General features: G+C 67.5%; 401 protein-coding genes, 18 tRNA genes, 1 other RNA gene and 2 pseudogenes (2 of these 422 only partly in view). 257 read left to right on the forward strand and 165 right to left on the reverse strand.

Annotated elements, in window-relative coordinates:
* The 4 genes from AB4083_RS01615 to AB4083_RS01630 form a co-directional block, all read left to right on the forward strand.
* On the forward strand, positions 1-25132 hold the 3' portion of the coding sequence (locus AB4083_RS01615; RefSeq protein WP_441606007.1) for an amino acid adenylation domain-containing protein. The gene continues 6716 nt to the left of window position 1, outside the view; 25132 of the gene's 31848 nt are visible here — the last part of the coding sequence; the start codon falls outside the window, past its left edge; the stop codon is at positions 25130-25132.
* Between the two features lie 20 nt (positions 25133-25152).
* The gene (locus AB4083_RS01620) at positions 25153-26640 is read left to right on the forward strand and encodes a cytochrome P450 (protein ID WP_441606008.1); all 1488 of its coding nucleotides are present in this window, start codon (positions 25153-25155) and stop codon (positions 26638-26640) included.
* Positions 26637-28046, forward strand: coding sequence for an MATE family efflux transporter (locus tag AB4083_RS01625; RefSeq protein ID WP_441606009.1), 1410 nt, complete (start codon positions 26637-26639; stop codon positions 28044-28046). Before AB4083_RS01620 ends, AB4083_RS01625 begins: the two co-directional genes overlap by 4 nt.
* A 111-nt stretch (positions 28047-28157) precedes the next feature.
* A complete protein-coding gene (locus tag AB4083_RS01630) occupies positions 28158-28856 on the forward strand; it encodes a 4'-phosphopantetheinyl transferase family protein (protein ID WP_441606010.1) in 699 nt (232 codons plus the stop codon).
* A 6-nt stretch (positions 28857-28862) separates the two neighbouring features.
* On the opposite strand, the gene AB4083_RS01635 is transcribed toward AB4083_RS01630, so the two are convergent.
* Positions 28863-29435 (reverse strand): phosphatase PAP2 family protein, encoded by a 573-nt coding sequence (locus AB4083_RS01635; protein ID WP_441606011.1) that lies wholly within the window; start codon positions 29433-29435, stop codon positions 28863-28865.
* The gene (locus AB4083_RS01640; protein ID WP_441606012.1) at positions 29404-30564 is read right to left on the reverse strand and encodes a glycosyltransferase family 4 protein; all 1161 of its coding nucleotides are present in this window, start codon (positions 30562-30564) and stop codon (positions 29404-29406) included. The genes AB4083_RS01635 and AB4083_RS01640 overlap by 32 nt, the downstream gene beginning before the upstream one ends.
* 168 nt (positions 30565-30732) lie before the next feature.
* Here AB4083_RS01640 and AB4083_RS01645 point away from each other — a divergent pair, with 168 nt between their 5' ends.
* Positions 30733-31167: a DUF4399 domain-containing protein gene (locus tag AB4083_RS01645; RefSeq protein ID WP_441606013.1), complete on the forward strand. Its 435-nt coding sequence runs from the start codon at positions 30733-30735 to the stop codon at positions 31165-31167.
* A gap of 128 nt (positions 31168-31295) precedes the next feature.
* Here AB4083_RS01645 and AB4083_RS01650 read toward each other — a convergent pair whose 3' ends face one another.
* Positions 31296-32066 carry a transporter gene (locus AB4083_RS01650; RefSeq protein ID WP_441606014.1) on the reverse strand — a complete coding sequence of 257 codons (771 nt, stop codon included), beginning with the start codon at positions 32064-32066 and terminating at the stop codon, positions 31296-31298.
* A 31-nt stretch (positions 32067-32097) separates the two neighbouring features.
* Here AB4083_RS01650 and gltX point away from each other — a divergent pair, with 31 nt between their 5' ends.
* Genes gltX through AB4083_RS01665 form a run of 3 tightly spaced genes read left to right on the forward strand, consistent with a single transcriptional unit; the run spans position 32098 to position 34329 of the window.
* Entirely contained in the window at positions 32098-33498 is a 1401-nt protein-coding gene (gltX, locus tag AB4083_RS01655) for a glutamate--tRNA ligase (protein WP_441606016.1), read from the forward strand.
* A 15-nt stretch (positions 33499-33513) separates the two neighbouring features.
* Positions 33514-33798 carry a hypothetical protein gene (locus tag AB4083_RS01660; RefSeq protein ID WP_441606017.1) on the forward strand — a complete coding sequence of 95 codons (285 nt, stop codon included), beginning with the start codon at positions 33514-33516 and terminating at the stop codon, positions 33796-33798.
* Positions 33799-33846: 48 nt separating this feature from the next.
* Positions 33847-34329 (forward strand): transcriptional repressor, encoded by a 483-nt coding sequence (locus AB4083_RS01665; RefSeq protein WP_441606018.1) that lies wholly within the window; start codon positions 33847-33849, stop codon positions 34327-34329.
* 116 nt (positions 34330-34445) lie between these two features.
* Here AB4083_RS01665 and AB4083_RS01670 read toward each other — a convergent pair whose 3' ends face one another.
* Complete coding sequence (locus AB4083_RS01670; protein ID WP_441606019.1) at positions 34446-36446, reverse strand: TonB-dependent receptor domain-containing protein; 2001 nt, start codon at positions 36444-36446, stop codon at positions 34446-34448.
* 110 nt (positions 36447-36556) lie between these two features.
* Here AB4083_RS01670 and AB4083_RS01675 point away from each other — a divergent pair, with 110 nt between their 5' ends.
* From AB4083_RS01675 to AB4083_RS01685, 3 genes are all read left to right on the forward strand, one after another.
* The gene (locus AB4083_RS01675; protein WP_441606020.1) at positions 36557-36979 is read left to right on the forward strand and encodes a MerC domain-containing protein; all 423 of its coding nucleotides are present in this window, start codon (positions 36557-36559) and stop codon (positions 36977-36979) included.
* A 49-nt stretch (positions 36980-37028) separates the two neighbouring features.
* Positions 37029-38003: a cation diffusion facilitator family transporter gene (locus AB4083_RS01680; protein ID WP_441606021.1), complete on the forward strand. Its 975-nt coding sequence runs from the start codon at positions 37029-37031 to the stop codon at positions 38001-38003.
* 103 nt (positions 38004-38106) lie between these two features.
* Entirely contained in the window at positions 38107-38271 is a 165-nt protein-coding gene (locus tag AB4083_RS01685) for a 30S ribosomal protein THX (RefSeq protein ID WP_441606022.1), read from the forward strand.
* A 108-nt stretch (positions 38272-38379) separates the two neighbouring features.
* On the opposite strand, the gene AB4083_RS01690 is transcribed toward AB4083_RS01685, so the two are convergent.
* The 4 genes from AB4083_RS01690 to AB4083_RS01705 form a co-directional block, all read right to left on the reverse strand.
* Complete coding sequence (locus tag AB4083_RS01690; protein ID WP_441606023.1) at positions 38380-39531, reverse strand: hypothetical protein; 1152 nt, start codon at positions 39529-39531, stop codon at positions 38380-38382.
* Positions 39532-39934: 403 nt separating this feature from the next.
* Positions 39935-41167: an imidazolonepropionase gene (gene hutI, locus AB4083_RS01695; RefSeq protein WP_441606024.1), complete on the reverse strand. Its 1233-nt coding sequence runs from the start codon at positions 41165-41167 to the stop codon at positions 39935-39937.
* Positions 41164-42627, reverse strand: a complete 1464-nt coding sequence (locus tag AB4083_RS01700; RefSeq protein WP_441606025.1) for a chloride channel protein — start codon at positions 42625-42627, stop codon at positions 41164-41166. Before AB4083_RS01700 ends, hutI begins: the two co-directional genes overlap by 4 nt.
* Positions 42624-44195 carry a GNAT family N-acetyltransferase gene (locus AB4083_RS01705; RefSeq protein WP_441606026.1) on the reverse strand — a complete coding sequence of 524 codons (1572 nt, stop codon included), beginning with the start codon at positions 44193-44195 and terminating at the stop codon, positions 42624-42626. Before AB4083_RS01705 ends, AB4083_RS01700 begins: the two co-directional genes overlap by 4 nt.
* Positions 44196-44266: 71 nt before the next feature.
* Here AB4083_RS01705 and AB4083_RS01710 point away from each other — a divergent pair, with 71 nt between their 5' ends.
* The 3 genes from AB4083_RS01710 (at position 44267) to AB4083_RS01720 (ending at position 46474) form a co-directional block, all read left to right on the forward strand.
* Positions 44267-45643 carry a formimidoylglutamate deiminase gene (locus AB4083_RS01710; protein WP_441606027.1) on the forward strand — a complete coding sequence of 459 codons (1377 nt, stop codon included), beginning with the start codon at positions 44267-44269 and terminating at the stop codon, positions 45641-45643.
* A gap of 67 nt (positions 45644-45710) precedes the next feature.
* Positions 45711-46118 (forward strand): DoxX family protein, encoded by a 408-nt coding sequence (locus AB4083_RS01715; RefSeq protein ID WP_441606028.1) that lies wholly within the window; start codon positions 45711-45713, stop codon positions 46116-46118.
* A 200-nt stretch (positions 46119-46318) separates the two neighbouring features.
* Positions 46319-46474, forward strand: a complete 156-nt coding sequence (locus AB4083_RS01720) for a hypothetical protein (protein WP_441606029.1) — start codon at positions 46319-46321, stop codon at positions 46472-46474.
* Here the strand turns inward: AB4083_RS01720 and AB4083_RS01725 are convergent.
* Positions 46465-47370: a LysR family transcriptional regulator gene (locus tag AB4083_RS01725; protein ID WP_441606030.1), complete on the reverse strand. Its 906-nt coding sequence runs from the start codon at positions 47368-47370 to the stop codon at positions 46465-46467. The genes AB4083_RS01720 and AB4083_RS01725 overlap by 10 nt on opposite strands.
* A gap of 95 nt (positions 47371-47465) precedes the next feature.
* Here AB4083_RS01725 and AB4083_RS01730 point away from each other — a divergent pair, with 95 nt between their 5' ends.
* The 4 genes from AB4083_RS01730 to AB4083_RS01745 are packed head-to-tail and all read left to right on the forward strand — an operon-like array spanning position 47466 to position 50969.
* Positions 47466-48533 carry an aldo/keto reductase gene (locus AB4083_RS01730; RefSeq protein WP_441606031.1) on the forward strand — a complete coding sequence of 356 codons (1068 nt, stop codon included), beginning with the start codon at positions 47466-47468 and terminating at the stop codon, positions 48531-48533.
* Positions 48534-48570: 37 nt separating this feature from the next.
* A complete protein-coding gene (locus AB4083_RS01735) occupies positions 48571-49689 on the forward strand; it encodes an aldo/keto reductase (protein WP_441606032.1) in 1119 nt (372 codons plus the stop codon).
* Positions 49690-49701: 12 nt separating this feature from the next.
* Complete coding sequence (locus tag AB4083_RS01740) at positions 49702-50550, forward strand: alpha/beta fold hydrolase (protein ID WP_441606033.1); 849 nt, start codon at positions 49702-49704, stop codon at positions 50548-50550.
* On the forward strand, positions 50547-50969 hold the full coding sequence (locus tag AB4083_RS01745; RefSeq protein WP_441606034.1) for a GlcG/HbpS family heme-binding protein: 423 nt from the start codon (positions 50547-50549) through the stop codon (positions 50967-50969). The genes AB4083_RS01740 and AB4083_RS01745 overlap by 4 nt, the downstream gene beginning before the upstream one ends.
* A gap of 68 nt (positions 50970-51037) precedes the next feature.
* Here AB4083_RS01745 and AB4083_RS01750 read toward each other — a convergent pair whose 3' ends face one another.
* On the reverse strand, positions 51038-51538 hold the full coding sequence (locus AB4083_RS01750) for a Spy/CpxP family protein refolding chaperone (RefSeq protein ID WP_441606035.1): 501 nt from the start codon (positions 51536-51538) through the stop codon (positions 51038-51040).
* Between the two features lie 169 nt (positions 51539-51707).
* On the opposite strand from AB4083_RS01750, the gene AB4083_RS01755 reads away from it, so the two are divergent.
* The 7 genes from AB4083_RS01755 to AB4083_RS01785 all read left to right on the forward strand — a co-directional run bounded on the left by AB4083_RS01755 (position 51708) and on the right by AB4083_RS01785 (position 60120).
* Positions 51708-52394 carry a response regulator gene (locus AB4083_RS01755; RefSeq protein WP_441606036.1) on the forward strand — a complete coding sequence of 229 codons (687 nt, stop codon included), beginning with the start codon at positions 51708-51710 and terminating at the stop codon, positions 52392-52394.
* Positions 52391-53740 (forward strand): sensor histidine kinase, encoded by a 1350-nt coding sequence (locus AB4083_RS01760; protein ID WP_441606037.1) that lies wholly within the window; start codon positions 52391-52393, stop codon positions 53738-53740. Before AB4083_RS01755 ends, AB4083_RS01760 begins: the two co-directional genes overlap by 4 nt.
* Positions 53741-53815: 75 nt before the next feature.
* Positions 53816-54136 (forward strand): type II toxin-antitoxin system TacA family antitoxin, encoded by a 321-nt coding sequence (locus AB4083_RS01765; protein ID WP_441606038.1) that lies wholly within the window; start codon positions 53816-53818, stop codon positions 54134-54136.
* Complete coding sequence (locus AB4083_RS01770; RefSeq protein ID WP_441606039.1) at positions 54121-54624, forward strand: GNAT family N-acetyltransferase; 504 nt, start codon at positions 54121-54123, stop codon at positions 54622-54624. Before AB4083_RS01765 ends, AB4083_RS01770 begins: the two co-directional genes overlap by 16 nt.
* Positions 54625-54702: 78 nt before the next feature.
* A complete protein-coding gene (locus tag AB4083_RS01775) occupies positions 54703-55689 on the forward strand; it encodes a multidrug resistance efflux transporter family protein (RefSeq protein ID WP_441606040.1) in 987 nt (328 codons plus the stop codon).
* A 122-nt stretch (positions 55690-55811) separates the two neighbouring features.
* Entirely contained in the window at positions 55812-58778 is a 2967-nt protein-coding gene (locus tag AB4083_RS01780; RefSeq protein ID WP_441606041.1) for a glycoside hydrolase domain-containing protein, read from the forward strand.
* A 79-nt stretch (positions 58779-58857) separates the two neighbouring features.
* Complete coding sequence (locus AB4083_RS01785; protein ID WP_441606042.1) at positions 58858-60120, forward strand: MFS transporter; 1263 nt, start codon at positions 58858-58860, stop codon at positions 60118-60120.
* Positions 60121-60235: 115 nt separating this feature from the next.
* On the opposite strand, the gene AB4083_RS01790 is transcribed toward AB4083_RS01785, so the two are convergent.
* Positions 60236-61498, reverse strand: coding sequence for an alkaline phosphatase family protein (locus tag AB4083_RS01790; RefSeq protein WP_441606043.1), 1263 nt, complete (start codon positions 61496-61498; stop codon positions 60236-60238).
* A gap of 51 nt (positions 61499-61549) precedes the next feature.
* Here AB4083_RS01790 and AB4083_RS01795 point away from each other — a divergent pair, with 51 nt between their 5' ends.
* Complete coding sequence (locus tag AB4083_RS01795) at positions 61550-62017, forward strand: hypothetical protein (protein WP_441606044.1); 468 nt, start codon at positions 61550-61552, stop codon at positions 62015-62017.
* Between the two features lie 4 nt (positions 62018-62021).
* Here the strand turns inward: AB4083_RS01795 and AB4083_RS01800 are convergent, their stop codons facing one another.
* The 3 genes from AB4083_RS01800 to AB4083_RS01810 all read right to left on the reverse strand — a co-directional run bounded on the left by AB4083_RS01800 (position 62022) and on the right by AB4083_RS01810 (position 64788).
* Positions 62022-62531 carry a methylated-DNA--[protein]-cysteine S-methyltransferase gene (locus AB4083_RS01800; RefSeq protein ID WP_441606045.1) on the reverse strand — a complete coding sequence of 170 codons (510 nt, stop codon included), beginning with the start codon at positions 62529-62531 and terminating at the stop codon, positions 62022-62024.
* Positions 62528-64036: an AlkA N-terminal domain-containing protein gene (locus tag AB4083_RS01805; protein WP_441606046.1), complete on the reverse strand. Its 1509-nt coding sequence runs from the start codon at positions 64034-64036 to the stop codon at positions 62528-62530. The genes AB4083_RS01800 and AB4083_RS01805 overlap by 4 nt, the downstream gene beginning before the upstream one ends.
* 176 nt (positions 64037-64212) lie before the next feature.
* On the reverse strand, positions 64213-64788 hold the full coding sequence (locus AB4083_RS01810) for a hypothetical protein (protein WP_441606047.1): 576 nt from the start codon (positions 64786-64788) through the stop codon (positions 64213-64215).
* A 188-nt stretch (positions 64789-64976) separates the two neighbouring features.
* On the opposite strand from AB4083_RS01810, the gene hutU reads away from it, so the two are divergent.
* From hutU to AB4083_RS01825, 3 genes are all read left to right on the forward strand, one after another.
* Positions 64977-66647, forward strand: a complete 1671-nt coding sequence (gene hutU, locus AB4083_RS01815; RefSeq protein ID WP_441606048.1) for a urocanate hydratase — start codon at positions 64977-64979, stop codon at positions 66645-66647.
* A 258-nt stretch (positions 66648-66905) separates the two neighbouring features.
* Positions 66906-67679 (forward strand): TenA family transcriptional regulator, encoded by a 774-nt coding sequence (locus AB4083_RS01820; RefSeq protein ID WP_441606049.1) that lies wholly within the window; start codon positions 66906-66908, stop codon positions 67677-67679.
* 91 nt (positions 67680-67770) lie between these two features.
* Complete coding sequence (locus AB4083_RS01825) at positions 67771-70491, forward strand: putative bifunctional diguanylate cyclase/phosphodiesterase (protein WP_441606050.1); 2721 nt, start codon at positions 67771-67773, stop codon at positions 70489-70491.
* A 103-nt stretch (positions 70492-70594) separates the two neighbouring features.
* Here the strand turns inward: AB4083_RS01825 and msrA are convergent, their stop codons facing one another.
* Positions 70595-71299 (reverse strand): peptide-methionine (S)-S-oxide reductase MsrA, encoded by a 705-nt coding sequence (gene msrA / locus AB4083_RS01830; protein WP_441606051.1) that lies wholly within the window; start codon positions 71297-71299, stop codon positions 70595-70597.
* A gap of 143 nt (positions 71300-71442) precedes the next feature.
* Between msrA and AB4083_RS01835 the strand changes: the two genes are divergently transcribed.
* Positions 71443-72276, forward strand: a complete 834-nt coding sequence (locus AB4083_RS01835; RefSeq protein ID WP_441606052.1) for an arylamine N-acetyltransferase family protein — start codon at positions 71443-71445, stop codon at positions 72274-72276.
* Between the two features lie 107 nt (positions 72277-72383).
* Here the strand turns inward: AB4083_RS01835 and AB4083_RS01840 are convergent, their stop codons facing one another.
* From AB4083_RS01840 to AB4083_RS01850, 3 genes are read right to left on the reverse strand one after another with little or no spacing between them, the layout of a single operon-like run.
* Complete coding sequence (locus AB4083_RS01840) at positions 72384-72614, reverse strand: RNA-binding S4 domain-containing protein (protein WP_441606053.1); 231 nt, start codon at positions 72612-72614, stop codon at positions 72384-72386.
* Positions 72614-73051, reverse strand: a complete 438-nt coding sequence (locus AB4083_RS01845; RefSeq protein WP_441606054.1) for a barstar family protein — start codon at positions 73049-73051, stop codon at positions 72614-72616. Before AB4083_RS01845 ends, AB4083_RS01840 begins: the two co-directional genes overlap by 1 nt.
* Positions 73048-73494 carry a ribonuclease domain-containing protein gene (locus tag AB4083_RS01850; RefSeq protein ID WP_441606055.1) on the reverse strand — a complete coding sequence of 149 codons (447 nt, stop codon included), beginning with the start codon at positions 73492-73494 and terminating at the stop codon, positions 73048-73050. The genes AB4083_RS01845 and AB4083_RS01850 overlap by 4 nt, the downstream gene beginning before the upstream one ends.
* A 119-nt stretch (positions 73495-73613) precedes the next feature.
* Between AB4083_RS01850 and AB4083_RS01855 the strand changes: the two genes are divergently transcribed.
* Complete coding sequence (locus tag AB4083_RS01855; protein WP_441606056.1) at positions 73614-75179, forward strand: POT-type proton-dependent oligopeptide transporter; 1566 nt, start codon at positions 73614-73616, stop codon at positions 75177-75179.
* A 141-nt stretch (positions 75180-75320) separates the two neighbouring features.
* Complete coding sequence (locus AB4083_RS01860; protein ID WP_441606057.1) at positions 75321-75863, forward strand: hypothetical protein; 543 nt, start codon at positions 75321-75323, stop codon at positions 75861-75863.
* Between the two features lie 96 nt (positions 75864-75959).
* Here AB4083_RS01860 and AB4083_RS01865 read toward each other — a convergent pair whose 3' ends face one another.
* Positions 75960-77204, reverse strand: a complete 1245-nt coding sequence (locus AB4083_RS01865; protein WP_441606058.1) for a TIGR03862 family flavoprotein — start codon at positions 77202-77204, stop codon at positions 75960-75962.
* A gap of 197 nt (positions 77205-77401) precedes the next feature.
* Here AB4083_RS01865 and AB4083_RS01870 point away from each other — a divergent pair, with 197 nt between their 5' ends.
* Positions 77402-79249 (forward strand): ABC transporter ATP-binding protein, encoded by a 1848-nt coding sequence (locus tag AB4083_RS01870; RefSeq protein ID WP_441606462.1) that lies wholly within the window; start codon positions 77402-77404, stop codon positions 79247-79249.
* Between the two features lie 155 nt (positions 79250-79404).
* Here AB4083_RS01870 and AB4083_RS01875 read toward each other — a convergent pair whose 3' ends face one another.
* Positions 79405-79632: a hypothetical protein gene (locus AB4083_RS01875; RefSeq protein WP_441606059.1), complete on the reverse strand. Its 228-nt coding sequence runs from the start codon at positions 79630-79632 to the stop codon at positions 79405-79407.
* 24 nt (positions 79633-79656) lie between these two features.
* Between AB4083_RS01875 and pilV the strand changes: the two genes are divergently transcribed.
* Genes pilV through AB4083_RS01895 form a run of 4 tightly spaced genes read left to right on the forward strand, consistent with a single transcriptional unit; the run spans position 79657 to position 82498 of the window.
* Entirely contained in the window at positions 79657-80175 is a 519-nt protein-coding gene (pilV, locus tag AB4083_RS01880) for a type IV pilus modification protein PilV (protein WP_441606060.1), read from the forward strand.
* Positions 80172-81476 (forward strand): PilW family protein, encoded by a 1305-nt coding sequence (locus AB4083_RS01885; RefSeq protein WP_441606061.1) that lies wholly within the window; start codon positions 80172-80174, stop codon positions 81474-81476. The genes pilV and AB4083_RS01885 overlap by 4 nt, the downstream gene beginning before the upstream one ends.
* A complete protein-coding gene (locus tag AB4083_RS01890) occupies positions 81460-82074 on the forward strand; it encodes a pilus assembly PilX family protein (RefSeq protein ID WP_441606062.1) in 615 nt (204 codons plus the stop codon). Before AB4083_RS01885 ends, AB4083_RS01890 begins: the two co-directional genes overlap by 17 nt.
* A 1-nt stretch (position 82075) precedes the next feature.
* Positions 82076-82498, forward strand: a complete 423-nt coding sequence (locus AB4083_RS01895; RefSeq protein ID WP_441606063.1) for a type IV pilin protein — start codon at positions 82076-82078, stop codon at positions 82496-82498.
* A 42-nt stretch (positions 82499-82540) separates the two neighbouring features.
* Here the strand turns inward: AB4083_RS01895 and AB4083_RS01900 are convergent, their stop codons facing one another.
* The 5 genes from AB4083_RS01900 to AB4083_RS01920 form a co-directional block, all read right to left on the reverse strand.
* A complete protein-coding gene (locus tag AB4083_RS01900) occupies positions 82541-83671 on the reverse strand; it encodes a DUF3103 family protein (protein WP_441606064.1) in 1131 nt (376 codons plus the stop codon).
* A gap of 184 nt (positions 83672-83855) precedes the next feature.
* A complete protein-coding gene (gene recD, locus AB4083_RS01905; RefSeq protein ID WP_441606065.1) occupies positions 83856-85802 on the reverse strand; it encodes an exodeoxyribonuclease V subunit alpha in 1947 nt (648 codons plus the stop codon).
* The gene (gene recB / locus AB4083_RS01910; protein ID WP_441606066.1) at positions 85792-89496 is read right to left on the reverse strand and encodes an exodeoxyribonuclease V subunit beta; all 3705 of its coding nucleotides are present in this window, start codon (positions 89494-89496) and stop codon (positions 85792-85794) included. Before recB ends, recD begins: the two co-directional genes overlap by 11 nt.
* Positions 89493-92975, reverse strand: a complete 3483-nt coding sequence (gene recC / locus AB4083_RS01915) for an exodeoxyribonuclease V subunit gamma (RefSeq protein ID WP_441606067.1) — start codon at positions 92973-92975, stop codon at positions 89493-89495. Before recC ends, recB begins: the two co-directional genes overlap by 4 nt.
* Positions 92976-93278: 303 nt before the next feature.
* Positions 93279-95732 carry a TonB-dependent receptor plug domain-containing protein gene (locus AB4083_RS01920; RefSeq protein WP_441606068.1) on the reverse strand — a complete coding sequence of 818 codons (2454 nt, stop codon included), beginning with the start codon at positions 95730-95732 and terminating at the stop codon, positions 93279-93281.
* Between the two features lie 340 nt (positions 95733-96072).
* Between AB4083_RS01920 and AB4083_RS01925 the strand changes: the two genes are divergently transcribed.
* The 3 genes from AB4083_RS01925 to AB4083_RS01935 all read left to right on the forward strand — a co-directional run bounded on the left by AB4083_RS01925 (position 96073) and on the right by AB4083_RS01935 (position 99110).
* Complete coding sequence (locus AB4083_RS01925; protein ID WP_441606069.1) at positions 96073-96525, forward strand: DUF3574 domain-containing protein; 453 nt, start codon at positions 96073-96075, stop codon at positions 96523-96525.
* 197 nt (positions 96526-96722) lie between these two features.
* Positions 96723-98309 (forward strand): hypothetical protein, encoded by a 1587-nt coding sequence (locus AB4083_RS01930; RefSeq protein WP_441606070.1) that lies wholly within the window; start codon positions 96723-96725, stop codon positions 98307-98309.
* Positions 98310-98561: 252 nt separating this feature from the next.
* Positions 98562-99110 carry a GNAT family N-acetyltransferase gene (locus AB4083_RS01935; protein ID WP_441606071.1) on the forward strand — a complete coding sequence of 183 codons (549 nt, stop codon included), beginning with the start codon at positions 98562-98564 and terminating at the stop codon, positions 99108-99110.
* A 51-nt stretch (positions 99111-99161) separates the two neighbouring features.
* Here AB4083_RS01935 and AB4083_RS01940 read toward each other — a convergent pair whose 3' ends face one another.
* Complete coding sequence (locus AB4083_RS01940; protein WP_441606072.1) at positions 99162-100487, reverse strand: MFS transporter; 1326 nt, start codon at positions 100485-100487, stop codon at positions 99162-99164.
* 180 nt (positions 100488-100667) lie between these two features.
* Here AB4083_RS01940 and cyoA point away from each other — a divergent pair, with 180 nt between their 5' ends.
* The 7 genes from cyoA to AB4083_RS01975 all read left to right on the forward strand — a co-directional run bounded on the left by cyoA (position 100668) and on the right by AB4083_RS01975 (position 106050).
* Positions 100668-101588 (forward strand): ubiquinol oxidase subunit II, encoded by a 921-nt coding sequence (cyoA, locus tag AB4083_RS01945; RefSeq protein WP_441606073.1) that lies wholly within the window; start codon positions 100668-100670, stop codon positions 101586-101588.
* 51 nt (positions 101589-101639) lie between these two features.
* Positions 101640-103643, forward strand: a complete 2004-nt coding sequence (gene cyoB / locus AB4083_RS01950; protein WP_441606074.1) for a cytochrome o ubiquinol oxidase subunit I — start codon at positions 101640-101642, stop codon at positions 103641-103643.
* A gap of 10 nt (positions 103644-103653) precedes the next feature.
* Entirely contained in the window at positions 103654-104265 is a 612-nt protein-coding gene (cyoC, locus tag AB4083_RS01955; RefSeq protein ID WP_441606075.1) for a cytochrome o ubiquinol oxidase subunit III, read from the forward strand.
* Positions 104262-104660 (forward strand): cytochrome o ubiquinol oxidase subunit IV, encoded by a 399-nt coding sequence (gene cyoD, locus AB4083_RS01960; protein WP_441606076.1) that lies wholly within the window; start codon positions 104262-104264, stop codon positions 104658-104660. Before cyoC ends, cyoD begins: the two co-directional genes overlap by 4 nt.
* A gap of 19 nt (positions 104661-104679) precedes the next feature.
* Positions 104680-105450, forward strand: a complete 771-nt coding sequence (locus AB4083_RS01965) for an SURF1 family protein (protein WP_441606077.1) — start codon at positions 104680-104682, stop codon at positions 105448-105450.
* Positions 105451-105520: 70 nt separating this feature from the next.
* Positions 105521-105595: transfer RNA gene (locus tag AB4083_RS01970), tRNA-Val, on the forward strand.
* Positions 105596-105720: 125 nt separating this feature from the next.
* Positions 105721-106050, forward strand: coding sequence for a lipid-A-disaccharide synthase N-terminal domain-containing protein (locus AB4083_RS01975; protein WP_441606078.1), 330 nt, complete (start codon positions 105721-105723; stop codon positions 106048-106050).
* A 107-nt stretch (positions 106051-106157) separates the two neighbouring features.
* Here the strand turns inward: AB4083_RS01975 and metH are convergent, their stop codons facing one another.
* From metH to AB4083_RS01990, 3 genes are read right to left on the reverse strand one after another with little or no spacing between them, the layout of a single operon-like run.
* Entirely contained in the window at positions 106158-108845 is a 2688-nt protein-coding gene (metH, locus tag AB4083_RS01980; protein ID WP_441606079.1) for a methionine synthase, read from the reverse strand.
* A gap of 4 nt (positions 108846-108849) precedes the next feature.
* Complete coding sequence (locus AB4083_RS01985; RefSeq protein ID WP_441606080.1) at positions 108850-109950, reverse strand: homocysteine S-methyltransferase family protein; 1101 nt, start codon at positions 109948-109950, stop codon at positions 108850-108852.
* A gap of 13 nt (positions 109951-109963) precedes the next feature.
* Positions 109964-110890 (reverse strand): ArsR/SmtB family transcription factor, encoded by a 927-nt coding sequence (locus AB4083_RS01990; RefSeq protein ID WP_441606081.1) that lies wholly within the window; start codon positions 110888-110890, stop codon positions 109964-109966.
* Positions 110891-111093: 203 nt separating this feature from the next.
* Here AB4083_RS01990 and AB4083_RS01995 point away from each other — a divergent pair, with 203 nt between their 5' ends.
* Positions 111094-112254 carry an acyl-CoA dehydrogenase family protein gene (locus AB4083_RS01995; protein ID WP_441606082.1) on the forward strand — a complete coding sequence of 387 codons (1161 nt, stop codon included), beginning with the start codon at positions 111094-111096 and terminating at the stop codon, positions 112252-112254.
* A gap of 213 nt (positions 112255-112467) precedes the next feature.
* A complete protein-coding gene (locus AB4083_RS02000) occupies positions 112468-113652 on the forward strand; it encodes a hypothetical protein (RefSeq protein ID WP_441606083.1) in 1185 nt (394 codons plus the stop codon).
* 62 nt (positions 113653-113714) lie between these two features.
* Here AB4083_RS02000 and AB4083_RS02005 read toward each other — a convergent pair whose 3' ends face one another.
* Together AB4083_RS02005 and AB4083_RS02010 are read right to left on the reverse strand one after the other, a co-directional pair.
* Positions 113715-116906 carry an efflux RND transporter permease subunit gene (locus AB4083_RS02005; protein WP_441606084.1) on the reverse strand — a complete coding sequence of 1064 codons (3192 nt, stop codon included), beginning with the start codon at positions 116904-116906 and terminating at the stop codon, positions 113715-113717.
* Positions 116907-116921: 15 nt separating this feature from the next.
* A complete protein-coding gene (locus tag AB4083_RS02010) occupies positions 116922-118133 on the reverse strand; it encodes an efflux RND transporter periplasmic adaptor subunit (RefSeq protein WP_441606085.1) in 1212 nt (403 codons plus the stop codon).
* 721 nt (positions 118134-118854) lie between these two features.
* Here AB4083_RS02010 and AB4083_RS02015 point away from each other — a divergent pair.
* Positions 118855-123816, forward strand: a complete 4962-nt coding sequence (locus AB4083_RS02015; protein ID WP_441606086.1) for an NAD-glutamate dehydrogenase — start codon at positions 118855-118857, stop codon at positions 123814-123816.
* 109 nt (positions 123817-123925) lie between these two features.
* Here the strand turns inward: AB4083_RS02015 and AB4083_RS02020 are convergent, their stop codons facing one another.
* The 4 genes and pseudogenes from AB4083_RS02020 to AB4083_RS02035 all read right to left on the reverse strand — a co-directional run.
* On the reverse strand, positions 123926-125992 hold the full coding sequence (locus AB4083_RS02020) for a YadA-like family protein (RefSeq protein WP_441606087.1): 2067 nt from the start codon (positions 125990-125992) through the stop codon (positions 123926-123928).
* 21 nt (positions 125993-126013) lie between these two features.
* Complete coding sequence (locus tag AB4083_RS02025) at positions 126014-126358, reverse strand: hypothetical protein (protein WP_441606088.1); 345 nt, start codon at positions 126356-126358, stop codon at positions 126014-126016.
* 40 nt (positions 126359-126398) lie between these two features.
* The gene (locus AB4083_RS02030) at positions 126399-128360 is read right to left on the reverse strand and encodes a YadA family autotransporter adhesin (protein WP_441606463.1); all 1962 of its coding nucleotides are present in this window, start codon (positions 128358-128360) and stop codon (positions 126399-126401) included.
* Between the two features lie 261 nt (positions 128361-128621).
* A pseudogene (locus tag AB4083_RS02035) lies at positions 128622-128747 on the reverse strand (ESPR domain-containing protein); the annotation flags it as partial.
* Between the two features lie 329 nt (positions 128748-129076).
* Here AB4083_RS02035 and AB4083_RS02040 point away from each other — a divergent pair.
* Complete coding sequence (locus AB4083_RS02040; RefSeq protein ID WP_441606089.1) at positions 129077-129838, forward strand: NAD kinase; 762 nt, start codon at positions 129077-129079, stop codon at positions 129836-129838.
* Positions 129839-129886: 48 nt separating this feature from the next.
* Entirely contained in the window at positions 129887-130816 is a 930-nt protein-coding gene (locus tag AB4083_RS02045; RefSeq protein ID WP_441606090.1) for a 5'-nucleotidase, read from the forward strand.
* Between the two features lie 6 nt (positions 130817-130822).
* Here the strand turns inward: AB4083_RS02045 and AB4083_RS02050 are convergent, their stop codons facing one another.
* Positions 130823-131698: a DMT family transporter gene (locus AB4083_RS02050; RefSeq protein WP_441606091.1), complete on the reverse strand. Its 876-nt coding sequence runs from the start codon at positions 131696-131698 to the stop codon at positions 130823-130825.
* Positions 131699-131945: 247 nt separating this feature from the next.
* Between AB4083_RS02050 and AB4083_RS02055 the strand changes: the two genes are divergently transcribed.
* From AB4083_RS02055 to AB4083_RS02075, 5 genes are all read left to right on the forward strand, one after another.
* Positions 131946-133115 (forward strand): acyl-CoA dehydrogenase family protein, encoded by a 1170-nt coding sequence (locus tag AB4083_RS02055; protein ID WP_441606092.1) that lies wholly within the window; start codon positions 131946-131948, stop codon positions 133113-133115.
* Between the two features lie 5 nt (positions 133116-133120).
* The gene (locus AB4083_RS02060; RefSeq protein WP_441606093.1) at positions 133121-133681 is read left to right on the forward strand and encodes a GNAT family N-acetyltransferase; all 561 of its coding nucleotides are present in this window, start codon (positions 133121-133123) and stop codon (positions 133679-133681) included.
* 8 nt (positions 133682-133689) lie between these two features.
* A complete protein-coding gene (locus AB4083_RS02065; protein WP_441606094.1) occupies positions 133690-134163 on the forward strand; it encodes a hypothetical protein in 474 nt (157 codons plus the stop codon).
* Between the two features lie 53 nt (positions 134164-134216).
* On the forward strand, positions 134217-136484 hold the full coding sequence (locus AB4083_RS02070; RefSeq protein WP_441606095.1) for a thiamine pyrophosphate-dependent enzyme: 2268 nt from the start codon (positions 134217-134219) through the stop codon (positions 136482-136484).
* A 204-nt stretch (positions 136485-136688) separates the two neighbouring features.
* The gene (locus tag AB4083_RS02075; RefSeq protein ID WP_441606096.1) at positions 136689-137255 is read left to right on the forward strand and encodes an Ivy family c-type lysozyme inhibitor; all 567 of its coding nucleotides are present in this window, start codon (positions 136689-136691) and stop codon (positions 137253-137255) included.
* Positions 137256-137268: 13 nt separating this feature from the next.
* Here the strand turns inward: AB4083_RS02075 and AB4083_RS02080 are convergent, their stop codons facing one another.
* The gene (locus tag AB4083_RS02080) at positions 137269-138924 is read right to left on the reverse strand and encodes a sensor domain-containing diguanylate cyclase (RefSeq protein ID WP_441606097.1); all 1656 of its coding nucleotides are present in this window, start codon (positions 138922-138924) and stop codon (positions 137269-137271) included.
* A 306-nt stretch (positions 138925-139230) separates the two neighbouring features.
* On the opposite strand from AB4083_RS02080, the gene AB4083_RS02085 reads away from it, so the two are divergent.
* The gene (locus AB4083_RS02085; protein WP_441606098.1) at positions 139231-139779 is read left to right on the forward strand and encodes an NADPH-dependent FMN reductase; all 549 of its coding nucleotides are present in this window, start codon (positions 139231-139233) and stop codon (positions 139777-139779) included.
* 111 nt (positions 139780-139890) lie between these two features.
* Here the strand turns inward: AB4083_RS02085 and AB4083_RS02090 are convergent, their stop codons facing one another.
* The 4 genes from AB4083_RS02090 to AB4083_RS02105 all read right to left on the reverse strand — a co-directional run bounded on the left by AB4083_RS02090 (position 139891) and on the right by AB4083_RS02105 (position 145065).
* Positions 139891-141459 (reverse strand): asparagine synthase-related protein, encoded by a 1569-nt coding sequence (locus AB4083_RS02090; RefSeq protein WP_441606099.1) that lies wholly within the window; start codon positions 141457-141459, stop codon positions 139891-139893.
* A 110-nt stretch (positions 141460-141569) separates the two neighbouring features.
* Positions 141570-141743, reverse strand: coding sequence for a hypothetical protein (locus tag AB4083_RS02095; protein ID WP_441606100.1), 174 nt, complete (start codon positions 141741-141743; stop codon positions 141570-141572).
* Between the two features lie 115 nt (positions 141744-141858).
* Positions 141859-144021, reverse strand: a complete 2163-nt coding sequence (gene ppk1, locus AB4083_RS02100; protein ID WP_441606101.1) for a polyphosphate kinase 1 — start codon at positions 144019-144021, stop codon at positions 141859-141861.
* Between the two features lie 150 nt (positions 144022-144171).
* Entirely contained in the window at positions 144172-145065 is an 894-nt protein-coding gene (locus AB4083_RS02105) for a LysR family transcriptional regulator (RefSeq protein WP_441606102.1), read from the reverse strand.
* A 91-nt stretch (positions 145066-145156) separates the two neighbouring features.
* Here AB4083_RS02105 and AB4083_RS02110 point away from each other — a divergent pair, with 91 nt between their 5' ends.
* A complete protein-coding gene (locus AB4083_RS02110; protein ID WP_441606103.1) occupies positions 145157-146104 on the forward strand; it encodes an NAD-dependent epimerase/dehydratase family protein in 948 nt (315 codons plus the stop codon).
* Between the two features lie 108 nt (positions 146105-146212).
* On the opposite strand, the gene AB4083_RS02115 is transcribed toward AB4083_RS02110, so the two are convergent.
* Positions 146213-147013: an AraC family transcriptional regulator gene (locus AB4083_RS02115; protein WP_441606104.1), complete on the reverse strand. Its 801-nt coding sequence runs from the start codon at positions 147011-147013 to the stop codon at positions 146213-146215.
* Positions 147014-147149: 136 nt separating this feature from the next.
* Here AB4083_RS02115 and AB4083_RS02120 point away from each other — a divergent pair, with 136 nt between their 5' ends.
* Together AB4083_RS02120 and AB4083_RS02125 are read left to right on the forward strand one after the other, a co-directional pair.
* Complete coding sequence (locus AB4083_RS02120; protein WP_441606105.1) at positions 147150-148412, forward strand: MFS transporter; 1263 nt, start codon at positions 147150-147152, stop codon at positions 148410-148412.
* Positions 148413-148499: 87 nt separating this feature from the next.
* Complete coding sequence (locus AB4083_RS02125) at positions 148500-149255, forward strand: Bax inhibitor-1/YccA family protein (protein ID WP_441606106.1); 756 nt, start codon at positions 148500-148502, stop codon at positions 149253-149255.
* 57 nt (positions 149256-149312) lie between these two features.
* On the opposite strand, the gene AB4083_RS02130 is transcribed toward AB4083_RS02125, so the two are convergent.
* From AB4083_RS02130 to amaB, 5 genes are all read right to left on the reverse strand, one after another.
* On the reverse strand, positions 149313-149774 hold the full coding sequence (locus AB4083_RS02130) for a hypothetical protein (RefSeq protein WP_441606107.1): 462 nt from the start codon (positions 149772-149774) through the stop codon (positions 149313-149315).
* Positions 149775-149777: 3 nt separating this feature from the next.
* Entirely contained in the window at positions 149778-150806 is a 1029-nt protein-coding gene (gene murB / locus AB4083_RS02135) for a UDP-N-acetylmuramate dehydrogenase (protein ID WP_441606464.1), read from the reverse strand.
* A 31-nt stretch (positions 150807-150837) separates the two neighbouring features.
* Positions 150838-151875 carry a quinone-dependent dihydroorotate dehydrogenase gene (locus tag AB4083_RS02140; RefSeq protein ID WP_441606108.1) on the reverse strand — a complete coding sequence of 346 codons (1038 nt, stop codon included), beginning with the start codon at positions 151873-151875 and terminating at the stop codon, positions 150838-150840.
* 17 nt (positions 151876-151892) lie between these two features.
* Positions 151893-152660, reverse strand: coding sequence for a class I SAM-dependent methyltransferase (locus AB4083_RS02145; protein ID WP_441606109.1), 768 nt, complete (start codon positions 152658-152660; stop codon positions 151893-151895).
* Positions 152661-152740: 80 nt separating this feature from the next.
* Positions 152741-154276, reverse strand: a complete 1536-nt coding sequence (amaB, locus tag AB4083_RS02150) for an L-piperidine-6-carboxylate dehydrogenase (RefSeq protein WP_441606110.1) — start codon at positions 154274-154276, stop codon at positions 152741-152743.
* A 258-nt stretch (positions 154277-154534) separates the two neighbouring features.
* Here amaB and AB4083_RS02155 point away from each other — a divergent pair, with 258 nt between their 5' ends.
* The gene (locus AB4083_RS02155) at positions 154535-155620 is read left to right on the forward strand and encodes an acyltransferase family protein (protein WP_441606111.1); all 1086 of its coding nucleotides are present in this window, start codon (positions 154535-154537) and stop codon (positions 155618-155620) included.
* Between the two features lie 34 nt (positions 155621-155654).
* Here the strand turns inward: AB4083_RS02155 and AB4083_RS02160 are convergent.
* Positions 155655-155731, reverse strand: a tRNA-Arg gene (locus tag AB4083_RS02160).
* A gap of 220 nt (positions 155732-155951) precedes the next feature.
* Between AB4083_RS02160 and AB4083_RS02165 the strand changes: the two genes are divergently transcribed.
* Positions 155952-158402 carry a membrane-bound PQQ-dependent dehydrogenase, glucose/quinate/shikimate family gene (locus tag AB4083_RS02165; protein WP_441606112.1) on the forward strand — a complete coding sequence of 817 codons (2451 nt, stop codon included), beginning with the start codon at positions 155952-155954 and terminating at the stop codon, positions 158400-158402.
* 168 nt (positions 158403-158570) lie between these two features.
* Here AB4083_RS02165 and AB4083_RS02170 read toward each other — a convergent pair whose 3' ends face one another.
* From AB4083_RS02170 to phnG, 13 genes are all read right to left on the reverse strand, one after another.
* Positions 158571-159986, reverse strand: coding sequence for a hypothetical protein (locus AB4083_RS02170; protein ID WP_441606113.1), 1416 nt, complete (start codon positions 159984-159986; stop codon positions 158571-158573).
* A 227-nt stretch (positions 159987-160213) separates the two neighbouring features.
* The gene (locus AB4083_RS02175; RefSeq protein ID WP_441606114.1) at positions 160214-162466 is read right to left on the reverse strand and encodes a TonB-dependent receptor; all 2253 of its coding nucleotides are present in this window, start codon (positions 162464-162466) and stop codon (positions 160214-160216) included.
* Positions 162467-162627: 161 nt separating this feature from the next.
* Positions 162628-164190 (reverse strand): PepSY-associated TM helix domain-containing protein, encoded by a 1563-nt coding sequence (locus tag AB4083_RS02180; RefSeq protein WP_441606115.1) that lies wholly within the window; start codon positions 164188-164190, stop codon positions 162628-162630.
* Between the two features lie 7 nt (positions 164191-164197).
* Positions 164198-164458: a hypothetical protein gene (locus AB4083_RS02185; RefSeq protein ID WP_441606116.1), complete on the reverse strand. Its 261-nt coding sequence runs from the start codon at positions 164456-164458 to the stop codon at positions 164198-164200.
* On the reverse strand, positions 164455-164715 hold the full coding sequence (locus AB4083_RS02190; protein ID WP_441606117.1) for a hypothetical protein: 261 nt from the start codon (positions 164713-164715) through the stop codon (positions 164455-164457). The genes AB4083_RS02185 and AB4083_RS02190 overlap by 4 nt, the downstream gene beginning before the upstream one ends.
* A gap of 2 nt (positions 164716-164717) precedes the next feature.
* The gene (locus tag AB4083_RS02195; RefSeq protein WP_441606118.1) at positions 164718-166907 is read right to left on the reverse strand and encodes a TonB-dependent siderophore receptor; all 2190 of its coding nucleotides are present in this window, start codon (positions 166905-166907) and stop codon (positions 164718-164720) included.
* A 333-nt stretch (positions 166908-167240) separates the two neighbouring features.
* The gene (locus AB4083_RS02200; protein WP_441606119.1) at positions 167241-168383 is read right to left on the reverse strand and encodes an alpha-D-ribose 1-methylphosphonate 5-triphosphate diphosphatase; all 1143 of its coding nucleotides are present in this window, start codon (positions 168381-168383) and stop codon (positions 167241-167243) included.
* A gap of 14 nt (positions 168384-168397) precedes the next feature.
* Positions 168398-169105: a phosphonate C-P lyase system protein PhnL gene (gene phnL, locus AB4083_RS02205; protein WP_441606120.1), complete on the reverse strand. Its 708-nt coding sequence runs from the start codon at positions 169103-169105 to the stop codon at positions 168398-168400.
* Positions 169102-169872, reverse strand: coding sequence for a phosphonate C-P lyase system protein PhnK (gene phnK / locus AB4083_RS02210; protein WP_441606121.1), 771 nt, complete (start codon positions 169870-169872; stop codon positions 169102-169104). The genes phnL and phnK overlap by 4 nt, the downstream gene beginning before the upstream one ends.
* Positions 169869-170735: an alpha-D-ribose 1-methylphosphonate 5-phosphate C-P-lyase PhnJ gene (locus tag AB4083_RS02215; RefSeq protein ID WP_441606122.1), complete on the reverse strand. Its 867-nt coding sequence runs from the start codon at positions 170733-170735 to the stop codon at positions 169869-169871. The genes phnK and AB4083_RS02215 overlap by 4 nt, the downstream gene beginning before the upstream one ends.
* Positions 170732-171841 (reverse strand): carbon-phosphorus lyase complex subunit PhnI, encoded by a 1110-nt coding sequence (locus AB4083_RS02220; protein WP_441606123.1) that lies wholly within the window; start codon positions 171839-171841, stop codon positions 170732-170734. The genes AB4083_RS02215 and AB4083_RS02220 overlap by 4 nt, the downstream gene beginning before the upstream one ends.
* Complete coding sequence (gene phnH, locus AB4083_RS02225) at positions 171842-172417, reverse strand: phosphonate C-P lyase system protein PhnH (RefSeq protein WP_441606124.1); 576 nt, start codon at positions 172415-172417, stop codon at positions 171842-171844.
* The gene (gene phnG, locus AB4083_RS02230; RefSeq protein ID WP_441606125.1) at positions 172417-172863 is read right to left on the reverse strand and encodes a phosphonate C-P lyase system protein PhnG; all 447 of its coding nucleotides are present in this window, start codon (positions 172861-172863) and stop codon (positions 172417-172419) included. Before phnG ends, phnH begins: the two co-directional genes overlap by 1 nt.
* A 422-nt stretch (positions 172864-173285) precedes the next feature.
* On the opposite strand from phnG, the gene phnF reads away from it, so the two are divergent.
* Genes phnF through phnN form a run of 3 tightly spaced genes read left to right on the forward strand, consistent with a single transcriptional unit; the run spans position 173286 to position 175212 of the window.
* Complete coding sequence (phnF, locus tag AB4083_RS02235; RefSeq protein ID WP_441606126.1) at positions 173286-174017, forward strand: phosphonate metabolism transcriptional regulator PhnF; 732 nt, start codon at positions 173286-173288, stop codon at positions 174015-174017.
* Positions 174017-174667, forward strand: a complete 651-nt coding sequence (locus tag AB4083_RS02240) for a DUF1045 domain-containing protein (RefSeq protein ID WP_441606127.1) — start codon at positions 174017-174019, stop codon at positions 174665-174667. Before phnF ends, AB4083_RS02240 begins: the two co-directional genes overlap by 1 nt.
* A complete protein-coding gene (phnN, locus tag AB4083_RS02245) occupies positions 174664-175212 on the forward strand; it encodes a phosphonate metabolism protein/1,5-bisphosphokinase (PRPP-forming) PhnN (RefSeq protein ID WP_441606128.1) in 549 nt (182 codons plus the stop codon). Before AB4083_RS02240 ends, phnN begins: the two co-directional genes overlap by 4 nt.
* Before the next feature lie 107 nt (positions 175213-175319).
* Here phnN and AB4083_RS02250 read toward each other — a convergent pair whose 3' ends face one another.
* Together AB4083_RS02250 and AB4083_RS02255 are read right to left on the reverse strand one after the other, a co-directional pair.
* Complete coding sequence (locus AB4083_RS02250) at positions 175320-175775, reverse strand: RidA family protein (protein ID WP_441606129.1); 456 nt, start codon at positions 175773-175775, stop codon at positions 175320-175322.
* A gap of 52 nt (positions 175776-175827) precedes the next feature.
* A complete protein-coding gene (locus AB4083_RS02255) occupies positions 175828-177126 on the reverse strand; it encodes a DUF5690 family protein (protein ID WP_441606130.1) in 1299 nt (432 codons plus the stop codon).
* A gap of 492 nt (positions 177127-177618) precedes the next feature.
* Between AB4083_RS02255 and AB4083_RS02260 the strand changes: the two genes are divergently transcribed.
* The 5 genes from AB4083_RS02260 to AB4083_RS02280 all read left to right on the forward strand — a co-directional run bounded on the left by AB4083_RS02260 (position 177619) and on the right by AB4083_RS02280 (position 186130).
* The gene (locus AB4083_RS02260) at positions 177619-183978 is read left to right on the forward strand and encodes an autotransporter-associated beta strand repeat-containing protein (RefSeq protein ID WP_441606131.1); all 6360 of its coding nucleotides are present in this window, start codon (positions 177619-177621) and stop codon (positions 183976-183978) included.
* Positions 183979-183994: 16 nt separating this feature from the next.
* Entirely contained in the window at positions 183995-184219 is a 225-nt protein-coding gene (locus AB4083_RS02265; protein WP_441606132.1) for a hypothetical protein, read from the forward strand.
* Positions 184220-184287: 68 nt separating this feature from the next.
* Positions 184288-184734: an ArsR/SmtB family transcription factor gene (locus tag AB4083_RS02270; protein ID WP_441606133.1), complete on the forward strand. Its 447-nt coding sequence runs from the start codon at positions 184288-184290 to the stop codon at positions 184732-184734.
* A gap of 78 nt (positions 184735-184812) precedes the next feature.
* On the forward strand, positions 184813-185517 hold the full coding sequence (locus AB4083_RS02275) for a DUF899 domain-containing protein (protein ID WP_441606134.1): 705 nt from the start codon (positions 184813-184815) through the stop codon (positions 185515-185517).
* A 19-nt stretch (positions 185518-185536) separates the two neighbouring features.
* Complete coding sequence (locus AB4083_RS02280) at positions 185537-186130, forward strand: DUF899 family protein (protein WP_441606135.1); 594 nt, start codon at positions 185537-185539, stop codon at positions 186128-186130.
* A gap of 205 nt (positions 186131-186335) precedes the next feature.
* Here the strand turns inward: AB4083_RS02280 and AB4083_RS02285 are convergent, their stop codons facing one another.
* Positions 186336-187772: an MFS transporter gene (locus AB4083_RS02285; protein WP_441606136.1), complete on the reverse strand. Its 1437-nt coding sequence runs from the start codon at positions 187770-187772 to the stop codon at positions 186336-186338.
* Between the two features lie 128 nt (positions 187773-187900).
* Here AB4083_RS02285 and AB4083_RS02290 point away from each other — a divergent pair, with 128 nt between their 5' ends.
* Both AB4083_RS02290 and AB4083_RS02295 read left to right on the forward strand, forming a co-directional pair.
* Positions 187901-188833: a LysR family transcriptional regulator gene (locus AB4083_RS02290; RefSeq protein WP_441606137.1), complete on the forward strand. Its 933-nt coding sequence runs from the start codon at positions 187901-187903 to the stop codon at positions 188831-188833.
* Between the two features lie 90 nt (positions 188834-188923).
* The gene (locus AB4083_RS02295) at positions 188924-189298 is read left to right on the forward strand and encodes a hypothetical protein (protein ID WP_441606138.1); all 375 of its coding nucleotides are present in this window, start codon (positions 188924-188926) and stop codon (positions 189296-189298) included.
* A gap of 91 nt (positions 189299-189389) precedes the next feature.
* Here the strand turns inward: AB4083_RS02295 and AB4083_RS02300 are convergent.
* Both AB4083_RS02300 and rnd read right to left on the reverse strand, forming a co-directional pair.
* Positions 189390-189465, reverse strand: a tRNA-Ala gene (locus AB4083_RS02300).
* Positions 189466-189523: 58 nt separating this feature from the next.
* Positions 189524-190639, reverse strand: coding sequence for a ribonuclease D (gene rnd, locus AB4083_RS02305; RefSeq protein WP_441606139.1), 1116 nt, complete (start codon positions 190637-190639; stop codon positions 189524-189526).
* A 162-nt stretch (positions 190640-190801) separates the two neighbouring features.
* Between rnd and AB4083_RS02310 the strand changes: the two genes are divergently transcribed.
* The 10 genes from AB4083_RS02310 to AB4083_RS02355 all read left to right on the forward strand — a co-directional run bounded on the left by AB4083_RS02310 (position 190802) and on the right by AB4083_RS02355 (position 202156).
* On the forward strand, positions 190802-192697 hold the full coding sequence (locus tag AB4083_RS02310) for an SUMF1/EgtB/PvdO family nonheme iron enzyme (RefSeq protein WP_441606140.1): 1896 nt from the start codon (positions 190802-190804) through the stop codon (positions 192695-192697).
* 251 nt (positions 192698-192948) lie between these two features.
* Positions 192949-193033 (forward strand) — tRNA-Leu (locus tag AB4083_RS02315).
* 85 nt (positions 193034-193118) lie between these two features.
* Positions 193119-194411 carry a trigger factor gene (tig, locus tag AB4083_RS02320; protein WP_441606141.1) on the forward strand — a complete coding sequence of 431 codons (1293 nt, stop codon included), beginning with the start codon at positions 193119-193121 and terminating at the stop codon, positions 194409-194411.
* 198 nt (positions 194412-194609) lie between these two features.
* On the forward strand, positions 194610-195239 hold the full coding sequence (gene clpP / locus AB4083_RS02325) for an ATP-dependent Clp endopeptidase proteolytic subunit ClpP (protein ID WP_441606142.1): 630 nt from the start codon (positions 194610-194612) through the stop codon (positions 195237-195239).
* 105 nt (positions 195240-195344) lie between these two features.
* Entirely contained in the window at positions 195345-196640 is a 1296-nt protein-coding gene (gene clpX, locus AB4083_RS02330) for an ATP-dependent Clp protease ATP-binding subunit ClpX (protein WP_441606143.1), read from the forward strand.
* A 216-nt stretch (positions 196641-196856) separates the two neighbouring features.
* Positions 196857-199364 carry an endopeptidase La gene (gene lon, locus AB4083_RS02335; RefSeq protein ID WP_441606144.1) on the forward strand — a complete coding sequence of 836 codons (2508 nt, stop codon included), beginning with the start codon at positions 196857-196859 and terminating at the stop codon, positions 199362-199364.
* 342 nt (positions 199365-199706) lie between these two features.
* Positions 199707-199979: an HU family DNA-binding protein gene (locus AB4083_RS02340; RefSeq protein ID WP_019465590.1), complete on the forward strand. Its 273-nt coding sequence runs from the start codon at positions 199707-199709 to the stop codon at positions 199977-199979.
* Between the two features lie 20 nt (positions 199980-199999).
* A tRNA-Val gene (locus AB4083_RS02345) sits at positions 200000-200074 on the forward strand.
* Between the two features lie 9 nt (positions 200075-200083).
* Positions 200084-200160, forward strand: a tRNA-Asp gene (locus AB4083_RS02350).
* Positions 200161-200251: 91 nt separating this feature from the next.
* Positions 200252-202156, forward strand: coding sequence for a SurA N-terminal domain-containing protein (locus tag AB4083_RS02355; protein WP_441606145.1), 1905 nt, complete (start codon positions 200252-200254; stop codon positions 202154-202156).
* A gap of 245 nt (positions 202157-202401) precedes the next feature.
* Here the strand turns inward: AB4083_RS02355 and AB4083_RS02360 are convergent, their stop codons facing one another.
* The 3 genes from AB4083_RS02360 to gloB form a co-directional block, all read right to left on the reverse strand.
* Positions 202402-203184: an enoyl-ACP reductase FabI gene (locus AB4083_RS02360; RefSeq protein WP_441606146.1), complete on the reverse strand. Its 783-nt coding sequence runs from the start codon at positions 203182-203184 to the stop codon at positions 202402-202404.
* A gap of 83 nt (positions 203185-203267) precedes the next feature.
* The gene (locus AB4083_RS02365; RefSeq protein WP_441606147.1) at positions 203268-204503 is read right to left on the reverse strand and encodes a LysM peptidoglycan-binding domain-containing protein; all 1236 of its coding nucleotides are present in this window, start codon (positions 204501-204503) and stop codon (positions 203268-203270) included.
* Positions 204500-205264 (reverse strand): hydroxyacylglutathione hydrolase, encoded by a 765-nt coding sequence (gloB, locus tag AB4083_RS02370; RefSeq protein WP_441606148.1) that lies wholly within the window; start codon positions 205262-205264, stop codon positions 204500-204502. Before gloB ends, AB4083_RS02365 begins: the two co-directional genes overlap by 4 nt.
* Before the next feature lie 214 nt (positions 205265-205478).
* Between gloB and AB4083_RS02375 the strand changes: the two genes are divergently transcribed.
* The 3 genes from AB4083_RS02375 to dnaQ are packed head-to-tail and all read left to right on the forward strand — an operon-like array spanning position 205479 to position 207357.
* Entirely contained in the window at positions 205479-206171 is a 693-nt protein-coding gene (locus AB4083_RS02375; RefSeq protein ID WP_441606149.1) for a class I SAM-dependent methyltransferase, read from the forward strand.
* 23 nt (positions 206172-206194) lie between these two features.
* Positions 206195-206638 carry a ribonuclease HI gene (rnhA, locus tag AB4083_RS02380; protein WP_441606465.1) on the forward strand — a complete coding sequence of 148 codons (444 nt, stop codon included), beginning with the start codon at positions 206195-206197 and terminating at the stop codon, positions 206636-206638.
* Positions 206635-207357, forward strand: coding sequence for a DNA polymerase III subunit epsilon (gene dnaQ, locus AB4083_RS02385; RefSeq protein WP_441606150.1), 723 nt, complete (start codon positions 206635-206637; stop codon positions 207355-207357). Before rnhA ends, dnaQ begins: the two co-directional genes overlap by 4 nt.
* 267 nt (positions 207358-207624) lie before the next feature.
* On the opposite strand, the gene AB4083_RS02390 is transcribed toward dnaQ, so the two are convergent.
* A tRNA-Ser gene (locus AB4083_RS02390) sits at positions 207625-207714 on the reverse strand.
* A 112-nt stretch (positions 207715-207826) separates the two neighbouring features.
* Here AB4083_RS02390 and AB4083_RS02395 point away from each other — a divergent pair.
* Positions 207827-208528 (forward strand): PP2C family protein-serine/threonine phosphatase, encoded by a 702-nt coding sequence (locus AB4083_RS02395; RefSeq protein ID WP_441606151.1) that lies wholly within the window; start codon positions 207827-207829, stop codon positions 208526-208528.
* Positions 208529-208538: 10 nt separating this feature from the next.
* On the opposite strand, the gene lepB (AB4083_RS02400) is transcribed toward AB4083_RS02395, so the two are convergent.
* A complete protein-coding gene (gene lepB / locus AB4083_RS02400) occupies positions 208539-209213 on the reverse strand; it encodes a signal peptidase I (protein ID WP_441606152.1) in 675 nt (224 codons plus the stop codon).
* 136 nt (positions 209214-209349) lie between these two features.
* Entirely contained in the window at positions 209350-211737 is a 2388-nt protein-coding gene (gene ppsA, locus AB4083_RS02405; protein WP_441606153.1) for a phosphoenolpyruvate synthase, read from the reverse strand.
* Between the two features lie 219 nt (positions 211738-211956).
* On the opposite strand from ppsA, the gene ppsR reads away from it, so the two are divergent.
* Both ppsR and AB4083_RS02415 read left to right on the forward strand, forming a co-directional pair.
* Positions 211957-212772, forward strand: coding sequence for a posphoenolpyruvate synthetase regulatory kinase/phosphorylase PpsR (gene ppsR / locus AB4083_RS02410; RefSeq protein WP_441606154.1), 816 nt, complete (start codon positions 211957-211959; stop codon positions 212770-212772).
* A 25-nt stretch (positions 212773-212797) separates the two neighbouring features.
* On the forward strand, positions 212798-213298 hold the full coding sequence (locus AB4083_RS02415; protein ID WP_441606155.1) for a DUF1249 domain-containing protein: 501 nt from the start codon (positions 212798-212800) through the stop codon (positions 213296-213298).
* A gap of 80 nt (positions 213299-213378) precedes the next feature.
* Here the strand turns inward: AB4083_RS02415 and AB4083_RS02420 are convergent.
* The 3 genes from AB4083_RS02420 to AB4083_RS02430 form a co-directional block, all read right to left on the reverse strand.
* Positions 213379-213455: transfer RNA gene (locus AB4083_RS02420), tRNA-Asp, on the reverse strand.
* Between the two features lie 89 nt (positions 213456-213544).
* Positions 213545-213620 (reverse strand) — tRNA-Glu (locus AB4083_RS02425).
* 16 nt (positions 213621-213636) lie between these two features.
* Positions 213637-213712, reverse strand: a tRNA-Ala gene (locus AB4083_RS02430).
* 210 nt (positions 213713-213922) lie between these two features.
* Here AB4083_RS02430 and AB4083_RS02435 point away from each other — a divergent pair.
* From AB4083_RS02435 to AB4083_RS02455, 5 genes are all read left to right on the forward strand, one after another.
* Positions 213923-215689, forward strand: a complete 1767-nt coding sequence (locus AB4083_RS02435) for a cation:proton antiporter (protein WP_441606156.1) — start codon at positions 213923-213925, stop codon at positions 215687-215689.
* A gap of 173 nt (positions 215690-215862) precedes the next feature.
* Positions 215863-216636 carry an FKBP-type peptidyl-prolyl cis-trans isomerase N-terminal domain-containing protein gene (locus AB4083_RS02440; RefSeq protein ID WP_441606157.1) on the forward strand — a complete coding sequence of 258 codons (774 nt, stop codon included), beginning with the start codon at positions 215863-215865 and terminating at the stop codon, positions 216634-216636.
* Positions 216637-216817: 181 nt separating this feature from the next.
* Positions 216818-218155: a UDP-glucose dehydrogenase family protein gene (locus tag AB4083_RS02445; RefSeq protein ID WP_441606158.1), complete on the forward strand. Its 1338-nt coding sequence runs from the start codon at positions 216818-216820 to the stop codon at positions 218153-218155.
* Between the two features lie 7 nt (positions 218156-218162).
* Positions 218163-218372, forward strand: coding sequence for a SlyX family protein (locus AB4083_RS02450; RefSeq protein WP_441606159.1), 210 nt, complete (start codon positions 218163-218165; stop codon positions 218370-218372).
* Positions 218373-218423: 51 nt separating this feature from the next.
* Entirely contained in the window at positions 218424-219026 is a 603-nt protein-coding gene (locus AB4083_RS02455) for a DUF2058 family protein (protein ID WP_441606160.1), read from the forward strand.
* Between the two features lie 119 nt (positions 219027-219145).
* On the opposite strand, the gene AB4083_RS02460 is transcribed toward AB4083_RS02455, so the two are convergent.
* On the reverse strand, positions 219146-221206 hold the full coding sequence (locus AB4083_RS02460; protein WP_441606161.1) for a 3-hydroxyacyl-CoA dehydrogenase NAD-binding domain-containing protein: 2061 nt from the start codon (positions 221204-221206) through the stop codon (positions 219146-219148).
* Between the two features lie 200 nt (positions 221207-221406).
* Between AB4083_RS02460 and AB4083_RS02465 the strand changes: the two genes are divergently transcribed.
* The 11 genes from AB4083_RS02465 (at position 221407) to recO (ending at position 233597) form a co-directional block, all read left to right on the forward strand.
* A complete protein-coding gene (locus AB4083_RS02465; RefSeq protein ID WP_441606162.1) occupies positions 221407-221901 on the forward strand; it encodes a hypothetical protein in 495 nt (164 codons plus the stop codon).
* Between the two features lie 8 nt (positions 221902-221909).
* Positions 221910-224471, forward strand: a complete 2562-nt coding sequence (locus tag AB4083_RS02470; RefSeq protein WP_441606163.1) for a GGDEF/EAL domain-containing response regulator — start codon at positions 221910-221912, stop codon at positions 224469-224471.
* Positions 224472-224743: 272 nt separating this feature from the next.
* The gene (gene rpoE, locus AB4083_RS02475) at positions 224744-225337 is read left to right on the forward strand and encodes an RNA polymerase sigma factor RpoE (protein WP_441606466.1); all 594 of its coding nucleotides are present in this window, start codon (positions 224744-224746) and stop codon (positions 225335-225337) included.
* Positions 225334-226038: a sigma-E factor negative regulatory protein gene (locus tag AB4083_RS02480; protein WP_441606164.1), complete on the forward strand. Its 705-nt coding sequence runs from the start codon at positions 225334-225336 to the stop codon at positions 226036-226038. The genes rpoE and AB4083_RS02480 overlap by 4 nt, the downstream gene beginning before the upstream one ends.
* 160 nt (positions 226039-226198) lie before the next feature.
* Positions 226199-227719, forward strand: coding sequence for a DegQ family serine endoprotease (locus tag AB4083_RS02485; protein WP_441606165.1), 1521 nt, complete (start codon positions 226199-226201; stop codon positions 227717-227719).
* A gap of 170 nt (positions 227720-227889) precedes the next feature.
* Entirely contained in the window at positions 227890-229680 is a 1791-nt protein-coding gene (gene lepA / locus AB4083_RS02490; protein WP_441606166.1) for a translation elongation factor 4, read from the forward strand.
* A gap of 120 nt (positions 229681-229800) precedes the next feature.
* Entirely contained in the window at positions 229801-230712 is a 912-nt protein-coding gene (gene lepB / locus AB4083_RS02495) for a signal peptidase I (protein WP_441606167.1), read from the forward strand.
* Positions 230713-230856: 144 nt separating this feature from the next.
* Positions 230857-231237: a DUF4845 domain-containing protein gene (locus AB4083_RS02500; protein ID WP_441606168.1), complete on the forward strand. Its 381-nt coding sequence runs from the start codon at positions 230857-230859 to the stop codon at positions 231235-231237.
* A gap of 7 nt (positions 231238-231244) precedes the next feature.
* Positions 231245-231901 carry a ribonuclease III gene (gene rnc, locus AB4083_RS02505; protein WP_441606169.1) on the forward strand — a complete coding sequence of 219 codons (657 nt, stop codon included), beginning with the start codon at positions 231245-231247 and terminating at the stop codon, positions 231899-231901.
* Positions 231898-232842 carry a GTPase Era gene (gene era, locus AB4083_RS02510; protein ID WP_441606170.1) on the forward strand — a complete coding sequence of 315 codons (945 nt, stop codon included), beginning with the start codon at positions 231898-231900 and terminating at the stop codon, positions 232840-232842. The genes rnc and era overlap by 4 nt, the downstream gene beginning before the upstream one ends.
* Before the next feature lie 44 nt (positions 232843-232886).
* Positions 232887-233597 (forward strand): DNA repair protein RecO, encoded by a 711-nt coding sequence (gene recO, locus AB4083_RS02515; RefSeq protein WP_441606171.1) that lies wholly within the window; start codon positions 232887-232889, stop codon positions 233595-233597.
* Positions 233598-233694: 97 nt separating this feature from the next.
* Here recO and AB4083_RS02520 read toward each other — a convergent pair whose 3' ends face one another.
* A complete protein-coding gene (locus AB4083_RS02520; RefSeq protein ID WP_441606172.1) occupies positions 233695-234489 on the reverse strand; it encodes a response regulator in 795 nt (264 codons plus the stop codon).
* Positions 234490-234533: 44 nt separating this feature from the next.
* Here AB4083_RS02520 and AB4083_RS02525 point away from each other — a divergent pair, with 44 nt between their 5' ends.
* From AB4083_RS02525 to AB4083_RS02565, 9 genes are all read left to right on the forward strand, one after another.
* Positions 234534-236555 (forward strand): hypothetical protein, encoded by a 2022-nt coding sequence (locus tag AB4083_RS02525; RefSeq protein ID WP_441606173.1) that lies wholly within the window; start codon positions 234534-234536, stop codon positions 236553-236555.
* Between the two features lie 51 nt (positions 236556-236606).
* Entirely contained in the window at positions 236607-237218 is a 612-nt protein-coding gene (locus AB4083_RS02530; RefSeq protein ID WP_441606174.1) for a YdbL family protein, read from the forward strand.
* A gap of 74 nt (positions 237219-237292) precedes the next feature.
* Positions 237293-238606: a 23S rRNA (uracil(1939)-C(5))-methyltransferase RlmD gene (rlmD, locus tag AB4083_RS02535; protein ID WP_441606175.1), complete on the forward strand. Its 1314-nt coding sequence runs from the start codon at positions 237293-237295 to the stop codon at positions 238604-238606.
* A 4-nt stretch (positions 238607-238610) separates the two neighbouring features.
* Positions 238611-239138 (forward strand): CYTH domain-containing protein, encoded by a 528-nt coding sequence (locus AB4083_RS02540; RefSeq protein ID WP_441606176.1) that lies wholly within the window; start codon positions 238611-238613, stop codon positions 239136-239138.
* Positions 239138-240154, forward strand: coding sequence for a beta-N-acetylhexosaminidase (nagZ, locus tag AB4083_RS02545; RefSeq protein WP_441606177.1), 1017 nt, complete (start codon positions 239138-239140; stop codon positions 240152-240154). The genes AB4083_RS02540 and nagZ overlap by 1 nt, the downstream gene beginning before the upstream one ends.
* Positions 240151-240714: a hypoxanthine-guanine phosphoribosyltransferase gene (locus AB4083_RS02550; protein WP_441606178.1), complete on the forward strand. Its 564-nt coding sequence runs from the start codon at positions 240151-240153 to the stop codon at positions 240712-240714. The genes nagZ and AB4083_RS02550 overlap by 4 nt, the downstream gene beginning before the upstream one ends.
* A 20-nt stretch (positions 240715-240734) precedes the next feature.
* Positions 240735-241298, forward strand: a complete 564-nt coding sequence (locus AB4083_RS02555) for an NADPH-dependent FMN reductase (protein ID WP_441606179.1) — start codon at positions 240735-240737, stop codon at positions 241296-241298.
* A gap of 103 nt (positions 241299-241401) precedes the next feature.
* Positions 241402-242145 (forward strand): S-methyl-5'-thioinosine phosphorylase, encoded by a 744-nt coding sequence (locus tag AB4083_RS02560; protein WP_441606180.1) that lies wholly within the window; start codon positions 241402-241404, stop codon positions 242143-242145.
* A gap of 161 nt (positions 242146-242306) precedes the next feature.
* Positions 242307-242513, forward strand: a complete 207-nt coding sequence (locus AB4083_RS02565) for a cold-shock protein (protein ID WP_441606467.1) — start codon at positions 242307-242309, stop codon at positions 242511-242513.
* A gap of 71 nt (positions 242514-242584) precedes the next feature.
* On the opposite strand, the gene AB4083_RS02570 is transcribed toward AB4083_RS02565, so the two are convergent.
* Positions 242585-243643, reverse strand: coding sequence for a LacI family DNA-binding transcriptional regulator (locus AB4083_RS02570; RefSeq protein ID WP_441606181.1), 1059 nt, complete (start codon positions 243641-243643; stop codon positions 242585-242587).
* Positions 243644-244019: 376 nt separating this feature from the next.
* Here AB4083_RS02570 and glk point away from each other — a divergent pair, with 376 nt between their 5' ends.
* The 4 genes from glk (at position 244020) to AB4083_RS02590 (ending at position 250002) form a co-directional block, all read left to right on the forward strand.
* The gene (gene glk, locus AB4083_RS02575; protein ID WP_441606182.1) at positions 244020-245021 is read left to right on the forward strand and encodes a glucokinase; all 1002 of its coding nucleotides are present in this window, start codon (positions 244020-244022) and stop codon (positions 245019-245021) included.
* Between the two features lie 92 nt (positions 245022-245113).
* Positions 245114-248128, forward strand: a complete 3015-nt coding sequence (locus tag AB4083_RS02580; protein ID WP_441606183.1) for a TonB-dependent receptor domain-containing protein — start codon at positions 245114-245116, stop codon at positions 248126-248128.
* A gap of 93 nt (positions 248129-248221) precedes the next feature.
* Positions 248222-249271 carry a N(4)-(beta-N-acetylglucosaminyl)-L-asparaginase gene (locus AB4083_RS02585; RefSeq protein ID WP_441606184.1) on the forward strand — a complete coding sequence of 350 codons (1050 nt, stop codon included), beginning with the start codon at positions 248222-248224 and terminating at the stop codon, positions 249269-249271.
* Positions 249271-250002 carry a copper homeostasis protein CutC gene (locus tag AB4083_RS02590; RefSeq protein WP_441606185.1) on the forward strand — a complete coding sequence of 244 codons (732 nt, stop codon included), beginning with the start codon at positions 249271-249273 and terminating at the stop codon, positions 250000-250002. Before AB4083_RS02585 ends, AB4083_RS02590 begins: the two co-directional genes overlap by 1 nt.
* Positions 250003-250103: 101 nt before the next feature.
* Here the strand turns inward: AB4083_RS02590 and AB4083_RS02595 are convergent, their stop codons facing one another.
* The 7 genes from AB4083_RS02595 to AB4083_RS02625 all read right to left on the reverse strand — a co-directional run bounded on the left by AB4083_RS02595 (position 250104) and on the right by AB4083_RS02625 (position 257841).
* On the reverse strand, positions 250104-251876 hold the full coding sequence (locus AB4083_RS02595; protein WP_441606186.1) for an ABC transporter transmembrane domain-containing protein: 1773 nt from the start codon (positions 251874-251876) through the stop codon (positions 250104-250106).
* Positions 251877-251959: 83 nt separating this feature from the next.
* Entirely contained in the window at positions 251960-253069 is a 1110-nt protein-coding gene (locus tag AB4083_RS02600) for an acyltransferase family protein (protein WP_441606187.1), read from the reverse strand.
* 293 nt (positions 253070-253362) lie between these two features.
* Entirely contained in the window at positions 253363-253956 is a 594-nt protein-coding gene (locus AB4083_RS02605; RefSeq protein ID WP_441606188.1) for an IMPACT family protein, read from the reverse strand.
* Positions 253953-254897, reverse strand: a complete 945-nt coding sequence (locus AB4083_RS02610) for a hypothetical protein (protein WP_441606189.1) — start codon at positions 254895-254897, stop codon at positions 253953-253955. The genes AB4083_RS02605 and AB4083_RS02610 overlap by 4 nt, the downstream gene beginning before the upstream one ends.
* Positions 254894-255448 carry an RNA polymerase sigma factor gene (locus tag AB4083_RS02615; RefSeq protein WP_441606190.1) on the reverse strand — a complete coding sequence of 185 codons (555 nt, stop codon included), beginning with the start codon at positions 255446-255448 and terminating at the stop codon, positions 254894-254896. The genes AB4083_RS02610 and AB4083_RS02615 overlap by 4 nt, the downstream gene beginning before the upstream one ends.
* A gap of 108 nt (positions 255449-255556) precedes the next feature.
* Positions 255557-256987, reverse strand: coding sequence for a phospholipase (locus AB4083_RS02620; RefSeq protein WP_441606191.1), 1431 nt, complete (start codon positions 256985-256987; stop codon positions 255557-255559).
* A gap of 116 nt (positions 256988-257103) precedes the next feature.
* Complete coding sequence (locus tag AB4083_RS02625) at positions 257104-257841, reverse strand: YdcF family protein (RefSeq protein ID WP_441606468.1); 738 nt, start codon at positions 257839-257841, stop codon at positions 257104-257106.
* Positions 257842-258048: 207 nt separating this feature from the next.
* On the opposite strand from AB4083_RS02625, the gene AB4083_RS02630 reads away from it, so the two are divergent.
* Positions 258049-259467 (forward strand): sugar porter family MFS transporter, encoded by a 1419-nt coding sequence (locus tag AB4083_RS02630; RefSeq protein WP_441606192.1) that lies wholly within the window; start codon positions 258049-258051, stop codon positions 259465-259467.
* A 112-nt stretch (positions 259468-259579) separates the two neighbouring features.
* Here the strand turns inward: AB4083_RS02630 and AB4083_RS02635 are convergent, their stop codons facing one another.
* Positions 259580-260641, reverse strand: a complete 1062-nt coding sequence (locus AB4083_RS02635) for an NAD(P)-dependent alcohol dehydrogenase (RefSeq protein ID WP_441606193.1) — start codon at positions 260639-260641, stop codon at positions 259580-259582.
* Between the two features lie 180 nt (positions 260642-260821).
* On the opposite strand from AB4083_RS02635, the gene AB4083_RS02640 reads away from it, so the two are divergent.
* On the forward strand, positions 260822-261754 hold the full coding sequence (locus AB4083_RS02640) for an AraC family transcriptional regulator N-terminal domain-containing protein (protein WP_441606194.1): 933 nt from the start codon (positions 260822-260824) through the stop codon (positions 261752-261754).
* A gap of 92 nt (positions 261755-261846) precedes the next feature.
* On the opposite strand, the gene AB4083_RS02645 is transcribed toward AB4083_RS02640, so the two are convergent.
* From AB4083_RS02645 to AB4083_RS02660, 4 genes are all read right to left on the reverse strand, one after another.
* Positions 261847-263277 carry an aldehyde dehydrogenase family protein gene (locus AB4083_RS02645; protein ID WP_441606195.1) on the reverse strand — a complete coding sequence of 477 codons (1431 nt, stop codon included), beginning with the start codon at positions 263275-263277 and terminating at the stop codon, positions 261847-261849.
* A gap of 13 nt (positions 263278-263290) precedes the next feature.
* Positions 263291-264934, reverse strand: a complete 1644-nt coding sequence (locus AB4083_RS02650) for an acetolactate synthase large subunit (RefSeq protein WP_441606196.1) — start codon at positions 264932-264934, stop codon at positions 263291-263293.
* A 126-nt stretch (positions 264935-265060) separates the two neighbouring features.
* Positions 265061-266410 (reverse strand): exodeoxyribonuclease VII large subunit, encoded by a 1350-nt coding sequence (gene xseA, locus AB4083_RS02655; protein ID WP_441606197.1) that lies wholly within the window; start codon positions 266408-266410, stop codon positions 265061-265063.
* A gap of 147 nt (positions 266411-266557) precedes the next feature.
* A complete protein-coding gene (locus AB4083_RS02660; RefSeq protein ID WP_441606198.1) occupies positions 266558-268030 on the reverse strand; it encodes a phospholipase D-like domain-containing protein in 1473 nt (490 codons plus the stop codon).
* Positions 268031-268128: 98 nt separating this feature from the next.
* On the opposite strand from AB4083_RS02660, the gene AB4083_RS02665 reads away from it, so the two are divergent.
* The 6 genes from AB4083_RS02665 (at position 268129) to AB4083_RS02690 (ending at position 275940) form a co-directional block, all read left to right on the forward strand.
* A complete protein-coding gene (locus tag AB4083_RS02665) occupies positions 268129-270084 on the forward strand; it encodes an acetyl-CoA hydrolase/transferase C-terminal domain-containing protein (RefSeq protein WP_441606199.1) in 1956 nt (651 codons plus the stop codon).
* 162 nt (positions 270085-270246) lie between these two features.
* Positions 270247-271518 (forward strand): bifunctional tetrahydrofolate synthase/dihydrofolate synthase, encoded by a 1272-nt coding sequence (gene folC / locus AB4083_RS02670; RefSeq protein WP_441606200.1) that lies wholly within the window; start codon positions 270247-270249, stop codon positions 271516-271518.
* Between the two features lie 113 nt (positions 271519-271631).
* The gene (locus AB4083_RS02675) at positions 271632-272699 is read left to right on the forward strand and encodes an SPOR domain-containing protein (protein WP_441606201.1); all 1068 of its coding nucleotides are present in this window, start codon (positions 271632-271634) and stop codon (positions 272697-272699) included.
* 20 nt (positions 272700-272719) lie between these two features.
* Positions 272720-273481 carry a CvpA family protein gene (locus tag AB4083_RS02680; protein ID WP_441606202.1) on the forward strand — a complete coding sequence of 254 codons (762 nt, stop codon included), beginning with the start codon at positions 272720-272722 and terminating at the stop codon, positions 273479-273481.
* A gap of 22 nt (positions 273482-273503) precedes the next feature.
* Positions 273504-274979 carry an amidophosphoribosyltransferase gene (gene purF / locus AB4083_RS02685; protein WP_441606203.1) on the forward strand — a complete coding sequence of 492 codons (1476 nt, stop codon included), beginning with the start codon at positions 273504-273506 and terminating at the stop codon, positions 274977-274979.
* 151 nt (positions 274980-275130) lie between these two features.
* Complete coding sequence (locus tag AB4083_RS02690) at positions 275131-275940, forward strand: ferritin-like domain-containing protein (protein ID WP_441606204.1); 810 nt, start codon at positions 275131-275133, stop codon at positions 275938-275940.
* Between the two features lie 18 nt (positions 275941-275958).
* On the opposite strand, the gene AB4083_RS02695 is transcribed toward AB4083_RS02690, so the two are convergent.
* Together AB4083_RS02695 and AB4083_RS02700 are read right to left on the reverse strand one after the other, a co-directional pair.
* On the reverse strand, positions 275959-276744 hold the full coding sequence (locus tag AB4083_RS02695) for a DUF4349 domain-containing protein (RefSeq protein ID WP_441606205.1): 786 nt from the start codon (positions 276742-276744) through the stop codon (positions 275959-275961).
* A 113-nt stretch (positions 276745-276857) separates the two neighbouring features.
* Positions 276858-276934, reverse strand: a tRNA-Pro gene (locus AB4083_RS02700).
* A 180-nt stretch (positions 276935-277114) separates the two neighbouring features.
* Between AB4083_RS02700 and hisS the strand changes: the two genes are divergently transcribed.
* Together hisS and AB4083_RS02710 are read left to right on the forward strand one after the other, a co-directional pair.
* The gene (hisS, locus tag AB4083_RS02705) at positions 277115-278488 is read left to right on the forward strand and encodes a histidine--tRNA ligase (RefSeq protein ID WP_441606206.1); all 1374 of its coding nucleotides are present in this window, start codon (positions 277115-277117) and stop codon (positions 278486-278488) included.
* Between the two features lie 99 nt (positions 278489-278587).
* Positions 278588-280492, forward strand: a complete 1905-nt coding sequence (locus tag AB4083_RS02710) for an HAL/PAL/TAL family ammonia-lyase (RefSeq protein ID WP_441606207.1) — start codon at positions 278588-278590, stop codon at positions 280490-280492.
* A gap of 536 nt (positions 280493-281028) precedes the next feature.
* Here the strand turns inward: AB4083_RS02710 and AB4083_RS02715 are convergent.
* The gene (locus AB4083_RS02715; protein WP_441606208.1) at positions 281029-281640 is read right to left on the reverse strand and encodes a DUF998 domain-containing protein; all 612 of its coding nucleotides are present in this window, start codon (positions 281638-281640) and stop codon (positions 281029-281031) included.
* Between the two features lie 167 nt (positions 281641-281807).
* Here AB4083_RS02715 and AB4083_RS02720 point away from each other — a divergent pair, with 167 nt between their 5' ends.
* From AB4083_RS02720 to AB4083_RS02765, 10 genes are all read left to right on the forward strand, one after another.
* The gene (locus tag AB4083_RS02720; protein WP_441606209.1) at positions 281808-282140 is read left to right on the forward strand and encodes a YerC/YecD family TrpR-related protein; all 333 of its coding nucleotides are present in this window, start codon (positions 281808-281810) and stop codon (positions 282138-282140) included.
* Positions 282137-283030, forward strand: coding sequence for an ATP phosphoribosyltransferase (hisG, locus tag AB4083_RS02725; protein WP_441606210.1), 894 nt, complete (start codon positions 282137-282139; stop codon positions 283028-283030). Before AB4083_RS02720 ends, hisG begins: the two co-directional genes overlap by 4 nt.
* The gene (hisD, locus tag AB4083_RS02730) at positions 283027-284334 is read left to right on the forward strand and encodes a histidinol dehydrogenase (RefSeq protein WP_441606211.1); all 1308 of its coding nucleotides are present in this window, start codon (positions 283027-283029) and stop codon (positions 284332-284334) included. Before hisG ends, hisD begins: the two co-directional genes overlap by 4 nt.
* A complete protein-coding gene (hisC, locus tag AB4083_RS02735) occupies positions 284331-285392 on the forward strand; it encodes a histidinol-phosphate transaminase (RefSeq protein ID WP_441606212.1) in 1062 nt (353 codons plus the stop codon). The genes hisD and hisC overlap by 4 nt, the downstream gene beginning before the upstream one ends.
* Positions 285389-286453 (forward strand): bifunctional histidinol-phosphatase/imidazoleglycerol-phosphate dehydratase HisB, encoded by a 1065-nt coding sequence (gene hisB, locus AB4083_RS02740; RefSeq protein ID WP_441606213.1) that lies wholly within the window; start codon positions 285389-285391, stop codon positions 286451-286453. The genes hisC and hisB overlap by 4 nt, the downstream gene beginning before the upstream one ends.
* Complete coding sequence (gene hisH, locus AB4083_RS02745) at positions 286453-287067, forward strand: imidazole glycerol phosphate synthase subunit HisH (RefSeq protein ID WP_441606214.1); 615 nt, start codon at positions 286453-286455, stop codon at positions 287065-287067. The genes hisB and hisH overlap by 1 nt, the downstream gene beginning before the upstream one ends.
* Positions 287064-287792, forward strand: coding sequence for a HisA/HisF-related TIM barrel protein (locus AB4083_RS02750; RefSeq protein ID WP_441606215.1), 729 nt, complete (start codon positions 287064-287066; stop codon positions 287790-287792). Before hisH ends, AB4083_RS02750 begins: the two co-directional genes overlap by 4 nt.
* Positions 287786-288556: an imidazole glycerol phosphate synthase subunit HisF gene (gene hisF / locus AB4083_RS02755; protein WP_441606216.1), complete on the forward strand. Its 771-nt coding sequence runs from the start codon at positions 287786-287788 to the stop codon at positions 288554-288556. Before AB4083_RS02750 ends, hisF begins: the two co-directional genes overlap by 7 nt.
* Before the next feature lie 12 nt (positions 288557-288568).
* Positions 288569-289201 (forward strand): bifunctional phosphoribosyl-AMP cyclohydrolase/phosphoribosyl-ATP diphosphatase HisIE, encoded by a 633-nt coding sequence (gene hisIE / locus AB4083_RS02760; protein ID WP_441606217.1) that lies wholly within the window; start codon positions 288569-288571, stop codon positions 289199-289201.
* Between the two features lie 232 nt (positions 289202-289433).
* Positions 289434-295655, forward strand: coding sequence for an autotransporter outer membrane beta-barrel domain-containing protein (locus tag AB4083_RS02765; RefSeq protein WP_441606218.1), 6222 nt, complete (start codon positions 289434-289436; stop codon positions 295653-295655).
* Positions 295656-295692: 37 nt separating this feature from the next.
* On the opposite strand, the gene AB4083_RS02770 is transcribed toward AB4083_RS02765, so the two are convergent.
* The 4 genes from AB4083_RS02770 to AB4083_RS02785 form a co-directional block, all read right to left on the reverse strand.
* Complete coding sequence (locus tag AB4083_RS02770) at positions 295693-296733, reverse strand: C13 family peptidase (RefSeq protein ID WP_441606219.1); 1041 nt, start codon at positions 296731-296733, stop codon at positions 295693-295695.
* 17 nt (positions 296734-296750) lie between these two features.
* On the reverse strand, positions 296751-297437 hold the full coding sequence (gene mtnC / locus AB4083_RS02775) for an acireductone synthase (protein ID WP_441606220.1): 687 nt from the start codon (positions 297435-297437) through the stop codon (positions 296751-296753).
* Positions 297438-297528: 91 nt separating this feature from the next.
* Complete coding sequence (locus AB4083_RS02780; protein WP_441606221.1) at positions 297529-298098, reverse strand: 1,2-dihydroxy-3-keto-5-methylthiopentene dioxygenase; 570 nt, start codon at positions 298096-298098, stop codon at positions 297529-297531.
* A complete protein-coding gene (locus tag AB4083_RS02785) occupies positions 298095-298742 on the reverse strand; it encodes a methylthioribulose 1-phosphate dehydratase (RefSeq protein ID WP_441606222.1) in 648 nt (215 codons plus the stop codon). The genes AB4083_RS02780 and AB4083_RS02785 overlap by 4 nt, the downstream gene beginning before the upstream one ends.
* Before the next feature lie 174 nt (positions 298743-298916).
* Between AB4083_RS02785 and AB4083_RS02790 the strand changes: the two genes are divergently transcribed.
* Positions 298917-299246, forward strand: a complete 330-nt coding sequence (locus AB4083_RS02790) for a high-potential iron-sulfur protein (protein ID WP_441606223.1) — start codon at positions 298917-298919, stop codon at positions 299244-299246.
* Between the two features lie 485 nt (positions 299247-299731).
* Here AB4083_RS02790 and AB4083_RS02795 read toward each other — a convergent pair whose 3' ends face one another.
* Positions 299732-301174, reverse strand: coding sequence for an amino acid permease (locus AB4083_RS02795; RefSeq protein ID WP_441606224.1), 1443 nt, complete (start codon positions 301172-301174; stop codon positions 299732-299734).
* An 86-nt stretch (positions 301175-301260) separates the two neighbouring features.
* A complete protein-coding gene (locus tag AB4083_RS02800) occupies positions 301261-302739 on the reverse strand; it encodes an amino acid permease (protein WP_441606225.1) in 1479 nt (492 codons plus the stop codon).
* A gap of 208 nt (positions 302740-302947) precedes the next feature.
* On the opposite strand from AB4083_RS02800, the gene AB4083_RS02805 reads away from it, so the two are divergent.
* Complete coding sequence (locus tag AB4083_RS02805; protein ID WP_441606226.1) at positions 302948-303499, forward strand: NUDIX hydrolase; 552 nt, start codon at positions 302948-302950, stop codon at positions 303497-303499.
* Positions 303500-303554: 55 nt separating this feature from the next.
* Here the strand turns inward: AB4083_RS02805 and AB4083_RS02810 are convergent, their stop codons facing one another.
* From AB4083_RS02810 to AB4083_RS02820, 3 genes are all read right to left on the reverse strand, one after another.
* Positions 303555-304076 carry a 3-hydroxyanthranilate 3,4-dioxygenase gene (locus AB4083_RS02810; protein WP_441606227.1) on the reverse strand — a complete coding sequence of 174 codons (522 nt, stop codon included), beginning with the start codon at positions 304074-304076 and terminating at the stop codon, positions 303555-303557.
* Positions 304077-304276: 200 nt separating this feature from the next.
* Positions 304277-306166 carry a DNA topoisomerase IV subunit B gene (parE, locus tag AB4083_RS02815; protein ID WP_441606228.1) on the reverse strand — a complete coding sequence of 630 codons (1890 nt, stop codon included), beginning with the start codon at positions 306164-306166 and terminating at the stop codon, positions 304277-304279.
* A gap of 119 nt (positions 306167-306285) precedes the next feature.
* A complete protein-coding gene (locus tag AB4083_RS02820) occupies positions 306286-308082 on the reverse strand; it encodes an aminopeptidase P family protein (RefSeq protein ID WP_441606229.1) in 1797 nt (598 codons plus the stop codon).
* Between the two features lie 132 nt (positions 308083-308214).
* Between AB4083_RS02820 and AB4083_RS02825 the strand changes: the two genes are divergently transcribed.
* From AB4083_RS02825 to truD, 8 genes are all read left to right on the forward strand, one after another.
* Positions 308215-309915: a CTP synthase gene (locus AB4083_RS02825; RefSeq protein WP_441606230.1), complete on the forward strand. Its 1701-nt coding sequence runs from the start codon at positions 308215-308217 to the stop codon at positions 309913-309915.
* Positions 309912-310745: a 3-deoxy-8-phosphooctulonate synthase gene (gene kdsA, locus AB4083_RS02830; RefSeq protein WP_441606231.1), complete on the forward strand. Its 834-nt coding sequence runs from the start codon at positions 309912-309914 to the stop codon at positions 310743-310745. Before AB4083_RS02825 ends, kdsA begins: the two co-directional genes overlap by 4 nt.
* 153 nt (positions 310746-310898) lie before the next feature.
* Positions 310899-312212, forward strand: coding sequence for a phosphopyruvate hydratase (gene eno, locus AB4083_RS02835; RefSeq protein WP_441606232.1), 1314 nt, complete (start codon positions 310899-310901; stop codon positions 312210-312212).
* Positions 312213-312230: 18 nt separating this feature from the next.
* Positions 312231-312560 carry a cell division protein FtsB gene (gene ftsB, locus AB4083_RS02840; RefSeq protein WP_441606233.1) on the forward strand — a complete coding sequence of 110 codons (330 nt, stop codon included), beginning with the start codon at positions 312231-312233 and terminating at the stop codon, positions 312558-312560.
* Between the two features lies 1 nt (position 312561).
* Entirely contained in the window at positions 312562-313251 is a 690-nt protein-coding gene (gene ispD / locus AB4083_RS02845) for a 2-C-methyl-D-erythritol 4-phosphate cytidylyltransferase (protein ID WP_441606234.1), read from the forward strand.
* Positions 313252-313264: 13 nt separating this feature from the next.
* Positions 313265-313738, forward strand: a complete 474-nt coding sequence (gene ispF / locus AB4083_RS02850; protein ID WP_441606469.1) for a 2-C-methyl-D-erythritol 2,4-cyclodiphosphate synthase — start codon at positions 313265-313267, stop codon at positions 313736-313738.
* A 24-nt stretch (positions 313739-313762) separates the two neighbouring features.
* The gene (gene mgtE / locus AB4083_RS02855; RefSeq protein WP_441606235.1) at positions 313763-315205 is read left to right on the forward strand and encodes a magnesium transporter; all 1443 of its coding nucleotides are present in this window, start codon (positions 313763-313765) and stop codon (positions 315203-315205) included.
* Positions 315206-315237: 32 nt separating this feature from the next.
* On the forward strand, positions 315238-316248 hold the full coding sequence (gene truD, locus AB4083_RS02860; protein ID WP_441606236.1) for a tRNA pseudouridine(13) synthase TruD: 1011 nt from the start codon (positions 315238-315240) through the stop codon (positions 316246-316248).
* A gap of 57 nt (positions 316249-316305) precedes the next feature.
* Here truD and AB4083_RS02865 read toward each other — a convergent pair whose 3' ends face one another.
* Positions 316306-316851, reverse strand: a complete 546-nt coding sequence (locus AB4083_RS02865; protein WP_441606237.1) for a Smr/MutS family protein — start codon at positions 316849-316851, stop codon at positions 316306-316308.
* A gap of 390 nt (positions 316852-317241) precedes the next feature.
* Between AB4083_RS02865 and surE the strand changes: the two genes are divergently transcribed.
* The 4 genes from surE to AB4083_RS02885 all read left to right on the forward strand — a co-directional run bounded on the left by surE (position 317242) and on the right by AB4083_RS02885 (position 320435).
* Entirely contained in the window at positions 317242-318033 is a 792-nt protein-coding gene (gene surE, locus AB4083_RS02870) for a 5'/3'-nucleotidase SurE (protein ID WP_441606238.1), read from the forward strand.
* Positions 318034-318035: 2 nt separating this feature from the next.
* Positions 318036-318716 carry a protein-L-isoaspartate(D-aspartate) O-methyltransferase gene (locus AB4083_RS02875; RefSeq protein ID WP_441606239.1) on the forward strand — a complete coding sequence of 227 codons (681 nt, stop codon included), beginning with the start codon at positions 318036-318038 and terminating at the stop codon, positions 318714-318716.
* A gap of 26 nt (positions 318717-318742) precedes the next feature.
* Entirely contained in the window at positions 318743-319351 is a 609-nt protein-coding gene (locus tag AB4083_RS02880) for a YqaA family protein (RefSeq protein ID WP_441606240.1), read from the forward strand.
* Positions 319352-319418: 67 nt separating this feature from the next.
* The gene (locus AB4083_RS02885) at positions 319419-320435 is read left to right on the forward strand and encodes a peptidoglycan DD-metalloendopeptidase family protein (RefSeq protein ID WP_441606241.1); all 1017 of its coding nucleotides are present in this window, start codon (positions 319419-319421) and stop codon (positions 320433-320435) included.
* 10 nt (positions 320436-320445) lie between these two features.
* On the opposite strand, the gene AB4083_RS02890 is transcribed toward AB4083_RS02885, so the two are convergent.
* Both AB4083_RS02890 and yhbY read right to left on the reverse strand, forming a co-directional pair.
* Positions 320446-320823, reverse strand: a complete 378-nt coding sequence (locus tag AB4083_RS02890) for an Mth938-like domain-containing protein (protein ID WP_441606242.1) — start codon at positions 320821-320823, stop codon at positions 320446-320448.
* 10 nt (positions 320824-320833) lie between these two features.
* Complete coding sequence (gene yhbY, locus AB4083_RS02895) at positions 320834-321130, reverse strand: ribosome assembly RNA-binding protein YhbY (RefSeq protein ID WP_441606243.1); 297 nt, start codon at positions 321128-321130, stop codon at positions 320834-320836.
* A gap of 85 nt (positions 321131-321215) precedes the next feature.
* Here yhbY and rlmE point away from each other — a divergent pair, with 85 nt between their 5' ends.
* The 7 genes from rlmE (at position 321216) to AB4083_RS02930 (ending at position 324763) form a co-directional block, all read left to right on the forward strand.
* Positions 321216-321866 (forward strand): 23S rRNA (uridine(2552)-2'-O)-methyltransferase RlmE, encoded by a 651-nt coding sequence (gene rlmE / locus AB4083_RS02900; RefSeq protein WP_441606244.1) that lies wholly within the window; start codon positions 321216-321218, stop codon positions 321864-321866.
* Positions 321863-323812: an ATP-dependent zinc metalloprotease FtsH gene (gene ftsH / locus AB4083_RS02905; protein WP_441606245.1), complete on the forward strand. Its 1950-nt coding sequence runs from the start codon at positions 321863-321865 to the stop codon at positions 323810-323812. The genes rlmE and ftsH overlap by 4 nt, the downstream gene beginning before the upstream one ends.
* Before the next feature lie 333 nt (positions 323813-324145).
* Positions 324146-324222 (forward strand) — tRNA-Arg (locus AB4083_RS02910).
* 175 nt (positions 324223-324397) lie between these two features.
* Positions 324398-324474, forward strand: a tRNA-Pro gene (locus AB4083_RS02915).
* A 27-nt stretch (positions 324475-324501) separates the two neighbouring features.
* A tRNA-Arg gene (locus AB4083_RS02920) sits at positions 324502-324578 on the forward strand.
* A gap of 19 nt (positions 324579-324597) precedes the next feature.
* Positions 324598-324674, forward strand: a tRNA-His gene (locus tag AB4083_RS02925).
* 13 nt (positions 324675-324687) lie between these two features.
* Positions 324688-324763: transfer RNA gene (locus AB4083_RS02930), tRNA-Lys, on the forward strand.
* A gap of 81 nt (positions 324764-324844) precedes the next feature.
* Here the strand turns inward: AB4083_RS02930 and AB4083_RS02935 are convergent.
* The 21 genes from AB4083_RS02935 to AB4083_RS03035 all read right to left on the reverse strand — a co-directional run bounded on the left by AB4083_RS02935 (position 324845) and on the right by AB4083_RS03035 (position 336405).
* The gene (locus AB4083_RS02935; RefSeq protein ID WP_441606246.1) at positions 324845-325168 is read right to left on the reverse strand and encodes a hypothetical protein; all 324 of its coding nucleotides are present in this window, start codon (positions 325166-325168) and stop codon (positions 324845-324847) included.
* A gap of 197 nt (positions 325169-325365) precedes the next feature.
* Positions 325366-326511: an integrase gene (locus AB4083_RS02940; protein WP_441606247.1), complete on the reverse strand. Its 1146-nt coding sequence runs from the start codon at positions 326509-326511 to the stop codon at positions 325366-325368.
* A 32-nt stretch (positions 326512-326543) separates the two neighbouring features.
* Positions 326544-326750, reverse strand: a complete 207-nt coding sequence (locus AB4083_RS02945) for a DUF4224 domain-containing protein (protein WP_441606248.1) — start codon at positions 326748-326750, stop codon at positions 326544-326546.
* Between the two features lie 13 nt (positions 326751-326763).
* Positions 326764-327912 carry a phage Gp37/Gp68 family protein gene (locus tag AB4083_RS02950; RefSeq protein WP_441606249.1) on the reverse strand — a complete coding sequence of 383 codons (1149 nt, stop codon included), beginning with the start codon at positions 327910-327912 and terminating at the stop codon, positions 326764-326766.
* Positions 327905-328255 carry a hypothetical protein gene (locus AB4083_RS02955; RefSeq protein WP_441606250.1) on the reverse strand — a complete coding sequence of 117 codons (351 nt, stop codon included), beginning with the start codon at positions 328253-328255 and terminating at the stop codon, positions 327905-327907. Before AB4083_RS02955 ends, AB4083_RS02950 begins: the two co-directional genes overlap by 8 nt.
* Entirely contained in the window at positions 328248-328520 is a 273-nt protein-coding gene (locus AB4083_RS02960; protein WP_441606251.1) for a hypothetical protein, read from the reverse strand. The genes AB4083_RS02955 and AB4083_RS02960 overlap by 8 nt, the downstream gene beginning before the upstream one ends.
* Positions 328507-328815, reverse strand: a complete 309-nt coding sequence (locus AB4083_RS02965; RefSeq protein WP_441606252.1) for a hypothetical protein — start codon at positions 328813-328815, stop codon at positions 328507-328509. Before AB4083_RS02965 ends, AB4083_RS02960 begins: the two co-directional genes overlap by 14 nt.
* A complete protein-coding gene (locus AB4083_RS02970) occupies positions 328815-329309 on the reverse strand; it encodes a hypothetical protein (RefSeq protein WP_441606253.1) in 495 nt (164 codons plus the stop codon). The genes AB4083_RS02965 and AB4083_RS02970 overlap by 1 nt, the downstream gene beginning before the upstream one ends.
* Entirely contained in the window at positions 329306-330823 is a 1518-nt protein-coding gene (locus AB4083_RS02975) for a dATP/dGTP pyrophosphohydrolase domain-containing protein (protein WP_441606254.1), read from the reverse strand. Before AB4083_RS02975 ends, AB4083_RS02970 begins: the two co-directional genes overlap by 4 nt.
* On the reverse strand, positions 330816-331226 hold the full coding sequence (locus AB4083_RS02980) for a hypothetical protein (protein WP_441606255.1): 411 nt from the start codon (positions 331224-331226) through the stop codon (positions 330816-330818). Before AB4083_RS02980 ends, AB4083_RS02975 begins: the two co-directional genes overlap by 8 nt.
* A complete protein-coding gene (locus tag AB4083_RS02985) occupies positions 331227-331838 on the reverse strand; it encodes a hypothetical protein (RefSeq protein WP_441606256.1) in 612 nt (203 codons plus the stop codon).
* A complete protein-coding gene (locus AB4083_RS02990) occupies positions 331835-332074 on the reverse strand; it encodes a hypothetical protein (RefSeq protein ID WP_441606257.1) in 240 nt (79 codons plus the stop codon). Before AB4083_RS02990 ends, AB4083_RS02985 begins: the two co-directional genes overlap by 4 nt.
* A 2-nt stretch (positions 332075-332076) precedes the next feature.
* Positions 332077-332610, reverse strand: coding sequence for a hypothetical protein (locus AB4083_RS02995; RefSeq protein ID WP_441606258.1), 534 nt, complete (start codon positions 332608-332610; stop codon positions 332077-332079).
* Between the two features lie 63 nt (positions 332611-332673).
* Positions 332674-333207, reverse strand: a complete 534-nt coding sequence (locus AB4083_RS03000) for a DUF1566 domain-containing protein (RefSeq protein ID WP_441606259.1) — start codon at positions 333205-333207, stop codon at positions 332674-332676.
* 413 nt (positions 333208-333620) lie between these two features.
* The gene (locus AB4083_RS03005; RefSeq protein WP_441606260.1) at positions 333621-334442 is read right to left on the reverse strand and encodes a DUF2303 family protein; all 822 of its coding nucleotides are present in this window, start codon (positions 334440-334442) and stop codon (positions 333621-333623) included.
* A 3-nt stretch (positions 334443-334445) separates the two neighbouring features.
* Entirely contained in the window at positions 334446-334784 is a 339-nt protein-coding gene (locus tag AB4083_RS03010) for a hypothetical protein (RefSeq protein ID WP_441606261.1), read from the reverse strand.
* 3 nt (positions 334785-334787) lie between these two features.
* Positions 334788-335096: a hypothetical protein gene (locus AB4083_RS03015; protein ID WP_441606262.1), complete on the reverse strand. Its 309-nt coding sequence runs from the start codon at positions 335094-335096 to the stop codon at positions 334788-334790.
* On the reverse strand, positions 335096-335326 hold the full coding sequence (locus tag AB4083_RS03020) for a hypothetical protein (protein ID WP_441606263.1): 231 nt from the start codon (positions 335324-335326) through the stop codon (positions 335096-335098). Before AB4083_RS03020 ends, AB4083_RS03015 begins: the two co-directional genes overlap by 1 nt.
* 274 nt (positions 335327-335600) lie before the next feature.
* Positions 335601-335822, reverse strand: coding sequence for a hypothetical protein (locus AB4083_RS03025; protein ID WP_441606264.1), 222 nt, complete (start codon positions 335820-335822; stop codon positions 335601-335603).
* Positions 335819-336139: a hypothetical protein gene (locus AB4083_RS03030; RefSeq protein WP_441606265.1), complete on the reverse strand. Its 321-nt coding sequence runs from the start codon at positions 336137-336139 to the stop codon at positions 335819-335821. Before AB4083_RS03030 ends, AB4083_RS03025 begins: the two co-directional genes overlap by 4 nt.
* Positions 336136-336405 carry a hypothetical protein gene (locus AB4083_RS03035; protein WP_441606266.1) on the reverse strand — a complete coding sequence of 90 codons (270 nt, stop codon included), beginning with the start codon at positions 336403-336405 and terminating at the stop codon, positions 336136-336138. The genes AB4083_RS03030 and AB4083_RS03035 overlap by 4 nt, the downstream gene beginning before the upstream one ends.
* A 128-nt stretch (positions 336406-336533) precedes the next feature.
* Here AB4083_RS03035 and AB4083_RS03040 point away from each other — a divergent pair, with 128 nt between their 5' ends.
* Complete coding sequence (locus AB4083_RS03040; protein ID WP_441606267.1) at positions 336534-337046, forward strand: hypothetical protein; 513 nt, start codon at positions 336534-336536, stop codon at positions 337044-337046.
* A gap of 34 nt (positions 337047-337080) precedes the next feature.
* Here AB4083_RS03040 and AB4083_RS03045 read toward each other — a convergent pair whose 3' ends face one another.
* Positions 337081-338751: a hypothetical protein gene (locus AB4083_RS03045; RefSeq protein WP_441606268.1), complete on the reverse strand. Its 1671-nt coding sequence runs from the start codon at positions 338749-338751 to the stop codon at positions 337081-337083.
* A gap of 30 nt (positions 338752-338781) precedes the next feature.
* A complete protein-coding gene (locus AB4083_RS03050) occupies positions 338782-339510 on the reverse strand; it encodes a hypothetical protein (RefSeq protein WP_441606269.1) in 729 nt (242 codons plus the stop codon).
* Between the two features lie 45 nt (positions 339511-339555).
* Here AB4083_RS03050 and AB4083_RS03055 point away from each other — a divergent pair, with 45 nt between their 5' ends.
* The gene (locus tag AB4083_RS03055) at positions 339556-339819 is read left to right on the forward strand and encodes a hypothetical protein (RefSeq protein ID WP_441606270.1); all 264 of its coding nucleotides are present in this window, start codon (positions 339556-339558) and stop codon (positions 339817-339819) included.
* A gap of 71 nt (positions 339820-339890) precedes the next feature.
* Here AB4083_RS03055 and AB4083_RS03060 read toward each other — a convergent pair whose 3' ends face one another.
* The 3 genes from AB4083_RS03060 to AB4083_RS03070 all read right to left on the reverse strand — a co-directional run bounded on the left by AB4083_RS03060 (position 339891) and on the right by AB4083_RS03070 (position 341686).
* Entirely contained in the window at positions 339891-340235 is a 345-nt protein-coding gene (locus AB4083_RS03060) for a hypothetical protein (protein WP_441606271.1), read from the reverse strand.
* 54 nt (positions 340236-340289) lie between these two features.
* Positions 340290-341114 (reverse strand): hypothetical protein, encoded by an 825-nt coding sequence (locus tag AB4083_RS03065; protein WP_441606272.1) that lies wholly within the window; start codon positions 341112-341114, stop codon positions 340290-340292.
* A gap of 317 nt (positions 341115-341431) precedes the next feature.
* Positions 341432-341686 carry a hypothetical protein gene (locus AB4083_RS03070; protein WP_441606273.1) on the reverse strand — a complete coding sequence of 85 codons (255 nt, stop codon included), beginning with the start codon at positions 341684-341686 and terminating at the stop codon, positions 341432-341434.
* A gap of 84 nt (positions 341687-341770) precedes the next feature.
* On the opposite strand from AB4083_RS03070, the gene AB4083_RS03075 reads away from it, so the two are divergent.
* The 43 genes from AB4083_RS03075 (at position 341771) to AB4083_RS03285 (ending at position 386396) form a co-directional block, all read left to right on the forward strand.
* Positions 341771-342733 (forward strand): YdaU family protein, encoded by a 963-nt coding sequence (locus tag AB4083_RS03075; protein WP_441606275.1) that lies wholly within the window; start codon positions 341771-341773, stop codon positions 342731-342733.
* 10 nt (positions 342734-342743) lie between these two features.
* On the forward strand, positions 342744-343385 hold the full coding sequence (locus AB4083_RS03080) for a hypothetical protein (protein ID WP_441606276.1): 642 nt from the start codon (positions 342744-342746) through the stop codon (positions 343383-343385).
* Entirely contained in the window at positions 343382-343882 is a 501-nt protein-coding gene (locus AB4083_RS03085; RefSeq protein ID WP_441606277.1) for a hypothetical protein, read from the forward strand. The genes AB4083_RS03080 and AB4083_RS03085 overlap by 4 nt, the downstream gene beginning before the upstream one ends.
* 192 nt (positions 343883-344074) lie before the next feature.
* Positions 344075-344533 carry a DUF1064 domain-containing protein gene (locus AB4083_RS03090; RefSeq protein ID WP_441606278.1) on the forward strand — a complete coding sequence of 153 codons (459 nt, stop codon included), beginning with the start codon at positions 344075-344077 and terminating at the stop codon, positions 344531-344533.
* 7 nt (positions 344534-344540) lie between these two features.
* The gene (locus tag AB4083_RS03095; RefSeq protein WP_441606279.1) at positions 344541-346334 is read left to right on the forward strand and encodes a ParB/RepB/Spo0J family partition protein; all 1794 of its coding nucleotides are present in this window, start codon (positions 344541-344543) and stop codon (positions 346332-346334) included.
* Positions 346331-346633, forward strand: a complete 303-nt coding sequence (locus tag AB4083_RS03100; protein ID WP_441606280.1) for a hypothetical protein — start codon at positions 346331-346333, stop codon at positions 346631-346633. The genes AB4083_RS03095 and AB4083_RS03100 overlap by 4 nt, the downstream gene beginning before the upstream one ends.
* Positions 346630-347475: an HNH endonuclease gene (locus tag AB4083_RS03105; protein ID WP_441606281.1), complete on the forward strand. Its 846-nt coding sequence runs from the start codon at positions 346630-346632 to the stop codon at positions 347473-347475. The genes AB4083_RS03100 and AB4083_RS03105 overlap by 4 nt, the downstream gene beginning before the upstream one ends.
* Positions 347462-347752, forward strand: coding sequence for a hypothetical protein (locus tag AB4083_RS03110; protein WP_441606282.1), 291 nt, complete (start codon positions 347462-347464; stop codon positions 347750-347752). Before AB4083_RS03105 ends, AB4083_RS03110 begins: the two co-directional genes overlap by 14 nt.
* 2 nt (positions 347753-347754) lie before the next feature.
* A complete protein-coding gene (locus AB4083_RS03115) occupies positions 347755-348453 on the forward strand; it encodes a hypothetical protein (RefSeq protein WP_441606283.1) in 699 nt (232 codons plus the stop codon).
* Positions 348450-348938, forward strand: a complete 489-nt coding sequence (locus AB4083_RS03120; protein WP_441606284.1) for a Ref family recombination enhancement nuclease — start codon at positions 348450-348452, stop codon at positions 348936-348938. The genes AB4083_RS03115 and AB4083_RS03120 overlap by 4 nt, the downstream gene beginning before the upstream one ends.
* A gap of 154 nt (positions 348939-349092) precedes the next feature.
* Positions 349093-349551, forward strand: coding sequence for a hypothetical protein (locus AB4083_RS03125; protein WP_441606285.1), 459 nt, complete (start codon positions 349093-349095; stop codon positions 349549-349551).
* A gap of 351 nt (positions 349552-349902) precedes the next feature.
* Positions 349903-350115, forward strand: coding sequence for a hypothetical protein (locus AB4083_RS03130; RefSeq protein WP_441606286.1), 213 nt, complete (start codon positions 349903-349905; stop codon positions 350113-350115).
* The gene (locus tag AB4083_RS03135; RefSeq protein ID WP_441606287.1) at positions 350112-350618 is read left to right on the forward strand and encodes a lysozyme; all 507 of its coding nucleotides are present in this window, start codon (positions 350112-350114) and stop codon (positions 350616-350618) included. The genes AB4083_RS03130 and AB4083_RS03135 overlap by 4 nt, the downstream gene beginning before the upstream one ends.
* Complete coding sequence (locus AB4083_RS03140) at positions 350615-351031, forward strand: hypothetical protein (RefSeq protein ID WP_441606288.1); 417 nt, start codon at positions 350615-350617, stop codon at positions 351029-351031. Before AB4083_RS03135 ends, AB4083_RS03140 begins: the two co-directional genes overlap by 4 nt.
* 178 nt (positions 351032-351209) lie before the next feature.
* Positions 351210-351434, forward strand: coding sequence for a hypothetical protein (locus AB4083_RS03145; protein WP_441606289.1), 225 nt, complete (start codon positions 351210-351212; stop codon positions 351432-351434).
* 11 nt (positions 351435-351445) lie between these two features.
* Complete coding sequence (locus tag AB4083_RS03150) at positions 351446-352282, forward strand: terminase small subunit (protein WP_441606290.1); 837 nt, start codon at positions 351446-351448, stop codon at positions 352280-352282.
* Entirely contained in the window at positions 352242-353834 is a 1593-nt protein-coding gene (locus tag AB4083_RS03155) for a DNA packaging protein (protein ID WP_441606470.1), read from the forward strand. Before AB4083_RS03150 ends, AB4083_RS03155 begins: the two co-directional genes overlap by 41 nt.
* Positions 353831-354052 carry a hypothetical protein gene (locus AB4083_RS03160; RefSeq protein ID WP_441606291.1) on the forward strand — a complete coding sequence of 74 codons (222 nt, stop codon included), beginning with the start codon at positions 353831-353833 and terminating at the stop codon, positions 354050-354052. The genes AB4083_RS03155 and AB4083_RS03160 overlap by 4 nt, the downstream gene beginning before the upstream one ends.
* Positions 354049-354522, forward strand: a complete 474-nt coding sequence (locus AB4083_RS03165) for a hypothetical protein (protein ID WP_441606292.1) — start codon at positions 354049-354051, stop codon at positions 354520-354522. The genes AB4083_RS03160 and AB4083_RS03165 overlap by 4 nt, the downstream gene beginning before the upstream one ends.
* 1 nt (position 354523) lies before the next feature.
* Complete coding sequence (locus AB4083_RS03170; protein ID WP_441606293.1) at positions 354524-356755, forward strand: portal protein; 2232 nt, start codon at positions 354524-354526, stop codon at positions 356753-356755.
* A gap of 11 nt (positions 356756-356766) precedes the next feature.
* On the forward strand, positions 356767-357786 hold the full coding sequence (locus AB4083_RS03175; RefSeq protein WP_441606294.1) for a hypothetical protein: 1020 nt from the start codon (positions 356767-356769) through the stop codon (positions 357784-357786).
* Between the two features lie 8 nt (positions 357787-357794).
* On the forward strand, positions 357795-358046 hold the full coding sequence (locus tag AB4083_RS03180) for a hypothetical protein (protein WP_441606295.1): 252 nt from the start codon (positions 357795-357797) through the stop codon (positions 358044-358046).
* 76 nt (positions 358047-358122) lie between these two features.
* Entirely contained in the window at positions 358123-359232 is a 1110-nt protein-coding gene (locus AB4083_RS03185; protein WP_441606296.1) for a N4-gp56 family major capsid protein, read from the forward strand.
* Between the two features lie 73 nt (positions 359233-359305).
* Complete coding sequence (locus AB4083_RS03190; RefSeq protein ID WP_441606297.1) at positions 359306-359776, forward strand: hypothetical protein; 471 nt, start codon at positions 359306-359308, stop codon at positions 359774-359776.
* Between the two features lie 53 nt (positions 359777-359829).
* Entirely contained in the window at positions 359830-360339 is a 510-nt protein-coding gene (locus tag AB4083_RS03195; RefSeq protein ID WP_441606298.1) for a hypothetical protein, read from the forward strand.
* A complete protein-coding gene (locus AB4083_RS03200; RefSeq protein WP_441606299.1) occupies positions 360336-361028 on the forward strand; it encodes a phage adaptor protein in 693 nt (230 codons plus the stop codon). Before AB4083_RS03195 ends, AB4083_RS03200 begins: the two co-directional genes overlap by 4 nt.
* 72 nt (positions 361029-361100) lie before the next feature.
* Complete coding sequence (locus tag AB4083_RS03205) at positions 361101-361514, forward strand: hypothetical protein (RefSeq protein ID WP_441606300.1); 414 nt, start codon at positions 361101-361103, stop codon at positions 361512-361514.
* Between the two features lie 7 nt (positions 361515-361521).
* The gene (locus AB4083_RS03210) at positions 361522-361812 is read left to right on the forward strand and encodes a hypothetical protein (RefSeq protein WP_441606301.1); all 291 of its coding nucleotides are present in this window, start codon (positions 361522-361524) and stop codon (positions 361810-361812) included.
* Positions 361812-362705: a hypothetical protein gene (locus tag AB4083_RS03215; RefSeq protein ID WP_441606302.1), complete on the forward strand. Its 894-nt coding sequence runs from the start codon at positions 361812-361814 to the stop codon at positions 362703-362705. The genes AB4083_RS03210 and AB4083_RS03215 overlap by 1 nt, the downstream gene beginning before the upstream one ends.
* Before the next feature lie 3 nt (positions 362706-362708).
* Complete coding sequence (locus tag AB4083_RS03220) at positions 362709-363080, forward strand: hypothetical protein (RefSeq protein ID WP_441606303.1); 372 nt, start codon at positions 362709-362711, stop codon at positions 363078-363080.
* Between the two features lie 2 nt (positions 363081-363082).
* Positions 363083-366121, forward strand: coding sequence for a hypothetical protein (locus AB4083_RS03225; RefSeq protein ID WP_441606304.1), 3039 nt, complete (start codon positions 363083-363085; stop codon positions 366119-366121).
* The gene (locus AB4083_RS03230) at positions 366118-367305 is read left to right on the forward strand and encodes a hypothetical protein (protein ID WP_441606305.1); all 1188 of its coding nucleotides are present in this window, start codon (positions 366118-366120) and stop codon (positions 367303-367305) included. Before AB4083_RS03225 ends, AB4083_RS03230 begins: the two co-directional genes overlap by 4 nt.
* 71 nt (positions 367306-367376) lie before the next feature.
* Positions 367377-368006 carry a hypothetical protein gene (locus AB4083_RS03235; RefSeq protein ID WP_441606306.1) on the forward strand — a complete coding sequence of 210 codons (630 nt, stop codon included), beginning with the start codon at positions 367377-367379 and terminating at the stop codon, positions 368004-368006.
* Positions 368007-368009: 3 nt separating this feature from the next.
* Positions 368010-370598: a hypothetical protein gene (locus tag AB4083_RS03240; protein WP_441606307.1), complete on the forward strand. Its 2589-nt coding sequence runs from the start codon at positions 368010-368012 to the stop codon at positions 370596-370598.
* A 7-nt stretch (positions 370599-370605) separates the two neighbouring features.
* Positions 370606-371754 (forward strand): hypothetical protein, encoded by a 1149-nt coding sequence (locus AB4083_RS03245; protein ID WP_441606308.1) that lies wholly within the window; start codon positions 370606-370608, stop codon positions 371752-371754.
* A gap of 1 nt (position 371755) precedes the next feature.
* Positions 371756-373684 carry a hypothetical protein gene (locus AB4083_RS03250; protein WP_441606309.1) on the forward strand — a complete coding sequence of 643 codons (1929 nt, stop codon included), beginning with the start codon at positions 371756-371758 and terminating at the stop codon, positions 373682-373684.
* Between the two features lie 10 nt (positions 373685-373694).
* Positions 373695-375365, forward strand: a complete 1671-nt coding sequence (locus AB4083_RS03255) for a hypothetical protein (protein ID WP_441606310.1) — start codon at positions 373695-373697, stop codon at positions 375363-375365.
* Positions 375365-384061 (forward strand): PLxRFG domain-containing protein, encoded by an 8697-nt coding sequence (locus AB4083_RS03260; protein WP_441606311.1) that lies wholly within the window; start codon positions 375365-375367, stop codon positions 384059-384061. Before AB4083_RS03255 ends, AB4083_RS03260 begins: the two co-directional genes overlap by 1 nt.
* A gap of 16 nt (positions 384062-384077) precedes the next feature.
* Positions 384078-384338 (forward strand): hypothetical protein, encoded by a 261-nt coding sequence (locus AB4083_RS03265; protein WP_441606312.1) that lies wholly within the window; start codon positions 384078-384080, stop codon positions 384336-384338.
* 22 nt (positions 384339-384360) lie between these two features.
* Entirely contained in the window at positions 384361-384753 is a 393-nt protein-coding gene (locus tag AB4083_RS03270) for an SOS response-associated peptidase family protein (RefSeq protein ID WP_441606471.1), read from the forward strand.
* Positions 384754-384966: 213 nt separating this feature from the next.
* Positions 384967-385329 (forward strand): type II toxin-antitoxin system MqsR family toxin, encoded by a 363-nt coding sequence (locus tag AB4083_RS03275; RefSeq protein WP_441606313.1) that lies wholly within the window; start codon positions 384967-384969, stop codon positions 385327-385329.
* Positions 385319-385888 carry a type II toxin-antitoxin system MqsA family antitoxin gene (locus AB4083_RS03280; protein ID WP_441606314.1) on the forward strand — a complete coding sequence of 190 codons (570 nt, stop codon included), beginning with the start codon at positions 385319-385321 and terminating at the stop codon, positions 385886-385888. The genes AB4083_RS03275 and AB4083_RS03280 overlap by 11 nt, the downstream gene beginning before the upstream one ends.
* The gene (locus AB4083_RS03285) at positions 385881-386396 is read left to right on the forward strand and encodes a hypothetical protein (protein ID WP_441606315.1); all 516 of its coding nucleotides are present in this window, start codon (positions 385881-385883) and stop codon (positions 386394-386396) included. Before AB4083_RS03280 ends, AB4083_RS03285 begins: the two co-directional genes overlap by 8 nt.
* Before the next feature lie 261 nt (positions 386397-386657).
* Here AB4083_RS03285 and AB4083_RS03290 read toward each other — a convergent pair whose 3' ends face one another.
* On the reverse strand, positions 386658-387779 hold the full coding sequence (locus AB4083_RS03290; RefSeq protein ID WP_441606316.1) for a helix-turn-helix transcriptional regulator: 1122 nt from the start codon (positions 387777-387779) through the stop codon (positions 386658-386660).
* A 720-nt stretch (positions 387780-388499) separates the two neighbouring features.
* Here AB4083_RS03290 and AB4083_RS03295 point away from each other — a divergent pair.
* Positions 388500-388676 carry a DUF3606 domain-containing protein gene (locus AB4083_RS03295; RefSeq protein WP_441606317.1) on the forward strand — a complete coding sequence of 59 codons (177 nt, stop codon included), beginning with the start codon at positions 388500-388502 and terminating at the stop codon, positions 388674-388676.
* Between the two features lie 162 nt (positions 388677-388838).
* Complete coding sequence (locus AB4083_RS03300; protein ID WP_441606318.1) at positions 388839-389291, forward strand: nuclear transport factor 2 family protein; 453 nt, start codon at positions 388839-388841, stop codon at positions 389289-389291.
* 23 nt (positions 389292-389314) lie between these two features.
* On the opposite strand, the gene AB4083_RS03305 is transcribed toward AB4083_RS03300, so the two are convergent.
* Positions 389315-389530 (reverse strand): hypothetical protein, encoded by a 216-nt coding sequence (locus AB4083_RS03305; protein ID WP_441606319.1) that lies wholly within the window; start codon positions 389528-389530, stop codon positions 389315-389317.
* A 97-nt stretch (positions 389531-389627) separates the two neighbouring features.
* Between AB4083_RS03305 and AB4083_RS03310 the strand changes: the two genes are divergently transcribed.
* The 3 genes from AB4083_RS03310 (at position 389628) to AB4083_RS03320 (ending at position 391660) form a co-directional block, all read left to right on the forward strand.
* Positions 389628-390020 (forward strand): RidA family protein, encoded by a 393-nt coding sequence (locus tag AB4083_RS03310; RefSeq protein WP_441606320.1) that lies wholly within the window; start codon positions 389628-389630, stop codon positions 390018-390020.
* A gap of 47 nt (positions 390021-390067) precedes the next feature.
* On the forward strand, positions 390068-391075 hold the full coding sequence (locus AB4083_RS03315) for an alpha/beta hydrolase (protein WP_441606472.1): 1008 nt from the start codon (positions 390068-390070) through the stop codon (positions 391073-391075).
* Positions 391076-391231: 156 nt separating this feature from the next.
* Positions 391232-391660: a hypothetical protein gene (locus AB4083_RS03320; protein WP_441606321.1), complete on the forward strand. Its 429-nt coding sequence runs from the start codon at positions 391232-391234 to the stop codon at positions 391658-391660.
* Positions 391661-391717: 57 nt separating this feature from the next.
* Here AB4083_RS03320 and AB4083_RS03325 read toward each other — a convergent pair whose 3' ends face one another.
* Positions 391718-392899, reverse strand: a complete 1182-nt coding sequence (locus AB4083_RS03325; RefSeq protein ID WP_441606322.1) for a DUF1624 domain-containing protein — start codon at positions 392897-392899, stop codon at positions 391718-391720.
* Positions 392900-393554: 655 nt separating this feature from the next.
* Here AB4083_RS03325 and AB4083_RS03330 point away from each other — a divergent pair.
* Positions 393555-394181 carry a class I SAM-dependent methyltransferase gene (locus tag AB4083_RS03330; protein WP_441606323.1) on the forward strand — a complete coding sequence of 209 codons (627 nt, stop codon included), beginning with the start codon at positions 393555-393557 and terminating at the stop codon, positions 394179-394181.
* A 197-nt stretch (positions 394182-394378) separates the two neighbouring features.
* Here AB4083_RS03330 and AB4083_RS03335 read toward each other — a convergent pair.
* The 21 genes from AB4083_RS03335 to AB4083_RS03435 all read right to left on the reverse strand — a co-directional run bounded on the left by AB4083_RS03335 (position 394379) and on the right by AB4083_RS03435 (position 412081).
* Positions 394379-394464: transfer RNA gene (locus AB4083_RS03335), tRNA-Leu, on the reverse strand.
* Positions 394465-394490: 26 nt separating this feature from the next.
* Positions 394491-395075 carry a cysteine dioxygenase gene (locus AB4083_RS03340; RefSeq protein ID WP_441606324.1) on the reverse strand — a complete coding sequence of 195 codons (585 nt, stop codon included), beginning with the start codon at positions 395073-395075 and terminating at the stop codon, positions 394491-394493.
* Between the two features lie 72 nt (positions 395076-395147).
* Complete coding sequence (gene metX / locus AB4083_RS03345; protein ID WP_441606325.1) at positions 395148-396254, reverse strand: homoserine O-acetyltransferase MetX; 1107 nt, start codon at positions 396252-396254, stop codon at positions 395148-395150.
* A complete protein-coding gene (locus tag AB4083_RS03350; RefSeq protein ID WP_441606326.1) occupies positions 396254-397291 on the reverse strand; it encodes a tetratricopeptide repeat protein in 1038 nt (345 codons plus the stop codon). The genes metX and AB4083_RS03350 overlap by 1 nt, the downstream gene beginning before the upstream one ends.
* Positions 397288-397746 (reverse strand): cytochrome c-type biogenesis protein, encoded by a 459-nt coding sequence (locus tag AB4083_RS03355; protein WP_441606327.1) that lies wholly within the window; start codon positions 397744-397746, stop codon positions 397288-397290. The genes AB4083_RS03350 and AB4083_RS03355 overlap by 4 nt, the downstream gene beginning before the upstream one ends.
* Entirely contained in the window at positions 397743-398285 is a 543-nt protein-coding gene (locus AB4083_RS03360) for a DsbE family thiol:disulfide interchange protein (protein WP_441606328.1), read from the reverse strand. Before AB4083_RS03360 ends, AB4083_RS03355 begins: the two co-directional genes overlap by 4 nt.
* Positions 398282-400252 carry a heme lyase CcmF/NrfE family subunit gene (locus tag AB4083_RS03365; RefSeq protein ID WP_441606329.1) on the reverse strand — a complete coding sequence of 657 codons (1971 nt, stop codon included), beginning with the start codon at positions 400250-400252 and terminating at the stop codon, positions 398282-398284. The genes AB4083_RS03360 and AB4083_RS03365 overlap by 4 nt, the downstream gene beginning before the upstream one ends.
* The gene (gene ccmE, locus AB4083_RS03370) at positions 400249-400728 is read right to left on the reverse strand and encodes a cytochrome c maturation protein CcmE (RefSeq protein ID WP_441606473.1); all 480 of its coding nucleotides are present in this window, start codon (positions 400726-400728) and stop codon (positions 400249-400251) included. The genes AB4083_RS03365 and ccmE overlap by 4 nt, the downstream gene beginning before the upstream one ends.
* Before the next feature lie 49 nt (positions 400729-400777).
* Positions 400778-400966 (reverse strand): heme exporter protein CcmD, encoded by a 189-nt coding sequence (ccmD, locus tag AB4083_RS03375; RefSeq protein ID WP_441606330.1) that lies wholly within the window; start codon positions 400964-400966, stop codon positions 400778-400780.
* The gene (locus AB4083_RS03380) at positions 400963-401721 is read right to left on the reverse strand and encodes a heme ABC transporter permease (protein ID WP_441606331.1); all 759 of its coding nucleotides are present in this window, start codon (positions 401719-401721) and stop codon (positions 400963-400965) included. The genes ccmD and AB4083_RS03380 overlap by 4 nt, the downstream gene beginning before the upstream one ends.
* Positions 401722-401724: 3 nt before the next feature.
* Positions 401725-402411 (reverse strand): heme exporter protein CcmB, encoded by a 687-nt coding sequence (gene ccmB, locus AB4083_RS03385; RefSeq protein WP_441606332.1) that lies wholly within the window; start codon positions 402409-402411, stop codon positions 401725-401727.
* Complete coding sequence (gene ccmA / locus AB4083_RS03390) at positions 402408-403046, reverse strand: cytochrome c biogenesis heme-transporting ATPase CcmA (RefSeq protein ID WP_441606474.1); 639 nt, start codon at positions 403044-403046, stop codon at positions 402408-402410. Before ccmA ends, ccmB begins: the two co-directional genes overlap by 4 nt.
* An 11-nt stretch (positions 403047-403057) precedes the next feature.
* Positions 403058-403498: a DUF3293 domain-containing protein gene (locus AB4083_RS03395; RefSeq protein WP_441606333.1), complete on the reverse strand. Its 441-nt coding sequence runs from the start codon at positions 403496-403498 to the stop codon at positions 403058-403060.
* Positions 403491-404903, reverse strand: coding sequence for an FAD-dependent oxidoreductase (locus AB4083_RS03400; RefSeq protein WP_441606334.1), 1413 nt, complete (start codon positions 404901-404903; stop codon positions 403491-403493). The genes AB4083_RS03395 and AB4083_RS03400 overlap by 8 nt, the downstream gene beginning before the upstream one ends.
* A gap of 73 nt (positions 404904-404976) precedes the next feature.
* Entirely contained in the window at positions 404977-405720 is a 744-nt protein-coding gene (gene phbB, locus AB4083_RS03405) for an acetoacetyl-CoA reductase (protein ID WP_441606335.1), read from the reverse strand.
* 110 nt (positions 405721-405830) lie between these two features.
* On the reverse strand, positions 405831-406328 hold the full coding sequence (phaR, locus tag AB4083_RS03410; RefSeq protein WP_441606336.1) for a polyhydroxyalkanoate synthesis repressor PhaR: 498 nt from the start codon (positions 406326-406328) through the stop codon (positions 405831-405833).
* A 133-nt stretch (positions 406329-406461) separates the two neighbouring features.
* Entirely contained in the window at positions 406462-408015 is a 1554-nt protein-coding gene (locus AB4083_RS03415) for a DHA2 family efflux MFS transporter permease subunit (RefSeq protein WP_441606337.1), read from the reverse strand.
* 13 nt (positions 408016-408028) lie between these two features.
* Positions 408029-409234: an HlyD family secretion protein gene (locus tag AB4083_RS03420; protein ID WP_441606338.1), complete on the reverse strand. Its 1206-nt coding sequence runs from the start codon at positions 409232-409234 to the stop codon at positions 408029-408031.
* Entirely contained in the window at positions 409221-410723 is a 1503-nt protein-coding gene (locus tag AB4083_RS03425; protein WP_441606339.1) for an efflux transporter outer membrane subunit, read from the reverse strand. Before AB4083_RS03425 ends, AB4083_RS03420 begins: the two co-directional genes overlap by 14 nt.
* Positions 410720-411217 carry a MarR family winged helix-turn-helix transcriptional regulator gene (locus AB4083_RS03430; RefSeq protein ID WP_441606340.1) on the reverse strand — a complete coding sequence of 166 codons (498 nt, stop codon included), beginning with the start codon at positions 411215-411217 and terminating at the stop codon, positions 410720-410722. Before AB4083_RS03430 ends, AB4083_RS03425 begins: the two co-directional genes overlap by 4 nt.
* Positions 411218-411316: 99 nt before the next feature.
* The gene (locus AB4083_RS03435; protein ID WP_441606475.1) at positions 411317-412081 is read right to left on the reverse strand and encodes a TatD family hydrolase; all 765 of its coding nucleotides are present in this window, start codon (positions 412079-412081) and stop codon (positions 411317-411319) included.
* Between the two features lie 139 nt (positions 412082-412220).
* On the opposite strand from AB4083_RS03435, the gene AB4083_RS03440 reads away from it, so the two are divergent.
* Positions 412221-412811: a glycine zipper 2TM domain-containing protein gene (locus tag AB4083_RS03440; protein ID WP_441606341.1), complete on the forward strand. Its 591-nt coding sequence runs from the start codon at positions 412221-412223 to the stop codon at positions 412809-412811.
* Between the two features lie 26 nt (positions 412812-412837).
* The gene (locus AB4083_RS03445) at positions 412838-413332 is read left to right on the forward strand and encodes a glycine zipper 2TM domain-containing protein (RefSeq protein WP_441606342.1); all 495 of its coding nucleotides are present in this window, start codon (positions 412838-412840) and stop codon (positions 413330-413332) included.
* A 75-nt stretch (positions 413333-413407) separates the two neighbouring features.
* On the opposite strand, the gene AB4083_RS03450 is transcribed toward AB4083_RS03445, so the two are convergent.
* Positions 413408-413830: a cell wall hydrolase gene (locus AB4083_RS03450; RefSeq protein ID WP_441606343.1), complete on the reverse strand. Its 423-nt coding sequence runs from the start codon at positions 413828-413830 to the stop codon at positions 413408-413410.
* A gap of 465 nt (positions 413831-414295) precedes the next feature.
* A complete protein-coding gene (gene ygfZ, locus AB4083_RS03455; RefSeq protein WP_441606344.1) occupies positions 414296-415093 on the reverse strand; it encodes a CAF17-like 4Fe-4S cluster assembly/insertion protein YgfZ in 798 nt (265 codons plus the stop codon).
* Between the two features lie 194 nt (positions 415094-415287).
* Between ygfZ and AB4083_RS03460 the strand changes: the two genes are divergently transcribed.
* The 14 genes and pseudogenes from AB4083_RS03460 (at position 415288) to lpxK (ending at position 428099) form a co-directional block, all read left to right on the forward strand.
* Positions 415288-415392, forward strand: coding sequence for a DUF1674 domain-containing protein (locus tag AB4083_RS03460; RefSeq protein ID WP_441606345.1), 105 nt, complete (start codon positions 415288-415290; stop codon positions 415390-415392).
* Positions 415393-415475: 83 nt separating this feature from the next.
* Positions 415476-415868, forward strand: a complete 393-nt coding sequence (gene sdhC, locus AB4083_RS03465; protein WP_441606346.1) for a succinate dehydrogenase, cytochrome b556 subunit — start codon at positions 415476-415478, stop codon at positions 415866-415868.
* The gene (sdhD, locus tag AB4083_RS03470) at positions 415865-416260 is read left to right on the forward strand and encodes a succinate dehydrogenase, hydrophobic membrane anchor protein (RefSeq protein WP_441606347.1); all 396 of its coding nucleotides are present in this window, start codon (positions 415865-415867) and stop codon (positions 416258-416260) included. Before sdhC ends, sdhD begins: the two co-directional genes overlap by 4 nt.
* A gap of 5 nt (positions 416261-416265) precedes the next feature.
* Positions 416266-418053: a succinate dehydrogenase flavoprotein subunit gene (gene sdhA / locus AB4083_RS03475; RefSeq protein ID WP_441606348.1), complete on the forward strand. Its 1788-nt coding sequence runs from the start codon at positions 416266-416268 to the stop codon at positions 418051-418053.
* 21 nt (positions 418054-418074) lie between these two features.
* Entirely contained in the window at positions 418075-418860 is a 786-nt protein-coding gene (locus AB4083_RS03480) for a succinate dehydrogenase iron-sulfur subunit (RefSeq protein WP_441606349.1), read from the forward strand.
* An 86-nt stretch (positions 418861-418946) separates the two neighbouring features.
* Positions 418947-419195 carry an FAD assembly factor SdhE gene (locus AB4083_RS03485; protein ID WP_441606350.1) on the forward strand — a complete coding sequence of 83 codons (249 nt, stop codon included), beginning with the start codon at positions 418947-418949 and terminating at the stop codon, positions 419193-419195.
* The gene (locus tag AB4083_RS03490; protein ID WP_441606352.1) at positions 419167-419589 is read left to right on the forward strand and encodes a protein YgfX; all 423 of its coding nucleotides are present in this window, start codon (positions 419167-419169) and stop codon (positions 419587-419589) included. Before AB4083_RS03485 ends, AB4083_RS03490 begins: the two co-directional genes overlap by 29 nt.
* Positions 419590-419728: 139 nt before the next feature.
* The gene (locus tag AB4083_RS03495) at positions 419729-420973 is read left to right on the forward strand and encodes a lipoprotein-releasing ABC transporter permease subunit (RefSeq protein ID WP_441606353.1); all 1245 of its coding nucleotides are present in this window, start codon (positions 419729-419731) and stop codon (positions 420971-420973) included.
* 4 nt (positions 420974-420977) lie between these two features.
* Entirely contained in the window at positions 420978-421673 is a 696-nt protein-coding gene (lolD, locus tag AB4083_RS03500) for a lipoprotein-releasing ABC transporter ATP-binding protein LolD (RefSeq protein ID WP_441606354.1), read from the forward strand.
* A gap of 201 nt (positions 421674-421874) precedes the next feature.
* Positions 421875-423947, forward strand: a pseudogene (locus AB4083_RS03505) (DNA internalization-related competence protein ComEC/Rec2); the annotation flags it as partial.
* A 289-nt stretch (positions 423948-424236) separates the two neighbouring features.
* A complete protein-coding gene (locus AB4083_RS03510; RefSeq protein WP_441606476.1) occupies positions 424237-424875 on the forward strand; it encodes a MotA/TolQ/ExbB proton channel family protein in 639 nt (212 codons plus the stop codon).
* A 6-nt stretch (positions 424876-424881) separates the two neighbouring features.
* The gene (locus AB4083_RS03515) at positions 424882-425313 is read left to right on the forward strand and encodes an ExbD/TolR family protein (RefSeq protein WP_441606355.1); all 432 of its coding nucleotides are present in this window, start codon (positions 424882-424884) and stop codon (positions 425311-425313) included.
* Positions 425314-425323: 10 nt separating this feature from the next.
* Positions 425324-427096, forward strand: coding sequence for a lipid A export permease/ATP-binding protein MsbA (gene msbA, locus AB4083_RS03520; protein WP_441606356.1), 1773 nt, complete (start codon positions 425324-425326; stop codon positions 427094-427096).
* A 7-nt stretch (positions 427097-427103) separates the two neighbouring features.
* Positions 427104-428099: a tetraacyldisaccharide 4'-kinase gene (gene lpxK / locus AB4083_RS03525; protein WP_441606357.1), complete on the forward strand. Its 996-nt coding sequence runs from the start codon at positions 427104-427106 to the stop codon at positions 428097-428099.
* Positions 428100-428380: 281 nt separating this feature from the next.
* On the opposite strand, the gene AB4083_RS03530 is transcribed toward lpxK, so the two are convergent.
* Positions 428381-428887, reverse strand: a complete 507-nt coding sequence (locus AB4083_RS03530) for a glycine zipper 2TM domain-containing protein (protein ID WP_441606358.1) — start codon at positions 428885-428887, stop codon at positions 428381-428383.
* Positions 428888-429018: 131 nt separating this feature from the next.
* Here AB4083_RS03530 and AB4083_RS03535 point away from each other — a divergent pair, with 131 nt between their 5' ends.
* Positions 429019-429417 (forward strand): DUF6165 family protein, encoded by a 399-nt coding sequence (locus tag AB4083_RS03535; protein WP_441606359.1) that lies wholly within the window; start codon positions 429019-429021, stop codon positions 429415-429417.
* A 109-nt stretch (positions 429418-429526) separates the two neighbouring features.
* On the opposite strand, the gene AB4083_RS03540 is transcribed toward AB4083_RS03535, so the two are convergent.
* Entirely contained in the window at positions 429527-430567 is a 1041-nt protein-coding gene (locus AB4083_RS03540) for a glycosyltransferase family 9 protein (protein ID WP_441606360.1), read from the reverse strand.
* Positions 430568-430673: 106 nt separating this feature from the next.
* Between AB4083_RS03540 and AB4083_RS03545 the strand changes: the two genes are divergently transcribed.
* From AB4083_RS03545 to AB4083_RS03580, 8 genes are all read left to right on the forward strand, one after another.
* Positions 430674-431420: a 3-deoxy-D-manno-octulosonic acid kinase gene (locus tag AB4083_RS03545; protein WP_441606361.1), complete on the forward strand. Its 747-nt coding sequence runs from the start codon at positions 430674-430676 to the stop codon at positions 431418-431420.
* 31 nt (positions 431421-431451) lie between these two features.
* Positions 431452-432210 carry an MBL fold metallo-hydrolase gene (locus tag AB4083_RS03550; RefSeq protein WP_441606362.1) on the forward strand — a complete coding sequence of 253 codons (759 nt, stop codon included), beginning with the start codon at positions 431452-431454 and terminating at the stop codon, positions 432208-432210.
* 112 nt (positions 432211-432322) lie between these two features.
* Positions 432323-432415: transfer RNA gene (locus AB4083_RS03555), tRNA-Ser, on the forward strand.
* A gap of 72 nt (positions 432416-432487) precedes the next feature.
* Positions 432488-432584, forward strand: an RNA gene (gene ffs, locus AB4083_RS03560) — signal recognition particle sRNA small type.
* A 177-nt stretch (positions 432585-432761) separates the two neighbouring features.
* Entirely contained in the window at positions 432762-434468 is a 1707-nt protein-coding gene (dnaX, locus tag AB4083_RS03565; RefSeq protein WP_441606363.1) for a DNA polymerase III subunit gamma/tau, read from the forward strand.
* Between the two features lie 26 nt (positions 434469-434494).
* Entirely contained in the window at positions 434495-434818 is a 324-nt protein-coding gene (locus tag AB4083_RS03570; protein WP_441606364.1) for a YbaB/EbfC family nucleoid-associated protein, read from the forward strand.
* 5 nt (positions 434819-434823) lie between these two features.
* Positions 434824-435417: a recombination mediator RecR gene (recR, locus tag AB4083_RS03575; RefSeq protein WP_441606365.1), complete on the forward strand. Its 594-nt coding sequence runs from the start codon at positions 434824-434826 to the stop codon at positions 435415-435417.
* A 25-nt stretch (positions 435418-435442) separates the two neighbouring features.
* Positions 435443-435787, forward strand: a complete 345-nt coding sequence (locus AB4083_RS03580; protein WP_441606366.1) for a histidine triad nucleotide-binding protein — start codon at positions 435443-435445, stop codon at positions 435785-435787.
* A gap of 111 nt (positions 435788-435898) precedes the next feature.
* On the opposite strand, the gene AB4083_RS03585 is transcribed toward AB4083_RS03580, so the two are convergent.
* The 4 genes from AB4083_RS03585 to AB4083_RS03600 are packed head-to-tail and all read right to left on the reverse strand — an operon-like array spanning position 435899 to position 440452.
* Positions 435899-436486: a Slp family lipoprotein gene (locus AB4083_RS03585; protein ID WP_441606367.1), complete on the reverse strand. Its 588-nt coding sequence runs from the start codon at positions 436484-436486 to the stop codon at positions 435899-435901.
* Between the two features lie 59 nt (positions 436487-436545).
* A complete protein-coding gene (locus AB4083_RS03590) occupies positions 436546-438546 on the reverse strand; it encodes a transglutaminase TgpA family protein (RefSeq protein WP_441606368.1) in 2001 nt (666 codons plus the stop codon).
* Positions 438543-439499 (reverse strand): DUF58 domain-containing protein, encoded by a 957-nt coding sequence (locus tag AB4083_RS03595; RefSeq protein ID WP_441606477.1) that lies wholly within the window; start codon positions 439497-439499, stop codon positions 438543-438545. Before AB4083_RS03595 ends, AB4083_RS03590 begins: the two co-directional genes overlap by 4 nt.
* Before the next feature lie 11 nt (positions 439500-439510).
* Entirely contained in the window at positions 439511-440452 is a 942-nt protein-coding gene (locus AB4083_RS03600; RefSeq protein WP_441606369.1) for an AAA family ATPase, read from the reverse strand.
* Positions 440453-440493: 41 nt separating this feature from the next.
* On the opposite strand from AB4083_RS03600, the gene AB4083_RS03605 reads away from it, so the two are divergent.
* Positions 440494-442086 (forward strand): ArnT family glycosyltransferase, encoded by a 1593-nt coding sequence (locus AB4083_RS03605; protein ID WP_441606370.1) that lies wholly within the window; start codon positions 440494-440496, stop codon positions 442084-442086.
* On the opposite strand, the gene AB4083_RS03610 is transcribed toward AB4083_RS03605, so the two are convergent.
* Together AB4083_RS03610 and AB4083_RS03615 are read right to left on the reverse strand one after the other, a co-directional pair.
* Positions 442083-442667: a Maf family protein gene (locus tag AB4083_RS03610; protein WP_441606371.1), complete on the reverse strand. Its 585-nt coding sequence runs from the start codon at positions 442665-442667 to the stop codon at positions 442083-442085. The genes AB4083_RS03605 and AB4083_RS03610 overlap by 4 nt on opposite strands.
* Positions 442664-443119: a hypothetical protein gene (locus AB4083_RS03615; RefSeq protein ID WP_441606372.1), complete on the reverse strand. Its 456-nt coding sequence runs from the start codon at positions 443117-443119 to the stop codon at positions 442664-442666. Before AB4083_RS03615 ends, AB4083_RS03610 begins: the two co-directional genes overlap by 4 nt.
* Before the next feature lie 183 nt (positions 443120-443302).
* On the opposite strand from AB4083_RS03615, the gene AB4083_RS03620 reads away from it, so the two are divergent.
* From AB4083_RS03620 to nuoF, 21 genes are all read left to right on the forward strand, one after another.
* Positions 443303-443818, forward strand: coding sequence for a YceD family protein (locus AB4083_RS03620; protein WP_441606373.1), 516 nt, complete (start codon positions 443303-443305; stop codon positions 443816-443818).
* Between the two features lie 21 nt (positions 443819-443839).
* On the forward strand, positions 443840-444034 hold the full coding sequence (rpmF, locus tag AB4083_RS03625) for a 50S ribosomal protein L32 (protein ID WP_441606374.1): 195 nt from the start codon (positions 443840-443842) through the stop codon (positions 444032-444034).
* Positions 444035-444197: 163 nt separating this feature from the next.
* Complete coding sequence (locus AB4083_RS03630; RefSeq protein WP_441606375.1) at positions 444198-445175, forward strand: beta-ketoacyl-ACP synthase III; 978 nt, start codon at positions 444198-444200, stop codon at positions 445173-445175.
* Positions 445176-445314: 139 nt separating this feature from the next.
* The gene (fabD, locus tag AB4083_RS03635; protein ID WP_441606376.1) at positions 445315-446262 is read left to right on the forward strand and encodes an ACP S-malonyltransferase; all 948 of its coding nucleotides are present in this window, start codon (positions 445315-445317) and stop codon (positions 446260-446262) included.
* Positions 446263-446308: 46 nt separating this feature from the next.
* Positions 446309-447052: a 3-oxoacyl-ACP reductase FabG gene (gene fabG, locus AB4083_RS03640; RefSeq protein ID WP_441606377.1), complete on the forward strand. Its 744-nt coding sequence runs from the start codon at positions 446309-446311 to the stop codon at positions 447050-447052.
* 343 nt (positions 447053-447395) lie between these two features.
* A complete protein-coding gene (gene acpP / locus AB4083_RS03645) occupies positions 447396-447635 on the forward strand; it encodes an acyl carrier protein (protein ID WP_026634450.1) in 240 nt (79 codons plus the stop codon).
* 205 nt (positions 447636-447840) lie between these two features.
* On the forward strand, positions 447841-449079 hold the full coding sequence (gene fabF / locus AB4083_RS03650; protein ID WP_441606378.1) for a beta-ketoacyl-ACP synthase II: 1239 nt from the start codon (positions 447841-447843) through the stop codon (positions 449077-449079).
* Between the two features lie 7 nt (positions 449080-449086).
* Positions 449087-450436, forward strand: coding sequence for an aminodeoxychorismate synthase component I (locus AB4083_RS03655; RefSeq protein ID WP_441606379.1), 1350 nt, complete (start codon positions 449087-449089; stop codon positions 450434-450436).
* Positions 450436-451263 (forward strand): aminodeoxychorismate lyase, encoded by an 828-nt coding sequence (pabC, locus tag AB4083_RS03660; protein WP_441606380.1) that lies wholly within the window; start codon positions 450436-450438, stop codon positions 451261-451263. The genes AB4083_RS03655 and pabC overlap by 1 nt, the downstream gene beginning before the upstream one ends.
* The gene (gene mltG, locus AB4083_RS03665; RefSeq protein ID WP_441606381.1) at positions 451260-452297 is read left to right on the forward strand and encodes an endolytic transglycosylase MltG; all 1038 of its coding nucleotides are present in this window, start codon (positions 451260-451262) and stop codon (positions 452295-452297) included. Before pabC ends, mltG begins: the two co-directional genes overlap by 4 nt.
* Complete coding sequence (gene tmk, locus AB4083_RS03670) at positions 452294-452932, forward strand: dTMP kinase (protein WP_441606382.1); 639 nt, start codon at positions 452294-452296, stop codon at positions 452930-452932. Before mltG ends, tmk begins: the two co-directional genes overlap by 4 nt.
* Complete coding sequence (gene holB / locus AB4083_RS03675) at positions 452929-453864, forward strand: DNA polymerase III subunit delta' (RefSeq protein WP_441606383.1); 936 nt, start codon at positions 452929-452931, stop codon at positions 453862-453864. Before tmk ends, holB begins: the two co-directional genes overlap by 4 nt.
* 148 nt (positions 453865-454012) lie before the next feature.
* Positions 454013-455668 (forward strand): ArnT family glycosyltransferase, encoded by a 1656-nt coding sequence (locus tag AB4083_RS03680; RefSeq protein ID WP_441606384.1) that lies wholly within the window; start codon positions 454013-454015, stop codon positions 455666-455668.
* Positions 455659-456585: a PIG-L deacetylase family protein gene (locus tag AB4083_RS03685; protein ID WP_441606385.1), complete on the forward strand. Its 927-nt coding sequence runs from the start codon at positions 455659-455661 to the stop codon at positions 456583-456585. Before AB4083_RS03680 ends, AB4083_RS03685 begins: the two co-directional genes overlap by 10 nt.
* 116 nt (positions 456586-456701) lie before the next feature.
* Positions 456702-457058: a PilZ domain-containing protein gene (locus AB4083_RS03690; protein ID WP_441606386.1), complete on the forward strand. Its 357-nt coding sequence runs from the start codon at positions 456702-456704 to the stop codon at positions 457056-457058.
* A 312-nt stretch (positions 457059-457370) separates the two neighbouring features.
* Positions 457371-457727, forward strand: coding sequence for an NADH-quinone oxidoreductase subunit A (locus tag AB4083_RS03695; RefSeq protein WP_441606478.1), 357 nt, complete (start codon positions 457371-457373; stop codon positions 457725-457727).
* Positions 457718-458275, forward strand: a complete 558-nt coding sequence (locus AB4083_RS03700; RefSeq protein WP_026634440.1) for a NuoB/complex I 20 kDa subunit family protein — start codon at positions 457718-457720, stop codon at positions 458273-458275. Before AB4083_RS03695 ends, AB4083_RS03700 begins: the two co-directional genes overlap by 10 nt.
* A gap of 10 nt (positions 458276-458285) precedes the next feature.
* Positions 458286-459014, forward strand: coding sequence for an NADH-quinone oxidoreductase subunit C (locus tag AB4083_RS03705; RefSeq protein ID WP_441606387.1), 729 nt, complete (start codon positions 458286-458288; stop codon positions 459012-459014).
* 2 nt (positions 459015-459016) lie between these two features.
* Positions 459017-460270, forward strand: a complete 1254-nt coding sequence (locus AB4083_RS03710) for an NADH-quinone oxidoreductase subunit D (RefSeq protein ID WP_441606388.1) — start codon at positions 459017-459019, stop codon at positions 460268-460270.
* A gap of 18 nt (positions 460271-460288) precedes the next feature.
* Positions 460289-460816: an NADH-quinone oxidoreductase subunit NuoE gene (gene nuoE / locus AB4083_RS03715; protein WP_441606389.1), complete on the forward strand. Its 528-nt coding sequence runs from the start codon at positions 460289-460291 to the stop codon at positions 460814-460816.
* 13 nt (positions 460817-460829) lie between these two features.
* Positions 460830-461373, forward strand: partial view of an NADH-quinone oxidoreductase subunit NuoF gene (nuoF, locus tag AB4083_RS03720; RefSeq protein ID WP_441606390.1) — the beginning only. 779 nt of this gene lie beyond the right edge of the window; 544 of the gene's 1323 nt are visible here — the first part of the coding sequence; the start codon lies at positions 460830-460832; its stop codon lies beyond the right edge, outside the window.

Raw genomic sequence — 461373 nt, forward strand, 5'->3', positions numbered from 1 at the left:
GGTACTGGCACGCGTTGCCGTCCCCGCCGCCGCCCCGGCAGGCGGTTACGAACTGCATCCCAGCCTGCTCGACGCCGCGTTCCAGGCCACGCTGGGCCTGCAATTCCCGGTGCCGGCGACGGCCGTGCCGCTGGTGCCGTTCGCGCTCGGTGGATTGCGCATGCTGCGCCCGTGCACGGACGTCGCATGGGCCGTGGTCCGCTACAGCGCCGGCAGCAGTGCGGAGCAGGCGGTGCCACGGCTCGATGTCGACCTCTGCGACGAGCATGGCGCTGTCTGCGTTCGCCTGACCGAAGTGGGTTTGCGCGCGATGGCGGCGGTGACGAACACCCGCGCGGCTGTCCGTACCGTGATGCTGGAGCCGGCATGGACCGCGAAAGCAGCCGAGGCCGCCGGTAACGAGTCGTTTGCCAGCCACCTGGTGATGGCGTGCGGCCTCGAAGCCAGCGACGCCTTGCGCGAACTGCCCGGCGCGACGCTCGCCATGCCTTCGATGGATGGCGACCTCGCAACGCGCTTCGAAACTGCAGCATCCATGTTGCTCGAACGGCTGCAGGCGCTGTCCACGCAGGGCGGAACGCATCGCGTGCAGGTCGTGGTGCCGGCACATGGCGACCACCGTGCACTGGCGGGCCTGCTTGGCATGCTGCGTACGGCGCAGCTGGAAAACCCGCGTCTGCGCGGGCAGTTGATCGCACTCGAACCCGGGCAAGACATCGCGGGGGCGCTGCTCGACAATCGCCACGACGACGCGCGCCATGTGCGCTACGTCGGCCGCGAACGCCAGGTGGCGGGCTGGGCGGAACACCAACCCGTCGCGGCAAGCTCGCCCTGGAAGGACCATGGCGTCTACCTCGTCACTGGCGGCGCCGGCGGGCTCGGCTCGATCTTCGCCGAGGCGATCGCGCGCGAGGTGCGCAACCCGGTGCTGGTGCTGACCGGCCGCTCGGCGCCGGACGAACGCGTCCACGCGGTGATCCGCCGCCTGGAGACGCTGGGCGCGGTGGTGCGCTATCGCGCTGTCGATGTCGCCGATGCCGCCGCGCTTACCGCGCTGGTGCGCGACATCCCCGAGGAGTTCGAAAGCCTGGATGGCGTGATCCACGCCGCCGGCGTGCTGCGCGACGGCTATCTCGCCGGCAAGACCCGCCAGCATCTGTGCGAGGTACTCGCGGCCAAGGTGGCTGGCACAGTGAATCTCGACGAAGCCACCCGCGAGATGCCGCTGGATTGCTTCGTGTGCTTTTCCTCGATCGCGGGCGCGGCGGGCAATGTGGGGCAGGCCGATTACGCGGCAGCTAACGCCTTTATGGATGCGTTTGCGCACGAGCGCGCCGCTCGCGTGGCGCGCGGCGAACGCCATGGCCGTTCGCTGTCGGTGAACTGGCCGCTGTGGGAAGAGGGTGGCATGCACGCCGACGAGGCGACGCGCGCCATGCTGCTGCGGCAGTGGGGCATGCACGCGATGGGCAGCGCTAACGGAATCGATGCGCTGCGCCGCGCCCTGGCCACGAAGCTGAGCCAGGTGTTGGTGATCGAGGGCGATCCCGCGCGCATTCGCGAAGTGTTCGTCGCTGGGGCGCGTGCTGTGGTGGCGCCGCCAGCGCGTGCCGTGCCGGTCGCATCCAGCGAGCCGGCATCGCCCGCGCAGGGCTTGCGCGAGGCGATCAAGCAAGCGCTGATGGCGCAGGTCTCCGCGCTGATCAAGGTGAAGCCGGAAGATCTCGATGGCGATACCTCGCTCAGCGAATACGGTTTCGATTCGATCTCGCTGACCGGCTTCGCCAACACGCTGAACCGGCAGTACGGCCTGGACCTGATGCCGACGCTGTTCTTCGAGTACTCCACGCTGGATGGCCTGGCCGGGTATCTGGAGCGCGAGCATCGCGACGTGCTGGCGCCGCGCTTCGCGGCGCCGGCGGCGGCAACTGCCGCCCCGGTTGTCGTGGTGGAAGCACCGGTTCGCGAGATCAGCCATGCCCGGGCGCGCCGCGGCTATGTCACCGCTGCGGCGGCGTCATCGCCCGCAGTGAAGCAGCCGGTGGCGATCATCGGCATCAGCGGCCAGTTCCCCATGGCGGCGGATATCGACGCGTTCTGGCGCAACCTCGCCGAGGGACGCGACTGCATCGGCGAGATGCCCGCGGCCCGCGCGGACTGGCTGGCCTGGCACGGCGAACGTGCGCCGGAAGGCAGCGCGAAGCAGGCCGTGCGCGGCGGCTTTATCGATGGCGTGGACCGCTTCGATCCGGCTTTCTTCGGCATTTCGCCGAGGGAAGCCGAGCTGATGGATCCGCAGCAGCGGCTGATGATGATCCATGTGTGGAAGGCGCTGGAGGATGCCGGCTATGCCGCGTCGTCGCTGGCGGGCAGCGACCTGGGCCTGTACGTGGGCACCATGCCCAGCGGTTATGCCACGCTGGCGAGCCGCGCCGGGGCCGCGATCGAAGGCTATTCCTCGACCGGCACGGTGGCCTCGGTCGGCCCCAATCGCATGAGCTATTTCCTCGGTGTGCACGGGCCGAGCGAGCCGGTGGAGACCGCCTGTTCCAGTTCGCTGGTCGCGCTGCGCCGCGCGGTGCTGGCACTTGAGCGCGGCGATTGCGCCATGGCCATCGCCGGTGGCGTCAACACCATCGTCAACCCGGAGTTGCATATCAGCTTCGAGCGCGCCGGCATGCTCAGTGCCGATGCGCGCTGCAAGACCTTCTCGGCCGACGCCAATGGCTATGTGCGCGGCGAAGGCGTGGCGATGCTGGTGCTGAAGAAGCTCGCAGATGCCGAGCGCGATGGCGACCATATCTACGGCCTGGTGCGCGGCACCGCGGAGAACCACGGCGGTCGAGCCAATTCGCTGACGGCGCCGAATCCGGCGGCGCAGGCGGCGGTGATCCGCCGCGCCCACCAGGATGCCGGCATCGATCCGCGCACGGTCACCTATATCGAAGCGCATGGCACCGGTACGCCGCTGGGCGATCCGGTGGAAGTGAACGGCTTGAAGGCGGCGTTCCGCGAGCTGTACGCCGCCAGCGGCGGTGGCGATGTGGCTGGTGCACACTGCGCGCTGGGTTCGGTCAAGACCAATATCGGCCATCTCGAACTCGCCGCGGGCGTGGCCGGCGTGGTCAAGGTGCTGTTGCAGATGAAGCACCGCCGGCTGGCGAAGAGCCTGCATGCGGAGGCGCTCAATCCGTATATCGATCTGGCGGGCAGTCCGTTCCGCGTGGCCAGCGAAGCGCAGGAATGGATGGCGCTGCGCGATGCGCAGGGGCGGTCGGTGCCGCGGCGTGCCGGTGTGAGTTCGTTTGGTTTTGGCGGCGTCAATGCGCACGTGGTGCTGGAAGAGTACGTCCCACTGCCAGCGGATTCGATGGCTGCCGATGGCCCGGTGGCGATCCTGCTGTCCGCCCGCGACGCCGATCGGCTGCACGAGCAGGTGCGGCAGCTCACCGCGTTTGTCGCCTTGCCGGAGACGCATGCGAACGTGGCCTTGGCGGATATCGGCTACACCTTGCAGATCGGTCGCGAGGCGTTGGCGGAACGTTTCGGCCTGGTGGCCACTTCGATCGACGATCTGCACGGCAAGCTGACGCGCTTTCTGGATGGCACGGGCGCCGCACATCGCGGCCGGGCCGACAGCGTGCGCGACGGCATGGAGGACACGATCGAGCTATCGATCGCCAAGGCGCGGCTGGATGCGCTGATCGAGCTGTGGGTACAAGGCCATGCGATCGACTGGCGCCGCCTGCACGCCAATCGCAAGCCGCGCCGCCTCAGTCTGCCGACCTATCCGTTTGCCGCGGAGCGTTACTGGATCACGCCGGGTGCAGCGTCGCGTTCGGATGTGGCGGCACTGCATCCGCTCGTGCAGCGCAATACCTCGACGCTGGCCGGGCCGCGTTTCAGCAGCCGGTTCAGTGGGCGCGAGATGGTGTTTGCCGATCATCGCGTCGGTGGGCGAGCAGTACTGCCGGGAGTCGCCCAACTGGAGATGGCGCGTGCTGCCGCAGGCATGGCGCTGGAAACCACGGCCAACTTGCATCTGAAGGACATTGCGTGGATGCGGCCGGTGCTTGCTGGCGACGAAGGCGTGGCGTTGCATCTCTCGCTGTCTCCGCAGAACGCAGGCGAGGTCGCCTACGAACTGCATGCGGATGGCGACCTCGTCTATGGCCAGGGCACGGTCACCGTGGCGGCCAGCACGATGGCGTCGGCTGCGCACGACATCGAAGCCCTGCGTGCAAGCTGCGCGTCGCGACATCTGGATGCCGCTGCCTGCTACGCCGTGTTCGACGCCATGGGGCTGGGTTATGGCGAAGGTTTTCGTGGGCTGGTCGAGTTGTTCTGCGGTAATGGCGTGGCGCTGGCTCGGGTTGCATTACCCGCATCCTGGCAGACCGCAGGGCAGGGCTATGCGCTGCCACCGGGCCTGCTCGACGCGGCACTGCAGGCCTCGATCGGTTTGTTCATGGGCGCGGATGGCGCAGCGCCTCCGTTGATGCTGCCGGTATCGCTGGCCGCGCTCGACGTGCTTGGTCCTTGCACGGATGCGACCTGGGTCGTGGTGCGGCAGGGCGATGCGTCGGGCGTGGTGGATATCGACCTTTGCGGCGACGACGGCGCGCCCTGCCTGCGTTTCCGCAAGCTGGCGTTCCGCGCGGCGGAGCCGGTTGTTGCCAACGATACGGACGTCGCCGTGCCGGCAAAGGACGAGTCCGTACTGGCAAACGCCACCGAAGACGACGACGCTTTCCTGGAACGCGCCACCCGCCATTTCGAACGCTTCCTGTCGACGGCACTGAAGCTGCCGCTGCACCGGATCGATCGCAAGGCGCGCATGGAAACCTACGGAATCGATTCGCTGATGGTGCTCGACCTGACCCGCGCGCTGGAACAGAGCTTTGGCCCGCTGCCGAAAACGCTGTTCTTCGAGTATCAGACGCTGGCGGCGCTGTCCGGTTATTTCGCGCGGCAGCATCGCGCGGCGCTGTCTGGCTTGCTGGGCGAGCGGCGCAGCGTGGCTGCGGCGGTGTCCGCGCCGGTGGCAACGAAGACGGTCGCAGCACCCGTGCTGCGCCAGGCTCGCTATGACATGCGCAATCGCGCCGGGCGTGCGAGAGAAGAAGAGATCGGCAGCATCGCCATCGTCGGCGTGGCCGGGCGCTATCCGCAGGCGATCGATCTGGAAGCGTTCTGGGCCAACCTGAGCCAGGGTGTCGACAGCATCACCGAGATTCCGGCCGAGCGCTGGGATCACTCGCAGTACTTCGACGAGGACCGCAACGCAGCGGGCAAGACCTACGGCAAGTGGGGCGGCTTTATCGACGGCGTCGACCGCTTCGATCCGCTGTTCTTCAATATCTCCCCGCGCGAAGCGGAGCTGATGGACCCGCAGGAGCGCCTGTTCCTCGAATGCGTGCACGCCACGCTCGACGACGCGGGTTATACGCGCGACAACGTCGCGGAGAACGGCAACGTCGGCGTGTTCGCCGGCGTGATGTACGAGGAATACCAGCTCTACGGCGCGCAGGAGCAGGCGCGCGGCAAGCCATTGGCGGTGCCGGGCCATCCGGCCTCCATCGCCAACCGTGTCTCGTACTTCTGCAACTTCAACGGCCCCAGCATGGCGCTGGACACCATGTGCTCGTCGTCGCTGACGGCGATCCACCTGGCCTGCCAGGCCATCCAGCGCGGCGATTGCGCGGTGGCGCTGGCCGGTGGCGTCAATGTGTCGGTACATCCGAACAAGTACCTCACTCTGGCGCAGGGGCGTTTCATCTCGGGCAAGGGGCGTTGCGAAAGTTTTGGCGAAGGCGGCGAAGGCTACGTGCCGGGCGAGGGCGTGGGCGCAGTGCTGCTCAAGCCGCTGGCGCAGGCCAAGGCCGATGGCGACCATATCTACGGTGTGATCCGCGCCACCGCGGTCAATCACGGCGGCAGGACCAACGGCTACACGGTGCCGAACCCGAATGCGCAGGCCGAGGTGATCGAGCGCGCCTTGCGCAAGGGCGGCATCGATGCGCGCGAGATCAGCTATATCGAAGCGCATGGCACCGGCACCAGCCTGGGCGATCCGATCGAGATTGCCGGCTTGTCGAAAGCCTTCGCGTATTGGACTGGCGACACGGGCTACTGCGCGATCGGCTCGGCGAAGTCGAATATCGGCCACTGCGAAAGCGCGGCTGGCATCGCGGGCGTCACCAAGGTGCTGTTGCAGCTCAAGCACGGTCAGCTGGCGCCGAGCCTGCATTCGGCGGTGCTGAATCCGAATATCGATTTCGACGCCACGCCGTTCGTGGTGCAGCAGGAACTGGCCACGTGGCAGCGGCCCGTGATCGATGGGCGCGAGGTTGCGCGTATCGCGGGCATTTCCTCGTTCGGCGCTGGCGGCGCCAATGCCCACGTGCTGATCGAGGAATACACCGAAACCGCGCCACGCGTCATGCAGGACTACGGCCCCGCGATGGTGCCGCTCTCAGCACGCGACGAAGCGCGGTTGCGCGAACAGGCGCAGCGCCTGCTCGCTGCGATCGGCGCCGATCCGGCGCTGGCGCTGCACGATCTCGCCTACACGCTGCAGGTCGGCCGCGAGGCGATGGACGAACGCCTGGCGCTGCTGGTGCATTCGCTGGACGAGCTGCGTACCAAGCTGGCGGCCTGGCTCGCCGGCGAGAGCGCGATCGAAGAGCTGTACCAGGGCCAGCTCAAGCGCAACCGCGAGGCGCTGGCCGAGCTGACCGATGACGACGATATGGACGGCACGGTGCGTGCGTGGCTGGCCAAGGGCAAGCACGGCAAGCTGCTGGCGCTGTGGGCCAAGGGCTTGGCATTCGATTGGCGCAGTCTGCATGCCGGCCGGACGCTGCGGCGGGTGAGCCTGCCCAGCTATCCGTTTGCCCGCGAGCGTTACTGGCTGCCGCTGGATGCGACCCCGTCCGCGTTGCTGCCATCGTCGGCGCTGCACCCGCTGCTGCACCGGAATACCTCGACGTTTGCCTTGCAGCGCTTCAGTTCGAGCTTCAGTGGCCGCGAGTCCTTCCTGGCCGACCATGTGGTGCGCGGCAGCCGGGTGCTGCCTGGCGTCGCGCAACTGGAGATGGTCCATCGCGCCGTCCGCGAAGCGCTGGAGGGCGAAGAGCGGTTGCGGCTGATGGACGTGGCCTGGCAGCGGCCGGTAGTGGTGGATGCGGTAGGCGTGGACGTGCACGTCGTGCTGCTGCCGCAGGACGATGGCGCGATCCGCTTCGAGATCCTGCAAGGCGATGCGGTATGCGCCGAGGGTGCGGTGGCGATCGTCGCGGAAGGCGTGCTTCCCGCCGCGCACGACATCGACGGCTTGCGCCAGGCATGTGCTGCATCGCGGCTCGATGCGGCGCAATGCCAGGTGGCATTCGAGCGCATGGGGTTGGCCTACGGTCCTTCCCTGCGTGGCTTGACGGAGATCTTCGTGGGTACCGGACAGGCCCTGGCCCGCATCGAATTGCCGGCGAGCGCGAAGCTGGACGAATTCAACCTGCATCCGAGCCTGCTCGACGCGGCCTTGCAAGCTACCCTCGGACTGGCCTCGCCCGAGGGCGACACGCTCTGGTTGCCTGCCTCGCTGGCCTCGCTGGATATCCATGCCGCCTGCACGCCGCGCATGTGGGCGGTGGTGACGCAGCGTGCTGACGGCGATGCGGCCCGGCGCACCTTCGATATCGACCTGTGCGACGAGGCGGGCAGGGTCTGTTTCCGCTTCGGCGAGGTAGTCCTGCGGCAGGCACCTGCCATGCGCGATGCGGCTCGGGTGATGCTGGCGATGCCGACCTGGCTAGCGAGCGAAGCCGCTTCCAGCGATACGGCTTTCGCCGTCGCGAAGCATGCAGTGCTGCTCGCCGGCCTGGTGCCGGCCGAAGTCGAGAGCGTGCGCGCCAGTTTTGCCAAGGCGATGGCGATCGACTTCGGTGGCGATCCCGCGCAGGCCTACGAAGCGGCCGCCGCGGCGCTGCTGGAGACGCTGCGCGCATGGGCGACCGAACCCGGCCCCTGCCTGGTGCAGGTGGTCGTGCCGGCGCAAGGTGCGGGGCAGGTGATGGCGGGGCTGGAAGGGATGTTGCGCACGGCGCAGCTGGAGAACCCGGGCATACGTGGCCAGGTGATCCGCATCGAGGCCGGGCAGGATGCGGCGTGGGCGTTGGCCGAGAACCTTGGCGACCAAGCTGTGTCGATCCGCTACGCGGATGGCGTGCGCCACACGGCCGCCTGGCTGGAAGCGCAGCCGGCCGAAGCGAAGTCGCCGTGGAAGGCGGGTGGTACTTACCTCGTCACCGGCGGCGCCGGTGGCCTCGGCCTGGTATTTGCCCGCGATATCGCGCGGCAGGCGCCGGGCGCGACGCTGGTGTTGACCGGCCGCTCGCCATTGAGCGGTGCAACGCAAGTCGCCCTCGACGAACTCGCTGCGCTGGGTGCGGTGGCGCGCTATCGCCAGCTCGATGTCGGCGACCGCGAAGCGGTGCAGGCGTGTGTTCGCGAGATCGCGCAAGCCGGTGGCCTGGACGGCATCCTGCACAGCGCAGGTGTGCTGCGCGATGGCTTTATCCTGCGCAAGACGCGCGAGGACCTGCACGACGTGCTGCGCGCAAAAGTGGCCGGCACCTTGTATCTGGACGAGGCCAGCCGCGATCTCGCGCTCGACGCCTTTATCGTGTTCTCGTCCCTCGCCGGTGCCATCGGCAACGTCGGCCAGGCCGACTACGCGGCGGCGAATGCCTTCATGGACGCGTTCGCGCACCACCGCGATACGCTGGTCGCGCGAGGCCGCCGCCATGGCCGCACGCTGTCGCTGAACTGGCCGCTGTGGGATCACGGCGGCATGCGTGTCGACGCGGCCACGCGGCAGCGGCTGCTGCGCGAGCGTGGCATGGCGCCGCTGGGGACGGACGAGGGTTGCGCTGCGTTGACGCAGGCGTGGTCGCTGGGTTCGCCGCAGGTGCTGGTCGCGGCGGGTGATCTGGAGCGGTTGCGCGCGGATATGCTGGGCATGGCAAGCGATCGCGTGGAGCGTGTCGAACCACCTGTCGTGGCGCCTCGACCCGAACTACTGGCGACAGCACTCGAAGTCGCGGCGGACGACTTGCGCGACGGCACCGTGCGGCACCTGGTACGCATGCTCTCCTCCACGCTGAAGCTGCCGCCGCAGCGGATCGACGCCGAGGCCCGCCTGGAAGCCTACGGTATCGATTCGGTGATGACGCTGGATCTGACCGCGCGGCTGGAACAGGCCTTCGGCGCGCTGCCGAAGACGCTGTTCTTCGAGTACCAGTCGATCGCCGCGCTGGCGGATTACTTCCTGCAACACCATCGTGCGGCGCTGGCTGCCGTGGTGGGCGAACGCATCGTTGCCGCCGCGCCTCTGACCGTCGTCACGCCGGCTGCACCCGTTGCGCCGAGCCGCTTGCGCTCACGCTTCACCAGTCGGACCCAGGCGCGCGAAGAAGGCATTGCCATCATCGGCGTCGCCGGCCGCTACCCGCAGGCGCGCAACCTGGAAGAGTTCTGGGCCAACCTCAGCCAGGGGCGCGACAGCATCACGGAGATTCCCGCCGGGCGCTGGGATCACAGCCTGTACTTCGATGCGGACCGCAACGCGCCGGGCAAGACCTACGGCAAGTGGGGCGGTTTTATCGACGATGTCGACCGCTTCGACGCGCGCTTCTTCCATATCTCGCCGCGCGAAGCGGAGCTGATGGACCCGCAGGAGCGCCTGTTCCTCGAATGCGTGCATGCCACGCTGGAGGATGCGGGCTATACGCGCGAGAACGTGGCCGAGGATGGCGATGTCGGCGTGTTCGCCGGCGTGATGTATGAGGAGTACCAGCTCTACGGCGCGCAGGAACAGGCGCACGGCCGGATGGTCGCGGCGCCGGGCAGCCCGGCCTCGATCGCCAACCGGATCTCCTACTTCTGCGACTTCCATGGCCCCAGCCTGGCGCTGGACACCATGTGCTCGTCGTCGCTGACGGCGATCCACCTGGCCTGCGAGAGCCTGGCGCGCGGTAGTTGCGCGGTGGCGATCGCCGGCGGCGTCAACGTGTCGATCCATCCGAACAAATACCTCGTGCTCGCCCAGGGCAAATTCATTTCCGCCAAGGGGCGCTGCGAGAGTTTCGGCGAAGGCGGCGAAGGCTATGTGCCGGGCGAGGGCGTCGGCGCGGTGCTGCTGAAGCCGCTGGCGCAGGCCAAGGCGGATGGCGACCATATCTATGGCGTGATCCGCGCGACGGCGGTCAACCATGGCGGCAAGACCAACGGCTACACGGTGCCGAACCCGAACGCGCAAGCCAAGGTGATCGAACGCGCGCTGCGTGCCGGTGGCGTGGATGCGCGCCAGATCAGCTATATCGAAGCGCATGGCACCGGCACCAGCCTGGGCGATCCGATCGAGGTCGCTGGCTTGTCCAAGGCTTTTGGCCAGTGGACCAGGGACACCGGCTACTGCGCGATCGGCTCGGCGAAGTCGAATATCGGCCACTGCGAAAGCGCGGCGGGTATCGCCGGGCTGACCAAGGTGCTGCTGCAGCTCAAGCATCGCCAGCTTGCACCTAGTCTGCATTCGGCGGTGCTCAACCCGAACATCGATTTCGCGGCCACGCCGTTCGTGGTGCAGCAGGAACTGACGGCGTGGCAGCGGCCCGTGATCGATGGGCGCGAGGTTGCGCGTATCGCGGGCATCTCGTCGTTCGGCGCGGGCGGGGCGAATGCCCATGTGCTGGTGGAGGAGTACGTGGCATCGGTCGCGGCGCGCGTGTCTTCAAGTCCGGTGATGGTGCTGCTGTCTGCGCGCGACGAGGAGCGTCTGCACAGCCGGGCACAAGAGCTGTTAAACCACCTTGCAACGCCGGAGCTCGATCTGGCGGACCTGGCTTACACGCTGCAGGTCGGCCGCGAGGCGATGGATGAACGCCTTGCGCTGGTCGTGCAGTCGCTGGACGAGTTGCGCGAAAAGCTGGCGGCCTGGCTGGCCGGCGATACCGCGATCGAAGGCCTGTACCTCGGCCAGGCCCGGCGCAGCGCCGGCGCACTTGCCGCGCTGGCGGGCGACGACGATATGGCCGGGACGGTGGCGAGCTGGTTTGCGCGCGGCAAGTACGACCGCCTGCTCGACCTGTGGACGAAGGGCTTCAACCTCGATTGGCAGCGGCTGTATGGCGCTGGCCTCCACCCGCGCCGGATCAGCCTGCCGACCTATCCGTTTGCGCGCGAACGCCATTGGTTCCCGATGAGCGCGGCGCAAACGCCGTCGCGCGTGGAGCCGGCAGCGGTGGTGGCTGTTGCTGGTCCTGGTCCGATAGAGACGCTGATGTTCCGGCCGGTGTGGACGGCCCATGCAGCGACCGAAGACCAGGCCGACTTCGCTACGCGCACGGTGCTGTTGTGCGACCTGGAAGAAGGGTATGCCGCACGTATCCGCGAACGCTTCCCGCAAGCGACCTGCGTGGTCGTGCCAACCGGCACCGACCTTGCCGCTTCGTTCGAAGCCGCGGCGACGATACTGCTGGAAACATTGCAGGGCCTGACGGCCCAGCCTGGCCGCCACCTGATCCAGGTCGTGGTGCCGCGCGAAGGCGAGCGGCAGGCGATGGCCGGACTGGACGGCATGCTGCGCACGGCGCGGCTGGAGAGCCCGCGGCTGGTCGGCCAGCTGATCGCGGTCGAGGCGGGACAGGACGTGGTCGCGGCGCTGCGTGATGACGGCCACGCGCAACGTGTGCGCCATATGGGCGGCGAGCGGCAGCTGGCCGGCTGGAGCGAAGCACATCCGGCCGCAACGGGCGCGTCGCCGTGGAAGGACCACGGCGTCTACCTGATCACCGGCGGCGCCGGCGGGCTGGGACTGATCTTCGCCCGCGCCATCGCCAGCGAAGTGCGCAACCCGGTGCTGGTGCTGACTGGACGTTCGGTGCTGGACGAAACGATCAAGGGCCGCGTGCGCGAGCTGGAAGCGCTCGGCGCGGTGGTGCGCTACCACGCGGTGGACGTCGCGGATGCCGAGGCGATCGATGCGCTGGTGCGTGGCGTCCCGGAGGAGTTCGAGAGCCTCGATGGGATCGTGCACAGCGCGGGCGTGGTGCGCGACAGCTTCCTGCTGGCGAAGACGCGCGACGAACTGCGCCAGGTGCTGCGCGCCAAGGTGGCGGGCACGCTGAATCTCGACCGGGCCAGCCAGGACATCGCGCTGGACGCCTTTATCTGCTTCGCCTCCATCGCGGGCGCGTTGGGCAGCGTGGGGCAGGCCGACTATGCGACGGCGAATGCGTTCATGGATGCCTTCGTGCATGAGCGCACGGAGCGGGTGGGGCGCGGCGAACGTCACGGGCGCACGCTGTCGATCGACTGGCCGCTGTGGGCCGAGGGCGGCATGCAGGTGGATGCCGCCACGCAGACCATGATGCGTCAGCAACTGGGCATGCATCCCTTGTCGACCGCGGAAGGCGTGCGGATCCTGCGCGAGGCGTGGGCCAGCGATGCCCACCAGTGGCTGGTGGTGGCCGGGGAACCCGCGCGCATCCGCGAGGGTGTGCTGGGGACGGCTGCGCCGCAGGTGCTCGAATCGACGGCCACGATGGCCGAACAAACGGAGATCGCCGTGACCGCCGAGTCCTCGCGCGAAGCCGTGTGGGCTGCGCTGGTGGACCTCGTATCGAGCCTGATCAAGGTAGCCCCGGACGATCTGGACGGCGACACCACCTTCAGCGAATACGGCTTCGATTCCGTCTCGCTGACCGAGTTCGGCAACGCCTTGAACCAGCGCTACCAGCTGCGGCTGACGCCGACGGTGTTCTTCGAGCATCCCACGCTGGATCGCCTGGTCGACCATCTGGTCCGCGAGCAAGGCGTGGTCATCGCAGCGCCGGTGCGCAGCCGCGCGGTGGCGAGCGCCTCCGTCGCCTCAGTGAGCGCACCGGTGCCGGTAGCGTCGCCGGTCTCTGCGCCGGTGATCGACGAACCGATCGCCATCATCGGCATGAGCGGCCGCTTCCCCCATGCGGCAGATATCGACGCGTTCTGGCAGAACCTGCGCGAGGGCCGTGACTGCATCGACGAGATTCCGCCCGCGCGCTGGGACTGGCGCAGCCTGCACGGCGATCAGGGTCGCGAGGCACACCGAACGCGGATTATCTGGGGTGGCTTTATCGACGGTGTCGACGAGTTCGATCCGATGTTCTTCGGCATCTCGCCGAAGGAAGCCGAGCTGATGGATCCGCAGCAGCGGCTCGCGATGATCCATGTATGGAAAGCGCTGGAAGACGCCGGTTATGCCGGCGGCGCGCTGGCCGGCAGCGATACGGCCGTCTATGTCGGCACGGGAGCCACCGGCTATGGCCGGCTGGTCGACCGTGCGGGGCTGGGTGGCGAGGCGTATGCCGCGACCGGCGGCGTGCCGTCGGTCGGTCCGAACCGGATCAGCTTCATGTACGACTGGCATGGGCCGAGCGAGCCGGTGGAAACGGCGTGTTCGAGTTCACTGGTGGCGCTGGCGCGCGGTGTTGCCGCGATCCGCAGCGGGCAGGCGGCCATTGCGGTGGTCGGTGGCGTCAACACCATCGTGACGCCGGAAGCGCATATCAGCTTCAGCAAGGCGGGCATGCTCAGCGCGGATGGCCGCTGCAAGACCTTCGCCGCCGAAGCCGATGGCTACGTGCGCGGCGAAGGCGTAGCGATGCTGGTGCTGAAGAAGTTGTCCGATGCCGAGCGCGATGGCGACCGGATTCATGGCCTGGTGCGCGGCGTGGCGGAGAACCATGGCGGCCACGCCAACTCGCTGACCGCGCCCAATCCCGTGGCGCAGGCCGAGGTGATCCGCAAGGCGCAGCGGCAGGCGGGCATCGATCCGCGCACGGTGAGCTATATCGAGGCGCACGGTACAGGCACGCGGCTCGGCGACCCGGTCGAAGTGCAAGGCCTGAAAGCGGCATTCGGCGGCGACATCGTGGCTGCACCGTACTGCGGCCTGGGTTCGGTCAAGACCAATATCGGCCATCTCGAACTGGCAGCCGGCGTGGCCGGCGTGGTGAAGGTGCTGCTGCAGATGAAGCACCGCACGCTGGTGCGCAGCCTGCACAGCGAGAGTCTCAATCCGTATCTCGAACTGGACGGCAGTCCGTTCTACGTGGTGCGCGAAGCGCGGGAATGGGCGGCGTTGCGCGATGCGCAGGGCCAGGCGCTGCCGCGCCGCGCGGGAGTGAGTTCGTTCGGCTTCGGCGGCGTGAACGCGCATGTCGTGCTGGAGGAATATCTCGCCCCGGTGACGCAGCGGTTGGCGGTGAAGCTGCCGGCGCCGGTGCTGCTGTCGGCGCGTAACGAAGCACAGCTGCGCGAGCAGGTTCGCCTGCTGCTGGATTTCGTCACGCAGTCCGAGGTCGACCTGGGCGATCTCGCCTACACGCTGCAGGTGGGGCGCGAGGCGATGGAGACGCGCCTGGCGCTGGCGGTGATGTCGATGGATGAACTGCGCGAGCGCTTGCGGTCGATCGTCGATAGTGGCGAGCGGACCGGGCAGGTCCACCGCGGCGTGGCATCGCGTGGACGCCGGGATGCTACGCCGGAAGCATCGGCGCTTACCGCTGGGATCGAGGCGCGTGATATCCACAAGCTGCTCGATGCCTGGGTGAAGGGTGCCACGGTTGACTGGCGTCAACTCTACGGATCGCACACGCCGCGTCGCATCGGCCTGCCCACGTATCCATTCGCACGTGGCCGTTACTGGGTGTCGGAAGCGCCGGCACCGGTCCGCAGCGAGCCGGTGGAACCCGTCGCCAGCGGTCACGAATGGTTGCTGATGCCAACCTGGGAAGTGGTCGAGCCGAAGCTCGCCCCACCCGTGTCGGACGGGCGCAGCCTGATCGTCGGCGGCTCGCGCGCGCAGCACGCGATGCTGCTCGACGCACTGCCGGATGCGGCGGTGTTCGAATGGCCGGCCGCGGCCGATATCGCGGCGCTCGAGGAGCGCCTGCGCGCGTGCGGCAGCTTCGACCGGCTGGTCTGGCTGGTCGACGAAGCCGGTACGGCCGATGACGACGAGGCACTGGTCGCCGCGCAGGAGCATGGCGTCATCGCCGGCTTCCGCCTGGTCAAGGCTTTGCTTGCGTTGGGCCTGGACCGCCGCGCGCTCGACTGGACCGTGGTGACGGTGCAGGCGCAGGCCGTGCATGGCGCCGACGCCATCGCGCCGCGGCATGCGGCGATCCATGGCTTTATGGGGGCGGTGGCGAAGGAATTCGCTCAGTGGCGGCTGCGCCTGCTCGACATGTCGCGCGCGGATGCCTGGCCCATCGACAGCATGTATCGGCTCGGCGACGACAGCCGCGGCGCCAGCCTGGCATGGCGTGGCGGCCAGTGGTTCCGCCAGGTGCTGGCGCCGGTGGATGCAGCGAGCGTCGAACAAGGCGCCTCGCCGTATCGCGAGGGCGGCGTCTATGTCGTCGTCGGTGGCGCGGGCGGGATCGGCCAGGCCTGGAGCGAGCACATGATCCACACGCAGCGCGCGCGCATCGTGTGGATCGGCCGCCGGCCGGAGGATGCCGCGATCGCGCAGGCGCGGACGCGGCTGGGTGCGCTGGGCCCGATGCCGCTGTATATCGCGGCCGATGCCGCCGACCGCGCGGCGCTGGAACGGGCGCGCGAGGAAGTGCTCGCGCGGCATGGCGCGATCCACGGCGTGGTGCACGCGGCGATCGACCTGCTCGACAAGAGCGTGGCGCAGATGGACGAGGCGCGCTTGCGCGCGGGGCTGTCGGCCAAAGTCGCGGCGAGCGTGCGGATCGCGCAGGTGTTCAGTGCGCAGCCGTTGGATTTCATGCTGTTCCTGTCCTCGCTGGCCGGCTTCGTGCGTGCGGCGGGGCAGGGCAACTATGCGGCGGGCTGCACCTTCAAGGACGCCTACGCGCTGCATCTGGCCGCGCGTTCGCCGTTCCCCGTGAAGGTGATGAACTGGGGTTACTGGGGCAGCGTGGGCGTGGTCGCCTCCGACGACTACCGAGAGCGCATGGCGCGGCAGGGGATCGGTTCGATCGAACCGGCCGAAGGCATGCGCGCGCTGGACCGGCTGCTGCGTTCGCCGATGCCGCAGCTCGGCTTTATGAAGGCGACGCGGGAGGATGTGCGCGGCGGCGTGTTCGACCTGGTCGGCAACGCGCAGGTGCACCTGCACCCGGCCCGTTTCGATTCGCTGGCGAACACGCTGAGCGCGGCGCCGGCGTTCCAGGGCGATGCCGTGCATCTGGCCGCCGAGGGCCGGGAGATCGACCGCCTGGCGCTGGCGATCCTGCACGGCGAACTGCAGGCGCTGGGCCTGGCCGATCCTGCGTCGGCCTCCCCACGCTATGCGCGCTGGCTGCAGCACAGCTTGCGCATGATCGCGCAGGCCGGCTTCGCCGGTGCGCCATCGCTCGATCGCGCCTGGTCGGATTGGAATCGGCGCAAGGCGGAATGGCTCGCCGCGGGCCATGTGCGCCAGGCCCAGGTGAGCCTGGTGGACACCATGCTGCACGCGCTGCCGGCGATCCTGCGCGGCGACGTCGAGGCCACCGCGGTGATGTTCCCGGACTCGTCGATGCGGCTGGTCGAGGGCGTGTACCAGGGCAATGCAGTCGCCGATCACTTCAACGACGTGCTGTGCGATGCGGTGCTCGCCTTCGTCGCGGCCCGCGTCGCCCGCGATCCGGCGGCGCGGATCCGCATCGTCGAGATCGGCGCCGGCACCGGCGGCACCAGCGCGCGGGTGATGGCGCGGCTGGCTCCGTATGCGCAGCATATCGGCGAGTACTGCTACACCGACCTGTCGCGCGCCTTCCTGCTGCACGCGGAAGGGAAGTACGGTCCGCGCTATCCCTACCTGTCGTACCGGCTGCTGGATATCGGCAGCCCGCTGCAAGGCCAGGACATCGAGGCCGGCGGCTACGACCTCGCCATCGCCACCAATGTGCTGCACGCCACCCGTGACATCCGCGAGAGCCTGCGCAACACCAAGGCCCTGCTCGGTGCGAACGGGCTGCTGGTGCTCAACGAGCTGGCCAGCTGCGAGCTGTGGTCGCATCTGACCTTCGGCCTGCTCGACGGCTGGTGGTTGTACGAGGACGAGGCGCTGCGCATTCCCGGCTGTCCGAGCCTGTCGCCGGCACGCTGGAGTGCCGTGCTGCGCGAGGAGGGTTATCGCCAGGTGCGCTTCCCGGCCGAACCGGCGCATGGCCTGGGGCAGCAGGTGGTAGTCGCGGAGAGCGATGGCGTCAGCTTGCAGAAGCGGGTAGCGAAGGCGAGCGCGCCGGCGCGGGTGGACGTCGCCACGGTCTCGCGTCCGGCCGAAGCGGCCTCGCCGGCGGATTCGGCGTCGCTGCGCGAACGTTGCCGCGCGAAGTTCGCCAAGCTGATCGGCAAGGCGTTGAAGTTGCCGGCGGGCGAGATCGATACCGCCACAGGGCTGGACCGTTACGGCATGGACTCGATCCTGGTGCTGGAACTGACCAATGCCTTGCGTGCCGCGTTCGAGGAACTGGGCATCGAGGACCGGGTCTCCTCGACGCTGTTCTTCGAGCATTCGACCATCGATGCGCTGGTCGATCACTTCGTCGCCACCGAAGCCGACGCGATGGCACGCTGGACCGGGGCGGAGACGCGCGTTGCGCCGCCGTCTCGCCGGCATCCGCTGCTGCAGACCGCCGACCTCGCAGCGGGCCGCTTCGGCAGCCGCTTCGACGGCACCGAGTTCTTCCTCGCCGACCACCGCGTACAAGGACGCCGCGTACTGCCCGGCGTGGCCCAGCTGGAAATGGCCCGTGCCGCCATGCAGGAAGCGATACCCGCTGCCCCAGGCATTCGCCTCGGCAAGGTCACCTGGGTCCGGCCGGCGGTGGCGGACGACAGCGGACTATCGCTGCAGCTTGCGCTGACGCCGGAGCCCGATGGCGCTTTCCGTTTCGAACTGCGCGGCGATGGCGGCGCCATCCACAGCCAGGGCATCGCCTCGGCGGCCGCGCCAGCGGCGGACCGGCATGATCTCGCTGCGCTGCGTGCCCGCTGCACGGCGGCGCAGTTCGGCCACGCGCATTGCTACGCGATCTTCGAAAGCAAAGGACTGCAGTACGGGCCGGCGTTCCGTGGCATCGACGAGCTGTTCGTGGGCGCCGGCGAAGTGCTGGCGAAGATCGCCCTGCCGCCCGCGGTTGCCGCCGCGCTGCCCGACTACGTGCTGCATCCGAGCCTGCTGGATGCCGCCCTGCAGTCTTCGCTGGGCATGCATCTGGCGGCGCACGGCGAAGCCGGGATCGCGCTGGCCTTGCCGTTCGCCGTCGATGCCGTGCAGTCGTACGCACCATGCAGCGCGGATATGTGGGCCTTCGTGCGCCACGCCGCCGGCGCGGCCGCCGGCGGCGACATCCGCCAACTCGATATCGATCTGTGCGACGCGGGCGGCAAGGTTTGCGTCCGCATCGAAAAACTCAGCCTGCGCACCGTCCATCTCAAGCCGACACCTCCGCTGTCACGTGAAACGAACCACGAACGGAACTCACCCGCTATGAACGATTCCAAGGACTTCACCTCGCACCACGGCTACGCCAACGACACGCAGCCGGCCAGCGCCGCGCTGCGCGACAAGAGCATCCTGCAGTTCCGCAAGCTGATCAGCCGGCGCCTGTCGCTGCCGCTGGAGGCGATCGGGGCGGGGGTGGGCTTCGACGAATACGGCCTGGACTCGATCATCGTGATGGAGCTGACCGAGGCGCTGCGCCAGGTGTTCGGCGCGGAGCACATCGGGGCGACGCTGTTCTTCGAGCATCACGATATCGAAGGCCTGGTCGAGCATTTCCTGCGCACCGATCCGGCGGCTCTGGCGCGCTGGGCGGGGCTTGCCGCCGCGGCGCCGGTGGCGCCGCCGGCCATCACGGTTCACGACCAGGGTGCAGTGGCTCGCGAGGTGCAGCCGGTGCAAGCGACGATTCCCACCGTGCCGGCCGCGGTGGCGCCGTTCGAAGTGGCGATCGTCGGCCTGTCGGGCCGCTATCCGGGCGCGAACGACGTCCACCAGTACTGGGACAACCTCGCCGCCGGGCGCCATAGCGTGAGCGAAGTGCCGCCGGAGCGCTGGGCGCACGGCCGTTTCTTCGACGAGCGCAAGGGCCAGGCCGGCAAGACCTATACGCGCTGGGCCGGGTTGCTGGACGACGTGCAGGGTTTCGACCGCCTGTTCTTCAACATCGCACCGAGCGAAGCGCGCCTGATGAGCCCGCAGGAGCGGCTGTTCATGCAGGAGGTGCATGCGAGCATCGAGGACGCGGGCTATACCGCCGCGGGGCTCAGCGCGCAGCGCAAGGTCGGCGTGTTCGTCGGCGTCACCAACGAGCATTACGCCACCGGTGCGCGCTTCTGGTCGATCGCCAACCGCATTTCGCACCTGTGCAACTTCCAGGGGCCGAGCCTGGCGGTGGATACCGCCTGCTCGTCTGCGCTGACCGCGATCCATCTCGCGCTGGAAAGCCTGCGCAGCGGCGACAGCGAAGTGGCGATCGCCGGTGGCGTGAACCTGATCGTCGCGCCGACCCAGCTGATCGACCTGGCCTCGATGACGATGCTGTCCGCCGACGACAAGTGCAGATCCTTCGCCGCCGGCGCCGACGGCTTCGTCGACGCCGAAGCGGTGGGCGCGCTGGTGCTCAAGCCGCTGCATCGCGCGGTGGCCGATGGCGACCATATCTATGGCGTGATCAAGGGCAGCGCGATCAACTCGGGCGGCAAGACCAACGCTTACCTGGTGCCGAACCCGAACATGCAGGCACAGCTGGTGAGCGACGCACTGCGCCGCGCCGGCATCGATGCGCGCACCGTCAGCTATGTGGAAGCACAGGGTACCGGTAGCCACCTGGGCGATCCGATCGAAGTGGCCGGCCTGGCCAGGGCGTTCCGCCAGTGGACGCAGGACCGGCAGTTCTGCGCGCTGGGTTCGGCCAAGTCGAACCTGGGCCATAGCGAAAGCGCGAGCGGTTTCGTCGCGGTGAGCAAGGTGCTGATGCAGATGAAGCACGGCATGCTGGCGCCGAGCCTGCATGCGGCCACGCCGAATCCGGAGATCCGTTTCGCCGATACGCCGTTCTTCGTGCAGCAGGCGCTGGCGCCGTGGTCGCGGCCGCAGCTGGAGATCGACGGCCGTCGCCGCGAATTCCCGCGGCGCGCGGGCGTCTCCTCGTTTGGTGCGGGCGGCGCGAATGCGCATCTGGTGATCGAGGAGTACGTCGAGCCGGCGACGACGGTACGCGGCGGCTTGCATGGCCCGGCCATGATCGTGCTGTCGGCACGCGATCCCGAGCGCCTGAAGGCGCGCGCCGAACGCCTGCTGGCTGCGCTGGCCCCGGAGCGGCATGCCACCGATCTGACCCTGGCCGACATCGCCTACACCTTGCAGGTGGGGCGCGAGGCGATGGAGGAGCGAATCGCGCTGCTGGTGGAATCGCTGGACGAACTGCGCGCGAAGCTGACGGCGCTGGTCGCCGGCAGCAAGGACATCGATGATCTGTATGCGGGCCAGGCCAGGCGCAATGCGTTCTCGGCGCTCGCCGACGACGAGGACATGCAGGTCGCGGTGCAGGCCTGGGTGGCCAAGGGCAAGTACGGCAAATTGCTGGACCTGTGGGTGAAGGGCTTCGCGTTCGACTGGCAGGCGCTGTATGCCGGCGCCGCGCGGCCTCGCCGCGTCAGCCTGCCGAGCTATCCGTTCGCACGCGAAGCGTGCTGGACGGATGTGCGCTATCCGGATGCGCCCGAAGCGCTGCCGGCGATCGGCGCGGTGCGCACGGCCGTTGCCGCCACCGAACTACCGGCGACCGATGCCACCGGCACCATGATGCGCATCTGGTGCGAGCTGCTGGGCCGGCCATCGGTCGCGCTCGACGACGATTTCTTCGAACTCGGCGGCCAGTCCCTGCTGGCGACACGGCTGGCGTTGCGGATCCGCGATGAGTTCGGGGTGGACGTGCCGGTGAGCGCGATCCTGGAAGCACCGACGGTGGCCGCGCTGCTGGCGTGGGTGGCGGCCGCCGCGCCGTCGACGCCATGGCGCGACGTTCCGGCCAATGCCGCGCCTGCGCCGGTCGTCGTGCGGGAAGAGAGTTATCCGCTGTCGTTCGCGCAGCAGCGGCTGTGGTTCCTCGACCAGCTCGAAGGCTATAGCCCGACCTACAACATTCCCGCTGCGGTACGCCTGAAGGGCCGGCTGGATACTGCCGCGCTGGAAGGCGCGCTCAACGACGTGGCGCTGCGCCACGATGCACTGCGCGCGCGCTTCGGCAGCGCCGACGGCATGCCGGTGCAGTACATCGCCGAGCGCCTGGAGCTGGCCTTGCAGCTGCACGACCTGCGCGGCCGCGCGCCGCAGGAAAGCGCGACGCAGACGCGCCAGCTGATGCTGGACGAGGCGAGCACGCCGTTCGACCTGCACGATGGCCCGCTGGTGCGCGGCCGCCTGCTGCGGCTGGCCGACGACGAACACCTGCTGCTGCTGACCATGCACCACATCGTCTCCGACGGCTGGTCGATGGGCATCCTGGTGCGCGAGCTCGGCTCGCTGTACGCCAGCCGTGCGTTCGGTGCGCCGGTGGAGCTGCCGGTGCTGCCGATGCGCTATGTCGACTTCGCGCGCTGGCAGCGCGAATGGCTGAGCGGCGAGGTGCTGGAACGGCAGTTGGGTTATTGGAGGAAGCAGCTGGCCGGCGCGCCGACCTTGCTGACCTTGCCGACCGATCGCCCGCGTCCGTCCACCCAGGGCCAGGCCGGCGCCGCGCTGGCCTATGCGCTGCCGGCCGAGCTGAGCGCGAAGCTGCAGGTGCTGAGCCGCAAGGCGCAGGGCACCTTGTTCATGACGCTGTGCGCCGCCTTCAACGTGCTGCTGGCGCGTTACTCCGGGCAGAGCGATATCTGCATCGGCACGCCGATCGCCAACCGCAATCGCAGCGAGATCGAGGACCTGATCGGCTTCTTCGTCAACACCCTGGTGCTGCGCAACCAGGTCGACCTGCATGCCGGCTTCACCGACCTGCTCAAGCAGGTACGCGCTTCCACGCTGGACGCCTATGCCCACCAGGACGTGCAGTTCGAGCAGTTGGTCGGCGCGGTGCAGCCGGAGCGGCATACCAGCTATTCGCCGCTGTTCCAGGTGATGCTGGTGCTGCAGAACTCGCCGCTGAACCTGGCGCTGCCAGGGCTGGAACTGGAACTGGTGCCGCACGAGACGGTGACCGCCAAGTTCGATCTCACGCTGACCTTCAGCGAAGGCCCGCAAGGCCTGTTCGGCAGCTTCGAGTACAACACCGACCTGTTCGACCGCGCGACCATCGAGCGCATGGGCGTGCATTTCACCCATCTGCTGCAGGCGATCGTGGCGGAGCCGGAGCGGCCGTTGGGCGAGCTGTCGATGCTGGGCGAAGCCGAGCACAGGCATCTGGTCTACGGCTTCAACGACACCGCGAAGGTCTATCCGCGTGTGACGCCGGAAACGCATACGCTGCACCAGTTGTTCGAGGCGCAGGTGAAGCGCACGCCGGACCAGGCGGCCGTGGTGTACGCAAACACTACGCTGACTTACGCCGAGCTCAACGCGCAAGCCAATCGCCTGGCCCGGCATCTGCGCCAGCTTGGCGTCGGGCCGGACGTGCTGGTGGGGCTGTGCACCGAGCGCTCGATCGAGATGATCGTGGGCCTGTACGCGATCGAGAAGGCCGGCGGCGCCTACGTGCCGCTGGACCCGAGCTATCCGGCCGAGCGCCTCGCCACCATCGTGGAGGATGCGGCGCCCGCCGCGATCCTCACCCAGAGCCATCTGCGCCACGCCGCGCCGGCGCTACCCGGCCTGCCGGTGCTGTGCATCGATGGCGACGCCGCGATCTGGGCGGCCGAGGATGCGGGCGATCCCGTCAATGCCACCCAGCCGGGGCATCTGGCCTATGTGATCTACACCTCCGGTTCGACCGGCAAGCCGAAGGGCGTGGGCATCGACCATCGCGGCATCGTCAACCGCCTGCAATGGATGCAGGAGGCGTATCCGCTGACGGCCGCCGACCGCGTGCTGCAGAAGACGCCTTTCAGCTTCGACGTCTCGGTGTGGGAGTTCTTCTGGCCGCTGCTGGAAGGCGCCACCCTGGTGGTGGCCAAGCCGGGCGGCCATCAGGACGTGGCCTACCTGGCCGGTCTGATCGATGCCGAACGGATCACCACCACCCACTTCGTGCCGCCGATGCTCGAAGTGTTCCTCAACGAAGTGGAGCCCGGCAGCGGGCGTTCGCTGCGCCAGGTGATGTGCAGCGGCCAGGCCCTGCCGCTGGATCTGCAGCAGCGCTTCTTCGCCACCTGGGACCACGTGGAACTGCACAATCTGTATGGCCCGACCGAAGCCTCGGTCGACGTCACCTATTGGCAGTGCCGCCAGGACAGTCCGCTGAACTGCGTGCCGATCGGCAAGCCGATCGCCAATATCCAGATCCATATCCTGGACGACTTCTTCAATCCGGTGCCGGTGGGCGTGGTGGGCCATCTATACATCGCCGGTGTCGGCCTGGCCCGCGGTTACGTCAACCGGCCGGATCTCACCGCGCAGACCTTTATCCCCAATCCGTTCAGCGCCACGCCCGGCGCGCGCATGTACCTGTCGGGCGACCTGGCGCGCTATCTGCCGGACGGCACCATCGAGTACCTGGGCCGCAGCGACCATCAGGTGAAGATCCGCGGCCTGCGCATCGAGCTGGGCGAGATCGAATCGACGCTGGCGGCACTGGATGCGGTGCGCGACGTGGTGGTGCTGGCGCGGCCGGACGAGCGCGGCGTGCAGCGCCTGGTGGCCTACCTGGTGGCGCATGACGGCCAGGTGCTGCCCGACCCGGCGGTGCTGCGCCGGACCCTGGCGCAGAGCTTGCCCGACTACATGGTGCCGGAGTACTTCGTGGCGCTGGCGGTGATGCCGCTGACCTCCAACGGCAAGGTCGACCGCAAGACGCTGCCGGCGCCGGAGATGGCGCAGGGCGAAGCCGAGCACGTCGCTCCGCGTACGGCGATGGAGAAGGCGATCGCCGCGGTGTGGTCGGAGTTGCTGAAGGTGGAGAAGGTCGGGCTGACCGACGACTTCTTCGAACTGGGCGGCCATTCGCTGCTGGCGACGCAGCTGGTCTCGCAGCTGCGCAAGCGGCACGTGGCCGAGATCGAGCTGCGCGACCTGTTCTCGCACGCCACGCTGGGTGCGCTGGCGGCCTTCGTCGATACGCGCAAGCAGGGCGGCCTGCATCCGAACCTGGTACCGATCCGCGCGAAGGGCGCGGCCGCGCCGCTGTTCCTGATCCATCCGATCGGCGGCGGCGTGCAGTACGCGTTCGACCTGGCGCAGCACCTGGATGCCAACCAGCCGGTGTATGGCCTGGCGGTGAGCGGGACGCTGCACCAGAGCATCGATGCCATGGCCACGGCGTATCTGGATGCCATCCGCGAAGTGCGGCCGTCCGGGCCTTACCTGCTGGCCGGCTGGTCGCTGGGCGGCATGGTGGCGTACGAGATTGCCCACCGGCTGTTGGCGGCGGGCGAGGACGTGCAGTTCGTCGGCATGATCGATACCAGCGCTCCATCGATGCGCGCGAAGGAGCGCGATGGACATCCGATCAAGCACGATGCCTGCCGCGCGCTGCTGAACTGGGTGCTCGACCTGAACCTGGCCGGCGACTGGCGCCGCCATCCCGGCTATCCCGAATTGATGGCGCGTGCGCAGCGCGGCGATCTGGACGGCATGATCGCGCTGTGCATGGGCGCGGGGCTGGTGCCTCCCGGCCTGGACGCGGACGAGGTGAAGCAGACGGTGGCCCTGTATGAAGCCTGCGGCCGCGCGGCCGACGACTATCGGCCGCCTGCCGCGCAGTTGCCGGTGACCTACTTCGCCGCCGATCGCCGCGAGGGCGAGGATGTCGCGCTGGGTTGGCGCGAGGTGCTGGGCCGGCAGTTGGAGGTATCGCGGATCGGCGGTTCGCACCTGTCGATCGTGTCGGCGCCGCTCAATGAAAAGCTGGCACGCGACATCTCGACGCGGATCGGCCGCTACACGCCTAATCTCTCCTTCACGGCTGCCAATCCGTGAGTGACCCACAGGGGAATGCCATGAACGACGCCGCCGCCGCGGACACTATCGGCCTGGCCACGGAAGCGCCGGCCGAACTTCGCTATACCCGCCGCATCGAGGATCTGCCGAGCCCGAAGGGGCAGCCCTTCGTCGGCAATGCGCTGCAGTTGAGCGGCCGCCAGATGCACCAGAAGTTCAGTGCCTGGGTGCGCGAGTACGGGCCGATGTTCCGCTTGCAGGTGTTCGGCCACACTCTCGTGATCGTTTCCGATGCCGCGACCGCGCATGGCGTGATGCGCGAGCGCCCCGATGGCTTTCGCCGCAACGGCGGCCTGAAGACGATCATGAACGAGCTGCATATCGGCGGCGTGTTCACCGCCGAGGGTGCGGCGTGGCGCAAGCAGCGCAAGCTGGTGATGAGCGGGCTCAATGCCGAGGTGATCCGCAACTTCTTCCCGAAGATGGTCACCCTGACCGAGCGCATGCTCGAACGCTGGAAGAAGGCGGTGAGCGAAGGCCGTCCCGTCGACCTGCGCCGCGACCTGAAGGCAATGGCGCTGGACACCATCGTCGGCATCGCCATGGGCCACGATATCGACGCGGTAAACCAGGACGGCGATCCGCTGCAACGCGATATCGACAATATGTTCCAGCGCCTGGGCCAGCGCACCACGGCAGCGTTCCCGTACTGGCGTTATTTCAAGCTGCCGGTGGATCGCGCGGCGGAGCGTTCGTTCGCCGATATCGAAACGCGGGTGCGGGAGTTCATCCGCGGCACGCGCGAGCGCATGGAGCGGCAGCGCGAGCAGCAGCGCAAGCCGGCCAACATGCTGGAGGCGATGATTGCGGCGAGCGAGGATCCGGAGTCCGAGTTCACCGACGAGGAGCTGGTGGCCAATGCCATCCTCAGCGTGATCGGCGGCGAGGACACCACCGCCAACTCGATCGGCTGGATGCTGTGCCTGCTGGCACACAACCCGGCGGCGGCCGCGGCGCTGGCGGCGGAAGCGGACCAGGTGCTGGGCGCTGCGCCGCTGCCGCGCGAGTGGGAGCAGATGAAGGCGTTCCACTATCTGGAGGCGGCGCACAGCGAGACGCAGCGATTGAAGGCGGTGGCGCCATACCTGGGCTTGACCGCCAATGCCGACTGCGTGGTTGCCGATACGCTGATCCCGAAGAACACCGCGATTATCGTGGCCACGTCGGGCGAGGGCTACGACGAGGCGCAGTTCCCGGGGCCCGAGCGGTTCCGGCCGGAACGGTGGGTGGCGGAGCTGCGCGACGCCGGCGAGGAGGACCCCAGCCGCAAGCTGTTCCCGTTCGGCGGCGGTGCGCGCCTGTGTCCGGGGCGGTTCCTGGCGCTGACCGAGATCAAGGTGGTGGTCTCCATGATCATGCGCAACTTCGAACTGGAGCCCGACCCCACGGCGCCGCCGGCGAAGGAGTTGCTGAATTTCTTCATGGCGCCGAGCTCGGTGCCGGTGCGCCTGAAACTGCGGGTGCCGCCGGCGGGAGGCGTGGCTTGAACGCCATCGCCTCCACGGCGGGTTCGTCCGCGTCGAACCTCGGGATCGCCCGGCGCATCCTGAAGGTGTCGCTGCCCTTGATGGGTTCGATGATCGGCAACCTGATCATGATGCTGGTCGACCGGATCTGCCTGGCGCGGTATTCGGCGGACACGCTCGCCGCATCCGGTCCGGCGGTGTACACGGCGATGGCGATCGTCGGTTTCTTCGTGGCGGTAGTGGGCTTCTCGCGTTCCTGCGTGGCGCAGGCCTATGGCCGTTCGGGGCATGCGGATGCAGCCTGGCAGGCGGCGATCGGGGTGGTGGTCGGCGTGGTGTTCGCCGTGCTGCTGTGGCTGCTGGCGCCGCTGATGGCGTGGATTCCGGAGCTGAGCGAGCGGCCGCCGAACCTGACCCGGCTGGAATCGCAGTTCCTGTATTGGTCGGCGTATTTCGGCGCGGCGATGACCTTCAACATGGCGCTGTCGTCGTACTTCAACGGCATCGGCAAGACGCGCATCACCCTGGTGGCGGGACTGGTCGGGCAGGCGGTGGGCATCATGGCGACGATCGGACTGGTGTTCGGCCGCTTCGGCCTGCCGGAGCTGGGCATGCGCGGCTCGGCACTGGGTACGCTGGCCGGCACGCTGGCGATCACGCTGATCTACGTGGCGTACATGCCCAGGGAGGTGTGGAGCGACGTGCGGCGGCTGCTGGCGGCGCGTGGGCTGCATCGCGGCGATCTGATGCCGCGCATCAGGAAAGGTATCGCGCTGGGCGTGACGGCGGGCATCGGCAACTTCGGCAATGCGGCGTTTATCTGGATCATCGCGGGGCTGGGCGCGATTGCGCTGGCGGCCAATAACGTCAACCTCACGGTGAGCTATATCGGCGTGATTCCGCTGCTGGGCTTAGGGATCGGCTGCAGCGTGCTATGCGGGAACGCGCTGGGGCAGGGCGAGTTCGAACAGGTGCCGCGGATCATGCTGGTGACGCTGGGCATCGAGCTGCTGTATGTGGCGTTTACGGCTTATCTGCAGATCGTCACGCCGAGCGTGTTGCTCGATCCGTTCGGGCTGGCCGACAAGCCCGACGAGATTCGTCACGCGGCGGTAGCCACCTCGAAGGTGTTGTGGACGTATTCGCTGGCCTTCGCGTTCTCGATGACGGGACAGGCGGTGCTGGAGGCGTTTGGTCTGACCCGGTTCTTGTTCGCGGTGCGCTTTGTGATGATGTGGGTGTTGAGCATTCCGACCATTTACCTGATCACGCTGGGTCACGTGGGCGATCCGGAATATCTGCCGACCGCGTGGGTGATCGGTTCGTCGTTCGAGGCGGGTATCGGCATCCTGTATTTCTGGCGGATCTGGGTGGCGGTAAGGCGGCGGCAGAATGAGATTGTGTTGAGGCCGCAGGTGGAGGCGTAGGTTGGGGTGAGCGTAGCGAACCCCAACGTGGCGGTGATGGTGCGAGGTTTGTTGGGGTTCGCCTTTGGCTCACCCCAACCTACGCCGGTGCTCGGCGACAAGGAGGAGGGCATGCCGCAATTGCAGTGCTTGTCGCTTGCGCGACATCCAGGGAACCTGCCCGATGCCTTTCTGCTGGCGTTCGACGCTAACGAGAGTGAAGTCGCGCGCTTCAACCTCCATGGCATCGCCTGCCCGTCGTCCGTAGCGCGCAGCGTGCCCAAGCGCAGGGCGGAATATCTCGCCGGACGGCGTGCCGCAATGGCAGCGCTCGCGGACGCTGGCGCTGATCTAGTCGATCTGGCTATCGGGCCATCGCGCGCACCGGTCTGGCCGGCGGGATTCATCGGCAGCATCACTCACGCAGCGGGCATCGCGGCGGCCGTGGCGCTGCGCGACGGTGCTCTGCGCGGCGTCGGGATCGATCTGGAGCGCATCGCCACGGCCGGAGCGCTGGATGCGATCGCACGCTCGGTGGTCGATGCTGCGGAGCGCAGCGTACTCGACGAACTCGCGCGCCGGTTCGGCGAGCCGATGGCGCTGACCGTCGCCTTCTCGGCCAAGGAAAGCTTCTACAAAGCCACCGCGGCCACCGTCGGGCGCGTGTTCGATTTCAGCGCGCTTAAGCTCGTAAATTTGAATGAAGAAATGATCGTGGCGGAAACGCCGGAGCCGTTGGCCGCGGCACTGCCGAAAGGCATGCGCTTCGAGCTGGGTTACTCGCTGCTCGACGAAACTACCGTCATCACGAGCTGTGCGTGGAAGCGCTGACCGCGCTCAGTGCATCCAATGCATCAGCGGCAGCAGCCACAGCGACAGCGAACCCAGCGCGCCGCCGATGGCGGTGGCGGCGATCACGTCGCTCGGATAGTGCAGGCCGAGGATCACCCGCGAAGCACCCACCAGCGCGGTGAAGGTCAGCAGCAGCGGCGCCAGCAGCGGATACCAGGCCAGCGCGACGACGGTGAAGCTCACCGCCTGCAGGGTATGGCCGGAGGGGAAGCTGAATTCGTCCAGCGGCGGCACGTGGGCGATCACCCCGGGGCAGGCGCGGAACGGGCGCGGGCGGCGCGTCCAGCGCTTGAGCACGCGGTACAGCAGCAAAGCGGTGAGGCCGGTGATCGCCATCTGCGCGGCGGCGGCGAGGCCGCGGCGGCCGTCGAACAGGGCCAGCGCCAGCATCAGCGAATACCAGAACACCCCGTCGCCAAGGCGGCTGACCAGGCCGAAGAACACGCCGACCGCGCGGCGCGCGCCCCAGTGATTGGCGGCGACGCAGATGCGCCGGTCGATCGCCAGGCGCGGTCCGTTGGAAAGTTCAGGCGTGTGCAGCGGCGGCAGCGTGCTCATCGCGATGCTCCTTGGCCAGTTCACGCAACAGGGATTCGAATTCGCGGATCACCGCATCGGGCGAGAGGTTGGCGATGCTGGCCTGCGCCGCGCGGCCCATATGGCGGATCAGGCTGGCGTTGGCGGTCAGCGTGCAGGCGGCCTCGATAAAGGCGCGCTCGTTGCCGGCCTCGATGCGGAAGCCGTTGACGCCGGAGAACAGGTGCTCGCGTGCAGCGCCTTCCTCGTAGGCCACCACCGGCAGGCCGGCGGCCAGCGCTTCGAGAATCACGTTGCCGAAGGTTTCGCTGAGGCTGGGGAAGGAGAACACGTCGGCGCTGGCGTAGTGGCGGGCAAGCGCCTCGCCGCGCTGCACGCCGGCGAAGATGAAGTCCGGATTGGCCGCCTGCAGCGCCGCGCGCGAGGGGCCGTCGCCGACCCACACATAGCGCGCCTTGGGCACTTCGCGCTGGATCGCGCGGAAGCTGCGCACGGCGAGGTCGAGGTTCTTTTCCGCCGCGATGCGGCCGACATAGAGCACCACCGGCGTATTGCCATCCACGCCCCAGGAGGCACGCAGCGCGGCATCGCGATAGCTGGGATTGAACAGCTGCGTGTCCACCGCGCGGCGCAGCAGGCGTACCGAGTCCACGCCCAGCTCCGCCAGTTCGCGCGCCAGCGCGTCGGTGGGCACCAGGGTGGCGGCGGCGCGGCAGTGGAAGCGGCGCAGGTAGCCGCGCACGATCGGGGTCAGGAAGCCGACGCCGTAGTGGTTGGCATAGGTATCGAAGCGGGTATGGAAGCCGGTGGCGGCGGGGATGCCCAGCGCCTTGGCCGCGCGCACCGCCGACCAGCCCAGCGGGCCTTCGGTGGCGACGTAGATGGCGTCGGGGCGCAGCCGCGTCCAGCGCTCGCGCAGGTTGCGGCCGGCCGGCAGGCCGAAGCGCAGGCCGGGATAGCGCGGCAGGTTGGCGCCGCGCATTTCGACGGGAAAGATGCCGGGTTCGTCGTGGAACGGTTCGGCCTGGCGCGGCCGGGTCAGTTCGACCGTGTGGCCGCGAGCGGCGAGGCCGGCGGCGAGGCTGTGCACGGTCAGTGCAACCCCATTGATTTCCGGCGGATACGTCTCAGTGACAATGCCGATGCGCATGGCGATACCTGTGCTGGCCCGGCATAGATTCGTCCTGCGGCGTTGCGGGGGCGTGGCGCGTTCATGACGCCAGCGTTACGACTAGTCCTAGGTACGCGTCGGTGCGGCGCTTTCCCGATGACGATGCGCTTACACTGGCGGCCCCCTTCATGCCAAGGAGATCCCACGATGAAGCGCATGCTGTTCGCTCTGGCCCTGGCCTCGACCGCCGCTGCCGCGATTGCCGCCGACGCCCCCGGCCTGCCGGTCACCAAGGCGCCCGCCGGTGCCGAGGTCTACATCATCAGTCCGAAGGACGGCGCCAGCGTCGGCCAGGAATTCACCGTCACGTTCGGCCTGAAGGGCATGGGCGTGGCCCCCGCCGGAGTGAAGAAGGAAGGCACCGGCCATCACCATCTGTTGATCGACGTGAAGGACCTGCCGGCCGCCGGTCAGGTGATTCCGAAGGACGAAACCCACCTGCATTTCGGTAACGGCCAGACCGAGACCACGCTGAAGCTCAAGCCCGGTACGCATACGCTGCAGCTGGAGCTGGGCGACGAGAACCACATTCCGTTCGATCCGGCGGTGGTCTCGAAGAAGATCACCGTGCATGTGAAGTAAGGCCACGGCTGACACGCCCGGCGTAGGTTGGGGTGAGCCAAAGGCGAACCCCAACGTTGCAGCACACGCATCGCACGAATGTTGGGGTTCGCCTTTGGCTCACCCCAACCTACGCCACAGGTTTTGCCTCAGCGCCCGAAGAACATCGCCACGCCGAGGCCGGCCTCCCAGCTCGGCGCATGGCCGCCGAGGCGGTGGCGCAGCCAGCTGTCGAACTGCAGGTTGGCCAGCGGCTGCCAGACCAGGCCGGTGCCGGCCTCGCTGCCGAAACCTTGGCTCCCGTCGTGCTGGACCGAGGCTTCCAGATAGGTGCCGAACTGCGGATTGAACTGGTAGCCGATGCTGGGCGCGAACTGCACGCTGTCCTTGCCGCCGCTGCGCTGCCATTGCGCGTAATAGCCGAAGGCGAGCTTGCCGCCGGTCTGCTGGGTGACGTCCAGGCCCAGGGTGTAGGCGGGGTGGTCGTTGCGGAAGGCGCGCGCGCCGTCGGTGAATTCCGCCGTGCCGAGCAGGCCCCAGGACCACACCTCGCCGATCACCGGCACCCACTTCAGGCCCAGCGTGGTGTCGCCGCGGCCGTGCACGGAGGCCTGTCCGGTCTGGCGCAGGCGGTTGTACGGCGTGCTGCCGAGCTGCAGCTCGGTGCCGCCGCCCATGCCCAGGCGCAGCAGGCTGTCATAGGTATAGAGGTCGCTGGTCGCGCCGGCGCTGCGCTGGCGGTTCCAGTCGGGCAGGCCCTGTTCGTAGCCGAACTGGCCGGCATGCAGCGGATTGGTGGCGAAGCCCCAGCCGGGGCGGTCGAAGCCGGGCGCGTCGTCCGCCAGGGCGGTTGCGGCGCAACAGGCCAGCAAGGCCGGCAGCAGGGCGCGGTGCCAACGGCCGATTCGGCTAAAATCCATCGCTTCGCTCCATCCATTCCAAGAAGATCCAATGACCGTCCGCACCCGCTTCGCCCCCAGTCCCACCGGTTTCCTGCACATCGGCGGCGCCCGCACCGCGCTTTATTGCTGGCTGGAAGCGCGCCGCCGCGGCGGCCAGTTCGTGCTGCGCATCGAGGATACCGACCGCGAGCGCTCCACGCAGGAAGCCGTGCAGGCGATCCTGGACGGCATGCGCTGGCTGGGCCTGGTCCACGACGAGGGCCCGGTCTACCAGACCCATCGCCTGGAGCGCTACCGGCAGGTGGCCGACGAGCTGCTCAAGGCCGGCAAGGCGTACTACGCCTACGAGAGCAAGGAAGAGATCGAGCAGATGCGCGAGGCTGCTATGGCCCGCGGCGAGAAGCCGCGCTACAACGGCTATTACCGCGAGCGCAACGAGCCGTACCGCGACGATCCCAACCGGGTGATCCGCTTCAAGAACCCGCTGGAAGGCTCGGTGGTGTTCGAGGACAAGGTGAAGGGCCGGGTGGAGTGGGCCAATGCGGAACTGGACGACCTGGTGATCTTCCGCTCCGACGGCTGGCCGACCTACAACTTCGCGGTGGTGGTCGACGATATCGACATGGGCATCACTGAGGTGATCCGCGGCGACGACCACGTCAACAACACGCCGCGCCAGATCAATATCTACAAGGCGCTGGACAAGCCGGTGCCGGAGTTCGCGCACCTGCCGATGATCCTCGGTCCCGACGGCCAGAAGCTGAGCAAGCGCCACGGCGCGGTGAGCGTGATGCAGTACCGCGACGACGGCTTCCTGCCGCACGCGCTGCTCAACTACCTGGTGCGCCTGGGCTGGTCGCATGGCGACCAGGAGATCTTCTCCGGGCAGGAGATGGTCGCGCTGTTCGATATCGGCGACGTCAACAAGGCGGCCTCGCGCTTCGACGTGACCAAGCTCTCCTGGCTCAACCAGCATTACCTGAAGACCGACGAGCCGCAGGCGATCGCGCCGGAGTTCGAGCACCAGCTGCAACTGGCCGGCATCGACTACAGCAAGGGCCCGGCGCCGGCCGAGGTGATCGTGGCGCTGCGCGACCGCGTGCAGACGCTGAAGGAAATGGCCGAGCGCGCGAAGATCTGGTACGGCCCGATCGTCGAATGGGACGAGAAGGCGGTGGTCAAGCACCTGCAGAACGACAGCGCCATCGCGGTGCTGGACGAAGCGAAGGCGCTGTTCGCCGCGTGCGAGTGGAAACCCGAAGCGATCCACCTGGTGGTGGAGCAGATCGCGGCCAGGCTGGAGCTGGGCATGGGCAAGATCGCCCAGCCGCTGCGCGTGGCGATGACCGGCACCCAGGTGTCGCCGTCGATCGACCACACCGTGTATCTGACCGGCCGCGAGGAAGCGCTGCGGCGCATCGACCACGCCATCGCGCGCGCGCGCGGCTAAGGCGCGGCGGCCGCCGTGGACGAGCTGCTCGCCAGGGCCACCCAGGGCGTGGACATGGATGCGCCGGACGCGAGCTGGCACATCTTCTGGAACATCATGTCGATGGTGCCGTGGGCGCCGATGTTCTGGTGGTCGCTGCTGTTCGTGGCGGTCGGCGCACTGCTGGGCTGGTGGCGCGGACGGCTATGGGAAGGCGTGGTGTGGGCGGCGGTGCTGGGGCCGTTCGGCTGGGTGGCGATCCTGCTGCGGCCGCGGCGGATGCTGCCGCCACCGTTGCCGCCCGGCCGCCGGCGGCCCTGAACGGGCTCTTACCTGAGCCGGTGTATGATCGCGCCCCGAGGTGAATCCATGAGCCACTCCGCTACCGACAAGCCGCATGACCATCACCACCACGACGATGCCAAGGGCTTCGTGCGTGCGGTGGAACATGCCAGCGAGGAACGCGGGCTGCGCCTGACCCCGCTGCGCAAGGAAGTGCTGGAACTGGTTGCCGCCGCAGGCAAGCCGGTGAAGGCCTACGACCTGCTCGACCACCTGCGCGAGCGTCACGGCAATGCGGCACCGCCCACGGTTTACCGCGCGCTCGACTTCCTGCTCGAGCACGGCTTCATCCACAAGCTGGAATCGATCAACGCCTTCGTCTCCTGCCACCATCCGGCGGAAGCGCACCAGGTGCCGTTCCTGATCTGCGACGTGTGCTCCAGCGCCCAGGAAGTGTGCGACGAGCGCGTGGCCGAACTGATCGAAGCGCAGGCCAAGGCCTTCGGCTTCCGCCCGCAGGCGCAGACGCTGGAAGTGCACGGCATCTGCAAGAACTGCCGCAAGGGCTGAGGCCCGCTTTCTCGTTCGGATAAAAGGCGGGGCGCGATGCATTGCGCATCGCGCCCCTTGGTTTCGGCCGCGCCTGGGGGAGAGGGGGGCGGCGCGACCGAGAACGCGGTGGTGCTTTAGAAGAAGGCGCGCACGCCCATCGATACGCTGCGGCCGGGCAGCAGCACCTGGTCCTTGAACAGCGACGTCGCCAGGCGGCCCTTGCGGTTGGTGAGGTTGCTGCCGTCGAGGAAGGCTTCCCACTGGCTGCTCTCGCCGTTGTGGAAAGTCCACGCGGCATGGGCGTTCACCAGGGTGTAGCCGGCGGTGCGCGTTTCGAAGGCGGCGGTGTGGTCCTGCGCGAAGTAGCGCACGGCGCCGACGCTGGCGCGCAGGTCATCGCGGCTCCAGCTCAGCTGGCCGCCGAGGCGTCCGGCCGGAATGCGCGGCAGATTGCCGCCGCCGTGTTCCAGGTCGGCGCGCACGGTGTCGCCATAGGCGCGGAAATCCCAGGCGCCGCTGCTGTTGCGGGCGAGGTGGAAGGTGGCTTCGGCTTCGGCGCCGCGGAACCTGGCGTCGCGCTGCGACCAGGTGCGCACCGGCATGCCGTCTTCGACTTCGCCGGTATCGGCCAGGTAGATGAAGTCGTGATAGCGGTTGCTGTAGACCGCGACTTTGCCTTCGACGAAGTCGCCGTGGTAATGCAGCGCCAGTTCGGCCTGGTTGGCGGTTTCCTCTTTCAGCTTGGCGTCGCCGATCTCGAAACTGTTGGATGCGGCGTGCGGGCCGTGGGCGAACAGCTCCTCCTCGGCCGGCGCGCGCTGTGCGCGATCGAGATTGAGGCTGAGGTGCCAGCGCTCGGTGAAGCGCCACGATGCGCCGGCGGAGAAGCTGGACGGGGAAAACGTGCGGCGCGGCTGGTCGTCCGGGGTGACGGTGTGGCGGTCGGTGCGCGCGCCGAGTTCCAGCTTCACCGGGCCGAACTGGCGCTGCTCGGTGAGGAACAGGCCCCAGGCCTTGGTCGTGGTGGGCGGCACGAAGGTTTCTTCGCCGACGGCGGAGAAGTCGCGATGGATGTACTGCAGGCCGAAGGCGCCTTCCCAGCCGGCCAGCGGTTCGTGGGTGAACAGCAGGCGGCCTTCGTTGGCCTTGGTCTTGAAGGTGGTGCCGGCGGCTTCGCCTTCGTATTCCACGTGCTGGTAGTCGTTGTGGCCGAAGCTCACTTCCGCTTTGGCGATGCCGGGCAACGGATGGTTGAAGCCGCCCTTCATGTCGTAACGGGTCTGTTCGAGCTTGATATGTACGGGCGGCTCGCCTTTCTCGGCGTCGCCCGGTTCGGCGGGGCTGCCATACTGGTCGAGATAGCGCGAGACCGAGAGGCCGAAATAGCCCCAGTCGCCGAGCAGCGAAGCGCCGGCCGCACCGGAGGTGGTCTTCACCTGGCTGTTGGCCTGAGTGCCGCCGGGGATGTCGTAATTGCCGTCGTCGCGGCGCATGCCGTCGACATGCAGGGCGAACTGCTGATTGCCGGCGTCGGCGCGGAACACGCCGGTCTTGCCTTCGGTGCCGGTGTCGTAGCGGCCTTCGGCACGTCCGCTGAAACCTTTCTGCGGCGCGGCCATGGGGATGCGGCCATCGACCACGTTCACCACGCCGCCGATGGCGCCGGACCCGTAGAGCAGGGTGGACGGGCCTTTCAGCACTTCGATCTGGTCGGCCAGGAACGGCTCGACCGAGGTGGCGTGGTCCTGGCTGATGTTGGATACGTCCTGCGAGCCCAGGCCGTTTTCCAGCACCGCGACGCGCGGGCCGTCCATGCCGCGGATCACCGGGCGGCCGACCGCCTTGCCCAGGCCGGTGGTCTGCACGCCGGGGATCGCGGAGACCGTCTCGCCGAGGGTGCCGGCCTTGACCTCGTCCAGCGCGGAGCCGGCCAGCACGGCCACCGGGGCGACGATCTGGTCGGCCTGCTGGCCCAGCGGCACGGCGTTGACGGTGATCGCGTCGAGATTCTTGGCCTTGGCCTTGTGGTCGTCCTTGTCCGCCGCGATATCGGTGCGTTCTTCGGCAGCGTGCAGCGGCGGGGCGATAGCGCCCAGGCTGGCGGCGAGGGCGATGGCGAGGATGGTTTTGCGCATGGGAGGTGCTGCTCCTGGGGGAGTGGATTCCTGTATTGTTATAAAGTAACATCAACTCCCGTTGCCCAGGCAAGAAGTCACGCTTGACGCATTTTTTTACGAGTCGACCGATGGACCAGGACCGCAAAACCCGTTGGTGGCGCATCGCCGATCGCATTGGCGCGACGGCTTCGTTCCTGTGCGCGATCCACTGCGCCGCGCTGCCGTTCGTGCTGGCCTTGCTGCCGCTGCTCGGCCTCGGCTTTCTCGCCGATCACCGTTTCGAGCGCGCCTTCGTGCTGTTCGCCTGCGTGCTGGCGCTGGTCAGCCTGCTCAGCGGCTATCGCCGCCATCGCCGCGTACTGCCGTTGCGGCTGGCCCTGCCGGGACTGGCCCTGCTGGTGCTCGGCGTCACCGTGGCGGAGGGCTATTCGATCGGCGTGCACAGTGTGCTGGTCACCTGCGGTGGCCTGCTCGTCGCGGCCGCGCACTTCATCAACCTGCGCGCGGACCGCGAGCAGGGGCATGTGCACAGCGTGGATTGCGCGCATTGATGCGGCGTCGTGATTGTGTAACGGCGAGTGCGCTTTCTAGCATTCGCGTATGAGTCATACGCACGACCACTCCCACGATCATGGCGATCATGCGCACGCGCATGGCGCACACGATGACGCGCGCGCCGGCAAGGGCTTGAACGCCCGCGAGCGCAAGCTCGCCTTCGCCTTCGTGCTCACCACCTTGATGATGATCGCCGAGGCCTTCGGCGGCCTGTGGTCAGGCTCGCTGGCCTTGCTGGCCGACGCCGGCCACATGCTGGTGGATGCGCTGGCCTTGCTGCTCGCCGTACTCGGCGCATGGATGGCGCGCCGCCCCGCGGATGCGCGGCGCAGCTACGGCTATGGACGCGTGGAAGTGCTGGCCGGTTTCCTCAATGCGCTGACCCAGTTCGCGCTGGTGGCGTTCATCGCGTATGAGGCGATCGAGCGCCTGTTCACGCCCACGCCGATTCTCTCCGGCGTGATGTTTATCGTGGCGCTGGTCGGCCTGCTGGTGAACGTGGTGGTCCTGCGCACGCTGCATGGCCATGACCATGACGACGTGAACGTGGCCGGCGCGGCGCTGCACGTGCTGGGCGACCTGCTCGGTTCGGTGGCCGCGGTGCTCGCTGCATTGGCGGTGCGCTGGATGGGCTGGCTGTGGGCCGACCCGGTGCTGTCGCTGCTGGTGTCCTTGCTGATCCTCAACAGCGCCTGGCATTTGTTGCGCCGCTCGGCGCACATCCTGCTGGAGGGCGTGCCGGAAGGACTGGACACCGGCGAGATCGAGACCGCGCTGCGCGAGGCCGATGCTTCGATCAGCAACGTGCATCACCTGCATGTATGGCAGCTCGCTTCCGGCTCGCGCATGGCTACGGTGCATGCGCAGTTGCATGACGAGGGCGAGGGCGCCAGCGCCGTTGCCGCGATCAACCGCGTGCTCGGCGAACGCTTCGGCATCCGGCATGTGACGGTGCAGATCGATCCCGGTCCGTGTCCGGATCACAGCCAAGACTGCGCCTCCGGGCAACGCCGGCACTGAGCTGGCTGGCGTCCGGCGCCTATTGCGCTTTGGGCCGCCACTGATACGATGATCGGCCGTTCAACCTACGTCGAATCAAGCTCGACCAACCAAGGAGTTCCCCATGGGCAAGGGCGATCGCAAGACCCGTCGCGGCAAGACCAACCGTGGCAGCTACGGCAATACTCGCGTGCATGGCGCGCAGCCGGCCGTGGTTGGCACGAAGGAGACCGTGACCAAGCCGGCCGCCGCCAAGAAGGCCGCGCCGGTAAAGAAGAAGTCGGCCTGAGAATAGGCCGGTCTCGATACCGGCCCATCTCGATAAGGGACTCGTCCTGGTCGAAAAACCCCGCTACGGCGGGGTTTTTTCTTTGGGGGAGCGGCAGCGGGTTGCCGCTCATTGCCATTGGGCGGCAATGCGCCGCTGACGTTCGTTCTCCTGCCAGTCGGCATGCTCATGTGCGGAAACGAGCTGGTTCTGCCAGGCGGTACCCGCTTGCCGCCATGCGGCGGACAAGGTGCGGAAACGCGTGCCGGCCAGCCATGCCCTGGCGCACAGGCGGCAGGCTCGTGCGTACTCGCCGTGGCGGATAAAGGTCTGGGCCATGCCTTCGATCGCTTCGCCCGGCGGCAGGGACTGATGCTCCAGCTTGCGCGCCAGGTCGAGTGCGACATGGCCCTGCGGCGACATCTCCGGCAAGGACTCGTAAGCGAGCTGGATGGCGAGACGGCATCGCAGGCTCTTCGGCTGCCAGCGCGGGTCGCAGCCGGCGATAAAAGCGTGGGCCAGTGCGTGGGAAAAGATTTCCTTGGCGGCATCGGGCAGCGCTGCGCGCCCTCGCTCCAATGCCACCTCAGCCACGGCCATGGCGACACGCGCATCCGACGCGCGTTCGAACAGCGCATCCAGCAGGCGCTGCGCCTGAGCCAGGGTTTGCATGCGCGTATCGTCATGCTCGCAGTCCGCGCGGCGAAGCAGCACCCGGGCCAGCAGATACTCGCCTTCGTCGGCCATGCCCGGCAGCGTGCACAGGCGCTGGGCCGCCAGGGTGGCTTCGGCAAGCTTGTCGAGCGCGACAGCGCCCAGCTGCTGTTGCGCCACATACAGCAGCACCTCGATCCAGGCCATCAGCACCGCCGCCGAACCATGCTCGACCTGGACGGCATGGCGTACGCACATGTCGTGCAAGGCGAACCGTCTTGAGGCACCGCTCAGCCGCTTGGCCAGGGCCAGATCCAGCTCGATGCCGCGCGCCCTCCAGACCGCCCTGGTCTGCTCTGGCGCCTGCTCCTCGCCGCGCAAGGCATGCGCCTGTGCGGTGCGATGCAGGGCGTGCACCTGTGGCATGCCGGTATAGGCCAGCCGCAGCGCGAGCACCTGGGTGAGCAGCCAGCGGGCTTCCTGCTCGCCTGCTTCGCAGGCTTCGAGCAGGGCCGTTTCCCACGCTTCGAGCAGGGTGGCCGTTACCTGGCGCGGATCGGCAGCTTCGATCAGCGGAAAGCCTGCCACGCCTTCGATCCGAACCGGGGTGCCCGGCACGATGGCCATCGCCAGCGCTTCAAGATGGGAGGCTAGCGAAGAGCGTTGCTCATCCGTGGCCGGGACAGCGTGCGGCTGTGCCATCTGATACGACATGCTGTCCTCCGACCCGATGCGTATGACGTAGAGCGCAGGGACAGAAAAAGCCGGCTCCGTCACGGCGCGAGGCACGTCGTCCCGCGGCGCGTGCACGGACCCGTCCTCACACAACCAGGGCCCGAGCAGGGATTCCCCCGCAAGCGAGTTCACGCCGCCTGCGCCCGGGGAAAGTGGCACCGGGCCGACGTACTGCATCTTCGAGGATGGATCGACGTTCACGACTGCGCCTCCTGCATGCACCCGCACGCTCCGTGTGGGACTGCAAATACAGGCTAGCGAGAAGGGCGATCGGAATGTTCCGAAAAGCAGCGGCCTAGGCTGCGGCGTATCTCCGCCCGCCGCGATACACCGCGCGCACCAGCTCGCCGCCGATCCAGTAGCACAGCTGCGCCGGCCGCTGCACCTGCCACGCGACGAGATCCGCGCGCTTGCCCACGGCAAGCGTGCCGCGGTCATCCAGCCCGAGCGCGCGTGCCGCGTTGACGGTCACGCCGCGCAGCGCTTCTTCCGGCGTAAGGCGGAACAGCGTGCAGGCCATGCCGGCCGCCATGCGCAGCGAGAGCAGCGGCGAGGTGCCGGGATTGCAGTCGGTCGCGACCGCCATCGCCACGCCGTGCGCGCGCAGCGCGGCCAGCGGCGGCAGCCGGGTTTCGCGCAGCGTATAGAACGCGCCCGGCAGCAGCACTGCCACCGTGCCCTTCGCCGCCATCGCGCGCGCACCGTCCTCGCTCAGGTATTCCAGATGGTCGGCGGAAAGGCCGCCGTATTCGGCCACCAGCGCCGCACCTTCCAGATTGGACAGCTGTTCGGCATGCAGCTTGACCGGCAGGCCAAGCGCACGGGCGCGTTCGAACACCCGACGCGTTTCCTCGCGCGTGAAGCCGATGCCCTCGCAGAACGCATCCACCGCATCGACCAGCCCCTCCGCCGCCAGCGCGGGCAGCATCCGGTCGCACACCAGCGCAACGTAGGCGTCGCGGTCGTCCCTGTATTCCGGCGGCAGTGCGTGCAGGCCGAGGAAGGTCGTGCGCACCGTGATGCCCAGTTCGTCGCCGAGCCGGCGCGCCACGCGCAGCATGCGGCGCTCGCTCTCCAGCTCCAGCCCATAGCCGGACTTGATCTCGATGGTGGTGACGCCATCGGCAAGCAGTGCACGCGCGCGTGGCAGCGCCTGCGCGAGCAGCTCTTCCTCATCGGCCTCGCGCGTGGCCTTGACGGTGGAAGCGATGCCGCCGCCGGCGCGCGCGATCTCCTCGTAGCTGGCGCCGTTGAGGCGCAGATCGAACTCGTGCGCGCGGTCGCCGCCGAACACCAGGTGCGTATGGCAGTCGATCAATCCGGGCGTCACCAGTGCGCCATCCAGTTGTTCGACGCGGGCGGCGCGCGTCAGTGCATCGGCCGGAAGCTGTGCGCGCGGCCCGACCCAGGCGATGCGCCCATCGGCGATGGCGAGTGCGCCATCCTCGATCAAGCCGTACGGCTGTTCGCCTTCGAAGGTGGCCAGCGTGGCGCCGGTCAGCAACAGATCCCAGGATGCAGTATTCATGTCGGCTCGCGTGGTTCGGGTGGCGTCGGCGTGGCGGGGTCTTCGACCAGCGCCGGTTCGCCGATGTCGACCTCGGCGCCGGCATCGACGTCGGCGTCGGCAGAAGAGGGCGGCGTTTCGCGCAGCGCCAGTTCCTGTTCGTAACCTTCGATCAGCCGTTCGGCCAGCGCGCGATACACCGGCTTGCGGCACAGCAGCGAGGACGCGGCGCGCGCCAGCAGGCAGGTGGCCATGATCGGCAGCGCCATCTGCTGGTTGGCGGTCAGCTCCATCGAGATCACGGTGGCGGTGAGCGGTGCCTGCGTCACGCCGGACAGATACGCGGCCATCGCCAGCAGCACCACCGCCGGCGCATCCGCACCCGGCAGCAGCGCCGCGATGTTGTCGCCCAGGCCTGCACCCACCGCCAGCGCCGGCGAGAAGATGCCGCCAGGAATGCCGGCCCAGTACGAAGCGATATTGCCGAGGAATTTCAGCGCGCCGAACGCGCCCGTGGTTTCGTGCTGCCCTTCCAGGATCGCCCTGGCTTGCGCATAGCCGGTGCCGTAAAGCCCGGTGCGGGTGAGCTGGCTGAGCAATACCAGGGCCAGGCCGCAGGCGGCCGCGAACAGTACCGGGTGGCGCGCACGCAGGCGGCCCATGGCGCCGCGCAGGCCGCGGTCGTGCGGCAGGATCAGCCGCGCGAACAGGCCGCCGGCCAGGCCGCAGCCGATGCCGGTGGCGAGCACCGCCCACCATGCGCGGCCCAGTGGCAGTCCGATGTCGAGGCGGCCGAAGTACGCGTAATTGCCGAGGATGCCCAGCGACACCACGCCAGCGATGATCACCGCCGTCAGCAGGATGCCGCTCATGCGGTGCTCGAACGCGCCGCTCATTTCCTCGATGGCGAACACCACGCCCGCCAGCGGCGTATTGAATGCGGCTGCCAGGCCCGCGGCGGAACCGGCCAGGATGAAACGCCCGGCCGCGGCGGCATCGGCGAAGCCGAAGCGCCGGCCCAGCGAATACAGGAGCCCCGCGCCCACGTGCACCGTGGGGCCTTCGCGTCCGACCGAGGCGCCGCCGAGCAGCGCGGCCAGCGTCAGCGCCATCTTGCCGAGCGCGACGCGCAGCGACAGCAGGCTTTTGCGGAAGTCTTCGTCCTCGACTTTCAGCGCCGCGATCGCCTGCGGAATGCCCGAGCCGCGCGTGGGCTTGAGCGCGCCCGAGGTGAGCCAGGCGAGCAGGGCGAAGGTCGACGGCGTCACCACGAAGGCCCACCAGCGGCTGTGCTCCAGCATGCGGTGGAACAGCCCGAAGGCGGCGTCGGCGGCCTGCGCGAAACCCACCGCGGCCAGGCCCACCATCACCGCGCCGCTCCAGAACAGCACGCGGCGGCGCCACTGCGTGGGCGAGAACAGATCCGAATCGGCCAGCCGCCGCAAACGGCTGGGCGGTGTTTCAGCGTCCGGCTCGCTCATGCCTTGCCGTCGCGCTTGGTGGTCCAGCGCGTCTCGTACAGATCGAAACGGCGGTCCTTCAGGTTCTGCACCGCGCCGGCATTACGCGCGCGGGCCAGGCTTTCCAGGCGCAGGTCGGCGAACAGCACGGTCTCGATGTTCGGCGTCGAATCGGCGGCGATGCCGTCGCGCGCGAACGGGAAGTCGCTGGGCGTGAGGATGCAGCTCTGGCCGTACTGGATGTCGAAGTTGTTCACGCCCGGGAGATTACCCACATTGCCGGAGAGCACCACGTAGCACTGGTTCTCGATCGCACGCGCCTGCGAGCAGTAGCGCACGCGCAGATAGCCTTCGCGCACGTCGGTGCAGAACGGCACGAACAGGATCAGCGCGCCCTGGTCGGTGAGATGGCGCGCCACTTCCGGGAATTCCGAGTCGTAGCAGATCATCACGCCGATCGGACCGCAGTCGGTCTGGATCGTCGCCGCGCTGTCGCCGCCGGTGATGTTCCATACGGTGCGCTCGCTGGGCGTGGGGTGCAGCTTTTCCTGCTCGTGGATCGAGCCGTCGCGCAGGCATACGTAGCAGACGTTGTGGATGTCGCCGTTGGCCTGCTCGGTGGGATGCGAGCCGGCGATGATGTTGATGTTGTAGTGCACCGCCAGCCGGCTGAAGAGTTCCTTCACCTGCGGCGTGTACTGGCTGAGCTTGCGGATCGACTCGACCGGCGACAGCTCGGCGTTCTCGATCGACAGCAGCTGCAGGGTGATGAGTTCGGGGAAGGTGACGAAGTCCGCGCTGTAGTCCGCCGCGATATCGGTGAAGTATTCGACCTGGGTGGCGAATTCCTCGAACGACTGGATGCGCCGCTGCAGGTATTGCACCGAGGCCACGCGCACCGAATCGGGCAGGCGCTGCGGCGAGGGGATCGACGGCACGTCGGGCTGGTTGAGCAGCTGCGGGTTGCGCCACACCAGGTGCGCCGCGTAGCCCAGCGATTCGTAGTCCGACGGCACGTAGCCGCGCAGCACGCCGATCAGCTGGAAATCGTTGGACAGCTGGAAGCTGAGGGTGGGATCGCGCCGCTTGCCTTCCACCACCGCCTGCACGTAGCCCTCGGCGCTGCCATAGCGCTGGATGGCGCGGGCCAGGCCGGGCACGCGCCCGCCGAACACGATGCCGCGCAGCTTCAGGTCGGTGCACAGCCGCTTGCGTGCCTGGTACAGGCGCTGGCCGATGCGCATGCCGCGGTAGTCCGGATGCACCACCACTTCCATCCCGTACAGCCAGTTGCCGTCCGGCTTGTGGCGCGAGCCCATGCCGCCGCCGGTGATCTGCATCCAGGTATGCGGCGCCAGCGCACTGGCCTCGTCGATGCGGAAAGTGGCGCAGTAGCCGACGATGCGCCCTTCGTACTCGACCACGAACTGGCCTTCCGGGAAGTGCGTCTGCTGCGAACGCAGCATCTCGCCGGAATGGCCCCACTCGGGGGTGTACACGCGGCCGGTCAGCTCGACCAGGGCGGGAACGTCGGCTGGTCGCGCCTGGCGCACCAGCAGCTTCGCTGTGTGTTCATTCTTCTTGGCCATGCCAGACATTATGCCGTAGCCATCCGTGCAGGGCCGGTTACACTCCGCGCAACGCATTCGGAGCCCTGTCGATGAGCGATGCCACCCGTACCTACAGCGCCGACCAGCTCTGGCTGGCCGAAGGGTGGAGCGCCGACGGCGCCTTCGCGGTCGACGCCAGCGGCCGCGTCGCGCCGCCCCTCGCTGAGCATGGCGGGGGCGCGGCCGAGCGGCTTGGCGCCTGGGTGCTGCCGGGCATGCCGAACCTGCATTCGCACGCGTTCCAGCGCGCCATGGCCGGCCTGGCCGAGCGCAAGGGCCGCAGCGACGACAGTTTCTGGACCTGGCGCGAGACCATGTACGCGTTCGCCGCGGCGATCGGGCCGGAGGAACTGAAGGCGATCGCCGCGCAGCTCTACGTGGAGATGCTCAAGGCCGGCTACACGCAGGTGTGCGAATTCCATTATCTGCACCACCAGCCCGACGGCACCCCGTATGCGCAGCCGGAGGCGATGTCGCTGGCCCTGATCGAAGCGGCGCGCGAGACCGGCATCGCCTTGACCCTGCTGCCGGTGCTGTACATGACCGGCGGTTTCGACGGGCGCCCGCTCAGCGCGCGGCAGCGCCGCTTCGGCCATGACTTGTCCTCCTACGTAAGCATGCTCGAAGCCTTGCGCCGCCACGAAGGCGACGGCCTGCGCATCGGCATCGCGCTGCACTCGCTGCGCGCGGTGCCGGAAGAAGCGATGCGCGGCCTGCTCGCCACCCGCATCGCGCAGGACCTGCCGATCCATATCCATATCGCCGAGCAGATCGGCGAAGTGCAGGATTGCCTGGCCACGCGCGGCGCGCGCCCGGTCGAATGGCTGCTCGATCATGCGCCGGTGGACCAGCGCTGGACCCTGGTGCATGCCACGCACCTCACCGGCCACGAAACCTCGCGGCTGGCGCGCAGCGGCGCGGTGGCAGGGCTGTGTCCGACCACCGAAGCGAATCTCGGCGACGGCTTGTTCCCGCTGAGCGATTACCTCGACGCCAAGGGTGTGCTGGGTGTCGGTTCGGATTCGCATATCTCCATTTCGCCGGTGGAAGAACTGCGCTGGCTGGAATACGGCCAGCGCCTGTCCACGCGCCATCGCAATATCGCCGCGCGGCGCGAAGGCGACAGCGTCGGCGAGACCTTGTGGCGCGCCGCGCTGCAAGGCGGCGCGCGTGCAGCCGGCCTGCCGCTTGGGGCGCTGAGTGCGAACGCGCGCGCCGACCTGCTGGTGCTGGACGACGAAGCACCGCTGCTGGCCGCGCGCGACACGCGCTCGCTGCTGGACAGCTTCCTGTTCGCCGGCAATACGCCACTGGTGCGCCACGTGATGTGCGGCGGCCGCTGGGTGGTGCGCGATTTCCGTCATCACGACGAAGCCGGTATCGCCGCGCGTTATCGCGTGGTGGTGGAACGCCTGGCGCGCGGCTGAGCCGGCGCGCCAGTGTCACGACGCGCGGCCGCGCGGGGCGGCTGCCACTTCGAGCGGAGAGCCTTCCATGCAGTCTTCATCCAATGAACTGGGCAAGCTGGTTTTGCGCGTGGTGCTGGGCGCGCTGATCCTGTTCCATGGCGTGTCGAAGCTGATCCACGGTCCGGGCTTCGTGGTGCAGGTACTGGCGCAGCAGGGCTTGCCGTCGTTTCTCGCCTACGGCGTCTACGTCGGCGAAGTGGTGGCGCCGGTGCTGTTGATCCTGGGCCTGTGGGCACGCGTCGGTGCGCTGATCGTCGCGATCAACATGGTGGTGGCCTTGCTGCTGGTGCACACCAGCCAGTTCATGTCGCTGGCCGACACGGGCGGCTGGGCGCTGGAGCTGCAGGGCATGTACCTGGGCGGCGCCATCGCCGTCATGCTGCTGGGGGCGGGGCGTTTCGCGTTCGGCAATACGTACAGCCGCTGGCATTAGCGTCGGGCAGGCTGGGGTGAGCGCAGCGAACCCCAACGTATCGTGCATATCTGCCGCCATGTTGGGGTTCGCTGCGCTCTCCCCAACCTACGCCGCAGGTGTTCAGCACGCTGAACGCGCGGCATCCGTCGCTGCGCGTGTTCGTCATCGCCATTTCACATCCGCCGTTTTCCTGCCCACCTCCCCACTCGGAGCACGTCATGGGCCGGACCAGGATCTTCCTCTGCACCGCTTTGCTTGCCGCCACCGCCGCGCTGAGCGGTTGCATCGTCGTCCCCGCGCGCGGACATGTCTGGGTGCCGGGTTATTGGTCCGGCCCGCACGTGTGGGTCGAAGGCCATTACCGCTATCGCTGAAGCGCCATGCGCTCGCGCAGGAAATCGATGAAGGCGCGCAGCTTCGGCGGCACCTGGAAGCGGCTGGGGTAGTACAGATAGAAACCGTCGTAAGGCGGCAGCCAGGTGTCCAGCACGGTTTCCAGGCGGCCGGCGGTGAGGTGTTCGTGCACCGCCGGCTGCAAGGTGTGAGTCAGGCCTAATCCATCCAGCGCGGCGCGAATAGCCAGCGAAGGGGCGTTGACGATCAACGGCCCACCCACGTCGATATCGAACCAGCGCCCGCGCTGTGCGAATTCCCAGCGATAGATCGCGCCGCTGCTGACGTAGCGGTTGCGGATGCAGGCATGCTGCTGCAACTCGCGCGGATGCTGCGGCCGGCCATGCTGGTCCAGGTAAGCCGGCGCGGCCGCCACGATCGAGCGCACCTTGCCGCCCAGCGGCACCGCCACCATGTCGCGCGCCACGCGTTCGCCCAGGCGGATGCCGCAGTCGTAGCCAGCGGCCACCAGGTCGACCAGGCCGCCGGTGACGTCGATGTCCAGCGTGATGTCGGGCCAGCGTCGCAGGAAATCCGCCTGCATCGGCGCCATCAGCCAGTCCAGCACGATCTCCGGCACGGTCACGCGCAAGGTGCCGGCGGGGCGGTCGCCGTGCTGGCGCAGTTCGTCCAGGGCGCCGTCGATCGCGCCCAGCGCCGGCGTGATGCGTTCCAGGAACTGCCGGCCCGCTTCGGTGAGGCCGACCTTGCGCGTGGTCCGCTGCAGCAGGCGCACGCCGACGCGCTGCTCCAGCTGGCGCATGGTCTGGCTCAGCGCCGAGGCGGTCACCTCCATGTCGGCGGCGGCGCGGGTGAAGCTGCCGTAGCGGGCGATCAGGTGGAAGGCGCGCAGGGTGGGCGAGTGGTCGTCGCGCATTGATTAGTTATCCTAAATAACGCATCAACAGAATCCGTATTTTTCTACGCAATGGCAAGGGCCAGACTGCGTCCATCCCAACGGAGGACAGCCCCATGCCGCTCGATCGCTACTACACCCTCGGCCGCTCCGGCCTGCGCGTCAGCCGCCTCTCGCTCGGCACCATGACCTTCGGCGAGGACTGGGGCTGGGGCTCCGACGCCGCCGAGTCGCACCGCATCTTCGATCTGTACGTGGAGCGCGGCGGCAATTTCATCGACACCGCCAATTTCTATACCGGCGGCAGTTCGGAACGCCTGCTGGGCCAGTTCATCGGCGAGCGCCGCGACTCGCTGGTGGTCGCCACCAAGTACTCGCTCAACATGCGGCCGGACGATCCGAACGGCGGCGGTAACCACCGCAAGAACATGATGCGTTCGGTCGAAGCCAGCCTGCGCCGCCTCAACACCGACTACATCGACCTGCTCTACCTGCACGCCTGGGACGATCTCACCCCGGTGGAAGAAGTGATGCGCGGCTTCGACGACCTGGTGCGCTCGGGCAAGGTGCTGTACGCCGGCATCTCCGACGCACCGGCATGGCAGATCGCGCGCATGCAGACCATCGCCGACCTGCGCGGCTGGGCGCCGCTGGTGGCGCTGCAGGTGCAGTACAACCTGGCCGAGCGCACGGTGGAGCGCGAGCTGCTGCCAATGGCGAAAGAGCTGGGCCTGGGCGTGCTGGCCTGGTCGCCGCTGGCCAGCGGCGTGCTTACCGGCAAGTACAGCCGCGCGGACCTGGCGCACGTCGGCCAGGTGGTCGGCAGCGACGTCACCGGCACGCGCAAGGATGTCGCCGCCGGTATCGGTGCCTTGACGGCGCGCGCTCTCGATATCGCCGAGGTGGTCAAGCAGGTGGCGGAAGAACTGGCGTGCAAGCCGTCGCAGGTGGCATTGGCGTGGACGCTGCTGCATCCCGCCGTGACCGGTCCGATCATCGGCGCGCGCACGCTCAAGCAGCTGGAGGACAACCTCGGTGCGCTGGAGATCGAATTCAGCGACGAACAGCGCCGCCGCCTCGATGCAGCCAGCGCGATCGAACTCGGTTTTCCGCACGACTTCATGCAACTCGAACAGACACGCCAGGTGCTGTTCGGCAACGCCAAGGTCAGCCGCCTTCCCTGATTTCCTGCTCCCCCCACGTCTTGTAAGGAACAGCACGATGTCACTCGACCAGTACTACACCCTGGGCCGCTCCGGCCTGCGCGTCAGCCGTCTCTCGCTCGGCACCATGACCTTCGGCGAGGACTGGGGCTGGGGTGCCGCGGAAGACACCGCGCGCGCCATGTTCGATCGCTATCTCGATGCCGGCGGCAACTTCATCGACACCGCCGACATGTATACCGAAGGCAGCAGCGAAAGCCTGCTCGGCAAGTTCGTGGAGCAGGCCGGCGTGCGCGACCGCGTGGTGATCTCCACCAAGTTCACCTACAACGCGCAGCCCGGCAATCCCAATGCGGGCGGCAACGGACGCAAGAACATCATGCGTGCGGTGGAGGGCTCGCTGCGCCGCCTGCGCACCGACTACATCGATCTGTACCTGCTGCACACCTGGGACCGGCTCACCCCGGCCGAGGAAGTGGTGCGCACGCTGGACGACCTGGTGCGCGCCGGCAAGATCCGCTACGCCGGCCTGTCCGACACGCCGGCCTGGTACGCCGCACGTGCGCAGACCTACGCCGAGGCGCATGCGCTGACGCCGCTGGTGAACATGCAATTGGAATACTCGATGGTCGAGCGCCACATCGAGCACGAGTTCGTGCCGCTGGCCACCGAACTGGGCATGGGCATCACCGCGTGGAGTCCGCTGGGCATGGGCCTGCTGTCGGGCAAGTACCGTCCGAGCGAGGCGGGCGGCGAAGGCGATGGCCGCCTGGCCAAGGTCACCGCGGTGCCGGGCTTCGAGCGCTTCACCGAACGCAACTGGCGCATCGTCGCCGCGCTGGAAGCGGTGGCGCGCGAAAGCGGCCGCAGCATGGCGCAGGTGGCGCTGAACTGGGCGGCGAACCGGCCCGGCATTGCCGCGCTGATCGTCGGCGCGACCAAGCTGGCGCAGCTCGACGACAATCTCGCCGCGCTCGACTTCACGCTGTCCGATGCCTTGCGTCAGCGGCTGGATGAAGCGAGCACGCCGGATGCGCCGTTCCCGTACTACATGTTCGCCGACCGCCAGCAGACCCGCATCCACGGCGGTGTGGCGGTGGGCGACAAGCCGGCCAGCTATGCGCCGCCGGTGTGGGTCGGCGCGGTGGAAGCGCGCGATGTTCGCGCCAGCCGCTGAGGAGCAGCCGTCATGTCAGCCACTTTCTCGCACAAGAAAACCGGCGCGCCGCAGGCGCGCTGGATCGAGGCCGGCGGCGTGCATTTCCATGCCGAGCTGGCCGGGCGCGGCGATGCCGTGACGATGCTGCACGGTTTCCTGGTCGACAGCGGTCAATGGGACGAGGAGTTCGACGCCTTGGCCGCCGATCATCGCGTGCTGCGCTACGACCTGCGCGGTTTCGGCCGATCGTCGATGCCGGACACGCCGTTCGCGCACCATGAAGACCTGGCGCGCGTGCTCGACGACAGCGGCATCGAACGCACGGCCCTGATCGGCTGCTCCGGCGGCGCCGGCAGCGCGCTCGATTTCGCGCTGCAGCAGCCGGAGCGGGTGAGTGCGCTGGCTTTCATCGGCGCCGGCTACTGGGGTCACTACGCCACGCGCACGCCGCAGGCGCAGGCATTCTGGGCGGCGGTGCAGAGCGGGGATTCGGATGCCTTGCTGGAGACTTCGCTGCGCAGCTTCGTGGATGGGCCGCGTCGTAGCCAGGAACAGAGTCATCCGCAAGCACGCGCGCGCATTGCCGCGATGAGCGCATGGAACTTCGGCCGCGCGGATGGCTATTGGAAGCACGCCACGCTGCAACGCAATCCGGCGATCCCCGCCCCGGAGCGGCTGGCGGAATTGCGCATGCCGGTGCTGCTGATCGTCGGCGAGGAGGACCAGCCGGAAGTGATCGAGCTGTCCGAATGCCTCGCCGCGGGCTTGCCGCATGCACGACTGGTGCGCGTGGCGGATGCGGGCCATCACGTGAATATCGAGCGGCCCGACGTGGTGCTGCCGCTGCTGCGCGATTTCCTCGCCGAGGTGCGCGCATGAGCCGCCCGCCTGCCTATGGCGCACCGATCACTCTGGCCGCCGCCGCGCGCGTGATGGCGGCGGCGCAGGCCGAGGCGGAGCGCAACGACTGGCCGATGGCGATCGCCATCGTCGGCAGCGGCGGCCATCTGGTGATGCTGCATGCGCTGGACGATGTGCAGCACGCCAGCGTGGCGGTGGCGCAGGCGAAAGCCGGGACGGCGGTGAATTTCCGCCGCCCGTCGAAGCTGTTCGAGGATGCCGTGCGCGATGGCGGCCTGGGGTTGCGCCTGCTTGGCATGAGCGACCTGCTGCCGCTGGATGGAGGCTTGCCGTTGTATGAGGACGGCAAGGTGGTCGGCGCGATCGGCGTCTCCGGCATGCAGTCCACCCAGGATGCACAAGTGGCCGCCGCTGGTGCGGCTTTGATGCCGCACTAGAAAAAAGAAAGGCCGCGTCCGCACGGGGCGGACGCGGCTTTCACCGGGGCACTACCTTTCCAACCAACTTACTGGGCCGTCGTCGAACTCGAAGCGGCGGCCTTCTGCTGCGCCTTGAGCTGCATCCACTGCTGGCGGCGCTGTTCGCGCTCCTGCTTCAGGGTGACCCACTGCGCCTTCTGCTGCGTGGTCAGCAGGGCGTAGATCTGCGCCTTCAGCTGGGCCTGCTGCTGCACGCGGGTCTGCGTGGCGGTGCCTTCGGCCTGGGCCAGCTGGACCGCGGCGGCCTGGTAGCCGACCTGGTCCGGGGTCATCGACTCGAAAGCCTGGCGCTGCGCGCGCAGGGAGTCGCGCTGGGGCTTGTTCTGGCCGAAGCTGTTCTTGACCAGGTCGTGGATGCTGGCCTTCTGCGCGTCGGTGAGGTTGAGCTTCTGCATGCCCATGCCGAAGCTGTGGTGACCGTGCTCGCCGCCGAAACGCGGGCCGCCGTCCTGGCCGGCCGCGAACGCCGCGGTGCCGAGGGTCATGGCGGAAGCGAGGGCCAGGCCGAGGAAGAGGGACTTGCGCATGTTCTTCACCTTTCGGGTTGGGGGGACTTGCGGAGTATTTGACGACAAGCCCGTGTGTATGTTTTTTGCCGATGGGTAAAGAAGCGTAAAGCCCGTGGTTCCTGGGCTCCCGCGCCGTTTGAATGGCGCAAAAAACCACGCTCATCAAAACCCACGGCCATTGCCCTGCATGCAACGCATTCTTCTAGCCGACGACGATCGCGCCCTGACCGACCTGCTGGCCGAATACCTGCGCCGGGAGGGTTTCGCGGTCGACGTCGCCCATGACGGCGAGGAAGCGCTGGCCCGTCTCAGCAACGCGGCGCAGCGGCCGGACCTGCTGATCCTCGATGTGATGATGCCCGGCCGCGACGGCCTGGAAACCCTGCGCGAGCTGCGCCTGCAGCACCGGCTGCCGGTGATCATGCTGTCCGCCCGCGGCGAGCCGGTGGACCGGGTGATCGGGCTGGAGCTGGGCGCCGACGACTACCTTTCCAAACCCTGCCTGCCGCGCGAGCTGCTGGCCCGCGTGCGGGTGCAGCTGCGCCGCCATTCGCCGGCGGCGGCCGGCACGGTGGAGGTGGGTGTGCTGCGCCTGCTGCCGGGCGAGCGGCGCGCCTATGCGGGCGAGGCGGAGCTGTCGCTGACCGGCGCGGAATTCGGCCTGCTGCTGGCGCTGGCGCAGCGCGCCGGCCAGTTGGTGGACAAGGCCGCGCTTACCCGCATGGCGCTGGGGCGCGAACTGGAACGCTTCGACCGCAGCATCGACGTGCACGTCAGCCGGCTGCGCCACAAGCTGGCGGAGGCTTCCGAACAGGCGCCGCGGATCGAATCGGTGCGTGGCGCGGGCTATGTGCTGGTGACGGGGGCCACATGAATCCGTTCAAGACTTCGCTGTTCTGGCGGCTGCTGGTGTGGTTCGTATTGGCCAACCTGGCGGTGCTGCTGCTGGGCGGCTATGTGACGCGCAGCTTTATCGAATACACCACCGAGAAAGAGATCAACTGGACGGCGCTTGCAGACAGCGCGAACGAGGCTTATACGAGCGGCGGCGCCGACGCGCTCCAGTCATGGATGCGCGATCAGCGCGGCGACGGCGTCGACGCCACGCTGTACGAGAACGGCGCGCCGCTGGTGCCGATCCGCTTGCCCAGCAGCGTACGCGAGCAGCTGCCGCAATGGCTGGCGGCCGGGCACGACCTGGTGATGCAGCCGTATCCGCGCATTTACCTGGCCGTGCAGCAGGTCACCGGCAGCGACGGCCACGTGCGCCAGCTGGTCGCCTTCAGCCGCACCCATTCGCGCATTCCCCTGCAGGCGCGCAGCCAGATCCTGCTGGCCGTGCAGTTCGCGCTGTCGCTGTTGTTCATCGCGCTCATCGGCTGGTGGTTCGCGCGCGGCGTGGCGCGGCCGGTGGAGGCAATGCAGCGCGCGGCACGGCGCATGGCCGCGGGCGAGCTGTCGACGCGGGTCGGCGCGGAAGGGCGGCGCGGTCCCGGCGAGCTCTCGCAGCTGGCGCAGGATTTCGACGCGATGGCGGTGCGCATCGAGGCGCTGGTCGCGCACGACCGCGCCGTGCTGCAGGACCTCTCGCACGAATTGCGCTCGCCGCTGGCGCGCCTGCAGCTGATCCTGGACCTGGCCCGGCGCAGCGACACCGAGCAGGCCGCCGCATATTTCGCCCAGGCCGAGCGCGAGATCGCCCGCCTGGACCAGATGACCGGCGAGATGCTGGCGCTGTCGCGGCTGGAAGGCGGCCTGCCGGGGATGGAGCGCGAACCGGTGGACCTCGCCGCGCTGGCGCGCGAAAGCGTGGCCAAGGCGGCGATCGAGACCTCGGCGCGCGGGCTGCGGCTCAACGCCGCCATCGAGGCGCCGGCCTGGGTCTCCGGCAGCGGCCAGCTGCTCGAGCGCGCGCTGGACAACCTGCTCGGCAACGCCCTCAAGTACAGCCCGGAAGGCGGCGAGGTGGAACTGGCCGTGCGGGCGGAGCAGGGGCGCGTCGAAGTGATCGTGCGCGACCACGGACCCGGCGTGCCGGAGGACGAGCTGTCCCAGCTGTTCCGGCCGTTCTTCCGCGGCAGCAATGCGCCCAAGGCCGACGGCCACGGGCTGGGCCTGGCCATCGTCAGCCGGGTGGCGCAGGTGCATGGCGGCGAGGCGAGCGCCCGCAACGCGGACGGCGGTGGCCTCGAAGTACGCCTGAGCCTGCCGATGGCGTGATTTCGGATAAGTTGGGGTACTGACATTGTCAGTACGCCTGTTAGGCTGGGGGCACTAGCCTGGAGTCTGATTCTCATGACTGATCGCAGCCCACCCGCGCCCAAGCGGGATACGCTGAACCTTCGAATCAAACCGGAGGATCGCAGCATGATCGAGCGCGCCGCCCAGGTGCTGGGCAAGACCCGCACCGATTTCGTCCTCGACGCCGCGCGTGCGTCCGCCGAGGAGGCCCTGCTGGATCAGGCCACGATCAAGATCACGCCCGAGGCGTACGCGGCCTTCCTCGAGCGCCTGGACGCGCCGCCGCAGCCCAATGACCGCCTGCGCAAGACCCTGCGCAGCAAGGCGCCGTGGGACGAGGCGACGCGGGACAAGGCGCCATGGGACAAGGCGTGACGCTTGCCGCACCGGAGCCCTTGTCCGCGCGGCACGACCTGGCTCACTTCGCCTGCGGCCACGACAGCCTGGATCACTGGCTGAAGCGCCGCGCCGCGAAAAACCAGGTGACGGGGGCCTCGCGCACCTACGTCGCCTGTGCGGACAAGCGCGCCGTGGCCTATTACGCCTTGGCGTCCAGCGCGGTCGCGGTCGGTGTCGCCACCGGCCGCTTCAGCCGCAACATGCCCGATCCCGTGCCGGCGGTGGTGCTGGGGCGTCTTGCGGTGGATCGCGCATGGCAGGGCAAAGGCCTGGGGCGTGCCCTGGTGCGCGATGCCTGCGTGCGCAGCTGCCAGGCGGCCGCTGCGATCGGCGTGCGCGGCGTGCTCGTGCATGCGCTGAGCGACAAGGCGCGCGGTTTCTACCGCCATGTGGGTTTCGATCCCTCGCCACTGGATCCGATGCTGCTGATGGTCACGCTCGCCGATCTGGACGCGAACCTCTGACCATCGGCGTGACTGATCATCGGCGCGACCTCCGCATCGCCTAAGATCGTTCTTCGTTCTACCCGCCCTGAGTCCCCCATGCGCTCCAACGCTCTCGCTGCCGTCGGGCTCGCCCTGTGCGCGGCGCTGTTCTTCACGCTGACCTATGTGCTCAACCGCAGCTTCGTCGCCGGCGGCGGGCATTGGGCGTGGGCGGGCATCCTGCGTTATCTCATCACCCTGCCGCTGCTGGCCCTGGTGCTGCCCTGGCAGGGCGGGCTGGGCGAACTGCCGCGGGAATTGCGCCGCCATCCGCGCACCTGGCTGCTGTGGAGCAGCGTGGGCTTCGTGCTGTTCGGCGTGCCGCTGACCTGGGCCGCCGGCAGCGGGCCGTCGTGGCTGGTCGCCGGCAGTTTCCAGACCACCGTGCTGGCCGGGCCGCTGATGGCGCCGCTGATCTATCGCGACGCACGCGGCCGGCTGGCCTGGCGCACGCTGGCGATCGGCGCGCTGATCGTGGCCGGCGTGTTCGCGCTGCAGTGGGGCCATGCGCAAGGTCGCCTGGGCGCGGGCGACTGGCTGGCGATCGGCGCGGTGGTGGTCTCCGCCTTCGCCTATCCGCTGGGCAACCGCATGCTGCTGCTGCACCTGGAGCACGGCCATGCGCGGCTCGGCGCGGTGCAGCGCGTGTTCGGCATGACGCTGTGCAGCTGGCCGCTGTGGCTGCTGTTCGCGGCGATCGCGTGGGCGACGATCGGCCCGCCGTCGTGGCGCGACGTGCTGCTTGCAGGCGGCGTGGCGCTGTCCTCCGGCGTGATCGCCACCGTGCTGTTCTTCCGCGCCACCGACATGGTGCGCAGCGAAGCCACCGCGCTGGCCGCGGTGGAGGCGATGCAGGCAGCGGAGCTGCTGTTCGCCACCTTGCTCGGCGCGCTGCTGCTCGGCGAGGCCTGGCCGCACGGCTATGCCGCGTTCGGTGCGGCGCTGATCGTGGCGGGCATCGCGCTGTTCGGCTGGATCAGCGGGCGCGGCGCGGCCGGCCACGATGAGGAACTACGCACATTGCGCACCGACCGGGGCGCTTGATCGCGGCCGTCCAGACGTCCGGAGCTTGCCTGCGCGGCGCGCCTCGGGTTAAACACCCTGGTTTGGCAGCATGGGCGAGGTGGGCGATGCGACAGCTTTGTGCGCGGGCAGTGTGGGCTTGCATGGTGGCCGGGGCGTCGCTGGCGCCGATGGCGGCGGCGGACGAGCACGGCGCGCCGGTATTGCGCTGGGATCCGGCCCATCTGGGCAATCACCGCTATCTGGTGCAGGTCGACGCGCCGGCCGAAGCGGTGCGCGTGGTGATTCCCTGGCGCCGGCGCGATGCGCATCCGGAGAAGGTCGCGGTCATCGTCACGGATCCCGACGGCACGCCGGTCGCCAACGTCCTGCGCGGCACGATCGACCGCGCTTCCGGCGAGCTGGTGTTCCAGGCGGCCAAGGCGGGTACTTACGCGGTGTACTACCAGCCTTATGTCGGTGGCGGGCGCAGCAATTACCCCGTGGTGAATTACGCCGCGCCGCGCGACACCGCCGACAAGGCCTGGGCCGGCAAGCTGGCCAAGGTCTCGGCCTGGAGCCGCCTTGCGCAGGCACAGGTGCAGCGCTACGAAGCGGTCGACGATTTCGACGCCTATGCCGCGATGGAGCGCACCGCCACGCCGGCCGAACAGGACGCGCTGCTGGCCGCGCACACCGAAGCGCTGCTGCTGTTCCCGGAAACGCGCGCCAACCCGGTGCGCATGTTCGACAGGTTGCCGGTGTCCTGGGCGCAGCGCGGCCCCGGCGGCACGCTGAGCGACAGTGCGCTGCGCGGCGAATACCTCAGCTTCCAGATCGGCGTGTGGGCGGCGCGCGCGCCGGTGAACGCGGTGCGCGTGGCCTTCGGCGACCTGCACGGCCCCGACGGCGCGATCATCCCAGCCACCGCGCTGACCTGCTTCAACCTGCGCGGCGTCGATTACACCGGCCGGCCGTTCAGTACTCGCGTGGACGTGGCGAAGGGGCGCGTGCAACCGCTGTGGATGGGCGTGGACATTCCCGCGGATGCCAAGCCGGGCGTGTACCAGGGCGAGGTGACGGTCAGCGCCGACGGCGTGGAAGCGCAGCGCGTGCCGCTGGCCATCACGGTCGGCGACGCGGCCGCCGTCGCACACGGCGACGACGATCCGTTCAAGCTCACCCGCCTGCGCTGGCTCGATTCCACCCTGGCGCAGGACGACGCGGTGGTGAAGCCGTTCACGCCAATCGTGGTGAAAGGCGCGAACCTGGAAATCCTCGGCCGCGATATCGCATTGGCCGACAGCGGCCTGCCGGCGCAGATCCAGAGCCGCTTCGACGAGCGCATGACCGGTTTCGCCAAGCAGTCGCGCGCGCTGCTGCAGGCGCCGATGCAGCTGCTGGTGGAAGACGCTTCCGGCATCCATCCGCTGAGCGGCAAGGGCGCACCGAAAGTGGAAACGGATGGCCCGGGCAAGGTGCACTGGACGGTGACCGGCGATGCCGGCCCGCTGCGCGGCGAACTGAAGGCGTCGCTGGAGGCGGACGGTACGCTGCAATACGCGATCGAGCTGCAAGCCGACAAGGAAACGCCGATCGGCGATATCCGCCTGGAGATCCCGCTGCGCAACGACGTCGTCCATTACCAGCTCGGCCTCGGCCAGCAGGGTGGCGAGGCGCCGGCCGGCTTCAGCTGGTACTGGAACGTGCACAACAACCAGGACGGCGCGTGGATCGGCGCCGTCAACGCGGGGCTGGAATTCCACCTGCGCGACGAGCATTACCTGCGCCCGCTCAACACCAACTTCTACCAGCAGCAGCCGTTGCGCATCCCGCAGTCCTGGGACAACGGCGGGCAGGGCGGCATCGAGCTGGAGCGCGGCAAGGAGCGCTACCTGGTCAAGGCGTTCAGCGGTTCGCGCACGCTGAAGGCGGGGCAGACGCTGCGCTATGACGTGGTGCTGCGCGTCACGCCGTTCAAGACGATCCAGCCGGCGAAACAATTCAGCGAGCGCTTCTTCCACAAGTACGGCGAGCTCGACGCGATCAAGGCCGACGGCGCCAACGTGGTGAACATCCATCACGCCACGCCGATCAATCCGTGGATCAACTATCCGTTCCTGGAAGCCGAGGCGATGCGCACGTACATCGACGCGGCCCACCAGCGCGGCATGCGCGTGAAGATCTACGACACCATCCGCGAGCTGTCCGACCGCGCTCCCGAACTGCCCATGCTCGAATCGCTGGGCCACGAGGTGATCAGCGCCGGCAAGGGCGGCGGCTTCTCCTGGCTGCAGGAGCATATGGGCGGCGACTACATCCCCGCCTGGCACGTGCCGGAGAACCGCGACGCGGCGGTGATCAATGCCGGCCAGAGCCGCTGGCACAACTACTACATCGAAGGCCTGGACTGGCTGGCGCGCAACGAAGGCATCGACGGGCTGTATCTGGATGACGTGGCCTACGACCGCACCACCATGAAGCGCGTGCGCAAGGTGTTGCAGGCGCATCGTGGCGATCCGCTGATCGACCTGCATTCGGCCAACCAGTACAACCCGCGCGACGGCTATATCAACAGCGCGCTGCTGTACATGGAGCTGTTCCCGTATATCGACCGCCTGTGGTTCGGCGAGTACTTCGACTACGAGAAGACCACGCCGGCGTACTGGCTCACCGAGATCTCCGGCATCCCCTACGGTTTGATGGGCGAGATGCTGCAGAACGACGGTAATCCGTGGCGCGGCATGGTGTTCGGCATGACCAGCCGGCTCGGCTGGTCGGCCAAGAGCGATCCGCGTCCGCTGTGGAAGCTGTGGGACGAGTTCGGCATCGCCAAGGCCGAGATGATCGGCTGGTGGGTGCACGACGCGCCGGTGCAGACCGGCCGCGACGACGTGCTCGCCACCAGCTATGTGCGCAAGGGGCAGGGCACCCTGGTCGCGCTGGCCTCGTGGGCGCCGGAGAAGACCGACGCCAAGCTCAGCATCGACTGGAAGGCGTTGGGCCTGAATCCGGCCAAGGCGAAGCTGGTGGCGGTGGCGGTGCCGGGCTTCCAGCCGGCAGCGACGTTCAAGCCCGGCGATGCGATTCCGCTGGAGCCGGGCAAGGGCTGGCTGCTGCGGGTGGAGTGAGGCTGCTCGAGCGGGCTCGCCGAGGTTTGGCTTTATCCTTGGCGGACGCGCCTCCCCCGGCGCGCCGCCAAGGATCGCCATGCAAGTGAAGGCCGCCGCGAACCGCGCGGGCGACGATTTCATCCGCCACGGTACGCCGCTGTTCCGGCGCACCAATTTCGCGCTGTTCGCCGCGGGCATCGCCACCTTCGGCCTGCTGTATTGCGTGCAGCCGCTGATGCCGGAGTTCAGCAAGGACTTCGGCGTCAACGCGGCTGGCGCGGCCTTGTCGCTGTCGCTCACCACCGGCGTGCTGGCGTTCGCGATGCTGGTGGCCGGTGCGCTGTCCGACGCCTGGGGCCGCAAGTCGGTGATGACCGTGTCGCTGTTGACCTCGTCGCTGCTGGTGATCGCCACGGCGATGGTGCGCGACTGGCACACGCTGCTGGTGCTGCGCACCCTGCTCGGGCTCACCCTGAGCGGTCTGCCGGCGGTGGCGATGACCTATCTCAGCGAAGAGATGCATCCGGAATCGATCGGCCTGGGGATGGGCCTGTACATCAGCGGCAACGCGCTCGGCGGCATGGGCGGACGCCTGGTGGCCGGCGTGCTGGCCGACTTCGTCGGCTGGCGCGCGGGCGTGGGCGCGGTCGGCGCGATCGGTCTGCTGGCGGGGCTGGTGTTCTGGCGCAGCCTGCCGCCGTCGCGGCATTTCAGCGTGCAGCCGTTCGATCGGAAAACCCTGCAGGCGCGCTTCACCGGTGCGTTCCGCGATCCGGGCCTGCCGTGGCTGTTCGCCAGCGGCTTCCTGCTGCTGGGCGCCTTCGTCACCGTCTACAACTTCATCGGCTACCGCTTGCTGGCGCCGCCGTACGGGCTGAGCCAGGCGGTGGTGGGCCTGATCTTCAGCGTCTATCTGATCGGCACCTTCAGTTCGGCCTGGATGGGCCACCTGGCCGGCAAGCTGGGGCGGCGCAAGGTGCTGTGGACTGCGTTCGCGCTGATGCTGGCGGGCGTGCTGCTCACGCTGACCACGCCGCTGCTGCTGATCGTGCTGGGCATCGTGGCGATCACCTTCGGCTTCTTCGGCGGGCATTCGATCGCCAGCAGCTGGGTCGGGCGGCGCGCGGGCGTCGCGAAGGCGCAGGCTTCGTCGATGTATCTGTTTGCGTATTACATGGGCTCGAGCCTGGCCGGCGCGGGCGGTGGCTTGTTCTACGCATCGCACGGGTGGAACGGCGTGGCGGCGTTCGTCGGTGCGCTGGTGCTGGCGGGCTTGCTGATCGCGTGGCGCCTGCGGCATCTGGCGCCGCTGCCGGGGCCGCCGTCGAAGGGCGACGAGCCGCCGCTGGCGGAGGTTTGACGGCCGTGGCTCGGCGTAGGTTGGGGTGAGCCGCAGGCGAACCCCAACGTCGTTTCATTCATGCGCTTCGCCATGTTGGGGTTCGCCTGCGGCTCACCCCAACCTGGGCGACGCGTCAGGGCTTCAGCGCACCCTTCAACGCCTGCGCATCACCATCGTTCTGCACCGGCGTCAGGTCCAGCAGCTGGGTCATCAGCGGATAGACGTCCACGTTGGAGATCGCCGGCAGCACCGTGCCCTGGCGGAACGCCGGGCCGCGCGCCACGAACAGCGCCTGCATGGTCGGATCGGCGTTGTCGTAGCCGTGTTCGCCCAGGCTCAGCTTGTCGCCTTTCTTGAGCCTCTTGGCCACGTAATCGGCGGTGGTCACGCGCCAGCCCACGTCGGCCAGGCACACCAGCTGCGGTACGCGCGGATTCTTGCCGTAGGCGAAGCGCGCGGGGATGCGCGTCTTGTCCCAGCACTGCATGTGCTGCTGGGTCTTTTCCAGTTTTGCTTCGATCTTGCCGAAGTCGTGGCCAGGCTTGGGATTGAAGCCGGCCAGCACGCCCATGCTCACCACCTGCAACTGGTTCAGCGGCACCAGCTTGTCGATCATCACGTTGTGCTTGGCGGGGACGGCGGCCATGCCGTGGTCGGACACCACGATCAGGTTGATGCGGTCGAGCAGGCCGCGCTGCTTCAGGCCGTCGACCAGACGGGCGAGCGCGCCGTCGACCTTGCCGATCGACTCGTTCACCTGCTTGGAATCCGGGCCGTAGCTGTGGCCGGCGTGGTCGACGTCGTCGAAGTACAGGGTGAGGAAGGTCGGGCGCTCGCCGGCCGGCAGGTCCAGCCAGCTCAGCACGGTGTCCACGCGCTGCTCCGGCGCCATCGCGCCGTCGAACGGCAGCCAATGATCCGGACGATAATCGTGGATCGCCGCCTCGCTGCCCGGCCAGAACATGGTCGCGGTCTTCATGCCCTGGCGGCCGGCGGTTTCCCAGATCGGCGTGGCCTGGGCCCACCAGCGGCCATCGGCGCCGGCCGCGCGGTTGCTCAGCGAGAACTCGCCCAGCTGCGGGTCGAACATGGTGTTGTTGACCATGCCGTGATGATCCGGGCGCAGGCCGGTGACGATGGTGTAGTGGTTCGGGAAGGTCAGCGACGGGAAGGAGGGCTGCATGGCCTGGGCGCGCACGCCCTGCTGGGCCAGCGCGGCCAGGGTCGGGCTCAGCCCGCGCTGGAGGTAGTCGGCGCGGAAGCCGTCGATCGAGATCAGCAGCAGCGGCAACGGCGCGGCTTTGACCACCGGGGCGGGCTTGGCCGGCGGACGGGTGGCACACCCGGCGCTGAACGCGGCGAGGGAGCAGAACAGGAGGCGAAACAGGATTTTCATGCGCGAGTCCCTACGATGTTCCAGGCAATCCCACCATCATCGCGCACTCGTATGACCATTACATCTCTGTCCATACGCCGTCTCGCCGGTCTGGCCCTGCTGGTGCTGTGCGCGGTGCCCGCTGCCGGCCTGGCGCAACAGCAGCAGCGCCAGCAGGCGCAGCAGCCCAACTACAACGCCATCAACGCGCAGCAGGCGAACCAGCAGGCGATCCTGCAGGACAAGCTCAACACCAGCCAGATGCTGGAGCAGCAGCGCCAGCGCAACGCCGCCGCGATCCGCCAGCCGCTGTCGAACAACCCCGCCGCGACGCAGTCGCTGGACCTCTCCAACCAGGCCCAGCAGGACCGCTTCAATGCGCGCCAGCGCGATGCGGTGGACCAGTACCGCGCCGCTTCCTCCACCGCGCCGGTGCTGCTGCCGCAGCCGGCACGGTCGTCGACGCCGAAGAAGCCGCCGCCGTCCGCGCTGGACCAGCTCCATCCAAAGCCGTCCACGCAGAGCCCGCCGCAGCACTGAAGCCCTACGGCAACGCGAACAGGTCGCCGTGCGCGATGCGGTCTTCCATCGACAGCAGGAAACGCTTGGTCGGCAGGCCACCGCCGAAGCCGGTGAGGCTGCCGTCGCTGCCGATCACGCGATGGCAGGGCAGGATAATCGGGATCGGATTGCGCCCGTTCGCCGCGCCCACCGCGCGCATCGCCGCGGGCTGGCCGATGCGCCGCGCCAGTTCGGCGTAGCTGATCGTCACGCCATAGGGGATACGCCCCAGTTCCTCCCACACGGCGAGCTGGAACGGCGTGCCGATGGGATGCAGTTTCAGTTCGAAACGGGTGCGCTCGCCGGCGAAGTATTCCTCCAGCTGCCGGCGCGCCTGCGCCAGCGGTTTCGCGGCGGGAATCCATTCCGGCGCCGGCGACTTGCGGTGCTTGCCGGTCTCGAACCACACCTCGCGCAGGCCTTGCGCATCGGCGACCAGGCGCAGTTGCCCGATCGGCGTGGGCAGTTCGTCGTACCAGATCGTCTCGCTCATGCGCTCTTTCCCGTGGCCTTGGCGCGCTCGGCCGCATCGGTGGCGGCGCGCCACAGGTGCATCACCGCATAGGCGCGCCAGGGGCGCCAGTCCTCGGCCAGCGCGGTGAGCGCCTTGGTGCTCAGTTCGGCGCCGTCGCCAGCAGCGACTCGGCGCAGGATCAGGTCGGCGGCGGGGAAGGCGTCCGGATGGCTCAGCGCGCGCATCGCCATGTAATGCGCGGTCCATTCGCCGATGCCGGCCAGTTCCACCCAGCTCGCGACGAAGGCGTCCAGCGGCTGCTCGCTGCGGAAATCGATGCGCCCGTCCAGCAGCGCGCGCGCCACGCCCTGCACGGTGTTCGCGCGTGCCGAGGTGAGGCCGACTTCGCGCAGGTCGACGTCGACCAGCCGCTCCGGCCCCGGAAACAAGCGTTCCAGTCCCGGCGGAAGAATGCCCGTTGCCGGCGTGCCCCAGCGCTGCACGATGCGCGTGGCCAGCGTGCGCGCCGCCGCCACGCTCACCTGCTGGCCGAGGATCGCGCGCACCGCGATCTCGAAACCGTCCCAGCCGCCGGGAAGGCGCAAGCCGGGGCGGCGTTGATGCAGCGGTTTCAGCACGCCGCCCGCGCGCATCACCGCGCCGATCGCCAGCGGATCCGCATCGAGATCGAACATGCGCCGCAGCTTCGACACCACGCCGAGCATCCGCGCCGGTTGCGGACATTGCAGTTCCAGCCTGAGCGCATGTTCGCCGTGCGGCCATGCGCTCAGGCGCAGCCAGCCGGGCGCATCCGCCGGGCCGAACACGCGCGCGTAACTGTGCGCGTCCACCTGCTCAACGCCCGGCAGCGCGCGCGTGCGCAGGAAGCCGAGGATCGCCTCGAAGTCGTACGGCGGCCGGTAATTCAGGCGCAGCACCAGTCCGCCGTCCGCCGCCTTGGCCGGATGGCGGCGCAGCTCGCGCGGCGGCATCCGGTTCGCCTGCTGGAACGCCGCGTTGAAGCGCCGCAGGCTGCGGAAACCGGAGGCGAGCGCCACGTCGGTGACCGGCAGGTCGGTCTCGGTCAGCAACTGCTTGGCGAACAGCAGGCGGCGCGTGGTGTGCACGCTGATCGGCGGCGCGCCCAGGCGTTCGACGAACACCCGGCGCAACTGGCGCGCGCCGAGCCCTAGGCGCTGCGCCATCTCTTCCAGCGAGTCGTTCTCGAGCACGCCCTGTTCCATCAGCTTCAGCGCGCGCGCGATCACATGGTCGCCGCGCTGCCAGCCGTCATTGCCCGGCGCCAGCTCCGGCCGGCAGCGCAGGCAGGGGCGGAAGCCCGCGGCTTCGGCAGCCGCTGCCGTGGCGTAGTAGCGCACGTTCTCCACTTTCGGCGACGGTGCCGGGCAGACCGGGCGGCAGTAGATGCGGGTGCTGGTGACGGCGGTGAAGAACAGGCCGTCGAAGCGCGCGTCGCGGCTGAGACGGGCTTGCTCGCAAAGGCGGTCGGGGAGGGGCGCGTGGGGGGCGGGGACGGTGGCCATGCAGCAAGGCTAGCACCGGGCGCCACGGGCGACTCGCCGTTTTCGGACATCAATAGGGGCGGCTCCCCGGTAGGTTGGGGTGAGCGCAGCGAACCCCAACGTGATCCTCCGGTGAGAGGCTTGTTGGGGTTCGCTGCGCTCACCCCAACCTACGCCGTGGCGTGTGCTGTGGAGTGCTACTTCACCGGCGCCATCAAATGCTGGTACGGCGTCCCCGCCCACATCACATACGGCACCGACGTATCCGGATCCGCGCCTTTCGGATACGCGTCGTAGAACGCTGCATCCGCGCCGACCACCATGATGTGCGGGCCGGTCTTGACCCAGTGGTTGCTCGCGTCGGGTTTCGTCGCGTACGGATCGGTGTTGCTCGCATCCGTGCCGCCCGAAAGCATGTACATCACGCCCAGCTTGCCGGTCGGCGGCGGCTTGTGGCTCATCCAGGCCTGCGCCCATTCCATCGCGTTCTTGTCCATGCACATCGGGTCCGGCCCGGGGGTTTCCGGGTTGTCCGGCATGCAGGTGAAATCGTTGCTGCCTTTGCGCAGCGTGCGCGCGGTGCCGTCCGCATTCATCGCAATGATGGTCGCACCCTTGGCGACGCCGGCCGGCGCGGCGCGCATCGCGCTGGCGATCAGTTGCGCATCGCTCGGCGCTTTCTTCGCCGCGGTCTTGTCCGCCGCGGCTGCGCTGGTGGCCATCAGCAGGCTGACGATCAGCGCCGCGAGGTAAGTCGTACGTGTCGCGTACATGGAAGCCTCCCGTTCGAACCTCGACGGTGGCCAGTGCCCGGATTCCCCTGTGCAAAAGTCTGGCCCCGCCCCGGGAGTGCGGCAATCAGCCAAAAGGACGGTGCGGCGCGGTTTTGCCGCAGTGCAGTTGGCGGCGGCGAAAACCCGCGCCCATAATTGCGATTTCCCCCCGCAGGTCAGGATTTCCCATGAATGCCCCGACGCGTATCGACACCACCCGCACCATCCGCGCGCCACGCGGCAGCGAGCTGAGCTGCAAGAGCTGGCTCACCGAGGCGCCCTTCCGCATGCTGCAGAACAACCTCGATCCGGAGGTGGCGGAAAATCCGGCGGAACTGGTGGTGTACGGCGGCATCGGCCGCGCCGCGCGCAACTGGGAATGCTTCGACGCGATCCTGCGCGCGCTGCGCGAACTGAACGACGACGAGACCCTGCTGATCCAGTCCGGCAAGCCGGTCGGTGTGTTCCCCAGCCACCCGGACGCGCCGCGCGTGCTGCTGGCCAATTCCAACCTGGTGCCGGCCTGGGCGAACTGGGAGCACTTCAACGAGCTCGATAAGAAGGGCTTGATGATGTACGGCCAGATGACGGCCGGCTCGTGGATCTATATCGGCTCGCAGGGCATCGTGCAGGGCACCTACGAGACCTTCGTCGAGATGGGCCGCCAGCACTTCGGCGGCAGCCTCAAGGGCAAGTGGATCCTCACCGCCGGCCTCGGCGGCATGGGCGGCGCGCAGCCGCTGGCGGCCTCGCTGGCCGGCGCCTGCTCGCTGAATATCGAATGCCAGCAGAGCCGCATCGATTTCCGCCTGAAGACCCGCTACGTGGACGAGCAGGCCACCGACCTGGACGACGCGCTGGCACGCATCGCCAAGTACACCGCGGCCGGCGCAGCGAAGTCGATCGCGCTGCTGGGCAACGCCGCCGACGTGCTGCCGGAACTGGTGCGCCGCGGCGTCAAGCCCGACGCGGTGACCGACCAGACCAGCGCGCACGACCCGGTCAACGGTTATCTGCCCAGCGGCTGGACGGTGGAGCAGTGGTTCGAGCGCCGCAAGAGCGACCCGGCCGGCACCGCCAAGGCCGCCAAGCACTCCATGCGCACGCATGTCGAGGCGATGCTGGCGTTCCAGCGCCTGGGCGTTGCCACCTTCGATTACGGCAACAACATCCGCCAGATGGCCAAGGACGAGGGCTGCGCGGACGCGTTCGAATTCCCCGGCTTCGTGCCGGCCTATGTGCGCCCGCTGTTCTGCCGCGGCGTGGGTCCGTTCCGCTGGGTGGCGCTGTCCGGCGACCCGGAAGACATCTACAAGACCGACGCCAAGGTGAAGGAGCTGATCCCCGACGATCCGCACCTGCACCGCTGGCTGGACATGGCGCGCGAGCGCATCAGCTTCCAGGGCCTGCCGGCGCGCATCTGCTGGGTGGGCCTGGGCCTGCGCCACAAGCTGGGCCTGGCCTTCAACGAGATGGTGCGCAACGGCGAGCTGAAGGCGCCGGTGGTGATCGGCCGCGATCACCTGGATTCCGGCTCGGTGGCCAGCCCCAACCGCGAGACCGAGGCGATGCAGGACGGCAGCGACGCCGTGTCCGATTGGCCGCTGCTCAACGCCATGCTCAACGTGGCCGGCGGCGCCACCTGGGTCTCGCTGCATCACGGCGGCGGCGTGGGCATGGGCTATTCGCAGCATTCCGGCGTGGTGATCGTGTGCGACGGCAGCGCGGCGGCGGACCAGCGCCTGGCGCGCGTGCTGTGGAACGATCCGGGCACCGGCGTGATGCGCCACGCGGATGCCGGCTACGACATCGCCGTGCAGTGCGCGAAGGAGCAGGGGCTGAAGCTGCCGATGCTGTAAGGCGGCATCGCCCTGCGCTGACCCGAAACGCCCTCCTTGCCGGGGGCGTTTTGCTTGCCGGCGCCCAGGCACGGACTCGCGCTACGGTACGCCTCCCGCGGGGGCGGATGGGGCGGCCGATGGCACTACCCCGAAGAGCCGGACACTTTTCGATGTCCTGCCACCTCCACTCCGAAGAATATGTGATCTCCGGCACCTTTCTGGCGCCGGGGTGTCGGCCGTTCGGCTGACGCCAGTCAAAACACTGGAGATCGCATCATGTCTACGCAATTTGAACGCACCGGCGCACTGATGGAGCTGAGCAGCTATCCGAGCTGGGCACAGGACATCATCCACGCCGCCGAGGAAACCAGGCGCAGGGTGGTCGGCCACGAAATATGGGAGCTGATGATGAACAGTCGTCTTCACGCGGCCTCCACACGGGATTTCATGGTCGGCATCTGGCCCGTCATCGAGCGCTTCCCGGCCTACATGGCGCTCAGCCTGCTGAAGACGCAGTACGGCCGCACCCAGGGCGACAACCTGGCCAGGCGCTGGCTGGTGCGCAACATCCGCGTCGAGCAGAACCACGCCGAGTACTGGCTGGACTGGGCCGAAGCCGCGGGCATCAGCCGCGACGAGGTCCTGCACGGGTTACCGCCCCATGGCACCGGAGCCTTGCCCGACTGGTGCGAACAGGTAAGCACCAAGGCCTCTCTGGCCGCCGGCATGATCGCCACCAATTACGCGGTGGAAGGAGCGACCGGGGAATGGTCGCAGAAGGTGTTCGAAAGTCCGTACAAGGAGACCTTTGCGGCCGAAACCCGGGGCAAGGGCTTGCGTTGGCTCCAGCTTCACGCAGCCTACGATGATACTCATCCTTGGGAGGCGCTCGAAATTGTGTGTACGCTAATGGGGACGGCGCCGACGCCGGCCGAGGTGGCGTATCTGGGGGAATGCGTGCGACGCAGCTACGTCAGCATGCAGATCACCTTGGACCGCTGCCTGGACGTGCGCCAGGATCCGTGGTCGGTCAGTGAAGCCGCAGCCTGACGCAACGCGTTTGCCGGGCAGGACGCATCGCAGGCAGTGGATGTCGGCTTGAATGAGGACACGGGACGCTATGCGTAACGCTCGTACCGGCTTGCGAAGACCCCTGCTGCAAAGGCTGCTGCCGCTGGCCTACGCACTGGCGGCAATGCTCGGGCTGGTCCTCGCCCTTACCTGGGGGGCCTTGCAGCTCCAAGTGACTCTCGCCGGTTTTCTCAACGGCGAGAGTCTTTGGTCCAAGGCGCAGAAGCAGGCGGTGGTCGACCTGGAGAACTACGCCACCAAGGGCGACCCGCTCGACCTCACCGGCTTCCGCCGCAACTACGCCGTGCTGATGACCGACCGCTATGCGCGCGACGCCATCGACAGCGGCCATTTCGACCGGGCCAAGGTGATCGAGGCGTTCCGCCGCGGCGGGGTGATTCCCTCGGCGATCCCCGGCATGGTCTTTATCCTGCAGTACTTCTCCGCCGCGCCGCATATGCGCGAGGCGCTGGTCGACTGGCATTCGGTGGACGGCCAGATCGCCGAACTGAACGTGATCGCCGGTGAACTGGAGCGCGCCTACGCGGCCGGTGCGCTGGCCCCGGCCGAGCTCGCGCGCCAGCGCGACCGCATCCACCGGCTCAACGATTTCATCGAGCCGCGCAGCAGCAGCTTCTCGCTGCACATCGCCAACGGCGCCACCTGGATGGGCCGGGTGCTGTTCGCCAGCGTGGCCCTGATCACCTTGATCGCCGGCTTGTCGTGGCTGCGCATGGCGCGCCGCATCCTGGCCGGCATCCGCGGCACCGAGGAACGCTACCGGCTGCTGTTCGACAGCGCTGCCTCGGCCATCGTGATGGTCGACGAATCCTCCGGGCAGATCCTCGACGCCAACCGCACCGCCGCGCGCTGGACCGGGCGCGATCCGGACCAGTTGCTCGGCGAGTCGTTCGCGCGCCTGTTCGCCGCGGGCGAGGCGCCGCAGGACAGCAACGTCGCGCTGCTGCGCGACGCCGGCGGCGAAGCCCGCCCGGTGGAAACGCAGAGCGCGCTGGCGCTGTGGGGCGAGCGCTTCGTGCGGCAGGCGATCATCAGCGACGTGTCCGAGCGGCTATCGATGGAGCACGAACGGCGCATCGCCTCGGAGGCGCTGGCCGGCATCGCCGAAGGCGTGGTGATCGCCGACGCCGAGCGGCGCATCACCACGGTCAATACCGCTTTCACCCGCATCACCGGCTACGACGCCGATGCGGTGCGCACGCGCCGCTTCGACGAAACGCGCTGCCTGCTCGACGGCTCGCCGCTGCCGGCCTCGATCTGGGACACCGTCGCCAACGGCGGCAACTGGAAGGGCGAGGTGTCCAGCCGGCGGCAGGACGGCAGCAGCTATCCGGAACTGCTCAGCATCAGCGCCATCCGCGATACCTACGGCCGCGTGCAGCACTACGTGGCGGTGCTGACCGACATCACCGCGATCAAGGCCGACCGCCTGCGCCTGGAACACCTGGCCACGCATGACCCGCTCACCGGCCTGGTCAACCGCGCCGAGTTCGAGCGGCTGTGCGAGCACGCCATCCTCGGCGCCACCCACGACCGCAATGCGGTGGCGGTGCTGTTCGTCGACCTGGATGCGTTCAAGGTGGTCAACGACAGCTACAGCCATGCCATCGGCGACAGCCTGCTGGTGAAGGTGGCCGAGCGCATCGACCGCGCGCTGGGGCCGCACGACGTGGCCGGGCGCATCGGCGGCGACGAGTTCACCGTGCTGCTGGGCCGGCTGCCGACGCGCGAGGATGCGCGCACCATGGCCACGCGCCTGCTGTCTTCGCTGGCCGAGCCGGTGCTGGTGGGCGACTACGAGATCGCGCTCAGCGCCAGCATCGGCATCGCCGGTTTCCCGCTGGACGGCGGCGATCCGATCACCCTGATCACCAATGCCGACGCCGCGATGTACGTGGCCAAGACCGAAGAGCGTAACGCGTTCCGCTTCTACACCCCGCTGATGCACGCCGATGCGCGCCGCCGCCTGATGCTGGGCGTGGACCTGCGCCAGGCCCTGCTGCGCGGCGAGCTGTACCTGGTCTACCAGCCGAACGTGGAACTGCGCACCAGCCGCATCGTGGCGGTGGAAGCGCTGTTGCGCTGGCGCCATCCGGAACGCGGCGTGCTGCTGCCGGACGAATTCATCCCGATGGCCGAGAGCCTGGGCCTGATCCGCCAGATCGACGAATGGGTGATGCGCGAAGCCTGCGCGCAGGTGCGCCGCTGGGACGAAGCGCAACTGCCGCCGCTGCGCATGGCGATCAACGTTTCGGCCAGCACCTTCGGCCACCGCACCTTTATCGAACGGCTGGGCGCGGCACTGGATGCCGAGCAGCTGGACGGCAAGCGCCTGCTGGTGGAGATCACCGAGAGCGCCATCCTGCGCCTGGGCGAACAGACCGACCGCACCATGCATGCCTTGCACGCGTTGGGCGTGGGCGTGGCGATCGACGACTTCGGCACCGGCTATTCCTCGCTGGCGTATCTGAAGCTGTCGGCCATCGCCTTCCTCAAGATCGACCGCTCCTTCATCAACGGCCTGCCGCAGGACGCCAACAACGCCGCGATCACCGAGGCGATGCTGGCCATCGCGCACAGCCTGGGCCTGCGGCCGATCGCCGAAGGCATCGAGACGAAGGAGCAGCACGATTTCCTGCTCAAGGCCGGTTGCGCCGAAGGCCAGGGTTTTTACTACTCGCGCCCGGAAGCGGCCGAGGAGGTCGCGCGCCAGCTGGTGCGCAACCCCAAGCCGGCGAAGCTGCGGCTGGTGCCGCCGAAGCACCGCTGACGATGCCGGCGTAGGTTGGGGTGAGCCGCAGGCGAACCCCAACGGTGCGAGGCGGCCCACGTTGGGGTTCGCCTGCGGCTCACCCCAACCTACGCCGGTTGTTTCAGTGCAGCCGCACGTCGACCACGCTTTGCTCCGGCTTGTACTCGGCCGGGAACAGCTCCTTCAGATGGCGCACCTTCGGCGCATCGTTGATCACGATGTACGGATAGTCCGGGTGCAGCCGCGCGAAATCCTGGTGGTAAGCCTCGGCCATGTAGAACGCCTTGAGCGGCGCGACCTGGGTGACGATCGGCGCGCGGAATACATGGGCCTGGTCGAGCTGGGCGATATAGGCAGTGGCGACGCGCTTCTGCTCGTCGCTGCCGTAGAAGATCGCCGAACGGTACTGCGTGCCGGTGTCCGGCCCCTGGCGGTTGAGCAGGGTGGGATTGGTGGCGACCGAGAAGAACACCTGCAGCAGCTTGCCGTAGCTGACCTTGGCCGGGTCGTACACGACCTTGACCGATTCGGCGTGGCCGGTATTGCCGCCGGAAACCTGTTCGTAGCTGGCCGTGGCGGCGTCGCCGCCGGCATAGCCGGACCAGACCTTCTTCACGCCCTTGACGTGCTCGAACACCGATTCCACGCCCCAGAAGCAGCCGCCGGCGAACACCGCGATCTGCTCGCCCTGCGCGGGCGCGGCATCGAGCGTGGGTGCCGGTGCGGTGACGGGCGCGCTGTCGGCGGCGACAACGCCGCAGGCGGTGGTGCCGGCGGCCAGCATCAGGCCGGCGAGCAGGCGAAGGCGGGGCAGGCGGATGCGCATGGTGCGGAACTCCATCGATGGACAGGGCAGCGCATGTCGAGTCAGCGCCGTTCGCTGTGTTTTCGCCCACGCATGGCACGGGGTTACCTCGGGCCGCGGTGCTATCTTGCCGCCTCCCCAGCCGTACCCCCAAGGTGCTTTCCATGAGTTATGCCATCGACCTGCCGGCCTACCTGCGGCGCATCGGTTTTGAGGGAGACGTCAGGCCCGATGCCGCCACCTTGCGTGCGCTGGCCGTGACGCATGTGGCGGCGATCCCGTTCGAGAATCTCGACCCGTTCCTGGGTATTCCGATCGCGCTTGAGCTGCCGCGGCTGGAGCGCAAGCTGCTCGAGTTCGGGCGCGGCGGTTACTGCTTCGAGCAGAATTTCGTGTTCCGCGAGGTACTGCGGGCGATCGGTTATCCGGTGCAGGGCCTGATCGCGCGCGTGCTGTGGCAGCGCGACGACAACGACATCACGGCGCAGAGCCACATGCTGCTGCGGGTGGAGATCGATGGCGAGAGCTGGCTGGCCGACGTGGGTTTCGGCGGCATGGTGCTGTCGGGCGCGCTGAAGCTGGTGCCGGGGCTGGAGCAGGCGAGCGCGCACGAGCCGTACCGGTTGCTGGAGAACGATGGCGTGTGGCGCATGCAGGCGCTGGTGCGCGGGCTGTGGCAGACGTTGTACCGCTTCGATCTGCAGCCGCGGGAGGACATCGACTATGTAGTGGCGAACCACTATTCGTCGACGTTTCCGGAGTCGCATTTCCTGCATGGGTTGAATGTTGCGCGTAGTGCGCCGGGGCGTCGGTTGGCGCTGCGGGGGCGGGATTTTGCGGTGCATACGATGGGTGGGGAGACGGTGCGGCGTACGCTGACCGATACCGACGAGATCCTGGAACTGCTGGAGCGCGAGTTTCTGCTGCGGGTGCCCCAGGTGACGCACTTGCGCGCGCGCATCGACGCGATGCCGCTGCCGACCGCCACGACTGCCTGACCGGCGTAGGTTGGGGTGAGCCGCAGGCGAACCCCAACACTGCGGGGTTTGGGTATGACGGTGTTGGGGTTCGCCTTTGGCTCACCCCAACCTACGCCATGACGTTGTCACGCCGGGGGCCGCTTCACCCGAATCCGCACGTCGTCGATGTCAACGACTTGCCCCGCATGGATCTTGCACGTCTTGCGCAACTCCTGCTGCCCGTCGACGTACACCGCTCCGCTGGCGACGATCGCCTTGCCCGCACCGCCGCTGTCGCACAGGCCGATCAGCTTCAGCAGCTGGTTGAGTTCCACGTGTTCGTGGCGTTCGTCGAGATCGAAATCGATGGACTGCATCAGAAATCCGGGTCGTTGAAGGCGCTTTCGGGCATCGCGAAGAAAGCGAAGAACGGCTTGCCGTCTTCCTGCCAGCTCTCGGCGGCTTCGTCGAGGATGTCCAGCAGGATGTCGAAGTCTTCCTCGCTGGCTTCGCGCAGGTCGTCGGCGTGGTCGAACAGCAGCAGGTAGCCGCTGCCTTCGAGCCAGTCCAGATCGTTGACGGCGTCGGCCAGGGCGTCCCAGTTGTCGCCGAATTCGGCGGGCAGGCGCCAGGAGGCTTTCAGGCGGCGCAGCAGTTCGTCCTTGCCGGTGCAGCCCTGCAGGCTGGTGCGCGCGACGAACAGGCCCTGGCTCGCGCCCTGGGCGCCGAGCGGGTCGAGGTCTTCCTCGATCACGAAGAACACGCCGCCGGCATCGGGGTCGTGCAGGTCGATGTCGTGGTCCTGGGAAGTCATCGCGACACCTCGAATGCGCGGAATGTGCGGTAGTGATCGTCGGTGTAGTAGTAGACCACCGGCGGATTACCGCCAGTGATGATGCGCCGCGCGCCGCGATAGTCGAGGCCGGGCGTGGCCACCGTGTACTCGTGGTAGTAGCCGCGCGGCTGGGCCGGCAGCAGGCCTTCGCGGTTGCCGAACACCACGCCGTCCTGGCGGTTCGGGAACGGTCCGCCGCGGGCGATCAGGGCCAGCGTGTCGCCTGCTTCGGGCGGCAGGAAGGAGGGCAGGCCGGCGGCCGGCGCGGCTGCATTCCGGGTCTGGCGCGCGGCCGGCGCGGGCATGGCGGCGGACTGCACCTGCGGCGCGGCGGCAGGAACGGGCGGCGTCGCGCGGCGGTTCCACATGAAGACCGCAAAGACCACCACGGCCAGTACGAGCAATGGTTTGAAGGAGCGCATGAGACCCCGCCGCTTGAAGTGGCGCGCAGCTTAACAGGGCCTTGTGACGCGGTACCGCCTTGGTGTTCGCAATATCTTGCGGCACACTCGAGCCTTTGGCCGGTCCCCTGGAGCCACGCATGAGCGCCGCCCCTTCCACCGCGCGCGGCCGCCTGCCGCGGCAGATTCCCTTCATCATCGGCAACGAGGGCTGCGAGCGCTTTTCGTTCTACGGGATGCGCAACATCCTCACCCCGTTCCTGATCACCTCGCTGCTGCTGCACCTGCCCGAGGCGCAGCGCCCCGGCGCGGCCAAGGACGTGTTCCACAGCTTCGTGATCGGCGTGTACTTCTTCCCGCTGCTGGGCGGCTGGCTGGCCGACCGCTTCTTCGGCAAGTACCACACCGTGCTGTGGATGAGCCTCGTGTACTGCCTGGGCCACCTGTGCCTGGCGCTGTTCGAGCACGATCCGACCGGCTTCTACATCGGCCTGGGCCTGATCGCGCTGGGCGCGGGCGGGATCAAGCCGCTGGTGGCTTCGTTCGTCGGCGACCAGTTCGACAGCGCAAACAAGCATCTGGCCAAGCCGGTGTTCGACGCTTTCTACTGGATCATCAACTTCGGCTCGTTCTTCGCCTCGCTGCTGGCGCCGATGTTCCTGCGCCACTTCGGCGCGGCGGTGGCGTTCGGTATTCCCGGCGCGCTGATGCTCGCCGCTACCTTCGTGCTGTGGCTGGGCCGCCATCGCTACGTGATGGTGCCGCCGTCGCCGCCCGATCCGGATGCGTTCTCGCGCGTGCTGCGCACGGCGCTGCTCAGCCAGGCGCCAAGGCAGGGGCCGGCGCAGGCGCGGCCGGGCCTGTGGCTGGCCGGCGCGGGCGTGCTCGCTGCCGTGGCGGCGCTGGCGATGACGCCGGCGCTGGGCGTGGTGATCGCGCTGTGCCTGGCCATCGTCGCGCTGATCGGCGGCGTGGGCGGCGGTGCCTGGCTGCAGCTGGAGCGGGCGCGCGGCCGGCATCCGGACGCGGCGGTGGACGGCGCGCGCAACGTGCTGCGCGTGCTGGTGATCTTCGCCCTGACCACGCCGTTCTTCTCGCTGTTCGACCAGAAGGCCTCGACCTGGGTGCTGCAGGGCAACGCGATGGCCGCGCCGGCTTGGTTCCATCCGGCGCAGATGCAGGCGCTGAACCCGCTGCTGGTGATGCTGCTGATCCCGTTCAACAACCTGGTGCTGTTCCCGCTGCTGCGCCGGCGCGGCAGCGAGCCCACCGCGTTGCGCAAGATGACCGCCGGCATCGCTTTCGCCGGCCTGGCCTGGATCGTGGTGGGCGGCTACCAGCTGCTGCTGGACGACGGGCAGGCGCTGTCGATCGTGTGGCAGGTGCTGCCGTACCTGCTGCTGACCTTCGGCGAAGTGCTGGTCTCCGCGACCGGGCCGGAGTTCGCCTACAGCCAGGCGCCGGCCTCGATGAAGGGCGTGATGATGAGCTTCTGGTACCTGGCCACCACCATCGGCAACCTGTGGGTGCTGATCGCCAATGCCGCGGTGCGCGACCAGGCGGTGACCGGGCATATCGCCAGCACCGGGCTCAGCGTCGACGCCTTCCAGATGTTCTTCTTCGCCGCCTTTGCGTTGCTGGCCGCGCTGGCCTTCGGCGCCTACGCGCGGCGCTACTGCGAGGTGGACAACTACCGGGCGGCCTGACCGGCCCGCGCATATGGACGGCTAGACGGATGTGCCTGCGGCGGCCCGGTCCTGCGAACGGCGCCGCATTGGAGCGCATCCGGCGTTGATCTGTTGCGATGCCGCATGTACATTTCAAAAAATTTGCGTGGGGGGGAAACCATGAATAAGCGGACGATGGCCCGTGGGGCGGGCTTGGCGGTGGTCGCGTTGGCGCTGGCCGCCTGCGGGGGACACAAGGCGCGCGAGACCGTGCCGATGGACGCGCTGGTGGTGCCGGCGTTCGCGCCGTGGATCAGCGTCGAGCCGACCCAGGGCGACCTGCAGGTGCGCGGCCTGGACGAGAAAGTGGTGCTGAGCCCGTCGCGCCCGGTGTCCGAGGTGCTGCAGGCGCAGCTGCGCCAGGCGCTGCAGCCGGCCTATATCTCCAACCTCACGGTGGCCTGCGAGCGGGTCAAGACCGACATCCGCGTGCGCCACGAGGACGACAAGCCCTCCGTCGCCACGCTGGACATCAGCATGCGCTGCACCACCAATGCGCGCGGCTTCGTCACGCGCAGCGAGCCGCGGCTGGAGCCGACGGCCGAGGTCAACGGACAGACCAACTATCCGAAGCTGTTCGTCAGCCTGCTGGACAACGCCTCGAAGGAACTGGCCACCAAGCTGCAGGCGGATATCGACGCCAGCAAGGCGAACCTGAAGTAAGCAACGCTGTAGGTTGGGGTGAGCCGCAGGCGAACCCCAACATCACCACGTTCAATCGCGCCGCACCGTTGGGGTTCGCCTGCGGCTCACCCCAACCTACGACGTTCGACGGGCCAGCGCCCAGGCCGCCGCGGCGCAGCCCGCGCGCAGCCCGCTGGCGAAGCAGGCGGTGAGCAGGTAGCCGCCGGTCGGCGCTTCCCAGTCCAGCATCTCGCCAGCGCAGAAGGTGCCGGGCAGGGCGTTGAGCATCAGCCCTTGGTCCATGGCTTCCAGGCGCACGCCGCCGGCGCTGCTGATCGCTTCGGCGATGGGGCGCGGTTGTTTCAGGCGCAGGTCCAGGCGCTTGATCGCGCGGGCCAACCTGGCGTGGTCGTGCAAGCTGCCCTTGTCCACCAGCTCGTGCAGCAGGGCGGCCTTGACCCCGGTAATGCCGGCCTGGCGGCGCAGGTGGTCGCTCAGCGAGTGGCTGCCGCGCGGCTTGGCCAGGTCTTTTTCCAGGCGCTCCAGCGTTCGGTCCGGTGCCAGGTCCAGGGTCAGCGTGGCGTGGCCGTCGCGCACGATCGCATGGCGCAGCTGCGCCGACAACGCATACACCAGGCTGCCCTCGATGCCGGTGGCGGTGATCACGCACTCGCCCTGGCGCTGCTGCTCGCGCCCGTCGGCATCGCGCCAGTGCGCTATCACCGGCTTCAGCGGGGCGCCGGCATGGCGTTCGGCCAGATGCGCGCTCCAGCCGATATCGAAACCGCAGTTGGCCGGCTGCAGCGGAGCCACGTCCACGCTGCGCGTGGCCAGCCACGGCTGCCAGGCGCCATCCGAGCCGAGCTGCGGCCAGCTGCCGCCGCCCAGCGCAAGCACCGTGGCATCAGCGCGCACCGCCAGTTCGCCGCCGGGCGCGGCGAAGCGCAGCGCGCCGTCGTCCGTCCAGCCCAGCCAGCGATGCTGTACGTGGAAGCGCACCCCGCTCTCGCGCAGGCGGTGCACCCAGGCGCGCAGCAGCGGTGCGGCCTTGAGGTCGGCCGGAAAGACGCGCCCGGAAGTGCCGATGAAGGTGTCTACGCCGAGGCCGCGGGCCCAGTCGCGCAAGGCATCGGCGTCGAAATCGTCCAGCCAGCGCCCGACCTCCGCCGCGCGTTCGCGGTAGCGCTGGTCGAAGGCAGGGCGGGGCTCGCCATGGGTGAGGTTCATGCCGCCCACGCCGGCGAGCAGGAATTTCCGCCCGACCGAGCCCTTGCCTTCGTACACGTCGACGTCGAGGCCGGCAGCGCGGGCGGTTTCGGCGGCCATCAGGCCGGCGGGGCCGGCGCCGACGATGGCGAGGGTGGGCATGGGCGTAGGCATGAGGCGCGCATTGTAGGTTGGGGTGAGCCGAAGGCGAACCCCAACGCTGCAGCAGCCTGGCAAGGTCCGTTGGGGTTCGCTGTGCTCACCCCAACCTGCGCCCACTTGCTATAGGGAAGGGCGGCCCTCAACTTGTCACTCCCCTCACCCCCGTTTCAGGCACCATGCCTCGCCTGGCATGGCAGGACCTCCCCATGATCTTCCGCTGGTTCGAATCCCTGATCGACGCCTTCAAGGAACCCGACGACGGCATGCCGCCGGATTCGGTGTGGCGTTTCTACGTGTTCTATCTGCGCCAGGTGTGGCCGGTGTTCGCCGCCGCCATCGTGGTGGGTTTCGGCGTGGCCATCGTCGAGGTGGCCATGTTCAGCTTTATCGGCCGCATCGTGGACCTGGCGAAGGGCGCGCCGGTCGCCGACTTCTTCGCCATCCACGGCAACGAATTGCTGTGGATGGTGTTCGTCACCCTGATCGCGCGCCCGGTGCTGATCCTGCTGCACGACCTGCTGGTGAACCAGGCGATCGTGCCCAACCTCACCAGCCGCATCCGCTGGCAGAACCACCGCTACGTGATCCGGCAGAGCCTGGGCTTTTTCCAGAACGACTACGCCGGCCGCATCGCCAACCGCATCATGCAGACCGCCGGTTCGCTGCGCGAATCGGCGGTGCAGATCGTGGACGCGATCTGGTACGTCACCATCTACACCGGCAGCGCGCTGGTGATGTTCGCGCACGCCGACGTGTGGCTGGCAGCGCCGTTGCTGGCGTGGCTGGTGCTCTACGTCATCACCCTGGCGTATTTCGTGCCGCGCACCAAGGAGCGCTCCTGGAAGCAGTCCGAAGCGCGCTCGCGCCTGATGGGCCGCATCGTCGACGGCTACAGCAATATCCTCACCCTGAAACTGTTCGCGCATACCCGCCGCGAAGAGGCCTATGTGGCCGAAGCGATGGGCGAGCAGATCCAGCGCATGCGTTCGATGACGCGCCTGACCACCGGCATGGACGCCACCATCGCCACCCTCAACGGCTTCCTGATCGTCGGCACCTCGGCGCTGGCGATCTGGCTGTGGAGCCAGGGCCGGGTGACGGTGGGCGCGATCGCGCTGTCCACCGGACTGGTGATCCGCATCCACAACATGTCCGGCTGGATCATGTGGGTGGTCAACGGCATCTTCGAGAACGTCGGCACCGTGCAGGACGGCCTGGAAACCATCGCCAAGCCGCGCCAGGTGCAGGACCGCCCCGGCGCCGTGCCGCTGCAGGTGAATCGCGGCGGCGTGCGCTTCGAGGCCATCCATTTCCACTACGGCAAGAAAGGCGGCGTGATCGCCGGCCTGGACCTGGCCGTGCGCCCTGGTGAAAAGATCGGCCTGGTCGGCCCCTCCGGCGCCGGTAAGTCCACCTTGGTGAACGTGCTGCTGCGCCTGTACGACCTCGAAGGCGGGCGCATCCTGATCGACGGCCAGGATATCGCCCAGGTGCAGCAGGAAAGCCTGCGCTCGCAGATCGGCGTGGTGACGCAGGACACCTCGCTGCTGCACCGCTCGATCCGCGACAACCTGCTGTACGGCCGCCCGGATGCCACCGAGGAAGAGATCCGCGAGGCGGTGCGCAAGGCGCGCGCCGACGAGTTCATTCCGCAACTGGTCGATGGCGAAGAGCGCACTGGCTACGACGCGCACGTGGGCGAGCGCGGCGTGAAGCTCAGCGGCGGCCAGCGGCAGCGCATCGCGATCGCGCGCGTGCTGTTGAAGGACGCGCCGGTCCTGATCCTGGACGAGGCTACCTCGGCCCTGGATTCCGAGGCCGAGGCAGCGATCCAGGACAGCCTGGAGCTGCTGATGCGCGGCAAGACGGTGATCGCCATCGCGCATCGTTTGTCCACCATCGCGCGGATGGATCGGCTGGTGGTGATGGACAAGGGGCAGGTCGTCGAAAGCGGGACGCATGCGGAGTTGATTGCGCATGATGGTTTGTATGCGCGGTTGTGGAAGCGGCAGACGGGTGGTTTCGTGGCTGCCGAGGACGATGCCGCGCTGGCTTGAGCTAACGCCTCGCCCCCCTCTGAGAGGGCTGGGGTGAGGGGCCGGTCGGAGTGGTGAGCTGAGTGTCGCCACAAGCTCAAGAGCTTGTCTTCGCTCCGCAGAAACGCTTCCACAAGAGCGCTCCCTCATCCGGCTGCCGCCACCTTCCTCGCTCCTCAAAGCCGCGCACGTCCCTGTGCGCTCCCCGCGTGCTCCCCGCCGGGGAGAAGGGATTCAAAGTCGCGCGGATTATCGTTGACCCATTCGCGCCAGTCAGTGAAACACCCGCCATCGCACCCGTGATGCGCCTCCAGCTTTTCTCCCTCCGCAGCAGCTTTCGCCAGCACCGCGAAAAAAACATCGCCGCATCCTTCCTCAACGTTCGCCGCGCCTAAGCTGGACATCCGTTCTTCCACGGAAGGAAACCGATGCTCATCCCAGCTTCCCAGCGCGGCGTTTCATTGCTCGAAGTCCTCGTCGCACTCGCCATCTTCGGCATCGGCGCGATCGGCATCAGCGGATGGATGCTGCTGGCCGCGCGCGCCAGCCACACCGCCTACCTGCGCACCCAGGCCAGCTTCCTCGCCAGCGACATGATCGAACGCATGCGCGCCAATCCCGCCGGCGTGCGGACCGGCGCCTACGATGGCGAAGCGCAAGCAGGCGCCGTGGCTTGCAATGCCGCAACGGCATGCCTGCCCGACGCGCTGGCGACGCATGACCGCGCCGTCTGGGCGCTGCGACTGCGCGCCGTGCTGCCGGATGGCCAGGGTGTCATCCATTGCGCACGGGATACCGGTTTCGTGCTGAGCACCGAGACGCCGGGCATGCAGCCGCCGTTCGGCGGCCTATGCACGATGACGGTGCGCTGGCTGGAGCGGGGCGCGGGCGACCAGGAGCATCGCGCTATCTCGCCGCGGACTTTCGCCTGGGTGTTCCAGCCATGAGCGCGCTGCGTTCTCCACGCCGTGCCCGCGGCCATTCGCTGATCGAACTGATGGTGGCGATGACGCTCGGCCTGATCGTGGCCGCCTGCTTCGTGTCCGTCTTCCTCGCCACCGCCGGCAGCCAGCGCACGCTGACCCAGTTCGCCCTGCTGCAGGAGAGCGCCCGCTTCGCCATCGCCCGCGTCACGGGCGACCTGCGCATGGCGAACGCGTTCTACTGCGGCCATGCCGGCGCCACGCCCACCGTGCAAGCCAGTGGCCTGATCGGCGCGTTGCACGACGTGAGCACGCGCTGGGGCCGCGCACCGTATCCGCCCGCGCCGGTTTCGCCGTATCGCTTCCCGCCGTTCCTCTTGATGCGCGGCCATGACTGCGGCAGCACGCACTGCACGCCTGCCGTGCCGGCCGGCCTGCCGGCGATGGGGCGCGCCGTCGGCCAGCGGGTAATCGGTGCCGGCCTGCTCACGCTGCGCTATCTGGACCCGGCCGGCGGATGGGCGATGGGCGCTGCGTCCACCATCGTCGGTAGCGCGGATGGCGCGATCCATCACCTCGCCATCCAGCCCGGCCAGGACGAACCAGCCGTGGTCGACGTCTATCAGCCCGGCCACCTGCTGATGCTCGCCGACTGCACGCTCACGCAGATCTTCTCGGCAAACCTGCAAGGCGACGGCGGGTTCTATCCCGATGCGGTCGAGACCGGCCGCAATCTCGCGCTGCCGCGGATGCCGCCTTCGTTCAACGCGCCGCGCCTGTTCGACTTCGATCGCGACTTCCGCACCGTCACCTACTACCTGCAGGTGGTGGATGCGGGCGACGGCAGCACCATCGGCGCCCTGGTGCGCCGCGAGAACGGCGGCGCCAGCGAGCTGGTGCGTGGCGTGGAGCGGCTGGATTTTCTGTACGGCGTGGAGGATGCGGCCGGCGCGACGCGTTATCTCAGCGCCGCCCAGGTCGACGACCGCGCCGGCGGCAGCGTCGACTGCCCGCCACCGCCCGATGGTGCCGGTAACGACTACGGCTGCCTGTGGCGCGCGGTGAAATCGATCGAGGTCCACCTGCTGATGGACGGCCAGCAAGCGCAGGGCACACTGAGCCCCGGTGCTACGCACTACACCTACAGCATCGACGGCGATGTCCTGCCCGCTGCACCCGATGCAGCCCATCGCAAGCTGCGCCCCGCCGAGCAGGGCTTCGACCCGCGCATGCTGCGCCGCGAATTCAGCGCGCTGGTGGCCGTGCGCAGCTACCACCCGTGCGAGCGACGCCACCAAGGAGCGATCCATGTCCCGATCCCATGATGCGCGGCCGATCGCCGGCCCTGCGCGACAGCGCGGCATCGTGCTGGTGCTGGCGCTGATCTTCCTGCTGCTGGCGACGCTGCTGGCGACCGGAGCCGTCGGCCAGGCGTTGCTGCTCGAACGCATGGCGGGCGGCCAGCGCAACGCCCAGCTGGCATCGATCGCGGCCGAGTCCGCGTTGCGCGGCGCGCAGTGGCGGTTATGGAAGGGCGCCGCCACAGGACCCTTGCGTTGCGGAACGGCCCCGATCGCCGACTGCCATGTCTACGATCCCGCGCTGCCCGATGCGCTGGTACGAGCTTTTCGCCGCGAGCCGGGATGGGGCGCGGAAACAGGCACGGAGTACCGGGGCAGCACCGGCCGCGACGACTTCACCGCGCCGGCGGGCAGCGGGCTGGAGCGCGATGCCGCCAGGACCGCCGTGCTGGCGAAGCCGCCGCGCTATCTGGTCGAGGATCTCGGCCCTGCATGGCCGGCCAGCGCGGGCACGACGGCAGGCGCTGGGCATCGCATCTACCGCATCACCGCACGCGCCACCGGCGGCGACGCGAAGGTCGCGCGCGTGGTGGAGAACTTTTTTGTCGCCGGAGGCGACTGACATGCACCGCCCCTCGTGCGGCTTCTCCCTGATCGAACTCCTTGCCGCGTTGGCTATCGTCGCCATCCTGGCCGCGCTCGCCGTGCCCGCCTACGGGCATTACGCGTATCGCGCACGGCGCATCGAGGGCAAGGCACTGCTGTTGCGCATTGCGCATGCGCAGGAACGCTACTACGCCACCTATAGCCGTTACGGCGAACTGGCGGAGCTGGGTTTTTCGGTCCCGGCGCGATCGGAGCACGGGTACTACCTGGCCAGGTTGAACCTGGAGACGGGCGCGAGTGTGCAGTCTTTCCTGGCGACAGCACAGCCGAAGCTGGCGCAGGAGGGCGACCGTTGCGGCACGCTCGGCCTCGACGACACCGGCCGCAAAGTTCCACTGGCCAGCGATGCATGGGCGAACGCAAATGGAGCCTGCTGGTGACGGCGTGCCGCTGCGGCATCCTTGCGGCACGCCGCCGGGAGGTCACTGCCGCGGGCAATCGTCGGTGCCCACGACATGCGAGCAGAAGCTTGCGGTGGCATTGGCTCTCGCCCCGAGCAGGTCGGTATAGCTGCGGCCTTTTTCGATCAGGTAGAACGAGTCGACATAGTCGTTGTTATTGACCAGCAGGGAGCTGGGCATGGCACCCAGGATGGCTTCGCCGATGGCCGAGACAGCGCCCGCTCCGGGTTTTGAGGTCGATACGTTGCCCTGCACGGCACCGAGGATCTTCGCGGCAAGCTCCTGGTAATTGATGCCCTCGTCGCGCTCGAACAGCTGCACGTTCGCCATGCCGAGCCCATAGTCGCTCCACGACACCATGTCCTGGTAAGGCGCATAGGTGGTTCCGCTGTAGTCCAGGTAATTCATGTCCTTCACTTCGACCTGCGGGTCGGTCCTGTTCGGTTTCATGCCGGACACGATCGCGAAGATCTCCGCCTTGCCGCTGATCCAGGGCTCCTCGTCATCCTTGAGGTGGATCTTCGTCAAGACAGTCAGTTCGGCGCCTTCGGCCGTGGCGGAGCTGTCACGCGTCTGCAGCTGCGCGCGTTGCAGCGCATCGTTCATCAGCAGGGCACCCGCGCGTGCCGATTCCTGGCCGTCCACATCCAGCACCAGCACGGGGACCGTGGGCGGCATCTTCGGGTCCAGCTCATGACGTTCGCCCTTGGCATCGAAGGCGGGTACCGAAGTCCACTTCCGTTCGTCGCCCGCTGGTTCCACGGCGACCAGAAGGTCGTCCAGCTGCGAGGGCAACTGGCCGGTGGCATGGCCGGGCAGGTACAGGCGCAGGCGCAGCACGCCTTGCGACCAGCCGGACAGGCCTTGCGCCGCGGTCACCTGCCGATCGGCATCGCCGATCCGCGAGAGCGCTTCGCCTCGTCCCGCAGCGGTCAAGGCATGCAGCGAGATGGCAGGCTCTTCGCCCGAGGAGGCCTGCATGGCGAACAGTCGGGATGCCGTGTTGGAGAAGTCCGGATCCTGCAGCTGACTGGCGATGCTTCTGGCGGTGTCCTCCTTGATCTGCTGGATCTTCTGGCTATCCGCCGCCTGCACAGAAAGCGGAATGGTCGTGGTCAGCAACGCGACCAGGAGCCTGGTTTGCATGGTCATGACGTCGTCCTCCCGGAGAGGCATAGGCGCGGTTTGTCGCGCGGCCCATGTTTGGGCGGCCGGCCCGATCCATCCATCGCCTGCGCGCCGGTATGCCGTGTCCGATCGTTCGGATTCGCGCTGAACGGGTCCAGCCCATGACGGTTCGGCTGGATGCTTTGCAGAGGCAGGGCGAAGCCGCGCATCACTGCGCGAGCAGGCGCTCCCGCAAACCCGAATGCCGCAAGGTCAACCGCTGCGTGGCGATCTCGACCACCCGCTCGCCACCGACCAGCATGAAACGCCGCCGCGCCCGCGTGATGCCGGTATACAGAAGCTCGCGCGTAAGAATCCCGCTGTCCTGCGCGGGCAGCACCAGGGCGGTGGAGTCGAACTCCGAACCCTGCGACTTGTGCACGGTCATCGCATAAACCGTCTCCAGCTCGCCCAGCCGCGACGGCAGGATGAAACGCACGCGCACGCCGTCGGGTCCTTCCGCGGGACCGGCGGCAACGAACGCCACGCGCAGGCGCGGCACGCCATCCTCGCCTGGCATCTGCAGCGCCACGCCCACGTCGCCATTCATCAGGCCGAGGTTGTAGTCGTTGCGCGTGACCAGCACCGGCCGCCCTTCGTACCAGACGTGGCCGGTATCGATCAGGCGCGCGCGGCCCAGGATCTCCTCGATCTGCCGGTTGAGTCCTTCGGTGCCGTAGTCGCCGCGCCGCAGTGCGCACAGCAACTGGAAGCGCCCGAACGCTGCGAGCACCTGGTGCGCCCAGGCCTCGTGGGCGGCATCGCCGGCATCCAGCGCCGGGCGTTCGCGCCGCAGCAACTCCAGATAGTGGCGATAACCCTGCGGTGCGGTGCTATCCGTGGCGAAGCGTTCGCCGCCGCCGCGCAGCACCAGTTCGGCCAGGTCGGCCTGGTTGGCGGCGTGCGGGAGCCAGGCGATATCGGTACGCGGTGCGGCGAGCAGCGCGCGCAGCGCGGACAGGTCGCCGGCGTTCACCGCCTGCGCCAGCCGTCCGATCCCGCTGTCCGCGCCGAAGCGATGGCTGTGGCGCAGCATGACTACTTGCTGGTCCAGCGCCTGCGCATCGGCGGCGGTCCACGCTGCCACTTCGTCGCCGGCCACGTCGTGCAGCCACGCAGCCGTGTCCTGGTCGTAATGGCCGGCCTCGGCACGCCGGCACAGATCGCCGAGCACCGCGCCGGCTTCCACAGAAGACAACTGGTCCTTGTCGCCGAGCAGCACCAGCCGCGCCGCGGGCGGCAGCGCGGCGAGCACGGCGGACATCATTTCCAGGTCCACCATCGAGGCTTCGTCGATCACCAGCACGTCCAGCGGCAGCGGATGCGCGGCGTCGTGGCGGAAGCGGCGCGTGTCCGGACGCGCGCCGAGCAGGCGATGCAGCGTATCCACCTGGGCCGGAATCACGGCGCGCGCGGCTTCGTCCACGTCGAGCCGCGCAAGCTGGCCCTGGATCGAAGCCTGCAGCCGCGCCGCGGCCTTGCCGGTGGGCGCGGCCAGGCGGATGCGCAGCGGCCGCTCGCCGGCACGCAACTGCAGCGTCTGCAGCAGGCCGAGCAGGCGCACCACGGTGGTGGTCTTGCCGGTGCCGGGGCCGCCGGTGATCACCGTGAACGCGCCTCGCGCGGCCAGCGCGCAGGCAATGCGGGGCCAGTCGGGCGCGGCTTCGCCGGGAAACAGGCGGGCCAGTTCCGCGCGCAGATGCGCCGGTGCAGCGTACGGTTGGGCGAGGCGCGTGCGGATCGCCTCGGCCACCTGGCGTTCGTGGTTCCAGTAGCGGCGCAGGTACAGCCGCGTACCTTCCAGCACCAGCGGCGTGGCGTCGTTAGCGGAGCCGATCCACGACGGCGCGTGCGCTTCGTCCAGGACCCGCGCCACCGCCTCGCGCCAGGCGGCGGGCCAGGCCTGCTCCTCGGCCAGCGGCTGCCACAGCGACAGGTCCAGGCACAGATGGCCATCCGCCACGCGCCGGCTGAGCAGCGCGGCCAGCAGCAGCCAGGCGCCGTCGGTGTCTGCATCGTGCTCGGCGAGAAAGCGCGCGAAGGCGACATCCAGCGGCCGCAGGCGCTGCTGCTCCTCGGCGGCAAGCAAGGGAGCCAGGCGCGGATCAGGCAGCATCGGCGCGGTCTCCCTCGGCGAACAGCCGGTCCATCGCCTCGACCAGGCTCAGCGGCAGGCGCTCGTGGTGCACGCCATGGCCGGTGCCATCCAGGCCGCGCAGATACAGATAAAGCACGCCGCCGACATGCCGCTGGTAGTCGTAATCCGGCAGGCGCGCGCGCAGCTGGCGGTGCAGGGCCAGGGTGTAGATCGCGTACTGCAGGTCGTAGCGTTCGCGCAGCACCGAGTCGCGCGTGGCCTCCGCGGTGTAAGCCGCGGCATCCGCACCCAGCCGGTTGGATTTGTAGTCGACCACGTAGTAGCGGCCGTCGTGTTCGAACAGCAGGTCGATAAAGCCCTTGAGCATGCCGTTGAGCCTGTCGTACAGCAGCGGCATGCGCGGACGCCCGTCCAGCGTGTGCGCGGTGACCAGGCGATCCAGTGCGCGCGTATCCACCTCGCGCACGGCAAACCAGAATTCCAGCTCGGCGCGGTAGCGCGCCGTATCGGTCAGCTCCGCCAGGGCGAGCGCGCGGCCGTCACCCAGCGGCAATCGCGTGCGCAGCAGCGCCGGCACCCATTGCGCGAGCAGCGCGCTGTGCGCCTGCCAGCCGTGGCGCTGCACGCGGCGTGCGATCAGTTCGGCCAGCGCCTGCGGATCGGCCGCGACCTCGGCGAAGCCTTGCTCGGCCGCCCATTCCAGCAGGTCGTGCAGGAAGGTGCCGGCCACGGCGCCGCGCGGGAAGGCGTGGATGCCGCTGCCCGCGGTGTCGGCGACCGGGGCGGGCTTCTCCGCGCCGGCTTCGGCCAGCACGTCCTGCGCCGGTGTTTCGGGGGCGGCCGGCGCGTCGCCGGAAAGCTGCGCGTCCTCGTCGTACTTCAGCGCGCTGTAGCTGGCGATCCACCAGCGCTCGCCGGGGCGGCCGGCGTAGGTGCGCGCCGGGCGGGTGTCTTCTTGCTCGTGCGCGGCGGGCGCGACGAGGCGCGGCGGTGGCGTCTGCGGCAGGCCGTCGACAGCGATGGCGGTGACGCCGCCACGCATGGCCAGCAGCGCGGGAAGCAGGGCGGACGCTTCGATCGGCGTGCCGCCGGCAAGCAGATAGCCGAACGCGGATTTATGCAGCGACGAGGCTTTCGCATTGCCCACGCTCACGCTGGCCACGCCGACCCAGCAGGCGTAGCGCGCGCGGGTCAGCGCCACATAGAGCAGGCGCAGGTCTTCCTGCAGGCGTTCGCGTTCGGCCTGGCTCCAGGCCGCATCGTCCGGTTCCAGGTCCATATGCGCCTGACCGTCGGCGTCGTGCCAGACGAACAGATCGTCGCGCTTCACCTCCCGCGCGGCACAAACGAACGGCAGCAGCACCAGCGGATATTCCAGGCCCTTGGACTTATGCACCGTCACCACCTTGACCAGTTCGGCCTCGCTCTCCAGCCGCACGATCTGCTCCTCGGCGGCTTCGGCCTGGCCTGCGCGCGCCTCGGCGACCTGCTCGGCCAGATGGCGGATCAGCGCATGCTCGCCATCCAGTGCGCCGGCCGCCTGCTGCAGCAGTTCGGCCAGGTGCAGAAGATTGGTCAGCGCGCGCTCGCCGCCGTCATGCGCCAGCAGCCGTGCGGGCAGGTCGAAGGCGTGCAGCAGGTCGTGCAGCATGGCCAGCACGCCGTGGCGGCGCCAGCTCTGCTGCAGTTCGCGCAGGCGTTCGCCGCAGGCTTCCCACCAGCGTTCGTCGGTATTGAGGCGATCGAGTTCGGCTTCGTCGCGGTCGAGGCTGCGGGTGGCCAGCGCGGCGCGCATGGCGCGATCGGAGCCCGGTTCGGCGCAGGCCTTCAGCCACAGCAGCAGGTCGGCGGCTTCGGGCGAGCTGAACACCGAATCGCGGTCGGACAGATAGACACTGCGCAGCCCGGACTCGCGCAGCGCCGCGCGCACCATCGCCGCCTCGCGGCCGCTGCGCACCAGGATGGCGACGTCGCCCGGGGCCAGCGGCTTGAACGGCCGATCCGGTGCAGCGAAGCCGCAGCAGCCTGCGCGCGCCGCATCGAACAATCCGGCCAGCCACGCGGCAGCGTGATCGGCCACGCGCTGGCGATACGCGGTGCTGCCCACGTTCTGGCCTTCGTCCAGCAGCGCCAGCTGCAGCGCGGGCAGCGGCGCGCCGTCGAGCAGCAGGGTAGCCTCGCGGCCGCGTGCCGCGACCGGATGGAAGGGCAGGCCGCGCTCGCCGCGGCCAAACGCGAAGGCGCCTTCGGCGTGGCGATCGGCATGCTCGAACACGCGATTGACCGCACTCACCAGGGCCGCGGTGGAGCGATGGTTGGTGCCCAGCGTCCACACCGGCGGCGCCGCGGTTTCGCGTGCCTGCAGGTAGGTGTGGATATCGGCGCCGCGGAAGGCATAGATCGCCTGCTTGGGATCGCCGATCAGCAGCAGGCCCAGCTCCGCGCGCGCGGCATAGAGGCGATGGAAGATGCGCCACTGCAGCGGATCGGTGTCCTGGAATTCGTCGATCAGCGCCACCGGGTATTGCGTGGCAATGGTGGCGGCCAGGCGCGCACCGGCCGGGCCGTGCAGCGCTTCGTCCAGGCGGCGCAGCATGTCGTCGAAGCCGAGCAGGGCGCGGCGGCGCTTGGCCAGGTCGATCCTCTCGGCCACCCATGGCGTGGCATGGGCGAGGATCAGCGGGCGCGCCAGCTCGAGTTCGGCCGCGCTGGCCAGCAGCGCGTCGATGGCGGCGAACGCGTCGTGCGCCGGCGCGCGGCGGTTCTTGTTGACCGCACCGTCCAGCCGCGACTGCGCGTAGCGGGCAAGCAGCTTGTCGTCGGCCTCGCCGCCCGCGGCCCAGGCGCGCAGCGCGGCCAGCTCCGGCGGCAGGCGTTCGGCGGGATAGCTGCGGCCGTTGAGCGCCTTTTCGCGCAGCGTGTCTTCCAGTTGGCGTTCGATGCTTTCGAGATCCGCCAGCCACAACGTGCGCGCGCGCTGCAGCGCGGCCTGGGCGCGCGCCAGCGGTGCTTCCAGGATCGCGCGCACGTCCGCCGTTGCCGGCAACGGCTGGCCGTGCAGGCGCAGGTGGGCGACGTTCTGGCGCAGCAGCGGGCGCAGGCTGTGCTGCAGTTCGCGCGGGTCGCTCCACCAGCGCGCCAGCAGGGCGGCGGCGTCGCGGCCGAGCGGCAGGCATTGCAGGCGCCAGTAGTCGCGCACCGCTTCGGCCAGCAATTCGCCGTCGTCAGTCTGGATCTGCTGCACGAAGGGATGGCCGCTGTCGAATGCGTGCTGGGCCAGCATGCGCTGCGCCCAGCCGTGGATGGTGTGCACCGCGGCCTCGTCCATCCATTGCGCGGCCAGTTCGAGCTGGCGCGCGGCGGCTGCGCGCGCATCGGCGTGCGGGTATTCGGCGATCAGCGCGGCGAGAAACTCGTCCGGCGCCTGCTGTGCGCGAAAGACCGCGGCCGCTTCGGTGAGGCGCGCGCGGATGCGCTCGCGCAGTTCCGCGGTGGCGGCCTTGGTAAAGGTCAGCACCAGGATCTGCGCCGGCAGCAGCGGCGCGGCGCCGCCATGGCCAAGCACCAGGCGCAGGTACAGCGCGGCGATGGTCCAGGTCTTGCCGGTGCCGGCGCTGGCTTCGATCAGGCGCACGCCGTGCAGCGGCAGGCGCAGGGGATCGAGCGTGGTTGCGCCGGAAGCCATGGCGCCGGGCGGCAGCGCAGTGTTCATGCGCCGTCCTCCCAGCGCAGGTTCTGCGCCATCGCGCGGTACGGCGGCAGCCAGCGTTCGAAGCCGGCCTCGAGCATGGCCTCGAAGCTGGGCCAGGCGCGCTGCAGGTAGGGATCTTCGTCCACTTCGGCGAAGCGCTGGCCGCTGTCGTCGTGGTCGTAGCTCAGGCGCGCGGCGGCGCTGGCGTCGCGGCCTTCGTGCTCGGCCTGGATCCAGGCGAAGGCGCTCTTGCGCGCGATCGGCAGCGGCGCACGCATACCCTCGCGCAGCGCGTCGAGGATGGCATCCAGCAAGGCGCGCGCCTGCAGCGGATCCAGTGCGGGAAAATACGGCTGCGCATCCGCCGCCACCACGCGCGTTTCCACCCTCGCGCCGCCGGCATGCGCGAACAGATGCGCGACCCAGGCGGCGATGAGTTTCTCCAGCCGGCGTCCGCGCGGGCGCGCCAGCAGCGGGCCCTGGATCAGTTCCAGCCGCACGTAGTCGACGCCGGCCTGCGCCGGATCGGGGCGGCGCAGCCCGGTCAGCCAGTCTTCCAGCACCAGGCCGTGCGCCGCGTGGCGCAGCTCGAACTTGTCGTCCACCCGCGGCCAGCGCCGGTCGGCGGCATGCCAGTGCGCGGCGAGCACGCCGGCTTCGCTGGCGATCTTGTCCTGCCACAGCTCGCCGAAACCGCCGGTGGGCAGGCGGCCTTGTTCGCCCAGCCGCTGCACCGCCGCGGCCACCGCGCGCGGCGCGCCGGCAGCGTCCGCGAGCAGCGCCGCCTGCAGCACGCCGTGGATCGCCTGGTAGCGTTCCAGGCCGTCGAGCGCGAACGGTTCGTCGTTCAGCGTGTCCCCATCCTCGCCGCCGAAGTGGACCTTGAGGCGCTGGTTGAAGAAATGGCGCACGGGGCGGGCGAGAAAGCTTTGCAGCGCATCCAGCGCGAGCGGGGCCTCGGGCAGCCAGGGCGCGAGCGGTTCGGGCGCCGCGGCTTGCGTGCCGGGCGCATGCGCGCGCTGCCACTCGTGCGCGTAGGTGAACAGGCGTGGATCGCTGTCCGCACCGAAGTAGCGCCGGCTGAAGGGCTGCAGCGGATAGTCGGTGGTGAGTGCGTCGAGCAGCTTGCCGTCCGCCACCTGCCAGCCGGCCGCCAGGTAATCGCGCAACTGGCCCACCAGCACCGATGGCGGCAGCAGCGCGTTGTCGCGCACGCTGCGGCCGACCCAGCTCACGTGCAGGGTGTCGCGCGCGGACAGCAGGGCTTCCAGGAACAGGTAACGGTCGTCCTCGCGGCGCGAGCGGTCGCCCGGCAAGGCCTGGCCCGGCTGAGCCATCAGGTCGAAATCGGCCGGTGCCTGCTGGCGCGGGTAATCGCCGTCGTTCATGCCGAGCAGGCAGACCACGCGGAACGGGATCGCGCGCATCGGCATCAAGGTGCCGAAACTCACCGCGCCGCCCATGAAGCGCTGCGACAGGCGGCTGGCGTCGATGCTTTCCAGCCAGTGCTCGCGCACGATCTCCAGCGGCAGCGGTTCGTCCAGCGCCGCTTCCGCGCAGGCTTCCAGCCAGGCGTCGAGCGCTTCGTCGAGGCGGCGCAGGCGGTCGCCGTCGGTGTGGTCTTCGCTGTCGAAGAACGCGGCGAGCAGCTCGCGCAGCCGTGTTGCCCACAACGTGGGCGTGGCCGGCGCGCGCAAGGCATGCCAATGCAGTTCCAGCTGGTCGAGCAGGCGGCTGAGCGGGCCGAGCAGGCTGGCGTCGAGGCCGCCGACTTCGCCATAGGGCGCCATCTCCTGCCAGCTGTCGCCATGGCCGACCGCGTAGCCGAGCAGCAGCCGGCGCAGGCCGAAGGACCAGCTGTTCTGCGCCTGCGGCGGCAGGCCCAGGCTTTCCTTCTGCGCGCCGTCCAGGCCCCAGCGGATGCCGGCGCCTTCGATCCAGCGCCGCAAGGTGGGCAGGCCGGCTTCGTCGATGCCGAAGCGCTGGCGCAGCGCCGGCACCTCGAGCAGGTCGAGGATGTCGCTGACCGTGAAGCGCGACTCCGGCAGCGCCAGCAGATGCTCCAGCGCCACCAGCAGCGGCGCGGCGCCGCGGTCCGGCTGGTCGGCGACGGCGTAGGGCAGGTAGCGCGGATCGCCGGGCGGGATCCGCCCGAACACCGCCTGCACGTGCGGTGCATAGCTCTGGATGTCCGGCACCATCACGATCACGTCGCGCGGCGCCAGCGGGCGGCCTTCGCGCTGGGCCTGCTCGAACAGCGCGAGCAGGCGGTCGTGCAGGATCTCCACCTCGCGCTGCGCGTTGTGCGCGACGTGGAAGCTCAGCGAGTCGTCGCCTGCGCGCCAGGCTTGTCGCTGCGCCGGATCGGCGGGCAAGGGTTGCAGGTCGAGCACGGCCTGCTGCACCTGCTGCAGCAGGCTGTCGCGCCCGGGGTCGGCGAACAGGTCGATGCTCGAACCCCAGGCGCTGAACCGGCGGCGGTAGCGCTCGGGCTGGTCGAAGCTGTCGAGCAGCCGGATGTAATCGCGCCCCTGCTTGCCCCAGGCGGCGAGCAGCGGGTTGGCATGCAGATGCAGTTCTTCGTAGCGCGGCTGCTCGGGCAGGCCGGGCTTGCCCGGCTGGCGGCGGTGTTCGCCGCGCAGCAGCTCGCGGTCCTCGATGATGTCGGCCCAGTAGTGGCGGCAGGGATTGGCCACCATCAACAGCACCTGGCTGTGCCGCGCCAGCGCGGTGAGCGCTTCCAGCGTCTGCAGCGGCAGCGAGGAGATGCCGAACACCACGATGCGCCGCGGCAGCCGCGCCGGCCGTTCATTCAGCGCCTGCGCGCGCTCGACGAAGGCCACATGCACGGCGGCGCGGTGGCTGTGGCGAAACGCGTCGCCGACGTCGTCCAGCAGCAAGCGCCACAAGCGCGCCTGCCAGCGCTGCCCCTCCGGCAGCGGCGCGCGCCGGCCGCGCCAGTCGTCGGCCAGTTCGTCGACGCCGCGTTCCCAGTCGGCCAGCCAGTGCGCGCGATAGACCTGGTACTGGTCGAACAGGTCGGCGATGCGTGCGGCGAGCTGGTGGCGCTTGCGCCAGTCGGGCTGCTCGCCGAGGAAGTCGCGCAGCGGGCGGAAATCGGCGTCGTCCAGATGGCGCGGGATCAGCCGCAGCAGCCGCCAGGCCAGGCGCGACTTGTCGAACGGCGAGGTCGGCGGCACCGCGTCGCGGCCAAGCACGGCGCGATACGCCTCCCATAGAAAGCGCCCGGGCAACTGCACCTGCACCGCGGCGCTGATCCCCAGGCCACCCGCTTCCGGCGGTCGCGCCAGCGCCAGCTTCAGCCACTGCGCGATGCCGTTGCTCTGCACCAGCATCAGTTCGTCTTCCAGCGGACGCAGCGGCGTGCGCTGGATCCACGCGGTGAGCAGGTCGCGCAGATCCTCCAGGCGGTTGCCATGGATGACCATCAGGCCCGGTTCGATCGGCACGTCGAGGGGCAGGGCCAGGGAAGAGGTCATGCGGGAATTGTGGCGGACATCGGCGCGGCGGGCGAGTGGTGGCGGCACGCGGCATGCGCTTGCATGGCCAAGTCCTGAAACGAACATCGCCGCATGCGGTGAGGCATGCGGCGATGGGTGTTGCGGGTGAAGCTTGGCAGTGGGCCCACGCGTATGAGTGCGAGGGTGGTGCATTGTGCGCCAACGTATGTGGTAGGTGTCAATACTTTAGTTGCGCGAGCGGTTGCTGTCGGTGGTCGTTGCGGACACCGCTGCGTGTCCGCAACGACGTGCATCGGCCATCGCGCGCGACGGTTTTCATGATCAGAATGTGTAGCGCGCGCGGCCATACCCATACGCGCCGTTGACGCCGATCGGCGAAATCACGTCGTAAGGAAAATTGCCGGCGTAGTTGATATCGCTGTTGGAGCGCGTCGGATACTGGTTGGTGAGGTTGTAGCCGCCCAGCGCCAGGCTGAAGCGCTCGGTGACGTGCAGTTCCACCTCGGCATCGAGCTGCCAGCGTGCGGCATAGACCTGGCGCGGTTCGAAGCCGCCGCCGAAATCGAACACGCGCACGGTCGAACCCTGCCGCGTGACGCGGCCGAGCAGGGACCAGCGGTGGTTGTTCCAGTTGGCGGTGAAGGAGCCGCGCTGGCGCGGGGCGGCGTCGGTGAGGGTGTTGCGCTCCTCGTCGCCGAACAGCACGTTGCCGGCGCCGGTGGCGGCAAGTTCCGGCGGCGTGGCGCGCACGCTGCGGATATCGGTGTGGTTGCGGCTGTAGGCGAGGGTGAGCAGCAGCTTGCCGCCGGCCCAGGGCGTGCGGTAGTTGCCGACCAGCTCGGCGCCGCGGGTGCGCGTGTCCACCGCATTGGTGAAGAACGACACGCTTTGCACGCCGGGCACGCCGAAGTGCTGCAGGATGTAGTCCTCCAGCCCCGCGCTGTCGATGGTCTCCGACAGGGTGACGCGGTCGTCGATGCTGATCTGGTAGGCGTCCAGGCTGAAGTCGAAGTGCTCGCCGAGCTGGCCGGTGAGGCCAAGGCTGACGTTGCGCGACTTCTCCGGCTTCAGCGCCTGCGCACCCAGGCCGCGCGCGAGCGGGTTGTTCACCGACACGATGCGGCCGGTGACCAGCTTGCCGTCGGCGCCGTAGCCGCTGGTGGTGGATTCGAAACCGATCTGGCTGAGCGAGGGCGCGCGGAAGTTATTCGAAGCGGCGCCGCGCAGCGCGAAGCCCGGCACGAACTCCCAGCGTGCGCTGAGCTTGCCGCTCCAGTTGCCGCCGAAGTCGCTGTAGTGCTCGTAGCGCGCGGCCGCATCGACGAAGAAGTGCTCGGTGATGTCGCTGGAGACTTCCGCGTAGGCGGCACTGACATTCCGCGACAGCCGCGCGGCATCCTGCGGCTGCAGGCCTCCGCCGGCCTGCGCGCCGACCGGTGCATCGAGATAGGGGCCGGCGGCGTACGAGGCCGGGTCGCCGGGCAGGGTGCGGAACTGCTCGTGGCGGTATTCAGCGCCCAGCGCCACGGTGAGATAGCGGCTGCCGAAGGCAAACTCGCGGTTGCCATCCAGATTGGCGCTGCCCTGGTTGAAGCGGTAGCTGCCGATATGGAACGAGCTCGGGCTGGCCGGGCCGAGCGAGGCGTTGAGCGAGTCGCGCAGGTCGTAATCGAAGGCATTGCTGCCCCAGTTGAGGCTGCCGTCGAGATTCCAGTCCGCCAGCTTGCCGCGGATGCCGGCGGCGCTCTGCACGTCGCGGTTGCTGCCCACCGATTCCGGGCGATAGCCATCCGGATAGATCGACGCCACGTTGGCGCTGCTGTCCGGGTAGCGGAAATAGTTGTCGCCGATGGTGTGGCGCTGGGTATAGGTGCCGAACCAGTACAGCCGGGCGTTATCGCCCAGCGGCAGCTCGCTGTTGAGCCAGCCGCTGTAGTTCTCCGACTGCGGATCGCCTGCCGCGTAGTTGCGCTTGCCGCGCAGGGCCAGGTTGGCGGGGGTGGGATCGGCCAGCCAGTCCGGCACGGTGTCCAGGCCGGCGCGGTTGGTGGCGTCGTGGTGGCCGGCTTCGATGCCGGCACGGAAGAAACCGGTGCCGGCCAGCCGGGTGCCGAACTTGGCCGCGCCATAGCTGCTGTTGCCGTCGGTGATGGTGCGGTCGGCAGGGCTGAAGCGGGTGTGGTTGGCGCCGTAGCTGCTCACCACCTCGCCGCCTTCGGGCGCGTCGTCGAGGATGATGTTGACCACGCCGGCGATCGCGTCCGAACCGTATTGCGCACCGGCACCGTCGCGCAGCACCTCCACCCGCTTGATCGCGCTGATCGGGATCGCATTGAAATCCACCGGCGTGGTGCCGCGCCCGATCTTGGTGTCGCTGTTGACCAGGGCCGAGGTGTGGAAGCGCTTGCCGTTGACCAGCACCAGCACCTGGTCCGGCGACAGCCCGCGCAACTGTGCCGAGCGCACGTGGTCCGAACCGCCGGAATTGGATTGGCGGGGGAAGTTGAACGAAGGCAGCAGGTTGGCCAGCGCCTGGCCCAGTTCGCCGTTGACCGCTCCGGCGGCGCGCAGGTCGTCCTGGCTCAGCACGTCCACCGGCACCGGCGATTCGAGCGCGGTGCGGTTGCTGGCGCGCACGCCGGTGACCACCACCTGGTCGAGCGTGCGCGCGGATTCGCCCTCGGCTTGCTGCGCCTGTACCTGGAAGGCGGACGTGGCGAGCAGCAGCGCGATGGAAAGATGGGTGCGGCGGTACTTCCGGGAAAGGGCGGACATGCGGATTCCTTGCAAGAGGCAGCAGCAGTTCGCGCCGCAGCTGGACGCGGCGTCGGCAAGCTTCGATGGAGGGCGCCGGATCAGCGCGTCGCGAACGGATTCAACAGCAACAACATCGCCGCATTCGGGCGTGACGCGGCAAGCTGCGTTGTCCGTGGGGCGAGCTGGGCACGATGAAGGTTCGCGAAGGGAGGGAAGGGCTGCGGGACTGCGATGCACAGGCGCGCCGTTCGGCATTTGTTGCATTGCGCAAGGTTCATGTCAATACTTCGTCATGAAACTTTCCGGGTGTCCGACGGTTTATCCGTCTGGACGTCCAAACGACAAGAAGGGAATCCCCATGCAACTTCAACGTGCACTGGCGGCGGTGCTGGCCTTTGGCCTGATGGCCGGTTGCGCCACGCAACCGCAGGCAACCGCCGGTTCGACCCTGCAGGGCGACCAGGCGCATCCGGCGGCGACCCAGGGCTGGGTGGAGACGCGCCTGTATTTCGGGCTGGGGCTGATTGACCAACCCAATGGCGGCGTGAGCGAGCAGGCCTGGCGTGCGTTTCTCGATCAGGAAGTGAGCTCGCGCTTTCCCGATGGGCTCAGCGTGATCGACGTGTATGGCCAGTGGCAGGGCAAGCAGCAGACCACGCCCGAGCGGCTGCGCTCGAAGCAGCTGGTGATCGATTATCCGGATACGGCGGAGAACCGTGCCAAGGTCGAGGCGATCCGCGCGGCGTGGAAGCAGCGCACGGGTGACCAGTCGGTGATGCGGGTGACGCAGCCGGCGGATGTGTCGTTCTAGCTATCAACTTTCAACGGAGGAGTCCTTCTCCCTCCGGGAGAAGGTGGCGGCAGCCGGATGAGGGTTCGGGCGGAGCGGTGTACATCATTCTTGCGCTCCGCCCGTACCCTCACCCTAACCCCTCTCTCCCACAGGGACTACCTTCGGGACGCCGGTGGGAGAGGGGCCTTACATCTTTCTATAGGTGACCTCTCCCTGTGACCGACTTGCATTCACGCCGCTGGCTCGCGCCCGGCGATCTCAACGGCTTCCTCGGCCTGGTGGTGGACAACCTGTCCATCATGGCCTTCCTCGCCACCGCCCTGATCGGCCTGTTCGGCTTCCCCGCCGACATCGTGTTCCTGCGCATGTTTCCCGGCACCGCCTTGGGCGTGCTGCTGGGCAACCTGGCGTATACCGTGATGGCGCGTCGGCTGGCCGCGCGTACGGGCCGCGACGATGTGACCGCGATGCCGCTGGGCCTGGATGCGCCGACCAGCATCGGCATGGCGCTGCTGGTGCTCGGTCCGGCCTTCGTGCATTTCAAGCAGGGCGGCATGGACGAAGCGGCTGCCGCGCAGGCCACCTGGGAACTGGGCATGGCCTCGCTGGTGGTGATGGGCGTGCTGAAGTTCGTGCTGTCGTTCTTCGGTGGCGCGGTGCAGCGGCATGTGCCGCGTGCGGGGCTGCTCGGCTCGATCGCCGGCATCGCGCTGGTGCTGATGGGTTTCCTGCCGCTGGTGGAGATCATGAAGGTGCCGCTGGTCGGCTTCGCCGGCTTAGGGGTAGTGCTGTACGCGCTGGTGGCGAAGGGGCGCCTGCCGTTCGGGGTGCCGGGCGTGCTGGCGGCGGTGGCGATCGGCGCCGCGCTGTATTACCTGCTGGGGCCGCTGGGCTGGCTGGGCAGCGGCTATCACGCGCCGGCGGGATGGACCTGGCGCTTCGCGCTGCCGCTGCCCACGCTGAAGTGGATGGATGGCATCGCCTATACCGTGCCGTACCTGCCGCTGATCCTGCCGTTCGGCCTGCTGATGGTGGTGGGCGGCATCAATGTCACCGAGAGTGCTCGCGCGGCCGGCGACGAATACCGCACCCGCGACATCCTGCTGGTGGAGGCGCTGGCCACCCTGGTCGCCGGCTGCTGCGGCGGCGTGGCGCAGACCACGCCGTATATCGGCCAGCCTTCGTACAAGGCGATGGGCGCGCGCAGCGGCTATACGCTGCTGACCGGCATCGTGATCGGGCTGGGCGGCGTATTCGGTTATTTGTCCAACATCGTGGAGCTGGTGCCGTTGTCGGTGCTGGCGCCGATCCTGGTGTTCGTGGCGATCGGCATCACCGTGCAGGCCTTCGAGGCGACGCCGATGCGCTATGCGGCGGCGGTGGTGTTCAGTTTCTTCCCGGCGATCGCGCGGATGGTGACGATCAAGCTGAGCGATCCGACCTATGTGTCGCCGCAGCACTTCGGCGAACTGTTCAACCAGCAGGGGCATGGCATCGCGGAGTTGGCGGTGATCACCATCCTGGGCAACGGCTTCATCATCACCGCGATGGTGTGGGCCAGCTTCGTGGTGGCGCTGATCGACGGCAAGACCGGGCGTGCCGCCTTGATCCTGCTGCTGGGTGCGGCGCTGACGCTGTTCGGATTGATCCATTCGGTGGATCCGGCCGGCGGCGTGTATCTGCCCTGGTTGCTCGACGCTGGAGCGCGCAGTCTGGTGTGGCAATTTGCCGGAGCTTACGGCGCACTTGCCGGCGTCCTGCTCTTGCTCAGCCTGCAGCGTGCGAAAGCATCGGCCGTATGACATAGGCCGAACGGAAGAGAGCGATGACAAGAGACCCGTCAACGACGGGTCTTTTTTTGCGTTGTGGATCACACGCACGCAGGGCACCGGAATTCAGGCAGGCTGGGCGCAACTCATTGCGCCGCGAAATGGCTAGCCTGACAATCGGAGCGCATCGTTGCGGGCGCATCCTGGCAGGGACTGCCACGTCGCGAGGCGAAGGGGTTGGAAGCCCCGGCAGTCGAGTCGGAATGCTTTGCTTGGGGGAAGTCGATGCTGCTCAACAACGCCAGCCTGGTGGTTGACGACCGCGTCGTCCTTGGACCTGGTGAGCCCTGGGATATCTTTTTCTTCGTCGGCGAAATCGTCGCCGGCGCGCGCGAGGGGCATTTCGCCTGCGCTTCGATGAGTCATGCGATGCGCAAGCACGGCCTGGCCTGCGCCAAGGCCATCCTGGCCAGCCGGCTGCCGTGGCGCCGTTCCGCCGGCAGCCGGTTTGTCGTCGCGCGCAAGGGCGGCGAAGTACTGGGCGCGATGCTGCTGAGGGACGAGAAGCTTGAGGATGGCACGCCCTCCCTCCTGCTCGAATACCTGGTGGTGGCGGCGTCCGCCCGCCGGGCCGGCGTCGGTCGGCTGCTGGTGGACTATGCGTTGCGCCGCGCGCCGGTCGGCGGGGTGGAGTGCTTCTGCACCGACTTCTCGCGCAGCATGCAGCGCCTGCTCAAGCGGCAAGGTTTCGTGCGCACGCATCGCGCCAAGGAAATCCAGGTCAACGCGGACAGCCGCATCGCGATGCCGGCGCGCTTTTTCTGGAAGCCATGATGCAAAAGGCCCGGCATCGCCGGGCCTTTTGCATATGCACGTAGCCGCTGCTCAGTCGCGCGATTCGAGCGCCCGGTTCAGGCGCAGCGCGCCCAGCGTGCAGATCGCGCCGGACAGCAGGTACACCGTCACCGCGCCCAGCCCGAACTTGCTCGACAGCCCCAGCGCCACCAGCGGCGCGAACGCGGCGCCGATCAGCCAGGCCAGGTCGGTGGTGAGGGCCGCGCCGGTGTAGCGGAAGCGGATCGGGAAGTTCGAGGTCACCGTGCCGGCGGACTGGCCGTAGGAAAGTCCCAGCAGGGCGAAGCCGATCAGGATGAAGGCATCCTGCGCGGCGCGGCTGCCGCCGAGCAGCCAGGGCGCGAAGAAGCTGAAGATGCCGATCAGGGCGGCCAGCACGCCCAGGGTGGTGCGGCGGCCGATGCGGTCGGCGACCAGGCCCGAGGCGATGGTGCCCAGGATGCCCACGCCCGCGCCGATCACCTGGATCAGCAGCACGTCGTTGACCGGCTGGGTCGAGCCCAGGCTGATCCACGACAGCGGGAACACCGTGACCAGGTGGAACAGCGCATAGCTGGCCAGGGCCGCGAACGCGCCCAGGAAGATGTTGTAGTCCTGCTTGCGCAGCATCTCGAAGATGCCGATCGGCTCGAGCGCGCTCTCTTCCATCGCCTGCGTGTATTCCTCGGTCACCACCAGGCGCAGGCGGGCGAACAGCGCCACCACGTTGATGGCGAACGCCACGAAGAACGGATAGCGCCAGCCCCAGCTGAGGAAGTCCTCGCTGGACAGCTGGCTGTGCAGGAACAGGAACAGCGCACTGGCCAGCATGAAGCCGATCGGCGCGCCGAGCTGGCCGAGCATGGCGTACCAGCCGCGGCGGCCCTTCGGCGTATTGAGCGCCAGCAGCGAGGGCAGGCCGTCCCAGGAGCCGCCGAAGGCAATGCCCTGCAGCAGGCGGAAGAACGCCAGCAGCGCGATGGCGCGCCAGCCCAGCGTCTCGAAGCCGGGCAGGAAGGCCATGCCCACGGTCGAGCTGCCCAGCAGGAACAGCGCCGCGGTGAGCTTGGTGCCGCGGCTCCAGCGGCGCTGGATGGTCATGAACAGGGCGGTGCCGAACGGGCGCGCCACGAAGGCCAGGGCGAAGATAACGAAGGACAGCAGCAGCCCGTGCAGGCGGTCGCGGAACGGGAAGAACACCTGCGGGAACACCAGCACCGAGGCGATGCCGAAGACGAAGAAGTCGAAGTACTCGGAGGCGCGCCCGATCACCACGCCGACGGCGATCTCGCCGGGGGCGACGTGCGAGTGGCCGGGGGCGGGTGTGTCCTGCTGCGCCGCGTCGGTGGATCCGTGCTGATCGAAAGTGCTCGACATCGCCATGCTTGAACTTGAGAACGGGGGAGGTTCGCGCAAGGATCGCACCGGTGGCGTTTAATCGCCATGAGACAAAGTGTCCTATTCCGCGGTGCAGCACGCGTAGGTTAACTTTCCGGGTCTCCCCACATGCTTCGGCTTCCCTTCCGGCCCATGTCCTCCAAGGCTCTCCGCGGACTGTTGCTCCCCGCCGTCCTGCTGCTGTCGGGCTGCCAGACCGTGCTTATGTCGCCCTCCGGCGACATGGCGGTGCAGCAGCGCGACATCATCATCATCTCGCTGGTGCTGATGCTGCTCATCGTCATACCGGTGATCGGCCTCACCCTGTTCTTCGCCTGGCGTTACCGGGCGTCCAACCAGAAGGCCACCTACAAGCCGGATTGGGACCACTCCACCGTGCTGGAGCTGCTGATCTGGTCGGCCCCGCTGCTGATCATCATCGCGCTGGGCGCGCTGACCTGGGTCAGCACGCACAAGCTGGACCCGTTCCGGCCGCTGGAGCGTATCTCGCAAGGCCGTGAGATTCCGGCCGGGGTCAAGCCGCTGGAAGTTGACGTGGTCGCGCTGGACTGGAAATGGTTGTTCATCTATCCGGAGCAGGGCATTGCCACGGTGAACGAGCTGGCCGCGCCGGTCGACCGCCCGATCCAGTTCAAGATCACCGCCTCGACCGTGATGAACTCCTTCTTCATCCCCACCCTGGCCGGCCAGATCTACGCCATGCCGGGCATGGAGACCAAGCTGCACGCGGTGATCAACCGGCCGGGCAGCTATGAAGGCATCTCGGCCAACTACAGCGGCGCCGGCTTCTCGGGCATGCATTTCAAGTTTTTAGGTCTTAGCGAAGGCGAGTTCGAGCAGTGGGTGGCCAAGGCGAAGGACGGCGGCGCGTTGACCCGCGAAAGCTATCTGCAGCTGGAGAAGCCCAGCGAGAACGAACCCGTGCGCCGCTATGCCAGCGTCGCGCCCGACCTGTATCCCGCTATCGTCAATCTCTGTGTCGCGCCGGGTACGCCGTGCATGCACGAGACCATGGCCAAGGACGCGGCTCGCGCCGGCAAGCCCACCGGCGAGCACGACATGTCGCACATGGAGCACTGACCGTGCGCCGTCCGATTCGCCTTACGCATTACGCCTTACCGGGTGTCCACGATGTCTGACCATCCCGATCTGACCAAACTCATCTTCGGCCGTCTCAGCTGGGACGCGCTCCCGTTGCATGAGCCCATCCTGCTGGTCACCTTCGCCGCCGTCGCCCTCGGTGGCCTGGTGCTGTTCGGCCTGATCACCAAGTACCGCCTGTGGGGCTATCTCTGGCACGAGTGGTTCACCAGCATCGACCACAAGAAGATCGGCATCATGTACATGGTGCTGGGCCTGGTGATGCTGCTGCGCGGGTTTTCCGACGCGATCATGATGCGCCTGCAGCAGGCGATCTCCTTCGGCGACAACCTGGGCTACCTGCCGCCGCACCACTACGACCAGGTCTTCACCGCCCATGGCGTGATCATGATCTTCTTCGTGGCGATGCCGATCGTGACCGGCCTGATGAACTACGTGGTGCCGCTGCAGATCGGCGCGCGCGACGTGGCGTTCCCGTTCCTCAATAACTTCAGCTTCTGGATGACCACCGCCGGCGCCGTGCTGGTGATGGCCTCGCTGTTCGTGGGCGAGTTCGCGCGCACCGGCTGGCTGGCGTATCCGCCGCTGTCGGGCATCCTGGCCAGTCCGGATGTCGGCGTGGACTACTACATATGGTCCTTGCAGATAGCCGGCGTGGGCACCTTGCTATCGGGCGTCAACCTGCTGGTGACCATCATCAAGATGCGCGCGCCGGGCATGAAGCTGATGCAGATGCCGGTGTTCACCTGGACCGCGCTGTGCACCAACGTACTGATCATCGCCGCCTTCCCGGTGCTGACCGCGGTGCTGGCGCTGCTGTCGCTGGACCGGTACCTGGGCACCCACATGTTCACCAACGAGCTTGGCGGCAACGCCATGATGTACGTGAACCTGATCTGGATCTGGGGCCATCCGGAGGTCTACATCCTGATCCTGCCGATGTTCGGCGTGTTCTCCGAGGTAGTCTCCACCTTCGCCCGCAAACGCCTGTTCGGCTACACCTCGATGGTGTACGCCTCGATCGTGATCACCGTGCTGGCCTACCTGGTGTGGCTGCATCACTTCTTCACCATGGGCTCGGGCGCGAGCGTGAACTCGTTCTTCGGCATCACCACGATGATCATCTCGATCCCCACCGGCGCGAAGATCTTCAACTGGCTGTTCACCATGTACCGCGGCCGCATCCAGTTCGAGCTGCCGATGATGTGGACGCTGGCCTTCATGGTCACCTTCGTGATCGGCGGCATGACCGGCGTGCTGCTGGCGGTGCCGCCGGCGGACTTCTCGCTGCACAACAGCCTGTTCCTGATCGCGCATTTCCATAACGTGATCATCGGCGGCGTGCTGTTCGGTGCGTTCGCGGCGATCAACTTCTGGTTCCCCAAGGCGTTCGGCTTCAAGCTCGACGTGTTCTGGGGCAAGTGCTCTTTCTGGCTGTGGGTGGTGGGCTTCTACTTCGCCTTCATGCCGCTGTACGTGCTGGGCCTGATGGGCGTGACCCGCCGCATCAGCCACTTCGAGGACTCCTCGCTGCAGATCTGGTTCCAGATCGCCGCGTTCGGCGCGGTGCTGATCGCGCTGGGCATCGGCGCGATGCTGATCCAGTTCGTGGTGAGCTTCCTGCGCCGCGACCAGTTGCGCGACGTCACCGGCGATCCCTGGGACGGCCGCACGCTGGAGTGGTCGACCTCCTCGCCGCCGCCGGCCTACAACTTCGCCTTCACCCCGGTGGTGCACGATGGCGACGCCTGGTGGCAGATGAAGCAGCTGGGCTGGCAGCGGCCGCTGTCCGGCTTTATCGATATCCACATGCCGAAGAACACCGGTGCCGGCATCATCCTGGCCGGCATCAGCACGGTGCTGGGCTTCGCCATGATCTGGCAGATGTGGCTGATCGCCGCCGTGGCCTTCGTGTCCCTGCTGGCCGTGGCGATCGGGCATACCTTCAACTACAACCGCGAGTACTACATCCAGGCCGCCGACGTGGCCCGGGTGGAGTCGGCGCGCACGGAGCAGCTGGCCAGCCATGTCTAACGCCAACGCCATGACTGCGGTTCCGGGCGAGCCGCTGAAGTTCCACCAGGAAACCGAGCACCATCCGGAGAACGGCACGCTGCTCGGTTTCTGGCTGTACCTGATGAGCGACTGCCTCATCTTCGCCTGCCTGTTCGCGGTGTACGGCGTGCTGGGCCGCAGCTATGCCGGTGGCCCGACCGGCGCGGAAGTGTTCGAGCTGCCGCTGGTGGCGCTCAACACCTCGCTGCTGCTGCTGTCGTCGATCACCTATGGCTTCGCCATGCTGGAGATGCAGCGCAACCGGGTGAACGGCACCCTGGTGTGGCTGGTCATCACCGGCCTGCTCGGCGCCGGCTTTATCGGGATCGAGCTGTACGAGTTCGGCCATCTGATCGCCGAGGGCAATGGCCCGCAGCGCAGTGCGTTCCTGTCCTCGTTCTTCACCCTGGTCGGCACGCACGGCCTGCACGTGAGCTGCGGCATCCTGTGGCTGATCACGCTGATGGTGCAGGTCAAGCGCAAGGGCCTGATCGGGCCGAACAAGCGCCGCCTGTGGTGCCTGTCGATGTTCTGGCACTTTCTCGACGTGGTGTGGATCGGCGTCTTCAGCTTTGTCTATCTGATGGGAGTGCTGCCGTGAGCGCGCATACCGACGTCCATGCTGCGCACGACGGCCATGGCCACGACGAGCATCACGACGACGGCATCGGCCACGTCTCGCTGAAGGGTTACGCCATCGGCTTCGTGCTGGCGGTGCTGCTTACCGCGGTGCCGTTCGCGCTGGTGATGAGCGGCGGCCTGAAGGATCCCAGCGCCACGGCGTTCGTGATCCTCGGCTTCGCCGCCGTGCAGATCGTGGTGCACATGGTGTACTTCCTGCACATGAACGCGAAGTCGGAGGGCGGCTGGAACATGCTGGCCCTGATCTTTACCGCGGTGCTGGTGCTGATCACCTTGAGCGGTTCGATCTGGGTGATGTATCACCTCAATCACAACATGATGCCGGCCCTGATGGACCCGCGGAACCTGCCGTGAGCTTCCCTGCGGCGGTGCCATGCCTCGGCTAGGCGCCGCCGACACGCTCGAACGCGGCCCGCGCGGGCCGCTGGCGTTATCCCTGCTGGCGCTGTTCGCACTGCTCGCTTTCGCAGGCTTTATCGCGCTCGGCACCTGGCAGGTGCAGCGTCTGGCGTGGAAGCGCGAGCTGATCGCCCGCGTCGAGCAGCGCGTGCAGGCGCCGGCGGTTGCGGCGCCCACACCGTCCGAATGGCCCGCGGTGACCGCGGCCAGCCACGAATATCGCCACGTGCGCCTGGCCGGCGCCTTCCTTTATGCGCAGCAGGTGCTGGTCACGGCGAGCACTGCGCTGGGCAGCGGCTATTGGGTGATGACGCCGCTGCGCCAGGCCGATGGTTCGATCGTGCTGGTCAACCGCGGCTTCGTGCCGACCGAGGCCTGCGGGCGCGACGGACGTTGCGCGCCGGGGCCCGAGGGCGAGGTGGTGGTCACCGGCCTGTTGCGCACGCCCGAGACGAAGGCATTCCTGCGCCACAACGATCCGGCGCATGCACGCTGGTATGCGCGCGACGTGCAGGCGATCGCCGCGGCGCGCGGGCTGGGTGCGGTGGCGCCGTTCTTCGTCGATGCGGATGCCGATCCGGCGCATGCCGATGCATGGCCGCGCGGCGGACTGACCGTCACCCGCTTTCCCAACAACCATCTGAGCTACCTGATCACCTGGTACGTGCTGGCCTTGATGGTGCTGCTGGCGGCGGGCTATGTGGGGCGCCACGAATACCGGCTGCGCAAGCGCCGGGCGGGCTAGGGCGGCGAGAATCTTCGCCCGCGGGCATTGACCTGCCTGTGAACTCCCCGTATAGTTTCGCGCTTCCGGCGGGCGGTTAGCTCAGCGGTAGAGCACTGCCTTCACACGGCAGGTGTCACAAGTTCGATCCTTGTACCGCCCACCAACCCGATCGAAAAGAAGGCCACCTCCGCGGTGGCCTTCTTGTTTTCGCGCCATGCCACCCTGCCGAAAAGGCATGGGCAGCAGCCCCGTTTACAATGCCCCGGCTGACCCGGACGGACTATCGCCATGCACGAAGCTCTCACCAACCTGCACCTGATCACGCTGACGCCGTGGAAAGTCATCGGCCTGCTCGGCACGCTGCTGTTCACCGCGCGCTGGTTCGTGCAGTTCTACGCCACCAAGAAGCAGAAGAAAGTGGTGGTGCCGATGTCGTTCTGGTACCTGTCGGTGGCCGGCAGCGTGCTGACCCTGGCTTATTTCATCTGGGGCAAGAACGATTCGGTCGGCATCATCCAGACTGCGTTCCCGATGCTGGTGTCGATCTACAACGTGTTTTCGCATTTGCGCCAGCACAAGCCGGAGACGGTGCGGCCGGGTGGTCCCGAAGAGACCTGAGGGCGCGTAGGTTGGGGTGAGCGCAGCGAACCCCAACGTCGTCACCGCCATACGCCTGGCAGCGTTGGGGTTCGCTGTGCTCACCCCAACCTACGCCGATCGCGCCCTCAATCCGGGTCGTAATCCAAATTCGGCGCCAGCCACCGCTCCGCCTCCTCGCGCGTCCAGCCCTTGCGCTTCGCGTAGTCCTCGACCTGCTCGCGGGTCAGGCGCCCCACCACGAAATACTGGCTGTCCGGATGCGAGAAGTACCAGCCGGACACCGCCGCCGTGGGATACATGGCATAGCCTTCGGTCAGCTCGATGCCGGTGTTGGCGGTCGCGTCCAGCAGCTTGAACAGCGTGCTTTTCTCGGTGTGATCCGGACAGGCCGGATAACCGGGAGCCGGGCGGATGCCGCGGTACTTCTCGTCGATCAGCGCCTCGTTGTCCAAAGCCTCGTCCGGCGCATAACCCCAGAATTCGCGGCGCACGCGCTGGTGCATGCGTTCGGCGAAGGCTTCGGCCAGGCGGTCGGCCAGGGCCTTGAGCAGGATCGACGAGTAGTCGTCGTGCTCCGCTTCGAAGCGCGCCACATGTTCTTCGATGCCGACGCCCGCGGTGACCGCGAAACCGCCGACCCAGTCGTGCTTGCCGGCTTCCTTCGGTGCGACGAAATCGCCCAGTGCGAAATCCGGACGGTCCACCGGCTTGTCCGCCTGCTGGCGCAGGTGGCGCAGCGTGGCGAGCCTGCGGCCGTCGTCGCCGTAGACCTCGGTGTCGTCGCCGACCTGGGCTGCGGGCCAGAAGCCGATCACCGCGCGTGCGGTCAGCCAGCGCTCGGCGATGATGCGGTCGAGCATCGCCTGCGCGTCGCGGAACAATTCGCTGGCCTGGGTGCCGACGATCTCGTCCGTGAGGATGGCCGGATAGCGTCCCGCCAGTTCCCAGGCCTGGAAGAACGGCGTCCAGTCGATGTAGGTGCGCAGCTCGGCCAGGTCGTAATCGTCGAACACCGTAATGCCTGGCTGGCGCGGCTGCGGTGGCTCGTACGCGGCCCAGTCGCCGCGGTAGCGCTGCGCACGGGCCTTCTCCAGCGGGACCAGGCTTTTGCCGGGGCCGCGGTTGCGATGGCGCTCGCGCACTTCTTCGTAATCGGCGCGCACCTTGGCCATGAAGTTGTCGACCAGGTCCTTGCTGACCAGCGACTGCGCCACGCCGACAGCGCGCGAGGCGTCCTTCACCCACACGGTGGGCGCCTTGTAGTGCGGGTCGATCTTCAGCGCCGTGTGCGCACGCGAGGTGGTGGCGCCGCCGATCAGCAGCGGGATGCTGAATTCCTGCCGCTGCATCTCGCGCGCGACGTGGCTCATTTCCTCCAGCGAGGGCGTGATCAGGCCGGACAGGCCGATCAGGTCGGCCTTGTGCTCGCGCGCGGCCTCCAGGATCTTCTGCGCCGGCACCATCACGCCCAGGTCGATCACCTCGAAGTTGTTGCAGCGGAGCACCACGCCGACGATGTTCTTGCCGATGTCGTGCACGTCGCCCTTGACCGTGGCCATCACGATGGTGCCGTTGTTCTTGCCGACGTCACCGGTGCGGGCCTTCTCTTCTTCGATATACGGCAGCAGGTAGGCCACCGCCTTCTTCATCACGCGGGCGGACTTGACCACCTGCGGCAGGAACATCTTGCCGGCGCCGAACAGATCGCCGACCACGTTCATGCCGTCCATCAGCGCGCCTTCGATCACATCCAGCGCGCGCGTCGAGAGCTGGCGCGCTTCTTCGGTGTCGGCGTCGACGAAGGCGTCGATGCCGTGCACCAGGGCGTGGCTGAGGCGCTCGCGCACCGGCTTCTCGCGCCAGGCCAGGTTCTCGACGACGACTTCGCCTTTCTTTGCCTTGAAGTTGTCGGCGATTTCCAGCAGGCGCTCGGTGGCGTCGGCGCGGCGGTTCAGCACCACGTCTTCGACGCGATCGCGCAGCTCGGCCGGCACGTCGTCGTAGATCATCAGCGCACCGGCGTTGACGATGCCCATGTCCATGCCGGCCTTGATGGCGTGGTACAGGAATACCGAATGGATCGCCTCGCGCACGGTGTTGTTGCCGCGGAACGAGAACGAGACGTTGGAAACGCCGCCGGAAATATGGCTGAGCGGGAAGCGCCGCTTCAGCTCGCGAGTGGCCTCGATAAAGTCCACCGCGTAGTTGTTGTGTTCCTCGATGCCGGTGGCGATGGCGAAGATGTTGGGGTCGAACACGATGTCTTCGGGCGGGAAGTCGAGCTGTTCGGTCAGCAGCGCATAGGCGCGCGAACAGATTTCCACCTTGCGCTCGCAGGTGTCGGCCTGGCCCTGCTCGTCGAAGGCCATCACCACCACCGCGGCGCCGTACTGCTGCACCTTGCGCGCGTGTTCGAGGAACAGTTCCTCGCCTTCCTTCATCGAGATCGAGTTGACGATGCCCTTGCCCTGCAGGCAGCGCAGGCCGGCTTCGAGCACGCTCCACTTGGACGAGTCGACCATCACCGGCACCCGGGCGATGTCCGGTTCGGCGGCGATCAGATTGAGGAAGCGGGTCATCGCCGCTTCCGAATCGATCAGGCCTTCGTCCATGTTGACGTCGATGATCTGCGCACCGCTGGCGACCTGCTGGCGCGCCACGTCGACGGCTTCCTCGTAGCGCTCTTCCTTGATCAGCTTGCGGAACTGCGCGGAGCCGGTGACGTTGGTGCGTTCGCCCACGTTGACGAACAGCAGGTCGGGAGTGATGACCAGCGGTTCGAGGCCGGACAGTCGGGTATGGCGTGCGCTCATCGGATCAGGCAGCTTCAGCGGCATCGGTGGAGGGGAGGGCGCGCGGCGCGCAGTCGCGCACGGCGTCGGCGATCGCCTTGATATGGGCCGGCGTGGTGCCGCAGCAGCCGCCGACCAGGTTGAGCAGGCCGTCGCGGGCGAAACCGCCGATCACCGCGGCCATCTGTTCCGGTGTTTCGTCGTATTCGCCGAAGGCGTTGGGCAGGCCGGCGTTCGGATGGGTGCTGACGAAGCAGTCGGCGACCTGGGCCAGGGTCTGCACGTGCGGACGCAGGTCGGCGGCGCCGAGCGCGCAATTGAGGCCCACGGTGAGCGGGCGCGCATGCGCGACGGAGTAGTAGAACGCTTCGGCCGTCTGGCCCGACAAGGTGCGGCCGGAACGGTCGGTGATGGTGCCGGAGATCATCACCGGCAGGCGCGCGCCGCGCGCGCGGAACAGTTCGCTGATGGCGAACAGCGCGGCCTTGGCGTTGAGCGTGTCGAAGATGGTCTCGACCATGATCAGGTCCGCGCCGCCGTCGACCAGGCCACCGGCGGCCTCGGTGTAGTTGGCGGCCAGTTCCTCGAAGCTGACGTTGCGGAAGCCCGGATCATTGACGTCCGGCGACAGCGAGGCGGTGCGGCTGGTGGGGCCGAGCACGCCGATCACGAAGCGCGGCTGGTCCGGCGTCTTTGCGGTCCACGCATCGCAGGCCGCGCGGGCCAGGCGCGCGCCTTCCAGGTTCAGCTCGTGCGCCAGGTGCTCCAGGTGGTAGTCGGCCTGGCTGATGCGCGTGCTGTTGAAGGTGTTGGTCTCGACCAGGTCGGCGCCGGCTTCGAGGTAGGCCTCGTGCACGCCGCGGATGATCGCCGGCTGGGTCAGCGTGAGCAGGTCGTTGTTGCCCTTGAGGTCGCAGCCAGGGTGATCGCCGTGCGCGTCGTCATGATGATGCGCGTGGGTGCCGTCGTGGCCGCCGGCGAAGCGCTCGCCGCGAAAGCCTTCCTCTTCCAGCCGGTGGCCCTGCAGCATGGTGCCCATGCCGCCGTCGATGATCAGGATGCGCTTGCGCAGCGCGGCGTCGAGCAGGGCGACGCGGTCGGGGTGGAGCCAGGGCAGGGCGCTCATGCGGGTGTTCTCCTTACGGCTTGCGTGCGAGCAGGCTGATCACCTCGAAATGAGGGGCCTTGCGCTCGCGGCTCAGGCGGGTACAGCTGATGTCTTCCAGGCCCGCGCGGCGCGCGTAGCCGGAGAGCTCTTCCTGGGAAAACCCCAGATTCCGGTGATCGAACGGTTCCACCACCGCGCGGTGGTCGTGCCGGCCCAGGGTCACCGCCAGCAGGCGGCCGCCCGGGCGCAGCAGGTGCGAGGCCTCGGCCACGGCCTGGGCCGGCTGCTCGGCATAAGTGAGGGCGTGCAGCATCAACACCAGGTCGAAGCGGCGCTCGCCCAGGTCCAGCGCATGCATGTCGCCCTGGCGCACCTCGACGTTGGCGAACGGCTGCAGGCGCTGGGCGGCGGCTTCGACCACGCGTTCGCTGGAGTCCACGCAGACGATCGAGCGCGCATGCGGCGCCAGCAGTTCGGCGGTGATGCCGTCGCCGGAGGCGATATCCAGCACGTCGCCGGTTTCCAGCAGTTGCAGCAGCGAGCGGGTGAGGGTTTCCCAGGTGCGGCCGGGCGAGTAGTGGCGTTCCATGTCGCCGGCCACGGTGTCGGCCCAGCCGGCCTCGCTGGCGCGCTGGGCCAGCACGGCGGGCAGGCGCGCGGCGTCCTCGCGCAGCAGGGCGTCGTCGATGCTGTCGCGCAGCGAGCGGATCAGGTCGTGCTGGCGCTCGTCGCCTTCCATGTTGGCGCGGTAGTAGGCGGACACGCCGGCGCGGCGGTCGCGCACCAGCTCGGCCTCCTTGAGCTTGGCCAGGTGGGTGGACACGCGCGGCTGCGCCAGGCGCAGCACGGCGGCCAGCTCGGCGACGGTGAGTTCTTCGCGTTCGAGCAGGGCCAGCAGGCGTACCCGGGTGGGGTCGGCCAGCAGGCGCAGAACGCTGGAAGCGGTGGCTAGATCCATGCCGCATCCTTATATCGCGATGGAGAGATGCGAAAGGCTAGGACGGGACCGGGGGGGCGTCAAGCGACAAATTCCGGAACGGGCGCGGCGGCGGCTGCGGAACAGGGCGGGCGGCCTTCTGTTGCAGCGCACACGGGCCTTTTCCCCATGCCGGCTAAAATAGCGGGCTAGCTTTTCCACCTTGCCCTCCCCGGAGTCCCCCCATGGATTTCAGCTTTACCGAAGACCAGCTTTCGATTCAGTCCATTGCCCGCGATTTCGCCCAGAAGCGGATCGTGCCGGTCGCCGCCGAGCTGGACGCCAAGGGCGAGTTCCCGCTGGAGAACATCCGCGAGATGGGCCAGCTCGGCCTGATGGGCATCGAAGTGCCGCACGAGTACGGCGGCGCCGGCATGGACCCGATCGCCTACGTGCTGGCGATGATCGAGATCGCCGCCGCCGACGCGGCCACCGCCACCGTGATGTCGGTGAACAATTCGCTGTTCTGCAACGGCATCCTCAAGCACGGCAACGAGGAGCAGAAGCAGAAGTACGTGCGCGCCATCGCCCAGGGCGAGGCGATCGGCGCCTATGCGCTGACCGAGCCGCAGTCCGGCTCCGACGCCTCGGCCATGCACACCCGCGCCACCAGGAATGCCGATGGCGACTGGGTGATCAACGGCAACAAGAGCTGGATCACCTCCGGTCCGGTGGCGCGCTACATCGTGCTGTTCGCCATCACCACGCCGGGTATCGGCGCCAAGGGTGTGTCGGCCTTCATCATCGACACGCAGCTGCCGGGCTTCGTGGCCGGCAAGACCGAACCCAAGCTCGGCATCCGCGCCTCGGCCACCTGCGAGATCGAATTCAGCGACTACGTATGCCCGAAGGAAAACCTGCTGGGCGAGGAGGGCAAGGGCTTCTCCATCGCCATGGGCGTGCTGGACGCCGGCCGCATCGGCATCGCCTCGCAGTCGGTCGGCATCGCCCGCGCTGCCTACGAAGCCACCCTGCAGTGGTCGCGCGACCGCAAGGCCTTCGGCCAGCCGATCGGCAGCTTCCAGATGACCCAGGCCAAGATCGCCGACATGAAGTGCAAGCTCGACGCGGCTACCTTGCTGACCCTGCGCGCCGCCTGGACCAAGGGCCAGACCGAGAAGCACGGCGGCCGTTTCGGCACCGAGGCTTCGGTGGCCAAGCTGGTCGCCTCCGAGGCGGCGATGTGGATCGCCCACCAGGCCGTGCAGATCCACGGCGGCATGGGCTATTCGAAGGAGATGCCGCTGGAGCGCTATTTCCGCGACGCCAAGATCACCGAGATCTACGAAGGCACCAGCGAGATCCAGCGCCTGGTGATCGCGCGCGCCGAGACCGGGCTGCGCTGAGGCGAGGATTCCGGTGTTGAAGAAAGAGGTCCGATTTTTTGGACCTCTTTTTTTTGAGCCACGAGGAAAGTGGCTCGATATTTTCGCAGCGCTGGGATGTGCTTTTCGGACTCCAGGCGATGGCAGCTGCTGCCATCGAGCGCAATAGTCGCCCGTGTGCTCATCGGCGGGAATGTCTTGCCACAAGGAGCCGGGAGGACACACTTGAAATGCATGGGGCTGTGCAAGTTTCTCGGCGCCATATCGCTCGTCTGCTTTCCGCCGCTGGCTTTGGCCGACTACGCGTGTACGCGAGACAGATGGCACCCCGATCCGGAAGTCTTTGATACCGGCCTTGGTAAGGACGTCGACACGCTGGCTTATGTTTCGTCCATGCTCTATTCGGATATCCGGAATCTCCTTAGGAATCGCTGGACCTTCCACCGCGATCCTGCACGAGGCTATGTCGAACGACCTGAAGGGAAGACGCCAGGCAAGATAACCATCCAGGACGTTGCCGCCACGGAGACGGCGACATCGGGGTTGTCGCATGAGATAGGGCACGCGTTCTACAAACCCAGGCTCAACTTTTCGTCCAGGCAAAAGTTCATCGCAGAGCGATGCCTCGACGAGGGGCATGCGCTGGTCAAGAACATCGCCGCAAGGGACGCCATCCGTGCTTGCGATGGTTTGCGGGGAGGGGGAGTGGATGTCGGTCTGGTGGCCGCCAGGCCATGGGAGCCGTACTACGAGCTTATGACCAGAAGCCGGCCGCTCGACGTCGGCACGCTGGGCATGATGTTCTGCGAGTCCAATATTGCCTCCGGGAGTGGCGGCCAGTCCTACGTCCAGATGCTTGGTGCCTGGTATGACGAGCACCACGGCCAACGTGGCGCGCGCGCGACCCCGCGTGCGGGCATAGGCGAGAGCTTCTGGCAGCGCGTGGATCAACTGGCCCGGACCCTTCCGCTTGGCTTCGATGAGCTCATCGCCATCTGGCCGTCCACGGGCATCGCGGAGGACCGCGCTGCGGCATCTACATCGGATGGGAAGGTCTATCGGAGTACGGGCTCGGCCCTTTTCAGCGGGCCGATGTCCGTCACGGCATCCCGGCTGCTGGTCGACGAACATCGCGGCGTCGAAGGAGCAAACCTGGATCTTGCCGGCGTCTGCATACGCATGCGGGATCTGACGGACCGTTATCCGGACATCGTCATGACCGACGCGCCGACTGGCCACCACATGACCGGCCCGGCGAGTTTCTCGCGTTACGGGTTGTGGGGCGAAATCACCTATACGTTCTATTTCGAGGGGCCGCGCAAGGGCTGTCTCGGCAGGATTTCGTTCGATCCTTCGCCTACCGTCGCGCAACCGCTTCCCCGCTTTATCGACCCGCCGCAACTCCGCTGGCGTTGGTAGCGCCCGGAAAGCAAAAGCCCCGGCATGACCGGGGCTTTCGCTTGTTGCATGGACTGGGGCGGTCAGTGCGCCGGGGGCGCGTCGCCGCCGTGGGCCTGGCGCACCTTGTGCGAGGACTCGTCCAGCTTGTCACCCAGCGCGCGGCGTACCACCACGTAGAACACCGGGATCAGCAGCAGGCCGAGGAAGGTGGCGAACAGCATGCCGCCGATCACGCCCGTGCCGATCGCATGGCGGGAGTTGGCACCCGCGCCGGTGGAGATCGCCAGCGGGAACACGCCCAGGATGAAGGCCATCGAGGTCATCAGGATCGGGCGCAGTCGCAGGCGCGAAGCGGTGACCACCGCGTCGAACAGCGACTTGCCCTGCTGCTGTTGTTCCACCGCGAATTCCACGATCAGGATCGCGTTCTTCGCCGCCAGACCAATCACCGTGATCATGCCGATCTTGAAGTACATGTCGTTCGGCAGGCTGCGCAGCATGGAGAACACCACCGTGCCGAGCAGGCCCAGCGGCACCACCAGCAGCACCGCCACCGGGATCGACCAGCTTTCGTACAGCGCCGCAAGGCACAGGAACACGATCACGATCGACAGCACCAGCAGCAGGGTGGCCGAGTTGCCCGCCAGGATTTCCTGGTAGGACTGGCCGGTCCAGTCGGCGCCGAAGCCCTTGGGCAGGTCCTTGTCGACGATGTTCTGCAGCGCCGCCATGGCCTGGCCGGTGGAGTAGCCCTTGCCTTCGCTGGCCACGATTTCAACGGCGGCGTAGCCGTTGTAGCGGGTCAGTGCCGGCGAGCCGGTACCCCAGTTGGTACGCACCACGCTGGAGATCGGGATCATGTTGTAGGGGTTGGTGGTCGAACGCGCGGTGCCGCTGCTGGCCGTGTTCAGCGCGCTGGGCGTGAACACGTGGTTCAACGCATCCGGACCCATGCGGAACGGCTGGTCCGCCTGCATGTAGACGCGCTTGACGCGGCCACCGTAGACGAAGTCGTTGACGTAGATCGGCGCCAGGGTGAGCTGGATCGCGGTGTACACGTCGCTGACCGACAGGCCCATCGACTCGGCCTGCACGCGGTCCACCTTGAGGTTCCACAGCGGAGCGTCGGGCAGCGAGTTCGGACGGGTGCCCAGCAGCGCCGGGTTGCCCTGCGACTTGCCCAGCACCATGCCCATCGACTGCATCAGCTCGCCATGCGTCTGGCCGGCACGTGCCTGCAGGTACATGTCGATGCCGCCGAACTGGCTGAGGCCGCGGATGGTCGGCAGGTTCACCACGAAGATCTGCGCGTCGCGGATGCCGTGCAGCACGCCGTTGGCCTGCGTGATCAGCTCATCGGCGGTGATCTTGCGTTCGCTCCAGTCCTTGAGCTTGATGAAGGCCATGCCGGCGCTTTCGCTCTGGCCGACGAAGCTGAAGCCGCTGATCTGGTACATGCCGACGATGGAGTCGTTCAGCGGGCTGTTCTTGATGCGTTCGCGCATCTCCGCCATCACCTGCTCGGAGCGCTTGAGGGTGGCGCCCGGCGGCAGGTTGACGATGGCCAGCGCGAAGCCCTGGTCTTCGCTGGGCACGAAGCTGGTGGGCAGCTTGGTGTACAGGAAGCCGGCCAGCGCGGTGATCAGCGCGAACACGATCATCCACCGCGGCGCATGCCGCGCGGCGCTGGAGATATGGCCGCTGTAGGTGTGGGTGACCTTGTCGAACATCTTGTTGAAGCCGCGGTACACGACGTTCTTCTTCTGGTCGTGGGTCGGCTTCAGCATGGTGGCGCACAGCGCTGGGGTGAACGACAGCGCGAGGAAGGCCGAGAAGCCCATCGACACCGCGATGGTCAGCGCGAACTGCTTGTAGATCACGCCCGAGGCGCCGGCCTGCAGCGCGGACGGCACGAACACCGCCGCCAGCACCACGGTGATCGCCACCACCGCGCCGGTGATCTGGCCCATCGCCTTGCGGGTGGCCTCCTTCGGCGGGAGGTGCTCCTCGGTCATGATGCGTTCGACGTTCTCGATCACCACGATCGCGTCGTCCACCACGATGCCGATCGCCAGCACCATGCCGAACAAGGTCAGCTGGTTGATGGTGAAGCCCAGCCCGATCAGGCCGATGAAGGTGCCCAGCAGCGCGACCGGGATCACCAGGGTGGGGATGATGGTGGCGCGGATGTTCTGCAGGAAGATCAGCATCACCAGGAAGACGAGGATGATCGCCTCGATCAGGGTGTGCACCACTTCGTTGATCGACACCGTCACGAACGGGGTGGTGTCGTACGGCGCGAACCAGGTGACGCCCTGCGGGAAGTCCCTGGACAGCTCGTCCATCTTGGCGCGCACGGCGGTGGCCACGTCGAGCGCGTTCGCGCCCGGCAGCAGCTGCACGCCGAGGCCGCCCACCGGCTGGCCGTTCCAGGTGGAGGTCAGGCCATAGGTCTGCGGACCGAACGACACGCGGGCCACGTCGCTCAGGCGCACCACCGTGCCGTCGCCATTGGCGCGCAGGATGATGTTGCCGAACTCCTCCGGCGAGGAGAAGCGTCCTTCCGCCGACACCGTGGCGGTGAAGCCCTGGTCGGCCGGGGCCGGATCGGCGCCGAGCGAACCGGCGGCGAACTGCACGTTCTGGCCGGACACGGCGTCGCGCACGGCGCTGGCGGAGAGGCCATAGCCCTGCAGCTTGTCCGGGTTCAGCCAGATGCGCACCGCGTACTCGGCACCGATCAGGCGGGTGCTGCCCACGCCGGGAATGCGGCCGACCTGGTCGGCCACCTGCGAGGCGATGATGTCGGCCAGGCGGTTGCCGTCGATATCCGGGTTCGTGGAGACCAGCGACACGAACATCAGGAAGTCAGGATTGCTCTTGGCCACCACCACACCCTGCTGGGTGACGGCGGTGGGCAGGCGCGGCTGGGCCAGCGAGACCTTGTTCTGCACCTGCACCTGGGCGATGTCGGCGTTGGTGCCGGTCTCGAAGGTGAGGGTGATCGAAGCGGAGCCGTTGGAGTTGGAGGACGAGGAGAAGTACAGCAGGTGGTCGATGCCGGTGAGCTGCTGCTCAATCACCTGGGTGACGTTCTTCTCCACCGTGTCGGCGTTGGCGCCGGGGAAGGTCGCGTTCACCACCACCTGCGGCGGTGCGATGTTGGGGTAGGACTCGATACCCATGTTCAGCATCGCAATCGTGCCGACCATGGTGATGAGGATCGCTACCACCCACGCGAAAATCGGGCGGTCAATGAAAAAACTGGGCATGTCGGTCGACTCCCGTCAGTGCTTGCCGGCCGCGGGCTGGCCGCCCGGCGCGCCATTCGGCGGACCGGCGTCCTTGCCCGGCTGCCACGGCGAGGCCTTGGCGGGGGCGCCCGGCTGGACGGACTGGAGGCCCGACACGATCACCTGGTCGCCGGTGGCGAGGCCGCCGGTGACGATCCAGTTGCCGTTGCTCAGGTCGTTGGCGGTGATGTCCTTGCGCTGGACCTTGCCCTCCTCGTTCACCACCAGCACGTAGGCGCCGGCGACGTCGCGCGCCACGCCCTGCTGCGGCACCAGGAACACGTTGTTCTGCTGGCCCAGGTTCGCCTTGATGGTGACGTAGGTGCCGGGCAGCAGGCGCTTGTCCGCGTTGGCGAGCTGCGCGCGCAGGTTGACCGTGCCGGTGGTCGGGTCGACCGTGGCGCCGGAGAAGTCGAGCTGGCCCTGCTGCTCGTACTTGCTGCCGTCGGGCAGGATCACGTCCACCGTGGTCTTGGTCGGGTCGGACAGGCTCACGTGGCCGGCGCTCTGGGCGCGGCGCAGGCGGTCCAGGTCGGCGGCGCCGACGGTGAAGTTGACGTACAGCGGATCGAGCTGGTCGACCGTGGTCAGCAGGGTCGAGCTGGCTCCGGCATCGGCGTTGCCGTTGCCCACGATGGCGCCTTCGGTGACCTGCTGCTGGCCGGCGCGGCCATCGATCGGCGCGGTGACGCGGGTGAAGCCGAGGCTGATGCGCGAGCTTTCCACCGCGGCCTGGGACTGCTTCACCGCGGCGGCCGAGCTGCGCTCGTTGGCCTCGGCGTTATCCAGGTCGGACTGCGACACATAGCCCTGCGGACGCAGCTGGCGGGTGCGCTCGGCCGCCTTGTGGGCGTTGGCATAAGTGGCCTGGGCCGAGACGAGGTTGGCCTGGGCCGAGTTCAGGTTGGCCTGGTAGACCGACGGATCGATCTCGAACAGCACCTGGCCCTTCTTCACGTCGGTGCCTTCTTCGTAGACGCGCTTCAACAGCACGCCGGCCACGCGGGCGCGCACGTCGGCGCTGCGGAAAGCCGAAAGGCGTCCCACCAGGTCCTTGTTGAGCGGGGCCGAAACCGGCTGGGCCTTGACTACACCGACCTCAGGGGTCGGCATCTGCGGCGGGCCTTGTTCCTTCTTGCCACCACAGGCGGCCAGCGCCAGCAGGCCAAGGCACAGCAGTGGTGTGCGCAATGACGAGGACTTCATGGGGACTCCATTTATAGGTATCGGGTGTGCGGGTCGCGCCGATCCCCGGATCGGCCATCAGGCCCGTAGCTTTCCGTGGCGCAGCATGCCTGCCTAGTGCCGCTCGTCCGGATGGCGACGGGGCGGCGCTTGTGAACAGCGCATGCGGTGCTCCGGACAGGCAGCGGGCTTGACTATACCGGTCAGTTTACAATTTGCTTTGACCAATGGTCTAGCCCTGAATTCTTCGTGTTTTCGCCGCGAAGGGGGTGTGACGGGCTGTGACAGGGACCATGCGGGGGCGCATGGTCTGAGTAGTCATCCGTAGAGAATGATCCCTCAGACAGATTCTTGGGTCTGCACGCGCCAGTGCCGCGGCCGCCGCTGCGTTCCCGCAACGATTCTTTCTTTCTACCCGGGTCGACGGGGTCCGGACCGGGCTTCGCATGCTGCAACGCAGCGATGGATGCGGGCGATGTCGTGCCCGTGCAGCGACATGACTTCACCGCACCGTCCCGACGCATTCGTCCGCGATACCGCACCCGCATCGCGCCGATCCACGCGCCACGCACATCCACACGCAGCGCGCAGCATTCGGCCGAAGCACGCGCGCATGCGAAACGATCGTTTGCCGAACCGCGAGCTGAAGTGATTGCCGCAATGCAGGTGGCTATCGCGGTGGTGCGAGCGTATTCTTTCGCGGATTTTCTGCCCCATCTCCGTCACTGCCAACATAGATGCCATGAACGCAATTCGTGCGGCCAGCGAAACATCGATCCAGGCTGAAGTTATCCAAGCTGAAGTTCTGGACGAACTGAAAAAAACCGGTTTCCCCACCCAGCGCCTTGATGAGGCGCAATTTTTTATCAGCGCTTTCTTCGCGCGCGTCGCCGCCGGCGACCTCGCACTGCACACCGCAAGCGAATGGGCGGCGTTGCTCGCCGGCCTGCTCGAGTTCGCGCAGCAGCGCCAGCCCGGCCGCGCCTCGGTGCGCGTGTTCAACCCCGAAGCCGGTCACGCCGGCCGCAGCGTGGTGCAGATCGTCACCGACGACATGCCCTTCCTGGTCGACACGGTCAGCATGATCGTGTCCACCCGCCTGCAGATCCACGCGGTGATCCATCCGGTGGTGAAGACCACGCGCGATGCCTCCGGCCGCCTGCAGCGCCTGGGCGCCGACGATGGTGCGCCCGAGTCGGTGATGCATTTCGAAATCGACCGCCTCGCCGACGAGGCCGAGATGGCCCAGCTCAAGGCGCAGCTCGAAGGCTCGCTGGAAGACGTGCGCGTCTCGGTCAACGACTGGAGCCGCATGCGCGACCAGGCGTTGGCCATCGCCGCCGACCTGCCGAAGCGCCAGTTGCCGCTGAACCACGACTCGGTGGAAGAAGCGGTCGAGTTCATGCGCTGGCTGGCCGACGACAACTTCACCTTTCTCGGCTACCGCGAATACGAAGTCATCCAGTCCGCCGGCGATGAAATGCTGCGCTCGGTGGAAGGTTCGGGTCTCGGCATCCTGCACAAGCAGGAGCGCTCGATGGCGCCGCGCTCGCTGCGCAGCATGGTGGCCAGCGAACTGCCGCAGTCCGGCTCGAGCGACGCGATCATCCTGACCAAGACCAATGCGCGCTCGCACGTGCATCGCCAGGGCCACATGGATTACGTCGGCGTGCTGCGCTTCGACGCCAGCGGCAAGCCGGTGGCCGAACAGCGTTTCCTCGGCCTGTTCTCCTCCAACGCCTATATGGCGCGTCCGCAGGACGTGCCGCTGGTGCGCCAGCGGGTGGAGGCGGTGATGGCCCGCTCGGGCCTGAAGCGCGATTCGTACTCGGGCAAGTCGCTGCGCCACATCCTGGAGACGCTGCCGCGCGACGAGCTGTTCCAGAGCAACGAGGAAGAGCTGTACGCCAACGCCGTCGGCATCCTGGAACTGCGCCAGCGCGCACGCACGCGCCTGTTCGTGCGCCGCGACCGCTACGGCCGCTTCTTCACCTGCCTGGTGTTCGTGCCGCGCGAGCGCTTCAACACCACGGTGCGCGAGCGCATCGAGAACATGCTGCGCGAAGCTTTGCATGGCGAGCAGGTCGATTCCTCGGTGCTGATGGGCGAGGCTGCGCTGGCCCGCCTGCATATCGTGGTGCGCCCGAAGATCGGCGACCACGTGAACTACGACGCCGCGGCGCTGGAGCAGAACGTCGCCGCGATCGTGCGCAACTGGCACGACGACCTGCGCGACGCCCTGGTCAAGCTGATGGGCGATCACGACGGCGTGGTGCTGGCCAACCGCTACGGCAAGGCGCTGCCGGCCGGCTACGTGGAAGACGTGCTGCCCGCCGCCGCCGCCGAGGACGTGCGCCAGCTCGCCCTGCTGAAGGGCGACGACGCGGTGCGCATGTCGTTCTATCACCCGGAACAGCGTCCGGAAGAACTGCGTTTCAAGGTCTACCGCAGCGGCGCCGACATCGCCCTGTCCGAAGTGCTGCCGCAGCTGGAAAACCTCGGCCTGCGCGTGCTCACCGAGCACGTGTACGACGTCAAGACCGGCGGCACGCCGCTGTTCATCCAGGACTTCGAGGTGCAGCCGGTCGGCAACCTCACGTTCTCGGTGGAGCAGGTCGGCACGCTGTTCGAGGACGCGTTCGAGCAGATCTGGCGAGTCAATGCCGAGAACGACGGCTTCAACCGCCTGGTGCTCGGCGCCAAGCTGAGCTGGCGCCAGGTCGCCATGCTGCGCGGCTACTGCAAATACCTGCTGCAGACCGGCGTGGCGTTCTCGCAGAACTACATGGAAGACGCCTTCAACCGCTATCCGGCCATCGCCGGCCTGCTGGTGGAGCTGTTCCTGGCCAAGTTCGACCCGCGCCGCGAAGTACTCGGCGCGGTGGAACTGAAGAACGCGCGCGCCGCGCTGGCCGGCGAGATGCAGACGCTGATTCCGGAAAGCGTGCGCCACGCGCATCCGGCCCTGATCGACGGCCTGGTGGCCGCACTGGAGCAGCCGCGCGCCGAGCAGCTCAAGGTCATCGAGGAGACCATCGGCGTGCTGCTGGAGAACGTCTCCAGCCTCGACGACGACCGCATCCTGCGCAGCTTCGTGGCGCTGATCCGCGGCACCTTGCGCACCAGCTTCTTCCAGCAGTGGGAAGGTGCGTACCGCGGCTACATCAGCTTCAAGTTCGATTCGCACCGCGTGCCCGACCTGCCCAAGCCGGTGCCGTACCGCGAGATCTTCGTGTCGGCGCCGCGGGTGGAAGGCATCCACCTGCGCTTCGGCGCGGTGGCGCGCGGCGGCCTGCGCTGGTCCGACCGCCGTGAGGATTTCCGCACCGAGGTGCTGGGCCTGGTCAAGGCGCAGATGGTGAAGAACACGGTGATCGTGCCGGTGGGTTCGAAGGGTGGCTTCGTGGTGAAGCGGCCGCCCCAGCTAACGGGCAGCAGTGGCGACCGCGACGCGCAGCTCGCCGAAGGCATCGCCTGCTACCGCATGTTCATCAACGGCCTGCTCGACATCACCGACAACCTGGTCGAAGGCAAGGTGGTGCCGCCGCACGACGTAGTGCGCCACGACCTCGACGATCCCTACCTGGTGGTGGCCGCCGACAAGGGCACGGCGACGTTCTCCGACATCGCCAATGCCATCTCGCTGGAGCACGGCTTCTGGCTGGGCGATGCATTCGCGTCGGGTGGCTCCAACGGCTACGACCACAAGGGCATGGGCATCACCGCCAAGGGCGCGTGGGAATCGGTCAAGCGCCATTTCCGTGCGCTGGGCCGCGACAGCCAGACGCAGGACTTCAGCTGCGTGGGCATCGGCGACATGTCCGGCGACGTGTTCGGCAACGGCATGCTGCTGTCGCGGCATATCCGCCTGCTGGCCGCGTTCGATCACCGGCATATCTTCCTCGACCCGCAGCCGGACCCCGAGCGTTCCTTCGTCGAGCGCGAGCGCATGTTCAAGCTGCCGCGTTCGAGCTGGGAGGATTACGACAAGTCGCTGATCTCTGCCGGTGGCGGCATCTATCCGCGCACGCTGAAGGCGATCCCCGTGTCGCCGGAGGTGCGCGCCGCGCTGGGCATCAAGGGCGACGTCACCCAGCTGGCGCCGAACGAACTGCTCAACGCCATTCTCAAGGCGCCGGTGGACCTGCTGTGGAACGGCGGCATCGGCACCTACGTGAAGGCGGCCAGCGAGAGCCACGCCGACGCGGGCGACCGCGCCAACAACGGGCTGCGCGTCAACGGCGCGGAGCTGCGCTGCAAGGTGGTGGGCGAGGGCGGCAACCTGGGCTGCACCCAGAAAGGCCGCATCGAGGCCGCGCAGCACGGCGTGCTGCTCAACACCGACTTCATCGACAACTCCGCCGGCGTGGACACCTCCGATCACGAGGTGAACATCAAGATCCTGCTCGACGACGCCGTACAGCGTGGCGAGCTCGATACCGCCGCGCGCAACCAGCAGCTGGCCTCGATGACCGACGAAGTCGGCCAGCTGGTGCTGTGGGACAACTATCGCCAGAACCAGGCGATCACCCTGATGGAGCGCCAGTCGGGCCGCCGCCTGGGTTCGATGGCGCACTTCATCCGCACCCTCGAAGGCGAGGGTCTGCTCGACCGCCAGGTCGAATACCTGCCCAGCGAAGCGGAGCTGACCGAGCGCAAGGCGCGCGGCCAGGGCATGACGCGGCCGGAGCTGTCGGTGCTGCTGTCGTACGACAAGATCAAGCTGTTCCAGCAGCTGCTCGATTCGGACGTGCCGGAAGACCCGTACCTCTCCAAGGAGCTGGTGCGCTACTTCCCCGAGCCGCTGCACGAGAAGTACGCCGAGCACATGCAGCGCCATCGCCTGAAGCGCGAGATCATCGCCACCGCGGTGACCAACTCGACCATCAACCGCATGGGCGCCACCTTCATGATGCGCATGCAGGAAGACACGGGGCAGGGCCCGGCGGCGATCGCCAAGGCCTATACCGCCGCCCGCGAGATCCTGGGCGCGCGCGACCTGTGGGCAGAGATCGAGGCGCTGGACAGCAAGGTGGACGAGGAGACCCAGCTCGACGCGATCATGCAGATCTGGTCGCTGCTGCGTCATCTCACCCGCTGGCTGCTCAGCCGTCCGGGCGGCACGCTGGAAATCGCCGCCAACGTCGATCGCTACCAGGCCGGCGTCGCGGCGCTGTACGAAGCCGTGCCCGAGACGCTCACCCCCACCGGCAAGGCCGATTTCGGCACCAGCCAGGAGAAGTGGGAAGGCCTGGGCCTGCCGACTGGTCTTTCCGTGCGTCTGGCCCGCATCCCCGAGCTGCGCGCCATGCTGGACATGGTCGAAGTGGCGCAGCAGAGCGGCCAGCCGATCGACAAGGTGGCCGGCGTGTTCTACGAGCTGGGCGAGGCGCTGGACCTGGAATGGCTGCGCAGCCAGATTGAAGCGCTGCCGGTGGAAGGCCACTGGCATGCGCAGGCGCGCGGTTCGCTGCTGGATGAGCTGAACCACCAGCATCGCGCGCTGGCGCTGCAGGTGCTGGCTTTGGCCGGCCAGGCCAAGGGCAGCTCGCCGGTGCAGGCATGGCTGCAGCGCGACGATGCGACGCTGAAGTACACGCGCAGCATGCTGGCGGAGATCCTTACGCAGAACGCGGATTATCCGATCGCCTCGGTGGCGGTACGCCGCCTGGCGCAGTTGGCCGCGGTGCCGGTGAATGGGTAAGCGATAGCTGTAGCGAAAGCTTCCGCGGTGACGCGGGAGCATGGAAAAGAAAGGCCGGCATCCTTGGGTGCCGGCCTTTTTGTTTTCACACGCTGTTGGTGAATCAGGCTCACCAACCCAGCGCGAAACCGGCTCCCATCGACGCATCGTCGCCGCTCAGCGCACCGCCCAGCGACAGGTTCATGTTCGGCTGCCACTGGTGCGAATAGCCCAGCGCCACGGCGGAGCGGTTGCCCTGCCGGCCCACGCCCACCGCCACCCGGTTGACCTGCGCCAGTCCCTGCGCGCTGAAGGCCATCTGCGCCATCGCGGCGCTCATTGCACCGATGCTTTGGACGCGGCGATCCAGCTGTTCGAAGCGGCGCTGCGCCCAGTGCCGCACGTCATCGACGGCGTCCTGCACCTGGCCCCAGTTGGCCGCGTCGGTGCGCTGGGTGCCGGCGGCCACGTGGGTGATCTGGCGTGGATGCGTGGCCGAACCCGTCGATGCGTCGCTGCCATGAGCCGGAACACGGTCGCTGATGGCGATGCTGTCGTGAGGGGCATGAAGCAGGCCGTCGGATGCGGTTTGGTCGGCGGAATCGGCCAGGCTGATCCCAGGCGTGCCGCTGTGATCGCCGTCGCCGTCAGCAGGCGTTTCCAGCTTGCCGACGCGTCCGTCCAGGCCATGAAGCCGGCCGTGCAGATCCTCGCGCAGCGCATGCAACTGGCCGCCGTTGATCGCCTGCCTGCTGTCCGCGGCGACCTGGCCGGGAGCGACATTGGCCAGCACCGTGCCGCCGACGCCGCCGAACGTGACCATGGACTTGCTGGCGCTGTCGTAGGTCACCGCATGCCGTGCACCGCCGGCGTTGTCGAACAGGCCGGTCTCCTTCAGCTGCCCGAGATTCACCGCGTCGTTGTCGGCCTTGCCGGCGGCGAGGCCGGTCAGGCCGCGATCCTTGATCTGCTTCGCGGTGCCGCCGCCCATAGTCGGTTCGTCGAACGTGCCGGCGATATTCAACTTGTTGCCGTCCAGCTCCTTGGCAAGGGTGACGTCTTCGCCCTTGCCGTTCTGCCGCAGCAGGCCCGCGGAGCCATTGCCTAGGCTGCTGTCGAGCCGGGCGATCTGCGCGTTGGCCGTATCCAGGCCGCCGTCGAGAGCGCTCAACGCACCGTCCACGCCGGTGCGGTTCTGTCCCTGGATGTTGTAGGTCGGCTGGACGATGTCGCCGGCGGCATTGACGACGGCGCCGCCACCGAGCGCACCAGCGATGTGCTTGAGCTGCTTCATGTTCACCGCGTCGTTGTCGGCTGCGCCGGCGGCGACGCCGGCCAGCACGCGATCCGCGGCCTTGCCATTGATGCCGCCGGCGAAATTCACCCTGCCGCTGTCCAGGTGCCGGGCGAAGTCGATGGCGTCGCCCTTGCCGGCCTGGCGCACGAGGCCGGCCGAGCCGTTGTCGAGGTTGCCGATAAGGCGGGTCAGGTTGGCGTTGGCGGTGCCCAGGCCGGTATGCAGCTGCGTGATGCTGCTATGAGCGGTGTCGACGCCGGTGCTGAGCGTGGCGATCTTGCCCTTGGCGGTATCGAGGTGGGTGTTGATATCGGTGATGTGGTTCTTTGCCGTGTCGAGGCCGCTGCTCAGGTTGCTGATGTTGCCGTTCGCCGCGCTCAGGCCCCGGTCCAGCGTGCCCAGCGCGCCATCCACTCGCTGCAGCGAGTTCTGCAAGGGGCGAAGCTGGCCGACATTCACCGCGTCGGCATCGGCGCTGCCGGCGGCGAGGCTGGTGATGCGGTGGCCGTTGAGCGAGGTGTTGCCGCGGATGCTCACGCCGTTATTGCCGCGCAGCGTCAGCGTGCCGTTGCTGTGGCCGTGTACGGCGACGCCGTCACCGTTGCTGGCGAGGAGGAAGGTCGTGCTGTTTTGTCCGTTGTCGTTGCATTTGCCCACTTTTGCGGTGGAGCCGGCGGTGATGGTGGTCGCGGTGTTGCCGTCGCAGACCTCGATGACGTTGGCCGTGGCCTGGGTCGAAACCCATAGCGCGAGTGCGCCGAAGCCCAGGGCGAACAAGTCGCTGTTCTTCGTTCGGCACAGGGTGGCGAGGTGGTCGGGATGGGCGTCGGAACGCGTCTGTGCTTTGGAGTGCTGGTCGATGCGGATGGGGTTGATGCGGATGGGATGGCTATGGCTCATGGGCGATATCTTGTGAGTAGGTCAACCGTGCTCGGAAAAATGGCGTGCAGCGCATCGCCGCGACTTCAGGGAAGCCGCAGTGATGCGTTGTTCGTCGTCGAGGGCTGCTGCCGCTGGCCATGTTTGCCGCATCCATCGCGCCTTGCCCCGCGCGAGTGGCATGTCCCCTGCCCAGTCGGCAGCAGCGTGGCCATGGTGACCAGGGCGCGCATGCGAGGAGGTGATGCCGATCGCGGCCTTTGCAGAAGCGGTCGGGTTCGTACCGGGAAGGGGATAAATGGGTAGCTGTTGAATGCGGCACGCAAAAAGAAAGGCGCCTTGGGCGCCTTCGTCTTCCAGCTTGCCTGGCATAAAAAAGGCCGGCATCCGCAGATGCCGGCCGAAGGAACTACCGCTCGCTTACTGCTTACCAGCCGAACGCCATACCCGCGCCCACCGACGTCTCCTTGCCGGACGACGAACCGCCGAACGACACGTTGAAGTTCGGCGAGAACTGGTGCGAAACACCCAGCGCCACGGCCGAGTGGCCACCCTGCATGCCGACGCCGACGCCGACGCGGTTGGGCGTATTCACGCCGTTCGCGCTGAACGCCATCTGCGAATAGGCCGCGCCCATCGCACCCATCCGATCGATGCGGCTGTCGACCTGTTCGAACCTGCGGTTCGCCCAGTCCTGCACGCCATGCACCGCGTCCTGCACCTGGCCCCAATTGGCCGCATCGGTGGCCTGGGTACCGGCCGCCACGTTGGTGATCTGGCGCTCGCCGCCGACCGAACCCACCGACACGGTGTTGTCGCGGTCGGCGGTCGAGTTGGCGCCCAGCGCGACCGAGTTGTTGGCGTTGGCCGTCGCACCGGAACCGATCGCCGTGCTGTTGGCGCCGTTGGCCGCCGCGTTGGCGCCGTTGGCGGTCGAGCCTTCGCCCGAAGCGATGGCGTGGGAGCCGGTGGCGGTGCTGTTGGTGCCCAGTGCCTGGGCGCCGCTGCCGTTGGCGGTGCTGTTGTTGCCCGAGGCGACCGAGTTGGCACCGGTGGCGGTGCTGCCGTCGGCGCTCGCGTTGGCGTTCTCGCCCACGGCCGTGCTGCCGATGCCGGAGGCGTTGGAGCCTTCGCCCAGCACGGTGCTGTTGACGCCGCTGCCGCTGCCGCCGGCGCCGCCCAGCGAGCCGTCATTGAGGCCCTGGTTGATGTTGTTCACCTGGTTGGTCAGCGCGCCGACCTGGCCGTTGAGCGAGTTGATCTGGTTGGTGATGTCCTGCTGCATGTCGAACAGCTGGCCGCCGTTCACCGCATCCATGCTGCCGTGCGCTACCGCACCACTGCCCAGGTTATGGATCACCGTGCCCTTGCTGCCGCCCAGCGTGGCGCTGCCCATGGTCAGGTCGTCGTAGACCAGCGACAGCAGCGGATTGCCGGTCGGGCTGATCAGGCCGGCCGCCTTCAGCTGCGCGATGGTCACCGCATCGCTATCCGCCGAACCGTTAGCGATGCCGCTCAGCACGCGGTTGCCGCCGGTACCGGCGAAGTTGATGCTGCCGCCGCCGCTGGCGCCGCCCACGGTGATGGCGTTGGTGGTGGCGTCCTGCTTGACCAGGCCGATGGTGCCGTCGTTGAGCTGGGTCTGCAGCGAGCTGATGTTGCCGGTGTTGGTGGCGATGTCCTTGGTATTGGTGGCCACGTTCTCGTTGGTGGCGTACAGCTGCGCGCCGGTCACCGCATCCGTGCTGGTGCTGGACAGCTCGCCCTTGCTGAGGCCGGTGAGCTTGCGCGACTGCGCCTTGCCGTCCTTCTTGCCGGAGAAATCGACGGTGTCGCCTTCGACCTCGGAGGCCACGCTGATCTTCTTGGTGGTGGCGTCCTGCTGCACCAGGCCGACCGAGCCGTTGTTGATCTGGCTCTGCAGGGTGGTGATGTTGGTGGCGTTGGTGGTGATGTTCTGGTTGGTGGCGTAGAGCTGGGCGCCGGTCACGGCGTCCTTGCTGGTGCCGGACAGCTCGCCATCGCTGAGGCCGGTGAGCTTGCGCGACTGCGTGGCGCCACCCTTCTTGCCGGAGAAGTCCACGGTGTCGCCGTCGAGCGCCGAGCCGATACTGATCTTCTTGGTGGTCGCATCCTGGCTGACCAGGCCCTGCAACGAGGTGATGCTGGTCTTGTTGGTGGAAATGTTGGTGTTGGCCGTGGTGATGGCCGTATCCAGACCGCTCAGCGCACCGCCGACCGTGGTCTGCGTGCCGCCGTTGGTCAGGGCGTAGCTGGGGCCGGTCACGGCGCCGGTGGTGGCGTCGATCTTGGCGCCGCCGCCGAGGGCGTTTACCGAAGGGGAAAGCTGGCCGAGATTCGCAGCGTCGGTGGAGGCTGTGCCAGCCAAAAGTGAGGTGACCTTGTGCGAGTTCAGATCAAACGCGCCATCAATAGAAAAATCGCCCTTGAGGTAAGTCCCGTTGCTATTGATCACCAAGGTGCCGGTCGCCGCCGAGCTCAATCCTGCGATACTGGTGATGTTGCATATGGCTTGCGTGACCGTTAAAGCGTCGTCAGTGTCATCGCTTTTTCCTCCATCCTTGAAGCTCCTGCATGTTCCGTCGGTGCCGTCATTTACATAGATCGACCCGGCGGAAACTGTGGTCGCAAATCCTCCCGCGAGAAATACCACGACGGCGATCGCAGTGGCCTTCTTGCGACCCTTGGCTAACTCCGACGCCACTACCCATTTGCCGGTAGCCGCGTTGCGGACAATCTTGTAAATCGTATTCACTTAAAACATCTCCACTAGATTTGAATGTGCGTGCACGCACCAAGACTTACCGCTCGACTTGGCGATAATTGGTATCGAACGAACCTCACGCACGCCCGCTGTGCGGGGAGGGTGGTGCATCGTAGGAAGCGGGCGGAGGGGGATGAACTGGAAAATGCCAGGAGTGGCAAAATCAGCACGACTTTCTCTTATGGCGCTGATTGGGCATGGCGCCTGATGTGGGGGTAGACGTCATGTGATGGGTAGCTCGCCACCCCGTCGAGCCAACCCTTGCACCCACCGCCCATCTACGCTCAACTGACCGCCCACCCACCGCCACCTAAGCCCCCATGGCCTACGCCTTCGTCGCCAGCGAAACCTCGGTTGCCCAGCAGGCTCGCCGCAAACTGGTGGAGCGTTACGGTGAAGTGCCGCCGGAACAGGCGCAGGCGATCGTGGCTTTAGGGGGTGATGGCTTCATGCTGCGCACGCTGCATGCGCATCTGCCGCTGGCCATCCCGGTCTACGGCATGAAGCTCGGCCGCGTCGGCTTCCTGATGAACAAGCATCGCCTGGACGATCTGCCCGGGCGCATCGAGCGGGCGCACGCTGCGCTGCTGTATCCGCTGGAGATGGACGTCACCTGCGCCAAGGGCAAGACGCACCATGCGCTGGCCTTCAATGAAGTGTCGCTGCTGCGCCAGAGCAACCAGGCCGCGCATCTGGAAATCAAGCTCAACGAAACGGTGAAGCTGGACACACTGGTGTGCGACGGCATCCTGGTTTCCACGCCGGCCGGTTCCACCGCGTACAACCTTTCCGCACATGGCCCGATCCTGCCGCTGGACGCCAACGTGCTGGCGCTCACCCCGATCAGCCCGTTCCGCCCGCGCCGCTGGCGTGGCGCGATCCTGCCGCATCGCACCCAGGTCAGCCTGCGCGTGCTCGATCCGAACAAGCGGCCGGTCAGCGCCACCGCGGACTTCCACGAAGTGCGCGACGTGCGCGAGGTGACGGTGAAGCAGTCGGCGGGGCCGGGCGTGCGCCTGCTGTTCGATCCGGAGCACAATCTGGAACAGCGCATCCTCGACGAGCAGTTCGCGCCGGACTAAAGCGCGGCGGGTTTGCTAGATTGGTTTATTCGTCCGTACGGCCTCGCCATGACCACCAAGCATCCCATCGCCCACGACCCTGCCGCCGCCAGCGACAACCGCCTCGTGGTGGCGATTTCCTCGCGCGCACTGTTCGACCTCGGCGACAGCCATGAACTGTTCGAGCGCGATGGCCTGGATGCGTATCGCGCGTTCCAGATCGACCACGAGAACGAGATCCTCAAGCCCGGCGTGGCCTTCCCGCTGGTGCAGAAACTGCTGGGCCTCAACAAGCTGGGCGGCGACGTGCCGCCGGTGGAAGTGATCCTGCTGTCGCGCAACTCCGGCGACACGGGTCTGCGCATCTTCAATGCGATCCAGCACTACGGCCTGGATATCAGCCGCGCGGCATTCACCAGCGGTGCGCCGACCTCCGACTACATCGCGCCGTTCAAGACCGACCTGTTCCTGTCCGCCAATGCCGAAGATGTGGGCCGTGCGCTGGTCGCTGGTGTGGCCGCCGCCACCATCCTGCCGTCGGTGGCGCCGCCGCGGGCGACCGAGCAGCTGCGTATCGCCTTCGACGGCGACGCGGTGCTGTTCGGCGACGAAGGCGAGCGGGTGTCGCGCGAGGAAGGGCTGGAGGCGTTCCATCGCAACGAGCGCGAGCGGGCGGAGGAGTCGCTGTCGGTCGGCCCTTTCCGCGGATTTCTCACCGCGGTGCATCGCCTGCAGGCGGCGTTTCCGGCGGAAACCTCGCCGATCCGCACGGCGCTGGTCACCGCGCGATCCGCGCCGGCGCACAAGCGGGTGATCCTGACCCTGCGCCGCTGGGGCGTGCGCATCGACGAGGCGCTGTTCCTCGGCGGGCGCGACAAGGGGCCGTTCCTGGAAGCGTTCGGCGCGGACATCTTTTTCGACGATTCGCCGGCCAACGTCGAATCGGCGCGCAAATACGTGGCGGCGGGGCATGTGCCGCACGGGGTCAGCAACAGCTGAGCGTGCTTAGACCAGCTTGGTCCGCCGCCACCAAGGTGTGACGCGCCCCTCGCGCACCAGCGTGAACAACCCCGACCCCAGGATCAGCGCGATGCCGAACAGCATCGGCCAGTCCAGCCGGTTGCCGAACAGCCAGTAGCCGAAGCCGATCGCCCACAGCATCTGGCTGTACTGCGTCGGCGCCACGCGATTGGCGGGCGCATGCTGGGTGGCCAGCATCAGCAGCACTCCAGCCAGCCCGGCCAGCAGGCCGTAGCCGGACAGCAGCATCCATTGATGCGCATCGGGCCAGACGAAATCCGGCAGCATCAGCAGGCCGCCCGCCAGCAGCGGGCCGATCACGCCGGCGCCATACAGGCTGATACGCTTCTCGTGCGCGCCGGCCATGCGCAGCGCCACCACCGACACCGCGCCGGACAAACCGCAGGTCATCGCCGCCAGATGCCCCACGCCGAGCGCGCGGAACCCCGGCCGCAGCACCACCAGCACGCCCAGGAAGCCGGCCAGCACCGCCGACCAGCGCCGCCAGCCGACGTGCTCCTTCAGGAACAGCACCGACAGCACGGTCACGAAGATCGGCAGCAGGAAAATCAGCGCGAAGGCCTCGGCCATCGGCAGCGCGGTAAAAGCGATCACCGCGGCGATATTGCAGATCGAGCCGGAAATCGCCCGGATCCACCACAGCACCGGCTTGCGCGCCTGGAACACCTCGATCCAGCGATCCTCCGGCCGCCGGATAAAGGGCAGGGCACTGAGCATCAGCACGGCGCCGAAAAACACCGCCTCGTAGGCCGGCAGGGTGCCGTGCAGGGATTTCACGAAGGCATCGCTGATCGCGTAGGCCGCGTAGCAGGCGAAGCCCAGGAGGACGCCTTTGAGCATGGGGATGGGGGAAGGCGGCGGGGGAAGGGGCCATGGTCCCATGGCTTGCATGCGCAATGACAGCCAAAGCCCGGCGTAGGTTGGGGTGAGCCGCAGGCGAACCCCGACACCGCGCACCGTTGGGGTTCGCCTGCGGCTCACCCCAACCTACGGCGACCGGTGGGCCATCTGCTGCACCTCGTCATGACCCCGGCCGAGCCGCCCCGCTAGAATCGGGAGCTTCCCACCGACCGCACGGAACATCCGCATGTCCGCCCGCCTGAACCCGCTCGACCTGTACGACGTCCGCTCGCTGCTCACCGACGAGGAGCGCATGGTGCAAGACACCGTGGGCCGCTTCGTGGACGAGCGCGTGCTGCCGATCATCGGCGACGCGTTCGACCAGGGCCGCTTTCCCAAGGAACTGATCCCGGAAATCGCCAGCCTGGGCCTGCTGGGCGCCACCTTGCCGGAGAAATACGGCTGCGCCGGCATGAACGGGGTCAGCTACGGCCTGATCTGCCAGGAGCTGGAGCGCGGCGATTCGGGCCTGCGCAGCTTCGCCTCGGTGCAGAGCTCGCTGTGCATGTATCCGATCTACGCCTACGGCACCGAGGAGCAGAAGCTGCAGTACCTGCCCGGGATGGCGGCGGGCGAGATCATCGGCTGCTTCGGCCTGACCGAACCGCACGGCGGCTCGGACCCGGCCAATATGAAGACCCATGCGAAGAAGGACGGCGGCGACTGGGTCATCAACGGCGCCAAGATGTGGATCACCAACGGCAACCTCGCGCATATCGCCATCGTATGGGCGCAGACCGAGGACGGCATCCAGGGCTTTATCGTGCCGACGGACACCGCCGGCTTCACCGCGCAGGAAGTGCACAAGAAGATGAGCCTGCGCGCCTCGGTCACCTCGGCGCTGTTCTTCGACAACGTGCGCGTGCCGGAAGCCAACCGCCTGCCCAGCGTCAAGGGCCTGAAGGGTCCGCTGGGCTGCCTTACCCAGGCCCGCTACGGCATCACCTGGGGCCCGATCGGCGCCGCACAGGCCTGCCTCAAGGAAGTGCTGGACTACACCCAGGAGCGCGTGCTGTTCGGCCGGCCGCTGGCCTCCAACCAGGCGATCCAGCTCAAGCTGGCCGAGATGGCCCGCCGCATCACCATGGCGCAGCTGCTGTCGCTGCAGCTGGGCCGCCTGAAGGACGCCGGCAACATGCAGCCGACCCAGGTCTCGCTGGCCAAGTGGAACAACTGCCGCATCGCCATCGACATCGCGCGCGAATGCCGCGACATCCTCGGTGGCGCCGGCATCACCACCGAGCACGTGGCGATCCGCCACGCGCTGAACCTGGAATCGGTGATCACCTACGAGGGCACCGAGACCGTGCACCAGCTCGTGGTGGGCCGCGAGCTGACCGGCATCAACGCGTTCTGACGCCGATGGGGGCGCCGGACATCGCCTGGGTCGACCTGCGCATCGAGACCGAGCGCCTGCTGCTGCGTCCGCCGCGGGCCGAGGATTTCGAGGGCTGGGCCGCGAACATGGCCGATGCGGAATCGGCGCGCTTCATCGGCGGGCAGCAGCCACGCGCGGTGGCCTGGCGCGGCTTTCTCACCATGGTCGGGGCGTGGTCGATCCAAGGCTATGGCATGTTCTCGGTGATCGAGAAGGCCACCGGCCAGTGGCTAGGCCGGCTCGGCCCCTGGCAGCCGGAAGGCTGGCCCGGCCCGGAAGTGGGCTGGGGCCTGGCGCGCGCGGCCTGGGGCAAGGGCTATGCGCTGGAAGGCGCCGCCGCGGCGATGGACTGGGCCTTCGAGCGCCTGGGCTGGACCGACGTGATCCACAGCATCGACCCCGACAACGCCGCCTCGCAGGCGCTGGCCCTGCGCCTGGGCTCGCGCAAGCGCGGCCCGGGCCGCCTGCCCGAGCCGTTCCATGAGGTGCCCATCGATATCTGGGGCCAGAGCCGCGAGGAGTGGCGCCGCCACCGGCGCACCTGAGGAGCCGCATGCGCGACGTACTGGAGCAGGTTGTGATGGAAGCGCTGCCGCCGCTGCAGCGCCTGTGCCGCGATCCGTGGCAGGTGATCGGCAGCGCCGCCGCGTATCTGGCCGGCGCCGAGGTCAGCGTGGCCGACCTCGACCTGCTGACCAGCGCCGCCGATGCCGCACGCCGGGCCGACGCCTGGCGCGACCGGCTCGACGCCGGCTACGAACCGGCCGGCGCCGAGCGTTTCCGCTCGCAGTTCGCGCGCTTCCGTTTCAGCGGCATGCCGGTGGAAGTGATGGGAGCCCTGGAGCTCAACGCCGGGCAGGGCTGGCAGCCGGTGACGGTGGGCGAGCTCGTGCTCGTCCGTATTGCCGGCCTCGATGTGCCCATTCCCAGCGTGCCCGAACAGATCCGTATCCTCGAAAGCTTCGGCCGCCCGAAAGACTTGCACCGCGCCGCGCTGCTGCGCGCGCTTGCGGCGACCGCGGGCTGACCGCAGTCAACCTGTCCTCTCCTTTCCCTTTCCCACCGAATCCGACCACGCCCATGACCGCGCTTCCGTTCTCCCTGAATGCCCGCCACAAAGGCTTCAACCGCGCCGAGATCGTCGACCAGAACTTCATCGAGTTCGTGCAGCTCTGGCAGGGGCAGGTGCATGCCGCGCCGAGCGACGGCGAGCCGGTGCTGCCCGGCAGCGCGCTGGATGCGCAGGGTTTCCGCGACCTGCTGGGATCCCAGTTGATCTCGCGCCACCTGGACCTGATGGCGCGCGTGCTGCGCGTGCAAAACAAAGTGTTCTACACCATCGGCTCCAGCGGCCATGAAGGCAATGCGATGGTGGCGCGGCTCACCCGCCATACCGATCCGGCTTTTCTGCATTACCGCTCCGGCGGCTTCATGGCCGAGCGCTTCCGCAAGCTGCCCGGCATGGACCCGGTGATGGATTCGGCGCTGTCCTTCGCTGCCAGCATGGACGATCCGGCCTCCGGCGGCCGCCACAAGGTATGGGGCAGCAAGCCGTTGTGGGTGTTGCCGCAGACGTCGACCATCGCCTCGCATCTGCCGAAGGCCTTCGGCACCGCGGTGGCGATCGAGCAGGCGCGCCGCATCGGCCACACGCTGCCGGTGCCGCAGGACAGCATCGCGATCTGCTCGTTCGGCGACGCTTCGTCCAATCACGCCACCGCGCAGACCGCGTTCAATGCGGCGGGATGGACGGCGTATCAGAAGCTGCCCGCGCCGGTGCTGTTCGTGTGCGAGGACAACGGCATCGGCATCTCGGTGAAGACGCCCAGCGGCTGGATCGCCAACAACTTCCGCCAGCGCCCCGACCTCGATTATTTCTACGCCGACGGCCTGGACCTGGCCGAAGGCTACGGCCAGGTGCGCGCAGCGGTGGAACACTGCCGCCGCACGCGCCGCCCCACCTTCCTGCATCTGCGCACCACGCGCGTGATGGGCCACGCCGGCACCGATTTCGAGATCGAGTGGCGCAGCGTGGAGGAACTGTTCGCGCTGGAAGCGACCGACCCGCTGCTGCGCTCGGCCGAGATCGCGCTGGCCTCCGGCCTGTACACGCGCGAGGCGCTGCTGGCGCTGTACGAAGCTACCCGCAAGCAATGCTTCGCCGCCGCCGAGGACGCCGACCGCCGTCCGCGCCTGGGCACGCTGGCCGAAGTGATGAAGCCGCTGGCGCCGTACACGCCCGCCGCGGTGAAGGCCGAAGCCGAGCGCGCCGACTACGCCGCGCGCCGCGCCGAAGTGTTCGGCGGCGAAGAAAAACTGCCGGAGAAGCAGCCGCCGCGTCACCTGGCGATCCAGATCGGCCAGGCGCTGCACGACGTGATGGCCAAGTACCCGGAGTCGCTGCTGTTCGGCGAGGACGTGGCGTTGAAGGGCGGCGTGTATACGGTGACCAAGGGCTTGTTCAAGACCTTCAAGGGCAACCGCGTGTTCAACACGCTGCTGGACGAGACGGTGATCCTCGGCCTGGCCCAGGGCTACGCCAACATGGGCATGCTGCCGCTGCCGGAAATCCAGTACCTGGCGTATTTCCACAACGCCTGCGACCAGATCCGCGGCGAGGCCTGCAGCCTGCAGTTCTTCTCCAACGACCAGTACCGCAATCCGCTGGTGATGCGCGTCGCCTCGCTGGGTTACCAGAAGGGCTTCGGTGGCCACTTCCACAATGACAACTCGATCACCGCGCTGCGCGATATCCCTGGCCTGGTGGTCGGCTGCCCCAGTCGCGGCGACGACGCGGCGGCGATGCTGCGCACGCTGATGGCGCTGGCCAAGGTGGACGGGCGCGTGTGCGCATTCCTGGAACCGATCGCGCTGTACATGACCAAGGACCTGTACGAAGCCGGCGACGGCCTGTGGCAATACGCCTATCCCGCACCGGGCGAGGCGCTGACGCTGGGCGAAGGCCGCGTGTATGCACAGGATGCCGACGACCTGGTGGTGTTCACCTTCGGCAACGGCGTGCCGATGGCATTGCGCGCCGCGCGCGAGATCGAAAAGCAGCATGGCTGGCGCACGCGCGTGGTGGATCTGCGCTGGCTGGCGCCGCTCAACGATGCGTTCATCGTCGAGCAGGCGCGTAGTGCCAGGCGCATCCTGGTGCTCGACGAAGGCCGCCGCAGCGCCGGCGTGGGCGAGGGCATCATCACCGCCATCGTCGAAGGAGGTTACGGCGCGACACCGCTGCAGCGCGTGGTCGGCGTCGATACGTACACGCCGCTGGCCGGCGCGGCGCTGCTGGTGCTGCCGGGCGAGGTCGATATCGTGGCCGCGGCCGGACGCATGGCCTGAGCAAAGCGCATGGCGCAGGTTGGGGTGAGCCGCAGGCGAACCCCAACATCACGATGCGCGTGAAGGCGGCAATGTTGGGGTTCGCCTGCGGCTCACCCCAACCTACGCGTGATGTGGTTCACGGCATGGCGCAACAAGGGTGGCGATTCAGCCCTCGCCCCGTATGGTCGAAGCCCTTCGCATGAATAACGAAGGGAGGCAGCCATGAAACATGCCGTTCACGCGCTCGTGATCGCCTCGGTCCTCGCCGTCGCCGCGTGCACGCAGGACGACACCGACCCTCCGGCGAAGTCGGCGCAAGCGCCTGCGATATCCACCACCTCCACCGCGGCGGCGAGCAACCAGGCATCCGCACTCGACAGCAGCGCCGCCAGCGCATCTTCCACCACTGCGCCGGCCGCCGACGGTCCTTATCTGTTCGACCTGCTGCAACGCCCCGATTTCGCCGCGGCGTTCCAGGCGCTGGGTGGAGCGAAGGATCTTCCGGAATGGACGCAGCAGGGCGGCACCTCGACCCCGGCGCAGAAAGTCGCGGTGGACGGCAAGAGCTTGCTCGCCGCCGGCGGCTGCAAGCCGCACGATTGTCCGAGCGAACGCATCGTGCTGCTCTACGACGAGAAGACGCATGCGATGTGGGGTGTGTTCGCGCGGCGCCAGGGCGAAGCGCCGGTCGACGTCAGCGACGGCAGCAACGACCAGTTGAGCTGGCTGGGCGAGCCGAGCGACGCGACGAAAGATGAGCTGAAGAAGAAGCTGTACTACCCGGAGTAGTGGCCGCGCCTGGCTATGATTCCTGGCGCAGCGAACGCGCCGCCGCCCGTTCGCGCAAACGGCACGCCATCAGTTTCTCGTCCACCCGCACGCGGTTGCGGCCTTCCAGCTTGGCGCGGTACATCGCGTGGTCGGCGCGCTCGACCAGGGTTTCCACCGTATCGTCGGGCCGGCGCATGGCGATGCCGATGCTCACCGTCAGCAACTGCTGGCGGCCATCCACGGGAATCTCCAGCCGATGCACGCGCCGGCATAGCCGCGTGGCCACGTGGATCGCCTGCGGCAGTTCCACGCCGCGCAGCACGGCCAGGAATTCTTCGCCGCCATGGCGGCCCAGCAGGTCTTGCGGACGCAGTTCGTGGCTCAGCGCCGCCGCCACGGCAGCCAGCGCGCAGTCGCCGGCATGATGGCCCTGGCTGTCGTTGAGCGCCTTGAAGCAGTCCAGGTCGAGGAACAGCAGCGCGAGCGGTTCGCTGTTGCACGACATCGCCGCCTGCAGGCTTTCGCTCAGCGCGCGGCGGTTGAGCACGCGGGTGAGCGCGTCGACATCGGCCAGTTCGCGCACCACGTCGGTGTCGTGGCGCATCGCCAGCGCGCGGTCGGCCAGGCCCAGCGCCAGCACCACCGCCTGCACCGCGCCGGCGGCCAGCGCGGCGTCGTCCAGCCAGTCCATGCCGGGCAGGGCGCCGTTGGCCTGCGCGCTGTCCAGCACGGTCAGTGCCAGCAGTGGAGTGAAACCAAGCAGGAAATAACGCGCACTGCGCGAACCGCGCACGGCGGCGACCACGCCGGCGGCCAGCAGCAGCACGGCGCCGATCAGCAGCATGGGGTAGTGCAAGGCGCGCGCCGGCGCGATCAGCGCATCCACGTGGCTGCTGCGCATCAGCACCAGCGGCGGCGCGCCCAGCGCCAGCGCGAGCGTGGCCGCGTGCAGCGCCGGGGCGAAACGCTGCAGATCGCAGAAGCGCGTCACGAAGACGGCGGCAAACGCCAGCGACAACAGCGCCGCGGTCGGCGCGGCAATCTGCGCGGTGCCGGCCAGCCACGCCCATTCCATCGGATGGAACACGTAGCCGGTCTGGATGCCCTGGATCGCCGCATAGCAGCACACATAGCCGGCGTACCAGCCGAAGGTGGCGTCGCGCAGCATCAGCGCCAGGCATAGCGCGAACGCGGCCATCGCCAGCATTACCGCGAAGCAGGCGCTGGCGAACATCAGCCAGCCGGCGTCGCCGCGCAGGTAATCGCCCCAGGGCTGCAGCCCGAAGCGCACCGGCGCGCTGCCCGCGGCATTGGCCTCGAAGCGCAGCAGGATCGGCGCCGTGGCCGCCGGCTCGGCCGGCATGCGCCACGCCAGCCGGCCGTGGCCGTGCAGCGGTGCGTCGAAATCGTCCAGCGCCAGCCGCCGCGCGGGCTCGCCGCGCGCGTACAGCGTCACCGGCGTGAGCGGCGGCGGTTCGATGGTCAGCGCGCGTTCCTCCAGCAGCGGCACCGGCAGCGGGCGCAGCACCACCCAGGCACCTTCGCCGGGGTTGAGGATCGGGGTCATCGCGGCAGGATCGAAGCTGCGCAGTTCGCCGCGGTCGAACGCGGCCAGCACGCCGGCCGGCGTGTCGCCCGGCCGCGCTTCGCACCACGCCGCTTCCATCGCCGCAGTCGATTGCGGCATGGCGCGCCATGGCACGAGCAGCAGCGCGAGGACCAGCCATCGCCGCCAGCTCTGCGTTCCTGGTATCCAGCCTGCCACCACCGCACCCCCCTGCCGGCCCGCCCGGCGTCCGCGGCCATCCTGGCCTGGACCTGCCGTGCGGTCTGGTCTCGGATTCTGGCCGAGTCGCGGCGGCGGACCCATTCGGTCGAATGGCCTAGGAAAGAAAGCATGGGGCGTGCCATCCGTTGCGCCAACGCAGGCGTCACCTTGCCTTGACCGCGGCTCCGCAAGCTTGGGCGCTCCTCCTCCGACGGAGCATTCGCCATGAGCATCAAGGTCGCCGTATTCGTGGGCAGTCTTCGCCAGGATTCGATCAACCGCAGACTCGCCCTGGCGGTGGAGAAGCTGGCGCCGCAGGATTTTTCGTTCCAGCACCTGCCGATCGGCGGGTTGCCGCTCTACAACCAGGACTTCGACGGCGACTATCCGGCCGCGTGCAAGGAGCTCAAGCGCGCGGTGGAAGCGGCGGATGCGCTGCTGTTCGTGACGCCGGAATACAACCGCTCGATACCGGGCGTGTTGAAGAACGCGATCGATATCGCGTCGCGGCCGTGGGGGACGAATTCGTTCGCGGGCAAACCCGGTGCGGTGATCGGTGCGTCGATCGGCGCCACGGGTTCGGCCTTGTCGCAGCAGCATCTGCGCAATGTGCTGACTTACGTGGACGTGGCGATGCTGGCGCAGCCGGAGGTGTTCGTGGCGTTCAAGGAAGGCTTGATCGATGCAGAGGGGAATGTGTCGAGCGATGGTACGAGGAAGTTCCTGCAGGGGTTTGTGGACAAGTACGTGGGATGGATAAAGCGTTTCCGCTGAAGTGCAACGGCGTAGGTTGGGGTGAGCGCAAGCGAACCCCAACGCTCACGTACGCCATCGCCATGTTGGGGTTCGCTTGCGCTCACCCCAACCTACGCCGGTCGTTGCGCGTCAAGCCAACTGCCTGGCCAGCCGCTCCATCCAGAGAAACGACACCAGCACCGCCGTCGGCGCACGCGCGCGGCTGCTGGCCACCGCATCGAGCAGGTTCATTACCCCACGCCGGTCGACCAGGCCAAGATCCGCCAGCGCGCATTCGTGCAACTGCTCCGCCAGCATGCCCGCCTGCGTCGCGATCAAAGCCGGAAACACCTGCTCGAACGTCTCCTTCCGATAACCGGCCGGAAACGTATCCTCGCCCAGCCGCTGCTGCAGATAGCGCTGCATCAGGGCGCGCCCGCGCCGTTGCTCGAGCGGGAGCTGATGACAGAACCGCGCCAGGCGCGGATCGCTCAATGGATTGACCGGCCACAGGCCGCGCCGCGCGATGTCCGCCGCGCGGCAAGCCTGCGCGGCGAGCGCGGTGGTCGGCACCGGGCCGGCTGGGGCGCCGAAGCTGTGCAGGCCGCGCGCGGCTTCCCGCGCACGCGGCGTGAGCAGCGTGTCGACTTGTGCGCGGTGCGTGCGCTCGCGTTGCGCTTCGAGCGTGTCGTGCTCGCTGGCTAGTTCGTGCAGGTAGTCGGGAAATAGTTCGTCGCCGCCCACGCCGGTATAGAGCCGGTCGCAACCGAGCGAAGCGGCGCGATCCCACAGCGCGGCGCAGGCCTCAAGGTAATACTCCTCATTGAAGCCCAGCCGCTGTCCCGGCACCGGGCGCAGGTCGAGGCTTGGGAGCCGCGCAGCGATCTCCACCGTTTCGTCGTGCAGGCCAAGTCGTTCCACGATGGCCCCGCGGCGCTTCAACTGCGGCTGCCGCATCTCGCCTTCGAGCAGGATGCCGAGGCTGCTGCGCGGCGCGGCGATCGCGGCCAGGCCGCAGGCCACCGTGGCCGAATCCATGCCGCCGCTGAGTTCGAGCGCGCTGCGTGCCGCGATGAACGGGCGCGCATCGACTGCTTCGCGCAATTGCGTGGCGAATGACGCGAGCCACGCGTTGCGCTCGCGCGGTTCCGCCAGCGCGGTGAGCGGCACCGGCGGCGGGTAGTGATAGCTGGCCTTGCCCGGCTCGACGGACAACGAGGCGCGTTCGGTCAACATCACGATGCCCACCGCGATCTGCCGCGCCGAGTAGATCGTGTGCAGCGCGAGGCGATGGCTCGCTATTTCGAAGTCCAGCGCGGTCGGCGCGCGGGTCAGTTCGCCGGCATCCCAGGACAGTTCCAGCCGGTCGTCCGTGGCGCGCGCATACATCGGCAGCGCGCCGAGCACGCCTGCGCGCAGCTTGAGGCGGCCCCCGGCCTGCGCCGCTTCGACCATCGCGTAATCGAGCGGCCACAGCAGGCATTCGCGGTAGCGCTGTTCGTACTCGGCGGCGTCGACGTCGAGTTGCCGTGCCGGCGCGCCGCCTTCGGTGCGGCGCTCGCGCACGGTGGCGAACCACTGGCCGTCGGTGCGCACCAGCAGGGTTTCCAGCGCGGGATGCGCGAATGGTTCGATGCGGCTCGCGCCGAAGGCGACGGCCTGGCCGTCCCAGCGCGGATCGAATGCAAGATCGGCGAGCGCGATCGTGGCCTTGAGCATGTTCCGTCCAGGAAAGGCGGGGCCAGCAACACCGGCATGAAAAAGCCGCCCCGTTGGCGGGGCGGCTTGGCGGTCACCCGTGAGGGCGCGTGGTCATGTTGCGCGGCGACTCAGCCGCCGCCGTCGTTGCGGCCGCCGAAGGTACCGATATCGCCATCGAATCGGGTCTTCGGCGCACGCTTCTGCATGGGAGCCTGTTTCTGCAACGGCGCGTCCATCGGCACGCCGAATACGTCAGCTGCAATCACGCCTTCTTCACGCACGGTGAGTTCCTGAAGTTCCATGTGAATGCCCTTTGCGATTGAGCCGCGACAATGCGGCCGACCGAGACTAGCACCCGGCTGGCGCGCCAAACCACCACGCCTGCCGGCCTTCACAAAGCCTGCACATCGCGCCCGGTCAGACCGGATTGGCGCCGAGGCCACAGATTCGCTCCAGCAGCTGCGCCTGTGCATTGCGCACCGTCTGGCCGGCCGGCGTCAGCCGGTGGTAAAGGCCATCGGCCTGCAGCACCGAGGCGCTGCTGTTGTCGGCGAGGTACAGCTCCAGCTCCTTCTTCACCCGCTGCTGCAGCTTCTTGCTCTCGATCGGGAAGCCGGTTTCGACGCGGCGGTCGAGGTTGCGTTCCATCAGGTCCGCGCTGGCCAGGAACAGTTCCTCGTCGCCGTTGTTGGCGAACCAGTACGCCCGGCTGTGTTCCAGGAAACGGTCGACGATCGAGCGCACGCGGATGTTGTGCGACACGCCCGGCACACCGGGACGCAGGCAGCACATGCCGCGCACGATCAGGTCGATCTTCACCCCGGCCGTGCTGGCCTTGTACAGCGCGCGGATCACCTTCGGATCGGTCAGCGCATTGACCTTGGCGATGATCTGCGCGGCGCGGCCGGCCTGCGCATGCGTGGTCTCGCGCGCGATCAGTTCCAGCAAGGTCTTTTTCAGGGTGAACGGCGCATGCAGCAGCTTCTTCATGCGCAGCACCTTGCCCATGCCGGTGAGCTGGCTGAACAGCTTGTGCACGTCCTCGCACAGCGCCTGATCGGAGGTGAGCAGGCTGTAGTCGGTGTACAGGCGCGCATTGCCGGTGTGGTAGTTGCCGGTGCCCAGATGCGCGTAGCGCACCAGCTCGTCGCCCTCGCGGCGCTGGATCAGCATCAGCTTGGCGTGCGTCTTCACCCCGACCACGCCGTAGATCACCATCGCGCCGGCCTGCTGCAGGCGCGAGGCGAGGGTGAGGTTGGATTCCTCGTCGAAGCGCGCGCGCAGTTCCACCACCACGGTGACTTCCTTGCCCGCGCGCGCGGCGTCCACGAGCGCGTCGACGATTTCCGAGTTGGCGCCGCTGCGGTACAGCGTCTGCTTGATCGCCAGCACGCTGGGGTCCTTGGCGGCCTGGTGCAGCAGGTCGACCACCGGCGCGAAGGATTCGAACGGATGCAGCAGCAGCACGTCCTGCTTGCCGATCACCTGGAACAGGTCTTCCTCTTTCTTCAGCGCCTTCGGGATCGCCGGCGTAAACGGCGGATACAGCAGCTGCGGCGCGTGCGACTTGTTGGCCAGTCCCATCAGGCGGGTGAGGTTGACCGGGCCGTTGACCTCGTACATCTCGGCGGCGGCCAGGCCGAACTGCTTGAGCAGATAGTCGGTGAGTTCCTTCGGGCAGTTGTCGGCGACTTCCAGCCGCACCGCGTCGCCGAAGCGCCGCGAATACAGCTCGCCGCGCAGCGCGCGGGCCAGGTCTTCGACATCTTCCGGGTCGATCGTGAGGTCGGCGTTGCGGGTCAGGCGGAACTGGTAGCAGCCGCGCACCGACATGCCGGGGAACAGTTCCTCGGTGTGCGCGTGGATGATCGAGGACAGCAGCACGAAGTTCTCGCCGCCCTCGCACACTTCGTCCGGCAGGCGGATCAGGCGCGGCAGCACGCGCGGCGCCGGCACCACGGCCAGGCCGGAGTCGCGGCCGAACGCATCGACGCCTTCCAGCTGCACGATGAAGTTGAGGCTCTTGTTGACCAGCAGCGGGAACGGGTGGGTCGGGTCCAGCCCGATCGGCGTGACCAGCGGCGCCACCTCGTGGCGGAAATAGCGGCGCACCCACAGCTTCTGTTTGTGCGACCACTCGTTGCGCCGCACGATGCGGATGCCGTGCCGAGCCAGTTCCGGCAGCACGCTCTCGTTGAGGATGGTGTACTGCCGCTCGATCTGCTTGTGCGCGATCTCGCTGATCTCGCTCAGCGCGCGGCGCGGCGCGATCGCGTCGGCGCCGACGATCTCGTGATCGAAGGCGATCTGGCTTTTCAGCCCCGCCACGCGGATCTCGAAGAACTCGTCCATGTTGCTGGAGAAGATCAGCAGGAACTTCAGGCGCTCCAGGATCGGCTTGCGCTCGTCCAGCGCCTGGTCCAGCACGCGGATGTTGAATTGCAGCTGGGACAGCTCGCGGTGGATGTACAGGCTGCTGTCGTTGAGGTCCGGCGCGGCGCCTTGGGTTTCGCCGGCGGGCGTTGCCGCGGCGGGGGCTTCTTCGACCGTCACGCTGGGGCGGGTTTCGCTGCTGGACATCATTTTCTTCCTGTCCCCGTCGACGGGGATGTGGGAATGGGCATGCTACCCCGTTCCCGCGGCAGCCACGCCAGGCGCCCGCCGGTCGTTCCGGGCCGATTTCGCAAACCGTCATATTGCTGCGGAAATTTGACGGCGCGGTGACGACGCTCAGCTTCGTGCGTAGGCATTCAAGGCATCGCCCAGGTAATCGAACAGCTTGCGCACCGCGGCCTGGCGGCGCAGGTCTTCGTGCATCACCACCCAGCATTCCATCGGAATCGACAACTCCTGCGCCAGCAGCCGCCGCATTTTCGGCGCGCGCGCGGCCAGCGGCACCTGGCAGATGCCGATGCCGTAGCCGGCGCGCATCGCCGCCAGCGCGGCCAGGTGGTGGTCGGTGCGCAGCGCGAACTGCTCGCGCGTCCAGGGCAGGTGCTTGGGACGCATCGCGCGCAGGTACGGCGGCTCCTGATCGAAACCGATCAGGCTGTGCTCGCGCAGTGCCTCCAGCGTGGCGGGTGTGCCATGCCGGCGCAGATAGCGCGGGTGCGCGAACAGGCCCAGTTCGATCCGCGCGAGCTGGCGCGCCACCAGCGCCTGCTGGGTGGGGCGCGCCATGCGGATGGCCAGGTCGGCGTCCTTGCGCAGCAGGTCCTGCGCGCGGTCGGTCACGGCCAGCTCGATGGTGACCTCCGGATGTGCGTGCCGGAACTCGGCCAGCATCGGCGGCAGCACTTCGGTGCCGATCACTTCGCTGGCGGTGACGCGCACCACGCCGCGCACCGCGTCCTCGCCCGCGCTGACCGCGCGCTGCAGCGCCGCGGTGGCCGAGGCCATCGCTTGTGCATGCGGCACCAGGCGTGCAGCCAGCTCGGTGGGCAGCAGCCCCTGCGGCGAGCGGGTGAACAGCGCGGCGTCCAGCGCCGCTTCCAGTTCGCGGATATGCCGCCCCAGGCTGGGCTGGGTCATGGCCAGGGCGCGCGCGGCGCCGGACAGGCTGCCTTCGCGCATCACGGCGAGGAAGGAGCGGTAGAGGTCCCAGGAGGGTTCGGGCTTGGTCATGCATATTTGTATAGCAGATGTTCGGTCTTCGTGGATTTTCTTATGGGTGGCGCGAGGCCAGGCTGGGTCCATTCCAAGCGAGGACGGCACGATGAAGCGCATGAAGACGGCACTGGTGGTAGGCGCCAACGGCGGCGTGGGCGGCGAGACCTGCATGGCCCTGCTGCGCCACGGTTGGCATGTGCGTGCTCTGGCGCGCCGGCCGGGCCACGGCGCGGAGGGCGTCGAATGGGTGCAGGGCAACGCCATGCTGGCGGCCGACGTGGTGCGCGCCGCGGACGGTGTGGATGTGATCGTGCATGCGGTGAACCCGCCCGGCTACCGCGGTTGGGAGACCCTGGTGCTGCCGATGCTGGAGAACACCATCGCCGCCGCGAAGGCCGCCGGCGCCCGCATCGTGCTGCCGGGCACCATCTACAACTACGGTCTCGATGCCTTTCCCGTGCTTACCGAAGCGGCGCCCCAGCATCCGGTCAGCCGCAAGGGCGAGCTGCGCGTGGCGATGGAACAGCGCCTGGCGCAGGCGGCGAACGAAGGGACGCCGGTGCTGATTTTGCGCTGCGGCGATTTCATCAGCCCGCGCAATACCGGCAACAGCTGGTTCACCCAGGGCCTGGTGAAAGCCGGTGCGCGGGTGCGTGCGGTGAACTACCCGGGGCCGCCGGAGCTGGGACATGCCTGGGCTTATCTGCCCGACGTAGCGGAAACGCTGGCGCGGCTGCTCGATCGTGCGGATGAGCTGGAGCCGTTCGCCTCGTTCCATTTCGGCGGCTATTGGCTCGATGGCCACCAGCTGCTCGACGCGGTGCGCGCGGCGACCGGCGACGCCTCGGTGCGCGCCGCACGTTTCCCCTGGTGGATGGTGGCGCTGGCGCAGCCGTTCGTGGAGACGCTGCGCGAGCTGTGGAAGATGCGCTACCTGTGGAAGAGCGAAGCGCGGCTGGAGGAAGCGAAGCTGCGCGGCTTTCTCGGCGAGGTGCCGAGGACACCGGTGGTCGAAGCGGTGCGTAGTGCGCTGGTGGGCGCCGGCTGTCTCTGACGCGTCCGGCGTAGGTTGGGGTGAGCACAGCGAACCCCAACACCGCCACCTCCATGCGCATCGCAACGTTGGGGTTCGCTGCGCTCACCCCAACCTACGCCGAGCGCTTCAGGTCGGGGCACCTTTGGCGCGCGGTCGCTGTTCCCCGGCCATGTAGCGGCTGGGCGGTTCGCCAAGCACGCGTCGGAATGCTGCGGTGAATGCGCTTGCACTGCCGTAACCGAGTTCGACCGCCACCTCGGTGATCGACTGCCCCCGCCCCAGCCGCGTCAACGCCGCCAGCAGGCACGCCTGCTGCCGCCACGCCGCATAGCTCATCCCGGTCTGCTGGCGGAACGTGCGGGTGAAGTGGCGCCGGCTCATGTCCACCTTGGCCGCCACCGCGTCGATATCCAGATCCAGCGCGGGCGCATCCAGCATCGCGCGGCAGAGCTTGTGCAGGCGCGGCTCGGCCGGCAGCGGCGTGTTGAGGGCGAGGGTGGGCATGGCGCGGATCTCGTCCAGCAGCAGCGCCATCAGACGGCCGTCGCGGCCGTCCAGCGTGTATTCGGCAGGCAGGTCGACGGCGGCTTCGAGCAGTTCGTGCAGCAGCGGCGAGACCGCGATCACCTGGCAGTGGTCCCACATGCCCTGCGCGGCGTCGCGCTGCACATAGGCGCTGCGCGTGCTGACCTCGCCGTCCATGTGCACCTCGTGCATCACGCCGCCGGGAATCCACAGCGCGCGGCGCGGCGGCACGATCCAGCTGCCTTCGGGCGTGATCGTCTTGACCACCCCGGTGGCGGCATACAGCAGCTGGTGGCGCTTGTGCGCATGGGCAGGCAGCACGAAGCGGGCGGGGTAGTCGTTACCCGTGGCGACGATGGCGCGGGGCACGTCCTCGTAGTGATTGACGCGGGTCTGGCGCATGGGGAATGGCCCGAATTCGACGGATATTGACCCACTGGCGTGAGCGGGCCGGCGGTGCCCAATTTAAGGTGCTGGCCAGGCCGCGGCAAGTCGCCGCGCGCCGACCTTCCCCGTCCAGCCATAGACCCCCGCTGCCATGCAGACCCGCGTCGACGATCTTCCCCTGCCGGCCGCCCAGGCCGCCGCCCCCAAGGCCGAGCCGAAAACCGCATTCGGCATCATCGGTGCGATCAGCTTCGCCCACCTGCTCAACGACATGATCCAGTCGTTGATCCTGGCCATCTATCCGATCCTGAAAGAAGGCTTCCACCTCAGCTTCGCCCAGGTCGGCCTGATCACGCTCACCTACCAGGTCACCGCCTCGCTGCTGCAGCCGCTGGTGGGCATGGTCACCGACCGCAAGCCGATGCCGTTCTCGCTGCCGGTGGGCATGGGCTTCACCCTGTGCGGCTTGCTGCTGCTGGCCAATGCGCCGAACTTCCCGCTGCTGCTGGTGGCCGCGGCGCTGGTCGGTACGGGTTCGTCGGTGTTCCATCCGGAGTCCTCGCGCGTGGCGCGCATGGCTTCCGGCGGGCGGCACGGCCTGGCGCAGTCGCTGTTCCAGGTCGGCGGCAATACCGGCGCCTCGCTGGGGCCGCTGCTGGCGGCGTGGATCATCGTGCCGCATGGCCGCGGCAGCGTGGCCTGGTTCGCGCTGGCGGCGCTGCTGGCGATCGTGGTGCTGCTGCAGGTGAGCGCGTGGTACCGCGACCACCATGCGGTGCGCGGCAAGGCCAAGGCGCGCCATGCGACGGTGACGCTGACGCGCGGGCGGGTGGCCGGCGCGGTGGCGATCCTGGGCCTGCTGATCTTCTCCAAGTACTTCTACATCGCCAGCATCACCAGCTATTACACCTTCTATCTGATCCACAAGTTCGGCGTGTCGGTGCAGAACGCGCAGACGCATCTGTTCGTATTCCTGTTCGCGGTGGCGGCCGGTTCGCTGATCGGCGGGCCGGTCGGCGACCGCATCGGGCGCAAGTGGGTGATCTGGGCCTCGATCCTCGGCGTGGCGCCGTTCACCCTGCTGCTGCCGCACGCCAGCCTGTTCTGGACCGGCGTGCTGACGGTGGTGATCGGCCTGATCCTGTCCTCCGCGTTCTCGGCGATCCTGGTCTATGCGCAGGAACTGATTCCCGGCCGCGTGGGCATGATTTCCGGCCTGTTCTTCGGCTTCGCCTTCGGCATGGGCGGCATCGGCGCCGCGGTGCTGGGCAAGGTGGCGGACGTGCAGGGCATCGATTTCGTCTACGGCATCTGCGCCTACCTGCCGCTGCTGGGCGTAATCACCGTGCTGCTGCCGAATCTGGACAGACCCAATCTGGACGGTCCCAGGCGCCGCACCGCCAAGGCCGGCTGAGCCCGCCGCACGCTCCGGCCTGGCCGCGACGCGCTAGCATGGCGGGCATGGCCGCGCGACGGCGCGCGGTAGCGAGAGGAGTGGGCAATGCGTTCGGGCAATCCGGTTCTACGCGATAGCACTTTCCAGGGCCTGTTCGCCGAAGGCGAACGCATGACCCTCAACGGCACGGTGGCCAAGACCGGCCTGCTGCTCCTGGCAGTGGTCACCGGTGGTTGGACCTGGCTGCGTTTCAGCCATGCCGCCGCGGAGGCGGGCAACCTGGCCGCAGGCATGGCGGCGATCGCGCCCTTCATGTGGGGCGGCCTGCTGGCCGGCTTCGTGCTGGCCCTGGTGACGGTGTTCAAGTCCAACTGGGCGGGCATCACCGCGCCGGCCTATGCGATCGCCGAAGGCTTTGCGCTCGGCGGCCTGTCGGCGATCTTCGAGCAGCGTTTTCCCGGCATCGTGCTGCAGGCGGTGATGCTTACCGCCGGCGTGATGGCAGTGATGCTGACCTTGTACCGCACGCGCATCATCCAGGTCACCGACAAGCTGCGCACCGGCATCGTGGCGGCCACCGGCGCGATCATGCTGCTGTACCTGGTGGACATGGGCCTGCGCGCCTTCACCAGCATCCAGGTGCCTTTCATCCATGAATCCGGCGCGATGGGCATCGGCTTCAGCCTGCTGGTGGTGGGCCTGGCGGCGTTCAACCTGCTGCTGGACTTCGACATGATCGAGAACGGCGTCGACCAGGGCGCGCCGAAGTACATGGAGTGGTACGGCGCGTTCGGCCTGATGGTGACGCTGGTGTGGCTGTACCTGGAGCTGCTGCGGCTGCTGTCGAAAGCGCGGCGCTGAAGCGGCATCGATGTACGAACCAAGGGCCGGCAGCTTGCCGGCCCTTTTTTCTTGGTGCTACCAGCGCATGCCGTGCATCGCAGTCAACGACATGCCGATCACGATCAGCGCGGTCAGGAACAGCGCGAACGGAATCAGCAGCAACAGCGCATACAGATGCGTGCGCGCCTGCTCGCCGCGGCCCTGCCATGCGCGCAGCAGGGCGAGTGCGATGCAGGGCAGCATCGCCGCCGCCGGCAGGAACGGCGCGACGCCGGCCCAGCGCCGGTCGAGCAGGAGCACCAGCGCCGACAGCAGCCCGGCAAAGGCGAGCAGGTGCAGCAGGATGGCGCGGATGCGCGGATGGCCAATCCGCGTGATCCACCAGCCCAGGTACAGCGGATACGTCAGGCCGCCGGCGTACAGCCAGGGCGAATCGCCGTGGACGTGCTTGGCGACCTGGTCGTAGACCAGCGGCGGGATCAGCATGACCGCGAAGATCGACAACAGGTGCAGTGCGATCTTCCCTGCCAGCTTCATGGTTTATCCCTTGCCGACGACGATCGGTTCGGGCTCTAACGTCACACCGAACTTCCCGTGCACACCCGCGATCACCTTCTGCGCAAACGCCCATAGCTGCGCGCCGCTGGCCTGGCCGTGGTTGACCAGCACCAGCGCATGGCGGTTGGAGATGCCGGCGTCGCCGTCGCGCTGGCCCTTGAAGCCGGCCGCTTCGATCAGCCACGCGGCGGACAGTTTCCAGTGGCCATCCGCGCCGGGCCATGCGGCCAGTTCCGGATGCTCGCGTTTGAGCGCTTCGCCAACGGCCGCATCGACGATCGGGTTCTTGAAGAAGCTGCCGGCGTTGCCGATCACCGCCGGGTCCGGCAGCTTGCGCGTGCGCAGGTGCACCACGGCTTCGGCGACGTGGAACGGCGCCGGCTTGTCCACGCCCATGCGCGCCAGTTCCTCGCGGATGCCGGCGTAGTCCAGGCGCAGCTCGTGCGTGCGGGGCAGGGCGAAGCGTACGGCGGTGACGATGTAGCGGCCCGGTTCGCGCTTGAAGCGCGAGTCGCGGTAGGCGAAGGCGCAGTCGTTGCGGTCGAGCACGGCCACGCGATGTTGCTGCGTATCCCAGGCTTCCACGCTTTCGACGAACTCGGCCACTTCGGTGCCGTAGGCGCCGATGTTCTGGATCGGCGCGGCACCGACCGTGCCCGGAATCAGGATCAGGTTTTCCAGGCCGGCGAAGCCCTGGCCCAGGGTCCAGCGCACGAAGTCGTCCCAGCGCTCGCCCGCGGCCACGGCGATCCGCGTGAGGTCGCCTGCCTGCTCCACCTGCACGCCGCGGTTGGCCATCGCCACCACGGTGCCGTCGACGTCGCCGGCCAGCAGCAGGTTGCTGCCTTCGCCCAGCACCAGCAGCGGGCTGCTGCGCACGGCGGGGAAGTCCAGCAGCTCCGGCAGCTTCGCCGCCTCGGTCACTTCCGCCAGCAGCCTGGCGCGCGCGTTGACGCGCAGCGTGTTGCGCTGGCCCAGCGGCGCGTTCTCGATCAGCGCGTAACCGCCCATGTCGGTGCGCTGCGGCGGCAGCGAGTACGGATCAGCCGGCATCGTCGTCCTCGCGCTGGCGGCGGATCTCGTCGACGCATTCGGCGATCAGTTCCGGGCCGCGGTAGACCATGCCCGAATAGAGCTGCACCAGTGAGGCGCCGGCTTCGATCTTGCCGGCCGCATCGGCGCCGTCCAGGATGCCGCCCACGCCGACGATGGGCACGCGCTCGCCCAGGCGCCGGCGCATGCCGCGCAGCACCTCGGTGGAGCGCGCATACAGCGGACGCCCGGACAGGCCGCCGCTTTCCTTCGCATGCGGATCGCTGGCGACCGCGCCGCGCTCGATGGTGGTGTTGGTGCAGATCAGGCCGTCGATGCCGGTGGACAGCAGCACTTCGGCGATGCCGTCGAGTTCCGCTTCGGCCAGATCCGGCGCGATCTTCAGCAGCATCGGCTTGCGCTTGCCGGACTGGGAGCCCAGGCGCTCCTGCGCCTCGCGCAGCGTTTCGATCAAGCGGCGCAGGGTGGCTTCTTCCTGCAGGTCGCGCAGGCCCTGCGTGTTCGGCGAGGAGATGTTCACCGTCACGTAGCTGGCGTGCGCGTACACGCGCTCCAGGCAGAAGAGGTAGTCGTCGACGGCCTTGTCGTTCGGCGTGTCCTTATTCTTGCCGATATTGATGCCCAGCACGCCGCGGTAGCTCGAGCGCTGCACGTTGCGCACCAGCGCATCCACGCCGGCATTGTTGAAGCCCAGGCGATTGATCACCGCCTCGTGGCGCGGCAGGCGGAACATGCGCGGCTTGTCGTTGCCCGGCTGCGGCCGCGGTGTGGTGGTGCCCACTTCGACGAAGCCGAAGCCGAGCGCACCGAGTGCGTCCAGATGATCCGCGTTCTTGTCCAGGCCGGCGGCGAGGCCGACCGGATTCGGGAAGTCGATGCCGAATACCTGGCTGGGCAGGGCCGCGGGCGGCTTGGCCACCACGTGCAGGAAGTTGCTGCGATGGGCCACGTCCAGGCCGTACAGCGTGAAGCGATGTGCCGTTTCCGCATCGAGCGCAAACAGCAGGGGGCGAATAAGGGAATACATGCCTGCTCTGGGGGTGTTCAGCCTGGGTGGCCCACGTAGACGCGGGTGTCGTAATCGAAACTGATCTTGCCGTCGACCGCGGTGGTGTCGAACAGCTCGCGCAGCGCTTGCATCATCGGCGCGTGCTGCGGATGGTCTTCCTTCGGTGCATACGAGGACGACATCAAACGGCCGCGCAGGCTGTCGAAATCCAGCTGCTGGCGATGCTCGAAGCTGCCGGTGCCGCGGTAACCGTCGCCGAACCAGGCGCGCATGCGCGGTTCGTCGGCGTAGCGCTCGGCCACGCTGGTGTAGTCGGTGCCGTAGCGCTGCAGCAGCGCCTCGTAGCGTTCCAGGAACGGCGTGCCGACCAGGCGGCGGCTGTTCCAGTAGATCGCGGCCAGGCCGTGCGGACGCAGGATGCGCGCGAACTCGTGGCGCGTGGCTTCTTCGTCGAACCAGTGGAAGGCCTGCGCCACCGAGACCAGGTCCACGCTGTGCGCGGCCAGGCCGGTGTTGTCGGCACGGCCGTCCAGCGCGCGGAAGTGCTGGTCCAGGCCCAGCCATTTCTCGGCCGCGCCGCGCATGGCGGCATTGGGCTCCACCGCGATCACGCGGTAGTCGGCATCCAGGAACAGCTTGCTGGAGATGCCGGTGCCGGCACCGATGTCGGCGACCAGCCACTGCGGCGTCACGCCGTGCTCGCGCTGCAGCCAGTCCAGCATCGCCTTCGGATAGTCGGGGCGGTAGCGGACGTAGTCCTCGACGCGGTTGCTGAATCGTTCCGTCGCTTGCAGATCGGTCATGGCACGCGTCCTGTGGATCTACGAGGGGAGCCGCCGCACATATCGAAAGCGCCCGGCGGACAGCCGGGCGCCGTCGCGTCTTACAGGTCGAACTTGATGCCCTGGGCCAGCGGCAGCGAATCCGAATAGTTGCTGGTATTGGTCTGGCGGCGCATGTACACCTTCCACGCGTCCGAACCGGACTCGCGACCGCCGCCGGTCTCCTTCTCGCCGCCGAAGGCGCCGCCGATCTCCGCGCCCGAGGTGCCGATGTTGACGTTGGCGATGCCGCAGTCCGAGCCGGCCGACGACAGATACTGCTCGGCCGACTTCAGGTCGCGCGTGAAGATCGCCGAGGACAGGCCCTGCGGCACGTCGTTCTGCAGCTCGATCGCCTCGTCCAGCGACTTGAACGGCATGATGTAGAGGATCGGCGCGAAGGTTTCCGTCTGCACCACTTCGTCGCTGTTCTTGACGCCGGTGACGATGGTCGGCAGCACGAAGTTGCCCTTGCGCCCGGTGAGCGCGGCGCCGCCGGTCAGCACCTTGCCGCCGCTGGCCTTGGCTTTCTCCACCGCGCCCAGGTAGGCCTGCACGGCGTCCTGGCTGTTGAGCGGGCCCATCAGGGTGGTGGCCAGGGTCGGATCGCCGATCTTGCCTTCCACCTGCTGGTAGGCGGCGACCAGCTTGTCGGTCACTTCGCCGACGATCGATTCGTGCACGAACAGGCGGCGCGTGCTGGTGCAGCGCTGGCCGGCAGTGCCGACGGCGCCGAACACGATGGCCGGAATGGCCAGCTTAAGGTCGGCGCTCTCGTCCAGGATGATGGCGTTGTTGCCGCCCAGCTCCAGCAGCGAACGGCCCATGCGGCGCGCCACGCGCTCGCCGACCATGCGGCCGACCTTGGTCGAACCGGTGAAGCTGATCAGCGGGATGCGCTTGTCGTCGACGAAGCCCTGCGACAGGTCGGTGCCGGCATCGTTGAACAGGAAGAAGATGTCCGGGAAGCCGCCGGCCTTCAGCGCCTCGTTGCAGATCTTGATGGTGGCGATGGCCGACAGCGGGGTCTTCGGCGACGGCTTCCAGATGCAGATGTCGCCGCAGATCGCGGCGAGGAAGGCGTTCCATGCCCACACCGCCACCGGGAAGTTGAACGCGCTGATGATGCCGACCAGGCCCAGCGGGTGGTACTGCTCGTACATGCGGTGGCCGGGGCGCTCCGAATGCATGGTGTAGCCGTAGAGCATGCGGCTCTGGCCCACCGCGAAGTCGGCGATGTCGATCATCTCCTGCACTTCGCCATCGCCCTCGGGCTTGATCTTGCCCATTTCCAGCGCGACCAGCGAACCGAGCGCGTCCTTGTGCTTGCGCAGCGCCTCGCCGCACAGGCGCACGGCTTCGCCGCGGCGTGGGGCCGGCGTGGTGCGCCAGGTCTTGAACGCTTCCTGGGCGCGCTTGACGATGGTTTCGTAGTCGGCGGCGCTGGAGGCATGCACGGTGCCGATCACCTCGCCGGTGGCCGGATTCACCGGCTGCAGCGCACCGGCATCGGCCGTGCGCGACCATTCGCCCTGGCCGAGATAGGTGCCGGAATGCTCAGCGCCGATGCCGAGCGCCTTGAGGATTTCGTGGGACATGCTTGCTCCTGGACCGTGGCGCCTCGCGGCGCGGTTGGGATGGGGGTGGAAAAGGGCGATTCTAGCAGGCGGACATGGATGAGCCCGAGACGCCCGCCGCCCGCCCGCGATGGTGCGCTGCGCCATGGGGCCGCGACGGGGCCTTGCCCGGGTGATTTACCGGCTGATTTGCAGACAGGGATACGACACGGTTCTGGCGTATTCTCCGCGCGGGAAAAAGTGGGCCGCGGGCCTGCTTGCCGTTTGCGAGGAGCACTCTTGAAGACGTTCGAAGCGATATGCGCGGAGCGCGCAGACCAACAGTCCAATAACTTCCTGCTGCTGCGCCTGCTGGCGGCGATGCTGGTGGTCTACGGGCATTCGTTCCGTCTGGCGGCGGATTGCGCTTCCTGCGTCGACCTGGCTTCGCTGCTGTCGCGCGACCCGGAAATCCTCAGCCACCGCATCGGGCTTTTCATCTTCTTCGTGATCAGCGGCTTCCTGGTCACCAAGAGCTGCGTGGAGAGCCGCTCCGCCGCCAGCTATTTCGCCAAGCGGGCGCTGCGGATTTTCCCGGGCCTGATCGTCTGCGCGCTGGTGATGACCTTCGTGCTGGGTGCTGTCTTCACTTCGTTGAGCATGTCGGACTATCTGTCCTCGCCGACCACCTGGCGCTATCTGCTCACCAATGCCACCACGTACCGGATCACCGGCGACCTGCCTGGCGTCGCCTTGCGCGATGGTGCTTTCGCCGGCGTGATCAACGGCAGCCTGTGGACGATCCCGGTCGAGCTGCGCCTGTACATCCTGGTTGGCCTGGCCGCGCTGGCGGCGTACAAGACGCGGGCCGCGCTCAATGCGCTGGCCGTGCTGCTGATCGGCGCGGCGTTCTTCGACGTGCTGCCGATGATTACGCATGGCGCCTGGGAATATAAATTGGCCGCGATGTTCTGCTTCGGCGGCCTCATCTACGTCAACCGCCGGCATATCCCGTACAGCCCGGCGCTGGCCGTGGCGCTGGTGGTGATGACCTTTCTTTCGGCGGACACCAAGGCGTTCTATCCGCTGTGCTATCTGTCGCTGGCGTACGGCACGCTGGTGGTCGGCTACGGACGCAAGCTGGCGCTGCCGCGCTGGGTCGACGACTACAGCTATGGCGTCTATCTCTACGCCTTCCCGATCCAGCAGGTGATCGCGCATTACCTGCCGTCGGCCGGGCCGTACAAGATGTTCGCGCTGGCCGCGCCGCTGGCGCTGCTCGCCGGCATGCTGTCGTGGCGGCTGGTGGAAGCACCGGCGATGGCGCTCAAGCAGCGGATCGCGCGCAAGCCGCTGGAGCCGATGGCGACGGAAGCGGCTTCGTGATGCGCCGGGGCGTCCCGGCCAGCCGCTGAGAAAGTGGTGCCCCCGATACGATTCGAACGTACGACCTTCCCCTTAGGAGGGGGACGCTCTATCCAACTGAGCTACGGGGGCAACGGGCGGCAAGTATAGAGGAAGCGGCCCCCGCGCGAGAAAGCGGCCCATTTTCCCTGTCCCATGCGCTGTCGGCCGGCGCGGCTCGGTGTGCGTTCAGCGGCATGCGCCATAGTCGGGCGGGCCGGCAGGTATCCGCCTGGCGTCACGAAACCCCAACGGTGGCTCGTCAACCATGCGGTGCTGATTCGCCGTTCGATACGCGACAAGGGAAGAGCGAATGGAGACGAAGTCCCGACCGGCCGTTGCGCTGTGGTTGACCGCGGCAGTGTTCATGCTGCTGGGCCTGGCCTTGCTGGCCGGCGGCGCCTGGCTGCTGCGGCTCGGTGGTTCGCCGTATTACGTGCTGGCCGGCGCGGTGCTGATCGCTACCGGCTGGCTGGCCTGGCGCGGCAGCGGCCTGGCGCTGGGCCTGCATGCGCTGCTGCTGCTCGCCAGCTTGCTGTGGGCGATCTACGAGGTGCGTTTCGACTGGTGGCAACTGGTGCCGCGCCTGGCCGTGTGGTTCGCGCTCGGTGCGTGGCTGCTGCTGCCGTGGGTGTCGCACCGCCTGGAGCCGGACCCCGAAGCAGCCCTGCGCTGGGCCACCGGTACGCTGCCGCTGTGGGTGGTGATGGCGGCGAGTGTGGCGGTGGGCGCGGTGGCGTATTTCACCGACTACCACACGCTGGCCGGCGCCGCGCCGGAAGACAGCATGAGTGCGGCGCCTTCGGCCGATGGCGCGGGTGCAGCGCCGAACGATTGGACCGCCTATGGCCGCTCGGGCTACGGCGACCGCTACGCCCCGGCCACGCAGATCACGCCGGAGAATGTGTCGACCCTGCAGGTGGCGTGGACGTTCCACACCGGTGACCTCAAAGGCCCGGGCGATCCCACCGAGATCGCCAACGAAGTGACGCCGCTCAAGGCCAACGGCATGCTGTACCTGTGCACGCCGCACAACATCGTGATCGCGCTGGACCCGGACACCGGCAAGGAACGCTGGCGCTACGACCCGAAGATCAACCGCGATGCCAAGGGCTATCAGCACATGATCTGCCGCGGCGTGGCGTATCACGATTCCGGTGCGTATGCAGCGGATGGCGCGGCGCCGGTGGCCGCGCCGCCACCAACGCCCAAGGGTGCGGTAGTCGCCGAGGCGATCCATTTCGACAGCTGCCCGCGCCGTATCTTCGCGCCGACCGCGGACGCGACCATCGTCGCGCTCAACGCGGATAACGGACAGCCCTGCACGGATTTCGGCGAGCACGGCGTGATCGGCCTGTACCAGGGCATGGCGATGACGCAGCGCGGCTTCCTCAATCCGACCTCGCCGCCGACGGTCACGCGCAACGTGCTGATCGTGTCGGCCAGCGTCAGCGACAACGAATCCACCAACGAACCCTCCGGCGTGATCCGCGGCTATGACATCGCCAGCGGCAAGTTGCTGTGGAACTGGGATGCGGCCAATCCCACGAGCACCGAGCCATTGCCGGCGGGCCAGCATTACCAGCGCAACTCGCCGAATTCGTGGAGCGTGTCCAGCGTCGACGAGAAGCTCGGCCTGGTCTACATCCCGATGGGCAACCAGACGCCGGACATGTGGGGCGGCGACCGCTATCCGCAAGGCGAGCGTTTCAACAGCGCGATCGTGGCGCTGGAGATCGCCACCGGCAGGTTGCGCTGGGTCTACCAGGCCGTGCACCACGACCTGTGGGACATGGATATCGGCGGGCAGCCCAGCCTGGTGGATCTGGCTACGCCGCGGGGCCGGTGGCCCGCGCTGGTGGCCTCGACCAAGCGCGGCGATATCTACGTGCTGGATCGGCGCGATGGCAAGCCGATCGTCCCCGCGCCGGAGCAGCCGGTGCCGCAAGGCGCGGCGAGCGGCGATCGCACCTCGCCCACGCAGCCGTTCTCGGAACTCAGCTTCAAGCCGGAGCGCCCGCTGCGCGAGGCCGATATGTGGGGCACCAATCCCTACGACCAGCTGATGTGCCGGATCAAGTTCAAGCGGCTGCGCTACGACGGCATCTTTACGCCGCCGTCGGAGCAGGGCTCGCTGGTGTATCCGGGCAACTATGGCGTGTTCGACTGGGGTGGCGTCGCGATCGATCCGGCGCGGCAATTGCTGGTCGGCAATCCCAACTACATGGCGTTCGTTTCGCGCCTGATCCCGCGCGAGCAGGAAGAGGCCAAGAGCGCCAAGGGTTCGACCGGCACCGAGCACGGCCTGCAGCCGATGCAGGGCACGCCGTTCGCGGTCGAGCTGCTGCCGCTGCTGTCGCCACTGGGCATTCCCTGCCAGGCCCCGCCGTGGGGCTATGTCGCCGCGGTGGATCTGCGCACCATGCGCAAGCTGTGGATGCACCGCAATGGCACGGTGGTGGACAACGCGCCCCTGCCGATTCCGTTGCCGCTGGGTGTGCCGAGCCTCGGCGGCATGATCACCACCGGCGGCGGCGTGGCTTTCATGGGCGCCTCGCTGGATGACTACCTGCGTGCCTACGACGTGCGCGATGGCAAGCAGCTGTGGCAGGCGCGCCTGCCGGCGGGTGGGCAGGCAACGCCGATGAGCTATGTCTCCGACCAGACCGGGCGGCAGTACGTGGTGATCATGGCCGGCGGCCATGGTTCGCTGGGGACGAAGATGGGCGATGCCTTGATTGCCTATGCATTGCCCAAGCCGTAGGTTGGGGTGACAACCCCAACGTCGCAGCGCTCATGCATGCCACGACGTTGGGGTTACGGGCTGCATCGGCAGCCCGCCCTTCGGGCCATCCGCTACGCGGATGTTCGCTACGGCATCCTGCCTTCGCAGTCGCCTCCGGCTCACCCCAACCTACGCCAGCGTTGATGCCTACAGCACCCGCATGAAGGCCACCAGGTCCTGCTTCTCCTGCTCGTTCAACTTCGTGCCCAGTACCAGGTTGAAATACTCCACGGTGTCGTCCAGCGTCAGCAGCCGCCCATCGTGCAGATACGGCGGGGTGTCCCTGATCCCGCGCAACGGGAAGGTCTTGATCGCCCCATCCGCGCTGGCCATCATCCCGTTGATCATGCGCGGCTTGTAGAACCGCTCCGCCTGCAGGTTATGCATGGTGTTGTCGGTGTAGTAGGGCGGCGTATGGCAGCCGCTGCATTGCCCCTTGCCGAAGAACACCGCCTGTCCGCGCAACTCCTGCTCGCCGGCCTTGGCGGGATCGAGCTTGCCGTCCCAGGCCAGCTTGGGCGCGGGCGGGAAATCCAGGATCTCCTCGAACTCCGCCATGAAATGCACCTGGCTGCCGCGTTCGAGAATGTTCACGCCTTTCTTGGTGGCGAGCACCGGATCGCCGTCGAAGTAGGCCGCGCGCTGTTCGAACTCGGTGAAGTCCTCCACGGTTTTCAACGCACGTTGCGAGCCGAACAGCCGCTGGATATTCACGCCGCGCAGGGTGGGCGTCTCGATGCGGTGGCGGAACTCCTGCGGGCGGATGTCACCCACCAGGTGGGTGGCGCCATTGGTGCTGCCATTGGCATGGCAGTCGAAACACGCCACGCCCAGGCTCGGCCGTGCGGAGCGCCGGTCGCCGGTGGCGTTGAACTGCTGCTGCGGGAACGGCGTCACCAGCAGGCGCAGGCCTTCGAGTTGCTTGGGATTGAGGATGCCGTTGAACAGCTCGTAGTAATTATCCAGCGTGACCAGCTTGCCCTTGGAGACATCGCCCAGGTCCGGGCGCGTGCTGAGGAAGATCGCTTGCGGGAACTCCGGCAGGATGTGATCCGGCAGGTCGAAGTCCAGGTCGAAGCGGGTGAGATCGCGGTTGTCCTGCTGCTTGATCCGCTCGATCTCGAAATGCGGAAACAGCATGCCGCCTTCGGGATGATTGGGATGGGGCAGGGGCAGGAAGCCGGACGGAAACAGATCCTTGTTCCTGATCTCGTCCGGCGACATGTCGGCGAGCTGTTGCCAACTGCTGCCGGACTTCAGCTTCACGCGGATGCCTTCCTGCACCGGCTTGCCGCGCGACATGGTCACGCCCTTGGCCGGCTTGTCGGCGAGGTCGTAGCGTTCCTGCAGCAGGTTCTTCTGGCGTTGCATCACGCCGGGCTTGGCTTGCGACATGTGTTGCATGGTGGTGGCGAAGTCCGGTTCGATCACCGGCGAGTAACTGCTGGGCGGCGGTTTGCGGGAAGCATCGGTTTGCTGGCTTTGCGCCGATGCGGCGACAACGAAGCTCACGGCGATCGCCAGCGCGAGTCGCCGGCCGTGCTTTACGGTTGCGCGTTTCATGGGGCCTCCCTTGGGTTGGGTTCCAGGCGGCCGAGCGTGTCCCCCTTGGTCATGAAGCCGCCGGCTTCGAGCGTATGCTTCGCAGGGAGCCATGAAAAATTGATTGATCGGATCGAATCGATCGATGCTTTCTATACGCGTGACGTGCGCGTGCAGCGCGTGTCTAAGTCGCGTCTAGCCAGGGCGGAGCACGGAAAACCCGGGAGATTCTCCGTGCTCCGGTCCGCTCAGAAGCTCAGGTCCACCGACAGGAAACCCTGCCGCGGCGCGCCGACCAGCAGCGACTGGAACGTGCCGTTCGGATCGCTGGTGGTGAAGCCGTTGCTGTCGATGGTGGCGATGTATTTCTTGTTGAGCAGATTGCTGACGTTGAGCGAGACCTTGAGGCTCTTGGCGAAGCCGACGTTCTTGCGCTCCCACGCCAGGCCGGCATCCCATAGCCAGAAACCGGCGATGCGTTGGTCGTTGACATAGGTGTAGTAGCGGGCGCCGGTGTACTTGGTGCCCAGAGTGGCGCGGAATTCGCCGAAGCGATACTGCAGTTCGCTGGCAAACATTTCCTTGGGCGAATCGACCACGGTCTTGCCCTTGGTGTGGATCAGCGTGCCGGCGTCGAGGTAATCGTCCTTGTACTTGGGATCGTTATAGGTGAGCGAGTTGAACCAGCGCAGCGAATCGAGCGGCTGCCACACGAAGGTGAATTCCGCACCCTTGGAGTTGACCTTGCCCACGTTGGCGATCTGGTTGGGGCAGCTCACCACGCCCGCGCACGGGACGATCACCAGCAGGCGGTTCTTGAAGTCGATGTTGTACAGCGCCAGCAAGGACTGCACGGTGGCATCGACATAACGCAGGCCAAGTTCGCTGTTGCTCGAACGCTCGGGACGCAGCGTATTGCGCAGGCTGTCGAAGGTTTTCTGGTTCGACGACCAGGCGCCACTGGCGCCGGGCTCGAACGCGTTCTGGTTCATCGAGAACGAGGCGAAGCCTTCCCAGCCGCCGCCGAATTTGTAGTTGGCGCCGACCTGCGGCAGGAAGCCGCTGTCCGCCTTGAGCGCGCCGCTGGCGCGGCCGGGCAGCAGGGCAATCGCATGGGTGGTGACGTTGTGGCCCTTGAAGCCGGCATCGATGCGCAGCGTGTCGTCCAGCAGCGACCAGCTGTCCTGCAGGTACCACTGGCGCGTCAAGGTCATGAAGCGCTGGCGGAACAGCGCGTGGTAGTAGGTGTCGTAGATCTCGCGCTGGCTGATCGGGCCGGACAGCGGATTGGGTTCGAAGCTGCGCGCGATGGTGTAGTGGCTGTTCTCGAACCAGAAGCCGCCTTCCAGATGATGATCGCCCAGGTCATACGACAGCGAGTTGACCATGCCGCCGCGGGTCATCAGGTAATGCGACAGGCGCAGCGCGATCGGCGCCTCGCCCGGCCCCGGCGTATAGGGCAGGTCGGAAGCCGGTGCGTACCAGTGGCCCTGGCCCAGGTCGTGGTGGTAGTACGGCTGCAGGTTCAGGGTGAGATGGTCGTTGAGGAAGAACTCGCCCTTGATCGAGGCGATCTCGTCCTGGCGGATGCCGTTGCCGTTGTAATAGGTGTCGTCGGCACTCTGCACGCAGCCGCTGTACTTGCCGTTGGCGATGTCCACCGAGCGTTGCCAATCGGGCGCGAGGTAGTCGAACTTGTAGCCGCAGCGCTTGAGCGAATCCAGCGACAGGTCCAGGTAGGCCTGCTCGACGCGGCGGGTGACGCCGAGCAGGCCGGTGACGCGGCCGCCGGTCCATTCGTAGATGGCCTTGGTATTGAGCTGGCGCTGGGTCTGCGCGTCGTCGCCCTTCCACTTCGGCGCATCGACATACATGCCCGCGATATAGGCGCTGAAGCCGCCGAAGTTGCCGGTATCGGCGCGCAGATAGCCGCGCCGGAAACCATACGAGCCACCCGTTGCATTGAGCCGCACGCCGGGCTGGCTGCCCGGGTTGTCGGTATAGAGCTGCACCGTGCCGCCGAGATTGCTGGTCGAGGCGGTGCCGAGCGCGCCCGAACCCTGCGCCAGTTCCAGCTCGGCCAGGTTCTCGCTGATCCAGGCGCGGGTGACGCTGAGGCCGTCGCCGGAGTGGTAGTCGGTATTGCCCATCGGGATGCCATCCAGCGTGTAGCCGAGCTGGGTGTGGTTGAAGCCGCGCAGGCTGATGCGCTGCGACCATTCGTCGGTGCCGAACGCGTCGTTGGAAACGAAATGCACGCCGGGCAGCTTCTGCAGCATCTGGATCGGGCTGGTGCCGGGCGCGGCCTGCTCGATCTGCGCCTTGTCGATCTGCTGTACCTGGCGGGTGGCGTTCTGGCCGACCACGGAAATGGTTTCCAGCACCTTGGCGTCCTTGGCTACCGCTGCGTCGGCGGCCGGAGGCAGGTCGTCGGCGGCGTGCGCCAGCAGCGGGAGCGCGGCGAGCAACGCCAGGCAAAGCGGGGTACGGGACGGCTTCATGGGCGAAAGGACCTTGGACGTGAGATGGCGGCGCGTCGCCGGCAGGCCGGCGGCAGGCGCGCATCTTGGTCCAGGGTGGTTGCGCCCTGTCTGCGCGGAGGCGACAGGCGGGGGTAGTTGTCTAGACCGCCGCGCAAGGCACGTGCAGGCCGGGGTGCGCTTTATGCCGTAGCGCTTGCCCACATACTGTTGGCATCGCCACGCCGCGCACGCTTCCAGCTGGCCCGCGCCAGCCACGCAAAACCAACACCCAAGGCGATACCGGTGAGATCCACCCCCAGCACCGCCACCGACTGCGGCGTCCACGGCTGCCCCCACGCTGCCCCATTGCGCAGCAGATCGGCCAGCGCCACCGCCACATACGCCACCGCGCCGAGCACCAGCAATTCGACCGCCGCCCGCGCCACCGGCCGCAGGCAGGCATACGCCACGGCCAGCGCCACCACGCCATAGCAAGCCGCCTGCTGCGGCACGCCGGGATCGATCCCCAAGCCCTGTGCGACCATCGTCGCCGCGAATGCCGCGGCGATCCCCAGGCAGGTGCCCAGGCACACGCCCAAGGTGGCGCGCGCCATCACCAGCGTCTTGCGCGGCTGCTCGGCGTGGCGCCGCTTGCGCCGCGATTCGATCCACAACAGGTTGCCGGAATAGAACAGGAAGGCCCCGGCCAGGCCGAGCAGGAAATACAGCCACTGCACCGCGCGCCCGCCGAAGTTGCCGAAGTGCAGCGCATAGATCGATGAGTTGGTCAGCCCGTTGAGGCTATGCGTATCGCCCACGTGCTGCTCCAGCACCGCGCCGGTGGCGCCATTGAGCGCGATGGTCCCGTACGTGCCCAGCGTGCGCTGCGAAACACCACGCACCTGCACCAGCGCGTTGGCATCGCCGTAGTGGTCGTAATGCACATAGTCCGGCTCGAAACTGCTGACGCCGATGACCAGCGCCGACGCCCGCGCGCGTTCGATCAGCGCCTCGGCCGACAGCATCGGCGCTGCTTGCCCACTTGCCTGCACCGTGGGCGCGGTGCTGATCGCCTTGGCGAACGCATCGCCCAGCTTGCCGTCGAATGCGATCAGGTTGAGTGCGGCAAACAGCGGCACGAACAGGCACATCAGCGCGCCGGTGACCGCGAAGATGATGTGGAACGGCAGGCTCAGCACGCCGATGGCGTTATGCGCGTCCTGCCATAGCCGCTTGAGGTTGCGCCCCGGGCGCAGCGCGAACAGGTCCCCCAGCAGTTGCGGCAGATGGATCAGCAGGCCGGAAATAAGCGCCAGTCCGTAGATCACGCTGACGATGCCCATCAGATACAGGCCGACCACCGGAATGCCCAGCGAGTCGTGCAGCGCATAGACGAAGTCGGCGAGGTTGCCGTGGGTGGCGCCTTCGTCGTCGGTAGGGCGGTCCAGCTTGTCGGCGGTAGCGAAATGTTCCTCGCCATCGTTCCAGTATGCGTACGGGCCCTGCGCCGTGCCCGGCGGCGGCAGCACGATGCCGAAATCCCTGGCCGCTTTCGGGTGCGCCGCAAGCAGGCGGTCGATCATCGTCTGCACGGAGACGTCGCGCGCCGGTTCGCTGCGCCATGGCGGGCTTTGCCACAGCGCGATGTCGTGGTGGAACACGGTCAGCGCGCCGGCATAGAACGCGACGAACAGGGCGAAGCCGGCGAGCAGGCCGGTCCAGGTGTGGACGGTCTGGAAGCTGCGGATGGTCGAGGATTTCATGCGGGCCTCATGCGCCGGCGAGGTGGCGCGACAGCCACAGCAGGGTGAACAGCGCGCCGTTGGCCGCACCCAGTGCCAGCCATGCGCGCGTGCCGTTGCGGAACATATAACTGCCCGCCATCACGCCCACCCACAACGGGAAGAACAGCAGCAGCACGGGAATCAGCCAGTCCTGTCCATGGCCGGGCAGCCAGTACAGGCCCAGCGCCAGCAGCATGCCGGACAGCGGAAAGCCGAGCAGGGTGCCGGCGAGGCAGCGCGCGATCATCGCCGCTCCTCGCGTCCGGCATACCAGGCGGCGTAGGGCAGGCCGACCCAGCCGAGCATCAACGCGGTGAGTGCGGTGAACAGGCCTGCGCCAACGCCCAGCACATCGACCCACGCGCCCGCGCCGCCGGCCGCGCAGGCCAATGCCGCCAGGCGCGTCCACTTCGGCAGCGGCGCCGCGCGCAAGCGTTGCTGCGGGCTGGCCAGGTAGCACAGCAGCGCGCTGGCGAAGCACAGCAGGAGAGCGGCGGGCAGCATGCTCAGAACCGGTACGTCACGTTCAACTGCCAGCTGGTCGGCGCGCCGTAATAGCCCTGCGCCCAGTACAGGCTGGCGATGTACTTGCGGTTGCTGAGGTTGTCCAGGTTGAGCGTGGCGCTCCACGACGGATCGAAGTCGTAGCGCGCCATCAGGCCCAGCAGCGCGTAGCTGCCCTGGGCGGTGTAGATCTCGCGGCCCTGCGTATCCAGTGCGAGCTGGTCGCGCACGATGCGGTCCTGCCAGCGCAGCGAGCCGCCGACTTTCAGGCCGGGCACCCACGGCAGGCGATAGCTGCTGTTGATGCGCAGCGTGCGGCGCGGCACATAGGTGCGCACGTTGCGGTCCTGCTGGTCCACGATGCCGAGCTGGGTGATGCCGGCGCTGGCTTCCCAGTTCGCGGTGAGCTGGCCGGCGAGATCGAATTCGTAGCCGGTGGAAGTGGCGTTGATACCGCGGTAGTAGTTCTGGCCGGTGGCCGGGTTGATGCCTACCGATTCGGCGTAGTTGTTCTGGCGCGAGCGGAACACGGCGAACGAGGCATTCAGGCGATCGTCCATCCAGGCGCCCTTGAGGCCGGCTTCGAGGTTGTCGCCGGTGACCGGATCCAGCACGCGGTTGTTGACGTCCACTTCGGTCTGCGGATTGAACAGCCTGGCGTAGCTGGCATACACCGAGTAGTTGGCATCGAGGTCGTACACCGCGCCGACGAAGGGCGTGGCCTTGGTCTTCTCGTAGGCGTGCGGCACGCCGTAGTTCTGGCCGGTGCTGGTGATGCGGGTGAGGGTAGCGCCGGTGATCAGCTTCAGCGAATCGGCCAGGTTCCAGCGCGCGGTGGCATAGGCGCTGCGGCGGCGCAGATGGAACTGCGCGCTGTTGTAGTAGGCGTTGAAGGCGGGCTTGGTGTAGCGGCCGTTCCAGTCCCATAGCGGCGGCAGCGCGGTGCCGATGTCGGCGGAGTAGCCGGAGAGCTGGTCCACGTCGCTCTTGCCGGCGTTCACGCCCAGCACCAGCTCGTGTTCGCGTCCGCCCAGCGCGAACGGGCCGCTGGCATACACGTCGGCGTAGTACTGCTTTTCCGTGCTGTCGTACTGCGAGGGATAGCTGAACAGGCCCAGCCCGGTGGCCGCATCCGGCGTGCCGTAGACGTAGAACAGCTGGCTGGCGCCGACCAGGCGGCGATAGTTGAGCGCGGCCTTCACGCTCCAGCCGTTGGCGAAGTCGTGCGAGAGCGTGAGGTAGGACTGCGTATTGCTCATGTCCCAGCGCGACCAGTCGGCGGAGGTGCTGGTGGAACGGCGGTAGTCGGTGCGTGTGCCGTCGGTGTTGTACAGCGGCAGCGCGCCCCACATCGGGCTCTTCGGCGAACTCTTCTGCCGGGTGATGCCGGCCGAAAGCAGGGTGTTCGGCGTCAGGTCCGCTTCGAGCATGCCGGCGGCGACCTTCTTGCGCACCGCATAACGATCGAGATAACTGTCGCTCTGCTGGTCCGCCAATACGACGCGGCCACGCACGCTTTTCGACGCATTGAGCGCACCGGACAGGTCGCCATCCAGCCGCCGGTTGTTCCAGCTGCCTACGGTGGCGCCGACGCTGCCCTGCAGGTCGGCGGTGGGGCGCTTGCGCACGAAATTGATGGTGGCCGAAGGATTGCCGGTGAACGACATCAGGCCGTTGGCGCCGCGCAGCACTTCGATATGGTCGTAGATGGCGGTGTCGATATCGCCTTCCTGGCCACCGTTGGCGAACGGCATGCCGAGCCCGTCGGTGAGGAAGTTGGTGATGTCGAAGCCGCGTGCGCCGTAGTAGGTGCGGTCGGTTTCGATCTTCTCGACATTGATGCCGGTGGCGCGGCCGAGCACGTCGTTGATGTTGTTCAGGCCGAAGTCGTCCATCTGCGCGCGGGTGATCACGCTGACCGACTGCGGCGTCTCGCGCAGCGACAGCGCCAGGCGGGTGGCGCCGCTCGTGGCGGGGACGGTGTAGCCGTGGTCGTCCACCGTGGCGGTGGCGCTGACGCCTTCCAGGGTGGTGACGCGGCGCTGGTCCTTGGTGGTGTCGCTATCGGTCGCGGGCGGCTCGGTGGCGAGGGCCGGTGCGGCGATGGCGAGCAGGCAGGCGAGGGTGAGCGCGCTGCGACGGAACGGGGGGAAAGCGGGGAAATAGCCGGCCACGGGTGCGTCCTTGGGCACGGGGCCGCCGTGTGGGAGGCACCGTTGAGGAGAAGGAGCGGCTGGGTCGGGGGAACGACTTGGCTTGCTGCGGGGTTGTCAGTCCCAAATGATAATGATTCTTATATGTGTGAGGCAAGCGTTTGGCCGGCTAAATGCCAGAGGGGGATCCTTCTCCCTGCGGGGGCACGCGGGGAGCGTACAGGGATGTGCGCGGCTCTGAGGAGCGAGGAAGGTGGCGGCAGCCGGATGAGGGTTCGGGCGGAGTGGGGCGCTTCGCTCTGCCCGTACCCTCACCCCAACCCCTCTCCCGACGGGAGAGGGGCTTTATCTCGAGGTATTTGTGTAGCGACTTCAGAACGTCGCCGCTCCGCCAACCCACACATTGCGCACGATCGGCAACCCATCCATCGCCCGCATCCGCACCAGATCCGCGCGCAACCCCGCGCGCAGCGAGCCGCGGTCGCTGAAGCCCAGCGCCTGTGCGGGATTGCTCGACACCGTCGCCATCGCGCGCGGCATCGACCAGCCCGCCTGTGTATGCAGCAGGAAGGCGCCGTGCAGCAGGCTGGCGGGCACGTAGTCGGAGGACAGCATGTCCAGGCGGTCGCTCGCCGCCAGCGCCAGTGCAGCCACGTTGCCGGAGTGCGAACCGCCGCGCACTACATTCGGCGCGCCCATCACCGTGGCCAGGCCCAGCTTGCGCGCGGCGTCGGCGGCTTCCTGCGTGGTGGGAAACTCGCTGATACGCACGCCGATGCGGTGCGCGTGTTCCACCTGCGCGGCATCGGTGTCGTCATGGCTGGCCAGGATCGCTGCATGCTCGCGCGCCAGCTCGAGCACGGCCTGCTCGTGCCGTGCGCTGTACACCGCCTGCTGCTCGGTGCGCTTGCGCACCACGTCGGCGAACTCGTCTTCGCTCCAGGTCATGCGGTTCTTGCTGTAGTACTTGCGGTACTGCGAGATGTCGCGGTACTGGCGCTGGCCCGGCGTGTGATCCATCAGCGAGACCAGCCGCACGCTGCGGTGGCGCATCAGTGGTTCCAGCGCTTCCATCAGGCGCGGATAGGCCAGTTCGCAGCGCAGGTGGATCCAGTGGTCGGCGCGCAGCGCGCCGCTGGCCTGGCCGGCGAGGATGGCATCGTAGGTGCCGCGCAGGGTTTCGATACGCACGCTTTCTTCTTCCAGATCGCCCACCGACAGCGCGTCGAACACGGTGGTGATGCCGGCCGCGATCACCTGGGCGTCGTGCGTGAGTACCGCCGGCAGCGCCGGCCACAGCACGCCGGCGCGCGGCATCAGGTGCTTTTCCAGATTGTCGGTGTGCAGCTCGATCAGGCCGGGGATGACGTAGTCGCCGGCGCAGTCGATCGCGCCGGGCGCCTGGGTCGGGCCTTCGTCGATCAGGCGGATAAAGCCGTTGCGGGCGATCAGCGTGCCGTGCAGCACGCGGTCGTCGAGCACGAGGTTGGCGTTGGTCAGTACCAGGTCGGTCATGGGATGGCTACGGCTCAGGTCGGCGCCAGCGGGCGCATGGGGAAAAGGCGGGTGGCGACGCGGTCGCGCATGTCCTCGTCGTGGAAGATGCCGAGGATGGCCGCGCCGGCGCGGCGCGCTTCCTCCAGCAAGCCGGCCACCACCTCGCGGTTGGCGGCGTCGAGCGAGGCGGTGGGTTCGTCCAGCAACAGCAGCGGGCGCGGCACGATCAGGCCGCGCGCGATATTCACGCGCTGCTGCTCGCCGCCGGAAAAAGTGCCCGGCGGCAGCGACCACAGCCGCGTCGGCACGTTCAGCCGCTGCAGCAGTGCGCCGGCCCGTTCGCGCGCTTCGTCCATCGCCACCCCCGCGGCGAGCAAGGGCTCGGCCACGATGTCCTGCGCCGGTACGCGCGGAATCACGCGCAGGAACTGGCTGACATAGCCCAGCGTGTGCCGGCGCACCGCCAGCACCTCGTGCGGGGTGGCGGTGGCTAGGTCTACCCAGGCGCCGTCGTGGCGCACGCGCACGGCGCCCTGGCTGGGCCGGTAGTTGGCATAGATCACCCGCAGCAGGGTGCTCTTGCCCGCGCCGGACGGGCCGGCCAGGGCGACGCATTCGCCTGCATGCAGGGTGAGGTCCACCGCGTCGAGCACGTCCAGGCGGGTGCCGTGCTGCTGGTGCAGTTCGAAGGATTTGGTGAGGCCGCGCAGTTCGAGCGCGGGCAGGGTGGTTGCGCTCATGTGGTCAGCACCGAGGAAACGAGAAGTTGCGTATAGGGATGCTGCGGGTCGTCGAGGATCTGGTCGGTCAGCCCGCTTTCCACCACGCGGCCGCCTTGCATCACCAGCGTGCGCGCGGCCAGCAGGCGCGCCACGGCCAGGTCGTGGGTGACCATCACCGCGGCCAGGCCCAGTTCGGTCACCAGCCGGCGCAGCAGGTCCAGGATGCGCGCCTGCACCGACACATCCAGGCCGGCCGTGGGCTCGTCCATGAACACCAGCCGCGGCTGCGTGACCAGGGTGCGCGCGATCTGCAGGCGCTGCTGCATGCCGCCGGAGAACGCGCCCGGTGCATCGTCGATGCGCGCCGGATCGATCTCCACCCGCTCCAGCCAGCGGCGCGCGGTGGCGCGCAGCTCGCCGTAGTTGCGCTCGCCCAGCGCCATCAGCCGTTCGGCCACGTTGGCGCCGGCGCTTACTTCCAGCCGCAGGCCATCGCGCGGGTTCTGCGTGACGAAGCCCCATTCCTCGCGCGCCAGCCGGCGCCGGTTCGCTTCGTCTAGCGCGCCCAGTTCCAGCCAGCCGCCATCGCGCTGGCGATAACGCAGGCTGCCGGCGTCCGGCGCCAGCCGGCCGGCCAGCGCGTTGAGCAGGGTCGACTTGCCCGAACCGGATTCGCCGACGATGCACAGCAGCTCGCCCGGATGCAGGTCGAAGCTCACCTCGGCGCAGCCGATGCGCGCGCCGTAGTGGCGGCTCAGTCCGCGTACTTGCAGCAGGGCGTTCATGCGGCGGCCTCCGCTTGGTCTTCGACCGTTGCGGCAGCCTCGCGGCGCTGCGTGCAGTAGTCGGTGTCGGAACACACGAACAGGCGCGTGCCGCGATCGTCCACCACCACTTCGTCCAGATAGCTTTCAGCGGAGGCGCACAGCGCGCAGACGTGCTCCCAGCGCTGGATCTCGAACGGATGGTCGTCGAAGGCCAGGCTTTCCACGCGGGTATACGGCGGGATCGCATACAGCCGCTTCTCGCGCCCGGCGCCGAACAGCAGCAGCGCCGGCGAGTTATCCAGTTTCGGGTTGTCGAATTTCGGGATCGGCGAAGGCGAGGCCAGATAGCGGCCGTCGACCAGCACCGGGTAGTCGTAGCTGGTGGCGATATGCCCGTAGCGGGCGATGTCTTCGTACAGCTTCACGTGCATCAATCCGTAGTCGGCCAGCGCATGCAGGGTGCGCGTCTCGGCCTCGCGCGGTTCCAGCGTGCGCAGCGGTTCGGGCTCGGGTACCTGGAACACCAGCAGCTGATCCTCGCGCAGCGGTGTTTCAGGAATGCGGTGGCGGGTCTGGATCAGGGTGGCCTCGCTGGTGCGCTCGGTGGTGGCCACACCGGCCACGCGGGCGAAAAAGCGCCGGATATTCACTGCATTGGTGGTGTCGTCGGCGCCCTGGTCGATCACCTTGAGCACGTCGTCCGGGCCGAGCAGGGCCGCCGTGAGCTGGATGCCGCCGGTGCCCCAGCCATAGGGCAGGGGCATCTCGCGGCTGCCGAATGGCACCTGGCAACCGGGGATCGCCACTGCCTTGAGCAGGCCGCGGCGCAGCATGCGCTTGGTGTTTTCGTCGAGGAAGGCGAAGTTGTAGGTGTTGCTCATGCGGGCTGCTCCCAGGTGGATTGCTCGCAGGTGGGCCGCTCGGTGGCGTCGGCCCGCGCCTGCGCGGCCAGCGTGCGCAGCAGCGACAGCTCGGCCTGGAAGTCCACGTAGTGCGGCAGCTTCAGGTGCTGCACGAAGCCGGAGGCCTCCACGTTGTCGGTATGCGAGAGCACGAATTCCTGGTCCTGCGCCGGCGCATGCGCGGCTTCGCCCAGCTCGTCGCAGCGCAGCGAGCGGTCGACCAGGGCCATCGCCATCGCCTTGCGCTCGCCTTCGCCCATGGCCAGCCCGTAGCCGCGGGTGAACTGCGGCGGCGTGCCGTGGCCGCCGTGGAACTGGTTGATCATCTGGCACTCGGTCAAAGTGATTTCGCCGATGGCGATGGGAAAGCCGAGTTCTTCCGGACAGATCAGCACGTCCACCTCGCCCATGCGGATTTCGCCGGCGAAAGGATGGCTTTCCGCATAACCGCGCTGGGTGGAATAGGCCAGGCCGAGCAGAAAGCCTTCGTCGCCGCGCGCCAGGTTCTGCAGGCGCGTGGCGCGGTCGGCGGGGAACAGCAGCGCGTCGCGGGTCAGATCGGCCGGCTCCGCATCGTCGCCGGGCTCGGCCGGTTCGATCAGCGCTTCGGCGTCGAGCAGGTCGAGCACGCGCGGCATGCCGTCGGGCAGCGGCTGCTCGGCGGGCGGGCAGGTGGCGATGGGCGCGTCGCCGAATTCGAGCAGGCGCTGCGTGTAGTCGTAGGTCGGCCCCAGCACCTGGCCGCCCGGGATGTCCTTGAAGGTGCCGGAGACACGGCGGCGCACGCGCATCGCTGCGGTGTCCAGCGCTTCGGTGTAGCCGAAGCGCGGCAGCGTGGTGCGGTAGGCGCGCAGCAGGAAGATCGCTTCCTGCAGGTCGCCCGCGGCCTGGCGGATCGCCAGAGCGGCCAGTTCCTCGTCGTAGAGCGAGCCTTCCTGCATCACCCGCGCCACCGCCAGGCGCAATTGCTGGCGGATCTGCGCCAGTTCCAGCTGCGGCACGGCGGGATCGCCACGGCGTGCCTCGGCCAGCAGTTCCAGCGAGCGGGCGATGGCCCGTTCGCCGCCTTTCACGGCTACGTACATTCAGTCCTCCAGCAGACGGGTCGTGCGCGGCAGCGCGAGCACCTGCCGCGCGGCGACGAAGAAGCAGTCCACGCCCAGCGGCAAGCGCGCGGCCAGTGCTGCGCGCTCGCGCCAGAAGCGTTCGGGCAGGCCGTCGATGGCGCAACGCACGCTGTCGCGGATGCCGGGGCCGGCGAAGCGCATGCCGGCCCCGGCGTGCAGGCCGTCGACCTGCACGATCAGCGTGGTGGAGCGGTCCGGATAGCGCGGATCACCCAGCGCGAACGTCTCCAGCGGCGGCATCGCCTGCGCGTCGACGATCAGCGCGAAATCGGCGGCGGCTGGCGTGTCCACCAGCGGCGTGCCGGCGTGGAAGCGCAGGTGCTGCGCCAGCGCGTCGCCGCCGGCCTGCAGCCACACCGGGGTGGCCTGGTCGCATAAGGTGAGCAGCACGGCCATCGCCTCGGGCGTGGCCGGTGCGGGGGAAGGCGGCAGCGAGGGCAGTGCGCGCGGCATGGCCGGACGGGCCATCGCCTGCAGCAGCTCGCGGAAGTTGCGCTGGCTGTCGAAAACGGGATCGGCAAAGGCGGCGAGCATCATTCCCCCCTTACCACGGTGAAGAATTCGACCTTGCTGGCCGCGGCCTTGCGGCTGGCGGCGTCGCGGCGCGCCTGCCGCGAGGCGCGTAACGGCGCCAGCAACTGGGCTTCGAGCTGCGGATGGCGTGTTTCGTCCTGCAGCCAGGCATCGGCGCAGGCGGCCAGTTCCGCATGGCGTGGGTCGCTGCCGCGCACCCAGGCATGGCCGACGTGGGCGCCGATCTGCACGCTGCAGCGGGTGACGCTGGCCTCGCCCAGGTTGAAGCGCGCGCCGGTGCCGCCGATGCGGCCGCGCAGCATGTACAGGCCGGTCTGCGCGGGGCGCAGCCAGGTCGTGTCGGCCGGCGGCGGGTAAGCCGCCATGGCTTGGGCCAGTTCGGCCGGTTCGGCCTGCGCCAGCAGTGACATCCACTGCGCGCGGGCCAGGTGACTGGAGGTGTCCATGTCTGTTCCCGGGTTTGTCACAAAGGTCTAGTTATCTAGGGAGCCTCTGATCCATTCCTACGTACCCGGCATGACGTCCAGAAGGCTCGCAGGCGGTAGCGCGCGGCGCAGGGAAGACTGGCTGTCTTGCCAAGTCGCGCGCTACCGCCTGCGAGCCTTCTGGACGTCACCCCGTCATTCAACATTTAAATGTTGGGGCCGCACTGTATGCGCGCCTCGCTTCGTCCCGGCGCCTCGACAGACGGCCAGTCTGCCTTCGTCGCCGGGACGAAGCGAGGCGCGCATACAGTGCGGTGACGGGTACGTAGGAATGGATCAGAGGCTCCCAGGGCGGGGCGTGGTGCCCCTTCCCGTCGAGGCGACATTGCAGCAGTGCCGCATGCCGCCGCCGTGACGGGCAATAGACAGGTGAGGGCAGTGGTATGAGCGGGATTGAACGCGGGCGAGGCGTGGCGCTGTGGAGCCAGATCGGCGACATCCTCGCCGACGACATCCTCAAGGGGCGGGTGCGCCAGGGCGAGCAGCTGCCCTCGGCGCACGAACTGGCCGAGCGCTTCGGGGTGAACCGGCACACCGTGCGGCGCGCGATCGCCGCGCTGGAGCAGCGCAACCTGGTGCGCACCGAGCAGGGGCGCGGCACCTTCGTGCGCGAGCACACGCTGGACTACGCCATCAGCCGGCGCACGCGCTTCACCCAGAACATGCGCAACCTCAACGTGGACACGGATATCGAATTCCTCGCCGATACGCGCGAGCATCCGCCCGCCGCGGTGGCCGAGGCGCTGGGGCTGGCGCGCCATGAATACGTCTATCGCATCGACACGCTCAGCCATGCCGACGGCCACATGGTCGACCATTCCACCGCGTATTTCCCCGCCGCACGCTTTGCCGGATTGCCCGCGGTGTATCGCCGCCTGCAGTCGGTGACGCGCACGCTGGCCGAGTTCGGCGTCAACGACTACGTGCGCAAGCACACCCGCGTGTCGGCGCGGCTGCCGGAAGCGGAGACCGCGCGCCTGATGAAAGCCCCCGCCAACCGGCCGGTGCTGCACGTGCAGTCGATCAATGCCGACACGCGTGGCGTGCCGGTGCAATACGGCATCACGCGCTTCTCCGGCGATTGGGTGCAATTGGTTCTGATGGCGGACGACTGATGCGTTATGCGATTTATTGCTGCCCGGCGGCGGACAGCGCGCTGGGGCGGTTCGGTGCGGAATGGCTGGCTGGCGTGGAGATCGCGGGGCTGGATGCCGCGCGGCGCGACGCGCTGCTCGCCGACGCGCGCCGCTACGGTTGGCATGCGACCTTGCGCGCGCCTTTTGCGCTTGCCCACGGCCATGAGCTTGGCGAGCTTTGTCGCGTACTTGTCAACGTGGCGCGCGAGCATGCCCCGTTCGCGTTGCCGTTGCGGCTGGACCGTCTCGCCGGCTTCCTCGCCCTGCGCCCCGCAGGCGATACCACCGCCATCGACGCGCTGGCCGCCGCTTGCCTCCACGCCACCGAAACCCTCCGCGCGCCGCTCGCCGCCGAAGCGCTGCGCAAGCGCGCCGCCGGCCTCGATGCGATGGAGTTCGCTCATCTGCAGGATCACGGATATCCCTACGTGCTGGACCGTTACCGTTTTCATATGACGTTGGCCGCGCCTGCGTCGACCGGCGAAGAGCAAGCCTTGCATGCGTGGTTGGCGCCGCGTGCTGCCGCGCTGCCGCCGGCAGCGATCGATGCGCTCACTATCTGCCGCGAGCCTTCACCCGGCGCGGCGTTCGAGGTGGTCGAACGCGTCGTGCTGGAGGGCTGCGCATGAGTGGACGCCTGTTCTACGTGATGGGTCCGTCCGGCGCCGGCAAGGACAGCGTGCTTGGCTGGGTGCGCGAGCATGGCATTTCGCATGGCATGGTCTGCGCGCACCGCTACATCACCCGTCCCGCGCATGCGGGTGGGGAGAACCATGTGGCGCTGAGCGTGGAAGAGTTCGAGTCGCGCGAACGGCGTGGCTTGTTCGTGCTGACCTGGCAGGCGCATGGCCTGCGCTATGGCGTGGGGCGGGAGGTCGAGCAGTGGCTGGCGCGCGATGCCGATGTGCTGGTGAATGGTTCGCGTGCGGCTTACGGGCAGGCGTGCGAGCGGTTTCCCGGCTTGCGGCCGGTGGTGATTACGGCCAGTCGCGAGGTGATGGCGGCGCGCTTGATCGGGCGTGGCCGCGAGAGCGCGGAGGACATCGCCGCCAGGCTCGATCGGGCCGAGGCCTGGCGTGCGCCGCCGGGGACGATGGTGATCCGCAACGACGGCAATCTCGCTGATGCGGGTGCACTGTTGCTCGATGCGATCAAGCAGAAGGAACCGGCGTAGGTTGGGGTGAGCCAAAAGCGAACCCCAATCCCTACCCCAGCCCCTGCGTGACATAGCGGTGCCGGGCAAAGTTGGGGTTCGCCTTGGGCTCACCCCAACCTACGTGGTCAGGGCACGACCGCCGTCGCCTCAACCTCCAGCAGCAAACCTTCGCGCGCCAGCTTGTTCACCTCGACCAAGGTGCTCGCCGGCGGATGCTGCACATCGATGTACTTGTCCCGCGCCGCACGCAGCGCCTTCAGCTGCGTCATGTCGGTGACATACATGTTGATCTTCACCACGTTGCGGAAGCTCGCGCCCGACGCTTTGAGCGCCGTATCGATATTGGCGAACACCTGCTCGGCCTGCGCCGCGAAATCGCCGGCGCCGACCAGGTTGCCTTTGGCGTCCAGCGCGATCTGGCCGGAGAGATACAAGGTGCGCGCACCGGCCGGCACTTCCACCACATGCGTATAGCCGGTGGGCTTGGACAGGCCGGCAGGGTTCAGATAGCGCACATCGGCAGCGTGGGCGGAACCGGCGGACACAACAAGGGCGAGACAGCAGGCGGTACGTATGAACACGGCACACTCCTGGCGCTTGGGGAGAACGCCGATCATAGCCAAGCTGCCGCATTCAGGCCGGCGCGGGTACGCCAATCGCCACGTGGCGCCGCGCCTTGGCGCGGAAGTACGCCGCCGAGACCAGGGTCACCAGCATGCCGAAGGTCGACAGCAGCACCACCGTCTGCGCGTAGAACGCGGCCCAGGACAGGTGCATGCCGCCGAACTCCTTGGCCAGGATGATCGCCACGCTGCCCATGTAGCCGCTGGCGTCGGCGATATACATCACGAAGCCCACGTTGCCGGTGACGCGGAAGGTCGCCAGCATGCGCTCGAAGAACGTGCTGTTGTACGGCACGTAGGCCAGGTACAGGCCGAAGCCGCTGCCGCCGATCCAGCCCAGCGGGCTGATCAGGCCGCGCTCGTGCAGCCAGGTGGCCAGCACGGCGGTGGCGAAGCCGCTGAAGATCAGCACGTGGTTGAGCATCAGCGCGCGGAAGTTGTCGCGCACCGCCATGGTCGCGGCGGTGATCAGCAGCACGGCGACCGCGATCGGCAATTCGGTGGCGGTGAACACCGAGGCATCGCCGCCGCGGCCGAGGTCCGCCCAGATCTCCGCGGCGAAGTTGTCGCGGAAATCGCGCGCCACGGTCAGCGCCACATAAGCGACCACGATCATGGCCACGCCCGGCAGGAAGCGCGCCAGGAACGCGCGGCGGGTGGCCGCGTCCATCGGCACGCGCGCATGGCGTTCGGCTACGTCGCCCGCATCCGGTGCGGGCAGGCGTTCGAGCAGCCACACCGACAGGCACAGCGGCGGCACGAACATGAGGCCGGTGGCGAACGGCATCCAGAACTCGCTTACGCCATGGCGCACCATCAGCCAGGTGCCCACCGACTTCACCACGCCGGAGCCGACGATAAAGCTGGCGCACATGCACGCGGCCATCAGCTCGGTGCCGCGGCGCCCTTCGAGATAACCGAAGATCACGCCCCACACCATGCCCAGCGGCAGGCCGTTGAGAAACAGGCAGGCGATATTCCACGGCGCCGGCAGCAGGGCGAAGCCGAGCAGCGCGAGCCAGGCGAAGGCGATCAATCCGGCCAGCGCGCGGGCGCGGCTGTGCCGCTGCATCTGCGCGATCCAGGTGATGCCGCGCACCTTGCTCAACATGTAGCCGAACACCTGGGCGATCACCAGCCACACTTTGTAATCCACGCCGGCGAAGTGCAGGCCGGCGAATTCCGCCGCAGTGAACGGCTTGCGGAAGGCGTACATCGACGCATAAGCCAGAAAGGCCGCGCCGCCGGCGAGCAGGTTGACCGCCATCGGGGGCAGCGAGGAAGCGGTCGACGGGGAGGGGGAACGCACGCGAGAGTCCTGCCGGGGAATAGCCGGCAGGGTGGGCGGCGCAGGTTACAGCGGGATGGCGATACATAGGCGCCGCCGGGCACCTGGCGCAACCAGCCGGAAGTTGCATTGTTCCGTCCCATCCGCGCGAGCACGATAAGTGTGCGAGCTGGCGGACAGGCATGACGGATAGCGATGTCTACGCGCCCGGCTCGAGCAAGGGGGCGTCGGGCTTTCCGCGCGGCGGCAGGCACGGCGCAAGGTCCAATCCATGCGGTTGCCGGGACGTTCGTTGGGGAGCGCCGATGGAAGCCGTTTCCATCGCGCGCGGCGAAGCTTCGTTCGATGCACGCCGGTGTTGCCTGCGCCATGGGCGCCAGGCGTAGCTGCAAAGCGCGCCCCCGAACGATCGGTCTATGTCATCCGCCAGGGCTTGCCATCGATAGCGCAAGTGCGGTCCCCGGCGATTGCCGCGCGTGGCCGATCGATCGACCAATAGACAGGGGTACCGTCATGAACCGTATTTATCGGCTGGTCTGGAATCGTTCGCTGCGCTTGCCGCAGGTGGCTTCCGAACTGGCGCATTCACGCCGCAGCGTGTCCGGCGCGGGCATGGCGCGCATCGCACCGGCATGGCGCCCGTTGGCGCTGGCGATCGGTCTGGCGATGCTTTCCTCGACGGCATGGGGCGCCTGCACTTCCAGCGCCAGCAATATTCCAGCCTGCAGTGCGCCAGGTGGCGCGGGCATTCCGCAGCGCACGGGTGGCGGCGGCGCCGGTAATGGCAGCGGCGGTGGTGCGAGCGTGTTCAATTCGGGTACCGGCACCACGGACCCGGTGGTCGGTTCGCCGGCCGCCGCAAACGGCACCGGCGGCGCGGGCGCGGCGGGTACGAGCGCGGGCGGCAGCGGCGGCAGCGTGGGTACTTCCGGCGGCGGCGTGCTCGATATCACCGCAACGTCAACCGGCGGCGCAGGTGCGAATGGACAGGATGCCCTGAGTTTCGCCAGCGGTGGCGGTGGTGGCGGTGCCGGCGTGGTCTTCTCGGGCATCCAGTTGAATATCGACCCCGGTGCGATAGCGGTTGGCGGCGCCGGTGGCGCGGGTGGCAACGGCAACGTCGCCTTCAGCTCGAGCAACGGCGCCGGTGGCGGTGGCGGCGGCGCGGGTGTGCTGGCCAGGGCTGACGACGGCGATCTCCAGATCAACGGCCAGGTCACCGGCGGCGCCGGTGGCGTGGGCGGTGGCGGCGGCAACAACGGTGGCGGCGGTGCTGGTGGCGACGGCGTACTCGTGCTGGGCCAGAACATTTCGACCACCAATAGCGGCGTCATCACCGGCGGCGCCGGTGCGGCGGCCGGTACCGCCACGTTCGACAACTCCGCGCAGGGCGGCAGCGGCGGCGCCGGCGTCAACCTGGTCGGCCAGTTCGCCACGCTGGAGAACGACGGCAGCATCACCGGCGGCGCGGGTGCCATGGGCGGACAGGGCGGCACCGGCGTGGTGACCTGGGGTGACAACACCATCGTCAACGGCCCTGGCGGCAGCATCAGCGGCGGGCTCAATCCCGACGGCAGCACGGCGCTGGCGATCCAGTTCAACGGCACCGGCAATGCGCTGACCATGTTCGACGGCGGCAGCATCGTCGGCGGCATCGACCTGGCGGCCGGCGCGCAGGCGCGCGTGTTCGCGCAGGACGTGAACATGGTGCTGGACAACGCGATCACCCTCGGCGCCGGTTCCACCATCACCGGCGACATGAACGGCGCGGATGGCCTGCAATTCTCCGGCCCGATTTCCGGCAGCGGCGCATTGGCCGTGACCGGCGCGGGCACGCTCACGCTTTCCGGTACCGGCACCTATACCGGCGGTACCTCGATCGACGTCGGTTCCATCTTGCAGATCGGCAATGGCGGCACCACCGGTTCGATCGTCGGCGACGTGCACAACCAGGGCACGCTCGCCTTCAACCGCAGCGATACGGTGGCGCTGGGCGGCGTCATCGACGGCAGCGGCAACCTTGAGCAGGACGGCGCCGGCACGCTGGTGCTGTCGGGCGTCAATACGTATACCGGTGCCACCACCATCAACAGCGGCACGCTGGCGCTCAGCGGCAACGGCAGCATCGCCAGCTCCAGCGGCGTGGCGGTGAACGGCACGTTCGATATCAGCGGCACCAGCAGCGGCGCTGCGGTGCAGGCGATCAGCGGGGCCGGCCATATCGTGCTCGGCAACGAGACGCTTACGCTGACCAATGCCAGCGGCAGTTTCGATGGCCTGCTCAGCGGCAGCGGCGGGCTATCGATCAGCGGCGGTTCGCAGACGCTCACCATCGCGCAGGCTTATACCGGCGCCACTGGTATCGGCGTCGGTGCCACGCTTGCGCTGACGGGTGCCGGCAGCATCGCCTCGTCGCAGGTCGTATCGGCGGATGGCACGTTCGATATTTCGGGCACCACGTCCGGCAGCAGCATCCAGTCGCTTGCGGGTGCCGGCTCGGTGGTGCTGGGCACACAGAACCTGACACTGATCCAGGCCAATGCGCTGTTCGCCGGAATCATTTCCGGTTCGGGCAATGTCACGCTGGCCGGTGGTTCGGAAACCTTGTCCGGTATCAACACGTACACCGGGCAGACCAGCATCGATGGCGGCGCCACGCTGGCGCTGAGCGGTGCCGGCAGCATCGCCGCGTCGAGTGGCGTGGTGGATGACGGCAGCTTCGATATCTCTGGGACCACCAGCGGTGCCGATATCCGCACTTTGACCGGTAGCGGTTCGGTGTTGCTGGGCGCGCAGTATCTCAATCTCACCAACGCCAGCGGCACCTTCGCGGGCAACATCTCGGGCAATGGTGGCCTGAGCATCGCCGGTGGTACGCAGACGTTGAGTGGCGCCAACACGTATACGGGCCAGACCACGGTCGCCAACGGCGCTACGCTCGCGCTTACTGGCACGGGCAGCATCGCGGACTCCGCCGGCGTGCTGTTGAACGGCGGCACATTCGATATCGCAGGCACCAGCCTGGGTGCGTCGATCACGCGTCTTGCCGGCAACGGCAATGTCACGCTCGGTGCGGAAACGCTCACCTTGACCAACGGCGGCGGCACCTATGCCGGCGTGATCGGCGGCAGCGGCGGATTGACCGTCAGCGGCGGCGCGCAGACGCTTTCGGGCGTGCAGGCCTACACCGGCGCGACCAGCATCGGCAGCGGTGCGACGCTGGCATTGAGCGGACCGGGCAGCATCGCTGCGTCGAGTGGCGTGGCGAGCGACGGCACGTTCGATATCTCCGGCACCAGCAGTGGCGCCAGCATCCGCGCGCTCACCGGCAGCGGTACGGTCAACCTCGGTGCGCAGAACCTCACGCTGACCCAGGCCAGCGGTAGCTTCAGTGGCGCCATCGGCAGCACCGGCGGCGTCGAGATCAGCGCTGGCACGCAGACCCTGAGCGGCAACAACAGCTACACCGGCGCCACCACGATCGACAGCGGCGCCACGCTGGCGTTGAGCGGTTCCGGTGGCATCGCGTCGTCCAGCGGTGTGGCGAACGACGGTACGTTCGATATCGCCGGCACCACCGCCGGCGCGAGCATCCAGCAGCTTTCCGGCAGCGGCGCCGTCACGCTCGGTGCGCAGACGCTCACCATCGCCAACGCCGGCGGTTCGTTCGGCGGCATCATCTCCGGCACGGGCGGGCTCACGGTCGCGGGCGGCGCGCAGTTCCTCGGCGGCGTCAACACGTACAGCGGCCTGACCACCATCGATGGCGGCGGGGTGCTGGCCTTGTCCGGCAACGGCAGCATCGCCGCATCCAGCGGCGTGCTGGCGAATGGCTTGTTCGACATCGCCGGCACGACCAGCGGCGCATCCATCGCCAGCCTTGGCGGCAGCGGCGCCGGCAGCCAGGTGAATCTGGGCCTGCGCACGCTGACGCTGACCCAGGCCAGCGGCAACTTCGGCGGCAGCATCGGTGGCGCTGGCGACCTGGTACTTGCCGGCGGCACGCAGTCCCTCGGTGGCAACAACACGTATACGGGCGCCACGACCATCCAGTCGGGTGCGACGCTGGCGTTGACCGGCACGGGCAGCATCGCGGCGTCGAGTGGCGTGGCGAACGGCGGGACGTTCGATATCTCGGGTACCAGCGCAGGCGCCAGCATCAAGGCCTTGACCGGCAACGGCGGAGTGAATCTCGGTGCGCAGACGCTGACGCTGACCAATGCGAGCGGCAGCTATGACGGCGTGATGGCGGGGGCCGGCGGCGTCGCCATCGCCGGCGGCACGCAGGTGTTCAGCGCTACGCAGTCGTATACCGGCCAGACCATGGTAGGCACCGGTGCCATGCTCACCTTGACCGGGGCCGGCAGCATTGCTTCCTCCGGCGCGGTGACGGTCGATGGCACGCTCGACGTGACCGCGACCAGCAGCGGCGCCACCATCCAGGGCTTGAGCGGTGGCGGTGCGGTGAGTCTCGGCAGCCAGCCGCTTACGTTGGCTGGCAGTGGCCAGTTCGCCGGCGGGATATCCGGTGCCGGCGGCTTGAATGTCACCGGCGCGCAGACGCTGTCGGGCAGCAACACCTATACCGGTGCCACCGCGATCAATGGCGGCTCTCTTTCGCTGCAAGGGGCGGGCAGTATCGCGACGTCCAGCGGGCTTACGCTGACCAGCGGCACCTTCGATATTTCGGCCGCCGGCAGCGGTGCGACGGTGGCCAACCTCACCGGCAGCGGCAGCGTGAATCTCGGCGGCAACGTGCTGAATATCGCGCAGGCCACCGGCACGTTCGACGGCATCATCGGCGGCACCGGCGGACTGACCCTGAGCGGTGGCACGCAGACGCTTACCGGGGTGAACACCTATACCGGCGCGACCACCATCAACGGCGCCACGCTCGCGCTGCAGGGCAATGGCAGCATCGCGGCGTCGAGCGGCGTCACGCTCGCCAATGGCAATCTAGATATCTCGGCGACGACATCCGGCGCGTCGATCGCCGGGCTTGCCGGAACCGGCAGCGTGAATCTCGGCGGCCAGCCGCTGACCATCACGCAAGGCAATGGCACGTTCGGCGGCGTGATCGGCGGCGCAGGCGCGCTCACCGTGAGCGGCGGCACACAGACGCTCAGTGGCGCCAATACCTATACCGGCGCGACCACCGTCACCGGCGGCACGCTGGCGCTCACCGGCGGCGGCTCGCTGGTGCCGGCGACGGTGCTTGCCTTGAACGGCAGCGGTGCAGCATTCGATATCTCCGCGGCCGGCGCGCAGACCATCGCTTCGCTGGCCGGCGTCACGGGCAGCCGCGTGGCGCTAGGCGGCAATACCTTGAACCTCGGCAGCGGCACGTTTGCGGGCAGCTTCACGGGTAGCGGCATTTTGAACAAGCAGGGCAGCGCCGTGCTTACCGTCAACGGCGACAGCAGTGCCTTCACCGGCACGACCAACGTCACCGCGGGCACGCTCGCCGTGGGCGATGCGAGTTCGCCAACTGCGGTGCTGGGCGGCAATGTAGTGGTGAGCGCGCAAGGCAAGCTGCAGGGCCATGGCAGCATCGGCGGCAGTGTGACCAACAACGGCATGGTGGCGCCAGGCGGATCCATCGGCACGCTGGCGGTCGCCGGCAACTATGTGCAGGCGGTCGGCGGAACGCTTTCGATCGAGGTCAGCCCCACCGATGCCTCGCTGCTGAAGGTCGGCGGCAATGCCAACCTGGGTGGCACGCTGGCGCTGACCTACGACCCGGGCACCTACACCGCGCACCAGTACACCATCCTCACTGCGGGTGGCAGCGTCACTGGCACCTTCGGCAATGTCACCAGCACGTTTGCCAATGGCGCCGCCCTGGGCACGCTTACGCCTGCCGTCACCTATGGCGCGAACCAGGTCGGCCTGAGCCTGGCGACGCCCAGCGCTCCCGGCGCGCCCAGCGGCCCGGTGGTGATCGCACCGACGCAGACCTCCAACTACGCCGCGCTCGGCACCGCCGCGCTGCTGCGCGCGCAATCCGCCAACGCAGCGCTGGTGGACAGTGCGGTGCTCGACGACAAATCGCGCAAGGGCGACGGCCTGTGGGTGACCGCGGCCGGTGCAGGCACCGATATCGAAAGCCGCAGCGGCCAGCCCGGTTTTCATATGAACCAGTACGGCTTGATGATGGGTGTGGATCGCCCATGGGGCGACGCCACCGTCGGCATCGCCGCGGGTTTCTCGCACAGCAACCTGCGCGAGAACGTCACCGGCGATACCGCGCAGACCGACACCGTGCGCCTCGCCCTTTACGGCGCGCAGCCGCTCGGCGCGTTGCGTTTGTCCGGCAGCGTCGGCTATGCGTTCGACGACCTGTCGCAGAAGCGCAACTTCGCCGGCATCGGCGTGGCCGAAGGCGATCACGTGGGGCACGAGTTCACCGCGGCGCTGCAGGCGGCGATGCCCATCGCCGTCGGCGGCGGCACGCTGACGCCGAGCGTCGGTGCGCGCTATGCCTACTTCCATGGCAATGCTTTTGGCGAAGACGGTGCGCGTGGGCAGAACCTGCGCGTGGGCGCGGACAGCGCGCGCAGCCTGCAACCTTATGTGGGTCTCAAGTTCGACCAGTCCTTCGACCACGACGGCAAGCCGCTCGATCTGCAACTGCGCGCCGGCTACGCCACCGAAACCGCCGGCCGCCATCGCGGCGTAACGGTAGCCGCGCAGGATGGCAGCTTGTTCGCCGCACCCGGCACGGATCTGCCGCGCTCGTACGCGACGCTGGGGGCGAGTGTGGTGATGCATCCGACCAAGGCGTCGACTTTGTCGTTGAGCTACGACGCGTTGATCAACGTGGGACATGCGTCGGCGCAGGCGGCGTCAGTGACTTTCAGCTATCGGTTCTGAGGCGATGATGGTCCGGATGGATTTGCATCCGGACGACTGGGGTGAGTTTCTGCCCACGCCGAAGCCGGAAACGAATCGCGTCGACATCCAATGGATCGGCGCTGCCGACAAAGTGGCGTGCTGCCCGGCGAAGTGGCCTTACGAACAACCGCAGTGCATGGCGGTTCCGCCATGGCGAGCGTGGCTGCTTCGCGCCGCCGCTCCTTATTTTGAGTTCCTTGAGCTTTTTAATAGCCATTAATTGGCTCGTTCGTCTTTATTATCAATCAATTTGTTGACAGTAAACATATGTGTTGATATTCATCTCCCATGATGAATATCCAGCAGCTCCTGCACCTGGTCGACGCAACCGGCGACAACCCCGAACTCGCCCAGGAACGCCTCAACCAGGTGTTCTTCGCACTCTCCGACCCGGTTCGCCGGGACATCCTGGAGCGCCTGGACGGGCAGGCGCTGCTCGTGTCCGAAATCGCCGCGGCATTCGAGATCTCGCTGCAGGCGGTCTCGCGCCATATCCAGGTGCTGGTGCGCACCGGCCTGATCCAGCAGGAACGCACCGGCAGGATCAGCCGCTGCAGCCTGGATGCCGGCCCTATGCTGGAAGCGGCGGTGTGGATGAACCGCTACAGCAAGTATTGGCAGCAGCAGTTCGACCTGCTCGCCGTCACCCTGGCGGATATCGACGAGCGCCGCGCCGCGGCGCCGGCGAAGCCCGCGCGCAAGGCAGCGAAGAAACGCACGCCAGGCAGAAAGTAGACGCGCCGCGCCGGCGCGCACGCAGCACACCTTCTTCATGCAAGCCGCAACTCCCCCCTTTATCCCGAGGTAATGGTCATGGCTCAGCATCGCATCGTCAGTCACGAGGAATGGCTACAGGCCCGCAAGCATTTCCTCGCCAAAGAGAAAGAACTCACCCATCTGCGCGACGAACTCAGCCGGCAGCGGCAGCAGCTGCCGTGGGAGCGCGTCGAAAAGAACTATGCGTTCGACACCGACCAGGGCCAGGCGACGCTGGCCGAGCTGTTCGGCGAGCGCAACCAGTTGATGGTCTATCACCTGATGTACGCGCCGGAGTGGGAGATCAGCTGCAAGAGCTGCGCGTTCTGGGCCGACCATTTCAATGGCATCGTGCCGCATCTGGCCCAGCATGGAGTGGCTTTCGCGGCGATCTCGCGCGCACCCCTGGCCAAGCTGCAGAAGCAGGCGCGGGAGTTCGGCTGGAAGTTTCCATGGATTTCGTCGCTGGACGATTTCAACTACGACTACAACGTGTCGTTCCGGCCGGAAACGCTGGAGCAGGGCGAGGCGTACTACAACTACGGCACGATCAAGGTGAGCGGCACGGATTATCCCGGCGTCAGCGCCTTTTTCAGGGATGAGAGCGGCGTGGTCTACCACACCTATTCCGCTTACTCGCGCGGCATCGACATCTTCAATGCCGCCTACCAGTACCTGGACGCCGCGCCGCTCGGGCGCAACGAGGAAGGCCTGGCCTATCCGATGGAATGGGTGAAGCACCACATTGCCTACGGCAGCTGAGCGAACGGAGGACATCGCGATGAAGTACACAGACGTCAACGGCAAGCTCGCCGACTACCGCAGCCAGATCGCGGCGATCCGCGAGCAGATGCGCGAAACCCTGGCCGGCGTCGAGCCGCAGCCAGTGGCGGATTACGAGTTCGTCGACAGCCAGGGCAAGGTGCGCTTGTCGGAACTGTTCGGCGAACACGAAGACCTGATCGTCGTACACAACATGGGCGTGACCTGTTCGCATTGCACGCTGTGGGCGGATGGCTACAACGGCATCCACCAGCATGTGGTGACGCGCGCGGGCTTCGTGGTGTCCAGCCCCGACCGGCCGTCGGTGCAGCAGCGCATGGCCGAAACGCGCGGCTGGAAATTCCCGATGGTCAGCCACGAAGGCAACAGCTTCGCCAGGGACATGGGCTATGTCTCGCCCAAGGGCGGCTGGATGCCGGGCCTGTCGGTGTTCCGCCGCGAGGGCGACAGCATCCTTCGCGTGTCCGATACCGGCTTCAATCCCGGCGACGACTTCTGCGTGCTGTGGCATTTCTTCGACATGCTGCCGGGTGGCATCGGCGCGTGGCCCGGCGTGACGGCGACCGTGCCTTCCTGCTGCACGGGACATTGAGCGGAGGACCGGATCATGTGTCCTTTATGCATCGGTACCGCCTGGCTGATCGCCAGCGGCGTGAGTTCCGCCGGTGGCGCCGCCACCGTGGCGTGGCACTCGGTAACGAAGCGGCGCCGGCGCAAAGCGCACGGCGTAGGTTGGGGTAAGCGCAGCGAACCCCAACAGACGCAGGACGTGGTCGCACCGTCCGAGTTCGCCGCACTCACCCCAACCTGCGGCGAAACGCCATGCCCATCGCCAGCACCATCAACCCCGCTGCCACCCCAAACGTGATACGCATGCCTGATGCAACCGCCGCGGCAGTGGCGTTCGCCACATCGCTGGTGCCAACCGCGAACGCAAACACCCCCGCCATCGCCGACGCGCCGCTCACGAAGCCGAGGTTGCGCGACAAGCTGAGCATGCCCGACACCACGCCGCGCTGGTCCGTGGTCACGCCGCTCATCACGGCGGTGTTGTTGGACGCCTGAAACAAGGCATAGCCCATGGTGGTGACGGCGATGGGCCCGATATAGCCGGCCACGCCGAGCCACGCCGGCGAGCGCGCCAACGCCGACAGCAGCGAGGTACCGCAGGCGATGCCGATCAAGCCAAGCAGGGTGGTCCGCCGGCTGCCGAGGCGATCCACCAGCCGCCCGGCGGGCATGCCGCTCAGCGCGGCGACGCAGGGGCCCGCCGACAGCACCAGGCCGACCCAGGTCGGCGCCAGGCCGAGCGTGCGCGACAGATAGAACGGTCCGACCACGAAGGTCGTCATCATCACCGCGCACACCAGCGCGTTGATCGCCAGGCTCGCGCTGAAGCCGGCATGGCGCAGCATCGACAGGCGGATCAGCGGCGAGGCCACGCGCGTCTGCGCGTAGGCGAACAGCGCGGCGCCGACGAAGGCGGCGAGCAGCAGCGTGAGATTGAGCGCACCGAGCTGGCCATGGCCGAGCGTCATGGCCAGCGCATACGCCGCCAGGGTGAGCGCCAGCAGCACGGTGCCGATGGGATCGAAACCGGCATGCGTTCGTTTTTGTTCGGGCCGTTCCTTGGGCATGTGCCGCGACACCAGCGCGAACGCCACGATGCCGAGCGGCACATTGACCAGGAAGATCGACGGCCAACCGAACGCCGACGCCAGCACGCCGCCCAGCGAGGGTCCAAGCGCGGTACCGATGGCGGACATGGTGCCGAGCAGGCCCATCGCGCGGCCGATCCGTTCGCGCGGCACCGCTTCGCTGACGCTGGCGATGGTGAGCGCGAGCATGATCGCCGCGCCCAGTCCCTGTTCCGCGCGCGCCGCGATCAGCAGCCACAACTGGCTGCTCAGGCCGCACAAGGCCGAAGCGAAGGTGAAGCAGAAGATGCCCACCAGCAGCAGGCGGCGCCGGCCGAGCAGATCGCCGAGCCGGCCGGCGCCGACGATCAGGGTGGTGATCGCCAGCAGATAGGCCAGCACCACCCATTGCACCTGCTGGAACGTCGCGCCGAACGCCTTCGCCAGCACCGGCAGGCTGGTGTTGGCGATGCTGGTATCCAGCGACGGCAGCAGCATGGACAGCGCCAGGCCGGCCAGCGCCCAGCGCGTGGCGGGATGGTGCGTTTCGCTTTCGGCGGCGCATTCGCCGTGGGCGGCGACGAGGGGCTTGGACATGAAACCGGCGACTCCGATGCCTTGGTTGGCAGGCAAGGTAGTGCCCGCGAAGGCATGGCGGAAGACGCAGCATTTGCACTTTATCCGTGCGTTTGACGCCAGGTATCGCCGGTGCCATGGTGGCGCGCATGTCCATGCCCGATCTCAACCTGCTGGTCACCCTCAACGTGCTGCTGGCCGAAGGCAGCGTTGCGCGCGCCGCGCGGCGCCTGCGGCTCAGCCCGTCGGCGATGAGCCGCGCGCTGGCCCGCCTGCGCGAGGCCACCGGCGATCCGCTGCTGGTGCGCGCCGGCCGCGGCCTGGTGCCGACGCCGCGCGCGCTGGAGTTGCGCGAGCAGGTCGGCCAGCTCGTGCTGGGTGCGGAGGAAGTGCTGCGCCCCGCGGTCAGGCCGCGGCTGGAGCAACTGGCCCGCACCTTTACCTTGCGCACCAGCGAGGGCTTCGTGGAGAACTTCGGCCCCGCGCTGATCGCGCGCGTCGCCGCCGAAGCGCCCGGCATCCATCTGCGTTTCATGCAGAAGCCGGACAAGGACAGCGCCCCGCTGCGCGATGGCATCGTCGACCTGGAGACCGGCGTGGTCGACGCCAACACCAGCCCCGAGCTGCGCGTGCAGTCGCTGTTCCGCGATCGCTATATCGGCGTGGTGCGCCAAGGCCATCCGTTGAGCCGCGGCAGGCTCAGCGCCGCACGCTATGCGGGTGGCCGCCATATCAGCGTGTCGCGGCGCGGGCGCGAGAAGGGCGCGATCGACGACGCTCTCGCAGAGCTGGGCCTGGCGCGCGAGGTGGTCACCATCGTCGGCGGCTTCGCCGCCGCGCTGTCGCTGGCGCGGCAGACCGACCTGGTCGCCAGCGTGCCGGAACGCCACACCGGCAACTTGCGCGACGGCATGCACAGCTTCGGATTGCCGGTGGAGACGCCGGTGCTCAACATCTCCATGCTGTGGCATCCGCGCGTGCATGCGGACCCGGTGCAGCAGTGGTTGCGGGAATGCGTACGGGAGGCTTGTGGCCAGACCGACGGCAAGCGGGCGAAGCAGGGTAGGCGTGCCGGCCGTTGAATGGGCCTTGATCGGCCGCGTCTGCCAACCGGCGCTGCAGTACTGCGTTGGGTGATGGCTGCCTGGATTTTTTCGGACGAGGAGTGTCGGATGAAGTTGCGCACATGCATGTTCGCGCTGGTGCTCGGGGCATCGTTCCTCGGTGCCGGTTGCAGCATGAAGCAGGAAGCGGACGCCAAGTTCGGCGACCAGAACTTCAAGACCGCGATCGCGCTGATCGAGTTGTACAAGGTTCGCTATGGGCACTATCCGGAGGCGTTGCGCGACATCCGCTACGCCGGCGACTGGGATGCCATCGCGCTCAACTCGGTGGCGTACAAGCGGGTGGACGGCGGCTACGAGCTGGATATCGTGCGCGGCTGGGTAGGGCAGCCTGCGCTGTCGTATCCGGCGGACTTCTGGCAGGGCCTGGGCCTGGTGTCGTCGAACGTGGCCGGTGTGCCGCATCGGGTCGCGCCGCCCTGAGTCGTTCTGTCACCCGGCCCCTTGACGTTGCCGGTGCCGCACAAAAAAGCCCCGAAACCAGGTTTCGGGGCTTTTTTTGTCTGGAATGAAATGGTGGAGCGGAAGGGGATCGAACCCTCGACCTTCGCATTGCGAACGCGACGCTCTCCCAGCTGAGCTACCGCCCCACGCGAGCCGCGAATGTTAGCAGCGCCGCCGGGGGCCGCCAAGCCCCCTTGGATGTTTTCAGCCCGGCAGCAGGCGCTCGAGGCGTTCGTGCAGGTGTTCGCGGCGCCAGCCTTCGAGGAAGTCCGGCCATTGGCAGGTGACGACGTAGGTTTCCAGCACCTTGCGCGGGCACAGCAGGCCGGGCGGCAGGTCCAGCGCCAGGGCGGTGCTGTCGACGGCGTCCTTCATCGCGGCCAGCGCTTTCTTGGCCTCGCCCTGCGGCGTGCCGGGGATCGCTGCGGTGGCGGCGACGTCCTCGTCGGTGATGGCTTGCTGCAGCAGCTGGAACAGTTCGGCGCGCTGCGGGCTGCGCAGCGCGCGCTGGCCGCGGGTGCGCTCGTCGAGTTCGGCCAGGGTCTGCGGCGGCAGCTGCGCCAGGTTCATGGCCTGGGCGTCTTCCAGCAGCCAGGGGCGCGGGCGGTCCTGCTGGCGCGCGGTGACGTCGCGCCACTGCAGGATGCGGCGCAGGCGTGCCTGCTGCGCGGGTTGCCATTCGGCGGCGCCACGGAAATTTTCCTGCGGCTGCGGATCGCCCTCGCGCACGCAGGCGCGGCGCTTGAGGCGTTCGCAGTCCTCCGCGTGCCAGGCGCTGCGGCCGCGCTGCTCGAGGCGTGCGGCGAGCTGTTCGTGCACCGGTTCGAGATAGACCACGTCGAGCGTGGCGTAGGCGCGCTGCGAATCGGTGAGCGGGCGCTGCATCCAGTCGGAGCGGGTTTCGCCCTTGTCCAGTTCGGCGCCGACCAGCTCGGCCACCAGCGCGCGATAGCTGATGCCCAGGCCCATGCCGACGAAGGCCGCGGCGATCTGCGTATCGAACAGGCGGGCAGGGCCGCCCGGCAGCAGCGGCGCGAGCGCTTCGAGGTCTTCGCTGCCGCTGTGCATGATGGTGAGCAACTGGCCGTTGCCGAGTAGCGGACGCAGCGCGTCGCCGATTTCGAAGGCCAGCGGATCGACCAGCGCGTAGCGCCGGTTCCAGCCCAGCTGCAGCAGCGCCAGTTGCGGATAGAAGGTATTGCGGCGCATGAACTCGGTGTCGAGATCGAGCGCGGCGTCGGCGGGCAGCGCGGCAAGCCATTGCTCGAGCGCAGCGCGGCTGGTGATCCAGTCCGCCGCCGGGGTAACGGGAAGTTGCATCGAAGCTTCCTTCGCAGCCTGGCGGACATGCATCGCTCATTGTCCTGTCAGGGGTTTGTGCCTATGGTTAGCGGCGCACCTTAGCAGGCCGCCCCAAGGACGCCCACCATGCCGAGCAAGGAAACCGTACGACGCCAACGCTCCCTGGGTGGAGCGCTTGGCGTGGTCGTGCTCGGGATGGCGCTGGTCTATCACTTTTTTCCGCGCGTGTTCCACGTCGACCCGACGCGGGTGCAGACGCAGCGCGCGATGAACCTCGGTCCAGCCGCCGTGCTGCCCGGCGCCGGCCGCGCGCCGGCCGGCAACGCGCAGGCCGAGCTGGATGCCGGCCCGCCGGTGACCTTGGCGCCGACCGACGTGATCGTGGCGCGCATGAGCAAACAGAACGAGAGCCTGCCCGAGCAGAAGAGCGCCGACCCGCCCGAGGTGGAGGCCTTGCTCGACAAGGCTTCCAAGGCGCTGCACAACGGACAGTTGGCCGGCGACAAGGACGGCGCGGCGGCGCTGTTCGCCGAAGCGCTGAAGCTGAAGCCGGACAGTCGCCGCGCGGCGCAGGGCCTGTACGAAGTGCGTGCGCGGCTGGTGGCGGAGATCGGCCAGGACATCCTGGTCGGCGACGAAGAGTCGGCCAAGGAATTGCTGGGCGCGCTCAAGAGCGTGCCCGACAGCAAGGACGACGTGGCGCAGGCCGAAGCGAAATTGAAGACGCTGGCCCAGGTGCGCCCGATGCTGGCGCAGGCGGCGAGCTTGCTGCAGCAGGGCAAGGTGGACGCACCCAAGGGCGGCAATGCGTTGGAGCTGTATCGCCAGGTGCAGCAGCTGGATGCGGAGAACGCGGTGGCCGCGCAGGGCATCGCGCAGGTGCAGCGTGCGGTGCTCGATCGCGCGCTCGCCGCGGTCGCCAACAACGATTTCAAGGGCGCCGGCGATGCGTTGACCGAGGCGGCGACGATCCTGCCCGGCTCGACGGCGCTGCAGGATGTGCAAGGCCGCGTCGACGGCATCCGCCACCAGCGCGCCGCCAACCTGCTGGCGCAGGCGCGTTCGGCGCTGGATGGCGGCGACCAGGCGCTGGCGCTGCAGCTGACGGAGCAGGTGAAGGAGCTGGCGCCGGATCTTCCCGGCCTGGGCGATCTGCAGGAGCGGCTGACCAATGCGCGCCTGTACGCCAGCTACAAACCCGGCCAGGTGTTCAGCGACCGCTACGTGGACCTGCCGGGGCAGACGCCGTCGATGGTGGTGATCCCCACCGGCAGCTTCAGCATGGGCGCGCCGGACAGCGAGGACGGGCATGCGGGGGCGGAGACGCCGCAGCACCAGGTGACCATCGGCAAGGGTTTCGCGCTATCGCGCGCGGAAATCACCATTGGCCAGTTCCGCGAATTCGTGCGCGCCAGCGGCTACCAGCCGGATTCGTTGAAGCTCGGCGGCGCCAGCGTGTACGACGAACGCAGCGGTGCGCTGCGCGACGATCCGGATGCCAGCTGGCAAAGCGACTACGCCGGCCGCGCCGCCAGCGACGAGCGGCTGCCGGTGGTGAACATCTCCTGGAACGACGCCAAGGCCTACGTCGACTGGCTCGGCCAGCGCACCGGCAAGCGCTACCGGCTGCCCAGCGAGGCGGAGTTCGAATACGCGCTGCGCGGCGGCACCACCACCCGCTACTGGTGGGGCAACGGCGCGCCCACCCGCAAGGTGGAAAACCTCACCGGCGCCGGCGACCGCTCGCAGAGCGGGCGGCGCTGGAGCAATGCATTCGAGAAGTACCGCGACGGTTACTGGGGCCCAGCGCCGGTAATGAGTTTCGAGGCCAACCCGTACGGGCTGTTCGACATCGACGGCAATGTGTCGGAGTGGGTGATGGACTGCTGGCACGACAGCTACGTGCGCGCGCCCACCGACGGCACCGCCTGGGTCAATCCCGGCTGCTCGACGCGGGTGGTGCGCGGCGGCTCCTGGGGCAGCTCGCCGGACCAGGTGCGCTCGGCCTACCGGCAGGGCGCGGAAGGGAATGTGCGCAGCGGACGCGTCGGCTTCCGGGTTCTGCGCGAGCTTTGAGACTCGCGCGGCGCCGGCTCCGGCGCGCAAGCCCTTGAGCGGGCGGGATCTTTACATAAAGGAGTGGACAAGCCGCCCTTGGCTTGTCTTGCCGCCGCGCGCAACCGTAAAATGGCCTGCTTTCGTGTAAGGGAATCATCGACTTAGGGCGAGGGGCCCGGGTACGGACGGGGGGTGCGGCAGGCCGTGTGCCTGGGTGAATTCCTCGTGGTATCCGCAGCTTACAGGCGTCTTTCTTCAGGTCGGTCCGAGCGAAAGTGGCGGAATTGGTAGACGCACTGGATTTAGGTTCCAGCGGGTAACACCGTGCGGGTTCGAGTCCCGCCTTTCGCACCATCCCTTATCGAATTGGTAGTTTTTTTGCGGGCGGTACGACCGCCGGGCGCGGTCGGCGCGCACTTTCGGGTATTCAGGAGACGTCATGCAGGTTTCGGTTGAAAACGTTGGCAAGCTCGAGCGCAAGCTCACGGTGAAATTCCCCGCGGAGCGCTTCGAGTCGCAGGTCAGCGCGCGCATCGCCGAGATGGGCCGCACGGTGCGCCTGAAGGGCTTCCGTCCGGGCAAGGTGCCGACCACGGTGATCCAGCAGCGCTTCGGCGCGCAGGTGCGTGGCGAAGTGCTGTCCGACCTGATCGGCAGCACCCTGCGCGACGCGGTGAACCAGGAGAACCTGCGTCCGGTCGCCAACCCGGCGGTGGACACCACCGGCCAGCCGGAAAACGGCGAGATCAGCTACACCGCCACCTTCGAGATCATGCCGGAGTTCCCGGAAGTCGACGTGGCCGCGCTGGAAATCCAGCGCCCGGTCGCCGAAGTGACCGACGCCGACATCGAGAAGATGATCGAGACCCTGCGCGCCCAGCGCCGCAGCTTCGACGACGTGTCCCGCGCCTCGGCCGAGGGCGACTTCGTGATGTTCGAGTACAGCGCCGTCGCCGGCGACTACCGCTTCCCGGCCGAGGGCCTGGAGCGCGCCGGCAGCGTGCTCGGCTCGGGCACCCTGTTCAAGGCGCTGGACGAGGCCCTGACCGGCCGCTCGGCTGGTGACGAATTCGACACCGACGTGGCGTTCCCCGCCGATTTCCGCAACGAAAGCCTGGCCGGCCAGACCGCCAAGGTCTCGTTCAAGATCGTGAAGGTGCAGGAGCCCAAGCTGCCGACCGTGGACGGCGAGTTCGCCAAGCTGTTCGGCATCGTCGATGGCGACCTCGAGCAGTTCCACAAGGAAGTGCGCAACAACCTCGAGCGCGAGCTGAAGGCCACCCTGATGGCCCGCCTGAAGTCCCAGGTGGCCGAGAAGCTGGCCGATGCCCACGACGGCCTCGAAGTGCCGAACATCATGGTGCAGTCCGAAGCCCAGCAGCTTGCCGCCGGCAGCGTGCCGCGCGGCCAGCAGCCGCCGCCGCAGCTGGTCGAGGCCGCCACCCCGATGGCCCGCAAGCGGGTGATCGCCGGCCTGCTGATGAGCGAGCTGGCCCGCAAGCAGGAGCTGAAGCTGGACCGGATCCGCCTGGCCGAGCAGCTGGCCGCGATCGCCTCGACCTACGAGGAGCCGGAAAAGGTCATTGAACTGTACAACTCCGACCCCCAACTGATGTCCGGGCTGCAGAACCGCGTGATGGAAGACCAGGTCGCGCTGTGGGTGGCGGACCACGCCAAGACCACCGACGACAAGCTGAGCTTCGACGAGGTGATGCGCCCGGTCAGCGCCTGAGGCGGGTATCGATCGACACCCGCTTGACCTTTGGTTAAAGAGTCATCGCGGCCGGCCCGTACGGGCCCGGCCGCAAAGCGGGCAACGACGAGCAACGTGCCGCGAACATGCGCGATTTCCGCCCGGATGGCGGTTTCAGGCAGTTTCCAGCACGATCCACCAGCAACATCAGGCGTATCAACCCGGAGAGCGACAAGCATGGCCATGGACCCGATCCAGAACCTCAACCTGGTCCCCATCGTCGTCGAGCAGACCGCCCGCGGCGAACGTTCGTACGACATCTATTCGCGCCTGCTGAAAGAGCGCGTGATCTTCCTGGTCGGCGAAGTCAACGACCAGGTTGCCAACCTGCTGGTCGCGCAGATGCTGTTCCTGGAGTCCGAAAACCCGGACAAGGACATCCATCTGTACATCAACAGCCCGGGCGGTGCGGTCACCGCCGGCCTGGCGATCTACGACACCATGCAGTTCGTCAAGCCCGACGTCAGCACCATGTGCGTGGGCCAGGCCTGCAGCGCCGCCTCGCTGCTGCTGATGGCCGGCGCCAAGGGCAAGCGCTATTCACTGCCCAATTCGCGCGTGATGATCCACCAGCCGTCGGGCGGCGCCCGCGGCCAGGCGACGGATATCGAGATCCAGGCCCAGGAAATCCTGTACCTGCGTCGCCGCCTTAACGATATTTACGTGCAGCACACCGGCCAGCCGCTGGACAAGATCGAGCGGGACATGGAGCGTGACCGCTTCATGAGCGCCGAGGCCGCCCGCGAATACGGCCTGATCGACCAGGTGCTCGACCGCCGCACCGGCGAAACGGTCAAGTCGGCCTGATCCGCGGCCGTTACAGTGCTTGGGAGCTAGGGTTCTGCGTCTGGAATCGGACGCGGAACCCTGTGCTATTCTCGCGTCGCAACCGATTTACAGCAGGGTTACAGCATGACTGACGAGCGGCAGGGCCGTTCCAACGACAGCGGCAAGATTCTCTACTGCTCCTTCTGCGGCAAGAGCCAGCATGAAGTGCGCAAGCTGATCGCGGGTCCCTCCGTGTTCATCTGCGATGAGTGCGTGGAGCTTTGCAACGACATCATCCGCGAGGAACTGGAGGAGAAGGCCGCCTCCGGGCGCAGCCAGCTGCCCAAGCCGCGCGAGATCATGGAAACGCTCGATCAGTACGTGGTCGGCCAGACCCGCGCGAAGAAGGCGCTGGCGGTGGCCGTGTACAACCACTACAAGCGCATGGAGTCGCGTCAGAAGAGCGACGACGTCGAGCTGGGCAAGTCCAACATCCTGCTGATCGGCCCCACCGGTTCGGGCAAGACGCTGCTCGCCGAAACGCTGGCGCGCCTGCTCAACGTGCCGTTCACCATCGCCGACGCCACCACGCTGACCGAAGCGGGCTACGTGGGCGAGGATGTGGAAAACATCATCCAGAAGCTGCTGCAGAAGTGCGACTACGACGTCGAGAAGGCGCAGTCGGGCATCGTCTACATCGACGAAATCGACAAGATCTCGCGCAAGAGCGAGAACCCGTCGATCACCCGCGACGTGTCCGGCGAAGGCGTGCAGCAGGCGCTGCTGAAGCTGATCGAGGGCACCCTGGCCTCGGTGCCGCCGCAGGGCGGCCGCAAGCATCCGCAGCAGGAATTCCTGCAGGTCGACACCAAGAACATCCTCTTCATCTGCGGCGGCGCATTCGCCGGCCTGGAGAAGGTGATCCAGCAGCGTTCCGAGACGACGGGCATCGGCTTCTCCGCCGAAGTGCGCAGCAAGGAACGCACCGAGAACCTCGGCAAGGTGCTGGCCGAGGTGGAGCCGTCGGACCTGGTGCGCTTCGGCCTGATCCCGGAATTCGTCGGCCGCCTGCCGGTGGTCGCGACCCTGGACGAGCTGGACGAGCCCGCCCTGGTGAAGATCCTCACCGAGCCGCGCAACGCCGTCACCAAGCAGTTCAAGAAACTGTTCGAGATGGAAGGCGTGGAGCTGGAATTCCGCCCGGAAGCCCTGCAGGCGATCGCCCGCAAGGCGCTGAAGCGCAAGACCGGCGCGCGCGGCCTGCGCACCATCCTGGAGCAGGTGCTGCTCGACACCATGTACGAGCTGCCCTCGCTGGAGCACGTCAGCAAGGTGGTCGTGGACGACGCCGTCATCAACGGCCAGGCCGAGCCCTACCTGATCTATCGCGGCAACCTGCAGCAGCAGCGCGTGGCGGGCGAGAGCGGCGACGCGGCCTGAACCGTGTTTCCAGGCTGAACGAACGGCTCCGGCGCAATCCGGGGCCGTTTTTTTTGGGGCCGTTGTTTAAGGCCATCTTTTTGCTCGGGGCCGTTTTGGTTTTCGTTGTCGCGCATGCACTTGTATGACGCCGTCACGGCCTCCACTTGACGATCAGATGCCTCCGGCGCAGTGTCGGGGCGTAGTCGTTTTAGTCCCCAGAGGGAACCATTTCACATGGCAAAAAATGCCCCCCTTCCAGTCGCCACCGGTGCCGCGCTGGACGCGCTTCCGGTCTTGCCGCTGCGCGACGTCGTGGTCTATCCCCACATGGTCATCCCGCTGTTCGTCGGCCGCGACAAATCGATGCGCGCGCTCGAGCGCGCCATGGAAGGCGAGCGCCAGATCCTGCTGGTGGCGCAGAAGAGCCCGGACATCGACGACCCGGCCGTGGCCGACCTGCACCAGATCGGCACGCTCGCCGGCGTGCTGCAGCTGCTGAAGCTGCCCGACGGCACCGTGAAGGTGCTGGTCGAAGGCCAGGCGCGCGTGTCCGTCGAGAAGTACCAGGAGGAGGGCGGCATGCTGATGGCCACCTCCCGCATCATCGAGCCGCAGTACAGCGCCAAGGAGCGCGAGCTCGACGTGGTCTCGCGCACGCTGGTCTCGCTGTTCGAGCAACTGGTGAAGCAGAGCCGCAAGCTGCCACCGGAAGTGCTGGCCACGTTGTCCGGCATCGACGATCCGTCGCGCCTGGCCGACTCCATCGCCGCGCATCTTTCCGTGCGCATGGCCGACAAGCAGAAAGTGCTGGAAACCTACGACGTCGGCCAGCGCCTTGAGCTGCTGATCGGCCTGGTCGACGGCGAGATGGATCTGCAGCAGGTGGAAAAGCGCATCCGCGGCCGCGTGAAGTCGCAGATGGAAAAGAGCCAGCGCGAGTACTACCTCAACGAACAGATGAAGGCCATCCAGAAGGAGCTCGGCGAGAGCGAGGAAGGCCCGAACGAAGTCGAGGAGCTGCAGAAGAAGATCGACAACGCCGGCATGCCCAAGCCGGTGCTGGCCAAGGCGCGCCAGGAATTCAGCAAGCTGCGCCAGATGTCGCCGATGTCGGCCGAAGCCACGGTGGTGCGCAACTACCTGGACTGGCTGGTCGGCGTGCCGTGGAAGAAGCGCAGCAAGGTGCGCAAGGACCTGCAGCTGGCGCAGGACGTGCTCGATGCCGACCACTTCGGCCTGGAGAAGGTCAAGGAGCGCATCCTCGAATACCTCGCCGTGCAGCAGCGCGTGAACACCATGAAGGGCCCGATCCTGTGCCTGGTCGGCCCGCCCGGCGTGGGCAAGACCTCGCTCGGCCAGTCGATCGCGAAGGCGACCAACCGCAAGTTCGTCCGCATGAGCCTCGGCGGCGTGCGCGACGAGGCCGAGATCCGCGGCCATCGCCGCACGTATATCGGCTCGATGCCGGGTCGTATCGTGCAGAACTTGAATAAGGTCGGCACCAAGAATCCGCTGTTCGTGCTCGACGAGATCGACAAGATGTCGATGGACTTCCGCGGCGATCCGTCATCGGCGCTGCTGGAAGTGCTCGATCCCGAACAGAACCACACCTTCAACGACCACTACCTCGAAGTCGATCTCGATCTGTCCGAGGTGATGTGGGTCGCCACCGCCAACTCGCTCAACATTCCCGGCCCGCTGCTGGACCGCATGGAAGTCATCCGCATCCCCGGCTACACCGAGGATGAGAAGCTGGGCATCGCGCAGAAGTACCTGCTGCCCAAGCAGCTGAAGGCCAACGGCCTGAAGCCGGACGAGCTGAGCGTGGACGGCGAAGCCATCCGCGACATCGTGCGCTACTACACGCGCGAATCCGGTGTGCGCAACCTCGAGCGCGAAGTGTCCAAGATCTGCCGCAAGGTGGTGAAGGAGCTGACCCTGGGCGAAGCGAAGAAGGCGGCCAAGTCCAAGGCGAAGGCCGAGACCGCGAAGACCGCCAAGGCGAAGAAGCCTGCGGCGATCAAGGTCACTTCCGAGAACCTCGAGCAGTACCTCGGCGTGCGCCGCTTCGATTTCGGCCGCAAGGAACTGCAGAACGAAGTGGGCCTGGTCACCGGCCTGGCGTGGACGCAGGTGGGCGGCGATCTGCTCAGCATCGAAGCCTCCATCGTGCCGGGCAAGGGCCGGCTGGTGCACACCGGCCAGCTTGGCGACGTGATGAAGGAATCGATCCAGGCGGCGCTCACGGTGGTGCGCGCGCGTGCGGATCGCTTCGGTATCGATCCGGAATTCCACCAGACCCTGGACATCCACATCCACGTGCCGGAAGGCGCGACGCCGAAGGACGGCCCGAGCGCAGGCATCGCCATGTGCACGGCGCTGGTGTCGGCGCTGACCAAGGTGCCGGTGCGCTCCGAGGTGGCGATGACCGGCGAGATCACGCTGCGCGGCCGCGTGCTGCCGATCGGTGGCCTGAAGGAAAAGCTGCTGGCGGCGCATCGCGGCGGCATCACCACGGTGATCATCCCGGAAGAGAACAAGAAGGACCTCGCGGACATTCCGTCGAACATCACCGGCCAGCTCGAGATCCACGCGGTGCGCTGGATCGACGAAGTGCTCGACATCGCGCTGGAGCTTCCGCTGCACCCGCGACAGGCGGGCGAAGCGGAAGCCGCCGCGAAGGTCGAGAAGAAGGTCGACGGCACCGAGGACTCCGGCGAGACGCCGGCTCGTCCGCACTGAGCGAGCATTGGTCGTCGCTTCGAGCGAAAGTGGCATGCCTCTGGCATGCCACTTTTTTGTTGCGCGAATGCGTCGTCGCATGTGCGTCGGCTAACGTTTCGCACCCCTTCCGGCAAGTGCCGCCGCAAGCCTTCGAAAACCCTGAAAGCCTTGGTATTGCTTGTATTGCGGACCCTAGGGGCCACTGGTATAAAGAGCGGCACCGCAATCCACGCGCGACGTCGGAAGCGCATCGATGCGGGGTCGCGGGGCGGCGCCCACCGGTCGCCAAATCATCCAAGTCGGCGTTGTCTCGTCCCAGACTGACCACGCGCGCCGCACAACGTTTAAGGGAGTGTCTCAATGAATAAAACCGATCTGATCAATGCCATTGCCGAGAAGGCCGAACTCACCAAGGCCGATGCCGGCCGCGCGCTCGAGGCGTTCTTCGAGACCGTGCAGAAGGCGCTGAAGAAGGGTGACGATGTGTCGGTCGTTGGCTTTGGCACGTTCACCGTACGCAAGCGCGCCGCCCGTACCGGTCGCAACCCGCGCACCAACGAGACGATCAAGATCAAGGCCTCGAAGGTTCCGGCTTTCAAGGCTGGCAAGACCCTGAAGGATGCCCTAAACTAAGCGGCTTATCGCTTGGTTTCGGGTGCTTAGCTCAGCGGTAGAGCACCGCCCTTACAAGGCGATGGTCGTAGGTTCGATCCCTACAGCACCCACCAGAAAACTGCGGAGCGGTAGTTCAGTCGGTTAGAATGCTGGCCTGTCACGCCGGAGGTCGCGGGTTCGAGTCCCGTCCGCTCCGCCACAGTTCGCAAGGGCGCCCGCGTGGCGCCCTTGCTTTTTATGGACCGCGCCGGGTCGGGCGCACTTGATCAACCCTGACGGGGAAGATTCCCATGTTGCAGGCACTACGTACCAAGATGCACGGCTGGCCGTCGATCCTGATCCTCGGCATCTGTGTGTTCGCCATCTCGTTCTTCGGCATCGAGTCGTATTTCATGTCGCATACCGAGACCTTCGTGGCGAAGGTGGGCAAGCATGAGATCTCCCAGCAGGACCTGCAGCAGCGCATGAACAATCTGCGCCAGCAGATGGTCCAGCAGCAGGGTGAGCAGTTCGACGCCGCCGCGTTCGAGAAGCCGGAAAACAAGCTGCGCGTGGTCAACGCGATGGTCGACCAGCGCCTGCTGGTGGATGCCGCCGAGAAGATGGGCATGCGCATCTCCGACCAGCAGCTGCGCGACGCCATCATGGCCTTCCCGGGCCTGCAGCAGAACGGCAAGTTCGACGCCGGCCTGTATCGCGCCTTCCTCGCCGGCATGGGCCGCACGCCCGGCCAGTTCGAGGCGGAGCTGCGCAACGAACTGGACGTCGCCCAGCTGCCCGACGCGATCACCGCGTCCACCCTGGTCACCGACGCCGACATCGACCGTTATCTCAACCTCAGCATGCAGCGCCGCGACCTGCGCTACTTCGCGCTGCCGCGCCCGGCGCTGACCGACACCAAGGTCGACGACGCGCAGATCGACGCTTACTACAAGTCGCACCAGGGCGACTTCATGAATCCCGAGCAGGTCTCGGTGAAGTACATCGAAGTCAGCGGCGGCGACCTGAAGCTGGACACCCAGCCCAGCGAGGACGACCTGAAGAAGCGCTACGACGAAGGCAAGCAGCGCTTCATGATGCCGGAGCAGCGCCTGGTCTCGCACATCCTGGTCAACGTGCCGAAGAACGCCACGCCGGAGCAGCAGAAGGCCGCGCTGGCCAAGGCCGAGCAGCTCGCCGGCGAAGCCAGGCCGGACAACTTCGCCAAGCTGGCCGGGCAGTCCTCCGACGACCTCGGTTCCAAGCGCACCGGCGGCGACCTGGGCTGGCTGGAGAAGGGCGTGGCCAATCCGGCCTTCGACGAGGCGCTGTTCACGCTGGCGAAGGGCCAGGTGTCCAAGCCGGTGCTGTCCGACGAGGGTTACCACGTGCTGTGGCTGCGCGACGTGCGCAATGGCCAGCCCAAGCCGTTCGCCGACGTGCGCGAGCAGCTGGTGAAGGAAGCGCTGACCGGCGACCGCGACCGCAAGTACAACGAAATCGCCGGCAAGCTCACCGACAGCGCCTACCAGAATCCGGGCTCGCTGGAGCCGGCCGCGCAGGCCCTGGGCCTGCCGATCAAGACCTCCGAGCTGTTCTCGCGCCAGGGTGGCGCGGGCATCACCGCCAACCCGAAGCTGGCGCAGGCCGCGTTCGCCGACGACGTGCTGGCGCAGGGCAACAACTCCGGCCTGATCGACCTGGGCAACGACCATGCGGTGGTGATCCACGTCGACAAGCACGTGTCCGCCGCCGTCAAGCCGCTGGCCGAGGTGCGCGACATCGTGCGCCAGAAGATCCTGGACGAGCGCGTCGCCGCCGCCGCCAAGGCCAAGTCCGACGAGCTGCTGGCCCGTCTGCAGAAGGGCGAGGACATCGCCGCCGTGGCCGCTTCGGTCGGCGCGCCGCTGAAGACCTCCAGCGAAGCGACCCGCGGCCTGGCCGACGTGTCGCCGGAACTGGTCGACGCCGCGTTCAAGCTGCCGCATCCGGCGCAGGGCAAGTCGCAGTTCACCAGCGTGGCGCAGCAGGACGGCTCGTACGACCTGCTGGCGCTGGACAAGGTGCAGGACGCCGACCTGTCCAAGCTGCCGGCCCAGCAGCGCGACATGCTGCGTCAGCAGATGGCGCGCGTGTACGGCGCTTCGGCGACGCAGGAGTTCATCGATGCGCTGAAGGCGAAGACCGAGATCAAGGTCGCCACGGATCGCATGTAAGCAAGCGATTCGGTGATACCCAAAAAGGCGACCGAAGGGTCGCCTTTTTCTTGGTGAGTTCCGGGTGCGGACAGCAGTGGTGCCCATCGATCGTCATTCCGGCGCAGGCCGGAATCCGGTAGCAACGGCATTCGATGGTGAGATATCGCGGAAATCGAGCTCTATCGCTACTGGATTCCGGCCTGCGCCGGAATGACGATGTCTGTGCGGCGACGCGATTCAAGCGCGCCTGGCACCAGGTCTCGTCAGACGCCGGTCATGCCGAGGATGTTGTACCCCGCATCGACATAGGTGATCTCACCGGTGATGCCCGAAGCGAGATCCGAGCACAGGAACGCCGCCACATTGCCTACTTCGTCGATCGTCACGCTGCGCCGCAACGGCGCGTGCTCTTCCACATGCTCCAGCATCTTGCGGAAGTTGGAGACGCCCGCAGCGGCCAGCGTCTTGATCGGTCCCGCGGAAATGGCATTCACCCGCGTGCCCTCCGGCCCGAGGTTGAAAGCGAGGTAACGCACGTTCGCTTCCAGGCTCGCCTTGGCCAGGCCCATCACGTTGTAGCTGGACAGCGCACGCTCCGCGCCGAGATAGCTGAGCGTGAGGATCGCGCCGCCGCGCCCGGCCATCAGCGGCCGCGCCGCGCGGGCTAACGCGGCGAGGCTGTAGCTGGAGATGTCGTGCGCGACGGCGAAGTTCTCGCGCGTCAGCTGGTCGAGGAATTCGCCTTGCAGCGCCTCGCGCGGCGCGTAGCCCACCGAATGCACCAGGATGTCGAAACCATCCCAGTGTCGGCCCAGCGCGGCGAAAAGCTGTTCGATCTGGCCGTCGTCCGCCACGTCGCAGGGCAGCACGATGTTGGAGCCGAAGGCGTTGGCCGCTTCGTCGACGCGATCCTTGAGCCGTTCGTTCTGATAGGTGAAGGCCAGTTGCGCGCCTTCGCGGTACATCGCATTGGCGATGCCCCAGGCGATCGAGCGTTGGCTGGCGATGCCGACGATCAGTGCGCGCTTGCCATGCAGGAATCCCATACCCAGTCCCCCATGCCCATCTCGCTAAGCGGCGGCGGCGCGCGGTGGCGCGTCGCGGCAAGTCTAGCGCGGTCCGCGCAGGGTCAACCTTGCGCGCTGAGCTTCAGCACCTGGCCCAGCCGCAGCTTGGAACCCTGCAGGCCGTTCCAGCGCTTGATCTGGTTGACGTCCAGCGAATAGTGGCGCGCGATGTTCCACAGCGTTTCGCCGGCCTTGACCGTATGCGTGTGCGAAGCCGCGGTGGAAGCGTTGTCGTCCTGCGTGGCCGACGGTCCGTTCGTCGCCGCGGCCAGGCGGTTGTCGTTCGCATCATTGCTGGCGAGGTTGTTGCCGTTCTGCAGCAGCGAGTTGCGGAACTGCTCGACGCGGCCGCTCGGCATCACCAGGTAAGAGGCGGCGCGCTTGTCGACATAGCCGTTGCGGAAACCCGCATTGAGGTTCTTCAACTCATCCACCGACATGCCGGCATGGTTGGCCGCCTGGGCCAGCGGCATCGAGCGGTCGACGTCGACCGACACCAGCTGCTGCTCCGGCGTGATCAACGGCAGCTCGACATGGAAGCGCTGCGGTTCGCGCACCACGCAGGAAATCGCCAGCAGCTTGGCCAGGTGTTCGCGGGTGACGCGCTTGACCGGCATCCTGGGCATCGCCGGCTTTTCGCCAGGCATGCCGTAGCGGCTGACCATGCCGCGCACGGCGAACTCGCCGGCGTTGAAGGCGTAGTCCGCCATGCGCCAGTCACCGAGATCGTCGTGATAGCGCTTGAGCAGCGCCATGATCGCGTCGGTCGCCGCGGGCATGTCCAGGCGGCCGTCGAAATTCTTGTCCACGCGCATGCCCAGCGCATTCGCCGTCACCGGCATGATCTGCCACATGCCGGCGGGGTTGCCCTTCACGCCGGGCACCGGGCGGTAATGGCTTTCCACCCACGGCAGCAGGGCGAACTCGCCCGCCACGTCGTGCTTGGCGGCGATCTGCTGCACATACATCAGGCGCGGCATCACCTCGCGCATCTGCGCTTCGAACGCGCTGGGGTTCTGCGTGTAGCGCCGCGCCCAATCCATGATCACCGGATCGGCATCGCAATCGGCCATCCTGAAACTGCCGCGCAACTGCTCCCACACATTGCTGCTGTCCTGCGGCGCGGCGGGCGCGTCGACGTGGCTGGCGACATTGTTCACCGCGGGCTTGGTCGAAGCGGGCTTGACCACGCGCGGCGCGCTGGCCGTCGATGACGGCTGCTGGGGCGACGTGCCGGCGCAGGCGGCGAGGCACAGCGCCAGCGACGCGGGAAGCAGGCGAAGGCTGGGGCGTGTCATGCGCGGAACTCATCCTTGGCGGCGCGCAGGGTGGCGAAGCGCGAAACGCGGTCGTCGTCGGCGCCATGGCGCGTGCACCATTGCGCCACGTCGTCGCTGTCGACGCGCAGGAACGGATTGGTGGCGCGCTCGGTGTCCAGCTCCACCGGCAAGCTCGGCTGCGCCTGTTCGCGCAAGCTGCGGACTTGCTCGATGCGTTGCGCCAGCGCCGCATTCGCCGGTTCCACCGTCTGCGCGAAGCGTCCGTTGGCCGCGGTGTATTCGTGCGCGCAGCAGACCTTGAGTTCGCCGGGCAGGTCGGCCAGGCGATCCAGCGACGCGAGCATCTGCTCCGGCGTGCCTTCGAACAGGCGGCCGCAGCCCATGCTGAAAAGCGTGTCGCCGCACAGCAGCACGCCATTACCCACATAGGCGATATGGCTGCTGGTGTGGCCGGGAATTTCCAGCACGCGCAGCTGCGCCGCCGGTTGCACGATGCGCACCTCGTCGCCGTCCGCCACGCGTTGCGTGACATGTTCGATGCGCTCGTCGCGCGGCGCGTACACCGGCACCGGGTGGCGCGCCAGCAGTTCGCCGACGCCGCCGATATGGTCGTGGTGGTGATGGGTGAGCAGGATCGCGCGCAGGCGCAGTCCGCGCTGCTCGAGCGCGGCTTCGACGGGGGCGGCTTCGCCGGGATCGACTGCGATCGCGTTGCCGGCATCGTCGTACAGCAGCCAGATGTAGTTGTCGGCGAGCGCCGGTAGCGGTACGACGTGCAAGGGGAACTCCACTGCGTTTTCGTATCGACTGGCGCAGCCATCCGGGCTTGCGCGAAGTGCGGGACTATAAAGCGGGCGGAAGGGTTGCTCGTTATCCAGGCGTTAATCGCGGTCGGCGCATTCAGTCTTGTGCGCGGCGTCAACCAAGCAGGGCGGCGCCCCTGTGAACGGAGGCAGCGTTTACACTCTCCACCTGACCGTTGGCCCCGATCTCATGCCGCAGCGCGACCCCGACATCTACGCCAGTGCGCACCTCCGCCATCTGCTGGCGGAAGAAGCCGCTGCCATGGCGCCGCTGCTGCAGCGCTGCGCGGGGTCGCATGCCTTGCTGCTGTCCGCGCTGTCGCACGACCATCCGCCGGTGCTGCCCCTGCTCGGCTACTGGACGCGCATGCGCCTGGTCGGCAAGCGCTACCAGGGCGACGTGAAGGCGAGGGCGGACGAGCCCCTGCCGTTCGCCGACGACGCCTTCGGCCTGGTCCTGCTGCGCCACGCGATGGAAGTGGCGCCCGTGCCGCAGTCGCTGCTGCAGGAGGCCTGCCGCGTGCTGGCGCCGGGCGGCGTGCTGGCGGTGACCGGCCTGCATCCGCTCAGCGCCTGGCTGCCGTGGGTCTACTGGCAGCGCCGCCACACCAGCATGCCGGCGCTCACTGCGCCGCTGACGCTGGAGCGCTGGGTGCGGGCAGGGGAGCTGGAGATCGAACGCGTCGAGCGGGTGGGGCATGTATGGCCCAACGCCGGCGCCAAGGCCCGCGGCGCGCACCCGCTGGGCGGCGCCTATGTGCTGATCGCGCGCAAGAACCGCCGCGTGGTGACCATGGCCAAGTTGAAGCCGGCGCTGGTGTCCGCCCCGGTCAATGTGAAACTGGCGCCCGGCGCGAGGCGCGAGACCTCGTCCGACGCATGACTCTCGAACAACTGCAGGTAACGATGACCGACGTGGAAGCTTTTACCGATGGCGCATGCCTCGGCAATCCGGGGCCGGGCGGCTGGGCCGCCTTGTTGCGCTCGAAGGGGACGGAACGCCTGATCGCAGGCGGTGAGCCGGACACCACCAATAATCGGATGGAACTGATGGCAGCGATCGCCGCGCTGGAGGCGCTGACGCGCCCGTGCAAGGTGACGCTGACTACCGACTCGCGCTACGTCATGCAAGGCATCGAGGAATGGGTGCCGAAGTGGCGCGCCAATGGCTGGAAGACCGCCGACAAGAAGCCGGTGAAAAACCAGGACCTGTGGCAGCGGCTGTCCGCCGCCACCGCCACCCATCAACTGCGCTGGCAGTGGGTGCGCGGCCATAATGGCCATGTGGAGAACGAGCGCGTCGACGTGGCCGCCCGCGAACAGGCCGAGCAGTACAGGAGCCCCCGATGAGGCAGATCGTCCTCGACACCGAAACCACCGGCCTGGAAGTCCGCCAGGGCCACCGCCTGATCGAAATCGCCTGCATCGAGATGGTCGAGCGCCGCCCCACCGGCCGCCATTACCAGACCTATCTCAATCCGGACCGCCTGATCGACGAAGGCGCCAAGCAGGTCACCGGCATCGAGGACGAGTTCCTGCTCGACAAGCCGCGCTTCGCCGACGTGGTGACCGAGTTCCTGGCCTTTATCGACGGCTCCGAACTGATCATCCACAACGCCACCTTCGACGTCGGCTTCCTCGACGCCGAACTCGCCCGCCTGGACGCGAACTACGGCCGGATCCGCGACCGCTGCCCGGTGATCGACACCCTGGTGATGGCGCGCGAGCGCTTCCCCGGCCAGCGCAACAGCCTGGACGCGCTATGCAAGCGCCTGGGCGTGGACAACTCCGCCCGCGACCTGCACGGCGGCCTGATCGACTCCCAGCTGCTGGCCGAGGTTTATCTGGCCATGACTTCGGGCCAGGTCGCGCTGGACCTGGCGTTCGAGTCGGCGCAGGAGCAGCAGGGTGCCACGCAGGTGGTGCTGCCTGCCGTGTTGAGCCGGCGGCCGAAGGTGTTGCGTGCGGATGCCGATGAGGTGGCGGCGCATGAGCTGAGGCTGGATGCGCTGGATAAGAGTGCGGGTGGGGTGAGTATCTGGCGCAAAGAGGAAGCGGTGGCTTCTTGAGTTGCTTTCTTTGCTAAGCGCCGGCCTGCAGAACGCCCCTTGCCGGGGCGTTTTTGTTTTTGGCTTCGATTGACGGGGCGCTTCGGTTTGGAAGGGTGGGATTGTTCGGCCCATCCATGGGCCGAACCCCTCCGCGCTGCGCGCTGCGGGGCCAGCCTGCGGCTGTCCAAATTTGTTCCAGACAAATTTGTCGAACCGGGTGGGTTCGTCCACACCACCCTCTCCGCCAGAAACGCAAACGCCCCCGCATGGGGGCGTTTGCGTTTCTGGCGGAGAGGGTGGGATTCGAACCCACGGTACGCTTACACGTACGCCTGATTTCGAGTCAGGTACATTCGACCACTCTGCCACCTCTCCAAAGGGGTCACACGGTGGTCCGCGCGAGCCGGCAATCATACGCGGGGCGATCCATCGTGACAACTCCCTATCCATGGGGCATGCTCCGCGCAGACATTTCCTGCGGATGCCCATGATCGAGTTCGGACACGGTACCCACGTCGGCCTGCGGCGTGCGCGCAATGAAGACACCTATTACGCCGATGCTGGCCAGGGCCTGTTCCTGGTCGCCGACGGCATGGGTGGCCATCAGCATGGCGAGGTGGCTTCAGCTTTGGTGCGCGACGCGGTGGCCGATCTGGTGACTCGCGGCCACAGTCTGATCGAGGCGATCAAGGGCGCCGGCGAGCGGTTGATGGCGCAGGCGCGCGGCTACCGCGACGCATTGCCGATGGGCACTACCATCGCCGCGTTGCGGCTGAGCCCGGGTAACTATGAAGTGGCATGGGTGGGCGACAGCCGCATCTATCTGTGGAAGAACGGGCTGAAGCAGATCAGCCACGACCATTCGCTGGTGCAGGAACTGGTCGCTGCCGGCACGCTCGATCCGGCCCAGGCCGCGCGCCATCCGCAGCGTAACGTCATCACCCAGGCGCTTGGCATCACCGCGGTGGATCAACTGCATATCGGCCTGGCGCGCGGCAAGCTGGAACCGGGGATGGCGTTCCTGTTGTGCAGCGATGGATTGACCGAGGAAGTGAGCGATGCGGTGATCGCCGGCATCGTGGAGCGCCGCGATCTGGCTGCGCAGGAATGCGTGGACCATCTCGTGCTTGCCGCGCTGGAAGGCGGCGGCAGCGACAACATCACGGTGATTCTCGCCCGAGCCAATTGAGCTCGCTCTGCTATTCCAGCCGGGTCCAGTAACGCCCGCTGCGTGGCAGATAGTGGTGATCCGGATCCAGCGAAATCGCCACCCGCGTCGCCCGCCCCGTGATCTCTTTCCGCGGAAAGAATCCGTAGTAGCGCGAGTCTCGACTGTTATCGCGGTTGTCGCCCATCAACAGATACTGACTCGGCGGCACCGTCACCGGCCCGAAGTTTCGATCCGCACTGGCGTTGTAATCCGACCAGCGCACCGCATGGCTGCGGCCATCGACGTTCTCGGCGACATACGTCGCCGGATCCCACGCATCGTCGCCGATGCCATCGACGTGCATCGTCCGGTAGTCCGCAAAGCGTCCATTGACGTACAGCCGATTCCCGCGCAACGCCACGACGTCGCCCGGCACGCCGATCACACGCTTCACCAATCGCTCGCCCGCCGTGCTCGATTCCAGCACCACGATGTCGCCACGCGCTGGGTCGCCCCGATGCATCAGCGACACGTGCGTAAACGGCAGGCGGATGTCATACGCCGCCTTGTCCACCATGATCCGGTCGCCAATCCGAATGGTCGGTTGCATCGACCCGGTCGGCACCACGTTCCAATCCGCCACCGCGCTGCGGAACACCAGCATGCAGAACATGAAAACAATGAAGCCGCGGTTTCTCGCGAGGAATGGCTTCAGCCGGTTCATGGTTGTTTCCCCTGGCATGGGCGAGAACCGCCCATGCGGGAAGACCTGTGCCGGGTGATGAAGTTCCGCCCTGCTGACGGACAAAAAAAGGGGCGGTGATTGACCGCCCCTTCCAAGGTCCTGCCGCAAGCCGGCCTTAGCCGGCCTTCTTCTTTGCCAGACGCAACCAGGTATCCACCACCGTATCCGGATTGAGCGACACCGACTCGATGCCCTGGTCCATCAGCCACTCGGCCAGGTCCGGATGATCCGACGGCCCCTGGCCGCAGATGCCCACGTACTTGCCCTTGTCGCGTGCGGTCTTGATCGCCATCGCCAGCAGCTTCTTCACCGCCGGGTCGCGCTCGTCGAACAGGTTGGCGACGATGCTGGAATCGCGGTCCAGGCCCAGGGTGAGCTGGGTGAGGTCGTTGGAGCCGATCGAGAAGCCGTCGAAGATGTCCAGGAACTCGTCGGCGAGCAGGGCGTTCGACGGCACCTCGCACATCATGATGATCTTCAGCGCTTCCTCGCCGTGCGCGCTGGCGCCCTGCTTGAGGCCATTCCTGGCGAGCACTTCGACCACCTTGCGGCCTTCGCCCAGGGTGCGCACGAACGGGATCATCACCCACACGTTGTCCAGGCCCATCACTTCGCGCACGCGCTTGACCGCCTTGCACTCCAGCGCGAACGATTCGGCGAAGCCGGCGTCGACATAGCGGCTGGCGCCGCGGTAGCCGATCATCGGGTTCTCTTCGTGCGGCTCGTAGCGCGCGCCGCCGAGCAGGTTGGCGTATTCGTTGGACTTGAAGTCGGACAGGCGCACGATCACCGGCTTCGGAAACACCGAGGCGGCGATGGTCGCGATGCCTTCGGCCAGGCGGTCGACGTAGAACGACACCGGGTCGGCATAGCCGGCGATGCGCTCGTCGATTTTGGCCTTGGTGGCGGCGTCCTGCTTGCCGTATTCCAGCAGGGCCTTCGGATGCACGCCGATATGGCTGGCGATGATCATCTCCAGGCGGGCCAGGCCGATGCCGGCGTTCGGCAGCTGGCCGAAGTCGAAGGCGCGCTCGGGGTTGGCCACGTTCATCATGATCTTCAGCGGCGCCTCGGGCATGGCGCCGAGATCCGCGGTGACGCGGTCGAACTTGAGGATGCCTTCGTAGATGGTGCCGGTGTCGCCTTCGGCGCAGGACACGGTGACGTCGGCGCCGTCAGGAATCTTTTCCAGCGCATTGCCGGTGCCCACCACGGCGGGCACGCCCAGTTCGCGCGCGATGATCGCCGCGTGGCAGGTGCGGCCGCCGCGGTTGGTGACGATGGCGGAGGCGCGCTTCATCACCGGCTCCCAGTCGGGATCGGTCATGTCGGCCACCAGCACGTCGCCGGGCTGCACCTTGTTCATGTCGGCCAGCGTGCGGATCACGCGCGCCTTGCCGGCGCCGATCTTCTGGCCGATGGCGCGGCCTTCGGCCAGCACCTTGCCCTTCTCGCCGAGATGGAAACGCTCGAGCTGGGTGGCATGCGCGCGCGACTTCACCGTCTCCGGGCGGGCCTGCACGATGTACAGCTTGCCGGTGTTGCCGTCCTTCGCCCATTCGATGTCCATCGGGCGGCCGTAGTGCTGCTCGATGATCAGCGCCTGCCTGGACAGCTCCTGCACGTCCTCGTCGTTGATGCAGAAGCGCTGCCGCAGTGCATCGGGAGTCGGCTCGGTCTTGACGCGCTCGCCCGGCGTGGACGAATACACCATGCGCAGCTGCTTGGCGCCGAGCTGGCGGCGCAGCACGGCCGGCTTGCCCTGCCTGAGGGTGGGCTTGAACACGTAGAACTCGTCCGGATTGACCGCGCCCTGCACGACCATCTCGCCCAGGCCGTAGGAGCCGGTGACGAAGACCACGTCGCGGAAGCCGGACTCGGTGTCCAGGGTGAACAGCACGCCGGAGGCGCCCACGTCCGAGCGCACCATCAGCTGCACGCCGGCGGACAGGAACACGTCCTCGTGCTTGAAGCCCTGGTGCACGCGGTAGGCGATGGCGCGGTCGTTGTAGAGCGAGGCGAAGACTTCCTTCACCTTGTGCAGCACGTCGTCGATGCCGACCACGTTGAGGAAGGTTTCCTGCTGGCCGGCGAAGGAGGCGTCGGGCAGGTCCTCGGCGGTGGCGGAGGAGCGCACGGCCACCGCGATATCGTCGGCGCCGGCGTCCTTGCAAAGCTTGGCGTAGGCCTCGCGGATGGCCTGGTCGAGGTCCGCCGGCAGCGGCGTCTCGGTGACCCACTCGCGGATCTCCTTGCCGGCGGCGGTGAGCGCGTCGACGTCGTCGACGTTGAGGCCGGCCAGGCGGGCCTGGATGCGCTTGGCCACGCCGCTCTTGTCCAGGTACTGCTGGAACGCGTCGGCGGTGGTGGCGAAGCCGCCGGGCACGGACACCCCAAGCTTGGCCAGGTTGCCGATCATCTCGCCGAGCGACGCATTCTTGCCGCCGACCTTGGCCAGGTCGGTCATGCGCAGCGAGTCGAGCCAAAGCACCAGATCGTTCAAGGGAGTCTCCTCAAGAGCTCGGTAGGGGTAGCCTGGAGCGGTCAAAAATCGGCCGCAAAGAACTGGTATTGTCCGCTGCCGATGGTGCACGGCACAAGAAGACCATTGCCGCCCACTGCCGCGCCAACTGCATACCAGTCAGGCGAGGGTCAAGCAAAGACAGGAATTCATGCTTGCGCTAAGGTGGCGCCCAACTTTTCTGGGCCCGGCGGAACAGCTATGCGGCGTACCGTTTTTTACATCTCCGATTCCACTGGTATTACAGCGGAGACGATCGGCAACAGCATCCTGGCCCAGTTCGAGGGCGTGCAGTTCGACAAGCATCGCCTGCCGTTCGTGGACGATGCGCAAAAAGCCGAAGCCGCCGCGCTGCGCATCAAGACGCGTTATGCCCAAAGTGGCGAGCGGCCGATCGTGGTCAACACCATGGCCTCGCGCGACCTGTGCGAGATCGTGGCGGCCAGCGGGGCGCTGATGCTGGACGTGTTCGCGCCGTTCATCGGCCCGCTGGAAGATGAACTGGGCGCCAAGCGTTCGGGGGCGGTGAACCGTTCGCACGGCCTGGTCGATTTCGACAAGTACGAGGCGCGCATCAACGCCACCAACTACGCGTTGTCACACGACGACGGCATCGATGTGGACTACGCCCAGGCCGACCTGATCCTGGTCGGCGTGTCCCGCTCGGGCAAGACGCCGACCTGCCTGTACATGGCCTTGCATTACGGGGTGAGCGCCGCCAACTACCCCCTCACCGACGACGACCTCGACAAGCTGGAGTTGCCGGTGCGGCTGCGCCCCTACCGGGACCGGTTGTTCGGCCTGACCATCGATCCGCAGCGCCTGGCGCAGATCCGCGAGCAGCGGCGCGCCGGCAGCCGGTATGCGACCCTGCAGCAGTGTCGCTGGGAGCTGGAGCAGGCCGAGAAGCTGATGCGGCGGGAAAGCATCCCCAGCCTCAACACCACGCATACCTCGATCGAAGAGATCGCGAGCAAGATCCTTGACCGCTTCGGTATCGAGCGGACCATGTTCTGACCTGAGCGGAGTAGCCAACGTCCCTATGAGTGCCGTGCTGGACAGTCGCCAGTCCCTGCTGCCGGATCGCTTCGGCTTCCTGATGGGACTGTATGCGGAGAACTACCATCGCCTGGCGCACCTGTTCGCACCGCACGAACTGGCGCCGGGGTTCTACGTATCGAGCGTGGACGACGGACTCGATGTCCGCCTGCAGGTGCAGGAACGCCACCCCTATACGCTGGAACTGGAACTGACCTACGACTTTCTCGATGCCAACACCGGGCAGCCTTCGCCGTCGGCGCAGTTGCGCATGTACACCGACGCGCATGTGGCCGAGGCGTTGCACTGCCATCCCGGCCGCCATCTGTGGCAGGTGCTGGGGCCGTTTCCGCCCGCGCACACGGTGCTGCAGCATCGGCTGCGCATGAACGGGTTCCTCTCTCGCTGGCTCGAATACCTGGCGGAGCAGGGGCATTCGCGCGGCACGCTGGAACCGCTGGCGCAGCACAAACCAGTGGAGTTGCCGCCGGGGCACGAGCTGTAAGTACGCTTCGGGAGAAGAGGGCGGACGTGCCGGATCGCAGGCAACAAAAAACCCGCGCGAGGCGGGTTTCTTGGAAAAAGTGGCGGAGCGGACGGGACTCGAACCCGCGACCTCCGGCGTGACAGGCCAGCATTCTAACCGACTGAACTACCGCTCCGCATTTTTCAAACAGCTAAAACCAGTAAAACCGAGAGGCCCCTGATTCCCAATGCTTGCCGTTACTTTTTGCAAAGTGCCGGCTTGAATTGGCGTCCCCACGGGGATTCGAACCCCGGTCGCCACCGTGAAAGGGTGATGTCCTAGGCCTCTAGACGATGGGGACGTAATCTTAAATTTAGTGGTGGAGCCAGGCGGGATCGAACCGCCGACCTCCTGCATGCCATGCAGGCGCTCTCCCAGCTGAGCTATGGCCCCACTGCTGTGGAGCCCGAAAGAATAAGTTGGGATCGGGGTTTCGTCAAGCGCTCGCGAATAAAATCTTTCACAAATGTTGGCGTCGCGTGGCAGCGGCAAGTCCGCTCGAAGCATGTGCCGGCGAGGAGCTCCGCGAAGCTGCGGTTCGGGCCTTGCCGTGTAGTCTTGCGATGACTCGTCGTCTTGCGATGACTCGACACGGATGCGCACATGCACGATCTGCACTTCATCCAGGACCTCGCCACGGTGATGCTGGTCGCCGGCCTCACCACGGTGATTTTCCAGCGGCTGCGCCAGCCGGTGGTGCTGGGTTACATCATCGCCGGCGTGCTGGTCGGGCCGTATACGTCGCCGGTGATCTTCATCCACGACGAAGACACCATCCGCACCTTGTCCGAGCTGGGCATGATCCTGCTGCTGTTCGCCTTGGGCCTGGAATTCAGCCTCAAGAAGCTCAAGGCGGTGGGCGGCGCGGCGCTGGTGGCGGCGGTGTGCGAGATCGTGCTGATGGTGTGGATCGGCTACGAAATCGGCCGCTTCTTCGGCTGGACGCCGATGGATTCGATGTTCCTCGGCGCGATGCTGTCGATCTCTTCCACCACCATCATCATGAAGGCGCTGGACGACCTCGACCTCAAGCGCGAACGCTTCGCGCAGCTGATCTTCGGCATCCTGATCATCGAGGACGTGCTCGCCGTGGTGCTGATGGCGCTGCTCACCGGCATCGCCAGCACCGGCGACCTGGAAGCAGGGCAGGCGATGGAGGCGGTCGGGCGCCTGATGCTGTTCATGGTGGTGTCGCTGGTGGTGGGCCTGCTGCTGGTGCCGCGGGTGGTGGACTACATCGCGCGGGTGGCCCGCGACGACGTGCTGCTGGTGGCGGTGCTGGGCTTGTGCTTCGGCTTCTGCCTGCTGGTGACCGAAATGGGCTACAGCATCGCGCTGGGCGCGTTCCTGATCGGCGCGATCGTCGGCGAATCCGACAGCGTGGCGCGGGTGGAGCGGATCATCACGCCGGTGCGCGACATGTTCAGCGCGGTGTTCTTCGTCGCCATCGGCATGCTGATCGATCCGGCGCTGCTGGCGCAGTACGCGCTGCCGATCACGGTGGTCACCATCGTGGTGGTGCTGGGCAAGGTGATCACCTGCAGCTTCGGCACCTTCGTCGCCGGCAACGGCGGGCGCACCTCGCTGCGGGTGGGCATGGGGCTGGCGCAGATCGGCGAGTTCTCGTTCGTGATCGCCTCGCTGGGCCTTACCTTGAAGGTGACCAGCAGCTTTCTGTATCCGGTGGCGGTGGCGGTGTCGGCCATCACCACCTTTCTTACGCCGTACCTGATCCGTGGCGCCGATCCGCTCGCCGGTTTCCTCGGGCGGCGCATGCCGTCCGGGGCCAGCGGCATGTTCAATGCCTATACCGACTGGATGGGCAACCTGAGCCTGAGCGGGCAGGGCGCGATGGTGATGAAGATGATCCGTCGCCTGGTGTGGCACGTGATCATCAACATGATGCTGGTGGTGGCGGTGTTCCTGATCATGGCCTATCTGTATCGTCGGCAATTCTTCCACTGGGAATGGTTGAACCAGCGCCCGCTGGTGGAGCGCACGCTGGCCTGGTCGGTCGCCGCGCTGCTGTCGCTGCCGATGATCGTCGCCGCATATCGCAAGGCTGCCGCGCTGGGCATGCTGCTGGCGGAGCTGAGCATTCCGGAGCGGCTGGGCGGGGCGCTCAACGTGAAAATCCGCTCGGTGCTGGCACGTCTCGTGCCACTGGCGGCGATGTGGGTGCTCGGCCTGCTGGTGGCGGCGCTGGCTTCGACCATCCTGCCGCCGCGGGAGGTGGCGCTGGTGCTGGTTCTGGTCGGCCTGGCGCTGACCTGGCTGCTGTGGCGCGTGCTGGTACAGGTGCATGCGCGACTGCAGGCCGCGCTCAGGGACACGCTGGAACGCGATGGCCGACCGAACGGGCATTCGTGAAGAAAATCGCAAAATGCCACGATGTCACGTGCTTTGAACCTTTATATGGCCTAATGGTCGACATTCGACATCGTTGCTAAGACCGGGAAGGCGCCGCACAATGCGTGGCGCTGCCTCCATCCGGGAGGCCCGTCCGGTGAGCACCGGGACATCCAAAAACGAGGGAGTTTCAAATGAAGCAATTCTTGCGTCCCACGCTGACGGCCGCCGCCCTGGCGGTTGCGCTGGGCCTCACCGCCGGCGCGCACGCCCAGGCCGCCAAAACCGCCGCTCCGGCGGCCGGCGCGGTCGACAAGACCAAGGCCAGCTATGTGGTCGGCTGGGACCTGGCCAGCCAGCTGCCTCCGCTCGTGCGCGAGGAAGTGGACCCGGCCACCGTGGCCCGCGCTGTGCAGTCCGCCCTGTCCGGCCAGAAGCCGACCATGAGCGAGGCTGAAGCGAAGCAGGTGCGCGACGCGTTCGTCGCCAATCTGCAGACCAAGGCCAAGGCTGAATACGAGAAGGTCGCCTCCAAGAACAAGACCGACGGCGACGCCTACCTGGCCAAGAACAAGTCCGCCGCCGGCGTGAAGACCACCGCCTCGGGCCTGCAGTACCAGGTGCTCAGCCAGGGCACCGGCGCCCGTCCGGGCCCGAACGACACCGTGCAGGTGAACTACGTCGGCAGCTTCGTCAATGGCGACGTGTTCGACGATTCGTCCAAGCACGAGGGCAGCACCGGTCCGGCCTCGATCCCGCTTTCCGGCGTGATCCCGGGCTTCCGCGAAGGCCTGCAGCTGATGCAGGTGGGCGGCCACTACAAGCTGTTCATCCCGTCCAACATCGCCTATGGCGCGCAGCCGCAGAACGGCTTCCCGCCGAACTCGACGATCATCTTCGACGTCACCCTGGTGAAGACCGGCGCCACGCCGGCCGGCGCCGCTGGCGATCAGGGCGGCGCGAAGTAAGCGTCAGCCGTTCGCAGCAGACATCGCGGCAAACATGGCAAGGGGCGCGAAGCGATTCGCGCCCCTTGCTCATTTGCGGCGGCGTCTTTTGCGGCGGCAGAATCAGACATCCCGAAAGCCCGATGCAGCAAGGCCCCCTGCTAGAATCTGCGGTCTAACGCATCGCGGAACCCTGCATACGATGAAAGTCACCATTTTCGGCACCGGTTACGTGGGCCTGGTCACCGGCGCCTGCCTGGCCGAGATGGGCAATCACGTGGTCTGCGTGGATATCGACGCGGCCAAGATCGAGCGCCTGAAGCGCGGCGAGATCCCGATCTACGAGCCGGGCCTGGAATCCATCGTCAAGCGCAACCACGCCAGCGGCCAGCTCGATTTCACCACCGACGCGGCGCCGGCGATCGCGCACGGCCAGGTGCTCTTCATCGCCGTCGGCACGCCGCCGGACGAAGACGGCAGCGCCGACCTCAAGTACGTGCTCGGCGTGGCGCGCACCATCGGCCAGCATCTGGATCGCTACGCCGTGGTGGTGAACAAGTCGACCGTGCCGGTGGGCACCGCCGACCGCGTGCGTGCAGCGGTCGCCGCCGAGCTTGCGGCGCGCGGCGTGCAGGTCGATTTCGACGTGGTCTCCAATCCCGAATTCCTGAAGGAGGGCGACGCGGTCGAGGACTGCCTGCGCCCGGACCGCATCATCATCGGCAGCTCCAGCGAGCGCGCGGTAGGCGTGCTGCGCAAGCTGTACGCGCCGTTCAACCGCAACCACGACCGCACAGTGGTGATGGACGAGCGCTCCGCCGAGCTGACCAAGTACGCCGCCAACGCCATGCTGGCGACCAAGATCAGCTTCATGAACGAAATCGCCAACATCGCCGAGCGCGTCGGCGCCGACGTGGAACTGGTGCGCCAGGGCATCGGCTCGGATCCGCGCATCGGCTATCACTTCATCTATCCCGGCGCCGGCTATGGCGGCTCGTGTTTCCCGAAAGACGTGCAGGCGCTGGAGCGCACCGCGCGCGGCGTCGGCTACGAGGCGCGCCTGCTCGGTGCGGTCGAGTCGGTGAACCACGACCAGAAGGGCAAGTTGTTCGAGCTGATCTCGCGCCATTTCGACGGCGACCTCAAGGGCCGCACCATCGCGCTGTGGGGCCTGGCCTTCAAGCCGAACACCGACGACATGCGCGAGGCCTCGAGCCGCCGCGTGATGGAAGCGCTGTGGGAAGCCGGCGCCAGCGTGCGCGCGTTCGACCCGGAAGCGCGCGAGGAAACCCATCGCCTCTACGGCGACCGCGCCGACCTGGTGCTGTGCGACAACGCCTACCAGGCGCTGCAGGGCGCCGACGTGCTGGCCATCGTCACCGAGTGGAAGGCGTTCCGCAGCCCGGATTTCGCACGCATCCGCGGCGCGCTGAAAAGCCCCGCGATCTTCGACGGCCGCAATCTGTACGATCCGTCCGCGGTCGAGGAAGCGGGCCTGGCCTACTACGGCATCGGCCGCGGCCGCAGCCTGAGGGTGTGAGGTGTCCGTGACGCTCGAACAACGCCTGACCGAACTGGAAGTGCGCCTCACCTTTCTCGACGACACGGTGAACGCCCTGGTCGCCACCGAGACCGAACAGGCGCAGCGCATCCTGAAACTGGAGCAGCTGCTGCGCGATCTGCGCCACGAACTGGTGGCGCTGCGCACCACGCAGTCGCTCGACTCGCACAGCGAGCCGCCGCCGCCGCATTATTGATGCGTCGGTTGTCCCCCGTTCCGATCCACACGTACGACAGGTTTATCGATCATGGCCGATTCCCTGCGCGATCAGCTGCTCAAGAGCGGCATCGTCAAACAGGTGCGCGACGAGAAGCGCGCGTCCCAGCCGCCTGCTGGCAAGCCGGCGCACACGCCCTTCCACAAGCAGGGCAACAAGCCGGTTAATTCCTCGGCCAAACCGGGCGGCAAGCCGCAGCACCCGCCCGCGCGCGCGCCGCGCGACGGCGAGATCGACCTGGCCAAGGCCTATGCGATCCGCAAGCAGGCCGAGTCCACCGAGCGCCGCCAGGCGGAGCAGGCGGCGGCCGAGGAAGCGCGCGTCAAGCGCGAGCGCAAGCAGCAGATCCAGGCCTTGCTGCAAGGCCAGGCCTTGAACAAGAAAGATGCCGAGCACGCGCGCCATTTCGAATACGGCGGCAAGATCCGCCGCGTCTACGTCGACCAGGCGCAGCTGGCCGCGATCAATGCGGGCGAGCTGGGCGTGGTGCAGCAGGGTGGCCACTATCTGGTGGTCACCCGCGCCATCGCCGAGCAGGTGCGCATCATCGACGCGCATCAGTTGGCGCTGCTGGCGGAGCCGGGTAGCAGCGGCGTGGGCGAAGACGGCGTGCCCGACGACCTGGTCTGGTAAGCGCCGCCGGAAACGCTGGGAATCGCGACAACCTATCGCTGTCATCCCGGCCTGCGCCGGGATGACGTGCAAAAAAAGGCCGGCGATGATGCCGGCCTTTTTTATTTCATGGCTTGTTTTCAAGCTTCCGGCGGCTGCGCCAGGATCGGCAGGTCCCAACCCTGCTTCGGCGCAAAACGCTCGCCATGCCGCTGCGCCAGCCGTTCCAGCTTGCCCTTGATCACGCTGGGGCCTTCGCTGCGCACGTACTGGATCGGGCCGCCGCGGAACGGTGCGAAGCCGGTGCCGAAGATCACGCCGGCATCGAGCAGGTCGGCATCGTCCACCACGCCGTCGGCGAGGCAGGCTACCGCTTCGTTGACCATCGGCAGCAGCATGCGCTCCTGCAGGTCGGCGGGAGCCGTGTAGTCCGGATCCACTTCCGGCTTCTGCGGCTTGCCTTCCTGCCACACGTAGAAACCCTGGCCGTCCTTCTTGCCGCGCTTGCCGGCGGCGAGCTTGTCCTCGATGCCCGGCGGCAGCTCCAGGCCCAGGAAGGGGGCCAGCTCCTTGCCGACCGAGGCGCATACGTCGAGGCCGACGGTGTCGGCCAGTTCGATCGGCCCCATCGGCATGCCGAACTTCTTCGCTTCCTTGTCCAGCACCGGGCCGGGTACGCCTTCGTTGTACAGGCGGATCGCTTCGAGCAGGTAAGGCATCAGGATGCGGTTGACCAGGAAGCCCGGCGTGCCCTTCACCGCCACCGGCAGCTTGCCGATCGCCTTGCAGAAGGCCAGCGCACGCTTTTCCACTTCCGGGTCGAGACCGTCGTGGCGCACCACTTCGACCAGCGGCATCTGCGCCACCGGATTGAAGAAATGCAGGCCCAGGAAACGCTGTGGCGCCTTGAGGCCCTGGCGCAGTTCGTCCAGCGGAATGCTGGAGGTGTTGGTGGCGAGCAATTCGTCGGCCTGGAACTGCGGCTCGATGGTGGCGTACAGCGCCTTCTTCGCCTCGGCGTTCTCGAAGATCGCCTCGATCGCCAGGCCCGCCGCGGCGACCCCCTTGCCCTCGACGTCGGCGCGCAGGCGGCGCGTGACTTCCTCGACCTTCTCCGGCGTCTTCAGCTTCTTTTCGTACAGCGCGCGCGCACGATCCAGCGCGGGCTGGATGAACTTCATCTCGCGGTCCTGCAGGGTCACCTGGAAACCCTTGAAGGCCGCCCAGGCCGCGATGTCGCCGCCCATCACGCCGGCGCCCACCACGTGCACGTGCTCGATGCCATGTTCGGCGCCGCTGCCCTGGCTCTTCAGGCGTTCCTGCAGCAGGAAGATGCGGATCAGATTGCGCGCGGTGCTGGTCTCGGCCAGCTTGGCCACCGAGCGCGCCTCCAGCTTCAGGCGCTGCTGGATGCTGGAACCGCCGCGCTGCCATACGCCGATCAGCGCGAACGGGGCGGGGTAGTGCTCCTTGCGCACCTTGGCCGCGGTCTGCTTGAGCACCATCGGCGCCAGGATCTTGCGCGCGGGCCAGGTATTGGTCGCCCACGCCTTCAGGCGCTGGGCGGCGGGGCGCACGTGCGGGCGGCGCAGCAGGGCGCGCGCTTCGGCCAGCAGCTCGGCCGGCGGGGCCAGGCGGTCGACCACGCCCAGCGCCGCCGCGCGCCGGGCCGACAAGGCCTTGCCGGTAAGCATCACCGGCAGCGCGTCGAGCGCGCCGATCAGGCGCGGCAGCCGCGCCGTGCCGCCCCAGCCGGGATGGATGCCGAGCATCACCTCGGGCAGGCCGATGCGGGTCTTTTCGTCGTCGGCGGCGATGCGCTGGCGGCAGGCCAGCACCAGTTCGGTGCCGCCGCCCATGCAGGCGCCGTGGATGGCGGCGACCGTGGGGCACGGCAGGCGGGCCAGCGATTCGAACACGCGCTGGCCGTTCTCGATGTTCTGCAGCACCGTGCCTTGCCTGGCGTATTCGACGAACTCCTTGATATCCGCGCCGACCGCGAAACCGCCCGGCTTGGCCGAGTGGATCAGCACACCGGCGGGCTTCTCGATCGACAGGCGCTCCACGATCTGGCCGAGCTCGTCCAGCACCTCGCGCGAAAGCGCGTTGACGCTGCTGTTGGCGCGGTCGAGCGTCAGGGTGACGATGCCGCTGTCGTCCAGGCTCGTCTTCCAGTGGTTGAAGCGCAATCCTTCGAACATGGGTCAGGTCCAGCGTGGAAAGGCTCGAACCATACCCTGCCGTAGCGTGGATTGCGAGATGGGCCAGGGGGCCACGCAAGTCCATGAAAATCGCGTAAAAGAGTGGCCTGTGCGCTGACGCAAGAAACCCGCCGGCGAATCCGGGGAGGCTGTTTCGGACGCTAGGCGAAGGCCCACGGACCGCGTAACTTACCTGCCCAATGAACACCTCCATTGCCGCCCCAGCCGTCCAGCCAGGTGCCGATATCCTCGAGCGCATCCTGGGTGCGCACGGTTGCCTGGTCTCGCTGGAGGACGCCGATGGCGATGCGCTGATCGGGCAGTTCCGCAGCCTGGTCCGCCGCACCGGCCAGGCGATCTACCTGTGGAGTCCGGAAGAAGGCCTGGGCAACCTGCGCGAGGAGCACGCCGAGAAGGCGCCGCATGCGCGGCTCAGCCAGGTGCTGCGCTATATCCAGCAGAGCAACCACTTCGGCATCTATCTGTTGCGCCGGCTGCCGTTGCCGCTGGCGGCGCCGGACGTGGCCCTGCTGCGCCAGCTCGCGCGCACGCCGACCGGTCACGTGCGCCGCGTGGTGCTGCTGGACGCGCCCGAATCGCTGGTCGAAGGACTGAGCGACGTGATCGTGCGGCTGAGCTGCCAGGTCAAGCCCGCGCACCGGCCGCGCCTGCGCGACGGCCGGTGGCTGCTTTGAACGCGGCCATGTCCGCCGCCGGCGGCATCATGGTGGTCGCCGCGCAGCGCGAGCTGCGCCGTGCGGTGTTCGACGCGCTCGACCGCGACGGGCACCTCGCCGTGCATTCCGCGCGCGACCCCACCCACGCCGGCATCCTGCTCGAAGGCCGTCCCAAGCTGGCCCTGGTGGTGATGGTGCTGGAGGGCGATGCGCGCGACGCGCTGACCTCGGTGGAACAGCTGCGGCGCCTGCCGGCCTGCGCCGAGGCGCCCGTAATCGTGGTGCTGACCGAAGGCGCGGCGATCAAGCCGGCCCAGCTGCCCGCCGGTGTCTCGGACTGGCTGTATGCCACCCAGATCGACAGCGAGCTGATCGCGCGCTGGCAGCGCCTGCAGCGCACCGGCGCGATCCTGCCGGTGTCCGCGCAGAACGGCGCGGCGCATGTCGGCGGCGACTACCGCTTCGCTTTCGACGAGGTGGACAGCGAGTGGCTGATCGTCGATGCCGAGCGCGGCCGCCTGCTCGAACTCAGTCCGGCGCTGCTGCGGCGCAGCGGCCTGCCTGGCGATCGCCTGATCGGTCAGCCACTGGCCGAACTGCTGGAATTCCAGGGTCTCGCGCCCGAACAGGCGCTGGCCGACGATTCGCGCCGCTGGCATCCCTGCCGGCGGCGTTCGCGCCAGGGCCATGACAGCGGCGAAGCCAGCGCGCGGCAGATCCGCCACGCCGGCCGCGACGCCGTGGCCTTCGTGTTCCGCAGCGACCGCGCCGGCGCGCGTGCCGAAGTGGCGCTGGCCCTGCTGGCGCGCCTGTTCGCCAGCAGCAGCGCCGACGACAGCATCGCCACCGCGGCGCAGATGCTGTTCGAGGACATGGGGCTGGACTATCTGGCGATCTGGTCGGCGCGCCCGGAAGAGGGCGGTGCACCGCTGCAGCTGGCGCAGTGCTGGAGCGGCGAGGACCAGCTGTGGCCCAGCCCGCAGCTGCAGAGTTCGCTGCGGCTGGTGCTGTCCGGGCAGGCGATGCTGCACCCGGGCGGCGCGCGCCGCCTGGCCGCGATGGACCCATTGCTGGAACAGCTGGACCTGAGCGGCTTCGCCGGCCTGCCGCTGCTGGACGAACGCCACAGCGTGCTGGGCGCGCTGCTCGCCGGCACGCGCCAGCCGTTCGGCGAGCTGGCCATCGTCGAGCCGGTGCTGCGCTGCGCGGCGGCGCGTTTCGCGCATGCGCTGGAGCTGCGCCGCACGCGCGAACAGGGCCGCGCCGAGGGCCTGCTCGACGCGCTCACCGGCCTGCCCAACCGGCTGCTGTTCAACGACCGCCTGGACACCATCATCCGCGAGGCCAACCGCACCGGCGAATGCTTCGCCATGCTGTTCGTCGACCTGGACCGCTTCAAGACCATCAACGACACCCTGGGCCACGCCGTCGGCGACCAGGTGCTGATCACCACCACCCAGCGGCTGCGCACCAGCGTGCGCGCCTCGGACACGGTGGCGCGCTACGCCGGCGACGAGTTCGTGGTGATCCTGCGCCACATCGTCAAGAGCGAGGACGTGCTGCGCGTCGCCGAGAAGATCGTGCAGGTGATGGAAGCGCCGTTCCGCATCGACGACGGCACCGAGCTGCAGGTCACCGCCTCGATCGGCGTCAGCTTCTTCCCCGACGATGCGCCGGATGCGGAAACCCTGCTCAAGCACGCCGACGAGGCGATGTACGCGGCCAAGAGCCTGGGCCGCAACAACTACCAGATCTACGAAATCAGCGCCGAGCAGGCGCAGCAGCAGAACATGGCGCTGAAGTCCGGCCTGCGCCACGCCGAGCACAACGGCGAGCTGCGCGTGTTCTACCAGCCGCAGGTGGACGCGGCCAGCGAGGACATCGTCGGCATGGAAGCGCTGGTGCGCTGGGAGCATCCGGAGCTGGGCTTCATCGGCCCCGGCTTCTTCATTCCGCTGGCCGAGGAAACCGGCCTGATCGTATCGATCGGCGAATGGGTGCTGCGCACCGCCTGCAAGCAGGCGCAGGAATGGGAGCGCAAGTTCGGCCTGCGGCTGCGCCTGGGCGTGAACCTGTCGGCGGTGCAGCTGATGCAGCCGAACCTGCTCGACATCGTGACTTCCGCGCTGCAGGACAGTGGCCTGGACCCGGGCCTGCTGGAAATGGAAGTGACCGAGAGCATCAGCATCAAGGCCGCCCCGAACCTGGTGGACAACCTGCACGGCCTGCACCGGCTGGGCTGCCGCATCGCCATCGACGACTTCGGCACCGGCGCCGCCTCGCTGGACTACCTGCGCAAGCTGCCGGCCGACCGCATCAAGATCGACCAGAGCTTCGTGCGCAATATCGGGGTGGACCCGGACGACGAGGCGATCGTGCGCGCCACCATCGAAATGGCCCATCGCCTCAAGCGCGGCGTGGTCGCCGAGGGCGTGGAGATCGAGCAGCACCTGCATTTCCTGCGCGCCAACCGCTGCGACGAACTGCAGGGCTATCTGTTCTGCCGCCCGCTGCCGCCCCCGGCCTTCGAGAAGCTGCTGCACGAGCGCCAGCGCCTGCTGGCCACGGCGGATGCCGTCGAGGAGTGAGCGGGTTGCCGCTTGCCTGCTTACGGCCCGGCCCTATATCGGGAGTTGGATCCTGGGAGCAGGGGAAGTCGGCCGCCGGGACGCTTGCCACGTTCGGTACGATGGCCCCGCAGCCGGTCAATGCCATCCTGCACTGGGCGCGGCGCGGACGCAGCGACAAGCTGCGCGACGGTACGGCTGAACTCGGCGGCTTGGTTCTTGTCCTAACGGACCATCCCGAGCTCGCGGAATCCCTCCAAGCAGGTGGCGGTAGTCAGAAGGAGACGGCCCGGATGGGCGAAAACGAACTGGACAGCGCCCTGGTCGAGCGAGTCCAAAAAGGGGACAAGCGGGCATTCGACGTGCTGGTGCGCAAGTATCAGCACAAGGTCATCGCGCTGATTTCCCGCTATGTGAACAACTACGCCGAGTGCGAGGACGTGGCCCAGGAGGCGTTCGTGCGCGCCTGGCGCGCGATCGGCTCGTTCCGCGGCGAAAGCGCTTTCTATACCTGGATGTACAAGATCGCCGTGAATACGGCGAAAAACCACCTGGTGGCGCTGGGGCGGCGTCCGCCCGCCGACGATATCTCGGTGGACGACGCGGTCTTCGTGCCCGGTTCCGACCGCATGCAGGAAACCGCTACGCCCGAGCGCGAACTCCTGCGCCAGGAAATTGAACAAACGGTTTTTTCCACTGTCCAAGCGCTGCCCGAGGAGCTGCGAACCGCAATCACGCTGCGCGAGGTGGACGGTTTGAGCTACGAAGAAATCGCCGCAACGATGGGCTGCCCGATCGGTACGGTGCGTTCGCGCATCTTCCGGGCACGCGAAGCGATCGACGAAAAACTGCGGCCCCTGTTGTCGGACCGTGAGGACGAGAAATGACTGACACTCATCGCGAAGATCCCTCCAAAGACATGCTGTCCGCCGGCATCGACGGCGAGCTGACCCAGGAGGAACTGCGCTTCCTGTTGCGCCGGCTCGACCACGACGCTGCCCTGCAGCAGGCGTGGTCGCGCTACCACGTGGCGCGCGACGGCCTGCGCCACCAGTTGCCACCGCTCGCTTCGGCCGGTTTCTCGGCTCGCGTGATGCTGGCGATCGAGCAGGAAGCCGTCGCCGTCGGCAGCGGCCGGCGCCGCCACTGGCTGCGCTGGTCCGCAGGCGGCGCGATCGCCGCGTCGGTCGCCGTGGCCGCCCTGATGGTGACCCAGCCGGTCGGCCCCGGCAGCGACAACGCGACGCCGCGCGTCGCCACCGCCGGTGGCCAGCATGCACCGGTCGTCCCGGTCGCCGGCACCGCGGCCACCGCCCGCGTGGACGTGCCGGCCGCCGCGCCGGAATGGCTCAACAACTACGCCGGCCTGCCTTCGGCGCTGACCCAGCAGGCCTCGGCCACGGTCGGCGGCGACGAGGGCGCCACCTTCCTGTATTCGCGCAACCGCCAGAACCCCTACCTGCTGGATCGCTACCGCGCGATCAACAACGGCGATGGCAGCTACCTGCTGCTCGCCCCGCAGACGCAGCGGGTGCCCCAGGCGGCGCAGGCGCAGGAAGCGCCGGCGCAGGAGCCGCTGGCTCAATAACCGCGGCGGCGCGTGCATGTCCGCCCCGGTTCCGTTTCGTCGTGTCTCCCATGCAGTGATGTCCGTCCGGCCCCCAGGGGCCGGACGTTGTATGAGTGTGCCTCGCGTGCGGGCGAAGCTGTTTCGAACCTGGTTCCCACATCTTGGAAAGGAGCAAGTCATGAGTCGAACGATCCTGCGTAGCGCGCTGTACAGCGCACTGGTCTCGCTTGCCGTGGCGAGCGCAGCGCAGGCCGAGACGGCGGACACGAAGACCAGCGCCGCGCCGACCAATGCCGCGCCGGCCATGGCCGGCCTGCCGGACTTCACCGGTATCGTGCAGAAGAACGCCCCGGCCGTGGTCCACGTCGAAGCCAAGTACAACGGCAAGAGCGCGCGCAAGGCGTCGCCGCAGGCACGCGGACGCGGCGCGATGCCGCCGGACGATCCGCAGTTGGACATGTTCCGCCGCTTCTTCGGCATGCCGATGGTGCCGTCGCCGGAAGAACAGCAGCACACCTCGCTCGGCTCGGGCTTCATCATTTCCGGCGACGGCTACATCCTCACCAACACGCATGTGGTGGACGACGCCGACCAGGTCACCGTGCGCCTGCAGGACCGCCGCACGCTCACCGCCAAGGTGATCGGCAGCGACCCGCAGTACGACATCGCCCTGCTCAAGGTCGATGCCGGCGGCAGCCTGCCGGCGGTGAGCGTCGGCGATTCGCGCAGCCTCAAAGCCGGCCAATGGGTGCTGGCGATCGGTTCGCCGTTCGGCTTCGACTACACCGTGACCCAGGGCATCGTCAGCGCCGTCGGCCGCAACCTGGGCAGCCAGGACCAGCCCTACACCTCATTCATCCAGACCGACGTGCCGATCAACCGAGGCAACTCCGGCGGCCCGCTGTTCGACCTGCAGGGGCGGGTGGTCGGCGTGAATTCGCAGATCTATTCCAGCACCGGCGGCTACCAGGGCGTGGCGTTCTCGATCCCGATCGACGTGGCCATGAATGTGGTCAAGCAGATCAAGGAAAAGGGCTATGTCACCCGCGGCCAGCTCGGCGTGATGATGCAGCCGATCACCGACGACATCGCCAAGGCGCTCAAGCTCGGCAGCAATTCCGGTGCCGCGGTGACCCAGGTCAATCCGGGCAGCGGCGCGGAGAAGGCGGGCCTCAAGCCCGGCGACATCATCGTCGGCTACAACGGCCAGCCGATCACCCAGGCCGCCGACCTGCCGCCGCTAGTCGGCATGACTGCCCCGGGCAGCAAGGCCACCGTCAGCATCCTGCGCGACGGCAAGCAGCAGGAGGTGCCGGTCACCGTCGGCGAGATGAAGCGCGACGGCAAGGCCGCGCTGGCTGCGGCCGGCGGCAAGAGCGCACCGGCGGCGAGCGGCGGTTCGACCGCGCTGGGCCTGGCGGTGGAAGACCTGGATGGCGATACCCGCCAGCAGCTCGGCCTGAAGGCGGGCGAGGGCGTGCTGATCGGCGACGTCACCGGCCCGGTGGCGACGCGGGCCGGCCTGCAGCCGGGCGACGTGATCCTGATGGTCAACCAGCACCGCGTCGGCAACGCCGCCGCATTCCGCGAGGCGACCAAGGAGCTCAAGCCCGGGGATACCGCCCTGCTGCTGGTGCGCCACGGCGACCAGAGCGGCTTCGTCGGCCTGACCCTGCCCAAGGCGGGCGCGGACGAGTGATCTCCTGAGCGGTGATACCGAGGGCGGGGCGGCCTGCGGGCCGCCCCGCTGCGTTCAGGCCCCGGGCGCGGCCGATGGGCTTTCCATGCGATAATGCCGGGTTCGTATCGCCATCCCGGGGATACGCTGCCTGTGCTCCGCGCAGGCGGTGACTGCTGCCAGCGTGTTCCATGGAACTGATCCGCAATTTCTCCATCATCGCCCACATCGACCACGGCAAGTCGACGCTCGCCGATCGCATCATCCAGATCTGTGGCGGCCTGGCCGAGCGCGAGATGGAAGCCCAGGTGCTCGACAGCAATCCGATCGAGCGCGAGCGCGGCATCACCATCAAGGCGCAGTCCGTGTCGCTGCCGTACAAGGCGCGCGACGGCAAGACCTACCAGCTGAATTTCATCGACACGCCCGGCCACGTCGACTTCTCCTATGAAGTTAGCCGCTCGCTGGCCGCCTGCGAAGGCGCGCTGCTGGTGGTCGACGCCGCCCAGGGCGTGGAAGCGCAGTCCGTCGCCAACTGCTACACCGCGGTGGAGATGGGCCTGGAAGTGGTGCCGGTGCTCAACAAGATCGACCTGCCCACCGCCGATCCGGAGAAGGTGAAAGGCGAGATCGAAGCCGTCATCGGCATCGACGCCGACAACGCCGTGTCAGTCAGCGCCAAGACCGGCCAGAACGTGGTGGAAGTGCTCGAGGCCATCGTCGCGCGCATCCCGCCGCCGAAGCCGCGCGACACCGATCGCCTGCAGGCGCTGATCATCGACTCCTGGTTCGACAACTACCTCGGCGTGGTCTCGCTGGTGCGCGTGATGCAGGGCGAGATCCGTCCCGGCGAGAAGCTGCAGGTGATGTCCACCGGCCGCACCCACGAAGTCAGCGAAGTGGGCGTGTTTACCCCCAAGCGCAAGAAGCTGGACCGGCTCGGCGCAGGCGAAGTGGGCTGGATCACCGCCTCGATCAAGGACGTGCACGGCGCGCCCGTGGGCGACACGCTCACCCACGCCGGCAAGCCTGCCGACAAGGCGCTGCCCGGCTTCCAGACCATGCAGCCGCGCGTGTTCGCCGGCCTGTTCCCGGTCGCCGCGGAAGACTACCCCGCGCTGCGCGAGGCGCTGGACAAGCTGCGCCTCAACGACGCCGCGCTGTTCTTCGAGCCGGAAAGCTCCGAAGCGATGGGCTTCGGCTTCCGCTGCGGCTTCCTCGGCATGCTGCACATGGAGATCGTGCAGGAGCGCCTGGAGCGCGAGTACGACCTGAACCTGATCACCACCGCGCCCACCGTGGTTTACGAGGTCCTCAAGAGCGACGGCTCGATCCTGCTGCTGGACAACCCGGCCAAGCTGCCGGCGTCGCCGCAGGTGGAGGAGATCCGCGAGCCGATCATCCTGGCCAGCATCCTTACGCCGGCCGACTACATCGGCAACATCATCACGCTGTGCGAGGAGAAGCGCGGCGTGCAGCGCTCGATCCAGTACCTGGCCACCCAGGTGCAGATCAACTACGAGCTGCCGCTGGCCGAGGTGGTGCTCGATTTCTTCGACCGCCTGAAGTCGGTATCGCGCGGCTACGCCTCGATGGACTACCACTTCGAGCGCTTCGACGCCGGCCCGTTCGTGCGCACCGACGTGCTGATCAACGGCGACCGCGTCGACGCGCTGTCGCTGATCGTGCACCGCAGCCACGCCGACCGCCGCGGCCGCGACCTGGTCGAGCGCATGAAGGAGCTGATCCCGCGCCAGCAGTTCGACGTGGCGATCCAGGCGGCGATCGGTGCGCAGGTGATCGCGCGCTCCACCGTGAAAGCCTTGCGCAAGAACGTTCTGGCCAAGTGCTACGGCGGCGACGTCAGCCGTAAGAAGAAGCTGCTGGAGAAGCAGAAGGAAGGCAAGAAGCGCATGAAGCAGGTGGGCCGCGTGGAGATTCCGCAGGAGGCCTTCCTCGCCGTGCTCAAGGTCGACAAGTAAGGCGCGGGCAGGACATGGAACGAACAGGGGGCCACCGCATCACCGCCAGCGCAGTGCGCTGGCATCGAAGCACCCACTGCAATTTACGTCCGGCGCGATTCACGCTTTGAAGGAGCTCTCATGGATTTCGATTTTTCGGCGATTCTGCTTGCCCTGACCGTGCTGTTCGGCGTGGTCTGGGGCCTGGACCGCCTGTTCTTCTACAAGGGGCGCAAGGCCAGGGCCGAAACGGCCGGGCAGGAGCCGCAGGACCCGATGCCGGTGGATTGGGCGCGCTCGCTGTTCCCGGTGGTGCTGGTGGTGCTGCTGCTGCGCTCGTTCGTGGCCGAGCCGTTCCGCATTCCCTCGGGCTCGATGATGCCGACCCTGGACGTGGGCGACTTCATCCTGGTCAACAAGTTCGCCTATGGCCTGCGCATGCCGGCCTTCAACACCAAGTTCCTGGCGCTGGGCGAACCCAAGCGCGGCGACGTGGTGGTGTTCCGCTTTCCCGGTTATCTGTGCCCCGTGGACGGCAAGCTGGCGCGCAGCGGCGACCAGACCTGCGCCAACCCGCAGGCGCCGGTGCCGAGCCAGAACTGGATCAAGCGCGTGATCGGCCTGCCGGGCGACCGCATCGAGATGCAGGGCGACCAGCTGCTGATCAACGGCCAGGCGGTCGAGGCCGACGAAGTCGGCCCGTACATGGGCAACCCGAAGCGCGACGAGGACCGGCTGATGCTGGAGATGGGCGCTACGGTGTGGAACGAGCACCTGCGCACCGAGGAAGGCACCGTGGTGAACCACCTCACGGCGCGCATGCCGGCCTACAACCGTCCGCCGCCGCTGCCCAACGACAAGGTGCCGTCGGTGGTCCCGCAGGGCTGCTACCTGGTGATGGGCGACAACCGCTACAACAGCACGGACAGCCGCTGGTGGGGCTGCATGCCGGAGCAGAACCTGGCCGGCAAGGCGTTCCTGATCTGGCTCAGCGTGAAGGGGCCGGACGCGGGCTGGGTCGACTTCTCGCGCATGGGTCGTGTGATTCACTAAGCAAAGCGTGATGGCGGTCGGGTCGCGCGGCGTGACGCCGGCCCGCCGTGGCGCCAGAATCCGCCTGCGCGATGCCGGCGAGCCGGCGCCGCGACACCTATCCATACAAGCGGGGCCGCCGCCGGTCGGCATAGCGAGGGGACTATGAAAGCAAAGCAGTCGGGTATCACTCTGATCGGGTTTATGGTGGTGCTGGTGGTCGTGGCCTTCTTCGGCTTCATGGCCATGAAGCTGGTGCCGTCCTACGCCGAGTTCATGGGCGTGAGCAAGGCCATGAACCAGGTGGCCAGCGCCGGCACCGAGGGCCGTACGCTGGAGGACATCCGCCGCGACCTGATGTTCAAGCTGGGCTTCCAGTACGTGGACGACGCGACCATCAAGCCCAAGGACATCACCATCTCGCGCGCCAACAATGCCGCGCTGCTGAAGATCGAATACGACAAGCGCATTCCCTTTATGTACAACATCGATTTCCTGCTGCACTTCGAGAAGACCGTGCCGCTGCAGGGCAACATCGGTTATTGAGGTTTTTTTGGCCAAGCTGACTTACCGTTTCCGCGACCCGGCGCTGGCGCAACTGGCGCTGACCCATCGCAGCGCCGGCAAGCCGAACAACGAGCGGCTTGAGTTCCTCGGCGACGCCCTGCTTGGCGTGGTGGTCGCCGAACTGCTGTACGAAGCGCATCCGAATGCCAGCGAAGGCGAGCTGTCGCGCCTGCGCGCGCAGCTGGTGAACGGCCAGGCGCTGGCCTTGATCGCGCGCGAGCTGGAACTGGGCGACGCATTGAAACTGGGCTCGGGCGAGTTGAAGAGCGGCGGCTACCGCCGCGACTCCATCCTCGCCGACGCCTTCGAGGCGCTGGTGGCCGCCGTATATCTGGACAGCGATTTCGCCCAATGCCGCGAGGTGGTGCGGGGCGTGTTCGCCGAGCGCATCGCGGCCATCCCGCGCTCGTCCAAGGATGCCAAGACCCGCCTGCAGGAATGGCTGCAGGCACGCGGCTGGCCGCTGCCGCAATACGAACTGACCGACAGCTACGGCGAGGATCACGCAAAGACGTTCGACGTCTCCTGCGTCATCGCCGAACCCATGCCGCTGAGCGCGGAGGGCCGCGGCGGCAGCCGCCGAGCCGCCGAGCAGGATGCGGCCGAGGCCGTGCTGAGCCAATTGCAGGAAACCAGACCATGAGCGACCACGATCAAGATTTCGAACCCCTCGCCCCGGCCGAGCTGCCGCACGAGGATTTCCGCTGCGGCGCCGTTGCGCTGCTGGGCCGGCCCAATGTGGGCAAGTCCACCCTGCTCAACGCGCTGATCGGCTTCCGCCTGTCCATCGTCAGCCCGCGTCCGCAGACCACGCGGCACCGCATCCTGGGCATCGCCACCAACGAGGCGGGGCAGATCCTGTATGTGGATACGCCCGGCCTGCACCGCGGCGCCAAGCGCGCGATGAACCGCAGCCTCAACCGCGCCGCGCGTTCGGCCATCGGCGAAGTCGAGCTGGCGGTGCAGGTGATCGAATCCGGCCGCTGGACCGATGAAGACCAGGCGCTGTACGACGCCCTGGCCGAGCAGAAGATCCCGCGCCTGCTGGCCATCAACAAGGTCGACCTGGCCAAGGACAAGTCGGCCATGCTGCCGTTCGTCGCCGGCCTGATGGAGCAGCACAGCTTCGACGAGGTCTATTACGTCAGCGCGCTGAAGGAAAACGGCTTGAAGGAGCTGGAGCAGGGCATCCTCAAGCGCCTGCCGGTGCGCGCGCCGATGTACGGCGAGGACGAGATCACCGACCGCAGCGAACGCTTCCTCGCCGCCGAGATGGTGCGCGAACAGCTGATGCTGCGCCTGGACCAGGAGCTGCCGTACGCCACCACGGTGGAGATCGAGCAGTTCAAGGACCGCGAGGACGGCGTGGCCGAGATCCATGCCGTGATCTGGGTCGAGCGCGACGGCCAGAAGGCGATCGTGATCGGCAACGGCGGCCAGCAGCTCAAGGCGATCGGTTCGGCCGCGCGCCGCAAGATGGAGCTGCTGTTCGAACGCAAGGTCTTCCTGCGCCTGTGGGTGAAGGTGCGCGAGGGCTGGGTCGACGACGAGAACATGCTCAAGAAGTTCGGCTACACGGACTGACGGGTGGCGGGGCAGGGCGCGCGTGCGCTCCCGTCCCCTGACTCATGCAACTCCTTCAGCAGCCCGCCTATGTGCTTCATGCGCGGCCCTACCGGGAGACTTCGCTGCTGCTGGAATGCCTCACGCTCGAACAGGGCCGCCTTGGCGTGGTGGCGCGCGGCGTGCGGCGCGAGCGCGCCAGGCTGCAGCGTTCGCAGCTGGAGCCGTTCCAGCCGCTGGCGATGGATTTGTTGCTGCGTGGCGAGCTGGCGACGTTGCAGGGCGCCGAGCACACGGGGGCGCCGCAGCGGCTCGGTGGCGATGCCGGTCTCGCCGGTCTCTATCTCAATGAACTGGTGGTGCGGCTGACCGGCCGCCAGGATCCGCTGCCGGAACTGTTCCAGGCGTATGCGGCGACGTTGGTGCGGATGGCGGGGGGCGAGCCGCTGGCGTGGACGTTGCGGCGCTTCGAGCGCGATCTGCTGGATGCGATCGGCTATGGCTTGCAGCTCGATTACGAGGGCGAGACGGGTGAGCCGGTCGATCCGGGGCGCCATTATCGCTATCGGGTGGAAGTCGGGGCGACGGCGTGCCGCGCGGATCTTCCGCATGCGTTGCGTGGCAGCGATCTGCTGGCCTTGTCGGAGGACGTGGTGCCGGATGCGGCGGGTTTGTCGGCGCTCAGGACGATGATGCGCGAGGTGATCCGCTTCCATCTCGGCGGCGCGGAGTTGCGTGCCTGGCATGTGCTTGCCGCTGCCCTGTCGCGCCGCTGAAGTGCTCGCGCAGGTTGGGGTGAGCCGAAGGCGAACCCCAACGTGGCCCGCGATGCCGACGTGATGTCCGGTTGGAGTTCGCTCCGCTCACTCCAACCTACGGCGACGTCGCCGCCAACGCCTCGATCGTCTCCAGCAACGTCCCACGAAATCGCTCGTGCATCGCCGGCGGAATCGCACGTCCCAGCTTCAGCTGCTCCTGCAGCTGCGTCACGCGCGCGGCCAGCGCGGTGGCGCCGCAGAAGCCGCAGGAGCCGCGCAGCTTGTGCAGGCGGTCGCCGAAGCCGGCTTCGGTCAGTACCGCGGTGGCGAGGTCCTGGTAGATGCCGACCAGTTCGTCGCGCAGCAGCGCGCGCATGGCGCGCATGATCGGTTCGCTGCCGGTGCTGGCCAGTCCCTGGGCATCGTCGAGCAGGGGCTGGGAGTCCGGCTGCACCAGCGCCACGATGCGGCGCAGGTCGGCGAGGTCGCAGGGTTTCTGCAGCACTTCGGTGAAGCCGCCGGAGAGCAGGCGCTGGCGTTCGGCCGCGTCCATCTCGGCGCTGGTCGCAACGGCGGTGCTTTCGGCGGATGGGGCGGCGGGGTCGCCGCGCAGTTCCAGCAGTACCTGCTGGGCGCCGGCGCCGGGCATGCGGCAGTCGAGCAGGAGCAGGTCGTAGGCCTCGCGGCGTCCTCTGGCGATCGCGGCGGCGCCGTCGTCGCAGGCTTCGGCCTCCAGCCCCAGCGTGCGCATCGCCTCCACCAGGAAGAGACGGCTGGCCGGATCGTCGTCGGCTACCAGGACACGCAAGGCATGAGTGCCGGAAGGATGGCCCGCAGGATTGCCCGAGGGATTGCCCGAGGGATTGCCCGAAAGAACGGCAGACCTGCCGTTGGAGGGGGTGTTGAACATGACGAGTCCATGTCGTTCAGCTGATTTTGGCAGAATGGCGCGACATGCGTCCGACATCAAGCCACCTTTTGCTCTATTTGTGCGTCGTGTTCGGTTTCGCCGTGGCGTTGCCGGCCCGCGCGGACATCGTGCTCGAGGCCAGGCAGGTCGCGGTGCCGGGCCTGCGCCTGCAGGACGTGCAGATGCGTATCGCCGAGGACGGCAACGGCGGCCTGCGGCTCACCGTGCGCGCGGCCAAGGCCGAGTTGCCGGTGTTGGGCTGGCGCCGCGTCGGGCTGGACATGCAGGGCGCGCTGTCGCGCGATCCGCACCTGCGCTGGCTGTTCGACGGCGACCTGCGCCTGGCCGGCGCGCCGGGCGGGGCCTGGAGCGACGCCAAGGTCAACCTGGTGCTGGACGATGCCGCCAACACCCTGCAGGTCGACATCAACCAGGGCAAGTCGCTGGCCAGCGCCGCGCTGCCGCTGGACCAGCCCACCCATGCGCAGATCAGCCTCAAGGGCCTGCCTGCCGGCTGGCTGCAGGGGCTGCTCGGCACCATGTGGTCCGGCCGCGCCACGGCCGGCCGGCTGGACGCGGAGCTGGCGCTGGACGTGCGCGATGGCGGGGTGCAGGCCTCCGGCCAGTTCGGCCTGGCGGATCTGGGCTTCGATACGCCCTCCGGCACGCTGGCGGGCCAGCGCCTCAACGGCACCGGCCGGCTCAACGTCGACACCATCGGCGGCCCGGCGCGGATCGGGCTGGACGCCAGCCTGCGCGGCGGCGAACTCCTGCTCGGGCCGATCTACGCCCGCCTGCCGGACCATCCGGTGCAACTGGGCCTGGATGCCAGCTCGCGCAACGGCGTGCTGGATTTCAGCCGCCTGCGGGTGGGCGACGCCGATGCGCTGCAGCTCGACGGCTCGCTCGCCTTCGACGCCAAGGGCGAGCTGCAGAAGCTCAAGCTCGACCGCTTCCAGGCCAGCTTCCCCGCGGCCTACCAGCGCTACGGCCAGTCCTGGCTGGCCACCATGGGCCTGCGCAACGCGCGCATCGCCGGCCAGCTCGCCGCAACGCTGGACCTGGGCGCCGACGGACTGCACGCGTTCTCGTTCGATACCGACGGCCTGGACGTCGCCGACGGCGATGGCCGCCTGGCTCTCAGCGGCCTGCGCGGCGGCATGGACTGGGCGCTGCGCGGCACGCGCCCGGCCACCACGCTGAGCTGGCGCGGCGCGCAGATCTACCGGCTCGCCCATGGCGCGGCGCAGATGGGCTGGCAGAGCCGCGACGGCAACCTCGGCCTGCAGAAGGCGGTGGACGTGCCGCTGCTCGGCGGCCGCCTGCACGTGGCCGACCTCGACTGGCGCCCGGCCGCGGCGAAGGGGCGGCGCCTGTCCACCTCGCTCGTGCTCACCGGCGTGGACATGGCGGCCTTCAGCCGCGTGATGGGCTGGCCGGAATTCCCCGGCACCCTGGGCGGCGCGATCCCGGCGCTGCGCTGGGTGGACGACCGCATCGAGCTCGAAGGCGGGCTATCGATGAACGTGTTCGACGGCTTCGTCGACGTCACCCGCATGTCGCTGCAGGACCCGTTCGGCAACAGCCCGGTGCTGGCCGGCGACCTGGCCCTGCGCCAGCTCGACCTGGGCGCGATGACCAGCGTGTTCGACATCGGCAGCATCACCGGCCGCATGGACGGCAGCGTGCAGAACCTGCGCCTGGTCAACTGGAATCCGGTCGCCTTCGACGCACGCCTGCTCGCCGGCAGCGGCGGCAAGATCAGCCAGCGCGCGGTCAACAGCCTGGTCTCGGTGGGTGGCGGCGGCATTGCTGCCGGCCTGCAGGGCGCGATGCTGCGGCTGTTCAAGAACTTCAGCTACAAGCGCATCGGCCTGAACTGCGTGCTGCAGGGCACGCTGTGCCGCATGAGCGGACTGGACAGCGACGGCGATGGCTACACTATCGTCGAAGGCAGCGGGCTGCCGCGCCTGCAGGTGGTCGGCCACCAGACCCAGGTGGACTGGCCGACCCTGGTGCGCCGGCTCAAGTCCGCCGCGGAGAGCGGCGGTCCCGAGGTTCACTGATTCCGATCATCGAACATGAAGTTCCCCATTCCCCGCCATGGAGCGTCGATCATGCGCAAACTCGTCTATGTCCTGCTGACCTCGCTGTTCGTCGCGCTGGTCGGCTGCGTCACCATCAATGTGTATTTCCCCGAGGCCGCCGCGCAGAAGGCCGCCGATCAGTTCATCGGCACGGTGCTGGACAACGCCAAGCCGGCGAACCAGGGCAATGACGACAAGAACGAGCCCAAGCCCGCCGAGAAGTCCGGCAAGCAGCCGTCGGCGATGCTGCTCGACCTGCTGATTCCGGCCGCCTATGCGGCCGACGTGCCGGACGTGCGCATCCAGACCGCCACCACCGAAGCGATCCGCGGCCGCATGCAGCAGCGCTTCCAGGGCAGCCTGGGCGCGCTGTTCGACAGCGGCGCGGTGGGCTTCACCAAGGACGGCCTGGTCGCCGTGCGCGACGCCTCCAAGCTGCCGCTGAACCAGCGCGCCGAAGTCAGCGCCAGCGTGGCCGACGAGAACCGCGACCGCAGCGCGCTGTACCGCGAAGTGGCCAATGCCAACGGCCATCCGGAATGGGAAGGGCAGATCCGCGCCACCTTCGCCAAGGGCTGGATCGAGCGGGCGCGGTCCGGCTGGTATTATCAGGACCCCTCGGGCGCCTGGAAGCAGAAGTAATCCCTGCGCGCTTCCCTGCTTTTTTCCGTGTCGCCCGGACTGCATGATCCGGGCGCGCGTTTTTTGGGGTCACGATGAACGAGTTCGAAGCCACCATCACCGATCTCAGCCACGACGGCCGCGGCGTGGCCCGCATCGACGGCAAGGCTGTGTTCGTCTCCGACGCGTTGCCGGGCGAGGAAGTGCTGCTGCGCATCCGCCGCCGCCATCGCAACTTCGACGAAGCCGAGATGGTGGAGCTGCGCACGCGCTCGCCGCACCGCGTCGAACCGCGCTGCCGCCACTACGGCCAGTGCAGCGGCTGCGCGCTGCAGCACCTGGACGCCGAGTCGCAGATCGCCGCCAAGCAGCGCGTGCTGGCCGAGAACTTCGAGCGCATCGGCAAGGTGGCGCCGGCCGCGTGGCTGCCGCCGCTGACCGACCAGCCCTGGGGCTATCGCCGCAAGGGCCGGCTGTCGGTGCGCCACGTGGTGAAGAAGGGCCGCGTGCTGGTCGGCTTCCGCGAGGAGGACAACCCGCGCTTCGTCGCCGACATCGAGCAATGCGAAGTGATGCATCCGGCGCTGGGGCCGAAGGTCGGCCTGCTCGGCGAACTGGTCGGTACGCTGGATGCCGCCGGCGAGATCGCGCAGATCGAATTCGCCGCCGGCGACGACACCGTCGCCCTGGTGTTCCGCCATCTGAAACCCTTGAGCGAGTCGGACCTGGGCAAGCTCACCGCATTCGCGCAGGCGCACGACTTCGCCATCTACCTGCAGCCCGGCGGCATCAGCAGCGTGCATCCGCTGTGGCCGGAACAGCCGCGCCTGGCCTTCCGCATCGGGGCCGGCGAAGGCGTGCCGGAGGTGGAGCTGGAATTCCGTCCGCTGGACTTCGTCCAGGTCAATGCCGGCATGAACCGCCGCATGATGGCGCGCACGCTGGAACTGCTCGACCCGCAGCCGAGCGACCGCGTGCTGGACCTGTTCTGCGGCCTGGGCAACTTCACCTTGCCGATCGCCCGCCGCGTGGGCGAAGTGGTCGGCGTGGAAGGCGAGCATGGCCTGGTCGAACGCGCGGCGCAGAACGCCATGCGCAACGGCATCGCCAATGCGCGCTTCGAAGTCGCCAACCTGTTCGAGGACCAGCGCAACACGCCGTGGGCGCGCCAGGCCTGGGACAAGCTGCTGCTCGATCCGCCGCGCGCCGGCGCCGACAAGCTGCTGGAGTACCTGCCGCACCGCGACACGCAGCGCATCGTCTACGTGTCCTGCCATCCGGGTTCGCTGGCGCGCGACGCCGGCATCCTGGTGCAGAAGCACGGCTTCCGCCTCAGCGCGGCCGGCGTGATGGACATGTTCCCGCACACCGCGCACGTCGAATCCATCGCCCTGTTCGAGCGCGGCTGACGCCATGGGCGTGGAAATCGAACGCAAGTTTCTTCTGCGCGGCGACGGCTGGCGCGGGCAGGTGGGCAGCTCGGAGCGCATCGCGCAGGGTTATCTGGTCGGCGCCGAAGCGCTGCGTGCGGGGCTGGCGCGCGCCTCGGTGCGTGCGCGCATCGCCGGCGAGCGCGCCTGGCTCAATATCAAATCGGCCGAGCTGGGCATCCAGCGCGCCGAGTTCGAATACGCCATCCCGGTGGCCGACGCCGAGGCCATGCTCGCCGGCCTGTGCGGCGGCGTGCTGGAGAAGTTTCGTCACCTTGTCACCGTCGACGGCGTAACGTTCGAGATCGACGAGTTCCTCGGCGACAACGCCGGCCTGGTGGTGGCCGAAGTGGAACTCGACGCGCCGGACGCGCCGTTCCCGCGCCCCGACTGGCTGGGGCGCGAACTGAGCGCGCTGGCGCGCTACTACAACGTCAACCTGATCGAGCATCCGTACGCGCGGTGGACCGCGGCCGAACGCGCTGCCGACGACGCCGAGGAGCAAGCCTGATGTTGATGATCGGCCTGGCCGGACTGGCACTGAGCGACACCGAGCGCCGCCAGCTGGTGGCGCCCGGCGTGTCCGGCGTGCTGCTGTTCGCGCGCAACTTCGCCACGCGCGAGCAGGTGAGCGCGCTGATCGAGGCGATCCGCGAAGTGGCCGGCGAGGACTTTCTCGTCGCGGTCGACCAGGAAGGCGGCCCGGTGCAGCGCTTCCGCGACGGCTTCACGCGCCTGCCGGCGCTGGCCCGGATCGGCGCCGTCTACGAGCGCAACCCCGACGAGGCGATCCGCCTGGCCGAGGAGCACGCCTGGGTGATGGCCAGCGAGATGCGCGCGATCGGCGTGGACTTCAGCTTCGCTCCGGTGGTGGACCTGGCCCGCGGCAATGCCGCGATCGGCGCGCGCGCCTTCCATGCCGATCCCGCCGTGGCCGCCGAGCTGGGCCAGGCCTATGTGCGCGGCATGCACCTGGGCGGCATGGCGGCGGTGCTCAAGCATTTTCCCGGGCATGGCTCGGTGGCGGTGGACACGCACAAGGCGGCGGCGGTCGATCCGCGGCCGCTAGAGCAGATCCGTCGCGAAGACCTGCATCCGTTCGCCGAAGGCATCGAGGCGCGGGTGGAAGCGGTGATGATGGCCCACGTGGTCTATCCCGCCGTCGACGCGCAGCCGGCCGGCTACTCCAGGGTATGGATCCAGCAGGTGCTGCGCGGCGAGCTGGGTTTCAATGGCGCGGTGATCAGCGACGACATCAGCATGGCCGCCGCCGGCGCGGCCGGTGGCGTGGCCGCGCGCGTGGCCGCCCACCTCGACGCCGGCTGCGACCTGGTGCTGGCCTGTTTCCCCGACGTGGTCGACGAAGCGATCGCCGCCGTGCAGGGCCGCGCCGCCGCCGCGCCGGAGCGCCTGGCCGCCATGCGCGGCGCGCTGGGCGCCACCTGGGAAGGACTGACCGACAACCCGCAGCGCGAGCGTTTCATCGCGCGCATCACGGCGCTGGACGCCGAGGAAGGCAAGGCATGAGCAGCACCGACGCTACCCGCACCATTCCCCCGTTGGCCGATGCATTGGCCAATGCCGACCTGCTGTTCGACCGCGCCACGCTGGACGGCGTGATCGCCGACATGGGGCGGCGCATCGATGCTGCCCTGGACGGCGAGCGCGCGGTGTTCCTCACCGTGATGAACGGCGCGCTGGTGTTCGGCGGGCACCTGGCGCTGGCGATCCGCACCGACCTCGAATTCGACTACGTGCACGCCACCCGCTACCGCGGAGCCACCACCGGCAACGAGCTGCACTGGCTGCGCGAGCCGCTGGTGTCGCTGCAGGACCGCACCGTGCTGCTGGTCGACGACATCCTCGACGAGGGCCACACCCTCAAGGCCGTGCGCGACGACTGCCTGCGCCGCGGCGCACGCCGCGTGCTGGTGGTCGCGCTGTGCAGCAAGCAGCACGACCGCCTGGTCGAAGGCATCGTCGCCGATTTCAACGGCGTGGAGCTGCCGGACCGCTACGTGTTCGGCTTTGGCATGGACTACTACGAGCAGGGCCGCAACCTGCCGGGCATCTACGCGCTGCGTTGAGCGGCCAGCGAAAGGAACGCATGAACATCCTCGGCATCTCCGGCAGCCTGCGCGCGGCCTCGTTCAACACCGCGCTGCTGCATGCCGCGCAGGGTCTCGCGCCGGCCGGCATGGACATCGCCGTGCATCGCCTGCACGAGCTCCCGCTGTTCGACCAGGACGTGGAAGAGCAGGGCGACCCCGCAGCGGTCAAGGCATTGAAGGACGCCGTCGCGGCGGCCGACGGCCTGCTGCTGGCCTGCCCGGAATACAACGGCGGCATCAGCGGCGTGCTGAAGAACACGATCGACTGGATCTCGCGGCCCGGCCACGAGCGCAAGGCCTCGGTGCTGGCCGGCAAGATCGTCTGCATCGTGGGAGCCAGCCCCGGCGCCACCGGCACCGTGCGTGCGCAGGACGCGCTGCGCCTGGTGCTGCGCCGCGCCGGTGCGCGCACCGAGCCGCAGGGCGAGGTGCTGGTGTTCCAGGCGCATACCAAGATCGTCGACGGGCAGCTCGCCGACGAGCGCACGCGCGAGGCGCTGGCGCGCCACCTGCAGGCTTTCGCCACGCGGCTGGCAGCAGAGGCGGGCAGGTTGGGGTGAGCGCAAGCGAAGCCCGACATCGCCACCGATCAGCGGCACCCGCATTGGGGTTCGCTTGCGCTCACCCCAACCTACGCCTTACGAAACGAAGGAAGGTCTTACCGTGACTATCGATCTGGCCGTCATCGGCGGCAGCGGTCTCTACAGCTTCCCCGGCCTGGAAAACACCACGCGCCACGGCGTCGACACGCCGTACGGTAAGACCTCGGCCGACGTGGTGGTCGGCGACTTCGCCGGCAAGCGCGTGGCCTTCCTCGCGCGCCACGGCGAAGGCCATGGCGTGCCGCCGCACCGTGTCAATTACCGTGCCAATTTGTGGGCACTGCATTCGCTTGGTGCGCGAACTGTGATCGGCGTCAATGCTGTGGGCGGTATCCGCGATGACATGGGCCCGCGCGCGATCGTCGTACCGGACCAGGTGATCGACTACACGCATGGCCGCTACACCAGCTTCTGCGACGTCGAAGGCGCCGAGGTGAAGCACATCGATTTCAGCGAGCCGTACACCGCGGCGCTGCGCCGCCGGCTGGTCGATGCGGCCGCGCAGGCCGGCATCGCGGTGATCGACGGCGGCTGCTACGGCGCCACCCAGGGCCCGCGCCTGGAGACGCGCGCCGAGATCGCGCGCATGAAGCGCGACGGCTGCGATCTGGTCGGCATGACCGGCATGCCCGAAGCGGCGCTGGCGCGCGAACTGGAACTGGCTTACGCCTGCCTGGCGCTGGTCGCGAATTTCGCCGCCGGCTGCGGCGACGAAGCGGAGATCAGCATTGACGAAATCTTCGCGCACCTTAAGGCAGCGACCGCGGAAGTGCCGCGAATCCTGGGTGCTTTGCTCAAAGCTTGAGCAGCTCAGCCTAGGCCGTCTGGCTATACGCACCCGCATATTGCGCTTTGACCTGAAACATGTTGATACTTCCGCCCGTGCCAGGGGCGGCGGACCAAGGGGTTGTGGTGGTTCTGCACGAAGCCATGGTGCATCCAATCCATGATTCAGAGGTTCACGCAATGCGTTTCGGTACGGTCAAGTGGTTCAACGACGCCAAGGGCTTTGGTTTCATCGCGCCTGAGGACGGTGGGGAGGACGTTTTCGTCCACTTTTCGGCGATCAACTCCAAGGGCTTTCGCAGCCTGCAGGAAGGCCAGCGCGTGCAGTTCGAAGTGACCCAGGGCCCGAAGGGTGCCCAGGCTTCGGGCGTCGAGATCGCAGGCTGATCCGCCGCGCCGGCGTTGCGTCGGCCACCGGTTAGATAAAGAAAATCCCGCATCGCAAGATGCGGGATTTTTTATGCACCGGCCGCCGCCGGCGCGCGGCGTTCGCGTCCCGCGCGTGGCGGCGCGGTGGAGCCGCGGATCACCAGCTCCGGCACGAAGCGCTCGCTGCCGGGCAGCGTGCCCTTCTGCAATTGCTCCAGCAGGCGCGAGGCTGCGTGCCGGCCGATCTCGCTGGTCGACTGGCTGGCGGTGGTGAGCGCGGGCCACGCCTGGCGCGAGAACGGGTTGTCCTCGAAGCCGGCGATCGACAGATCCCACGGCACGTCCAGTCCGGCCGAACGGGCCGCGGCGAGCGCGCCGGCGGCGATCTCGTCGTTGCTGCCGAAGATCGCGCTGGGCGCGTCCTTGCCGGCCAGCAGCTTGCGCGCGCGGCGGAAACCATCCTCGAAGGTGTAGGTGCCTTCCAGCACGTATTTCCTGCGCACGGGAATGCCGTGCTCCTTCATCGCGTCTGCGTAGCCCTCGTAGCGTTCCGGGCTGGAGCGGTAATGCGGGTCGCCCCACAGGAAGGCGATGGCGGTGTGGCCGAGCTGGATCAGGTAGGCGGTGATCGCATAGGCCGCCTTGTGGTCGTCGACGTAGACGCAGGGTGCGCCGTCCTTCGGGTCGCCGCGTGCGGCGATGATCCGCGCATAGGCCACGTCGTTCGCCTTGAGCTTGGCCAGCAGGCGTGCGTTCTCCGACATCGGCGGGGTCAGCACCAGGCCGGCGAGGCGCGCGTTCTTGGCCAGCAGCGAGAGTTCGTCCACCAGGCGCGGCGAACGCGGGTCGCAGGGATAGATCAGCAGCTCGTAGCCGCGCTCGCGGCAAGCGCTGAGCACGCCGTTCTGCAGGCTCAGGATGTAGTTGGCGTTGGGGTTGTCGTCGTAGACCAGGGCGATGGTGAACGAGCGCGTGCCGCGCAGGCTGCGCGCGGTGGCGTCGGGACGGTAGTGCAGGGTCTCGATCGCGCGCCGCACCTTCTGCACGGTGTCGGCATGCACGGTCGGTTCGAGGTTGATCACGCGCGACACCGTCATCGGCGAGACGCCGGCAAGGCTGGCGACGTCTTTGATCGTGGGCCTACGCAACGCAGCGCTCTCCCCTGGGCGGCGACGTTCCATCCTAGCCCAAGCGGTGGCGTGCCGGCGACGCGACTTCCGTTCTATGCGGCCGCGCACGCGCGTCGACGGTAGCGTTACCACGAATGATGTCAGCCGAGCCCGGCCACGCGAGGGACGGCCCGGTGGTGCAGGGCGGCTGCCGCGAAATCCGTTCGCGGCGAAGATCACGCAACACTGCATATATATAAGGAGTAATCGACATCGATCACGCGGCGTGACGAGGCTCACGCATGCCGCCGATCGTATCGGCAGCAACCATTGATAACGTTACCATTCCGCCTTAGCATCGATCCGATGACAAGGACACGGCACCGCCGTGTCCGGCGAATGACGGGGAGCATCGATGCAGGATCGTGCGTGGGGAGCCGTGGCGCCAAAGCCGCGGGTCATGCTGGCGGCGGACGTGGGTGGCACGCATGCGCGCATCGGCCTGATCGATGCCGCCGCGCCGGCCGGCGCCGGCGGCGTGCTGGCCTATGAGCGCTATGCGGGCGCCGACTGGCCGGGCCTGGCCGAAATCCTCGCCGACTTCCTCGCCCGCCACCCCGGCCATGCCGTCGACGAAGCCGCCATTGCGGTGGCCGGCTACGTGCGCGATGGCGAACTGGTGGCCGAGAACCTGCGCTGGCCGGTGCGCCTGGCCGAGCTGCGCGAACGCCTGCACTTGCGCAAGCTGCAGGTGGTCAACGATTTCGAGGCGCTGGCCTACGCCACGCAATACCTCGGCGCGCACGAAAGCCTTGCCGTGATCGAGGCGCCGACCGCTGCCGGCCCCGTCGCCGTGGTCGGCCCGGGCACCGGGCTGGGCTGCGCCTTGCTGTTGCCGGATGGCAACGGCGCCACCGTGCTGCCCAGCGAAGGCGGGCACGTGGCGCTGGCGCCGGGCAACGAACGCGAGATGGCGCTGCTGCGCCTGCTCGCGCGCGGACGCGACTACGTGCACACCGGCCACGTGCTGTCCGGCCCCGGCCTGGTCAATCTCTATCGCGCCATCGGCGAACTGGACGGCCAGCCTGCCGTCCATGCGCAACCCGAGCAGATCAGCGCCGCCGCACAGCAAGGTGGCGATGCGCTCGCGCTGGAAACGCTGCATACGTTCTGCGCCTTGCTCGGCGGTTTCGTCGGCGACCTGGCGGTGCTGTTCAAGGCCTCCGGCGGCGTCTACCTGGCCGGCGGCATCCTGCCGCAACTGCGCGAATTCCTGCCGCGCAGCGCGTTCCGCGAGCGCTTCTTCAACAAAGGCGTGATGCGCGAGTTCCTCGCCGGCGTGCCCGTGCGGCTGATCGAGCACGGCCGGCTGGGCGTGCTGGGCGCGGCCGGCCTGGCTGCGCGCGACGAGGTTTGAAAGGCGCGGGCCCGGCGCCCGCGCAAGGACCGGGTCCCGTTCGGCCATCCACGAACGGGACAAGACAACAACATTCATTGGGAGGTGAAGGCATGTTGGCAATCAAGCATCGCGGGCATGAGCTGTCCCGCAATATCCTGGCGTGCGTGCTGGGCCTGGCCCTGAGCGGCACCGCCTTCGCACAGTCGACCACCGGCTCGATCTTCGGCAGCGTCGGCGGCGATGCCGCCGGCAGCACCGTGGTGGTGCAGGGCGACAACGGTGTGTCGCGGCGCATCCCGGTCGGTGCGGACGGCCGCTACCAGGCCGGCGCGCTGCCGGTAGGCACCTACAAGGTGATGCTGGAACGGCAGGGCGCCGTGGTCGCCTCGCACGACGAAGTCTCGCTGCGCGTGAGCAGCGGTACCCAGGTCGATTTCGCCGGCGCCGCGGCTGCTGGTGCTACCAACCTGCAGGGCGTGCAGGTCACCGCCAGCGCACTGCCGCCGATCGACGTGAGCAGCGTGGATTCGCGCACGGTGATCACCGCGCAGCAGCTCGATGCGCTGCCGCTGTCGCGCACCGCCGAAGACATCGCGCTGCTGGCGCCGGGCACGGTCAGCTCCGGCTCCAACTTCAGCAGCCGCATCGGCGGCGGTGGCAACCTGGTCTCCTTCGGCGGCGCGTCCGGCGCGGAGAACGCGTACTACATCAACGGCTTCAACACGACCGATCCGTACAAGGGCCAGGGTGCACTGCAGCTGCCCTACGGCGCGATCGACCAGCAGGAAGTACTCACCGGCGGCTACAGCTCGATGTACGGCCGCTCCGACGGCGGCGTGCTCAGCCAGGTCGGCAAGAGCGGCACCAACGATTGGCATTACGGCGCGCAGGTGCAGTGGACGCCGCGCTCGCTGATGTCCTCCCCGGACGACATCATCTACGCACGCAACCGCTACGCCGGCACGCCGTACCAGTACCGCCAGGACGACAAGTCGTGGCGCACCACCTACAGCGCCTATGTCGGCGGCCCGCTGATCAAGGACCGCCTGTACTTCTTCGTCGCCGCCGAGGCCGACCGGCAGCAGGGCAGCACCACCTCCACCAGCGACGCCAGCAGCCCCTCGCGCAACAACTACACGTACACCACGCCGAAGTGGTACGCCAAGCTCAACTGGAACATCACCGACAGCCACCTGCTGGAACTGACCGGCATCTCCAGCAAGCAGAGCGGCTCGGGCAGCAACTATGCGTTCGACTACGGCACGCACCGCACCGGCGCGTTCCAGTCGTACTCCGACCGCACCAAGACCGGCGGCGACGCCTACATCATCAAGTACACCGGCTACCTCACCGACACCATCACGCTGAGCGCGATGTACGGCAAGATGCGCCTGCACGACTACTCGGCGCCGGTCAGCTTCGACCCCAACCTGCCGTACCTGCAGAACATCCAGGACCAGAACCTGGCGCTCACCGGCGGCCGTCCGATCGGCAACAGCCAGTCGACGTTCTCGGTGCCCGCGTCCACCCAGGGTTCGCAGAACACCAACCTGCGCATCGACCTGGAATGGCGCCTGGGCGACCACAAGCTCAATCTCGGCATCGACGACCAGACCCCGCGCACCATCGACCAGGGCAGCAACAGCCTGACCTGGACCTATGCGCACAACAACGACGCCACCGCGCCGGTCGATCCGGCCAACGGCATCGGCGCGCCGGGCGGCAACGGCTACTACGTGACCAAGGAAGTGGTGACCGGCGCAGCCGGCGTGAAAACCGTCGAGCACGCGCAGTACATCGAAGACACCTGGCAGATGACCGACCGCTTCCTGCTCAACGTCGGCCTGCGCAACGACGCCTTCGCCAACTACAACAACAGCGGGCAGAAATTCACCTCGCAGAACCGCAACTGGTCGCCGCGCCTGGGCTTCAGCTGGGACGTGTACGGCGATGCCAGCCTGAAGGTCTACGGCAACGCCGGCCGCTACTACCTGGCGATCAACAACAACACCGCCTATGACGGCGCCACCGGCTACGCCTGGAACCGCAGCTACTACACTTACAGCGGCATCGACTCCAACGGCATGCCCACCGGCCTCAAGCAGTTCGGTTATTACGACGTCAACGGCCATACCGGCCAGGCACCCGATCCGCGCACGGTGGCTTCGACCAACCTGGGCGCGGAATACCAGGATGAGTTCATCCTCGGCGCCACCAAGGCCATCACGCCGGAATGGATCACCGGCGTGAAGGGCACCTTCCGCGTACTGCGGCAGATCTCCGACGACGTTTGCGACAGCTCCAACCAGCTGATCGCCAAGACCAAGGCGCTGTACAACCTGACCGACGACCAGATCACCGCCAACCGCGGCGCCTGCTACATCTTCAACCCTGGCAAGACCAACGACTTCGACGTGCTCACCACGCGCGGCTATGTGCGCGTGCCGATGAGCAATGGCGACTGGGGCTTCGCGCAGGGACCGAAGCGCAAGTACTACGCGCTGGAGGCGTTCCTGGAGCATCCGCTGGGCAAGGACAACTGGGGCGGCCGCATCAGCTACGTGTTCTCGCGCAGCTACGGCAACTCCGAAGGCCTGCTGCAGGTGTCGCGCGGCAACGACTCGGTGGGCGTGACCCAGGACTGGGACAACTCATATGTGATGGACCACGCCAACGGCGTGCTGGGCAACAACCGCACCCACCAGATCAAGGCCTACGGCGTGTATCGCGTGTCGCCGGAGTGGATGGTCTCGGGCGTGGCCAACCTGGCCTCGGGCGGTCCGCACAACTGCCTGGGCTTCTACGGCGCCGACCAGTCGCAGCCCGACGGCTACGGCTCGTACTACCACTGGTGCAACGGCAAGCCCTCGGTGCCCGGCTCGATGGGCGACCTGCCGTGGACCTACCGCATCGACCTCAACGTCACCTACCGCCCGGCCTTCGCCGACCACAAGCTGGCTTTCAACGTCAGCGTGTTCAATGTGTTCAACCAGCAGCGCCCGGTGGTGCTGTACACCCGCTACAACAGCGGCAACACGCCGGACAAGCTCAACGACCTGTACGACACGGTCAAGGTGGCGGAGACGCCGCGCTACGTGCGCCTCGGTGTCAGCTACGACTTCTGACCGTCAAAGTCCCGCGGCCGGCCCATGCCGGCCGCGGGCGTTCGCCTGTACTCTCGGGCGACCGTTTTTCCCCCATCTATCTGGAGACACCCGATGGCCGATCGCCGCCGCTTTCTGAAGACCGCAGCACTGGGCGTGACCGCCGCGGCACTGTCCTCCCGCATCGCACCGGCGCTGGCGGATGGCAAGACTGCCGGCAAGACTGCTGGCACGACCGCCGGCGTCAGCGGCAGCCGCAAGCCGCGGGTGATCTCCACCTGGGACTTCGGCGTGCCCGCCAATCTCGCGGCCTGGACCGTCCTGGCCAAGGGCGGCCGCGCGCTGGATGCGGTGGAAGCCGGCGTGATGATCCCGGAGTCGGACCTGAAGAATCACAGCGTCGGCCGCGCCGGTTACCCCGACCGCGACGGCCACGTCAGCCTCGACGCCAGCATCATGGACGGCGACGGCAGCTGCGGCGCGGTCGCCGCGCTGGAGAACATCGCCCATCCGATCCAGGTTGCGCGCCGCGTGATGGAACGCACCCCGCACGTGCTGCTGGTGGGCGAGGGCGCGCAGCAGTTTGCGCTCGAGCAGGGCTTCAAGAAGGAAAAGCTGCTCACCCCGGAATCGGAACAAGCCTGGCACGAGTGGCTGAAGACCGCGCACTACCAGCCCAGCGCCAACAGCGAAGTGCACGACTACGGCAAGGGCGCCGGCGGCAAGGACAACCACGACACCATCGGCATGCTCGCCATCGATGCACAAGGCCGCCTGGCCGGCGCCTGCACCACCAGCGGCATGGCCTGGAAGCTGCGCGGCCGCGTCGGCGACAGCCCGATCATCGGCGCCGGCCTGTACGTGGACGGCGAGGTCGGCGGCGCCACCTCCACCGGCGTGGGCGAGGAAGTGATCCGCAATGCCGGCAGCTTCCTGGTGGTGGAACTGATGCGCCAGGGCCGCTCGCCGCAGCAGGCCTGCGAGGAGGCGGTGATGCGCATCGTCAAGAAGCGGCCGCAGGCGTCGAAGGATCTGCAGGTGGGCTTCCTCGCCATCAACCGCGAGGGCGAGGTCGGCGCATTCGCGATCCAGTCCGGTTTCAGCTATGCGGTTTGCGATGGCGCGAAGCAGGACGGCCTGTTCCCGTCCAAGAGCGTCTACTGATGAGCAGCCGCTACTTGCTCGAAGTGGCGGCCAATTCGGTCGCATCCGCGCAGGCCGCGCAGGACGGCGGCGCCGGCCGCGTGGAGTTGTGCACGGGCCTCGAACTGGGCGGTTTGACGCCGTCCGCGGCCCTGGTCGCGATGGTGCGCGAGCGCCTGCATATTCCGCTGTATGTGCTGGTGCGTCCGCGCGCCGGCGACTTTCTCTACAGCGATATCGAATGCGAAATGATGCAGCGTGATATCGAGACCTGCGCCGCGCTCGGTTGCGACGGCGTGGTGATCGGCGTGCTGGATGCGGATGGCCGCGTCGACAGCGAACGCTGCAAGCCGCTGATGCGTTCGGCCGGTGGCCTGGGCGTGACGTTCCATCGCGCGTTCGATCTCACCGCCGATCCGGAGCAGGCGCTGGAGGATCTGATCGCGCTCGGTTGCGAGCGCGTGCTGACCTCGGGTGCGCGGGCCAGCGCGATGGACGGTGCGCCGTTGCTCCGGCGACTGGTGCAGCGGGCGGATGGCTGCATCGCGGTGATGCCCGGTGCGGGTGTCACGCCGCAGAATATCGCCGCGCTGGCCGAAGCGACTGGTGCGACGGAACTACATGCGTCGGCCAAGCGGCAACTGGCGTCGGGCATGCGGCACCGGCGGCCGGAGTTGCATGATATGGAAAGTGGCGAGATCCGCAGCGACGTGGAGCAAGTGAGAGCCCTGGTGGCCGCGTTGAATGCGTAGGTTGGGGTGAGCCGCAGGCGAACCCCAACGTCGCGGCCTTCATGCGCATCGCATCGTTGGGGTTCGCCTGCGGCTCACCCCAACCTGCATCGATGCATCGCTCAGGCGACGAACTGCAGCTTCGCCAATTCCGCGTAAAGCCCACCTTCCGCCAGCAGGCTCTCATGCGTGCCCTGCGCCACGATGCGTCCGCCATCCATCACCACGATGCGGTCGGCGCGCTGCACGGTAGCGAGGCGATGCGCGATCACCAGCGTGGTGCGCCCCTTCTCCAGCCGCTCCAGGGCCTGCTGGATCGCCGCCTCCGACTGCGCATCCAGCGCCGAGGTCGCCTCGTCCAGCAACAGCAGCGGCGCATCGCGCAGGATCGCGCGTGCAATGGCCACACGCTGGCGCTGTCCGCCGGACAAGCGCACGCCGCGCTCGCCCAGCTCGGAGCCATAACCGCCCTCCAGCGCGCTGATGAACTCGTTCGCCTCGGCGGCGCGCGCGGCATCGCGCACTTCGTCGTCGCTGGCGTCCTGGCGGCCGAAGCGGATGTTGTCCGCCGCGGTGCCGCTGAAGATCACCGTCTCCTGCGGCACCAGCGCGATGACGCCGCGCAGGTCCGGCAGGGCCAGCGCGCGCAAGTCGACGCCGTCGAGCGTGATGCGGCCGTCCTGTGGGTCGTAGAAGCGCAGCAGCAGCGCCAGCACGGTGCTCTTGCCGGCGCCGGAAGGGCCGACCAGGGCCACCGTCTCGCCGGGGCGGATGTGCAGGTCGAAGTCGTGCAGCGCCGGTGCGTCGGGGCGACTGGGATAATGGAAGCCCACATTCTCGAAACGCAGCGCGCCGCTGACCGGCTTCGGCAGCACCTGGGGCTGCGGCGGGCTGGTCACTTCGGCGCGTTCGCCGAGCAGCTCGCCGATGCGCTCCATCGCGCCGCCCGCGCGCAGCACGTCGCCCCACACTTCCGCCAGGCCGGCGACCGAGCCGGCGGCGAAGATCGCGTACAGCACGAACTGGCTCAGCAGGCCGGGCGTCAGGTCGCCCGCCAGCACGTCGCGCGCGCCGATCCACAGCACCAGGGTGATCGCACCGAACATCAGCACGATTACCGCGGCGGTCAGCAGCGAACGCGTGCCGATGCGCTTGCGCGCGGTGGCCAGCGCGCGGGTGATGGCGCTGCCGTAGCGGGTGCTCTCGATGTCCTCGCGCGCATACGCCTTCACCGCGGGCGCGGCGTTGAGCGTTTCGTTGGCGATCGCGGCGGCGTCGGCCAGGCGGTCCTGGCTGGCGCGCGAGAGTTTGCGCACGCGGCGGCCGAACAGCATGATCGGCAGCATCATCGCGGGGATCACCAGGGCGGTGAAGCCGGCCAGGCGCGGGATCGTCCACACCATCGCCACCACCGCGCCGACCAGGGTCACCATGCTGCGCAGCGCGACCGAGATGCCTGAGCCGATCAGCGCCTGCACCACTTCGGTGTCGGTGCCCAGGCGCGAGATCAGTTCGCCGACGCGGCTGCGCTCGAAGAAGCCCACGTCCAGCCGGATCACATGCCCGTACAGCTTGGAGCGCATCGAGGCAAGCGCACGCTCGCCCAGCAGGGTGATGCAGAAGTAGCGCGCCGCGGTCGACGCGGCCAGCACCAGCGCCACGCCGAACAGGCCCAGGAAGGTGAGATTGATGGTCGCCGCGTTGGAGGCGCCGAAGCCCTGGTCGATCATGTGGCGGACCGCCATCGGCAGCACCAGGGTGGAGCCGGAGGAGATCGCCAGGAACACCAGCCAGCCGATCGCCAGCGAACGGTGCGGTTTCAGGAAGGGCCAGAGTTGGCGCAGGGCGCCGAGCCGGCGCTTGGGGGAGGATTCGTTCGCCTGGGATTCGCTCATGGGGTTCGCCGGGTCTGGACCGAAGGGAGATTGGGGCCCGAGCCGGCGATTCAATCACATGGCGATGGCGAAAAGGGTGACGCTCATGCGCCCGCCGAGGTCGGGGCCAGCGTCCGCCGCGCCACGTCGCGCTGGTGCAGGCGGTCGCGCAGGCGCAGGAACGGCGCTTCCACCGTGTAGTGCAGCAGCGCGCCGCCGGCCAGCACGCAGGCCGCATACAACCCGAACGCCGCCATGCCGTGGATCTGCGGATACGTGACCAGCCACGTCTGCACCGCGTGAAAGACCAGCTTGTGATCGAGGTACAGGCTGTAGGAAATCAGCGCCAGCCAAGCCGCACCCGGCACGCGATGGCGGCCCAGCCAGCACGCCGGGCTGGCAGCGGCGAACACGATCAGGGCCAGGCCCCACGACAGCAGCGGATAGCCGAGCACCGAAGCGAGCAGGCCGGCGCGGTCCTGGAAGATCGCCAGTGCGGCGCCGGTAAGCGCCAGGCCCGCCAGCAGCGCGACATTGGCCCTGGCCTGCAACCGCGCCCACAGCTCCGGCCGATACGCCTGCAGCGCCGCCAGCACCACGCCGGCGAGCAGTCCGTCGAGCCGGTTCCAGGTCGGGTAGTAGATGACCTCGACGAACGGACGCTCGCCCATGTGCAGCCACAGCCACGCACGCAGCGCCATGCCGCCGGCCAGCAGCAGCACGCACAGCGCGACGAATGCGCGCACCGAACCGCGCCGCGCCACCCACCACGCCAGCAGCGGGAACAGCAGATAGAAATGTTCTTCCACGCACAGCGACCACACGTGCGAGAACGCCTGGTTGTGCCGGTAGTCGATCAGGAAATTGATGGTGTAGCTGAGAAACTGCCACAGCGGCTGGATGCCCGGCGCCTCGCGTGCGGAGGGCAGGGCGAAGTACACCGCCAGTACCGCGAAGTAGGCCGGCATCGTGCGCAGGGCGCGGCGCAGATAGAAGCGTCCGAATGCCGGGGCCTTGCCGTCGGCCAGCGGTTTGAGCCATTGCGAGCCGATCAGGTAGCCGCTGAGCACGAAGAACAGGTCCACCCCGGCCCAGCCGTTGTCTTCCAGCCAGCTCCAGCCGTCGCCAAGGCCGCCGATGAGGAAGGAGTGGAACAGCATCACCCATACGATGGCGATGGCGCGCAGCAGGTCGAGGCCGGGCAGGCGGTGCATGAAGTCAATCCGTTGAATGCGGCGTGCGAAAGAACGCGATTCTGCGAAGCTGCCGAGGCCGTGGCAAGCGATTGGCTGTGGCGTTTTGCGGGCAATCGGCGAGGCGTGCGTGGGCGCGGGTGAAGCGTGTTGTGCGCAAACTCCCCATCCATTTTTCAGTTTCCACACTGGAATCCTTCTCCCTCCGGGAGAAGGTGGCGGCAGCCGGATGAGGGTACGGGCGAAGTGGAGCATCCGACTCCGCCCGTACCCTCACCCCAACCACTCTCCCGACGGGAGAGGGGCTCAAGCTTTTAGTCCAACCGTCGCGCCGCCGCCCGCCCACGCGTGATGTCCACAATACGCGCCTGCACTTCTGCCACACGGCTTTCCGGCAGCCGCAGTTCGAGTTCGACACCATCGGCCCCGAAGCGCTCCTCGTCGATCTGCGCCTCGCACTCCTTCAGCCGCGCCTTCAGCAAGGCCAGCTCCGCGAATTCGCAGTGCAAGCCCAGGCGTGCCATCGCCACGATCGCCACGCGTTCGGCCAGCCGCAGGCATTCGGCCGCCGTGCCGCCATAGGCGCGCACCAGCCCACCGGCGCCGAGCTTCACGCCGCCATACCAGCGCGTCACCACCACCACGGCGCGGTCGATGCCCTGGCCCTCCATCGCCTGCAGGATCGGCCGCCCCGCGGTGCCGCCGGGTTCGCCGTCGTCGTTGAAGCGATAGTCCTGGCCGATGCGGTAAGCCCAGCAGTTATGCGTGGCGTCCGGATCGCTTATCTGGCGCACGAAGGCCAGCGCCGCGTCCGGCGAATCGACCGGTGCGGCCTGGGCGAGGAAGCGGCTTTTCTTGATTTCTTCGAGGTGCTGGCACGGTCCGGCGAGGGTGTAGCTCACGCTCATGGCGTGAGCAGCAGCGCGCGCAGGTCGTCGGGCAGCGGGTAGTCCGGATGGTCGCGATGGAAGTCGGCGAGGCGCTGGCGCGCTTCATCGCGATGCTGTTCGGCGAGCAGGCGGCGGATCTTGTCCAGTTCCTGCGCGGGAGTGTCCAGCGCGTTGCGCTCGGTGTCGGCGGCGGGTGGCGCTGCGGGCGGGGGTGGGGGCGCCATCGCGGGGGTCGCCACTATGCTCGGTGCGGCTTCGACCGCCCGCTCCGCATGGGCCTGCGGTTTGGCGGCATAGCCTGCTTGGGCGACCGGTTCCGTGCGCAACGGTGCGTACGCGCGCAGCTCGCCTGCAGCGGCCTGATCGGCGGCGGCCGGTGGTGGCATGGCGATCGATGCGGCGGCGTTCGCGGCCTGCTCTTGCACAGGGGCGTTCTGCAAGGCTTCCGCTGCGGGAGCGGCGCGCTTCGCCATCGCGTTGTCGGCCTGGCGAACCCTGGTCGTCACCAGGTGTGGAGGGGCGATCTTCGCCGGTAACGGGACGGCGCTTTCCGTCGCACGGTCCTGCGCTTCTTCCATGGCCGACGGCGCCGCCGCAACCGCGGGAGTCGCCGACTTCGCCGCTTCCTGCGTGGTCACGGTCACCGCACCCGGCTGCGCGGCCGGCACGCTCGCCGGCATGTCGCGCATGCGCCAGCCCAGTCCGGCCGCGAGCACCAGCACCGCGGCGCTGCCCAGGGCGATCGGCCAGCGCGGCCGCTTCGATGCGCGCAGCGAAGCCGCGGCCGGCACCTCGGCGCGCACGGCTTGCGCCGCCGCACGCAGCACGGCTGCATCCAGCGCGGGGCCGGGCTCCTTGCGCGGGAGCTTGCGATATAGCGCGCCCAGCTCGTCTTCGCCGGGCAGGCGGCCGTTATCGGGGAGATCGTTGTCGTCGTCGGGGGGAAGATGCGTATTCATTCGGCCAGCTGCTCGCGCAGTTTGTTCATGGCATAGCGCAGGCGCGATTTCACTGTTTCGCGGCCGACGCCGGTGACCTCGGCGATGTCCTCCAGGCTCAGTTCCTGTTCCAGCCGCAGCAGCACGGCGGTGCGCTGCTCGTCCGGCAATTGCTCGATGGCACGCTGCAGGCGGCGGCGCTGTTCGAAATCCGACAGCGCATGTTCGGGCTGTTCCTGCGCCGGCGCTTCCGCCTGCGCGATCGCCAGTTCGCCAGCCTCGCCATCCAGCGTCGGCCGCTTGCGGCGATAACTGTCGACCAGCAGGTTATGCGCGATCTGCAGCAGCCAGGTGGTGAATTTCGCCTGCGGCTGGTAGCGCTCGCGCGCGGCGATCACGCGGCTCCAGGTTTCCTGGAACAGATCGTCGGCCACCGCCGGCTGGCGGCAGGCGCGCAGCAGAAAGCGGTACAGCGTGCCGCGGTGGCGCGCGTACAGGGCCTCGAACGCGCTCAGGTCGCCCTGCGCGTAGGCCAGCATCAACGTCGCGTCCTCGTCCACCGCGGTATCCATGGCGGGCGAGGGTAAGCGAAATCGGCCGCGCGGGTAAGCGGCGGGGCGGGCGGGCGCGCAGGTGGTCATCGCTGGATGCAACGCCGCCGCGCGGGCGGCGGGGTTGGCTCAGCCGATCACGGCGCCCGGGTCGGTCTTGCGGAAATCCTCGGGCGCCAGGTTCTGGGTGAGGCGGAACACGCCCTCGTGCACCTTGCGCGGCAGGATCACGTCCAGCACGGTGGTCTGGTGCGGACCCATGGCGCCGAACAGGTCGTCCACCGTCGAGGCGGGCAGGTGATGGACCAGGCCGGTGACGAGGGTGGGCTGGATCTGCGCGGTATACGGCCGGCGCCCGTCCATCACCGGCCGCAGCGTCTGCCGGCTGTTGCGCGGGTCGGCCACGCGCGAATCGCCGGCCAGCAGCGAGTAATCGAGGAAGAACGAGATCACCGCCGGCGCGCGGCTGTTGGCCTGGCGGTCGAGCATGAAGCCGCGCGGCATCCAGTCGGGATTGGCCGGCGTGCCGGCAGCGAGCAGGAAGCGTGTATCGGGCAGCGCTTCGCCCGCTTCGTCCGTCAGCCGCACGATCAGCAGGCTGCGCGGATCGTGGATATGCACGCGCGGCGGGAACGGGCCGACCGGCTCCAGTTCCACTTTGTCGCCGTCGCGCTGCAGGTTCTCCGTATCGAAGGCGTCGCACAGGGCGGTGTAGCCCTGGCGATCCGCCACGTGCAGGCAGCGCAGCACCGCGTCGATGGTGGCGGCGGGCGCAGCCGTCATGATCCCTTGCGTTTCGCCCGAATGGGACGCGCCGGGAATCAGCTTGAACGCCGAGCGTGGCGCATGTACGAGATTGAGGCCGAGCACGTCCGCATCGGCGCCGCTGCTCTTGCAGGTGAGTACCGCATGCGATGCATTGAGGTTGGCCGAAGCGATGCGCACCACGCCATCGGAGCCATCCTCGCCGGTGTAGCTGTTGACGTGGTCGTACATCGCGCGGTCGGGACGGTCGCCGGCCAGCACGAACAGGAACTGCCCCTTGTCCGCCAGGTCCGCGCCGTGGATGTGATCCACATTGAGCGACAGCGACTCCGGACTGCCCAGCTCCAGCCAATCGAGAATGCGCTGCCCGGGTTCCACGTCATTGAACGCCGAGCGCATCCGCCCCAGCAGCCCCTTGCCCAGCTGCGCCAGGGCCGAACCGAAGTTGGCCGGCGCCAGCATCACCAGATGGGTGAGCCGGATCGTACTGAACGCGCCAGGCCGTTCGCGCTGCGCGCGCAACCATTCGCGCACCAGCGGCCCACCGGTGGAATGCGTGACGCAGGCAAAGCTGGGGCCGTCCAGATGCAGGTCGCGCAGCGCGTGGTCGAACGCGCGCACCAGGTCGGCCATGGTGACCGAGTCGTCGAAGCTCACGTACTTGGACAGCCACAGGTCCGCGATGCGCACACCCATGCCTTGCGCGGCGGCCTGCTGCTGCAGGCGCTGCGGCAGGGCGCCATAGGTCGAGGTGTTGGTGACGCTCCAGCCGTGGACGAAGACGAGGGTGGTCATGGGCTTCGGGTCCTGCAGTGGGGGGATGAGCGCGCCGCCATACATGCATGATGCCAGCCAGACGTCGCGCTTCCTGCGACTGGCCGCGCCCCGTGGGCGCAGTCATCGGTTCGAGGTTACTTCAGCTTCGGCGCATTCAAACCCAGCGCGTTGTACACGTGAAACCGCGCAATCCCCACATACTCATGCAGCGCCGCATCCGTCACCGTGAAATTCCAAGACAACGGATAGAACGACCACAGCGGCTCGACCAGATCCCCGCGCACCGGCGTCGGCTCGATGCCGAAGTGGTCGAAGTACAGCAGGCTGCGGCGCATATGCAGGCCGGAGGTCACCAGTACGGTGCGTTGCGGTGCGTACGCGTCGAGCATCGGCTTGCTGTATTGAGCGTTGTGGAAGGTGCTCAGGCTGCGCTCTTCCACCAGTACGTCGGCAGCAGGAACACCAGCGCGGACCAGTGCGTCGCGATAGACCGCGGCCTCGGGCGCGCCATTACCCTGCGGGTCGCCACCGCTCGCCAGTACTTTGCAATCGCCACCTGCGAGGTGACAGGACTGGTATTGCGCCACCGCCGCGAGAATGCGGCCGTTGGCGAAGAAGCTCGGTTCCAGCGTGCCGTGTGCCGCGTCCTTGAAGCTGCCCGCGCCCAGCAGCACGATCGCGTTGCGCGCGCCCCAGTTGAACGACGGTGCGCTGGCGTAATCGCCCTGCAATCCGCGCATCAGCCAGCCCGGCACCGGTCCGCAACCGACGGCGAAGACCAGCAGCAGCGCGAGCAGGCCGAGGGTGCGGGCCAGCCGCGGACGCTTGCGGCGGCCTAGATAAGCAAGCAGGCAGAGCAACAGCAGTACGATCAGCGACACCGGTTCATTCCAATGCACGGGGAAGCTGCGCAGCTTAACCGGCGCACATGGCCGTGGCGCGCATGGCGGCTGGATCGGTAGGTAAAACGTGTTGCGCGGCAGCAAATGCTGCATACGTATTCATCCGCGCCGCCTGCGCATGCAACGCAGAATCGGCCAGGTTTTATTTCCGACACACGGCAAGGGGAGCGCCGCAGCATGAAGGCAGTGCAGATGGTCGAAGGGGAGGGCCGCGCGACGGCGCGGGTGGTGCTGATCGCCGCGGCGGCAGCGCTGGGTGGATTTCTGTTCGGTTTCGATACCGCGGTGATCAACGGCGCGGTGGATGCGGTGCGCGGCAATTTCGGGCTGGGCGCAGGAAGCATCGGTTTCGCGGTGTCGTGCGCCTTGCTGGGTTCGGCGCTGGGCGCCTGGTATGCCGGCCCGCTGGCCGACCGCTGGGGGCGCGTGCGCACCATGCAGGTGGCGGCGGTGTTGCTTGCGTTGAGCGCCGTGGGTTCGGGACTGGTGACCGGCGTATGGGACCTGGTGCTGTGGCGGCTGGTCGGCGGCATCGGCGTGGGCATGGCCTCGGTGATCGCGCCGACCTATATCGCCGAAGTCTCGCCGGCCTACGTGCGCGGGCGGCTCGGTTCGCTGCAGCAGCTGGCGATCGTGCTGGGTATCTTCGCTGCGCTGCTGAGCGATGCCTGGCTGGCCGGCACCGCCGGTGGCGCCGCGCAGAAACTATGGCTGGGCCTGGAAGCGTGGCGCTGGATGTTCCTGGTGGCGTTGGTGCCGGCGCTGATCTATGGCTCGCTGGTGCTGGGCGTGCCCGAATCGCCGCGGCATCTGGTGGCCAAGGGGCGCATGGACGAAGCGAAGCAGGTGCTGCGCCAGGTGCTCGACCTGCACGACGAGCACGCGCTCGACCACAAGCTCAACGACATCGCGCAGAGCCTGCGTTCCGAATACCGCCCCGGCCTGCGCGACCTGCGCGGCTCGATGGCCGGCCTGCTGCCGGTGGTGTGGGTAGGCATCCTGCTGTCGGTGTTCCAGCAGTTCGTCGGCATCAACGTGATCTTCTATTACTCGTCCACCTTGTGGCATTCGGTGGGCTTCAGCGAGTCGGATGCGTTCTCGATCAGCGTGGTGACCTCGGTGGTCAACGTGCTGGTGACCCTGGTGGCGATCGCGCTGGTCGACCGCATCGGGCGCAAGCCGCTGCTGGCGATCGGCTCGGCCGGCATGGCGGTGACGCTGGGCCTGATGGCGTGGTGCTTCTCGCAGGCTGCGGGCAGCGGCGCGGCGCTTAGTTTGCCGGCGCCGTGGGGCATGGTTGCGCTGGTGGCAGCCAATGCCTATGTGGTGTTTTTCGGCCTGAGTTGGGGGCCGATGGTGTGGGTGTTGCTCGGTGAGATGTTCCCCAACCGCATTCGCGCGATCGCCCTGGCAGTGGCTGCGGCGGCGCAGTGGGTGGCGAACTTCATCATTACCAGCAGTTTTCCGGTGCTGTCGGAAATGGGCCTGAGCTTCGCTTACGGCTTGTATGCGTTGTTCGCGCTGCTGTCGCTGGTGTTCGTGGTGAAGGCGGTGCGGGAGACGAAGGGAATGGAGCTGGAGGAGATGGGGCGCTGAAACCCCACCTCCATGCATGGCGTAGGTTGGGGTGAGCCGCAGGCGAACCCCAACATCGGGCGCATCGCATTGTTGGGGTTCGCCTGCGGCTCACCCCAACCTACGCCGGGCGTTACGCGGACTTTTTCAACGACGCCAGGTCGATCACGAAGCGATACCGCACATCGCTCTTCAACATGCGCTCGTACGCCTGGTTGATGTTCTGGATGTCGATCATCTCGATATCCGACACGATGCCGTGCTCGGCGCAGTAGTCCAGCATCTCCTGCGTTTCGGCGATGCCACCGATGCCGGAGCCTGCGATGGAGCGCCGGCCGAGCACCACGTTGTGCGCCGCCACGGCCGGCTCGATCGGCTCGAGCAGGCCGACCAGGCACAGCGTGCCGTCGATGTTCAGCGTTTCCAGGTAGGGGTTGAGATCGTGCGGGCTGGGCACGGTGTCGAGGATGAAGTCGAACGCGCGCGACACGGCTTTCATCTGCGCCGGATCGGTGGACAGCACCACGTGGTCGGCGCCCAGGCGGCGCGCTTCGGCCTCTTTGTCCGGCGTGCGGGTGAACAGGGTGACGTCGGCGCCCATCGCCTTGGCGAACTTCAGGCCCATATGGCCCAGGCCGCCCAGGCCGACGATGGCGACCTTGCTGCCCTGGCCGATCTTCCAGTGGCGCAGCGGCGACCAGGTGGTGATGCCGGCGCACAGCAGCGGCGCGGCGGCCTTGGGGTCGAGCTTGTCGGAGATGCTCACCACGAACTTGTCGGACGACACGATGCGTTCGGAATAGCCGCCGAAGGTCGGCATGCCGTCGCGGCGGTCGATGCCGTTGTAGGTCCAGGTGGCGCCTTCGACGCAGTACTGCTCCAGGCCCTTGTGGCAGGCGTCGCAGTGCTGGCAGGAATCGACCATGCAGCCGACGCCGACCATGTCGCCGACCTTGAACTTGCTTACCTCGGCACCGACCGCGCTGACGCGGCCGATGATTTCGTGGCCCGGCACCATCGGATAGATGCTGTTGTGCCACTCGTTGCGCGCCTGGTGGATGTCGGAATGGCAGACGCCGCAATACAGGATGTCGATCACCACGTCGTCCGGGCGCGGATCGCGCCGCTCGAAACGGTGCGCTGCCAGCGGGGTGGTGGCGGACTGTGCGGCGTAGCCTTGGATGGTCAGGGCCATGGGGACATGCTCCTCGGTCATTAGGGTGGCTGGTGACCTGAAAAGTATGGGCCGCCACCCCTGCGCGGGGTTAGCCGGATACTGCGAGATCGTTGCCCGATCCTGCAAAGTGCTTGGGCGGCGCTCGCCAGAAGGTGTAGAAATAGGCAAGATTGGCCTATCGCTTTCCGGTACAAACCCATGCAGTACAAGCCTTTATATGAATCGATCCCGGCGCAGCTTCAGCAGGATTGCGAGGATCTGACAGCGCTGATTGAACGATACGCCCCCACCGAAGGCACCCACGACACCCCCTGGGCGCCGCTGACGGTGTTCCGCGCCGACTCCACCAGCACGCCCATCTGCACCTTGTACGAGCCCAGCTTCGGCCTGGCCCTGCGCGGCGCCAAGCAGATCGTGCTGGGGCAGGAGGCGCTGGTGTTCGAGCCCGGCCGGTATTTGCTTACTTCGGTGGATATGCCAGTGCTCGCCCAGGTGCTGCGCGCGGAACCGGACGAACCGTGCCTGTGCCTCAAGCTGCGCTTCGACCTGCAGCGCCTGCGCGAGCTGTTGCCCGAGGTGCGCGCGCCGCGGACGCCGGCGGCTTCCTCGCGGGGCATCGCCTTGAGCGCGATCGACGGCGGTCTGCTCGATCCGGTGCTGCGGCTGGTGCGCCTGCTGGACCAGCCCGAGGACCTGCCGGTGCTCGGGCCGCTGCTCGAACGCGAGCTGCTGTATCGCCTGCTGACCGGCGAGCAGGGTGCGCGGCTGGCGCAGATCGCCACGGCGGGCAGCCAGGGACATCAGATCGCGCGCGCCATCCATTGGTTGCGCGAGCACTACCATCGGCCGCTGCGCATCGACGAGTTGGCGGCGCAGGTGAATATGTCCACCTCGTCGCTGCATCACCATTTTCGGGCGGTGACGGCGGTGAGCCCGTTGCAGTACCAGAAGCAGTTGCGCCTGCAGGAGGCGCGGCGGTTGTTGTTGACGGAGCGTTGCGACGTGGCGACCGCCGCGCATCGCGTGGGCTACGAAAGCCCGTCGCAGTTCAGTCGCGAATACAGCCGGCATTTCGGCGCGCCGCCGCTGCGGGATGTGGTGCGGTTGAGGGTGGAAGCGAGCGTGGCGTAGGTTGGGGTGAGCCGCAGGCGAACCCCAACATTGGACGTATCGCATCGTTGGGGTTCGCCTGCGGCTCACCCCAACCTACGCGAGAGTTGCGCTCAGCCCTCGCGCATCACCATCAGGCGAATCTCGGTCATATCCTCGATCGCATAGCGCACGCCTTCGCGCCCCGCGCCGGACAGCTTGATGCCGCCATACGGCATGTTGTCCACGCGGAAGCTCGGCACGTCGTTGACGATCACGCCGCCTTGCTCCAACTCGTTCCACGCGCGCATGGCGTTGGCCAGGCTGTCGGTGAAGATGCCCGCCTGCAGGCCATAGTCGGAATCGTTGGTCATCGCGATCGCTTCATCGAGGGTCTTGAACGGCGCCAGCAGTGCGAACGGCCCGAACACTTCCTGCCGGTTGACCTTCGCATCGCGCGAGACGTTCTCCATCAAGGTCGCTTCCAGCATCGGCCCCTTGCGCTTGCCGCCGCACAGCAGCTTGCCGCCGGCCTTGCGCGCTTCCTCGATCCAGCCATGCAACCGCTCGGCGGCCGCTTCGTCGATCATCGGCCCGAGGAAGGTTTCCTTCTTCTTCGGGTCGCCGGCTTTCAAAGCTTTGACCGCGGCGACCAGGCGCTTCTTCAATTCGTCGTACAGGCTTTCATGCACGTAGATGCGCTGCACGCTGATGCAGCTCTGGCCCGACTGATAGAACGCACCGAACACCAGCCGCTCGATCACATGATCCAGCCGCGGCTGCTGGTCCGCATCGACGATACAAGCCGCGTTGCCGCCCAGCTCCAGCGTCACCTTCTTGTGGCCGGCGCGGGTCTTCAGGTCCCAGCCGATCTGGCTGCCGGTGAAGGACAGCAGCTTGAAACGCGGGTCTTCGACCAGTGGCGACGCATGCTTGCCGTCGAGGTTGAGGATGGAGAACGCGCCCTTGGGCAGGTCGGTCTCGGCCAGCACCTCGCCGATGATCAGCGCGCCGATCGGCGTGCGCTCGGCGGGCTTCAGCACGAACGGACAGCCGGCGGCGATCGCAGGCGCCACCTTGTGCGCCACCAGGTTGAGCGGGAAGTTGAAGGGCGTGATGAAGGACACCGGGCCCAGCGGCACGCGCTTGGTGTAGCCGTGATAGCCGTCCAGGCGCTTGGCGATTTCCAGGTTGATGGTTTCGCCATTGGTGCGCACCGCTTCTTCGGCGGCGATGGTGAAGGTCTCGATCAGGCGGGTGACTTCGCCTGCGGAATCCTTGATCGGCTTGCCCGCTTCCACGCACAGCGCGTAGGCCAGTTCGTCGCGGCGCTCGGTGAAGCGCTGCGCGCAATGCTGCAGCACCGCCTGGCGCGCCCAGGGCTTGAACTGGCGCATCGGTTCGGTGGCCTTCACCGCCGCGGCGATCGCCTGTTCCATCGCCTTCGCGTCGGGCACGGCGACGCGCGTCGCCACCTTGCCGCTGTACTTGTCCAGCACGTCCATCCATTCCTTGGAGGTCTGCGCCTTGTTGGCCAGGTAATAGGGATACTTTTTCTCAAGCATGAAGGCGCTCCGGTCACACCGCCGCGCTGAGGCGGCGGATCTCTTCGTTGAGGATGCGGTGGTTGTCGCTGTAGTCGATGGCCAGGTCGATCAGGTGCACGCCGCCCTGTTCGAACGCGCGCTGCAAGGTGGGCAGGAAGGCATCGGCGCTTTCCGGCCGGTGGCCGTGCGCGCCGTGCGCTTCGGCGAACTTGACGAAGTCCGGGTTGCTGAATTGCATGCCGAAGTCGGCGTAGCCCATCTCCGCCTGCTTCCAGCGGATCATGCCGTAGGCGTCGTCGCGCAGCAGCAGGATCACCAGGTCCATCTTCAGGCGCACCGCGGTTTCCAGCTCCTGCGCATTCATCATGAAACCGCCGTCGCCGCAGATCGCCAGCACCTTGCGCTCCGGATACACCAGCTTGGCCGCCATCGCCGAGGGCAGGCCGGCGCCCATGGTGGCGAGCGCGTTGTCCAGCAGCACGGTGTTGGGCTGGCGGGCGCGGTAGTAGCGCGCGTACCAGATCTTGTACATGCCGTTGTCCAGGCACAGCACGGCATCGTCCGGCATGTAGCGGCGCGTATCGGCCACCAGGCGCACCGGATGGATCGGGAAGCGCGGGTCGTTCTCGTGTTCGGCGAGTTGAAGATGGAAGGCTTCGCGCACCTTGTCGAAGTACTTGAAGTTCCAGTGTGCTTGCCGCGTCAGCGCGTCGGTCAGGCGTTCGACCGTGTGCGCGATGTCGCCCACCACTTCGATCTGCGGGAAGTAGACCGTGTCCACTTCGGCGGAAGAGAAGTTGATGTGGATAACGGTGCGCCGGCCCTTGTGCATGAAGAACGGCGGCTTCTCCACCACGTCGTGGCCGACGTTGACGATCACGTCGGCGGCGTCGATCGCGCGATGCACGAAGTCGCCGTCGGAGAGCGCGGCGTTGCCCAGCCACAGCGGGTGATCCTCGTCGACCACGCCCTTGCCCATCTGGGTGGTGAAGAACGGGATGCCGAGCTTGTCGATAAAGGCGCGCAGGGCCGCCGCGGTGCGCTGGCGGTTGGCGGCGGCGCCGATCATCAGGATCGGGTGCCTGGCCGAGGTGATCGCCTCGCCGGCCTGCACCAGCGCGGCGTCGTCCGGCGAGGGGCGGCGCGCGTATTCGGTGGGCAGCAGGATCGCTTCGTCCACTTCGTCGCGGGCGATGTCCTCCGGCAGTTCCAGGTGCACGGCGCCGGGGCGTTCCTCTTCGGCGCGGCGGAATGCTTCGCGCACGCGCGCGGGGATGGTCGGCGCGGAGACGATCTGCCGCGTGTACTTGGTCAGCGGCTGCATCATGTCGACCACGTCGACCAGCTGGAACAGGCCCTGCTTGTGCGTGCGGATCGGTTTCTGGCCGGTGATCATCAGCATCGGCATGGCGCCGAGCTGGGCGTAGGCAGCGGCCGTGACCAGGTTGGTGGCGCCGGGGCCGAGGGTGGACAGCGCGACGCCGGTTTCGCCGGTGAGCCGGCCCCAGGTGGCGGCCATGAAGCCGGCGGCCTGCTCGTGGCGGGTGACGATCAGTTCGATCTGGGAGTTGCGCAGGGATTCGACGAAGTCGAGGTTTTCTTCGCCGGGGACGCCGAAGATTCTACGGACGCCTTCGGCTTCGAGGGCTTTGACGAACAACGCAGCAGCTTTCATGCATTGGCGTTCCATCGGGAGATGGCCGGGCAGGATGCGCTCGTTGTCGTTCAAAAGGTGTGAGGTGGGGGGCTGTCGCTTAGACGAATTGTGGTGGGCTGTTATTCGATCAACCGGCCCGTGCGCTTACGGCTCGTTGCGCAGCTTCAATTCGCCATCCGCCAGCTTTGCCCGCACGCGTGCATCCGGCGCCACGTTGGAGGCAGTGCGGATCACGCGCCCCTGTTCGTCGAACAGGATCGCGTAGCCGCGTTCGAGGGTGGCGAGGGGGCTGATGGCGTGCAGGGCGCGACCGGTCTGAGCGAGGCTGGCGCGGTGGCGTTCGAGGACGCGCGCAATGGCCTGGTGCAGGCGGCGTTCCTGTTGCGCCAACTGTTGCGTGTAAAGCGGCAGTCGTTGGCGCGGATGCTGGGTGAGCAGGCGGGCGTGCTTGCGTTCCAGTGCGCGGCTGTCTTCGCGCAGGGTTTCGCGCATGGCGGCGCTGAGGCGGTGGCGCAGGTGGGCCAGGCGTTCGCGGTCGCGCAGCAGGCGGGCTTGGGGGCGTTGGGCTTGCAGGCGGGCGAGCAGGTGGTCGGTGCGTTGGATCAGGGCCTGCAGGCGGCGTTGTTGCAAGGTTGCCAGGCGCTGGCGCAACTGGCGCAGGTGGCGGTCGATAGATTGGGCGTCGGGGACCAGCAGTTCCGCGGCGGCCGAGGGGGTGGGGGCGCGCAGGTCGGCGACGAAGTCGGCGATGCTGAAATCCACTTCGTGGCCCACCGCCGACACCACCGGCACGGCGCTGGCGTGCACGGCGCGGGCGACCTGTTCGTCGTTGAAGGCCCACAGGTCTTCCAGCGAGCCGCCGCCGCGGGTCAGCAGGAGCACGTCGTAGCGGCCGCTGGCGGAGGCGCGGCGCAGCATCGAGACGATCGCCGGCGGGGCTTCGCGGCCTTGCACCGGCACCGGCAGCACGTCGACTTCGGCCAGCGGCCAGCGGCGCGACATCACGCTCAGCACGTCGCGCACGGCGGCGCCGGTGGCCGAGGTGATCACGCCGATGCGGCGGGCGAAGGCGGGCAGGGGGCGTTTGCGCGAGCGGTCGAACAGGCCTTCGGCGTCGAGCCGGGCCTTGAGCTGTTCGAACTCGCGCTGCAGCGCGCCTTCGCCGGCCGGTTCCATATGTTCGGCGACGAGCTGGAACTCGCCGCGCGGTTCGTACAGGCCGACCCGGGCGCGCACCAGCACGTGGGTGCCGTCGACGGGACGGAAGCGCAGCGAGGCAGCCTTGGGGCGGAACATCGCGCAACGCACCTGGGCGTTGGCATCTTTCAGGGTGAAGTACAGGTGCCCGGAGGCCGGCCGCGCCACGTTGGACAGCTCGCCCTCGATCCACACCAGCGGCAGCGCATCCTCCAGCAGGTCGCGCACCAGCCGGTTGAGCGAGCTCGGCGTGAGGATGTGCCGCGAGGGCGGCGAGGGAGCGTCGGGGGCGTGCATGGAAAGCGGGAGACTAGCGCACGAACCGCAGGGCTGTCATGGGGTTGCCGGAAAGTGTTGAGGCGTAGGTTGGGGTGAGCCGCAGGCGAACCCCAAAGGTGCGACAACGTTGGGGTTCGCCTGTGGCTCACCCCAACCTACGCCAGTTCACGCGTCCTGTTCGTCCGTCGCGGCAAGGCGCTGCTGGTGCTTGCGCCGCGCCCGCCAGGCGCGGATGCCGAAGTTCAGCGCGAACCACGCCGCCAGCGCCGCGATCGGCCAGCCGACCACCGCTGGCCACAGGATGGCGATCGCCGCCAGCACCAGCAGCGCGGCGGTGCCGGCCAGCAGCGGGCCGGTCTCGGTGTCGCCCAGCACCCGGCTGTCGGTCAGGGCGGCGCCCATGGTGTTGGCGATGCGCAGGGCGCCGGCGGCGGCGCGGCTGGAGCTGCCGCCCATGCGGCCGCTGCGCGGCGGGCGGGCCGAGGCGCTGACGCGGTCCCGGTTCGGCCGGTTCGGGCGCGGGCTGAGCACGATCTCGGTGGCGTTGGCCAGGTCTTGCTCGTACTGCGCGGCCAGATGCTGGGCGAAGGTGGCGTCTTCGACCGCCACGTCGATCTCGCGGTTGCTCAGCCAGCTGGCGATATTGAGATTGGACGAACCCACCCGCGCCCACTGGCCGTCGGCCACCGCGGTCTTGGCGTGCAGCATCGAGCCGTTCCATTCGAACACGCGGATGCCGGCCTTCAGCAGCGGCCGGTAGCCGGAGCGCGACATGCCGGCGACCACCGGAATGTCGCTGCTGCCCGGCACCAGCAGGCGCACGTCGACGCCGTCCTTGGCCGCCGAGGCCAGCGCCTGCACGTACGGCGCGACGCCGACGAAGTAGGCGTCGGTCAGCCACAGCGTCTTGCGCGCCATCGCGGCGATCAGCTGGTCCATGCGGTACATGCCGGCGGTGGCCGGCTGGGTGGCGATCACGCGCAGCGCCACTTCGCCAGCCGCTTGCACTGGCGCCAGCGGAAACTCCGGCAGCGGCTCGCCGATGCTGGACCAGCTCTGCGCGAAGGCGAGTTCCAGTTCCGCGACCGCCGGGCCATGCAGCGCCACGCCGGTGTCGCGCCACGGCGCGATGCCGCGCGCCGGGTCGCCCAGCCACTTCTCGCTGATGCACACGCCGGACAGGAAGCCCACCTCGCCGTCGACCACCAGCAGCTTGCGGTGGTCGCGGCTGATCCAGCCGAACGGCTGGCCGAGCTGCGGCGGGTTGAACGTGCGCACCTGGCCGCCGGCGGCGCGCAGCGGTGCCCAGAAGCTGGCGCGCGACTGGCCGAGGCAGCCCATCCAGTCGTACACCACGGCGACGGTGACCCCGTCCCTAGCGCGTTCCACCAGCGCGTCGCGGAAGGCGCGGCCGACCGCGTCGTCGCGGATGATGTAGTTCTCCAGCAGCACGCGGCGCTGCGCCCCGCGGATCGCGGCCAGCCAGGTTTCGAAGTGCACGGCCGCATCGATCAGCAGGTCGATGCGATTGCCCGGCAGCAGCGGTGCGCCGGCGGCGCGGCTGAGCGCCTGTTCGGCCAGGCGCCGGGTGGGTGAGCTCGGGGACGCGGCAAAGTTCATGCCGGCAGTGTAGGGCATGGCCTGTGACCGCCACGGTGAGTGCAGCTGGCCCGAGTGAAGGCGGCATGAAGCGAGGCGATGCAGCATGCGCCGCGTTTCTGGCATGCTCCGCGCCCATGACGCCCGAGCAACGTCGTACCGACACGGAAGCCTGTGCACGGCAGATCGCCGAACGGCTGGGGCCCGATCTGCGCATCGCCGCGCCGCTCGGCTTGGGCAAGCCGCATGGGCTGCTCAACGCGCTGTACCGGCTGACCCAGGCCGACGGCTCGCGCTCGATGACGCTGTACACCGCCTTGTCGCTGACCCGCCCGCGGCCGCAGCCGGGCCTGGAAGAGCGCTTCGCCAAACCCTTTCTCGACCGCCATTTCGGCCTCGACGCGGAAGACCCGCAATACGCGCTGGACCAGGCGCGCAATGCCTTGCCGCCGAACGTGGCGGTGCACGAGTTCTACATGCAGTCCGGCGCGCTGCTGCAATCGGGCAGCGCGCAGCGCAACTACATCAGCCAGAACTACACGCACGTCGCGCGCGACCTGGTGGTGCAGGACATCAACCTGCTGGTGCAGCTGGTGGCGCGCCGCGAGACGCCGGAAGGCGTGCGCTACAGCCTGTCGTGCAACCCGGACCTGACCCTGGATTTCCTCGACCAGGCCAAGGCCGCCGGCCGGCCGCGGCCGCTGTGCGTCGCCGTGGTGCATCCGGACCTGCCTTATCTCAGCGGCCATGCCGAAGTGCCGGAAAGTTTCTTCGACCTGGAACTGCAACCGGAAACCAGCACGCCGCTGTTCGCCCTGCCGCGCCAGCCGGTGGACTTGGCCGAATACGCGCTGGGCCTGCACGCCAGCGCATTGGTGAAGGATGGCGGTTGCCTGCAGATCGGCATCGGCGCGCTGTCCGACGCACTGGTGCATGCGCTGCTGCTGCGCCAGCGCGACAACGTGCACTGGCGCCGCGCGCTGGTGGCGCTGGACCCGCGCGGCGCCACCCACGCGCTGGCCGCGCGCTTCGGCGGCCTGGCACCGTTCGACACTGGCCTGTACGGCGCCAGCGAAATGGTGATGGACGGTTTCATGCATCTGCAGCGCGGCGGCATCCTGCGGCGGCGCAGCTGGGACAACCTGGGCTTGGAGCGCGCGGCGGCGGCGGGGCGGCTGGCGGCGGAAACGCCCGGCGGACATTACCTGCGCGGCGCGTTCTTTCTCGGCACGCGCGAGTTGTACCGCTGGCTGGATGAAACCGAGGCGGCCGATCCCGACGCGATCGACATGTGCCGCGTCTCCAACGTCAACCAGCTATATGGCAACCACCAGGCGCTGGCCTCGCTGCAGCGGCGCGGCGCGCGCTTCTTCAACACCTGCATGATGGCGACCCTGCTGGGTTCGGCAGTGTCGGACGGATTGGAAGACGGCCGCGTGGTCAGCGGCGTGGGCGGGCAGTACAACTTCGTGGCGATGGCGCACGAACTGCCGGACGGCCGCTCGGCCCTGCTGCTGCGCGCCACCCGCAAGGTGCGCGGCACGGTGGAGACCAATATCCGTTTCAACTACGGCTACTGCACCATTCCGCGGCACCTGCGCGACCTGTTCGTCACCGAATACGGCGTGGCCGACCTGCGCGGCAAGTCCGACAACGAATGCGTGGAAGCGATGCTGGCGATCAGCGATGCGCGCTTTCTCGATGCCTTGTGCGCGGAGGCCAAGGCGGCCGGCAAGCTCTCGCCGGATTTCCAGATACCCGGCAAGTGGCGGCTCAATACGCCGGAACATCTGCGCGAGATGCTGGCGCCGATGGAGCGCAAGGGTTTGTTTCCGGCGTTCCCGTTCGGCAGCGATTTCACCGAGGTGGAGCAGCGGCTGGTGCCGGCGCTGGGCTGGTTGAAGTCCAGGATGGGATCGTGGCGCGGGCGCTGGGATCTGCTGCGCGCCCTGTTCCGTCCGGGCGAGCCGGCGCACGGCGAGGACGAGGCGCTGGTGCGGATGGAGCTGGTCGGGCAGGGCAGTCTGCAGGAGCGCGTGCTGCGGCGGCTGGTGGCGGTGGCCTTGCGGAAAACGGCACGCAAGCCGGGTTGAGCGCAGCGAACCGCGACATGCCGCCCGCCGCGCGAGGCCGCCGCGCGAGGCCGCTTGGGGTTCGCTGCGCTCACCCCAAGCTAGGCGTTACTCTCTTGCGCCCGAATGCCGGCACCGGTTCGCTCTATGTCCTCCACCGAATCCCTGAGCGGGAACCCCCGCATGTCGCGCACGCTGGCCGAGTGGCTGAGCTATCAGGAAGGCGTCAACCCGCGCAGCATCGAGCTGGGCCTGGATCGCGTGCGCGAAGTGTGGCGGCGCATGGGCGCGCCGGCGCCGGCGCGTTGGATCGTCACCGTCGGCGGCACCAACGGCAAGGGCTCCACCGTGGCCATGCTCGAAGCGATGCTGCGCGCCGCCGGCCGCCGCGTGGGCTGCTACACCTCGCCGCATCTGCTGCGCTACAACGAGCGCATCCGCATCGAGGGCCAGGACGCGGATGACCAGGCGCTGGTGGACAGCTTCGAGCGCATCGAGGCGGCGCGCGGCGAGATTGCGCTGACCTATTTCGAATTCGGCACGCTGGCGGCACTGGATCTGTTCGCGCGCGCCGAGCTGGACGCGGCGGTGCTGGAAGTGGGCCTGGGTGGACGGCTCGATGCGATCAATATCGTTGACGCCGACGTGGCGGTGATCACCACCGTCGACCTCGACCATATGGACTGGCTGGGCAACGACCGCGACAGCATCGGCCGCGAGAAAGCGGGGATCGCGCGCGACGGGCGCCCAGCGATCGTCGGCGAGCGTGCACCGCCGGCAGGTTTGCTGGATGCGCTGGCCGCGCTCGGTGCGCAGGTGGAGCGGGCCGGCCTGGATTTCGCGGTGGAACGCGGTGCGCACGGCTGGACGTGGCGCCATCGCGACGGCACCGTGTTCGAGCTGCCCGACCCCGCGCTGGCCGCACCCGTGCAATACGCCAATGCCGCCGCGGCGATCGCCGCGCTGCACGCATCGCGCGGCGCCAACGCGCCCATTCCGGCAGCGCAACTGGCCGCCGCGGCCGCGGCGGGCGTGAAGAGCGCCACCGTCGCCGCGCGGCTGCAGGCGCTGGGCGGCGATCCGGCGCTGATCGTTGACGTCGGCCACAACCCGCAGGCCGCGCGCGCGCTGGCCGAATGGCTGGATGCCCATCCTGGCGGACGCGTGCATGCGGTGTACGGCGCGCTGGCGGACAAGGACGTGGGCGGCGTGATCGCCGCGCTGGGCGAGCGCATCGGGCACTGGCATCTGGCGGGTCTGGAGCGCGACACGCCGCGTGGCCTGCCGGCACAGGCGCTGCGCAAGGAATTGCAGCAGGCGCTGCCGGACGCCACCTTCGATCTTCACGCCGACGTGCATGGCGCACTCGCCGCAGCGCGTGCGGGGGCGCTGCCCGGCGAGCGGATCCTGGCCTTCGGCTCGTTCTTCGTCGCCGCGGCGGTGCTGCAGAACTGAACGCGCGGCGCGCGCCCCGGAACGGTCATCGCGGCGCTCGCATGGGGGATCGCCGACGTCAGGTATAATCTCGCCGTTTGGTGTTTGCGCTTTTTGCTGCCTTGGAGCCTGTCTTGAAAACACGTCTGCTGGGTGCCGCCGTCCTGTTCGCGCTGGCGGTTCTGTTCGTGCCGATGTTCTTTTCCAGCACGCCGCCAAGCACCGGTGGCGACGAAACGGTCAGCCTGGCCATCCCGCCGGCCCCGGACCGCGACCTGCAGACGCGCACCATGAGCCTGACCCCGGGCGCCGCCCCGGCCGGCAGCGCCGCGCCGGCTCCGGCCGCCTCGGCCGCCGGGCAGGCCGCTACCCCGGCTGCCGGCGACAAGCTGGCCACGGTGGAGATCGGTTCCAACCGTCCGCGCGACGTCGAGACCGACCCGGCCGCCGGCCAGCCGCCCGCGCCGACCACGGTCACCCGCCCGGGCTCGCCCGGCCAGCCGGTGATCCCGAACCAGGCCGCCGCGCCGGCGCCCAAGCCGGCCGCACAGCAGCCGGTGATTCCCGCGCAGACCAAGCCCGTCGCCGCCCCGCCAGCCCCCGCCGCCGAGCTGCCGGCCGCGACCGCGGCGCACGGCCGCTTCACGCTCAATCTCAGCGCCTACGCCTCCTCTGCCAGCGCGCAAAGCTTGCTGCAGCGCGTGCGCGCCCTGGGTTATCCGGTGGCGAGCCGGCCGCTGAACCAGGCCGGCAAGCAGCTGACCCTGGTCACCGCCGGCCCGTTCGATACCCGTGCCGCCGCCGAAGCGGCGCGCCTGAAGATCACCCAGAGCATCCCCGGCGCGCCGGCCCGCCTCGAAGGCAGCGCCAGCACGCCCGCGCAGGACGACGCGCCGGCTGCCGCGGCCGCCCCGGCGCCCAGCGCCGCCAAGCCGGCCGCCACCGCTGCTGCCACCACCGCCCGCGCGGGCGGCTGGGCGGTGCAGGTCGCCGCGATGGGCAGCCAGGCCGACGCCACCGCGCTGCGCGACAAGCTGCGTTCGAACGGCTTCGACGGCTACGTGGACACGGTCAACGCCAGCGGCAAGCAGCTGTGGCGCGTGCGCGCCGGCCCGCAGACCCAGCGCGACGATGCGCTGCGCGTGCGCGACCAGATCAAGAGCAAGCTCGGCCTCGCCGGCAACGTCGTCTCCGCGCCCTGAGCATCGAGACCGGCACCGCCATGAACTGGGCTGACTACATCATTCTGGCGGTACTGGGCATCTCGGTCTTGATCGGGTTGTGGCGCGGCCTCATTTCCGAGGTCCTGGGCCTGCTGATCTGGGTCACCGCGGCATGGATCACCTGGACCTTCGGCCCGCACGTGGCGGAGTTGTACGCGAACAAGATCAACCTGCCCTCGGCGCGCCTGGCGGCCGGCTACGCCACCACTTTCGTCGGCGTGCTGGTGCTCGGCATCGTGGTGCGGTTCCTGGTGGCGAGGCTGGTGCAGGGCACCGGTTTGAGCGGCACGGATCGCCTGCTGGGCATGCTGTTCGGCCTGGCGCGCGGCGTGCTGGTGGTGACGGTGGGCGTGTTCCTGGTCAGCCTTACCGCGCTGACGCGCGATCCGTGGTGGCAGCAATCGGCGCTGTTGCCGCAGTTCACCGGCGTCGCCGGCTGGCTGAACCAGCAGGTGCCGAGCAGTGCCAGGCGCTTCCTGCAGCAGCCTTCGACGGCGATGGACCAGCTGCCGTCGCTGCCGGACAAGCTGCCGGAGCTGCGGCTGCCGACCCAGTTGCCCAGTGCGCTGCCATCATTCCCGTTGCCGAGCCAGCTGCAAGGCTTGCCGGCAGCACTGCAGGGCCTGGCGCCCGCACCGGCGCGCAGCGCAGCGCGCGCGCCGGGCGTGGACGCGCCGGTCCCGCACGACCCTGCGGCGATGAACGCCGCGCGCGACCCCAAGGCAGTGGAAGCCGCCCCGCGCCAGACCACGAATCCTTAAAGCACTTACAGGCAGCAGAACCATGTGCGGAATCATCGGCATCGTCGGTACCACCGAGGTGGCATCGGCCCTCTATGACGGCTTGACGGTGCTGCAGCACCGCGGCCAGGACGCGGCCGGCATCGCCACCGTCGAGGGCGCGCGGCTGCGCCTGCACAAGGGCAACGGCCTGGTGCGCGACGTGTTCAACCAGACCGCGATCAACAGCCTGGGCGGCCGCATCGGCCTGGGCCATTGCCGCTATCCGACGGCCGGCTCGGAAGGCTCGTCCGAGGCGCAGCCGTTCTACGTGAACTCGCCCTACGGCATCGCCTTCGCGCACAACGGCAACCTGGTCAACACCGAGGCGCTGCGGCGCGAGATGTTCGAGGACGACCGCCGCCACATCAATACCGATTCGGACTCCGAGGTGCTGCTGAACGTGCTGGCGCACGAACTGCAGATCCAGGACCGGATGGCGCTGACGCCCGACCATATCTTCAAGGCCGTGGCCGGCATGCACGCCCGCGCGCGCGGCGGCTACGCCTGCCTGGCGCTGATCCTGGGCTACGGCCTGCTGGCCTTCCGCGATCCCAACGGCATCCGCCCGCTGGTGCTGGGCGAGCGCATTTCCGCCGAAGGCCGCGAGTACGCGGTGGCATCGGAGTCGGTGGCGCTGGACATCCTGGGCTTCAAGCGCCTGCGCGACCTGGCGCCGGGCGAGGCGGTGTTCATCAGCGTCGACGGCCAGCTGTTCAGCCGCATGTGCGCCGAGGGCGCCACGCACGCGCCGTGCATCTTCGAGTACGTCTACCTGGCGCGTCCGGATTCGATGATCGAGAACGTCTCGGTCTACAAGGCGCGCCTGCGCATGGGCCAGAAGCTGGCCGAGAAGATCCTGCGCGAGCGTCCGGACCACGGCATCGAGGCGGTGATCCCGATCCCCGACACCGCCCGCACCGCCGCCAGCGCGCTGGCCGAGGCGCTGGGCGTGCCGTTCCGCGAGGGCTTCGTCAAGAACCGCTATATCGGCCGCACCTTCATCATGCCGGGGCAGGGCGAGCGGGTGAAATCGGTGCGCCGCAAGCTCAATCCGGTGGAGCTGGAATTCCGCAAGAAGAACGTGCTGCTGGTGGACGACTCGATCGTGCGCGGCACCACCTCGCGCCAGATCATCCAGATGGCCCGCGACGCCGGCGCGCGCAATGTGTTCTTCGCCTCCGCCGCGCCGCCGGTGCGCTATCCGAACGTGTACGGCATCGATATGCCGGCCGCCTCCGAACTGGTCGCCGCCGGCCACACCGAGAAGGAAGTCGAGCAGGTGCTCGGCGCCGACTGGCTGATCTACCAGGACCTGCAGGACCTGTTCTGGGCAGTGCAGGACGGCAACGAGTCGCTGACGAATTTCGACGCCTCCTGCTTCAACGGCGAGTACATCACCGGGCTGGACAAGCAGTATCTGGAGCAGATCGAGATGCTGCGCTCGGATGATGCCAAAGCCGCGCGCCGGAGCGCGTAAGTCTTCAATGTTGGAATCCTTCTCCCTTCGGGAGAAGGTGGCGGCAGCCGGATGAGGGTTCGGCCGGAGCGGCGCACATCACTCTTGCTACTCCGCCCGTACCCTCACCCCAACCCCTCTCCCGGCGGGAGAGGGGCTTAAAATTCTCGCTATGACCGACCTGCACCAAGCCGCCAAACGCTGCCTCGACGCCACCGATCCGGCCGAAAAAGTGCGCCTGACCCGCGATGCCTGGGCGGCTCTGCTGGCCGGCGAACTGCAGCCTGATACGGCTTCGCCTGCGCCCGAGCCGATCGGTGCGCCGGGCCGCCCCGAGCGTCCGCTGCTGGTGCACCCGAGCAAGGTGCCCAGCCGCGGCCTCGGCAGCTCCGAAGGCCGCGCGGCGCTGGTGCATGCCGTCGCCCATATCGAATTCAACGCGATCAACCTGGCCTGGGACGCGGTCTACCGCTTCCGCGGCAAGCCGCCGGCGTACTACCGCGACTGGGCCAGCTGCGCCCACGACGAGGCGCGCCACTTCGACATGCTCAGCGGCCGCCTGGCCGAACTCGGCCATGCCTACGGCGATTTCGACGCGCACAACGGCCTGTGGGAAATGGCCGAGAAAACCGCCCATCACGACACCGCGCGCATGGCGCTGGTACCGCGCGTGCTTGAGGCGCGCGGGCTGGACGTGACGCCCGGCATCATCGAGCGCCTGCGCGGCGCGGGCGACGAGCGCACCATCGCGATCCTCGAGCTGATCCTGCGCGAGGAAGTCGCCCACGTGGCCGCCGGCACGCGCTGGTTCCGCCATTGCTGCGAGCGCGACGGGCTGGAGCCGCGCCAGGCCTTCCTGGATCTGCTGCGCGAGTACATGGGCCGCACGCCGCGCGGACCGTTCAACCGGCCGGCGCGATTGGCTGCCGGCTTCGATGCCGAGGAAATGGACCGGTTGGCGGAGCTGGCCCTGCTCGATTGAGTCTGTCTGGCCGGGTGCTCAGGCCTTGCGTCGCCCGAAGCGGCGCCACAGCCACAGCCAGAGCAGCAGCAGCGGGAAGCCCAGCAGCACGAACGGCAGGCCGTAGCTGATCGCCTCGACCGCATTGGCCAGGCCATCCACGAACTGGTCGAACACGCCGCTGAAGGATTCGCGCAGACGCGAGCCGCGCGTATCGGCATCGGCCCGGCGCAGCTTCATGGTCAGCAGGTTGGTGGCGATGCGGTGCTGCTGGCCGGCGGCGGTCTGTTCCAGCGCCTGCAGCTCGCTTTCGACCGCAGCCTGTTCCTTGCCCAGGGCGATCAGATCGGCGACGGCCAGATCCTTGCGCGCGGCCAGTTCGTCCAGGCGTTTCTGCTGCGCCTGCAGGCGTTGCTGGTTGCGCTGGTTGTCGGCCACGGCGGGCGCGAGGTCTTCGGCACTGGTCTCCCGCTCGCCCACTTCGCCGCCCTTGGCGGCCAGCGCCACCAGCGGCTCGACGCCGCCAGGCACGATGCGCACGGTGATCGAAGCGTCCCAGCTCGACTGCTCGATGCGCAGCACATTGCATTCGCCGAAGCGCGCCGACTCGCAGGCCGCGCGTGCTTCGTTCAGTCGCGGGGCGATGGTGTCGGCGGGCAGGCGCAGGGTGAGGCGGTGCTCGTAGGCCAGCAGCGCGCCGGCCTTGTTCTTCTCGCCGCCGATGCCGGCCTGCGGGGTGACTTCCTGCTTCTTCGAGCACGCCGCCAGCAGCGGCACCAACAGCAGGGCGAGGACGATCGTCCGGATCGATGCGAGACGGGGCACGGCGCGTTCCTTGCGTCAGCGAAGGGAAGGTGGCGCCGAGTATGTTGGATGGCCCGCATGGCTGTCGCGCGGGCATGAAAAAGCCGGCGCTGGGCCGGCTTTTTCATCGAATTTGGTCGGGGTGACAGGATTCGAACCTGCGACTTCTACGTCCCGAACGTAGCGCTCTACCAGGCTGAGCTACACCCCGTGGGAGCCGCGTATCTTAATGACCCTGGGGGGACTTCGCAACAGGTGCGGATCATTCGGATTCGACGGCGCGCTCGCCGAAGGGGCGCGCAGGCCTTCTGCTAACCTATGCGGCTACCGCTGAGCGCCATCGGCGCCGGCCCGATTCAATGGCACGTCCCCTTTCGACGCAGAGGATTTCATGGCGCTTACCCCGGCCCGCACCATGCCCGGTGTACTCGAGCTGCTGCCGCTCGACCAGATCGCGTTCCAGCGCATGCTCGACACGATCCGCCGCAACTACGAGCGCTTCGGTTTCCTGCCGGTGGAAACGCCGGTGATGGAGTTCTCCGACGTGCTGCTGACCAAGACCGGCGGCGAGACCGAGCGCCAGGTTTATTTCGTGCAGTCGACCGGTTCGCTCGAGCAAGGTGAGAAGCCCGACCTGGCCCTGCGCTTCGACCTCACCGTGCCGCTGGCGCGCTACGTGGCCGAGCACGAGCACGACTTGAGCTTCCCGTTCCGCCGCTACCAGATGCAGCGCGTGTACCGCGGCGAGCGCGCCCAGCGCGGCCGCTTCCGCGAGTTCTACCAGTGCGACATCGACGTGATCGGCAAGGACGGCCTCTCGGTGCGCTACGACGCCGAGCTGCCGGCAGTCATCTACAGCGTGTTCCGCGAGCTGAACATCGGCGCGTTCACCATCCAGCTCAACAACCGCAAGCTGATGCGCGGCTTCTTCGAAAGCCTGGGCGTGATCGACGCGGAACAGCAGACCCTGGTGCTGCGCGAAGTGGACAAGCTGGACAAGCGCGGCGCCGACTACGTGCGCGAAACGCTTACCGGCGATGCGTTCGGCCTCGACGCCGAGGTGGCGAACAAGATCCTCGCCTTCGTGCAGGTGCGCTCCAGCACCGTGCAGGAAGCATTCGACCAGCTCGACGCGCTCGGCCCCGGTCCGGAGTCGATGGAGCAGGGCCGCGCGGAACTGAAGGAAGTGCTGGGCCTGATCCGCGACTTCGGTGTGCCGGAAACGCATTTCGCGCTGAACCTGTCGATCGCGCGCGGCCTGGACTACTACACCGGCACCGTCTACGAGACCACCCTCAACGACTACCTGCAGATCGGCTCGATCTGCTCCGGCGGCCGCTACGAGAACCTCGCCGGCCAGTACACCAAGTCGCGCCTGCCGGGCGTCGGCATCTCGATCGGCCTCACCCGCCTGTACTGGCAGTTGCGCGAAGCCGGCCTGGTCGGCACCGCGCGCAGCACGGTGGAAGTGCTGGTGACGCAGATGGACGAAGCGCGCATGGCCGACTACCTGGCCGTGGCCAGCGAACTGCGCGGCGCCGGCATCGCCACCGAGGTGGTGCTGGAGGGCGGCAAGCTGGCCAGGCAGTTCAAGTACGCCGACCGCGCCGGCATCCGCTTCGTGCTAGTGCTGGGCGAGGACGAGCTGGCCAAGGGCGCGGTCACGGTCAAGGACATGCGCCGCCAGGACCAGTTCGAAGTCGCCCGCGCGGACCTGATCAAGACCCTGCGCGTGGAGCTGGCCCAGGCCGAGATCGCGCCGTGAGCCCGGCGCGGACGCCATCGCCGATGGCGTCCGCGCGCGTTGCCTTCAAGCACTCCCATTCCCCACTTCGACCGGCGCCCGTGGGCGCGGAGCATCCGTATGAGCGTTGATCTTATGAACGTCGAGCCGATCCGGCTCGATGGCAGCAGCCTCACCCGCGCGCAACTGGTCGCCGCCGCGCGCGAACGCGTGCCGGTGGTGCTGGACGAGGCCAAGCTGGTGCGCGTGCAGCGCGCGGCGGATTTCCTGGCCGACAAGGTGAGCTGCGGCGAGCCGACCTATGGCGTCACCACCGGCTTCGGCAGCAATGCCGACAAGCTGCTCGGCGCGCATCGCCTGCGCGACGAATTGCCGGGAGGGCATCCCGACAAGCCGGAAGGCACGCTGCTCGACGAACTGCAGCACAACCTCATCACCACCCATGCCGTGTGCGTGGGCAAGCCGTTCGCCGAGGACGTGGTGCGCGCCATGCTGGTGATCCGCATCAACACCTTGATGCGCGGCCATTCGGGCATCCGCGTGGAAACCCTGCGCGCGCTCGCCGCGCTGCTCAACAGCGGCGTGGTGCCGGTGGTGCCGGAGAAGGGCTCGGTCGGTGCCAGCGGCGACCTCGCACCGCTGTCGCACCTGGCCATCGTGCTGCTCGGCGGTGGCGAAGCGTTCTACCAGGGCGAGCGCCTGTCCGGCGCCGATGCGCTGGAGCGCGTCGGCCTCACGCCGATCCGGCTGTCGTTCAAGGAAGGCCTGGCGCTGAACAACGGCACCGCGCAGATGCTGGCCACCGCCGCGCTGGCGCTGGACACGCTGGAATACCTGCTCGACACCGCCGACCTCGCCGCCGCCATGACGCTGGACGCCTTCGCCGGCCGCAGCGGCGCGCTGCGCCCGGAAGTGCACGCGCTGCGTCCGCACCCCGGCCAGGTCGAAACGGCCGAGCACGTGCGCGAGCTGCTGACCGAAAGCACCCTGGTCGATATCCCTTACCACCTGGTGCCGCGCTTCAAGCAGTGGGCTGCCGATGCGTGGGCCGCGCCGGAAGACCAGGCGCTGAGCTTCGACATCGGCTGGGACTGGGTGCCGGCCAACCAGCGCCACGGGCGCGAGGCGTTCTACAGCCGCTTCCTGCCGTTCAAGGGCGGCAAGAAGCACCAGCCGCAGGACGCCTATTGCCTGCGCTGCATGCCGCAGGTGCATGGCGCCGTGCGCGATGCCTGGGCGCAGGCCTGCCGCGTGATCGATATCGAACTCAATGCGGTGACCGACAATCCGCTGATCTTTCCGGATGCCGAAGGCGCGCAGTTCATCGAGGAGCAGGTGATTTCCGCCGGCCATTTCCACGGCATGCCGCTGGCGCTGGCGATGAGCTACGTGAAGGCGGCGATTCCGGTGCTGGCGTCGATCTCCGAGCGCCGGCTCAACAAGCTGGTGGATCCGGCGACCAATGATGGCTTGCCGGCCTTCCTGACCGGCAATGAGGACGGCACCGATTCGGGTTTCATGATCGTGCAGTACACGGCGGCGGCGCTGGTCAACGATCTGGCCACGCGGGCGCATCCGGCGAGCGTGTATTCGGTGCCGACCAGTGCGAATGCCGAGGATCATGTTTCGATGGGCGCCAATGAGGCGCGGCATGTGCTGGAGATGCTGGACGATCTCAGTCATGTGATTGCGCTGGAGTTGTATACGGCGGCGCAGGCGCTGGATTTCCGTCAGGCGATGCTGAATGCCGCGCGTCGGTTGGCTGCGCGGGGCGATTGGAAGGCGCTGGCGGCGAAGGTGGCGAATGCGCCGCGTGAGGATCATGCGCATTACGCGCAGTTTGCTGCGGAGGTGCAGCAGTTGACTTCGGCGTTGGCGGGGGTGGGGGATTTCCACGCGGGTGAGGCGGTGCGCAAGGCGCATGATGTGTTGCGTGGGCATATCGGGTTTATGTCGCGCGATCGCGCGATGGATGGGGATGTGCGCACGGTGTGCGAACTGGTGCAGCGGCGGGCTGTGGGCTGATTGCTCGTCATTCCGGGGTAGGACGGAGTCCGCTCTGTTCGTCATTCCGGCGTAGGCCGGACGAGCGCGTAGCGCGAAGAACGCCCGCAGGGCGGCCCCGAAGGGGTGAGCGAAGCGAATCATCCAGTAGCGGTGATACTCGATTGTCGTGCTATCGCTAGGTTGTCTCGCCTGTCGGCGAGTATTTCGCCCCGCTGCCGCGGGGCGACTTACTTTCTCTTGCTTGCCCAAGAGAACGTAAGCAAAGAGAAGGGCACCCTGCTTGGCGCCCTCCGGTGGCTACGCCACCTACGGGTTCGTGAGGGCTGGCCGGGCTTTTTGATCGGGCATCCTGCCCGAGTCAAAAAGGCGAGGACGTCCTGTCCTCGCCCCCTGCGGGGCCTGATCGTCCAGCCCTCACCGCCGGCGCCAAGGGGACCCGGTAGATCAAGAGCAACGGCAAAAGCGCGCAAGCGGAACGCAGCGGCTGCGCCGCTTGCTCATAGCTTTTGGTGAGGGCGCGGGGCTTGCGATACCGCTAGTTGAGGCAGGGCGCGCTACGCATGAACCGCGCGGCGCACGTGCCTGGCAGCCCACACCAGCCACACTAGAATCAACCCGATCGTCAGCTTCTGCATCAGCCCGTGCGGTAGATCGCGCAGGAAGACTTGTAGCCAGAGCACGATGGTCGCGGCCCACGCGATGATCCAGCCTGGCATGCTGCCAGTTCCTAGTACGGCATCGCGCCGCCAGCGCGCACTCGACAACAGCATCCCGAAACTCAGCCAAAGAAACGTGGCCTGGGCGGCCAGGCCGTGGATCAGCCGTGCCTGGTTTTCATGCGGTGAATCGATAAATAGTTCGGTGATCGCAACCAGCGGCAGCGCCAGGCCCGCGCCAGCGAACAGCACCGACGCCAGCCGACTGCGCAACCGCGGCGAAGTCGCCCGATAACCGCCCAAGGCAAACCCCAGCAAACCCATCGAGATCAGGTAATACGCCAGCCGCACGTACTCGCCGCCGGGGCCGGTGAGGTAGAGGCTCAGGGGGATGGCGATGGGATCGAGGTCGTGGCGCCAGAACTGGGCGGCGCCGCAGACCAGGGCGAAAACCGTCACGGTGAACAGCAGCAGGCGGGCGGTCGGTAGGACGGGGCGGGTATCGGTCATGGGGTGCGGGTGGGGAGCGGGAAGTCGCGGATTGTAGGGGCTGGCCGGGTGAAGTGGCCGTTGCGGGGCGCGGCTGTCCGGGCGCAGATAAAGCCCGGGTGGAGGACTTGCTGCAAACGCACAAGCCGGCTATAGTCTGTTCCACTGTATTAACGCGTTAGTACATTATGAAGCGTCGATCGCTGGATCCCGAACTGCCTGCCGAGTCCGCCGAGCTCAGTCTGAGCGAGGCCTTGCTGTCGCTGAAGAACACCGAGGAGATGGGCGCCTTCCTGCGCGACCTGTGCACGCCGGCGGAGCTGGAAGTGCTGGTCGACCGCTGGCGGGTGGTGCCGTATCTGCTCGACGAGGTGCCGTATCGCGAGATCCACGAGCGCACCGCGGTGAGCATCACCACCATCGGGCGGGTGGCGCGCTTTCTCAATCAAGGCAATGGCGGCTACCTGGCCGCCGCGGCGCGCGCCTCGCGTCGCCGTGCGGCAAAGAAGGGCAAGGCATGAAACCGCGTGATCGTTTGCGTATCGCCATGCAGAAGTCCGGCCGGCTGACCGAGCCGGCGCTGGATCTGCTCAACCGCTGCGGCCTCAGCTTCCGCCAGAGCCGCGACAAGCTGTTCCTGTTCGGCGAAGGCGAGCCGGTGGACTTGCTGCTGGTGCGCGACGACGATATCCCGGGGCTGATCGCGCAGGGCGTGTGCGACCTGGGCATCGTCGGCCGCAATGTGCTGAGCGAGTACTCGCTCACCGACGGACGCGAGGCCGGGCCGCTGGCCGAATGGCGTGCCTTGGGTTTCGGCCGCTGCCGGCTGTCGATCGCGGTGCCGCAGGAGCTGGACTACGAGCGGCCGCAGCAGCTCGACGGCCTGCGCATTGCCACTTCTTATCCGGGCCTGCTGCGCGACTGGCTGCGCAGGAACGGCGTGGATGCCGGCGTGGTGACGCTGGCCGGTTCGGTGGAGATCGCGCCGCGGCTGGGCACGGCAGACCTGATCTGCGATCTGGTGCAGAGCGGTGGCACCCTGGTCGCCAACCAGTTGCGCGAAGCCGACGTGCTGCTGGAAAGCGAGGCGGTGCTGGCCGGCCCCAAGCTGCTGCCCACGGACGAGCGCGGCGACATGATCGAGCTGCTGCTCAAGCGCCTCGATGGCGTGATGCAGGTACGCGAATCGCGCCTGCTGCTGCTGCAGACCTCGCGCCAGCACCTGGAGGCGGTGACCCGCCTGCTGCCGGGCGGTCCGCAGCCGACCTTGCTGCCGGTGGCGGGACAACCGGATCAGCTGATGCTGCAGGCGCTGTGTGCCGGTGAAGTGAGCTGGCGGCAGTTGGAAGAGATCAAGAAGGCCGGTGCGCGCGAGATGTTCGTGCTGCCGGTGGAGAAGATGCTGGCATGAAACGACTGGACTGGAACGCGCTCGATGCCGCGGCGCAGCTGCAGGCCCTGGCTCGCCCCGCGCAGTCGCGTGCGGAGGAACTGCGCCGTGGCGTGGAGGCGATCGTCGCCAAGGTGCGCGCCGAGGGTGATGCCGCGCTGCGCGAGCTGAGCGCGAAGTACGACCGCTGCAGCATCGAGGCGATCGAAGTCAGCGCGGAAGAATTCGCGGCCGCCGAAGCCATGCTGGCGCCGGAACTGAAAGCCGCCATCGAAGAAGCCGCCACGCGCATCGCCACCTTCCATCGCGCATCCGCGCCGCGTCCCGTCGCGGTGGACACCGCGCCTGGCGTGCGGGTGGAGCGTGTGCTGCGTCCGATCGCCAAGGTCGGCCTATACGTGCCAGCCGGCAGCGCGCCGCTGCCGTCGACAGCCTTGATGCTCGGCGTACCGGCGCAACTCGCCGGTTGCCGCGAGGTGGTGCTGTGTTCCCCCGCCCGCGCCGACGGCCGCTGCGACGAGGCGGTGCTGTATGCCGCGCGCATCACCGGCGTGCACCGGGTGTTCAAGCTCGGCGGCGCGCAGGCGATCGCCGCGATGGCTTATGGCACGGCGACAGTGCCGCGTTGCGACAAGCTGTTCGGCCCGGGCAATGCCTGGGTCACCGAGGCCAAGCTGCAGGTGTCCGGCGATCCGGAGGGCGCGGCCATCGATATGCCGGCCGGCCCCTCGGAAGTGCTGGTGATCGCCGACAGCGAGGCCGATCCGGAATTCGTCGCCGCCGACCTGCTGTCGCAGGCCGAGCACGGCCCGGACTCGCAGGTGATCCTGCTCAGCCCCTCCGATGCGCTGCTCGACCGCGTCGCGGTGGAAGTCGAACGTCAATGCGCCGCGCTGCCGCGCGCAGCGATCGCTACCCAGGCGCTGGCGCAGAGCCGGCTGATCCTGGTCGATTCGTTGGCGCAGGCGGTGGCGGTGAGCAATCGCTACGCGCCGGAACACCTGATCCTGCAGGTGGCCGAACCGCGCGCGCTGCTGGACGGTATCGACAGCGCCGGTTCGATCTTCCTCGGTGCGTGGACGCCGGAGTCGGTCGGCGACTACTGCAGCGGCAGCAACCACGTGCTGCCGACTTACGGCTATGCACGCAGCTACAGCGGCGTGTCGGTGGCCAGTTTCCAGAAGCAGATCACCGTGCAGGAATTGAGCGCGGATGGCCTGCGCGCGATCGGCCCGTGCGCCGCGACGCTGGCCGCGGCCGAGCAACTGGAAGCGCACCGCCGCGCGGTGACGCTGCGCCTGGCCGCGCTGGAGGCAAGGGCATGAGCGTGCTCGATCTGGCGCGCCCGGAGATCCGCGCCATGCAGCCGTATTCCTCGGCGCGCATGGAGGCCAGCGGCGGCGCGATCCTGCTGAATGCCAACGAATCGGCCTGGGCGCCGACGGGTACGGCGGGACGCGGCTGCAATCGCTATCCCGACCCGCAGCCGGCGGCGCTGGTGCGCGCGCTGGCCGAACTTTACGGCGTGCGCGAGGACCAGCTGCTGGTCGCCCGCGGCAGCGACGAGGCGATCGACCTGCTGGTGCGTGCGTTCTGCCGCGCGGGGCGCGATGCCATCGCGATCCAGCCGCCGACCTTCGGCATGTACTCGGTATGCGCGCGCATCCAGGATGCGGGCATCGTGGAAGTGCCGCTGGCGGCCGACTTCAGCGTGGATGCCGACGCCTTGCTCGCCGCCCTCACGCCGGCGGTGAAGCTGGTCTTCGTCTGCACCCCGAACAATCCCACCGGGCAGCCGGTGCCGCAGGCCACCATCGAACAACTGGCGCGCGCGCTGGCCGGCCGCGCGCTGCTGGTGGTGGACGAGGCCTATGTCGAGTTTGCCGACGGCGGCAGCGTGGCCGGGCTGATCGATCGCTACGACCACCTCGCCGTGCTGCGCACCTTGTCCAAGGCCTGGGCGCTGGCCGGTGCGCGCGTGGGCACGCTGCTGGCGAATGCCGAGGTGATCGCCTTGCTACGGCGGATCATCCCGCCGTATCCGCTGCCGCTGCCTTGCGTGACGGCAGCGCTGGAAGGCCTGTCGGCGCAAGGGCAGGCCGAGGCGGCGGAGCATATCCGCAAGGTACGGACGGAACGCACGCGCATGGCCGCCGCACTGGCCGCCGTGCCCGGCGTGCGCGAGGTGCTGCCCTCGCAGGCCAATTTCCTCGCCGTGCGCTTCGACGATGCCGGCGCCGCCTATCGGCGCCTGTTCGCGGCCGGCATCGTGGTCCGCGACGTACGGCGTTATCCCAATCTGGGTGATGCACTGCGCATCACCATCGGTGCGCCGGATGAGAATACGCGTGTACTCGACGTACTGAACGGAGACCGCGTATGAGCCGCAAGATGCTTTTCGTCGACCGCGACGGCTGCCTGATCGAGGAGCCGGCGGACGAGCAGATCGACAGCTACGAAAAACTGGCCCTGCTGCCCGGGGTGATCGCCGCGCTGCAACGCTGCGTGGCCGCCGGCTACGAGCTGGTGATGGTCACCAACCAGGACGGCCTGGGCACCGACAGCTTTCCCGAAGCGCATTTCACCGGGCCGCACGAGCTGCTGCTGCGCATCCTCGCCTCGCAGGGCATCCGCTTTCGCGAGGTGCTGATCGACCGCAGTTTCCCGCGCGACGGCCTGGACACGCGCAAGCCCGGCGTCGGCATGCTGCGCCACTATCTGGCGGACGATGGCTGGAGCCGTGGCGCCGCGGCGATGGTGGGCGATCGCCAGACCGACCTGCAGTTCGCCGCCAATATGGGCGTGCGCGGTTTCCTGGTCGGTCCGCAAGGGCTGTCGTGGGAGGAGATCGCCCATCAGCTGCTGGATGCGCCGCGTACCGCCAACGTCACGCGCAACACCAAGGAAACGCGCATCAGCGTGCGGGTGGACCTGGACCGCGTGGCCGAACCGAAGGCGCGCACCGGCCTGGGCTTCTTCGACCATATGCTGGAGCAGATCGGCAAGCACGGCGGCTTCGCGCTGGAACTGGAGTGCGACGGCGACACGCATATCGACGAACACCACACCATCGAGGACTGCGCGCTGGCCCTGGGTCAGGCATTGCGCCAGGCGCTTGGCGACAAGCGCGGCATCGCGCGCTACGGCTTCACCCTGCCGATGGACGAGTCGGAAGCGAGCGCCGCGCTGGACCTGTCCGGCCGCCCGTACTTCGTGTTCGACGGCAACTTCCCGCGCGAGCGCGTGGGCGAGGTGCCGACCGAACTGGTGCCGCATTTCTTCCGCTCGCTGTGCGAGACGCTGGGCGCCAACCTGCACCTGAGCGTGTACGGCGAGAATGCGCACCACATGGTCGAGGCCTGCTTCAAGGCGGTGGCGCGCGCGCTGCGCGAGGCGATCCGCCGCGAGGGCAGCGAGCTGCCCAGCACCAAGGGAGCGCTGTGATGTCCGTGGTGCTGGTCGATGCCGGCGGCACCAATATCGGTTCGGTGCGCTATGCCTTGGCGCGCCTGGGCGCGGATGCGGCGCTCACTGCCGACGCCGACACCATCCGCCGCGCCGACAAGGTGATCCTGCCCGGCGTCGGCGCGGCCGGTCCCGGCATGGCGCGTCTGCGCGAGCTTGGCCTGGTGGATCTGATGCGTTCGCTGACGCAGCCGGTGCTGGGCGTGTGCCTGGGCATGCAACTGCTGTTCGAGCATTCGGAAGAGGGCGCGACCGAGTGCCTGGGGGTGATCCCGGGTACGGCGCGCCGCTTCGCCGACACACCGGAGCTGCGCGTGCCGCACATGGGCTGGAACCGCCTGCACATCGAGCGCCAGCATCCGCTGGTGGCGGGGCTGGACGGCGCGCACGGCGCGCACGGAGGGCATGACCGCTGGGCTTACTTCGTGCACAGCTACGCCCTGCCGCCCGGCGAGCACACGCTGGCCACCGCCGACTTCGGCGGCGCGTTCTCCGCCGTGGTCGCGCGCGAGAATTTCCACGGCATGCAATTCCATCCCGAGCGCTCCGCCGCCGTCGGCGCGAGGCTCCTCAAGAACTTCCTCGAACTATGAGCTTCAGCGTCATTCCCGCCATCGATCTGCGCGCCGGCCGCGTGGTGCGCCTGCGCCAGGGCGACTACGACCAGCAGACCACCTACGAGTTCGAGCCGCGCTCGCTGGCCCTGCGCTACGCCGGTGCGGGAGCCATGTGGCTGCACGTGGTGGATCTGGACGGCGCGCGTTCCGGCAGCCTGGACAACCTGCGGGTGATCGAAGCGATCGCGCGCGACGGCATGTATGTGCAGGCCGGCGGCGGCGTGCGTGGCGAGGACGATCTGCGCCGGCTGTTCGAGGCCGGCGTCGCGCGCGTGGTCATCGGCAGCCTGGCGATCCGCGAGCCCGAGCGGGTCGCTGCCTGGCTGGAGGAGTACGGCGCGGAGAAGCTCACCATCGCGCTGGACACCCGCCGCATCGATGGCCGCTGGGCGCTGCCGAGCGCTGGCTGGACCGAGCTGGAAGCGCGCTCGCTGGACGAGCTGGCGCCCTGGTATGCCGGCCGCGGCGCGCAGCACCTGCTGTGCACGGACATCGACCGCGACGGCATGCTGGCCGGTTTCAATCTGGAGCTTTACCGCGATCTTGCGCGCAGCGTGCCGGCCCTGGCCGTGCAGGCGTCCGGCGGCGTGCGCTCGGTGGACGACATCGTCGCCGCGCGCACGGCAGGCGCGCAGGGTGTGATCCTCGGCCGGGCGCTGCTGGAAGGCCGCTTCAGTATCGAGGAGGCGTTGGCATGCTGAGCCGCCGCATCATTCCCTGCCTGGACGTGCGCGACGGCAAGGTGGTCAAGGGCGTGCGCTTTCGCGACCACGTGGTGATGGGCGAGATCGTCGAGCTGGCCATGCGCTATCGCGACGAAGGCGCCGACGAGCTGGTGTTCTACGACATCACCGCCAGCCCGGAAGGCCGCAGCGTGGATCGCGGCTGGGTGGAGCGGGTGGCGCGCGAGATCGACATTCCGTTCTGCGTGGCCGGTGGCATCCGCAGCGTGGAGGATGCGCGCGCCGTGCTGTATGCGGGCGCCGACAAGATCTCGGTGAACTCGCCTGCGCTGGAGCGCCCGGCCCTGATCGGCGAACTGGCCGAGGCCTTCGGCGTGCAATGCGTGGTGGTGGGCGTGGACAGCCTGCGCGATGCCGACGGCGAATGGCGCGTGCGCCAGTACACCGGCGACCCCAACAAGACGCAGGCGCTGGCCTGGCGCACGCTGGACTGGATCGAACAGGCGCAGCGCCTGGGCGCCGGCGAGATCGTGCTCAACTGCATGGGCAGCGACGGCGTGCGCGAAGGCTACGACCTCGAACAACTGCGCGCCGCGCGTGCGCTTTGCCGGGTGCCCCTGGTGGCCTCGGGCGGTGCGGGCGCGCCGGAGCATTTCCGCGACGCGTTCGCGCTGGCCGATGTCGACGGCGCGCTGGCGGCCAGCGTGTTCCACAGCGGGACGATCGCCGTGCCCGCCTTGAAGCAATACCTGCGCGGCGCGGGCATCGCGACGCGCCTCTGACCGGGACCGAGCATGAGCGACTTCAACACCGACTTCGCACGACTGGACTGGAGCAAGGGCGACGGCCTGCTGCCTGCGGTCGTGCAGCATTGGCTGACTGGCGAAGTGCTGATGCTCGGCTATATGAATGCCGAAGCGCTGGCGCGGACCCTGGACCTGGGCCAGGTCACCTTCTTCAGCCGCAGCAAACAGCGCCTGTGGACCAAGGGCGAGAGTTCGGGCCACGTGCTGGCGCTGAAGTCGGCGCGCGTGGATTGCGACGGCGACACGCTGCTGCTGCAGGTCGAGCCGCAAGGGCCGACCTGCCATCTCGGCACGTCCAGCTGCTTCGGCGAACGTGCGCAGGTGGCGCCGCCGCTGGGTTTTCTCGCCACGCTGGATCGCCTGGTGGAGCAACGCAACGACGAGCGCCCCGAAGGCAGCTACACCACGCGGTTGTTCGAAGGCGGCATCCGCCGCATCGCGCAGAAAGTCGGCGAGGAAGGCGTGGAAACCGCACTCGCTGCCGTGGTGCAGGACGATGAAGCCTTGCTCGGCGAGGCGGCCGACCTGGTCTTCCATCTGATGGTGGCGCTGCGTGCGCGCGGTCTCGGCATGCGCGAGGTATGCCAGGTTCTGCAGGCGCGGCACGCGTCACGTCCTTGACGTTTTTCTCACAAGAGAAAACTTGCGCAATAGTATTCATGCAGCTACAACTGCCCGCGCGGCGATCGAATGCAAGCGAATTCGCCGTGTTGTGTCGTTCGGAGAAACGACCATCCGGTCAGGGGGCTTGAGCCAGTCGGGTTCGTGCGGGTGCGTTTCGATGTGAGAGGCAGGGACTCCCGTGGAGTCTCTCCGCGGCCATGGTGCCGCTGGAACATCGAAAGAGGGCCGCATGAATACTGTCTATCGGGTGGTGTGGAGCGCCGTGCGCGGCGCCTGGGTGGTCGCTTCCGAGCTGGCGTTCCGGCGCGGGCGCCAGGGCCGGGGAAAGCGGCGGCGTGCCGCCTTGCGTATCGCGCTTCCTGTGCTGTGCGGTGCTGTCGCCGGCCATGCCGCGGCGCAGTCCGTGGCGCTCGGCGTCTACGATCCGCAGCTCAACGACAACAAGGTCGGCGCGACGGTCGTCGCTGCCGGGGCCACGGTCACCCTGCAGGGGCCGCAGCAATTCCTCGCGGGCGACAGCGGCTCGCGCAACACCACGCTGGGGCAGCTCAATGCGATCGGCCGCATCGTCAGCGGCTGGCAGTGGGTGGGTGCGGCGCGGCTCAATCCGGGCACGCAGAACTTCGGCGCCACCGTGCCGGACCCGATCACCGGCGGTACCCGTGTGGCGTCGACTTATGCCACCGCCAATCTCACCCCGACGGCAGCGGTCGATGCGAGTGCGACGGTGCCGGACGAGGTCAACGTCAACGGCGCGCAGTACATCGATGCGCGCGTGGGCACGGTCAACAGCGGCGGCGGTACGCTCAACGTCAATATCGGCACGGCCGGCGCGGCGTCCACCGCCAGCACCAATGGCTGGACCATGGCGGCCAAGCAGTCCTCGCTGTTCTATGCCGATGGCAGCGGCGGCAATGCCAGTGCACTGCATTGGCAGTCGTCCAATCGCATCACCTTTATCGGCGCGGTCGCCAATCCGGCGCAGCCGGAGACCTACCAGGTCACCTATGTGTCCAGCTACGGCGGCAGCTTCAGCGTCACCACCCTGGATGGCGTGAGCAATGCGAAGACGGTCAACAACGACAGCGACCTGCGCACCTATAACGACTGGCTGATCAAGCAGCTGCAGGCAGGCAACCTCGATCCGGCGCAGTACAGCACGGAGTTCGGCAAGGCCTACAGCTCGTCGACGCAGACCATCGGCTACAACGTCAGCGCCAACAATGCGGCCGACGAAGTCGCCCAGCCGATCGGCTTGCGCGTGGCGATGCATGCGATCGGCAATAACGGCACCGCCACCGTCGATGCCGGCGGCAAGCTGGAAGTGGCCAACTCCAACGGTGGCGCGATGCGCGCGGAAAGCGGTGGCACGCTGACCAACAACGGCACGCTGGCGGTCACGCATACCACCGGCGACGGCTCGGCGATGTTCATCACCGGCAGCAGTTCGGGCATCAACAACGGCGTGATCAACGGCAACTTCTTTCTCAATCCGAACGGCAGCACGGTCGACAGCGCCTATGGCGCCTATGTAGTGGACTTGGCCGCGTCCAGCGCCTTCACCAACAACGGCATCCTCAACCTGGCCACTGGCGCCACCAATGGCGCGGGACAATCGGCGGGCATCCGCCTCAATGGCAACAGCAATGCCAACAACAGCGGCATCGTCAATGTCGGCGTCACCGGCAATAAATCGAATGGCTCGATGACGGGCGTGCTGTTGGCGGACGGCACCGGGCAATTCACCAACAACGCCGCGGGCAATATCTATATCGGCCGCGGCGCGCAGACCGATCCGAACGTGGCGCCGGCCGACGTGGCGATCAACCAGGGCTCGCTGACCGCGGGCATCACCGTCAACGGCAATGCGACGGCCTTGAACCAGGGCACCATCACCATCGGCAGCCGCACGCAGAATGCCGCGGCCATCGTAGTGAGCAATGCGCCCAATGCCACGGTCACCAACAGCGGCACCATCAATATCAACGGCAAGGCGGCCACGGTGCCGCGCGAGAACGACGGCATCCTGGTCACCAACTCCGGTGCGGGTGGCGGCATCAGCAACAGCGGCACGATCAATCTCAATGGCGTGAACGGCGTGGGCATCAAGGTGCTCAGCACCAACAGCAGCGCGTCGACGGCCAGTTCCAGCGGCGTGATCAATGTCGCCGGCGGCGCCGATCCGGGCAGCGGCACGCGCAACTTCGGCGTGTGGGTGGAAGGGCAGGCGTCCGGCACGGCGACGGCCAATGTCAGCGGTCCGGTGAACCTGCTGGGCGACGGCGCGATCGGCATCCATGCACGCGGCCGCGCGACGGTGGACGTATTGGCCGGTGCGGAGCCGACCTTCGCCGGCGGCAGCAAGCAGATCGCCTTCTTCGCCTTTGGCGCCAACGCGAAGATCAATGTGGCCAGCTCGGTGCTCGATGTCACCACCACCGGTTCCACCCTGTTCCGGGTGGAGAACGGCGCGGTGTTCGATGGCACGGGACTGAGCCTTACCGCATCGGGTGCGAACTCGCAGGCGGTCATCGGCACCGGCGCGCCGTCGACGGTCAGCACCAACGATGCGCAGATCCAGGTGACCGGCGCCGGTGCCACGGGCGTAGTGATCGAAGGCGGCGCCACCGGCGCGATCGATGCGGCCACCACCGTGCATCTGTCCGGTGCGGGTTCGGTGGCGGGCATCGTCGATGGCCAGAAGCACAGCCTGACCGGTGCCAATACCGGTTCGCCGACAGGCAGCACCTCGTTGACCACGGCGGCGACGTTGACCGAGAGCCAGGCCGCGCTCACCGGCTATATCGCGCGCAACAGCGGCAAGCTCACCAATACCGGCGATATCAGCTTTACCGGCGCGCACGCCACCGGCATCCGGGTCGAGACGGGTGCGACGGCGAACAACAGCGGCAATATCACGGTGCAGGATGGCGGCACCGGCATCCTGGTCGACGGCAGCAGCGGCAACAGCGCGACGACGGCCAATACCACCGGCATCATCGCCGCCAATGGCGGCAGCGTCGCGGATCGCACGCGCGGCGTGAGCGCGACCGGCGCCAAGGCGGTGGTGAATCTGCAGAACGGCGCGCAGGTGCGGATGAATGGCGTGGGTGCGATCGGCGCCGAGGCGATCAATGCGGGAACGGTGAATGTGTCGGCGACGGCGTTGCCGGTGTTTGCCAACACCGATCAGATCGCGTTCCATGCGCTGGGCGCGGGAGCGCGGATCAACAGCGCCGCCAATGCCATCGATGCCAGCACCGCCAACGCCACCATCTATCGCATCGACGACGGCGCGACGCTGGCCTTGAGCGGTACGCCCACGCTGACCTCGTCGGGTGCCGGTGCGCGCGGCATTACCGGTTCGGGCCCGGGCACTACGGTGACCAGCGGCACCGCGACGTTCAATGTCAGCGGTGCGAATGCGACGGGCGTGGAAGTGGATGGTGGCGCAAGCGGAACCTTGAGCGCCGGTTCGACGGTGAACCTCAGCGGCAACGGCAGCATCGGTGGCATCGTCGATGGACAGAAGACCGACATCTCGGGCGCGGCAGCAGGGACACCGGTAGCTACCACCCTGACCAACAACGGCGCGGTGAGCGGCGCGGGCGCCAATGCGATCGGCTTCGTGGCGAAGAACCTCGGTACGCTGGTGAATACCGGCACGCTCGACTTGAGCGGTGCCGGCGCTACGGGCGTGTGGGTGCAGAGCGCCGGCACGCTCACCAACAGCAGCAGCATCCACGTCGCCAATGGCACCGGCGTGCGGGTCGAGGGTGCGCAGTCGCAGATCCTCGGCCTGGGCACGGTCACCGTCGACAACGGCCTGGCCGGCATCCGGCTGCTGGGCGGCGCGCAGGCCAGCATCGATGGACAAGGCGGCAGCGTGGCCGCACATGGCAGCGCGCATGGCGTGCTGCTGGACGCGGGTGCATCGTCGCTGACGGTGGCCAACGCCACCATCACCGCCGACGGCAGCGGCAACGGTATCGAGAATGCGGCGGAAATCGGCGCGGTGTCGTTGCAGGGCGTGACGGTGCAGGCGGGTAATGGGGCGGGCATCCGCACGGCGACGGCGTTCGATCCGGCATCGACGGTGACGATCAACGTGGCGGGCGCAGGGACCGGTTTCGCGTTCCGCCACGCCGATGGTTCCGCCACCACCGGCGCGCTGGACCTGAGCAAGAACTATGTGGTGAATGCCAACGGTGCGGGCGCGACGGGCATCCAGGCTTTGACCACCGGCGCGGTGACCACGGCGGCATCGGTGAATGTCAGCAGCGCAGCGGGCGGTTCGGCGCTGGTGGCGGGCACGGCCTCCAGCACCAGCAACACCGGCAAGCTGATTTCGGCCAGCAGCGCGGCGCCGGTGGTCGATCTTGCCAACGGCGCCGGCACCCGCTTTACCAACACCGGCACGATCCAGGCCGCCAGCGCGCGCGGCCCGGCCCTGCGCGGCAGCGCCGGCAACGATACGGTGACGCTGTCCGGCGGCGCGGTGCAGGGCGATCTCGCCACCGGCGATGGCAGCGACACCTTCAATTGGACTGCCGGCACGCTCAACGGCAGCCTCAGCATGGGCAACGGCGCGAACAACAGCGCGCTGGTCAAGGGCGTGGATCTGTCCAGCACCTACCATCTCACCGCCGGCAGCGGCGGCGGCAATACACTGACCCTGGATGGCATCGAATCGCGCGGCGGTTCGTTCGCCGCAGACGATCTGGGCAAGGGCGTGAACCTGGGCAGCGGCTGGAACACCATCAATTTCACCGGCACCCGCTTCACCCTGACCGACAACCTGCAGTTGGCCAACAGCGACGTCGTTATCGATGCGGCATCCACGCTGTTCGCCGGCAACAACGTGCACCCGGTAATCTCCGGCGCCACGGCGACCAGCGCGCATGTCAGCAATGCAGGCGTGATCGATCTCACCAACGGCGCCGGCTCGCCGGGCAATAGCCTCACGGTAGGTGGCGATTACATCGGGCAGAACGGCCGGATCGAGCTGATCACCACGCTCAATCTCGGCAGCGCGCTCAGCAATCAATTCAGCGATCGCTTGCTGGTACAGGGCAATGCCAGCGGCAGCACCGTGTTGAACATCGCGCCATCGGCGGCGAGCACGGGCGAGCTGACCGACTTCAATCACAACAGCGCGGTGGATGCGACGGAAGGCATTTCGGTGGTGCAGGTGGCGGGCAGCTCCACGGCCGATGCGTTCCATCTGGCCAGCGGTTATCTCGCGGCGGGTCCGTGGAAGTACGGCTTGTACGCGTTCGCACCGGGTTCGTCCGTGGCGGGGCAGCGCGTGGTCGCCGGCAGCGGCAACGCGTTCTGGGATTACCGCTTGGCCAATGTCTATATCTGCGAAACCGACTGCGAACCGGCACCGACGCCACCGCCCGCCGTCACCGAAGCACCGGACGACGGCTGCCTGGTGAACGGTATCGACACCTGCGCGCCGGGCCGCCCCGAGGTGACGCCGCAGGTGCCCGCGTATATTTCCGCGCCGGGTGCTCTCGCCGCCTACGGCTTCCGCATGCTGGACAACCTGCACAAGCGCCTGGGCGAGATCCGCCACGAGAACGTCCTGGACGATGGCGCGGGCGGCGAAGCGTTCGCGCGCGTGATCGGCGGCGACTACACCTATCACACCGACGTGAGCTTCCGCCGCTTCGGCTACGACTACGACCAGCACGTGCGCGCGCTGCAGGTGGGCGCGAACATTTTCAATATCGACAACGAGAAGTCGGCGATGCGCGCCGGCCTGGCCTTCACCCATGGGCGCACGCGGCTGGAGCCGAAGGCCGCCGACGGTACCAGCCGCACGAAGTTCTACAGCAACAGTGTTGCCGCCTTCCTGACCTGGCAGCACGTCAACGGTTTCTACGTGGATGCGGTGGTATCCGGCGATCGCCACCAGGGCGACGTGGACGTGGCGCGCATGCAGGACGTCGCGCGCCTGCGCGCCACGGGTTGGACCGCTTCCGTGGAGACGGGCTATCCGTGGCGCTTCGACAGCGGCTATACGCTGGAACCGCAACTGCAACTGGCGCGGCTGCACGAGCGGGTGGACAGCCTGGTGGACCAGGACGGCACGCGGGTGAACTTCCACGACTACGACCAGAACGTCGGCCGCATCGGCGTGCGCTTCTATCGCACCTGGGATCGCGGCGAGCAGCGTTTCGCTACGCCGTATGTGCGCTTGAATTACACCAAGGGCTGGGGCGGGCGTTCGCGCGTGACCATCGGTGCCGACAGCGCGCCCGGTCTGGAGCAGACCTTCGTCGGCGGTGCGTATGGCCAGGGTGTGGAGCTGGGCCTGGGCGGCACGTATTCACTGGGACGGCAGTGGTCGTTCTACGGCGAGGCCGATTACCAGAAGGAGGTTGGCAACGCCGGTGCGCGCGGTTGGGGTGCCAACTTCGGGGTGCGCTGGAATTTCCAGTAGCGATATCGTCATTCCGGCCTGCGCCGGAATGACGGGTTTAACGCTGTCCCGCCGGTGCAAGCTCCGCATGCGCCGGATCGAACGCCACCGCCGCGCCGGGCTTCACATGCCCGCGCCAGCGCGCAAGCTGGTCGGCGATGCCGCTGCCGATGTCGATCTGCGGTTCGGATGGGGTGAGATGGTCGCGGGTTTCCCACTGCGCGATCTCGCTCCTGGCCTGCTGGAAGGCGGCGATGAAATCGGAGGTTCGGTTCATCGCATCGACCAGCCAGGCGCGGCCGAAATACGTGATGTCGGAATCGCTGCCGCAGCCGAACGAGCTGCGGTCGGCGCGCGCGGCGGTGAGCACCAGGGTGCCGGGGCCTTTCAGCGGCGGCACGAAGCCGCCGGAGTAGCAGGCGTTCACCACCACCACTTTCCACTTGAAGGCGTGCTTGGCCAGGATGCCGGCCAGGTCCGGCGCGCCGATCTGGTCCAGCGGCAGCGGGTCCATGTCGACCAGCAGGTTGTGGTCCGGGTCGCCGTGCGAGGTGAGGTAGAGCACGAGGATGTCCTCGTCCTTCTTCATCACGCCGGACAGCGCATCCAGCGCGTTGTCGAGGTTGCTCCAGGTGGCCAGCGGGCGGGTGTCGAGCGTGTCCGGGCTGTTGGCCAGCAGCAGCGGGTGCACGCTGGCGCCGAAGCGGTCGGCGAACAGCTTGCCGGCGTATTCGACCTCGTTGTGGAACACGTCTTCGCCGCCGTCGCCGGCGAAGGCCACGACGTAGAGGTTCGGCGTGCCCGCCACGCGCGGTCCCAGTCTGGCCAAGGCGTCGTGCAGCAGGCGCGGCTGGGCGTAGGCGACCTGTTCGGGTGTCGAGGCTTTTTCCGGCCAGCGGTCGGCTTCGTCATCCGCGGGCGCGGGCAGCTCGGCCGAGTTGGCGATGGCGGGCAGCGCGCGGGCTGGAGCCGCGCTTGCCGCGACGGCCGGTACGGCGGCGTGGCGCGCCTCGCCCAGTGCGGGTGCGGCGTGGTGTGCCAGCAGGGTCAGCAGCACGCCGGCGGCGAAGGCGAGCAGGGCGGTCAGGGCAATGCGCATGGCGGCGGACGCGGAGCTCAGGGGTTGATGGCGTCGAAGTCGGTATAGGCGGGATGGCGCGGCTCGGCCGGCAGCGCCAGCGGCGGGCGCAGCAGCCAGGCGGTGTGCAGGCCGGCGGCCTTGGCGGCGTCCAGTTCCTCCACGATGTCGGAGAGGAACAGCAGGTGCTCCGGCAGTTCGCCGATCGCCGCGGCGATCTTCTCGTAGGAAGCCTGCTCGCGCTTGGGGCCGGTCTCGGTATCGAAATAGCCGGCGAACAGCGGGGTGAGGTCACCGGCCTCGCTGTACTGGAACAGCAGCTTCTGCGCGGCCACCGAGCCGGAGGAATACACGTACAGGCGCAGGCCATCGCCGCGCCATTGGCGCAGGCGCGCGGCGACTTCCGGGTACATGTGCGAGCGGTATTCGCCACCGGCGTAGCCGTCCTTCCAGATCATGCCCTGCAGCGCCTTGAGCGCGGTGGACTTGCGGTCCTCGTCGATCCAGCGCAGCAGCAGCTCGATGATCTCCTGGCGGCTGGCTTCGACCAGGCCGGCTTCCTTGGCCGCCTCGTGCAGCCAGTGCTGCACCTCGGGCGTGTCGACGTGGGTTTCCACATAGGCCGGCAGGCGCTTGCGCGCGTACGGGAACAGCACGTCCTTGACGAAGCTGATCGAGCTGGTGGTGCCTTCGATATCGGTGACGATGGCGCGGATGACGGTCATGGGCTAGCCGTGGAAGCGATGACGGAAACGCGGGCCCGTCATGCCGGGCCCGGAGAAGCAAGCTTAGCCGCGCCGGCGGGCGCGGAGCGATTCAGGCCGCCGCCTTCCCCGAGTCGTGCGGCAGCATGCGCGGGAAGCGCTGGGCGATGTCCTCGCCGGTGAAGTTGGCGACCCAGCCGTCCTTGTTGGTGAACAGGCGGATCGCCACGAAGTAGGGCGCCTCGCTCATGTCGAACCAGTGACGCGTGCCGTCCGGCACGCCGATCAGGTCGCCCTGTTCGCACAGCACGTCGTAGACCTTGCCGTCGATGTGCAGGGTGAACTGGCCGGCGCCGGCGACGAAGAAGCGCACTTCGTCCTCGCTGTGGGTGTGCTCGCTGAGGAACTTCTGGCGCAGCGTGGCGCGCTCGGGGTGGTCCGGCTTGAGGCTAATCACGTCGACGGCCTGGTAGCCCTCGGTGCTCATCAGGCGGTCGATGTCGGCGCGGTAGGCGGCGATCACTTCGTCCTGGCTGGCGCCCGGGGCGATCGGCTGGCCGGCTTCCCACTGCTCGAAGCGCACGCCGACCCGGCCCAGCTCGCGCGCGATGGCGGCGTGCTCGGTGTGGATGGACAGCGGCGCGTCGGGGCGCTGCTCGTCGAAAATGCGCAGGCGGCTCATGCGGACAGTCTCCTCAGGTCCATTTCACAGCCCAGCAGGAACTCCAGGGCTTCCAGGTGGCGGCGGGTTTCCGCCATGTCCTTGCCCCAGGTGTAGATGCCGTGGCCGTCGATCAAGTAGGCGTGCAGCGGCTTGCCGCTGTCGAGCCAGGCGTCGACCTGGGCTACCAGTTCGGGCATGTGCTGGGTATTGGGGAACACCGGGATGGACAGCGCGGCGTCGTGGGTGGTTTCGCCGGCGATGGCCTTCTGCAGCTCCCAGCCTTGCAGGCGCACCACGCCGTCGGCGGCGAACAGGCGCGAGGCCACGCTCTGCGTGCGCGAGTGGGTGTGCAGCACCACGTTCATCTGCGGCAGGCGGCGGTAGATCTGCGTGTGCAGTTCGGTTTCCGCGCTGGGGCGCGCGGCGGTGCCGACGGCCTTGCCATGCATGTCGATCAGCATGATGTCGTCGCGGCCGAGCTTGCCCTTGTCGCGGCCGGAGATGGTGATGGCCGCGTGCTCCGCGTCGATGCGCATGGAGAAATTGCTGCTGGTCGCCGGCGTCCAGCCGGCCAGCGCCAGCTCGCGCGCGGCGTCGGCGATCGCGTCGGCGCGTTCGGCGAACAGCTCCGGCGCGATGGAGGAGGGAAGGACCTGGCTCATGCGATATGGACGTCCAAATGGCAGGGGACTATAGCACGCCGGTCCGTACGCTCTTTTGACCGCGCGGGCGCCGAATGCGAGCCATTCTCATGGTGTGCTGCGGGCCGGGCGTACCATGGCCGCCGATCCGCCGCCCGGCGCGGCGCCAAGTCCCCAAGACGGAGGTTGTCCCCAATGTCGAACGACAAAGAACTCGAGTCCCGCCGCCAGTTCCTGAAGATCGCCGGCGGCACCGTCGCCGCTGCCGCGATGATCGGCTCGCTGCCGCGCGTGGCGCGCGCCGCCGACCTGCCGCACGTGAGCCCGGACGATCCGACCGCGAAGGCGCTGGGTTATGTCGAGGACGCGGGCGCGAGCAAGGACGCCAAGCGCAAGGCCGGCGACGCTTGTTCGAACTGCCAGTTCTATTCGGGTGGCGCCTCGGGCTACGGTCCGTGCCAGTTGTTCCCGGGCAAGTCGGTGAATGCGAAGGGCTGGTGCGTGTCGCATTCGAAGAAAGCCTGAGCGATACCCGCATGCGTGATCGAGGCCGGCCTTTGCGCCGGCCTTTTTCATGCGCGCGTTCTGGCCAGGCAAAAACGCGCGAACGCGCCGGAGCGCGTTCGATTTCAGAAGAGGAAGTGCATCGTCGGCGGTATCGATCGAGAGCAACGATCTAGCCGGAGAGAAGATGCAGCCCAGACGCGTCAGGCCGAGGAGCTGACCCGCCTGACGCGCCGGGCGGCAATCCGGGGCCCACTGCCAAGTGATCTACCCACGGACGGCAGATGTTACTCCCCAAACCACCGTTTGGGGCGTCCGGACGAAAAATTTTTCCCGAAAAAGTCTCGTTAAAACGAGCAATAACAAAGACTTATGGCGCTATTCGTGACTGCACATCAAAAATCGGCGCGGATTGCGCATTTCGCGGCAGTTCTGTTCAGTTGAGCACCATACGCGGGCGTTTTCCGGGATTGCCCGCCATTGGCGGGCGTTCGACGGAGATCGCCTCAGGAGGCGCGGCGCAGGCGGCTGTGGCGCACGCCGTAGCCGAAGTAGATGGCCAGGCCGATCACGGTCCAGACGATCATCAGCAGCCAGTTGAACCAGGCCATGAAGGACAGCAGGGTCAGGCAGCTGATCACCCCGGCGGTACACACGAACTTGGCCGCCGGCACGCGGAACAGCCGCGGCAGCTCCGGCGAGGTGTAGCGCAGGATCAGCACGCCGGCGCAGACCGCCACGAAGGCGATCAGGGTACCCATCGAGGTGAGGTCGGCCAGCAGGTCCAGCGGGAACACCGCGGCCAGCACGGCGATGCCGATGCCGGTGAACACCGTGTTGAGGTGCGGCGTGCGGTGCTTGGGGTGGATGCGGTTGAACACCGGCGGCAGCAGGCCGTCGCGCGACATGATCATGAAGATGCGCGGCTGCGCGATGATCATCACCAGGATCACCGAGGACAGGCCGATCATCGCGCCGATCTCCACCACCAGGCGCAGCCAGCCCAGCTCGGGATGGTTGCGGATCGCGGTCACCACCGGCTCGCTGGTGCCCAGTTCGGTGTAGGGAATCAGGCCGGTAAGCACCGCCGCCATGGCCAGGTACAGCACGGTGCAGATCACCAGCGAGACCAGGGTGCCGAACGGCAGGTCCTTCTGCGGGTTCTTGCATTCCTGCGCCGCGGTGGAGGTCGCCTCGAAGCCGATATAGGCGAAGAACACCATCGCCGCGCCGCGCATGATGCCGGACCAGCCGTACTTGCCCGGTTCCTGCTCGGCGGGGATGAAGGGATGCCAGTTGGCCGGATCCACATAACGGTAGCCGGCGACTACCACCACGATGATCAGGCCGACCTTGAGCGCCACCATCAGCACGTTCAGGCCCGACGACTCGCGGATGCCGACGTAGCACAGCCAGGTCAGCGCCAGCACGATCGCCACCGCGGGCAGGTTGAGCAGGTGGCCGGTGGCGACCAGGTGCCCGTCCTTGAACGCCAGCGGCGCCTCGGTCAGCGCGATCGGCAGGTGGATGCCGACGTGATCGAGCAGGCTGGTGAAATAACCGGTCCAGCTGGCCGCCACCGCGGAGGCGGAGATGCCGTATTCCAGCACCATGTTCCAGCCGATGAACCACGCCACCAGTTCGCCCAGGGTGGCGTAGGCGTAGGAATAGGAGCTGCCGGAGATCGGGATCAGCGTGGCGAATTCCGCATAGCACAGCGCGGTGAAGCCGCTGCAGATCGCCGCCAGCATGAACGAGATCAGCACCGCCGGCCCCGCATGTTCCGCCGCCGCCTGGCCGGTCACCACGAAGATGCCGGTGCCGATCACCGCGCCGATGCCCAGCGCCGTGATCCCCCATTTGCCCAGGGTGCGGCGCAGGGCAGGGCCGCCATGGCAGTCGTCGGCGTCGGAGAAGTCGGTCTTGCGGGCGAGTAGCTGCTTGAGCATGCGTGGACCTGGGTGGTGCGGGTGTCGGATCGTGGCCGACTATAAAAGAGAAGGCCGGCGCGGAGCCGGCCCTCGTAGGCGTGGGATCAGGCGGCCGGCTTGCGCAGCTTGCTGTGCGAGTAGCCGTAGAGGAAATAGATCGCCTGGCCGATCGCGATCCAGGTCAGCATCCAGCGCCAGTGTTCCAGGAAGGACTGCAGGAACAGCGCCATGCAGGCCAGCGCGCCGAGCGGGCAGACCAGCCACGGCACCGGCACCCGGAACGAACGCGGCAGCTCGGGGCGCGTATAGCGCAGCACCAGCACGCCCACGCACACGGTGGCGAAGGCCAGCAGGGTGCCCATGGCGACCATCTCGCCCAGCACGCCGATGTTGAACAGGCCGCCCAGGGTGGCGGCGAGCACGCCGACCACCACGGTGCCGACGTGCGGCGTGCGGAACTTCGCGTGGATGCGGCCGAACACGGCCGGGATCAGGCCGTCGCGCGCCATCGAATAGAAGATGCGCGGCTGGCCCATCAGCATCACCAGGATCACCGAACTCAGGCCGGTGACCGCACCGATCACCACGATCACTTGCAGCCAGTGCAGGCTCGGGTAGTTGTCCAGCGCGGTGGACACCGGCTCCGGCGTGCCGAGCAGGCGGAAGTCGGCGATGCCGGTAAGGATGCCGGCCACGATGATGTACAGGATGGTGCAGACGATCAGCGAGCCGATGATGCCGATCGGCATGTCGCGCTGCGGGTTCTTCGCCTCCGCCGCCGCGGTGGAGACCGCGTCGAAGCCGATGTAGGAGAAGAACACGATCGCCGCCGCGCGGCCCACGCCGGCCCAGCCGTACTTGGACGCGCCTTCGGAGGCGGGGATGAAGGGGTGCCAGTTGTCCGGATTGATGTACTTGGTGGCGAAGGCGATGAACAGCAGGATCACCGTCACCTTGATCGCCACGATGATCGAATTGACGAAGGCCGACTGGGTGATGCCTACGTAGCACAGGCCGGTGATGGCGGCGATGATCGCCACCGCCGGCAGGTTGATGAACATGCCGGTGGCCTGGATATGGCCATCGACCACCGTGAACGGCGCCGACGCCAGGGTCTGCGGCAAGGTCACGTCATGGTTGATCCAGCCGCTGATCAGGGCCAGCAGCTTGTTGAAGTAACCCGACCAGCCTGCCGCCACCGTGGCCACGGTGAACAGGTATTCCAGCACCAGGCTCCAGCCGACGAACCAGGCGACGTATTCGCCCAGCGTGGCATAGGAATAGGAGTAGGCGCTGCCGGAAACCGGCAGCATCGCCGCGAACTCGGCGTAGCACAGCGCGGCGAGCGCGCAGGCGATGCCGGCGAACACGAAGCTCAGCACGATCGCGGGGCCGGCATGCTGGGCCGCGGCCTGTCCGGTGATGACGAAGATACCCGCGCCGATGATCGCGCCGATGCCCAGCATCACCAGGTGGCGCGCGGTCAGTGCGCGCTTGAGGGTGACTTCGCCGTGCGCGCCGCCCTCCGGCAGATCGTCGGACGCAATCGAAATCTGCGTCGTCGCAAACAGGTTTTTCAGCATGGGTTCCCCCCTCCGGGAATGGCTGCTTGTCATTTTTCGGGCGACTACCGAACGGTCGCCCAGAAGGCTGGCCCGGCAAAGGATTTCGACGCCACAAGCGGGTTGCGCCCGGCGCGGAAGCTCCGAACCTTAGCCGAGCGATGGGAGGGGTACAAGACGCGCCGCAGCTACAATGGCAGCTTCATCCCATTCCTATATGTCACAAGTCATGCACGATCATCGCCAGGCTTTTTCCGCCCATTTGACCGCCTATGCGCAGGCGCATCCGGACGAGGGCGAGGTCGCCGCCCGCTTCGGCGAATTCCTGCGCTCGGCGCCCACGGTGTTCGAGCGCGCCCATGCGGCAGGGCATTTCACCGGCTCGGCCTGGCTGGTCAGTGCGGACGGCGCGCGGGTGCTGCTGACCCATCACCGCAAGCTCGGCCGCTGGCTGCAGCTGGGCGGCCACGCCGATGGCGATACCGACCTGGCCGGCGTGGCGCTGCGCGAGGCGGAGGAGGAGTCCGGACTGGTGCAGCTCGCGGTGGAGCCGGTGCCATTCGATCTGGACTGCCACTGGATTCCCGAGCGCGCCGCCGAGCCGGGTCATTGGCATTACGACGTGCGCTACGTAGTGCGCGCCACCGGCAGCGAGGATTTCGCGGTGAGCGAGGAATCGCTGGCGCTGGCGTGGAAGCTGGTGGCGGAGATGGCTGCCGATCCATCGGCGGACGAATCGCTGCGGCGCATGGCTAAGAAATGGCTGGGTAGGTTGGGGTGATAACCCCAACACAAGGGCGCGGTCGGCGTGACGATGTTGGGGTTGTCACCCCAACCTACGAATAGTTGGCCGGCGCCGGATGCACGGTGCCGCATTGCGTGCAGGTGCGCGCTTCGAGTGAACGGTAGAAGCGCTCGAATACCGGCGGGAAATCGCGCTCGATGCTGTCCAGCGTGAAATATTCCTCGAACAGCTTGTGGTTGCACTGCTGGCAGAACCACAGCAGGCCATCCTTCTCGCCGGCCACGCGGCGGCGCTCGATCACCAGGCCGATCGAATCGGGTATGCGCTGCGGCGAGTGCGGCACGCGCGGCGGCAGGTAGAACATCTGGCCGGCGCGGATCGGCAGATCGCGCGCCGTGCCTTCGTCCTGCACCTTCAGCACCATCTCGCCTTCGAGCTGGTAGAAGAATTCCGGACCTTCGTCGTAGTGGTAGTCGGTGCGCGCATTCGGGCCGCCGACGATCATCACGATGAAGTCGCCGTCGACGATGCACTTGTTGCCCACCGGCGGCTTGAGCAGGTGGCGGTGTTCGTCGATCCAGCGTTGCAGGTCCAGCGGTGGCGTGAGGGCCATGGCGGAAGGGTTCGGATGAGGTGCGCGTACCTTAGCGCTGCCGCATGCGCTTCGCTAACTCCCAGTCTTCAATCTGGAGCCCTTCTCCCTGCGGGAGAAGGTGGCGGCAGCCGGATCAGGGTGCGGGCGGAGTGGGGCGCATCACTTCGTCCGTACCCTCACCCCAACCCCCCTCCCGACGGGAGAGGGGCTTTAAAGCCTTAAACCTCAAGCGTCGCCAGATCGCCTTTCTCTTCCAGCCACGCCTTCCGATCGCTCGCGCGCTTCTTCGCCAGCAGCATATCCATCAGCTTCGCCGTGCCCTCGCCGTCCTCGACGGTGAGCTGCACCAGGCGGCGCGTATCCGGATGGACGGTGGACTCGCGCAGCTGTCCGGGATTCATCTCGCCCAGGCCCTTGAAGCGGGTGGTGGAAACCTGGCCCTTCATCTTCTCGCGCTCGATCCGCTGCAGCAGCGCGGTCTTTTCGTTCTCGTCCAGGCAGTAGAACACCTGCTTGCCCACGTCCACGCGGAACAGCGGCGGCATCGCCACGAACACGTGGCCGTCGCGCACCAGGGTCGGGAAGTGGCGCAGGAACAGCGCGCACAGCAGGGTGGCGATATGCAGGCCGTCGGAGTCGGCGTCGGCCAGGATGATCACCTTGCCGTAGCGCAGGCCGCTCAAGTCGTCCTTGCCGGGATCGCAACCGATCGCCACGGCCAGGTTGTGTACTTCCTCGGAGCCGAGCACCGAGCCCGATTCCACTTCCCAGGTGTTGAGGATCTTGCCGCGCAGCGGCAGGATCGCCTGGAATTCCTTGTCGCGCGCCTGCTTGGCGCTGCCGCCGGCGGAGTCGCCCTCGACCAGGAACAGTTCAGTGCGATTGAGGTCGGTGGCGGTGCAGTCGGCCAGCTTGCCGGGCAGGGCGGGCCCCTGGGTGATCTTCTTGCGGATGACCTGCTTGGACGCTTTCAGGCGCGCGCTGGCGCGCTCGATCGCCAGCTGCGCGATGCGCTCGCCCAGTTCGACGTTCTGGTTCAGCCACAGGCTGAAGGCATCGTGCACCACGCCTTCGACCAGGGCGGCGGCGTTGCGCGAAGAGAGGCGCTCCTTGGTCTGGCCGGCGAACTGCGGGTCCTGCAGCTTGGCGGACAGCACGAAGGACAGCCGCTCCCACACGTCTTCCGGCGCCAGCTTCACGCCGCGCGGCAGCAGGTTGCGGATATCGCAGAACTCGCGCACGGCATTGGTCAGGCCGCTGCGCAGGCCGTTCACATGGGTGCCGCCCTGCGCGGTGGGAATCAGGTTGACGTAGCTCTCCTGTACCAGTTCGCCTTCCGGCAGCCAGGCCAGGGCGACGTCCAGGCCTTCGGTCTCGCGCTGCACGTGATGCACGAACAGCTCGGCCGGCAGCGTCTCGGCGCCTTCCAGTTCGCCGCGCAGGTAGTCGCGCAGGCCGTCCTCGTAAAGCCATTCGCTGACTTCGCCGCTGGCTTCGTCGGTGAGCTTGACGTTGAGGCCGGCGCACAGCACGGCCTTGGCGCGCAGCAGGTGCTTGAGCTTGGACAGCAGGATCTTCGGCGTATCGAAGTACTTCGGGTCCGGCCAGAAGCGCACGGTGGTGCCGGTCTTCTTCTTCGGCACGCTGCCGATCACGTCCAGCTCGCTGACGCGGTCGCCGTGCTCGAAGGCCATGCGGTATTCGCTGCCGTCGCGGCGGATGGTCACTTCCACCCGCTGGGACAGCGCATTGACCACCGACACGCCGACGCCGTGCAGGCCGCCGGAGAAGTTGTAGCTCTTGCCGGAGAACTTACCGCCCGCATGCAGGCGGGTCAGGATCAGCTCCACGCCGGGAATGCCTTCCTCCGGATGGATGTCCACCGGCATGCCGCGGCCGTCGTCGCTGACCTGCACCGAGCCGTCGGTGAACACGATCACCTCGATCGCGCTGGCGTGGCCGGCCAGGGCCTCGTCCACCGAGTTGTCGATGACTTCCTGCGCCAGGTGGTTCGGGCGGCTGGTGTCGGTGTACATGCCTGGCCGGCGCTTGACCGGGTCAAGGCCGGAAAGGACTTCGATGTCGGCGGCGTTGTAGCGACTGCTCATGCTCGGGGGTTCTGCCGGAAGTTAAGCGGGGAAACAGCCGCGGGAGGATGGGGTGGCCGGCCAGGGAGGTCAAGCCGGCGCGGCCGGGCCAGTGCGGCCAGCTCAAGCCGGCTGCTGTCTCACAGCGGCGCGCAGTGGCGCTCCAGCCAGACCAGGTCGGCGCCCTCCAGCAGCGGGCTGAGCGCGGCGCGCACGCGGGCGTGGTAGTCGTCCAGCCAGGCGCGCTCCTCGGGGTTGAGCAGGCCAGCTTCCAGCGCGCGGCGGTCGAACGGGCACAGGGTCAAGGTCTCGAAGGCGTGGAATTCGCCGAACTCGGTCTGGTCGGCCTCGGCCACCACCACCAGGTTCTCGTGGCGGATACCGTGCCGGCCCGGCTTGTACAGGCCCGGCTCGATCGAGCTGAGCATGCCCGGCTCCAGCGCCACCAGCGGGCCGCTGGTCGGCGGCCGGATGCCGTGCGGCCCCTCGTGCACATTGAGGAAGTAGCCGACGCCGTGGCCGGTGCCGTGGCCATAGTCCATGCCCGAGGCCCACAGCGGCGCCCGCGCCAGCGCATCGAGCTGCGGGCCGCTGGCGCCCTTGGGAAAGCGGGCGCGCGACAGCGCGATCAGGCCCTTCAGCACCAGGGTGGCGTCGCGGCGCTGCTCGGCGCTGGTCTCGCCCAGCGCCAGCACGCGGGTGACGTCGGTGGTGCCGCCCAGGTACTGGCCGCCGGAATCGACCAGCAGCAGGCCCAGCGGCTTGAGCGTGCTGTGGTGCTCGGGCGTGGCGCGGTAATGCGGCAGGGCGCCGTTGGCCTGGTAGCCGGCGATGGTGGCGAAGCTTGCGCCGACGAAGTCGGGCTGGGCCGAGCGTTCCTCGCGCAGCAGGGTGTCCACGTCCAGCTCGGTCTGGCTCATGCCGGCGGCGAGGCGCTCTTCCAGGCGGCGGAAGGCGCGCGCCAGGGCGGCGCCGTCGCGGCGCATCGTTTCGCGTATGTGGTCCAGCTCAGCGGCGCTTTTGCGCGCCTTCATCGCGGTGGAAGGGTTGGCCGCGTCGATGGCATGAACGGCGGGCGCGATCGCGTCGGCTACCGCGCAGGCCACGCGGTGGCCGTCCAGCAGCAGGCGGTCGCCGGCGCGCAGTTCGCCGAGCGCGTCGGTGACGGTGGCGTAGTCGGCGATGCGCACGCCGTCGGCGGCGAGCGCACCGACCAGCGCGTCGGAAAGCTTGCGCCGGTCGACGAACAGCACCGCCGGGCCCTCCGCCGCCACCAGCAGGTGGGCCAGGAACACCGGATTGCACTCCACGTCGCTGCCGCGCAGGTTGGTCAGCCAGGCCACGTCGTCCAGGCTGCTGACCAGGTGATGGCTGGCGCCGAGCTTGCGCATGGCGGTGCGCAGCCGGGCCAGCTTGTCGGCGCGGGCGATGCAGGCATAGCGGATCGGGTGTTCGGTCACCGGCGCGGCGGGCAGCGGCGGCCGCCCGGCCCAGACGGCGCCAGGCAGGTCCAGGTCGGTGCGCAGGCGTGCGCCGGTGCTTTCGAACTGGCGTTCGAGCCGCGCGCGGCTGGCCAGCGGCAGGCTGTCGCCGGCCACGGCCAGTGCCTGGCCTTCACTCAATTGCTGGCGCAGCCATTCCTGGGGTTCGGGCACGTTGGGCATGCGCTGGCGCATCAGTTCCACGCCGCTGCCGGCCAGTTCGCGCTCGGCCTGGGCGAAGTAGCGCGAATCGGTCCACAGCCCGGCCCAGTCGGCCGTCACCAGCAGGGTGCCGGCCGAGCCGGTGAAGCCGGACAGCCAGCTCCGTGCCTGCCAGTGGGCGGGCAGGTATTCGGACAGGTGCGGGTCGGCGCTGGGCACCAGGCAGGCGTCGATGCCGTGGCCACGCATGGCGTGGCGCAGCAGGGTGAGGCGGGACGGAATGAGATCGCTCATCCGTTCATGCTAGCAGTCGGATCGAGCCGGTCCGCATGCGCCTCAATGAATCGCCGGAGGAATTTTCAACGTAGCGCTCGCGGCCCGGAGCGACCTCCGCTAAAATGCCGATTTCCAGCACGGCTGCATCCCATGACCCCCCTGATTTTCGTCACCGGCGGTGTGGTGTCCTCGCTTGGCAAGGGCATCGCCGCGGCGTCGCTGGCTTCCATTCTGGAAGCGCGTGGCCTTTCGGTCACCATGATGAAGCTCGACCCGTACATCAACGTCGACCCCGGCACGATGAGCCCCTTCCAGCACGGCGAGGTCTACGTCACCGACGACGGCGCCGAGACCGACCTGGACCTGGGCCACTACGAGCGCTTCGTCCACACCCGCCTGACCGGCAAGAACTCGATCACCACCGGCAAGATCTACGAGTCGGTGATCCGCAAGGAGCGCCGCGGCGACTATCTCGGCGCCACCGTGCAGGTGATCCCGCACATCACCGACGAGATCAAGCACTGCATCCACGAGGCCACCCGCGGCTTCGACGTGGCTCTGGTGGAGATCGGCGGCACCGTCGGCGACATCGAGTCGCTGCCGTTCCTGGAGGCGATCCGCCAGCTGCGCATCGAGCACGGCCCGGAGAAGTGCCTGTTCATGCACCTGACCCTGGTGCCGTACATCAAGGCCGCCGGCGAGATCAAGACCAAGCCCACCCAGCACTCGGTGAAGGAGCTGCGCTCGATCGGCATCCAGCCGGACGTGCTGCTGTGCCGCTGCGAGCAGCACCTGCCCGACGGCGAGCGCCGCAAGATCGCGCTGTTCACCAACGTGCCGGAGCAGGCGGTGATCAGCGCTACCGACGTGGACATCATCTACAAGCAGCCGCTGTGGCTGCACAAGCAGGGCCTGGACGAGATCGTGGTCAAGCGCTTCGGCCTCGACGCCGGCCCGGCCGACCTGTCCGCCTGGCAGCGCACCGTGGACGCGGTGGAGCATCCGAAGGACGAGGTCAACGTGGCCATCGTCGGCAAGTACGTCGAGCACAAAGATGCCTACAAGTCGCTGGGCGAAGCCCTGCGCCACGGCGGCATCAAGCAGCAGACGCGGGTCAACCTGCAGTGGGTCGATTCCGAGCAGGTGGAAGCCGAGGGTGCGGCCAAGGTGCTGGGCGGCGTCGACGCCATCCTGGTGCCGGGCGGCTTCGGCAAGCGCGGCTTCGAGGGCAAGGTGCTGGCCGCCAGGTACGCCCGCGAGCACGGCGTGCCGTACTTCGGCATCTGCTACGGCATGCACGCCGCGGTGGTGGATTTCGCCCGCCACGTGGCCGGCCTGGCCGCCGCCGATTCCAGCGAGAACGACCGCAATACGCCGGACCCGGTGATCGCGCTGATCACCGAGTGGACCACCGCCGCCGGCGAGACCGAGACGCGCACCGAGCGCTCGGACCTGGGCGGCACCATGCGCCTGGGCGCGCAGGAGTGCCGCCTCAAGGCCGGCACCCTGGCGCGCGAGCTGTACGGCCAGGAAGTGGTGCGCGAGCGCCATCGCCACCGCTACGAGTTCAACAACCGCTATCGCCAGTCGTTCGAGGACTTGGGCATGGTGATCTCCGGCAAGTCGATGGACGACCTGCTGGTGGAGATCGTCGAGCTGCCGCAGCAGCAGCACCCGTGGTTCCTCGGCTGCCAGGCGCATCCGGAATTCACCTCCACCCCGCGCGACGGCCATCCGCTGTTCATCGGCTTCGTGCGTTCGGCGCGCGAATACAAGACGGTGCGCGAAGGCGAGCGCCTGGCCGCACCGGCGCAGGCGACCACCCCGGGCACCAGGGAGAACGTCGCATGAAGTTGTGCGGTTTCGAGGTCGGCCAGGACCAGCCGCTGTTCCTGATCGCCGGCCCCTGCGTGGTCGAGTCGGAGCAGCTGCAGGTCGATACCGCCGGCAAGCTGAAGGAAATCACCGGCCGGCTCGGCGTCAACTTCATCTTCAAGTCCAGCTTCGACAAAGCCAACCGTTCCTCCGGCAACAGCTTCCGCGGCCTAGGGATGGAAGAAGGCCTGCGCATCCTCGGTGAAGTGAAGCGCCAGGTCGGCGTGCCGCTGCTCACCGACGTGCACGAGTACACCCCGTTCGCCGAGGTGGCCTCGGTGGTCGACGTGCTGCAGACCCCGGCCTTCCTGTGCCGCCAGACCGATTTCATCCAGGCGGTGGCGCGCGCCGGCAAGCCGGTGAACATCAAGAAGGGCCAGTTCCTGGCGCCGTGGGACATGAAGAACGTCGTGGACAAGGCTAAGGCCGTGGGCAACGACGACATTCTCGTATGCGAGCGCGGCGCCAGCTTCGGCTACAACAACCTGGTCTCGGACATGCGCTCGCTCGCGGTGATGCGCGACACCGGCTGCCCGGTGGTGTTCGACGCCACGCATTCGGTGCAGTTGCCCGGCGGGCAGGGCACCAGTTCCGGCGGCCAGCGCGAATTCGTGCCGGTGCTGGCGCGCGCGGCGATTGCGGTCGGCGTGGCCGGCCTGTTCGCCGAGACCCATCCGGACCCGAGCAAGGCGCTCAGCGACGGCCCCAATGCCTGGCCACTCGACAAGATGGAAGCGCTGCTGGAAACGCTGATGGAGCTGGACGCCGTGACCAAGCGTCATGGCTTCCTCGAGCAGACGCTCTGAACACCAAGGTACATCGCCCCACCGCTCCGTCATTCCAGCGCAAGCTGGAATCCAGCGCCTTCAAGGCACTGGACCCCAGCGTCCGCCGGGGTGACGAAGATACGGTTACCGTTTTTTAGCTCGCCCTCTTCGCCCCCTCTGGACAGGAACTGCATGAGCACCGACATCACCCGCATCCACGCCCGCGAAATCCTCGACTCCCGCGGCAACCCCACGCTCGAAGCGGAAGTGACCCTGGCCGGCGGCGGCTTCGGTCGCGCGGCGGTGCCCAGCGGCGCGTCCACCGGTACCCGCGAAGCGGTGGAGCTGCGTGACGGCGACAAGTCGCGTTACCTGGGCAAGGGCGTGAAACAGGCGGTGGGCAACGTCAACGGCGCGATCGCCGGTGCGCTCAAGGGTTTCGACGCGGCCGACCAGGGCGGCCTGGACGCGAAGCTGATCGCGCTGGACGGCACCCCGAACAAGGGCAAGCTCGGCGCCAACGCCATCCTCGGCGTGTCGATGGCTGCCGCCCACGCGGTGGCCGCGCAGCAGGGCCGCCCGCTGTGGCAGTACCTGGCCAGCATCAACGGCACCACCGGCAAGCCCGGCGCGCTGCCGGTGCCGATGATGAACATCATCAACGGCGGCGCGCATGCCGATAACAACGTCGACGTGCAGGAGTTCATGGTGCTGCCGGTCGGCCTGCCCAGCTTCGCCGAGGCGCTGCGCGCCGGCACCGAGATCTTCCACGCGCTGAAGAGCGTGCTGAAGGGCAAGGGCCTGAACACCGCGGTGGGCGACGAGGGCGGCTTCGCGCCGAACCTGCGTTCGAACATCGAGGCGCTGGACACCATCCTCGAAGCCGTCAACACCACCGGCTACAAGATCGGTAGCGACATCCTGCTGGGCCTGGACGTGGCCAGCTCCGAGTTCTTCAAGAACGGCAAGTACGACCTGGAAGGCGAGGGCAAGCTCTACACGCCCGCGCAGTTCGTCGACCTGCTGGCGAGCTGGGCGAAGCAGTACCCGATCGTCACCATCGAAGACGGCATGGCCGAAGGCGACTGGGACGGCTGGAAGCTGCTCACCGACACCATCGGCAAGCAGGTGCAGCTGGTCGGCGACGACCTGTTCGTGACCAACCCGGCGATCTTCCGCGAAGGCATCGACAAGCACATCGCCAACGCGATCCTGATCAAGGTGAACCAGATCGGCACGCTGTCGGAGACGCTCGAAGCGATCGCCATGGCCGACGCCGCCAAGTACGCCGCGATCGTGTCGCACCGTTCGGGCGAGACCGAGGACACCACCATTTCCGATATCGCCGTGGCCACTACCGCGACCCAGATCAAGACCGGTTCGCTGTGCCGCACCGACCGCGTGGCCAAGTACAACCAGCTGCTGCGCATCGAGGAACAGCTCGGCGCCGCCGCGCGCTACGCCGGCCGCGACGCCTTCCCGAGCCTGGCTCAGCTGCCGGGCTGATCGGGCAGACCCGCCTCGATGCTGCGCTGGATCGCCCTCATCCTGCTGCTCGTGCTGATCGGTCTGCAGGTGAAACTGTGGACCGGCAACGGCGGTGTGCACGAGGTGGAAACCCTGCGCGGCGCGGTGAAGAAGCAGACCGAGGACAACCAGCGCCTGCTCCAGCGCAACCAGGCGCTGGGCGCGGACGTGGACGACCTCAAGCACGGCGAACAGGCGGTGGAAGCGCGTGCGCGCGGCGAGCTGGGCCTGATCAAGCCGGGCGAGACCTTCTACCAGGTGGTCGAGCAGCCGGGGGCCGCCGCCAGCGTGGCGCCCGCGCCCGCCGCCAGCAGCGGCGGACACTGAGATGGCTCCCTTGTGGTGCGTGGTGCCGGCCGCCGGGCGCGGCGCCCGGGTCGGTGGCGATACGCCCAAGCAATACCTGCCGCTGGCCGGCCGGCCGCTGATCGAACACACCCTGGTGCGCCTGGCCACCCATCCGCGCATTGCCGGCGTGATGGTGGTGCTGGGCGCGGGCGACGACCGCTGGCCCGGCGTGGAACGCATCGGCGGCAAGCCGGTGCTGACCACCGTCGGCGGCGCGGAGCGCTGCGATTCGGTGCTGGCCGGCCTGGATGCGCTGCCCGCCGCGGTGGCGCTCGACGATTTCGTGCTGGTGCACGACGCCGCGCGGCCCTGCGTGCGTGCCGCCGACATCGCCTGCCTGATCGAACTGGCGGTGCCCGCCGGCGGCGGCCTGCTCGGCGCGCCGCTGCGCGACACGCTCAAGCGCGCCGACGCGGCCCGGCGCAGCATCGAGACCGAGCCGCGCGAGCAGCGCTGGCGCGCGTTCACCCCGCAGCTGTTCCGCCGCGGCGAACTGGCCGCAGCCTTGCGCGCGGCGGCAGCGGGCGGCTGGAAGCCCGGCGACGAGGCGATGGCGATGGAGCGCGCGGGGCATGCCCCGTTGCTCGTCGAAGGCGCCGAGGACAATATCAAGGTGACCACGGCCGCCGATTTCGCGCTGGCCGAATTTCTTCTGGACAGGACGGCGTGAGGGCGCGCGCATGATGCGGATCGGCCAGGGCTTCGACGTGCACGCCTTCGGCGACGGCGACCATGTGATGCTCGGCGGCGTGCGCGTGCCGCATGGCCGCGGCGTGGTGGCCCATTCCGATGGCGACGTGGTGATCCATGCGCTGTGCGACGCGATCTTCGGTGCGCTGGCGCTGGGCGATATCGGCCGCCATTTCCCGCCGTCGCAGGAGCGCTGGCGCGGTGCCGAGAGCCGCCTGTTCCTGCGCCACGCCTACACGCTGATGCGCGAGCGCGGCTATGCGATCGGCAATGTCGACGTCACCGTGATCTGCGAAGCGCCCAAGGTCGGCCCGCACGCGCAGGCGATGCGCGAGCGGCTGGCCGAAGACCTGCACTGCGAGATCGATCGCATCAGCGTCAAGGCCACCACCACCGAGCAGCTGGGTTTCACCGGCCGCGGCGAGGGGATTGCCGCGCAGGCCTGCGCGCTGCTGGTGCTGGCATGAGCCTGCACGCATGAGCATGCCGGCATGAGCGAGACCGAGGTCCGCGGCTCCGCCAACCGGCTGCACGAGCAGCTGGAGCGCATCAACGAACTGCTGCGCCGGCACAAGCTGGTGGAGCAGGTCGCGCATGCGCAGCACGGGCCGCACCAGGACCTGGTCGACAACCTGCTGCATCGCCAGCACCTGACCGAGCTGCAGCGGCAGCTCGACGGGCTGCATCCGGCCGACATGGCCTACATCCTCGAAGCGCTGCCGCTGACGGACCGCCTCGCCATCTGGCAGATGGTCAAGGCCGACCGCGACGGCGAGATCCTGCTGGAGGTCTCCGACGCGGTTCGCGAATCGCTGATCGCCGACATGGACCAGCGCGAGATCCTGGCCGCGGTCGAGCCGCTGGAAGCGGACGAGCTGGCCGACCTGGTGGAAGACCTGCCCACCGAGGTGCTGCCGGAGCTGATGGCCAGCCTCGACGCGCAGCAGCGCGAGCAGCTGCAGTCGGCGCTGTCCTGGCAGGACGACCAGGTCGGCGCACTGATGGATTTCGAGATGGTCACCATCCGCGAGGACGTCAGCCTGGAAGTGGTGCTGCGCTACCTGCGCCGTTTCGACGAGCTGCCCGCGCAGACCGACAAGCTGTTCGTGGTCAATCACGACAACCTGCTCACCGGCGTGCTGCCGCTGCATTGGCTGCTGGTCAACTCGCCGGACAAGATGGTGAGCGAGGTGATGGCGCCGGACGTCAACACCTTCCACCCGGCCGACGACGCCTACGAGACGGCGCAGGCGTTCGAGCGCTACGACCTGGTCACCGCGCCGGTGGTGGACGACAACAGCCATCTGATCGGCCGCATCACCATCGACTCCATGGTCGACGTGATCCGCGAGGAAGGCGAGAGCGAGGCGCTGAACCGCGCCGGCCTGCGCGAGGAAGAAGACATCTTCGCCTCGGTGTGGAAGTCGGTGCGCAACCGCTGGACCTGGCTGGCGATCAACCTGGTCACGGCCTTCATCGCTTCGCGCGTGATCGGCCTGTTCGAGGGTTCGATCCAGAAGCTGGTGGCGCTGGCCACCTTGATGCCGATCGTGGCCGGCATCGGCGGCAACTCCGGCAACCAGACCACCACCATGATCGTGCGCGCGCTGGCGCTGGACCAGATCACCCCGGCCAGCGCCAAGCGGCTATGGCGCAAGGAGATGGGCGTGGCGCTGGCCAATGGCCTGGTCTGGGGCGGGGTGATCGGCCTCGTTGCGTGGGCGCTGTACGGACATCTCGCGCTGGGCCTGGTGATGACGGCGGCGATGACGCTCAACCTGCTGCTCGCGGCGTTCTGCGGCGTGGGCATTCCGATGCTGATGGCGCGCCGCGGGCGCGATCCGGCGATGGGTTCGAGCGTGTTGATTACCGCGATGACCGACAGCGGCGGTTTCTTTATTTTCCTTGGACTGGCGACGGTGTTCCTGGTCTGACGCGTTTCTTTTTTCTTTCTGGTCTTTATTACATGAGCGATCTCCCCTACGCCGTTGGCACCCCGCCGCTCAGCGCCCAGTTGCGCAGCGCCCCCGAAGATTTCCGCGTGGAGGAGATCCTCGGCTATGAAGCCGACGGCGAAGGCGAGCACGCGCTGCTGCTGGTGGAGAAGCGCGGCGCCACCACCGATTGGGTGGCGCGCGAACTGGCGAACTACGCCGGCGTGCCGCAGGTGGCGGTCGGCTATGCGGGCCTGAAGGATCGCCACGCGGTGACGCGGCAAACCTTTTCGGTGCAGCTCGCCGGCAAGCCGGACCCGGACTGGTCGGCGTTTCCGCATGCGGACGTGCAGGTGCTGTCGGCCGCGCGGCACAAGCGCAAGCTCAAGCGTGGCGCACTGCGCGGCAACCGCTTCGTGCTGGTGCTGCGGCAGGTGCAGGGCGATCGCGCACGCGCCGAGGAAGTGCTGGAGCGCATCGCCGCGCGCGGCGTGCCGAACTATTTCGGCGAGCAGCGCTTCGGCCGCGGTGGCGGCAATGTCGAGCAGGCGCGTGCGATGTTCGCTGGGCGCCGGGTGGATCGCGACAAGCGCCAGTTCCTGCTGTCGGCGGCGCGCTCGCACGTGTTCAACGAAGTGCTGGCCGCGCGCGTGGAGCGCGATGCCTGGGACCAGCCGCTGGAAGGCGAGCTGTGGTCGCTGGCCGGCAGCCGCTCGTGGTTCGGGCCCGAGCCGTTCGACGCCGTGCTGGCGGAACGGCTGGGGCGTGGCGATATCCATCCGTCCGGGCCGCTGTGGGGACAGGGCGAGACACCGGCCGGGGCGGAAGTTGCGCAGCTTGAAACTGAGATTGCCGCCGCGAACGCCGACCTGGTGGCCGGGCTGGTAGCGGCGCGGATGGATCAGGAGCGCCGGCCGCTGCGGCTGATTCCGGATCAATTGCGCTGGCAGTGGCTGGAGGGCGATGCGCTGGAGCTTGCGTTTGCCTTGCCCGCGGGCGCCTATGCCACCGTGGTGGTGCGCGAACTCGCCGTCACGGCGTAGGTTGCGCAGGTTGGGGTGAGCCGCAGGCGAACCCCAACCTGCGTCGGATGCGCGGATTCAGTCCTTCAGCAATACGACCACGGCACCCGTGCCACCCTGCATCGGCCGTGCCGACGCAAACGCGATCACGTCGTCGCGCCGGCGCAACAGGCGGTCGGTCAGCACTTTCAGCACCGGCCCGGCGCTTTTCGAGCGCAAACCCTTGCCATGCACGATGCGTACGCAGCGAAAGCCGCGCCCATGTGCTTCGGCGAGGAAATCGGCGATGGTTGCGGTCGCTGCCGCGGCATTCATCTGGTGCAGGTCGATCTCGTCGAGCACGCTGAACTGGCCGCGCTTGAGCTGCCTGAGCAGCTTCGGCGGATAGCCGTCGCGCAGGTAGCTGAGCTCTTCTCCGACTTCCATGAGACCGGGATCGAAGGACATGTCGAGCAGCTCGCCCGGCACGGCGGCCTCGTCCGCCTCCAGCATGTGCGCGCGCGGCTCCGGCTTGGGTGCGGCGGGCGCCGGCTCGGCGGGGTCGAGACGGCGGACCTCGCCGATGGCGTCGCGGAACAGGCGCGCATCGTCATCGTTCACGCTGGCGGGAGGGCGGCGCTTCATATCGGTCATCGTAGACCACCACGACCACGCGCACTAAAGCCCCTCTCCCACCGGCGACCCGAAGGTAGTCCCCGTGGGAGAGAGGGGTTGGGGTGAGGGTACGGGCGGAGTGGTGCGTTGCACTCCGACCGTACCCTCATCCGGCTGCCGCCACCTTCCTCGCTCCTCCACGCGAAGAGGGCACAGGGATGTGCCCGGCTTTGATGAGCGAGGAGAGCCGCGCACATCCCTGTGCGCTCCCCGCGTGCTCCCGGCGGGAGAAGGATTCCTCCAGGAGAGGTCGCGAGCGTGCATCTGGCGATGAAACCCCCGGCCCGCTCGGGTAGACTTCGGTGTATCGCTGGCGTGCCGGGGAACGCGCCGGCTCCTGGGTTTTTCGAACGGATGATGATGCGAGTTCTCGTAAGCAACGACGACGGCGTGGATGCTCCCGGCATCCGCGTGCTGGCCGAGCGCCTCGGTGCGGTGGGCCAGGTCACCGTGGTGGCTCCCGACCGGGACCGCTCCGGCGCCAGCAATTCACTCACCCTGGACGCGCCGATCCGCGTGCTGCGGATGGACAACGGCTATTACCGCGTGGCGGGCACGCCGACCGACTGCGTGCACCTGGCGCTGGCCGGCCTGCTCGATTACGAGCCGGACATCGTGGTGTCGGGCATCAACAACTCGGCCAACCTCGGCGACGACGTGATCTATTCCGGCACGGTCTCCGCCGCGATGGAGGGCCGCTTCCTCGGCCTGCCCGCGATCGCCGTGTCGCTGGTCAGCAAGGACCACCACGGCGAGCACTACGATTCCGCCGCGCGCGCCGTGCTGATGCTGATGGAACGCCTGCTGGTCGATCCGCTGCCGGCCGACACCATTCTCAACGTCAACGTGCCGGACCGGCCGTGGGCAGAGATCCACGGCTTCGAGGTTACCCGGCTGGGCAAGCGGCACCGTTCCGCGCCGTGCATCAAGCAGACCGACCCGCGCGGCAAGCCGATCTGGTGGATCGGCCCGGCCGGCGACGTGGACGATGCCGGTCCCGGCACCGACTTCGACGCGGTGCGCCGCGGTTATGTCTCGGTCACGCCGATCCACGTCGACCTCACGCGCTTCCAGGCGCTGGAAAAGGTCAGCAGCTGGATGAACGCGCTGAGCGACTGCATGGACGCACCCACCGGAGCGAAGGTGGCGTGACCATGAACGTGCATCCGCTGCCGCCCTCCGCGCTGAAAGGCGAAGGCATGACGTCGCAGCGCGCCCGCGACCGGCTGGCGTCCAAGCTGAAAGAAGACGGCATCAAGGATGTGCGCGTGATCGAGGTGATCCGCAACCTGCCGCGCCATCACTTCATCGACCAGGCGCTGCATTCGCGCGCTTACGAGAACACCGCGCTGCCGATCGGCCATGGCCAGACCATCTCCCAGCCGTGGGTGGTGGCGCGCATGACCGAGGCGCTGCTGGAATTCGGCGTGCCGCCGAAGGTGCTGGAGATCGGCACCGGTTCCGGCTACCAGGCGATGGTGCTGGCCTCGCTGGTGCCGCAGGTCTACACCGTCGAGCGCATCGAGGAACTGCTGCGCCAGGCGCGCCGCCGCTTCCGCCAGCTGGGGCTGACCAACCTGCGTTCGCGCCACGACGACGGCAAGCTGGGCTGGCCGGACGAGGCACCGTTCGACGCCATCATCCTCACCGCCGCCGGCGACACCATTCCCACCCAGCTGCTCGACCAGCTCAGCCCGACCGGCGTGCTGGTGGCTCCGGTGGGTTCGCCCAGCCATCAGATCCTGATCCGCATGCGCGGTGACGGGCAGGGCGACTTCGTGCAGGAAGAACTGGGACCGGTGAGCTTCGTGCCGCTGCTCGGCGGCATCGGTTGATGCCGCCCTCCCTTGAAGGACGCTAGATGCGCTTGTTCGGAACGCTGTACGCACGCGCCCTGACCTGGGCGCGTCACCCCAGGGCGGTCTATTACCTGTGCGGCCTGAGCTTCGTCGAAGCCTTCATCTTCCCGATCATGCCGGAAGTGATGCTGGCGCCGATGATGCTCGGCAAGCGGCACAAGGCGTTCTTCTACGCCAATCTGAGCCTGCTGTTCTCGCTGCTCGGCTCGCTGGTCGGCTATGCACTCGGCCACTGGGCGTTCCAGGCGCTGCATCCGGTGCTGGAGGCGCTGCATCTGCTGGCGCCGATCCAGCAGGGCGTGGACAGCCTGCGCGCGCAGATGAATACGCATTGGCTGGGCCTGCTGGTGGTGCTGGCGCTGGCCGCGCTGCAGCCGGTGGTGCCGATGAAGTTCGTGACCTGGGCGGCCGGCATCGTGGGCGTGCCGATCATTCCGTTCCTGGTCTGCATGGCGGTCGGCCGCGGCAAGCGCGTGTGGCTGCTGGCGCTGCTGATCCGCATCTTCGGCGAGCGCGCCGAACGCGTCCTGCACAAGCACATCGAACGCATCGGCTGGGCCGCGGTGGTGATCCTCGCCGGCCTGCTGGCGTGGTGGCTGCTGAGCCGGTGAGGATGGGGCGTAGTCGGAAACAGGGCGTGCGCATGAAAATCACCATTTGCCTCGCTATGCTGATCGCATGAAAGGATCCAGCCGCTACCTCGCCCCCGCCGCGCTCTCCCTGTTGCTCGCCGCCTGCGTGTCGCCACGCAGCTCGGTGGTGGTCGAGCCGGCCGCCGGCGCGCAGGGACGCACGGTGGCGCCGGCCGCCAATGTCCGCGCCGCGGCGCCGGGCGGCAGCTATCGGGTGGTGAAGGGCGACACCCTGTATTCGATCGCCTTCCGCAACAGCGTGGATTTCCGCGACCTGGCTTCGTGGAACGGCATCGCCGCGCCGTACACGATCTGGCCGGGGCAGACCCTGAAGCTGTCGCCGAGCGGGGCACCGGCGCCGGCGGCGAGCCATGCCGTGGTGGTTGCTGCGCCCAAGCCGGTGGCGCCGGGCCACCCGGCCAATACGGCGGGCGATGGCGGTTTCCAGACGGTGCCGGCGAATCCCGCAGCGACGGCGGCCGCGGCTACGGCCGCGGCGGCGCCCACCAAGCCGGCGCCGGCCACGACTCCGGTGTCGACTCCGGTGCCATCGACTCCGGCCCCCGCATCCACGGCAGTGACGGTCGTGCCGGTGGCCGGCGCCCCCGCCACCGCGCATACCGCCGCGGCGGTCGCCACCCCGCCGCCGGCACCGCCGCAGGCCGTGGCCCCGGGCGCCACCCGTTCCAGCGCCGGCATCAACTGGCGCTGGCCGGCGGACGGTTCGCTGGGCAAGCGTTATCAGTCGGGCGATGCGATTCCGGGGATCGAGGTCCTGGGCAAGTCCGGCGATCCGATCCGCGCTGCCGCCGACGGCGTGGTGGTGTACAGCGGCAACGGCCTGGTCGGCTACGGCGAGCTGGTCATCATCAAGCACAACGACAGCTTCCTGTCGGCCTATGGGCACAACAGCAAGCGTCTGGTGAAGGAAGGCCAGCGCGTCAGCGCGGGCCAGCAGATCGCTGAGATGGGTTCCACCGGCGCGACCCGCGACGAACTGCAGTTCCAGATCCGCCGCGACGGCAATCCGGTCGACCCGCTGGGTTATCTGCCGTCGCGCTGAGCGGCGGCGCTCAGGCCGGCGGCAGGATAAAGGCCGCGACCACGCGGCGGCGCTCGCCGGCCAGCAGGTCGTAGGTACGCGCGGCGGCGGCGTTATCCATCACTTCCACGCCCACTCCCTTGCGCAAGAAGCCGGCCATGAAGGCCGCCGCCGGGAAGACCTGGCGTTCGCCGGTGCCCAGCACCACCACTTCGGGGTCGAGCGCCAGGATGGCATCGACGTGGCTGGCATCCAGCTCGCCGGCATGGGTGACCGGCCAGTTCTCGATGGCCCGCTCCGGGGACAGCACCAGGCTGCGGGTGAATTCGCGATCGACTACGGTGACGCTGCGCGCGCCGACCCGGCGCACGTACAGGTATTCGCCGGGGCGGTCGAGCGAGAGGTCCATGCGCGCTGGCTCAGCGGGGCAGGGCGAGCTTGGGCTCGTCCTCGTTGCGGCGGAACAGCACCACGATATGGCCGATCTGCTGCACGTTCAGGGCCCGGGTGCCGCCGGCGAGGAAGTCGATCTGCGCCTGGCGCTCGTCCTTGTCGCCGCCGGACAGCTTCACTTTGACCAGCTCGTGGTGGGTCAGGGCCAGGTCCAGTTCCTTGACCACGGCTTCGGTCGCGCCCTTGGCCCCGAGCAGGATGACCGGCTTCAGGTCGTGGGCCAGGCTGCGCAGGTAGCGGCGCTGTGACGGGGAGAGCGACATGCGTTCAGTCTCGGATTCGCGGCGAATGGACCGACAAGGGTATCATGCCGACCCGTTCCCCCCTATCTGTGGCCGTTGCCGACCCATGTCCCGCAGCAAAAGCAGTTCCCGCTGGCTGCGGGAACACTTCGATGACGTCTATGTTAAGAAAGCCCAGGCTGAGGGCGCGCGTTCCCGTGCCGTCTATAAGCTGGAAGAGCTGATCGAGCGCGACCGCCTGCTCAAGCCGGGCATGCGCGTGGTCGACCTGGGCGCCGCCCCGGGCGGGTGGTCGCAACTGGTGCGCCAGCGCCTGGGCGACACCGGCAAGGTGGTGGCCCTGGATATCCTGCCGATGCAGGGCATCGGCGGGGTGGATTTCCTGCAGGGCGACTTCCGCGAGGAGTCCGTCCTGCGTGAGCTGGAGAGCCGTCTGGAGGGTCAGCAGCTCGATCTTGTCCTATCCGACATGGCCCCCAATATGAGTGGTGTCGCGCTGGCCGATCAGATCCGGGCAATGGATCTGGCCGAGCTGGCGCTGGACTTCAGCCGCCATTGGCTGAAGCCGGGGGGTTCGTTCCTGATCAAGTTATTCCAGGGAGCTGGCTTCGACGATTACCTGCGTAGCTTGCGCAAGGAGTTTTCGCGCGTAACTATGCGTAAACCCAAAGCCTCCCGCGCCCGTTCGCGTGAGGTCTATGCGCTGGCCACAGGAAGAAAGGTCAGTGGCGCTCAACCGGGCGAGAACCGTGCATGAATGAGATGGCTAAAAATCTTTTGCTCTGGCTGATCATCGCCGTGGTGTTGCTCACGGTGTTCCAGAGCTTCAACCCGCATGGCACGTCGTCATCCGACCTGCCATACAGCAGCTTTGTGCAAAGTGTGGACAACGGCAACGTGTCCACCGCCGTGATCAGCGCCGACCAGCCGGCCAGCATCAGCGGCAAGCTGAAGGACGGCAGCGCCTTCCGCACCGTCGCCCCCGTGCTCGGCTTCTCCACCAGCTCGGTGGTCAAGCAGATGCAGGACAAGGGCGTCGAGGTGCGGCAGGAGCCGGCCAACAACGGCTTCTCGCTGCTCGGCCTGCTGCTCAACTGGCTGCCGATCATCCTGATCGTGGGCGTCTTCATCTGGTTCATGCGCCAGATGCAGGCCGGCGCCGGCGGGCGCGGCGCCATGAGTTTCGGCCGCTCGCGCGCCAAGCTGCAGGGCGAGGACCAGATCAAGGTGAACTTCAGCGACGTCGCCGGCTGCGACGAAGCGAAGGAGGAAGTCGGCGAGCTGGTCGAGTTCCTGCGCGACCCGGGCAAGTTCCAGAAGCTCGGCGGCAAGATTCCGCGCGGCGTGCTGATGGTCGGCCCGCCCGGCACCGGCAAGACCCTGCTGGCCAAGGCCATCGCGGGCGAGGCCAAGGTGCCGTTCTTCTCGATCTCCGGTTCGGACTTCGTCGAGATGTTCGTCGGCGTCGGCGCCAGCCGCGTGCGCGACATGTTCGACCAGGCCAAGAAGCACGCACCCTGCATCATCTTCATCGACGAAATCGATGCGGTCGGCCGCCACCGCGGCGCCGGCCTGGGCGGCGGCCACGACGAGCGCGAGCAGACCCTCAACCAGTTGCTGGTCGAGATGGACGGCTTCGAGGGCACCGAGGGCGTGATCGTGATCGCCGCGACCAACCGCCCCGACGTGCTCGACCCCGCGCTGCTGCGCCCGGGCCGCTTCGACCGCCAGGTGATGGTCGGCCTGCCGGACGTGAGGGGCCGCGAGCAGATCCTCAAAGTGCATCTGCGCAAGGTGCCGACCGCGGCCGACGTGGACGCCATGACCATCGCGCGTGGCACGCCGGGTTTCTCCGGCGCCGACCTGGCCAACCTGGTCAACGAGGCTGCGCTGTTCGCGGCGCGCGAGAATGCGCGCGACGTGCGCATGAATCACCTGGACAGGGCGCGCGACAAGATCCTGATGGGCACGGAGCGCCGCTCCCTGGCCATGAGCGAGGACGAGAAGAAACTCACCGCCTATCACGAGGCCGGCCACGCCATCGTCGGTCGCGTGGTGCCCGAGCATGATCCGGTCTACAAGGTCACCATCATCCCGCGCGGCCGCGCGCTGGGCGTGACCATGTATCTGCCGGAAGGCGACAAGTACAGCATGAACCGCGTAGCGATCGAATCGCAGCTGTGCTCGCTGTACGGCGGCCGCGTTGCCGAGGCGCTGATCTTCGGTGAGGACAAGGTCACCACCGGCGCCTCCAACGACATCGAGCGCGCGACCAAGATGGCGCGCAACATGGCGACCAAGTGGGGCCTGTCCGACACGCTCGGCCCGGTGACCTACGGCGAGGAAGAAGACGAAGTGTTCCTGGGCCGCGCGGTCACGCAGCACAAGAACGTCTCCAACGAGACCGCACGCAAGATCGACGAGGAAGTGCGCGCGATCCTGGACCGCGCCTATGCGCGTACCAAGCAGGTGCTCACCGACAACATCGACAAGCTGCACATGATGGCCGAGGCGCTGCTGCAGTACGAAACCATCGACGCGCACCAGATCGACGAGATCATGGCCGGCCGCATGCCGGGACCGCCGGCGGATTGGAGCAAGTCGGCGCCCGGTTCTTCGACGCCGCCACCGCCGCCGCCGCGCGGCGATGCGGGCGCCAAGGTGGGCGACCCTGCCACGCAGAGCCGTCATCCGCACGGCTGAGCGAGCAGGGCATGGTGAGATCGAACGAGGGCGGCCACATGGCCGCCCTCGTCGTTTGCGGCGTCAGGATGGATGCTGCACGACAGGCAGCAACGGATTCGGATCAGCACAGAGCAGCACGCGCTGCCTGGCCTCTAGTCGATGCTGTTTTCGGCCGTTAGAATGCGCACCTTCGATGCGCGATCGTTGCACCGGGATATGAATGTCTCGGCATCCGGTGAAAAAAAACTGAAAAAAGTATTGACGGCCACCGCTCGAATCTGAATAATTCCGCTTCTGGCTTCGGCGCTTTCCACTTCGGTGGTTAAGTGATCAAGGCAAAAGTTTTACAGCGCGCCCGTAGCTCAGTTGGATAGAGTACCAGGCTACGAACTTGGTGGTCGGGAGTTCGAATCTCTCCGGGCGCGCCAATTACAAGCAGGCAGTGATGTTCGCATCAAGGCTTGTGTCCACAGGGCAGAACATCGTCTCGTGGAACCGGACGAAAGATGTGTTCGGTGTGCTTCGATACGGATTGACTGGGCGAAGCGGCACCCGTAGCATTTCAAAGCTTCGGCATTGCGAAAGCAGCTGAAGGTTCGAAATCGGGGTATAGCTCAGCCTGGTAGAGCGCCAGCTTTGGGAGCTGGAAGTCGTGGGTTCGAATCCCTCTGCCCCGACCAAGCAGTTGCTGTGCACCCGAGTGCATTGCGCCTGTAGCTCAACCGGATAGAGCATCGGCCTTCTAAGCCGACGGTTGCAGGTTCGATTCCTGTCGGGCGCGCCAGTACATATCAAAGGTTATGGTGGGCGTAGCTCAGCTGGTTAGAGTACCGGATTGTGATTCCGGATGTCGTGGGTTCGAGTCCCATCGTCCACCCCAAATTTAAAGTTCAGGGCCGTTAGCTCAGTTGGTAGAGCAGTTGACTCTTAATCAATTGGTCGTAAGTTCGAATCTTACACGGCCCACCAATCGGAACAGGCACTTAGAGAAATCTAGGTGCCTGTTTTTTTGCGCACCGTAAAAATGACCGTAAAAATAAATTGCCGAAGTCAGCGTATGCGGTGGGGTGGCAAGGCACTTTCACGCGTCTGCTCGTGCACCGGTTTGCGGTCTTCGCAGACCGCCAGGTAGTAGCCGAATGTCTCGGTCGACTCCCAAGGCCTGGGTGTCCAGAAGTGCGGCTTGTGCTTCTTCGAGCAGGGGTTGAACTTGGCCGGCGGATCGCCGGCGCCATCGAACGTCTTGTAGTGCGCACAGTCATCGCACCACGGATGCACCTGCTCGTCAGGTGGTTGGTTCTCCCGGCGCACAAGCTCCGCGAGCAGTTCGCTCTTCGGGATCGAAGCCAGCAGCCTGCGTTGTTCCTCGGTCATTGCGCTTTAGTGATCCACCGGGGCGTACCGCCCATCTTCCGGGCACCAATTGCACTTCTCGCAACGGCGCTTTCCGTTGGGGCAGCGGCACAGTCGGTGCCTTCCGCAGTTCGGGCAATCTTCCGAATCGTAGTCGCCAAGGCGCCACGCTTCTTCCCGTACGCGCTCTATGCTGTCGTCGTAGAAGTGGCCCGACGTCATTTTCGGGTGCCGCGGCCGCTGCCCGCCGGGGCAACCACGGGCACCTCATGGTCATAGCGTTTGACCATGCCGGGATCCACGTGGCCGCCAGAGGTTTTGTCCTCGGAGTCGGTGATACCGCGGTGCTTCAAGCCATGCAGCGAGAAGCGCTGATCCTTGGTGATCGCGCCGTCGCGAATTGCCATCTGGATGAAGCGCTGCCATGCGCTATCGAACGTCGAGCGGGTGACCACTTCGTTCTTGTCATTTAACGTTGCGAGCGTCTCGCCCTTCTGGTTGACCAGCACGGGGCGGTCTTGGGGACGGATAGGGTGCTCCCTCTTTTTCCGCTTCCATATGTCTCGGCGATAGGCGATCGCCGCATCCCATGCCTCGCGAAGCTCAGGCGACCAGCTCGTGATGTTGTCCTTCGAACCTTTCCGGCGGCTCGTGTAAATGCCCTCGGCATGGTCGTCGGCGTCGCTTAAAAGTAGCGCTTCAATGCCACGCTGCCGGCACCGATAAGTGAGCACCATCGCCGGCCAGATGTATGGCGGGCAGCTGCCTTTCGTGTGTGCCTTCCGCGCGCCGCGCTCACGCGCAAACGCGATGACGGCCTCCATGGCTTCTGGCGTCGGCATCTTCGAATCGGCAACTTCGGTTGCAGCATCGATCTCATGCGCGGGGTTCGCCCGGACGCGCATGCGTTTGCGCTGCATTGCCCAAGTAAATAGGCGGCCGAGATAGCGCTTTACGTGGTTCGCCATGGATGGCGTTTTCTTGGCTATCTCGTCGACGATCAGCTGCACGTCTGGCCGAGAGAGCCTATTGGCGACGAGAAGATCGCCCGTGCCGCTGACCTTGGTCTTCAGCCTTGTCAGGCGCGCCAGGCAGTTGTTGTAGTCGCGCTGCGAGTGCGGCGACAGCTCATTCCACTGGTCGGATGCCTGGAACTCTTCGTGCAGCCAGCGAATGGTGCCGGTGCTGTTAGCTGTGTTCAGCTCCTGCAGCACGTGGTGCAGATCCGCGAGCGTGGCGCTGGCGCCCGCAATGCGGCGGCGCGTTGCCTTTGCACCGTCCTTGATCAGCGTGTACCAAACGCGATCGCGCGAATCCCAGTAGGCACCGGTGGGCAGCTTCGCCTGGTCGATGTGCTTGGGCACAGTCGGATCGAAGCGACGAGGGCGGCCGCGCCTCACAGGATACTGCCCCCGTAGGTCTCGTCGTTCCCCGCTGGCGTCAGGCCGCCGGCGGCGTTTATCAGCTCGCGAGTCGTCCACGGACCCTCCTTCCCCAGGAAAAACCGCACGCCCTGTTTAGTCAGGCAGCGCTCCACGTCACCGGCTCTATCGTAGCCAGTCAGCGTGCGGAGGTCGTCAGTGGTCAAAAAACCGTCAAGCATGGCTCTCTAACCCTCAGATTTCCTTGAGGTTGGCCGCTCTGGGCCAATCGCTGTGCTCGCGGCCATCAAGTAGGCGGCCGGCCGGACGCCTACCGATTCGTACCGCGCCCAGGCCGGCGCCAAAATCATGGGTGTCGCGCCCAGCCGCGCGCGCTGAGAAATGGGGCATATCTTGCATTGGGTGGAACCACATTCCGGAGAGGGCCGGCGCCCACTCACCCCACTGCTTGAAGAAGAACGGCACGCCGGCGGCGGCGCATTGATCGCGCAGTGAGCGCGCCCATTCGGGATGCATAGCCCGCGCGGCCGGGCCGGACTCACCACCGACGACGACCCAATCCAAATGCGAGCCGTACTCGTACCAATCGCCGAATCGTTGCCAGCGCAAGCCAGTCAAGGCATCGATGCCGATCGCGGGCGGGCTGTCGTCGTTGTCGACGTCTGTCCAGTACTCGCGCGGTATCTCTCGGTGAGCGGCTCCGTCGCATATCTCGGCAAGGTCGACGGAGCCCAGCAGTGGTTCGCACGAGAGCCAACGCACGGCCGCGGGCACTTCCAGCAACTTCGGAATGTCCCGGTCGGCCTCACCCTGATTCGCGACGGTGGCGCCCAGCCACACATTTGCCGGCGCGTTGCCGTTGCGCCAATGGTAGGCCAGAAAGTCGCCCGGACGGCTTGCCAAGCGTGGCCGATCCGCGATCTCGGTGACCATGCGTGAAACGTTGCCGATGCGCTTTGTGAGCAACAGCCAGTCAAGGTTGGGCGTCGAGGCGATCAGCTCGAAGAGTTCGCGTCGCCATTCGATCGGCACCTCGTTGTCGAACACGTCGGCCAAGCTGGCGCAGAACACGCGGCGACGTGCATCGTTCATCGCAGCTGAGGATCCGCAATTGCCGCAGCCGATCAGCTCGGCGTCGCATTCACCACGCCAGCCACATTCCTCGCAAGCCATGAAGCGCCTCGCATTCCAGCGCAGCGGCAGCTTCCAGTTCGCGGCCGAGGTCCGATGGCGCGGCGCGCCAGCGCCCCAGGCAATGCCACCGGCGCGTGCCGGCGTGCTGCGTTCCGCGTAGCAGTGGTCGCACGCAGGCGAAATCTTGGTGCAGCCAATCCACGGGTTAAACGTGGAGTCGGTCCATTCGATCGAGCTTCGCTCAGCCACGGACGGCCTCCAGGAACATCTGCGGCGTCATTTCAGACGCGATCGCGTTGTCGAAGTCGTCCGCGACCGGCAGTCCCTTCAGCTTCTCCAGGAGTTCATTGCCAGCACGGTCTCGGAGGAACCGATAGAGCGCTGCCTGGAGCTGTATTGTCGCCAGCCAGTTCCGGCCGCAACGGCGACCGCCGATCACAACCCAGTGGCCGTCGTCCTCAATCACCTCGGCAAGCAACCTCCGCGCAAGTGCCACGGTGCCAACGAACGCCGCGGTGGCATCACGCTTATGTGCTTCATTAGAGGCCTCCTGGAGAGCCCGAAAGGCCTGCTCGATTCGGTGGTCAGCCATGTGGAGTGCTCGACTCGTCGTCATGCACGCCGCGGAAGGGCCCAGCGAGGAGCAACGACTGCTTAAAGCCCTCGGGTGGCAGCTCCTTGTCGATCTTCATGCTGTACACCTTGCCGCGAACCACCACCAGCGGGACTTCGAACTCCGGGTGTTCGCTATCGGTGCCGACGTAGAAGCCATCAGTGGTTAACATCGTTCTCACCTGTGGCTGCACCATATCGATCACCTCGGCTTGGCCGAGAAGTATGGGATTACGACCCTTCATTGGTGGACTCCTTGGATTTGTAGGGCACGACGTTCTCGAGCTCGCGCGTGACACCGCCGGCGGCGCGGAACTCGCGCCATAGAAGTGCATGGCCAGGGCAGTAGTGGATGTTCGGGGCGGCTTCGAACGCGTGCCCGTGGCAGAGCGGCATATCGCAGGTCTTGTCGTCCCCCACCGGGTAGTCGCACAGATAGGTGCCGACATCGCCGCAGTTGGCGTCGCCGCAATGTGGGCCGAGGTCGCCGCAAAGAATGGCCTTTCCACCGTCCTTGCGATGGATCGAGTAGCAGGGCATCACTTCGCCCTCATGCCGCTAGAGTGTTTCGCCCAGCAGGCCGCGCACAAAGGCGAGGCGATTGTAAAAATTGGCGTGCCGCAGCCAGCGCATACGATGCAGGGGCCGCTGGGTGACGGCGTTGGGCTCTGATCCTGATGCACGACAAGGACAGAGCCGCTGGCGGTGTGCTGCGCGTAGACGGTGGTGTCGACCCCATTGGCACTATCCATTCCGACTCGGATCGGCGTGCGGCCGGACCTCATGTACTCCGGATCCAGGCGCACCCATGCAGTGCCGACGCGCATGATTTCCGTGTAGATCGGATCGTGCGGGTCAAGGCCTTTCGTCAGGTCTCCGACAATCACCGCGTAGCCGAGCACCAGCTCACGGTACGCATCGAGCATCGACTGGTGCTTCTGCACCTCGGCGCGCAACACGCGGAGGGCCTCGCCGGCGCGGTGCGGCAGTGGGCAGTCCTGGCTGGCCATGGCCATGGCTTCGTCGAGGGTCATGCCGCGGTGCCTTCGTGGACTTGCGCGGCCGCAGCGCGCATCAGTGCAAGGCCGAATGGCTGCAACTTGGCTACCGACACCCATTGCCCATCGGCGTGCTTCGCGAAGATCCAGCCCTCCCAGCGACCGGGCTCCATGCCGACTGACATGGTTACTAGTGCACACCCTGGAGCGACATCGGCAGGGGACGCTTCACCTGAGCGGTCATGTTCGATCGCGCTATCCGGGTCCATGGTCCTCCAGTCCGGCCAGGCACGGCCCTCGTTCTTCGCCTGCTTGGCCACCAGCGCGTCGATGATTTGCTGTGGTGTGGCGCCGGAGCGCCAGGCGCCGTCAAGTGCGAGGATCGCAACATCGATCCATTCCGTCAGGTCGGCAGGCGCGGACTCGATTTCGTTAAGTTCCTTCCGGATGTGCGCGACGACACCCTTAGCGCGATAGCCGGGGCCGAAGGTACGCTCGGAGAAATAGCGCTGGCGCAGTAAGTGCGCCGCGAAGTCGAAAGCTGGGGCATCGGTCACGAAGTCGTGCAGTAGCTTCTTCTCGATGAGCTGATCGCGCTCCAGGCGAGCGAAGATCAATGTGCCGAGGTCGGTCAGGGCCTCATGTTGTCGGCCGAGACCTTTTGTAAGCAGCTCCGCGAGGCGCCGTTCGGCGGTTTGGGTGTTGATGTATCCAGGCCGCTGATCGGCCGGAGTCGGCAATGTCAACGGATGCCCCCAGGGCGCTTTAAATCCGGCGGCATGTTTATGGCCGCCGCCACCGAATTGCTGAGCGATGGCAGCGACGTCGACGCCATCTGGCGCGCTCCGCAGGCTGTATTGACGGCCAGATCGGGTATCCCAATAGATGGCGGCGAAAGGCTGGTCCTTGGCCAGCGCGGCGCCGGCTTCGCTTGCCATCATGGGCGGCAGGTTGATCGTTGGCACCAGATGGCCGCCAATATCGGTTAGCCGCGCGCTCGGCAGCAGACTCTCGATGTCCTTGTCATGCTTGCGCTGCAAGGCGACACCTTCGTTGCGCAGGTCATCGATCGGTCCCCACATCAGCCGGTCCCAGACCTCGAAGTCGTGCGGGTAGCTGAACACCGCTGCCAGGATTTCCTTCGTGTGCGGCAACTTCCATGTCCACAAATCGCGATCCTGGATGTGCAGCAGCAGCTGTGGCGGCAGTTCGTGCCCGAAGAAGTGCTGCCAGGCCAGCATGCAGCCGCTGCGCTCCATGTCGAACGTGGCGATCACGTTCTGCGGCAAATCGCCCAGCTGCTCGGCCGCCGTCTTGTGGTGGTCGAGTACGACGATCTGCGTCGCCTTCTCGGCCATCGCCAGCAGCACGTCGCGCGAATAGCTGAAGTCGACGATATAGACGATACGGCCGGTGACGTCGGGCGGCGTGCTGCCATAGGACGCGGCGACGAAATCTGCGCCAGGCTGGGCGCATCGAACTGCCCACGCTGCGGCGAAGCCATCGGTGCAGTTGCCGTGGTAGATGCAAAGCGGGGTCGAGTTAGACATCGGCTTGTTCCTGGGAGGTGGCATAGCCCGGGTGTTCGCTCGCCATGTGGCGCGCCAGAGCGGAGAAGGTGCGGTTGCAGCAGGGGCAGACACCGCGGCCGACGCGGGCTTTGGTCTTCTGCAGGCGTGTGCTGATGCCCTTGCGGGCTCGGCGCTGGTAGTCGAGCTGGCGCTCCGTCTCGGCGCGGCGCGTGCGCTCCATATCGAGAGCGCCTGCCAGGCGTTGAGCGCGATCATTGTCGGACTCGCCCATAAACGCCCTGGGATGGCCGTTGGGGCAGTAGAAGGTGCGCTTGTCCGATACCCGACGGCGGTACATCTCGTCGGTCATTGCGAACTGGGTGTGGCATTCACCGCAGGTGAGCACCGTGAACGTCAACTGGTGCAGAAAGGTCTGGGCCATTTAGGTACCCGCCTTTCGACGCGCGATGTACTGCTGCCAGGGCACCTTCACTCCATCGACCAGGAAGCCCCACGACTGGCGCTTACGGCCGGTGATGAAGAGCGTCCAGGCCTCTTGGCCAGGCTCCAGCGTTAGGTAGTGCCACTGCGTGGCGAGCATGCGCCGGAACGAGCCGGCCGTGTAGCGGCGCAGGAAACCGGTCACGCCACTGGGGTCGAGCGGCGTCACTTCGTTGTACCCGCCGCGCAGAATCAGCGTGGCGAAGTTCCAGGGGTGATCATGAAACACGCGCTCGTCGCTGCTGACGATGCGGTGGATCCGGATGCCGAAGCGCGGGTAAAGCTGCTGGCGGATATCGGCGAGCTGACCGTGCAGGCGATCGCGCGCTGCGGGGCTCAGGTACTCGTCCTCGGCAATGCGCCGCGTCAGCTTCTCGACCTGCCGCTGCAGCTCCTGCCAGTTGCTGGGCATGCCGAAGCGGAACAGCCAGTAGCGCTCCATGTAGAGCCGGCCGTCGTCCTGGTAGAGGTGGAAGTAGGGGGTGCGCATCGCGCGGCGAATACACCAGTCGCCGAAGGCGCGGAACGCGCGGGCTTTCAAGCGCTCGATCATGTGGGCTTGTGATCGCGGCAGTGATGCCGCTCCTCGGGAAAGTGGTAGAGATGGCCGATTTCGCAGGAACCGATGGCGGCCTCGGGATTGATGTCGCAGCGGATGTAGAGCTTGCAGTTGCCGCACACCCGGGGACGGCGCGCCGCTGCGGCGGCTTCAGCTTCCGCGGCGAGGCGCTGCACTTCGGCCCAGGAAGCCTGGATGCGCTCGTCGCGGCTGGCGCGCCGTCCCTCCATCGTCAGACCGCCGCGCGCTCGATCAGATCATCGATACCGCGAACGGCCTGCAGGACGCGGCTCGTCGCGTCGTCGAACTGGCGGACCAGGCCGACGTCGCTGGCCGGCGTGTCATTGGCCGTCTTCTCCGACTGCGGTGCCTGCGCGTGCAGCACCGGCGTCAGCTTCGCGGAAAGCGTCTCCAGGCGCGCGTGCAACGTGAACAGCGCGTTGTCGAGGCGGTCGGACGCGGAAGATATCGGGGTGGCCGCCGTGACCGCGGCATCGTGCGACAGGTCCTTGTCGAAGCCGGGCGCATTGATGGCTTCCATCAGGCCCGTGGCCGGGTCGTAGACGATGGCGTGATCGGTCGCATCCGGCGGCAGCTGCTCGCCGGTGGCGGCGATCTTGGCGAGGCCGCGATACAGCCAGTCCGGCCGCGTCAACAAGCTGTTGGAGTTGGCCGCGCTGGCCTGTCCGTCGCGGAATCCGCTGGCGGCGGCGTCGGTCATGTCGCCAGCGGAGAAGCCGCCGGCGCTTTGCTGTTCGTGATTCATGGTTGCCTCTCGAAGGGAGGGAAGGGTGTCGGCGCGGCTAGCGCACCGATGGCAGAGAAACGATCACTGACTGGCCGGCGCCGCGCGCCGCACCGGCCGCGCACGGAACCGGTAGCTGGCGAGGTCGCTGCTCACGAGGCCGTAGTTCAAGCCGACGAAGAAGAACGAGCGGGCAGAACCCGTACGTCCTTCCTTCTTGCTCCACGGCGTTTCGGTGGCCGTCCAGAGGTACTCGCCAGCGGTCTCGAAGACGGGCGGCAGGCAGGGCTTGCAGCGATCCAGGTCGAGAATCGTGAGTAGCTCGAGCCGCGTCGGCATGCGCCAGTCGGTGAAGCCGCCCAGGCGACAGTCGGCGCACGCCTTCACCGCGCTGTCCCATTCAAGCTTCTCCGTCTCTTCGGCCCACATCAGGCCGGTGAGCGGATCGGTGATGACGCCCGTCTCGAAGTTGTGTTCGAAGCGGTTCGGATCCGGGTTGAGGAAGGCGTCGACCTGGTCGGCGACCGACAGCATGGTGAGCGGCTTCAGCGCGGCAACATCGAAAGGCGTCGTGATGGTGATGTGCGCCTTCTGGATCACGATCTGTGGTGTGTTCACCTAAAGTCCTTGGCCGGAAACGCCGGCGTTTTGGTGGAGAGAAAAAGCAGTGGCCGGTGCTGCAATCGACTTCACCCGGCTTTCCGTCTGGCTGGCGATGAGCGGTTCCTGTAGTCGGCGCTGCCAACAAGGGCTTGAGGGCTTACGGCCTAACAGCGCTCTGCCTCCACAATCCCCGCAGGGTCGGTCTCATCGGCATGCGCGTCAGCCCGCGCATTCACTGCCGTACAGAGCAGGGCACTCGGGTTGGGCCGCTACGCCCGTTCGCTTACCCAGTGCTAGTAGGAATCCCCCCGAGTGTTCACCGGCTCGGTTACCGGAAACTCCCGAGTGCCCTGCTCTGTGCCCCGTGCACCACGAGGCGAGGTTGGCCGGATATGCCGCCGGCCACGGCTCTTGCCTAAGAGCAGCCGTTACTTGCCGACGTTGAACGTGCCGATGGAAAGGGCGACGCGGTCGCCGAGCTTTTCGGCGAGCACCGACTTGAACTCGCGCGCGATGGCCTCGACCGTGGACTCCTTTCGGAGCCAGCGCAGGACCAGGTTGGGTTTGTCGACGCCGTTACCGGTGAGGACGGACAGCTTCAGCGCGAAGCTGCGCGAGGAGAGTCCCTCGTACGGCTCCGTGGCCAGGCGGAAGCCGGTCGGCAACGCCTCAGCGCCGGAAGCTTCGATTTCTTCCATCGCGCTGCGGTTGGAATTGAAGTCGCCGGTGGTGTGCGTGGATTCGGCCTTGCTGCTGATCTTCATCTTGCGGATCGAGGCGATAGCCCGCTGCAGCGACGAGTTGTTGTCGTCGAAGTCGGCCACGAGGACATCGTTCCAGTCCTCCAGCCAGTTGATCAGCGCGACCTGGCTCTGCGGCTTGCCGTCGATCTGGTTCAGGGCCTGATACGCCGCAGTGGCCTTCATCCCCAGCGAGCCGGTCCAGTCACCGTGCCCGGGCGTGTTCGCCGTGCCGAGATTGAAGTACGCAACCGCCCGCATGCGATCGACGTCGACGAACGCCGGAACGACGCTGGCCTCCGCCACCGTGCAGACGTAGGCGCAGTAGTCGTCGAGCGACGACGTGTCGAAGCTGCCGCGGTAGCGAAAGCGGCCGTCCTGGAAGGGCTCCAGCGAGGTCAGCTTCTGGTTGTCGTTGAGGATGGCAGCGATAACGGTGCTGCCGACGGTGAGGAGGCGCTTGCCCGCGGCTTCGACAGCGGTGTCCTGGATGAGCTGGATGTTCTCCATCGGTCAGCCCTCCGCCTGCTGCTGGGAACCCTTGAACATCGGCTCCTGCTTGTCGGGGAAAACGGAGAGCTTGCCGCCGGTGCCGACGTACACCGGCGTCTCGGTGCTGTTCTCCTCGGTGACCCGCCCGTTCGGCGTGGGCTTGGCCATCTTGATCGCGTGCTTGACGTGGACCTGGTTGCTGGAGCCGATCTGCTTAATGTCGAACGTCAGCACGACCTTGCCCGGCTTGCCGGTGGTCACGGCGCCGAGCGCGCAGTCCGCGAGGCCGCGAGAGACCTTCTGCAGGAACACGCCAGCGTCGAGCTCACCGAACAGGTCGTACAGCTCTGCCTGCTTCATGGGTTACTCCGTGGTGGTGGTGGGCTCACGGGAAGTGAGCGGAGGCGGAACGGTGGGGCGGAACACGCCAAGGTCCTTCGGCCGGGGGCTGAGGATTCGGGCGATACGGCGAAGCAGGGGCTGGCGCTCGTTGAGCGCGCGCGCGGAGCCGAGCGCTGCGCGCGCGGCGTGGCCGTGGTCCTGCGTGATGGGCGAGGGCGCGTAGCGCACGTCGTCGCCCTTCTTGTGGATGCCGCGCCGGCGGTAGTTGTCCCGCTTGCCGTAGAACTCGAGCGCATGCGTCAGCAGCGCGATCTGCTTGCGACCGAACATCAGGCGTCCCCTTCCTTCGGCAGCTCGTTCGGACGACCGGGCAGGGCTACCAGCACGAAGCGGCCGTTCACCAGGCGCACGCGCGGCAGGCCGGCGCCGAGGTTCTCGCGCTGGCGCATCTCCTCGGCATGTCGCTGCGAGTAGCGGGCCATGCGCTCGGCGGGCGAGGGCGGCGTGTAGCCGTCCATGTCCTTGCGGCGCGCGCGGAAGATCTGGAGCGATGCGATCACGGCAGGGTCTCCGGATAGGTGCCAGCACCGGCGGTCGCCACGGGTCGGAGGGAGGGAGGGGCTACGACCGCCGGGCTGGCGTTGAAAAAAGAGGACCCGCCGGTGGTAGGAGGCCGGGACAGGGGGGCGACCGGCGGGGGCGCCGGCGGGTCCAAACTGATGGGCTGATCGAACGCGGCGAAGAGCGCGCGCGTGGCACGCGCAAGCCTGTCTGCTTCTTCGAGCTGAATTTCGATCTGCTCCGAAAGCGGGAGCTCTTCGATGCAGAGGCAGCTCATGTGCTGGCGCCTCCGGTGAGATGGCGCGCCCAGCTGAAGGCATTCTCGCTGTGGTACGCAGCGAGCTTGCGCAGGCCATTCGCCATGGCTTCGCCGAGCAGGGGTTCTGCGTCGGCGACGGCGGCGCACTGCAGCGCGCGCTCGCATTCCTTGGCGTGATGAATGATTCCTCGCTTCGCGGACTTCACGCGGAGGGCGTTGGCGGCGCGGACGTTCATCGCGGCACCTCCCGTCCGGCCGGAAGCTCCGGCTGCGGGATGTCGAGGTGCAGGAAGTCGGCGACGCGGAGGAGACTGTGCCAGTCGAGGTTCACCACACCCTGGTTGAACCAGATGCCGTCGGCGTCCTTCGAAACGCGTACGCGGCCCTTGTCCCCGATGAAGAGGGCGACGCGCTCACCGTTGGGATAGCCACCGTGGTACAGCGCAGCCGTCGTGGTGACCGACGTGTCGTAATGGTCGATGTCGATGACCAGGGTCAGGCCAGATGGCAGGGTGAGCTGCAGGGAGCTCTTCGAGTCCGGCGCGCGGCTCATAGCAGGCCCCACTGATCGGCGGCCAGCACGGTGGCGATCCACCAGATCACCAGCAGCAGGAACCACTGCGCGACTTCAGGCACCAGCGGCGGGGTGTTGGGCAGGTCCAGTTCCCAGTCGATAACCGGGTCATACGGGCGCTCGGTCACAGGCGACGGAGCCGGTTCCTCGGTAGGCTTGAAGAGCTGGCGGACGGCTTCGATTGCCCGCCGGGCCAGATGTGCAGGCGATGTGAAAATCGGCTGATTACTGTGGACCATTCCCATGGCACACTCCCTTTCGCGACTGGAAGGGATTGTGTTCAAAAACGAACAGTTCTGTCACCAGTTTTGGTGAAGCGTATTCAGCTTCCGTTTAGACACGCGTGCCAATTGTCCAAACAAGGAGTGCACCGATGAACACCCGTCGAAGGATCGTTGCCTTGCTGGTGTCCACCGCCATGGCGGCGCTGACCTGGTCCGGATCCGCCGCTGCCCAGGATGCAAACGGGCTCGGCTCGAGCTGGCCGAGCGCGGCCGACGCCAGCCGCAGCGCCAGCTTCCACGCGTACCGCTGGGTGCGGAACGGCGTCTCGTACGTGCAGGTGAATGACCGCAATGGCGCGCCTCTGGTGGCGCTGGCTGCGGCTGGCGGCACGGTTATCGTCCTCCCCATCGGCTCAGCCGCGGTGAAGATCGTCCTGCCTTCGCCTAGCGTTGCTGGCGCGCCGGTCTATACCGACGAAAGGGTGAGCATCAGCAACGACGGCAGTGGCTTCACGGTGCAGTCGCTCGAAGCGCAGCCGTGCAGTGACCCGATCGAGTGCGCCAAGATCAACAGCGCGGCGCCCGCCTCGCCGCCGGCGGCCACACTTCGCACCATGAGCGCGCAGGACACCTGCACCGATCCTATCGAGTGCGCGAAGTGATCGAGATGGGGGCGTCGCGGCCGCGGCGCCCCATTTAAGCCCGCTGGGAATCCAGCAGCAGTTGGGCTTCTGCTTCCTCGTCGAAGAGAAGGGCGCTGACGTAGCGCCAGCAGTCATCCCGTGACTGGCGCAGCTCGCCGCCGTAGGCTTCCGCCAAGTCGTACAGGCCGTCCATGGAAGCACGGTCTACGGTGCGCACCTTGGACTGGCCTTCGTCCACCGGCCTGGCGCAGATTCGCATCCTGAGAGCGAGCCATTGGCGGCCGTTGCTCGACCCGACCCTAACCTTGATCTTGATGGAGCGCACCGTGCCTTCGCGCATCGCGTGCGTCAGGCACTCATGCACGATCTGGTAGACCGTCTGCTGCGTCCCGATGGCAATGCCACGGACGCTGCTGGGCATGTAGATCCCGACCTCCTCACCAGCCTGGCGGATGCTCTCCAGGATCGGCGCGCAGGTCAGTGCTGTTCGTAGCCCGTATTCCTCCAGTAGCGGAGGGAAAAGGGCCTCGCGCTTGCTGCGCAAATAGCTCCTCGCGCTGTGCAGCATTCGGAAGTGCTGACTGAGGGCTTCGGCTTTGGCCAGCTCACTAAACCGATCGAAATGCGACACATCAAGCGACTTGGCAAGGTCGTCCAGAGCTTCGGCCTTGTATCGCCGCATGAGGTCCGGCATTCGGTTCTTTCGCTGCAGGGCTTTCCTCAGAAGATCCTTCTCGGCGGACTCGCGAAGGAATCGATCGCTGGACCGAGTCACGAAAACGCCAGCCAGCCAGGCGCAGATGCTGAAGGCGATCGCGATCTGCTGTACCTCGACCACTCCAGGCTCTCGTGTACTGGTGTTGGTCATTGCGACGCAGCAGTTCGCAAGGACCAAGCCCAACGCCGCTCCACGTGTCCCGTAGAGTCCCGCAAGCAGAATGGGCGGAATTGCCGAGAGGCCCACGCGTAGCGTCCAGAGGATCGGCGCCGGTATTCCCGACTTGGCAACAATGACCAGTGCCACGCACGGGCTCAACAGGAACAGCGCTGCCTTGATTGCCGGCGCCAGGTCGACCTGGCGCGCGGCGCCCCAGGCGAGTTTGAGCGGCGCTCCTCGGAGCACATCACGCAGGACAACCCGAAGCTTGCGGCCCAGTAGTTGGTCCCGGGCGGCTGGCGCGCCGGCGTCGAAGGCCAGCTTCGCGAACCCGATTAAAGGGATCACGGTGATTCCGCCGAGGAAGGTGCCGCAGAAGTACCTGGCCAGCAGGCCGAGCATGGAGTCGCCCGAGGCGCTCACGGGGATCGTATAGGTTGACCACACCGCCACGCTGGCCAACGGCTGGGCCATTGCAGTGACGAAGATCGCGCCCAGCAGCAGCCGCGCATCGCGCCAAGTGGGCGCGACCACGTTGAGCTTGTGCTGGTAGGCGAACATCGCGCCCGGAAAAATCACCAGGGGCTGCAGGAGGCTGTAAAGGAAGACGTAGCTCGGGCTGATGAAGGTGTGCTCGCGAAACGCCATCACGGCGCTGCCCAAGTTCACCAGCAGATCGGCTGCGAAAATGGTTGGCCACCGGCGCGGGCTCGTAATCAGCAGCACCGCCAGGCGCAGGCCGACTGAGAGGTTCAGATGGGACGGGGTGTCCTTCAACGCCCAGAACGCAGCTGCGTACAGCGCGCCTATGACGATCCCCCGAAAAGCCTCCCCCGGCTTACCCATAATGTCCCTAACCCCTGTTGGCATGGTCGTTCACGCGCTCGCTGGCGTAATTTTCGTGATGACCCTGCCGTGAATTACAAACCCCTCGAGCTCCTTGCCCTCAAGCTCGATGGTGTCTTCGGATTCCTTGGACCCGCTGATTCGCAATGCGCCTGCGCGGGGTACGGTGATCCGCTTGATATCTGATGTGTTGTGGTACGTGAAAGCGTAAAGACCAGGTCCCCATGCGTCGACGTCGGTGGCATCCAGATCGATGAACGCAATGCTGCCGATATCCAGCTCCCCGACGTTGCTCTTCGTCCGCTTAAAGGCGCATCGAGCACGATCCGGAGCGATGCCGACGTGAAATGCGAACCAGGACTTGGGAAGCGCTATCGGATCATCTAGCCACTGGTAGCGCTCGTACAAGGGGCCCTTCGGAAGTTCGAACCCGTCGAGCACTTGTATGTGAACCATTTCACGTTTGTGGAGCGGGTCGTTCCGGAGGTCGCGCCAGCGAAAGGCATCGGTAGAGACGCCGAAATAGGTCGCAAGCTGATCGATTGTCCTGGCCCCGCCGTGGTAGTTCGGCTCGTTGAGCACCCGGTGGCAGGTTGTGTAGGAGACGCCAGAAGCGTCGGCCAGCTCCTGTGGGTTCTTGAGGCCGCGCTGCTCCATCAGGAACTGCGCGTTGCTGGCGAGATAGCTGATCTTCGGATTCGGGGCGTTCATTGCCGCATCGTCCTGTATTTCAATTTTGAACAACATCTGCGCCAGCATTGGTGTAACCAGTTTTGGTTGACGATTGTTCGATTATGAACAATTATGCGCCGCATGACACCCCAAGAAGCCGTGTTGTTGCTGCGCCAGGGCGGAATGAGCGACCCGAGCATCGCGAAAGCGGTCAAGGCGCGCGCCCCGAAACTCATGATCAGCGCACCCACCGTGAACCGCATTCGCAATGGCCGCGGATGCTCCTGGAGGACAGGTAACGTACTGATTCAATTGGCTCAGTTGCAGGAACTGCAGAGCCGTCTGGGCGGCGCAGATGAAGGCTCCGAGAACGACGCCGACGGGGCAGGGCCGTGATGACCTGCACCCGGGGAATGACTGGTCAGACTTCGTTCATAAATGAGCGACCGACCAGGCTCTGTTGCCGATCACTGCGGATAGCGGTCGACGAGAGCAAGAAACCGCTCGTGCGCCTCATCGGCGCCAATGGTCCCGTTCTCTTCAAGCCGGTGCAGCTCTTCCAGTTCGGAGTCCCAGTTGGCGCGAGCCGGCTGGAGCTGCCGCTCGCGCTCGTCCCGTCTGTAGCTGGCCTCGCGGTCAGCGCGCAGGGCATCTGCCTGCTTCTCCAGCCGGTCGCCGTGCTTGTAGGCCGCAACCGCAGCGATGGCAATCAGGAGCCCCAGAGGGAAGAACGCGGCCAGACCGGCCAGCGCCGCCGGAATGCCGGCGAACACCGCCCAGCCCTTGAAGCCCGCCCCGTCGTTGCTAGCCATACGCCCCTCCCGGCACCGGCCCTCCCCGGACGGCAGGATACAACGCCTTCGTATTCACCGACCTCGAAATGTGAACCTGGGGCCGTCTGCATCCCAGACCTCCGGGACCTTTTCGTCGATGACGTGACCGAGCACCCGAGCCGCGGGTCGCATAACTGCGACGATGCAAAAGAGGGGGTCCAAAAGAGCCCTCACTTGCTCCACGTCGACTTGCGCGAGCAACACGGGCCAGGAGTGCACCGTAGTGCTCAACTCTCGGAGGCATCGTTTCGCATCCGTGAACGCGTTCTGGATGAGTCCTGCTTCTTCAGGGTAGAGGTCCGCAAGCCACGGCCTGTTGTCGCTGTACGCAGGCAGTTCCATTGCGCCGAGCTTTTGTATCCCTTCGACCGCCATGGATCCGATTGTGGCGCGACCAGTTCGGAAGTCGTATTCCAACTCACCAGGGAAGTGCCGGAACCTGTTCTGCTCGTGCAGCTCCTTCGTTGCTGCATCTGGTTCGGTGCCGATTTTCTCCATCACGCGCAGGCAGATGCGATAGACGCGGTTTGCTTCATCCGCGAGGCGGACAGCCTCCTCAAACACCGGCGGCAGCATTTGCACTGCGTAGCGGCGTCGAGCCTTTTGCTGGCGCCTCTCTGCGAGCTTCGGCACGACGAACGCGGCGATCACTGCCAGCGCGGTGGCCGTTGCACTGGAGGCGTTCCAGAAGACGGCGGGCCTGAGGGTCTCGGTCCAGAAGCCAGCGGGTTGGGCGGTGTGCGCCACGGTGCCTGGGTGAGCTGGTGCGGCCGTCGAAGCATGCGGAGGCACCGCAGCGATCGGATGTGCTGGCGCCGCGCTGCTGGCGCGCGCCGGCTGTGCTGCAGCCTGGTCCATGTGAATTCTCCCCGTGTCCTAGCGGGGATGATGCTGGCGCGCCGCCCAGCCGACAAGGAGGCCTGCCATGGGCGAGGCTGACCGCACAATGATCCTGGCCCAACTGGAGCGCATCGAGCGCCAGCTCCTCGTGGTCCAGATAGAGGCGCTGCTGCTACAGCTCTACTTTGCCGAGCGCGAACTGCGCGCTGCTCGGAACACACGTAGGTTCTCTGCCTCTGCCGCAGCGGCGCTCGCCTCCAGTTCGTTGTCGGCAACGAACTTCAAGGCTGGCGCCAATGTGCCGGACCCAGATGCCCCTTATCGCCGGGTGACAGCTACGTTGGCCGCGCTCCAAGCAAAGCAGCCATGGTGGCGTCGAATGCTGCTTCGCATCGCGCGCCTAGTTCGAGGTCAGGGAAGTACTTCGCCATCCGCTCCCCCTCGTCGGCGCGGAGGTCAGCTATGACTTTCTGGAACTGCTCCCAGGTACTTCCTTCCAGTGAGGCGATGAGTCCGATCAGTGCTGTGCGGTACGCCAGCCTTTCGGCGAAGAGCTCTATGGAATCAATCTGTTCTCGGTTCAAAGTCATGGTGGCCTCCGGTGGCCTGGTGGTGGCTTCGCACCTGCCAACCTACCACCGGCGGGCCGCCACCCAACGCGGGCAGGGGGCGGCGTGATCTATTACCACCGCTACCCCGCGGACTACGCGATCGGCGCCGGGGGCCTGTCCATGATCGAGGACGGCGCCTACGGCCGCCTGATGGACTTCTACTACGGCAAGGAAGAGCCGATCGAGCACGGGCGCCGGTACAACGTGGCGCGCGCCACCAGCCCCGCCGAGAAGCGCGCGGTGGATGCGGTGCTGGCGCAGTTCTTTAAGCGCGACGGCGATCTCTGGCGGCACCACCGAATCGACGAAGAAATCGCAAAGGCTCAGCCGCGAATCGAAGCGGCGCGCGCCAACGGAAAGAAGGGCGGGCGGCCTCCAACGAAGAAGCCACCGGGTAACCCACCAGGAAACCCGCCGGGTTTCCAACAGGTATCCCAGCAGGGTGCCCAGGGGAAACCCGGTGGTGAAACTGGTCATACGTCATACGTCAATAACTCCGTAGGTAGTTCTTCTACGAGCGCAGATACCTCGCAGGCGACCGACGCCCAGGCGCGCGCTGTGGTCGGCCTGTGCAAAGTCCTCCTCAAGCTCGGGATGCGCGACGTGCATCCAGCCAGACCCGAGCTGCTCGAGCTAGTGGATCGCGGCTGTACGCCAGAGCAGGCAGCGCTCACTGCGGCGGAACTGGCGCTGAAGAAAGCTGGGATGAAAGACGACCCGGACTTCGATCCCGAACTGCTGGAGAAATTCGCCAGCGGCTGCAAGCAGCACGAGATGCACCTCACCGATCGCCAGTTCGAAACGCTGCGCAACAGCGTGCCGAGCCTCGGCTACCTCAGGTCAACGCTCATTGGTCGCGCGCATGACGCTGCGCGCAATGGAGACGGAAATGCAACGGTTAACTTCGGTGCCTACGGTGGACCGGCTCGCCCGGGTGGCAACGGCGGTCGACGAGAAGGGGTTGGCGCACGCGCAGAGCGTGCGCGCCGAGCCACGGACGGCTTCGGAGAAGACGAAGGCTACTGACCCGGGCCCGATGCCCTCGCGCGGCACGCTGCGCTCGCTGTGGTCCAAGGCGATTTCAATCTACGGGATCCACTGGGCCAATCGCTTCGGCGAGACGCCGGAACACCTTTCCGCCGGTGAATTCCATCAGGCCGGCGAACTGACCGACACCGGAGCGACGTGGCGCGAAGGCCTAGCTGGCCTCACCCGCGAGCAGTTAGCGCTGGGCCTTCGCCGTTGCGTGATGAGCGCCAGCGGATACCCGCCCACGTTGCCGGAGTTCCGTGCGCTGTGCCTGGGCGTGCCGTCGTTCGAGAAGGTGCAGCTGGTGCTCACCAACACGAAGGGCCAGGACGAAGCCACTGCCGGCTTCGTTCGCCTGGTCTGGCGCTTCCTGGATGCGTATCGCCTTGCGCGCGCCGACAAGCGCGACGCCGCGCAGATGATCCGCGGCGCCTACGAACTGGCGCGCACTTACCGGATGGAACTGGGCGACCTGCCGGCGCCACCGGTCGCCGCCATCGGACACGAGAAGTACCAGAAGCCCACCCGGGCGAGCGACGAGACGGCCGAACGGCACCGCCAACGCATTGCGGAGCTGCTCGGCCTGCAGGACGAAGCGGCGGGCGATGCGCCCGCGCCCACGGACACACCGCAGGAAATGCAGGCATGAGCGACAGGAAGAACGAATTGGTGCTGGCAGCGCTTCGTCGCGCCGGCAAACCCAGCGGGAGCGAGGAACTGGTCGACGCGGTGCAGGGGCTGGCGCTGGCGGAGCAGTGGAGCCCCGGGCATGTCGCCGACTTGAACCGCCGCAGCATCGCCAAGCGCCTGCAGAACATGGCCAGCGAGGGGCTGGTGAAACAGGCCGGTGCCACCACGGACGACCGCGCGCGACGCAGCACGCCGCTGTTCGTGCCCGCCAGTGGCTGGGATCCGCAGGCGCTGGTGCCCCCGCCGCCGGCCGGCCCGGACGATGGGCGCCCCGCGCGTGGCGGGTACGACGGTCTGAACCGCGCGCAGCTGCTGGCGGTGCTCGATGCCGACGACGAACTGTTCGGCGTGTTCGCTCGGCACATCCAGTCCCTGCAGGGCTTCTTCATCGACATGCAGGCCGCGCGCGAGAAGCACCGCGCGCGCCTCTCTGCGGTTGGCCTGGAGGTGCGCTGATGGTGCGCGTCGTTGGACCAGGTGGGCGTCCGCCGCAGTACCGCGGACCGACGGGCTTTTGCGAGAAGCACCAGCGCAAGTACGAGCTCTACCTCGGTTGCGGTGCCTGCTATGCCGAGCGGCCGCCGGCGCCCGGGCCCAGCGAGGAAGAGAAGGCAGCGCAGAAGAAGCGACTGGACCGGATCCGCGGCCTTGTTGAGAAAGCTGTCGCTGGAATTGGGGACGCCGATGGGGAAGGGTAATCGCGGCCTCCGCTTCCCCAGCATCGCTGCGGCGCCGCCGGCGATCCGAGCCGCGGTCGAGGCACAAGGCAAGGCCGCGCCGCGCGAGGTGGAAAGCAAGCGGCGCGCGTCGAAATACAACAACCACCCCAAGACGGTGGACGGGATCCGCTTCGATTCGAAGAAGGAGGCCCGCTACTACGAGCAGCTCAAGATCCGCATCGCCACGGGCGAGGTGCGCTACTTCCTGATGCAGGTGCCGCTGCGGCTGCCCGGCGGAACCAAGTACGTCGTCGATTTTCTCGTGTTCTTCACCGACCCGGATCGCGCGCCGGAATACGTCGACGTGAAGGGCGTCCAGACCAAGCTGTTCCGCGTCAAGAAGCGCGAGATCGAACACCAGTTTCCCATCCAAATTCTCGTCATGTGAGGACCCCATGAGCCAAGAAAGCATCCAGACAATCCCGCTCGACCAGCTGCACGCCTCGGGCATCAACGTTCGTAAAACCGGCGAGATGCCGTTCGCCGACTTGGTGGCATCCATCGCAATCCACGGCCTCCTGCAGAACCTCCTGGTCGCCAAAGGCGAAGCCATGGGCAACGGCGGCGCCGGCGGGTACCTAGTGGTGGCGGGTGGTCGCCGATTGCGTGCCATCCGCGAATTGGAGAAATCGGGGAAGCTGCCGGATAGCCTGCAGGAAGGTGTCCCGTGCAAGGTGGTTCCCCGTGCGGGCGCACATGAGGTGAGCCTGGTCGAGAACGTGGTGCGAGCTGCAATGCATCCGGCCGACGAGTTCGACGCGTTCGCTAAGCTGGCCAACGAAGGGGCCGGCTGCACCGTTGGAGAGATTGCCGCCAGGTTCGGCAAGTCTGAACTGTATGTCCGGCAGCGCCTGAAGCTGGCGAACGTCGACAGCGAGCTTCTGCAGATCTACCGCACCGGCAAGATGGACCTCGAGCAGGTGATGGCTCTGGCGCTCACCGACGATCACGAGGTGCAGAAGCGGGTCTGGAAGCAAGCCAAACACGAATGGCAGCGAAATCCCGATAGCCTCCGCGAGGCCATTACGCAGCAGGAACTGGCGATCGATTCGACGCTGGGCAAGTTCGTCGGCATCGAGGCGTACGAGCGCGCGGGCGGCATCGTGCGAAGGGACCTCTTCGCGGAAGAAGGCGAGGCTTACCTAACCGACACCGCGCTGGTCCAGCGGATCGCCGCCGAGAAGCTCGAACGCACCGTCGAGAAGATCAAGAAGGAGGGCTGGCTATGGGTTGAGGCGCGGCCCAGTTTCGACTACTCGGACGAGCGTGCCTTCGGTCGTGCGGAGTCCAGTTGGAAGGGCAGCAAGCAGACGTGGACTGACGAACAGAAGGCGACTGCTGGCGCCATTGTCACCGTCTCCCATAACGGGCAGGCCGAGGTCAAGCGCGGCTTCGTTCGGCCCGAGGATCGGAAGGCCGCAGCGAAGGCTGGCGCTTCGGTTGCGGGCGGGCGCGAGCCGAAGAAGGCGAAGAAGCCGGGCGAGATGTCATTCGCCGCGGTGCAGCGCCTGCAGGCGGAAGCTGGCAACATCGTCGCTGGCGAGTTGCAGAACAAACCGTCGATCGCGCTGGCGCTACTCGCCGCGGAACTCGCTCTGCGCATCTTCTACAACGATTCCGGCAACTTTCGCACGTGGATCCACATCCATCGCGAAGCGTCCGGTCGGATGCCTGGGAACATCGCGCAGATCAGCGGCCGCGCGTCGTCCTCGAAGAGGATGGAAGCTGTCTACAAGGACTGGCAGGCCAAGCTGCCAAAGAAGCGTTCCGAGGCCCGAGCTTGGATCCTGGCACAGGACCGCGGCGTTGTGGACAAGCTGCTTGCATATCTCATCGCCCGCGAGCTCGACGTTGTCGACATCTTCCAGCAGCGTTCCGGCAGCGAGGCAGCTGAACTGGCTGCGGCCGCTCAGGTGAAACTGGGGGATCACTGGAAGCCATCGGATGAATGGCTGGCATCCCTGCCCAAGGCAGTGATCCTAGCGATGGCCACCGAGGCCGGCGCCGGGAAGATCGCGCTGGCGCAGCTCGCCAAGGCCCCAAAGGCGAAGCTGCCGCAGCTGGCGCTTTCCGTATTCCCGGAAGGCTGGGTGCCGAAGCCGTTGCGTGCGCCGCCGGTTGCGAAAGCCAGCAAAGGCTCCGTCAAAAAGGTAGCCCGGAAGCGGGCCGGCGCCGAGGCCGTCGCATGAACCGCGTGCGATCGTGCCGCCTCTGCGGCTGCACCGACGCCCGGGCGTGCCCGGGCGGCTGCAGCTGGGCAGGCGAGCGTCTTTGCAGCGCTTGCGTTCCGTCGGCCGACGATACGTTCACCTGCCTGCACCTGGTTTCCGACACCGACCACATTACCGAAGACCAGGTGCTCAGCTGGAGCGCCGACCAGCGCGCCGATGCATTCGACTGGGCAATGTCGTTGCACTACCGCGCCAGCGACAACGACGTCGAGGTGCCGGCGCGGCCTAGCTTCACGCTCAAGGTGGCTTCGGCGTGAGCAGGAAGCAGGCCAGGATCTGGACGGCGCTCGACGACCAGGTCCTGCGCGCATTGCACAGCGGTGGCCACGGTGTGAGCTATATCGCCAAGTTCATGGTCAGCTGCAAGAAGTCGATCCACCGCAGGGCGCGCGAGCTCGGGCTGGCCTTCGACGAGACCCATCGATGGACGCCGGCGGAGAACGCCATTCTCCGTGCGCGGTACCCGGACGAGCCAACGGCCGATCTAGCGCGAGAGCTCGGCCTCCCGGTCGGCAAGGTGCATGCGCGCGCCAAGAAGTTGGGGCTCTACAAGAGCGATGTCTTCCGCGCCAGTGACAAGGCAGGGAGGATCCAGCGCGGCCGCACCGACCCGCGGTTCTCGGCGGGTCAGTTCAAGAAGGGACATGCGCCGGCAAACAAGGGGCTTCGCCGTCCGGGGTGGTCGGTGGGCAGGATGGCGGAGACCCAGTTCAAGAAGGGGCGCCCTGCGAGCGAGTCTCGCAATTACGTGCCGATCGGTACCGAAAAGGTCGACCCGAAGCGCAGGGTGCTGATGCGCAAGGTTACAGACGACCCGAGCATCTTTCCGGTAAAGCGCTGGCGCCCTGTGCACGTGATGGTCTGGGAAGGCGTGCACGGCGCAGTGCCCTTTGGGCACATCGTGATCTTCAAGCCTGGCCAGAAAACGTACGTTGCGGCCGAAATCACCATTGATCGGCTCGAGCTCGTATCCCTCGCCGAGAACATGCGACGAAACACCGTCCACAACTTACCCAAGGACCTCGCGAGGGTCGTTCAACTTCGCGGCGCGTTGGTGCGCCAGATCAGGAGGCGAGAGAAACAACATGGCAACGATTGACGAACTGCGCGATCACCTTTTCGCGACAATCAAGGCGCTGCGGGATCCGGCCAATCCGATGGAATTGGACCGCGCCAAGACCATCGCCGAAGTGTCCCAGGTGGTCATCAACTCAGCCAAAGTCGAGGTCGAGGCAATGCGCGTCACGGGCGGCATCAGCGCGACGGGGTTCCTCCCCACGGCCGCCAAGACGATCACCAGCGGTGACGGTAGTGCTTCCGAGTCGCCGATCGATCGCGCCCGGGCTCAACGTCAGATCATGCGCGAGAAGGCGTAGGCGTGAAGCGCGAGAAGAGATTCGAGAGCGAAGAGGCGCTTTGCGAAGCCTTCGCAAGCTGGGCGCGTGGCCAGGGCTTTACCGTTTACGCGGAGACCGCGGGGTGGGACATGCTGCTAGTGACCGACAATGGCCTGCAGCTCGGCATCGAAGCGAAGTTGGCGCTGAACCTGAAGGTCATCAGCCAGGCTCTGGGCAGCCTGTACTCGTGCGTCAGCGTCGGCCCGGACTTCCGCGGCATCCTGGTGCCTGCCGGCGACCCAGCCGTAAATGCAGTGCTGGCGCACTGCGGCATCAGCGTCTTCAGCCCCAGCATTCGCCGCGGCGGCAATTGGGATTTCCAGCGGGAGGGGCACTACGAGTTCGAGCTGCACGATTGGAACCCGATCCGCCGGTGCGACCTGCCTGAGTACGTGCCAGACGTCCCGGCAGGCGTTCCCGCGCCGCGGACGCTCAGTCCCTGGAAGGTGGGCGCGTTGCGCGTGCTGGCGCTGCTCGAGCTGCATGGCTTCGTGACGCGCGATGACGTCCGCCGCTGCAGAAACGACCCGCGCCGCTGGTGCGCCAGCGATGGTTGGCTTTCCCCCCTGGGTAATGGACGCTGGGGCCCCGGGACGGCGCCGCGCTTTGACCAGCAGCACCCCGACGTATACGCGCAGATCCTCGCCGAAGCGCGCGCCAAGGAAGCGTCCACCCGATGAAGAACTCACTGTTGAAGCGGCGCAAGCCGCTGCTGGCGCGCGTGCCGATGAAGGCTTACACCAGGTTGGCCAGCAGCAAGCCCATGAAGACCTACAAGGCGCTGCGGCGCCGCGCGCACAGCACGGCCCCGCCGACGGCGCTGGATCTGGCGCGCTTCAGCCTGATGCGCGAGCACGGCTGCATCGCCTGCATGATGAACCGGAAGCGGGGCATTGCTACGGCCACGTTCAACCGGCGCGATCTCGAGATCCACCACCTGCTAAGCGGCGGCGTGCGGATCGGCCACCACGCCGTCGTCTGCCTGTGCCACTACCACCACCAGGGCAAGCGCCTGCCGTTCCTGGAGCAGGGATACAAGGCGCAGGCCGCGATCTTCGGGCCCAGCCTGGAGCGCGAACCTCGCGTGTTCCGCGCCATGTACGGCGATGACGATGCGCTGCTGGCGTATCAGGTCGCCGTGCTGAAGGAACAGTTGCATGCCTAAGCGACGACCAGCCGCCGCGATTTACCCGAAGAGGGCGAAGCCGGTAGATGGGTGGCCGAGGGTGCCGCCGGCACCGGCGTTCGAGAGACCGCGGCCGCCGGCACCGCCGCGCAGGCTGACGCCTTTCGTTGATAACGGCCGCGAGGCTCTCGAGGTGCTGGCGCGCCTGGCCGGCGGCACGACGTTCAAGAACGCGGACAGCACCCGGGCATCTCGGATCAGCCTTGGTACCGACGACGTCGCGCATGCGCTCGGTCGCGTCCGAGACCCTCTGGACCAGCGGCTGGCGCTGGCAATGGCCTGCCAAACCGTGGCCGAATGGCAGGCAATCCAGGACCTGGCCGCCACGCCGCTTCTGGCGGATCTGCAGGGCAACCTCAAGACGCGAAAGATGGTCGCCGGCCCCAGTCGCTTCCGCGCACGACTGCTTCTGCACATCGTCTTCCACGACCTGGCGCTACTGCGTGCGCCCCAGCCGTGGGCGGATGGCGCCAAGGTGTTGCGCATGCGGCGGCAGGACTACCAGACGCTGTACGAAGCGGTACGCGGCTTCATCATGACGAGGGCCGGCGCCGCTGCGCACGAAGCCTGCCGCGTGCTGTTCGGGAAATAGGCTGCACGCGCGGCACACGTGCGCGCACGTGCGTACATGTGCGGCGTGTTGTGCATGTGGTTTGACAGGGGACTGCACGACCGCTTAGAAATCCCACCGTCAACAAGTCCCACCGTGAAAAGCCCTGGCGCCCGCGCCGGGGCTTTTTCTTTGGGTCGCTGACCTGCTGCGGGGGCTAAACGCGCGCACCTTCGGGTGAGTCGGCTCGTCGAGAGACGATCCTCGCGCAGTGGCGACAACCCAAAGGGCCTTCCCCGGCCCGCGACTACACGATCACACACGCGCCGCTCGTCTGCCGCAGCCCATTCATTTACGCCGCGCGCGATTCCGCCGCACTTACAGGGACTCCAGATGGACGGACAGACCGCGCTCGCGCAGGACGTCGCTTCGGCGGCCAAGAGATTCACGCCCGTCGCCGGCTTCATCGCAGCCAAATTCAGCGGCCTGGACCTGCAGGCGCTGTCGAACTGGGCAAGCATCGCCGCCAACGTCGCCGCCGCCACCTATGCGATCACGCAGATCGTGCTGCTGATCCGCAAGACCCGCCGAGAGAAAAAGGCATGAACAGCAACACCGGCAAGTTAGCAGCTGGCGCGGTCGCTTCTGTCCTGGCAGTGGCCGCAGCGATCATCAAGCCCTGGGAGGGCAAGCGGAACGAGCCCTACGAAGACGCGGTCGGTGTGCTGACCGTGTGCTTCGGCCACACCGGTACCGAAATCGAGCCGCGAAAGTACTCCGACGAGGAGTGCAACGAGCTGCTCAAGGGCGACATGGCGGCGGCCAACGGCGCAGTGCGCGCCTGCATTCGAAGCCCCATGAACATCAACCAGGAGGCAGCCCTAACCAGCGCCGTCTTCAACCTGGGAAACGGAGTGGTGTGCGGGTCGACGCTGGCGCGATACGCCAACGCTGGCAATTGGGCAGCTGCCTGCCGTGAGCTGACCGATGCCAAGAACGCGGAAGGCGAGAAGCTCGGTTGGTCATACGCCGACGGCCAGTTCTTGCCTGGTTTGCGCCGGCGCCGATTTGCGGAGCGCGCGGTCTGCGAAAGGGAACCACCGAAATGACCGACTGGGGCAACAACCTGGTGCGGACGGTGCTCGCCTGCGTTGTGGGGTTCGCGCTCGGGCTTCTAGTCGAGCACCACTGGCGCGCCGGCAAGGACGCGGTGGCCGCAGCCAAGGTCGCCGACGGCCAGGTGCTGGCGATCGAGGCCAGCGTGAAGAGCCAGGCCGCGAAGCTGCAGCAGCAGCTGGCAGCCGAACAAGAACGCAGCGCGTTGCTGCTGGCGGACCAGCGCGCACGTGCGCGCGCGACGTCGGCGCTCCGCTTGGAGATTACCGATGCCGTCTTTATCTCGCCGCCGGACGCTCGCGGTTGCACTGACCCTGTTGGCAGCCCTCAGTTCGAGCAGCTGTACGAGGCAGCCCGTAAGGCTGGTAGAAACCCCGCGCCTGCCGGATCCGCCGCCGCCCGCTGAGTGCACGCGTGCTGCCTTCGAGGCTTTTGCTCCCGAGCTGAGCGGCCTGCCGCCGCGCTGGAAGGAACTCAGTGCCGATGACCGGGCCCGCGCCCTGCTGACCAACAAGGCAGATGACGGCCAGCAATACGAAGACCTGCGCGTCCAGGCGATTCGCTGCGGCCGCTGAGGAATGAACATGCCCATCCTTGAAATCCAGACCCTCGCCGGCAACGTGCGAACCGCAGCCAAGGCGCTCGAGATCGCTAACCGCCGGGTTGAGGAATGCACCGCGGCGCTCGATCGCGCAGAAGAAGAGCGCGGCAACGCCGCGAAGCGCCTTCGTGCCGCCGAAATGAAGCTGGTCGAAGAGGCGAAGGCCAGTCGCGACCCGTACGAGCACATGCGCCAGGCTGCCACCTGACATTTCCGAACATGGCGAAGAGGACCACTACCAAGCCGGCGAAGAAGCCGGCCAGGGCGAAGAAGACAGCCGCGCGCAAGCCCCAGCAGGCCCGAAAGCCGTCCCGCGAGGACCTGTTCGTCCTGGAATACATGAAGGACTTGAACGGGCGTCAGGCGGCGATGCGCGCTGGGTACAGCCCCCAGTCCGCGCGCCAGACGGCCAGCGACCTGCTGGCCGAGCCCAGGGTGCAGGAGAAGGTCCAGAAGGCGATGGACGAGCGTGCGGCACGCACCCAGGTTGAGGCCGACCAGGTGGTGTCGCGGCTCTGGGGCATCGCCACCGCTGACGCACGCGACCTGATCGAACTGCACCGCAGCTGCTGCAGGTACTGCTGGGGCAAGGAACATTTCTACCAGTGGACACCGCAGGAACTCCGCACGGCCAAGCTGGACTACCAGCGCGAGGTGGCGGTCGCCAACGAGCAGCAGCTGAAGCTGCTGCGTGCGCCGGACGAGACTGGCGGGATCGGCTTCGATCCTAGGCGAGACCCAAATCCGGCGTGCCCAGAGTGCTTCGGCGATGGGGTTGAGCGCGTAGTGCCGAAGGACACGCGCGACCTTCCGCCGGCGGCCCGCCTGCTTTACGCCGGCGTGAAGACCACCCAGCATGGCCTGGAAATCAAGACGCATGACCAGCTTGGCGCGCTCCGCGACGTGGGCCGGCATCACGGCATCTTCAAGGACAAGGTCGAGGTCACTGGCAAGAACGGCGGACCGCTGAAGCACGCGCATCAGACCGTGCAGGACATCCTCGCCGACATTGACGGTGCTGGCACGGGGCTGCCGGCCCATGACCGCCGAGATTGATCCGGGGGATAGGGAGCGGCTCAAGGAGCTGTTGAGCGATCGCTGGTGGCGTCTCACACACCTCTACTACATCGTCGATAAGAACGGCGACGTGGTGCTGTTCAAGCCCAATTCGGTGCAGGTGCTATTCCTGCAGGGCTTCCACAACCGAAACATGGTGCTGAAGAGCCGTCAGCACGGCATCACGACGCTGGCCGCGGTCCTGGCACTGGACACCGCACTGTTCCGCAGCAACACCACCTGCGGCTTGGTCATGCATAAGCAGGATGACGCCGAGAAGGTGTTCGTCGGCAAGATCCTGTACGCCTACGACAGGTTGCCGGAGTGGCTGAAGGCCTCGAGGCGGATCGTCCGGCGCGACATGACGGGCGAACTGGAGCTTTCGAACGGTTCGAAGATCTTCGTTTCGCTGTCCCATCGCTCCGGCACGCTGCAGTTCCTGCACGTGTCCGAGTACGGCCCGATGTGCGCGTTCTTCCCGCTGCGCGCTTCGGAGGTGAAGAGCGGCGCCCTGAACACTGTGGCGCCGGACGCCATCGTGACGATCGAGAGCACGGCGCACGGGCGCATCGGTGATTACTACCGCATGTGCAAGCGGGCGATGGAGCTCGACAAGATGGTCGCGGCCGGTACGGCCAAGCTCAGCAAGCTCGACTACAAGTTCCACTTCTTCGCCTGGTACCAGGATCCGATCAACGAGCTGGACGCAGACGGCGTGCCAATCGCGCCGGACCTGGTGGAGTACTTCCAACGGTTAGAGGACGAGCACAAGGTAGTGCTCTGCGCAAGGAAGCGCGCCTGGTACGCCAAGAAGTCGGAAGAGCAGGGCGACAAGATGAAGCAGGAGCATCCCTCAACACCGGAGGAAGCGTTCGAGCAGGCGATCGAGGGTGCGTACTTCGCTAAGGAGATGGGCAAGGCCTTGCGCGAAGGCCGCGTGCTGGACCTGCCGATCATTCCCGGCGTGCCGGTGAACACCTTTTGGGATATCGGCATGTCGGACACGACCGACATCTGGTTCCACCAGCAGATCGGTCCGTGGCACCACTTCGTCGACTACTACAGCAACAGCGGCGAGCAGGCGGACCACTACGCGAAGGTGCTGCGAGACCGCGGCTACGCCTACGGCAGGCACTACCTGCCACATGACGGCGTGAACACCGACTGGTCTGGCACCGGCAACCTGACGCGCCTGCAGGTGCTGCAGAAGCTGCTGCCGGGAAAGGTCGAACTGGTCGAGCGCATCGACAACAAGCAGGACGCCATCGACATGGCCCGTCAGTCCCTGGCGCGCTGTCGATTCGATCGCACGCGCTGCGGCGAAAACCCACCGGGTTCGGGCCATGGCGGCCTGCCTGGCCTCATGAGTTACCGCAAGGCCTGGAACGAGAAGCTGAGCGTTTGGCACGACTACCCGCTGCACGACTGGGCGAGCAACACGGCCGACGCCTTCATGCAGTTCGCCCAGGGCTTCCCCCTCAACGGCGTCAACGACGCCGACACCCGTGACCGCCGGCGCCGCGAGCGCAAGGGCAGTTGGAGGACGAATTGAACGACTTCACCCACACCACCGACGTCATCGCGCCGCCGGTGGATATGAACATCCGCCGCATGCCCTTTGACGGGTACCTGCCGCCGATGCCGAAGTTCAGCGTACTGGCCATCCACATCCGGACTGCGCTGTATGGCTGGCACAGTCCGATCGTGCAGGGCATGGTCGACCGCAACGCCATGGCGAAGCAGATGGAGCAAGCCGGGGTGTTCGTATGAGCTTTCGCACGCCTGACGGGCTGGTGCTGAAGCACGGGCTGGACCATCGGCAGGATGCCGAGCGGATCACCACGCGGCACAGCTTTGTAGGCAAGAAGGGTGACCTGCTGGTCGAGCTTCACTTCGGCGACTTCAACACCGGTCATGGGCGCCAGGCCGCGCTGAAGATCTTCAGCCGACGGCTGCAGGACAACGCCGTCTACATACCGCTCTCCGAGCTTTGGAAGTTCACGGAGGCCGACGCGCTTCATGTGCTGGTGCCGATCCTGGCGAAGCAGATCTACGGCTTCGTGACAAAGGATGACCAGTACCGCGTGCTCGATGCCATCGTCGACTACCTCGGGGACCTGCGTAAGTCGCCCCCCGACCCGTCGCTCAGTGATCGGTCGCTGGATCGCTTCCTGGAGAGCTGCGCCGACGAAGGCGTGGATTTCTTCGTCGACGTGAACGGAAAGCGCGTGGTGGGCTGACATGATCGGCATCGAGAACGTCTCCAGCAGCAACGCCGGCGATACCTTCGCGGCGAACATCGGGCAGGGCGACGCGCCGTCGGACGCGGCGCCGCATCCGCTGGCGACGGAGGCCGCGCTGCGCGAGCTGCGCCGCTTCGAAGAGTGGTGGTACGAGGCGCGCGACGCGCATGCCACCAATCGCCGCGAGCAGATGATCGATGCGGACTACTACGACTGCGACCAGTGGCGGCTCGACGAGGCGGCCATTCTCATGGAGCGTGGCCAAGCGCCGCTGACCTTCCCCCTGGTCAAGCAGATGTGCGACTGGGTCATCGGCACGGAACGCCGCACGCGCATCGACTGGAACGTGCTCCCGCGCAAGGACTCCGACGTCGAGGTCGCGGGCGTAAAGCGCGACGTGCTGAAGTTCATAAGCGACGTGAATGGCGCCGGCTGGGAGCGCAGCCGGCAGTTCGCCGACCAGATCAAGGTGGGCGTGGGCTGGACGGAAGAGTGCTACAACAACGACCAGTTCGAGGAGCCTGTGACCGTTCGGCATCAGGACTGGAAGGGCATCTGGTGGGATCCGTACAGCCGCAGCAACGTCCTGCGCGATTGTCGGTACCTGAAGCGCGCGAAGTGGCTGGACCTCGACTACGCCATCGCCATGTGCCCGGACCGGGCCATGGAATTGAGCGCGAAGGCAGTAGACACGCTCGACCCCATGCTCGAATCGCTCGAGCTCGAAGCCAGCCTGCCGCAGATGTTCTACTCGAGCCCGCTGTCGACTCAGCACATGGGAGCGTCCGCGTTCGGGCTGTTCGGGTCGAGCTCTATTTCGCGACGCGCCAGGCGCCGCGTGCTGGCGATCGAAACGTGGTACCGCCGCGCGGTCAACAGCCAGATCATGCTGGGTGATTCGACCGACGAAGCGGCCTTGGGCCTGCGCAACAAGGTCTTCGACTCGCAGAATCCCATCCATGTGCGGGCGAAGGACTCGGGCGCTGTTTCGCTGGTCGACAGCGTCAGCGAGGAGATGTGGTTCGCGATCTGGACGCCAGGTCTGCTCCTGAAGCACCAGCGCAGCCCGTACAAGCACCGGAAGTTCCCCTTCACACCTGCGTGGTGCTTCCGCCGTCACCGCGACGGCATGCCGTACGGCCTGATCCGCCCTGCGCGCGACAGCCAGGACGAGTACAACAAACGCCGGAGCAAAATCCTGTTCGACCTCAGCACCAACCGCGTGATCTACGAGACCGACGCGATGGACGAGGCCGACGAGAACCGGAACTTGGAAGAGGCGAAGCGACCCGATGGCGAGATTCGCCTCAAGTCTGGCGCGCTGGGCAACAACAAGTTCCGGATCGACCGCGCGACCGACGCGATCAACGGGCAGATCCAGATGCTCGAGGAGTCGCGAAACAACGTCTTCGAGGCCAGCGGTGTCACCCGGGAAAACACCGGGCAGAGCACGGGCGACCAGTCCGGCCGCGCCATCCTGGCCAAGCAGCAGCAGGGCAGCGTGACCACCGCGGAGCCGTTCGACAACTTCCGCCAAGCGATTCAGGAGAGCGGCCAGAAGACGCTCAGCAACTGCGAGCAGTTCCTCAGCCTGCCGAAGATCATCCGCATCGCCGGCCCGGACGGTGCAGCGAAGTGGGTGAAGATCAACGAGCCGGTGTTCGACCCGCTGACGGGCGGAGTGACATGGGACAACGACATCACCGCCAGCGAAGCCGACTTCGTCGTCGACGAGACGGACTATCGCGAAACGGTCCGCATGGCGATGGCCGAGTCGCTGTTCGAACTGATCGGCCGCCTGCCTCCGGACATCGCCATGGCGCTGCTCGACATGGCGGTCGACCTGACCGACCTGCCGAACAAGCAGGCGATGGTCAACCGGATCCGTCAGATCACCGGCCAAACCGCGCCAGGCCAGGAGGATTCGCCCGAAGCGCAGGAGGCGCAGCAGGCCAAGGCGGACGCCCAGCAGCAGCAACAGGACCTGGCCAACAGGAAGGCCGAGGCCGACATCGGCCTCACGCAGGCCAAGACCACGGCCACGACGGCAAAGGCCCAGCTCGACTCGACGAACGCCCAGCGCGCCGCCGTGCAGGGGAAGGGCGATGCCATGGAGACCGCCGGCATGGTGCACGCCGCACCGAATGTCGCACCAGCTGCTGATCGCATCTGGGACCCGGCGGCGGCGCTCCCGCAGTACCCCGATAACTACGTCCCACTCTCGCGATAACGAGGCAACGCATGTCCGACGACAAGAACCCGCAGCCGGCACACGAGATCGACGGTGGCACCCCCACCGATCGTGAAGCGCACCTGGCCGCACAGCTCCTTACCATCGGCGAAAACCCGCAGGTGGACCCCGACGCTGCGCCGGCGGCTGGTGCCGATGCCGGGGCTGCCGGCGCGCTGCCCGCCGCAGTTCCGGCCGCTGCCGCAGCGGCAGCGGCTGCACCGGCTCCCGCTCCCGCGGATGCTCCGGCGCCCGCGCCCGCGCCGGCCGCCGCTGCGCCGGCCTCTGCCGATGCTCCAGCCGCAGCCACGCCGCCCGCGGAAGCTCCCCCGCCGGCGGCGTCGGCGCCCGCACCGGCTGCGCCGCCTCCGTTGCCGGAGCGTCCTGTGCCGCCGAAGGACTTCGACGCGGAATTCGAGAAGCTGCAGAAGCAATACGACGACGGGGACATCGATACCGCGGCGTACAACCGCCAATTCCGCGAACTGACCGGCGACGAGGCGGCATTCAAAGCCCGTGTCACGATCCACGACGAGACGGTGAAGAACCAGACCGCGTCCGCGGTGGCCGAATTCAACCGTGCCGCGTCGACCTGGGAGAAGGACAACGCGGACTTCCTGGCCAACCCCTTGCGCCGTGACGCCATGCAGAAGGCGATCGCGCTGATCGACCAGGAGACGGGTTATACGCTGGCGCCGACGGACCTGCTCGCACGGGCCGAGACACAGGCCTTCGAAGCCTTCAACTACAAGCGCCCGGGCCAGGGCCAGCCCAAGCCGACCGCCGAGGAAGCCATCGCCGCCGCCACCGCGGCGCGCGCACCGGCGCCGGCGCCCGCGACGCTGGCCAGCGCGCCGGCGGCCGCGCCCATCGAATCGAATAACGGCAGTGCCTTCGCCGAGCTCGACAGCAAGGACATCAGCGACCTGGAAGATCACCTGGCCCGCATGTCGGCTGCCCAGCGAGATGCGTATCTGCGCGACGCGCCCGGCGCCAACTCGACTCTGCGTGACTCGGCCGACAAGGAGTGACCGGTTAGATGGCCGTATTCCTAGACTTCGATCAAGGCGATACGCTTCTGATCGGCGCCGGCACCAAGGTGGTGTTCGAGCGCAAGAGCGGGCGGCGAACCCGCGTGCGGATCGAAAGCACGCAGGACGTCCAACGTGTCGCGGCCGGTGATCCGGTGCCGGATAGCGCCAGGCAGGCGCCGTATCAGCAGGAGTCGGCCAAAGGCCGCGGCGAGATGCCGCTGCCGTCGTCGCAGAGGCGGATGCCCTCGCAGGGCTGAGCCAAATCAACCACGCAAGAGCGTGGCCAAGTTACCCGGCGCATGAGTGCCTTTCATCCCTCAGAGGAATGCACTCATGTCTCAGACCGTCATTGGCTTGAACAACCCCATCGCCGTGAAGCGTTGGTCGGCCACCATGTTCACCGACGTGGCCAAGGAGTCCTACTGGGGCTCGCGCTTCATGTCCAAGAGCCAGGATGCCCCGGTGCCGATCCAGGTGCTGACCGAGCTCGAGAACGACGCCGGCGACACCATCACCTACGACTTGTTCGCCCAGCTCACCCAGAAGCCGACCTACGGCGACGACACGCTGCGCGGCAAGGAAGAGAAGCTCAAGAACTACTCGGACAAGATCCAGATCGACCAGGTGCGTTGCGGCGTGAATGCCGGCGGCCGCATGACGCGCAAGCGCACGCTGCACGACCTGCGCATGATCGCGCGCAAGAAGATGACCGAATGGTGGGCGCGCTGGGGCGACGAGATCCAGTTCATCTACGCGTCGGGCGCCCGCGGCATCAACGACGATTTCATCGAGGATGCCGACTACAACGGCTTCGCCGGCAATGACCTCCTGGCGCCGGACAGCGATCACATCCTGTTCGGTGGCGACGCCACCAGCTTCAACACCATCAGCAACAACGACACCTTCACCCTCGAGCTGATCGATCGCGCCGTCACGAAGGCGAACACGATGGGCGGTGGCTCGAACGGCAAGGTGAAGATCAACCCGATCCGCATCAACGGCGAGAATCGGTTCGTGATCGTGATGCACTCCTTCCAGGAGCACGACCTGCGTACCAAGGCCGCCGGCACCATGACCTGGGCCGACATCCAGAAGGCCGCCGCTGCCGCGCAAGGCCAGGGCAACCCGATCTTCATGGGCACCCTGGGTATGTACCGCGGCGCCATCCTGCACAGCCACCAGTCGGCCATCCGTTTCGCCAATGCGGGCGTCGACCAGCTGCAGCCCTCCGCGCGTGCGCTGTTCCTGGGGTCGCAGGCCCTCGTGAATGCCTACGGCTCGCCCGGCAGCGGCCTGCGCTACGACTGGCACGAGGAGACCGAGGACCGCGGCAACCAGGTGGTGATCAGCTCCAGCACCATCCTCGGCGTGAAGAAGTGCCGCTTCAACAACCGCGACTTCGGCGTGCTGTCGCTCGATACCTACGCCAAGGATCCGAACTAACGGATCTAGCGCCGGGGCGCCCAAGGGCGCCCCGGGCTTCGCCCGCTTCGTCTCCATTCTCGAGGACACCGCAATGACCCAGTACAACAACCCCAAGATGGTGGCCGGCATCACCGCCGAGGCTTCCGGTGCCGTCTACATCGACCGCCAGGTGACGCAGCTCGCCGATCCGGTCTCGTTCCCGCATGCCCTGCAGGTCGGCGACCAGGTGCAGGTTGGCATCATCCCCGCCGGCCACGTCATGTTGCCGTACTTGTCGGTGGTCAATATCCCGAAGATCGACACCAACGCGGCGGCCACGGGCACCTACAACCTCGGGACCGATGCCACGCCGAATCTCTTCGGTGCGGCCATCAACGCGGGCCAGGTGAAGAAGGCCGCACTGACCGGCCTGGACGTGGTGGGGGACCCGGAAGAAGACACGGCGATCTACATCACGGTGACCGCGGCGAATGCCACTCAGGTGGCGACCGGCCGCATCGTTCTCGACGTGGCGATGCGCGCCTGGCGCTCCGAGACGGACGCCTCGATTTCCGCGCTCTGATTCCACCACGAGAAGGCCGGTTCGCCGGCCTTCTCCCATTATTGCGAGGCACCATGAAGATCGCTTCCAAGATCCACCCGCGCGACGGCAAACCGCGCACGCATGTCGTCCATGGCACGACGTACAAGTTCGCGCCCACGCAGGACCGCAATGGCGAAATCCATTTCGTCGCCGACGTCGCCAATCCCGACCACGGCGCGCTGTTCATGCGTAATGGCAGCTTCTACCACTTCGACGACGACCTGCAGGTGCCCCCGCTGACGCGGATCGCACCGCCGGCGCCGGCCGCTCCGCCCAGCCCGCCCGCGCCGGCGGCGGACAGCACGTCCAATCCGCTGCTGACCCAGTTTGACCAGGCAGTGCTCGACGAGGCCGGCGCGCTGGTTGCCGGCTCCATGACCACGATCGGCACCGCCATCGGCTCGGTCAGCGGGGCGCCCGTCGTGCTCGCCGCCCTGGCCATCGAAAAGGCGAAGGAATCGCCGCGCAAGTCCGTGCTCGAGCTGCTGGAGAAGACCGTCGATGGCCTGCGGGCCGCCGGCCTGCTGAGCGACAAGCCGTGAACCTCAAGGGGCTGCGCGACGCGTGCAGGCAGATGCTGGACGACCAGGTGTCGCCCTACCTCTGGTCGGACGACACGCTGACCCGCTTCCTCAACAACGCTGTGCGCGAGGTGTGCTTTCGCGCGCGCATGCTCCGCGCGGATCAGCGCAGCTCGCCGTCGCTCTGCCAGATCACGGTCGATCCCAGCGCACAGGGCAGGTTCCTGCTTGACACCACCATCATCGCTGTCCGAGGTGCATCGCTGTCGGATGGCGATCACCCGCTCTGGGCGGTGTCCAGCCACGACATGGACGACCGCGAACCCGGCTGGGATGCCGGGCGCATCGAGACAGGCCGTCCCTACTACATGGTGATGGACCTGGAGCAGAAAGGTGTGCAGCTCTGGCCCATCCCGCCGGCTGGGATGACGGTCACTGTCCTGCTCCGCGCCTGGCGTATTCCCGTCGCCACCGAGTTCATGAAGCTGGATGAAGACGAGCCAGTGGTCATGCTTCCGGATCCGGAAGAGCTGAAGCACTGGGTGGCACACGAGGCGTACCTCATCAAGGACGCCGACACCTACGACCCAGCGTCGGCCGATCGCCACCTCGGTTACTTCGAGGCGCGCTTCGGCGCGCGCCCCAGCTTTCACGAAATGGCGCGCTGGGCGGACAGCCCGCCGCGCCGTCGCCGCACGCACATGTTCTAACGCCACGCCCACGCAAGAGCGTGGCGGATCCCTTTCGGCGCATGAGTGCCGCCCCTGCCGGAGCGACATTCCATGGCCAACACCCTCTACGACAAAGGCCGCCAGCGCTTCCTGGAAGCGCAGACCAACTGGCTGACCGATAGCTTCAAGGTCCTGCTGGTCGACACCGGCGCCTACACGCCGAACTTCTCGACCCACGAGTTCCTGTCAGACATTCCGACCAGCGCGCGCGTCGGTACCACCAGCGGCGTCGCGCTGACCAGCAAGACCACGACGGGTGGCGCGGCCGACGCCGCGGACATCACATTCAGCAGCGTCACCGGTGCCAGCATCGAGGCGCTGGTGATCTACAAGGACACCGGCACGGAGGGCACCAGCCCGCTGGTCGCCTACATCGACACCGCCACCGGCCTGCCGATTACCCCCAACGGCGGCGACATCATCGTCACGTGGGACAACGGCGCCAACAAGATCTTCAAGCTCTGAGGAGCCTATGACCGACGACACCGCCAAGCCGCCGACGCAATCCGTCGGCGTGCAGGGTTTTGAGGCCCTGAGCGCAACGCCTTCGCCGAATTGGCCGGCGCTCGCCGCATATCCGCCGTTTCAGGCATTCGTCGAAGAGCTCGAGCCCAATCTGCAGGCCATCAACTCTGCGCAATACGCGATGGAGCGCGGCCGCGCCGCCTACGGAGCAAAGGGCGAGGAGTTCCTGCGGGAGTACGTTGCCTGGTGGGAAAGGAAGGGACACTGGCGCGGCGAAGATCCACTCGGGAGGCGGTGATGGCGAAGAGTTCCAGCAGCAGCCCGCTTTCACATACCACGGATGCAGAATTTCGCACGTGGGGCTCGGAGCTTTCCGCCGCCCTTGACTCGCTCGGCCTCTTCCCGAAGTCGGCCGACAGTGGGCAGATCAACTGGACCACGGTAACGCGTGCCTCCGCGGGCAACTTCGCCGGGTACGAAATCCGTTACCTCAACGACTCGTTGAACGCGACGGCTCCTGTCTACGTAAAAATCGAATTCGGCACGGCCGGTGCCGGCAGCGACCGCCCCATGCTCCGCTACACCATCGGCAAAGGCTCCAACGGCTCGGGCACGATTACCAGTCAGTTCCTAACCGCCAACAACGGTGCGACCGGCAGCACGCTGAGCAGCACCTCGAGTCGCGCGTCGTACTACTGCGCTGTCGATGGATTCGTGGGCTTCCTTTTCAAGTATGACGGCCTGAACAGTTACGGCTTTTCAGCCTTCATTCTGCAACGCACGGTGGACGACAGCGGCGCGCCGACGGCCGATGGCATCACCTTTTTTCTCAACCGCTCGGACCAGGCCAATTACGCACCGCGCATGCTGGGCTACAACTACGCTACGGGCGCCGTTTCGGACAGCGGAGGGACCACTGGCGGCGTGCCGGCCTATACCAACTTCCCTCCGGGTGCACCCACCGCCGCGATCGGTTCTCCGGCGGCGTACCAGATGTACGTGCACCGGATTTGCCTCCCGGACACCCACAACCTGCTCTTCACCGTGAGCGCGCACCCAGGCTACTCCCTGGCGGGCGGAACGACTTTCCAGTGCGCGCCGGTGGGGACCACCCAGCGGACGTACATCGTCCTGCCGCCGGGCGAGCTGGGTTACTCCGGCTATGACTATGTGTGCATGCTCTGGGAGTGAGCAGTGGCCGACATCCTTGCCACCATCAAGCAGAACAACTTTCCGGTGCTGGCCGCCACCGGCAACACTATGCGGCTGGCGTTTGGCACGTACTGCCTGAATGAGCGCTACCAGAAGCTGCCGCCGCGCGGCACCGGCTACATTGCCGGCGAGGCGCCGGACGGCTTGGTGACCTTCAATGGTGCGCCGGCGATCCGCGTAGTGGACGTGTTCGACCGCCTGACCAACATCAAGGTGGCGACGGTGGTTTCCGCCTCCGATGGCACCTACCATGTGGGCAACCTCGACACCACGCGCCTCTACGATGTGCGTGCACGCGGCCAGGACGAGCACGAGAACGACATCATCGCTGCGCGCGTGACGCCGCACGCCTAGCCATGCCCTACAGCATCCCACCAGGCAACCAGGTCGCGCTGCCGTTCAGCGGAACCACCTCCTACACGCCGCCAGCGGGTAATCAGGTGGCGCTACGGTTTGGCGGCGCGCCCGGTACGGTCTTCGCCGTGGGTGCGGACATGGCGCTGTTCGGCCAAGCCGAGGTCCGCAACAACACCGCGCAGCTCTTCGCGCTGGGGTGGGATAGCGGCGCGGTTAGCGGAAACCTGCTGGTTACGAAGTCACTGCTGGCGCAGGGCATTGCCCCGGGCGGATTCGGCACCGCCACCCTCTACAACCTCACCCAGGAAGTGCGGGCCGTTGGGCGCGACACATTCGGTGGCTTCGGCACTGCATGGGTCAGCCTGGGGACGCGGCGCGTCTACGCTGGCTTGGGCGACCAGTCCAACTTCGGCAACGCGCTGTTCGCCGGCGGCGTGCGCTGGGTCGACCTGGCAGGCCGCGGCATCGATTCGTTGGCGATGCCGGCGCCGACAGCGTGGTTTCGGATCCGCGAGCTTTTCCCTGCCTGGTTCGTCGCGACGCTATACGGTCGCCCGCTGGTGGACTTCAACCACGAGGTGCTGCCTGGTGGTTTCGGCGGTGAGCAGTTCGGCCAGGCGGAGGTGTATCGCCAGCGGTTCCTGGTCGACCTTTCTGGACGCGGCATTGCGGGCCCGGCGTGGGGAGACCACCGCGTCGACCTGCATACGCAGTACATCGCGCCGCCGGGTTGGCTGGACGGCGGCGCAACGGAGACGGAGCGCTTCGGCCGGGCCGAGGTCTACAACCTCAGGCAGTACGTGCAGCAGCTGTTCGAGGTTGGGCCCGACGACGGCGGTGCGTTCGGCGACTTCAACTACGTTGAGAACCGGAACAAGGTCATTCGAGCTGAGGGCGTTCCGCCCGGGCGGCTCGGAACGGCAACGGTCTTCAACAACGCTCGCATCATCACCGGCGCGCCGTTCGTCGAGTTCACTCTCTGGGGCAGCACGCTTGTGGCGCCGGCGATTCGAACGCTGGCCGCGACCGGTGCTGATACGTCGGCATGGGGCAGCCCGCTCGGGAACATCATCTACAACGCCGCCCGCGCACTCGCACCAGCAGCGATCGCCCCGGGCGCGGTCGGCCAGCCGGAGCGCGTCTGGAGCAACCAGCAGACCGTTAGAGCCTTGGGCGACGACCTGGTGGCGATGGGAACTGCGATGGTGGACTTCGCCGTGCGCACGATCGCGCCGTACAGCCTCCCGGGGCCTCCGCCGTTCGGAAACTCCACGGTCCAGCTGCTGCAGCGCCCTGTGGCGCCGAAGGGTATCGAGCCCACCGGGGCGGGCGTGCCCACGCTCGAGATCCATTTCACGATCATCGGCCCGAAGTCGGTGCTCCCGCCGGCGAATGCGTTCGGCGACGCACAGGTGCGCAACAAGACGCCGGAGCTGCACGCTTACGGCTGGACTGCTACTGAGTGGGGCGGCGCTGCACTTCACAACCAGTTCGAGCGGTACGCCTTTGATGGCTGGGACTCGCAGATCTTCGGCGCGCATGTGGTGAAGGACCGGCGGCAATCGGTCCAGCCTGGCGGCATCAACAGCCTCGCGATCACCAATCGCCACGAAGTCCGCAAAGTCACGCCGGACCCGCCTCCGCCGCAGACGATCGTTGCCGCGGGTTGGGACGCCAGCGGGGGATCCTTGCCGAAGGTGTGGACGAACGTCCTGTACCCGGAAGGCGACGGCATGGGCTTCTTCGGGCAACCCACGGTGGTATCGAATGGGATCTTGCCGCGAGGTATCACGCCACCCTACAACGACAGCGGTACCCAGTTCGGCGTGCCCTCGTTCAACGGCACGCCGATCCTGCGGCCGAAGGGCATCGCTGCGCCGGACGATCCGCTGACGTCGCCGCTCACGACGCTGCCCGATGTAGGCCCGCGCTACGTCTGGGCCCCGCGCGGCTATCCCTATTCGACGGGCTACTGGGTCGAGCGCGGCCAGCAGATGGACGAGGGCGTGCACGGCATCAACCATCCGGAGCGGCCAGTGTTTGGCGACCCGGTGGTCACGCACCGCAACCGCACGCTGGCGCCCCGGGGTGATGAGCATCTCGAATTCGGCTCGCCGCGGCTCGGGCTGAATCCGCAGTACGTGCGCGGTACCGGCACGCGCTTCCAGAAATTCGGCTACCCGATCTTGAACGGCGGCGGCGCGCTGGGCGCCTACGGCTTTGACATGTCGCGGTATGGCCTGGCCACCGTCGTCATCGCGGATTACGGGCCCAAGACCTTGCGTCCGACCGGGATCGATGCGGGAACGTTCGGTGCGGCCGAGGTACAGAACTTCAACCGCGAGCTGCTGGCCACCGGCTGGGACAGCTTCACCATCAGCCCGCCGGCGCCGCCCAGCTGGCCGCGCACATCGCACTGGGTGAGCAACGCCTATGCCCCGTTCCCATTCGTCGGCAGCGATCACTCGGCGTTCGGAACGGCCTGGGTCAGCCACTACACGCGCGTGTTGGCGCCGCAAGGTTGGGAATCCGATGTCCTGGATTACACCCCAGGATCCTTCCGCGACCGCATGCGCGTGTCCAAGGCGCGCAGCGTCGGGGCCATGGCGGGCTTCGACGCATCGTCGTTCGGTACCGCGACAGTGGGCAATGCCTGGACCGGCGCCCGCGCGGTGGGGTTCTCCGATTTCGCCTTCGGCCTGGTCAATCTCCGACTGCAGAACCGCGTGCATCCGCTCGGCATCGACGCCTTGGCAGTGGGCGACGTGCAGCGCTGGGAGGCCGGCAAGGTGAAGCCACACGGCGACGACCTGGCGGCTGTCGGCAGGGCACTGCTGTCGCGCGCTATAGGGCCCGAGGGAATCGCGGGTGCCTTCGGCCTGGCCAGCATCGGCAGGCCGGTGGCACCTGGCGCGATCGCCGCGCCGGACGATCAGGTACCGGCACCGGTCGCCGTCGCCCGTTGGTGCGGCAACAAGGCGATCGCAGTATCGGGTTTCGACGCACTCAGCATGGGCAATGAGGTGACCATCGCATGAAGCCGGATCAACCGCTCGGCCCCTGGCCGCTGGGCATCGACAACAAGTCCGATATCACATCGCTGAAGGCGGATGACCGGGGGCGTGTGATCGCACTGCGCGACGCCGTGAACGTCGACATCGATCGCAACGGTGGCATCGATCGGCGCGCCGGCGCGCGGCTGGTGCTGGCGCTGCCCGGCCTGCACAGCCTATGGAGCGGCGATCACGGCACCTTCGGCGTGGCCGGCGGGCAGCTGTACGCGATCACGCCGCAGGCGGTACGCCCGGTGGCGGCGCTGAACAGCGACGATCCCTGCAGCTTCGACACGCTCAACGAGGCGACGGTGGTCAGCAATCGCACGTCGCTGGTAGAGGTTCGCGGCAGCGCTGCTCGGCCGCTGGCGCTCCCGCGCGGCGCGCCGCCGGCACTGGCTGCCGCCGCAGCCGGCGGCCTGCCCGGCGGCCGTTATTCGGTGGCGGTGAGCTATGTCCGCGGCGATCAGGAGGGCGCACTCTCCACCGCGCAGCTGCTGGTGCTGACCGACGGGCAGGGCATCCAGCTGCAGGGCATCCAGTGGCCGGTCGGCATGGATCGGCTCCGGGTCTATCGAACTGAGCTCGGCGGCGAGGTGTTCTACCACTGCACCGATGTGCCGGCCGGTATGCTCAGCTACCTGCTGGGCAATGATCAGCTCGGCCGCGCCGCAACCACGCAATTCCTAGCCCCCATGCCTCCTGGGGAGTTCGTCCAGCTCTGGCGCGGCCGCCTGCTGCTGGCGCGCGGGCGCACGCTGATCTTCAGCGAGCCGCTCAACTATGGCCTGACCTCGCCGCGGCACGGGTTCGTGCAGTTCGCCTCCCGCATCACCTTGATCGTCGGCGTCCAGGCCGGCGTTTTCGTCGGCACGCGCGAGGGTGTCGTGTTCTTGCGAGGCACCAAGCCGGGCGAATGGAGCCGCGAAGAGAAGACCAGCGACGCGCCAATTCCGCGGTGCCGCGCCGTCATCGATGGCGGGCTGCTGCCCGCCAACTTCCAACTCGCCGGCCAGATGATCGCGGCGTGGCTCGGACCCACTGGGTTTGTGCTGGGTTCCGCTGAAGGGCAACTGATCCAGCCGCAGGCCGACCGGCTCGCGGTCGAAGGGGCCGTTGCGGGCGCCATCGTCGCGCACGGCCGACGCATCACCGCTACACTCCACTAAGCGATCGCGGCCGCGCATGAGCGCAGCCACCCCCTACGGCGCATGAGTGCCATTCCGAGAGGAAGGCAATCATGCAGCTCAACAGGCTCATCGCGCTGCCGAAGCGCACCGCGGACTCGCTCGAGCGGCTCCGCGTCCACGTCGCCCGCATGCTGGCCGGCGACCGATACACGATCACCCCGGAAGGCGTCATCCTCGACGGTGGCGTGTGCGTGCATGGACAGTATTTCAGCCGCATCCGAGAGCGTGAGCCGGAGTTCGTCTTCGAGCGCAACAAGGTGGTCGACCAGGGCGTGCTCAAGATCCTGGGCATCGCGCTCGGCGCCGACGCGAAGCTCGCCGGCTTCTATCTGGCGCTGACCGCAGGCACCGCGCCGGTGAACAACGACCTAGCGGCGTCCAGCTTCGCCGCCACGATGAACGAGATTGTGAGCACCACCGAGGGCTACAGCGGCGCAACCCGGCCGCAGTGGACTCCGGGCGCTCCCGCCGCTGGCGTCATTTCGAACATCGCCAGCAAGGCCACCTACAACATCGTGACCAGCACGTCGGTGAGCATCACCGGCGCCGGCCTGCTCAGCGACAGCGCGCGCGGTGGTACCTCGGGTTTCCTCATCTCCGCGTCGCTGTTCTCGAACGCGCGCCAGGTCTTCAACGGCGAAACGTTCGACCTCGGCTACCAGGTCAGCCTGACGGACTGACCGATGAAGGAGCCCGGCGACGGCGTCGTTCGCCTGGCGATTTCGGGCGACATCGAGCGCGGCCAGGGGTATGTGCCCCTGGCCCTGGGCCTTCTGTACCGCACGCAGGAGCGCATGCGGGTGGGTAGCCTGGCGCAGCTCTCCGCGCAGGCTCGCTTCGACGCCGATGCCTATGGGTACGTCGTCATCGCCGGCGGTATCAACGCCGTGCACATCGTCGCTGGCGCGGGTCCGGCCACCGAGGTCGAAGACCTGAGCGAGCAGCTGGTCGAAGTGCCCGACTTCCTGTCCGGCACGGTCCAAAACGGGTACATCGCCACCGTGCCGGCCGAACCGCCGCGCCCGGCATACGAGACCCTGGCCAGCTTCCATCCGACGACATCGTGCGCCGCGCGCTTCAAGCTCGAGCCCGTGTACCAATCGGTACGGCGCCTGGCGGTCAAGCCTAACGACGACTTGCGCAGCGAGCTCGACAATCCCAGCGACAGCTCGCCGCTGGTCTTCTCGCAGTACACGCGCCTGAAGCCGACCATGTTCTCGGGCACCATGCGCCACCTCGTGCAGGTCCTGATGGGCTTCGGGCGACAGGCCAGGAAAGCCGGGAAGCCGACGAGCATCTACGAGCAGACGAAGCCGCGGCGGGACGGCGCGACAGCGCCCCAGCCGACGGCATACCAGCGCCGGGTCGCGCGTGACGGCCTGCAGATCCGCTTCGACTGGCGCTTCAGCCGAACCCACGGGATTACGTACGCCGCCGATGGCCGCCCCTGGCTGGTGGAAATCGGCATCACCCAGGGCATTCTTGCCACGCCGCTGGCGCTCAATCCGAACACCACCAGCGCGGCCTTCCGGAAGCGGATCGAAGACAAGGCGGACGAGGAGGCACTCGACATCCTCGACCGCTACGGCGGGTTCCCCACTGGCGAGGGGTTTCCTCCGACTGAGCAGCTGGAGGCGTGGATCCGCGCGGGCCGCGTGCTTCGTCTGCAGAGCCATGATGACCTGCAGCCGTTCTACGCGCACAGCAGCTATTCCAGCCAGCTCGGCTGGGCATTCAACGCGCGAGGTGACGAGGCGCACATCACCGCGTGGCGTTACGGCGACGACGACGTGCAACGCGGCGTGCACTACATGGTGCCGCTGCAGATCGGCGCGATCGTTCCCGTGAAGCCCGCTGCTGGCGTCAATGGGTTGCGCCGGGCATTCGGCAAGTTGACCGGAGTCGCCTACAAGGATCGCCTGCCGGCGGCGTTGTGGAAGCTTGATCGGCTGTCGGACTTCGAGGCGCGCTGGGCGCGCGCCGCGCTGGCCCGAAGCGTGGATGAGGCATTCACGTACGTCGATGGCCTGGTGCTGGATCCGCTCGCATCGGCGTCCGCGCACCTGTCGAAAGTCAGCGAAGGCGCCTTGTGGTACCCGCCGCGGGCTCGCCTCGAGGTTGGCTATGTGGCGCGCTTCCCCGAGCCTCTGATCGGGCTGCTGGTCGCACACTCCATGAAGCCGGCTTCGGACACCGCACCCGCGCCGGCGCGCTGCGACACCACCATCCACGTCTATTTCGACGGCAACGAAATGAAGTGGGTGAAGTTCTTCCAGGACAACAGTGCTGGCGCGCCGGGTGGTTCGGACGATGATTTCGAGCCGTGCATGTACATCGGCAACTGGCCCGCGCACAGCGACGGCGGGGCACTGCGGGTGCCGTCGATGTTCTACACCAACGACCTCGACGACCGCGCCGAGCTGGCCACCACCACGTCGGACACGCGGATCCATGGCGACGACCTCGGCTACTGCGCGATCACCTGCAACGACAGCATCGTGAACCCCTCCGTGGGGACGGCGCGTCGCCGGAAGCGCTTTCGCCTGACCACCGAGACGAACACGGTGTACAGCCCGTCGCTGTCGACCGGCATGGCGGTGCCGTTCTATGAGCGCGAGGCCTACTACTACGCCGTCCAGCACGCGGACCAGGGCCGCATGCGCACGGTCACAGCGCAGCATGTCGAGCTGACCGATCCGTGGTACTGCAACTACAAGCGGAATTTTCCTGGCTACTACGGTCAATACGCAGGATCGGGGACACCGGAAGATCCGTGGCGGCCGGTGCACCTGCTCGACGTCAACGGGTATGGCCCCAACGAATATCGGACCGCGGATCCCGACTCGCCGCTGTATGACGACGGCGCACCCTGCGCTGATGTCGCCGATTCGGGGCCGTGGGTGCAGGGTGGTGACAACCTCGACGTGATGGCCTACAGCATTCCGGAGCCGCCGCTGCCGGCACCGGTCATCCAGTCCTCGCCGCCCAGCGGTCACTACGACGTGTTCCTGGTCGCCTCCGGCGGTATCGGCGTGTCGCGCGTGGCTTCGGTCGATTCGTCCGACTTCGGGTTCTGGCCGCTGTTCACGCCCGATAGCCAAGACGGCGGAAGCGCGGACCAGTACGCCGAAGCGAGTCAGAACGCGGCAGGCCGCGCCACGTCGCTCCGCAGTAGTTCGAACCTCAATGGTGCCCTTCGCATCTTCGGCTGGCCGGCTTGGCCAGGCATGGAGCACGGGTACCTCACCTACATCGGCGTGATCCATGGGTAACCAGTGCATGGTCATCGAAGAGCAGGCATTCCTGAGCGATCAGCTGACGAGCCGTAGAGGCTCGCCCGCCGGCGCCGAACAGATCCATATCGTCGACATCCTGACGTCGAGCCGGCGCGTGATCCTTGGGGACGTGCTCGCCGTGGCGGACTTGGCCAGTGGCAGCGCGAGCCTGATGGTTCGCGAGGCATTGAACCTGGGCGACCAGTGCCAACCCACGACGCACCCGGTGGCGCTGATCTCCGAATCGGCCGCGGCGGCCGACAAACTGCTGCAGCGCAAAGGGCAGGTCGTTGCCGAGCACCTGGCGGCCTCCGATGCCCAGAACGCCGCCCGGCGCCTCCAGCTGCTTGAACAGGCCGACCTGGCCGACATGGCGACACCGCGGCGGCACGGCGTGGCGATCATCTCGGAGCGAAAGGCCGCGGCAGACCAGACGCGCCCGGTGCGCTGGTCGCTGCTCAGCGACATTCTGGCCGCAGGCGATAGCCTGGTCGGCGCGCGTCGCGGTGCGGTGGTGGTCGAAGCGTTGCAGTGTAGCGACGCGCTGCTCGGCGAGGCCAACGGCGCGGCCATCCTGACCGAGCAGGTGATCGCTGCGGATGATTGCCAGATCCGCGTCGATGCCCTGGCGACGGTCGGCGAGGCGGCGTGCTTGGAAGACGAAGCGCTGCCGCCGGCGAGCGGTACGGCGTGGACGGCAAACACCGATACGTGGGCGGCGAGCCGCTACGTGGGCTTTCGGATGGAATCCCTCGCCGTGATCGGCGGCCGGCTCTTTGGGGCTGGCGAAGGCGGCCTTTACGCGCTCGACGGCGACGATGATGCCGGCGCGCCGATCGGCGGAAGCATCAGCACCGGCCAGCACCGACCCAAGGGCAATGGCGTGCCGCGCGGGGGCTATCTCTACGCGCCGATGCAGGCCGCCCGGGCAATGCAGGTGAGCGTGCTCGACACCGCCGCCGGCACGCCCGGTGCCAACACGTACCCGTTCGAGGCCAGGCATGCCGATGGCCTCGCGCAGATGCGCGCGAAGTTCGGCAAGGGCGTGCGGTCGCTGACGTGGCAGTTCCAGGTGGGCAACGTCGACGGCGGTGCCTTTTCCATTCCGAGCGGGATGAACTGGGTCATCGACCCAGGCAGCAGGAGGGTTTGACGTGGCCAAAGACGCCATTATCCCGATCGTCAACGTGCCGGGGGATGTCTACGACCGGCCGTATAACATCGTCCAGCAACAGATCGGACTGATGAGCGATCGCGCCGACACCGCGCTGAATACGGCGTACGGCGCGATGAATCGGCTGACGACCATCCAGCTGCCGCAGGAGGGCACGCCTCCGAACCTGCAGCTCGACCCGGTGCGTACGGGGGATTTCGCGAACGTGCCGTTGCCCAGCGCGCAGCTCTTCGGCGACGTGCCTGGCTTCGACGAGCCCGCGTTCGATGACCTGCAGCGGTACGTCGACGGCATCGACCCCGGGCCGGCGCCGACGTGGAACCCGAGCATCGTTCAGCTCTACATCCCGCCGGCGCCGGCACCGATCGATACCAGTGGCGCGCCGACGCGCCCGGTGATCAACGAACCCACGCTGCCGGACGCGCCGGACACGGCGATGCCGGCGCCGGAGCCGATGCTCACCATCGAGGTTCCGGACCGGCCCACGATCACGCTGCCGACCTTCGACGCGGTCGTGCCGGTGTTCGACGACGCCATTCCGACACTGGGGCTCGACTGGTCGGAGCCGACCTACAAACCGGTGGTGCTCGACGCCGTAGCGTTTACGGTCAACGCCATGCTGAAGGGCGACTACGCCATGCCGCGCGTGGTGCAGGACGCTCTTTTCGCTGCGGCGCGCGAGCGCGAGGACGTGGTCGCGCATCGCGCCGTGCAGGCCGCCCACGACGATTTCGCCGGCCGCGGCTTCGACATGCCGCCCGGCATGCTGGTCGAGCAGGTCAACGCCGCGCGCGAGCAGAACCAGCTGCAGGCCAACTCGTTGAGCCGCGACGTGATGAGCAAGGCGGCGCAGTGGCAGATCGACAACCTGCGCACCGCCGTTTCGCAAGGCATCGCGCTCGAAACGACGCTGATCAACCAGTTCAACAACCTGGCGCAGCGAGCTTTCGAGATGGCGCGGCTGCGCGTGCAGATGGAGTTCGACCGCTTCAACCTACGGGTCAGTGCCTACAACGCGAAGCTGCAGGCCGCCGACATCCTGGTGCGTGTCTTCCAGGCGCGCGTGCAGGCGGAGCTGTCCAAACTAGAGGTGATGAAGGCCGAGATCGAGGCCGAGCAGCTCAAGGGCACGATCAACGAGCAGAACGTCCGCATCTACACGGCCAAGCTGCAGGCACTGGCCACCACGGTCGAGGTGTTCAAGACCAAGGTCGATGCGGTGAAGGTGGCCGCCGACCTGGAGCGCGGAAAGATCGACCTGTACCGGGCCGATGTCCAGGCATACGCCGAGAAGCTGGGTGCGGAGAAAACCCGCTTCGATGCCTACGAATCCCAGGTGCGCGGCGAGGCGGCCAAGGCCGGAATCCTTGATGCAGAAGCCCGGGCGTTTGCCGCAACGGTGCAGGGCTACGAGTCCGGCAACAACGTGAAGGTGCAGACGGTCCAGGCCAAGCTGCGCGCGATCGAGACCGGCACTACGAAGTTCACGGCCCTGCTGTCGGCGGAGCGGGAGAGGATCCAGGCGGCCGTCTCCCAGCTACAGGCCAAGGTGAGCACATACGCGGCCGACACGACGCGCTACACGGCCCAAATCGGCGCCGAAACGCAGCGCAATGAAATCCTGGTCCGTGCCGCCGAAGCAACGGCCCGCAACAACATCGCCTATTTCGACGTCATCAGTCGCCAGTTCGACTCGCGCATGCAGCGCCTCATGGAGCAGGCGCGCCTGCTGCTGGGCGCCATCCAGTCGGCCGGACAGATGGCCAGCCAGCTCGCCGCCGGCGCGATGAGCGCGACGCACGTGCAGGCCGGCATCAGCGGCAACGGCAGCGCCTCGATCGGCGTCAGCAACAGCTACTCGGTGTCCACCTCGCTCGACGCCCAGGACCCCGATTCCACTACCTCGTAAGGAGAACGCCATGGCTATTGGCACCAGCCCCACTTTGAAGCGCAACGGCCCGTTCGCCACGGATGACGAGGATTTCAATCCGACGCACACGCGTATGATCAACGACCGGCCCACCGCCGATGCGAGTGCTCCGGCTGACGCCAGCGCGCGCGTTTCCATCGGGTACGGACAGCTGCCTGGCGGACCGTCCGGAGCACCCGCGCTGACCCGTCCGGCGCCGCCCGGCTCGCCCGCGACGAACGATCTCGCCGCGGGCACGCTTGCCGGCTCGGCGCTCAACCGCTACGGCAAAGACGTGGCCAATACCGCCGCCGACACCCTCAACAGCGTGCATAGCGCCGGTGCCGACGTGACCAATGCCATCACGTATCCGATGCGCGCCGCCGGCGGGTTCATTCGCGACGCCGGCCGCGCGATTGTCGGTATGGCGCCATCGCCCGATGCGGGAAATCCCGTCGCTGGCGCCAGCACTGCGCCCCTGGTGCGCCAGCCGTTTCAGCCGCCGCCGATCGACTTCCAGAACACGCGCACCGACGTGCCGGTGGCGCACCCGAACTTCGCCGGGGTGCAGAGCCAGATAGGCAGCAGCGCGCCGACGAGCGGCGATGTGACGGACCCCGCGCGATCGCTGGCCCTGCTTGGGCAGGTCGCGAACACGATGCGGCCGTTCCTTCAGCGGCCGGGCGCGCCGGCGACGTCGGCCACGGCTAGCGCGACCGGCATCGACACCGGGACGACGGTCGGAGGCCGCACGTTGCCGTACGGCGCAATGGTGAACGGCGTGCCGACCTTCAGCGACGGCAGCGGTACCGGAGGCATACCCCGCACGATGTCCGACGCGACGATCAAAGGCCTGGGCGATCGCCTGCCGACCGCGCCGGCGCAAACTTCTGTGCTGGCCAGCGATGTGCTGGGTCGTACGCCGGCGGCGGGCGAGGGGTACGGGCTGGTGCGCGCCGCGCCGCCGATCACCGGCAGCCGCCCGACCGCGCAGCAATTCGCCGACGCCGACCGCAACGCGATCGCGTTGCGTGATCCGCGCAGCGCAGCCGGCATCGCCGCCCGCGGCCTGGCCATGGAAACGCAGTACGGGCGCACGCCGCGCGCCCGCGCCGAGGCCGCGCAGTCTCTGGCGGCGCTCGATGGCGGCACGCAGCAGGGCGGCCTGCAGAGCCAGCAGGCGGAAGCGGCGCTAGCGCAGGCGGGAGTGCAGGGAGACAACGCCCTGCGGCAGACGCAGCTGCAGGGACAGAACGCGCTCGCCGCCGAGGATCTGCGCGGCCGCTACGGCCTGCAAAACACTGGCCTCGAGATTCAGCGCGCGCAGCTCACCCGTGCCGGTCACCCGGTCACATTGGAAGACGGGACGATGGGTGTCATGGATCCGATCACCGCCACTGTGACCCGCTCCCGCCAGGCCGACGGCACGCCCGCTAAGGCGCTCGTTTCCAAGATGGATGCGGAAGACAAGCGCTCGAACCAGCTGGTTGATCAGCTTAACCGGAACGTGCAGGAGCAGATGAAGAACTTCTTCCCGTCGGACAAAAAGCCCGCACTCACGCCGACTGACATTCAGCAGATGCGGAAGCAGGCTGCCATGTCCATGAACCTGCCGACCTACACCAACAAGACGACGGGCGAGCAGATCGTCAACATCAACGGTCAGTGGATGCCGCTGTGATGGATAACCAGAACGCACTTGCGCCACCGCCTGGCTTCGAGCCGGACAATCCGAATGCGCTTCCGCCGTCGACGCCCAAGCTCACCCGGCCTGGTGCGGGCTTGACGGCACCACAACCGCCACCCGGATTCGAATTAGATTCGAAGCCATCGCTGCAGAGGAACGCGCCGGCACCGGGTGGCTATGGCGTGATGGACATCCCAAAGGCGATCACCGGAGGAGCCATCCGTGGTGTTGGGAGCCTGGTGCGCGGCGCGGGGGAGATGCTGGACTCGCTACCTAACGCGATGACCGGCGCAGGTGTTGGGCGACTGGTGGCAGGCGTGCCCGAGGACACCAGCACACCGCAGTGGTTACGTCGACCCGGCACCGCCCTGGGGGATGCAATCGGCACGCCGATTCAGAAGGCCGGCGACTGGGTCAAGAGCACGGAGAGTGACGCCGCAAAGGCGGTCCAGGAGAAGCCGCTGGTCGAGGGCGACTTGACCAGCCCGCAGACCTGGCGATTCGGCGAGGGCGCTTCGTCGCCGATGAACTGGGCCCTGAAGGGCGGCGAGATGGTGGGCAATCTGGCACCAATGCTTGTCGGTGCCGAAGTTTCCGGCGCGCGTGCGCTGCAGCGTGTCGCCGGCATGACGCCCGAGATTGCCGCGGCAATCCGCGCCGGCAAGATTTCCGACCTCGCGCCGGCGGCGCAGGCGATCGCCCAGCAGGCGGTATCGGCGTCCGGACGCGCGTCGCTGGCCACGGGCGCGGTTACCGGAGGCTTGCAGGGTGGCGAGGATGCCGCGCAGGGCGAATCGCAGCGCGTGCAGCAGATGTCCGACGAGGACCTCATGGCGCTGCCGGCATATAAGGCCATGGTCGATCGCGGCATGACGCCCGTGGCAGCGCGCGATGCATTGGCCACGCAGGTGCGTGAGAAGGTGTTCGGCACCACGGCCCCGATCGCTATGGCCGCTGGCGGCGTCTCCACATTGCCGCTGCTGCAGCGAGCGCAGGGCGTGCTGGGCGGCGTGGTCGGCGACAGCGTGCTGCGCCGTGCTGCTGCTGGTGCGGCCATGGAGGCGCCTGTGCAGGGCGCCATGGCCGTCGGCCAGACCGCGGCGCAGGTGGCTGCATCGAATGCGGCGACCGGCGAGCGGCGCGACCCGATGGCCGACTCCCTGGCCACGTTCGGCGCTGGCGCGGTGCCTGGTGCCGTCTTCGGTGCTGTCGGTGGCCTGCATCGCCCGGCGGCAGAGCCAGCTCCGGCGCCCGCGCCGGAGAAGGCGCGCTTCCCCGACGCAGCTCCGGGCTCGCTCTCTGATGCGGCCAACGCAATCCCGGCACCGGCGGCCGACACGGCCGCGCCCGCGAAACCAGCTGCTGCCGGCGACGCACGCCGGGCCGAAGCTGTCACGCCGACCTGGGTGGACCAGTCCACCGGTGCGGTGGCGCCTGCGACGCGCGACCAGCTCGTAGACACGTTGGCCAACCAGATGTTGGCCCAGCACCAGATCGACGGAACTATGCGCATCAGCTCTCCGGCGCTCGAAGAGGCCTGGGGCATCCCCGCCGAGCAGATCAAGCGCGCCCGGCGCGACGCTGACCTTTCGGCCAAGGACCAGTTGGCGGCGGCTGAGCGGGCCGCCATGCAGAGGGCAGCGCCGAGCGCCGAACCGCCGACGGCGGAGCCAGCGGCCTCGCCTGCCGAACAGCCAGAACCGAGCACGCCTGTAGCCAGCACGCCAGCAAGTGCGGACGAGGCGCAGGTACCAGCCACGGAGGGAACGGCCAGCATCCCCTTCATGATCACGCAGGCGATGAAGAAGGACCTGCGCGATCGCGGTCTGAGCGATGGCGACATTGCGAAGCTGACGCCGGATCAGGCACACCAGGTACTGAGCGAGCCTAAGCCTGAAGCCGCGCAGCCCGCCGCTGAGGCTTCCGGTCCTGGCGAAATGCAGTCCGCACCAGCTGTTGCCCGCGAACCGTCGGATGCCCAGGCCGGCACCAGCCTAGCTCGAACGGAGGCGCGAAGTGGCGAGGAAGGCGACCGGTTGCCAATGCCACAAGAGCCTGCGCCGCTAGCTCAACCGTATGATTTGACGCCGGATGAGGTCGAGGCACACGCGAAAGCGAGCAAGGATTTTGGTCGGAACACGGAAGACGCCATCCTCGGTTCACGCGCCGACGAATGGCGCGCTGCCCAACGGCAGTTCAATTCCGATGACCGCGAGGTTTCCGACCGCGGCGAAGCAACGATCAAAGACATCGAATCGTCGCTTTCGAAACAACAGGTTGACCGGTTGTATGGCGTTGGCGACTCGGACATCGCGCATGACGATCTAGCCGATTTCAGCCGTGCCCACTCGGACGCCATGGTTCGCTCGCCGGCAGAAGCATCGGTGGTCATGGCGCGCTTTCTGTCTAAGCTCGGTGGTACCAAGGGCAGGGACCCTGCCGCGTGGTCGCGCGAAGAGCAAACCGCATACGCCGGCATGCGTACGCTCGCCGGGCGGATTGCGGAGGAAGGCTGGAACTCAGGAGAGATCCAAAAGACCGCGCTGGAGAGGGCGGCATCGCGGTACGGCGATGCCGAGGACGCCGTTTTTATGCTGAAGCGCTTCATCGAACTGGCTAAGCCCAAAGATGAAAGTAAGGCCGCGTCCATCGGGCGTGAGAGCCCCGGGCTGCCGGCGCCCGAAGCCGATTCAGTAGCGACGCCGCCGGCCGCCCCGAATGGAAGTGCAGTGGCGAAGCTACCTGCACCAACGGGAAAGGCCACGTCTGCGTTAGCGGAGAAGCGGCCCATCACAGCGGAAGCCGGCGATGCTATTCCGAAGGCGGCATCAACGGAGCCGGTGCGGATTACCGGCGCTGCTCGTGACGCAGAGCGATTGCGCGTGGCCACGTCGGACGGCGAGATCAACGGCCGGGCACAGGTGGATCGCCTCATGGCCGAGGGCTTCAACCAGGTGAAGAGCAAGCCGGCTGGCGATCGCATGGTGCACTCACTGGTCAATGAGAAAGGCGAGTCGACGCCGATCAAGGCTGCGCAGCTTCGTTATGCCAAGGAGCGAGAGGCGGCGCGTGCTGCGGCCAAGACTGCACCGGAAGCTCGGTCGAATGTCGCGCCCGAGCCGGTGACCAAGGTCGATGCGGCCGCCGCGGAGGCCGCGCCGTCGCCGCATAACAACCTACCGGAGCCGTCAGCCGCCCAGCACGAAGCCGGCAACTTCAAGATGGGGCATGTGCGAGTCCACGGTCTCGATTTTTCGATTGAGGTCCCGAAGGGCAGCATGCGCCGCGGCACGGACGCGAGCGGCAAGGCCTGGGAGAGGCCTGTTTCCGACCATTACGGGTACATCAAGCGGACGGAAGGCGCCGACGGCGAGCAGGTCGACGTCTACATGGGACGGCACGCCGAGGACGCGAAGCGCCCCGTGTTCGTTGTCGACCAGGTCAAGCCTGGCACGAAGCAGTTCGACGAGCACAAGGTGATGCTCGGCTACAGGACAGGGGCCGACGCGCGTGCCGCCTATGACGCGAACTTTCCGAAGGAAGTGAAAACCTTCGGCGGGATCCGCCGCATGTCCGTCGACGAGTTTAAATCCTGGATCAAGGAAGGCGACCTCACGAAACCCGCTGCAGTGATGCCGACCGCGCCGGCGACGCCAGTGGCCACTGGGCCCAAGCGCGGCGGTATCACCACGAGCGGGGCGAAGGCACGCATCGTGGGCGGCAAGCTGGAGTACGTGCCTGGCGCGCGGGAAACGCTGGAGGCCTATTTCAAGCCGGGCACCGAGGTGAAGGCGCCCTACGGTACCGATCGCGTCGAGGCGTTCAACTGGAACGGTGGTGCATGGCACGTGTCTGTTCGTGCATTGCGGCAGGACGGCACCCCGTATCCGGCAGGACATCCGGATGCGGGCGTTCGCGCGCACAGCACGATGCCCGATATGCGATCGATCGTGGCCAAGCTCGGAAAGCCGGAGTTGCCGGAAAAGCCGTCCAAGGCCCCGAAGGCGGCCGATCAAGCGACGAGCAAGACGAAGGAAGGCAGCGCATCGCGCCAGCGCAATGACATGGGCGACGCGGCGTTCATGGCGCCGCTCGTGGAGCGCGCTGACTCAGCCGGCTCTGTGCTCGATTCGGTTCGTCGTGCCAAGGAAAGCCCGGCCTACCGACAGCTTTTCGACATGGTCGGCTCGCTGGAGAAGAAGCGTCTCTCCGACGACCAGCTGCCGAAGCTGCAGGAAGTGGTCGATGGACTGTCCAAGGGTTTCGGCATCTCGCGCGTGACGCTGGAGCTGCACGACCAGAGTCATAGCGAACGTGGAAAAATGCTTGGCGCCTATGTGCCAAGCGAGCACATCGTCAGCCTCAATCGTGACGCGTTGCGGTCGCATGAGGCGGTCAGCGTGCTGTTTCACGAATACGGCCACCACATGGTGCGGCAGCTGCTCGGCGAGAATCTCGAGCACAGCGCGCGCGGTGACGCGATGTATCGGGCTTTCCTGGCATGGAAGCGCGAGATCGCTCCCGACGCCACGGTGCGCGAGGTGAGGGCAAGCCGCCAAGCCTTCTTCCGCAACCTGCACCGCGATCGAGTGGACGGCAACGATGACCGCTCGCCATCGATGCGCGAAGCCAGCCCGGACGCCCGGGCCTACTCGCTGGATGCGGACGAGTTCTTCGCGGATATGGTTTCCCGTGCGTTGTACGACCACGAGGGTGCCCAGCGACTGCTCGGCGAGGCCGGCGGGATATTCGCCCGCATCGCGCACGCCATGAAGTTGGTGTTCGATCTCTTGCGTGGCCACGACCCCCGTCTGACGGACACGCCGCAGGCCTTCCGCGACTTCGTGAACGAGACCTGGAACCGATATGGCGGCGCCGATGAGGCTGGCGCGGCGCGGCCGGAGGGCAGGGCCGAACCCGCAGCACAGGGCGATCTGTTCTCCCGCGACGGCTGGGACGAGAAGTTTCCGGACGCTGTGCTGGCGCACCCGCTCAACGCCGCTCGCGATCATGCCGACTACGCCGCGGCGAAGGCCGGAGACAATGAGGCGGCCTTGCGGCTGGCGCGCGACCTGGTCACGCCGGATTTCGTCGATCGCGTCCGGGCCCAGCTCCCCGAGGGGAGCAAACCGGTCATCGTGCCCGTGGTGGCGCGGGAGGCATCAGGCAACAACCGGATTCCGGACGCGGCCGCCGAAGTGCTGGCGCACCGCCTGGGGACCACAGTTGACCGGTCGATTGTCCAGTCGGAGAAGGTGGCGCGGGGCAACGCCGACGCCATGCACCGGCTCGCCAACCAGCCGACTTTCGAAGGCGCGGTCGAACCGGGCCGCCAGTATGTCCTGCTCGACGACACCCTTACCCAGGGCGGCACGCTGGCGCAGCTCAAGACGCACATCGAACGGGAGGGCGGCCAGGTGATGCTGGCTACCGCGTTGACGGGTAAGGAGTATTCGCGCAAGCTGGCGCTCGATCCACAGACGCTGGGGCAGGTACGTGAACGCTTCGGAAAAATCGAAGGCTGGTGGCGCCGAGAGTTCGGCCACGGCTTTGACGGTCTCACCCAATCCGAAGCCCGCACCGTCCTCACCTATGACGGCGGGAAGCTCTCGCCTGACGCCCTCCGAGATCGAATCCTTGCGGGCCGAATCCCAGGCCTTCGGCGACTGGGCGAAGCAGCAGCTGGCGATCGACCCGGCCCTGAAGCATCTGGGCCCGGCCGGGGGCCAAGCTCCGAAGTAAAGCCCGACCTCGACGACAGCGGCCGCGCCACGCCCCCGGGCGAGGAACCGCGGCCGTTCTCGCGCGCGGCCAAGAGCATCGAGGCCCTGCAGGAAGGCGTACCGAGGGCGCAGGACGGCTTGCTGAAGCAAGCCAAGGACTGGGTCGCCGGCAAGATGCAGGACTTCAAGCCGGCGGCGCTCGGCGCGCTGCAGCTTCGCCACGTGCTCGAGCTCATGGAGGACAGCAAGAATTTCCCCGGCGCCAAGCATTACGCCGACATCCATCAGCGGATGGATAGCGAACGCACGCAGATGATCAACACCGCGTCGGAAAAGACCGAGCAATGGCAGAAATGGGCCTACCAGAAGGGCCTGCCCGGCATGCTTGGCCGGTTGAAGCCGGAAGCGAAGGTGCTCTCGCGCTTCATCCACGACGTGACCCAGCTCGGCGTCGACCCCAGCGACAGCTACAAGAAGCTCCTTATCGAGGACAGCCGCGGCGAGTTCCAGCCATGGACGAAGGACCTGATGCGGGAGCGCATCAAGGAGCTGCGGGGCCAGATCCGCAGCCGCCCGGGCGATGACAAGACGGAGCTGATGGAGAAGATCAAGGACCTCAAGGCGCTGCCTGCGCGAGAGAAGGCCCGCGAGGCTCGGTATCCCGAGCTGGCCGCGCGCTGGCAGGCGCTCAGCCCGGAAGCGAAAGAGATCTTCCACATGGCCCGCAAGCAGTATCAGGAGCAGTCCGATGCGATGGAGCGCGCGCTGCTCGACCGCATCGACGCCATGAACGTGCCCGAGACGTACAAGCGGAGCCTGGCCGATCGCATCCGCTTCCAATTCGAGGCGAGCCGCGTGGAAGGTGTGTACTTCCCGCTGTCGCGCTTCGGCGACTACTGGGTCGCTGGAACCCATCGCGACGGCACGCCGGTCTTCGGCATGTTCGAGAACTTCCGAGATGCTCAGCGCGCGGAAGAGAAGCTCAAGGCCGCGGGCGTGGAAATCGAGGCGCACGGCCTGAAAGACACCAACTACCGCGCGAAGGACGCCCCCAGCGGCACGTTCGTGTCCGACGTGATCGGGATCCTTCGCAAGGCTGGCGCGCCGGAGAAGGTGCAGGACGAGATCTACCAGACCTTTCTGAAGACCCTGCCTGAGATGTCGATGCGCAAGCACGGCATCCACCGCAAGAACGTCGCCGGCTACAACGACGACGCGCTGCGCGCTTTCGCCAAGAACGGCTTCCATGGTGCGCACCAGGTGGCTCGCCTGAAGTACGGCTTCCAGATGCAGGGGGCGCTCGATGCCATGGCCGAGGCCTTCGAGAACCGGCGCAACGCCGGCAGCCTGGGCGGCAACACCGAGATGAGCCTGCAGGATGCGGCCAGCGGCGACGCGATGCTGGGCGAGCTGCGCCGGCGGCATGACTGGATCATGTCGCCGAAGGACAGCCAGATGGCGAACGTCGCCGGCTCCGTGGGGTTCCTGTACTACATGTCGGCCTCGCCGGCGTCGGCGCTGGTCAACCTCACGCAGGGGGCGCAGATCACGCTGCCCGTGCTGGGCGCGCAGCACGGTTGGGGTAAGGCGGCTCGTGAGCTGGCCAGCGCCACGAAGGACGCCATGCGCACAGGCGGCAACATCCTCCGTACGCTGCGTTCCGACGAGGAGCGCCAGGCCTTCAAGGTGCTGGAGGAGCGGGGCACCTTCAACCGCACAGCGACGCACACGCTGGCGGGTATCTCCGAGGGCAACGCCCTGGCCTCGAACCCGGCATGGGCGAAGGTCATGGGCGCCATGGGCTATCTCTTCCACAAGGCGGAGGTGATCAACCGCGAGAGCGCCGGCGTCGCAGCGTTCCGCCTGGCGCGCGGCGCGGGCAAGAACTTCGACGACGCGGTGCGCTACGCCGACGACATCGTGAACGGCACGCACTTCGACTTCAGCAACGCCAACCGCGCGCGGTATATGCAGGGCGACGTGGCCAAGGTGCTGACCCAGTTCAAGAGCTACAGCCTGGGCATGTCGTGGGTGCTTTACCGCAACCTCTACAAGGCGCTGGCCGGCGAGACGCCGGAGGTGCGGCAGCTGGCGCGCCGAACCCTGACGGGCGTGCTTGGCATGACTGGCCTGATGGCTGGCGCCATGGGCCTGCCGATCATCAACCTGTTGCGCTACGGCGCGAACGCCGTGCATGCCGTCACCGGCGACGACGACACGCCTTGGGATTTCAACACCGAGTTCCGCAGCTGGCTGGCGGAGCATCTCGGCGAGACCGCCGCGAGCTGGGTGGCCGACGGCGCGGTCAACCAGCTGACGGGCGCCAATATCGCCGGCCGCACCGGCATGGCCGACATGTGGTTCCGCGATCCCGATCGCGAGCTCGAGGGCAAGGACGCCTATTACAACCTGCTCGACACGATCGCCGGTCCCCTTGGCGGCCTGACCAAGAACCTGTTCGTCGGCACCCAAATGATGGGCGAGGGGCAGACCTGGCGCGGCATCGAGACCATGCTGCCGAAGTTCGCCAAGGACGGCATGAAGGCAATGCGCTACGCGAAGGAGGGGGCGAATACGCTCCGCGGTGACCCGATTGTGCCGGATGTCTCCGGGCCCGAGGTGATGCTGCAGGCCCTCGGCTTCGCGCCGGCGAAGCTGGCCGAGCAGCAGCGCGTGAACAATGCGCTGATGAACTACCAGAAGTTCATCCAGGACCGGCGCCAGTCGCTGCTCAACGCTTTTGCCATGGCCCAGCTCGCCGGCGATGAAGATGGCCGCGGCGATGCCCTGGCCAAGATCCAGGACTTCAATGCGAAGTATCCCGAGATCGCGATCCGGCCAGGGACCATCCGCGAGTCGATGCGCACGCGCGCCCAGCGAACTGCTCAGGCGGACAACGGCATCATGTTGAACAAGAAACTGGCGGGGCGAGTCCGCCAGGAAGTGGGCGCTATGGCCCAGGAGTAGGTCAAGCTGCGCGAGCGTGCTGCTCATCACCGACCAAGGCGCGGAGTTGGAGTGCAGCGTCTTCACGCCGTTCGATCTGCCCGAGGGCGGCATGGCCTGGGCGCCCGACATGCTCTTGCGCCAAGTCGTCACGGATTGGGGCATCGAGACGGTCGTGAGCGTTCGGGCCATCGGCGATCAGCTCGTGTGCCATCGACACCACGGCGGTTGTAGCTATGCCGCGGGCCGTGACGCCACGCACCGCATCTTCTCCCACAACACAATAGCGAAGCCATGACCTACAACTACGCCAAGGTAAGCTGTTCGGCCATCGGCACGGCATCATGATCGTCACCCGGTTCTACGAGAACGTCTCCCGCCACAAGATGGAGGGTAGGGAGCTGGCGCCGGGCGAGACGGAAGAGAACGTGGTGCTCGAATTCGACCCGCAGCCGCCGCAGGAAATGCTGGTGGCCTGCCTGTGGAACGTGTCCCCAGGCGCTGATCATGGAACGGACCTTTTCTCGTTCGCCGCGATCACCGACGAGCCACCGCCCGAGGTGGCCGCCGCTGGCCATGACCGGTGCATTGTCCCGATCAAGCCAGAGCATGTGGATGCTTGGCTCAGTCCCGATCCCAACAACCTCGAAGCGCTGTATGCGATTCTCGATGATCGTGCCCGACCTTACTACGCGCACAAGTTGGCGGCCTGAGAGACCGGATCAAGCCTTCGGCCGAAGACCTGGGAAAATCGACGGCCTTTGTTTCTCCCGCGTCTCAGACGTGCGTGGGACGCTCAGACTGGTATACGATCCGTGTAGATAGTCAGGGGCACCTACGGCACATAGTGACGCACGGTCGACCCGTTCACAAAATTCTCCTTGCATAGGTTCAAAACACCACCATAATGGTGGCAGGATGAGGCCGTGGCGCGACATGGAAAGGGTCCGACCAACGACCTGGCTGAGTTCCAGAGATTGGTCAAAGAAGGCAATTTCAGCGTCAACAAGAAGAGCAGGCTCGAAGCCGATGCCCTTGAGTATTCGACGGACGAGATTGTTGATTGCCTTATGTCGCTGAAGGTTGAAAAGCATTTCGACCACAACAGGACTTACGATGATGGCGAAGGAACCGCCGATGTCTACTTCGTTAGATGGCATCACTTCTGTCCATCGAGAGACGAAAATGTCGCTCACAACCTGTACATCAAGCTGCGCATAAACCCTAGCGGGCGCGCAGCGTTAGTGCTTTCCTTCCACCCAGAGAGGAACGGGAAAAATGCTCTGTGACTTTTGCGACAGTGATAGCGCTGTTGCCCTGGTAACCACCGAGTCCATTCCGTACAGGAACGGGACCTTGCGGGTGGAGGGCTACGAATCCAGCCATTGCGCGTCGTGTGGTGAGGATTTCATCACGTCTGAGCAGTCCCGCGCCAATGATCGCCGAGTACTGAGGGCGCGGGCGGTTTTTGACGAACTGCTTACGGGTGATCAGATACTTGCTATTCGGGAATGTTTAGGCCTATCCCAGACGGAAGCCGCCGAAGTATTCGGAGGTGGTCCGAACGCCTTCTACAAGTATGAGCGCTCTGAAGTGCTTGTTAGCCGGGCCATGGATCTGCTTTTGCGCTTGGCGGATTCGTCCGGAGATGCGGCAGACTGGCTCTTGCAGCGCGCGGGGAAGGCCAAGGCATCGGCTGCGTGGTCTACAGTTAGTCAGGCGAATGTTGTGGTGCTCAACGAGTCTCGCCGAACGCTCAGGCATGTGACTCCTCAGGATCTTAATGTCGAGGCCGCGAACGACTGGTATCCAGCGTCTGGCTACGGAGAGCAAGTAGCGTATGGCTAAGGAACAAGAGCTGAGCTTTCCCCAGGACTATCTCCAGCTCGAAAATATCTATCTTTGGGACAGCAAGTTTGAGCGTCACAAGGAATTTCAGCCGGGCGTGCATGGCGGCCACGTTAAGGTGCAGTCGCGCCAGGGGTTCGAGGCTGAGATTCTCGATGCTGAAGCCGCCGACGGCGAAGCTGCGGAATTGTTCAGAGTTAAGGTGACGCAGGGGCTTCGCGCGACATTGATGATGGATGGCGAAGAGCCGCTGCACACCGTCGAGGCGACGTTCGCTGTCGAGTACCGGATAGTTCATCCTCTGCCGGATGAGAAGATGCCGGATTTCATTGAGTTCAATTGCGCCCATAACGTTTGGCCATTCTGGCGCGAACATGTCTTCGGGACGATGAGGGCCGCCTCTCTGCCAGTCCTCAACGTTCCCTTCTTCCCTGGGAAGAAGGGAAAGAAGGCGCGGAGGATCACATCGGCCTCAGCAAAGCAAAAATCACTGCCAAAGTCCCCGTAAAACTAACTACTGGTACTCAAGCAAAACAGCTCTCTACAAAGCGAGTACCCGTAAAATTGATGGCTGTCGAACCCGCGCCGTTATCAATTTATTTAGTTGACTCTTAATCAATTGGTCGTAAGTTCGAATCTTACACGGCCCACCAATTAGGAAAGCGCTCAGGGAAACCTGGGCGCTTTTTCTTTGGCCGTGCGTTCGATCGACTAGCCCTGCCCTGTGCGCTCGCCCATCCCGCTCGCCGCCGGGCAGGGCCGGCGAGCGTTACTGGCTACGCAACGCGGCGTCGAAGGGTTCGGTGTTATCGCGCAGCCAGTCCAGCCCCAGCGCCCTGAATTCCAGCGGCGCCACGCCGTAGGCGCGGCGGAACGCGCGGGTGAAGTCGGATGCGCAACTGAAACCCAGCGCGTCGGCGATCTGCGCAATCGGCGTGGCCCGTGTATGCACCAGCCGGTTGGCCGCTTCGCGCAAGCGGCAGTTGCGGATAAAGGCTTGCAGGCCGCCTTCCGGTTCGAACATCCGGTACAGCGTGGGGCGCGTGATCGGGAAGCCGCGCAGCACCTGCTCCGGTTCGAGTTCGCGCGAATGCAGGTTGGCGCGGATGTAGCGCTGGATTCGTCCGAGCATGGCGGCGCGGGCCGCGGCACGCGCGCTGTGGCTCAGCCGCGAGGTCTTGCCGAACGCCGCCAACACCAGTTCGGTGCCGGTGGCGATGGCGCTCTGTGCATCGTTGTCGCTCATGGCCGGCAGTTCCCGGCTGAGCATCAGCAGATGCGCGCGCAACAGTTGCATCAGCGGCGTGTGATAGGTGGCCACGTTGCCATGCAGCGACTCGGCATCCGGTATCGCCGCCTCCACCATGGCGCGCGGCAGGAAGAACGCCATCACGCGCGCCTTGGTTGGCCGGCGCATGACCATCGGCTGGCACATGTCCAGGGCCAGCACGCCCGGCGTGAATTGCGTCGACTTCTTGTGCGTGCCCGCCTGCGTGTCGGCGATGCCGTCGAGCACGATATGGAAAATGTAATCGTTGAGCTGGTCGGTGGAGATCCGCGCCGCGCTGCGGATCTGCGACATGGGGTCGGTGCGGCTGTCGAGGAACTTCGCGTTGCGCAGCACGTAGGTATCGATCTCGCCGCGGAAGCCGCGGGCGACCTGCGCGCGCGACACCGGCACGTCGAGGATGCGGCCTACGTATTCGCTCCAGGCGAGCATCTGCAGGCGCGAGGTTTCCCTGGCCACCGTGAAGTGCTGGCGCAGCAGCGTGGGTGCAGCGGACGTATCCGACGGCGGCGGCAGTTCGCGCAGGCGCCGGTAGGCGAGGACATTTCTGACGGCTTCGGTGTAGGCGGGTTCCGCACTTCCCGTGTGCACTGCGGCGTTCATGGCTTTAAGGCCCCCTGGCTTCCCTGATTCGCCAACCTTTGCGGCATCCCTGCAGCTGTCAGGAACGTGCCGGACCCAGTTGCGTAGCAAGTCCCATGCCTATGCTATGCAACCGCGGAAGGTCCAGGTCAAAGCCTTGGCATGCCCTCAGGTGACCCTCGATCCTGGGCGGCCAGGGTAAAAGTCCTCCCTTCAAGGAATCCTCGCCATGCTCGGTTCCGTCTTGGCTTCGAGCAGCGCGAATGCCGCCGGAAATGCTTCCAATGCCGCGGATCATGCTGTGAACACCACGCAAGATGAGTGCACGAGCCTGGTGGGGCATCGCGCCTGCATGGCCGCCGGAGAGAACTCGCTGGCGCATCGGGCGACGCCGCGGCCATGGCCGGCAGCACCGCCGATGCTATCAAGCGAGCCAAGATCGAGCCCGATAGCTGCGTCGTGAAGCTTCGGCCCGGTAGCCGCTGCGGCACAAGCTGCCGCGGACAGGGCAGCAGTTGCCGCTGCGAGGGAGCTGACGGCCGAACGACGTCTACCTAAGCCTTCTCCACATGGATCGATCCCCGCTAAAGGGACGACAAGTCGCCGATCAAGCGGCGCGCCCCTATTTTCGGATTTGAACTAAAGACACAGGCAGGGCCAGCGTCCAACACTCGGGCTGGCCCTAGGCGAGCGATATCGCATCGCCGCGCCGATAGGGCCACCAACGATCGGGGAGAGCCCATGTCTGACGATCTGAGCAAGCGCGGCCCGCAGGACGCAGCCAAGGTGAACATCCATGAAGACTGGGAGGTTCGCTACTGGTGCAAGGCGTTCGGTTGCACGGAGCAGCAGCTGAAGGCTGCGGTGAAGACCGTCGGGGTATCGGCCGCGGCGGTGCGGCGGCACTTCGGCAAATAAGCTGGGTGGATGAACGAAGCCCGGTTTAGTGCCGGGCTTTTCATGCGTCAGGCACAGGCGGGCGAATCGATTAAGCTCCCTGGCGCGGACGCCGATGCAGCACGTCTCCAGGCTGCCGCTGTGACGCCCCATCGCCCTCGATATCCGCACCGGAGCTGCCTGATGGTCACCTTCAGAACCGCCTCTCTGTCCCTGGTCCTGCTGCTGGCATCGGCACTCGGCTTCGCCAAGGACTCCGCCACCAGCGCACTGCACGCCACCCTCAAGGCACAGGCCGATGCGTGGGACGCGGCGATCGTCAAGAAGGACCGCCAGGCGATCGCCGGCAATATGTCCGAGACGTTCTTCCAGATCGGCAGCGACGGCGAAACGGCGGACAAGGCGCAGTTCCTGCAGAACCTCACCTCACCGGACCTGGTGATCGAGCCGTACACGGTGGAGGACTTCAAGATCCGCGTCTACGGCAACACGGCCTTGCTCAATGGCCGCACCGATATGCACGGCACCTACCAGGGCAAGCCGTTCCGCAGCCATTACCGGTACACCGATACGTACGTGAAGGAAGGCGCGGTCTGGCGCGTGGTTAACGTGCAGACGACCCGTATCGCGCCGTGAGGGAGGGCGCGCTGCGAGGCTGCTCAGGCCTCGGGGCTGACTTCGTCGCCAGGCAAGGCTTCCCGCAAGTAGCGCACCAGCTTCATCGCGGCCTTCTGGGCCTGGCGCAGCGGTTCGGCGGCCTGGTGCTGCTCCGGCAGCAGGGGCAGGGCTGCGTCGATATGCATGGCCACGCCGATGGCAAGGGCGAAGTTTCTTAGGTCGCCACGGGTGGGGCGTTCGTTGGCTAAGGGCTGCATGGTCGTTTTTCCTCCGGATTTATCGAATTCTGGAGGCGGGGACTAAGCAAGTCCTTAGGAAAAGTCTGGCTCCCATCAAAAACGAGGTCGCAAACCCATGCCGCTCGAATGCATCAATCCCACCAGTCTGCCCATGCCCGAGACCTACACCCAGGTCGTCGTTGCGACGGGCTCCAGGCTGGTCTTCGTATCCGGCCAGGAGCCGGAGGACGTGCACGGCAAGCTGGTCGGCCAAGGCGACCTTGCGGCGCAGGCACATCAGGTGTTCGCCAACCTGGGCCGGGCGCTTGCTGCCGCCGGTGCTCGCCCTGAGCATGTCGCCAAGATCACGATCTATGTGGTCAACCACCGGCGGGAATATCTGCCGATCATCGAAGAGGCGCGCGTAGCGCTGTTCGGAAATCACAAGCCAGCCGACGTGCTGGTGGGGATCGCGACGCTGTCCAATCCCGATTATCTGATCGAAGTCGATGCGATGGCCGTGGTTTAGAACTGAGCGGTAGGCGACCGGCTTCTTAAGGATATGCCGTGATATTGATGATCATTGGGGCGTTGGCCGCGCTCGTGCTTGGCATGGTTGTGCTTGAGCGCCGCGATGCAGCTTTCTACGCCGGTGAGAGCGTGGGCAGGAACGGTATAAGCGTCCGCGCCAAGGCCATGATCATGTTCGCCAGACTGATCAACGTGCGTGGATGCTGGACGAGCGAGGTGCGGATTCGCGCGGCCATCGCCAAGGATCGCCAGCAAGGGCCGGCACTTCCTCCCGTCGATTTCGCCCGCCGGTTCGCGCTGGAAAACATCACTCAGTCGGGTCGGCCGGTCTATCGCGTGGCACCTAAAGCGCAGTCGCCGACAGCTCATGTTTTCTATCTGCACGGCGGCGGTTTCGTTCGCTCGATAACGAGCCTGCATTGGGAGTTCGTCGCGAAGCTGGTCGACCGTCTCGGTTGCGAAGTGGTGGTGCCGTTGTATCCGCTGGCGCCGGAGCACGCTGTCGACGACATCCTGGAGTTTCTGCTGCGGAGCTATCAAGCGGAGCTGGCACGTGCGCCTGGCTTCTGGACGGTGATGGGCGATTCGGCTGGAGCGTCGCTGGTCTTGTCGCTTGCGATGCAGTTGCGGAACCTCGAAGCGACGCAGCCGGATCGACTGGTGCTGATGTCGCCTGCGCTCGATCTGAGCCAGGACGATGCGGCGGACAGCAGGAACCCGAGCGATCCGATTATCGACAGCCGTGCGCTGCCGATCCTTGCCGGTCTCTACGGTCCGGGTCTTGATTCCAAAGAGCCTCGGATAAGCCCGCTGTATGGCCGTCTGGATGGCCTTCCGAACACCGTCATTTTCGTCGGTACGCGCGAGATCGTTTATCCCTCGGTGCAGCGATTCATGCAGGCGGCCCAGCGTGCAGGCATGCCGGCGGTCTTGTTCGAATATCCCGGCATGGTCCACGTCTGGCCTCTATTTCCCATACCAGAGGCGGAGCGGGCGTTCAGCCAGATAGCCCGCGCCCTTGGACCGTCATGGCCCGATCGGCGGGAAAGCTAGCCGCTGCGGCATCCGCCCTTGCCGCACCTCCGGCAGTTCTGCAAGATTCGCAAAGTCGGAGACCAGGGCAGGTTCACTTCATTCCCCATGGGAAGTGCTTGTGATTCCTGTCTTTGAAGCAGGTAAGCACACACGGGGGGATCTATGAAATTACGAATGATGCTGCTGACAGCAGGCTTGCTGCTGTCGGGCGTGGCGCAGGCCGGTCCGTACACCGAGAAGTTGTCGGCATGCCTGGTCGGGAAAAGCACGATGGATGACCACGTCGTGATCGTGCAGTGGATGTTCGCGGCGATGTCGCGGCACCCGTCGGTGGCGCCCATGGGTTCGGTGTCCGAAGCCCAGGTCGACAAGGCCAATGCCCGCATGGCGGGACTCTTCAGCCGCCTGTTGACCGAGACCTGCAAGGACGAGGCGAAGGCGGCCCTGAAGAACGAGGGCGATGTGGCCATGCAGCAGGGCTTCCAGGCGCTGGGCCAGGTAGCGGGCCGGGAGCTGTTTCTGAATCCGGACGTCGAAAAGAGCTTGACCGGCATGACGAAGTACATCGACGTGAAGAAGGTGGCGGAGTTGAGAAACCCCTGATTACTGACCGCTCTGGAACAGAAAAAAGCCCGCGGCTTTGCGGGCTTTTTTTACGGGTCAGAGATAACTGAGCCACCACCAGTCACGGCGCTGCCGCACATCCGCAAACCATTTGCATAGCGGGTAAAGCGACACCACGACGAGCCCCCAGACCAGATAAACCACCGGCAATCCGAAATCCCAGCCGGGCGGCGCGGTAAATGGAAAATGCGCGAGATCCGGCGACTGGAAAATATTCGCCACCGTTCCATAGCGCATCCAGCACGCCACGACCGCGAGTGCATGGATCAGATAGAAATGCACGATATAGAAGAACAGCGGCACCCGTCCGATGACATGCGCCGGGCGAAGCAGGGCAGGGACGCCGCGCTCGAACAGGCGCAGGAGCAGCAAGGCCGGCCCCAGCGTCATCATCAGGTACAGCAGCGACGGTGGGTATTTATTGGTATTCAAGAACGACATGAGCGTGAACAGCGGCGTCTGCTGCGCACTCCAGGGCAGCGGATCGCCATAGACGTTCCACCAGCGCAGCGCCACGAATCCGATCACGAGCGCGACCCCGAGCCAAAGCAGCAGCGATCGCCTGGCGCGATCCGGCCACTCGTACGCCGCACCCAGCACATAGCCCATGGCCGTCACGCCGATCCATGGAACCAGCACATAGCCCGCAAAGACCAGGTGGTCGCCGACTGCGAACAAGGGCCCGGATTGATGCAGCAAATGCCACAGCGGTGCCCACGCGCCGAACTGCGCGGCGTCAATCGTATCCAGCGTATTGTGTCCCGCGATCAGCGCCAGGCCGAACGCGGCGACAAGCCATCGCGGTAACCAGATCAGCCCAGCCAGCACGATCATCGCCCAGCCCAGTGCCCACAGCACCACCAGCAGCGTCACCTGATAATCGACGTTGAACTGCAGCGCGAAGCGCATTACCACTGCGTCGAGAAAGATCAGCCATAGGCCGCGGGTAAGCAGAAACCGGGCGAGCGCCGGCTTCGACATGCGCCGCAAGGTCAATGCGGCGCTGGTGCCGGCGAGCAGGAAGAACACCGGTGCACAGAGATGCGTGATCCAGCGAGTGAAGAACAGCGCGGCTGTGGTGGTCGCCAGATCGGTCGGCTGCGAACTCAGGCTGCCGAAGAAATCGCGCGAATGATCCAGCGCCATGATCACGATAATGACGCCGCGCAACAGATCGATGGATTCGATCCGACTGCGCTGAAGCGAGCCTGCCGCCATGCCGTTTCCCCTGTCACCGATGAAAGATCGAGTCCAGGGCGGCTGGGTACTTCCGTATCGCTGACGACGGCCCTGGGTGGCCTCTACCTGCGGATGCAGGAGAGCGTAGCACTCCGGGCCGGTCTGCCTGCCGACAGCGGTGGAGGATGATCGCAGGCATCGATTGCGCGATCATCCTCTTTGATCTAGCTTCAGCACTTGGCCCATGGGACCGCAGCGCTCCCTGGGCCTGGGGAGTCAATCATGCAGCGCTGCGCACATGAGGGGACACCAATGAAAAGGATCTTGGGTGCCTTGGCGCTGGCCGCCATCGTGTTTGCCGTGCAGGCGGGTGATGCTGTTCCGGCAGGCGGAATACACCAGCCTTATTCGAATGCGCCAGTCTGTCCGGACGGGTGGACGGCGGTTCGGGTTAAAGAGAACGGAGTGTGGACGTGGATCTGCGTGCCCCTTCCGGGCGGTGGCTGATTGTTGATTGGGTTCTGAATAAAATTGGGTTCTGAATAAAAAGCCCCCTCGAAAGAGGGGGCTTTCAGTTTGCGGCGCGTATGAACATGCCACCGCCCCACCACCGCCCCCAGGGCGGACACTTAAAATTCGGAAGAGAAGCTGCAAGTCTCTCCTCTGCCATGATCTCTTATCGTGGGAGCTAAGGATGAGTACCGACCGTGATACCGTGAGGTCCTATGACATGGCCGCGGCACAGTACGCTGCCGAGGCCGCGGCCATGCCCGCATGGGTCGCGATGGAGATCGATGCGTTCGTCGCAGCGCTGGATGGTTCGGGAAGAGTGCTGGAGATCGGAAGCGGCGGCGGACGAGATGCGCTTGAGCTCGAGCTCAGAGGAATGGACGTCCGTCGCACCGATGTTTCGAAGGGTTTCGTCGAACTGCTTCGCCAGAATGGCTTCGAGGCCGACCAGTTGGATCCTTTGACAGACGAGCTGGCCGATCCACGGTGTCCCGACGCGCCATACGACGGCATCTGGGCCTGCGCCTGCCTGATCCATGTTGCGCGCGAGGATTTCGGCACGGTGCTTGGACGGCTTGCAGGCGCAACCCGGGCCGGTGGTCAACTACACGTCTCAGTCAGAGATGGCGATGGCGAGGGTGTGTCCGCCCACGGCAGCACGGCATCACCGCGGCGTTACGTCGAGACGTACTGGCGCGAGCCTGACTTACGATCCGCTCTCACCGACGCCGGCTGGATAGTCAGCGGGATACGTCGTTGCATGGGACGCCCCGATGATTGGTGGCTGAGCGTTCGGGCCAGCCGGGCATGACGTGAGCAGGGCCCGGCTTGAATGAACGTGGTGCGCGCCCCTCGTATACAGCGTCGGATCGCATGGAATGAACGAGAGCGATGCTCCAGGTTCGCTTTCGATCTGAAGCGGCTGTACGGCAGGCATAAAAAAACCCGCATATGCGCGGGTTTTTTCTGATCCATCTGGACTCTACGAGACGTCCTGAAACCATCTCTTGGTACCGGTGAGAGGACTCGAACCTCCACTCTGTCGCCAGAAGCGGATTTTGAGTCCGCCGCGTCTACCATTCCGCCACACCGGCATTGCAAGCGGGTAATTATGCCGGCTTCAGTGGACCGGGTCGAGACCCAGCTGGCGGTCGGTGCGTTCGTAGCACTGGGTGGCGCCGTCCACGGGCTTGAAGATGGCGCAGTGCGTCATCCGGCCGGAGTAGATGTGCAGGCTGACGGCGACGGCGTCGTCGCTGGGGTTGCGGATGGTGTGGTACTCGTGCGGCGGGATCAGGCTGCCGGCGGAGCCGGGGCCGGCCTGGATCGAGCCGACGGGCTGGAAGCGCCACTGGCCGTCCTGGTCGGCGAGGCGCTCGTACTGGATCACTTCCAGCGCGCCGCTCCATACGCCTTCGACGCACCACATGCCGCAGTGGTCGTGGATAGGGGTGCCCTGGCCGGGGCCCCAGGTCATCGCGACCACGCAGTAGTCGTGGTCTTCGCTGCGGTAGAGCTCGCGGCGGGCGTAGCGGCCCTCGACGGTCTCGAAGACGCACTCGGGGAGCAGTACTTGCTGGCCGCGGATCAGCTGGCACAGGCTGTTGCGCAGGCTGTCGGTGATCTCGGGCGTGCTCGGCTTGCTGACGGCAGTGTCGATGGCGTCGATGAGCTGGCGACTGCCGGGGAATTCCACGGTAAGCATGTGATTCTCGGGAAAGGCGTTGCGACGGGGCCGATCTTACCAGTCCGGGGCCGAGGCGGCGGGGCGGGGCGTTCAGATACGGCCCAGGAAGCCCCCGATGGCGCGGCTGTAGTTCTCGATATCGACCAGGAACGCGTCGTGGCCCTGCGGCGAGTTCAGCGCCACGAATTCCACCTCGGCGCCGGCCGTCTGCAGGCCTTCGGCGATCTGCTCCTGCTGTTCCAGCGGGAACAGGATGTCGGTGCTGACGCCGATCACCAGCGCCTGCTCGACATGGATGTGCTTGAGGCCCGCCTGGATGCTGCCGTCGCCGTATTCGGAGATATCGAACCAGTCGCTGGCGCGCGACAGGTACAGGTAGCTGTTGGGATCGAAGGTGCGCACGAAGCGTTGCGCATGGCCTTCCAGGTATGACTCCACCTGGAATTCGAAGCCAAAGGGAATGTCGTCGTCGCGTTGCTCCGCATCGAGGCGGATGCGCGCGAAGCGGCCGTTCCATTCCATCGCCGAGCGATAGGTGATCACGCCCAGCTTGCGCGCGATGCTCATGCCGGTTTCCGGAAAGTGCGCGTCGTCGTAGCGGCCGTTGTTCCACTGCGGATCGAGGCGGATCGCCTCGCGCTGCAGCGAGCGGATGGCGATCGCGAACGGCTGCGCCTGTGGTGCGGTGTCCACGCTGATATGCGTGCGCACGCTGCCGGGGTGCAGCAGCATGTAGGCCAGCGCGCTCATGCCGCCCATCGAGCAGCCGACCAGGCAAGCCAGCTGTTCGATGCCCAGCGAACTCACCGCGCCATGCGCGGCATTGGCCACGTCTTCCAGCGCAAGCTCCGGAAAGCTCAGCCGATACGGCTCGCCGGTGGCCGGGTCGATCGAGGCCGGGCAGGTGGAACCCTTGTCGCTGCCCAGCGAATTCACGCAGATCACGAACCAGCGGTCCGTGTCGATCGCCTTGCCCGGTCCGATCATCGCCTCCCACCAGCCCGGCGACGGATCGACTTCGCTGGAGGTGGCATGCGCGCTCGGCGACAGGCCGGTGAGGATCAGCAGCGCGTTGTCGCGCGCCGCGCTCAGCCTGCCCCAGGTTTCATAGGCCACGCGGGCGCCGTGCAAGGCGCCGCCGCGCTTCATGCGGAAGGGCGAGGGAAGCTCGAAATAATGCCGGGCGTCGTGGCTCATCAGTGAACCTTATCGATTTCGATCTTGATCGGCGCCTTGCTGCCGACGTCGACCACACCGGCGTCGCCTTCCAGGTCGCCGGATTGCGCGATGGCCTGGCCGCTGCGGCTGATGCGCGCACCGACGAAGACGCGCGCGGCGGACGACAGCTTCAGCTGCGGCGTCATGCCCATCGCATCGGTGAGGGTCACTGTGGCGGGCAGGGCGGCGGCGTCCAGCCGGGCCACGGCCAGCGGCATCGGCGGGCCTTGTTCGGCACGGGCGTAGACGAACAGGGTCTCGCCTGCTTTCACCTGGTCTTTCAGCGTGGGCGCCAGGGTGATCTGTACCTGCAGCGCGGGGCCGTCGGCGGCCGGCGCTTGCGGCGTGGCCGGCGTGCTGCCGGCGCGCGCATCGGCCGCCGCGATCTGTTCGGCTACGGCCTTCGCCACGGTGGAATCCGGGTCGAGCAGCGGCTGCAGCTTGCGCCAGGTGGCCGCCGCTTCCGCATAGCGGTCGTGCTGGAACTGGCTGATGCCGAGCAGCCACAGGCCGCGCTGGTTATCCGGCTCCAATTGCACGGCACGCTGCAGCAGTTCGAGCGAGCGGCCTTCGATGCGGTGGTCCTCGCGTGCGATCGAATCCGTTTCCGCCCAACCCACCATCGCCGTGGTGTTGTCCGCCTGCAGGCTCAGCACATGGTCGTACGCATCGCGCGCTGCGGCCGGCTTGTGCATGGTGGCGTAGGTCTGCGCCAGCAGCAGCCAGCCCTGCGCGTCCTTCGGTTCGGTCTGCAGATGCGTCTGCAGTTCGGCCACGGCCTGCTCGATCGAGATCGCCTCGGGCTGCTTCTCCACGCCGTTGAGCACCACTGGCGTGCCGATCAGCAGATACAGCCCCACCGCGCCCAGCGGCAGCGCGAAGGCGACCAGCAGCGCCAGTACGAAGATGCCGCGCGGGCGGCCCTGGCGGCGGCCCTGGCGGATCAGCGGCACCAGCAGCAAGGCCAGCGCCACGGTGATCATCACCGCGGCGGCCAGGTAGAAAACGGGTTTCACCAATCGTCCCCTTCGTCGTTCGGACTGCTGTCTTGCGCAGCAGGTGCTTGCGTGCGGCTGCGCCGGCGGATGGTGACCACCACCACGGCGGCACCGGCGAGCAGGATCGCCAATGGGCCGAACCACAGCAGCAGGGTGCTGCCCTGCACCGGCGGGTCGTACAGCACGAAGTCGGAATAGCGGTCGACCAGGTACTGCTTGATCTCGCCATCGCTCTTGCCCTGGCGCATCAGCTCGAATACCTGGTGGCGCAGGTCGCGCGCCAGGTCGGCGTTGGAATCGGCGAGGTTCTCGTTCTGGCAGACCAGACAGCGCAGTTCGCGCGTGAGGTGCTGGAAGCGCGTTTCCTCGGCGTGGTCCTTGAACGGCAGCGGGTCGATCGCCTGCGCGCTCAAGCTGCCGCATCCGAGCGCGAAGGCGAGCGCGAACAATGTGCGCAGGAGAGCAGCGTTCACGGCGCCTCCTTGCGCAGCGCGGCGATCGCAGGCTTCAGTTCCCGCTCGATCACCTCGGGCGTGAGCGGGCCGATGCGCTTGTAGCGGATCACGCCCTTGGCATCGACCAGGAAGGTCTCCGGTGCACCGTACACGCCGAAGTCGATCGCGGTGCGGCCTTCGCGGTCGGCGATGATCAGCCCGTACGGATTGCCGTGGCGGGCCAGCCAGGCCTTGGCCTCGTCCGGCTCGTCCTTGTAGTTGTAGCCGACCAGCGGCACACCGATGCGCTGGCCTTCGCTCATCAGCACCGGGTGCTCTTCGCCGCAGGCGATGCACCAGCTGGCGAACACATTGATGAGATACGGCTTGCCCAGCATCGCCTCGCGCGTCACCGTCTGCGCGGGCTCGTCCAGCTTCGGCAACGCATACGCCGGCGCGGGCTTGTTGATCAGCGGCGAAGGCACTTCGCGCTGGTCGTGGCGGGTGTTCCACCAGATGCCGAAACCGAACAGCGCCACCAGCAGCAGGAAAGCGAAGAACGGCACCAGCCGGCTCATGCGTGCGACTCCCGCGCCGGTGCCGGCACGTTCGCCTCGGCTTCGCGGCGCAGGCGGAAACGCTTGTCCGCCGCGCTGAAGAAACCGCCGAGCATCATCAGCAGGCCGCCGGCCCAGATCCAGCGCACGAACGGCTTGTGATACAGGCGCAGCGCCCAGGCGCCTTCCGGATCGTTGCGGTCCATCGGCTCGCCGAGCGCGACATAGAGGTCGCGCGTCACGCCCGCATCGATCGCCGATTCGGTCTGCACCTGGCCGCGTGTATAGGTGCGCTTCTGTGGATGCATCACCGCGATCTCGCGGCCGTTGCGCATGACGGTGACCGTGCCCTGGTCGCCCTGCCAGTTGGGGCCGTCGGCGACGTGCACGCCGTCGAAGCGGAAGTCGTAGCCGCCGATGGTCTGCACCTGGCCCGGCGCCATGCGCACGTCGCGCTCAACGCTCAGCGCCTCGGTCAGCAACACGCCGGCGAGAAACACGCCCACGCCGAAATGCGCCAGCAGCATGCCGGCCATCTCCGCCGGATAGCGGCGCCCGGCCGGCATCTCGCGCCAGCGCTTGAGCACATACAGCAGGGTGCCGAAGCAGCACCACACCGCGGCAGCGGTGCCGGCGATCGCCTTCAGCGCCCAGCCGGTGGTGAACGCCGCGGCGATCGCGCAGGCCAGCGCAGCCAGGCCGGCACGCACCGCCACGTTCTTCAGCGGCGGCAGGCCGCCTTTCTCGCCCCAGCGCAAGTAGGGGCCGAACGGCAGCAGCAGCACGATGGGGATCATCAGCAGGGTGAACAGGAAGCCGAAGTACGGCGGACCCACCGAGATCTTGCCCAGGTTCAGCGCATCGCCCAGCAGCGGGAACAGCGTGCCCAGCAGCACCATCGCGGCGGCCACGGTCAGCATCAGGTTGCCGATCAGGATGGCCGTTTCGCGCGACACCACGCCGAAGGGTTTGCCGCCGGCAACCTTCGGCGCGCGCAACGCATACAGCAGCAGCGAGCCGCCGACCACGACGGCGAGGAAGCACAGGATGAACAGGCCGCGCTTCGGATCCGAAGCGAAAGCATGCACCGAGGTAAGCACGCCCGAGCGCACCAGGAAGGTACCCAGCAGCGACAGCGAGAAGGCGAAGATCGACAGCAGGATGGTCCACGCGCGGAGCGCGCCGCGCTTCTCGGTCACCGCCTGCGCATGGATCAGCGCGGCGCCGACCAGCCACGGCATGAAGCTGGCGTTCTCCACCGGGTCCCAGAACCACCAGCCGCCCCAGCCCAGTTCCGCATACGCCCACCAGCTGCCCGCCACGATGCCGGCGGACAGAAAGCCCCAGGCCACATTGGTCCATGGCCGCGCCCAGCGCACCCAGGCCTGTTCCAGCTCGCCGCCGAGCAGGGCGGCGATGGAGAACGCGAATGCCACGGAGAAGCCCACATAGCCCATGTACAGCACGGGCGGATGGAAGGTCATGCCCGGGTCCTGCAGCACCGGATTCAGGTCGCCGCCATCCGGCGGCATCGGCAGCAGGCGCTCGAACGGATTGGAGGTGAACACGATGAAGGCGAGGAAGCCCACCGCGACCAGGCCGAGCACGCCGAGCACGCGCGCGACGAACACCTCGGGCAGCTTGCGGCTGAACGCGGCCAGCGCCACCGTCCACAGGTTGAGGATGAAGATCCACAGCAGCAGCGAGCCTTCGTGCGCGCCCCACACCGCGGCCAGCCGGTAATACCAGGGCAGGGCGAGGTTGGAGTTGTCGGCGACGTAGCGCACCGAGAAATCGAAATGCAGGAAGGCCCAGCTCAGCACGCCGAAGGCCATCGCCACGAACACCGCCTGGCCGGCCGCGGCCGGCCGTGCCACCGCCATCAGCGCACCGTTGCCGCGCCAGGCGCCGAGCAGCGGCAGCACGCCCTGCGCCAGCGCCAGCAGCAAGGCGAGAATCAGCGCCAGTTGTCCCAGTTCCGGCGTCATCGCGGCTTGTCCTGCGCGGCGGCCTCGTTAGCGGCCTCGTTAATGGGCTTGCCCTGGTGCGCCTTGGCCATGGCGTCTTTCAGTTCCTTCGGCATATAGGTCTCGTCGTGCTTGGCCAGCACTTCGGTGGCGATGAAGCGCGCGTTGTCCATGTGGCCGGTGGCGATCACCGACTGGTTGTCGCGGAACAGGTCGGGAAGGATGCCGTTGTATTCGACCGGCATCGCGCCGCCGGCATCGATCACGGTGAAGGTGACCTTGAGCGAATCGGCGGCGCGCTGGATCGAGCCGGCCTTCACCATGCCGCCGAGGCGGAAGTTCTTGTACGGGCCGGCCTCGCCCGATTGCACCTGGCTCGGGGTGAACAGGTAGTTCATGTTCTGCTGCAGCGCGAACACGGTCAGGCCGATGGCCACGGTGGCGGCGGCCAGCACCAGGAGCACGATGGTGAGCCGGCGCTTGCGGGTGGGGTTCATACCCTTTGAATTCATGAAATCACTCTGCGTCGCCCAATCAGCGTAAGTGTCAGGACGAAGGCGTCGGGTTGCGTTGCTGGCGCGCGCCCTGGCGCGCCAGGCGGGCGCGCAGTTCGCGCAGCTGGCGGCGCCGGCGGATGCCGGGCGCGAGGAAATCGGCGATCAGCACGGCGAAGAACACGGCGTAGGCGGGCCACACGTAGGCGGCGTAGCCGCCCATGGCGAGGAACTGGCTCACTGGCGTCCCTCCGCTTCGGCGATCTGCTTGACCCAGTCCTTGCCGCTTTCCAGTGCCAGCAGGTCGGTGCGCACGCGGCCGAACAGGCTGGCGAGGTAATAGAACTTGGTCGCGGCCATCATGGTCAGCAGCGGCCACAGCATGTCGCCGCTCATCTTCGAGGGGCCGAGGATGCGCACGGTGGAACCCTGGTGCAGGGTGTTCCACCAGTTCACCGAGAAATGCACGATCGGCACGTTGACGATGCCGATCAGGGCCAGGAACGCCGCGGCGCGCGCGCCCTGCCGGCGATCCTCGAAGGAGTGGTACAGGCCGATCACGCCCAGGTACAGGAACAGCAGCACCAGCTCGGAGGTGAGGCGGGCGTCCCAGGTCCACCAGGTGCCCCACATCGGCTTGCCCCACAGGGAGCCGGTGACCAGGGTGACGAAGGTGAAGGCCGCGCCGATCGGCGCCGATTCCATCGCCACCACTTCAGCCAGTTTCAGGCGCCAGACCAGGGCGATGAACGAGGCCAGCGCCATCACGCCATAGATGAACAAACTCATCCAGGCGCTGGGCACGTGGATGAAGATGATGCGGTAGGCGTCGCCCTGCTGGTAATCGGCTGGAGCCAGCACCAGCCCGCCGTACAGCGCAGCGACGCCGAGCAGCAGCGCCAGCGCCAGCGCCCACGGCCGCAGCGTGCCGGCGAAGCGGTAGAAGGTCGGCGGCGAGCCGAGCTTGTGCAGCCACAGCGGAATCCAGTTGGCCATGTGTCAGGCATCCAGGGCGATACGTAGGGCGGCGGCGCAGGCCAGCGGCGCGAGCACCAGGGCCAGGGCCAGCGCCGCGCCGAGCCAGGCGACGGGAGCGAGCCAGGGCAACCCCTGTTGGGCCGCGGAAACCGCGCCGGCGGCGAAGATGACTACCGGCACGCACAGCGGCAGCAGCATCAGCGCCAGGAGCATACCAGAGCGTCGTGTGCCGGCCGTCAGCGCCACCAGGATGGCGCCGAGCAGGCTGAGCAGCGGTGTCGCCAGCAGCAGCGCCAGCAGCAGCACCGGCATCGCTGGGCCGGGCAGGTGCAGCATGCCGGCGAGCAGGGGGGCGATCACGATCAGCGGCAGCGCGGTGGTGATCCAGTGCGCCAGGATCTTCATGCCGAGCATCAGCGCCAGCGGCTGCGGCGCCAGTACCAGTTGTTCCAGCGAGCCGTCCTCGATATCGCCGCGGAACATCGCATCCAGCGCCAGCAGCATGGCCAGCAGCACGGTGACCAGCACCACGCCGCCGGCGATGCGCTGCAGCAGTGCCTCTTCCGGGCCGAGCGCGAACGGGAACAGGGTGGCCACGATCAAGGCGTACAGCACCGGCATGGCGATATCGCCGCGGCGGCGCCAGGCCAGCACCAGGTCGCGGCGCAGCACCGCAGCGCAGGCGGCGGCGAGCGGCGGCCGGTTCATGCGTGCATCCGGATGCGGCGCGGCTCGCCGCCGAGGAAGCTCACCGCGCCATGGCTGGTGACCAGGGCCGCGCCGCCGCGCGCGGCATGCCGCGCGAGCAGGCCGTTGACCAGCTCGATGCCGGCGCGGTCGAGGTTGGCGTAGGGCTCGTCCAGCAGCCACAGCGTGGCCGGCAGCAACAGCAGGCGCACCAGCGCGGCGCGTTTCTTCTGGCCGGCGGACAGGCGGCGCACCGGTTCGTCCTCGTAGCCGGCCAGGCCGATCTCGCGCAGCGCATCGGCGGCGGCCAGGCCGTCGCGCCGGCCGTACAGGCCGATCGCCACCGCCAGGTTCTCGCGCGCGCTGAGGTCGCCCTTCAGGCCCAGGTGATGGCCGAGGAACACGACGTCGCCCAGGTGCTCGTCGCGCTGCCAGGCTTCGCCGCGCCAGCGCAGCTCGCCCTCCTCGACGTGCAGCAGGCCAGCCAGGATGCGCAGCAAGGTGGTCTTGCCGCTGCCGTTGTCGCCTTCGACCAGGGCGATCTCGCCGGCGTCGACGCTGAAGTCCAGCGGGCCGAACACGGGTTCGTCCTGGCGATAGAAGGCGAGCCCCACCGCTTGCAGGAGCGTGGGCCGGACGGGCGGCGGCGAAGTCATCCGGGTGGAGGTCATCCGGGCGATTGTCCGCAAAGCTCCGCGGGCTTGTCCATGCGACGCAACAGCGCGCGGCCGCCGGCTTCGCCGTGCAGGTAGGCGTGCTGGCCGTGGCGGCGGGCCAGCGTGTCCAGCGCCGCGGTGTCCACGCCGATGACGAACAGGCTGGATTCGCGCCAGTGGTCGCCGCGGCCGGCGCCGGCGCGGATCAAGGCCAACGCGGGGAGTTCGCGCAGGGCCGCCAGCAGCGCGCGCTGCGCCTGGCGGTTCCAGGCGCGCGGACGTGGCGTCGAGGCCGGGTTCCAGGCGGTGATAAAGCCCCAGGGGCGTGTGCCCGCCAGGCTTGCGAGCGCTGGCGGCAGCGCTTCGCCGATCCGGATCGTGGCCCGGCCGCCCGATGGCAGCCGGACCTGGTAAGCCGTCGCCAGGTAGGCCGCCAGCAGGCGCTCATCCATGCCGCAGGCTGGGCAACGGCGGCAGCGTGGCCTTCAGTGCGGTGATGGCGGAGTCGAGGTCGACGCTGCGCGGGTCGGTCGCGCCGCGCAGCAATTGCTGCAGCAATTGGTCCTGCGCGCGGCCGCGGTCGTAGGCATACGCATAGGGCAGGTGGGTGAAGGTCACCATGCGATAGCGCGCCATGAAATGTTCCGGCGCGCGTTCGGCCAGCAGCACGCCGAGTTCGCGCTTGGCCAGGTAATGCGGGTCGGCCACCGAGTCGCGCATCTCGATGTAGTTTTCCAGCGCCATCGCGGCGATCGCATTGGCGTTGGGCTGGCGCACGCGCTGGAATTCGGCGAAGGCGTCGGCAATGTCGTTCGGCGCCTCGGCCAGCAGCGCGGCGAGCGCGACGGTGTCCTCGAAACCGCAGTTCATGCCCTGGCCGTGGAACGGCACGATGGCGTGCGCGGCGTCGCCGATCAGCAGGGCGCGGCCGTCGATATGCCAGCGCTCCAGGTACAGCGTGGACAGCGTGCCGACCGGGTGGCTGGCGTAGTCCTGGGCGAAGTCCGGGATCAGCGGCAGCAGGTCGGGGAAGTCGTCGCGGAAGAACGTTTCGGCGGCCTGCGCGTCCGGTACGGTACTGAAGCTCGGATGCGCGCCCTGCGCCGGCAGGAACAGCGTGACGGTGAAGCTGCCTTCGGTATTGGGCAGGGCGATGCACATATAGCCGCCGCGCGGCCAGATATGCAGCGCATGCGGTTCGAGCGCGAACTGGTCGTGGCCGCCGCTGTCGCCCAGCAGGCTGGCCGGCAGCTGGCCGGCGGGCGGGATTTCCAGTTCCTTGTACGCGTGGCCCAGCGGTTCGATGCGTTCGCCCAGCGGGCGGTAGGCGTGCATTGCCGCGCGCAGGGCGGAACCGGCGCCGTCGGCGCCGATCAGCACCTTGGCCTCGATGCTGCGCTCGGTGCCTTGTTCGTCGGCAAGGCGTACGCGCTGCGCATCGAAATCCGCATCGACCAGCGACTGCCCGAAATGGAAGCGCACGCCGGCCGCTTCGGCGGCATCCAGCAGCAGCATGTTCAAGGCGCCGCGCGAGACCGACCAGATCACCTCGCTGTCGTCCACGCCGTAGCGCTGCAGGCCGGAGCGGCCGTCGCGGGTGTGCACCATGCGTCCGCGCATCATCACCGCGCGTGCCAGCACCTCATCCGCCAGGCCCGCGGTGCGCAGCGCCTGCAGGCCGCGTTCGGCCAGGGCCAGGTTGATCGAGCGGCCGCCGAGGAAGCCCGCGCGGCGAGGGTCGGGGCGCTTTTCGTAGACGTCGACCGGGAAGCCGCGGCGGGCCAGCTGCTGGGCGAGCAGGGCGCCCACCAAGCCGCCGCCGATAAGGGTGATGGAAGGCTGCTGCGTCGACGCCATGAGGTGTTCCGTCGGTCGGATCGCGGGACTTTATCAGGCGCGGGCGCCGGCCGGCGCCGACGCCTGGCCAGCTTCAGAAACTCATGAAGTAGCCGCCGTTGACGGGCAGGTTGGCGCCGGTGATGTAGCCCGCGTCATCCGCGGCGAGGAAGCTCACCGCGCGGGCGATATCGGCGGGCGAGCCGAGCCGGCCGACCGGGATGTCCTCGAGGATCTGCGCGCGGATCTCGGCCGGCACCTTGGCCACCAGCGGCGTATCGCAATAGCCCGGCGACACGGTGTTGACGGTGACGCCCTTGCGCGCGGTCTCGCGCGCCAGCGCCATGCCGAAGCCATGCACGCCGGCCTTGGCCGCGGCGTAGTTGGTCTGGCCGAACTGGCCGGTCTGGCCGTTCACCGAACTGAGGTTGACGATGCGGCCGAAGCCGCGCCCGCTCATGCCCTCGACCACGTTGCGGCACATGTTGAACACGCCGTCCAGGTTCACCCGCATCAGCTCGTGCCATTGCTGCGGGTCCATCTTGCGCAGCGTGGTGTCGCGGGTGATGCCGGCGGCGTTGACCAGCACGTCCACGCTGCCGTGGGCGGCTTCGACGCGCTGGATCAGGTCTGCGCAACTGGCGAAGTCGCTGACGTCCACCGGCTCGAAGCGGATGGCGCCGTCGAGGTCGGCCAGTTCGGCCTGGAAGGCGGCCACGCGGTCGGCGCGGGCGGGCAGGTCGGCGGCGATCACCTGGCGGCCGGCCAGGGCGAGCTGGCGGCAGATTTCCGTGCCCAGGCCGCCGATGCCGCCTGTAACGATGGCGATACGAGTCATGTGGCGCTTACCCGATCCATGCCGCACGGCAGCACGTGCTGTGCCGCAGCGGCGGTTGCACAAGGAAGCACCGGCGCCAGCGGGGCGCCGGCGCGGGAGACAGGCGGGACTTACTTCTTGGTGCCGCCGGGCTTGGCCGGATTGGCGGCCGGGTTGGAAGCCTGGCTGGCGGCGTCGAGCAGGCCGCTCTGCATGGACTTCCACGCGTCCATGTTGCGCTGGGTCAGGTCGTTGAGCATCGACCAGGGCGTCTGGCCCAGCAGGCTGTTCAGCTGGTTGCGGAACTGCTGCTGCTGGTCGAGAAACACCTGCAGGCTGCGCTCCAGATAGGGGCCCATGAAGCCTTGCAGCGAGTCGCCGTAGAACCGGATGATCTGGCTCAACAGCTGCGGCGACAGCATCGGCTGGCCCTTTTCCTCGTGCTCGGAAATGATCTGCAGCAGCACCGAGCGGGTCAGGTCCTCGCCGGATTTGGCGTCGCGGACTTCGAAGGTTTCGCTGTCGAGTACGAGCTGACGGACCTCTTCCAGCGTGATGTAGCTGGAGATTTCCGTGTCGTACAAGCGACGGTTCGGATACTTCTTAATGGTGCGGATCGTTTGTGCCATGCGGCGGAAACTACCAGAACGTATTGCGCCGCACCAGTCGCCGCCAGCACGGTTTTGCTGCACTTTTCCGGCGCAGCAAATTTGGATCGATCTTGCCCGATGACTGGTCTGCTAGTGCTCAATCAATGGTCTGCTAGTGGCCTGCCGCGCCGCCGGCGCTGCCAAACGGGGGCTTGGCGAACCAGAGCACCGGGATCAGCGCCACGAACAGCACCGCGCACAGCCAGAACACGTCGTTCACCGCCAGGGTCAGCGCTTCGCGCGTGAGCACCTGGTCGACCACGCCCAGCCCGCGCATGCCGGGCAGGCCGCCCTGGGCCAGCCCCTGCAGGTACTGGGTGGCGGCGGGATGGGCCGGCGACACGCTCTCGGTGAGGATGGCGTGGTGGAACTCGCCGCGGTGCTGCCAGATCGTCACCGTCACCGCGGTCGACACGCTCGAACCCATGGTGCGGCAGAAATTGGCCAGGCCCGAGGCGCTGGCGATCTGGTTGCCCGGCAACCCCGCCAGGTAGATCTGGTTCAGCGGAATGAAGAAGCACGCGATCGCCGCACCCATCACGAAGCGCGGCAGCACCAGGCTGGCGAACGAGGCGGAGCTGTCGAAGGTCGAGAACCACAGCGAGGTGCCGGCGAAGATCAGGAACGCCGCCGTCACCACCGCGCGCAGGTCCAGGCGGTTGATATTGGCGCCGATCACCGGCGACATCAGAAACGCCAGCACGCCCACCGGCGCAGTGGCCAGGCCGGCCCAGGTCGCGGTGTAGCCCAGCGTGGTCTGCAGCCACAGCGGGAACACCACGTTGATGCCGAAGAACGCCATCATGCCCAGCGACAGCGCGGTCACGCCGACGGTGAAATTGCGCCGCTTGAACAGCGACAGGTCCACCACCGGATGCTTGGCATGCATCTCCCACACGATCAGGAAGACGATGCACACCAGCGCGGTGATGCCCAGCACGGTGATCAGAGTGGAGGAGAACCAGTCGTTGTCGTTGCCGTTGTCCAGCATGAACTGCAGGCAGCCCACGCCCACCACCAGCAGCACCAGGCCGACCAGGTCGATCGGGGTCTTGAAGGTCTTGGTCTCGCGCTTGCGCAGCAGCGCCCAGGTGATCACCGCCGCCAGCGCGCCGACCGGCACGTTGATGTAGAAGATCCACGGCCAGGAAAAATTGTCGGTCAGCCAGCCGCCCAGAATCGGACCGAAGATCGGCGCCACCACCACCGTCATCGCCCACATCGCCAGCGCCATGCCTTGCTTGGCTTTCGGATAGCTCGACAGCAGCAAGGTCAGTGAGAGCGCCACCATCGGGCCGGAGCCGGCGCCCTGCAGCAGGCGCGCGATCACCAGCATCGGCATGCTGGTGGCCAGGCCGCACAGCATCGAGAACAGCACGAACAGGCCGACCGAGGCGATGAAGGTCTTCACTTCGCCGAAGCGCCGCGCCAGCCAGCCGGTGAGCGGCTGCATGATCGCGCTGGCCAGCGCGTAGGAGCTGATGGTCCAGGTGCCTTCGCTGGCGCCGACGCCCAGGCTGCCGGCGATATGCGGCACCGCGACGTTGACGATGGTCATGTCCAGCACCTCCATGAAGGTGCTGAAGGCGACCGCGATGGTCAGCAGGACGAGCGCGCCGCCCTGCAGCGGTTTCGGCGGAGCGGCTTCGTTAGGCGTGGTGGCCATGGGCGGTCGTGGCTCAGCGGCTCTCGCCGCGGCTGAGGTTGGCGCCGATGATCTTCTCGGCTTCCGCATCGGCCTGGGTGGCCATCTGGTCGTAGACCTTGGTTTCCGCGGTCGGCGTCTGCACCGGCGACTGCGCCAGCACCGGGCCGCGGTCGTCGGTGATGTCCACCGTCACTTCGGTGGACAGGCCGATGCGCAGCGGATGCTTGTCCAGGTCCTGGTTGTCGATGGCGATGCGCACCGGCACGCGCTGCACCACCTTGATCCAGTTGCCGGTGGCGTTCTGCGCCGGCAGCAGCGAGAACACGCTGCCGGTGCCGGCGCCCAGGCCGATCACCTTGCCGTGGAATTCCACGCTGCCGCCGTACACGTCGGCGGAGAAGTGCGCGCTCTGGCCGATATGGATATGGCGCAGCTGGCTTTCCTTGAAGTTGGCGTCGATCCACAAATCGTGCAGCGGCACCACCGTCATCAGCTGCTGGCCCGGCTGCACGCTGTTGCCGACCTGCACGCTGCGCTGGGCGACGTAGCCGGACACCGGCGCGAAGATCGCATTGCGCTGCGCGGCGACCCAGGCGGCGCGGAAGTTGGCGCGCGCCTGTTCGACGGCCGGGTTCTGCGCGATCTCGGTGCCTTCGATGGCGGCGTGCGAAGCGCTGGCCTGGGCGACGGCGGCATCGAGCGCGGTCTGCGCCTGCTCCACGCCATCGCGCAGATGCTGCACCACTTCCGGCGCTTCGGCATGCTCGGCCAGCAGCGGCAGATGGCGCTGCAGGTCGGCCTGGGCCTTCTTCAGATCCACCCGGCGTGCGGCGACGGCGGCGTCGGCGCTGCTGGCCGAATCGGTCTGCTGGCGCACTTGGCGCACGGCCTGGGCCAGCGCGCTGCTGGCCTGGCGCAGGCGCACGTCGCCGTCGGTGCGGTCCAGCCGCACCAGCACCTGGCCGGCGTCGACACGCTGGGTGTCGTCGGCGAGGATCGCCACCACGGTGCCGGGCACCTGGGCGGAAATCGCCACCTGGTTGCCGCCCACATAGGCGTTGTCGGTGGTCTCGCGCTTGGACAGCACCAGCAGCCACAGCAGGAACCAGCCCAGCCCCAGCGCCACGAATACCAGCAGCACGATCAGCAGCGCGCGGCGCCGCTTGCCGGGGTTCTTCGCGGCCAGGCCGCTGTCGTTGTCGTCCTGCCGCGTGGCGGCGGAATCAGTGGCGCTCATGATCGGCGTCTCCGGCGATAGGGTTTGAAGTGGAAGAAGAAGAGGCGGGCAGTGCATCGCCGGCGACGCGGTAGCCGCCGCCCAGCGCCTTGATCAGCGACAGATCCGTGGACAGCGCCTGCGCCTGCAGGCTCAGCGCGTCGTCGCGCGTCTGCAGCAGCTGGCCCTGCGCGCCCAGCGATTCGCGGATATCGCGCACGCCCTGGCGCGCGCGGGCCTGGGCGCTGGCCAGCAGGCTTTCGTTGGCGGCGATCTGCGCCGCCTGTTCCTTGCGCCGTGCGACGAGCTGCTGGGCGGTGAGGCTCTGCAGCGAGACGTCGCGCGCGGCGGACAGCACGGTGCTGTTGTACTGCGCCACCGCGGCATCGAGCTGGGCCTTGCTGGCGTGGAAGTTCGCCTGCAGCAGGCCGCTGTTGAAGATCGGCAGGTGCAGTGCGGGGGTCAGCGAGAACACGCGGCTGGAGGCGTTGAACATCTTGTCCAGGTCGATGCTGGACAGCCCGGCCATCGCCGACAGGCTGATGTCGGGGAAGAACTCGGCACGCGCCGCATCGGTCTGCTTCAGCGCCGCTTCAACCTGCCAGCGGCTGGCGGCGATGTCGGGGCGGCGCGCGATCAGGTCCATGCCGACGTTGGGCGGCAGGCCGCCGTCGAGCGCCGGCAGTGCGCGCGGCGCCAGCGCCGGCAGTTGGGCGGGAGCCACGCCGAGCAGGCTGGCCAGCGCGGTCTGGCGGATCTTCGCTGAGCTTTCCAGCGCGACCAGCAGTTCGCGCGCGGACGCCTGCTGGATGCGCGCCTTCTGCGCGTCGTCGGGCAGGTCCACGCCCTGGTGCACGCGCAGGTCCTCGACGCGGACGTACTGGTCTTGAGTGGCCACCTGCTTGCGCGCGACATCGATGCGCGCTTCATCGGCCAGCCAGCCGAAATAGGTGTCGGCCACGGCGTTCTGGATCGACAGCGCCGCGGCGCTGCGCTGTGCCGCGGCGGCGCGCGCCTGGTCGACGGCTGCGTCGATCGTCGCGCGCTGCTTGCCCCACCAGTCGAAGTCGTACTGCGCCTGCACGCCCAGGTCGCCCTGGTTGTACCAGGTGAAGCCGAGGAACTTGGACGGGATCAGCCCGTTCTCGCTCATGCGCTGGCGCATCACCTGCGCACTGCCGTTGACGCTGAGGCCGGCCTGCGCGGCGGCGATGCGGATCGACTGCTGCGCGGACTCCAGGCGCGACTGCGCCTGGGCCAGGTCGGGCGAGCCCTGCATGGCGCGCTCGATCAGGTCGTCGAGCTGCGGATCCTGATACTGGCGCCACCATTCGCTGGCGGGCCAGCCGGCGCGGGCAGGGGCTTCGAGGCCGGCCAGCGGGACTTCGTCGCGCAGCGTCGGGTGTTGCACCTTGCCGGGAATCGCGCAGCCGGCGAGGGCCACGGCGACGGCCACGACCAGCGCGACACGTGGGTGGAACAGCGGGAGCTTGAACGGAGTAGCGATCATGGATGGGAGTCCGATCCGATGAGTTGGTCGATATTGGCGGCCACTTTGCGCAGCAGCTGTTCGAGCGTTTTCTGCTCGGTGGCGCTGAGGCTGGCGAAGGCGCCGTGAATGCGCGGGAAAAGCGTGGGCAACAGCTTGCGCACGAAGCGCCGGCCAAGCGGGGTGATGCTCAGCTCGACGCGGCGGCGATCTTCGTCGCTCGATGCGCGCGTGACGAAACCCTGCTGCACCAGCACGTTGGTGATGCGCGTCATATTGGTCGGGCTCTGCTGCGCGTAGCCGCACAGTTCGCTGGGCGACGTGCGCCCGCCCGGGGCGGTGTAGACCATCATCAGCGTGCGGAAGTCGCTGTCGCTCAAGCCGTGCGGCTTGAGGATGTGTTCGATCTCCTCGATCACTGCATTGCCGGCCATCAGCAGCATGCGCAGCAGCACGGCTTCCTGCACCGGCAGGCCGGGCACGCTCTCGCTGGCACGGTGAATGCCGGCGTTCATATGATCCATGCGGATTAGCAGGCCGGACATTTCACCAAGAAATATTACTTCAATGAACTATTAGGCTAGCAGCGGCCCGCCCCGGGCTGCAAGTGGACTTCAGGCGTGGCCGAACAGCCGGGCGGCGTTGGCGGTGGTGGCCGCGGCGAGGTTCGCCTCGCTGTCGCCGCGCAGGGCGGCGACCACGCGCAGCACGTCAGTGATGTGCGCGGGCTCGTTGCGTTGCCCGCGATGACCGGCGCCGGGTTGGTCCGGCGCATCGGTTTCCAGCAGCAGATGCTCGATCGGCATGCCGGCGACGATGCGGCGGAGGCGCTGCGCACGCTCGTAGGTAATGGGCCCGCCGATGCCGAGGCAGAAGCCCAGCCGCCACAATTGTTCGGCCTGCTGCTCGCTGCCGGAAAAACTGTGCACCACGCCGCGCAGGCCGCCGATGCGGCGCAACGTGGCGGTGACTTCGTCCACCGCGCGGCGCGCATGCACGATCACCGGCAGCTCGAATTCGCGCGCAACCTGCAGTTGCTGTTCGAAGTAGCTGCGCTGCCGTTCGCGGTCGAGTTCTTCCAGGAAATAGTCCAGCCCGATCTCGCCCACGGCCACGGCGGGGTGCTCCGCCAGCCACTGGGTCAGCTCGGCGACATGTTCGGGCCGGTGCTGTTGCAGATAGATCGGATGCAGGCCGTAGGCGGGCAGGGCCTGCGGGTACTGCGCGCACAGCCGCGCGATGCCGGCCCAGGAATCCCGGTGGATGGCGGGCACCACGACATGGCGCACGCCGGCTTCCAGTGCCCGGTGCATGACCTCGGCGCGATCCGGGTCGAAACTGCCGTCGTCCAGGTGCGCGTGGCTATCGGTTAGATCGATCACAGGAATGGAAGGCCAACGGGGCTAGGATAGGGCGGCTCGGTCTAGCCAACATTCAGTTGACCGAGGGTTCAATGATTTCACTACGGATCGCTTTGAATGGCGCGGGGTGCGCCAGTGGTCCATCCAGGAGAGCATTATGAGCAGGTTCGTCATTTCCGCGCTTCATCTGGGGCTTGGTGCCGTGCTTGCGGTGGGCCTCACGGCCTGTAACCGCGACGCGAACGCCGACGGCGGCGTGGGTGGCACGGCTTCGCAGGCGCAGTCCGCGGCTGCAGGTCCCAAGTACGCCCGGGTGGTCAGCGTCACGCCGGTGCGCGACCAGGCCAGCGCACCGCAGCAGGTCTGCCACGATGAAGTGGTCACGCAGCGGGCTCCGGTAAAGGATCAGCACCAGATCGCCGGTACCGCCATCGGCGCGGTCGCGGGCGGTCTGCTCGGCAACCAGGTCGGCGGCGGCAAGGGCCGCACGCTGGCGACGGTCGCCGGCGCGCTCGGCGGCGGTTACGCCGGTCACGAGATCCAGAAGAACCGCCAGGAAAACAACACGGTTTCGTCGACCCAGCGCCGCTGCAACACGGTGGCTGGCAAGGGCGGCGACAAGATCGTCGGCTACGACGTGGCCTACGAGTACAACGGCGTGACCCGCACGATCCGCATGGATCACGATCCGGGCGATCGCGTGCAGGTGCAGGAAGGTGTGGTTGCCGTCTCCGACGCCGCCCATTGACCTTTCTTCTTGAGGAGGACCGCAGCATGAACACTACGCTCAGCAAACGCCTGGCCACGGCGGCCGTCGCCGGCTGCTTCGCCCTGCTGACGGCCTGCGCCACGCCGCCGCCGCGTTCGGGTGGCTACTACGGCGGTGGTGGTGGCGGCGGCTACAGCAACGACGGGGGCTATCGCTCCAGCCGTTGCGTGCAGTGCGGCACGGTCGAGGATGTGCGCGTGGTGAACGTGGACAAGAGCGCGTCGCCGCTGGGCATGGTGATCGGCGCCGTCGCCGGTGGCCTGCTCGGCAACACCGTGGGCAAGGGCAATGGCCGCACCGCCGCGACCGTGGTCGGTGCGGTGGCCGGTGGTGCCGTCGGCAACGAAGTGGGCAAGCGCAACGGCAGTCCGGACCAGGCCTTCCAGGTTTCGGTCCGCCTCGACGATGGCCGCTATGCGACGGTGACCCAGGCCGACGATCCGCAGATCCGCCAGGGCGATTACGTGGAGATCCGCAACAACCGCATCTATCGCCACTGACGTATAGGCGTCTAGACGTCCAAATGAAAAGGCCCTCGAATTCGAGGGCCTTTTTTTGTGCTTCGGGTTTTGTGTTTAGTTGACGGCGTAGAACGCGTGGTCGCCGATCTTGCGCACGACGCGGCTGGTACTCCAGGCCGGCGCCACCGCGGTGGTGGCGAAATGGTCGGCGTGCGGAACGTAGACCATGCGCTCGCCCATCGGCAGATTCCAGTTGACGATGGAATCGCCGGCGATCTTCCACGCCTTGCCCCAGGCATTGAGATCGGTCACTTCGAACGTGCTGGTGGTGGTGGTGGTGGCGAACTGCCGTGGTGCATTGACCACTTCGCACACGTTCTTGCCCCAGGTGCCGCGATCGCGGCGACGGAGCGCTACTTCGGCCACGGCGAACTGGCCGATGGTCGACTCGCTGCGGGCTTCGAGATACACCGTCGTCGCCAGGCAGGTCTGGTCGGCGAGGGGTTGGGGCAGCACGGACGCAAGCCACAACAGCATGGAAAGTTTCATTCTGCCTCCAACGTGCTGTACGCGCCGATCCGGTGCTGCTGGATTGGAACGCCGTTGCGATGGACGGGCGGGCAGGCCGTTCCACCTGGATTGAACACGCGTTGGCCGAAACTTGTGGCCGCTGCGGTTTGCCACGGAATGTGGCGTCGAGCGACTGATCCGACCTCGCTCGTTACTGCTGCCTTGGCGCTTGCGGACTCTTTCGATATCCGATGGCCAGCAACTTGTTCCGCCATTTGGCGGTGGTTCCTCCGGCCTTATCGGCCGGGTCGCGCCGCGATCCGGACCCCTCCGGTTCGTCGCGTATGAGACATCCGTCAAAGGGATGTCTGTCGAGTGTGACCGGCGGAGCCTAGTGGCAGGTTTTCTTTATGGCAAGTGCCGGGCGGGTCGGGTTCACGTTGTACTCACAATCGCAAGAACATCGCTGATACATCGGCGAACTTGTTCGCATCACGCAGGCCAGCGTTCGCGCAATTCGATGTCGATGATGTCTTCGTTCCATCTCAGCGCGTGAGATTTTGCTTGCTCGGCGAGTGCGTCGTTGATAATGGCGAGCGCGCTGTGCGCATCGTTGGTCAACACGTTATCGAGCACCACTGCGACATCGCTCTGTGCGTCGCGCAGCACGCTGCCCGGTGGCAGCGCTTGCGACAATACGACGCAATGCATATGCCGCTTGTGGCCACCGCGAAAATGCAGGCGCGCAGCGATTTCCTGCCCTGGATAGCAGCCTTTGTCGAACGCGACAGCCTGCAATCGTTCCAGCGACAGTGCCGGCGGCAGCAGCGAATCGAGCGCGCTGTCCGGCAGCCATGGCCAGCCGAGATGAATCTGTTCGGCGCGCCATGCATCGTCTTCGCGCGCACCGATGGTCATGCTGTGCGTGCCGCAACCGAGTACGACGACATCGCCGCGTTGTTCGACCGTGTGCGACTCCATCGCTGCGCTCGTGCCGAGTGCGCGCACCGGCAGCGCCTGCAACGTCAGCTTGGAACGAAACACGAATCGCCGCAGCGCATCTGCCAGTGGCTCGACGCGTCCGCCGCGCAGCATCAGCAGCAGACTGTGCTCGCTCACTCGCGCCAGCTGGAACAGCGCGCGCACGCGTCCCTGAGCGTCGAGCCAGGCGCTGAACTGCCAGCGTCCGACGGCCAGGTCGGCGGCATTGCCGCTGAATTGGGCTTGGGCGAACGCGATCGCGTCGGCGCCTTCGATGAACAGGGTTTCGGCTTGGAATGTCGCGGGCATGGCGGCACGGATGGGGGCGGACCGGAGCATCCGCAAGGCGGGCGGGGCAACTCGTGGGTCAAGCCGGGCGGCAGTCGTCAAGGTTGTGCCGTTTTAACGCAAGTATTAACCTTTGTCGGCTTACTGAACCCATGTCCGACACATCCTCTCATCCCGAATCCAAGCCCGTACCCGCTCCGGCGGACGGAAATTCCGTGCCTGCCGGCAAGGAACAGGGCAAGGCTCCGGCGGAGCGGCCGGCACCCGATCCCACCCGCTACGGCGATTGGGAAAAAAACGGGCGCTGCATCGACTTCTGACCGCCGCGCCGGCGCGTGACGCGTCGGCATGGTGGCCATGGGACGGCGTACGGACATAAGCGATTCCACACAGGATAGCCGCCATGGCAGACACGCGACGACCGCTCTCTCCGCATCTACAGATCTATAAGTGGCAAGTGCAGATGGTGACCTCCATCGTGCACCGCGTCACCGGCATCGCCCTGGCGGTCGGCACCTTGCTGATCATGTGGGGCCTGCTCGCCCTGGCCGGCGGCGAAGCCAGCTTCAACCAGTTCAAGACCTGCATCGGCAGCCCGATCGGGCTGGTCCTGCTGTTCGGCTGGAGCTGGGCGCTGTTCTTCCACCTGTGCAACGGCATCCGCCACCTGGTGCAGGACGCCGGCGCCGGCTACGCCATCGCCCAGTTCGTGCGTTCGAGCTGGCTGTCGGTGATCGGCAGCCTGGTGCTGACCGTGCTGGTCTGGGTCTACGTGCTGACCGGAGGTGCCGCATGAGCGCCGACTCCAAGGATCTGCGCAATCCGCTCAAGCGCGCACGCGGCCTGGGCTCGGCCCAGTCCGGCGTGGGCCACTGGTGGACCCAGCGCCTGACCGCGGCGGGCCTGGTCTTCCTCGGCATCTGGTTCGTGGCCTTCGTGCTGTGCTCGCTGCACGCCGACTACGCCACCGCCAGGGCCGCCGTGGCCAAGCCGTGGAACGCGCTGCTGCTGATCGCTTTCACCGTCACCGCGTTCTGGCATGCCGTGCTCGGCCTGCAGGTGGTGCTCGAGGACTACGTGCACACCCGCTGGCTCGAAGTGGCGTCGCTGGTGTTGATCAAGTTTGTCGCCGTGCTGGGCGCGCTGGCCTGCGTGCTGGCCGTCGTGCGCGTGGCGCTGGGAGTCTGAGTTCGATGGAAGCCTACAAAGTTCAGCAGCATAAGTACGACGTGATCGTGGTCGGCGCCGGCGGCGCCGGCCTGCGCGCCACCTTCGGCCTGGCCGAGAAAGGCCTCAAGGCCGCCTGCATCACCAAGGTGTTCCCGACCCGCTCGCACACCGTGGCCGCGCAGGGCGGCATCTCGGCCGCGCTGGGCAACATGGGCGAGGACGACTGGCGCTTCCACTTCTACGACACCATCAAGGGTTCGGACTGGCTGGGCGACCAGGACGCGATCGAATACATGTGCCGCGAGGCCATTCCCTCGATCATCGAGCTGGAACACTACGGCGTGCCGTTCTCGCGCACCGAAGAGGGCAAGATCTACCAGCGCCCGTTCGGCGGCATGACCACCCACTACGGCAAGGGCACCGCGCAGCGCACCTGCGCCGCGGCCGACCGTACCGGCCACGCCATCCTGCACACGCTGTACCAGCAGGCGCTGGCGCATGACGCCACCTTCTTCATCGAGTACTTCGCCACCGACCTGATCTTCGACGAAGAAGGCGTGTGCCGCGGCGTGCTCGCGCTGGACATGAACGAGGGCACCCTGCACGTGTTCCGCGGCCATGCCGTGGTGCTGGCCACCGGCGGCTACGGCCGCGCCTACTTCAGCGCCACCTCGGCGCATACCTGCACCGGCGACGGCGGCGGCATGGTGCTGCGCGCCGGCCTGGCCCTGCAGGACATGGAGTTCGTGCAGTTCCACCCCACCGGCATCTACGGCTCCGGCTGCCTGATCACCGAGGGTGTGCGCGGCGAGGGTGGTTACCTGACCAACTCCAACGGCGAGCGCTTCATGGAGCGCTACGCGCCGAACGCGAAGGACCTGGCCTCGCGCGACGTGGTCAGCCGCGCCATGACCATGGAAATCCGCGAAGGCCGCGGCGTCGGCGAGCACAAGGACCACATCCACATCAACCTGATGCACCTGGGCGCCGGCGTGATCCACGAACGCCTGCCGGGCATCGCCGAGTCGGCGCGCATCTTCGCCGGCGTGGACGTGACCAAGGAACCGATCCCGGTCATTCCCACCGTGCACTACAACATGGGTGGCATCCCCACCAACTACCACGGCGAAGTGGTACAGAAGCGCGGCGACGACGTCGACGCGGTGGTGCCGGGCCTGTTCGCCATCGGCGAGGCCGCCTGCGTGTCGGTGCACGGCGCCAACCGCCTGGGCTCCAACTCGCTGCTCGACCTGGTGGTGTTCGGCCGCGCGGTGGCGCATCGCTGCGCCGAGATCGTCAAGCCGGGCGCCTCGCACAAGGACCTGCCGGCCAGCGCGCTGGACCAGGCGCTGTCGCGCTTCGACGGCCTGCGCTACGCCAAGGGCAGCCTGCCGACCGCGAAGATCCGCGCCGAAATGCAGCGCACCATGCAGAGCGACGCCGCGGTGTTCCGCACCGGCGAGTCGCTGAAGGAAGGCTGCGCGAAGATCTCCAAGGTGCACGACTCGTTCAAGGACGTCGGCGTCAGCGACCGCTCGCTGGTGTGGAACTCCGATCTGATCGAGACCCTGGAGCTGTCCAACCTGCTGGGCCAGGCCGTGGCCACCATGTACTCGGCCGAGCAGCGCCCGGAGAGCCGCGGCGCACATGCCCGCGAGGACTTCCCGGACCGCGACGACCACGACTGGCAGAAGCACACCCTGGTGTCGGTGGACGACAACGGCAAGGCGAACTTCGATTTCCGTCCGGTGCACATGTACACCATGACCTCGGACGTCGAAGTGGTTCCGCCGAAAAAGCGCGTTTACTGAGACCGGACTGGAGATACGACCGTGGCAGAGTTCACGCTACCCAAGAATTCCAAGGTCCAGCCGGGCAAGCACTATCCGGCCAAGGATGCCAAGCAGCCCCGCACCTTCCGCATCTATCGCTGGACGCCGGAAGACGGCCAGAACCCGCGCATCGACACCTATGAGGTCGACATGGCCGCGTGCGGCCCGATGGTTCTGGACGCCCTGTTGAAGATCAAGAACGAGATCGATCCGACGCTCACCCTGCGCCGCTCCTGCCGCGAAGGCATCTGCGGTTCGTGCGCGATGAACATCGACGGCACCAACACGCTGGCCTGCACCAAGGCGATCACTGACTGCGCCTCCGGCGACGTCAAGATCTACCCGCTGCCGCACATGCCGGTGGTGAAGGACCTGGTGCCGGATCTCACCCACTTCTACGCCCAGTTCGCATCGATCAAGCCCTGGCTGCGCACGCAGAGCCCGGCCCCGGCCGACAAGGAGCGCCTGCAGTCGCCGGAAGACCGCAAGAAGCTCGACGGCCTGTACGAGTGCATCCTGTGCGCCTGCTGCTCGACCAGCTGCCCGAGCTACTGGTGGAACGGCGACAAGTACCTGGGCCCGGCCATCCTGCTGCAGGCCTACCGCTGGATCGTCGACTCGCGCGACGAGGACACCGGTGCCCGCCTGGACGACCTGGAAGACCCGTTCAAGCTGTATCGCTGCCACACGATCATGAACTGCGCGCGCACCTGTCCCAAGGGCCTGAACCCGGCCAAGGCGATCGCGGAGATCAAGAAGCTGATCGTGGAGCGCCGCGCGCCCTGAGCGCCGTTCCTGTCCCATCCTCATGGCCCGCGGCTCGCCGCGGGCCATGTCGTTTCAGAACCCCGGTTCCTATCGAGCGCACTGCCATGGACGAAGCCCGCATCAAGCGCCTGCGCTGGCGCACCCGCCGCGGCACGCGCGAGCTGGACGCCTTGTTCGGCGGCTGGCTGGATGAGCGTTTCGCGCAGGCGGACGAGGCCATGCGCGTGGCCTTCGACGAACTGCTCGACGTGCAGGACCCGGACCTGTGGGACTGGGTGATGGGCCACGCGCAGGCGCCGCGCGCGGACTGGCAGGCGATCATCGATGACATCCGCGCCCGCCATCGGCTTTGAGTACGCGCCGTCGCGCCTGCTCGCGCGCAGCTGCGCGGGCCTGGCCTGGCTGGCGCTGCTTGCGGTCTGGCTGTGCGGCATGCCGTGGTGGGGCAAGTGCGCCATGAGCTGCGTGCTGGCGGCGGCGCTGCTGGCGGAACGGCGCCGGTGGCTGCGCCCGGGGGTCACCTCGGCCGGGTGGGCCGCCGATGGCGGCTGGACGCTGCGCGATGCGACGTCGACCGATATCCAGGCCATGCTGCTGTCGTCCCGCGTGCTGGCCGGATGCGTATGGTTGCGCCTGCGGCTGGCCTCGGGACCGGCGCTGAGCCTGCTGCTCGCACCGGACAACAGCGACGCCGACCTGCGCCGGCGCCTGCGCATGCGCCTGGCCGCCGCGCTGCCGGCCGGCTGAGCGCCGGCTTGCCGAACCGCAAGGCTTGGGGCACTCTGCCGCGGCGCCGCGGTCTGATCCCGCTGACCATGGCACCAGCTATGGCGTCCTGCGCGATGCCCGGGCGGCCAGCCCAACGAATCCCACGAGCGACCCGTCCATGTTCCGACCGCTAGAGCTTTTCATCGGCCTGCGCTACACGCGGGCCAAGCGACGCAACCAGTTCATCTCGTTTATCTCGACCGTCTCCATCGTCTGCATCGCGATCAGCGTCACCGCGCTGATCACCGTGATGTCGGTGATGAACGGCTTCGACAACGAGCTGCGCACGCGCATCCTCGGCGCCATCTCGCACGCCACCGTGTCGGGCCTGGCCGGCGAGAGCGTGCAGAACTGGGAGCGCGCGATCCAGATCGCCGAAGCCAACCCGCACGTGCGCGGCGCCGCGCCCTACGTGGAGGCGCAGGCCTTCCTGCAGGCGCGCCGTTCCAGCGGCGCGCTGGTGCGCGGCATCGATCCGGCGCAGGAGCCGAAGGTCTCCGACATCGACAAGCACATGATCGACGGCAAGCTCGACGTGCTGCAGCCGGGCAAGTGGAACATCGTGCTGGGCCGCGAGCTGGCCATGTCGCTGGGCGTGGCGATGGGCGATCACGTCACCATGGCGGTGCCGGAATTCCGCGCCACCCCGATGGGCAGCGTGCCGCGCCTGCGCAGCTTCACCGTGGCGGGCATCTTCGAGCTGGGCATGCAGGAGTTCGATTCCAACCTGGCCCTGATCAGCATGCAGGACGCGCAGCGCCTCAACAGCATCGACGGCCCCACCGGCATCCGCCTGCGCCTGGACGACATGTTCAATGCGCGGCCGGTGGCGAAGGAGCTGGCCAACAACCTGGGCCAGGTCTACCGCATGGATACCTGGATGGACAGCCATGCGAATTTCTTCTCCGCCATCTCGATGGAGAAGAAGGTGATGTTCATCATCCTCTCGCTGATCATCCTGGTCGCGGTGATCAACCTGATCTCGATGCTGATGATGCTGGTCACCGACAAGCAGGCCGACATCGCCATCCTGCGCACGCTGGGTTCCACGCCGCGCAGCATCATGGGCATGTTCATGGTGCAGGGCGTGCTGGTGGGCTTCGTCGGCATCGGCTTCGGCGTGACGTTGGGTTCGCTGCTGTCGTGGCGGCTGCCGCAGATCGTCAAGTGGATCGAGCGCACCTTCCACACCACGTTCCTGTCGCCGGACGTCTATTACATCAGCGAGCTGCCCAGCCGATTGCAGATGGACGATGTGGCCAAGGTGGCGCTGGTGACCTTCCTGTTCTCGCTGCTCGCCACGCTGTACCCCGCGTGGCGCGCGTCGCGCACGCAGCCGGCCCAGGCCCTGCGCTATGAGTAAGTTTATGACCGAAAATGCCACCGTGCTGCGCGCCAGCAACATCGCCAAGACCTACGAGGAAGGCGGCCTGCACACCGACGTGCTCAGCGACGTCAGCTTTGCGCTGAAGCGCGGCGAGACGCTGGCCATCGTCGGCGCCTCCGGCTCCGGCAAGAGCACGCTGCTGCATATCCTCGGTGGCCTGGACACGCTGACCAAGGGCGAGGTCGAAGTCGAAGGGCAGCTGTTGTCTTCGCTGTCCGACGCCGAGCGCGGCCGCGTGCGCAACCGCTCGCTGGGTTTCATCTACCAGTTCCACCATCTGCTGCCCGAGTTCACCGCGCTGGAGAACGTGTGCATGCCGCTGCTGATCCGCGGCATGCCGATACCGGAGGCGCAGAAGCGTGCGTCCGAGCTGCTGGAGCGCGTGGGCCTGGGCAACCGCGTGGCGCACAAGCCGGCGGAACTGTCCGGTGGCGAACGCCAGCGTTGCGCCGTGGCGCGCGCGCTGGTGACGCGGCCGGCCTGCGTGCTGGGCGACGAGCCCACCGGCAATCTCGACGAAGGCAATGCGGATCACGTCTACGAGCTGATGCTGGAGCTCAACCGCGAGATCGGCACCAGCTTCGTGCTGGTGACGCACGACACCCGCCTGGCGGCTCGCATGGACCGCACGCTGGAGCTGCATAACGGCGTGCTGCGGGAACGTCCCGCGCATTGATCGAGTGCTCGGCCGACGCGACGCGTCGGCCGATGCCTACCGTGCTTTCGGACTTGCTTCGGACTTCACCGCGCTAACTTGAGCCATCCCCAAGGATGGATCAGAGCAGTGCGCGGACTTGGAGTCATCGGGCTGGCGCCGGCATTTCTTGCCGGCGTGCTGGCAATGCAATGGATGCCGGTGCTGCCGCCGCAAGGCTGGATGGTGCCGTTGCTCATCTTGCCGATCTGGCTTGCCTGGCGTTCGCCACGGGCGCGTGCGGTCGCCTTCCTGATGCTTGGCGCGGCCTGGGCTGCATGGTGTGGCGCATGGGCGATGGAAGCGCGCCTGCCGCGCGAGCTGGAAGGGCGCGATCTGATCGTGGTCGGCACGGTGGCCGGCCTGCCGCAGCAGCGCGATGAAGCGACGCGGTTTTTGCTGCAGGTGGAACAGGCCTCGGTAGGCGGTGCGCCGGTCGCGCTCGATGGACGGCTGCGGCTTGCCTGGTACGCCAGCGGCGACCGGGTCGTTCCGGTGATTGCGCCCTGCGGGCGCTGGCGTCTGGCGCTGCGCCTCAAGCGGCCGCGCGGATTGGTCAATCCTGGCGGTGGCGATGGTGAGCGCAGCGCGCTGGAGCGCGGTATCGTCGCCACCGGTTATGTGCGCGATGGTCCGTCCAACGAGAGCATGGGCGCGCCGTGGTGCATCGACGGCTGGCGTGACGCCATCGCCGACGGGATCGCGCGCCGCGTCGCCGATATCCGCGCGGCCGCGTTGTTGCGCGCCTTCGCCGTCGGCGATACGCGCGGCTTGAGTCCGCACGATTGGGAAGTGGCGCGCGCCAACGGCGCTTCGCATCTCATCGCCATTTCGGGCTTCCATGTCGGTGTGGCGGCGGTGGCTGGCGTCGGGCTGGTGCGGGTGATCTATGCGCTGTGGCCGTGGTTCGGCCTGCGCCTGTCGCGGCGGCAGGCGCAGGCGCTGGCCGCGCTGTGGTTCGCCGCGCTGTACAGCGCGCTGGCGGGTTTCGGCCTGCCCACCGTGCGCACCTTGCTGATGATCGCGGTGGTCGCGTTGGCGCGCTGTTCGCGGCGTCATGTCTCGCCGGCGCAGTCGCTGGCGCTGGCTTTGTTCGCGATGCTCGTGGTCGATCCATTGTCGGTGTTGAGCGCCGGCTTCTGGCTGTCCTTCGCCGGCGTGGCTTTCCTGATGTACGGCCTGGCGTCGCGCGCCTCTGGATGGCGTGGCTTGTTGCGCGAGTTGACGCTGGCGCAGGCGCTGATGGCCGTGGCGCTGCTGCCGCTGAGCCTGTGGTTCTTCGGCGGGACCTCGTTGGTGGGCGCCTTGTCGAACCTTGTCGCGGTACCGCTGGTGAGTTTCCTGGTGGTGCCGCTGACCTTGCTCGGCACGCTGCTGCTGATACTGGCGCCGCCGCTGGCGGGGCCGGTGCTGGTTCTGGCCGGATGGCTGTGCACGGGGCTGTGGTGGCTGTTCGAGCGCATCGCCCGCTGGCCCGGCGCGCAGCTCTACGTACCCGCGGTGCAGGCGTGGGCGCTGGGCCTGGCCCTGCTCGGGGCCGGCTGGCTGCTGTTGCCGCGCGGCACGCCGCTGCGCTGGCTGGGTGCGCTGCTGTTCCTGCCCCTGCTATGGCCATCGACGGAGCGTCCGCCGCAAGGTGCGTTCCGGCTGTGGATGCTGGACGTGGGGCAGGGACTGGCGGTGGTGCTGCGCACGCGCGAGCACGCGCTGGTGTTCGATGCCGGCGCGCGCTTTCCTTCCGAGTTCGATCTGGGCGAGGCCGCCGTGCTGCCTTCGCTGCGCGCGCTGGGGATCGCGCGGCTCGACCTGTTGGTGGTCAGCCATGCCGACAACGACCATGCCGGCGGCGCGCCTGCGGTAGTGAAGGCGCATCCGGAAGCGGCGCGGCTGGCCGGCGAGCCCGGCCGCACGCCGGTCCCCGCCGAAGCCTGTGTCGCGGGGCAGGCCTGGAGCTGGGACGGCGTGCATTTCCGCATGCTCGGTCCGGCTGCCGGCGCCGGTGCAGCGCACGGCAACGACCGCTCCTGCGTACTGCTGGTGGAGGGCGCGGGCGGCCGTGTCCTGCTCACCGGGGATATCGGCCTGGTGGCGGAAAGCGGCCTGCCCGCGGCCGTGGGCCCCGGCGTGCCGCTGGTGCTGCAGGTGCCGCACCACGGCAGCCGCACCTCGTCGGGGCCGGCCCTGGTCCGCGGGCTGGCGCCGGTGCTTGCCCTGGTCTCGGCTGGCTGGCGCAACCGCTTCGGCCATCCGCATCCGCTGGTGGCGCAGCGCTATGCCGCATTCGGGGTGCGCCTGCTGAACACGGCGCAGCGCGGTGCCATCGAGGTGGATTTTCCGGCCGACGGGGCACCGCGGGTGATCCGCACGTGGCGCGATCACCGGGCCCGCTACTGGCGTGAACAAGAGCCTTCGCAGCGCGATTCCAGCGCTCCGTGCGACGCATCGCGCAATTGCCACGGGCGCCGCGGAACGGCCGGAAGGGACTGCTATGATGCGCCCCTGCAATTCGATCGCATGGGTGGGTGTAGTCGTGCTGGATATCCTGATGGCTGGCGGTTGGGCAATGCTGCCCATCCTGATCTGTTCGGCGATCGCACTGGCGATCGTGCTGGAGCGCTGCTGGACCCTGCGCCGCAAGTCGGTGCTGCCGCCCGGCCTCGGCGACGAAGTGCGCGACTGGGCCCGTTCTGGCCAGCTCGATCCGGCCCACCTGGCCACCCTGGCCAACGGCTCGCCGCTGGGCGAATTGCTGGCCGGCGCGCTGTCGGTGCGCAACCGGCCGCGCGAGCTGATCAAGGAGCGCATCGAGGACACTGGCCGCCATGTGGTGCACAACATGGAGCGCTACCTCAATACGCTCGGCACCATCGCCCTGATCGGCCCGCTGCTGGGCCTGCTGGGCACGGTGGTCGGCCTGATCCGCATGTTCATGGACGTGATGAAGGGCGGCGTGGGCGATCCGCTGAAGATGGCCGGCGGCATCGGCGAAGCGCTGATCTGCACCGCCAGCGGCCTGGTGGTGGCGATTCCCGCCTATGTGCTGCATCGCTATTTCCGCTCCAAGGTGGCCGGCTACTGCGTGGAGATGGAGAAGCAGGCAACCGTGCTGCTGGACGAACTGACCGTCGCCGCCCCGGCCCCGGCGCGTCCGCGCCGTTCGGCCACCGAGTCGACCGCGGGCTGATCCGGCATGCGCATCGGCAACGACCGCCGGCAGGACGACTTCGAGATCAACGTGATCTCGCTGATCGACGTATTGCTCACCCTGCTGATGTTCTTCGTACTGACCACCACCTTCGTGCAGCACACGCGCATGCAGGTGACCCTGCCCAAGGCCAGCGCCGACGAGCGCGACATGCAGGCGCCCGCGCTCACCATCGTGGTGGACAGCGAGGGCCACTACTACGTCGGCACCGACGAGGTGCTGGGGCAGGGCATCGAGCCGCTCAAGCAGGCCATCGCCAACATCGCCGGCGACGACCGCGAGCGCCAGGTGACCATCCGCGCGGATGCCATGACGCCGCACCAGAACGTGGTCACCGCGATGGACGCACTCGGCCAGCTCGGCTTCACCAAGCTGTCGATCGCCACCACGCCGACCCAGGCGGGTCCCGGTAAGTGAGCGCGAACAAGTGAGCACCAAGAAGGTTTCCGTATGGGACGCCGAGACCTGGCGGACCTACAAGCGCCTGCTCGGCTATACCCGCCGCTACTGGGTGGTGGGCCTGGTCTCGGTGCTCGGCATGGCGCTGGAGAGCGGCTGCCTTGCGGCGTTCACCAAGCTGCTGCGGCCGATGATCGACGAGCTGTTCGCGCACAAGGACGCCTACCTGATCTTCTGGATGCCGATCTGGATCATCGGGCTGTTCGTGACGCGCGGCGTCGCCATCGTGCTCAACGACTACGGCATCGCCTATATCGGGCGCAACGTGGTGCAGAACATCCGCCGCGACGTGTTCGACGCCTATCTGCGCCTGCCGGCCGCGTTCTTCGGCAGCGAGCATTCCGGCCAGCAGGTCTCGCGCATCACCTACACCAGCGAGCAGGTGGCGCAGGCCTCCACCGACGCGGTGAAAGTGGCGGTGACCGAGGGCCTGATGATCGTGGGCATGATGTACGTGATGCTCTCGACCAGCGCCTATCTCACCATGGCGCTGCTGATCATGGTGCCGGCGGTGGTGCTGATCGTCACCGTGGTCAGCCGGCGCTACCGCACCATCAGCAAGCGCATCCAGGGCACCATGGGTTCGGTCACCGGTACGGTGGAGGAATCCGTCGGCGCCAATCGCGAGGTGCGCATCTACGGCGGCCAGAAGCGCGAGGCGGCACGCTTCGAGCACGTCACCGAGCATTCCAAGCGGCTGAACCTCAAGGTGGCGGTGACCAGCGCGTTCTCCAGCGCCACCATCCAGACTGCCGCGGCGTTCGCGCTGGCCCTGCTGGTGTACCTGGGCACGCGGCCGAACGTGATCGACAGCATCTCGCCCGGCGTGTTCATCACCGTGCTCACCTCGATGGGCGGCATGCTGCCTTCGCTCAAGCGCCTCACCGGCGTGCAGGCCAGCGTGCAGCGCGGCGTGGCCGCCTGCGAAGACCTGTTCGGCATCATCGACCTGCCGCCGGAAGTGGACACCGGCAACCGCGTGCTGGAACGCACCCGCGGCGACATCGTGTTCGGCGACGTGCGCCTGACCTATCCGCGCAACGAATTCGAGGCGCTGCGCGGCGTCGACCTGCACTGCCGGCCCGGCACGGTCACGGCGCTGGTCGGCCGCTCGGGCAGCGGCAAGAGCAGCCTGGTCAGCCTGCTGCCGCGCTTCTACGAACCTACCGCCGGCGGCATCGAAGTGGATGGCCACGACTACGCCAGCTACACCCTGGCCTCGCTGCGCAAGCAGATCGCCTGGGTGGGGCAGAGCGTGGTGCTGTTCGACGGCACGGTGGCGGAGAACATCGCCTACGGCGAGCTGGAAGGCGTCAGCGAGAAGGACATCGTCGCGGCGGCCGAGGCGGCCAATGCGATGGAATTCATCCAGCGCCTGCCCAAGGGCATCCACAGCCAGATCGGCCAGGGCGGCAACATGCTGTCCGGCGGCCAGCGCCAGCGCATCGCGATCGCCCGGGCCATTCTCAAGAACGCGCCGATCCTGGTGCTGGACGAGGCGACCAGCGCGCTGGACACCGAATCCGAGCGCCTGATCCAGCAGGCGCTGCAGCGCCTGATGCGCGACCGCACCACCCTGGTGATCGCGCACCGGCTGTCCACCGTCGAACACGCCGACCAGATCGCGGTGATGGACCAGGGCCGTATCGTCGAGCGCGGCACGCACGCGGAACTGATCGCGCTGGGCGGCCACTACGCCGCGCTGCACCGCATGCAGTTCCACGACAAGGCGAGCGACTGAGGTCGCCGTGGCGCTGGCCGACACGCTAGCAGCGGCCTGGTACGGCCAGGGCACGGCGCCCTGGTGGACCGCGCCGCTGGCGGCGCTGTACGGCGGCGTGACGCGATGGCGCCGCCGCCTGTATCGGGCAGGCCTGCTATCCAGCGTGCGCTTGCCGGTACCCGTGGTGGTGATCGGCAATGTCAGCGTGGGCGGCACCGGCAAGACGCCGTTGAGCATCGCCCTCGCCGAAGCCTTGCGCGCGCGTGGCTTGCGTCCCGGCGTGGTCAGCCGCGGCTACGGCGGCAGCGAAGCCGGGCCGTTATTGCTCGATGAGCGGCCCGATCCCGCGCGCTTCGGCGACGAACCCTGCCTGATCCACGCCGCCGGCACGCCGGTCGCAGTAGGCCGCGACCGCCCCGCGGCAGCGCGCCTGCTGCTCGATGCCGGCTGCGATGTGATCCTCGCCGACGACGGCCTGCAGCACTATCGCCTGCGCCGCGACGTGGAGATCTGCGTGATCGACGGCGCGCGCCGCTTCGGCAACCGCCGCCTGCTGCCGGCCGGGCCGCTGCGCGAACCGCTGGCGCGCCTGGACGAGGTGGATTTCCGCGTCTGCAACGGCGGCAGCGCCGAAGCCGGCGAAGTGCCGATGCGCCTGGAAGGCGGCACGGCGCGCGCATTCAGCGATGGCAGTATCCAGCCGCTGGAAGCCTTCCGCGGCCAGCGTGTGCATGCCGTGGCCGGCATCGGCAACCCCGCGCGCTTCTTCGACGACCTGCGCGCTCGCGGCATCGAGGTGGTGCCGCATCCGTTCCCCGATCACCACGCCTACATGCCGGGCGAGCTGGATTTCGGCGACGCCGCGCCGGTGCTGATGACCGAAAAGGATGCGGTGAAATGCGCGGCCTTCGCGCCATCGCAGGCCTGGGCCGTGCCGGTGCGGGCGGTGTTGCCCGACGGCTTCTTCGACGCTGTCGCGGCAAAGCTGATGCAGGCCCGTCGCGGCGCCGATCAGCGTTGAACCGCAGCGACAAGCTCCAACTCCAAGCTGCTCAGCCTCACCCAGCCGTCATCCCGGCGTAGGCCGGGATCCAGTAGCGATAGGGCCGCATGTAGGCAAGAACGTTCGTGGATGCGACGCCTGAGCCGTCGCGACAATCGGGTAGCGACGCCACTGGATCCCGGCCTGCGCCGGGATGACGGCCGGGCGAGGGCAGCGGCTGATCCTGCAAGACACCCATCCGGATAAAAAAACGCGGCCGGTGTCGCCACCGGCCGCGCCATTCGAACTGTGCGTCGCGCTTACTGGACGCGTACCACGTTGCCGTCCTGGTCCACCTGCACGATATCGCCCTCGCGGATGGCGCTGGCGTCCGGCACGGTGACGTTGGTGTAGCCGCCGTCACCCATGCGCAGGCGCAGCGTGAAGCTTTCATTGGAACCGCCGCGGCCGATGCGGTTACCGGCGAAGCCGCCGCCCACCGCGCCGAGCACGGTCGCCGCCTTGCGGCCGTTGCCCTTGCCGACCTGGTTGCCGAGCACGCCGCCGGCGACTGCGCCGATGATCGCGCCGGCGGTGCCGTGGTCGGCGCCCTGGGTGACGCTGCGCTCGATCGATTCGACCGTGCCGCACTGCGTGCAGCGCAGGAAGATGCCGTCGCGGCGGGTGAGTACATTGCCGTTGAGCGTGCCGGCCGCATCGACCGCCGGACGCCGGTTCTGACTGGTGGAGGACTGCGCCGTAGCGGCCATGGAGGCGAAGGCGAACGCGGCTGCGAGGGGCAGGATGAGGAGCTGCTTGGTGTTCATGGATTCTCCCAGTGTGGTGAGGCCCGCACAGTCTATTCGGATCAGCTGAACCATCGGCTAGGCAATGTCTTTATCATGGGTGTCCCGCCGGAGCGGCCCATGCGCTCCGCCTGTTTTCGAAGGGAGTTCCCATGAGCCTGATTCTAGTCCCGGTGTCCTACGGTGAGCTGATCGACAAGATCACCATCCTGGAGATCAAGTCCCAGCAGATGACCGACCCGGCGAAGCTGGCCAACGTGCGCAACGAGCTGGATCAGCTCAACGCCACCTGGGCCGCCCACCCGGCCGCGGCCACCGACATCGCCGACGCGCGCGCCCGCCTGCTGGCGGTGAACGAGACGCTGTGGGATATCGAGGACCGCATCCGCCTCAAGGAAAAGGCCCAGGCCTTCGACCAGGAATTCATCGAACTGGCCCGTGCGGTGTATTTCCGCAACGACGAGCGCGCGGCGGTGAAGCGCGAGATCAATCTGAAGCTGGGCTCGCAGCTGGTCGAAGAGAAGTCGTACAAGGACTACAAGGCCGGCTGAGGCGGTGGCGCAGGTTGGGGTGAGCCAGGGGCGAACCCCAACAATGCGATGCGCTTCGACGGGCCGATGTTGGGGTTCGCCGATGGCTCACCCCAACCTACACCGGCATTTAGCCGGCCATGGTCGCCGCGTAAGCCTCGAAGCGCTCAATCACGTCATCGACCTCGATCAGGTCCATCACGCCCGCGTATTCGATCTTGCTGCCCCAGGGAATTTCGCTGGCCGGCTTGCCCAGGTACTTGCGCGAGGCCGCGTCGTACTTGTTCACGCACCAGCGGCGGTCGGAGTAGGGGCCGGAGCGGTCCGGATTGCTTGCCGCATGCAGGCCCAGCACCTTGCAGCCCACGGTATTGGCCATGTGCATCGGGCCCGAATCCGGGGTCAGCAGCAGCGGGGCGCGCGCCAGCATCGCCAGCAGCCGCTTCAGCGTGTCCTTGCCCGTAAGGTCGGTGTGCGGCAGGCGGCAGGCGGCCAGCACCGCGTCGGCCATGCTGCGTTCGCCCGGCGAAGGGCCGCCGATCAGCATGACCCGCCAGCCGCGCTGCGCGGCGTGGTCCATCACGGCGGCATAGCGCTCCGGGCGCCAGTTGCGCAGGGCGTGGCTGGAGGTGGGGCTGACCAGCAGCACCGGCGCGCCCGGCGGCAGTTGCTCGGCGGCCCATGCGAGCGCCTCGTCCGGCAACGGGATGTCCCAGCGCACCTCGGTCTGCTGCAGGCCCAGCGGCTCGCAGAAGCTGCCGATCGCTTCCAGCACGTGTTCGCCGGTGCGCGCGGGAATGCGCTCGTTGATCACCAGCCCGTGCAGGTCCTTGGCGCGTGCGTGGTCATAGCCGACGCGCCGCTCGGCCTTGATGCCCAGGCTGAGCAGGTTGGAGCGCATCGCCACCTGCATCTGCAGCAGCGCGTCGAAGCGGCGGCCGCGCAGCGCGTCGCGCACCGCGCGCATGCCGGCCCAGCCGGCGGCCTTGTCGAAGGTCACGAAGTCCACCCCGGGCAGGTCGCCGACCAGGCGGCGCTCCAGCTTGCCGACGATCCAGCTCAGCTCGACCTGCGGCCAGGCCTTGCGCAGGGTGTGCACCAGCGGCACGACATGGGTGACGTCGCCGATGGCGGAGGTGCGCAGCAGGCAGATGGAGGTGGGAGCAGGCATGGCGTGGGCTAGAATCAATGATGGTTGAATCAACGATGATTTAATCGGCGCTGATTTAATCAGCGATGATTGAATCGATGCTTATGGGATGGGTGCCGGGCCGGACATGATGGCGCAAGAGCAGATCCGAACGAAGGCGGATGGGGCGATTCTGTTCGACCCTGCCGCTTCGTCACAAGTCGACGACGACTGGTTCATGCCTAGCCACTGGCGCGAACTGGGTGCGTTGCGCATGCAGATCGGCGGCCGCGGCGGCGTCGCGCTGATCGGCACGCCGGCGGGCGAGGGCGTGCTGCGCCACTATCGCCGCGGCGGCATGGTGGCCCGCTTGATGGGCGACCGCTATCTGTGGACCGGCGCCGAACGCACGCGCAGCTTCGCCGAATTCCGCCTGCTCGCGGCGATGGCGCGCGAAGGGCTGCCGGTGCCCGAGCCGATCGCGGCGCGCTATCGGCGGCAGGGTCCGTTCTATACCGCCGACCTGATCACCCGCCGCGTGGTGTCCGCGCGCACGCTGGCCGAATGCCTGGCCTGGGGCAGCCTGGACGCCGAACTGGCGCAGCGCACCGGCGTGCTGGTGGCGCGCTTCCATCGTGCCGGCGTATGGCATGCCGATCTGAATGCGCACAACATCCTGGTGGCCGAGCCCGGGTTGTACCTGATCGATTTCGACCGCTGCGAGCGGCGTCCGCCCGCCGAGGTGTGGCGCATGGCCAACCTGCAGCGCCTGCGTCGTTCGCTGCTGAAACTGGGCGCGGCGGGCGAGGGCGAGGCGGTGTTCGAGAAGACCGTATGGCAGCCGCTGGCGCAGAGCTACGCTGCGACATTCGGCGTCGGTGGCGACGCGCCATGAGCCTGGTTTCCACCCGCGAGGAAGCGGCCGCATGAACTGGACCCTGCATTTCCTGGGCGTCGGCGCCGCGCATGCGGTGGAGCTGGGCGCTTCCGCCGCGGTGCTGGAGCGCGACGGCAAGCCGCTGCTGCTGATCGATTGCGGGCCGGACACGCTGGACCGCTACGTGGCTGCCTACGGCGACGTGCCGCCGGCGCTGTTCATCACGCACACCCATATGGACCACGTGGGCGGCATGGAGCGGCTGTTCTTCCGCCTGTGGTTCGACGAGGCGCGGCGCGGCCGCACCAAGCTGTTCGTGCATGCCGCACTGATGAGCTGGCTGCAGGCGCGGGTGGCGGACTATCCCGGCGTGCTGGCCGAGGGCGGCGTCAATTTCTGGGAAGCGTTCCAGCTGATTCCCTGCCATCGCGGCTTCTGGCTGGACGGGCAGTGGTTCGACGTGTTTCCGACCCGGCATCACCTGCCGCAGACCTCGTTCGGCCTCGCCCTGGGCGGCAGCTTCGCCTATACCGGCGACACGCGGCCGGTGCCGGAGCTGCTGGCGCGCTATGCGGCCGGCACCGAGCTGGTGGCGCACGACTGCGGCCTGGTGGGCAATCCCTCGCATACCGGCATCGACGATATCGAGCGCGAATATCCGGACTCGCTGCGCCGCCGCCTGCGCCTGTACCACTACGGCAGCCTCGCCGACGGCCAGGCGCTGGCCGCCCGCGGCTACGCCACGGCCTCGACCGGCGAACGCATCGCGCTGCCGCCGCCGGCACCGCCGCGCGCGGATGCCGGTTGAGCTGGATGCCGGTGGAGGGGCGGGCGAAGCGGCTTGTCTGGATCGGGGCCTCCCGCTATGATTTCCCCTCTTTGCCGGGCCTGAATGCCCGGCGAGGCGATTTCACCATCGCGGAGAGGTGTCCGAGTGGTTGAAGGAGCACGCCTGGAAAGTGTGTATACGGCTTATCCCCGTATCGCGGGTTCGAATCCCGCCCTCTCCGCCAGTGAAATCGCATGACGGTCCGCGCCTAGCGCAACCGTCGCCAGGGCGAGCAGCCCGACGTCTATGGTGACCCCGTCGGTCCCCCCGCGACGATAGTTCGTAAATCCCGCCAGGCCCGGAAGGGAGCAACGGTAGCGAATGATTCGGGTGCCGGGGTGTGGCTGGCGGGGTCGCCGCCTTTTCGGGCCCCGCCGACGCGCGCTCGCGCCGCCCTTCGTACTGACTTGCCGCAGTCGACTTGGCACAATCGGGCGTCGCCCCAAGTTAGTATCCCGCCACTTCATTCCCGTCCTCGCTGCGTTGCCTCGATGGCAGCGCCAGCCCGGCGTCCAGCAGGCTTTCAACGCATGTCCTATCAGGTTCTCGCGCGCAAATGGCGTCCCCGCAAGTTCGCCGAACTGGTCGGGCAGGAGCATGTGGTGCGCGCGCTCACCAATGCGCTCGACACCGGCCGCATGCACCACGCCTACCTGTTCACCGGCACCCGCGGCGTGGGCAAGACCACCATCGCGCGCATCTTCGCCAAGTCGCTCAATTGCGAGCGCGGCGAGTCGGCCGATCCCTGCGGCGAGTGCGCGGTGTGCACGGCGGTGGACGCCGGCCGCTTCGTCGACCTGCTTGAAATCGACGCGGCCAGCAACACCGGCGTGGACGACGTGCGCGAAGTGATCGAGAACGCGCAGTACGCGCCCGCGCGCGGCCGCTTCAAGGTGTACCTGGTCGACGAGGTGCACATGCTGTCCAAGCCGGCCTTCAACGCGCTGCTGAAGACGCTGGAAGAACCGCCGCCGCACGTGAAGTTCCTGCTCGCCACCACCGACCCGCAGAAGCTGCCGGTGACGGTGCTGTCGCGCTGCCTGAAGTTCAATCTCAAGCGCCTGCTGCCGGAACAGATCTCCGGGCAGATGCGGCACATCCTCGGCGCCGAAGCGATCGCGTTCGAGGACGGTGCCATCGTCGAGCTGGCCCGTGCCGCCGACGGTTCGCTGCGCGACGGCCTGTCGCTGCTGGACCAGGCCATCGCCTACGGCGGCGGCGCGCTCAAGCTGGACGACGTGCGCACCATGCTGGGCAGCGTCGCGCGCGGCCAGGTGCTGGGCGTGCTCGATGCGCTGGCCGCCGGCGACGGCGACCAATTGATGGCCGAGTGCGCGCGCATCGCTTCGTTCTCGCCGGATTTCGGCGGCGTGCTGGACGACCTCGCCGCGGTGCTGCACCGCCTGCAACTGCTCCAGCTGGTGCCGGGCTATCGCCCCGAAGGCGACGGCGACGATGAAGCCGCGCTGGCCGCACTGGCCGAACGGCTGGGGCCGGAGGACGTGCAGCTGTACTACCAGATCGCCATCGGCGGTCGCCGCGACCTGGCGCTGGCGCCGGATGCGCGCACCGGTTTCGAGATGGCGCTGCTGCGCATGCTGGCGTTCCGTCCGGCCGGCGAGGGCGAGCCGGCGCGTGCCGAACGTCAGGCGGCCGCTGCGCGTCCTGCCGCTGCACCCGCACCCGCACCCGCACCCGCACCCGCACCGGCGCGCTCCGCGCCGCCGATGCCGCCGGCAGCGTCGATGGAACGACCGGCGCCGCGTGCAGCGCAAGCGCAGGCGCCGCGCGTCGAACCCGCACCGGTGCCGCCGCCCGCACCGCGTGCCGCTCCGCCGCTCGACGCGCGCGGCCTGCCGCACTGGGACAGCCTGATAGAACAGGCCAATCTGCGCGGCCCGATGGGCCAGCTCGCACAGAACGCGCTGTTGCGCGACCGCGAAGGCTCGACCCTGGTGCTGGCGCTGCAGCCGATGTACATGCACCTGGCGGTGGAACCGATGGTCGGGCAGATGGAAGAGCGCATCAGCCAGGCGCTGGGCGAACGTATCCGCCTGCGTTTCGTCGACGACCGCTCCGGTGGCGCCGAGACGCCCGCTGCGCGTGCCGCCAACGCTCGTTCGGTGGCGCAGTCGGCCGCCGAGCAATCGATCGAGGAAGACCCGCTGGTGCAGTCGCTGCGCAAGGAATTCGGCGCGCGCGTGCTGCCGCAGTCGGTCAAGCCGTTTGAATCTTAAGAAAACCAGCCTTCGGAGTACGCGTCATGAGAGGACAGATCGGCCAGCTGATGCAGCAGGCGCAGCGCATGCAGGAAGAAATGAAGCGCGCGCAGGAAGAGATCGCCAAGCTCGAAGTCACCGGCAGTTCCGGCGGTGGCCTGGTCACCGTGGTGATGAGCGGCGCCCATGAAGTGCGCCGCGTGCAGATCGACCGCAAGCTGTTCGCGGACGACCCGGAGATGGCCGAGGACCTGGTCGCCGCGGCGATCAACGACGCCGTCAACAAAGTGGGCGAGGCCAGCAAGAACAAGCTCGGCGGCGTGACCTCCGGCATGAACCTGCCGCCCGGCTTCAAGATGCCGTTCTAAAGCCCGTGAGCAAACTTCTCAGCGAGCTGATCGAAGCCCTGCGCTGCCTGCCCGGCGTCGGCGGCAAGAGCGCGCAGCGGATGGCCTTCCATCTGCTGGAGCGCGAACGCGAGCGCGGCCTGCGTCTGGCCAGCGTGCTGGAGCAGGCCATGCAGCGCATCGGCAACTGCACGCGCTGCCGCAATTTCAGCGAAGAGCCGCTGTGCCCGATCTGCGCCAGCGCCAGCCGCGACAAGCAACTGCTGTGCGTGGTCGAGTCGCCGACCGAGCTGGCCGCGATCGAACAGGCCACCGGTTACCGCGGCCAATACTTCGTGCTGCTCGGCCGCTTGTCGCCGCTGGATGGGTTGGGGCCGGAAGAACTGGGCCTGGACCTGCTGACCGAGCGGCTGGCCGAGGGCGAAATCGAGGAAATGGTGATCGCCACCAATCCCACCGTGGAAGGCGAAGCCACCGCGCATTACCTGGCGCAGCTGGCGCGCGCGGCGAACGTGAAACCCACGCGGCTTGCGCACGGCGTGCCGCTGGGCGGCGAGCTGGAATTCGTCGACCGCAGCACCCTGGCGCATGCGTTCGGCAGCCGCCAGACGCTGGGCTGAGACACTCACAGAAGGAAGCCGAGGCATGGCCGATACGATTTTCGGAAAGATCATCCGGCGCGAGATCCCAGCCGACATCGTCTACGAAGACGACGACGTGCTGGCCTTCCGCGATCTCAATCCGCAGGCGCCGCTGCACGTGCTGTTCATACCCAAGCGGGCGATCGCCTCGCTGGACGAAGCCGGCCCCGGTGACGCCGAGCTGCTGGGCAAGCTGTTGCTGGCTGCCGCCGCGTATGCGCGCGAGCAGGGCCTGGCGAAGGATGGCTACCGCGCGGTGATCAACTGCAACGAGCACGGCGGGCAGACCGTATTCCACCTGCACGTGCATCTGCTGGCCGGGCGCCGTATGCATTGGCCACCAGGCTGAGCACGGCCACGGCGTAGGTTGGGGTGAGCGCAGCGAACCCCAACGCCACGACGGGACCAACGAAAAACGCCGGCCCTGAGCCGGCGTTTTTCATTTGGACGTCGTCTGGTCTTACTTGCCGCGCGGAACGGCGCGCGGCACCACGATCACTCGCGGCTGGTACCAGAACGGGTCGCCCCACGGACCCCAGCCCGGGCCCCAGTATGGACCGAAGCCCGGACCCCAGAACGGGTCGTAGTAGCCCGGCGGGTAGCGCACGGCGACGCGCTTGGGCCACAGGTAGACCACGTCGGCTTCGACGCGCGGATAGGCGTAGTCGTATTCGCCCACCTTCTGCGACACGGTGCCGTGCAAGGTGCCGGTGACGGTCAGCTCGCGGCCGCGCGCGAACACTTCCGGATCGTAGAAGCCGGCGCGGCAGGCCACGAAGCGGCCCTGGCTGTCGTTGTCGGTGGCCATCTTCGGCCGCGTTTCGCTGTCCAGCGGACGCGACAGCAGGAAGAAGCAGGTTTCCTGCGGACCGGGTTCGGTCTTGATGATCTCGCCGCCCCAGCGCACCTTGCTGCCGCCGGCGCCGCCTTGCTGCGCCTGGGCCGTGCTGATGTCGGTATAGGTGCCCTGCAACGGCTGGGGAATCGTTGCGCAGGCCGCCAGCGTAGCCGTCACAGCGGCAGTGGCGAGGAGTTTGTAGATGGACATGACCGCTTTCTCCATGATCAGGCGGATATTCCGTTATCCCAAGATTTCAGTCGTTCGGTTCATTTGACCACGTGTCGGGGTCTGAAATCCCGCACCGCCCGGCGGAACCGTCGCAGGGGTTCGGGCGGCGGGGTTTGATGGGCATAGCGCAGGTCGAGGTAGCTCCTCATCAGTTGGTCCAGCTGCGCGCGCTGTCCGGGCAGGGCCCTGGCCGCGCGCTGCAGGTAATGCTGCGGGCCCTCGCTGCTCCTGCGCGCCACGCCGGCCGCGGCCAGCTTGCGCTCCAGCGTGCGCAGCGCGGCCCGCAGGGGGTCTTCGTCGCGTCGCCGCCACAAGGCCCAGGCCAGGCCGAGCAGGGCGAACGCCACGCTGCTGGCCGCCAGCAGCACGCTCAGGGTCATCGTATCCGTGTTGCGGACGCCGAATGGCGTGAGGAGCCCGCGTTGCCTGAGTGCATCAAAGCCGATAACGCCCTGGCTCCACCAATGGTTGACGACGTCCCAGCGGTTGCGCAGATCGCGCAGCCACGCCGCACCTTGCCACTCGGATTGGCCGGCCGCCGCTGCCGCCGCGGCGGCGCCGAGGCTGACCCGCTCCGGCCGCACCGCAGCGGTGGGGTCGATGCGGACCCAGCCGCGCCCGTCCAGCCACACCTCGCTCCAGGCGTGCGCGTCGGACTGGCGCACCAGCAGGTACTGACCGAGCTTGTTCCAGTAGCCGCCCTGGTAGCCGGTGACCACGCGCGCCGGCACGCCGGCGGCGCGCATCAACACGGTGAAGGCCGAGGCGTAGTGTTCGCAGAATCCTTCGTGGGTGGCGAACAGGAAGTCGTCCACGGCATCGCGGCCCAGCGGCGCGGGCGCCAGCGTGTAGCTGAAGCCGCCGTCGTGGAACAGCGACAGCGCCGCGGCCACGATGGCTGCATCGCGGTTGCCGTAGGCCTGTTTCCACTGCGCGGCCAGGGCCAGCGCGCGCGGATTGAAACCCTCCGGCAATTGCAGCGCGCGCCGCCGTGCGAGGTCGTCGAGCTCCGGTTGCAGGCGGTAGCGCACGGCCGAGTGCAGCTCGTAGGTCAGCGGGTCCTGCACCGGCTTGCTGCTGCTGATTTCGTGGTCGCTGCCCAGGGTGGCGTTCGGCGGCGCCTCCAGCGGCACGTCGAGTGCGGGCAGCACGCGCTGGCTGGTCGGTTCCAGCGTGATGCGGTAGCCGATGCGGTCGATCGCTTCCACCGGCACCGGCGGGCGCCCGCTCGGCAGCGTGTTCCAGCGGCGGCCGTCGTAATGCCACATCACATAGGCGCGGAAATAGCGTTGTTCCGGCACCGGCACCGCCTGCTCGAAGCTGGCGCGCAGGGCGGGGCGGTCGTCGGTGAGCAGCTCGACGAAATCGCCCGGGGACATTCCATCGCTCAAGCCCGTGCGTGCCTGCCCGGATGGCGGCGCGCCCCACAGCGGCGACTCCAGCCGCGGCACCAGCACGAAGGCCAGCAGCGACAGCGGCAGCGCCGCGGCGAGCAGGCCCAGCGCCGGCAGCAGTTCGCGCGGCAAGCTGGTGGGCAGGCGCGCCGGCTGCAGCGCGCGCAGGCTGGCGACCGCCGGCAGCAGGCCCAGCGCCACCACGACGGTGGCGACCATGCCCTGGTCCGACAACAACGCCGCCATCAAGGTGAAGCAGGCGAACGCCACCGCCACCTTGGCATCGCGCGCCGTTTCGGTTTCCAGCAGCTTCAGCACCAGCAGGCCCACCGCCAGCGCGGAGCCGGGTTCGCGCCCGAAGATGTTGCCGTAGTGGAAGATCACCGTGGCCGCGAGCAGCGCCACCAGCGGCAGCTTCAGATAGACCGGCGCGCGCCCGGGTTTGCGGCGGCGCTGCCACCAGCGCAAGGCGAGCACCGCCATCAGCGCGGCGTCCAGCCACGGCGGCAGGTGGATGGCGTGCAGCACCAGCACCACGGCGGCGGTGAGGCAGAGCAGGTCGAACACGCGCGTATCCAGCGGCGCTTCCGCGCGCTTGCGCTGGAACAGGCCGAATACGCCGGAATTTTTCGCTGCCGCACTCACGGCAGTTTCGCCAGCGCATTCATGCAGCGCGCGTAATGCGCCGGGCCGGCGCCGTGGCCGATCTCTTCGCCGGGCAGCCACAGGCTGGACGGCACGCCCCTGGCCTCGGCCTCGCCCAGCCAGCGGGCCAGGCGCGAGATGCGCGATTCGCTGTCCAGGTGCTTGAGGTCGCGCCAGTCCAGCCGCCATTCCAGGCGCGGGCGCGGCTGCTCGAAATCCTTCACCAGCAGGCTTTCATGCCGCGCGCTGGCTTTCCAGGCGATGCGCCGCTGCGGATCGCCGGCGCGGTAGTCGCGCAGCGAGGCCAGGTCGTCGCCGTGATGCAGGCGCTGGTGGGTGGGGTCGTCGGTCGGCGAGCGCGGCGGCGGTCCCTCTGCTTCCGGCCGCGGCCACACCAGCACCGACAGCTCCGGATACAGCCAGCTCCAGGCGCGGAACAGGCCCAGCGGCCAGCTCGTCCACAACTGGATGCGCGGCAGCGCCTGCCAGCCGCGCCGCTCGGTCTGCAGCGAGATCTCGACCGCGAGCTGCCGATGCACGGGCATGGCGAAGGCCTGCATCTGGCCATCCATTTCCACCCTGATCGCCTGGCGCGCACGCACGCCGGCATCCACGTGCAACTGCAGCGGCAGCGGTTCGCCGGCAGTGGCGTGGCCGGCCTGGATCGCGGTCAGGCGCAGGCCGTCGAGCGCGCGGAACGCTACCAGCATGCTCGCCGAACAGGCCGCGGCCAGCAGGCAGGTGAGCAGCAGGGCGGCGTTGTTGGCGTAGTTGAGCGCGCCGGCCAGCATGATCAGCAGCAGCACGCCGAACGCGGCGCCCAGCCCGCTGGGCACGATATAGATGCGGCGCCGATGCAGTTCGATCGGCAGGTTTTCCGGACGGCGGTAGCGGGTGAGCGCGGGCAGCCGCCGTTCGGCCCATTGCTGGAAACGACGATAGGTTTCGGCCACGCCCATGGCCATCAATCCACCGCCACCTCGGCGAGCAACTGGCGCGCGAGCGCATCGCCGCTGGCGCCGCGTGCAGGCACCAGGCGGTGCCCGGCCAGCGGCACGAACAGGGCCTGGATGTCCTCCGGCAGCGCGTGGCCGCGGCCGGACAGCATGGCCCAGGTGCGCGAGGCGCCGAGCAGGGCCAGGCCGGCGCGCGGCGACAGGCCTACGCGGATCTCCGCGTGGCGGCGGCTGGCGGCGAGCAGCGCCTGCAGGTAGTCGAGCAGGGCGGGGCTGGCGGTGATCGCCTGCGCCTGCCGATGCAGGGTGGACAGCGCGGGGCCGTCCAGCTTCGGGCTGAGCTGGGCGAGCAGGTCGCGGCGGTCGCTGCCGGTGAGCAGGGCGCGTTCGGCGGTGGCGTCGGGATAATCCAGCGAGACGCGCAGCATGAAGCGGTCCAGCTGCGAATCCGGCAACGGGAAGGTGCCGGCCAGGTCCAGCGGATTCTGCGTGGCGACCACGAAGAACGGCTGCGGCAGCGTATGCGTCTTGCCGTCGACGGTGACCTGGCCCTCGGCCATCGCTTCGAGCAGCGCGCTCTGCGTCTTCGGCGTGGCGCGGTTGATCTCGTCGGCCAGCAGCAGGCCGGTGAAGATCGGGCCCGGATGGAAACGGAACTGGCCGGTCTCGCGCTCGTACACGCTCACCCCGATAATGTCCGACGGCAACAGGTCGCTGGTGAACTGCACGCGCTGGAACTCCAGCGCAAAGCTGGCGGCCAGTGCATGGGCCAGCGTGGTCTTGCCGACGCCGGGCACGTCTTCCAGCAGCAGGTGGCCGCCGGCGATCAGGCAGGTGAAGGCGAGCTTGACCTGGCGCGGCTTGCCGAGCAGCACCTGGTTGACCTGCGCCATGGCGGCGTCGAGGCGGGAATGCAGGGCGTCATCGTGGAGTGGAGTGATCGCGGACATGGCAACGCATGGCGGAAGGGAAACGGGCAAGGGCATGACCCATGCATGATCGCGGCAGTGTAGCCCCCGGCCTCGCGCGCTGGCGAGGCGCGTTTCTCATTGCGTTTCTTGTACTGCTCGGGGCACGCATCGCGGTCGCCGCGCAACTGGCGCCGTTCGGCGACGAAGCGTTCTATTGGCAGGAGAGCCGGCATCCGGCCTGGGGCTATAGCGACCTGCCGCCGCTGACCGCGTGGATGATCCGCGTCGGCGAAGCGCTCGCCGGCCACGGCGTGCTCGGCATGCGCTGGCCGTTCCTGCTGCTCGGCAGCCTGTTGCCGTGGCTGGTGGTGGCGTTCGCCCGGCGTGCCTTCGATGCGCGCGCGGGCTGGCAGGCCGGGCTGCTGTGCCTGGCGCTGCCGCTGGCCGGCACGCTGGGTGTGATGGCGGTGCCGGACGTGCCGCTGACGGTGGCCAGCATGCTGGCGCTGTTCGCGCTGCTGCGCGCCATGCAGGACGACCGCCTGCGCCACTGGTTGCTGCTCGGCGCGGCGCTGGCGGTGTGCTGGCTGACGCACTACCGCGCGGTGATGCCGATGCTGGCCGGCCTGGGGCTGCTGGTGCTGACGCCGCGCGGACGCCTGCAATGGCGGCGGCCGGGGTTCTGGATCGCGTTGGCGCTGTCCCTGCTCGGCCTGATTCCGCTGGCGATCTCCAACTGGCAGCAGCACGGTGCGGGGGTGACGTTCCAACTGGTGGAACGCAATCCATGGAGCTTCCATGCGGACGCGCTGGTGCAGCCGCTGGAACAGGCGGTGGCGTGCACGCCGCTGTTGTACGGCTTGTTGTTGTGGGCGGCATGGCGTTGCTGGCGGCGGCGTGGCGAAGGGGCGCCGTGGGATCTGATCGCGATCGCCTCGCTGTGTTTCGTGCTGCTGTATTTCGTGCTCGGCCTGTTTGCCGACGATGAGCGTTTTCGCGCGCACTGGCCGCTGCCCGGTTACCTGCCGCTGCTTGGTGCGTTGCCAGTGTTGTTGCGTCCGTTGTGGGGGCGGCGGTGGATTCGGCGGACCGCCATCGCGGCGGTGGGCTTGGCGTTGTTCGGGCATCTGTGCGGGTTGGCTTATCTGGGCATGGCCGCCAGCGAGCGTGGCGCGCATGCCTTGGCCGGGGTGAAGGCGTTTCCGGCGCGCTTCGTAGGCTGGCGCGAAAGCGGCGATGCGGCGCGTGAGTTGCTGGCGGCGCAGCCTGCCGTGCTGGTGGCCGACAATTTCATGCTGGCATCGGAGATCGAATTCCAGCTCGACGGCGCGGTGCCGGTCTATGCGCTGGACAGTCCGCTCAACACCAAGCACGGACGCGCCCCGCAGCTCGCCATATGGCGACGCGATGAAACTGCATTGCGCCAGGCGCAGGCCGGTGCGCCGATGCTGCTGGCGGTGGACGAAACCTCATTGCGTATTCGCGAACGCTCCGACTGGCTCGGTTCGCTATGCCAGCGGATCGAGGCGCCGCGGCCGCTGCGCCGGCTGGATCTGTTCGACGGGCGCAAGCGCATCGCGTTCTATGCCGGACGGGTGCCGGCGGCGGGGCAGGCAGGTATCGCACCGGCCGACTGCATCATCTGGCGCGAAGGCGCGGCGTCGTTCCGCTAGGGCAGCGCGACACCCGCCACGCGCAGCAGGCGGGCGAGCGCGATCAGCGGCAGGCCGATCAGCGCGGACGGGTCCTGGTTGTCGATGCGCTCGAACAGGCTGATGCCCAGTCCTTCGCACTTGAAGCTGCCGGCGCAGTCCAGCGGCTGTTCGCGTTCGATGTAGCGTTCGATTTCCTGCGCGCTCAACACGCGGAACTGCACGCAGGTGTGGTCGACATGGACATGCCGCTCGCCACTGCGCGTATCGAACAGGCACAGCGCGGTGTGGAAATGCACGGCATGGCCGGAGCTTGCGGCGAGCTGCTCGCGGGCGACTTCGGGCGTGCCGGGCTTGTCCAGCATGCGCCCGTCGAGTTCGGCGACCTGGTCCGAACCGACCACCAGCGCGTTGTGCAGCCCTTGCGCGCAAGCCTCCGCCTTGGCCACGGCCAGGCGCAGGGCGCGTGCCGTGGGCGCTTCGCCAGGCAGGGCGGTTTCGTCGGTGCCGGGCGAGCGCTGTTCGAATTCGGGACAGAGCCGGCGCAGCAGCTCGGCGCGGTAGCGCGAGGTGGAGCCCAGCACCAGGCGCGGCGGGCTCACGTGTGCGGGTCGCGCTGGATATGCTCGCGCATGGCGTCGTCCAGCGCGTGCTGGGCGTCGTTCAGTGCCTCCAGCAGGGGCGCCAGGCGGCCGCGCGTCTCGGCCATCGCCGCGACGGCCTGGTTGAGCTGGTCCTGGCTGGCGTAGGGCGCCTGGTCGCGGATCCAGATGCGCTGCTGCAACAGGGAGCGCAGGCCGGCCTCGATCGCCTGGCGCGCTTCCTGTTCGCTGGCGGCGGGCTTGTCGGGGTTGAGCGACATCACCGCATGGGCCTGCTGCAGGCCGGCGCGGCAGGTCTTCAGGTCCGCTTCCAGCCGGTCGGCCAGTTCCAGCAGCCGGTGCAGGCTGTCCGAGCGGCGGTTGCCGCGTCGCCGCAGCCAGGCGACGCCGCCCGCGACGATGAACGCGAAGACGAAGAAAGTGGCCAGGCCGTACGTCAGGAGGTCGTTCACGTGAGACGCAGCGGCTCGGAAATATGGAAGGGCGCAGTCTGCCGCAAGGGGCTCGTTCAGGCAAAAGGCCCGGGCGGACTTGAGGCACAATAGACGGGGTCGGGCGGCATATGTGGTCGCCGGGCTGGTCCAAGTAAACAAGATGTTGACTTGGGCCCTCCGCAAACCTATGATTTCTCGATTATGTCCGTGACACTGCCAGAGTCCGTGGACGCTTGGCGCATGGTCTCGGCGCGGCGTTCGTTCCAGGGAGCCTTGCCCATCGCCGCCATGCGGCGCTTGAGCGAAGCCCTCGCCGGTACCGCAGGCGAGGCCCGGTTCGAGCTGGATTTCGGTCGTGACGAGTTCGACAACGCGTACCTCGATGTGCGTGTCGAAGCGCCGCTCACCGTGATCTGTCAGCGTTCGCTGGAGCCCTTCGTGCTCCCGCTGAACGTGGATACCCGGCTCGGCCTGATCCGTTTCGAGCGTGAAGAAGCAGGCTTGCCTCCGGGCAACGAGCCGCTGCTGATCGCCGAGGACGGCAAGCTGGTGCTCGCGGACGTGATCGAAGACGAATTGCTGTTGGCGCTGCCGCTGGTCCCGGTCAATCCGGACAGCACGCTGCCCGACGATGTAGTGCCCCCATCGCCCGAAGAAGATTCGGACGAGGGACGTTCCGATAACCCGTTCGCGGTTCTGCGCGAACTCAAGAAATAACGCTTAAGCTGGAGACTCGCCATGGCCGTTGCCAAGAGCCGCAAGACCCCGTCCACCCGCGGCATGCGTCGTTCGCACGATGCGCTGAAGACCGTGCAGCTGGCCACCGATCCGACCAGCGGCGAAGTGCATCGTCGCCACCACGTCACCAAGGATGGCTACTACCGCGGCAAGAAGGTCATCGACACCAATAATTCGGTGGTCGAAGAGGATTGAGCATTCCGCGAGGGCATCCTTGCCCTTGAGGGATTCAGTTCGGCAAGGCGGCGCGGCGACGCGCCGCTTTGCGTTTAGGCGCTCACGAACGTAACTTTGCGGTCTTGGTGCGGGCGGTCTCCCAGCGTGGGCGGCGTGCCGTGCCGTTGCCGACGGACAGTCCATGGCCCAGATCTATTCCCGCATCATCGCCACCGGCAGCGCGCTGCCGGAGCGCGTCGTCACCAATGCCGACCTGGAAAAATTCGTCGATACCAGCGACGAGTGGATCCGCGAGCGCACCGGCATCCGCCAGCGGCATATCGCCGCCGACGGCGAGACCACCGGCGACCTGGCCACCCAGGCCGCCCAGCGCGCACTGGAAGCGGCGGGCGTGAAGGCGTCCGAGCTCGACCTGATCGTGATGGGCACCACCACGCCCGACATCATCTTCCCGTCCACCGCCTGCCTGGTGCAGCACCGCCTGGGCGCGAACGGCTGTGCCGCGTTCGACGTCAACGCGGCCTGCTCGGGCTTCGTGTATGCGCTGGGCGTGGCCGACAAGTTCATCCGCAGCGGCCAGTCCAAGAAGGTGCTGGTGATCGGCGCCGAGACGCTGACCCGCATGCTGGACTGGGACGACCGCACCACCTGCGTGCTGTTCGGCGATGGCGCCGGCGCCGTGGTGCTGGAGGCTTCTTCCGAGCCCGGCATCTACGCCACCTGCCTGCATGCCGATGGCGGCCACAAGGAACTGCTGTACAACCCGGTCGGCGTATCGGTCGGTTTCAAGTCCGACGAGAAGAACCATGGCGTGCTGGTGCGGATGGCCGGCCGCGAAGTGTTCAAGGTCGCGGTGAAGACGCTCGACGCGCTGGTCGAGGAAACCCTCACCGCCGCCGGCATGCACGCCGACCAGCTCGACTGGCTGATCCCGCACCAGGCCAACCTGCGCATCATCGAAGCCACGGCCAAGCGCCTGGCCATGCCGATGGACAAGGTCATCGTCACGGTCGACAAGCACGCCAACACCTCGGCCGGCTCGGTGCCGCTGGCGCTGGACTACGCGGTGCGCTCGGGCAAGGTGCAGCGCGGCCAGAACCTGCTGCTGGAAGCATTCGGCGGCGGCTTCACCTGGGCCTCGGCGCTGTTGCGCTACTGAGCGCCACGCAAAACGTTTCAAACGCCATGCCGCCTTCGGGCGGCATGTTCGTTCTGGCCGCCCTCAGGCAGGAATACGGCTGCGTACGGCCGGCGTTACTGGCACCATTCCGCTTTTCCCCGATGGAATCTGTTCCTGCATGACTCAGCACGCCGCCTCGCTCGCATTCGTCTTCCCCGGCCAGGGCTCGCAATCGGTAGGCATGCTGGCCGAACTGGCCGCCGCGCATGCCGAGGTGCAGGCCGCGTTCGACGAGGCCTCGCAAGGCGCCGGCATCGACCTGTGGGCGCTCAGCCAGCAGGGGCCGGAAGAGGCGCTGAACCGCACCGAGAACACCCAGCCGGCGCTGCTGGCCGCCAGCGTGGCGGTGTGGCGGGTGTGGCGGAAGCTGGGTGGCGCGCTGCCGGCGCAGCTGTCCGGGCACAGCCTGGGCGAATACAGCGCCCTGGTCTGCGCCGACGCGCTGTCGCTGCACGACGCGGCAGCCCTGGTCGCCGAGCGCGGCCGCCTGATGCAGGCCGCGGTGCCGGCCGGGGTGGGCGCGATGGCTGCGATCCTGGGCGGCGACGACGCGCAGATCGCCGCCGTGTGCGAGGAAGTGGCGCAGGGCCAGGTGGTCTCGCCGGCCAACTTCAATTCGCCCGGCCAGCTGGTGATCGCCGGTCATGCCGAGGCGGTCGACCGTGCGCTGGCGCGCCTGACCGAGCTGGGCGTCAAGAAGACGATCAAGCTTGCCGTGTCGGTGCCGTCGCATTGCGCATTGATGAGCGATGCGGCCGACCAGCTCGGCGAACGCATGGCCGCGCTGAACTGGCAGCTGCCGTCGATCCCGGTGATCCAGAACGCCGAGGCGCGGGCGTACGACAAGCTCGAAGACATCCGCGCCGCGCTGCAGCGCCAGCTCTACCTGCCGGTGCGCTGGACCGAATGCGTGCAGGCGCTGGCTGCCGGCGGCGCCACCCGCGCGGTCGAATGCGGCCCGGGCAAGGTGCTCTCCGGTTTGATCAAGCGCATCGACAAGAGTGTGGAAGCGCGCGCCATCGGCGCGCCGGCCGAGCTCGACGCCGCGCGCGCCGAGTGGGCCTGAAGCGCAGCTACGCCACTATCAAACCAGACATCAGGAAGCAGCACTCATGAGCAAGCCTCTGCAAGGTGAAATCGCCCTCGTCACCGGCGCCAGCCGCGGCATCGGCGCGGCGATCGCCGACGAACTGGCCGCCCAGGGCGCCACCGTGATCGGCACCGCCACCAGCGAAAGCGGCGCCGCCGCGATCGGCGCGCGCCTGGCGCCGCACGGTGGCCACGGCCGCGTGCTCAACGTCACCGAAGCCGGTGCGATCGAAGCGCTGGTCGAGGCGATCGGCAAGGAGTTCGGCGCGCTCTCCATCCTGGTCAACAACGCCGGCATCACCCGCGACCAGCTGCTGATGCGCATGCGCGACGAGGACTGGCAGGCCATCCTCGACACCAACCTTACCTCGGTCTACCGCGCCTCCAAGGCGGTGATGCGCGGCATGATGAAGGCGCGCAAGGGCCGCATCGTGTCGATCGCTTCGGTCATCGGCCTCACCGGCAATCCGGGCCAGTCCAACTACGCGGCGGCGAAGGCCGGCATCATCGCGTTCTCCAAGTCGCTGGCGCGCGAGATCGGCAGCCGCGGCATCACGGTCAACGTGGTCGCGCCCGGTTTTATCGATACCGACATGACGCGCGCGCTGCCGGAGGAATCGAAGCAGGCGCTGCTCGGCCAGATCGCGCTCGGCCGCCTGGGCGAGGCGCAGGACATCGCCAAGGCGGTGGCCTTCCTGGCCTCGCCGGCGGCGGCGTACATCACCGGTGAGACGCTGCACGTCAACGGCGGTATGTACATGGCGTAGTGCCGGTTTCCGGTGGCGCCAGGAGAGCCGCCCCCGGGCGGCTCTGTTGTGTCGCTGGCATGTTTGCGGACATCCGCCGGGGTATGTATCGCCACGCCACCCCGGGCTGGGCCGGCGCGGCGCAGGGCAGGCCACGCCTGGGCCGGCCGGCGGCGATTGCCCCGGGAAGCCCGCCGGGACGGGTCCGCCGGGGTTGTCGCCATCGGACCGTTTTTAGGAGACAATTACCCTTTCGCGCCGGTCATCAGGGCCAGCGCCTTACCAACGTTGGTGGACCGTGGCGGGAGCAAGGCTTAGCCACTACAATCCGCCGGCATTTTTGTCCTTGGGAGGTATTGGCAACATGAGCACCATCGAAGAGCGCGTCAAAAAGATCGTTGTTGAGCAGCTGGGCGTGAAGGAAGATGAGGTTCAGCCGAGCTCGTCGTTCGTTGACGATCTGGGCGCGGATTCGCTGGACACCGTCGAGCTGGTGATGGCTCTCGAGGAAGAGTTCGAGACCGAGATCCCGGACGAAGAAGCCGAGAAGATCACCACGGTGCAGCAGGCCGTCGACTACATCAAGGCCCACACCAAGGAGTGATCGTGCGTGGCGGGCGTTGCCCGTCTCACGACGCGATACCGAAAGCTGCGCCACATTGGCGCAGTTTTCGTTTCTGCAATTTGCAACGTCCTGACCCGTATGGTTCGCCTCTCGCGGCACCATGGGAGTTGCGACGGCATCCACGCGGCTGCCGCGGGATGGCTGCCCTCGCGGCAGGCACACGGAACCATGAAGGAAGATCAGCATGAGCAAACGACGTGTGGTGGTTACCGGCCTCGGCATCATCTCGCCGGTCGGCAACGATATCGCCACGGCCTGGGACAATGTCCTCAAGGGCGTGAGCGGCATCGGCGCGGTGACCCATTTCGACGCCACGAATTACGCCACCCGCATCGCCGGACAAGTGCGTGACTTCGACCCGGCACAGTGGATCGCCCCGAAGGACATCAAGAAGATGGATCCCTTCATCCACTACGGCATCGCCGCGGGCACGCAAGCCCTGCGCGATTCCGGGCTGGAGGTGACCGAAGCGAATGCGCCGCGCATCGGCGTGGCGGTCGCCGCCGGCATCGGCGGCCTGCACACCATCGAGCACACCTCGATCGAGCTGCACGAGAAGGGCCCGCGCCGCGTGTCGCCGTTCTTCGTGCCCAGCTCGATCATCAACATGGTGTCCGGCCACCTGTCGATCATGTACGGCCTGAAGGGCCCGAACATCGCCTGCGTGACCGCCTGCACCACGGCCACCCACAACATCGGCCTGGCCGCGCGCATGATCCAGTACGGCGATGCCGATGCGATGATCGCCGGCGGCGCCGAGTTCGCCACCACCGGCACCGCGATGGCCGGCTTCTGCTCGGCCAAGGCCATGTCCACCCGCAACGACGAGCCGACCAAGGCCAGCCGTCCGTGGGACAAGAGCCGCGACGGTTTCGTGCTGTCCGACGGCGCCGGCGTGCTGATGCTGGAAGAGTACGAACACGCCAAGGCGCGCGGCGCGAAGATCTACGCCGAGCTGATCGGCTTCGGCATGAGCGGCGACGCCTACCACATCACCGCGCCCAGCGAGGGCGGCGAAGGTGCGGCGCGCTGCATGGAGAACACGCTGAAGGATGCCGGCATCAGCCCGAGCGAAGTGCAGTACGTCAACGCGCACGGCACCTCGACGCCGCTGGGCGACCTGGGCGAAGTGCTGGCCGCCAAGCGGGTGTTCGGCGAGCACGCCTACAAGCTGGCGATGAGCTCGACCAAGTCGGTCACCGGCCATCTGCTCGGCGCGGCCGGCGGCGTGGAAGCGATCTTCACCATCCTCGCGCTGCGCGACCAGGTGCTGCCGCCGACCGTCAACCTGGACGAGCCGGGCGAAGGCTGCGATCTCGATTTCGTGCCGCACACCGCGCGCGAGGCCAAGGTCGACATCGCCCTGTCCAACTCCTTCGGCTTTGGCGGCACCAACGGCACGCTGGCGTTCCGCCGTCTCTGACCGGCGCGTGACGTCCATCAGCCGCACCCTGCACGGCCGGCGCGACCTGCTCGCGCCGGCCGCTGCATTTCCGCAGCGCTATCCCTGCCTGCTGCAAAGCGTGGTGCGCGGCACCCCGCAGGCGCGCTTCGACCTCCTGTTCGCCTTTCCGCGCGACAGCCTCACCTTGCACGGCGATGGCCGCGTGCTGGACGGGCAGGGCCTCGAACAGCCCGGCGGTTTCCTGCACGCACTCGACACCGCCTGGCAAGCCGAACGCCTGCCGCGCGAAGCGGACGACGGCCTGCCGTTCCACGGCGGCTGGGTGTTGCTGCTGGCCTATGAACTGGCCGCCGAGATCGAACCGCGCCTGCGCCTGGCGCCGGATGGCGTGCTGCCGGTGGCGCTGGCCTTGCGCTGTCCCGCCGCGGTGATCGTCGACCATGAGCGCGAGCGCACCGTGCTGATCGCCGAGCCGGGCTGCGAGGCGCTGCTCGAACAGATGGCGGCCGACCTCGACGCGCCGGTGGAGATCGCCGCGCTGCCGGCGCCGATCGCGCGCGGCGAGGACGACCCGCAACGGTTCCTCGATGGCGTGGCGCGCATCCACGAACACCTGCATGCGGGCGACATCTTCCAGGTGAACCTGTCGCGCGCATGGCGCGCGCAATTCGCCGAGGCGCCGACGCCTGCCTCGCTGTACGCGTCGCTGCGCCAGGCCAACCCGGCGCCGTTCGCCGGCCTGCTGCAGCAACCGGCGTGGGCCGTGGTCAGTTCCTCGCCCGAACGCCTGGTCGAAGCGCGCGGCGGCATCGCACAGACGCGCCCGATCGCCGGCACGCGCCCGCGCACGCCGGCCGACGACGAGCTGGCACGCATCCGCGAGCTGCGCACGCATCCGAAGGAGCGTGCCGAGCACGTGATGCTGATCGACCTGGAGCGCAATGATCTCGGCCGCGTCTGCGTGCCGGGCACTGTGCACGTCGACGAGCTGATGGTGGTGGAGAGCTATGCGCACGTGCACCACATCGTGTCGAACGTGCGCGGCAAGCTGCGTGCCGGCGTGACGCCGGGGCAGGTGATCGCCGCGACCTTCCCGGGCGGCACCATCACCGGCTGCCCGAAGGTGCGCTGCATGGAGATCATCGCCGCGCTGGAGGATGCACCGCGCGGCGCCTACACCGGTGCACTGGGTTACCTCGACCGCAACGGCGACCTGGATCTCAATATCCTGATCCGCACGCTCACTCTCGCCGGCACCCGCGTGAGCCTGCGCGCGGGCGCCGGCATCGTCGCCGATTCGGTGGCGGACAAGGAGCTGGACGAAACGCGCGCGAAGGCACGCGGCCTGCTGCGCGCACTGGGCGTGGCGGACTGATGCCGGCGCCGCCGCGCCTGCTGGTCGACGGCGTGGCCGATGCCGCGCTGTCGCCGCTCGATCGCGGGCTCGCCTATGGCGATGGCCTGTTCGAGACGATCCGCTTCGTCGATGGCCGCGCGCCGCTGTGGCCGCGGCATATGCAGCGCCTGCGCGAGAGTTGCACGCGCCTGCGCCTGCCGGCACCGGATGAAACCTTGCTGGCGCGCGAAGCCGCCGTGGTATCGGACGGCATGGCGGACGCGGTAGTGCGCATCACGCTGACGCGCGGCCTGGGCGAACGCGGCTATGCCATGCCCGCAGCGCCGCAGCCCACCCGCATCGTCGCCGCGTTCCCCGCACCGGTGCTGATGCCCGAGTCGTATCGCGACGGTGTCCACCTGCGCCTGTGCGAGCTGCGCCTGGCCGAGCAGCCGCTGCTGGCCGGCATCAAGCACCTCAATCGGCTGGAGCAGGTGCTGGCCCGCGCGGAATGGGACGATCCGTCCATCGCCGACGGCCTGCTGCTCGATGGCGCCGGCCGGGTGATCTCCAGCACCATGGCCAACCTGTTCGCGGTGATCGGCGGTGTGCTGGTGACGCCGTCGCTGGACCGCTGCGGCGTGGCCGGCGTGGCGCGCGCGGAAGTGCTGGCGGCACGCGAGGTGCAGGTGCGCGAGCTGGCCCTGGACGAGCTGCTGCACGCCAGCGAATGGTTTCTCAGTTCCAGCGTGCGCGGCATCGTGCCGGTGCGGAGCATGGCCGGGACCGTGTATGTTCCCGGACCGGTCACGCGTGTTTTGCAAGCGCATTGGCGCGGCCTTGGTTTTCCGATGGAGCTGTCATGAGTCGACGCAAGACGAAGGGGCGCGCATTCGCGCGTGGCCTGGTTCTCCTGCTGCTGGTGGCGATCGCCGGCGCGCTGGCCTACGGCTGGCGCGAGTTCGCGCGCTTCAGCGCGGCGCCGCTGAGCGTGCAGGAGCAGGGACAGAGCATCGACGTCGGCCGCGGCAGCAGCCTGAAAGAGATCGTGGCCCAGCTGCGCACGCAGGGCATCACCGCCGAGCATCCGCTGTACTGGCGCCTGCTGGCGGAACAATTGCGCGTGACCGGCCGCCTGCACGCCGGCGAGTACGCGCTGGTCCCCGGCATGACGCCGCGCGACCTGCTCACCAACATGGCCGCGGGCCGGGTCCTGCAGCGCAACTTCACCATCGTCGACGGCTGGAACTTCCGCGAGCTGCGCCAGGCCCTGGCCAAGGCCGACAAGCTGCGCCAGGACGGCGCCGCGCTGGACGACACCCAGCTGATGGACAAGCTCGGTGCGGCCGGCGAAATGCCCGAAGGCCGCTTCCTGCCCGAGACCTACGCCTACGTAAAGGGCGACAGCGACCTGGATATCCTCAAGCGCGCGCACGCGGCGATGGGCAAGACGCTCGACGCGCTGTGGGCGCAGCGCGACAAGGACATTCCGCTGGCCACGCCGTACGAGGCGCTGATCCTGGCCTCCATCGTGGAGAAGGAAACCGGCCGCGCCGACGAACGTCCGCGCATCGCCGGCGTGTTCGTGCGCCGCCTGCGCACGCATATGCTGCTGCAGACCGATCCCACCGTGATCTACGGCATGGGCGAGAGCTACGCCGGCAATATCCATCGCAGCGACCTCACCACCGACACGCCGTACAACACCTACACCCGTCCCGGCCTGCCGCCGACGCCGATCGCGCTGCCGGGCAAGCCGGCGCTGGAAGCGGCGCTGCATCCGGCCGCCGGCAGCGAGCTGTATTTCGTCGCGCGCGGCGATGGCAGCCATGTGTTCTCCAGTACGCTGGACGAACACAATCGCAACGTCGCCTGTTATCAGTTGAAGCGCTGCCCATGAGCCACACACGCGGAAAATTCATCAGCCTCGAAGGCGGCGAAGGTGCGGGCAAGAGCACTCTGCTGGCCGGGCTGCGCGCCTGCATCGAAGCGCGCGGCGTGGATCTGCTGCTGACCCGCGAGCCGGGCGGCACCACCCTGGGCGAGGCGGTGCGCGGCATCGTGCTCGATCCGGCGCTGCGCGGCATGGCCGCGGAAACCGAATTGCTGTTGATGTTCGCTTCGCGCGCACAGCTGGTGCGCGAGCTGATCGAACCGGCGCTGGCCGCCGGCCGCTGGGTGCTGTGCGACCGCTTCACCGACGCTAGCTACGCCTACCAGGGCGGCGGGCGCGGCCAGCCGGTCGAGCGCATCGAAGCGCTGGAGCAGTGGGCCACCGGCGGTCTCGCGCCCGATCTCACCTTGCTGCTGGATCTGCCGGTCGCTACCGGCCGCGCGCGCGCCGCCGGGCGTGGCGAGGCGGACCGGATCGAAGTGGAGGCGGATGCGTTCTTCGAGCGTGTGCGCGCTGCATATCGTGCGCGCGCCACGGCGCAGCCGGAGCGCTTTCGCGTGATCGACGCGAGCCATTCGCCGCAGGACGTGCTGCGCGCGGCCGAGCAGGCGATCGCGCCCTTGTTCGAGGCCACGCCATGAGCGCGATGCCCTGGCACGCCGAACTGTGGGAACGCCTGCAGGCGCGCCGCCGCCGCGATGCGATGCCGCACGCGCTGCTGCTGTGCGGGCCGGCGGGCCTGGGCAAGCGCGACTTCCTGCGCCGCTTCGTGCTCGGCCTGCTGTGCCAGCAACCCATCGACGGCGATGCCTGCGGCCACTGCCGCAGCTGCCTGCTGCTGGCGGCCGGCACGCATCCGGACCTGGTCACGCTGAGCTTCGGCCTGCGCAAGGATGGCGTGCAGCGCAGCGACATCGTGGTCGACCAGGTGCGCGAGCTTTCCTCGCGCCTGGCCATGGCCAGCCAGTTCGGCGGTTGGCAGATCGCCACCATCGATCCGGCCGATTCGATGAATACCGCGGCGGCCAATGCGCTGCTGAAGACCCTGGAAGAACCTTCGCGGAACACCATGCTGCTGCTGGTCGCCGATGCGCCCTGGCGCATGCCGCAGACCATCCGCAGCCGCTGCCAGCGCATCGAATTCCAGGTGCCCGCACGCGACGAGGCGCTGGCCTGGCTGCAGGGCGAGGGCGTGAAGGATGCGGCGGCGGCGCTGGATGCGGCCGGCGGCAATCCGGGGCTGGCCAAGGCCTGGGCCGAGCAGGGCGCGCTGGCGCGCCGGCAAGAGGTGCGCAAGGACCTCGCCGCGCTCGCGGCCGGCCGCGGCGAGACCATGGAAGTGGTGCGCCGCTGGCTCGACAACGAGCCGGGACAGCGGCTGTGGTTCGCCGCGCAGGCCGCGGCGGACGAAGCGCGCGGTCGCGCGGGCGCGGGCAACGGTCCGCTGGCCAGCCATCTCGACACCGAAGCGCTCGACGACTGGTATCGCGCCGCCAACCACGCGCGCGATGCGCTGCGCGGTCCGCTGCGCGGCGATCTGCTGCTGCTGGAATTGCTCTCGCGCTGGCGCTGAGCCGTCATTCCATCCCTATGGCGCAGGTTGGGGTGAGCCGCAGGCGAACCCCAACATAGACACCTTCAAACGCATCGCACGGTGGGCCTGCGCCGGCATGACGCGCCCTGGAAAGCTCGCAGACAGCCCGTTTTTCTAAACTGGCTGGATGAGTTTTGCCAAGGAAAAACCCTTCACGATTCGCTGGCCATGGCTGGCATTGGCGCTGCTTGCCGCGCTGCGCCTGGCGTGGTTGAACGCCTATCCCCTGAATTCCGATGAGGCGCAGCACGCGCACGTGGCATGGGCATGGACGCAGGGGCTGCATCTTTATCGCGATGTGTTCGACAACCACGGTCCGCTGTTCAGCGGCCTGCACTCGCTGGTGCTGGACCTGATCGGCCCGCGCGCCGATGCGCTCACCTGGCTGCGCCTGTCGATGCAGGCCTGGTATGCGCTGGCGCTGTTCGCCGTGTGGCGCATGGGGCGTCGGCTGTATACGCCGAACATCGCGTTCTACGCGATGCTGATCGTGGCCCTGGTGCCGCGTTTCTTCCTGGTCAGCGGCCAGTTCCGCACCGACGATATGTGGATGGCGCTGTGGCTGGCGGCGCTGGCCATGGTGGTCGGCGCGCCGCCGCGGGCGTGGCGCTGGTTCGTCGCCGGCGTGCTGGTCGGCGCGGCCTTGTCGGTATCGCAGAAGACCCTGGTGCTGCTGAGCGTGGCCGGGTTTGCCGGCCTGGTGGTGTCGCTGGCGCGGCGGCCCGGCAAGCGTGTGCCGCCGCTGCGTTCGATCGCCTGCGCCGTCGCGGGCCTGCTGCTGGTGCCGGCGCTGTTCGCACTGTGGCTGGCCTGGCGCGGCGATCTGGGGCCGGCCTGGTACGACCTGGTCGGCTACAACGTCGGCGGCGCGCGCAAGGCGTATGCGTTGCCGAAGCTGGCGGTATTCCTGCTGCTGTCGGGTGTGTGCGTGCGGCTCGCCTACGCGCATGTGCGGCGGGTGGCGCGCGAGGTGTTCGACTGGCCGGTGTTCCTGGCGCTGCAGGCGGGCCTGTTCCTGTTCCTGGTGTGGTTCGTGTGGCCGCTGATCACGGCGCAGGATTTCCTGCCGGCGATCCCGCCGCTGGTGCTGGTGCTGGCCGGCGCGATCGCGCGGCTGCCCTGGCTGCGTGAAAGCGCTGCGCGCCGGCGCGCGGTGGGCAAGGTGGTGATCGGAGTGGAGCTGGCCGCGCTGCTGCTGAGCGCGCCGCCGTGGCTGGACCGCCTCGCGCCGCAGCGCGCCGAGCTGGCCGCGGTGCTGCACTACACCGATGCGGGCGAGACGGTGATGGACCCCAAGGGCGATGCGATCTTCCGCCCGCGCCCGTATTTCCCGGTGATCGAGAGCATGGCGATGATCCGCCTGCGCCGCGGCCATATGGCCGACACCATCGCGCAGGAAATGACCGAGGACCGCACCATGCTGGTGCTGCGCCGGCGCCTGCCGCCGGCCAGCGACGAGTTCGTGCGGCGCAACTACCTGCCGCTGATGGACGAGGTGTGGATGGCCGGCCAATACCTGCCGCCCGCACAGGGAACACGTTCCGTCGACCTCGCCTTGGCGGGCGAATATGTATTGAGCGACGGCAAGAGCCTGGTGTCCGCCTCGGTCGATGGCGCCGCCGCCCGTTCGGCGTGGACGCTGGGTGCGGGACAGCACCGTATCGATGCGGCCGGCAGCCGCGCCCTGGTGCTGGTGTGGAAGCGCGCCTGGGAGCGCGGCTGGCGACCGGCGGCCATGCCGCCGCCGACCGAGGAAGACGAAGGGACCGACGCATGCCAGTGACGATCGATGCGCACACCCGGCTGCTGGTGGTCGCGCCGCATCCGGACGACGAGAGCATCGCCACCGGCGAACTGATCCAGCACGTGCGCGCCGCGGGCGGCACGGTGGAGATCCTGCTGCTGACCGCCGGCGACAACAATCCCTGGCCGCAACGCTGGCTGGAGCGCAGGCTGCGCATCGGCAGCGACGACCGCCGCCGCTGGGGCGCGCGCCGCCGGCAGGAAGTGACCGGCGCGCTGGCACGGCTGGGCCTGCCGCAAGAGGCGCTGCATCCGCTGGGCCTGCCCGACATGGGCCTGACCGCCTGCCTGCGCGAGGACCTGCACGGCCAGGTAAGCGCGTGGGCCGGCTGGCTGGAGCGCTGCCGGCCGAACCTGATCGCGGTGCCGGCGCTGGGCGACGGCCATCCGGATCACAGCGCCGCCCACGTGCTGCTGCGGCTGGCGGTGGCGCAATGGCGGGAAGCGGGGCAGGGCGAGCCGCCGGTGCTGCTGAGCTATCTGGTGCACGGCCAGGCCGCGGACCATGGCGAAGCGGTCGCCTTGCCGTCCTCCGCGGATATGCATGCGGCCAAGCTGGCCGCGCTGGATCAGCACCAGAGCCAGGTGGCGCTCAGCGGCGGACGCATGCGCGGGCTGGCCGGCCGGCCGGAAGTGTTCCGTACGGTGGAGCCCGCCGGCAGCGGCGGCTGGCTGCCGTGGCAACCGTCGGCCGCGCAGCGGCCCTGGCTCAGGCTGACCCTGGCCGACCGCGAGGGTGCGCGCAGCTGGCCCTGGTCGAAGGCGCCGCTGGAACGCGACGCCGCCGGGCGCTGGCGCCTGGCGCTCGACGCCACGCCCGGCCCGCGCTTCGTCAAGCTGTACACCGGGCTGCCTTCGCTGTGGATCTTCGACCGCTGGGGCTGGTGCGAGCTGTAGCGGCCGCTTGTGAACCGGCTCCCACAGCGCGTCACGCGCGCTTTACGCCCGGGCAGGCCGCTCGCTACGATGGCCGCTATCGGGCCGACACCGTCCACGGCCCGCGGGGACGCAGCATGAATCCGGCCATCGCGGCCCGCCAGGGCATCATTTCTCTGAAGATCAAGGACACGGCCGCGCTCTACAACGCGTACATGCCGTTCCTCAAGCAGGGCGGCCTGTTCGCGCCCACCGCCCAGGGCTACTCGCTGGGCGACGAAATCGTGCTGCTGATCAACCTCGCCGACGAGGGCGAACGCCTGTCGGTGGCCGGCAAGGTGGTGTGGGTGACCCCGGTCGGCGCCCAGGGCAACCGCACGGCCGGCATCGGCGTGCAGTTCAACGACTCTTCCGACGGCGAAGTCGCGCGTTCCCGCATCGAGGCCATCCTGGCCGGCATGAGCGGTTCCGAACGCCCCACGCACACCATGTAACGCTGCCGTCACGGCGGCTCGCCATGTAGCGCCGCCGTCACGGCGGCGGGCGCGGCATCGCGTCGCGGGGTCTCGATCCGGCGCCGGCCGCCGCATCTCGGCGCCCTGCCAGCAGGCCGATGAAATAGCCGTCAAGGCTTGTTGTTGTTAAACGCACTGATACAATGTCCCGATTCCCGAATTCGATCGTGGCTCCAAAGCCCGCGGCCAGAAGGCCATGCCGATCCGCAGTAGACCGGACCTGTTTTACACCTGGCCGTTTCCCCCAGACGGTCACTGATGCGCCCCGGCGGCGCGGAGGTACGTGACATCGTGCTTGCCGAATACTGGCCCATCCTGCTGTTCATCGGCGTCGCGACGGGCTTAGGCCTGGTCCTGCTGGCCATCGGCCTGCTGGCCGGACCCCGCCGCCCCGAAGCCGAGAAGCTCTCGCCCTACGAGTGCGGCTTCGAAGCCTTCGAGGACGCCCGCATGCGCTTCGACGTGCGCTATTACCTGCTGGCGATCCTGTTCATCATCTTCGATCTGGAAATCGCCTTCCTGTTTCCGTGGGCGGTGGTATTCGACAAGATCGGCCTGGTTGCCCTGGTTGAAATGGCCTTGTTCCTGCTGCTCCTGGTGATCGGTTTCGCTTACGTGTGGAAGAAGGGAGCACTGGAATGGGAGTGATCTCCTCGCTCGACCGGGTGATGCACAACCCGCAGCCGCTGAACGTGGTGGACGACATCCTGCGTCCGGCCGGCGACAACCCGGTGATCCAGCGCGGCGCGGTGACCACCACGGTCGATGCGCTCATGAACTGGGCGCGCACCGGCTCGATGTGGCCGATGACCTTCGGCCTCGCCTGCTGCGCGGTCGAGATGATGCACGCCGGCGCCGCGCGCCTGGACCTGGACCGCTACGGCGTGATCTTCCGGCCCAGCCCGCGCCAGTCCGACGTGATGATCGTGGCCGGCACCCTGGTCAACAAGATGGCCCCGGCGCTGCGCAAGGTCTACGACCAGATGCCCGACCCCAAGTGGGTGATCTCGATGGGCAGCTGCGCCAACGGCGGCGGCTATTACCACTATTCGTATTCCGTGGTGCGCGGTTGCGACCGCATCGTGCCGGTGGACATCTACGTGCCCGGCTGCCCGCCGACGGCCGAAGCGCTGATCCACGGCATCCTGCAGTTGCAGAAGAAAATCCGCCGCACCAGCACGATCGCGCGGTCCTGAGGCCCAAGCCATGAGCGAAACGCAAACGAACTCGCTGGCCGAGCGCCTGTCCGCGCGATTCGGCGACACGCTGAAGATCAGCGTGGCCCGCACTGAAGTCACCGCCGAAGTGGCCGCCGCCGACCTGCTCGCGGTGGCCACCGCGCTGCGCGACGAGCCGGCCTTCCGCTTCGGCGAACTGGTCGACCTGTGCGGCGTGGACTACCTCGGCTACGGCCAGACCGAATGGGACACCGAAACGGTGTCCGGCACCGGCTTCTCGCGCGGTGTGGAAGGCGAGGCGATGGGCCGCTTCAAGTGGGCCGACCGTCCGCGCGACGTCAGCCAGCCGCGCCGCTTCGCCGCGGTGATCCACCTGCTGTCGGTGGAGAACAACCAGCGCCTGCGCCTGCGCGTGTTCGGCGAGGACGACACCTTGCCGGTGGTGCCCTCGGTCACCGGCGTGTGGGCCGGTTCCAACTGGTTCGAGCGCGAGGCGTTCGACCTGTACGGCATCATTTTCGAAGGCCATCCGGACCTGCGCCGCATCCTCACCGACTACGGTTTCGTGGGGCATCCGTTCCGCAAGGACTTCCCGCTGATCGGCAACGTCGAAGTGCGCTACGACCCCGAGCAGCGGCGCGTGGTCTACGAACCCGTGTCGATCGAGCCGCGCGTGCTGGTGCCGCGCGTGATCCGTGACGACGCCGACCTGTTGCAGGCCAAGGCCGAAGCCGCCGACAACTGGCGGGAGAACTGAGCATGCAGGAAATCCGCAACTACACGATGAACTTCGGCCCGCAGCATCCGGCCGCGCACGGCGTGCTGCGCCTGGTGCTGGAGATGGACGGCGAGACCATCGTCCGCGCCGACCCGCACGTGGGCCTGCTCCATCGCGGCACCGAGAAGCTGGCCGAGGCCAAGCCGTTCAACCAGTCGATCGGCTACATGGATCGCCTGGATTACGTGTCGATGATGTGCAACGAGCACGCCTACGTGCTCGCGATCGAGACCCTGATGGGGATCGAGGCGCCGGAACGCGCGCAGTACATCCGCACCATGTTCGACGAGATCACCCGCATCCTGAATCACCTGATGTGGATCGGCTCGAACGCGCTCGATCTCGGCGCGATGGCGGTGTTCCTGTACGCCTTCCGCGAACGCGAAGAACTGATGGACGTGTACGAGGCCGTCTCCGGCGCCCGCATGCACGCCACGTACTACCGTCCGGGCGGCGTCTACCGCGACCTGCCGGGCAAGATGTCGCAGTACCGCGAGTCGCCCTGGCACAAGGGCAAGGACCTCAAGCGCCTGAATGCCTGGCGCGAAGGTTCCATGCTCGACTTCCTCGAGGCCTTCACCGCCGACTTCCCGTCGAAGGTGGACGAGTACGAGGAACTGCTGACCAACAACCGTATCTGGAAGCAGCGCACCGTCGGCATCGGCGTGATCTCGCCGGAGCTGGCCCAGCAGTGGGGCATGACCGGCGCGATGATCCGCGGCTCGGGCGTGGCCTGGGACCTGCGCAAGAAGCAGCCGTACGCCAAGTACGCCGAGATGGATTTCGACATCCCGGTCGGCGTCAACGGCGACTGCTACGACCGCTATCTGGTGCGCGTGGAAGAGATGCGCCAGTCCAACCGCATCGTCCAGCAGTGCATCGCCTGGCTGCGCGCGAATCCGGGCCCGGTGATGGTGGAGAACTTCAAGGTCGCGCCGCCCAAGCGCGAGGCCATGAAGGAGGACATGGAAGCCCTCATCCATCACTTCAAGCTGTTCACCGAAGGCTATGGCGTGCCGGCCGGCGAGACCTATTGCGCGGTCGAGGCGCCGAAGGGCGAGTTCGGCTGCTACCTGGTCTCCGACGGTGCCAACAAGCCGTTCCGCGTGCATCTGCGCGCGCCGGGTTTTGCCCATCTGTCGTCGATCGATCCCATCGTGCGCGGCCACATGCTGGCCGACGTGGTGGCGATGATCGGCACCTATGACCTCGTGTTCGGCGAAGTCGATCGCTGAGCCGACGGGAGCATACGCATGAAAGCCACCGGAAATTACGAGCAGGTCAAGCACGTCGACCCGCTTGCCGCACTCAACGAGCACACCCGTCATCACATCGACGAGTGGGTCGCGAAGTTCCCGCCGGACCGCAAGCGCTCGGCGCTGATCCAGGCGCTGTTCGCCGCGCAGGAGCAGAACCAGGGCTTCCTCACCGACGAGCTGATCACCGCCGTCGCCAAGTACCTCGAGCTGCCCGCGGTGTGGGCGTACGAGGTGGCCAGCTTCTATTCGATGCTGGAGACCAGGCCGGTCGGCCGCAACAACGTCGCCATCTGCACCAACGTCTCGTGCTGGCTCAACGGCGCCGAGGAACTGGTCGCGCATTGCGAGAAGAAGCTGGGCATCAAGCTGGGCGAGAGCACCGCCGATGGCCGCGTCTACCTCAAGCGCGAAGAAGAATGCATCGCCGCCTGCGCCTGCGCGCCGGCGATGACCGTCAACGGGCATTACCACGAGCGTCTCACGGCCGACAAGGTCGACGAGATCCTCGACGGTCTCAAGTAAGGGTCACGGCGTCATGGCATACGGTCCCGCACCCAAGGAACACCAGGTCGTCTACACCACGCTGCATTTCGACAAGCCGTGGGTGATGGACAGCTACCTGCAGGTCGGCGGCTACGAAGCGTGGAAGAAGATCCTCGCCGAGAAGCCCGACCCGAACACGCTGATCGACGAGATCAAGAAGAGCAACCTGCGCGGCCGCGGCGGCGCCGGCTTCCCGACCGGCCTGAAGTGGTCCTTCATGCCCAAGGGCAATATGCAGAAATACATTCTCTGCAACTCCGACGAGTCGGAGCCGGGCACCTGCAAGGACCGCGACATCCTGCGCTTCAACCCGCACTCGGTGATCGAGGGCATGGCGATCGCCTGCTACTGCACCGGCTCCACCGCGGCCTATAACTACCTGCGCGGCGAGTTTCACCACGAGCCCTTCGAGCACTTCGAGGAAGCGCTCAAGGAAGCCTATGCCGCTGGCCTGCTGGGCAAGAACATCCAGGGCACCGGCATCGACGTGGACATCTACGGCGCGCTCGGCGCCGGCGCCTACATCTGCGGCGAAG

This window comes from Dyella sp. 2RAB6 (genome assembly GCF_052115385.1).
Taxonomy (GTDB): domain Bacteria; phylum Pseudomonadota; class Gammaproteobacteria; order Xanthomonadales; family Rhodanobacteraceae; genus Dyella_D.

Coding starts and splice junctions, on each gene's coding strand:
- recC (WP_441606067.1), bottom strand. CDS start 92,975: ATGACCTCTTCCCTGGCCCTGCCCCTCGACGTGCCGATCGAACCGGGC.
- AB4083_RS02935 (WP_441606246.1), bottom strand. CDS start 325,168: ATGACCGAGGAACAACGCAGGCTGCTGGCTTCGATCCCGAAGAGCGAA.
- lon (WP_441606144.1), top strand. CDS start 196,857: ATGGCAAAAAATGCCCCCCTTCCAGTCGCCACCGGTGCCGCGCTGGAC.
- metH (WP_441606079.1), bottom strand. CDS start 108,845: ATGAGCGCACGCCATACCCGACTGTCCGGCCTCGAACCGCTGGTCATC.
- AB4083_RS02025 (WP_441606088.1), bottom strand. CDS start 126,358: ATGCCGGCCTTTTTTATGCCAGGCAAGCTGGAAGACGAAGGCGCCCAA.
- phnH (WP_441606124.1), bottom strand. CDS start 172,417: ATGCTCGCCGCCTTTGCCGATCCCGTTTTCGACAGCCAGCGCAACTTC.
- AB4083_RS03185 (WP_441606296.1), top strand. CDS start 358,123: ATGTCTCAGACCGTCATTGGCTTGAACAACCCCATCGCCGTGAAGCGT.
- mtnC (WP_441606220.1), bottom strand. CDS start 297,437: ATGACCGTCATCCGCGCCATCGTCACCGATATCGAAGGCACCACCAGC.
- AB4083_RS03540 (WP_441606360.1), bottom strand. CDS start 430,567: ATGCCTGCTCCCACCTCCATCTGCCTGCTGCGCACCTCCGCCATCGGC.
- AB4083_RS02055 (WP_441606092.1), top strand. CDS start 131,946: ATGTCCGCCCGCCTGAACCCGCTCGACCTGTACGACGTCCGCTCGCTG.
- AB4083_RS03120 (WP_441606284.1), top strand. CDS start 348,450: ATGAAGAACTCACTGTTGAAGCGGCGCAAGCCGCTGCTGGCGCGCGTG.
- AB4083_RS03510 (WP_441606476.1), top strand. CDS start 424,237: ATGGCTGGCGGTTGGGCAATGCTGCCCATCCTGATCTGTTCGGCGATC.
- AB4083_RS02720 (WP_441606209.1), top strand. CDS start 281,808: ATGAAGCGTCGATCGCTGGATCCCGAACTGCCTGCCGAGTCCGCCGAG.
- AB4083_RS03190 (WP_441606297.1), top strand. CDS start 359,306: ATGACCCAGTACAACAACCCCAAGATGGTGGCCGGCATCACCGCCGAG.
- dnaQ (WP_441606150.1), top strand. CDS start 206,635: ATGAGGCAGATCGTCCTCGACACCGAAACCACCGGCCTGGAAGTCCGC.
- rnd (WP_441606139.1), bottom strand. CDS start 190,639: ATGCAACTTCCCGTTACCCCGGCGGCGGACTGGATCACCAGCCGCGCT.
- AB4083_RS03320 (WP_441606321.1), top strand. CDS start 391,232: ATGATGCTGCTGACAGCAGGCTTGCTGCTGTCGGGCGTGGCGCAGGCC.
- AB4083_RS03380 (WP_441606331.1), bottom strand. CDS start 401,721: ATGGCCAACTGGATTCCGCTGTGGCTGCACAAGCTCGGCTCGCCGCCG.
- AB4083_RS01940 (WP_441606072.1), bottom strand. CDS start 100,487: ATGTCGAGCACTTTCGATCAGCACGGATCCACCGACGCGGCGCAGCAG.
- AB4083_RS02015 (WP_441606086.1), top strand. CDS start 118,855: ATGAACGCAATTCGTGCGGCCAGCGAAACATCGATCCAGGCTGAAGTT.
- AB4083_RS03060 (WP_441606271.1), bottom strand. CDS start 340,235: ATGGCTAGCAACGACGGGGCGGGCTTCAAGGGCTGGGCGGTGTTCGCC.
- acpP (WP_026634450.1), top strand. CDS start 447,396: ATGAGCACCATCGAAGAGCGCGTCAAAAAGATCGTTGTTGAGCAGCTG.
- AB4083_RS02040 (WP_441606089.1), top strand. CDS start 129,077: ATGGCCTACGCCTTCGTCGCCAGCGAAACCTCGGTTGCCCAGCAGGCT.
- AB4083_RS02170 (WP_441606113.1), bottom strand. CDS start 159,986: ATGAAACGCGCAACCGTAAAGCACGGCCGGCGACTCGCGCTGGCGATC.
- AB4083_RS03015 (WP_441606262.1), bottom strand. CDS start 335,096: ATGTTCGGTCGCAAGCAGATCGCGCTGCTGACGCATGCGCTCGAGTTC.
- hisB (WP_441606213.1), top strand. CDS start 285,389: ATGAGCCGCAAGATGCTTTTCGTCGACCGCGACGGCTGCCTGATCGAG.
- AB4083_RS03255 (WP_441606310.1), top strand. CDS start 373,695: ATGGCTATTGGCACCAGCCCCACTTTGAAGCGCAACGGCCCGTTCGCC.
- AB4083_RS02360 (WP_441606146.1), bottom strand. CDS start 203,184: ATGGGATTCCTGCATGGCAAGCGCGCACTGATCGTCGGCATCGCCAGC.
- AB4083_RS02765 (WP_441606218.1), top strand. CDS start 289,434: ATGAATACTGTCTATCGGGTGGTGTGGAGCGCCGTGCGCGGCGCCTGG.
- AB4083_RS02750 (WP_441606215.1), top strand. CDS start 287,064: ATGAGCTTCAGCGTCATTCCCGCCATCGATCTGCGCGCCGGCCGCGTG.
- mltG (WP_441606381.1), top strand. CDS start 451,260: ATGAGTCGACGCAAGACGAAGGGGCGCGCATTCGCGCGTGGCCTGGTT.
- AB4083_RS02445 (WP_441606158.1), top strand. CDS start 216,818: ATGAAAGTCACCATTTTCGGCACCGGTTACGTGGGCCTGGTCACCGGC.
- AB4083_RS02375 (WP_441606149.1), top strand. CDS start 205,479: ATGCCGCAGCGCGACCCCGACATCTACGCCAGTGCGCACCTCCGCCAT.
- AB4083_RS03685 (WP_441606385.1), top strand. CDS start 455,659: ATGCCAGTGACGATCGATGCGCACACCCGGCTGCTGGTGGTCGCGCCG.
- AB4083_RS02945 (WP_441606248.1), bottom strand. CDS start 326,750: ATGCTTGACGGTTTTTTGACCACTGACGACCTCCGCACGCTGACTGGC.
- AB4083_RS02080 (WP_441606097.1), bottom strand. CDS start 138,924: ATGCCGCAATCGACTGCGGCGATGGAAGCGGCGTGGTGCGAAGCGCGG.
- recD (WP_441606065.1), bottom strand. CDS start 85,802: ATGCTGCCTGATCCGCGCCTGGCTCCCTTGCTTGCCGCCGAGGAGCAG.
- AB4083_RS03310 (WP_441606320.1), top strand. CDS start 389,628: ATGCCGCTCGAATGCATCAATCCCACCAGTCTGCCCATGCCCGAGACC.
- sdhA (WP_441606348.1), top strand. CDS start 416,266: ATGGAAGCCTACAAAGTTCAGCAGCATAAGTACGACGTGATCGTGGTC.
- AB4083_RS03195 (WP_441606298.1), top strand. CDS start 359,830: ATGAAGATCGCTTCCAAGATCCACCCGCGCGACGGCAAACCGCGCACG.
- hisH (WP_441606214.1), top strand. CDS start 286,453: ATGTCCGTGGTGCTGGTCGATGCCGGCGGCACCAATATCGGTTCGGTG.
- AB4083_RS03225 (WP_441606304.1), top strand. CDS start 363,083: ATGCCCTACAGCATCCCACCAGGCAACCAGGTCGCGCTGCCGTTCAGC.
- AB4083_RS01925 (WP_441606069.1), top strand. CDS start 96,073: ATGCAACTTCAACGTGCACTGGCGGCGGTGCTGGCCTTTGGCCTGATG.
- AB4083_RS02285 (WP_441606136.1), bottom strand. CDS start 187,772: ATGTCCAAGCCCCTCGTCGCCGCCCACGGCGAATGCGCCGCCGAAAGC.
- AB4083_RS02485 (WP_441606165.1), top strand. CDS start 226,199: ATGAGTCGAACGATCCTGCGTAGCGCGCTGTACAGCGCACTGGTCTCG.
- AB4083_RS02780 (WP_441606221.1), bottom strand. CDS start 298,098: ATGAGCCGCCTGCGCATTTTCGACGAGCAGCGCCCCGACGCGCCGCTG.
- AB4083_RS03445 (WP_441606342.1), top strand. CDS start 412,838: ATGAACACTACGCTCAGCAAACGCCTGGCCACGGCGGCCGTCGCCGGC.
- AB4083_RS03545 (WP_441606361.1), top strand. CDS start 430,674: ATGATGGCGCAAGAGCAGATCCGAACGAAGGCGGATGGGGCGATTCTG.
- AB4083_RS01680 (WP_441606021.1), top strand. CDS start 37,029: ATGAGTCATACGCACGACCACTCCCACGATCATGGCGATCATGCGCAC.
- AB4083_RS01860 (WP_441606057.1), top strand. CDS start 75,321: ATGAATAAGCGGACGATGGCCCGTGGGGCGGGCTTGGCGGTGGTCGCG.
- AB4083_RS03295 (WP_441606317.1), top strand. CDS start 388,500: ATGTCTGACGATCTGAGCAAGCGCGGCCCGCAGGACGCAGCCAAGGTG.
- AB4083_RS01635 (WP_441606011.1), bottom strand. CDS start 29,435: ATGAGCACGCTGCCGCCGCTGCACACGCCTGAACTTTCCAACGGACCG.
- AB4083_RS02630 (WP_441606192.1), top strand. CDS start 258,049: ATGAAGGCAGTGCAGATGGTCGAAGGGGAGGGCCGCGCGACGGCGCGG.
- AB4083_RS02805 (WP_441606226.1), top strand. CDS start 302,948: ATGCACGATCATCGCCAGGCTTTTTCCGCCCATTTGACCGCCTATGCG.
- AB4083_RS03365 (WP_441606329.1), bottom strand. CDS start 400,252: ATGACGCCGGAACTGGGACAACTGGCGCTGATTCTCGCCTTGCTGCTG.
- AB4083_RS03205 (WP_441606300.1), top strand. CDS start 361,101: ATGGCCAACACCCTCTACGACAAAGGCCGCCAGCGCTTCCTGGAAGCG.
- AB4083_RS03535 (WP_441606359.1), top strand. CDS start 429,019: ATGAGCCTGATTCTAGTCCCGGTGTCCTACGGTGAGCTGATCGACAAG.
- AB4083_RS02525 (WP_441606173.1), top strand. CDS start 234,534: ATGCGTCCGACATCAAGCCACCTTTTGCTCTATTTGTGCGTCGTGTTC.
- AB4083_RS03710 (WP_441606388.1), top strand. CDS start 459,017: ATGCAGGAAATCCGCAACTACACGATGAACTTCGGCCCGCAGCATCCG.
- AB4083_RS03005 (WP_441606260.1), bottom strand. CDS start 334,442: ATGGAGAACATCCAGCTCATCCAGGACACCGCTGTCGAAGCCGCGGGC.
- AB4083_RS02265 (WP_441606132.1), top strand. CDS start 183,995: ATGGATTTGCATCCGGACGACTGGGGTGAGTTTCTGCCCACGCCGAAG.
- AB4083_RS03130 (WP_441606286.1), top strand. CDS start 349,903: ATGGACGGACAGACCGCGCTCGCGCAGGACGTCGCTTCGGCGGCCAAG.
- tig (WP_441606141.1), top strand. CDS start 193,119: ATGCAGGTTTCGGTTGAAAACGTTGGCAAGCTCGAGCGCAAGCTCACG.
- AB4083_RS02865 (WP_441606237.1), bottom strand. CDS start 316,851: ATGAAGCGCCGCCCTCCCGCCAGCGTGAACGATGACGATGCGCGCCTG.
- dnaX (WP_441606363.1), top strand. CDS start 432,762: ATGTCCTATCAGGTTCTCGCGCGCAAATGGCGTCCCCGCAAGTTCGCC.
- AB4083_RS01935 (WP_441606071.1), top strand. CDS start 98,562: ATGCTGCTCAACAACGCCAGCCTGGTGGTTGACGACCGCGTCGTCCTT.
- kdsA (WP_441606231.1), top strand. CDS start 309,912: ATGAAGTTGTGCGGTTTCGAGGTCGGCCAGGACCAGCCGCTGTTCCTG.
- fabG (WP_441606377.1), top strand. CDS start 446,309: ATGAGCAAGCCTCTGCAAGGTGAAATCGCCCTCGTCACCGGCGCCAGC.
- AB4083_RS03400 (WP_441606334.1), bottom strand. CDS start 404,903: ATGGCGTCGACGCAGCAGCCTTCCATCACCCTTATCGGCGGCGGCTTG.
- AB4083_RS02585 (WP_441606184.1), top strand. CDS start 248,222: ATGGCCGATCGCCGCCGCTTTCTGAAGACCGCAGCACTGGGCGTGACC.
- AB4083_RS01705 (WP_441606026.1), bottom strand. CDS start 44,195: ATGGCCAAGAAGAATGAACACACAGCGAAGCTGCTGGTGCGCCAGGCG.
- AB4083_RS02660 (WP_441606198.1), bottom strand. CDS start 268,030: ATGCCCTACACTGCCGGCATGAACTTTGCCGCGTCCCCGAGCTCACCC.
- AB4083_RS02985 (WP_441606256.1), bottom strand. CDS start 331,838: ATGATCGAGCGCTTGAAAGCCCGCGCGTTCCGCGCCTTCGGCGACTGG.
- AB4083_RS02715 (WP_441606208.1), bottom strand. CDS start 281,640: ATGACCGATACCCGCCCCGTCCTACCGACCGCCCGCCTGCTGCTGTTC.
- AB4083_RS02880 (WP_441606240.1), top strand. CDS start 318,743: ATGCGCTTGTTCGGAACGCTGTACGCACGCGCCCTGACCTGGGCGCGT.
- lepB (WP_441606167.1), top strand. CDS start 229,801: ATGGATTTCGATTTTTCGGCGATTCTGCTTGCCCTGACCGTGCTGTTC.
- AB4083_RS03290 (WP_441606316.1), bottom strand. CDS start 387,779: ATGAACGCCGCAGTGCACACGGGAAGTGCGGAACCCGCCTACACCGAA.
- AB4083_RS03045 (WP_441606268.1), bottom strand. CDS start 338,751: ATGGGTAAGCCGGGGGAGGCTTTTCGGGGGATCGTCATAGGCGCGCTG.
- AB4083_RS02165 (WP_441606112.1), top strand. CDS start 155,952: ATGGAGACGAAGTCCCGACCGGCCGTTGCGCTGTGGTTGACCGCGGCA.
- AB4083_RS02115 (WP_441606104.1), bottom strand. CDS start 147,013: ATGCGCCAGACCCGCGTCAATCACTACGAGGACGTGCCCCGCGCCATC.
- AB4083_RS03175 (WP_441606294.1), top strand. CDS start 356,767: ATGTCCGACGACAAGAACCCGCAGCCGGCACACGAGATCGACGGTGGC.
- phnN (WP_441606128.1), top strand. CDS start 174,664: ATGAGTGGACGCCTGTTCTACGTGATGGGTCCGTCCGGCGCCGGCAAG.
- phnL (WP_441606120.1), bottom strand. CDS start 169,105: ATGAGCGCAACCACCCTGCCCGCGCTCGAACTGCGCGGCCTCACCAAA.
- AB4083_RS02550 (WP_441606178.1), top strand. CDS start 240,151: ATGAGCAGCACCGACGCTACCCGCACCATTCCCCCGTTGGCCGATGCA.
- AB4083_RS02440 (WP_441606157.1), top strand. CDS start 215,863: ATGAAGCAATTCTTGCGTCCCACGCTGACGGCCGCCGCCCTGGCGGTT.
- AB4083_RS03025 (WP_441606264.1), bottom strand. CDS start 335,822: ATGAACGTCCGCGCCGCCAACGCCCTCCGCGTGAAGTCCGCGAAGCGA.
- AB4083_RS03630 (WP_441606375.1), top strand. CDS start 444,198: ATGGCCCAGATCTATTCCCGCATCATCGCCACCGGCAGCGCGCTGCCG.
- ftsB (WP_441606233.1), top strand. CDS start 312,231: ATGCTGCGCTGGATCGCCCTCATCCTGCTGCTCGTGCTGATCGGTCTG.
- murB (WP_441606464.1), bottom strand. CDS start 150,806: ATGGGCGGTTACGCGCTGATCGAGAACGCGCCGCTGGGCCAGCGCAAC.
- AB4083_RS02990 (WP_441606257.1), bottom strand. CDS start 332,074: ATGGAGGGACGGCGCGCCAGCCGCGACGAGCGCATCCAGGCTTCCTGG.
- AB4083_RS03550 (WP_441606362.1), top strand. CDS start 431,452: ATGAACTGGACCCTGCATTTCCTGGGCGTCGGCGCCGCGCATGCGGTG.
- AB4083_RS01775 (WP_441606040.1), top strand. CDS start 54,703: ATGCGCTCCAACGCTCTCGCTGCCGTCGGGCTCGCCCTGTGCGCGGCG.
- xseA (WP_441606197.1), bottom strand. CDS start 266,410: ATGCACGCCCCCGACGCTCCCTCGCCGCCCTCGCGGCACATCCTCACG.
- AB4083_RS02260 (WP_441606131.1), top strand. CDS start 177,619: ATGAACCGTATTTATCGGCTGGTCTGGAATCGTTCGCTGCGCTTGCCG.
- rnhA (WP_441606465.1), top strand. CDS start 206,195: ATGACCGACGTGGAAGCTTTTACCGATGGCGCATGCCTCGGCAATCCG.
- AB4083_RS03495 (WP_441606353.1), top strand. CDS start 419,729: ATGTTCCGACCGCTAGAGCTTTTCATCGGCCTGCGCTACACGCGGGCC.
- AB4083_RS03040 (WP_441606267.1), top strand. CDS start 336,534: ATGAACACCCGTCGAAGGATCGTTGCCTTGCTGGTGTCCACCGCCATG.
- AB4083_RS02125 (WP_441606106.1), top strand. CDS start 148,500: ATGCGTTCGGGCAATCCGGTTCTACGCGATAGCACTTTCCAGGGCCTG.
- AB4083_RS01805 (WP_441606046.1), bottom strand. CDS start 64,036: ATGGCCACCGTCCCCGCCCCCCACGCGCCCCTCCCCGACCGCCTTTGC.
- AB4083_RS03055 (WP_441606270.1), top strand. CDS start 339,556: ATGCGCCGCATGACACCCCAAGAAGCCGTGTTGTTGCTGCGCCAGGGC.
- ppsR (WP_441606154.1), top strand. CDS start 211,957: ATGCGGCGTACCGTTTTTTACATCTCCGATTCCACTGGTATTACAGCG.
- AB4083_RS02020 (WP_441606087.1), bottom strand. CDS start 125,992: ATGAGCCATAGCCATCCCATCCGCATCAACCCCATCCGCATCGACCAG.
- AB4083_RS01895 (WP_441606063.1), top strand. CDS start 82,076: ATGCACCGCCCCTCGTGCGGCTTCTCCCTGATCGAACTCCTTGCCGCG.
- AB4083_RS03145 (WP_441606289.1), top strand. CDS start 351,210: ATGCCCATCCTTGAAATCCAGACCCTCGCCGGCAACGTGCGAACCGCA.
- AB4083_RS01965 (WP_441606077.1), top strand. CDS start 104,680: ATGCCTCGGCTAGGCGCCGCCGACACGCTCGAACGCGGCCCGCGCGGG.
- AB4083_RS03395 (WP_441606333.1), bottom strand. CDS start 403,498: ATGGATGAGCGCCTGCTGGCGGCCTACCTGGCGACGGCTTACCAGGTC.
- AB4083_RS01900 (WP_441606064.1), bottom strand. CDS start 83,671: ATGACCATGCAAACCAGGCTCCTGGTCGCGTTGCTGACCACGACCATT.
- AB4083_RS02640 (WP_441606194.1), top strand. CDS start 260,822: ATGCAGTACAAGCCTTTATATGAATCGATCCCGGCGCAGCTTCAGCAG.
- AB4083_RS02095 (WP_441606100.1), bottom strand. CDS start 141,743: ATGGAACTTCAGGAACTCACCGTGCGTGAAGAAGGCGTGATTGCAGCT.
- AB4083_RS01995 (WP_441606082.1), top strand. CDS start 111,094: ATGGATTTCAGCTTTACCGAAGACCAGCTTTCGATTCAGTCCATTGCC.
- AB4083_RS02785 (WP_441606222.1), bottom strand. CDS start 298,742: ATGAGCCAGGTCCTTCCCTCCTCCATCGCGCCGGAGCTGTTCGCCGAA.
- AB4083_RS03300 (WP_441606318.1), top strand. CDS start 388,839: ATGGTCACCTTCAGAACCGCCTCTCTGTCCCTGGTCCTGCTGCTGGCA.
- AB4083_RS02340 (WP_019465590.1), top strand. CDS start 199,707: ATGAATAAAACCGATCTGATCAATGCCATTGCCGAGAAGGCCGAACTC.
- yhbY (WP_441606243.1), bottom strand. CDS start 321,130: ATGTCGCTCTCCCCGTCACAGCGCCGCTACCTGCGCAGCCTGGCCCAC.
- AB4083_RS03110 (WP_441606282.1), top strand. CDS start 347,462: ATGGCAACGATTGACGAACTGCGCGATCACCTTTTCGCGACAATCAAG.
- hisIE (WP_441606217.1), top strand. CDS start 288,569: ATGAGCGACTTCAACACCGACTTCGCACGACTGGACTGGAGCAAGGGC.
- AB4083_RS02465 (WP_441606162.1), top strand. CDS start 221,407: ATGAACACCTCCATTGCCGCCCCAGCCGTCCAGCCAGGTGCCGATATC.
- AB4083_RS02885 (WP_441606241.1), top strand. CDS start 319,419: ATGAAAGGATCCAGCCGCTACCTCGCCCCCGCCGCGCTCTCCCTGTTG.
- AB4083_RS02620 (WP_441606191.1), bottom strand. CDS start 256,987: ATGACCACCCTCGTCTTCGTCCACGGCTGGAGCGTCACCAACACCTCG.
- AB4083_RS03360 (WP_441606328.1), bottom strand. CDS start 398,285: ATGAGCCGGCTGGTGCCGTTCTTCGCTTTCCTGCTGCTGGTGGCGCTG.
- parE (WP_441606228.1), bottom strand. CDS start 306,166: ATGAGCAGTCGCTACAACGCCGCCGACATCGAAGTCCTTTCCGGCCTT.
- AB4083_RS03580 (WP_441606366.1), top strand. CDS start 435,443: ATGGCCGATACGATTTTCGGAAAGATCATCCGGCGCGAGATCCCAGCC.
- AB4083_RS01745 (WP_441606034.1), top strand. CDS start 50,547: ATGAGCCGCCCGCCTGCCTATGGCGCACCGATCACTCTGGCCGCCGCC.
- AB4083_RS03325 (WP_441606322.1), bottom strand. CDS start 392,899: ATGGCGGCAGGCTCGCTTCAGCGCAGTCGGATCGAATCCATCGATCTG.
- AB4083_RS01710 (WP_441606027.1), top strand. CDS start 44,267: ATGAGCGATGCCACCCGTACCTACAGCGCCGACCAGCTCTGGCTGGCC.
- AB4083_RS02480 (WP_441606164.1), top strand. CDS start 225,334: ATGACTGACACTCATCGCGAAGATCCCTCCAAAGACATGCTGTCCGCC.
- phbB (WP_441606335.1), bottom strand. CDS start 405,720: ATGACTCGTATCGCCATCGTTACAGGCGGCATCGGCGGCCTGGGCACG.
- AB4083_RS02555 (WP_441606179.1), top strand. CDS start 240,735: ATGAACATCCTCGGCATCTCCGGCAGCCTGCGCGCGGCCTCGTTCAAC.
- AB4083_RS02130 (WP_441606107.1), bottom strand. CDS start 149,774: ATGAAGCTGGCAGGGAAGATCGCACTGCACCTGTTGTCGATCTTCGCG.
- AB4083_RS01650 (WP_441606014.1), bottom strand. CDS start 32,066: ATGGATTTTAGCCGAATCGGCCGTTGGCACCGCGCCCTGCTGCCGGCC.
- AB4083_RS02220 (WP_441606123.1), bottom strand. CDS start 171,841: ATGTACGTAGCCGTGAAAGGCGGCGAACGGGCCATCGCCCGCTCGCTG.
- AB4083_RS02970 (WP_441606253.1), bottom strand. CDS start 329,309: ATGACCCTCGACGAAGCCATGGCCATGGCCAGCCAGGACTGCCCACTG.
- AB4083_RS01920 (WP_441606068.1), bottom strand. CDS start 95,732: ATGTCCGCCCTTTCCCGGAAGTACCGCCGCACCCATCTTTCCATCGCG.
- AB4083_RS02520 (WP_441606172.1), bottom strand. CDS start 234,489: ATGTTCAACACCCCCTCCAACGGCAGGTCTGCCGTTCTTTCGGGCAAT.
- AB4083_RS02665 (WP_441606199.1), top strand. CDS start 268,129: ATGACGCCCGAGCAACGTCGTACCGACACGGAAGCCTGTGCACGGCAG.
- AB4083_RS02610 (WP_441606189.1), bottom strand. CDS start 254,897: ATGAATACGCATCTTCCCCCCGACGACGACAACGATCTCCCCGATAAC.
- AB4083_RS02190 (WP_441606117.1), bottom strand. CDS start 164,715: ATGCTGCCCGCCGCTCTCCTGCTGTGCTTCGCCAGCGCGCTGCTGTGC.
- AB4083_RS02770 (WP_441606219.1), bottom strand. CDS start 296,733: ATGCGCATTGCCCTGACCGCCCTGCTCGCCTTCGCCGCCGGCGTGCTG.
- AB4083_RS01780 (WP_441606041.1), top strand. CDS start 55,812: ATGGTGGCCGGGGCGTCGCTGGCGCCGATGGCGGCGGCGGACGAGCAC.
- phaR (WP_441606336.1), bottom strand. CDS start 406,328: ATGGCACAAACGATCCGCACCATTAAGAAGTATCCGAACCGTCGCTTG.
- AB4083_RS03095 (WP_441606279.1), top strand. CDS start 344,541: ATGAGCCAAGAAAGCATCCAGACAATCCCGCTCGACCAGCTGCACGCC.
- AB4083_RS03700 (WP_026634440.1), top strand. CDS start 457,718: ATGGGAGTGATCTCCTCGCTCGACCGGGTGATGCACAACCCGCAGCCG.
- AB4083_RS03600 (WP_441606369.1), bottom strand. CDS start 440,452: ATGTCCGCGATCACTCCACTCCACGATGACGCCCTGCATTCCCGCCTC.
- AB4083_RS02200 (WP_441606119.1), bottom strand. CDS start 168,383: ATGACCGACCTGGTACTGACCAACGCCAACCTCGTGCTCGACGACCGC.
- AB4083_RS02090 (WP_441606099.1), bottom strand. CDS start 141,459: ATGCTCAAGGCCACGATCGCGCTCGCCGATCTTGCATTCGATCCGCGC.
- AB4083_RS01725 (WP_441606030.1), bottom strand. CDS start 47,370: ATGCGCGACGACCACTCGCCCACCCTGCGCGCCTTCCACCTGATCGCC.
- AB4083_RS01670 (WP_441606019.1), bottom strand. CDS start 36,446: ATGCGCAAAACCATCCTCGCCATCGCCCTCGCCGCCAGCCTGGGCGCT.
- cyoB (WP_441606074.1), top strand. CDS start 101,640: ATGTCTGACCATCCCGATCTGACCAAACTCATCTTCGGCCGTCTCAGC.
- AB4083_RS02455 (WP_441606160.1), top strand. CDS start 218,424: ATGGCCGATTCCCTGCGCGATCAGCTGCTCAAGAGCGGCATCGTCAAA.
- AB4083_RS03170 (WP_441606293.1), top strand. CDS start 354,524: ATGATCGGCATCGAGAACGTCTCCAGCAGCAACGCCGGCGATACCTTC.
- AB4083_RS02800 (WP_441606225.1), bottom strand. CDS start 302,739: ATGCTGAAAAACCTGTTTGCGACGACGCAGATTTCGATTGCGTCCGAC.
- AB4083_RS02240 (WP_441606127.1), top strand. CDS start 174,017: ATGCGTTATGCGATTTATTGCTGCCCGGCGGCGGACAGCGCGCTGGGG.
- AB4083_RS03585 (WP_441606367.1), bottom strand. CDS start 436,486: ATGTCCATCTACAAACTCCTCGCCACTGCCGCTGTGACGGCTACGCTG.
- AB4083_RS03235 (WP_441606306.1), top strand. CDS start 367,377: ATGCAGCTCAACAGGCTCATCGCGCTGCCGAAGCGCACCGCGGACTCG.
- AB4083_RS02825 (WP_441606230.1), top strand. CDS start 308,215: ATGACCCCCCTGATTTTCGTCACCGGCGGTGTGGTGTCCTCGCTTGGC.
- AB4083_RS02960 (WP_441606251.1), bottom strand. CDS start 328,520: ATGAAGGGTCGTAATCCCATACTTCTCGGCCAAGCCGAGGTGATCGAT.
- AB4083_RS01810 (WP_441606047.1), bottom strand. CDS start 64,788: ATGTACGCGACACGTACGACTTACCTCGCGGCGCTGATCGTCAGCCTG.
- ispD (WP_441606234.1), top strand. CDS start 312,562: ATGGCTCCCTTGTGGTGCGTGGTGCCGGCCGCCGGGCGCGGCGCCCGG.
- AB4083_RS02635 (WP_441606193.1), bottom strand. CDS start 260,641: ATGGCCCTGACCATCCAAGGCTACGCCGCACAGTCCGCCACCACCCCG.
- AB4083_RS02295 (WP_441606138.1), top strand. CDS start 188,924: ATGAAGTTGCGCACATGCATGTTCGCGCTGGTGCTCGGGGCATCGTTC.
- gltX (WP_441606016.1), top strand. CDS start 32,098: ATGACCGTCCGCACCCGCTTCGCCCCCAGTCCCACCGGTTTCCTGCAC.
- ppk1 (WP_441606101.1), bottom strand. CDS start 144,021: ATGTCCAGCAGCGAAACCCGCCCCAGCGTGACGGTCGAAGAAGCCCCC.
- AB4083_RS02875 (WP_441606239.1), top strand. CDS start 318,036: ATGAACGTGCATCCGCTGCCGCCCTCCGCGCTGAAAGGCGAAGGCATG.
- AB4083_RS02270 (WP_441606133.1), top strand. CDS start 184,288: ATGATGAATATCCAGCAGCTCCTGCACCTGGTCGACGCAACCGGCGAC.
- AB4083_RS01770 (WP_441606039.1), top strand. CDS start 54,121: ATGGGACAAGGCGTGACGCTTGCCGCACCGGAGCCCTTGTCCGCGCGG.
- AB4083_RS01890 (WP_441606062.1), top strand. CDS start 81,460: ATGTCCCGATCCCATGATGCGCGGCCGATCGCCGGCCCTGCGCGACAG.
- AB4083_RS01730 (WP_441606031.1), top strand. CDS start 47,466: ATGCCGCTCGATCGCTACTACACCCTCGGCCGCTCCGGCCTGCGCGTC.
- AB4083_RS03620 (WP_441606373.1), top strand. CDS start 443,303: ATGTCCGTGACACTGCCAGAGTCCGTGGACGCTTGGCGCATGGTCTCG.
- AB4083_RS03440 (WP_441606341.1), top strand. CDS start 412,221: ATGAGCAGGTTCGTCATTTCCGCGCTTCATCTGGGGCTTGGTGCCGTG.
- AB4083_RS02060 (WP_441606093.1), top strand. CDS start 133,121: ATGGGGGCGCCGGACATCGCCTGGGTCGACCTGCGCATCGAGACCGAG.
- AB4083_RS01760 (WP_441606037.1), top strand. CDS start 52,391: ATGAATCCGTTCAAGACTTCGCTGTTCTGGCGGCTGCTGGTGTGGTTC.
- lolD (WP_441606354.1), top strand. CDS start 420,978: ATGACCGAAAATGCCACCGTGCTGCGCGCCAGCAACATCGCCAAGACC.
- AB4083_RS02690 (WP_441606204.1), top strand. CDS start 275,131: ATGACCGACCTGCACCAAGCCGCCAAACGCTGCCTCGACGCCACCGAT.
- lepB (WP_441606152.1), bottom strand. CDS start 209,213: ATGAACCGGCTGAAGCCATTCCTCGCGAGAAACCGCGGCTTCATTGTT.
- AB4083_RS01820 (WP_441606049.1), top strand. CDS start 66,906: ATGTCTACGCAATTTGAACGCACCGGCGCACTGATGGAGCTGAGCAGC.
- AB4083_RS03425 (WP_441606339.1), bottom strand. CDS start 410,723: ATGATCGCTACTCCGTTCAAGCTCCCGCTGTTCCACCCACGTGTCGCG.
- AB4083_RS02365 (WP_441606147.1), bottom strand. CDS start 204,503: ATGACACGCCCCAGCCTTCGCCTGCTTCCCGCGTCGCTGGCGCTGTGC.
- AB4083_RS02955 (WP_441606250.1), bottom strand. CDS start 328,255: ATGGCTGACCACCGAATCGAGCAGGCCTTTCGGGCTCTCCAGGAGGCC.
- AB4083_RS03260 (WP_441606311.1), top strand. CDS start 375,365: ATGGATAACCAGAACGCACTTGCGCCACCGCCTGGCTTCGAGCCGGAC.
- AB4083_RS02680 (WP_441606202.1), top strand. CDS start 272,720: ATGAACTGGGCTGACTACATCATTCTGGCGGTACTGGGCATCTCGGTC.
- AB4083_RS02110 (WP_441606103.1), top strand. CDS start 145,157: ATGAAGCGCATGAAGACGGCACTGGTGGTAGGCGCCAACGGCGGCGTG.
- hisG (WP_441606210.1), top strand. CDS start 282,137: ATGAAACCGCGTGATCGTTTGCGTATCGCCATGCAGAAGTCCGGCCGG.
- eno (WP_441606232.1), top strand. CDS start 310,899: ATGAGCACCGACATCACCCGCATCCACGCCCGCGAAATCCTCGACTCC.
- sdhD (WP_441606347.1), top strand. CDS start 415,865: ATGAGCGCCGACTCCAAGGATCTGCGCAATCCGCTCAAGCGCGCACGC.
- ccmB (WP_441606332.1), bottom strand. CDS start 402,411: ATGAACCGGCCGCCGCTCGCCGCCGCCTGCGCTGCGGTGCTGCGCCGC.
- hisC (WP_441606212.1), top strand. CDS start 284,331: ATGAGCGTGCTCGATCTGGCGCGCCCGGAGATCCGCGCCATGCAGCCG.
- AB4083_RS02645 (WP_441606195.1), bottom strand. CDS start 263,277: ATGCTTGAGAAAAAGTATCCCTATTACCTGGCCAACAAGGCGCAGACC.
- AB4083_RS03085 (WP_441606277.1), top strand. CDS start 343,382: ATGAGCGACAGGAAGAACGAATTGGTGCTGGCAGCGCTTCGTCGCGCC.
- AB4083_RS03530 (WP_441606358.1), bottom strand. CDS start 428,887: ATGAACACCAAGCAGCTCCTCATCCTGCCCCTCGCAGCCGCGTTCGCC.
- metX (WP_441606325.1), bottom strand. CDS start 396,254: ATGAGCCACGACGCCCGGCATTATTTCGAGCTTCCCTCGCCCTTCCGC.
- AB4083_RS03285 (WP_441606315.1), top strand. CDS start 385,881: ATGGCTAAGGAACAAGAGCTGAGCTTTCCCCAGGACTATCTCCAGCTC.
- AB4083_RS01850 (WP_441606055.1), bottom strand. CDS start 73,494: ATGCGCTCCTTCAAACCATTGCTCGTACTGGCCGTGGTGGTCTTTGCG.
- fabF (WP_441606378.1), top strand. CDS start 447,841: ATGAGCAAACGACGTGTGGTGGTTACCGGCCTCGGCATCATCTCGCCG.
- AB4083_RS02710 (WP_441606207.1), top strand. CDS start 278,588: ATGAGCGTTGATCTTATGAACGTCGAGCCGATCCGGCTCGATGGCAGC.
- recO (WP_441606171.1), top strand. CDS start 232,887: ATGCAACTCCTTCAGCAGCCCGCCTATGTGCTTCATGCGCGGCCCTAC.
- ccmA (WP_441606474.1), bottom strand. CDS start 403,046: ATGACTTCGCCGCCGCCCGTCCGGCCCACGCTCCTGCAAGCGGTGGGG.
- AB4083_RS02890 (WP_441606242.1), bottom strand. CDS start 320,823: ATGGACCTCTCGCTCGACCGCCCCGGCGAATACCTGTACGTGCGCCGG.
- AB4083_RS03080 (WP_441606276.1), top strand. CDS start 342,744: ATGCCCTCGCGCGGCACGCTGCGCTCGCTGTGGTCCAAGGCGATTTCA.
- AB4083_RS02085 (WP_441606098.1), top strand. CDS start 139,231: ATGAGCATCAAGGTCGCCGTATTCGTGGGCAGTCTTCGCCAGGATTCG.
- era (WP_441606170.1), top strand. CDS start 231,898: ATGAGCGACCACGATCAAGATTTCGAACCCCTCGCCCCGGCCGAGCTG.
- AB4083_RS02980 (WP_441606255.1), bottom strand. CDS start 331,226: ATGGCCCAGACCTTTCTGCACCAGTTGACGTTCACGGTGCTCACCTGC.
- clpX (WP_441606143.1), top strand. CDS start 195,345: ATGACTGACGAGCGGCAGGGCCGTTCCAACGACAGCGGCAAGATTCTC.
- AB4083_RS02180 (WP_441606115.1), bottom strand. CDS start 164,190: ATGAAATCCTCGACCATCCGCAGCTTCCAGACCGTCCACACCTGGACC.
- AB4083_RS01640 (WP_441606012.1), bottom strand. CDS start 30,564: ATGCGCATCGGCATTGTCACTGAGACGTATCCGCCGGAAATCAATGGG.
- AB4083_RS01975 (WP_441606078.1), top strand. CDS start 105,721: ATGCACGAAGCTCTCACCAACCTGCACCTGATCACGCTGACGCCGTGG.
- AB4083_RS01765 (WP_441606038.1), top strand. CDS start 53,816: ATGACTGATCGCAGCCCACCCGCGCCCAAGCGGGATACGCTGAACCTT.
- AB4083_RS03705 (WP_441606387.1), top strand. CDS start 458,286: ATGAGCGAAACGCAAACGAACTCGCTGGCCGAGCGCCTGTCCGCGCGA.
- AB4083_RS03315 (WP_441606472.1), top strand. CDS start 390,068: ATGATCATTGGGGCGTTGGCCGCGCTCGTGCTTGGCATGGTTGTGCTT.
- AB4083_RS02005 (WP_441606084.1), bottom strand. CDS start 116,906: ATGCCCAGTTTTTTCATTGACCGCCCGATTTTCGCGTGGGTGGTAGCG.
- AB4083_RS03450 (WP_441606343.1), bottom strand. CDS start 413,830: ATGCTGTTGTGGCTTGCGTCCGTGCTGCCCCAACCCCTCGCCGACCAG.
- phnK (WP_441606121.1), bottom strand. CDS start 169,872: ATGAACGCCCTGCTGCAAGTACGCGGACTGAGCCGCCACTACGGCGCG.
- mgtE (WP_441606235.1), top strand. CDS start 313,763: ATGAGCGAGACCGAGGTCCGCGGCTCCGCCAACCGGCTGCACGAGCAG.
- AB4083_RS03415 (WP_441606337.1), bottom strand. CDS start 408,015: ATGGCCACCACGCCTAACGAAGCCGCTCCGCCGAAACCGCTGCAGGGC.
- AB4083_RS02045 (WP_441606090.1), top strand. CDS start 129,887: ATGACCACCAAGCATCCCATCGCCCACGACCCTGCCGCCGCCAGCGAC.
- AB4083_RS02615 (WP_441606190.1), bottom strand. CDS start 255,448: ATGGATACCGCGGTGGACGAGGACGCGACGTTGATGCTGGCCTACGCG.
- AB4083_RS01690 (WP_441606023.1), bottom strand. CDS start 39,531: ATGGCCATCGTGCCGGGCACCCCGGTTCGGATCGAAGGCGTGGCAGGC.
- AB4083_RS02355 (WP_441606145.1), top strand. CDS start 200,252: ATGTTGCAGGCACTACGTACCAAGATGCACGGCTGGCCGTCGATCCTG.
- AB4083_RS02105 (WP_441606102.1), bottom strand. CDS start 145,065: ATGACCAAGCCCGAACCCTCCTGGGACCTCTACCGCTCCTTCCTCGCC.
- AB4083_RS01785 (WP_441606042.1), top strand. CDS start 58,858: ATGCAAGTGAAGGCCGCCGCGAACCGCGCGGGCGACGATTTCATCCGC.
- AB4083_RS01875 (WP_441606059.1), bottom strand. CDS start 79,632: ATGTCCAGCTTAGGCGCGGCGAACGTTGAGGAAGGATGCGGCGATGTT.
- AB4083_RS02070 (WP_441606095.1), top strand. CDS start 134,217: ATGACCGCGCTTCCGTTCTCCCTGAATGCCCGCCACAAAGGCTTCAAC.
- AB4083_RS01685 (WP_441606022.1), top strand. CDS start 38,107: ATGGGCAAGGGCGATCGCAAGACCCGTCGCGGCAAGACCAACCGTGGC.
- AB4083_RS03135 (WP_441606287.1), top strand. CDS start 350,112: ATGAACAGCAACACCGGCAAGTTAGCAGCTGGCGCGGTCGCTTCTGTC.
- AB4083_RS02530 (WP_441606174.1), top strand. CDS start 236,607: ATGCGCAAACTCGTCTATGTCCTGCTGACCTCGCTGTTCGTCGCGCTG.
- AB4083_RS03280 (WP_441606314.1), top strand. CDS start 385,319: ATGCTCTGTGACTTTTGCGACAGTGATAGCGCTGTTGCCCTGGTAACC.
- amaB (WP_441606110.1), bottom strand. CDS start 154,276: ATGTCCCACGAAATCCTCAAGGCGCTCGGCATCGGCGCTGAGCATTCC.
- AB4083_RS03605 (WP_441606370.1), top strand. CDS start 440,494: ATGCATGATCGCGGCAGTGTAGCCCCCGGCCTCGCGCGCTGGCGAGGC.
- holB (WP_441606383.1), top strand. CDS start 452,929: ATGAGCGCGATGCCCTGGCACGCCGAACTGTGGGAACGCCTGCAGGCG.
- clpP (WP_441606142.1), top strand. CDS start 194,610: ATGGCCATGGACCCGATCCAGAACCTCAACCTGGTCCCCATCGTCGTC.
- AB4083_RS02185 (WP_441606116.1), bottom strand. CDS start 164,458: ATGATCGCGCGCTGCCTCGCCGGCACCCTGCTCGGCTTTCCGCTGTCC.
- AB4083_RS01645 (WP_441606013.1), top strand. CDS start 30,733: ATGAAGCGCATGCTGTTCGCTCTGGCCCTGGCCTCGACCGCCGCTGCC.
- AB4083_RS02995 (WP_441606258.1), bottom strand. CDS start 332,610: ATGAATCACGAACAGCAAAGCGCCGGCGGCTTCTCCGCTGGCGACATG.
- AB4083_RS02050 (WP_441606091.1), bottom strand. CDS start 131,698: ATGCTCAAAGGCGTCCTCCTGGGCTTCGCCTGCTACGCGGCCTACGCG.
- AB4083_RS01790 (WP_441606043.1), bottom strand. CDS start 61,498: ATGAAAATCCTGTTTCGCCTCCTGTTCTGCTCCCTCGCCGCGTTCAGC.
- AB4083_RS02540 (WP_441606176.1), top strand. CDS start 238,611: ATGGGCGTGGAAATCGAACGCAAGTTTCTTCTGCGCGGCGACGGCTGG.
- AB4083_RS01845 (WP_441606054.1), bottom strand. CDS start 73,051: ATGACTTCCCAGGACCACGACATCGACCTGCACGACCCCGATGCCGGC.
- AB4083_RS03030 (WP_441606265.1), bottom strand. CDS start 336,139: ATGAGCCGCGCGCCGGACTCGAAGAGCTCCCTGCAGCTCACCCTGCCA.
- AB4083_RS01630 (WP_441606010.1), top strand. CDS start 28,158: ATGCCGCAATTGCAGTGCTTGTCGCTTGCGCGACATCCAGGGAACCTG.
- glk (WP_441606182.1), top strand. CDS start 244,020: ATGCAGGATCGTGCGTGGGGAGCCGTGGCGCCAAAGCCGCGGGTCATG.
- AB4083_RS03065 (WP_441606272.1), bottom strand. CDS start 341,114: ATGGACCAGGCTGCAGCACAGCCGGCGCGCGCCAGCAGCGCGGCGCCA.
- AB4083_RS02175 (WP_441606114.1), bottom strand. CDS start 162,466: ATGAAGCCGTCCCGTACCCCGCTTTGCCTGGCGTTGCTCGCCGCGCTC.
- AB4083_RS01800 (WP_441606045.1), bottom strand. CDS start 62,531: ATGAGCGAGACGATCTGGTACGACGAACTGCCCACGCCGATCGGGCAA.
- AB4083_RS01985 (WP_441606080.1), bottom strand. CDS start 109,950: ATGAGCGCCCTGCCCTGGCTCCACCCCGACCGCGTCGCCCTGCTCGAC.
- AB4083_RS02965 (WP_441606252.1), bottom strand. CDS start 328,815: ATGCCCTGCTACTCGATCCATCGCAAGGACGGTGGAAAGGCCATTCTT.
- AB4083_RS01795 (WP_441606044.1), top strand. CDS start 61,550: ATGACCATTACATCTCTGTCCATACGCCGTCTCGCCGGTCTGGCCCTG.
- nagZ (WP_441606177.1), top strand. CDS start 239,138: ATGTTGATGATCGGCCTGGCCGGACTGGCACTGAGCGACACCGAGCGC.
- truD (WP_441606236.1), top strand. CDS start 315,238: ATGAGCGATCTCCCCTACGCCGTTGGCACCCCGCCGCTCAGCGCCCAG.
- AB4083_RS03150 (WP_441606290.1), top strand. CDS start 351,446: ATGGCGAAGAGGACCACTACCAAGCCGGCGAAGAAGCCGGCCAGGGCG.
- AB4083_RS02650 (WP_441606196.1), bottom strand. CDS start 264,934: ATGAAAGCTGCTGCGTTGTTCGTCAAAGCCCTCGAAGCCGAAGGCGTC.
- AB4083_RS01750 (WP_441606035.1), bottom strand. CDS start 51,538: ATGCGCAAGTCCCTCTTCCTCGGCCTGGCCCTCGCTTCCGCCATGACC.
- purF (WP_441606203.1), top strand. CDS start 273,504: ATGTGCGGAATCATCGGCATCGTCGGTACCACCGAGGTGGCATCGGCC.
- AB4083_RS03330 (WP_441606323.1), top strand. CDS start 393,555: ATGAGTACCGACCGTGATACCGTGAGGTCCTATGACATGGCCGCGGCA.
- AB4083_RS02810 (WP_441606227.1), bottom strand. CDS start 304,076: ATGGCCCTCACGCCACCGCTGGACCTGCAACGCTGGATCGACGAACAC.
- AB4083_RS02580 (WP_441606183.1), top strand. CDS start 245,114: ATGTTGGCAATCAAGCATCGCGGGCATGAGCTGTCCCGCAATATCCTG.
- hutU (WP_441606048.1), top strand. CDS start 64,977: ATGAATGCCCCGACGCGTATCGACACCACCCGCACCATCCGCGCGCCA.
- AB4083_RS02820 (WP_441606229.1), bottom strand. CDS start 308,082: ATGAGCGATCTCATTCCGTCCCGCCTCACCCTGCTGCGCCACGCCATG.
- AB4083_RS03215 (WP_441606302.1), top strand. CDS start 361,812: ATGGCGAAGAGTTCCAGCAGCAGCCCGCTTTCACATACCACGGATGCA.
- AB4083_RS01740 (WP_441606033.1), top strand. CDS start 49,702: ATGTCAGCCACTTTCTCGCACAAGAAAACCGGCGCGCCGCAGGCGCGC.
- hisS (WP_441606206.1), top strand. CDS start 277,115: ATGGCGCTTACCCCGGCCCGCACCATGCCCGGTGTACTCGAGCTGCTG.
- AB4083_RS01865 (WP_441606058.1), bottom strand. CDS start 77,204: ATGCCTACGCCCATGCCCACCCTCGCCATCGTCGGCGCCGGCCCCGCC.
- AB4083_RS02595 (WP_441606186.1), bottom strand. CDS start 251,876: ATGAGCGAATCCCAGGCGAACGAATCCTCCCCCAAGCGCCGGCTCGGC.
- AB4083_RS01835 (WP_441606052.1), top strand. CDS start 71,443: ATGAGTTATGCCATCGACCTGCCGGCCTACCTGCGGCGCATCGGTTTT.
- AB4083_RS03165 (WP_441606292.1), top strand. CDS start 354,049: ATGAGCTTTCGCACGCCTGACGGGCTGGTGCTGAAGCACGGGCTGGAC.
- AB4083_RS02415 (WP_441606155.1), top strand. CDS start 212,798: ATGAGTGCCGTGCTGGACAGTCGCCAGTCCCTGCTGCCGGATCGCTTC.
- AB4083_RS03050 (WP_441606269.1), bottom strand. CDS start 339,510: ATGCTGGCGCAGATGTTGTTCAAAATTGAAATACAGGACGATGCGGCA.
- AB4083_RS03570 (WP_441606364.1), top strand. CDS start 434,495: ATGAGAGGACAGATCGGCCAGCTGATGCAGCAGGCGCAGCGCATGCAG.
- AB4083_RS02790 (WP_441606223.1), top strand. CDS start 298,917: ATGTCGAACGACAAAGAACTCGAGTCCCGCCGCCAGTTCCTGAAGATC.
- AB4083_RS02120 (WP_441606105.1), top strand. CDS start 147,150: ATGCAGACCCGCGTCGACGATCTTCCCCTGCCGGCCGCCCAGGCCGCC.
- fabD (WP_441606376.1), top strand. CDS start 445,315: ATGACTCAGCACGCCGCCTCGCTCGCATTCGTCTTCCCCGGCCAGGGC.
- AB4083_RS02280 (WP_441606135.1), top strand. CDS start 185,537: ATGAAGTACACAGACGTCAACGGCAAGCTCGCCGACTACCGCAGCCAG.
- pabC (WP_441606380.1), top strand. CDS start 450,436: ATGCCGGCGCCGCCGCGCCTGCTGGTCGACGGCGTGGCCGATGCCGCG.
- AB4083_RS02460 (WP_441606161.1), bottom strand. CDS start 221,206: ATGTTCGAAGGATTGCGCTTCAACCACTGGAAGACGAGCCTGGACGAC.
- AB4083_RS03515 (WP_441606355.1), top strand. CDS start 424,882: ATGCGCATCGGCAACGACCGCCGGCAGGACGACTTCGAGATCAACGTG.
- cyoC (WP_441606075.1), top strand. CDS start 103,654: ATGACTGCGGTTCCGGGCGAGCCGCTGAAGTTCCACCAGGAAACCGAG.
- AB4083_RS01755 (WP_441606036.1), top strand. CDS start 51,708: ATGCAACGCATTCTTCTAGCCGACGACGATCGCGCCCTGACCGACCTG.
- AB4083_RS03690 (WP_441606386.1), top strand. CDS start 456,702: ATGAATCCGGCCATCGCGGCCCGCCAGGGCATCATTTCTCTGAAGATC.
- recB (WP_441606066.1), bottom strand. CDS start 89,496: ATGAACACTGCGCTGCCGCCCGGCGCCATGGCTTCCGGCGCAACCACG.
- rlmE (WP_441606244.1), top strand. CDS start 321,216: ATGTCCCGCAGCAAAAGCAGTTCCCGCTGGCTGCGGGAACACTTCGAT.
- AB4083_RS03240 (WP_441606307.1), top strand. CDS start 368,010: ATGAAGGAGCCCGGCGACGGCGTCGTTCGCCTGGCGATTTCGGGCGAC.
- AB4083_RS03490 (WP_441606352.1), top strand. CDS start 419,167: ATGACATCCGCGCCCGCCATCGGCTTTGAGTACGCGCCGTCGCGCCTG.
- AB4083_RS02590 (WP_441606185.1), top strand. CDS start 249,271: ATGAGCAGCCGCTACTTGCTCGAAGTGGCGGCCAATTCGGTCGCATCC.
- AB4083_RS01990 (WP_441606081.1), bottom strand. CDS start 110,890: ATGGATCTAGCCACCGCTTCCAGCGTTCTGCGCCTGCTGGCCGACCCC.
- AB4083_RS02290 (WP_441606137.1), top strand. CDS start 187,901: ATGTCCATGCCCGATCTCAACCTGCTGGTCACCCTCAACGTGCTGCTG.
- surE (WP_441606238.1), top strand. CDS start 317,242: ATGCGAGTTCTCGTAAGCAACGACGACGGCGTGGATGCTCCCGGCATC.
- AB4083_RS03245 (WP_441606308.1), top strand. CDS start 370,606: ATGGTCATCGAAGAGCAGGCATTCCTGAGCGATCAGCTGACGAGCCGT.
- AB4083_RS03010 (WP_441606261.1), bottom strand. CDS start 334,784: ATGAAGCAGGCAGAGCTGTACGACCTGTTCGGTGAGCTCGACGCTGGC.
- AB4083_RS01700 (WP_441606025.1), bottom strand. CDS start 42,627: ATGAGCGAGCCGGACGCTGAAACACCGCCCAGCCGTTTGCGGCGGCTG.
- AB4083_RS01840 (WP_441606053.1), bottom strand. CDS start 72,614: ATGCAGTCCATCGATTTCGATCTCGACGAACGCCACGAACACGTGGAA.
- AB4083_RS01885 (WP_441606061.1), top strand. CDS start 80,172: ATGAGCGCGCTGCGTTCTCCACGCCGTGCCCGCGGCCATTCGCTGATC.
- ccmE (WP_441606473.1), bottom strand. CDS start 400,728: ATGAACCCCACCCGCAAGCGCCGGCTCACCATCGTGCTCCTGGTGCTG.
- rlmD (WP_441606175.1), top strand. CDS start 237,293: ATGAACGAGTTCGAAGCCACCATCACCGATCTCAGCCACGACGGCCGC.
- nuoE (WP_441606389.1), top strand. CDS start 460,289: ATGAAAGCCACCGGAAATTACGAGCAGGTCAAGCACGTCGACCCGCTT.
- AB4083_RS03070 (WP_441606273.1), bottom strand. CDS start 341,686: ATGACTTTGAACCGAGAACAGATTGATTCCATAGAGCTCTTCGCCGAA.
- pilV (WP_441606060.1), top strand. CDS start 79,657: ATGCTCATCCCAGCTTCCCAGCGCGGCGTTTCATTGCTCGAAGTCCTC.
- folC (WP_441606200.1), top strand. CDS start 270,247: ATGTCGCGCACGCTGGCCGAGTGGCTGAGCTATCAGGAAGGCGTCAAC.
- AB4083_RS03230 (WP_441606305.1), top strand. CDS start 366,118: ATGAAGCCGGATCAACCGCTCGGCCCCTGGCCGCTGGGCATCGACAAC.
- AB4083_RS03140 (WP_441606288.1), top strand. CDS start 350,615: ATGACCGACTGGGGCAACAACCTGGTGCGGACGGTGCTCGCCTGCGTT.
- AB4083_RS03420 (WP_441606338.1), bottom strand. CDS start 409,234: ATGAGCGCCACTGATTCCGCCGCCACGCGGCAGGACGACAACGACAGC.
- AB4083_RS02275 (WP_441606134.1), top strand. CDS start 184,813: ATGGCTCAGCATCGCATCGTCAGTCACGAGGAATGGCTACAGGCCCGC.
- ftsH (WP_441606245.1), top strand. CDS start 321,863: ATGAATGAGATGGCTAAAAATCTTTTGCTCTGGCTGATCATCGCCGTG.
- AB4083_RS01620 (WP_441606008.1), top strand. CDS start 25,153: ATGAACGACGCCGCCGCCGCGGACACTATCGGCCTGGCCACGGAAGCG.
- AB4083_RS02975 (WP_441606254.1), bottom strand. CDS start 330,823: ATGTCTAACTCGACCCCGCTTTGCATCTACCACGGCAACTGCACCGAT.
- AB4083_RS02000 (WP_441606083.1), top strand. CDS start 112,468: ATGGGGCTGTGCAAGTTTCTCGGCGCCATATCGCTCGTCTGCTTTCCG.
- AB4083_RS02140 (WP_441606108.1), bottom strand. CDS start 151,875: ATGTATTCCCTTATTCGCCCCCTGCTGTTTGCGCTCGATGCGGAAACG.
- AB4083_RS02065 (WP_441606094.1), top strand. CDS start 133,690: ATGCGCGACGTACTGGAGCAGGTTGTGATGGAAGCGCTGCCGCCGCTG.
- hisF (WP_441606216.1), top strand. CDS start 287,786: ATGCTGAGCCGCCGCATCATTCCCTGCCTGGACGTGCGCGACGGCAAG.
- AB4083_RS03305 (WP_441606319.1), bottom strand. CDS start 389,530: ATGCAGCCCTTAGCCAACGAACGCCCCACCCGTGGCGACCTAAGAAAC.
- AB4083_RS02470 (WP_441606163.1), top strand. CDS start 221,910: ATGTCCGCCGCCGGCGGCATCATGGTGGTCGCCGCGCAGCGCGAGCTG.
- AB4083_RS01720 (WP_441606029.1), top strand. CDS start 46,319: ATGGGCCGGACCAGGATCTTCCTCTGCACCGCTTTGCTTGCCGCCACC.
- tmk (WP_441606382.1), top strand. CDS start 452,294: ATGAGCCACACACGCGGAAAATTCATCAGCCTCGAAGGCGGCGAAGGT.
- hisD (WP_441606211.1), top strand. CDS start 283,027: ATGAAACGACTGGACTGGAACGCGCTCGATGCCGCGGCGCAGCTGCAG.
- AB4083_RS02215 (WP_441606122.1), bottom strand. CDS start 170,735: ATGAGCAACACCTACAACTTCGCCTTCCTCGACGAAAACACCAAGCGC.
- AB4083_RS02010 (WP_441606085.1), bottom strand. CDS start 118,133: ATGAAGTCCTCGTCATTGCGCACACCACTGCTGTGCCTTGGCCTGCTG.
- AB4083_RS03485 (WP_441606350.1), top strand. CDS start 418,947: ATGGACGAAGCCCGCATCAAGCGCCTGCGCTGGCGCACCCGCCGCGGC.
- rpoE (WP_441606466.1), top strand. CDS start 224,744: ATGGGCGAAAACGAACTGGACAGCGCCCTGGTCGAGCGAGTCCAAAAA.
- AB4083_RS02075 (WP_441606096.1), top strand. CDS start 136,689: ATGAAACATGCCGTTCACGCGCTCGTGATCGCCTCGGTCCTCGCCGTC.
- AB4083_RS03680 (WP_441606384.1), top strand. CDS start 454,013: ATGAGTTTTGCCAAGGAAAAACCCTTCACGATTCGCTGGCCATGGCTG.
- phnG (WP_441606125.1), bottom strand. CDS start 172,863: ATGGACACCTCCAGTCACCTGGCCCGCGCGCAGTGGATGTCACTGCTG.
- sdhC (WP_441606346.1), top strand. CDS start 415,476: ATGGCAGACACGCGACGACCGCTCTCTCCGCATCTACAGATCTATAAG.
- AB4083_RS02600 (WP_441606187.1), bottom strand. CDS start 253,069: ATGCACCGCCTGCCCGGCCTCGACCTGCTGCGCGCCATCGCCATCGTA.
- AB4083_RS01735 (WP_441606032.1), top strand. CDS start 48,571: ATGTCACTCGACCAGTACTACACCCTGGGCCGCTCCGGCCTGCGCGTC.
- AB4083_RS02795 (WP_441606224.1), bottom strand. CDS start 301,174: ATGCTCAAGCAGCTACTCGCCCGCAAGACCGACTTCTCCGACGCCGAC.
- hutI (WP_441606024.1), bottom strand. CDS start 41,167: ATGAATACTGCATCCTGGGATCTGTTGCTGACCGGCGCCACGCTGGCC.
- msrA (WP_441606051.1), bottom strand. CDS start 71,299: ATGCGCATCCGCCTGCCCCGCCTTCGCCTGCTCGCCGGCCTGATGCTG.
- AB4083_RS03180 (WP_441606295.1), top strand. CDS start 357,795: ATGGCCGTATTCCTAGACTTCGATCAAGGCGATACGCTTCTGATCGGC.
- AB4083_RS01665 (WP_441606018.1), top strand. CDS start 33,847: ATGAGCCACTCCGCTACCGACAAGCCGCATGACCATCACCACCACGAC.
- AB4083_RS03430 (WP_441606340.1), bottom strand. CDS start 411,217: ATGAACGCCGGCATTCACCGTGCCAGCGAGAGCGTGCCCGGCCTGCCG.
- AB4083_RS02395 (WP_441606151.1), top strand. CDS start 207,827: ATGATCGAGTTCGGACACGGTACCCACGTCGGCCTGCGGCGTGCGCGC.
- AB4083_RS02605 (WP_441606188.1), bottom strand. CDS start 253,956: ATGAGCGTGAGCTACACCCTCGCCGGACCGTGCCAGCACCTCGAAGAA.
- AB4083_RS02565 (WP_441606467.1), top strand. CDS start 242,307: ATGCGTTTCGGTACGGTCAAGTGGTTCAACGACGCCAAGGGCTTTGGT.
- AB4083_RS03210 (WP_441606301.1), top strand. CDS start 361,522: ATGACCGACGACACCGCCAAGCCGCCGACGCAATCCGTCGGCGTGCAG.
- phnF (WP_441606126.1), top strand. CDS start 173,286: ATGAGCGGGATTGAACGCGGGCGAGGCGTGGCGCTGTGGAGCCAGATC.
- AB4083_RS01675 (WP_441606020.1), top strand. CDS start 36,557: ATGGACCAGGACCGCAAAACCCGTTGGTGGCGCATCGCCGATCGCATT.
- lepA (WP_441606166.1), top strand. CDS start 227,890: ATGGAACTGATCCGCAATTTCTCCATCATCGCCCACATCGACCACGGC.
- AB4083_RS02435 (WP_441606156.1), top strand. CDS start 213,923: ATGCACGATCTGCACTTCATCCAGGACCTCGCCACGGTGATGCTGGTC.
- AB4083_RS02145 (WP_441606109.1), bottom strand. CDS start 152,660: ATGACCGATCTGCAAGCGACGGAACGATTCAGCAACCGCGTCGAGGAC.
- AB4083_RS03100 (WP_441606280.1), top strand. CDS start 346,331: ATGAACCGCGTGCGATCGTGCCGCCTCTGCGGCTGCACCGACGCCCGG.
- AB4083_RS03340 (WP_441606324.1), bottom strand. CDS start 395,075: ATGCTTACCGTGGAATTCCCCGGCAGTCGCCAGCTCATCGACGCCATC.
- ispF (WP_441606469.1), top strand. CDS start 313,265: ATGCGGATCGGCCAGGGCTTCGACGTGCACGCCTTCGGCGACGGCGAC.
- rpmF (WP_441606374.1), top strand. CDS start 443,840: ATGGCCGTTGCCAAGAGCCGCAAGACCCCGTCCACCCGCGGCATGCGT.
- ygfZ (WP_441606344.1), bottom strand. CDS start 415,093: ATGCCCGCGACATTCCAAGCCGAAACCCTGTTCATCGAAGGCGCCGAC.
- AB4083_RS02500 (WP_441606168.1), top strand. CDS start 230,857: ATGAAAGCAAAGCAGTCGGGTATCACTCTGATCGGGTTTATGGTGGTG.
- AB4083_RS03035 (WP_441606266.1), bottom strand. CDS start 336,405: ATGGGAATGGTCCACAGTAATCAGCCGATTTTCACATCGCCTGCACAT.
- AB4083_RS01715 (WP_441606028.1), top strand. CDS start 45,711: ATGCAGTCTTCATCCAATGAACTGGGCAAGCTGGTTTTGCGCGTGGTG.
- AB4083_RS01855 (WP_441606056.1), top strand. CDS start 73,614: ATGAGCGCCGCCCCTTCCACCGCGCGCGGCCGCCTGCCGCGGCAGATT.